The sequence below is a fragment of the Desulfobacterales bacterium genome, assembly GCA_034520365.1.
Taxonomy (GTDB): domain Bacteria; phylum Desulfobacterota; class Desulfobacteria; order Desulfobacterales; family Desulfosalsimonadaceae; genus M55B175.
The window spans coordinates 55,001-516,373 of the sequence record JAXHNP010000006.1; the positions used below are offsets into that span (position 1 = coordinate 55,001).

Below are 461,373 nucleotides of genomic sequence, written 5' to 3' on the forward strand. Positions count from 1 at the left end.
TACGTGAGCTGGGTTTAAAACGTCGTGAGACAGTTTGGTCCCTATCTTTCGCGGGCGCAGGATATTTGAGGGGAGCTGTTCCTAGTACGAGAGGACCGGAATGGACGAACCAATGGTGATCCAGTTGTCGCGCCAGCGGCATAGCTGGGTAGCTACGTTCGGTCGGGATAACCGCTGAAAGCATCTAAGCGGGAAGCCCCCCCCGAGATGAGATATCCCTTCCGGTGGAGACACCGGAACTGAAGGCCCCTTGAAGAAGACGAGGTAGATAGGCCGGGTGTGTAAGTGTGGCAACACATTGAGCTAACCGGTACTAATCGGCCGTGCGGCTTAGCCACAATCTTTTTCGGTCTGAACGTTTTGATGAGGCTACATTGCAAGGATTTATTTCGGTGGCGATGGCAAAGGGGACACACCCGTCACCATCCCGAACACGGAAGTTAAGCCCTTTAGCGCCGATGGTACTGCACGGGTAGCTGTGTGGGAGAGTAGGTCGCCGCCGAAATATTCTTTATATAAAAAGCCCCTGGACAAGCCGGTATAACGCCGACTTCCAGGGGCTTTTTTTTTTGTCTTACTCTTAATCTTAATCAAAAGGCACTAAGGGCCTGAGGCACTCAGGCACTAAGGGGGAAGGATTGTATCTTTTTAAAAAGGAAGCTTTCCTTTTTCACTCAGTGCCTCAGTGCCTTGGGACCTCAGGACCTTAGGACCTCCGCACCTCAGGACCTCAGTGCCTTTCTCGCTCAGTGCCTTAATCACCAAGCGCCTCAATATCGTCCTTGATTTTTTGTCCAGCCTCTTCGGCCGTCTTCTTGGCATCCCTGGCCCGATCAATGGATTCTATTTTTTTGGTGCCATCTGCGGTTTCGGTCCTCATGTTCTGGATCACGAGGATACCCACAATCAAGGTGACGATTAAGAGTCCCACAGCTAAAAGGCTTCGCATGGCGGCTATTCCTTTTTTAAATGCGGCCTGGCTGATATATGATTGATGGCGGAAGCCACATACCCGGCGCCAAACCCATTGTCAATGTTTACGACCGATACATTTGAGCTGCAGCTGTTAAGCATTGAAAAAAGGGCGGTAAGCCCGTTAAAGCTCGCCCCGTAGCCGATGCTGGTCGGCACCGCAATCACGGGCCCCGATACAAGACCGGCCACAACACTTGGCAGCGCCCCCTCCATGCCGGCGACCACAATAAAAATATCCGCGGCCTCGATTTTTTCTTTGTAACTGAACAGCCGGTGAATGCCGGCGACCCCCACGTCAAATACGGTGTCTACAATATTTCCCATGGCCCGGGCAGTAAGAAAGGCTTCCTTGGCCACCGGGATGTCCGAGGTACCGGCCGACATCACCAGAATGGCACCGTTTCCTGTGATCGGCACTTCCTTGCGGGAAAGAACGAGCATTTGTGCATCCGGATGGTAATCGGCATCCGGAAATATTTTATTGACCGCTTCTGCCTTTTCCGCATCAAGCCTTGTGACCAGAATGATTTCATCCTGGCGCGCCATTTTTTCCATGATGCCGATGATCTGCGCCGCGGTTTTGCCGTGTCCGAAAATAACCTCCGGAAACCCTTTACGGAGCGTTCGGTGATGATCAATATGGGCATATTCGATATTTTCAATACTTAAGTGCTTAAGCGACTCGGCCGCCTCCTCAACAGAAGTCTGTCCGCCGGCCACCGCATTGAGCATTTTTTTTAACGATTCAGGGGTCATTTGAATTTACCGGCATCTGCTAGTCGATTTCCTGCTCGATAATTTGTCCGTTTTCCGGGACAGGCATTATTTCTGAATTCGATTCAGTTGACGGCGGTTTTATCGGTCCTTGCATTGCCGCCTGATTGTCAACCTGCTTTTGCAGCGTGTCTATTTGGGATTCCAATTCATCCATATGACTGCGCATGTCATCCATACGACTGCGCATGGTTTTCAGCTTATCCCCATAGGCTGCCAATTCGCTGAAAAGGGTTTCTGTTGTGTGCGCCATATTCTGTTTATTAAATTCCCGTTCTTTTGCCAACGCCTTGTCAAGGGTTTCCCGGTCCACCATGGCGTCAGAAACCATGTCGATTGTTTCTGAATGGGCGGCGATCTGGTTTTGTATGTCGGATTGAGCGGCTTTTAGCTTCTTAGTGGTGTCCGTTAATTCGCCTATGTCGCTGCTGATTTTTTGAATCCGGGCTTCAATCGGGCTGATGGTTTGCTTGAGGCCGCCGAGATCCTTTTCGAACGCGGCCACACCCGCCTGGAGCTTATCAATGCGGCTGCTGGTATCAGTTATCGAAGATTTTAGCGTCGCCACCTCTTTTTGCAGGGATTGCTCAAGAGCGGATACCTGATTGCTGATATCTGCGATTTGTTCATTCAATTGCCGGGACAGCTCGGCGATTTCTTCTGAGCCGGATGTGTTGATGGTTTGCAGCCGATCCTGGATATCATAATAGAACCAGGCCATCCCTGCGCCTAAAACCAGAAAGCCCAAGAATAAAAGGAAAATCGAATTGCCGGGTGATTTCCGTTCTACCTTGGACGGTTTTCTGGTTTTTTTTTCAGACGGTGGAACCTTGGCTTCGGGTTCGGATGGCCCGGCTTCGGGTTCCGGTTTGTCCAGCCCGATTTTAAATCCGTTGGGTTGATTCTCTTCCACCATATATTATTCCCATTCAATTGTGCTGGGGGGTTTGGAACTAATGTCATAGGCCACCCGGTTGACCCCGCCGACCTCATTGATAATGCGGTTTGAGATGCGGCCCAGCAGTTTATACGGCAGCCTCGCCCAGTCCGCGGTCATGGCGTCCTTGCTGGTCACCGCCCGGATGGAGATAATATTTTCATAGGTCCGCTTATCGCCCATGACGCCCACACTTTTAATCGGGAGCAGTACAGCAAACGACTGCCAGAGGCGCTTGTAATAGCCGCTGGCTTTGATTTCCTCCAGCAGAATGGCATCCGCCTTTCTCAATATGGACAAGCGCCGCTGGGTGATTTCCCCGATGATCCGAACGGCCAGACCGGGCCCGGGAAAGGGCTGACGCCAGACCAGCTCTTCCGGCAGTCCGATGGTTTTACCGAGTTTGCGCACCTCATCTTTAAACAGGTATTGCAGCGGCTCCACCAGTTTAAGCTTCATTTTTTTGGGAAGCCCCCCTACATTATGATGGGATTTAATGATCGAAGTGGGGCCGCCAAAGGCGGAGCGTGATTCAATGACATCCGGATAAAGGGTGCCCTGGGCCAGAAATTCCGCGCCCTCAATTTTTTTGGCCTCATTCTCAAATACGTCCATGAAAACTTTGCCGATAATTTTGCGCTTTTTCTCAGGATCCTTCACACCGGCCAGAGCGGATAAAAACGGCTTCCGGGCATTAACAAACCGGATGTTGATGTCCAGGTGCTGCTTAAGCAGTTTTTTTAACCGCTCGCCTTCGTTTAGGCGAAGCAGCCCGTTATCCACAAATATACAGGTGAGGTGCTTGCCGATGGCTTTGTGGATTAAAAGGGCGGCAACCGATGAATCCACACCGCCGCTTAAGCCCAGAATCACCTTTTTGTCGTCCACCGATTCGCGGATGGTGGAGATGGCATCCCGGGCAAAGGCTTTCATGGTCCAGTTCTGCTTGCAGCCGCAGATCCTCACAATAAAGTTTTTGAGCATCTGTTTGCCTTTGGGCGTATGATGGACTTCCGGATGAAATTGCAGGCCATAGAGATTTTGTTTGGGATTGGCCACCGCGGCAAAATCGGTGTTGGCCGTGGATGCGGTGACCGTAAAATCGGGGGGAAGCCCGACAATGGCATCCCCGTGGCTCATCCAGCAGGAGGTGTTATTTTCGATATTTTCAAAAAGCCCGGATGCCTCCTTTATGTTTAATTCGGCAAAACCGTATTCGCGCTTGCCCGCCTTTTCCACTGTGCCTCCCAGGGCATGGATCATAAACTGCATGCCATAGCAGATCCCTAAGACCGGAATGCCCAGATCAAATATGGCCGGATCGATTTTCGGGCTGTTAGTCTCATATATGCTCGCCGGGCCGCCGGAGAGGATAATGCCTTGTGGATTTAGCGCTTTAATGGTCTCAATATCCGCAAATGGCGGTTCAATCTGGCAGTATACGCGGCATTCGCGAACACGGCGGGCGATTAGCTGATTGTATTGAGACCCGAAATCGATAACAATGACCATGAATGCCTCATAAGCCTGGAAAAATAAATACTTATCTGCGTACGCAAACAATTTGATTAAATAAAATTAATATGTTAAAGCAAGCCGGAAATGTCAACTGAATTTTAAGCTGTTAGCGTTTTAAATGTCCGTGGAACGATTGATTACACAGATTTACGAGATTCAGACACCGGATGAGGCTAGGTTGTGCGCTGATTGCGGAGTGGATCATATCGGAAGTGTGATCCTTTCTGAAAAAGACTGGCGGCAGCCCGCCATTTACGAGACCATTCGGGCGGCGGGGGCTGCAAATGCGAAAAGCAGCTTGATCCTCCTGTTTAATGACAGAGAAACGGTGTTTTCCGCCCTTGGCTACTATCAGCCGGATATTGTGCATTTTTGCGAGGATTTAACCGCTTTTGCCGGGGAGCCGGATTTGGCCGCATCCCTTAAGCCCTTGCTTGATTTGCAGGCAGAAATCCGCTCGCGCTTTCCGGACATTGAAATCATGCGCTCCATCCCGATTGCGGAAGCCGGCAACAACCCAAAGGGGCGGGTATTGGAATTTGCCCGTTTGCTTGAGCCGGTGAGTGATTATTTTTTAACCGATACCTGGATAACCGGCGGTGCGGTGCAGCCGGTATGCGGGTTTGTGGGAATTACCGGAAAAACCTGTGACTGGCGTGCCGCCTCTGAGTTGGCGGCGAACAGCCGGATACCGGTTATCCTGGCCGGCGGACTGTCGCCGGATAATGTCTATGACAGCGCCGTATACGTGCGCCCGGCCGGGGTGGACAGCTGTACCCGGACCAATGCGGTGGATGATGCCGGAAATCCGATCCGGTTTAAAAAGGATTGGGAAAATGTTCGAAAGTTCGTCAAGGAGGCCCGTCGGGCGGAAGAGGCGCTTTTTAGCAAGACGATTTTTTGAAAATATTAAATTTTTAAGATAACAAGGCAGTTAATCGTACTCAGGCCTGCGCGAGCAGGCCGGTACGCGTACTCGTGCTCGTACTCGAAAATTTTTGTTTCCGATTACGATTACGAGTACGAGTACGATTACGATTACGAGTACGAGTACGATTTAATATAAAAGATTTTTTATAATACACTTTGATAGACAACAAATTAGAATAACAGGAGACAGTAACAATGTATGAATGCGGCGACCTTCGCAAAGGACTGAAAATCGAAATTGATGGGGAACCCCATGTGATTGCGGATTTCCAGTTTGTCAAGCCCGGCAAAGGCCAGGCGCTTTATAAGTGCCGGCTGAAAAATATGCTGACCGGCGCCCAGTTTGACCGGACGTATCGGTCGGGCGAGAAGTTCAAGCCCGCCAATCTGGAAGAGCAGGAAATGGAGTTTCTCTATTTTGACGGCGAACAGTACTGCTTTATGAACACCTCCTCCTTTGAACAGGAATTTTTGACCGCGGATCAGGTGGGTGAGACCGCGGCCAAGCTGTTAAAAGAAAATACCAAATGCGATGTGCTGCTGTTTGACGGCAGACCCATCGGGATTTCACTCCCCAATTTTATCGACCTCCGGATCACCAGGGCCGACCCCTGGGTGAAAGGGGATACAGCATCCGGCAGCTCCAAACCCGCCACCCTTGAGACCGGATACGTGGTCCAGGTCCCGCCGTTTATCGAGGAAGGTGAAAAAGTCCGCATTGATACCCGGACCGGGCAGTATGTGGAACGGGTGAAGGAATAGCCTGCCGGGAAAATGTCACCGCATCTAAGGCGTCAAGTGACGTCTCGCACAGGCCTCCATCGCTCGGCGTCATCTTTCCTCTCTCTGCGGTAGACTTGAAAATCGCTCAATTTGGGTAAAAAAGCCGAATATTTTTCTTGACAGCGAAAAATTTGGTTTGTTAATGAATGAATACTCATTCAGTGAATGAGTATTCATTTTTAACAGAGAGGTGTCATTATTTCGCGCCAAGAAAAGACAAACAAGAGCAACGGCAAGTACCAACTGATATTAAATGCCGCCATCAAGGTGTTTGCCGAGCAGGGGTTTTATAAGGCCACCATTTCCCAGGTTGCCCGCGAGGCCGGCGTCGCTGACGGGACCATCTATATCTATTTCAAAAATAAAGCGGACATCCTGAATAATTTTTTCAGCCATAAGACCCGTCTGGTGTTTCAGCGCTTCCGGGAAACGGTGGAGCAGGCGGAAAACGCCGAGGATAAGCTAAGAAATTTGATCCGCCGGCATTTGTCCGAATTCCAGCGGGATCGGAACATGGCCGTGGTCTTTCAGCGGGAAGCCCTTCAGGCCCGCTACATTGCGGATGAGTATATAAAGGACATCACCAAGATGTATCTGGACATTGTGGGCGAAATCATCGTCCAGGGCCAGAAGGAGGGGACGATCCGGAAAAATTTTCAGATCGGACTCGGCAAACGCTTCATTCTGGGCGCGGTCAACGAGGTGATCAATACCTGGGTCACCACCGGCGGAAAGTATGATCTGGTATCCATGGCAGATCCCCTGGTGGATCTCTATTTGCAGGGGATCGGTCAAAAAATACAGACAAGGCATTAACATTATTATTATTTCACTAAAAGGAGCAAAAGGATATGGCACAATCAATTAATGACCGAAGGGATGTCGATTTTGTCCTTCACGAGCAACTGAACGTGGATCAATTCAGCAAGCATGAACGCTACGCCGAGTTTAACAAGAAAACGGTGGATCTGGTTATTTCCGAGGCCCGCAACCTGGCCATCAAGGAAATACTGCCCAGCCGAAAAGAAGGCGATGAGCAGGGCTGCACCTTTGAGAATGGGAAAGTCACGATACCGGAAGTGCTGAGGCGGCCGTTTGAATTGCTTTGCGAGGGGGAGTGGACCGCAATGCCTGAAGATCCGGATTACGGCGGGCAGGGGATGCCCCGGTCGGTTGCCATGGCAGCGTCCGAGTATTTCAACGGCGCTAACTATGCTTTTATGATGTATGCCGGCCTGACCCATGGGGCGGGTAAACTGGTTGAAGCATTCGGCACGGATGAGCAGAAAAAACTCTATTTGAAGAATCTGTTCACCTGCAAATGGGGCGGCACCATGCTTCTTACCGAGCCCAATGCCGGCTCCGACGTCGGCGCACTGGAAACCAAGGCGGTGCCCAACGGCGACGGCACCTACGCCATAACCGGCCAGAAGATTTTTATCTCCAGTGGTGAGCATGACTTGACAGAAAATATTGTGCACCCGGTCCTTGCCCGGATCGAGGGCGCGCCTGCCGGCACCAAGGGGATTTCCCTGTTTCTGGTCCCCAAATACCGGGTCAATGACGACGGCAGCCTGGGCGAATTCAACGATGTGACCTGCGTGGGCATTGAAGAGAAAATGGGCATCCATGCCAATTCTACCTGTACGTTGAACCTGGGCGATAAGGGCAACTGCATCGGAACGCTGTTGGGCGAAGAGAACAAAGGCATGCGGGCCATGTTCCTGATGATGAACGAAGCCCGGCTGCTGGTTGGCATGCAGGGATTCGCCTGCGCGACCGCCTCCTATATCAATGCGGTGAATTATGCCAAAGAGCGCGTTCAGGGCCGGCATCTCCTGAAAATGATGGAAAAGGACGCCCCGGCGGTCACCATTATCAACCACCCCGATGTCCGGCGGATGCTGCTTTCCATGAAAGCCTACGTGGAAGGCATGAGAAGCCTGCTCTACTATGTGGCCTTTTGTGAGGACAAAGCCAATACCACCGATGACGAAGCGGAAGCCGAAAAATATCTCGGCCTGATTGATCTGCTGATTCCGATTGCCAAGGGCTATGTCACCGACCGGTCATTTGACGTGTGCAACTGGGGCATGCAGGTCTATGGCGGCTACGGCTACATCAGCGAATATCCGCAGGAGCAGCTCATGCGGGACTGCCGCATCACCCAGATTTACGAGGGAACCAACGGCATCCAGGCGATGGATCTGCTCGGCCGGAAGCTGGGAATGAAAAAAGGCAAGCTGGTCATGGATCTGATGGGCGAGGTCAATAATACCATCAACTGGGCTAAGGGCATTGAGGGCCTGGAAGATATGGCGGCCAAGGTTGAAGAAGCCTTGAACAAGCTGGGTGAAGCGGCCATGCATATGGGCAAAACCGCCATGTCTGAAAAAGTTCTGCAGGCCTTTGGCTTTGCCTATCCGTTCATGGAAGCCTGCGGCGACGTGGTGCTTTCCTGGATGTTGCTGTGGCGGGCCGTGGCTGCCAAGGAAGCCCTGGCCAAGGCCAAGAAAAAGGATGTGCCCTTTTACGAGGGCCAGATTAAAAGCCTTGAGTTCATGGCTTACACCGTGCTGCCAAGCGCGCTGGGCAAAATGAATGCGATTCTGGGAACCAACGGCGCGGTTGTTGAAATTGATGAAGCCTCCTTTATCGGATAAATAACTACCTAAAATCGCTCAATTTAGGAAACACCTAAGTTGGGTAAACAGAAAATTCATAAAGGGTATCGGTTCAGGGGGCTTCGAAAAGGCGAGGGGCCCCCTGACTTTTTTGGCGGTTAAACGGCCAATTGTCCGGGATACCGTTAACTCGCAAGCGACTGAATTTTTTCTTGACTGACCGGGCGTTTTCACCTATGAATGAACGTTCATTCATAGTATATTCGGATTTTTAGATATCGTCGACCTCGCAGCGGTTGATGCGCCGGGCGATTTGACGCGAAGAAAGGAGAAGGAACGCATATCATGGAACCATTACTGCAGTCACCGGCAAGTTTTGATATTTTCGGCATCCCCACCGTGATATTTTCTGTGCTGATACCGGTGGTGGCTGTCGCTCTGTTTGCTTATATTATCGCCAAGCGATTGGCGCCGATCGTGAAGGCCCGGCCGGACCATCGATTTGACCGTCCGGCGGAGCGGATCAAAAATATTCTTAAAATCTGGCTGGCGCAATGGCGGCAGCCCCGATACATGATGGCCGGGGTTATACATATCATCATTTTCTTTGGCTTTCTGATTCTCTCCATCCGGTCAACAGAACTGGTGATCAAAGGAATTTCCGCGGATTTCGTATTCCCCGGGTTAAACACATTTCTGGGCGATATCTACTACGCGCTAAAAGATTATGCGGCCACCGCGGTATTCTTTGCCGTGATTATCGCCGCCATCCGGCGGGGCATCTTCAAGCCCGAACGCTATCAGTACACCAAGGCCTATCCCCATGACCACACATGGGAGGCCATGCTGGTGCTCTTTTTTATCGCCGCCCTGATGGTCTCGGAGAGCCTGTTTGAGGCCGCGCATGTGGCCGCACAGATTCAGGTTGGCGTCACGCCTGATTTTCTGGCCCCAGCCACATTGGGCTGGTTCTTTAAAAGCCTGCTTGTGGATGAATCCCAGGCCATGCTGCAGAATGTGCATATCCTCTCTTATTACGTCCACGATATTGTATTCTTCACATTTTTGTGTTTTCTTCCCCTGGGCAAGCACTTCCATGTTATTACCTCGATTTTCAATGTCTTCTTCATGCGCCTGGAAAAAGGCAATATCCGGCCGGTCCGCTACGGGGTCAGCGAAGCGGAACTGGATGATCTGGAATCATTTGGGGTTAAAAAGTATGAGGATTTTACCTGGAAGGATATCCTGGATTTTTATACCTGCGCGGACTGCGGCCGGTGCTCGGACAACTGCCCGGCCAACACGGTGGGGCGGCCGCTCTCGCCGCGGTTTATTTCTCTTAAAGGAAGAGACTATGCATTCTCCCATTATCCGCTGATGGGGGAATTCGCCGCTGGTGGCGGAGCGCTGATCGGCGATATTTACAGTGAGGATGAAATCTGGTCCTGCACCACCTGCGGGGCGTGCGAGCAGGAATGTCCGCTGGGAATCGAATATATCAACAAGATTGTGGACCTGCGCCGCGGGATGGTGGATGAGGGCAATGTGCCCCAGTCCCTGCAAAAGCCGCTTCAATCCCTTGAAAAACGCGGCAATCCCTATGGGAAGCTTGAGAAAAAGCGGGCAGACTGGACCAAGGATATCGAGGACTGTGAAATAAAAATTCTCGAGAAAGGTGAAACTGCTGGAATCCTTTATTTTGTTGACTCCTGTACTTCCTATGACGACCGGATGCAGTCCGTGGCCCAGGCCAATGCCAGGATTCTCTGCGCCGCAGGGATTGACTTCGGGGTTTTGGGCAAAGCGGAAAAAGACTCCGGCAATGAAATCAAGCGGTTTGGCGAGGAAATGCTCTTTCAGGACATCAAAGCCCAGAACACCGAGGCGATTCAAAATGCCGGCGTCAAACGGATCGTTACCGGTGATCCACACGCTTATAACGCATTGAAAAATGAATATACCGATCTGCCGGCGGTGGAACATATCAGCCAGACGGTGCTGAAAGGGGTTAAATCAGGCAAACTCAAGCTCTCCGGCGTTACGGAAGAGGAAAAGGACAAGGTGTTTGTCTATCATGATCCCTGTTACCTGGGGCGCCATAACGAGATGTATGAAGACCCGCGGGCGGCGATTGACTGTATCCCCGGCATTAAGCGGGCGGAAATGCTGAGAAGCCGGGATCGTTCATTCTGCTGCGGCGGCGGGGGGCTGATGCTCTTTTACGAACCCACGGAAGATGAGCGCATGGGGGTCAGGCGCGTGAAAATGGCCCAGAAGGCGGGCGCCCATGTGATCGTTACCGCCTGTCCGTTCTGCCTGACCAACCTGGAGGACGGCATCAAGGTGGCCGGCCTGGAAGGCAAAATGGAGGCGATTGATCTGGGTGAACTGATCGCCAACCATATTATTAAATAAATTAGCGGTTAGGTATTGGACCAACACCCAATGCCCAAACCCAACACCAACTTTAAACAGATCAGGTGGAGGCGAATATGGAAATTTTGGTATGTGTAAAGCGCGTTCCCGACACTGCTGAAAATGAGATTGAAATCAACAGCGAGGGAAACGACATCGAAAGAGACGACTTGGTGTATTCGGTCAATGAGTGGGACAACTACGCGGTCGAAGAAGCCATCCAGATCGTGGACAAAGTGGGCGGCTCAGTGACTGTCGTCACCGTCGGAGACGAGGAATCTGAAGAGGTGCTGCGCCGCGAGATGGCCATGGGCGCCCAGAACGGACTCCTGTTGACCGATGACGCCTTTGAAGGCTCCGACGGCAGAGGCATTGCCTCAATCCTGGCCGCGGCCGTCAAGAAAGGCAATTATGATCTGATCCTGACCGGCGCCCAGGCCGATGACGGGGCGGCAGAGGTTGGCGGCATGCTGGCTGCCATGCTGGATGTCCCCTATGCCTCTCTGGTCAACACCATCGAGGTGCAGGACAGCAAGCTCAAAGTCGGCCGCGAGGTTGAAGGCGGCAATCAGGATATGTATGAGATTGAAATGCCTTGTGTTCTTTCCATCCAGACAGGTATCAACGAACCCCGTTATGTCGGTATCCGCGGTATCCGGAAAGTGGCATCGGTTGAAATTCCGGAACAGGGGGCTTCAGATCTCGGCATTGATGCATCAACCGTTGGCGAAAAGGGGGCCAGAGTCAAGCGCATGGATTACTTCATGCCGGAAATGGGCGAAGGCGCCGAAATGCTGGAGGGCAGCACGGAAGAGATTATTGAAAAACTCATTGAATACTTGAAAGCCAAAGGAGGGTTGAAATAATGGCTGATATTTTTGCATATATTGAGCATGACCAGGGAGTCGCGGATGATTCCGCGCTGGAGTTGCTGACAGCTGCCAAAAAGATCTTCCCGGATGCACCTGTAACTGCCGTTGTCATGGGATCCGGCGGGGATCTGGATAAGGCCGCAAATGATGTGGCCGCCTCTTACAATGCGGTCTGGAAAGTTGATAACGCTGCTTTCTCCTTTCCGGATGCCGAAGCCGCGCGCAAGGCGCTGGTCAATATTCTGCCGGCCGACTGTGTTCTGCTGGTGCCGCATGCCCATTTGGGAATGGATCTGAGCCCGGGCCTGGCAATTAAGATGGATTCCGCGTTTGTACCGGATATCGTTGATGTGGAAGGCCTTGAGGGAAATACCCTGAAGGTAATCCGGCAGGAGTTCGCCGGCCAGGTCAGCGCCCATGTCCATGCGGATATTTCCAGCGGCGCAGTGGTCAATATCCGCCCCGGCGTATTTCAGCCGGATGAAAGTAAGTCCGGCGGCGGGGATGTGGCGGACAAGTCCGGCGATACCGGAGATATCTCCGTTAAGCGCAAATATCTTGAGACGGTCCAGGCCGAAGCCGGTGAAGTCGATATCACCAAATCAGAAGTTCTCGTATCCGTTGGCCGCGGCGTTGAAGACGAAGACAACATTGAGACGATGTTTGATCTCGCCGAAGCCATGGGCGCGGATGTCTCCTGTTCACGGCCGATCGTTGATGCCAAGTGGCTTGAAAAAGCCCGCCAGGTGGGGACTTCCGGACAGACCGTAAAGCCCAAAGTCTACATGGCCTTAGGCATCAGCGGCTCATTCCAGCATATGGGCGGCGTTAAGGGCAATCCCTTTATCGTAGCCGTGAACAAAAATGCCAAGGCCCCGATCTTCCAGGTGGCAGACGTGGGCATCGAAGCCGATATCCTGGAGTTTGTGCCGGAACTGACCGAAAAAATTAAAGAACTTTAGTACTGACAGTTCTGCTTTTGGTAAATCATAAGCCCCGGGTTGCAATCCAACCCGGGGCTTTTGTATTATTAAGCCGACTCTACGACGCATGTCGCCGTAGGGCAGGCCACCGTGCCTGCCTAAAAAAAGACAGAACAAATTTGCCCTGGCCAAAAAAATCACGGCTAATTTGTTCTAACCGCAAAATCCATACCCCCGGTCCTGTTAACGCTAAGGTTGGGATTCGTTTTCCTCGCTATCGGGATCGAAATCGGGATCGAAATCGGGATCGAAATCGCTATCGGGATCGAAATCGATGCTGTAGACTTCCTGATCCTCTCGAACTTGGTATCCTCTTCCGCCGAGACGGCTGAGCATCGCGGCCATACGGTCGAGTTCATCCTTGCGGTTCCGGCTTTCCATCTTGTCCAGCGCCTTGCCGACAACCAGCACATCTTGAATCGCCGCGCACTCAAGCGCGGAGCCACGAGCGATTTCGAAATAACGCCTTCGGTCGGCTTCCGCGGTCTTGCCATTACCTTCGGCGATATTGAGCGGTATCGACTGGCTGGCCCGAAGCCATTGATCCCGGGCGGGCCGATGGACTCCGTTCAGGCTGTCGGCCTTCTCGTAAACCCATGCAACGTAGCCTATTGAAAGGCGATAGACGTCCAGTTTTTCGTGTCCAAGGGTCATATTTTTTTCGATCCCGATCCCGATAGCGATTTCGATTTGGATCTGGCCCGAAGCCATTGATCCCGGGCGGGCCGATGGACTCCGTTCAGGCTGTCGGCCTTCTCGTAAACCCATGCAACGTAGCCTATTGAAAGGCGATAGACGTCCAGCTTTTCGTGTCCAAGAGTCATATTTTTTCGATTTCGATCCCGATCCCGATAGCGATTTCGATTTGGATACAGAACAAATTTGCCCTGGCCAAAAAATAAACCAAGTTGTGTTTGACGGGTTGATATGCTATATTTAAATCTTAATATAACACCATGCCAGTTTATTGGTATTGTGTAAAAAAATACAGGTTGTTGCTAAAGGACCCGAACCATTAATGGATGATCGCGCCAACCGGGTGATTTTTGAATTGCCCGATATAGCAGAGTTAAATAAAACCCACAGCGTTTTTGACCTTCACTTCCACACCCGTTTTTCCGACGGCGTGAATACCCCCCGGCAAGTCGCCAGAAAGGCGAGAAGTCTGGGCATTGGCATCGCAATCACCGATCACAATGCCGTGGCCGGCGCCCTCGAAATGCAGGCGTTCAAGGATGTGTTAAGTATTCCGGGCATTGAAATCACCTCCCGGGAAGGGGCCCACCTCCTGGTCTATTTTTATGAATACAGGGCGCTTATGCATTTTTATGATGTGGAGGTCATGCCGTTTCTGGGAAAGGAGCTCATGTCCTCGGTGATGCTCACGATGGAGGAGATCATCTCCCGGGCGAGAAAGTATGAAGCGGTCATCATCTTCCCGCATCCCTATTGCGCCATGTACACCGGGGTCTGCAATTCCATGTTTACTGCGGACCGGCAAAAGGAACTGCTTGAAATGGTGGATGGCGTGGAGGCGATAAACGCCGGCAATCTTAAGAAATGGAATCTTCAATGTGCGCTGCTGGGATTTAACATGAACAAAGCCATCACCGGGGGCAGTGACGGCCACAGTCTCTATCAGATGGGTAAAGCCGTGACCTATGCCCAAACCCCCGGGGACCGGACAGCCTTTCTGGATGCCGTGCGCGCCGGCGAAGTCCGGATCATGGGCAAAGAGATTGCGTTTATGCGTAAAGTGGCGTCAAATGGTGCCAAACTCCGGACGAACCTGAAGAATTCCCCGGATATTATGGAAAAAAATGTGCGCTACTCCTACGCCCTCATCAACCGAAAGTCCCGCCAGGTAAAAGCCCGGATGCAGCGGCGTCTCTATAATCGGCGGCTGCGCAAGAACTCCTCCCTTTAGAAATAAGGGGAAAAAAGCCACATCAGCGCATCCCGGAATTTAATGATCAGCGGCCGCTGATCGATATCCGATAAATGGATTATCTGCGAGTGTTTGATCCGGTGTTCAATATGGCTGGCAATAGTCTTGGCCACATGGTGATCATAGATTTCAACGGAGAGTTCGAAATTTAACCGGAAGCTTCTTGGGTCAAAATTGGCTGAGCCGATCTGGGCATACTGCTGATCCACTACAAATAATTTGGTGTGCACAAACGGGGGCGGCTGGTAATAGACCCTTACCCCCCAGTAAAGCAGTTCCCGAAGCATATTGTTGGTCGCCCACTGAATAAAGGGCAGGTTGTTTTTCCCCGGCAGCACGATCCTGACGTCAATTCCCCTCAGCGCTGCGCTCTGGAGCGCGGAAGCCATTTCAAGGGAGGGCAGAAAATAAGGGGTCATAATCAGCACCTGCTCCCGGGAGGAGGAGATTGCCCCCAGGATGATGGTGGAGAGCTTATTGATATCCTCATTCGGCCCGTCTGTTATCGCCCGGCAAATGGCCGGCCCGCTTGGGGCCGGGGGTGACGGCCGCGGGGCGGATATCTCACCGGTGCAAAACGCCCAGTCTTCCAAAAACGCCTGTTCAATCTGCATGATCACCGGGCCCTTGAGCCGAAAATGCATGTCAATCACGCGGGAGCGGTTGCTTGTATGATGGGCCAGATGGCGATCGCCAATATTCATCCCCCCGGTAAAGGCGATTTTTCCGTCTGCGATTAATATTTTCCGGTGATTGCGCAGGTTAATATGAATGGTGGGCGGAAAAAGGCTTGGCGGAATGAACCGCGCCACTTTTACCCCCCGTTTTTTAAGAAGGGCGCCGGCTCGCGGGAAATAATAGTATTCCCCCACGCCATCGATCATCACCCGAACATCCAGACCGCGCCGGGCCGCCCGGGAGAGGGCCTCGATGAAGTCCCGACCGGTTTTGTTGGTTTCAAAAATATAAGTCGTTAGAAATACATAGTGTTTCGCCTGGTCAATGCTCTCAATCATTTCCGGATAGGCGGTTTCGCCGCCGGGCAGAAGGTCCACGCGGTTTCCGTCAACCAGCGGCAGCCGGGTGACCCTGTCTGAAATCCGGGCAATTTGCGCATAGGAGCGGGGCAGCTTCAACTGGGAGGCAGCGATGGAGACCTCGGAGACAGCCTGTTGGTATTCGTGGCCCCCAAGCGAATAGGCGGACCGCTTGTCCTCCAGCTTTCTGGCGCGGGTTTCCACCCGGTTGATACCGAACAGAAAATATAGAAAGGCGCCCACAAAGGGGAAAATCAGGCATACCGCAATCCAGCCCAAAGCCGAGGAGGGGGTTCGCTTGTGAAGCAGCGCATGCCCGGCCGTGGTCAGGGAGAGCAGTATGTTAAGGGTCAGGATAAAACCGTGTATAATATCCATGCCGGGCCATTATAAATCATGTGTCGAAATCACCGGGTCCCTTAAAATGAGTTCAATGGCGGTAATTGCGGTTTCCGCGGCTTCAGGAAATACATGGCCGATATTTCGGATATGGCGGAGGTTATCCGCTGTCCGCAGGATGAGCATGGCCTGGTCGCCTTCGGCCATGCCCGAGATGTCCAGCACCTTCTCCCAGGGCACGCCCCGCGCCCACATGTACAGGGTCAACGCGGGCAGAAAATATAGGTCCGGGGCGTCAAAGCCGCTACGCAAGAGTTCAATTAAAAACGGATTCAGGCCCTGTTCAATCTGTTTGAACCGACTTAAAAGGGGTTTGGGGATCTCCGATGGTGGAATCGATTCATCATCGGTTTCCCGCTCATTGACAAATGAGGCCATGATGCCGGCCAGAATCGCCGGATCGGTATTCGGAAACAGCCCCAGACGGAAGCCCTCAGCTACCATCAGGGGGTGATCGATCCTGAGCTGCGAGGCCCACCGGCCATCCGCCGTGAGGCGGTCATCTTCTGTAACGTATTCTTTTTCTTTTAAAAAGTCAAGGTGCCGGAGGAACTCACGCCAGAGGATATCCGGATCGTCGCCGAAGATCCGGCGGAACTTTTTTTTGCGGCCCTTGGTGGTCAGCAGATAGGTGGCAAAGGACTTCTCCAATAGCAGCTTGGCCTCCCCCGGTGTGTGGGACAGCATCAGGTTTAAGACCATGGAGAAGTTGATTTTGATCTGGCTGTACACATCGGATGCCGGCGCATGGATGAGTTTGGCCACAAGGCGTGTGTCCATGAATTTGCCGGGGATCAATACCGCAAACCCGATATTGTCCATCCCCCGGCGGCCGGCCCGGCCGGTCATCTGATGAAATTCCGTGGGAGTCAGGGGAACAAACTCCCGGCCGTTGAACCGGTCGGAGTTCAAAAATGCGATGGTTCGGGCGGGAAAGTTGACGCCTGCGGCCACGGTGGAGGTGGCAAATACGGCATCCAAAAGGCCCTCGGTCATCAGGGTCTCGATCAAAAGCTTCCAGGCCGGAAGCTGGCCGCTGTGATGGGCGGCCACCCCCACGTATTTTAAATATTTCATTTGCTTGTGATCAGCCATACGGGGGGTGGCGGCGATCAATTCCTCAATCCGGCGCAGGCGCTCTTTTTTTCGCTCAGGATCATCATTGACCGCGGTTTTGGGGCACAGCGCCAGGGCGTTGTCGCAGTCCGCCCGGGATTTTAAAAAGAAAATGGCCGGCAGCAGCCGGTATTTGTTTAAGATCCGAAGGATCTCGCCCATCCTGGGCAGCTGGTTAAACTGGCTGAACCGAGCGGCCTGTTTGTTGTCGATGTATTTTAGGACTTTTTTATAAAGCAGAATATTGGATTTGCGGGATTTCTGCCCGGAAAGCAGCGGAAAAAGCGTGCCGGACGGGTGCATGAACAGGGGGTAGAGCGGCACCGGCCGCTGAGTCTCCTCCACCACATAGCAGGTCCGGCCCCGGATGGACTCCAGCCAGCCGGCGATCCGATCGGCGTTTCCGATGGTGGCGGACAGGAGCAGCATAGGAATTCGCACCGGCAGGTAAATCATGGTTTCTTCCCATACCACGCCCCGGTCCTCATCGCCTAAGTAATGGGCTTCATCCAGGATGACAAAATCCGTGTCCAGATCTTCGCCCCGGTGCATGGCATCATAGAGCTGGTTGCGCAGGATCTCCGTTGTACCCACAATAATCGGGGCATCGGTGTTCTCCTTGCGGTCGCCGGTCAGAATACCGATATTTGCCTCACCGAAAATCTTAGAAAATTCGCTGTATTTGGAGTTGGTCAAAGCTTTTAACGGCGAGGCATACCAGGCTTTTCCCTGTTGATCCAGCGTTCGCCGGATAACCTGCTCCGCAATCCATGTTTTACCGGCCCCGGTCGGGGCGGTGACCAGGCAGTCTCCGTGTTGGATGGCCTCCAGCGCTTCTTCCTGGAACGGGTCGGGCTGGAAAGGTTTTTGCTCCGGCACCCCGATGCCGGCAAATACGCTTTTAAGCTTGCCGTCTGCGCCGGGTTTAAGCTTGCCGGCCGTCGGTTTTTTGTTTTTATTGGGTTTTCGCCGGGGGCTTCGCTTGGGTTCAGTCATTTAGATGCTGTATGATATCGGCTATTTTTTCTTTGGATTCAGATTCAACGTCATAGGGGGATACGCCGTTTAGATCCGCTTCAATGAGCGCATCATCATAGGGCAGAAACCCCAGGAATTCAAAATCGGAAAGGTGGGTTTTAAGGTATTCTTCATCCTTTGGGCTGCGGATTTTGTTGCCCACCAGGGAGATGGCGTTTAAACCGATTTCTCCGGCAAGCGAGCGGATGTGGGTGGCCGTGTCAATGCTTCTCCGGCCCGGCTCAACCACCACCACCAGTTTATCCACCGCTTTGGCGGTGGCCCGGCCCAGGTGTTCGATCCCCGCCTCCATATCCATGATCACCATTTCATCCCGGGCCAGCACAATATGGGTGACAAGCGCTCTCAAAAGGGTGCTTTCCGGACAGATACAGCCGGAACCTCCCTTTTTAACGCCGCCCAGGCGCATGAGTTTGATGTTGCCGAGCTTGGCGGAGAGTGCCTCCGGCAGGTCGTCCACCTTGGGGTTTAATTTGAAAAATCCGCCGATGGAGCCGGGCTGGGCCTCGGTGCGCTCATAGACCAGATCCTTCATTTCCGAGATCGGCGTAATGGATTCGGCATTCTCGATGCCTACGGCGGAGGCGAGGTTTGCATCCGGATCCGCATCAATGGCCAGGACTTTCTTGTTGTTATCGTTAAACGCCCGTATCATCATGGCGGCAAATGTGGTTTTGCCCACCCCGCCCTTGCCGCTGACCGCTATTTTCATAATATATCCTTTCCTATCCCGTCTTACGCTTAATCTTACTCTTTATGATTTGAAAATATTGCTGTTATTCTTACTGCCATTAACTTTAGCCTTCCGCCACTGTCATTTCGAGGAGCGACAGTGACGGGAAATCTTAAAAAGTTACCCTGCTTCATAATTAGGATTGATTTTGAAATTTCAAGTATATATCATCATATCCGCGCCGGAGCAAGAAGATAATCAATTATTTAAATCAATTAAGTGAGTTTTGAATTTTTTATGACTGAATCCCAAGTTTCCAATGTCCCCGGTCGGCGGCCCGGCACCCCCGAAATCCTGGCCCCTGCCGGCAGCAAGGCGGCGTTTCTGGCCGCCCTTTCCGCTGAAGCGGACGCCATCTACTGCGGGTTAAAACAGTTCTCCGCCCGGATGGCGGCGGAGAACTTTACCATACCGGAGCTGGCCCGGCTTACGGGCCTTGCCCATGAGCGGAACACAGCCGTGTATGTGGCCATCAATACTCTGATCAAACCGGATGAACTCGACGATGCCGGCCGGCTGATCCAGCAGTTAAGCCGCCAGGTCCGGCCGGACGGGCTGATCATCCAGGACCTGGCGCTTCTGTCCCTGGCCCGCCAGGCCGGGTTTCGGGGCGAGATTCATCTCTCCACCATCGCCAATGTGAGTTTTCCCGGAGCCCTGGATATTATCCGGGGGCTGCCGGATATCAGCCGCGTGGTGCTGCCCCGGGAGCTAAGCATCGATGAAATCAAGGCAATGGCGGAAAATTGCGGCAATGATCTCTCCCTTGAAGTGTTTGTGCACGGGGCCCTCTGCTATGCGGTTTCCGGCAGATGCTACTGGAGCAGCTATCTGGGCGGGAAAAGCGGGCTTCGGGGAAGGTGCGTGCAGCCCTGCCGAAGGTTTTATGAGCAGGCCGGCGCGCGCCAAAAGTTTTTTTCCTGCCGGGATCTGTGGCTGGATGTGCTGGCCAAGCTGCTTGTGGAGATCCCCCAAATCTCCGCCTTAAAGATCGAGGGCCGGAAAAAGGGGCCGCACTATGTCTATTACACCACAGCCGCCTACCGGATGATCCGGGATTATCCCAATGACCGGGAGGCGAAAAAGGCGGTGTCCGAATACCTCGACTATGCCCTGGGCCGGAAAGGGACGCATTTTTATTTTCTGCCCCAGCGGCCGTTCTCACCCATTGATGTCGAGGACCACACCGGCTCCGGGTTGCTGGTGGGAAAAATCCAGGGGCCCAACAAGAAACCCTATCTTGAGCCGCGGATGGCCTTGTTCAACAATGATGTGCTGCGGATCGGCTATGAAGATGAGCCCTGGCACCGGATTTACCGGGTCAATAAAAATGTGCCCAAAAAGGGCAACCTGTACCTGAATTTCAGTGAAAAAGATCGTCCCAAAAATGCGACGGCAGTGTTTTTAATTGACCGCCGGGAAGGCGAACTCGATCAATCCATGGCCGAATTAGAAAACCAGCTGGAGCAGATCAGGGCGCCGGAGCCCCCAAAAACCCGTTTCCGGGCGGATCGGCCGCAGCGGGCCATCAAGCAGTTTCAGCCCTTTGATTTAACCGTTTACCGGGAAATGCCGGAGAAAAATCCGGACAAACAAGAGCATGTGGGCGTTTGGCTGTCTACTGAAGCCCCGGAAATTCAGATGACAGAGGACTATCGCGTCTGGTACTGGCTGCCCCCGGTGATCTGGCCGGATGAGGAAGCCGCGTTTGCGGCTTTAATCGATCAGGCCTTGAAGAATCGCTGCCGTAATTTTGTGCTGAATGCGCCCTGGCAGATCGCCTTTTTTCCGGATGATGCCAATCTGCGTTTGTGGGCCGGTCCGTTCTGCAATACGGCCAATGATCTGGCCGCTGAAGTGCTCTCCTTTATGGGGTTCTCCGGTGTCATCGTAAGCCCTGAACTTGGAAAAACCGACTATACCAAGCTTCCCGCCAAAAGCCCGCTGCCCTTAGGCATTGTGGTGTCCGGCAACTGGCCGCTTTGCATCTCGCGCAGTGTCTCCGATGCCATCGGCATGGAAAAACCCTTTGTCAGCCCCAAGGGCGAGCATGCCTGGATACGCAAATATGACAACAATTACTGGGTATATCCCAACTGGCCCATGGATTTGACCCCTGTCCGGGATCAGCTCAAAAAAATCGGCTACCGGGTATTTGTCCACCTCAAGGAACCCGTTCCGGACGCGGTTCAGATGAAAAAACGCCAGGGCTTGTGGAACTGGGATATCGGGCTGAAATAGAAGGGTAGGTGGCCGATTCCTTTAAGCTCCTGTAGGCCGGTTTTGCATACCCGGCTTATAAAAAAGACCGATTCCTTTAAGTCCCACTTTGATAAAGGGGGATTTAGGGGGGGGGTCCATCATTACTCGCTCCCACGCAAAGCGTGGGAGCGAATGGGGAAAATTTTTACTCGTTTACTCGTTCCCACGCTTTGCGTGGGAATGAATCCCGGACGCTTTGCGTCCCCCCTCAGCATCAAACATCCTGGGAAAAAGAAAAATGGGCAGAAGCCGTTACAAAATTATTGAAATGAACAGGCCCCATTTTGTCACCTGTACAACGATCCAATGGCTGCCGTTGTTCAGCAGCCCCACGGTTGTCCGCTTCTTGTTGGATTCCCTTTCATTTTTACAGGACCAGAGCCGGATAATCATCTATGCCTATGTTATTATGGAAAATCATATCCACCTGATCCTGTCTTCCGGCAGATTGAACAAAGAAATTGCTATATTCAAATCCTACACCGCCAGACAGATCATTGATTTTCTGGAGGAAAGACACGCAAGCCACATTCTTAAAACGCTGCAATACCATAAGCTTGCGCATAAAAAGGACCGCCAGTACCAAGTATGGCAGGAAGGCAGTCATCCGCAGGCCATTATAAACGAAGAAATGATGCTTCAAAAAATTGAATACATACATTATAACCCGGTTAAACGCGGGTATGTGGACGCCCCGGAACATTGGAGATATTCGAGCGCGCGCAATTATGCGGGTGGGGAGGGGTTGCTGGAGATTGCGCGTTTTTAGCATGGATTGCGCCGGGTTTTGGACGCAAAGCGTCAAAAATGCGTTCCCACGCAAAGCGTGGGAACGAGTGGGGAAATGGCCCCCCAAGCGAAAAATGACATAAAAAAAGGGTTATGGCATGGCCATAACCCTTTGAATTTTTTGGTCGGGGCGAGAGGATTTGAACCTCCGACTCCTTGCACCCCATGCAAGTGCGCTACCAGGCTGCGCTACACCCCGACTTGATTTAACGCATAGCAATTAGCACGGCCCATTTTGGATGTCAAGACTGAAGTGACCGTGTGTCACATGGGCGGTGCGGCTGATGGGCGGAATCAATTGAGGATCATGTTCAGGTCTGGAGCTCTACGATGTCTCCGTCATGCAGGAGGTAGTCGCGCTGGTCTCTATAATAATCCGGGGGCAGGTTAGTCGGCATTTTTTGAGCCTGTTAGGACTGACGGCTTCGTAAAAAGTCCAATATCTGTGTTGCGCTGCATCCCTCGAAATTTCACATACTCCTATGTACGCTGCATTTCTCGGGATTTGCGCGCCTTGATCTTGAACTTTTTTCTTTGCCGTCTCAAAATTGACTTTTTACGACTCCATCAAGACTGGTTTAAATGAAAATTTTCCTCTAAAGCCGTTATCACATCACAATTATCCGGCACCGGCGCAACAATCCAGAGTTTTTTTAAACTGTTGAATTCATTCTGCGCCAGCACCCGGCTTAACAGCTGCGCAAAACGGCTGCAGGGCAGACGGCCGTGCCGGGTGGCTAGCGGTGGTATGGCCAGGGACTGGATGCCCCGGCGTTCAACTTCCCGGAATACCCCATGGAGGGCTTTTTCCACCCATTTGCCCCGGCATGTGGGCTCCTGGTTGACGTCATGGACTACGGCCAGAAGTTTAAGCGGCGTTCCCGCCTTGACAATGACGCTGCCGATTTTTTTGGGTTCAAATGATTCGAGTTCGGCCATCAGGCGGATGGGATGGATATCCGGCGGCACCTCTTCCGGATCCGCGCTCATGATCAGAAACGTATCCTCTTCATAGGTCATGGCATCCACGGAAAAAGGCGGAGCCTCTTCCGGTGCCGCAACAATGCGGATCGGTCCATATTCGGCGGCCCGGTGCAGCCCCCCGGGGATGACGCGAAATGCCGGTTTTTTTTGGCCATTATTATTCATCGGGATTGTATTCACTTCTCTCAAAATTTGTTTGTCCGCTGACGCCCTCATATCATTTTTTCAAGGGGTATTTACCAATATAACAGCCGAGCGGCCGGATTCAAATGTTGGATGACGGCGCCATGCCTTGACTTTTTGCCGGAATATTTTATTTTTAAAACTTAACAGTCTCGTAGGTGAAACTGATACATTTTTAATATAAGGAACTTGTTATGCCGATTTATGAGTTTGTTTGCAAAGATTGTCACCATGAATTTGAAACCCTGGTATCCATTTCTGATAAAGACCGACCTCAGTGCCCAAAATGCAATTCCGGGCAGGTTAAGAAAAAACTTTCCGCCTGCGGCATCCGGCCCCACGGCATCCCGGCGGGTGCGGGCGGTTTTACCCCGCCGGCCTGTTCCACCAGCGGGTGAGCGACGAACTAGCCTGCTTCTGGAAGAAGCAGAAATCGATGGAATAAAAGGGAAAATTTAGGGCATGAGCGCGTTTTTCAGGACCGCGGGAAAGGCTTTGCAGTTTCTGCACATTTTAATTTTTTCCGTCCAGTTGGCCTGAACGGTGCCGCTGCAGATGGTGCCGTTGATAAACCAGCAGAGCATGCCGGCTTTGAACTCCCAGGCCGGGCAGTTCAATTTGCAGGTGTCCGGGCAGCCGATGATTTTCCAGCAGGGCTTGCCGTTTACCCAATCGCCTTTTTTGAGAAACAGCAGAAACAGTGCCTGGCGCTCGGCATGGACGGGGATATGGCGCCAGCCCTGCTCATAGCTGCGTACGGCTTTAACGGAGCCGCCCAGCAGCGAAGCCATTTCCTGCTGGGTTTTTCCCAGTTCTTTGCGTATTCCGGTAAATTCTTCTGATACCAATTCTATCGACCCGTTCGGTTTTTCCTTTCTTTCTGCTTAGACTGTTCAGATAATTTTTTCAACCGGAATCCGGAGTTGATTGCCGGGGCGGTTGAACGCCTATATGCCGTTTTCGTCGAGTCGTCCGGATTCAGCCAGGATTTCAAGGCCCTCAAAGTCTAAAATTTTTATCTCCCGGCCGTTTACCTGGATAAGCCCCTGTTCGCTCATTTTTTTGAGAATCCGGGACAGGGTTTCGGGAATTGTCCCCAGAAAACTGGCCAGATGGCCCTTGGAGATATGCAGGGTGACGTTGGATTGACTCTGCTGCTCTTCGGAAAGCAGCAGCAGGTAGCCGGCCAGCCGGCCGGGGACTTCTTTTAAGGAGAGGTTCTCGATCTGCACGGTAAACTGCCTCAGCCGCTTGGAGAGCACGGCCAGCATGTTCAAGGCCAGCGTGGGATCTTCGTTGATCAGCGCAATAAACCGCTCCCTGGGGAAAAACAGCACGCGGCATCGCTTGACGGCCTCGGCAGAGGCCGGGAATACATCGCCCGAAAATACCGGCACCTCGCCGAACGGCTCGCCCGGGCCGAAAATGTGGAGGATGTGTTCTTTTCCCTCCATGGAGAGTTTGTAGATTTTGATCTGCCCCTCGACCACGATATAGAATCCGCTGCCCGGGTCCCCTTCTGAGAATATGTGCTCCCCTTTTTCCAGCGTTTTTTTGACGGCAATTTTAAGCACCGCATCCAGGTGATGCGCCGGCAGATCTTTAAACAGAATCGATTGGGCGGCAATGGTTTTGTTCATGGCATTATTCTATTGTGTATTTGAATCCGTCAATGAGCTTTACCTCTCCGAAAACTGCTTTTGATTTAATGGTATAGCCGCCTTTTTCGGATAAATCAAGATCTGCGCCGAATCCGCCGGCTATGGCCATGGCCATGGCCTTTTGCGTCTCGCCGTCCGGCGCTTAATCTGTTTTCCGCCGCATCTCCCAGCGCTTCCACAAATCATATACCGCCGGAATAATAATCAATGTGAGAATGGCCGAGGAGATCAATCCCCCCACCATGGGCGCGGCAATCCGTTTCATCACCCGCACGCCGGTTTCTGTTCCGATCATTATCGGCAGCAGGGCGATCAGGGTGGTGGCCACGGTCATCAGCTTGGGGCGCACCCGTTCCACGGCCCCTTCAATGACAGCCCTGTTTAGGTCCTTGAAGGTGTTCATTTGACCGGCGTCCCGGCGGCGGGCATACGCCTCGTCCAGGTACACCAGCATGACCACGCCGGTCTCCGCGGCCAGCCCCGCAAGCGCGATAAAGCCCACCACCACGGCCACGGACAGATTATAATCAAGGATGTAGAGCAGCCAGATGCCGCCCACCAGGGCAAACGGGATGCTGGCCATCACGATGGCCGCCTCGGCCACGTTGTGAAAATGAACATAGAGCAGAATAAATATCAGCAGAATGGTCAGCGGCACAATGACGTTTAAGGTGCTCCGGGCCTCCTGCATATACTCGAACTGCCCGGACCAGGCCAGGGAATAGCCGGTGGGCATGTCGATTTGCTCCCGGACCACGTTTTTGGCATTATTGACGTATGTGCCCACATCCACACCTTTTAAATCCACATAGATCCATGCGGTTTTTCGGGCGTTTTCGCTTTTGATCATGGGCGGCCCCTTTTTAATGGACAGATCGGCTAATTGGGCGAGCGGCACATGGGCGCCTGTGGGCGTTGCCACCAGTACGCGCTTTAAGCGCTGTATATTATCGCGCAGTTCCCGCTTGTAACGCAGGTTGACCGGGTAGCGCTCCAGCCCCTCCACCGTGTAGGTGACATTCATGCCGCCCACCGCGCTCATGATCACCTCCTGGACGTCGTCGACCGTCAGGCCGTATCGGGCGATTTCATGCCGGCGGATATCAAAGTCCAGGTAGTTGCCGCCGGTGACGCGCTCGGAGTAGACCGACAGCGTGCCCGGGAGCTCTCTGACAACAGATTCGATTTCGGTGCCGAGGTCGTTTAAAACCGAAAGATCCGGGCCCATCAGTTTGATGCCCACCGGTGTTTTGATGCCGGTGGAGAGCATATCAATCCGGGTTTTGATGGGCATGGTCCAGGAATTGGTCAGCCCCGGAAACTGAATGGCGGCATCCAGGTCGTCTGAGAGCTCTTCAATGGTCAGATAGCGCTCTTCCGGCAATATCCGGGCAAGCGGGGCTTTGAGCCACCCCGGCCAGCCCGAGAAAAACCGATCCACTTTGGTTTTCCGCCATTCATGGGAAATTTCGCCTTTAACGGTCTCCGGCCAGATCCAGTAAAACGGAAAATGGGCCCATTCCGGCCAGTCTGAATAAAATCGCTCGACCTGGCGTGTTTCATATTCTACCTTGGGCCGCAGCATAATGGTGGTCTCGATCATGGTGAGCGGCGCGGGGTCGGTGGCGGTCTCGGCCCGGCCGATTTTGCCGTGAACGGATTTGACTTCCGGGAATTTGGCAATAATCTTGTCGGTCTGCTGCAGCAGCTCCCGGGCTTTTGTAATGGATATCCCCGGCAGCGTTGTGGGCATGTAAAGCAGATCCCCCTCGTTTAACGGCGGCATGAACTCGCTGCCCAGGTCTCTGGCGGGGAAATAGGTGCCGGCCATGATCAGGACGGCGATCAGTATGGTGGTTTTCCGCCAGTTAAGGATGGTCCGGATCACGGGCCGGTAAAGGTTTACGAAAAACCGGCTGATCGGATTTTTCCCCTCCGGCCGGATGCGCTGGGGAAACAGGCAGAGCAGCGCAAAGACCGAAACGCCGATGCCTGCTGCCAGGCTCCATCTTGGCAGGTCAAGGCCTGCGATACCCCCGGCAATTACCAGCACGACCGGACCGGCCACGGCCGCCAGCCAGATGCCAACCCGCCGCTTGCGGGAAGGAACCGGCGCCAGGGGCTTTTCTGTGATAAAAAAGGTCATCAGTACGGGAATAATGGTTATGGCCAGAATTGAAGAGGCGGCCATGGCAAAGGTCTTGGTAAAGGCAAGCGGCATAAACATCCGCCCGGATTGGCCGGTCAGGGAAAACACCGGCAGAAATGATACCGTGATGATCAGCAGGCTGTAGAAAAGCGCCGGCCCCACCTCCTTTGCGGCATCGGAGATGATCTGGGCGAGCGGTTTTTTGCCGCGGTCCCGCTCCAGGTGTTTGTGGGCGTTTTCAACCATCACGACAGAGGCGTCAACCATAACGCCGATGGCGATGGCGATGCCGCCGAGGCTCATGATATTGGCGTTGATTCCCAGGGGATACATGATCAGAAACGAGGCCAGCACCCCCACCGGCAGGGTGAAGAGGGCCACAAAGGCGGATCGGAAATGCAGCAGAAAAATGACACAGATAATGGCCACCACCGCCATTTCCTCGATCAGCTTTTTCTGGAGCGTGTGGATGGAGCGCTCGATCAGTCCGGAGCGGTCATAGCCGGTTTCAATGGTAACGCCTTCCGGCAGCCCCTGCTTGAGAGCATTTAACTTTTCCTTGACCCGGCGGATGGTTTCCAGTGCGTTTTCCCCGTAGCGCATCACCACGATGCCGCCCGCGGTCTCGCCCTTGCCGTTCCAATCCAGCAAACCCCGCCTGAGTTCCGGACCTTCGTGGACGCTTGCGATATTTTTGAGCAGGATGGGCGTGCCTTTGGCGTCAACCCCCACGGCGATTTCTTCAATATCGGCGATTGACTTGATATAGCCCAGGCCCCGCACCATGAATTCGGTTTCGGCCATTTCGATAACCCGGCCGCCGACATCTTTGTTGGATTCCTGGATGGCCCGGCGGACGTGCTGGATGGGCATATCATAGGCCAGCAGTTTGTTGGGGGCCACCTCCACCTGGTACTGCTTGACAAAGCCCCCGATGCTGGCGACTTCAGCCACCCCCTGGACGGCCATGAGTTCGTATTTGAGATACCAGTCCTGGATGCTGCGCAGCTCGGACAGATCATGTTCACCGGTGGTGTCTTTTAGCACGTACTCGTAAACCCAGCCCACACCGGTGGCATCCGGCCCCAGGCGGGGGGTGACCCCTTCGGGCAGCCGGGCCGCGGCCCCGTTTAAATATTCAAGCACCCGGGATCTGGCCCAGTAAAGGTCGGTGCCGTCCTCGAAAATGATATAGACAAAGGATAATCCGAAAAAGGAATAGCCCCGCACGGTTTTGGCATAGGGGACGCTTAACATGGTGGTGGTCAGGGGATAGGTCACCTGGTCTTCCACCACCCGGGGCGCCTGGCCCGGGTAGTCCGTTTGGATGATCACCTGGACGTCTGATAAATCCGGTATCGCATCCAGGGGGATCGATTTTATGGCCAGGATCCCGCCGGCAATCACAGAAAGTGTCGCCAGGATGACCATGAACTTGTTTCTAATGGACCAGTCGATGATTTTTTCGATCATTTTTCAATGCCTTCCAGTTCTTCGAAAAAATCCGTTTCATCTTCGGATTCACCCTGTGTTTTTGAAGCTTTTTCGTCTTCCGGCGGGGTCATTTTCTGGACCGATTCATTGAGTTTGGATTCCGAGTCAAGCAGGAACTGCCCGGAGGTGACAACGGTCTCTCCCGTGGCCACGCCCTTTAAGACCTGGACCATGCCGCCGTCAAGCGGCATGCCGAGCGTTACCTCCCGGGGGGTGAACTCCCCCGGCGCACGCCGGATAAATACCAGGTTCCGCTCCCCCGTGCGGAGAACCGATCGAACGGGGATTTTGATGCCGGTCTCCCCCATGCTTGTCCGGATTTTAACATCCGCGTACATGTCCGGCTTAAGTTCCAGTTCCGGATTGTCAAATTCGAGGCGCACCACCACGTCCCGGGTTTTGCGCTGCAGATAGGGGTACACATAGGATACTGTCCCGAAATAGTGTTTTCCCGGCAGGTAGGGCAGGGTCATTTCCACGGACTGGCCTTTTTGGACGGCTGCCAGTTCATATTCGTATATATGGGCCTCCACCCAGACCCTTGAGAGGTCGGCAAGTTCATACACCGTGGTGCCGGATTGGACATATGCGCCCTCGAAAGCATTTTTTTCCGTCACCACGCCTGAAAACGGCGAGCGGATGGTCAGGGCCTGCCGGATGGCCCCGCTTTTTTCGATTTCGGAAATTTCTGTTTCGGCAATATCATAATAGCCCAGGCGGCGGCGCACCGAATCGAGCACCTTTTTGTTAGTTTCTGACGGACGGTCTTGATAATTGCGGTATGCTTCGATCAGGTCCTGCTGGGCGGTAATCAGCTCCGGGGAATAAATATCGAACAGGGGTTGGCCCTTTTCAACCATTTCTCCTGTAAAATTCACATGCAGCTTTTCCAGCCACCCGCTGAATTTTAAATTGACACGGGTCATTCGGGTCTCATCATAGGTGATATGCCCGTATGTCCGGATGGTATGGGTCAAGGGCCCCCGCTTAACCTTGGCCGTGCGGATGCCCATGTTGAGTTCCACCACCGGGTCGATGGAAATGTTGACGCCGCCCACCAGTTCGTCCTCGTAGACCGGGACCAGGTCCATGCCCATGGCGCTTTTGCCCGGTTCGTCATACGTTTCTTGAGGGTTCATGGGCGCTCGCCAATAGGCGACCTCCCGTTCTTCATCGCTTTTTTCGGCTTTTTTGTCTTTTCTCTTCGGCACCAGCTTCATGCCGCAGATGGGGCAGTTGCCCGGTTCCTCTTGAATAATTTGCGGGTGCATGCCGCAGGTGTAAAGGGTTTCGTCTTCTGCCGGCATCGTCATGTCGGTTGCAACTGTTTTCTCCGGCGGGCCGAGGTAGCCGGCATACCAAGCCGCAGAGCCCGCGACCAGCAGTGTAATTGCTGCGGTGGCAACGATAGTGAGCACCGATGTTCGCCCGGTTTGATTATGAAATTGGTTGATATTCATTAAAAATTCCTTCTTCTTCTAAGTAACTTAATCGTACTCAGTCCCGCGCAAACGGGACGGTTCTCGTACTCGTAATCGTACTCGAAAAAATCAAAAGCCGATTACGAGTACGAGCACGAGTACGAGGCATTAGGTTAATTAGATCAATAATTTAGGGTCGGCACGGTGGCCGCCCCTACGATGGATCGGGTTTTTCCCCATTCGTAGGGCGGGCCACCGTGCCCGCCTGAACAATAGATAGCCAAATGCCCTATGGTGTTCGTCCTTCCTTCAACGGCCGCCCGACTAATGCCTCCAATGCCGCTCGTTTCTGATAAATGGTAAACTTCAGCCGGCTGGCGTCGCGTTCATACCGCAGCAGCCGGATTCGTGCGTCGATCATGGTATCGAACGGCACCTTGCCCACCTCGTAGGCATCAAGTGCCGAGCGCGCCCATTGCTCCGCCTGGGGGATCAGTTCATCATGATAAAGCTGATGCCGCTGCCGGGTATCTTCAATTTCCGAGACCAGGGTATTGATCTGGTGCGGCAGTCGTCGTCTCAGATCCGTATACCGGTTTTCGGCCGATCGCAGCTGGTGACTGGCCGCAGCGACGTCCCTGGACTGCTTGGTCCGGTGCCACAGGGGAACGTCCATCATCACGGAGGCCGAGAAAAAATCGGGCAGATCTCTTCCGGTAAAGTCCTCGTCCCGCTGGCCATAAGCCAGGCGAAAATTGAAGTCCGGAAAATATTCTTTTTCCGCCAGTTTAATTTCCGCCCGGGCGCGGTCTGTACCGGATTTAAGTCCTTCCAGCTCCGGATTGGCGGAAAAGGCGGCCTGTTTCAGTTGACTGATGTTTAAATTGAAATCCGGCTGCGGCAGTTTAGCCGGCGGATCAACGGGGCGGTATGCTTCCCGGTTCAGCAGGGCATTTATGCGGTTGGCCAGTGTTTTGCGCCGGTTTTCAAGCATAATGGCTTCATCGCGAAGCCGGCTTAGCTCCACATCCGCCTGAAAAATATTCTGCTGAAGTCCCTTGCCCACCGCATAATTATTTTCAGCATCCCGCCGGATCCGCCGGACCATCTCCATGAGTTTGGCGTTTATTCCCTGGCTTTGCGCCACGTATCCGATTTCATAATAGGCCTCCGCAATGTCTCGGGCCAGCGAAAGCCTGGCGGATGCCAGGTTGGCTGCTTTTTTTCGAGCGTTTTGCGCCATTGTTTCGGATTTAAGATCCAGCTTGGAAAGCCAGGGCACGGTCTGCTCCACCGCGATTTGCTTCTGCGTCATGCCTTCCTCGTCAAACCGAAAAGAATCGGTCGGCATATTCAATGCCGCTATGCCGACTTTCGGATCCGGCAGGGCACCTGAGGATTCAATTCTTTCCCCAAAAGCTTTGACCTCGGCTTCAAGCGCCTGAATGGATTGATTGTTGGCTAAACCTTCTGCAATGATTCGGGCAAGTTCGGGCTTGGCGGATAAGGGCAATGGCGCTGCTGTTTCCCCTGCAGCCAGGGCGCCAAAGTTGTGCCATATCAAAACGATGACAGTAAGCCTTAAAATATGTCTTAGGGACCTGTTGAACATAAACTTATCCTTCCTATATTCAACCTGAATTGAGGTTCAACCAACGCCGGCCTTTTATAGGTGTCTGTTATGCCCGGGAAGGCTTGACTTTAGGGTTGATGACTTATTATTTGAAGACCTATAATTTAGTAATAAGCATAAATGAATAGATATCCACAGGCTGTTGTTGGGTTAACTTTTTTCAAGATTTAAAAGAAATCCTCGAGCCTCCGTATAAGACAATAACTTTATTGAAAAAACATTTTTAACCTGTTAAAAATATTTATATGCTTATGGTTGAAATAACACACTGATGAACCGTTAAAGGGCACGATATATATGACAAAGGTTAAAGCACAGCAATATGCAACATATTGGAATAAATATTATCTGGAGAGCAAAAAGAAAGAAGATGCCCGACGTATGCGTTTTCGGGAGTCTGCTCTCGATATTGCCCGAAGGCTCTGCGAGGACCATGGTGCAAGCAAGGTCCTGCTGTTTGGTTCGGTGATAGACTCTTACTGGCTGCCGGACGATATTGATTTGGCGGTTGAGGGCCTAAGCGATGAAGATTTTTATAAGGCTGTATTTGATGTTCAGGGAATTGCTGATTGCCGGGTTGATGTGGTAGCGATAGAAGATTTGCCGGCACGTTTCAGGCAACATATATATGAAACGGGTGAAATTCTGTATGAATCCTCCTGATCGTATTTGAGATTCCATCCCATCCCATCCCATCCATCTTTCATATTCTGACTATGCCCGCTTTTTTTGATTTAAGTCAACCAAACGCTTATCTATTTCATTTAGTATCCAACAGAATCAAAACAGAAACAAGGGACAAAATATGAGATGGTTGCCGGAAGCAGACGCGGCAATTAAAAAAGCCCCGTTTTTTGTCCGGAAAAAGGCCCGGCAGCGGGTGGAGGAACGGGTGGCGGCCGAGGGCCGGGATGGGGTAACTGCGGCAGATGTCCATGCCGCCAAAAAGCGGTTTTTAAACCGGATGGACGAAGAGGTGAAGGGTTATCAGGTGGATGCCTGCTTCGGCCCCGAGGGATGTCCCAACCGGGCTGTTGAGAATGACGGTTTGGCTGAATCCATTGAATCGGTCCTGGCCGCGGAAGATTTGCGGGGATTTTTAAAACAGACGGTGGGCGGCCCTTTGAAGTTTCACCATGAATTCCGGGTCACCCTGGCAGACTGCCCGAATGCCTGCTCCCAGCCGCAGATAAAAGATATCGGGATTATCGGCGCGGCAGAGCCCGGAAAAACAGATGAACCCTGCAGCGAGTGCGGGGCCTGCCAGGATATTTGCCGAGAGGCGGCCGTAACCCTGGATCCTGACCTGGGCGGCCCGGTATTTGACCGGGAGCGCTGCGTTTACTGCGGGCAGTGCATTAAAGCCTGTCCCACCGGCACCATCACCTGCGAGAGGCGGGGGTATCGCATTCTCATCGGCGGCAAACTCGGCCGGCACCCCCGGCTTGCCAGGGAACTTCCGGGTGTCTATGATGCAGACACCGTGATTCATCTGGTCAAGTGGTGTGTCAAATATTATAAACATCACAGCAGCGGCGGCACCCGGTTTGCCGCGCTTGTGGAAAATGCCGGGCCGGATTTCTTTGACGACCTGCAGGCCGCAGCTTATGCTTATAAGAAAAGGAGCAATTAATGCCTATTCCCGGAAATTTACTGACAACCGCCATGGCGGTGATGCCGCATACCGATGCCGACCGGGCGCTTGAGGTGGCGGCCACCATGGATATCCCGTTCTGGCCGCAGCTGCCGAGGCTTTCCTATTATGAGGACATGTACGTCCAGGCGGCCGAGCATTTTCCCGGTATTGTGCTGGATGTGGAAAACCAGAAGCTCTCCTTTTCCACGGATAAGTTCATGGATGAGCTGGAATCGGCCATGGCCGGATTTGAAGATCCGGACATGTTCGATGTGAGCCGGGATTATTCAGCGGTTTATCATAAGTTTCTGGATATGGACCTTGCGGGCCGGCCGGCCATCCGCGGACAGCTCGAGGGGCCGATCAGCTTCGGGTTTAACATCAATGATGAAAACGACCGGTCCATATTATTCAATGACACGGTGCGGCCCTTTATGTTCGAATTCATGGCCCGCCGCGTCAACGTCCAGCTTGAGCGCTTAAAGCAGAAAAACGAAAACGCGTTTATGTTTGTGGATGAACCGGGCTTGCAGTTTTTATTTTCAGCCCTGTCCGGCTATGGCGATGTGCAGGCAAAGCAGGACATGGAGATGTTTTTTTCAATGATCGAACGTCCCCGCGGGGTCCACCTCTGCGGCAACCCGGACTGGGATTTTCTCTTGAACCTGGACATAGACATTCTATCCATGGATATCTATACCAATCGGGATGTGTTTGCCGCTTACAGCCAGTCCATCAAACGGTTCCTGAAAAAAGGCAATACCCTGGTCTGGGGCATTGTGCCGACCAATATCGAGCCGTATGAAAAGGAATCCCTTCAAACCCTTCGCGACCAGCTCGAAGATGTCTGGTCACGGCTTGATGCCGCAGGGGTTGACCGGGATCTCCTCCTTTCGCAGAGTTTGATCTCACCGGCTACCTGCTGCCTGGTGAATCCGGATTTTGAAAAAACCGTGGAAAAGGGATTTCAGACCGTAAAACGCCTTTCCGAAACCCTTCGCGCGGATTATGGCTTAGACGGCAGAGGAAATGATGAAACCGGAGATTTGCCGTAAATCCGCCCGCCACCTCCCATTTTTTTTCGGATAAACCAATTTAATTATCGCTGGTCTATGGCAATGCCGCCGATTCTGATTAAATTTTATTAAGAAGGCCCATTTATAAGCCGCCCCCTATGATGTCAATGATTCGGGGAAATTTCCCATGAAGGCGCTATGGAGAATAAAAATATGAGCCAAAGCCCGGATGCCAGCAGCCGCCTTGTCTATTCATCGGAAAGCGGCGGGATGTGTCCGCAATGCAATAAGCCGCTTAAAAAATGTGCGTGCGGCCACGATAAGGCCGTATCCGCCGGGGACGGCATCGTCCGGGTCAGCCGGGAAACCAAGGGACGCAAGGGCAAAGGGGTGACCCTGATAACCGGACTCCCCCTTGATGCGGAGCCGCTCAAGCAGCTTGGCAAACAGCTTAAGGCCAAATGCGGCTGCGGCGGCACGGTTAAAAACGGAATTATTGAAATCCAGGGCGATCACCGCGATCTGGTAGTTAAAGAACTAAAGCAGCAGGGCTTTACCGTAAAACGCGCCGGCGGTTGAAACAGTCCACCGATCCCCATCCCTCTCATCGTTCGCGGAAAGCCGTAAATTTTTCCATCCATTTATAAAAGGGGGAGCCATGCCCTATTTTAAAAGAGGCAATGCAGATATTTATTTTCTGGAGCAGGGAAATGGGTTTCCGGTTATCGCCATCCACGGGCTGATTGAAAACACCGCCTATTGGCGCCTGCGGGGAGTGACCGACCGGCTGGCCCATGAATTTCAGGTGGTTTCCATGGATATGCGGGCCCACGGCAATACCAAGGTCAGCGGTGACCCGCCCGGCTATGATGCCGAAACAGTGGGGGAAGACATTCTGGCCCTTGCCGACAAGCTGGGGTTTGACCGGTTTCACCTCCTGACCCATTCAACCGGCGGATTCGCCGCCGTCCGCCAGGCCATGAAGGATTTCAAGCCGCTTCGCCTCCCTGATTCTGACGGATACCGGCTCCGCCACGTCGCCCATTCCCGGAAACCAGGATCGCATTCGCAAGTTGAACGAGGCCTATGCGCGAACGTTTGAAAACTATTCGTGGGAGGAGATCTTTGAGGGCCTCAAGTCCAAGCCGGGCCCGTTTTTCCGCGGTATTATGGAGGCGGATGCCTCGGATGAATTGCTTGCGGCCGCCTTTGAAATGGCCAAACAGAACAACCGCCATGAGATTGCTAATTTTGTCCGGAACTTTTACACGGACCCGGATCCCTGCAAGGAGGCCCTTGGGCAGATTGACTGCCCCACGCTCATTATTTATGGAGAAAAGGATGATATGTTCATCGAATCGAGCCACTTGATGGCCGAGCACATTCCCGGCGCCCAGCTGGTGAGATATGACGGGGTCGGCCACATGACCGCCATTGAAGCTCCGGATCGGCTGGCCTCGGATATCCTGGCCTTCTGCCGGGAATCAAGGGGCCGTGCTTATGGGGCCGCCCTATGACCGGGGCATTGCATCCTTCTAAGTAACTTATCGGATTTTAGGTTTTGGGTATTAGGTATTAGGTTAATGAAATAAAGAATTTATGGTCGGCACGGTGGCCGACCCTACGATGAATCGGGTTTTTCCCCATGCGTAGGGCGGGCCACCGTGCCCGCCGAAAAATAGATAGAACAAATTTACCGTGCCTCAGTGCCTTTAAAGTTATTTATAGGCTCGGTCCCGGGCGGTGGCCCGGGGAATTACTTCCAATTAATCATTTTAGTTAAGTCAAAAATTTTTCAAAAATTTTTCTTGACAGTCAAAAATATATCTATATAATTAAATCAATATATCAAGATAATTTGATTTATTGATCTTGATAAAATTAAATTCAAGCCTGGACGCAAGTATATTTAACCACATGCTTATTTAAATAATGGACAGCCTCAAATATTTTAAAGCCCTTTCGGATGAGACCCGCATCCGGCTGATGAACATCATGCTCCACCATGAACTCAAGGTGGGCGAACTGGTGTCGGTGCTCGAAATGGGGCAATCCCGGATCTCCAGGCATTTGAAAATTCTGGCTGAGGCCGGCCTGGTGGAAAATCTCCGGGAAGGGGTCTCGGGCTTTTATTACATCGCCCGCAAGGGGCCGGGGCGGCGGTTCATTGATGCAGTGCGCTACCTGTTTGAAGATGATCCGGTTTATGAAGCCGATATCCGGCGGGCGGCCCAAATGATTGAGGAACGCAAACGTCACACCCTGCAGTTTTTCGATGATATCGGCCCCCGCTGGGACCTTTTCAAGGGCGAGATATTAGGGGGATTCGATCTGAATCAGGCGATTCTCAGGGATGCAGGCAAGCACCGGGTCGGGGTCGATTTGGGCTGCGGCACCGGCGATCTGCTGGAACCCCTGAAGCGCCATGCGGAAAAGGTGATCGGCGTGGACAGCTCGCCGCGGATGCTAGAGGAGACCAGGAAACGGTTTCAGGATGCGGGCGAAAAGATAGAGATACGGCTCGGTGAAATCGAGCATCTGCCCCTTAGCGACGGAGAAGCCGATTTCGCGGTTATCTCATTGGTTCTTCAGTATCTGGCCAAGCCTGAGGCGGCCGTTGGGGAGGTAAGCCGGGTGCTGACACCGGGCGGGCTTTTTATCGTGGCGGATTTTGACAAGCACGAGAATTTAGGGCTTCGGGAAACATACGGTGCCCGCTGGCTCGGATTTACGCCCGAGGAAGTGGAAAACTGGCTGACAGCCAATGGATTCAGCCTGCAGAGGATCGATAATTACGAACTGGAAAAGGGGCTGCCGCTGAATATTTATCAAGCCGTTAAAAATTAATTCATCATTATTATAAATTGCCGATATATTGCAACCAATCGGCCAAAACCCAAAAGAAAGGAAGAATTAACCATGCTAATGTCAAATAAAGAAAATGATAAGGCCATTGTACCGGAACTGGATCTTTCGCTGCCCTATCAGGTGGCGGATATTTCGCTGGCCGGCGACGGATTCAAGGAAATGGAGCTCTCGGAAAATGAAATGCCGGGTCTGATGGCGGTCCGCGAAAAATACGGCAAGGACAAGCCGCTTAAGGGGATGCGGGTGACCGGCAGTCTGCATATGACCATCCAGACCGCCATGCTGATCGAGACCCTGTATCAGCTGGGCGCAGACATCCGATGGGCCTCCTGCAACATTTTTTCCACCCAGGATCATGCGGCCGCAGCCATTGCCAAGGCCGGCAGCGCGGCGGTGTTTGCCTGGAAGGGCGAATCTCTGGAGGACTACTGGTGGTGTACCGAGCAGGCCCTTACCTGGCCGGACGGCACCGGCCCCGACCTGATCGTTGACGACGGCGGGGATGCCACCCTGTTCGTGCATGAAGGGGTAAAGGCGGAGGATGATCCGTCCATGCTGGAGAAAGAGTACGATGTGTATGAATACCAGTGCGTAATCAACCGGCTGAAGGCAGCCTATCAGCGTGACCCTCAGCACTGGCACAAGGTGGCCAAAAATATCCGCGGTGTTTCCGAGGAAACCACCACCGGTGTCAGCCGTCTCTATCAGCTGGCCAAAAAGGGAGAACTCCTGTTTCCGGCCGTTAACGTCAACGACTCGGTCACCAAGAGCAAGTTTGACAATATTTACGGCTGCCGGGATTCCCTGGCAGACGGCATCAAGCGGGCCACGGATACCATGGTGGCCGGAAAAACCATCGTTATCTGCGGTTATGGCGACGTGGGCAAGGGATGCGCCCAGTCCATGCGCGGGTTCGGCGCCCGGGTCATTGTTACGGAAATCGATCCCATCTGCGCGCTCCAGGCGGCCATGGAGGGCTATGAAGTCTCGACCATGGAGGAGATGGCGCCCGAGGGCGATATCTTTGTCACCGCCTCCGGCTGCTGCGACGTGGTGACCGGCGAGCACATGGAGCAGATGAAAAACGAGGCCATTGTCTGCAATATCGGCCACTTTGATCACGAGATCGAGATGAGCTACCTGGAGAACAACTGCGAAAGAACCAATATCAAACCGCAGGTGGATCAGTGGCACCTGAAATCCGGCCGCTCAATTATCGTGCTGGCCGAAGGCCGGCTGGTCAACCTGGGCTGTGCCACCGGACATCCCAGCTTTGTCATGAGCAACTCCTTCACCAACCAGACCCTGGCCCAGATCAAGCTGGCCCAGGAGGACCTGGAAAAGCAGGTCTATACCCTGCCCAAGGATCTGGATGAAGAGGTGGCAAGGCTCCATCTGGCACGGCTCAGTGTGAAGATGACCCGGCTCAATGAGAAGCAGTCCGAATACCTCGGCGTGCCGGTGGATGGGCCCTATAAGCCGGATCATTATCGGTATTAATCCTAGCTAACCCCGCCGAGACCGGCGGGGTTAAAAAGTTAAATTCTAAGTAACACTGCACTATATTTAGTTATTACGGAATGTTCCGTCACTGTCATTCCGAGGAACGGCAGTGACGAGGAATCATGTCATTCCGAGAAACGAAAGTGACGAGGAATCTTAGATTTCTCGCTGCCGCTCGAAATGACAGTATGGACGGATTTTTGAGCGCCTTTTTAAGTTGCTTTCTGCAAAAGGGCCGGCCACCGCAACGACCGGGATAATCCGCGAATTGCGTAGGGTCGGCCACCGTGCCGACCTTTATTGATGGCGGGCGCAGTGGCCCGCCACTACACTGAGTTTTCCCCCGGGCTAAACCGTCGTCAAGTGGTAGGTCATAGTGCCGACCATTCACGCCCTAACAGCCCCAGAGCTATAGGCTTGACGACCGGCCGTTGCTTTTTCTATAAATCAATTTATGGAAAACACATGCCCTAATTCTAGTCCCCTTTCTCAGCCAACAATGGCCCATCTGGTCGACCACCTTATGCGCATCCGTGCGGAAGGCAGGAAAATCCCGGTGATCGTGGCTTTCTGCTTTTCAGATGATCTGGCCCTAAAGGCCTGCCTGGCCGGATGCCGGGAGGCAGGCGCCATCCCCGTAATCATGGCCACCATGAATCAGGTCAATTCGGACGGCGGATATGCCGGACTGACGGCAAACCAATTTGTGCAAAAGGTCAAACACCTTTCAAAGGAAGCGGGCTATGACGGCCCGATCATTTTTGGCCGGGATCACGGCGGCCCTTTTATCGTGGAGGCGCATAAAAAATGGTCCCGCCCGGAAGCAATGGCCTGGGTTAAAAAAAATATCATCCAGGATCTTGAGGCCGGCTTTACATGCTGGCATGCGGACGGCACGTCGGGCCGTGACGACGAACTCGAAGCGGCGCAGCTGCCGGTGCGGATGATCGCGGAAATCACCCTGGAGTTGATCGAATATTGCGAAGATGCGCGCAAGCGGCGCAAAATCGGTCCCGTCTCCTATGAAGTGGGCTCCGAAGAGCAGCAGGGCGGGCTGACCACTCCTGAAGGGATGGATCAATACCTCCGGGCTTTAACTTCAGGTCTTCTGGCGCGGGGACTTGGGCAGGCGCGGATTGATTTCGTGGTGGCCCAGACCGGCACGCACATGAAACTCCACTATGATAAAGCCGCACAGGATTTTGAGCTGGTTCAAAACGGATTTCAGCCGCGGCTGGTGGCGGCTTTAGATGAAATCGCGGAAAAATACCGGTCCGATTATCAGAAGTTTTTGTTTACTCAGCACTATTCGGATCATATGATCCCGGCGGATGCCCGTGCCCTGCGCCGGTTCGGTGCGGGAAAGGTTAATTTCGGCCCGGAGATGACCATGCCGGAGCTAAAGCGCCTGCTGGCATGGGAACGTGAAGAAACGGCCATGCTTAAAAAGAGGGGGAGACTACATCTGGCATCGCACTTCCGGGAGACCCTGCTGACGCATCTGGACCAGCGGCCGGATTTCTGGCAAAAATTCATCCCAATGGAAATGACGGTCCAGGAAACCGGGCACGTGCCATCCATTTTTGAATTCGCCCCGAATGTACAGGATGCGCTGATCGTCTTTCGGGGCCGGTATGTCAAAAGCCGGCCGGCCTGCCGGGCGGCCGCGGAAAAACTGCTGGATAATCTGGTTTCTCTGGAAATTGCTGAACATCCAAGGCAGGCCATCATATCTGAAATCAAGACCAATACGGTGCTGCCCCGGCTGGGGCAGTTTCAAATGACAGACCGGCTTGATAAAATTGGATATTAAAGGTTCAGTTCTTTTGCGGCGAGCCGCGTACCCTCCAGGCGGGCCCGGATCATGTCAAAGGCGGCCTGCCGCGATGTGGAAAGATCGTCTGAAAACGGAGAGAACCCGCAGTCATCCGTGGTGCCGAGCTGAACCACCGGGATATACTCCGCGGCTTTTAAAATCAGGTCCCGGACTTCTTCCGGGGACTCCACCCGCGGGTTGGTCACATCGATCACGCCCAGAAAAATCATCTGTTCATGGCCCATGTATTTATTGATGCACTGAAGCACCCGCTCCTTGTCAGGTTCACTCGCAAACTGCATGTAAAAACTCCCGGCATTTAATGAAAAAAGCAGCGGCAGCAGCTCTACATAATCCACATCCGCGCTGTGTGTGGAATCCTGATCCCCGCCGGGGCAGGTGTGGATGCCGATGCGCTTGCGCTCTTCTTCGGAAAAGCGGTTCAAAACCCGGTTGTTCAGGTCGATAAACGATTTTAACAGCTTACGGGTCGGATCGAGTTTAACGGCCAGGCGGCCTTCGGTAAAATCAATCTGAACATTGTATGCGCCTTTTTGCAAGCAGAGCCGGATTTCCTTTTCCGCTTCATCCACCAGGTCTTCAAGGAATTTCTCCTTTGGATAGCCGTCAATGCCCGCTTCAGGATAGATCAGGCTCAGTGCGGAAGCCGAAATCACGGGCTGCTTTACCGGTTTCGTGGCATGCTCCAGCGCCTCCTCCAGATAGCGGTCCGCATGGATCTTATATTGAAATGGCCCTTCCTTAAGGCGCGGGAGCTGACGGATATGACCGTCTCTGAATACGAGTTTGATGCCATCCGGGGCAAGGTTGTCCAGCCCATGGATCGGGTATGTGGCAAAGCTGGGTTTGCTCTGCTCGCCATCGGTGATCACCGGCGATCCGGTAGCTTCGAATTCTGCGATGGTTTGCCGGACCGCCTGGTCATACATTTCATCTAATTCACTTCGGTCGAGCCGCCCCTTTTCATAGGCCTGGATGGCCTCAACCAGTTCTTTCGGCCGGGGGATGCTGCCGATGGGTTCAGTGGGCAGTGTCATGAACACTCCTTCGCGATTTCCAATTTCACCGCATCTACTGCGTCAAACTTGAACATCGCCCAATTTAGGTTTTTGATTTTAATGCCTGAAAACGCCGGCCAACGCTTGCCCGCACTTGGGGCAGCGGCCGTCTTCCGAGAGGTTGACCTCTCCGCCGGAAAAACCGCGGCGGATCAGCAGGTCTTTGCAGCCGGAACAATACGTATCCAGCGATTCCCCGGGCACATTGCCCATGTAAATGTGTTTCAGTCCGGCCGCCTTGCCCAGTTCAAACGCAGTTTTCATCACAGAGATCGGGGTGGGGCCGACGTGGTCGTATTTGTAGTCCGGATGAAACCGGCTGATATGCCAGGGGATATTCGTATCTACGCCGGCGATAAACTCGGCAATGCCTTTCAGTTCCGCCTCGGAATCATTGGCGCCGGGCACAATCAAAGTGGTTACCTCAACCCAGATGTTAAGCGCTTTCAGGCTGCGGATGGTATCGAGCACCGGCTGCAGGCGGCCGTGGCAGACATTCTTGTAAAAGTCCTTATTAAAGGCTTTTAGATCCACATTGCAGGCGTCCAAATAGGGCTGCATGGTTTCAAGCGCCTCCCGGGTCATGAACCCGTTGGTGACGAAAACATTGGCGATGCCTTCCGGTTTTGCCAACTTGGCGGTATCATAAGCGTATTCGAAAAAAATCGTGGGCTCGGTATACGTATAGGCAATGCTCTCGCAGCCCCTTGATTTGGCCTCCTGGACGATCTTTTCCGGCGGGAGTTCATAGCCGCGGGACCGGCTGTCCGTGCGCCTGTTGGCCTGGGAAATCTGCCAGTTCTGGCAGAATTCGCACTGGAAATTGCAGCCCATGGTGGCAACGGAAAACGAGCGGGTGCCGGGCAGAAAATGGTAAAGCGGCTTTTTTTCAATGGGATCGGCATTGGCGGCGATCACCTCACCGTAGGCATGCGTATACAGGGTGCCGTCAAGATTCTGGCGCATGCCGCAAGTGCCGAATTCATCCGGCTTGATGCGGCAGTGATGGTTGCAGAGATAGCAGTGAACCTCGTTTTCTTTGATTTTTTCATATAGCATGGCCTCGCGCATGGCTGACCTCCTTTTCACCTAAATTGAGCGTTCCAAATTTTTAAAATGAAAATTTTTATATTCTTTTTAAGGAGTTGAATCAATTTTTAGTTTAAAAACTTGAAAATCGCTCAATTTAGGTTTTAGTCTATAACTCTATAAAATAATAATCATTTATCCTTAGTTTGTCGAAATGCGCCCCCGCTGCTGATATGATGCCCATGGCAGGCCGGAAATTAAATCCCGCCAAGCCCGCAGAGAGCGCAAAGGGTTTTAAGTAATTTCGGGTATTAGGTTTTGGGTGTTAGGTATTAGGTTAATGAAATCAAGAATTTATGGTCGGCACGGTGGCCGACCCTACGATGAATCGGGTTTTTCCCCATTCGTAGGGCGGGCCACCGTGCCCGCCTGAAAAATAGATAGAACAAATTTACCGTGCCTCAGAATCAGTAGGGTGGATAAGCGATAGCGCATCCGCCAAATGTTTCGAGTTCGCAGTTCACAGTTCACGGTTTAATGTTATACAACCTCAGAGCCTCAGTGCCTTTAAAGTTACTTTTACGCTCGGTCCCGGGCAAACGGCCCGGGGGGAATATTTCTATATAATTACAAATAAGCGATCCCGGGTTTGCATATGCCGATGGAGATGTTAGTTTCAATTTATATACGGATGATGAAAGCGATTCCATGCAGTTTGGCAAATGATGCTTTTAACTGCATGATAAAGGATCTTGATGAATCTTATGCACCCCTTAATGGATTCACATACCCATCTCTATGATGACAGTTTTGATGCGGATCGACCGGCGGTGCTGGAAAGGGCCCGGGCTGCCGGGGTGAGCCGGATTGTTACGGTAAGCGAAACCGTGGAGGATGCCCGGCGAAATCTTGAACTGGCAGGCGAATATCCGGAATTGATGCCCGCTGCCGGACTTTATCCGACCTATCTGGATTTTGATGCGGCAGACGGCATGCAGGCCTTTATCCGTCGGAAGCGCGACCAGCTGGCCGCCATCGGCGAGGTGGGCATGGATTTCTGGGCGGTTCAGGAAGAGGGCCAGCGGGAGATTCAGCGCCGGATTTTTGAATCCTTTATTGATCTCTCTTTTGAGCTGGATCTGCCCTTAAATGTCCATTCCCGTTCAGCCGGCCGGCATGCGGTTGATTTATTAATAAGAAAAGGCGTCGAACGGGTGCAGCTCCATGCCTTTGACGGCAAATTCGGCGCCGCTCAGCCGGCGGTGGAAGCCGGATATTTTTTTTCAGTACCATCCTCCATTGAGCGTTCCCGCCAGAAGCAGAAGCTGGTCCGCCAGCTGCCGCTTTCCTGTCTTCTCCTTGAAACCGATAGCCCGGTGCTGGGCCCGGACCCCAAAGCCCGCAATGAACCCAAAAACGCAGTGATTGCCCTTAACATGATCGCACAAATTAAAGACGTAAGCCCTGAGGCGGCGGCCGAGGCGGTGTATGACAATTCCCGCCGGCTCTACGGTGACGTATTTTAAATGGATACCTTATATAGGCAATAATTTATGGCAGATATTGTTTCCAATCCGGAAGCGTATTTTGAGGGCCTGATTCCGGATCGGGATGCGCTTTTACGAGACCTGGAGGCCGAAGCCGCGGCTGAAGAGATCCCGATTGTCGGTCCGGTGGTGGGCGAGCTTTTGTTTGTGCTGGCCCGGGCGACCGGAGCGAAGCATATCCTGGAATTGGGCGCAGCCACCGGTTATTCGGCTATTTATCTGGGACGGGCGTGCGAGCCGGCCGGCGGCCGGGTGGTGACTTTTGAATATGATCCCGCCATGGCCGCGCGGGCCCGGGAAAATATTGATCAGGCCGGTCTCTCCCGAACCGTGTCGGTCCGCGACGGCAATGCGCTGACGCAGTTGGGGGAGCTCGACGGTCAGTCTGATTTCGTCTTCATGGATATCGAAAAAGAGGATTACCACAAGGCGTTAAAGGAGCTTGAGCCGTTGGTACGCCCCTCCGGACTGTTGGTGGCGGACAACACCGGGTTCAGGGATGCGGATGCCTTCAACCGGATGATGCACGCCAATCCCGCCTGGCGCAGCGTTCAGCTGTTTTCCTTCCTTCCCATGCATTCCGGCATTTATGACGGTCTGTGCCTGGCCGTCCGCATCTGATGGCTTCGTAAAACCAGTTTCCACTCCATAGAAAATTTAAATTTGATTTGCAAAACCGATTTGCAGAATTAATAATGGGTATAAGATCAAAAAGTCAGAAAGCTTGGGAAGAATCTAAGGTATCCAAACAAGGAGGTATTTGAATGCCAACAGAAGAGGCGGTCGGATGTGCACGGCCGACAGGCGGCCCGGTGGGTGAACCCGCTCAGGAAAAAGCACCTGCAGGACAGGAACCATTTTCGACACAGGAGGTTAAAAAGATGGTGGAAGTCGGCAAGAAGGCGCCGGATTTTGCAGCGCCCGCTTATTATCAGGGAAAGTTTGTTTCAGTGAATCTGTCCGAATATCTGGGCAAATGGGTGGTTTTGTGCTTCTACCCGGGCGACTTCACCTTTGTTTGAGCGACCGAGATTTCGGCAGTTGCCGAAAAATACAAAGAGTTCCAGAACCTGGACGTCGAAGTCCTGTCCATGAGCATTGACAGCGTGTTCGTCCATAAGATGTGGAATGACAATGAACTTTCCAAAATGGTGGACGGCGGTGTGCCTTTCCCGATGCTCTCTGATGCCGGCGGCCGCGTCGGCAAGGTCTTTGGGGTGTTTGACGAGGATGCCGGGGTCGAGGCCCGGGGCCGTTTCATCATCGACCCGGATGGGGTCATCCAGGGCTACGAGGTACTTACCCCGCCGGTGGGCAGAAACGTGGCCGAAAGCCTCCGCCAGATTCAGGCGTTCCAGCATGTCCGGAAAACCGAGGGCGCAGAGGCCACGCCGTCCGGATGGCGGCCCGGCAAGACGACCCTCAAGCCCGGCCCCGATTTGGTGGGCAGAGTGTGGGAGGTATGGAAGACAAGCGAGGCATTCGAGTAGAAGCTGTTTCAAAACATCATCTAAGGCCTGCTGGCTGCGTTGCAGTCCGCTTCAAAATACTCACATACGCCTATGTATGCTGCGTTTTTTCATCGGCCTGCGCCTTGCCATCAGGCCTGACCTAAAGCTTTGAAACAGCTTCTTGATAAAAGGCATGGGTATTAGGCATCAGGGCGGCAAACCCTATGCCTAATACCTTATCAGACACGCAAAACCAGAAACCAGAAACCAGAAACCTGAAACCCTACACCCTACACCCTACACCCTATATACCCTATACCTGATTTACTTCAACGCCCTTAGCTGATACCAGGTGTTTCTCTCCACAAAAGAGCCCGGGAGATTGGTCTCCATTTCCTCGAACAGCTGATAGGGGACCGCAAAACTCATCAAATCCTTTTTTAACAGCCGTTTAATGGCGAGCCGTGCGGAGATATCATTTAAACCCAGCACCGCCCGCGGGGTTTGGGATTTGGCCTCGGCGAATGCATAGATGCCGATGGACTGGCATCCGGCGGCATAGGGAAAGATGACGTTGTCGTTGGTCTCCCGGTGATAATTGGCCAGGATGGTAAGCCCCGCAATCTGGTCCATATCCGCCAGAAACACGACCACTTCGGGTTTTTCCCGGTGCTTATCAATGTCCTTTAGGGGTTTGAAAACGACATAGGTATTGGGGATATCAATAATGGGCAGGCATTCGATAAATTTTTTGACCATCTCAGGGGACTGGATGTAGCGCTCCCCTTTCATGAAATCGTCAAAAGCCTCATCGCGCATATAGGGCTTAACCTGCTCGCCGGCTTTTCGGCCCTTCTCCCATTGGTCATTGCCGATGGACAGAAAATAGCAGAAACAGTCCTCACCGCCCGGAAAGTTTTTATACTGGTTGCCGAACCCCAGGCCGGTGCCGCCGCCCTGACAGCCGTAAGTCCCACGGTCAAATGCCGCGGTCTGGCCTTTAACCGCAGCCACCAGCATATACATCACACAGCCCCAGCGGCCCTGTTTAAACTGCTTGGCATCTTCCGGTTTTTCGTCTGTCAGAATGATGGCCACCGGTTCATGCGCTATCTCCAGGGCCTCTTTAATCGCGCTTTTCATTTCAACGCCTCCCCATTAATTTGCCTTTTTTATTGCGATGTTCCCCATTCTAATGCAATGTGAGCCAATCCAAAAGAAAAAAACAGGGGCGGCGGTCAGCAAACCGGTAAATTTGTTCTATTTATTTTTCAGGCGGGCACGGTGGCCCGCCCTACGCGACAATGCCGACCTTACATGCGAACACCCCTATGGTTATGGGGTTGTTCGCCAGAACAAATTCATCGTGCGGTCAGCAAACCGGGAATTGATTTTTCAGGCCGGCAGTGCGATGATTCATTGATCGGCAGTGTTTTATTGAAGGCAAGGGCATTAGCGTGCGCATGGTTGAAAAGCGGTTTTCAAATGTGGCCGGATTTGACGATGCCCCCTTTGCCCGGGACCATAGGGGGCCGGTCAAACTGGTGGGCACGGTATACGCGGGCTTGCGGTTTGACGGCGTGTTGATCGGCGAAGTCCAAAAGGACGGATTTGATGCCGCCGCGCGGCTTGCGGAGCTCGTCGCCGAATCCCGGTTTGCCGGACACATTCAGCTGATTATACTTCAGGGGATTGCCTTTGGGGGATTCAATGTGGTGGATGTGTTTGATCTGAACCGCCGACTGGAACTTCCCGTTCTGGTGGTGGCCCGCAGAAAGCCGGATTTGATAAGTATCCAGGATGCGCTCGCCGCCCACATCGGTCACGGAAAAGCCAAGTGGGCGGTGATCGAACGGCTCGGGGCGATGGAGCCGCTCGGCCCCGTATTTATCCAGCGGGTGGGCCTCTCCTATGAACAGGCGGCGGATGTGATGGGTCGGTTTGCGATTAACGGCAACATCCCGGAGCCGCTGCGCACGGCCCACATGATTGCCAGCGCACTGGTGTACGGGCACAGCCGGGGCAATGTGTAGCGCTCTGGGCACAGTTTATATCTTGACTTTGTGCCGCAGTCAATGTAGGGGCGGGCTTCAGCCCGCCCTTTGCAGATGCCGGATTAAAGCAAAACAGTGCGGCATCATTCAAATTTAAGGGGGTATATGATGGCAGATATGAAAAATGTGTCAAAAAAATCGGTGTATATGGGAAGACTTTCGCACGGCGGGGATCTGCTGGAAGAATTGACAAACATTTGCAGGGACCAAAATATCCAATCCGGCCGGGTGGAGGCCATCGGTGCGGTCCAAAAGGCATGCATCGGTTATTATGACCAGAAAAAATGGGAATATCAGTTCCATACCCTGGATCAGGCCATGGAGATTTTAAAACTCTCCGGCAACATCTCCCTGAAAGACGGCGCCCCCATGGTACACGCCCACATCACCCTGGCGGATGGGGAGGGCCGGGCGTTCGGCGGCCACCTGGCGCCGGACACCATCATTTTTGCCTGCGAGTGTATTATCGAAGCATTTGACAGTGCGGCTTTCAATCGGGTTTATGACGAGGAAACCGGTCTGCCCCTATGGGGATTGTCGTCTTAATCTTATTCTTATTCTTACTCTTACTCTTATTTATCAGGCGAACATGAACCCGGTCGTTGAAGTCAGAAACGTTCACAAATCCTTTAAAAACGTCCATGCGGTAAAGGGTGTCTCCCTTAGCATTGAAAAGGGCGGCTTCATCGGGCTTTTGGGTCCCAACGGCGCCGGCAAGACCACGCTGGTGGAGATGATCGAGGGCATCCAGACGCCGGATTGCGGCGAGATCCGTATTCTGGGCAAAACCTGGCAGTCCGATGCGGATGAACTCCACCAAGCCATCGGCATCTCGCTCCAGGAAACCCGGTTTATCGATAAATTAACGGTTCGGGAGATCCTGCGGCTTTTTGCAAGCTTTTATAATCTGCACAAATCGCGGGTGGAAGAAATATTGGAGCTTATCTCGCTTACTGAAAAGCGAAACGCCTATACCGTAAACCTATCCGGCGGCCAGCGCCAGCGGCTGGCGCTGGGTCTTTCCCTGATCAACAGACCGCAGATCCTGCTTCTGGATGAGCCCACCACGGGCCTTGACCCCAATGCCCGGCGGGAGATATGGTCGATTCTTCTGGATCTTAAAGAACGCACCCATACTTCGCTCATTTTAACCACCCACTATATGGAGGAGGCGGAGCAGCTCTGCGACTACATCATGATCATGGATCAGGGAGAGGTTCTAAAGGAGGGGACCCTGAAATCCTTGCTGGAAGCCCATCCGGAAGCGGAGGCGGCAGACCTGAAAAATCCGGAATGCCGGCACAAAACCCTGGATGATTTGTTTACGTCAATGACAGGCAGGCAGCTCAATGAATAGATGGTTTGCGCCCATACAGATGGCGCACCTGGTGGCGGCCCATTTCAAAGAGGTAAGCCGGCAGCCGGCCGTGTTTTTCTGGGGAATTATCTTTCCGATCCTTATCTCTTTGGGTCTGGGCCTGGCATTTACCCAGCAGACAGAGGTTGATCGCCAAATCGCGATCATAGACAAGGCTGAGCCGGGGGATGCGCATGTAAAATCCGGGCAGCTGGCATCCTTTCTTGAAACCCGCGCCACCCGGATATCTTCTGAGAGGGGGACGGATGCGCGGTATCAGCTGACCCTGTCGGAGGAGCATTTGGGCACCACCCGGTTTGTATTTATAAAAACCACCTGGCCGCAGGCCCTGAAGCTGCTCAAGCGCGGCCGTATCAGTCTGATTATGACCGAAGAGAACCGGAATATCAGGTATCATTTTGATCCCGCCAACCCGGAGGCCCAGATTACCTATCTCAAGCTCTCCAAAGTGCTCTCCGGGGAGGCGCCGGGGGATGCCGGGCTCAGTAAAAACGTCGAACCCTTGACGGTTCAGGGCTCCCGATATATCGATTTTCTAATCCCCGGCCTGATTTCCATGGGCATCATGATGTCCTGCATGTGGGGGATCAGCTACGGGATGATCGAGAAGCGGTCCAAGAAAATGCTGCGCCGCATGGTGGCGACCCCCATGCGGAAATCCCATTTTCTGCTGGCCCTGATGGTGGTCCGGATTGCCATGAATGTTATTGAAGCCGGGCTCCTTTTTCTGTTCGCCTGGATCGCCTTTGATATCGTCATCCAGGGAAGCCTTGCCGCCCTTTTTGTGATTTTTATGGCCGGCAATATCGCCTTTGGCGGCATTGCCATACTGACCTCATCGCATACCGCGAATACGGAAATCGGAAACGGGCTGATCAATGCGGTGGTGCTGCCCATGTCCGTGCTCTCCGGCATTTTCTTCAGCTACCACAATTTTCCGGACTGGAGCCTGCCGGTGATTGAAAAGCTGCCGCTCACACTTCTGGCAGACGGTATCCGGAGTATTTTTATCGAGGGCGCGGGATTTGCCGAAACCGCCGGACCTTCCGTGCTCTTGTTTGCCATCGGCATTTTTTTCTTTTCCCTGGGGCTTCGGGTGTTTAAGTGGCACTGAAACGGATGTCGTTTCCGGAAACGGCTACAACAAACTGCTACAATTGAATGTTGGTTTAAGGGCAAAAAGGTTTCAGGTTTCAGGTTTCAGTATTCATAATGGACGGTCGGTACGGTGGCCGACCCTACAAAATGTCGTATCACCTTTCGTAGGGCAGGCCACCGTGCCTGCCTGAAAAATAGACAGAACAAATTTACCGTGAAGGCGAGGCGCAGGGGCTTGGATTTTTGGCGAAGAACGGTTATACTATTTGTTATGCCCTGAACCCTGAACCCTGAATTTTTTTTATCAAAGGGGTGACCCATCGCAAAGGCAAAACCGGCCGTGAATCCGGCCATGAACGAGGAGTTTGAAAACATCGTCCGGCAGATCAGCCGGGTGGTGATTGGCAAAGAGGCGCATGTGCGTCTGGCCCTGACCTGTTTGTTTGCAAAAGGCCATCTTTTAATCGAGGATCTGCCGGGGATCGGCAAAACCACGCTGGCCAAGGTGCTGGCCAAATGCCTGGGCCTTGACTTCCAGCGCATGCAGTTTACCAGCGACATGCTGCCCGGCGACATCCTGGGGGTATCCATTTTTGATCAAAATGCGGGCACCTTTCATTTCCACCCCGGGCCGATATTTTCCCAGGTGCTTTTGGCGGATGAAATCAACCGCGCCACGCCAAAGACCCAGAGCGCCCTGCTCGAGGCCATGGAAGAGGAGCAGGTCACCATTGAGGGCGAAACCCGGCATCTGGGCCAGCCCTTTTTTGTGATCGCCACCCAGAATCCGCTGGAGCATGCGGGCACCTTTCCGCTGCCCGAATCCCAGATGGACCGGTTTCTGATGCGGATTGAACTGGGCTATCCGGACCGCCACGCGGAAAAAAAGATTCTTCAGGGCGATGGCGCGCAGGCGGCCCTGGAGAACATGTCCCACTGCATGGACAAAGCGGATGTGATCCGGATTCAGGATGAGATTACCCGGGTGCATACCTCGGATGCGTTTCTGGATTACCTGCAGGATATCCTGCATTTTACCCGCACCTCGCCGCATTTTCAGGTGGGGCTCTCCCCGCGGGCGGGGCTTTCCCTTTCCCGGGCGGCCCGGTCCTGGGCCTATCTCCACGGCCGGGATTACACCATTCCGGAAGACCTCCAGAAGGTACTCTTATGGGTGGTCGGCCATCGGCTGCGCACCCGGGCGGACCGGATGGAAATCCCCCGCAACAAATTGATCGATCTGTTAAAGGAAGTCCCGGTCCCGGTTTGAAAAAGCGTTTCCCAGTTACGCAGTCAGATACCTCCCTGCCGATTCGGCTCAACCGGCGCCGGATATACATCCTGCCCACCCGCCACGGCGTGCTGTTTCTTTTGGTTTTGTTCGGCATGCTGCTTGGCTCCATTAATTACAACAACAACCTGGGCTTTCTCCTGGTGTTTCTCCTGGGCGGCATGCTCCTGGTCTCTATCATCCATACCTGGCGAAATCTGCTGGGGTTAAAAATTTTATCCGTGTCCGCCGATCCGGTGTTTGCCGGGGAAACCGCGGTCTTTCAGGTGCTTGTCCGCTCGGAGACGCTGCTTCGCAAGGCCGTGACCGTTGGCTTTAAAAATGCGGCCCGCACCATTGCAAACATTTCCCCGGGGGCTGAGAATGTTATTTCGGTAGACGCGGAAACCGGGCATCGCGGCTGGTATGCCCCGGGACGCCTGATCATTGCCACCCGTTTTCCGTTGGGGCTTTTCAGGGCCTGGGCCAATCTGAATACCGGGGCGAAAGTGGTTGTTTATCCCCGGCCGATTGCCGGCGCTCTTGAGTTGACCGATAATGCGGCCGCCGGCGATGATGAAAAGGCCAGGCAGACCAGCGGGGTTGATGATTTCAAAGGCTTAACGCCCTATCAGCCCGGGGATGCCATCCAGCATATTGCCTGGAAGACCCTGTCCCGGGGGCAGGGCGTTTTTACCAAGGCGTTTGGCAGTGAAGAAAGGCAATCGGTGATCATAGATTATGCGAAGATTCCATCGGCGGATACGGAGTACAGGCTGTCGCGCCTTACGGATATGGTGCGCCAAGCCAGCCGGCAGAACCTGTTTTACGGTTTGAAGCTGCCCGGTGACTATCTGCCGCCGGATAAAGGGGAGCGGCATAAGCACGAATGCTTGAAAACCCTCGCCCTGTTTGCGGCGGACGAATAAACGCGTTTTAAAGGCCCATGAACGATACGGATAAATATTTGCCCCATATTATTTTGGCGCTGGTGGTCGCTATTTTGCCGCATCTGACGCGTCTTCCGGCCTGGATTATTATCTGGTGCGCGGGGATGTGGGGCTATATCCTGATATCCCTGCGGCTTCAGTGGCCCCGGCCAACCCGCTGGGTGCGGATCCTTCTGTCTGTGCTCGGTCTTTTCGGCCTTTTCGCCACATACAGTACCCGGATCGGGCCCAACGCCTATCTGGGCCTCCTCTCCATTATGGCCGCCCTTAAACCCTTTGAGATCAGCACTCACCGGGACCGGATGATCACCCTTTTTCTGGCGTATTTTATCGTCATCACGAGCCTGTTTCAGTCCGAGACCCTGGCCGTCACCCTTTACATGTTCGTATCCGTTTTTGTCACCACCAGCGCCCTGGTCCGTATAAACGATCCCGCGGGGCATTTTAAAAGCGATGCAAGGCTCTCCGCTATGATCATGGCCCAGGCGGTCCCCTTGATGCTGATTCTGTTTTTCCTGTTTCCCCGGATTCAGGGCAGCATGTTCGGCCTGTCCCAGGCCCCTGCCGGGAGAACCGGATTTTCGGACCGCCTGAGCCCGGGCAACATCGCCCGATTGGTTGAAAATAATGACATCGCGTTTCGGGTCGAGTTTGAGGGGGACACGCCTTCGGCAGAGGCGCTTTACTGGCGGGGGATGGTGTTTCATGAATTTGACGGCAGAAGCTGGCACCGGGCGGATCGGGTCCCTGCAGCGGATGAGCCGCCGCAGGGACAACAGCCTGTCGATTATACGATTTCGCTGGAACCCCACGGCCAGCGGTGGCTTTTTGCCCTGGACCGGCCGGGGAAAAAGCCCAAGTGGAGCCGGATGCATGCGGATTATGTGATCCGCAACATCCGGCCGGTCAACCGGAAAAAATACTATGATATGACCAGTTTCTTAGCGCCGCGGAAAGGTTCTGCATGGGGGGTTGAGGCAGCCAGGCGGCTGCCGGCTGAGGGCAACCCGCGGGCGCGGGAGCTGGCGGCCGGGTTTGAGCAAGCCGCGGATTCTGTCAATGGCATCGCCAATCAGGGCCTTAAATATTTAACGGATAACGGGTTTGTCTATACCCTGGAGCCGCCGGGTTTGGGTCGAAATCCGGTGGATGATTTTTTGTTTCAGTCCAGAAAAGGCTATTGCGAGCACTATGCGTCCGCATTCGCCTTTCTCATGCGCGCCGCCGGTGTGCCCGCCCGGATTGTGGGCGGATATCTGGGCGGGGAGGTCAACCCGTTCGGGGACTACCTGATCATCCGGCAGTCGGATGCCCATGTGTGGGTGGAGGTCTGGACTGAGAACGCGGGTTGGATGCGGGTGGATCCGACGGGAGCGGTGGCCCCGGGCCGGATCTCGGAAGGGGCGGCCGGTGCGCTGTCGGGCGGGGGATCCGGCGGGGGCGGCGGTTTCGGATGGCTGAAGCAGTTTAGCCTCAGGTGGGATGCCCTTAGTTCGAACTGGGAGGCTTGGTTTGACAAATACTCCTATCTTGAGCAAAAGGCCCTGCTCGAGCGGCTGGGGTTCCGGATGGGCTCATGGAAGGGCCCGTTCATGGTATTTCTGGTGGTTTGCGGAGCGGTTTTTCTGATCGTGGGGGTCTACGTGCTCTTGCAGGCACGGCCCGCGGCCATGGAAAAAGACCGGGTACGGCGCTGTTATGAAAAGTTCTGCCGGAAGCTGGAAAACGCGGGTCTGCCTAAGCCGCCGGATCAGGGGCCGGTGGATTTCGCCGGGCAGATCGCCCGGGAGCGGCCGGAGTTAAAGGCGCAGGTGGATGAAATAATCCGCCTCTATATCTGGCTGCGCTACAGGGGAAGTCATGATCCGGATATGGAAAAGCACTTTTGCGAGCGGGTAAAGCGGTTTCGGCCCAAAAAATCAGGTAAGATAAATGTAAAAAGTTGATCAGGTTGGTCTATTCTGGTATAGTAGACCATCAAGATGGAAGCCGGGTATGGAAACCCAAAATTATTTGTAGCTGGTGCGATTATCATGAAGATCGTCAATATATCCGAGGCAAAGGCAAGCCTTTCTAAGCTGGTGGCACTTGTTTACAGGGGGGAGAAGGTCGTTATCGCCAAAAACAATCTGCCGCTTGTGGATTTGGTGGTTCATAAGCCGGAGGGAAAAAGAAAACTCGGCCTGCTGGCGGGAAAATTCAGCGTGCCGGATAACATAATGGCCGAGGATGAGGAAATAAATTCCATGTTCTATGACGATGATTAATGAATATCATTATTGTATTACTTGATTTTACGTCGGAAGCAGCCCTGTTGCTTAAAGACATGCCGTTTCATCATAAAGATCCCTTTGATCGTATGCTGGTCGCCCAGAGTATCGCCGACAACTATCCGATCATGACGGAGGATTCTAAAATAGCCCGATACAATTGCCGGGTGATTTAACAGCGCTGGTAAAATTAATCCATCCATCATTTTTTTTGATTACTTCTTCGCTTTATACTTCCTGTGCCATCCCCAGTTTTCGTAATACTCCCAGCTGGCGATCTGGTTTAGCTCCTTGATTTCCTGATCTTTTTCCAGAAGGCTGGCCCGAAGCACATCCCCTATGGATAACAGCCCCAGGTATCGGTCTTCCTTTTTGATGAGGATATGCCGGATAAACAGGCCCAGAAACATTTCCTGAAGCTGGATGAGCGGTGTGTCCGCCGGGGCGGATTTTAATTCGGACTGCATGTAATCTTTAATCACTGCAGTCTTTGGGTCAAAGCCCGTCTCCAGGCTGTTGCGCACATAATCGCGCTCGGACCAGATGCCCATAATCACGTCATTTCTGGAGACAAGGATGGCGCCGATATGCTTTTCCGCCATTTTTTGAATGGCTTCATAAATGGTTTGCTCCTCGGGCATCGTCACCATCAGGGGTGTTCCCTTTTCTTTTAAAATATCTTCCGCGGTTTTCATGGGTGGTCTCCTTTTATTCATACCTCCCTGTTGAATACAGCTATTACCGAAATATTCCACAAGTTAATCATGATCTGTCGCAATGTCATTAACTTAACAAAAAAATGGGCAAACTCTTGGGTTTCGCAAGCTCAACCCAACCTGCGCGGGCTGAATTGTCCCGGGATTTGTTCTGACGTTTTTTGGGGTTGGCCTCAACTTTTGGAAGTATTCCCCCCGGGCTGCCGCCCGGGACCGAGTGTATAAGTAACTTTAAAGGTCCTGAGGCACGGTAAATTTGTTCTATCTATTTTTCAGGCGGGCACGGTGGCCCGCCCTACGAATGGGGAAAAACCTGATTCATCGTAGGGTCGGCCACCGTGCCGACCATAAATTCTTGATTTCATTAACCTAATACCTAATACCCAAAACCTAAAACCCGTCAAGTTACTTAGAAGAGCGCCTGAGGCGGCGGCTGCCTTTTACGAAAACTCATCGTAGGCGATCATTTCCGGCTCCACGCCAAGGCTGTCCAGCATGTTTTTCATGGCGGCGATCATGGGCGGGGGGCCGCAGAGGTAGTATTCGACTTCAGTCGGGTCGGGATGATCCTGGAGGTATCGGTCAAGCAGGCACTGGTGGATAAACCCGACCATGCCGTTCCATTCGTCATCCGGCAGCGGATCGGAGAGGGCCACATGGTAAGAGAAATTGTCAAATTGTTGATCCAGCGCCCGGAATTCCTCATCATAGAGCATCTCCATCCGGTTTCTGGCCCCGTACCAGAACGTGGCCTTGCGGCGGGTGCTAAGCGCCAGCAGCTGGTGCCGCAGATGGCTGCGCATGGGCGCCATGCCCGCGCCGCCGCCCACAAAGCACATTTCCCGCTCGGATTCCTTGACCTTGAACTCCCCGAACGGCCCGCTCATGGTCACCCGGTCGCCGGGTTTCAGGCTGAAGATATAGGAGGAGCCCACTCCCGGGGGCGCATCCGGCAGGTCCGGCGGCGGGGTAGCGATGCGCACGTTAAACATCATGCGCTGGTTGTCAGCGGGCGGGTTGGCCGCGGAATAGGCCCGGAAGATCGGCTCGTCATTTGCCGCCGCTAAATCCCAGAGATTGTAATAGTCCCAGGTTGCTTTAAACGGCTCGTCGATTTCGAATTCGGAAAACGAAACCGAGTATTCGGGGATGTCAATCTGCATGTAGATGCCGGCATCAAATTCGATGGGCTCATTCAGATCCACCACCAGCTCCTTGATAAATGTGCCGATGTTTTTATTCGAGGCCACGGTGCCGGTAAATTTTTTAATGCTGAAAATCTCCGGCGGGATTTCGATTTTTAAGTCTTCCCGGATTTTTAGCTGGCATGACAAGCGGATATTTTCCGCCTTTTCCTGCCGGGAGAGGTGAGGCAGCTCAGTGGGCACGATCTCGCCGCCGCCCGCCAGCACCTTGCACTTGCACAGCCCGCAGGAGCCGCTGCCGCCGCAGGCAGAGGGCAGGTAGATGCTGTTTTTATTCAGCGCAGACAGCAGATTGGTGCCCATGGGCACGGTCAGGGGGTTGTCTTTATCCTCATTGATAATGATTTGGCGGTCGCCCTTTTTAACGATTCTGGTTTCAACAAAAAGCAGCAGCAGAACCAGAATCAGAATGATCCCTGAAAATACGCCTATGCTAACGAGATAAATCAAAAGCGCCCTTCTTTCACACACGGCTAATTTGTTCTAACCGCAAAGCCCATAACCACGGTCCTGTTAACGGACAGACAGTCGGCGCGGTGGCCGACTCTACGACGCATGTCGCCGTAGGGCAGGCCACCGTGCCTGCCTAAAAAAAGACAGAACAAATTTACCGTGTTCTTTCACATCGCAATGCCGGAGAACATCATAAACGCCATGGCCATGAGTCCCGTTACGATCATGGTGATGGCAAACCCTTCAAGCCCTTGGGGAAGATCCGCATAGCGCAGCTTGAGCCGAACCGCGGCCATGGCCACGATGGCCAGCATCCAGCCCACGCCCGAGCCGAACCCGTATACGACGGATTCCATAAACGTGTAATTGCGCTCCACCATGAACAGGGAGCCGCCCAGAATGGCGCAGTTCACAGCGATCAGGGGCAGAAAAATGCCTAAGTTGGCATAAAGGGCCGCCGAGAACCGGTCTATGATCATCTCGATGGCCTGCACCATGGCCGCAATCACGGCGATAAAAACGATTAATTTTAAAAAGCTCAGGTTAAATCCGCCCAGCCCGGCCCATTCCAGGGCGTCCGGCGCCAAAAGATAGCGGAAAATCAGCCAGTTTAAAGGTACCGTGATGCTTAACACGAAGATCACCGCAAAGCCCAGACCGATGGAGGCCTCAAGATTTCGGGAGACCGCCACGAATGAGCACATCCCCAGAAAATAGGCCAGCAGGATGTTTCCCGCAAAAACCGAGTTTAAAAAAAGGCTGACAAGATCGACCATAATTAAAGGTTCAAGGTTTAGGGTTCAAGGTTTAGGGTTCAAGGTTTCAGGTTTCAGGTTCAGACTTCCGCCCTTGTCATGCCGAGGTTCGCAAGCCCTTGCCCCTGTCATTCCGAGGAGCGCAAGCCTTTTCCCCTGTCATTCCGAGGAGCGCAAGCGACGAGGAATCTTAAGATTTCTCGCTAACGCTCGATATGACAGAATAGCGAATTTCTGTCATTCTTCATTACTCAAATACTTCTGCAGCCATGCCATCAGGCCGATGATAATGAATGCGGCCGGTGCCAGCAGCATGATCCCCATGTCTTCATACCCGGCGTTGTAGAAAGCCTCGGGCACCACGGAAAAACCGAAGATTTTCCCGGAGCCGAAAAGCTCCCGGATAAAGGCTACAGAGATCAGCACCGAGCCGTAGCCCGCGCCATTGCCCAACCCGTCGATAAATGCCAGGTGCGGCGGATTGGAGAGCGCAAATCCCTCGGCCCGGCCCAGAATAATGCAGTTGGTGATAATCAGCCCCACAAATACGGAAAGCAGCTTGCTCACATCATACATGTAGGCGCGTAAGAATTCGTCCGTCAGAATCACCAGCGAAGCGATCACCACCAGCTCCACGATAATCCGGATGTTTGACGGAATGATATGGCGCATGGCGGAAATAATCAGGTTGGAAAACGAAACCACGAACGTCATGGCAATGGCCATGACAAATGCGGTTTTAAGCTGAACGGTTACCGCAAGCGCCGAGCAGATGCCCAGCATCTGCATGTTGATCGGGTTTTCCGTCCAGGCGGGCCCGGCAAATGTTTTAAAAGCTTTAGTTTTGGTCAGTTTCATCGGTCTCGCACCATGGTTGTTCTTCCTGCATCCGGCATTTCAGCCGGTTTTTCCGGAAGGACACGGATACCGGTTCATATTCGGAAAGCGTTTTTTGAAGCCCCTGGGTCAGATATTTGCCGGTGAGCGTCGCCCCGCTGATGCCGTCCACATAATGGGGCAGCTTCTCATCCGGCACCTTTTTTTCGGCCTCGCCCTTGGCAATGGCCACGGAGACGAAATTGCCGGTCTGGTCGATAATTTTTTTGCCCTCAAATTTTTCCTGGAACCACTGGGTGTCGATTTCCCCGCCCAGGCCCGGAGTTTCCGAGTGTTTGTAAACGGTAAAGCCGGCAATGGTTGAGCCATCCGCCGCTATCGCCATATAGGCGTAAATTTTTCCCCACAGCCCCTGGGATTCAATCGGAATAATGTAGGCCTGGATATTTTCATCTTTTGTAAAAAGATACACCGGCAAGAGGTTTTTATCCGTCTCGGCAACATCCGGGGACACGATGGTGCCATCCGGGCTGACCGCCATTTTGCTGATGTTTTCTTTATAAAGCCGGGCGATTTCATCCGGCGTATAGGTTTTCTCCCTGGAGACCAGGTCCACGGCCAGAAGAATGTTCTTGCGGCGGTCATTTAACATGTTTTTCTGCTGGATGTCCTGAAGCGCGGTGGCGGCCGTGGTCAAAAGCACCCCGCAGATCAAGCCCATCCCTATGGCAAAAACGATGGATTTCAGTTTATCAGACATTGGGGATCCTTCCGGCAATCTTTAGGCGGATTTCAATGGTTTCCATGAGCGGGGCGAAAAGGTTCATAAACAGAATCGCCAGCATGACCCCCTCCGGAAACGCGGGATTAAAGACCCGGATCAATATGGTCAGCACCCCGATTAAAAAGCCGTAAATCCAGCGGGCGCGGTTGGTGCCCGGCCCGGAAACCGGGTCTGTGGCCATATAGGCGATACCAAAGGCGAAACCGCCGGATGCCAGATGATAGATCGGGTTGACGCCGAACCAGGGCAGGGCACCCGGGCCGGCAAACAGGTTCAAAACCCCGGCCATGGCCAGAAGACCGATGATACCCCCCGCAATAACCCGGAAGTTGGCCACGCCCAGGATTATAAGGAAAGCGGCGCCGAGCAGGCATAAAAGCGCGGATGTGCCGCCGATGGTGCCCGGATAATAGCCCAGAAAAAGTTTGGACAGGTTAAAGCCGTTGGCCTGCAAGAGCTCCTTAATGGAGTTAAACGGTGCGGCAAGCTCCGTGAAGGAGAGCGGCGTGGCGCCGGTGACTGCATCCACCGTCTGCCCCGCTTTATCGCGAACCGCCACCCAGACGGCGTCACCGGACATCTGGGCGGGATAGGCGAAAAACACGAACGCCCGGGCGGTTAGCGCCGGATTAAAGATATTTCTGCCAGTGCCGCCGAAAATCTCCTTTCCGATCACAATGCCGAACGACATGCCGACCGCCACCTGCCACAAGGGCATATCCGGCGGCAGGGTCAGGGGATATAAAAGCCCCGTCACCAGAAGCCCCTCGCTGATGGGATGCTTGCGGATAGCTGCGAACAGGGTTTCCCAGAAAAACCCCACAGCATAGGAGACAAGGATGATCGGGAGCACAAAGTAGAGGCCGGTCATAAAAGCCGGCAGCAGATCCGTTGATAGCCCTGAGGCCAGCCGGCTCTGGTAGCCGGCATTCCAGATGCCGAAAACCGTGGGCGGCAGAAGCGCCACAATCACCAGGCTCATAAACCGCTTAAGGTCCAGGCTGTCCCGGACAACCGGCTTTTTCCGGGTGGGAATGACCGGGTAGAGGAAAAAGGTCTCCGTGGCCTCATAAAAAGGGCCCAGCTTCTCCAGCTTCCCGCCTTCCTCAAACAGGTCCCGCCGGGCGGCAAACAGGCGCTTGATTTGCTTTGTGACCCACTGCATCAGTCAGTTGTATTTTCCCTTCGCAATCAACGGTTTTTCCACCTTAAACCCTGAACCTTAAACCCTGAACCTAATCCCCAATACCTAACACCTAATCCCCAACACCTAAATCTTCCCCCAATAATACTTGTGCTTGGTATCCTTGAAAGTTTCAGTCAGCTCGATTTTGGAGGGGCACACATAGGAGCAGAGTCCGCATTCAACGCAGTCGAGCAGTCCGTGGGCCAGGGCTTCTTCGATTTCTTCGGCATAAATGCATTTATAGGTGTACTGGGGAAGGATCCCCACCGGGCAGATGGCCGCGCAGTAGGAGCAGTTCACGCATGCCCGAAGCTCGCCGTGCCGGTCGGCGTCCACTGTGAGCGTCGGCCGGGTGATTGCCGACAGAAATGTCCGGGAACTGGTGGGTTTCTTCAGCCCGGGCCGGGCAAATCCCAGCAGTTCCTTTTCGGTTACCTCAGGCACAAGCATCAGCGCGGTTTCATAGAGTCCCATAAAACCATCGGGCGCTGCATTATAGCCGGTAAACAGTCCGCCGGCCACCCATCGGTAGGCCTCCGGAGAATCGATTTGTTTAACCAAAGATTTCAGCGGCGCCCCGATCCGCGAACGTACATGGCGGTTGTTGTCCGGGCGGCCGCCGGATACGGTCATGACCCGGGCGGTTGGATATCTCCCGGTAAGAAGCGCCTCTGCCAGAAGCAGCACATCCTGGCCGGTTACATACCAGGCCCGGTTTTCTTTGGCCGACTGTTTGGTCTGATAATGCATCACGCCGGGCTCGCCCGCTGGAAACGGCCCGGCCGCGCGATGGGTAAGGACCTGCCGCAGTCTTTCATCAGGCACCGGGCGGTCCGTATGCTCACACACGCAAACCCGGCCGGCGAGTTTTTGAAGGACTTTTATGCCGAATAAAAATTGTTCTTTGGCCGGGCCTTCGGCCAGATAGACATCGGAATGCGGATGAAAGGGATCGAGAATATCCAGGGGCACCCATACGGCCGCCGGGGCTTCCTCCGGATCGGCAACCCCCTTAAACGGGATGCCGCGGATAAGGGGCCAGAGCCCGCGCGCCATCAAGGCGTCTATAATTTCTTCGCGGCCCATTCCGGAAATCTGCGTTTCATCAATCACCGGAAACTCAACATAGGGCTCATCCGGTGCGATTTTGATGATAATGGCTTCAATCACCCGGCGGGGACCGTACTGGATGTCCATAACATGGCCGCCGCCCGGAGACAGCAGTTTTAGATTCGGGTTCCCTTTGTCTTCGATCAGGGGCGTGCCCAATTTGACCGAGTCATTGGGCTTAACCAGAAGGCGCGGCCGGATGAGCGGAATTTGATGCGGGATGGCCGCCACATGGGCCGGTGCGGGAATTGATTCCAGGCGGGCCGCTGGTTTTCCCGCGACGCGGAATTTGCATCGATTTTTAACAGAAACAGTCTTCATCCGCTAATTCAGACAAGTATAGGGTCATCAAATCAGAAATGGTTTTCTAAGTAACTTCATCGTACTCAGTTCCGCGCAAGCGGGACGGTTCTCGTACTCGTAATCGTACTCGAAAAAATTAAAAGCCGATGACGCGCACGAGTACGCGTACGAGAATCAGTAGAAGGGCGGGCCACCGTGCCCGCCTGAAAAATAGACAGAACACAATGTCGTTAACTTTAGCATTCCGCACCTGTCATTTCGAGGAACGACAGTGACGAGAAATCTTAAAAAATCGTACAATTATAAGATTTCTCGCTGCCGCTCGAAATGACAACCGAGCCAATTTTCAGTCTTAAGTTAATGGCATTGAGATAGAACAAATTTATCGTACCTCAGTACCTCAGCACCTCAGTACCTTTAAAGTTATTGGCCCGTTCCCGGGCGGCGCCCCCAAATTTTTTTGACGGCTCGGCTGCTTAAGCCGGCACCGTGAGCACCGGAACATCCGTGCACCGAAGCACCCGTTCAGCCACGGAGCCGAAATCAAAGTGGCTCTCCCGTCCCCGGTTGGCCATTATCACCATGTCTGCCTTTTCTTTTTTGACCAGATCCAGAATTTTCTGAGACGGGTCCCCCACATCAATATGCCGGATATAGAGGGGGCAGCTCACGAGAAACTTTTCGCAGAGTTCATCCAGCCGTTTCTCAGCGGTTTCCCGCTCCCACTCGCGCATGCGCTTGAAGTCCTCTTCCGGATTGGTATCGCCGTAGGCGGCGCCAAAAGCCACGTATTCCTTTAATACATAGAGGATATGGATTTCCGCCTGGTACTGCTGGGCAAGCGAGGTTACATAGGGCAGCGCCTTGGATGCATTTTCGGATAAATCCGTTGGCCAGACAATTTTTTCAATTTTCATGGAATCCCTCTTTTTTGCTGAAAGATTAATAGGTATTAAATTTTAAATCCTTGGCTTAAACCAAGTGCTTAACTTTTTGCTGTATTCTATATTTTGAATTCTATATCATATCCGCGGGGGCTAAAAAAGTTATAAAATGCTTCAAATCAGAAAACGCCGCTGAAGTGCCAAACGGGCCTGCCGACCCCGGATTCGATTCGCCCTGGCGCTGAATTCGGGCGAGCCTCCTAGGTTGGGTTGAGCGAAGCGAAACCCAACATGGCTACTGTTAAATCATCAGCGACCTGAGAAAATCTTCGCCCCTGCGCACTTCAATGTCCTGCTTTTTGCGCTGCTGCTTCAAATGCAGCACCACCTGCATTGCCGGAATATCATAGCGCCGGGAAAAATTGACCAAACTACGGCCGGGCTTTTCATCGGTGCGCTTGACTTCGATCAGCCGCCGGGGCTGATTGTCTTCTGTGAGGCAGAAATCCACCTCAGCCCCATCCCGGGTGCGGACATAATGCAAAGCAGCGGCCCGGCCCTGCAGGTCCACGCAGCCGCAGACATGCTTTAACAAGCACAAAGCCACCATGTTTTCAAAACGGGCACCTTCATCCCCATTGACCAGGCCGGTATCATAAAAATAGATTTTGGGCGTCTTCACGATGGAACGGGCAATATTTTTGGCATATGGGGTTACCCGGAAAACAATGAACAGGGATTCCAGCACCTGGATATATTTTTTCACAGTATTGGGTGCGACCCCCGCGTCTTCGGCCAAAGACTGGTAGGACACCGGCGAACCTGTCCGGGACCGGAGCAGTTCCAGAATCAGTTGAATGGCTTTGAAATCATGAATTTTTTCAAAATCAAGGATATCTGTCCGAATCAGACCGTCTAAGTACTGCATCCGCCAGCGGTTTGCGTCCCTGTCCTCAGCAGCCAGAAACGGCTCAGGAAAACCGCCCCGCTCCAGAAACCGGGCCATATCCACGGATTCACCCACATGGCCGGCCTCCGCCGGCGAAAACGGCAGCAGCCGGTGCCGGAAAAACCGACCCGCCAGTGAATCCCCGCCCTGCCGAAACGCCTCCAGTCGGGCACTTCCGGTGACAAGAATCCGCATCCCTGCCGGCCGGGTGTCATAAACCCCTTTGACATAATTCTTCCAGCCATTCATCTTGTGGAGCTCATCGAGGATCAACAATTCCGTGTCTTCCAGCCAGGCCTCTTTTTTAATGATATCGCGATCCCCGACACTGTCGTAATTCAAATAAACACTGCGCTCAAAAGACCGGGCAATCTGCCCGGCCAGCCAGGTTTTGCCCACCTGCCGCGGCCCGGTGATAAAAACCATCTTTTTTTCAAGATCGTTTACAATGGCGCTTTTCTGCTGACGTTCCATGACAATTTATTCCGAGCGCGGAAAAAAGGTTTTTCGGCAATTATGCACGCCATTGCAGAATTGTCAAGGCAATTACGCAATGTATTGCAGAATTGCCGTTTTTTTATTTTAATATCGCCTTTCGGCAAAACGCTGAAACTATTTGCCGAACGAATTTAATGATATTGCCGCTGAAGAAAACTCACGCAGCAATTGCTTATCCACAGTCACCAAACGGAGTTTCATCACAAATTCCCGGCCCGTCGTCCACCCAGCTACAAATTCGATCCACGGTGAATTTGTTCTGGCGAGAAACCCCATAACCATGGGGTTTCTCGCATGTGAGGTCGGCACGGTGGCCGACCCTACAAAATGTCGGCATTGTCGCGTAGGGCGGGCCACCGTGTCCGCCTGAAAAATAGATAGAACAAATTTACCGTGAAATTCGATCTGGCCCCATTTGTGGCGTTTTGGGGCTTGTGAACGCCGGGCCGGGTATAGTATATGAAACCTAAATTGAGGTGAAATAAAGGTAAAAACAACCACAGGGACCGCCGCCCATGAAATTAAGCCCGCAATTTGTCGGAACGCGCCTGCGAGAATACACCACAACAGTGAGCTGGCGAGATTCCATGAATTATGCCGCAGCCACCTCGGATAATAACGAAGTTTATTTCAACGATGAGCGAAAAGGCGGCATCATCGCGCCGCCCATGTTTTCCGTGGCCCTGACCTGGCCGGTCTCGGAAAACCTCTCGGATTATATCGAAGCAGACGACTTTCCCGCAGAGATCATCCCCACCATGGTGCACTACACCGAACACATCAGGTTTTTCCGGCCGATTAAGCCGGGCGGAAAGCTTGCCATCCGCGGGAAAATCGCCGCCGTGCTGCGGCACTGGACCGGCACCCACGCCATTCTCCGGTTTGACGCCGCGGATGAATCCGGCAGAAGCGTTTTCGTCGAACATATCGGGGCTCTTTTCCGGGGCGTGGAATGCGAAGGCGAGGGCGCCGGCAGAAGCGAAGTACCGGAAGTCCCCCGCCACAAAAAAAGTCCGCAGCCCGCTGACTGGCAGCGCCGGATCGAGATCGATCCGCTTTTTACATATATTTACGACGGCTGCAGCAATATTTATTTTCCGATTCACACGTCCGTGAACTTTGCCCGCAGCATGGGCCTGCCCGGCATCATCGTGCAGGGCACGGCCACCCTGGCCCTGGCGGTCCGGGAAATCACCAACGGCTTTGCCCGGGGCGATCCCGCGCGCATCCGCACCATTGCCTGCCGGTTTACCGACATGGTGCGGCCGGGCAGCGCCATTGACATCGAGGCCCGCAGCCCGGAAGAAACCACCGGTCCGGGACGGATCCGCTTTGACGTGAAAAACGAAAACGGCAAAAAGGCCGTAAGCGACGGTTTTGTCGAACTGTTTGAAAAGGGACCTTTTGAAGGTCTTCCCTGGTAAGGTTGTGCAGAGGGGCGCCGAAACGGCGCAATGCCCTCAGAACGGCATCAGCGTTCCTGGGCGAAGGCATGACCCAAATGTCGATATCCATGGTGGCCCGGGGATAACCGTGAGCAGCCAGAGCATAGGCGCCGACGAGAAGGAATCTAACCTTCTCGTCGGACAATGCTTGTAACATGTCTCTGTAGTCTTCGTTCAGCATCGTGGTTTTTGCTCAAGGAGGTGACTTCTCTAGTCAACGGCCAGACGAGACCAATTCGGTCTGATGGAGTGCCAGGAACGAAATCCTCATTCCGCTGGTCCGACATTCGATATATGGCTGTGTACTTTCTATTCATTTTTTTAAAATACCACTTTTACTCTGCTATATCAATATTATAGTGTCTTGAGTGTCTTGATTAAAGATGGTTCATGTTCAAATTCCCCTTGGTTTTCAAAAAGCCGCCGGCCCTGGCTGTCACCTGGGAAGCCTGGTTGGGCTTTTACTTTTTATAGGCAGGGTTGAGGTTTTTAAACATCGGATAGTGTTTGGTATTGAGGGTCTTTAATTCGGCATTTTCGGATTCAGCGGTTGCAGCCAATATCGCATCTGCAATTCCAACGCCATGGGACTTGCCATAATCTCGTCGATAAAGACCCCCGGCTTTTCCGATAGCGGCATCTATCGGGACAACACGGAACAGGGATATAAAGTTCTGCAAAGCATTTTGTTCCGCATCTTCTTTGACACCGGCATACAACTCTGCAACCACAATTGATGACAAAATAATCCGATCATTATATTGATGAACGAAAGCAACGGCTTTGTCCAATCCCCTGAAAAAATCAACAAGAACATCGGTGTCTAATAGAATCGGCTGCGCCATGATTATTCCCGGTCCCATTCGGAACGAATGGATTCAAAATCAGGAAGATCCGTTCGATTCTTCCAAATTCCGGCAGACTCACGAAGCACAAGTTCCCTATGGCTTTTACCGGCTTGTTTGATCAGGATGTCGATGGCCTCTCTAATGAGTTCGCTCTGTTTTTTTCCATGTGATTTAGCCATGGCAGCCAATTCATTACGCTGCTGCTCTGTTAAATAAATTTGAGTCCTTATCATTTTTCACGCCCCACTTGATGTATACACCATGATTATACATCATATTGCCAGTATGTCAAAGAAGAAAGAAAGAAAAAGAAAGGGGACGCCCTTTATATATTTATATTTACCGTCCAAATCCGGCATGCTTAAGAAAATGCATATTGAGACAAACCAGAATAGATGCGCCGGGGGCGGTGACCCAGGGTAAATTTGTTCTATTTATTTTTCAGGCGGGCACGGTGGCCCGCCCTACGCGACAATGCCGACATTTTGTAGGGTCGGCCACCGTGCCGACCTCACATGCGAGAAACCCAATGGTTATGGGGTTGTTCGCCAGAACAAATTCACCGTGGGGGCGGTGACCACATCATTGCACGAGGGATCGAGCGCGCCGAGATATTCCGTGACGATCAGGATCGCGACGCTTTTCTATGGTTTGGACATGCCGCGTTTATTAAATGTAAAAATATAAAGGGCGTCCCCCTTTGTGTGCATTTGGGGAGATCCAGGAATATTACCAATTTTGGCAAGCATGTTGCGGGCGTGACCCATGTCAGGTCATATTCCTATTCCTGCTCAAGAACTTCCCGCACTTTCAGGCCCAGATCTTTCAGCGAAAATGGTTTGTGAATAAATTGGACACCTTCATCAATCACCCCGTGATGGGCGATCACATTGGCTGTATAGCCTGACATGTAAAGGGTTTTGAGACCAGGGTGGTTTTTTAGCAATTGCGATGATAATTCCCGCCCGCTCATCTCCGGCATAACTACATCGGTTATCAAAAGGTCTATTATTCCATCATATTCATGGAAAATCTGCAAAGCCTCAGACGCAGTTCCGGCGGTCTCAACGGTATAACCCAGCCTTTCGAGCATCTGCTTTGACAGTTGCAGTATCGTCTTTTCATCTTCAACAACCAGAACGGTCTCCGTTCCTGTAGGGATTTGCTCGCTGAACTCTTTTGTGGACTGCAAAGAGGATCTATCCTCTTCATGGGAAGGAAGATATATTTTAAAGGTCGTTCCTTCTCCAGGCTCGCTGTATACGTTTATAAAGCCATTGTTCTGTTTGACAATGCCGTAAACCGTGGGCAAACCTAAGCCGGTTCCTTTTCCGATTTCCTTGGTTGTAAAAAACGGCTCAAACAGTTGGCCCATGACCTCTGTTTCTATTCCGCATCCATCATCGCTGACTGCCAGCATGACGTATCGCCCCGGAATGGCCTCCGGGTTGCTTTTGCAGTAATCTTCATCAACTGTTGTATTTTTCGTCTCTATGACCAACTTCCCCACATCAGATATAGCATCCCGGGCATTTACAACGAGATTCGCCATAACCTGGTCCACCTGGGAGGGGTCAATCTTCACCGGCCACAGGTTGTTTCCGGGGTGCCATACGAGGTCAATGTTTTCGCCAATCAGTCGCTGCAACATTTTCATCATGCTGGAAATGGTATCGTTTAAATCGAGCTGTACCGGACTGATGGTCTGTTGACGGGCAAAAGCCAGCAACTGCCTAACTATATCCGCGGATTGATTTCCTGCGGTGTGGATTTCCCGGATTGCTTCGTGGAGGGGATCTGATGGGTCCATCATTTCGATGGCCAGTTCTGCATAACCGTTGATAATGGTAAGCTTGTTGTTGAAATCATGGGCCACGCCGCCGGCCAGCCGGCCTATGGATTCCATTTTCTGGGCCTGGGTAAACTGGGCCTGGAGGTTCTGGCGCTCCTCCTCCATCCGCTTGCGCTCGGCAATCTCCTGCTGCAGGGCCTCCAAGGAATGCCTCAATTCTTCTGTTCTGCTGGTTACCATGGCTTCCAGCTTTATCTGATAATCACGCATCAAGTCATTATAGGCTTTGACCTGCAGCAGGGACCGGACACGGGCAAAGAGTTCCATCTTATCAAGTGGCTTTGAAAGAAAATCATCACAACCGGCTTCAATCCCCTTCACCCGGTCTTCCGTTTCCTGCAACGCGGTAATCAGGATGATCGGGATCAGTCGATATGCAGTATCTCGTCTGATCCTGCGGGTCACTTCAAAGCCATCCATGCCCGGCATCAATACGTCCATCAGAATCAGCGCGATTTGATTACTGGATAGCTTCTCCAGCGCTTCTTCCCCGCTTGCCGCTTTGACAATTTCATAGCCCTGCGGAACAAGATGTGCTTCGAGAAGTTCAACATCTTGGGGCTGATCATCAACAATCAAGATTACCGGCTTGTCTTTCAATCCCTATCTCCTTTGACGTCACAACATATATAAAAACACACCACTCACCTGATAAACTGACTGACGTCTTTTGCAAAAGTGCGTGTATTGATCGGCTTGCCGATGAAGCCACTGTTCGTTATGTCTTTTAACTCTTCTCTGCCTTCTTCCATTACAGAAGCAGTCACAAAAACAATGGGAATATATAATACCTCAGAGAAGCCGATAATGGAGTTGAGCGGGGTCCTGAGTTCATGCGACATGTTGGCAAGAAAATCAGACTTCACCCGAGCGGTACGTTCTAACTCGGCGGCTAACACCTCTAAGTCTTCATGCGCTTTTGCCAGACCCTTTTCTATCTCCTTGCGCTCAGTGATGTCTTCAATGGCCAGCAGGATGATCCGTTCTTTGCCAAACACCCTGTGAATCTGCCGGGCATTCAAAAGCATTGTGCGCCTGCCGATGGTGGCAAAATCGTGCTCAACCTCGTAGTTGTCAAAGGTGGTCTTTTGGGGAAGGATGTTTTCCAGCAGTTCGCGCAGCTTGGGGATGTCCCATTGTTTATTGCCCAGGTCATAAATAAGCTGCCCAACGGTCTCTGTGGGGTTTACCTTAAAGACGCCATAGAAGGAGCGGCTGACGGAAATCACCCTTAAATCATGATCCAGAACGATTAAAGGCTCACGCACGGTATTGATGATACTCTCGGCGTATTGAAGGAGTTCATCATTGGATGTTTTAGACTCTGCCATTTTTTATTCCTGTAAATTTGGGACGGCGGGGGACGCCCTTTATATATTTATATTTACGGTTCAAATCCGTCCTCCCGTCCCCTACTGCCCGTTAATCGAGGCCACAATCCGCCGGAAGCTCTCCACGCCGGCCTCCAGGTTTTCAAGGATGTCTTCTGCCAGCACGTCCGGATCAGGCAGGTTGTCCAGGTCTGCCAGGCTGTCATCGCGGATCCAGAACATATCCAGGCTGGTCTTGTCCCGGCCTGTGATCTCTTCGCGGGAAAATTTCCGCCATCTGCCGCCCGGGTTGTCCGGTGACCAGGTCTGTTTGCGCTCGTGGCGGTTTTGCGGGTTGTAGCAGGCAATAAAGTCCTTTAAATCCGCATAGGTCATCTGGTTTTTCTTCTTGGTGAAATGCACGTTGGTCCGCAAATCGTAAAACCAGACCTCCTTTGTCCACGGCTGCCTGGCTGCCGGCTTGTTTTCAAAGAAAATCACGTTGGCCTTGACGCCCTGGGCGTAAAAGATCCCGGTGGGCAGGCGCAAAATGGTATGCAGATCCGTGTTTTCCAGCAATTTTTTGCGCACCGTCTCCCCGGCCCCGCCTTCAAAGAGCACGTTGTCGGGCACCACCACGGCCGCCTCGCCCGTGGTCTTTAACATCGTGCGCACGTGCTGCACGAAATTGAGCTGCTTGTTTGACGTGGTGGCCCAGAAGTCCTGCCGGTTGTAGCGCAGGTCTTCCTTTTCCTGCTTGCCCGCCCCGTTGGTGATGGTAATACTGCTTTTTTTGCCAAACGGGGGATTGGTCAGCACATAATCAAAGCGCCGGCCGGCATCTGCCACCAGGGCATCATCTGCGGATATGGGACAATCGCCGGTAATCTCGCCGATATTGTGCAAAAACATGTTCATCAGGGCCAGGCGCCGGGCATTGGCCACGATCTCGTTTCCAAAAAAGGTCTCATTTTTCAAAAACCTTTTCTGATCGCGGTCCAGGGAATAATTGCTTTCGATAAAATCATAGGCGGCCAGGAAAAACCCGCCCGTGCCGCAGGCGGGATCTGCAACGGTTTTTTCCGGCTCCGGCCGGATGCATTCCACCATGGCCCGGATCAGCGCCCTGGGGGTAAAATACTGGCCGGCCCCGCTTTTCACGTCCTCTGCGTTTCTCTCCAGCAGGCCCTCGTAGATATCGCCCTTGACATCGGCGCCCATGCTCACCCAATCCTCGGCGTCGATCATGTGGATGATCTTGTATAGCTTGGCCGGGTCCTGGATCTGGTTCTGGGATTTGACAAAAATCTGGCCGATCATTGCCTTCTGCCGCCCCAGCTCCCGCAGCAGCCGGATGTAATGGGATTCGAGATCCGCGCCTTTCTTGGATTTCAGGCTTTCCCAGTTAAACTCCCCGGGGATGCCCACTTCTTTGCCGTAATACCGGCTGTATTCGTCTGCCATCTTGAGAAACAAAAGATAGGTGAGCTGCTCCAGGTAATCGCCGTAGCTCACCCCGTCATCGCGCAGCGTATGACAGAAACTCCAGACCTTTGAAACAATGCTTTCCGTGTTCATGCTGATTTTTTCTTTCCGCGCCGTATGCCGCCCGCGCCCTGTACCTTTTTCTTTTCTTCCCGGATGCGCTCCAGCAGACGCTCCGCCGAATTTTCCCCGGAAACCAGCTCCGGGTTTTCCTTTCGCCACTGCCGGGTCAATTCCCCGGAAAACGCCTTTTTCAAAATGCTCTGCCGCAGCGTCTCGGCCTTTTGCAGACTGTCTTCGATGCTTTGCTCAAGCTGGTCGCAGACCGAGAGGCGGGATTCGATTTCTGAAAGAACTATATTTTGCTCTGTTGTTGAACAAATGGGAAATGGCATTTTTCCAATTTGTTCTTGGTTGATTGAAGCCATTCCGACTGTTTGTTGTGCATTATGATTAAAGTATTTATTTGCAAAGATCAAAAACCAAAAATTAACATACCCGCTCTCAATAACCCTAATAAGCCTGAGCCTGATGTTTTTACTTTCATATACAGATTTTTCTAAATTTTGTTTAATTAAGGCTGTCTTTCCAACCAACTCTCGACTATTAACCCTATTAACCAGTAAATCTCCTGGTTTTAATTCATACTCTTTAATTTCATCTTCGGACAAAACCATCCTTTTCACATCAATCCATACGATTTTCCCATTTTCAATGTTGTACATTCTTAAGCAGGGACTACCTGTTTCAGCATAAAATTTTTTTGGTTTATATATGCCGTTTTTCATTGATTCAGAAATTTCAGCAATTTTAATCCACTCCCACCCCTCAGGCAATTCCGGCAGCTCTGCAAGCTCCTCTTCCGTCAACGGCGGCAGGTCCTTCGGCTTTTTCGGCTTAGCCGGCTTCTTTCTTCCTTCCGCCTTTGCCTGCTCACATTCCTTTTCCCAGGCTTCTAACTGCTTTTTATAATGCGCCTCCCGCTCTTTCCGGATGCGCTCGATCAGCTTTTCCGCCGGTTCCGGCGGGTTTCCCGCCTCCTGTTGCCGCTCGCGCCAATTTTCGGTCAACCTGCCCTCAAAAGCATGTTTCAACACAGCCTGGCGGTAGGTTTTCAACTGCTCCCTGGCTTTTTTCAGGCTTTCAATACCGCTGTCGAGTTCGGAAACGAGTTCTTCGATTTTACTGACAATTTCATTTTGTTCAGGAATTGAAGGGAGGGGGAAATATATAGACTTTAATTTGCTGGCATTAACGTTCTGAACCGCAATCCCAAGCTTTTCTTCTGATATGCTATTCCAGTAAAAAGGGCTCTCTAAAAAAAACTTAAAATATCTGGGTGCTATTAAAGGATTGAAGCGAATCAAGTACGATGCAAAAACTGCTTTCATAGGCTTTTCAATTAAACAACTAAAACCAATAGAACCAGCACGAGAAATAACAACATCCCCATCTTTGAGAAGATATTTTTCTGGTTCTTCTGGATTTTTTAAGCAGTAAGGCACATTGTCCCAACTAATCCTGCCGGATTTAATATCCGTTGTTCTTAAAAGTTTTAAATCCCCGCTTTCTGTCGCTTTTGTTGTATACCCGTATTGCACTTTAATACAGATGTTTCCAATTGTCGTTTCCAGCCAACACTCAGGCAGATTGTGCGTATTTTTTTCCATCTAAGCCGCCAACACCTCATTCATCTCCTCAATAATTTCCTCCACCCCGCCGCCAAACAATTTCCGCATCTTCCCGATCCCGCCCTTGCCGTCAAACGGCGCATAATCGAGATCCTCCATTTCAATATGCACCGAACTGGCGATATGATCCTTGATCATCCGCAGCCAGGCCATCTGCTCCGGGTTAAACTTCTGGGCCGCCCCCTCCTGCTTTTCAAACACCCACTTCTTGAAATTGCGGTTGACCGTGTCTTCAAAAGACGTAAGGATTTCATCAATGCCCACCACCCGGCGGATCAAAGACACCAGGGCCGTAAGCTCGCTTCCGGGCGATTTTCCGCTTACCTTTTCCACCTGCTCATAGGCCTGCCATACCCGGGCCGGGGCCAGCCGGGGCCGGCTTTGTTTCAGGGCCTCGAGCACGGCCTTGATCATGTCATAGGTTACGTGCCTGCGGTTGTATGGCTGGTTGTAAAATATGGACAGGGCGGCAATCTCATCCTTGTTGGCCTCGATAAAAGACGTAAAGTCGGCAATAATGTCTTCTGCCAGATCAATTGCCTGCTTGTCCCAGCCGGCAAAGGACACCTCGTCGATATTGACGGTATCGATAATCTGCTCGTGGGATTTGCGGGCGTTTTCGACAAACTCATTGAGCTTTCCGGAAAACGTATCCCGCACGCGGTTGACCAGGTCTTTTTGGGCTTCGGCCCGCTGGTCTTCATCCGGCTCGGCATCCGGCGGCAGCCCGGATTTTTCCGCGGCAAGTTCGTTGATTTTGTCGGGATTATGGGCTTCGAGCAGCTCCCGGGTCACGGTTTTAATGGACTTGCCCCGGGCAAGCGCTGCAAATTCGCTTTGCTCCTTGTCGGTTACCTGCCTGTCCAGCCGGGCCAGCCGGCCGGCCAGAGATGTATAGGTATCCTCGTCTGCCTGCCCCATGAGCACGGCCCGGAGCAGATCCTTTAAGGGCACGGATTTTTTCCGCTCCAGGGGGCGGCTGTCGGTTTTCACCGACCGGCTCACCCCCACGGCATCCACGATCACAAAACCGGTCTTGGCCGTATGGGCCGAAGGCGTCACCTTTTTTAAATCATCATAGGCCAGGGTGCGGGTGCCCCGGCCCTTCATCTGCTCAAAATAGTTCACCGATCGCACATCCCGCATGAAAACCAGACATTCCAGGGGCTTTACATCCGTGCCCGTGGCGATCATGTCCACGGTCACCGCGATCCGTGGAAAGTAATCGTTTCTAAATGCGGCCAGCAGGGATTTGGGATCTTCCTCGGCCCGGTAGGTCACTTTCCGGCAAAACGCGTTTCCCTCGCCGAATTCCTCGCGCACGATGCCGATGATATCGTCTGCGTGGCTGTCGGTTTTGGCAAAAATAAGGGTTTTGGGCACCTCCCGGCGCCCGGGAAACATCTCAGGCAGCTTTTCGCAAAACGCCCGGATCACGTTTCTTATCTGGCTGGGATTGACCACGTCCCGATCCAAATCCTTTCCGGAATACTCCACTTCCTCGTCAAGCTGCTCCCAGCGTTTTTTCCGGGTCAGCCGATCGCGCTTGTCCACCCATTGCTCCGCCACCAGCCGGTCGCCCGCCTCTGTGATCCGGGTTTTGATCAGATAGGTCTCATATCCCACATTGACCCCGTCAGCCACGGCTTGCTCGTGGCGGTATTCAGAGGCCAGGTTTTCGTTGAAAAACCCGAAGGTCCGCTTGTCCGGCGTTGCGGTCAGCCCGATGAAAAAGGCGTCAAAATAGTCCAGCACCTGCTGCCACAGGTTGTAAATGGAGCGGTGGCATTCATCGATCACAATAAAATCAAAAAACTCGGGCGGCACTTCCGGGTTGTAGACCACCTCCCGGGGTTTGGGCATCTCTGTAAATTCATGGGGGTTTGCCAGCTCTGCGGCCTCATCCAGGTCCTCGCCCTTTAAAATGGAATACATCCGCTGGATAGTGCTGATGCACACCTGACTGTCTGCAGGCACGTACCTGGAATTGAGCCGGCAGACGTTGTATAGCTCCGTGAATTTCCGGTTGTCATCATTGGGGGTGTAGCCCATGAACTCCTGCTCGGCCTGCTCCCCAAGATTCCGGGTGTCGACCAGAAACAAGATCCGCCCCGCATTGGCGTGTTTCAGCAGCCGGTACACAGCGGTAATGGCAGTATAGGTTTTGCCGCTGCCAGTGGCCATCTGGATCAAAGTGCGGGGCCTGTTTTCGCAAAAAGACTTTTCCAGGCTGGAAACAGCCCGGATCTGGCACTGCCGCAGCCCTTGGCCGCAAAGCGCCGGCATCTGCTGCAAGCGCTGCCGAAGGCTGGTCCGCTGCTTTACCCGCTGTTTTAAAGTATAGGGATGATGAAACCAGAACACCGGCCTGGCCCGGGGTTTGGGATCGCGCAGATCCGTATACCGGGTGACAACCCCGGTGCTTTCATACACAAACGGCACCCGACCCTCGTCTTCAAACCATTTCAGCCGGCTCTGGGCATAGAATTCGGCCTGCTGCTCATGAACGCTCATCCGGTGGCCTTCTTCCTCTTTCTTGGCCTCGATCACCCCCACAGGCTCCCGGTCCACAAACAACACATAATCGGCAACCCCCGCATCCGTCCCGTATTCCCGCACTGCAAGCCCCGGCCCCAACTGCCAGTCAATGCCGTTTTGATCCACCACCACCCATCCGGCCTGCTCAAGCATCCGGTCAATGTTTTCTCTTGCGGCTTGTTCCGGGGTCTTGTTCATAAAATCGGTTTTTTTGGCATATCGTCTCTTATGAATCCCATTTTGCATTTATTGGCGCAAAAAAATGAAATATAGGATCAGAAATGAACGTCATTTTTTGTTTATTTAATATGATTTTAAAAGGTTGCTCAGGCCCGACCACAGTTTATAGACTTTGCGGGTTTTTTATAGAAATACGTGCCTGTTTTGAGAACTTGGGAATCGGTCTGCCGGGAAAAATTCTTTGAAACATGCACTGGCCTTTCCGCTGTTTTTGGGTGTGGGGTGTAATGCAAGCGGGCGGATTTTTTATCGAATAACCATCTGGATATAATCCAATACACATAAATATGGCCGGAATGTCAATAGTAAATGGGATTACGGCCAGAAACAGGGGTCTGGGGGCAGGAAGATCAGTACAGATAGGTCTTTTTGTCAGCAAAGACTGGCCATCAGGGCATAAATCACTCAAGACTATCCCAACGCTACGCCCTCAGACGGGGGATACCGGTAAAGCACGTACAAAATCGCCAGGGCGATAACCGTGAGTATGGTAAAGACTACAAAACCTTTGCTGTAGCCGGCTGTGGGGGAGACGTTTACAAACAGGCCCATGGCCGGGGGGACTACAAATCCGCCGAAGGCGCCCAGGCCGCCCACGATGCCAGAGGCCCCTCCCACGGTCGCCGTCCACCCTAAGAAGAGATGAGGAAAGGGGATGTAAATCGGGATAGAGTAGAGGGCAGGCTGGTGTCCCCTCTATCCCGTTTTCCGTCCCATAAAGCTTCATAAAGCTTCATAGTCCTTGACAATATTGTTAAATCGGCTTAAAAAATAAAGAGAATTTTCCTTCTTAACAGTGGCCATCAATCTGGCTAAGATCACAACAACTTATGGGCTTGAACTGTTGATCTGTGTCAAACAAAATCACGACTCCTTACTTTGTCAACGTCTTCAAGCGTTAACAAAAACTGACAAGGACTACTGGTCCTTCAGGGGAAACTGCCGTCGCGAGTATAGTCATGGCATGTTCCAATATCCTGCCATGATGGTTCCGCAAGTAGCTCAAGCCATCCTTCAACAAATATATGTTGTGCACCCTGAACTCGAATGGGTGGGTGATCCATTTTCAGGCTCTGGGACAATCATGACTGAAAGCATGATGAATGGTTTGGCTTTTTCAGGAACAGATATCAACCCACTTGCAGTTCTGATATGTCGTGTAAAAAGTGGCCCCTATTTTACTAAGGCCTTGAAAGAAAAAATCGAAAACCTCAAGGCTTGTATTGTCTCAGATCGTAAATGGACAGTCGAAACATCTTTCCCGAACATTGAAAAATGGTTCAACAAAGATATCCAGATTGCTTTGTCAAAGATCCAGAGAGGGATTCGCAAGGAAAAGGCTGCTTGGGCTCGCAGTTTTTTTTGGATAGCTTTAGCTGAAACTGTTAGGGCGTCTAGCAACAGCAGAACTTCAACGTATAAGCTTCATATTCGACCTCAGAAAGAGATCGAGGGCCGAATATCTGATCCGATTAAGGTCTTTAAAAATACTCTTGACCGCAACTTCAAGCATTACCAAGAGCAAGCCAAACGACTGTCAAATGCTGGATACTTGCAGCGCGGCCGTTACCAGCGAGAAGTTTCGGTTTCTTTGGCGGACATTCGAGATTTCAACCAAAGGAAGAAAGTAGATACTATTATCACCTCACCCCCATACGGAGATAATGCAACTACAGTACCCTATGGACAATACTCTTACCTGCCGCTTCAATGGGTGGATCTAGAGGATATTGATCCCAACATCGATAAAGATTGTTTAATCTCAACACATGAGCTTGATTCACGTAGTCTTGGCGGAAGAAAGCGGTTAATAAAATCAGAGGCAGATCAAATAACCCAACGATCTTCTGCGTTAGCAAAGTATATGAAAAGCTTAAATGGACAGCCACGGGATAGAGCTATTCGCGTTATCGCTTTTTTCCGTGATATAGATGCAAGTCTTGGCCCGATCTTAAAAGGTCTTAATCGCGGGGGATTGATGGTTTGGGTTTTGGGCAACCGAAAAGTAGGGGGCAAGCGCGTCCCATTTGATCTAATTTTATCCGACCTACTTCAAGAGCATAATGCAAAACTCTTGTGTAAATTGACGAGAAGCATCTCTTCAAAAAGAATGGCTTTAAAAAATAATATCGCAGATACAATGTCAAAGGAAACAATACTGGTCATGAGGAAGGCAATCTGACATGCCGAAAATGAACACACCACATTTTGAAGTCCATCCATCTGTGGTTTATCACCTCGGGGAAAGTTTGATAACCGACTCTGTCCAGGCCTTAATCGAATTAGTCAAAAATAGCTACGACGCTGATGCCACGTATACAAAAGTCACCATCGATACCAAAGGTTCGACTGAGTTTGACGACACTTTTTACTCACCGGAAGGCGGTCGTATAATTATAGAAGACGATGGCTTTGGAATGAATCTTGAGGATATCGAAGCCGGGTGGCTCATGATTTCGAACCGAAAAAAACATGAGTTTAAGAAAGCCCGTAAATTAACTGATAAAGGCAGAACACCGCTTGGGGACAAAGGACTTGGCCGGCTCGGCGTTCAAAGGCTTGGCGAAAAGTTGGAGATTTTCACCAAGACCAAAAAAGATGGAGGTGTGCATTTCGGTTTTTCCTGGTCAGACTTTGCTAAAAAAGAACGGCTACAGGATGTAAGTATCCAATTAGACGAATGGAAAAATGCAAAGCAGATTGGAACCCGACTTGTTATTTCGAATTTGCAAGAGCTGGAGCTATGGAGAGGGGAAGACGCAACGAAAAAGTTGCAGAATGAATTGTCTCAAATGATATCCCCCTTCAAGCAGATTAGAGATTATGTTGCTTTCATCGAAATCGACGGAAAGCCCATTGAACTGCAGGAAATTACAGAGAAAGTACGCGATATAGCCCCATTGCGCTATAGCATTCATTTTGACGGCAAAACCATCGAAATAAAAGGGCGTGCAAAATTAAACTATTTCTGCCCATCTGAGCGAAAAGAGGCCGAGGAATTTGCCCTGATAGCAGAAGGGGATGACGGCAAGGGGTTTTACGATTTTTTATCGCAGCAAAAATATGCTAGAAGCCTCAACCTTAAACGATCCAAATCAGCTAACTGGTATGTTGAATTCGAACAGCAAAAAGAATTGGAAGATGTTGATGGAGTCTATCGGGTTTCTGGGAAATCTTCCTCGATTGCGAATCCAGGCCCTTTTAAAGGCGAAATGGATTCCTTTGATTTATCGGTCACTTCTTTTGATCGGCAAAATGTTTTCGACCGCATGAATGAGTTTCGTAATTATATCAAAAAGTGCAGTGGTATTCGGGTCTTCCGGGACGGATTTGGCATACGCGTCGATAAGGATTGGCTGAAACTAGGAGATCAATACACATCGGGGCCATCTTTCTACGGTTTAAAACCAAATAATACAGTTGGATTTATTGCCCTATCAGCTAGGGAGAACATGGACCTTGAGGAAACAACTGATAGGGAAGGGTTCAAGGATACAGTCTACTATCGTAATTTCTATTCGCTGTTGATGGAAGTTATGAAATTCACTCAAACCGCTGGACAGTTTTTTGGCAGATCATGGATAGCTTATAAAAAAGAACGTAAAGAAGAATTAGCAAAGATTGATTCTCGAAAAACTATTGAAGATATATCGCACACCATGAGCGAGCGCCTGAGCGCATCAGAGGAGTACCAAAAAAAGCTTGATGAATTCCAAACTCGTTTGCAAACAAGCAAAAAACAAGCACAGGCTGCATCAACTCGTTTATCCAAAAAGAGGAGAATAGATAATAAATTAAGATCAGAGGTGTCCAATTCCGTCTCGAACTTAAATCAACTTATAGACGAATCCCAGGAAATGATTTCACAAGTATCTGTATATCTTGGCGAGATATCAACCCTACGCCATATGGGGCAAGTGCTTAATGATCGTATCGATGGATTCCGGGATCAAATGGATAACATGTATGAAGCTGTGGCTCTTGGGTTGACAGCAGAGGCGCTTTCTCATGAGATATTTAATATTGCGGATCAGCTATCACTTAGGACGAAAAAGGCTCAAAGTAGAGCTAGGGCAATAAAATTAGAAGATCGAATCCTCCAAAATTTTATTGAACATGTTAAATCCAGCAGCATGGCCTTACGCAAGCAGATGTCATTTCTTTCGCCCGCATTACGCTATGTTCGTGAGCAAAGAGATTCAATAGATACATTCTCATTTATGAAAGAAATCAGAGAGTTTTACAAAGATCGGCTTCAAAAAAACAATATTTCCATTCTGATTCACACACGTAATGGTGGAGTTGCTCGGTTGAAAATGAATCGGGGCAAACTGACTCAAATCATAGACAATTTTATTCTCAATAGTGAGTATTGGTTGCGAGAGGACATTTCACAAGGACGTATGGAACATGGCAGTATTACGATCGAACTCGATCGCTACTTTGTTCGTATTTTTGATTCTGGGAAAGGAATCGATCCAAACATTGAATATGTCCTTTTCGAACCATTTGTAACGGCTAAGGGCAAGGGGAAGGGCCGTGGACTTGGCCTTTTTATTATAAAACAATTAATAGACTCTGAAGGCTGCAACGTAGGCATTTTGCCGGAGAGAAACTCCCATGATCGACTTTTTAAATTCCAAATTGATTTTCGGGGGGCTATAGATGAGTAATGATGGACCTACTAAAGAGGCTAAAAAAGCACTTTGCGCATTGTTGCAACGACTTAACATAAATAAGGTTGTATGCGTAGACGATGAGCATGCATCGCCTCTTACATTAGACGATATTTTATCATGGCTTGAAACGTCATCTCCCGAAGAATTGATAAGTGCTTTTCCCGAATTTAAAGGCCCAGTTTCTCAGGACCCTGATATTTTAAAAGAAAGCTTTAGAAAATGGTGGAAAGGATTGGAATTGAAACAAAAGGACGAGTTTTCGAATCAAGCAAGACCTTTTGTTCAAGAAGAAGCTAAAGCCGAATCGCCCGACGTTGATTACATGTCTATTCTAAGCGAAGTGTTTCAAGGTATTGATGATATAACATTTAGCCCCCTAAATTTACAAGAATGGCACAGGCAAAGTGAGGGCCTTTTGGCTGCCCCAGATTGCTCTCAAATCCTTTTCCTATTTGATCAGGACATGTCTAAGGGAGGGGGGAGATCCAATGAAGGCAGTGCAATTGTTGGTTCAGTCTTGAAAAAAAATTCCGACTCCATTCCTCTTTGCGGAATTCTCACCCATACTGCTAACTCAGACACGCAAAATCAAAAATGGGAGGAATTGGCTGACGAAGCCGGTATTGCTCAAGATGACTTTTTGGTCATTCCTAAAAGCCTCTTAACCGATGATTTAAACGAATTTAACCGGCAAATAAAATCAGCCATACTTGCTCCTTCATTTCGTGAACTCAAAGAAATGTCAGCCGGAATTCTTTCAGAGTCATTGGAAAAAGCTAAAGAGGGCCTTAACACTGTTACTGTTTTAGATTTTGATCACATGATCATGAGAGTAGCGCATGGTGAAGGAGTCTGGGAAGGGCAAATGCTATTTAGGCTTTATACACATTTTCATAGAATGGAGGCGGACAAAAGGGCAAGAGAAAACATTGAATTGGCTGAATTGATCAAACGAATACGGAAAGTTAGTAATATACCTGAAATGGGAAAAGCAGAGGCCTCAAAAGTTATTAAAGAAATTCGGCACGGTGAACTTTATGAGGATGAAAAAAATATAAACAGTGCACATATGGATATTACAACGGGTGACGTGTTTGAGGGGCCAAAAGCTTCAGATGGGAAAAGGAGGCTCATGATGATCGCAACCCAAGCATGCGATCTGGCAATGAGATTCGATGGTACTCGCAAGGCTGATTATGTACTTCTGTTGCATCTTTCCCATGTCAGCAATAGCGAAGCGAATAAGCCAAGATTTATGGTGCTTCCTTATTTCAGCAAAGACGGTGCAAAAGAAAAGATAGCGGTCGATTTTATATCAACAAGCATGGCACCATGTTGGGTTCTCGAAACCTGCGTACTCGATCAAGAAGGGAAATGCGGTTTTAGATTGAATGCGGAGCCTCCCGATGGATTGCTGCCCGGCTGGACAAAAAGATTTATTGATATAAGAAAAAAAGCAAAAAGCCTTTTTGAGCAATGGGATGTTTCATGCATAGCTGATGATGAAGTGCGAAAGGATATTCTTACAAGAATGGCCCCACGGGTTACATCTTGTGGATCTGTGCAAGCCTCTTTCGCAGACAATGAGATCCACCTGCCGCTTCGCCGCGTTATGCGCCTCCGGAGCGCAATGGCTGTGGAAGTTGTTCGACAATACGCCGCCTTTATTTCAAGAACACCCCAGGAAGCAGACCTCGCGCGAAAAGCATAGAGCCGATCTACCCGTGCAAAAAACCTGGAATTTCATCAAAAAATCTCTCGGACTATTCCAGGGCATTGCCCTCAGTCGGGGGAGATAGCGGTACACCATGTACAAAAGCCCCAGGGCGGCTATGGTGAGTATGGTAAAGACCACAAAGCCTTTGCTGCAGCCGGCTGTGGGGGAGATGGTTACAAACAGGCCAATGGCCGGGGAGATCACAAGCCCGCCAAAGGCACCCATAAAGAGCGTCCCAGTTATTGGGACAGTGGTCGTCGGGATAGGGGGTAGAGGCAGATGGCGGGCCTGCCCGTAATGGGTTCCGGCGACAAGGGCCTTAAAATTGATAGCGTGTACAGTGTTCGCTTCCGACCGATTCTTTCCGCCACTTATTCTTTTTCATCCTTAAAATTCATTGTGAAATCTTGAAAAATCCTGATGAGGATGATAAAAATTACACATATTTATCATATATGCATCTAATTGACCTTTTCGAAACAACTTTATGATGAGTTCAGGAAAGTACCTGTTATGAAAAGTGTAAAAGTGATTCATGCCCCAGATGGAAAAGCAATTTACAAAAAAATTCAAGAATACTTTGCTAACTCTAAAGATATCATTGTTGATGATGATTTAAAAACTTTGCCGGCAGCGCATAGTAAATCGGTTGCGGTTTTTATCATTACTGAAAATTCCATCAATGACGAGAATTTTGTCTCCTACCTACAAAAACTAATCAAAATTGATCTTCCGATCATTCCCCTTGTTAGAAGCATCGCTCAGTATGATTTTTCTGCCATGCCTGAAGCGTACCATATAATTAAAAGATTAAACGCAGTGGGATGGGATCAAGGTTTATTTCCAGGTGAAATTTTTTTTTCAGCGATTAAAAAATACTTAGGTATGATGCCTTTTAAGCGTGACTGCAAAGTGTTTATATCTTATCGCCGAACAGACGGAAAGGGCATTGCATCAGCAGTCCATGAGCATCTTAAGTCCACCGGCTTTAGGGTTTTTTTGGATACTATAGATATGGAACTAGGTGTTAAGGTTGAAAAAGTGATAGGGGAAGAAATTTGCGAACAAGATTTCTTGCTACTCATTGATACGCCAGATGCAAGCAAATCATCTTGGGTATTTGACGAAATCATGAACGCCTTGGAACACTGTATTAGTGTTTGTGCACTTCGTCATCCTCAAAGTGAAGGCTTCCCATTATTACGCAATATGCCTGGTATAGACTGGAATGAGAAGGATCCAGATCGATACAAAAAAATTGAAGAGTTCATATCTCGTGCAATAGCTTCAAAGTCAACTTTCGACGTACAGGTTGACAGGACTCTGAAAGAATTAGCATATTTATATAAATTAGACCTTCACCCTATTCGGAGAAGGCAGTTAATTCTCTCAAAACAGGTAAAAGGAGGGGATTCTGGAATATTCATTGAATTCGAGGACGCGCTATTAAATATTGAAAGACTTTATAGGCTGCATAATAATTATACTATGTTTAAAGATAAAACATCGAAAGCCCTTTTCCTATATAATGGATTGCCTTTGTCTGATTTTGAAAAGGAAGCAATTGAATGGGCAAGAGGTAAAAGCCCCATATTTGCTTATTCAATTAGGGAAATTAAACACGCGATTGCTTCAATCGCATAGGAGTGGTTGTTATGGCACCCCCAAATATAGAAAATAAAAAAGATTTAAATTATAAATCAATTTTTTTGTCGGCCAGCATCCCTGATGAATTAGATCAAACTTTCAAGGCACAAAAGCTCTATACATCGATTATAATATTTGTGCAGCGGATCTTAGCTGCTAAGGGGCGAATAATATTTGGCGGTCATCCAACAATTACACCTTTAGTGAAAAAAGCAGCTCAACGCACACAGAAAACGTCTGCAAATATTGATTTGTTTCAATTGAGATGTTTTGAGAAGCAGGCGCCTGATGATATTTGGGACTCCAGTGTTTTTGAAACGATTCGATGGTTTGGCTCCGGCGAAAAAATGCATATGCTTGAAGGCTTGGAGGATATGAGAAACGAGATGGCCAAACAATCAAGTTCCGCTATTTTTATCGGCGGGAAAACTGATAATAGAGGGATTTACGATGAATATAAAAAATTTCTTAAATATCATCCTGAAGGACCCGTATATCTTTTAGGATTCATGGATGGTGACACAGTCAAAATTATAAAGGAACTTAGGGAGAAAGGAAATAAAGAGCCAAACGGGCTAACGGAGGAAGAGCGACAAGTTATTCATAATTCTGACAATATAGATATCATAGTTGATTTGGTTATAGATGACCTGGCCCATCAACTATCCGAATAGCCAGATCCGCTTCTATCAGTTTGAAATAATTAATTAATCGAAATGCAAATGCTGGATTTACCATGAAAGCTGTTTTCATTATTCCCAATAGAAATTTCGTAATCGATAACAATGGCCGGAAGGCAAAACAACCCGCTCGTGTTCCTGCAAGCGCATTGTCAGTTATTGGTGCCTTAGAGGCAAATGGTTTTGAAACTGAACTTATAGATACGGTGGATGAGGGGTTTGATAACGAAATAGAGGTCAGCCGAGACTTTTATCAGTTTGGAATGAGAGATGAGGATGTGATTGAAAAAATAGCCCGTTCTAATGCTGATGTTATTATGTGTACATCCATGTTTACGTCCGAGCAGGCATGCGTTGATACCCTATGTAAAAACATCAAAAACGAATTTCCTGAGAAACCCCTAATCCTTGGGGGATTGCACGCCACATTAAGGCCGGAATGGCATTTTGAAAAAGTCCATTATGATGCCATTGTCTTAGGAGATGGGGAGGAAATTGTTGTTGACTTAATGAAGCGGATAGAAATGAAAACCATTCAGTCAACAAAGAATGTGGCCGTAAAGACAGATACAGGAATTTATTTTGAAAAACGCAGGCCGCATATAGATATTTCAAAATGGGACTGGGGAATTGACACTGTCCTGATAAAGCCTGATGGGAGCTTTCGATATATAGAAAAGAGGCATGATTCTCCAATAGATTCCCTGTATAGGCCCGAGAAACCATCAAAAAGCTTTATTTTGTTAAACTCGAGGGGGTGCCCTTTTTCATGTGACTACTGCGGAAGTACTGATAAGGATGGGAAGAGAATCCGGTATCGGAATTTTCAAAAAATCATCAGTGAAGTTTCTTATTTGTATGAAAAATATGGAATCCGAAATTTCCATAATCAAGCTGACGCATTTTTACTGCACCAAAAGGACTGGGAATTTCTAAAATTCATAACTGAATACCGAAAAACCAATCCCGATCTAAGTATTGATAATCCAAATGCTTTTTTTCTGTATTTATTTTTTGATAAAATGAATGGATATTCTTTGCGAACCGACTTGGTCGATTTGCTCTATGATGCCGGTTTTTCGGCAATAACAATTGCTATTGAAACTTTTTCACAGCGGTTCAATCAAAAAATAAATTTTCGAAAAATTCCACCGGAAAAGGTCATCGACCTTTTAGCTTATATCCGATCCAAAGGGATGATGACAGATGTTTATATGATGTATGGCTTCCCCGGGCAAACTGAAGATGAATTAAAAGAAGACCTGAATATGATTGATAAGATGAGGGATTATTTAGATTCTTTATTTTACAGATCTTTATTATTGTTCCCTGGAACTACCTATTATGAGCTTTATGTAGGAGAAAAGAAGAAAATCAAGGAGATTGATTATAAAGCGGCATTAAACAATGGCTATTGCTTCGGACACATGCCGAAAAATTTCAACCTAACTCAAATTCCATATGACAGGCTGACAAGTCTCACAAAAAACATTTCATTTGTGGATCCATAAAAATAAACTTACTAAATTGTAATATAATTCAATGCGGCCGTATCACTTGAAAATCAGCAGCCCAAACATCACAATAACGATGACCATTAGTATTGTACCATGAAATATCTTCAAGGTTGGAGACTTAGCAACCTCAAGCCACGACTCAACCTGATCATCGAAGTCTCCGGTCTCCATTGAAAATGGTTCTATTTCATTGCTTTTCCTTACTCCGGCATATAATTTTCTGAATAATCGCTCTTGGCGCAAAAAATATGCATCTAAAGCCCAGAAGGATATAACCGGAAAAAGCGCAACAATTATGAATCCCACGTCGACATTATTGGCCGCCAAAGCGAATAAAGCAGAAGTAATCGTAATACTCCATCCTTTTATCAAAAAGGAATTGCCCGCCATCCTGGTTATTACATTTTGTATAAATTCTAAATGCTTTTCATTTACAGAATTATCCATGCTCATATGGCTCCTCTCCATTCAGCCAATTATCTATGATAACGTATTTCTTGCTGCTTTCTGACACCCAAAGTGCCATGCTTCCAGTCTTTCGAGAATATTCCTTAACAATGTAAGGGTAGAGCCCCAAATATTCATTACCGGAAAACTCATCAGAGTTGTCATGTGATTCTTTAATCGGTAGAATTGCAACACGATTAATTTTACCATCGCAATACCCCAGTTCCCATTGCGCCCATTTCGACTCCAATGAATTCTCCGTTACAGCAAAAACAAGGGATCGGCATGCGTTCATCCTTTCGCGTATCCTCCTGGCGTTATCCCTTGTCACGTTTAACCTGTCGAGTTCAGGGTCATCAACCCAGTCGACATAAACTGATAATCCGATTCCCTCAATTATTGTTTTGAGTTTGTAGATTTCACTGCTGTCTAATTTGCTGTGTGACAAAAAAATATCGTAAGTCTGATCGGCAGTAAATGCAAAGGCAGATTCCGATAAGAGTTTATTCGCGGTTATTTTGGCAACTTCTTTATTAAGCCAAGATTTAAAGGTTGACTCGGTCGGGTCAGTTTGAACAAGCTGCAATTCCGATCTTTCAAAAAAAGCCATAAAAAAATAAAACCACCTTCAAAATTCCGTTTGGATTAAAAGAATTTTCTTCTCTTTATAAACTCGAATCGGGTTGCCCCGCAGCATGCCAAACAATATCAAAAATTGGTTTTAGGGCTTCTACAATGTCACATTGCATATCGCTAATTTTCAGCTGCGGCAAAAATAAATTTTGCTCTTCGATTCTATGTGAATCCAAAGGCCCATTAAAATCGGATGGGAATTCATATACGTTCAAAAAGCTGATCATTAAATAAACAGGTGGTTCGACACCAACCTGCGCCATGGTTGCCAGAAACCTTGGCAATGCCTCTATTAATCCCCTTTTGAACAATTGACCTCTTAGATATCCCTCATGCAGCAATCTCAAATCAACGGCTTCGATTATCCCATTGTGGAAAAATTGAACATAAGACCCCACGGACCCCTGGAATCTGTAAATTGAATGGCCGTAAGTTACAAAACCATTTGAGTTGTATTTCCCATTCCAGGCCGTTGAATATATTGGCTCCATAGCTTTTAAATCTTTGTATAGAGAAGATAGCTCGATCAGAGTCGGGTATTCAAACACCTTTTCAGGGATAAGATGCAGGATGAAAACAGGTGCCTCCCCTTCCCCAGGTTTATCTAATTTAATTAGTGCCTCATTATTTTTGACCTTTTTAATTCGCTTTCGTCTGAATCTCCTGATTTCGTGTATTAATGATCTCTCGATCATAGTCCAACCCCCCAAAAAATGCTAAAAACTATCTCTAAAAAGAATTTCCCAGAAGTATTCAGCCATTTCCGCCGGGCTCATTAATTTCTTTTGCCCAGTTGGATATGAATACATTTGCATACCAAGAGGTTTGAGCTTAAGATCACCATCGTGTTCCTCGATCGATACTGACTCATTAAATGCATTGTCCCGCCCAATATCCAAGTGAGTGCCATATGAAAAAACTATTGAATTGCTGCTAAAACCTCCTCCAATCGCGATTTTACATTGATTGATCAGTTTTCCGTCTTTGTAGAAAGTCAATATTGTTTTACGCGAGGATACGTTTTCCCTGTCAAACTCAAAGCCAGAGTTTTCCTTTTGAGTAGTTTCTGAATATGCTTCGATTAAATCGGTAATTTGCTTAAAAGACGTCTTTAAGAATTTATTTTTTTCCTTATCAGAGAATTTGTTTCCAAACCGAGGAATTTTTGGTTCACTGAATTTTACTGCAGACGTTTGATCATTTGGAAAAGGTCTTTGGATGTGAATCTTTTTTAAAAATGCTTCCACTATTTTGGATGGTTCATTGCGTGAAACCGAAAGATGACCGATCAGTGTCGATAACCCTGGCACTTCTCCTTCAAACCCATCGAGCCTGACGGGCAAGATGTAGGATTTCCCCTTTTCTTTTATCATTCGTTCAATTGCCTGCTGACGCTCGTGATTTGGCCACATTTTGTTGATATAATTTTCAGAGATTATCATTATACAGTATTGGCTTGAATGACGATAAATCTCCCTCAATTTAACTCCGAGATCTTCGCCCCATAAATCTTCCGCACAAAAGTTGTCATAGAATACGTTTATACTGTTTTGTCTTAACCCCTCTGCGATGGTTTCAGCAAAAGTTCTGTCTTCTCCTGCAAAAGAGAGTGCTACTTCATATTTGTAACCCATTTTTGCTCAACAACCTTAAAGATGACATGAAATTGATCAAGTTTTTCCTTGTTTTCCTGCCCATTTAATAAATTTTGTATAGAGTGCTGTGGTTATTTTATCAAGGCATACGCCAATAATCGATGCAATTAGTATTGTTAGTATGATTGCCGGTACATTAAACGTGACCCTTGCGGCATCAAGCACTTTTCCAATACCTGTCTGCGCACCGATGTATTCACTGGCGATGGATATTGTGAAGGCAACCGCCAGTGCAACCCGTAAAGGGCCAAGTAGTGACCCAAAAGTGCCCGGCGCAACTATATGCAAATAATAGCTAAATGTGTTTAATGATAGCTGGTCTCTAAGAATTGTCCAATCCCGACCAAGAAGCTTGTAAGACTCATGAAGAGGCGCAATGAAAAAGACAACCGCGCTGAGAATAACGATCAACAGTCTGCCGGTTTCGCTGAATCCAAACCAGATAACAAACAAGGGCATTACCGCTATGACTGGTACTGCTCTCATACCGGCAAACTGTGCATCCATGGCTTGCTCAACTTTAAAGGCCACACATAAAAAATGGAATAGATATGATAAAAGAATACCAATCAAAAAGCCCGCGATTGCCCTTGATGTTGTTGTTAAAGCACCGGTCAATAACTGAAACCGCGCAGATTGAATAACATCTATCGGATTAGGGAGAACAATAGGCGGGAGAAGCTTAAAGTGGGAAATCAAAAACCATAAAAGTAAAAAAAAAATAAGGAACAGGATTTTTTTCATGCTTCAACAATTCCTGTTACTGTATAGCCGTTATCAGCAAAAGTAAAATGAAAGCTTTTGCCACTAATCCAATCGCGAAGGTTGTTTTCGTGAACTGTCACCCAAGTTAGTTTAGTACCTCTATGCTTGTTAAGAAAACATTGCACCAAATCTTTTCTGTCATCGTCTATAGAGGTATAGTATTCATCCAGCAAAAGCAGGTTTGGGTTGCTCATCACGGCGAGGATTAGCTCAATGCGCTTATACATCCCTACAGAAAGCTCGTAGGGATATAATTTAGATACATTATGATTCAAATCAAGCTCTTCCAAATATTGATAAAATAGCGCTTTTTTTTTTCGGGGGAAATGAAGTCTGAAGTTACCATAAACGGTCTTCCAGGGTAAAAGGGAGCGATGCCCTCCTATGAACCTGATGCCTTTAAAGATGTCTATGTCATTTGAGTACTGGCATTGTGTGTGATGATTCTCAGAATACCACCCAGATAAAACTCTGAAAAAAGTTGTTTTGCCACTACCGGATGGTGACATAAGGGTAGCTTGGCCTTTCCAAGGCAGATATATATTGGAACAATTTATTATTGGATATTTTGACTCCTGAAATTGATGGTGAGCAATTATTATAATCATTGTGCCTGGCTATTTCTCCCGCTACTTGATTCTTCTTCGTTGTTTGGGAATTTCTTTTTTAACTCAGACCACCAATGTGGTGAATATACTTCGTCATCGTATTCTTCAAAGAACATACCCTTTGATAGACCGCTATTTAATAATAAATTAGGAGAAAGGCGAAGAATGATCCCATTGTATTCACTACAAATTGAAAGCATGGGGGAAATAAGAATCTCTGCTAATTGGTGGGCTAATATCGGATTCTTATCGAGTAATGATAGCATCTTGATTTCGATCTCTTCTAAGAATTTTAGGATCGCAGAGTTTAAATCTTTCGCAGCTCGAGTGTTAGCGCGTCTTTCTTCGGCATTATTGCCTCTTTGATTTAATACACAGAAGCCGAAAGGCTTCTTGGTTAATTCTTCATCACCGTGGTTTTCAATATCAGCCTTTTGAAAAGCTCCAAAACGGTAACTTGCTTTGCATTTATTAAATGCTACCTCTGTTAGTCCGTTCTCTTGAGCCCATAAAAAGCCTTGAATACTGGGAATAACTGATATTTTTTCATTTATGGCCCCGAAAGCCAATGCCAAGAGCAAATTAAATTCATAGTTTGTACTACTTAATTTTGTTCTGGCGAGTGATTGAATTATTTCACCATCAGAGAAGGAATAGCTTATGTGGCTATCAGGTAGCTTTCTATCCAAAGAATAATTCCCCTGAAAATTAAGAGCTACAGGAAAGCCTTCTTTCATCAATAAGTTGTCTGAATATCGAAGAACTTTTAATTTGGAGATATTATGTTTTAACTTTTGAAAAATGTATGTTTTAGGTTTAGTTTGGGGGGAGTTATCTATCATTTCCTCAGTACAATAACATATATTCAAGGTTTCTGATTCGAGCTTTTCGGGAATTTCTGTCCATTCAGTAAATTCAAAATCTACATTGATTTTATTCTCTTTTAGCAAGTCATTTACACAATAAAAAATGAGAGGAACTACTAAACAGTCATGATTTGCAGGGATCGCACAGACTAACTTTCTCCCTATCGTTCTGGGTGCTTCGCCTTCCTCCTCATCTTTGCTGACACCAACATACCCTTGTATTTTATTTATCAAGTTCTCTACATTATTATCATCTTCTTTTACGCCTATGAATTGCCTTATTTCTTTAGGGTTGTTCCATAAAATATAGCCTTTATTTATAGGCGATGGAAGGTATGCAGTGGTATTCTTATCTATGTGAAATGGGTTTAATTCTTCGAAATTTATATGTTTTTTTGAAATATAATATCCATTAATATCAATAGGGAGATAATGATCAGTATAAGTTTCAATTATTTTTTGCATAATTGAGAAGAATCTTTCACGGCTATTCTTTTCAACTCGCAACAATAACGCTATAAATGCTTTTGCCCAGAATTTAGGATCTAAATTTTCTGTGACAAATTTAATCTGAGAAATAACTTCATTCTCGCAAAGGTAACTCATAGTTAGTTAGATTCTTTTCGATTTTATTGGTCAGCGTATGCGGAAATCATTTTAGACCATTTTATAATGATTTTATTAGCATAAGATCTAACATGCGGATGGGTTCTTTTCCCTATGCTTTCAATCGCTTTTTTCATGGAATGTTCGTAGAATGTTTTTTTACTCTTATCAATTTTAGATTGTTCCTTATCCTCTGAACTCAGACCTAAATCAGCCTTTAACCCGGCGTCAATAGTCTGCAGTGCTGATGTAAATGCAATTACTGAAAAAGTTGCATTTCGTCTGTACTTGATAAATTTATAAACAGCATCTATTCCACTTGGTTCTTCAATTATACTGGAAAATAATTCATTATATTTATTGTTTAGAATAGCCTCTAAGCTTCTTATTTCACTGATAATTGACGAAAGAGAATAACATGGGTAAGTGTGTTGGTCCGAATTAAGAACCTTAAAAATATAATTTATCTGTTCTTTTTCGTTATCGTCGCAAACAAGATCGAGGAAATCGTATAAAGTACCCAATAATGGTAAACGCCCCCTATTGTCTAAAGAGGCTATAGAATCCGACCAACCAACTGGCAGGTAGTCAGGGTTCCGACTTAGAACTGTGAATTCCTCAAATTTACTTTGGAGCTCTTCTCTGATAGTCAGAATGTTATAATTTTCCTCTGAATGTTCCTTCATTTTAGAAATTATTTTGCAATATTCAGAAAGCTCAAAGCTTATTCCATGGAATTTCTTCCAGATGGGTATTTCGTATTTAAAGCCTATTTCCATTATAGAAAATTTAAAAAGCATGAAGGGAGATGGAAATTTGATTTTTCCTTCATGCCACATCTTAATGTAGTCTAATAACTCGGAAAAACGCCCGGTCCATAGTAGAGCGCATAGCAAATTAAAAGATATTTTTTGCATCTCTAAAGAGAATTTTTCAAAAAACCGTATTAAATCTGATATGTCGACGTGCGGGAGAATTTTTTCGAGTTTTAATAGTGGCGAGGAAGGAGGAAGCGTATGATTCCCGGGCTTCATTGCTGTCTTGATATTAACCATTCCCATTAAAGGTTTTAACTTTAAAATATGCTCATTATCTATTCCAGCTGGCCTTAACTTATCAAGATATTTCCATTTGTTGTAGAGAAAGGACTCAATTCTTTTAAGTTCGTTATCTATATCTTCATTTATTTTTTGAATTGTTTTTTCATAATCATTTACAATTTCACCGTTATAAACTCTAATTGCGTCTATTTTATATAGAAGGGTTTGGAAATTTGTTATAATATCTTTATGGATTCCTGGAAGGATATATTTATGTTTTTCGATTTCTTTTTTAATTTCACCTAAAAGATTATATTTCTTTTTTATCTCTTCAAATTGTCTCTCTTTGGCTTTTATAGTATCAAGTAAATCCTCTAAACTTTTTTCGGTTTTATCTTTTTCAAAGTGGACAAAAGTAGTGAGTTTTAAGAAAGTTTCATTGGATTTTTGTATTTCATCAATATCTATTCCTGGTAGGGCCACTGGTATTAAGGTTCGGACACCGCGCGCTTTAATAATGTTTACTGCTAGATCAAATTCATCGCATCGCCAACAAGTGCATTCTTTGCCTTTGAGACAGTTTATGCCTGGTCCCAGAATTATTATAAACGATAAAGATTGATTCAAAGCATTTTCCATTTCTCGACGGGCAAGGACCGCTCTACCAAGATTCCTTTCGTCATACCAAGGATTTAATTCATGGGCCTCTAAGTATTCCCATATCCTCTCGGCGTATTCCATCTCGACAGTATCTCTCTTGTATATTATATACGCATGATATTTGTAGGAATACATATTGACAAATCCGCGTTAATGATTTTGAATAATCTGGTTTAAAACGATTTCGCCGATAAAATCTTTTTTCGATGAAGGAACTCGATCACGCTTACCAGTTGAAATTAAATTATGAACCGCCGCATCCCAAGCCATTTCCCAATACATCGGGGAATCCTTATCTAAAAACATTTTCTTTGCTTCTTCGGGAGATTTAGCAATTTTCTGGAAACTCAGAGCGGTTTTGAAATCTTCGAAAGATGGTGGTTTGCCACCTCTTTCATCTATATAGGTTTTGACGATTTTGTAGTTTTCTTTGGGGTGCTTAAGCGCTTCGGTAACCGATTTATACCATCCTTTGGCGTATTTCTCGACAGCATCAGTATGCTGATTATAAAACTCCGCATTGCAGATAAAACCGGTTATAACGACTATATTTAAATCGATCGAATCCAATGCAATCTTATAGCCGCGTCGCAGGGCTTCGGGCCTTTCAACAATGCCGGCGGCAGCTATCCCGACGTCTTCATCTCTGAGTCCATTGATGCCAACTTCCAATTGAGAATTTACGAATTGAAAATCATCAACATTCAAGCCGGCAGATTCAATAAATTTATGAATTGCCTGCTCGTAAACCCCACCCTCGGGAACGGCGATAATCTTGTCTTTTAATTGTGCCAGGAATTTTGCTTTTGCTCCCTCTTCTCCATATTTTTGCTGGACTTCTTTATAGGTAAGCATATCGTCGCGGCAAGCGAAAATCGTACCTTCAAAAAGCCACGCCGGTAAAAAATATAGCACTCTTTTGCCCACTTTGTTTAGACTTCTTGATTTGGCGACGATTTCATCAATAGTAGCCATCGCAATATCGCAGCCTTTTCCTGCTGTAAACTCGATCTGTTCATTCCAAGTGGAATCTCGGACCTGCAGATCAATACCAACTTCTTTAAAATAACCTTTCTCCTTTCCATACAGCATGAGCGTTGTGTCCTGATAGGGAGTTACTGCCACCCGAACAGTCGTAAGATTTGGCGTTTTTGGCGTTGTTGAATTATTGAAAAAAGAAGGGACAAGAAGTGCCGCTATGATAATGAGCAGCAATATGCAACTTCCTAAGGCAAATTTAGCGCTTGTTTTCACGGCTTGACTCCTCAGATGATCGGGTTAATCCGATGATACGACGCTGAACTGTAAATAACAAAACTATCTATTATTTTCAATGGCTTCCTCGATCCAGTCAGCGAGATTTTTCTTTATATCGTTATATGCGTCATTTGGCGATGGATTCTTACAAGGAATGGTTTTTACCTTCCCGTTCTTATCCTTGAAAGTGAACTGGTTAAAGGGATTGTCCCCTTTATTGCACTTACCAGTTTTCGGATCTTTTAAATTGTGGATATAAACCCCCAAAAGACCGCGGCCATCTTTCCAGGCTTTTTTTATTTCATGCTTCACCCATTTCCTTTTTGAAGTTTGTTCGCCGATTAATACAACGACACAAGATCGTCCGGCCATATTTTCGTCAATCCATTTCTCTATAGCGGGATTACCCTTTTGTTTTATTTCTTCCCACTTGTTTTCCGATACAGGTTTGTTCTCCTCAAGTGAACCAATATTCCGGATTTGTTGGACACGAAATACATCATTAGCAAAATGAAAACTGTAAAAAATTTTTCTTTTGGCCATTTGCACTTATCCTCAAAATTTTTAAAACAGTTAATAATACGAGGAATATTTCTTTATGCGGAGCCTGGATTTAGGCGTTTTCAAGGAAACCATGGCAACTCATTGCCTTATAAACGAATAGGAGTAAACACTAACATCAAAGCGTATAACAAGATTCGACATATATGTAAAGATTCTTTTTCCAACACATGGTGTTAGTTTTCTTTTTAAACAGACTTTTATTTTTTGATTATATTGGACAAGTGGATAAATTTCCGGATTATTTTAAACCGGGGATATTTCAGCTTGGCATAAAATATCCCCGGCTACAAGTTTTGGGTTAAAATTTCATCTCATCTTTGGTTCTCTCAGGCGTCTGATTCATCCATTCATTTCTTTGTTTAATTTTCGTTAAAGCCTCAATAATCGCATCCAGTACAAGCTCTTCGAGCATGGCCTGGACCTGAGCCCTTTTTTCGCCGTATTCCCATTCATCTTCTATATCGTACATTTACTTTCCTCCGTATTCAAAAGGATTCGTTTCACTCAATCGATTTTATGGGTTTTTAAGGCATGGGTGGATCCGGTTCACAGAGATGTGGCGGGGGACCGAAGGGGTCCCCCTGACGATGTGAACCGTCTTCCACATTCGGCTATCCCTTGCCGGGTTCCTCCCCAGGATGGCCCGGCTCCGTTTCACCGAACCTGTTAAAATATCTCTGTTGCCGCCAAACGCACATGCTCGGCTGTAACTGTCAGGGATTGCTCAGAAGCCGCGGCAATCAGCGCCCCTCGGGCCAGATGATTGGCTTTTCGGTAAAGCCCCCCGGCGCCCTGATGGATGGCGGTAACAGCGGCTGCGTCATAAAAGTTCGTTTCCGCGCCGGCAATATGCAGATGATGGCGGATATAGGCCTCCATGCCTTCCCGGTCAATTCCTTCCAGATGACTTCTGCCCACCACCCGGGAGGCCAGCGGGCCAGAGGAGCGATACATGAGCTTATCGATCAGGCTGGCCTGGCCGGCCAAAATAACCGGCAGCCAGGGCTTGGCGTCTTGCTCAAATTGCAGCAGGGCATGGAGCTCGGTAAAAACCTCCAGGCGCAATAGCGAGGCCTCATCTATGATTAACACCACCTTCATTTTCTTGTCCGTCACCAAGCGGCGGATTTCCTTTTTGATGCGCCCCAGCATGATTGCCCGGGAGTTGCTCGCTGTCTCGGTTCCCAGCAGGCCCATCAATTGGCGATACAACTCCAGTATGGAACCGGATGTAGCGGTGACATAAAACCATCGGTACTCGGAAGGGTGCAGCTTTGAGACGGCATATCGCAGCGCTGTTGATTTACCCGAACCAATCTCGCCGGTAACTACCGCCATAGCGCCTAAGCGCACGGCGTATTCAAACCGGTCGCAAGCACCGACAAGCGCCTCAGTCTGCATAATTTCCGCAACCGGAATATCAGCGCCGAACGGCTCTTTTGTTAGTCCAAAGAAGGTGCGATAATTAGCCTTCATCACTGCCTCCTGTAAACTTAAGCCGCCCGCCCGTGTAGGGTGGCTCATCGCTTGTCAGCTGGGCATTGTTATTTTTATCCCGTTTGACCCGGCAGTTGACATGTAAATCCACCGGCCGGACAAAGCCATGGGACTGCTGATTAACAAAGATCTCCACGGTATCCGGCATCTCCGGGTGATACCGCAGCTCCACCTGTTTGCCGATAAGCCCTACCGGCACTTCAAACAGCCGGCCGTCTATGGTGATGCTACGATCCTTGTTCACCCGGCGCCGGACGGTTTTACGAAAATGATCATGTAAATCGGCCGGGGCGCATCTTAAGCATTCGCTATGGGCGGCAAACCGGGCAAAGGGCGTCTGGCTGGTGGCGCTGTGGATTCTCTGATGATAGTGCTGATCTATCCAAAAATTGAGATCGCAGTTGAGCTGATCCAGGCTCGCGGCGTGATAGTCGGCCAAAAACGAGGAGCGCACGGTCTTAAACCACCTCTCGATTTTTCCTCTGCCCTGGGGCTTGTAGGGTCTGGAGTGAATAAGGACAATGCCCAGGGAGGCCATGGTCGCCTCAAAATGCTTACTTCTAAAAGCCGCCCCGTTATCCACGTATATCTTTCTGGGCAGCCCCCGTTTGGATAGAGCCTTCTCCAACGCATCCAGCCAACAGGAAAGCTTTTCTGACCAATAAAACCGGGCATACGGGATCAAGCGGCTGTGGTCATCAATAAGGGCGATAAGATATGTTTTTTTCCATCTGCCCTCAAACTCGACTTTGGGCCCATGCATCACATCAGCCTGCCATAGATCATTGGGCAGCTCCGCCTCATACTTGCGCCGGTCTTCGGGCTTTTTGCCGGGCTTTGCCATAAGGTCATGCTGATGCAAAAACCGGTAAACCGAGGCGAGTTTCAAGCTGATGCCCGGCGTGACCAGGTTCCGGTTTTTCATTTCCGTGATAAGCTTGACAGCGGGGGTGCGGGGCAGTTCATGGCGCAGGTTGATCAGTGCCAGGCTGGTATCCTCGTCCAGGCTCCGGCTTTTGCCCCTGTCATTTCTATCTTTTGGATAAAGGGCTTCAAGTTTTTGATTGCCGTCTTTGTAATTGGCAATCCACCGAAGAATGGTGCTTCGGCAGATCCGGGTCTTTTCCGAATACGGGATGTTCCACTTGCGGGCGCTCTTCTCCTGCAGCAGCCGCTCTTTCTCCCCGTAATCCGGCTCTGGGCCGTTTACAAACTCGGCGATGACCCCAAGCCGGAAGGCAGCCACCTCTTTTTTTTTGTCTTCTGTCATTTAAAATCCTCCTATGTCTGTGGTTTTTAGAAGCCGTCGACGGTTATTTTGCTCATACAACGGCCTGGAGGACTTTAAAACGACACTCTTGGGTAGGTTGGCAACCCACTGAATCGCTTAGCAAATTAAATGGACCGGCTGACCGGGATGATCCCCTGGCAGATAAAATAATCAAATGCCGCCAGCAAACCGACCTGCCAGGTATGGCCCAGCCGGGCAGCAACTTGCTTTTTTAAAGCTCTCAGCCAATGGCCGGCCCGCGAGCGGACAAATCCGGAGGGCCACCGGCCGCATCGCAAGCGATGGGCTATACCGGAGCGGATCTTTTGAATCGGGGTTTGAAAACGGCTGAAATAGTCTTTGGGCCGGCAGCAGATGAGGCAGCCGCATTGGGGACAGCGCCAGCGCTTTAATGGGATCGGGTCGTTATAGCCCTCAAAGAAGGCGTCCCGGTAACCATGCCCCCAGACTTTATAACAATGGCATCGGGGGCATTTACCCGGACATTGCCAGGAATAATTGCCTCCGAGACGAAAAATTTCCTTGAGTGTGACAGCCACATAGATTATCATGAGATATGTGTTGTGAGCCTTATCAGGCTCTTGTTTTCGGGCGGTTTGAGTGCAGCCACACTCGCCGCCCTTTTTTGTTCATAAAAAAAGCCTCCAAAGAGACTCAATTATTCTGATAATCCGATATAGATTGTCAATTTAATTCGAAAATTTTATGCTGTTTTTAGGTCATATATTCTGACTCCTTACACATGGCAGCCATTGCATCTCTGCTCCTGAATAGTGAATAACGTTCTTTTATCAATCAAGTCGTTCCGATATCCATTTTGGATTCCGACGGCAGTCGAGAACAGCTCGGACGCGCGCAACACCATCCTCAATGCGGTAATACACTGCATAAGGGAACCGTTAAGAAGTTAGTCGATATATCCATTGTGGAATTCATGGATCCCCCGGAAAGTAGCAATGATTGAATATCAGACCACAGTGAATCGAGGAAATAGTCGCCAAGGCCGTCGGCCTGTTGTTCATAGAAACGAAATCCGTCTACTAAATCAGCCGTTGCCTCATCAAGGACTTGAACCCTCATTTGAGGTGTTCCCTCACAGCTTTCTTAGCTTCGGTTATGAATTCGGGGGACACGCGGGGGACGAAATCTGGGTAGAGTAGGAAGCTGATATCAGATCAGTGGCCTGGACTTTTATTGACGCCTCGCCGCACGCGGCTACTAAGTGTCTACCGGGCTGATCGTCCATCAGCCTCCCCTCATCAAACCGTGCTTGCGGTTTTCCCACACACGGCTTTCCGATGTTCTTCACCGCAAGGCATGCACCTTCGTCCATCCAGCTGATGTCGGCACTTTATACAGGCCATACTTTTAGTACAGCGACCTGTTTGGAAACCTGACGTAGCCTGTGTTTCGGTTTCTGACTTTGTGCCTCTTGCGCAGATGGGTAATCATCCGCTGCTCCAGGTGGTTATCGCTGCCGAATTGGCTGTATATAGACTTTGCGGGTTTTTTATGGGAATCCGCTTTTGTTTTGGGAACTTGGGAATCGGTCTGCCGGGAAAAATTTTTTGAAACATGCACTGGCCTTTCCGCTGTTTTTGGGTGTGGGGTGTAATGCAAGCGGGCGGATTTTTATCGAATAACCATGTGAATATAATCATATACACATGAATAAGGCCGGAATGTCAATAGTAAATGGGATTATGATCAGAAACAGGGGGTTTGGAAAAAGAATGGGGGACGCCCTTTATATCTTTATATTTGCAGTTCAAATCCGGCATGCGAAAGAGAAGGCATACTGAGACAAGCCGAAATAGATGCGCCTGGGGTGGTGCCCCGCATCATTGCACGAGGGATCGAGCGCGCCGAGATATTCCGTGACGATCAGGATCGCGACGCTTTTCTATGGTTTGGATCTGTGATCTCCTCTATGGCAAGATGCAGATACCGCTCGACAAAGGCCCGGGCTCTTGTATCAGCGCTGAATTTCTCCCAGGTTATATCTGTGGCAGCTCTTAGCTCATCCACATAACTCTGGATGCGGGAAAGCTTTCTGGAAATCAGTTCATCGTCAACCATGCACGGGTTTCCTCTGCAGCTTTTTATACAAAAAAGCGCTGTCAAAATAAGCCTTTCTGGCAAACACCTCCTGGCGGACCCGTTCTTTCGGGTTGGCCTCATAGATCATACGGCCATGGGCAAGGATTTGATGCTGCAAAAGGGGCGAGCATTGATGGAAAATGACAAGATCCACGTCCCGGCCTAAAAGATTTGAAAGAGCGGTCTCCATTTCAACCCGTCCCATCGCCGCCATATGCCCTCTGATCATGACGGCAAGGTCGATATCGCTTTTCTTTCTGGCTTTGCCGGTTGCAACAGAGCCGAAAACATAAGCCGCAGCAATAGTGCTCTGTTCCGAGAAAAACCGCTTTATTTTTTCAATATCATCGGGATGCAGCATTGCTTTCCCAGCCGGTCAGAGAATTAAAAAATTGAAAAGAAAATCAGAACCTGCATATGAATGTTTAATCCTATGACAAAATGCCGCTTATTTGTCAATTTGACATTCGGGAAAGAATGGGGCGCCCTTTATATAAAGGGCGTCCCTCGATAGCTATGCCTTCTTAATAATCCCAATTATAGATAACAAAATAACAGCGCCAATAGTGGCCATAATGACAGAGCCTAAAAATCCGCCTGTTGTTATGCCGAGCATGCCGAATACAAAGCCACCCACTATAGCGCCAACAATTCCTACGATAGTATTTCCTATGACACCAAGTCCTTTTCCCTTCACGATCATGCCGGCAAGCCACCCGACCAGCGCACCAACCGCTAAAAATATTAACAAGCTGATAATATCCATATTTCCTCCGGTGTTATTTTTTAGTCTATAATGGCGGAGCTTTGCGGCGAGTGAAACGAGTCCGCAACAGTGACAGGTTAACCACCAATTATTTCATTTAGACCATCGATAATGAGAACCAGCTCTTCGTCAGATGCTTTTGTTATTTTGTTGCCAATTCGCTTTTTGGAAAGAAGTCGAATCTGACTGATCTTTACCCAGGATTTTTTTGGAAGCCCCGTCGTCTCGAGCTCCAAGGTCAATGGGTAGCCAGCTCTTTGCGGCTGGCTGGTAATTGCAACGGCAATGACCGTTCCAGATCTCTCATTAAACACATCGTGGCTTAAAACAAGAACAGGGCGAAAACCGCCCTGTTCACTTCCTATAACTGGATTTAAATCTGCCCAGCGGATATCTCCTCTCAATATTCTGGCCATTCTTCCAGCTCCGATGAGAATCCTTCCTCAGCTAAAGATTGTTCGAATTCCGGGTCAAGCTTGGCGCACTCCTGGGCAAGCCGGCTTTTGTCAATTCGATTCAGTTTTTCATTAACTGCTTGCTGAATAGCATTGCTGCGACTTGGAAACAATTTCGACTTCACGAGAAGATCAAGCCGTTTTAAAATCTTGTCGTCAATTGTAATTGCAATTTTTGAAGCTGCCATATTTATCACCTCCAAGTATGATAATATATCATACCTCAAGCACTTTCAAGTAATTTTTTTGGACAGTCCAATATATTCATTATCCTCCTCAGACCATGTAACCCTGTATGTATATTTATCATTTTTTTGTGCCATGATTGACCTCCAGTTTTTCAATAGCCAAAAGAACCTGTTTAACCGGATATGTTTTGGCCTTTCCTTTCGAGTTTTGAATATTTACGCATGGATCAACCTCCCAGGGGGTTTTGTAAATTCGATGGCTGCTTTTTTTCTGTCGGGGTTGGCCAAAAAAATGGTCGCAGATTTTGTACAAGTCAGAATAACGAACATCTTTGGGATTCTGCCGTATCTTTTCAAGCAGGTCATCGATTTTTGTCATATCAGTATAATATCAATAATGATACCAAAGTAAATAGAAGGAGAAACATTTTTGTGACACACAACGTCGATGTTATGCGGTAGGCGGGTATCCCACCTCATCGGCAACTAGATGTATGTGATTGGATGTAACAGCATAATTTAAAATCACCAGTCCATACCGCTTCTTTGCTTTATAAAGCCACTGCAGCCACCTGCGACGGTCTTTTGAAAATTACGCAAAAACTCACCAGATTTTTCTTGACAGCATAATCATGGGGGTATTACCTGATAATCAAGGATGAATTCTGGTTGGGAAGTATGGGGGGAAACAGGATCTCTTCGCCCTTCGGGCCAATCGCTGAAAAAGCGATTTCTTATCACTTTATCACTGCATCCCTCTGTGCCGCCCAAAGGCACTGGAAAAGTAGGGGGAAAATCAAAATGCGCAAAATACTGCTTGCTGCAACCGTATTCTTTCTGATCGCAGCACCGGCTTTAGCTGCCGAGGATGTCATGGTGGTGTTCGACGGCTCCAATTCCATGTGGGGACAGATTGAAGGCACCGCAAAAATTGAGATTGCCCGGGAAGCCATGCATAGCCTGATCGGCGACTGGACCGAAGGTACCAATATCGGCCTGATGGCCTATGGACACCGCCGCGAGGGAGACTGCGAGGACATCGAAACCCTGATCGAACCCGGCCCCTTCGACCGGGAACATTTCTTTTCGACGATTGAGAACATCACACCCCGCGGCAAGACGCCGCTGACCGCTTCCATCGAACAGGCCGCCGAAACCCTGGCCTACCGCGACAATCCGGCTACCGTGATCGTGATCACCGACGGCATTGAAACCTGCCAGCGCGACCCCTGCGCCCTGGCCGACGACCTGGAGCGCATGGGGGTGGACTTCACGGCGCACGTCGTCGGCTTCGACTTGAAGGACGAAGAACAGGAAGCCGTAGCCTGCATCGCCGAACGCACGGGCGGTCGCTTCCTGCCGGCCGGAGATGCCGCGGAGCTCCGCACGGCCTTGAGCGAGGTGGGCACAGCCGTAGCCGAGCCGGAACCGGAACCGGAACCCGAAGTCGAGGTCAGCGCCCCAGAAAGCGCTGCCACCGGCGCCTCCTTCCCCGTCAGCTGGGTCGGCACCATACACCACAGTGATTTCGTCGCCATCGTGCCCATGGGCGCGGATGACGACGAACTCGGCAACTATAAGCGGGTCCGCAACAACAACGAAACCGAACTGCGGGCCCCCAGCGAGCCCGGCCTCTACGAGGTCCGCTATGTCCTCGACGAGGGTCGCAAGGCCCTTGCCGCGACCGAAATCGAGATCACCGAACCCGAAGTCGAGGTCAACGCCCCCGAAAGCGCCACCACCGGCTCCTCCTTCCCCGTCAGCTGGGCCGGCGCCATACACCGCAGCGATTTCATCGCCATCGTGCCCATGGGTGCGGATGACGACGAACTCGGCAACCATAAGCGGGTCCGCAACAACAACGAAACCGAACTGCGGGCCCCCAGCGAGCCCGGCCTCTACGAGGTCCGCTACGTCCTCGACGAAGGCCGCAAGCCCCTCGCTTCCACCGAAATCGAGATCACCGAGCCGGAAGTCGAGGTCAGCGCCCCCGAAAGCACCACCACCGGCTCCTCCTTCCCCGTCAGCTGGGTCGGCACCATACACCACAGTGATTTCGTCGCCATCGTGCCCATGGGCGCGGATGACGACGAACTCGGCAACCATAAGCGGGTCCGCAACAACAACGAAACCGAACTGCGGGCCCCCAGCGAGCCCGGCCTCTACGAGGTCCGCTACGTCCTCGACGAAGGCCGCAAGCCCCTCGCTTCCACCGAAATCGAGATCACCGAACCCGGGATCGAACTCAGCGGACCGGACAAGGCCCGCGCAGGATCGGAGCTCAGGGTCAGTTGGAGAGGCAAGCCACCGCACCGCAGCGATTTCATCGCCATCGTGCCCATGGGCGCGGATGACGACGAACTCGGCAACCATAAGCGGGTCGGAAACAACAGCGAGATCGACCTTGAAGCCCCTGAACAGACGGGGCTCTACGAAGTCCGTTATGTCCTGGATGAAGGCCGGCGCACTCTGGCCCGTCATAGTGTGGAAGTGGTCGACGAGACAGCCGCTCTCGATACCGGAGGATCGCTCGATGTCACGGAAACGGCGGCAGCCGGTGATACGATCGAAGTTAACTGGTCGGCGGATACCGAAAGTGGAGACCTGAGGATCGCGCTGGCACAAACCGACCAGGCAAAATTCACCTGGATTGAAGTCCAGTCTGCTTCCGACGGGCCTCCGCTGACCTTCACTCTGCCGGAGGAACCGGGGCAGTACGAATTCCGACTGCTCGACATCCCGGGGCGCAAGGTTCTCAGCCGTTCGATCATCGACGTGCAGTAACCCAGATCTTGACAAAAAATCCTGGTTTTTGTTCGGGAGAGAAAGGGGACGCCCTTTATATTTTATATTTGCAGTTCAAATCCGGCATACGAAAGAGAAGGCATACTGAGACAAGTCGGAATAGATGCGCCTGGGGCGGTGCCCCGCATCATTGCACGAGGGATCGAGCCCGCCGAGATATTCCGTGATGATCAGGATCGCGGCGCTTTTCTATGGTTTGGACCTGCCGCGTTTATTGAATATAAAAATATAAAGGGCGTCCCTGTCCCCTGACTTGTTATTCGATAAATGAACTCAAGCTGCCTCAATACGCTTTAAATTGCTAGTATCAATGGACTGCTTTGTTTTCCAGAGATCATATTGAAGTTGAAGCTTGAGCCAACCTTCAGGTGACCTGCCAAATACTTTTGATAATCTCAATGCCATTTCAGGACTAATTCCCGCTCTTCCATTTAATAATGCTGATAAAGTTTTTCTGGTAACGCCAAGTGCTCTTGCCGCTTCCGTGACATTGATATTAATTGCTTCCACACAAAATTCTCTTATAATTTCGCCAGGATGAGGCGGATTATACATATTCATTTTCCCTCCTAATGATAATCTTCATAATTTACATCAAAGGCATCACCACTTTGAATCTTGAATGTAATTCGCCAGTTCCCACTGACATTGACCGCCCAGGTTCCTTTACGATTTCCCTTGAGCTGGTGGAGGTCCAGGCCTGGCAAATCCATATCTTCAAGATTTTCAGCCGTTTCGAGCAGCGCGAGGATCTTCCGGATCCGGGTTACATGTTGGGGGTCCACACCGCTCGAAATCCCGGATTCGAATAATCGCTTGAGGCCTTTATGTTTGAATTTTTGGATCATGTTCTATAAGTGTAACCCGATACGTATCAGGTGTCAAGCGGGATTTTTGATCTGATTAGGACAACGTTTAAATCAGCGGTGCGGCCCTTTGCGTCCCTGAATTTGACGGTTATGCAAATTTGCTTCGAAACATGAAAAAAACTGCCCCAACCAGACAAAGCCCTGCCCATAAATAATCAAGTTTTAATGGCTCTTTCATATAGAATATTGAGAATGGTACAAATACACTTAGAGTGATCACTTCCTGGATTATCTTTAGTTGTCCGACTGATAGAACTGTATATCCAATCCGATTAGCCGGAACCTGTAATAAATACTCAAATAGGGCAATCCCCCAACTGACAAATGCCGCGATAATCCAAAGCTTATTATTAAGTTCTTTGAGATGCGCATACCATGCGAATGTCATAAAAACATTACTAAAAATCAAAAGAATTACGGTTGATACGATCGGGTTCATTTGGTTAATTCCTTCATTACATAACGGTGGCCATCACCAGCGTGGTAACGGGCATTTTAGACTGCCCGCACATTCCAAGAAATATGCATCATATGCATAAATGCTAAAGGCCGCCGCTGTGTTTAATGCGGATTTGCTATCAATGGGCCACCGGGCGGAGTTCGTAAATACGTCCATATTTTGTTGCTGATTTTAAATCTCCATTGCTCCTGCTGTAAAACCAGGATACATGGGCCTTTGGGGTAATCGGGGTATTCTTCAACAACAGCCCCGAGGCAAAGAACGGGATTTTATGAATACACGTTTTTCCTGTGGCCGACGCGGACCACGAGCACCAGCAGTCGCTCATTTTTGATCACCGCCAATACGCGGTAATCGCCCACCCGGTATCGCCGGTATTCCCGCAGCTGCCCTTTAAGCCGGCCGCCAACAGCCTTGGGGGCAGGGGCGACCCGCTCCCGGAGAAAGGCAATAATTCTTTTGGCCTCAGCCCTGTCCAGCTTTTTTAAATCTTTTTCCGCCTGAGGGGCAAACTCAATCTTCCAGGTCAAGCCGGCGCTCCAGCTCATCGAGCGAAACAGAATCCGCCCCGCTTGTGATGAATTCCTCGTATGCGGTTTCGGCCAGGTATGCGTCTTCCATGTCGTCGATGGTGCGTTTTACAGCCTCGCGGATAAAGTAGCTGCGGCTGCGTTTAGTGGCAGCGGCCAGCATTTTCAGGCGGCGGTCGTGATCCTCAGGGAGCCGGACGGTGCTTGTTTTTCCTTCCATAAAAACACCTCTTGTGTTCAATGTGTACAAATCAATAATATGTGTTCAGGCATCAAAAGTCAATCATAGTGACTCCCGGGCTCTATGTTATGCTCAAGCGGACCCTTGATGATATTGACAGACCCTGACCGTGGACTTTCTTTCACTGATTTGCTTCTATTTACAGGGCTCCGCCCTCTGCCGGGGGATAGCGGTAAAGCACGTATGAAAGGGCCAGGGCGGCAATGGTGAGTATGGTAAAGACCACAAAGCCTTTGCTGTAGCCGGCTGTGGGGGAGATGGCCACAAACAGCCTCATAGCCGGGGAAATTACAAATCCGCCGAATGCGCCCAGGCTGCCGTGGATGCTGTTTCTGAAGTACCTGGATGACCTGGAGCGCGAGCAGGCCATGGACACCGATTTACTTGGAACATCTTATGATTTTTCATTGACGGGGATTTCCGGTGGCAGAAGTGGACTTCGCCCAGAAAGGTGATTTCCCGAAATTATAATGGGGGTATTGGGGTTGGCTCATATATTCTGATTCCTTACCACCTGCCACCCAATTTTCATGCGCTGTCTGAAACTTTTCATAACTGCCAAATCCGAGAAAATCCCTTTTTTCAGCCAAAAAGTGAGCTTTAGGCCAAAAATGGGCCTTGATTTAGAAGTTATTTTATATGATTTTAGTAAGTTAACTTGGTCCGACCCCGGGCCCGCACGGGCCCGGAAGCCTGATATCCAGGCTTCCTCCCTACTCCGCGGCCTCCTCCTCGAGCTGGATAATCACCGCCCGCCGGTTTTTCTGCCGGCCCTCGGGCGTATCATTTGTGGCGACCGGGCGTGTCTCCCCATACGTGCGGAGAGATATCCGCGATTCCTCAATCAACATCGTTTCGGTCAAATACCGCTTCACGCTCTCAGCCCGGCGCCTGCCCAGCTCGATATTGTATTCTTCAGGTCCGACGCTGTCGGTGTGTCCTTCGATGATCACCTCGGTATCGAGGTGATCCTTCATGAACAAGGCGGCCCGGGTCAGGACATCCTCATACATGGACCGGATTTCCGTCTCATCGAACGCAAACCGGACGACCATCTTGGGCATCCGCACCGGCGGCACGGCAGGCGCCGGCTTTTTTTCAATCTCTTCCGGGGCCGGCTCTTCTTCCGCTTTCTCCTCCGCTTCCTCTTCAGCGGCAGGCGCAGGCGCCGGAGGCGGCTCCTCAACCTGCTTTTCAGGGGTTCCGCCCAGCTGGAAGGTCAGGCCTATGCTCACCGCCATGTTGTTGTAGGAGTCTTCCGGTACAAAAAAATGCCGAACGTCGCCCCGGAGCATGACCCTGTCCGAGACAAAATATTTCAGGCCACCGCCGTAGTTGAGCAAAAACAGCTCCTCATCATCAAAGGTTTCGTAATCGAGCTGCATGCCGCCGCCTCCGGCGGCAAGGTATGGAACCAGCTTCTTATCGGGCTGAAAATGATAGAGCAGGTCAGCACGGGCAAGCACTGCATCCACGTCCTCGACCTCGCATAAACAGGTGACCGGGTCCCGGTAGTTGTAGTCAAGCGCCCCAAGGCTCGCATCCAGCGACAACTCAAACCCGAATCGCTCCGTAAAATTATATCCAATAGCGACCCTTCCCAAAAGCCCTTCGTCGATGTCCTGCCCGTCATCAAACATGTAGCCCGTGACCATGGGACTCAAATGAAAAGATTTGGCAAGGACCTGGGCATCCGCCGCTCCGGCACTCAATAGCCCGATCAGGATCGCAATGAAAACCCCGGTCAACCCGATCCGCATCCGCTTCCGTCGGCCTCTGCCTGCAGAGCCCACCCTGTGGGCCGCAGCGGATGCGATTCTGCACATGCAAAAAACTCCCGGAACAAGAAACAGGAGGGCAAGCAGAAAAATCGTCCCCAGCCCCGCAGAGGCTTTGCCGCCTATGCCTGCCGCATTGATAAAGCAGCCTCCTGAGCCGCAGTCTCCGTCGGGACATTCACCGCTCGGCTCCACATTGATGATGTGGGAGACGCTGTCGTTCAGCCCGGCGGCATCCGTGACGACAAGCGTTACGGAATAGGCCCCGGACTCGGAAAACGTGTATACAGGCGAAGCCTCGGCACTGAACGCCTCTCCTGCAAAATCCCACTCCCGCGCGGTGATGGCGCCGTTGGGGGAAGAGGACGTATCCGTGAACTGAATCTCCTCGCCCGCCAGTGGCGTCTCCGGCGACCAGGTAAAGGCCGCTGCGGGCACGCGCGGGCTCACCAGAATGCGGACCGTATCTTCGGCCGAGGCCCCGCGGGGATCGGTCACCGTGACCGAAAACGCAAGAGCCGTCGCCTCGGAGTCCACCTCCGGGGCAACAAAGGAGGCGCGGGCCGTATCCGCACCGGAGAGCGCAACTGAAGGGCCGCTTTCTTGCTGCCAGGAAAAGGAGAGCGAACCACCGGAATCCGGATCCGATGAACCGCTGGCATCCAGCACGACTTCATCCCCGGTGTAGGCTGTCGCATCCTCCCCCGCATCCGCAACCGGCGGCTGGTTCGCCGCGCTGACGGATATTATATGCGGATCTTCTGCAGAGCCGCTTTCGGATCTTCCCCCCAGATTGTCTTCAGCCGCAAGGTAATAGGCAACGCCCGGCACAGACACATCCCCGGCCGGAATCTCGGCGGTGTAGCTGCCGCCGCCGGAATCGGCCATGGGCACCATGGTGTAGCCGCCGCCGGAAGCCTGAGTGGGGCGATAATAGAGGTTTGCGCCGGCAAGGGTTCCGTCCGGATCCGATATCATGGCGGTGATCGGAACCGGGGACCCGGCTGGAGCAGCGGTCACAGGGGTATGGTCGATTCGGGGAAGCTCGTTTTCACCAACCTGAATGGTGTACGGAGAGCTCTGGTAGTCCACCGGCGAGAAGACCGCGTGGACGCCGTCCGTTGCGGAAAGATAATATTCAAGTCCCGGCTCGACCACCGCCTCTTCCGGTATCACAGCAGTAAAGGCGAAGGTGCCGTCTGCATTGCCGGTCACGGAAAGCTCCAGGCGGGTATAGGAGCCTGCGCCGAGGCCCCTGTAATAGAGGTTTCCGCTGATTGCCTGGCTAAGGCTCCGGGCGTCCAGGTCCGTAATGGTACCGGAAATGGAAAGGGCTGTGCCGGGCATCTGGCTTGAACGGTTCAGCTCAAGGGTTGCCGCATCCAGTGTGATCCGGGGCGCGTAGCCAACGGTATAGCTCCCCGTTCCCGCCGATCCGTCAGCGCTCACGTCCACTATGCGGGTGGTGCCGTCAAAGACCGGGTTGTGGGTCATATAGCAGAGAAGATAGTACGTGCCGCCCACTCCCAGATCACGGGCGATTTCCTCGTAGACGGCGCCCATATCCGAACTCGCTGGATTCTCGTAGTATCGGCCGTTCGTGTCCGCAGCCATCTGCTGAAGGTTACTCCTGCTATGGGCTGTTCCGGCGCCGATCATATAGAGCGGCGTGCCGGCGGCATTGGCCTTGGCAATTGCGTTGTTTATACTGTTATAACGGTCGCGGTTTGACCTGCCGTCAGTGAATACGACCACGGCCCGCGGGCTGTCCAGGCCGTCCAGGGCTTCGACGCCCCGGACGGTTCCATCGTAGACCCGTGTCATTCTTCTTTCGCCGAGCGCCGAGATGGCCTCCACAATATCCTTCTGGCCGTCTCCGTCCATGTCAGTCGCAATCGGCTGCAGGGGAACCTCCTCCACCACCTCGCTGGAAAAGGTGATGAGGGCCGCCCGGTCCCCCTCCGAGGTGCTTTCCACGAATTCAATAACGCCAGCCTTGGCCCGCTCCAGCGCATCTCCCTTCATGCTATAGCTTACGTCGATTACCAGGGCAAAGTCGATCCCCGTATCTGCTGCGGCGCTGCCGGAGACCTCTTCAAAGCAGGTGAGGATCTGCTCGGTTGCAGATGTTTCCTCATCGGACTGCTCGGTCACCATGAAATCCAACGGCCCGAGGCCCTCCACCGGCTGGCCGTCCGGGCCGAAAACCGTTACCGAAACGACAATTTCCGGAAAATCCGAGGCATCCGGCTGAGCCAGAATCGTATTCGCCTGAGTACCGCCCGGAAGCGCAAGTGCCCGGCTCTCCGGTTGATATGGCTCTGCCGCCTTGGCCGTGGGTGAACCATTTGCCTCAATCTCCGGGTCTGCCGCCGCCCCGGCGGAAGAGAGCGCTGCCAGGGATCCAATCAGAAAAGAAAGAAAAAGTACATAAAACAGCCGCTTCATGCCCGTGCCTCCTTGTATGCCGCCAGATTTGGAAAACCAAACGCCTTGTTTCAGTTGAAAACGCACACGCTCCTCATGCCGTAGCCGGGAACTTGCGCGTGCGCGGAAGAAGTGGAAGAAAAGGTAATGTATAAAGAATAAAACAGGCCAGCGGCTCAAGTCAACTGGATTTATTGGGACGCCCTTTATATATTTATATTTGCAGTTCAAGTCCGGCAAGCGAAAGAGAATACGTTCCGAGACAAGCCGGAATAGATGCGCCGGGGGCGGTGCCCCGCATCATTGCACGAGGGATCGGGCGCGCCGAGATATTCCGTGACGATCAGGATCGCGACGCTTTTCTATGGTTTGGACCTGCCGCGGTTATTAAATAATAAAATATAATATAAAATCTGTTGAAAGTATAAAATAGAAATGGTATTATATTTTCATGATTTCTAAAATTCATTACACGCTGTAAAAATTAATCAAAGCACTCGCCAAGTGGTGAAAAAAGGGGGCATAAATCATGTTTGGACCGAGTTCTGCTGAGAGAATCCTATCCTACGTCATCCGGTGGCTGCTTCTCGCCCTGGGCATCTGGGTGGCGGCAAAGCTGGTCGGTGGGATTCATCTTGTTGGTTGGCAGAGTACGTTAATCGTGGCCGCCATCCTCGGGTTACTCAACGCCTTCTTGAAGCCGGCGATCAGCCTAATAGCGCTTCCCTTCACGATCCTCACGTTCGGACTGTTCAGCATCGTAATTAATTCCGGCTTGCTGTTCCTGACTTCCTGGATAGCTAAGCACTTCAGCAGCATTAACTTCCAAGTCGATAATTTCCTCGCGGCAGTTTTCGGGGCCATTCTCATCAGCGTTGTCAGCATCCTCGTTCATTTCTTCATTAATCCCGACAAGATCTCCCATGGTCTCGCCAAGGGCCGTTAAACATACACCCACTCAGATCGTCTGAGGAGTCCTCGATGCAAAACAGCTAAACGGTCAAGATCGTTTCGGCATAGTTGTTTAGAATAAGGGACGCCCTTTATATGTTTATATTTGCAGTTCAAATCCGGCATGCGAAAGAGAAGGCATACTGAGACAAGCCGGAATAGATGCGCCGGGGGCGGTGCCCCGCATCATTGCACGAGGGATCGAGCGCGCCGAGATATTCCGTAGCCGCAATGCGGTATCGGACTATACCGGGGCCGAAAAGGTCGAGGTCGATCACGATACTTTAAAACCCGGCGACCCGGAGCTTGAGCAAAACATCCGCAGGGCTGAAACGTTTCTGCAAAATCTTGACAGATGGGGGAAATAGGCTCTGTCATAGATGAGTATAATACCTCTTATTCATATCTAAGGGCTTGAATCGGATCTACCCTGGCGGCCTGGTATGCCGGATAAAGGCCGAAAAACAGGCCCACAAAAACAGACATTACAAGCGGTATAAAAACAGCCCCAAAAGACAGCGATGCGTGCCAGGGAGCTGCCACTGCAATGGCAAATGCAGCCGCAGCACCCAGAAATACACCGATTGCTCCGCCCGTCAGGGTCAGCAGCATCGACTCTATGAGAAACTGGGCCATGATATGAAGCTTTGTGGCGCCCACGGCCCGGCGGATGCCGATTTCTTTTTTTCTTTCCGATATGGTGGCCAGCATGATGTTCATGATGCCGATGCCCCCCACGATCAGTGAAATGCCGGCAATGGCTGCCAGAAACCAGTTAAACATTTCATGGGTTTTGCGGGCCTGGCGAAGCAGTTCCAGCGGGACTACCATCTGGTAGTCGAGAATACTGTCGTGGCTCTGTTCCATGATCCGGCCGATGACGGCCGCGCTGTCAAGGACCTGGTGCGAATCGGTTATTTTAATAATAATTTCAGAAAATTCAGCTTCTGGTTCCGATTTTTTGCCCATTGCAGCCCTGGGCTTGGGCAGCCATTTGCTTGTGCCTGTGGGCAGCAGAATCATTTCATTGTGATTGCGGACGGAAACAGCGGCCGAACCCGAGTCGCTGAAATCAATCCGGTCAAGATGCCCCACAATGGTAAACATCTGGGATCCCATGCGAAGCTGTTCAAAAAGTTTTCCGTCTTCTCCCAGCCGGGCTGCCACATCGCTTCCCAGTACGCACACCAGTTCATGGCTGTCAATGTCGCTTTGATTAATAAACCGGCCCGCTAACATTTTCAGGTTTAACACATTGGCATAATTGGCGCTGCAAGCCGCCACCTGGGGGGAGATCTGGCCAGGGGCGCCAATGACCTCCACGGAAAGTTCTTTAAGGCTGGCCATTTGTTGGATCGCAATGCCGGCTTGCCCAAGCTGTTTGATATCGCGGCTGTTGAGCCCTTCTACATTGCGCCGGGCGGCTTCTGCCTTTTGCTCAGTGCTTAATGTCACCTGTTTTAGATAGATATTGCGGGTGCCAAGCTGTTCCATTTGCCGAACAGCTTCGTTTCTGGCGCCCTGGCCGATGCAGATGATTGTCATTACCGCCATGACCCCAAAGACCACGCCAAGTACACTTAGAAACGAGCGAAGCTTGTTTCGCCCTACTGAACGAAGTGCTGTATTAAAAAAAGATTGGGATTTGCATGCAATTTCAGTGAAGAGTGCCATTTTCCAGGGTGATGACTTTCTGGGCGCAGGACGCCACATTTTGATCATGGGTGACCAGAACAATGGTCTTGCCCGCTGTGTGCAGATCTGAAAGCAGGTCCAGAATGCCCTGACCGGTTCGGGCATCCAGGTTGCCTGTGGGCTCATCTGCCAGAATCAGTTCCGGGTTCACGGCCAGGGCCCGGGCAATAGCGGCCCGCTGCATCTCCCCACCCGAGAGCTGGGATGGTCGATGGTGAATCCGATTGGACAGGCCCACCTGAGCGATGGCCTCCATTGCGTGCCTGCGGTTTTTCCTGTGCTGCGGGGGGGCATATATAAATGGAAGTTCCACGTTTTCAAGCAGATCAAGGCCAAAAATCAGGTTAAAGCTCTGGAAGACAAATCCAATCCTGTGGCTCCGGATACGGGCCAGCTGCCGGTCCGTTGCCCTGGAAAGATCTGCACCGGAAAACAGATATTTTCCGGAACTAGGCCGGTCCATGCAGCCTAAAATGTGCATTAAAGTAGATTTGCCCGATCCGGACGGCCCCATGATGGCGACAAATTCACCGACTTTAACGCAAAAATCGATGCGGTCCAGAATCTGCAGACGTTTTTCGCCGAATGTATAAGTCTTGGAGACCTGTTGAGCCCGGATCAGCAGATCATTCATTGGAAAATCCCGCTGGTTTGACCATGCTCACCCGATCGTCGGAATTCAGACCCTTTTTAATTTCCATAAAGTGAACATTCTGGCGGCCCGTGGCCACCTCCACCCGTTGAAATTCCCGGCCGGTAAACCGGTAGCAATAGCGGTTCTGATCCCTGCCAAACACCGCATGAACCGGGAGACTCAGGGTATTTTGGGCCTGCTCGGTTAAAATTCCTATCCGGGCGGTCATGCCGGGTCGTAACCGGGAATCTGAATCAGCCAGATCAATGGTCACCTGAAAATACTTGGCCCCGTGTCCTGTCTGGTAGTCCTCTGTGGCAAGAGAGCCGATAAAGCCAATTATGCCGGCATAGGCTTCATTCGGGTATGCATCCACAAATACATCACAGGCCTGGCCCATTTCCACTTTGTGCAGATCCACCTCCCGGACCTTTGTCTTTACGATCATGGAAGAGACGTCGGGCAGATAAAGGATGGGTTGATTTTGCAGAATCACGTCCCCGATGCGGGGTTTTCGCCGGGTGCCTTCCCGAAAGGCTTCATACAGGATTACAATGCCGGCTGACGGTGCTGTGATAACGGTTTTGGTTAGTCGCTGCCGGGCCAGTGCCAGGGCTTTTTGAGTGTTTTCGAGCTTGCTTCTGACTTCATTTAAGGAAGCAGCAGCCTGCGCGATTTTGTAAACCCCGCCTTTGCGGGTCTGCTCCAGAACGGTTTCGGCCTGTTCGACTTCGGCCTTGCCCCGCTCGATGCGAGCCGGCAGCACATGATCCCGGTAATTGACATGCTTGGACCGGGCCGAAGCCAGTGCATCGTTTAACTGGGCAAGCTTTTCTCTGGCCCGGACCACTTCATAGGTGAAATCAAACTGCTGCTCCTGGAGTTTCTGCAGGTCGGACAGATAAGCCTGATAGCGATTCCTGGCCTCGAGCTGTTCGTCTGCCTGCTCCTTTAGGTTTGTCAGCTCCATGGGGCCTTCACCCTTGCGCAGCTGATCAAGATCCAGACGCGCCACCCGGACATTGAACTCGGCTGTCTGGATTTCCTTTGTCACCTGGTTTTTCTCCCATTCCAGAAGCTGGGCCTTGGCAGCAACAGCGGATTCCAGCATGCTGATATCGCCTGCCAGGCGCTCCAGGTCCTCCTGGTAGGCAGTGGGGTCCAGGCGCACCAGGACTTCGCCGGCCTCCACCCGGCTGCCGTCGTCTATCAGGTCGATTATCCGGGCGTTGCTCAGCTCCGAGGTGACCATGTGGGAGGCGGCCGCATCAAGCACTCCGATGGTGTTTACCTCCATGATCAGATCCCGCTGCTTGACTGTGGCCAGGGGGATGTTGACATCCCGGGTTTCGGTTCCCGACAGGCCAATATAGGCGCCGGCACCCACCAGGATCAGCGCCGCGGAAATTCCTGCAAGTATTTTTAATAAAGGCTTCATGGCATGAGATTGCCCGTGCTTTCCACCAGTGTGCCCAGGGCCGACCGGAGCCGGTAGCGCCCCACGATGTAATCGACCTGGGTGGCTACCAGATTTATCTGCGCCTGCTGGAGTTCGGTTTCCGCCTCGATGACATCAAAGTTGTCTGCCAGTCCGTGATTGAATTTAATCTCCGCAAGAGAGCGTTTGCCACGGGCCTCATGAATCTGTTTTTCACTTGTGCGGATGCGGTCCAGGGCTTTTTCCAGGGCGGTCATTTCCCGGCGCACCTGCTTTTGGATTTCATCCCGGCTGCTTTGGATATTGAGGCGGGCATTTTCCACTTCATAGAGGCTTTGCTGATAATTGATTTTTTCCGTGGTGCGCATCAAATCCGATGAGGAGGTGAGCATGACCCGCCACGTATCGTCGGACAGATTCAAGTCCCCCATGGAATCCATGGCCCGCCCATAGCGGGAATAGCCCATCCGGAGCCGGACATCGGGCAGAATCCGCTGCTTGGCGATGCCTCCCCGGCGAACGGATTCCCGGTAGGCGTCCCGGCTCTGGACCAGTTCGATCCGGTTTTCCATTGCGGTTTCAATCGCTGTTTCAAGGTTGATTTTCACCGGTTCCAGGGCCAAAGGCGCCTGTACGCTTATTTTTTGATCCACGGGCAGGGCCAGAATTATCTTGAGGTTGTCATAGGCTTCGTCAAGGGCTTCTTTGGCGACCGACAGACGGTTTTCCACATCCCGCAGCCGGATCAGGGATCTGTATACATCAATGGGAGATGCCAGGTTGACCCGTTCCTTGGCATCTGCCAGGGCCGCATATGCCTTGAACCGCTGGACCTGATCACGGTTGATCTGCACCCGTTTGTTTAGGTCAATAATTCGATAAACAGCTGAAATTACAGACATAATTGTGCTGGCTTGGGCGAGATATAAAGAGCGATCAGCAGATCGGATGGCAAATTGCCCTGAACGGATCGGGTCAAGGTTAATGTTTTTTCCAAAATTGCGAAACAAGGGGATATCAAGTGATATCCCCATTTCTGCTGAGTAATTGTCCGCAAACGTTCCGGCACGTGGGGAAACAGACAGTTCCGGTCCCAGGGTGAAACGTTTCCGGGCCGTGATGCCGGCAGATACGTCTTTTTCACCATCAATGGCACCGGCGCCCACGGCTGGATAATAAAGCACGTCAAAAGCGGTTTGGGCGGCTTCAAGGGATTTTTCCCGCACTGAAAGGCTGTTTTGGGAAAGCCGCAGGCTCCGGTTTTGTGCCAGAGCGATTTCGATGCACTGCTCCAGGCTCAGGTCCAGGGCCGGGCCGGTCATGGCCAGGGCCGGCCGGATTTGGCAGACCAATCCGGCCGGCAGCCAGACCGTAAAAAACAGGACCCAGAGGATAATGGTTTGTTTCCGGCTACAGGATTTCTGCATTTGGGCTGCTTTAGCCTGGTTTTTCCCCTTACTGGAGTTATTGTTTAATAAATTCAAATGTTCCCCTGCAGGGAGCACCGAGGAATGATCCCGATACGGTTCCGTAGGCTCTTTTATAGTTGATGTCTCCTGTAAAAGTAAAGCCGCTGTCAACATCCTTACCGGATATTTTGCTTCCGGAAATGGTTCCTTCTATGTCACCATCAACGATCTTATTGCCGCGAATAAGGACATAACCCTCAAGGGTCCCCCTTGAAGATTCTTTCCCGTTGCGTACACAGACATATTTGGCCCAGCCTTTGTAGATGCCGTCGTAGTTGGCGGCCGGCGCCTGTGCCGGCGGGTCCGGCGATGATGCGGCGGGCGGTTGGGCAACGGGTTTTTTGCCGGGCAGAGAAATGGATTGGCTGTTGCCCGTGTCGCTGCGGCGGACCGTGGCCGTGGCGTTTTTGTCCAGAACCGTGACCGCCCAGGTGGCAGTCCCGTCTGCGTTCAGGGTTTTGGTGGATCCCCCGGTGGCCGCATTCTGCAGGGAAAGCTGCAGAGAAACCGGACGGGTGACACCGGTAACCGAGGCTGCCACCGCGTATTGGATGGAATCGGCCTTTTCATCCGTCACAGAAGCATTTACTGCAAGAGATTGGGCTGAAGAAGCCGGAGCTGCCGGCTCTGCCGGATCCGGGCCCGTACCCGGGGCTGCTGCCGGATCCGGGGGGTGCATGGGATCACCTGCCGGGTCTCCACCGGAAGCGGGGGATGGGTCCGCGCCAGAATCAGCCGGTTGGCCGGTCTGAAACGGATCCACGCAGGATCCATTGCTGCACACATATCCCGGCGGGCACTGGGAATCGCTTTGACATCTGCCGTCCAGGTCGTTTTGGGCCGTATCCAGGTCACTGGACAAGTCTTTTGAAGTGTAGCCCTTTGGTTTTGGGGCAGAGCTCTGGTCTGCGGCGATCTGATCGGCCCGGTCCTGGTCCCGGTCCCCGGTGCGCTGGGCCAGGGTTTTTTCATAATCGTCATACCCGGAGTCAAAGGGCGACACGCACTTGCCCTGTTTGCACACGTAGCCGGCCTGACACTGGGCGTCTGACCGGCATTCGGGCTCGGGCTCGGGTACGCACTTTCCATTGACCCGGTGGTATCCGTTTTTGCACACCCAGTTGCCGGCGGCATCCTGCTTTTCATTGGGGCGCTCTGCCACCTTTTGCTTTTCGAGATTTTCCTTGAGGTATTTCTGGTAAATATTTCCGCTTTTGGTCCGGTCCCCGGTTTCGGCAAACGCCCGGGCCGCTTTCAGGGCTTCCTCCTTGCCGGCACCCCATTTGCGCATGGCCTTGTAGAATTCAGCAGCCCGCTTGTTCTCCCGCATTTCTTCCAGATGATTGGCTTCCTGCCATTCGGCGATCATGTCAATGGGCTTGAGAATCGTGTTTCCCTTCTGTTCGGCTTCCTTTAAGGCATTGTCCTTCCAGTCTTCGGTCAGATCTCCGGTCTCATAGGACTGGGTTTTTCCGTCAGCAGACAAACCTTCTCCATCGTGTTTTGCGGAAGGATCGCCCCGGCCCGGCAGGTTGTCCCGCAGCTGATTCCAGGCCCTTGAGTCCCCGCTTCTTTTCTGTTCCAGGGCATCTCGGGCTTCTTGGTAAGGCACCCCTTTGCGCATCATTTTTTTGATGAGCTCATTGTCGATTTCATCCTGGATGCCGCCCTGGATATTGTCCTGGACATTGTTGAGCTCATCGCGGTTTTCAACAGACTGCTGGGTGCGATCATTGATGCCGCCGTAAAAACTGTCCACATAGCGTCCGGCCTGTTTCCCGCCTTCCTTTAACCGATCCAGGGCCCCGTCTTCCTCTTCGATGGAATCGGCAGGAGCCAGTCCCCGCGGAGCCTGATCTTTTTGTCCCCGGGCCTTGATTTTTGCAACATCATCCCGGAAACCCTTTACATCGCCTTTGTCCCATTTGTCCCGGGCGCTTCTTGCCTCGTCTGCCGATGCGCCCATTCGCCGGAGCTTGGCTTCCAGCTCTGAGGACACTTCAGTTTTTTTGGCCTCGTCTGCCTTGCCTTCCAGATCCGCCCATTTTTGTGCGTTTTCCATCTTCACCCGTTTGGCCGTATCCTGGCCCACCACCGGGGACATGGCTTTGCCCGCATCCCCTTCCTGGATGCCTTCCACATAAGTTGTGCCTGTTTCAATGGCCTGGATCAGATCATCTGCGGTGTTAAAGCCGTCGGCTGCCTGGCCGGCCTTGCTTTTGCCCGGCGGTGAACCGGCCGCATCCTGGCTTCCGGATTTGTCCCGGGTGCGGGCAGCATCGTCAGCGGCTTGTTTTCTGCCGGCTGAATCCACACCATCCGGATCCGGTATTGTTTTTTTTATCAGGGCAGGGGGTTCAGGCGGAAGGACACGCTTTGTATGCGGAGAATCGCTGGTTTGCGTTTTTTTTGCGGCATCTGCTGTATCTGCATCCGGCCGGCCGGGGTCTGTTCCGGCTTTTCTGCGGGCGATTTCATCACGTGTCCGCTGGTTGCTTTCTGCAACATCGTTGCGGCGGTTTTCAATGGCTTCTGAAGTGGTGTCCTGGTCGCCGTAATTGGCATTCCTGCGGGCCTCATCCCAGGCTGGATCCCCGGTGTTTTCAGCCTTTCGGGCGGAATCGGCAATTTTTTTTCGCAAGCTGTCTGTCTGCTGCCCCTTTTTCCGGCCTTCGGCCGTGCTGGCATCCATTTCCGAATCCAGCTTTTTTTGAAATTCCTTAACTTTATCTGCCCGCTGGTCCGAATCTTCGCCCAGATGTGAAATCCCGGAAGTGATTTCATCCCCGTAATTTTTCAATTCCCGGGCCTGATCCACCACATCGCTTTTGCGTCCGGTGTCATCAGCGCTTTTGACCGCGGTTTTGGCCTGATCTTTTAAATTGTTGCGCTCTTTGGCATCCAGGTATTTTTTTTCATGGTCCAGGGCTGCGCCTTCTGCATCCCGGATCCCGTCGCCGGAAATGTCATGGCCTTCCGGAGTTTTTTTCCGGGTGACGGCCTCGCGCCCGCCCTGGGTGCCGTGGGCGTCGCCGTCATGAACCAGGGCATCGCTTCCGGGCTCGCTGCCGGGCTTCCAGAGGGTTTCGTCCGTGGTTTGATTAACGATCTTGTGGCCTTCCTCCACAACCACATCTCCGCGCTGCTCCCACTGCCGGCGTTTGGCCTCCAGTGCCTCCGGGGTTTCCGCTGTCCAGTCCACATCAGCGCGCACGTCCTTGGGCCGGCTGCCGCTGCTTTTGATTCCCGGGATGTCATTGCCGGCCTGAAAATCGGCCAGGCGTGGATCCTTTTTCAAATAGACTTCCCGCAGTTTCTGATGATCCTGGCGGTAGTCCTTTTCCAGGCTCTGGTATTCAGGCGAGGAGGTGTCAATCTGCCCGTTTTTCAGCCGGGGGCAGAGCTTGCGCGCCAGATCGTCATAATAGGATTTCAGGCGGGCCAGGTCCTCCTGCTGGCCCTGGCGCAGTTCCTCAATGCTTTGGTGTCCGGCTGCATCTGTGTCAGAGGCGGCATGCAGGACCGGTGTGCACAGGACAAGCCCCAGCAATACCAGAACAACTGTCAGTTTCTTATAAAAAACTATTTTTTCAGACATCCTCAAAACCTCTGCGTTTCATTCAATGGCTCATTATTGCAGATCATTGCCTGAAATTGGTCCCAAAGGGGGCAGACGCCCCCTTTGGAAGTAAAAAAAGCCGTTTAAAGCCTTTACCGGGTAAAGTTGTAAATCCCGTGGTTGGTCCCGGAGGTTGTATCCAGGGTAAACGATGTGCTGTTGCCCGACACCGTGCCGATCCATGTGGACATTTGCCCGCTGAAATCAATGGTCAGCGTGCTGTCAGACAGCTGCCAGGTACCGCTGCCGCTGCCGTCTGACTGCCCGTCGGCGTCGGTGACGGTAAAGGTCTGGGTGCCGTTTTCCCTGAATTCAATGGTTCCGCTCCTATTCACGCCATCTCTTCTCTGGCCGGAAAAATTCCATGAACCCAGAATGCTGTCGGCTGTCAGGTCGGTGGTTCCACCACCGCCACCACCGCCACCACCGCCACCACCACCGGAACTGGAGCCGGATCCGGAATCAGCAGCTGCTATTGCAGCGCCTGCCGCACCCACGGCCAGAACACCGATGCCGACCTTGGTCAGGGTAGACATGCCCGCCGATGCGGTGGGCACACCGGCTGCTTCGGCCGCGGCAATCTGTTCGGCGCTGTAAAGACCCTTGGCCATGAAGCCGTATTTGGCGCTGTCTGCAACCTCGGTAACAATGGCTTTGTCATAGAAACCATTTAAAGGGACAGCTTCCTTGCTCAGCTCGGTCTGAACGGTCAGGGTATCTGTACTTTGGCTGCTTTGATATTCCGGCAGGCGGCTGCGATTGTTGGTTTGCAGCTGCCGGCGGATGGCTTCATAGTCTTCAATGGCTTCCTGGGCCTTGTCTATGCGAACCTGCTCTACTTCACTGGCATCCTTCCAGGTGGCAGCCTCCTCGGTTTCACCTTCTTCAATGACAAATACCGGGGACCTTGTGACTTTTTTGTCCGGATCCACGGTTACAAACAGGTATTCCACGGCTTCGGAATTGATCCAGGGCGCCGGCAGAACTGCTTGATACTTGCCGTCTCCCTGATCAAACATATCCGTGAAGGCAAAGTTTTTATCCTGTTTTGTCTTAAAGTAGCAGCGTGCCGCAAGCAGATCGCCGCTGTCCTGGATTTCCACATCCAGATTGATCCGGAATCCGGGGATGTAGTTTTCCGCAGGCGGTGTGTGGTTGATCTTTGCCGCAGCCAGGGCCGACATGGGGCCCAGGGGAAAAGCCAGGGCAAAGGTCAAAAAAAACAGAATCAGTTTGCAGGGCCAGGTCTTTTTACGTTTCATTTTTTTTCCTCCGTTTGTGTTTTGGGATGAATTTCCATCCATTGTTGATTAATTTATTCTGTTTTAATGCCGGAAATATTCCGGCGGAATGGTTTTGCACAGATCCACCACGCTCCGGTAAATGCAGTCCCGGATGCAGAGCTCCAAAGGGGTATTTTTAAACATTTCCAGCTCAACAGGCATATCCACCCCCCTGAAGGCGGCGCCAAAAGCGCCGCTGCCTGATTTGGCAGACCCGGAATGGCTGGCCGCGGCAATGACCCGGCCGCTGGCCGCATCCACCACCCGGATATCAACCACAGCCCGGGCGTTGTGATAGGAGCCGCCCAATTTCAAAGGCACCCACGGCGCTTTGACCCGAAGACCGGCGCCGCCGCCTTCCAGATGCGTCAGGGTTCCGTAAATCAGCGTTTCAGCCGGATCCATCTGGCCCTGCTCCAGGATGGCGTCCGGATCTGCCATAAACGAGTCTGACAGAAGGTGTTCAGCACTTATGCCCTGGGGATCGGAGCGGTCCACCAGAGCAAAATAATTGGAGTCAAACAGGGCGGTCTGAAGCATCTCTTTTAAGCCGTTTCCGATTTCCTGGGGCGCGCCTGGCACTTCCACGGCAAAATCGGCAACCGCGGTCATGCATTTGGAACCCTGGTAGGCCGGCCCCAGGGGAATATCAAATTCTTCAGCCATTATTTTTTCAGGGCTGAAGAGCGCGGCGGCTGCCAGAAGACTGATATAACTGAAAAATAGAATTAATCTGGTCATGGAATCCTTTTTGATTCAGCGTTTTTTATGATAATGCCTGTTTCGGCCTTGGTAGTAGTCATAATCGTAGCGTCTTCTTTCTTCCCGCTCCCGGAGCAGCTCAATGAAATTCCAGTAATAAATATCAAAATAAAGCGGATCATCATCCGGGTCTTTTATTGACTGCATGTCTGATTGTTCATCCAGGGGCCGGTACCGGCTCTGGCGGTCAACACCTGTCCCCGTGAGCATAGAGACCGGATGTTTTGCCGGGTCCTCCAGGCTTATGGAATCGATATACACATGGGCGGCTCTTCTTAAAAAAGCATGTGCCTCGATTTCCAGATCCACCCTGTGGCCGATAAACGTGGACAGGTTAAAGGCAATGTCCTGCCACTGCTCATCACCGGAAATGGTCACATCTCCGCCGAATTGTTCATTGTCGACCAGCAGCCGCAGGGTCCACTCCCCCCGGGGAACCCGGTTGGCACACGCGCTGATAACCAGCCGGGATGTGCCCTGGGTGATCTGAACATGTTTTCTGGAGATTTTTGCCGGACGATAATCGCTTTCCGGATAAAGATACAAAATCCCCAGGCGTCCGGTATGGGGCACTGAATCGCCCATCCGGGGCGGCCTTCTGTAAAATCCGGCCCGGCCGCCGTCCGGGAACTTCACGGCCGTGTGGGTCACGTCCCAGTCCCGGGCCCAGGATTCATTGACCCGGGTGACATCAATCACCTCCCGGCTGCGGGGAGTGGTTGAGGGCAGGGGCCGGATCTGGGCGATGGCAGTAGTGAAAAAAAATACAGCAAAAATACAGATAAAAAATGATAAGCAAAGAACCCGTGCCCCGAAATCAGTCCGGGTCCAGTGCTTTGGCTCAGATTTTATGTTTTGTGAAAAAATCATGGTTTGTGCTCCGGCAATCTGCCGCGAGTGTCTAAGGTTTGTAAGTCACATTCATATTTGCAGACTGATGTTCTTTTAAACTGTATTTCTGGGTTTCCTTGCCGGCAGTGACCTCAGAGAAGGTGACCGAGGCTGTGTTGGGCGGAGAAGAGCCCTCGTTTAATGCCTTGAAACCCACCACAATGACATCAGCATTCATGGTAATGGTTCGGCTCTGCTTGGCAAAGGTCAGGGTAATGCCCGGAAAAACCACTTTGCCGTTGATAAGAACATCTATCATGTCTCCGTCCTCCAGTCGTCCGCTGTCCCAGAAGGTTACGGTGATCACTTTTTTGTTCACCGTGATATCATCCATCCCCTTTTCCTGGACCACAGTGATCTGGGAGCCGGCAACCAGTCCGTTGTAGGTTGCGGTAATCGGATATACCCCGATTTCGCCACTCGAAAAGCTGGAAGAAGGATTCCATTCGGCTTCAGATGTTACATCTTTGGTGCTGCCGTCGGTATCGGTGTAAACTGCCCTGAGATTGACAGTATCTTTTAAAACCACAGCCTTGTTGGCAGGTGACACTGCCAGGGCGGCTTGCTGGGTCTGTGCCGGGGCCGGATCAGCGCATTTGCCGTCCTTGCAGATTTGTCCGCCGGTGCAGTCCGCATCAGATGAACACCCGGATTTTTTCACACACTCGCCGTGCCGGCATTCATAGCCGGGGTCGCAGTCACTGTCTTTGGCACATTCATAGGCTTTTTCCACACACTGGCCGCCCCGGCACACATATCCGGCAGGACACTGGGAGTCCTTGCTGCATTTGCCGGCCACCGCATCCTGGGCCGAGGCGATGTCCTGATCCATATCCCCGGAGGTAAAGCCGCTTCTGCCGCCCTGGCCGCTTTGATCAGCCGCCACCTGGTCGGCCCGGTCCTGGGCGCGGTCACTGTCGCGCTGGTCCATGGTGTCGGTGTAATCATCATAGCCGCTGTCAAATGGAGATACGCATTTTCGGTTTTCACACACATAACCTGGATCGCATTGCGCGTCTGACTGGCATCCTGCGCTCTGCAGGTCCTGGCAGATGGCATCGGCACCTCCGGCACAAAGGGTTGCAGTTTCGGCATCTGCCACGGCCGCCGGCCCGAAGATTTCGCCAAGATCGCGGTTGGTGCGCAGATCATTGAGGTTTGCACCCAGATCAATATCCCGGCAGCTGGCCAGGCTTTGGCGCATGGCGGCCAAATCATCTATTTTCGCCGTTGCTTCTACAGCAATCAATCCGGCCCTTTCACCGCCAGCGCTGATTTCTTCGGCAGCCTGGGCGGCCGACTGGGTTTGGCTTGCCACGATTTCCTTGACGGCATCGGCCTGGTTTCTGATCTCCTTTGCCTGCTGGGACAGGGCGGGATCGATATCCATCAGAAGTCCGTGGATAATGGCCACAATATCGGGAACCTGCTGGGCGGCTTCATCTGCTCTGGCCGCTGCAGACAGTCCCTGCTGGCGTTTTTCATCAAAGTTTGCCGGGTTGAGATCGGCCAAGAGGCTTTCGGCCCGGGCAATCTGATCATTCAGGTTTTCGATTGCCGCCGGGATTTTCCCCAGCATCTGGTTCAGGGACGCCATTTCATTTTGGGACTGGATACGGGCATAAACCGATTTCATTTTGTCGGCAGCAGCCTGGGCATTTCTGGCAGCCTGGCGGGCGGCTGCTGCATGGGCGGCCGCCCGGGAGGCTGGGCGTTTGCATTCCTCCGGATCCTGGCTGGCCGATGCCTGATCAGCCTGCTGGCAGGCTTTCTTTCTGGCGCTGGCGACTTCAGCATAGCTCTGCTTCAGGATGCTGAGATGGCCGTCTGACACAGTTTTTGCCGACTTGATCTCATTTTGCAGTGCCTGGGTTTTGGCCTGTGCCTCGCTGCAGGCGGCCATCAATTCCGCTGCATCGGCAGGGGGTGCGAGCGATTGAGTAAGATCGGCCTGGTTGGCAGTCAGCATTTCAGCAAGTTCTGCTTTTATGCTTTCAACAGCTTTGAGGCTTTCTGAAACAATGCCTGCCTTTTTTCTGGCTTTGTCAAGCCAGGTTCTGGCTTTTTGCAGGGCGTCGCCGCCGGGTTCGGCCGGCACGCACTCGCCTTTTTCGTTCAGTTTTTCCCCGTCTTTGCAGACGGCCACGCAATTGCCATCAGCGTCGAGTTTTTCGTTGGGCTTGCAGATGGGCACGCAGTTGCCCTGATTGTCCATACGTTCGTTGGGGCCGCACTGGGGTTTCTGGTCAGCACCCAGGCGCCTGTCGAGCTCCTGCAGCTGTTCTTCGGTCATAAGGGCCCGCTGCCGCGCTTTTTCTTCATCAGACAGGGATAGATAATCCTTGATGAAGTCTTCCCATTGCTGGTCTGCTATTTTATCTGATTCAGACGTTCTGTCCTGCTCCTGCTTCCATGCCTCCTCAGAAAATTCGGTGTCTTCCAGTTCTTTTTCAAGTTTCTCAATTTCCTGGTTCATGCTTTCGATTTGTTCGCCTGTTTTTTCATAGGCCTTTTCAAGCTCTCTTTCTGCCGTGTCAAAAGCTTCCGGCATAGTCTGCTGCAAATCATTGATTTCATTAATAGCTTCTTTAATAGCTTCTTGTACATAGCGGTTGCCTGCGGTAACAATTCCCTTGTGTTCACCCTGTACTGCCCGCTGGTATTCCTCTTCGGTCTTTAAAAAGCCTTCCAGGCGCATTCGGTCAGCGATCTGTTTGGGTGTTGCGCTAAGGGCTTTTGCAAGTTTTTCCTGGGCTGGGGAGGTCCTGTTCAGGGAATTTTTCAGTTTTGACATGTTTGCCTTCAGATCCGGATTGCCTCCGATCTCAAAAACACGATCTGCGACAAAATTGGCGGCTGCCGAGCCTGCGGTGCCTGGATTTACCTTTTGCAGAGATGAGTTGATAACATTTATAGCGGCTACAAAAGCGTTCCATTTCTTAAATGCATCCAGTCTTTTGGCTTCGTATTCCAGGATTTTTTTCCGTTCTGAAAGGGTTTCTTTGGTTTCCTGATGTTCTTTGTTGATTTGCTTATAGAGCATTTTGTATTCATTGCGTTTTTTTTCGGCTTCGTTTATCTCCGATTTCCGTTTTTCAACCTTTTCCTTTAGAGCATTTTTTTGTTTATCATAATACTCCTGCTGGCGGTCATCGCCAGATCCGTTATTAATAAGGCAAAGCAACACAAGGGCAGTTATCAGCAAAATTTTTTTAAACATAAAGCCAGACCTTTTTCTTACGGTTTATAGGTTACGTTCATGTTGGCGGACTGGTGTTGCTTCAAGCTGTATTTCTGGGTTTCCTTGCCGGCGGTGACCTCAGAGAAGGTTACAGAGGCTGTATTTGGAGGCGATGACCCCTCGTTTAATGCCTTGAAACCCACCACAATGACATCAGAAAGTTGCTTCATGATCCTTTTATCCCGAATATTGGGTTATTTTTAAAAAAATCGTTGCAGTGGTTTTTAGTGGCGAAAATACCCCTGCGGCAAGGCATGGCACGCGTAGATCACTGACCGGTAAATGCAGTCGCGGATGGCCAGTTCCATGGGTGTGTTGGAATAAGCCCCCAGGCTCACCGGGATCGGGCCTTCGCCGGTGCCGAATACGGTGCCGGCTGATGCCTTATAAGAAGCCGCCGAGCCGGCCACCCGTTTGGCAGCAATCACCCGGCCTGAGGCCACATCCACCACGCGGACATCAATGGCCATGTGAGCACTTTTGCCGGAAGCTGATGTGGTCACCGGCACTTTCGGAGCCGAGGCGCTGATGCCGGCGCCCTTGGCGTCGGATTCAAATTCAGAGACCGTGCCGTAGATCATCAGCTCGGCCACTTCCATTTGCGCGCCGAGTTTTCGGGCATCGCGTTTGGCCATTTTAGAATAGCTCAGCTGCTGTTCGGCTTTTAGCCCCTGTGGGTCAAGACGGTCGAGCACGTTGAAGCGCAGTGATTCAAACAAAGCGCTTTCCATCATCTCCCGAAGGCCGTCGCCGATGTAGTTGGTTGCCCCCCTGGCCTTGACCGTAAAGTCGCCCACGGCAATATTAGCCCTGGGACCCATATAGTTCATGTCCAGGGTTTCCGGCGTCTGCTGTTCTGCCGGGGTAAAGGTGGTGGTGTAATTCTTCTGGGTGCATCCGGAAATAAGGCTGCACAGGATGATGAAAAATACAAAATTGACCGTGATAAGGCTATTCATGTTCATGGGACACTCCTTGGTTTTAAAAGAGATAACACATCAAAAACATATTCTGGCCGATAAGCCCTGTCTGTCCGAAACAGCCGTGTGCCTGGCCAGATATTTACGTAAGTTCAGTTTAATGAATGACAGCAGAAAAGTCATCACCCAAATGGGTGAATTTGAGCCGGAATCGTCCGGGGGTAGGGATGAAATTTATTTTTTATATTGTTTTGCGGTTATAGCTGTTTTAGGACTTTAAGGCAAAATCTTCTCAAGGACTTTGTTAAATCCTTCGGGATCTTCCATCTGCAGAAAATGTCCGGCGCCCGGGATAATTGTTTCCCGGACAAAGGGCGCACAGCGCGCCCTGGCAGATTCCGGGATCAAATCGCCGTTGATAGCGGAAATAGGAATTTCCAGTTCGTCAAACGCGGCCCGCGGATTCCATGCAAGAAGATCGTGCCATACCGGCAGGGCCCAGGAAGGATCAGCCGAAGACATCTCTGACACCAGCTGTTTTTTTAAATGCTCTGCAGTGGCATCCGTGGATGTTTGATTTACAAGCCCTTCCATGGCTGCCATGAAATCGGATTCAAACGGGGCCGCGATTTGCTGGATAGTTTCTTTGTCCAGACCGCCATAATCAATTACAAATGCGTCAACCAGAACCACGGCTGTTGCGACATTTTTTAATACACGGGCGGCCTCCAGAGCCACAGGTCCGCCCATGGAATGGCCGATCAGAATGACCTTTTCAGCCTCCAACTGCCGGGCACAGGCGGCAATGTCTTTTCCGAAGGCCTCCACACTCCAGGTTGCACGCCCGTTGGTGGCGGTATCGCCGTGGCCCGGAAGATCTGGTGCGGCAACCTGCCACGAGGAAGCAAAGTATTCGAGTTGCGGCCGCCAGTATGCACGGCGGCATGTCCAGCCGTGAATGAACAAAAGAAGGGTATTTCCATGGCCCCCGCGGTCACAGGCCATGGGAATGCCGTCATGGGCGGAAAGAGAAACTTTTGCGATTGCCTCAGGTTCCTTTTTCATGGAAAATCTCTTGTTGGTGTCTTTAATTGCAGAATTTTGCTTTTCAGGTATTAACGCAGCCGGGCCGGGCCGGTCAGCAGACGCTTCATTAGTTCTGCCCGGTTGTGAGTTTGGGTTTTTGCAAAAATGGATTTGACATGCGAGCGTACCGTATGCATGCTGATGGCGCATTGCTTTGAAATTTCGGCTGAATCAGGGGTGGCCACCATTGCCGCGGCCACCCGGGCCTCGGCTTCGGATAACGCATAAAGACTTCTCAGTCTTTCCGAATCTATTGTGACCGGAGCTTCGGGTTCATAAAAGTAAACAGCCACATAAAGGCCGGATTGGCCCAAAAGCAGGGGAATCTCCGGATGCAGCGGCCGAATCACCAGATGCAGATCCTGACTGCCGGGCCGCTGTATGGCAAGACTTTCTCCTGCTGTGTGAAACAGGCGGCTGTCAGCGGCTTTCAGGCACTGCTGCAGCAATCGATTCAGGCGTTTGTTGTAAAGTTCGTCTTTTATGAACAGTTTGTCTTTTTTTATTTCCAGCAAAGCAATTTCGGATATCAGACTTTTTGCTGCAGAAGTAAAGAAAATCACCTTAAGGGATTTATCCATTACCAGAAACGGAAGAGCCTCATAGCCGGCGGCCATGGCAATGGCTTCGGCCTGAGCCCGGCTGCCGGCGATTTTGCCGGCGATCAAAAGGGAGTGCTGCATGTGGGGCACCAAACGATTGACAGCGTCTGCATCTGCTTCAGTATAGTGGCCTTGGTCCCGGGTGCGCTGGATCAGCAGTTGGATGGTCTTGTCATCATCCTGGTAAATGGTTCCGCAAATGCCGTGATGGATGTCCTGGGTCCGGGCCCAGTCATTGAAAAATTCGGTATTATAGAAATCCGGCTGCCGGCAGGAGAAATGCAGGTAAGTGGAATAGAGCCGGCCTGGTGGTCTCCGGCGCAGTTCCGGCCGCCAGGGGCATTTGTTGACGTAGTAATCCACATATTGACGATGATAGCTGTCATCAATGTTGATTTTAATACTGGATGTCACCTTATCGGCTTCAGCGTTCAGCACCAGCATTCTTGCCGATCTGGAGCCGGTTGCTTCAATCAGCTCATGAAGCATGGGTGTCCAGGCATCCGGATCGCTGGCAGTCGCGTAGATTTGGTCTATGAGATGGGTCTGTTTAACCATGAAATCCGGCCTTTGACATGGCATTAAACAATGAAATTCCTATGTAGAGAATGGGGACGCCCTTTATATATTTATATTTGCAGTTCAAGTCCTCCTTATATATCGATTTCAAAGAAGCCCCTTTTAGTATTTTTATTCCATAGTTAAAGTTAAATTGGTTTTATATTATAGTCAATGCATTTTGAGAAAGGAGAAAGTGGACCCGGCAAAAACAGGACAGTTGTAAAGGGCCGGTCTCTTCTTTGTTTCTGGCTGGCACGGGAGCTGGGGATATCGATGACCGATATTGCCGACCGGCTCAAAATTGCTGCCCCGACCGTGAGTGTTTCCGTGAAAAAAGATAAACAGATTGCATCCCAAGAGGGTTTGGACCTGCCGCGTTTATTAAATATAAAAATATAAAGGGCGTACCCCTCTCCGGCCACGGCAGAAAATTTTTCGTGCATTCGTTTATTCTGCTTAGGGATTCGTCTCCCCTGGGCACCGCCGGAGAGGGCATCGCCCCGGATGACAAGACGCTTGAGGTCATTGACGCCATGAAGGCCAAAAACGTGCTGCGCCTGGACTGGTCTGAGAGTCGAGAAAACGGAAGTCAGATTGACGGCCGCATCAGCGGCAAAACCTATCTGGACATGATGTTTGAAAGAATCGGGGTGAAGTTTTGAATCCCGTGTTTCTGCACAAGGGCAGCATTTATCGTGTTGACGAAAAAACCGCCGTGCCCGTGCCTATTTTTCAGTCAAATCCAGGATGCGTGCCCGATTGTGTCTGGCGAGTTTATGGTCAAAGGTGTAGGTCGTCTCGCATCCGGCTGAACGATTTTTGTAAATGATGATATAGTCTGAAAAATCGGCTGGTCCTCTCCGGTAGGCGGCAAGTGCAGATCCGGCGGAATGCGGGTCTTCGATGGCAAACTCTTTTGTGGAAAGAATCTGCTCAAGAACCTTGATCACCCAGTGTTTTTCATATTTGTAGGCTCCGCGCAAAACCCAGACCAGCTCGCAGAGAACAACTGTTGCAATCATTGCCGGATTTTCCATTGTACAACACGACTCGATCAGATCGTTGGCCTGCGGGGACTGCTCCGCATGATCCTGGGTCAAATAGCGCACCAGCACATTGGTATCCAGGCCGATCATTTTTTTTGGCTCTCTTTACGAATGGCCCGGTCCATATCCTCAAGCGATACTGTCCTTTGAGGCCTGGGCAGCATGCCCTTGAGCTGGCTGACCGGAGTATACCTTGCTACCAGCCTTACGCCATGATCATCTTCGACTATAAACTCCACCCGGTCTCCGGCCGTAAGCCCCAATTTTTCTCTTAAGTCTTTCGGCAGGGTAATCTGGCCCTTGCTTGTCAGTGTTGCGTGCATCATGACCTCCTGTTGTCATCTATGGTTCCTTACTTTAAAGTAAGGAAATGCAGTTGCCCCGTCAAGCCTTTTCTGAAAAATTTTTGGTAAATCCGTTTAACGTTGATCATGATATCATAAAGGAGGATCAGGCTGGAGCATGAGTTCCTTTTTTAAAATGCTTTTGCTCTGGCTATCAACCATGCCCGGATAATGTATCTGGCCAGATTTTCGATGCCGTCATCATTGCCCGACCAGAGGGTCTTGCTGCAATACACATTGACATAGGGCCGGAAAGATCCGTATCGGCTTTGATAACGCTCTTCCCAGGCCATCTCCAGGACTTCAAAATGATTTTGCACGCACTGAAAATAACCAGAGTTTTGCGGGTTTCTGGGCCTGTAGACATCGTCGGTGGATTTTGTGGCAGGTTGAAGCACCCCATCCCTCTTCGGCAGATAAAGATAAGGGTCTTGATAATGACTTGAACCCTCATTTGAGTTTTTCTATCACCGCTTTCTTGGCTTCGGTTATATCCAAAAAGTGTGATTTCCCTTCGGAGATGTGTTTTTCCCGAGCGCGTAATACATCTGCGTGCCAGGATGGGGAGGGGATATCCTCTGGTGTGCCGGCAAGGTCGGCCCAAATTTCTTCGATCGCCTGTAGCTTGTCCTCAACACTCATTTGTTCCCGATGCATTTTGGTCTGCCATCGGTGCCTCCCGGAAAGATTACAGGTTTTTCAATAAGTATGCGGTATGTATCTGTGTCAATGATTGAAACAGAAATAACGCCTCTGAAAAAGAAATTCAAGGCCGGAGGTTTCACAAAAAAAGCTTTCAACGCCATGTCACCTAAATTTCAGTTCTCAGAAAACAGGGAAAGTCGGGGCCTTTCTGCGCCGTTTATCGGTAAGGCCATACTTGCACAATGAGGTGGCCTAAAAAAATCTTGACAATGTCTTTATGTAATGTTTTTTATATAAAAAACAACATTACATTCTTGCATAAGGAGGACACTTCCATGGCTTTTCCCCGCTTACAAGGCGACTCCATCGTTATTCTGCACAATCGCAGGGTCAACAAATCCATTAAGCAGGAAAGACTTCATGTTTTTCAAACCTTTTCCGCTGCCCGGCAGGCGGTCGACGATAAGAACCAGTGGCGGATGTTTTGTGATTCACTGGATATGAAACTCGACGGCATCGCAAAAAAGGTGGACCGGTCTGAATTGAAACGAAAAATTAAGGATTTGCTTGAAAAAGCGGTTATCACGGACTCCAATCCCATCTGGGATGCCGCCTTGCAGATGACCTCCGTTTTGTCCTCGCTACAGCATCCGTTGTATCCAAATCAAATCAAAAATCTTGCTTATGCAGAACCGCTGTTAAAACACCTGGAATCATTGATCGGCGAAAAACTGGCAATGCTTGAAAAAAAGGCGGTACAGGATATGATACCGGAACCAAATAAAGCGTCTGAGAGGATAGAACATTTGTACGAAACAGGTCTCGAGTTATACTCGGCGGGAAACTGGGATGAAGCCAAAGCTGCGTTTCTCGAAGGCCTGAAACTCGATCCGGACAACATCGATTTTCTATATTATGCCGGCAGTCTCGAGACGATTTATGACAATCATTTACTGGCTTTATCCTATTTTGAAAAAGCAGAAAGAATCGGAAAAGAAATAATTGACGGCGAGATCGCCAAAGATCCGGAAACGCTCATCAAGCAGAGTGAAATCGATAAGACCAAAGATGACAGGGTCTGCCAGTATATCGTCGAATGTCCGGACTGGAATACGGATAATTGCAATGATTGTGAATACAACCCGAAATATGAGATTTCAGACTTGTATTCCCACCACCGGTTCCGGCCCTTTTTCAATGCGCTGACCGGTAAAGCCGATTCGCTGATGCATCTGAAACGGTATGAAAAAGCCATTGAAACGCTTAACCGCTGTCACGAATACCAACCCCTTTGGGGAACTTATAATATGATGGGGCTTTGCTATTTTCAACTGGGGGATCTTGAAATGGCGGACAAACTGTTTTCTGAATTTCTGTGGGATAATGCCTGTTATATGAAAGCCCTGATCAAATACGCGCTGAAAGATCCGGAGGCATCATTGAGATATCTTTTAAAAGGATTTTTCTGGAATCCCCATATTGCCTATATGTTGATTGGCAGAGAAAAACCCGATCATACAAGGTATATCGGCATGTCTTTGCCGGATCATATTCGTGCTTCGGAGTTCATGCATGAAGATGGGAAACTGTTTAAGAAATACAGCGGATTTCGAACCCTGATTCGCTGTGTTTTAGATGATGAGGCACTATATGCCTTCCTCTGTGATCTCGAAAATGAAAAACACAAAGAAAAAAAGGATCGATCATACAAGATGGACCGGGAAATGTTTCAGCTTTCGGTGGGCGGTGGAAATGATGCTTTTCTTTCGAATCATGCCGGTCGGCTCGCCAAAAAACTGTTCGATCCCAAATCACAGTACTGGCTTCCCGAGGAAGCGGATGTGATTTCAGTTACCATTCTTGAAAAAAAGCGGCAGAATTGGCGCGTCTGCCTGGCGGATTTTCCGGAAAAGGTCTTTTATTATCGCGCATCCGGAGATGCTGCAAATATAGCGGAAAATGACCTCGCGAAAATCCGTGTATCAAAGAGCTGGCATTATCGCAAAAGCTTGTTTGTTTCAGGAGATGTCATTTAGGAATGGGGGATTTCCAATTTTGCCGTATCTACTTTGTCAGCGGATGTCTCGCATAGTTGACTATAGTTCAACATCCGGCCCAAAAAGCAGATGCCAGTTCATCATATTGTCGATGATAAAATCATTGATGAAGCCCTTTTTTTTGAGCAGCGCAAATACTTTCCGGCGAAAAGCAGCCTCCAGATCTTAAGGTGATTTCAGCAGGAAGCCTCCCCCAGCATTCTGCCAATGATTTCTTTTAATATTTTTCCTGCCACCATACCTGTCATACCATGAAGATCTCGTTCTGGATTGTATTCAACGATATCTGCACCAACCAATCGCCCCTTGAAATTGCGGATAATCCCCAGGACTTCTCGAGTGCTCATCCCCCCTGGTTCGTGATGAGAAACTCCGGGGGCATATGCCGGATCAAGACAATCCAAATCTAACGACAAATATACTGGGCCATCAAATTTTATCTGCTCTATTTTGCCAATGTCCTTCATCTCAATGACCTCTACACCAAAGCGTTTTGCCTGCTCATACTGGTGCCCATCCATTGTGCGTATGCCCACCTGTACCAATCTTATTGCCATATTCTCTTCCAATATTCTTGCAAACGGGCAGGCGTGTGAGTACTGATTGCCATCAAACTCATCATAAAGATCAGGATGGGCATCCAGATGCAAGATATTCAGATTCTGATACCCCTTTCCATAGGCACGAATTATTGGGCGAGTAATCGAATGATCCCCGCCCAGTGAAATGACCCGCAGCCTTCTTTTTAGCAATTGTCTGATTTCGTTTTCTATTAGCTCAGAAACGTTCTCCTGGCTCGATAGTCTCATATCGTCTAATACTTCCCAGCCAGAGAATTCTCCTAAATCAATCAAATCCTCGGTCCACATGTTTGACGATTCGCAAAACAAGGCTTCCCGAATGCGCCTGGGAGCTAACGCTGGCCCTCTGAGATAGGATGAATTTTTATCGGATGGAATCCCCACTACTGTGATATCTCCACCTTTAATACCTTTTCCCCCTGCCATGTTAGTTCCCATAAATTTAAGGAGAAGGTCCTGTTGCCAGGCGTCTTGCTGCTAAAGTCTGGTTACGAAAAAAACGGCCTCATGGCCATCAGAAGTATAATTCATTTTTTTTTCTGCATTTATTATCAAATTTGATCTTTTTATGCGCATCAATTATTCCATATATAAATCGTTCGACTTGCTCATTATCATTACATATATGATAATTCACACATGCTCTTAATCCCGCTGCATTGATTGGCGTTGCCGGAGGAATATACAATGACCCGATAATGCCATGCTGCTCAATTAAATAATTTCTAAACTCAACAGAATCGGGTTCACTTCCGACTTCAAAAAACATCATCGGTGATTCTGATAAAAGTTTAATTCCTGCATTTCTGATTTTTTCTCTAATGTATTTTGTCTTATCCAGAAGGATGGCTCTGCGCTCCGGACTTTGCAATAAGAAATCTATTCTTGCCTGCAGACCGGATTCTTCAATATCGCTGGGAGCATTTGAGAAAACATAAAAAATAGACCTTCGGAATAAATTAAATAGTGCTAATTTTGCTCTTTCTCTTTCAGTATCTGTAAGTGTTCGTTTTAATTTTTTTTCCAAATAGATATATCTTTTTTCGAAAAATTCCGGTTGCAATCCAATGACACCCAGAAGGCTGCAACCAGCTTTAGATAAACTGGCTGTAAGAATATCTGCTTTTGCTTGTAGATTTCTATTTATTGTCAGATCAGAAGTGGCCGTGCCGAATAATGAATGTGATTCATCTAATACAAGGGCACAATCATGTTTTTTCGCTATCTCTGCGATTTCCGGTTTCAGCAAATCCCCGTATACACTGAAAAGGCCTTCAGTAAATACGATGCCGGGGCCATGTTTTTTTATTTGTTCATTCAAATGATCATAATCATTGTGATTAAAAGAATAGAATCCAACTGATTCTAAAATCCTGAGTAAAGGTTTTTGAATAATTCTACAGATGTCCTCTTCAGAGGTGTTTGATTTCTCTAAAGCGTTTAAAGCATTTTCAACATCGACTTTCAAATATTTGTCCAGAAGCATCCGGCCTCTTGCCATATTAAACCCCCCACGCGTTGACGCATGAGAATGTTTGTCAAAATATACCGGAATATTTTTATGTGCCAACATGTCAGTAGCAATTAAATTGGCTTCGGTGCCGGATTTCACCAGCATTATAGACTCCGAACCCAATATTTGCTTTAAAGAATCCTTTACTGACCCTCCCTGGCGATCCTGAAACAGGGCTGAGGATACATGTACTTCTTTTGGAACTTGAGATATTTTCGCCTCAAGCGCTTCGGAAAGTTTTTGAATACTCAAGTAATCATTAGACCGCGTGTCAATGATTGGCTTGCCATGCGCTGACTCCCATTTAGCAATATCAAGATCATTGTATCCTAATAGAGCATATTGCATTTCACCATATTTCACATATTGTTTTTCTTGCATCCATGAAAGATCAATTAGTTTGTCTATTTCATCAAATAATCTATTATTCATAGCAAAATACAATTAAATGAGTTAAAATTCTAAATTTATAAATCCGGTTATCTGTTTGACTCCAGTGGGAATTGTATCGGGATCGAAATCGCTATCGCTATCGGGATCGAAACATTTCGATTTCGATAGCGATCCCGATAGCGATTTCGATAAACCATTCCCATCATTTTTCTGACTGGCTGATCCCTTCGCACTGGAGTTAACCGGATAACCAAATTTATAAATAATTAAAATATGGACAGCAGAATGAAAACGATATCAAATAACGGCTAGTTGCAACAGATTTAAGCGGAATTGACCACAAACATATTCAGATCGATGCATGTATTTTTAAATATTTTATATTTGTTATCAATATTAATACTTTAGATAAAAGATAAAAATTAAATTATTTTTAAAATATTGTCAATAGAATCTCAGAGTGATTATAGGGTCTTCAGCAATTCTAATTATGGCATAAGCCTGATTTGGATTTAAGATTCCAAAATAATCATATTTTTGAGCAGGAATCATAACATTTCGTAATTAAATTAAATAATAATTCTGGACGCGCATCGCTATCCTTGATAATAGAAACCGGTTAGGTAGCTCTCTGATATTTCATATATTTCTTTCGATAAATCATATTTAAGACGTTTAAAAGGGGATTGAAATGAATTCAGCCCGGTATGTTTACTCAGAAGATAAGACTCGAAAGACTGAAAAAGATCGTAGTGATCATAAAAGCTTACCTATTGTTAATTCTTATAACGAGTGGGATTTGTTGGAGGAAATCGTAGTCGGTCGAATTGAAGAGAGTATATATCCTCAGCATCATTTTTATATGAAGGGGGGCATACCCAGCGATCTTTATAATCTTCTCATTTTATTAGGGGGGAAAAAAAGACGCCCCAAAAAATATTTTGTTGAACCGGCTCAGAAGGAGTTGGATGAATTTATTCGTATCCTTGAAGGAGAAGGCGTAACGGTCAGAAGACCGGAGGTTATTGATCATGGTAAAAAATATAAGACACCTCTCTGGTCTTCTAAAGGTCATACCACGGCTTGTCCCAGGGATTGTTTCCTGGTCATTGGTAATGAAATAATAGAAGCACCCATGTCATGGAGAAATCGATATTTTGAGCGGCATGCATACTATTCGTTGTTTAAAGAGTATTTTGATCAGGGAGCGAAATGGACATCGCCGCCAAAACCACCTTTGCGTGATTCTTTGTACAATTATGATTATGCTAATCCTGTGGAAGAACGGAGTGAAGAAGATGGATTTATAATAAATGAGTCGGAAATTGTGTTCGATGCGGCTGATTTTGCGCGATGCGGCAAGGATATTTTTGTTACTAAAAGCAATGCAACGAATGATGCCGGTATTGAATGGGTCCGACGCCATTTGGGAGATGATTATAATGTTCATGTTCTTTTAAGTCGCGACCCGAAGGCGTTGCATATCGACACAACGTTCGTGCCCCTTGCGCCGGGAAAGGCGCTGATAAATCCTTACTATTTAGACACAAAAAACCTACCGTCCGTTCTTAAATCCTGGGATTTACTGGTAGCGCCGGATCCGGATATCGTAAAAGGCGGGACGCTTGGTGGCATATTTAATGAATATACGGCAATGACCAGCATGTGGATCAATATGAATGTGTTAATGCTTGATGAGAAACGTTTAATTTGTGAAGCCTCTCAGGTTACAATGAATAAAGCATTTGAAGACTGGGGATTTAAGATCATACCCTGTAACTTTCTTAATTTCAGCCCATACGGAGGGACTTTCCATTGTGCTACGCTTGATATCAGGCGTCGTGGAAAATTAGAATCTTATTTTTAAAAGAAGCGAAAGGGTCAAGAGTAGGACTTCCATGAAAGCTTACAGGATCAAAAGCAACAAAACTATCAAGCCGTTCGGTGATCATCCACTGGACTGCCTCATCCATAACCGCTCTCTTGCGGATACTCAGAAAGAAATTCTGCTTGAACTGGGTATAGAACTCCAGCCTGAACCTTATTCGGGACAGATTGACGATCCGGACGAACATATCTTTTTTGAAGACAGCCTCTTTTTTTCCCCTGAGGTCATGCAACAATTTATTAAAGAATCACGAAAGCTTAAACGTCCAACTATTTGCGCCATGAAGACGGGTCTTTTTACGCTTCGAAGCATACTCCCCACCCAGGATATAAAAAAATTTCCTGACAGAGTTGAATATGGCCTTCACTACATGCCCGCTAAAGAACGAAGAGGGGAATTCAAACCGCTTGTGCCGGAACCGCTTGTGATAGATCCGGACCAGTTCTCAGAAGTTACCCCCTTGCCGGAACACGTCACGGACACTAAAGAATTTCGCTTTCCATATACAGATTCCATAATTATTCAGATTGATCACTGGGCAAATCTATGGGCAGCGAATATATTTGTCTTATTTTCAGAGCTCGCACGTCTGAGAAAGGCTTCTCCTCTTAAACTTTTAATTCTGGCCTTAAGGGCTCGCTCCGTTAATAAATGGAAGATACTGAACAAGACAAATAAGATTGGCCGTAACTGTGATATTCACCCCACTGCTTATATTGAAGGAAGTACAATAAATGACAATGTTACCATTGGCGCCGGTTCAGTCATAAGGATGTCAAAAATCGGAGCTGGCACCAGTATCGGCAGCAATTCCACGATAGAATTTTCTGTGCTTGGTGAAGGATGTGTTATCGACTCCATGGCCGGCGCGTTTTCCTCCGTCATGTACCCAGGCGCTGTTTCCTCATCCAAATTTTTATTTACCAGCTTATGCGGAAAAAATTCATTCCTGGCTGACGGGGTAATTGTCTCCGACTATCGCTTTGATGGCAAAAATATATCCGTTATGAAAAACGGCAATCCTGTTGACACGGGAAGTCTTGCGCTGGGCATTTGTTTGGGGCATGATGTTTATCTGGGTGGCGGGTGTATTTCAGAGCCGGGAAGAATGATTCCGAACGGCTTGAGACTAACGCCTGAAAAAGCCCGTACGATTGGCAAGTGTGGGATCAAAGGAGACATACCAGGATATCAACGTGTCAAAAAAATAGCAAAACATGACATAAAAATTTAGGCGATATTCTTTTTGCTCATTTTTTTATACGTGTGATCACAAAATGGATCGCCTTTTTCAAGTGTAAATTTACGTTCAAATATAATATTGGGCTGGTATTTTTGACAATAAACGATATCAGCATCGCAGAAAGCCTTCGCAAGCCTGCTCATACCTAAAAGTTTGGCAACCTCAACAAATTGACAAACCGTCACCTTGAACTTTACCATATCAGGCGCATCAATCGTTACTTCTGATTTTTCAAATGGAATTTTCGATACCGTTTCTTTCATTTTAGAGCTGAAAACAGAGAATTCTTCATCTTTTTGTAAAGTGGGGATATGGGATGATAAAGAATTTGCGCCGATCGTAACAATTTTTTTATAAAAAAAATCATTCACCCTGTTTTTACTAAAAAAATATTTGGTGGTGTGATATACACAGGCAAAAGGGGAAAATACCATTATCAAAAACATTTTTTTAAATATCATACAGGTATAAACCTATTCCAAGTCGACGGCACCAGATACTTTGCGCCAAAGGTCACCGGAAGAGCGATTACCAAAGTACGAAATAATTGCTCCCAACAGATCTTTCGTTTCTGTGTATGAAGTAATTGCTCTTTTCAGCGATGTTAATCTTGATGAAGTGTCTCTGTAAACCTGGGCAACGCCTTCACGCAGCTGATCAGGTGTCATGTTCTTCGGTTTATATAAAACTTTTGTGAAATCCAAATACTGCCAATCGTGAGGATAATTTTTGCATAATAGCCTTCCTTCCTTCTCAAGTCTTTCAAATAGTCTTGTACCCGGAAAAGGGTTTAGAATTGAGAGTTGTGCCGTATCTATCTTTGACTCTAAAATAAAATCCGTTGTTCTTTGAAAAATATCCGGATAATCATTATCATTACCCATAACAAATGATCCAATTATAAGTCCAATGCCGTTGTCATGGATTTTTTGTACAACCTCTTTATAATGATCCACACCCATTTTTAAATTTCTGGTTTTCTTGATTTCTTTAAGTGATTCTTCGTTGAGGGATTCAAAACCGATGAAACAGCTTGAGCAGCCGGCTTTTTTAGCCCATTTTAAAACTTCCGGATTGTTTACAAAATCAATTCCAACGTAACAACCCCATCGTTTTTTTATTCCTCTGTCAACCATGCCTTTAAACAAACGAATCGCTCTTTCTTCTGCCTTTTTTCCATGACCCAGAATATTGTTATCTGAAAACATGAAAAACTTTCGGGGTAGTTTTTCCAGTTCATCTAGTACATCTTCAACAGGTCTTTGTCTGTACTTGTGCCCATTAAATAACCCTACAGTACAGAACTCACAATCATTGGGGCAGCCTCTGGACGTTTCCACTGTAAACAATTTATATTTTCTAGAGTAGAGATCCGTTCTGGGGTGAACTTGATTTTCCAGAGAAATAAGTTCTGACGTGTACCGCTTTTTCATTTCATTTTTTTCAAAATCTTTTAATACAGTTCCCCATACTGATTCCGCCTCACCTATAACAACCGTATCAACATACTGTGCGGCTTCATCCGGCAGCATTGAGACATGCACGCCGCCGATAACTGTTTTTATTCCTTTTCGCCTGTAAATCTCAGATACTTCATATGCTCTGGGAGCAGTACAGGTGTAAGTGGTTATCGCGACAAGGTCAGCCTCCTCAAAAGTTAAGTCCTCAATATTTTCATCCATAATTTTTATATCCCAATTGGGAGGCGTCAGTGCAGCAAGGTACCCTAAACTTGATGATGGAATTGTGATCAGATTGGCCAGATTTGGTTTTTTGCTTTGAGCCGGATTTATTAATAATAATTTTTTTTTCATTGTTTTTCTCTATCCCTTAAGGCTTGTCTTTATTATAGCATCGCATTGGCTTATGATGAACGATCATCTCAAACGAGCACCGGTTACAGTTATCACAGGTAATGGGATCTTTTTCTCCTTTTTCAAATTGGTTGACTATGTTGGGTTGACGAATAAAGGGACGGGATAAAGAAATAAAATCCGCATCCTTGTTTTTAAGTATATTTTCCATTGTTTCTCTGCGGCGTATGCCACCGACAGAAATAACCGGTACGTTGACCTTTTTCTTGACAGCTGTCGCAAAAGGCAGAAAATAGGCCTCGCTAAATTTCGCATTTTTTCGCAATTTTTTTTCGAACGAAAACCGGATGAGGATTTTTTCAATAATATTCCGGTTTTTCATCAGCAGATCTCTGGGGATGTCTCCACGGATAGTGGAAAATCCGGTTTCGCCAATGCCACCGCTCACTTCAATGGCATCTATTCCCAGTTCATCCAGTTTTTCACACACTGCCAATGACTGATCAATGGTTACACCATTTGGAAAGCAGTCTTCTCCATTTATTTTAATCAGAACGGGGTAATCCGGGCCAACGGTTTCGCGGATTAATTCATACACCCTTATCAGAAACCGCATTCGATTATCCAAAGAACCTCCCCATTCGTCTTTCCGGCGGTTGGTGTGACAGGAGAGGAATTGATTAATCATATATCCATGTGCAGCATGGATCTGTACACCATCAAATCCGGCTTCCTTTACCCGTCGTGCAGCGTCTCCATAAGCAGTTATGGTTTCTTCGATTTCTTTTAGAGACATCTGTCTGGGTTTGACAAGCGACATCATATCGCGAACCGCTGATGGTGCAATCGGTTTTTGTTTAATGAAATTGGGATAACATTGTCGACCCGCGTGATTAATCTGGGCAACGATTTTAGCGCCGTGCTCATGAACGGTTTTTACAACTTTTCTGAGATCATCCACAATTTCATCTCTATGCATAACGATACTTCTCGGCAGCGCCTGACCGATCGGATTCACATAGAAATTTCCGGTAATGATAAGCCCAACACCCCCTCTTGCCAGCTGTCGATAAGCCTTGAGATATTTATCTGTCACGCGACCGTCATCTGTTGCAAGCAGTTCGGCGGTTGCTGACCTGACAAATCGATTTTTAATATTCATCTGTCCGATTGTGCCGGGTTCAAATAATGTGGTCATTATTTATTTCTATTCCCATTATCAATCATTTGTTTTAATTTCTATGTAAATTCGGGGACACCATACCAATTTCATCGATGGAAGGGAAAATTAGTATGGTGTCTTCCGATTTTTATCAATGCGGATATTTCCGAAATCTAATAATTCCAGCCGAAAACCCCGAACGCGAGGATGTTCATGATCGCCGGCACGGCATAGATAATCGACAGGGTGATTATTTTGCTCTTCATTGACTTGAGGCTGATCACCAGGATGATCGCACAGAAGAAGTGAAAATAGCCAAAGAAAAAGATCAGCCAGATGCCCTTGAAGGAAAGATACCAGAACGGGTATTCCCAAACCAGGTGCCCGCCGATATTGAGAAGACATTCGACAAAAACGGCAAATGCGGAAAAACCTACGGCCCAGAACCATTTTTCCGGAATACCTATTATTTTTTCCGTCGTGCTCTCCGAAAGCGTGTGATAATAAACAATGCCCGCCAGCAGAAACATGAAAATGATTTCAATATTCCAGCCGACCATGACCCGCAGGGCTGTTTCGCCGGGGGTTGTCCATAAGGCCGATCGCTGGGTGAAATGCATGACCCATCCATTCCAGGTCTCATTGAAAAAATCGACGCCAAACAGGGTAAGGCCTGCAAAAACTGCATTCCAGTTGCCGGATAAGCGGGCCTGCTTGATTTCCTTTGCGTAAATGTACATCACGATCATAAGCAGCGGTATGACGTACCACTTTACCGTTGAAAGATCCCTTATGCCGCTTAACGCCTGAATCGTTGCATCTGTCATGTGAGTCCCCCTTATGGCTGAAGGTATGATGAATCGGGAAGAGGCAGAAGATCAGAGATTACTCCGGCACAGTCCCCGCAAAACAAGCACTACTCCCAAAGTTCGAGTTATCTGAAGATTTATTCAACTTATACGCCAACGCTGAAGGTAACCGGCGCCGCCAATGAACTTGCCGTGAAGCGCGGCGAGCCTTTCCGGCCTCCGGTTTACTGACTGGTTGGGCTGGGGGAATTTCGCTCTTCAAGCCACCTTTTCAGAGAATCTTGACTTCCCCCGGATGGTTTTCCTTAATAATAAGAAGAAGTTGCTTCAATTCGAGTCGATTGAAACCGCGGCTGTTTTGGAGCCGGGGAGGGTCAAGCCAATATTTTGCCACTTTTTCGTCTCGTTCGACTTTCGCCTTTTGCTCCTTTTCCGGCTTTAATTCTGTTTTGGCCTGAGCTTCCAGTTTTTCTTTCAACTGCTGGTAGGCCTGGTCCCCATCCCGAAAATTATTGACATACATATATTATATGCATATTATAAATTATGCAAGTAACATGGGATCCCAAAAAAGCTGAAAGCAACTTCAAAAAACATAAAATCCGCTTTTCCGATGCAGAAATGGTACTTTATGACCCATTTGCCATGACATTAGAGGAGCAAGTCGTTGCAGCCCAACAACGGTTTGTAAGCATTGGCTCGGATGCAGTTGGCCGGACAATTGTGATTGTTTATTTATATCGTGCCGGGACCATCCGTTTAATATCTGCTCGAAAAGCGACACCATCGGAAAGGAAACAATATGAAAAAGGAATATAATTTTGAAAATGCCAAAAGAGGCCAGGTTGTTCCAACCAAAGGAAAAACCAGAATTACAATATATCTTGATACCGATGTCCTTGAAGATTTCCGTGAACGAGCGGATAAGGCGGGGTATGGTTATCAAACGATGATCAATGAAGCCCTTAGAGAATACCTTTCCAAAAGCGGAAAACCGCTCAATGAGGAAGTTATCCGTCAGGTAATCCGAGAAGAATTGGACCGCACGGCTCATCATTGATCGCACGCTTTACTTTTCACTTTTTCCATTTACGGCCTTGCATTCATTTGAGGTGTTCCCTCACCGCTTTCTTACAAAAAGTGCGATGTCCCTTCGGAGATGCGTTTTTCCCGAGCGCGTAATACATCTGCGTGCCAGGATGGGGGGGATATCCCATAATTTGTAAAGCCTTTTCCGCTCTGCTCAATCTTTCATAATAAATTCCACCATTGCTTTCATTCCGGCTGTTTACAGGGCTTCGCCCTCTGCCGGGGGATAGCGGTACAGCACGTACAAAAGCCCCAGGGCGGCTATGGTGAGTATGGTAAAGACCACAAAGCCGTTGCTGTAGCCGGCTTGCGGGGAGATGGTTACAAACAGGCCCATGGCCGGGGGATCACAAATCCGCCAAATGCGCCCAGGCCGCCCACGATGCCCGAGGCCCCGCCCACTGCTGCCGGGGTGTAGCGCGGCACCAGCTTGAACACGGCTGCGTTGGCAAAGCCCATGCCTAATGCCATGATCATCTGGCCCAAAAGGGCCAGGGCAAAGGATTGGGTCACCAGGACCATGAGGATGGAGCCGGCAATGACGGCTGCAAAGGAAAACAGGGCCACTTTTTCGCCGGTGAAAATGTCTGCGGCCCGGCCGCCGGCCACACGGAGCAGGGAGGAGGAAAGGGAGTAAGCGGCGGTGAGAAACCCTGCGTTTATGATGCTCATTTTGAAAAACTCGGACCAGTAGGTGGGAAACCAGACGGTGAGCGCGATAAACCCGCCGAAGTTGATAAAGTAAAAATAGGTCAGAATCCAGGTGCGCCAGTTTGCCCCGGCTTTTTTCAGCGAATCCGTTGCAGCGCCCGAGGGCAGCAGCTCCTGGCCGCAGGCATGGATCAGGGCGTCTTCATCGATTTCAATGCCCATTTCCCGGTATTGAAAATACGGGGCATCCTTCATAAACAATATCACCAGCACAAATACGGCCAGCACAAACACCGCCCAGACAATGTAGGAAAACTTCAGCCCCATTGCCGCCACCATGGCGGGCAAAAGCATGGCAAACAGGCCCGGGGCCAGATTGCCCAGCCCGGCATAGGCGGCCAGGGCAGAGCCCTGCTTTTTCTGGGGATACCAGTAGGACACCGTGGGAATGCCCACCGAAAATATGGCAATGCCGCAGCCGCACAAGATGCCGGCCATTAAAAACAGCGGGAACTGGGCGGCTGTAGGCTCGGGAAACAGGGCATACAACAGGGCCAGGCCGATAATGCCCGCGCCGGCCAGGCCCAGCAGAATCAGGATGGGCTTTTTGCCGCCCATGCGGTCCACGGCCGCGCCAAAGGGGATGCGCAGAAGTGACCCGGTCAAAGACGGCGAGGCCGACAGCACACCCATGAGCACGGCGCTGATTTCCATGGATTCCTTTAGGCGCGCCACAATGGGCCCGAATGCCGAAACCCCGGCAAACCCGGCAAAAAATGCCAGGGTGGTCCAGGTCAAAGCCGCGGTCCGGCTGGACTGGGCATAGCAGACCGCTTCGTTTTCATGGTTGTTTTCATCTGCCATAACTCAGGCTCCTTTTGTGCCGGGCGATTTTCTGAAAATCACGTAGCTTCGGTACAAATAGGTCACGGGCGCGCTCCAGATGTGGACCAGCCGGGTAAAGGGCGAATAGGCCAGAAGAACAAAGGCGCTTAGGATATGCAGCTTATAGGACACCGGCACCGGGGCCATGAGCGCGGGATTGGGAGCCAGGATTACGATGCTGCGGATCCAGGGCGCCACCGAGTAGAGCACGTCATAATGGGTGAACACCACGTTGTATAGCCCCAGCCCGGAAACCACCAGGAGCAGTGCCAGCAGCACGTAATCATGCACGGACGTGTTTGCCGCAATCCGGTCCTGGCTGATTCTGCGCACCAGCAGCCAGATCACCCCGGCAATCATGAGCAACCCGGCCACCAGGCCGATCCAGTGGGCCATGAAATTGTGGGCCGCGGCAGTGACGCCGAACATCTCATAAACCCGCTGGGGGATCAGCATGCCCCCGGCATGGCCCACCAGGGTCAACAGCGCGCCCCAGTGAAAGATGGTGATGCCGCCTTTGAGGCTGTCTTTGTGGAGAAACTGGGAGGATGCCGCGTTCCAGCGCTTCCAGTCCGTGACATAGCGCCAGGCATGGCCGAGGACAAAGATTGTCAGGGCGATATACGGAAACACGATAAAACCCAGGATATGGACAAATCCGCTCATCATGCCCCCTTTTTGTGTTGATTGGCACAAAATTCCAATGTTTCGGTTAAAACCTGAAAAACTGTGGTATACGGGCTTTGCATGGATCTGAGCCGCTCTGTGAGCATTTTTACGGTCTGCCCGTGATCTGCGACGATCCATTGCAATTCGCCGTTTGTGCCCTGGGACATGAGTTCGAGCACCATGGGCAGGTAATCGGGCAGATCGCGGCACACGGGCGCAAACCCGGCATCGTCAAAGGCCCGGGCAAACCGGGCCAGGGCCGGGCCCCGCTTGGCGCCGTCCTTGTATTCATGCCAGGTCAGGTTCATGCAGGTGTCTGGGTTTAGGTCAAATGCCGCGCAAAAGGCTTCCTGTACGGCCAGGTTCGGGGTTTCTGTCAGGTATTGCAGAAACTTTCGCACGTGGACCCGCCCGGGTTCGGCAAACACCTGCTCTGTTTCCGTGGTGGCTTCGCGCAGGGACTCAAGGGTGTCTTTGTCCGGAAACTGGAGCAGAAACGACAATGTTTTGATCTGTTTTTGAGCTGTTTTGTCCATGGCTTTACTCAAATCCTTTTTCGCCCTGGGCCGCGCGCATATCGGCCTGGTCCGGGTTTGGGGCGGTTGGAATCACGAACCGGTCCTTGTGTTTGGCAATGGCCAGCAGATCATAGATTTCCAGGACCGTTTGCGCATCCAGTTTCTCATCCAGGCCGGCCTGCTCAAGGATGCTTTTGTCCGGGGTTTTTTCCAGGCGAGATGATCGCATGTAGGCCCGCAGGGCCATGAGATATTTCAAAGACCGGCGCACCGGGGCCTCGTCTCCGGCTGCCAGGAGATTGGCCAGGTATTTGACCGGAATGCGCATGTCTGAAAGCGCTTCATCGGGATTTTTGTTTTCCGTGCCCGTCTGCAGGGGGCTTAGGGGCGGAACATACCAGACCATGGGCAGGGTCCGGTATTCCGGGTGAAGCGGCAGGGCCAGGGGCCATTTGCGCATGAGCTTGTCTGTGGGCGAGTTTTGTGCGGCTGCCAGAAACCCCTGGGAAATGCCCTGTTTTTCGGCTACATTGAGCACTTTGGGATCATGGGGGTCGAGCATCATGTCCACAAGGGCCGGGTAGATGTCTTTGGGGTCGGCTGGGGATGCGGCCCGGGAGATGCGCTCTGCATCATAGAGGATCACCCCCACATACCGGATCCGGCCCACGCAGGAGGCCGAGCACAGGGTGGTCATGCCGCTTTCGGTTCTGGGATAGCAGAAGATGCATTTTTCCGAGGTGCCGGTTTTCCAGTTAAAATAGACCTTTTTGTAGGGGCATCCGGATACGCAGTAGCGCCAGCCCCGGCACCGGGCCTGATCCACCAGCACAATGCCGTCTTCATCCCTTTTGTACAGCGCGCCGGACGGACATGAGGCCGCGCAGGCCGGGTTTAAGCAGTGCTCGCACAGCCGGGGCAGATACATCATAAAGGCCTGTTCAAATTCCAGGTATTTCTGTGCATCCAGGCCCGCAAAATTGGTGTCCGCGGTGCCGGTCTCACACACCCCGGCCAGGTCGTCTTCCCAGTTGGGTCCCCACTGGATTTCCATGGACTGGCCCGTGATCTGGGAGCGGGGCCGGATGGCGGGCTGGTGCTTTTTTTCCGGGCTTGTGACCAGGCGGCCGCAATCATAATCCCAGGGCTCGTAATAGGCGTCAATCTGCGGCAAATCCGGGTTGTTAAAAATCCGGGCAAGCTTTTGAACCCGTCCGCCGGCGGCAAGGGAGAGCCGGTTGTTTTCAGCCGTCCATCCACCCTGGTAAATCCCCTGGTCTTCCCAGTTTTTGGGATATCCAATGCCGGGCTTGGTCTCCACGTTATTAAACCACATGTATTCCGCACCTGCCCGGCTGGTCCAGACGTTTTTGCACGGGATGCTGCAGGTGTGGCACCCGATGCATTTGTCCAGGTTTAACACCATGGTCATCTGGGCTTTAATCTTCATACCAGTCGATCTCCCCGGCTTTGCGGACCACGATCACCTCGTCGCGCTGGGCGCCCGTGGGTCCGTAGTAGTTGAAAAAATAGCTGAACTGGGCATACCCGCCGATCATGTGGGTGGGCTTGACCATGATCCGGGTGACACTGTTGTGGGTCCCGCCCCGCTGCCCGGAACGCTTTGAGCCCGGCGTGTTGATCAGCCGTTCCTGGGCGTGATACATAAACGCCTTGCCCGGGGAATCCGGTGGCTGACAACAGCCCGGGCCATGACCACGCCGTTGATGTTAAAGCACTCCACCCAGTCATTGTCGGCAACCCCGATGGCGGCGGCATCCGCGTTGTTGATCCAGATGGCCTCGCCGCCCCGGAAAAGGGTGAGCATCACCAGGGTGTCGGAATATGTGCTGTGGATGGACCACTTGGAGTGCGGGGTGAGATAATTTAAGATGATTTCCTTTCCCGGCTCCCGCGACACGCCGGCCGAGCCCATGGCATCCATGTCCAGGGGCGGGCGGTAGACCGGCAAATGCTCGCCGAATGCCAGCATCCATTCGTGATCCATGTAGAACTGGGCCCGGCCCGTAAGGGTGCGGAAGGGCAGTTTTTCCTCGATGTTGATCACAAACGGGGAATAGCGCCGGCCTTCGGTTTCCAGGCCGCTCCAGGTGGGCGAGGTGATGATTTCTTTGGGCTGGGCGCTGATGCTGTCAAAGGTGATTTTTTCGCCCTCGCGCTGCCGGCTCAGATGGGACAGGGAAAGCCCGCTGGTTTTTTCCACGCCCTGCCAGGATTTGACAGCCGTGTGCCCGTTTGTCTCCGGGGCCAGGGCCAGAATGGCGCAGGCCACGTCTCTTCCGGTTTCCAGGCGCGGCATGCCGTGGGTCGGCCCGGGTGCTGAAACAGTGCCCAGTTCGGATTTGAGATCTTCGTATTCCGTGTCCGCCTTCCAGGACACGCCCTTAACGCCCATGCCTTTTTCCGCGGCCAGGGGGCCCAGGGCGGTCATCATGCTGTGGGTCTGGCCAAAATCTCTTGTGACCACCGTGAGATTGGGCAGGTTTTTGCCGGCTTTTGGCGCGGTTTTTCCGTCCTTCCAGTCCTCCACATGGGGCTGGGCGATTTCGCCTGGCGAGTCATGGGCCAGGGGTGTGGCCACCAGGTCTTTGCGGCTGCCCAGGTGGGTTTTGGCCAGCTCGGAGAATTTTTCCGCAATGGCCTTGAACTGGTCCCAGTTGGTGCGGGTCTCCCAGGGCGGATCAATGGCCGGGTTAAAAGGATGGATAAACGGGTGCATGTCTGTTGTGCTCAGATCGTGCATTTCATACCAGGAGGCCGCCGGAAGGGCCACGTCCGAGTAAAGCGCGGATGTGGACATGCGCATCTCCATGGTCACCATCAGATCGAGTTTTCCTTCGGGCGCGGGGTCATGCCATTTGATCTGTTCGGGCCGGTGCGCACTTTCCGGGCCGGAGACCGCGCTTTCCAGGCCCAGCAGATGTTTTAAGAAATACTCGTGCCCCTTGCCAGAAGCCCCCAGCAGGTTGGCCCGCCACAAAAACAAAACCCTGGGAAAATTTTTCGGGTTGTCCGGATCTTCAACCGCAAAGGAAAGATCTCCGGATTTGATCTTTTCCGTGACATAAGAAATGATCTCGTCATCGGTCTTTGCCCCCTGGTCTTCTGCCTGTTGGCACAAATCCAGGGAATTTTCGTTAAACTGGGGGTAAGACGGCAGCCAGCCCAGGCGGGCGGCCACGGCGTTATAGTCGGCCGGGTGTTTTGAGACCAGTTTGTCTGCAAACATGGGCGAGGCCAGGGCGCCGGCGTCCATGGCATCATAGCGCCACTGGCAGGTGGCAAAATAATAAAACGAGGTGCCGTTTTGCTGCCGGGGCGGCCGGATCCAGTCCAGGCCAAAGGCGATCTGGGCCCAGGCCGATATGGGCCGGATTTTTTCCTGGCCCACGTAATGGGCCCATCCCCCGCCGTTTACCCCCTGGCAGCCGCACAGGGTGGTGAGGTTGATAATGGCCCGGTAGGTCATGTCACTGTGAAACCAGTGGTTGGTGCCCGCACCGAGAAAAATCATGGCCTTGCCGCGGGTTTTCTCGGCTGTTTGGGCAAATTCCCGGGCCACGCGGATGGCATCTTCTGCGGAAACTCCGGTGATGGCCTCCTGCCAGGCCGGGGTGTAGGGTTTGGGGTCCTGGTAGTCTGCCGGGTAATCGCTTGTATCTGCATCAGCAGGAAAGTTTTCCGCATTTTCCGTTAGCAGGCCCAGGTTTGCGGCCATAAGATCAAATACCGTGGTTACCCAGATTTCGCCGTCGTGTGTGGTGATTTTTCTTGCCGGCACATAAGCGGTGCGGGCGCCGGCACCGGTAAAGGCAAACACCGGAAACCGGGTTTGGCACCATTGCTGATTCTGATTGGACCGGGCAAAGCTCAGGCAGGGATCGATTTGCGCATCGGTTTGGGCATCCACATGGTGCAGGTTCCAGCGGCCTTGCTCGCCCCAGCGAAACCCGATGCTCCCGTTTGGCACCACGGCTGAATCGGTTGTCTGATCCCAGCACATGGGCTTCCATTCGGCATTGTTTGCGGAAATGCCCAGATCTGCCGCCCGCAGAAAACGGCCCGGAAGCCGGCCGCCGGAATCATCGTCTTTATCGTCTTTATCCAGGCGCACCAGAAACGGCAGGTCCGTGTAGGTTCTGGCGTATTGGGTGAAATATTCGGAAGCCCGGTCCAGGTAAAATTCTTTGAAAATCACGTGGGTCATGGCCATGGCCAGCGCCCCGTCGGTTCCGGCCCGGGCCGGCAGCCAGGAGTCTGCAAATTTGACGTATTCCGCGTAATCCGGGGCCACTGCGGCCACTTGGGTGCCCCGGTAACGGGCCTCGGTGAAAAAGTGGGCATCCGGGGTGCGGGTCATGGGCAGGTTGGTGCCCCAGACGATCATGTAGGCGGCCTCATACCAGTCCGCGCTTTCGGGCACGTCTGTCTGATCCCCCCAGATCTGGGGGGAGGCCGGGGGCAGGTCGGCGTACCAGTCGTAAAAGCTGATCATGGAGCCGCCGATCAAAGACAGAAACCGGGCGCCCGAGGCGTAGCAGACCATGGACATGGCCGGAATGGGCGTAAACCCAAACACCCGGTCCGGGCCGTATTTTTCAATGGTGTGCACCAGGGCCGCGGCCACCAGGGTGGCGGCCGTATCCCAGGAAACCCGCACCAGTCCGCCCTTGCCCCGGACCTTCTGATAAGCTTTGACTTTTTGCGGGTCCTCTGCGATTGACCGCCAGGCAGCAACCGGGTCTTTGTGCTCGTCTAAAGCCTTTTGCCACATATCCACCAGGGCAGAGCGGATATAGGGGTATTTGAGCCGCACCGGGCTGTAGGTATACCAGGAAAAAGTGGCGCCCCTGGGGCATCCCCGGGGCTCGTGATCGGGCATGGCAGCCCCGCACCCGGGGTAATTGGTTGCCTGCACCTCCCAGACGATCATGCCGTTTTTCACGTGCACGTCCCAGGCGCATGATCCGGTGCAGTTGACCCCGTGGGTGGTGCGCACGGTTTTGTCATGCTGCCAGCGGGATCGGTAAAAATCCTCCCACTCGCGCTGGCCGCAGCGCTCGGCGGCATGACCGGTCGAAAGGGTTTCTTCTTTGCATGAACCGTCCTTGGGTTTGGGGCGCAGAAACCGAAGAGAAGAAAAGGGGTTGTCCCGGGCCATGGCTCCCTCCGCTCAAAGTAGGGTGATTAATCAAGCTGCAAAACCACTAGGCACCTCTTATCCAATAAATATACCGGCAAATTCCGGTGCGTCAAACAACCGGTAACCAGCTTACTCTTTTTTACACCCCATATTTGACCATTGATTTGACCTGAATCAATTCGACAAAATTTTGGACAAGATTTCGTCCAAAGATGTGCCGGGGGATAACAATTTTTTAAACTGTCAGTTTTATACCCCAAAAGTTTGATTTAAGCTCAAATAACAACTCTTTTCATAAATCTTTTCTATTTATTTCAAGGTGTTGTTTTGGTCCGACCCCAGATTAACCAGATTAAAAGTCACGTACGCCTATAGATCAGGAGGCGGAACCGCTTTTGATCACTGCAGTGGCCCGGATTTCGCACAAAAGCTCGGGCATCACCAGTTCGGTTACGCCCACCGCGGTCCAGGCCGGAAAGTTTTCGGGAATAAACTCCGCCTTGATCTTTGCAAATCCCCCGATTTCCTTCATGGAGGTGTGATACGTCACCAGCTCCACGATGTCTTCCAGGCCGGCGCCGGCTTCAGCCAGAACGTGCTGCAGGCCGGCAAAAGCCGCCCGTGCCTGGGCCTCAATGCCTTCGGCGGCCTTTCCGTTTTCGTCAATACCCACCTGTCCCGATACCCAGACCATGTTTCCGGCGCGCACCGCCTGGGAAAACTGCATGCGCTGGTAAATCTTTTCGGTTCCGGGCGGGTTGATCAGGTTTTTTTCTAAAGATTTCATCAAAAGGCCTCCTTGTTGTGTAAACCTAAATGTAAGATAAAAAATGATCCGCGAATTCCGGTTCTTTTGACAGCTATGGATTCTGCTGCCAGATTTCGATCCGGTGTCCTTCCGGGTCATAAAAATAAAACACCCGGGCGCCCCAGGGATGATCTCTGATTTTTGTGGGGGAAACGCCGGATCTGTCCATATCCGCCCAAACCGAATCGATATCTTTCACTTCCAGGGCCAGGGTGATGCCTTTGCCGCCGCAGCTTTTGATGGAAGCGCGGGTTTCGTCTGCAATGCTGATCCTTGAACCGTCGGTCAGGCGGAATTCCACAAACCAGTCGTTTGAAAAATTCACCGGCAGGCCGAGGCGGTCGCGGTAGAAGGAAACGGTTTGTTTCCATTTCCTGCAGTAAAAAATGGTATTTGCGGTTTTGAAGTCTTTATTCATCCAGCCCCTGCTCCCTGTGCTTTGACGCAATGGCATCGGCCAGATTGTCCAGGGCATCCAAAGTGTCCTGTTTCGGCAGTCCTTTGCATAGCACGGGATCTATTACTTCCACCTTGAGATTGCCGATCATGCCCGCCAGGGTTTTCACGGTTTTGCCGCCCCAGCCGTAGGAGCCGACAATGGATAGAAACCGGGCTTTGGGGCGCAGGGCATTGGCCAGAAATGCGGCATAGGCCGCCGCTGGCGTGTCAAGCAGGGCGGTTTTCCCGCTTCCCTCAATCAGATAGGCATTGTAGGTGGTGCCGTCGGGCAGGGGGATCAGCGAATCAAACAGCCGCCGGTCCCAGTCCACGGCGCCCAGCCAGTAAATGTTTTCCCGGATCAGTCTCTTTTTCATCGGACAACCTCCATAATGTTTCGGTTTCGGAATGACGGGTTTCCGGACTGCTTGTCGCATTAAAAGATTGCGGGCGCATTGATTTAAGTCAATTAAAAATTGATAATATGGTTATCTGTTTGACTCCAGTGGAAATTGTATCGGGATCGAAATCGCTATCGGGATCGGGATCGAAACATTTCGATTTCGATAGCGATCCCGATTTCGATTTCGATAAACCCTTCCCATCATTTTTCTGATTGGCTGATTCCTTCGCACTGGAGTAAATCGGATAACCGAAATTGATAATATGAGCAATCATCACAAAACAGGCACAGTTTTTATCCGGTTTTATCCGGGGCATGCGCATCGGGCGGTCACCTGTTTAAAACCCGTTTATGCCAACAGCCGCTTGGCGATATTGCGCTTGTGCAGTGCGAGGCTGATCGTCCAGAACACCAGGAGGAACACAACGATCATGGCCAGGGCTGCGCCCGGGTGGATTGAGGTGTCCTGGCCCAGCGCAAAGCGCATTGTTTCAGTGGTATAGGTAAGCGGTGAAAAATAGGACAGGACCTGTCCCCATTCAGGCATCTGCCGGATCGGCAGAAACACGCCGGAAAAGAAAATAAGCGGCAGCCGGACCAGGTTGGCCAGGGTCATTATGGAAGCCGGATCATCTGTGGGCGGAGTTGAAAACAGCGTGCCCATCACCGCAAAGCACAGCGCAGAGGCAATAACGGCGGCTATCAAAACAGGTGCAGATGCCAGCGTGGCGCCCAAAAAGGTCAGGCTGATAAAAACCGGAACGGCCGAAAGCCCTATGCCGAACAGAAAAGCAGCCAATATGTCGCCTATGAGCAGGGTTTTCATGTCCAGCGGGGCTGCAAGCAGCCGCTCCAGGGTGCCGGTTCTGGTCTCAAACGGAAAAACCGTCGGGGTGGTGGCAGAAGCTGTAAAGAAAAGCGCCATGCCGATTAAGCCCGGTGCCAGTCGGTCGGGCGGCATATCTCTGCCTATTGCAAAGGCCAGAAAGAGAAACACCGGAAAAAGAATCCCGAAAATCAGTATCGGCCCCTTTTTATAGTAGACCCAGATATCTTTTTTCGCCACTGCCCAGCATTTTCTCCACAAGATCATATGTTATGGCTCCTTTTCCTCTGCCGGTTCGCGGCTTTCGTGGGCCAGTGAGACAAATACGTCCTCAAGGCTCGGGGCCAGGGTGTTTAAAGACAGAATTGCCAGGTTGTTCTGTTTTGCAAAATCAACCACCTCGGCGACCACCCGGCCCGGATATGAGGTGTACAGGCGGATCTTGTCGCCCTCTTTTTCGATCCTGTGAACCGAAGGAATCCTGCGGAGTTTTTCCGCTTCCACCGGGCTGTCAAAGGCTGTCAGCACGGATTGGCTTCCCTGAAAGGCCGCCTTTAGGGCTTCGGGCCGGTCCATGGCCACAATGCGGCCCTGCCTGATGATGGCAACCCGAACGCACAGATCATTGGCCTCGTCGATATGGTGGGTTGTGTAGAACACTGCCGTACCCTGGCGGGCCAGTGTCTTAACCTTTTCATGTATCAGGCGCCGGCTTTCCACGTCCAAACCCGCGGTGGGTTCGTCTAAAAACAAGATCTGCGGTCCGTGGAGAAGGGCCATGGCCAGCACCAGGCGCTGCTTCATTCCCTTGGAGTAATTTTTAACCGGTTCCCTGCGCCTTTGCCACAGCCCGAATTCGGAAAGCATCTCTTCTGCCCGGTTTTTAAGGCTTCTGCCGCTCATTCCGTAGAATTCACCTGACAGGACCATGTTTTTCCAGGCTGAAAGCTCGGTATAGGGATTGGCCGTCTCGGGCACGATTCCGATATGTTCCTTTGCGCCCATGGGATCCTTTGCCATATCGTGGTCCAGTATCCACACGCTTCCCCGGCTCGGTTTTAAAAGACCGGTCAGAATGCGCTGGGTGGTGGTTTTGCCCGCGCCGTTGGGGCCCAGAAAACCAAAGACTTCTCCGGGGTTTACCGTGAAGCTCACACCATCCACCGCAAGATGGCCGTTATATCTTTTGCTTATCTGGCTGACCCGGATACAGGGTTCCATGCTTTGATACTCCATTTGATTATCATCTCTGACTCCTTAAACATTTTTTCGCCAGCGCAATGAAATGATTCTGCAGATCCCGGCCGGTTTTTTGGGTTAAATGATTGTCATTTAGTATAATCTCGTTCACTGGCGAAGCAATTGACTTAAATCAATTGCAAAACTGTTTTTCGAAAATATTTTGTTTTGTATAACCGATTCGTCAAATCCACTTGAATGAAAAGGGGAAAATCAAAAAATGCGAAAAATTATAGTTTTATTGACTGGACTCATTTTATTGCTGCCTTCTTTGGCCGGGGCCTATGAACTTTACAAAAGCGGCGATGTAAGCCTGAACGTCGGTTACTGGGGGCAGGCCTGGTATCAGCATGTCAGCGATTATGATACCAACGGTGACGGGGTTGAGGATGACAGTTTAAACGACTTTATGATCCGGCGTTCTTATTTCAGTGTCAGCGGTACGGCCACGCCGGAATTGAGTTTTTTCATGCATTATGCAGCCGACCGGCTCGGCCAGCAGGATCTGGACAATTCCGGTATGGGGCTGGGCTCGGGTCTTGCGGTCCGGGATGCCTGGGTGAATTACAAAATTCTGGGCAACGATTTCATGCTGCAGATGGGGCGGATGTATGTTCCTTTTACCCGCAATTACGGCACCACTTCAACCAAGGCGCTTTTAACCACCGAACTCAACTGGGGCCAGGGCGGGATCCGAAGCGGAATTTTTTATCCCAGCAAAGTCGGCCGCGATGACAGCGCCACGGTCTGGGGCAATGTTTTGGACGACAAGCTTCAATACAGGTTTATGGTCGGAGAGGGTGCGGAAAGCGCCGCAAAGAACCCTGATGACGAACTGCGGTATGCGGGCAGGGTGAGCTATAATTTGCTGGACCCGGAAACCAGTTGGTTCAACAAGGGAACCAATCTGGGCGGGGCCTCCATCATCGCTATCGGTGCGGGTTTTGACTATCAGCCCGACCTGGTCTGGGACGGCGCCCAGGATGATTACAGGGCCTGTACTTTTGACGTGCATGTGGATATGCCCTTGGGAGCTGGCGCTGTTACAGGGGATGCCGCCTACATCAACATTGATAACTCGGCAAACGGTGTTACGGACTCCGACCTTGCCGCCGGCGGGGACGGAGAAATGATTACCGGTCAGCTCGGATACTTGTTTTACGACCGGATTCAGCCGTTCGGTCATGTGGAGGCCATTTTGCCGGATGCCGACGGTACCGAGGATACCATGGTATATGGCCTGGGGTGCAATTATTACATCAAGGGCCTGGCCAACAAGCTGACCCTTGAGTGGACAACCGTGGCCAGCGACAGCAATGCGGTGGAAGACAAGGATATCGTTACGCTTCAGGCGGCATTCGGATTTTAAAGCCTGCAGGCCCGGATGATGGCAGGAGGGACATGCCCTCCTGCTTGTCTCTTTGTACTACTGATTCAAGTCCCTGCGGGCGGCCATATCCACCAGGACCCGTTCGCGGGCCTTGTCAATGCCCAGGGCCTTTCGTTTTCCGTCAATATGGGTGATCATCATCTGCGCCATTTCTTCGGGATCCGGAGTAAACGCCCATTTGCCAAGGCCCTGCTGTTCGAGTTCTTCAAACATGTATTTGTGAAAACCGGTGCCTTCGATTACGGGAAAGGTCACGCCGAACACTGTAAACACGCCCGAGGCCACGAAATACTGCCCGATGGCCACCGCCTTTTCACTATACCATTCGGGTGCGGCGCCCGCTACCGGGAGATCCGCAATGCGGCCGCCCAGCCCGCCGGCGTTTACCATCTCCGTGACAGCCATTAAAATCCGGCTGTTATCCACGCAGGAGCCCATGCCCAGCACCGGCGGCATACCGACCGCCTCGCAGACCTCGCGCAGACCCGGGCCGGCAAAATATGCCGCCTCCGGGGTGCACAGGCCCGCCTTGGCAAGAGATATCTGGCTGCACCCTGTCTGCACCACCAGCACATCGTTTTCGATCAGTCGGCGCACCAGGTCTACATGCACCTGTTCCTGCCTGACCCTGGGATTTACACACCCGACCACACCGGCAACACCCAGTATCCGGCCGTTTATGATGTTGTCGTTTAACGGCGTGTAGGAAGCCCGGAAGCTTCCGCCGAGCATGTAGTTGATATATTCGTGGGAAAATCCGTGGATGCCGACGCTTTTTGACTGTGGAATGTCGATGGCTGCCTTGCGGTTTGCAAAACGCTCGATTGCCCTGGCAACGATTTCATCTGTGCAGGCGCGGGGATCGTGCTCGTCAAGCCCTATATGTTTTGCCCCCTCGATGCGGCAGCTTGGATTGGTGGTGAAAAATTCGGTTTCATAGCAGTCCGCCACGCTGGCAAGGCTTTGCTGGATACACTGTACGTCAACGCCCATGGCGTCAACGGCCCCGCTTGCCATGATCGCTTCCGTGGACATGAAGTTGCCGGCATGCGGGATACCGTGCCTGGAGAGCATTTCCAGGCCGGAACAGCACATGCCCACCAGGTTGATCCCTTTGGCCCCGGCCTGCCTGGCTTTTTCCTGCATTTTCGGGTCATTTACTGAAACCAGCACAGATTCCAGCAGATAGGGCTCGTGGCCGTGAATGATGATATTGACCTGGTCTTCCTTGAGACACCCCATATCCACCTCTGCGCTGACCGCAGCAGGCGTGCCGAAGAGCATATCGGATATGTCCGTGGCCATCAGGGAGCCGCCCCATCCGTCCACCAGTGCGGTTTTCATGATCTGGGTGGACAGGTTTTTGTAATCCTGGTCCATGCCGGCATGGGTACGCTGGATCAGTTCCATGACCTCGCACATGGCGCCCCTGGGGACAATGTCGAGCTTGCGCCAGGTCTCCAGGGTTTCGGGCGGCACCCTGCGGGCATAGGGGATTTCCCCGGCGGTCTGCAGGTATGTCTGATCCAGCACCGCACAGAGTTCGCGCGCGATCGCCGTATCATCTTTTTCTTCGGTTTCAATGCCTAGGGAGGCGGCCACCTGTTTTAGCTTTTGCGGGTCGCCGAGTGTGTAGTCCTGAGCCCTGCCCTCGATCACGTCTCTGAACAGGTTGAGCATGCTCATGCCGTGGCTCGAATGCGCCGCCGTGCCGCTGGCCACCATGCGGGCGAAATTTCTTGCCTGTATGGTGTCAATGGTTGCCCCGCAAACCCCGTTTTTGGCATAGGGGTCTTTTGCGTTAAGCCGGCAGGGCCCCATTGCGCAGTGCTTGCAGCAGGCGGATTTGGCCCCGATGGGGCAGGGCTTCATGTCCGAGGCGCGGTCAAATGCATTTTCAACCCCGTCGGTCCGCATCCGCTGCAGCATCTGCGCCGTGGCTGTGCACAGGGTCAGTTCGTTGACATCAATTTTCTTTTTATTCTCGGTCATGGTTTGCCTCCTTGAAAGTTGCCGTACAATTGTGCTATTAGAATTTGTACCCATTTTCGATATGTTATTATTTACCGCACGGCAGAAACCCGGTCCTTGATTTAAGTCAAATAAAAAAATCAGGCCGCAGAAAAGGGAAGCGCCCTGTGGACAAACAAGCCATTGACGAAAATATTTTTTCTCAATCCGAGTTGCTCAGGGATATACCCGAAAGCCAGGCTTCTGAGATACTAAATACCGGTATCCGGAAAACCCTTCAAAAAGATGAGATTTTATTCCATCAGGGGGATTCGGCGGCAAAATGTTATTTTTTACTTTCAGGCCGGATCAAACTGACAAAGCTGCATGAAGAGGGGCGGGAAGCTGTAATCCGCTATATCAGCCCCGGGGGGTTGACAGCGGCAGGAGTTGTCCTCAGGGGAAATCAATATCCCGTAACGGCAAAATCCCTTTGCCTGACTACCCTGATCGGCTGGGATAAAAACACCATGCTCAGCGTCATGCATCAATATCCCCAAATTTCCGTCAATATGGTTTCCCTTGTTCTCGACCGGCTCGAAGAAATGCAGCAGCGGTTCCTGGAAATCACCGCCGAGCAGGTAGAGTGCCGGATTGCCCGGGCTCTTTTGGGGATCATGCAACACGCCGGCACCAAAACAGACAACGGCATCCGGATCGATATTGATCTGAGCCGGGAGGACATAGCCGATTTCACGGGCACGACGCATTATACGGTAAGCCGCATATTAAGCGACTGGACCAGAAAAGGCTGGATTGCCACCAATCGCCGGCAGATTACGGTCATGGACGCCCACGCCTTGAGGCTGTGTACTGTAACATCCTTTTCCTGAACTTCTTTCCTTGAAAACGAAGCTGGCAACAATAATTTGGCGCCGGAATAGCGTTTTTTTTAATCGTACCCCTCTTTTTTGACTTAGGTCAATGCCGCTGGCAGGTTTCGATGCGATATAGAAGATAAAACGTGACTTCATGGAAACCGTGATAAAATAATCAGGGGATGATGATGAAGGCTCATATTTTGCAACAGGTTCCTTTTGAAGGCATTGGCAGCATTCAGTCATGGCTTACCGCACAAAACGCAAGCATTCATTGCACACGTTTCTATGAATCGCCGATATTGCCGGATATTACAGATATTGACCTTATCATTGTCATGGGCGGGCCAATGAGCGTTAACGACGTATCTTCTTTTCCCTGGCTTGAGGCAGAGAAGCAGTTCATACACGAAGCAATCCGAGTGAAAAAGTCTGTTGTCGGCATCTGTCTTGGTGCGCAGATTATTGCCAGCGCTTTGGGTGCGCGCGTATATCCCGGCCCTCAAAAAGAAATCGGCTGGTTCGATATCGAGGCGTCATCAGATGATACAACCGGCTTGTTCCGGTTCCCGGAAAAAACGACAGTTTTTCACTGGCATGGAGAAACTTTTGACCTGCCGCCCGGGGCGGCGCGGCTGGCAAAAAGTTCAGTTTGTGAAAATCAGGCATTTCAGGTCGGGAAAAATGTAATTGGATTGCAGTTCCACTTGGAGACCACACCCGAGGCGCTTGATTTGATTATCCGCAATTGCGGCGATGAGTTGACTGACGCTGAATATATTCAAAAGGAACCGGATATGCGGGCAATTCCCCAAAAGCAATACACAATCATAAACCAGCTGATGCATGAAATACTTGCATATGTCACACAAGCGTGAGCGCCTGATAATGCATCCTTACCTACTATTGATTCATATTTTACAACACCTGAAATTTAAAGGCTCTGGCAGCAATCAATCATGGTTTACTTTGGTATCCGGCGGATTATACAGCAAACCATTCTGCTGCTGACCATTGCGGCCGGTATTCAGTTTGTGGTCTACGTGTTCGCCGCAACGGGAAACGCTTTGCCGAACATTGCCAGGCCGCCGAGCGTGGAGGGGTTTCTGCCCATCGGCGCATTGATAAGCTGGAAAAGGTTTTTCGCCACCGGCGCATGGGACCCGGTCCATCCGGCGGCCATGGTGATTTTCGGATTTGCGATCCTGCTCTCGTTTCTTTTAAGAAATGCTTTCTGCGGATGGTTTTGCCCCGTGGGCACCGTGTCGGAGTGGTGCTACCGGACCGGTGAAAGCCTGTTCGGAAAAATATTCCTTCCACCCCGATGGCTCGATATCCCGCTGCGGGGGATGAAATATGGATTGCTCGGCTTTTTCGTTTGGATCATTTATACAATGGATGCATCGGCCATTGGCGCATTTCAGAATAGTCCCTATTACAGGATGGCCGATGTCAAGATGCTTTATCTTTTTCTGCGACCGACAACACTTACCTTAATTATCATCGGCACCATTGTGGTACTCTCATTTGTCATTCGCCACTTCTGGTGCCGTTACCTGTGCCCTTACGGTGCACTGACCGGTCTTGTGGCCGTCGTCGGCCCCACGCGGGTGCGCCGTAATCAGGATGCTTGTATCGGCTGCGGCCGATGTCGCAGTGCGTGCCCAAAAAGGCTGCCGATTGATCGTAAATCCCGAATTATCACCCCTGAATGTATCGGATGCATGGAGTGCGTGACCGCATGTCCGGCTGAGGGCGCGCTCTCGTTTACGAGCGTCGGCAAGGATACCGCATGGCCCGTAAAACGGGTAGGCATAACCATTGCCGCCACTTGGCTGATACTGATCTATGCCGCAACATTGACAGGGAACTGGAAAAGCGGGGTTTCGGACAGGGAATTCCAGATGCGGCTAAAACAGATGGACAGTGCCGCTTACCAGCATCCGAAAAAGATGGATGAAAGCATGGACGCCGACAGAAACCAAAATTGATAGAATACTTTACAAATCAGGAGAAAATAGGCGGACCTGTATGTCAAGTACGTGATCCACTTTTGGAAACGGCAACGGTCACGTTGTCATGCCCGCCTCTGTCAAGCGCGTATCGGACAAGATTTGCGCTGCCTCTGCACATGTCGGGCTTTGCTCACAGGGAAAACCAATTATCAGGCTTGGTCCCGCCTTTTTTCCATCAAAGAATAAGCTTCCTTGCGGTGACAGATGCCCAGTATAAGGATTTCATTGTCCGCCACCCTGAACACGATGCGATAATCGCCGACCCGGAGTTTCCAGTAGTTTTTAAGCGTCTTGCGCAGGGGTTCGCCATATTCCTGGGGGGCTGTCAGGAGGCGGGTTTCTATTGCCCTTTTGATCCGTTTTCGGATGTCACTGTTTAACTTCGGAATATCGCGCTTCACGACCTCCGGATGATAAAGAAGAGAAAATGACACACTATCCCCACACTTCTTCATGGGTAAGCGCCTTGCCGCGATCAAAATCTTCCTCACGTTCCGCGGCGAATTCGGCCAGGGCCCGGTCCTCGCGCAGCTCCAGGGCCTCCTTGACCAGGTCGCGCATTAGCATGGACAGCGAAAGCCCCTGTTCTTCCGCAAGGTCATGCAGCGCACTGTATAAGGGTTTTTCCAATACGACGTTGACTCTTGGATTTTTTGCGGGCATGAAAGACCTCTTTTATCTTGGACTTTTTGTTTGAGTGTTACACTTATGTACCACCATGTCAAGTCCCTTTTCGGCCTGCATGCACTTGTTTTTCATTTTGTTGCGCCAGCGCAATGAAACAGGCGGGAAATCCTTTTACCCTGCCCTCATGAGCAATCCATCACCTCCAATAACATCCGGGATGACCGTAAAAACGATCCTGGAAAAATATCCGCGGGCCACGATTGTGTTTTTCCGGATGGGAATGCATTGCCCCGGATGCCAGGCAGAGGCCTTCCACACCCTGGAAGAAGCGGCCCGGGCACACAACCGCGCCCCGGAACTGATGGTTGACGAATTGAACCGGGCGATTTTCTGTGACAACAAAACCTGAGACCCGGACTCATCAATGGGACAGGATATTTCCTGATACGCAGGGACTTTTATTTTTGACCTAAGTCAATGCAGAAAGCATGTTTTAATAGGATATACTGCGGAAAAACTGTCAACAGCGCCATTAAAAAAGAGGGATATCCATGCGGAAATTCATATACCGGCATATCCGGCGGGCAATGGTGATCGTTCCCATTGCAGCAGCGCTGGCGGTTTCCGGATATCTGATAATGCACCGGCCGGGACCTGAAAAAAAGGCCGAAGTTGAATCGGTACGGGCGCTTCGGGTCATCGAAGCGCCCGTTGTGGACCTGGTACCCAGGGCAACCGGTTACGGGGTGGCTGCGCCGGGACAGGTCTGGGAGGCGGTGGCCGAAGTCAAGGGTACGATAGTGGAGATGCATCCCCGACTGGATTCCGGGGAGATCATTGAGGCCAAAAGCATACTGGCAAAAATCGACCCCACGGAATACGAACTGGCTGTCGCCCGCCTGGAGGCAGGTATTGAAGAAGCCCGGGCAAAAATTTTTGAGCTGAACGCGGAAGAAAAAAACACAAAACGGCTGCTGGCAATAGAAAGGCGATCCCTGGATCTGGCCCGCAAGTCGCTGGAGCGGCAGCGCGCGGCACTGGAGCGGGAAGCCATCGCGCCGGATCAAGTGGACCGGGAGGAAAGAAATTTTTTGCAGCAGCAGCAAAAAGTACGGCAGCTGGAAAATACCCTGTCGCTTATTCCTGCAAGACGAAAATCCCTGAAGGCTTCGCTGGCAGCAAACCAGGCCAGACTGGAACAGGCTGAAATCGATCTTGCCAAGACCGTTATCAAGGCGCCTTTTGACTGCCGGCTCAGTGATGTCAAGCTCGAAACCGGCCAGTTCGTGCGCGCCGGCCAGTCGCTTTTCAAGGCGCACGCAACGGCTGTTACGGAGGTCGAAGCCCGGTTTCGGGCCGAACAACTCCGCAATCTGCTTGAGGTGGATAAACGTAGCCGGTTTCAGCCGGGAATAACGACCGGGACCTTCAGGCAATTATTCCGGAACGTGGGGGCAGTCGTCCGCCTGCAGAACGGGGAGTGGTCGGCTGACTGGAATGCCCGGGTCGACAGGGTCCGGGAAACAATGGATGCAAAAACCAGGGAAATGAGAGTCGTCGTCGCGGTGGATCGGCCTTATGAAAAGGCTCAGCCCGGTGTGCGCCCGCCTTTGACAGCCGGGATGTTCTGTGAGGTCACACTCAGCGGCCCCGTTCAGCCGAAAAAAGTTGTTCTGCCAAGATCCGCGATGCATGAAGGAACGGTGTTTACAGTAGACAACCAGCAGCGGCTGCGAAAAAAACAGGTAACAGTGGATTTTGCCCAGTCGGATTTTGTTGTCCTGAAGTCCGGGCTCTCAAGGGGTGAAAAAGTGGTTGTATCCGACCCGTCGCCCGCCATTGACGGCATGAAGGTCTCAACAACAACAGATGAGAACCTGAGACAACATCTTTTGACCATAAGCCAGGCAAAAGAGGCGCACTGATGATCCGTTTTTTTACCGGGCATCCCACCGCGGCCAACCTTTTTATGATCGTGTTTCTGGTTGCCGGCGCCCTTACCCTGCCGAATATCCTGCGCGAGACCCAGCCCGATTATGCCCCCACCGAAACCGAGATCCGCATTCAGTATCCCGGCGCCACTGCCGGAGAGGTCGAGGAAGTGGTCTGCCGGCGTGTTGAGGATGCAATTGACGGGATCAGTTTCGTCAAAGAAGTCCGCTCGGATGCCAGGGAAGGTTTTGCATCGGTTGTTGTGGAGATGTCTCCGGACGGCGATATTCAAACCTTCCTGCGGGATATCGAAACCGGGATCGACGCCATAGACGATTTTCCCGCAGAAGTGGAAGAACCCGTCATATCCGAACTCGGCCGGACAGACCCGGTCATGTCGCTGCTCGTCTCGGGTCCTGTGAGCGTTCCGGATCTCAAGGCCTATTGCGAGGACGTAAAAGACCGGATGCAGGAATCCGGCATTCCCCTGGTTGAAATTGACGGTTTTTCCGAGCACCAGCTAAGGGTATCCCTGTCTGATTCAGCCCTGCGCAATCTCGGACTCAGTGCCGCGCAGGTGGCAGAACGCATCTCCGCGCAAAGCCGGGACATGCCCCTTGGCACGATCGAGACCCGGGAGGAAAACATCCTGATCCGTTTTGCCGACCAGCGCAGCACGCCGGAGGCCCTTGAGAATCTGGTTATTCTGGCCGGGCGGCAGGGCGGTGAGATCCGCCTGGGTGCCATCGCAAGGGTTGAAGACCTGTTTGCGCTTGATGAAGAAAAGATCACAAAGGCCGGGAAGCGAAGCGCGCTTGTAAACATTGAGAAAACCAGGGCGCAGGACGCCATCCGGGTGGCCCAACAAGCCAGGGCATTTATTGAAAAAGAGCGGACCCGGCATCCGCAGATGAATCTGACCATCACCCAGGACCAAACCGGCATTCTCACAGACCGGCTGGAAATGCTTATCAGCAACGGCATCCAGGGCCTGCTGCTGGTGTTTGCCGTGATGTGGGTATTTTTCAATGTCCGGATTTCCTTCTGGGTGGCAATGGGGCTGCCGGTTTCTTTTCTGGGGGCATTTATCCTGGTGCCGCACCTGGGCCTTTCCATCAATATGTTTACAATGGTCGCCATGCTCATGGCCCTGGGGCTTCTCATGGACGATGCCATTGTAATTGCCGAAAACATCATGGCCCACCGGCAGGCGGGCAAATCCCCGCTGGCAGCCGCCGTGGACGGCACAAAAGAGGTGGCTGCAGGGGTTATTTCATCTTTTGTCACCACAGTCTGCATCCTTGGTCCGCTGGCCTTTATCGAGGGGCAGATCGGCAAAGTGCTGCAGGTAGTGCCGATGATGCTGATTCTTGTTTTGGCAGTAAGTTTGATAGAAGCATTCTGGATACTGCCCGCCCATCTCAATCACGCCATGCACGGCTTTGATCATGACAGCTCAAATCGCTTCCGCCGGGGTTTTGATTCGGTTTTCCGCTGGATGCGGGATCGCCTGGTGGGCGGAGCTGTAACGGTTCTTCTGAAATGGCGATACCTGTTTTTATCGTGTCTCATCGGCATATTTATCCTGTCTCTGGGCATGGTGGCCTCGGGCAAAATCAAGTTCCAGGGATTTCCCGAACTGGAGGGAGACCTGGTCCTGGCCCGGCTGCTGCTTCCCCAGGGAACGCCTTTATCAAAAACCGAATCCGTGGTTTCCGAAATCATGACCGCCCTGGAAGAAACCAATCAGCATTTCAAACCGCAGCAGCCCGAAGGCCGCGATCTGGTTGAAAATGCCTATGTCCGGTACAATCTGAACACCGAGGCATTTGAAAACGGGCCGCACGTGGCAACCATTACAGTGGACCTGCTCACCGCGGAAAAACGTTCCGGGACCATTGATGCTTACCTGGCGGATTGGCGGAAGCGAATCGGCAGTCTGCCGGATGTCATCAGCCTGACCCTGGGGGAACCGGGGTTCGGACCGGGTGGTCGTCCCATTGAAGTCCGCCTGCGGGGAAACGATTTGAATGAGATGAAAAAGGCGGTCACAGACCTGAAGGAATGGTTCGGCCAATTTAAAGGTGTGGTCAACCTGGCAGACGATCTTCGCCCGGGAAAGCCCGAGCTGCGCCTGCGGATGAAGGAAGGCGCCCATGGTCTCGGCATTGATGCGGCTGATGTATGCCGCCAGCTGCGGGCGGCATTTCAGGGCGTGATCGCTGATGAGATCCAGGTCGGCCCGGAATCCTATGAAATCGAGGTCCGTTTGGCAGACCCGGATCGAAGCAGCATGGATGACATTGAAAACTTTGACCTGGTTCTTCCGGACGGACAACGGGTGCCGCTGCAGGCGATTGTTGAATGGGGATCCGCCAGGGGATGGGCCCGAATTGCCCGTTTCAACGGTATGCGCGCAGTGACCCTGCGCGGGGATGTGGATACCCGGCTGATCAATACCAATGAGCTCATGAGTCGCTTCCAGGAAGATTACCTTGACCGGTTTAAGAAAAACTACCCGGATTTGAAACCGGCCATTGCCGGCTCACTTGAAGAAGTAAACACAACCCGCAAATCAATGCTATGGGCCATGATGCTCGGTTTCATCGGAATTTTCATCCTGTTGAGCTTCCAGTTCAAGACCTATACGGAACCGATCATCGTGATGCTGGCCATTCCCTTTTCACTGATCGGCGTGGTGTGGGGACACGGCCTGATGGGCGTGCCCATCAGCATGCCGAGCCTGCTGGGATTTATCGCCCTGGGGGGTGGTGGTCAATGACTCGATCCTGCTGGTTATTTTTCTGAAAAACGCCAGAAAAGAGGGCCTGTCCATGCATGAAGCAGCGGCCCGGGCCAGTCGTGAAAGGTTCCGTGCGGTGCTCATGACCTCGACCACCACCATTGCCGGACTTCTGCCCCTGTTGTTTGAAAAAAGCCTCCAGGCACAGATCCTAATTCCGCTGGTCATCAGCACCGCCTTTGGCTTAATGGCGAGCACCGTGCTGGTGCTGCTGGCAATCCCCTGCATGTACCTGGTACTCGGGGATCTCGGCATCGTGGAAAAAATCGGGACCGACGCCGGCGGATCGCTTGAGAAAAACGAGGAGGCAGGAGAATCATAATAGAGATTAAACGTGTTTACGCATCGGCCCAAGAGGAAGACCGCATCGGCCCGGGCAAGCACGAGGAGTTTCATCAGCTTTTACATCGGGTGAAACAGACTTACACCGATTAAGGCCTTACATAAACCTTGTTTTTATCCGATATCAGGTCGAAACCCTAAATGCCCCGCTTTTATTGATTTAAGTCAATGCGGCGATAAGGATTTTATGGGATAGTTTGATCCATTCTTTTACACGCATCCGCAAATACCGCCACATGGGTGTAATCGTCTTTGGTTCGGATTCAACATTTTAGATCAAAAAAAATTTGTAAATTCAAGCAAACTCTAAAAAAGACAAAGGAGAGAACCCATGTTTTGTTTTCAATGTCAGGAAACAGCCAAGAACCAGGGCTGCACAGTCAAGGGCGTGTGCGGCAAACCGGAAAATACCGCGGATTTGCAGGACCTGCTCATTTATGTATGCAAGGGCATTTCCGTATACGGGGAAAAGTTAAAGGAGCAGGGCACCGTGGATAAAGACGCGGGCAACTTTATCTGCAAGACCCTTTTTTCAACCATTACCAACGTGGCATGGTCAGATGACGTGATTATCGACCGGATTCTTGAAGCGCTCAAGGTGCGCGATACCATAAAGCAGAAGGCCGGCTCCGCCGTATCCGGCGCGCTTCCGGATTGCGCTACCTGGTCCCCAGCTGACCGGGATGAAATTCTGTCTAAAGCCCTGTCCGACGAAGTCCGCATCACGGCAACCGAAAATGAGGATGCACGGTCTTTGCGGGAGCTGCTTGTTATCGGCACCAAGGGAATTGCCGCTTATGCCGATCACGCAGCCATCCTGGGCCATGAAAAAGAGGATATCTACGGATTTATCATGGAAGCTTTGGCCTCAATCACAAAGGATCTGCCCACCGATGACATGATCGCCATGGTCATGAAAGCCGGGGATACGGCGGTAAATACCATGGCCCTGCTGGATACAGCCAATACGGAAGCTTATGGAAATCCGGAAATCACGGAGATCAACATCGGGGTTCGAAACAATCCCGGCATCCTGATCAGCGGCCATGACCTAAAGGACATGGAGGAACTGCTCAAGCAGACCGAGGGCACAGGGGTTGATGTTTACACCCACGGAGAGATGCTGCCGGCCAATTGCTATCCGGCGTTCAAGAAATATGATCATTTTGTGGGCAATTACGGCGGATCCTGGTGGCACCAGAACAAGGAGTTCGAGTCTTTTAACGGCCCCCTTATTTTGACCACCAACTGCCTGATTCCCATTAAAAAGGACAACTCCTACCTGGACCGGCTGTTTACCACCGGGGTTGTGAATTACCCCGCAGCCCAACACATCGCGGACCGGCCGGAAGGCGGGGTCAAGGATTTTTCGCCTGTGATCGAGATGGCCAAAAAATGTCAGCCGCCCGAGCAGATCGAATCCGGCAAAATTATGGGCGGGTTTGCCCACAACCAGGTGCTGGCCCTGGCGGACAAGGTGGTTGAAGCGGTCAAATCCGGGGCAATCAAGCGCTTTGTGGTCATGGCCGGCTGTGACGGGCGCCAGAAGTCCCGAAGCTACTTCACCGAGGTGGCTCAGAATCTGCCCAAGGATACGGTCATCCTTACGGCCGGATGCGCCAAGTACCGCTATAACAAGCTCGACCTGGGCGATATCGGCGGTATCCCCAGAATTCTCGATGCGGGGCAGTGCAACGATTCTTACTCCCTTGCCGTGATTGCGTTGAAACTAAAGGAGGCGTTCGGGCTGGACAATATCAATGAACTGCCCATCTCCTATGATATTGCCTGGTACGAGCAAAAAGCCGTGGCCGTTCTTCTGGCGCTTTTGAGTCTGGGCGTCCAGGGTATCCGGCTGGGCCCCACGCTGCCGGCTTTTCTGTCGCCCAATGTGGCCAATGTGCTGGTGGATAAATTCGATATCAAGCCGATCGGCACGGTGGAAGACGACATTGCCGCCATGATGGCCGGAAAATAAGTTTTTTAAACAAAAATCGAGATTGTTCGGCACTTCCGGGGAGATGATCCGGGAGTGCCGATCAATCCTTTTCTCCGGGTTTCCTACCGACTCAGTCATAAGGGAGAACACCCGGTGACCAACAACCGATGGGGGTTATCTATGGGACCGATTGCGGACCTTAAAGAAGAACACCAGGGCGTGAAAACCATGCTTCGGATTATTGAAGCCGCGTCGAAAAGATACGGGGGCGGCCATGAAGTCGATACCAGGGATTTTGATGCCATCCTTGAATTCTTGACCGTTTTTGTGGACCGCTGCCACCATGGCAAAGAGGAGGATTTTCTGTTTCCCGCATTGGAGGCCGCCGGTGTGCCGCGGGATCAGGGCCCCATCGGGGTTTTGCTGCATGAACACGAGCAGGGCCGCCGGCTTGTTGCAGGGCTTAGGAATGCGGCTAAAGACTTCACACCCGGGGATAAGACAGCCGGCAAAACAATCGAGAAAACCGCCCTGGATTACGTCGCCCTGTTGGGCAGCCATATTGAAAAGGAAGAAAGCGTACTTTTTCCAATGGCGGTTGACATGCTTGGCACGGACAAACAAGCCGAGCTGTCGGAGGCATTTGAAAAACTGGAAGAAGAACGCATCGGTTCCGGCAAGCACGAGGAATTTCATCAGCTTTTACATCGGTTTGAAACAGGTTTACACCGACTAAGGCCTGACATAAACCCTTACAATTAACTGGAGGCGGGAAAATGCAGAATCCAAGGCTTCGGGCCATATTTTTGTTTGTGCTGGCGCTGACGTTCGGCGTCTTGATCCTGGGCGGTTACGTAATCAACAAGGAAAAACCGCCGATCCCGGAAAAAGTGGTCAGCCAGAACGGAGAGGTCATATTCACCGGCGATGACATTATCTCCGGCCAGAAATACTACTTTTCCAGGGGCGGCCAGCATATCGGCACCATCTGGGGGCACGGCAGCTACCTGGCCCCGGATTGGTCAGCGGATTTTCTGCATAGAATGGGGCTTTACATGGCCGCCCGGCATCATGGTCTCGCCCCCGATGCCGCCCGCGGATTTTCCCAAGAAGATTTTGAACAGCTTCCCGCCCAGGAGCGGGCCAGGCTTCGGGCCCTTGTCACAAAAGAAATCAAGACCAACCGGTACGACCCGCAAACCGGCACGCTGGTTTTCACCCAGTACCAGCAAGAGGCGTTTGACGTCCTGTTTGACTATTATCATGCGCTTTTCCGCAACGGAAACGAGTCCATGGGCTTGCAGTCCGGCATTGTCAAAACCCCGGAAAACGCGTTTGCCGTAAACAGTTTTTTTGCCTGGCTGGCATGGTCTGCCGGGACAGATAGACCGGACAAGAACTATACCTATACCACCAACTGGCCCTATGATCCGCTGGTGGGCAACGAGCCGATCCCCGGGACCCTGATATGGTCGATCGTCAGCGTGGTGCTGCTGATTCTCGCCGTTGCCGCCGCCGTTTTTTTCTATCTGCGATATATCCGCTACGACGAACACGAGCCCGAGATTCTAAAAGAGTTTGCCGAACCGCAGCCAACACCGAGCCAGAAAGCCCTGCTGCCGTATTTCGTCGTGGCCATTGCCCTGTTTATCCTCCAGATCGGCCTGGGGGCGGTGACCGCCCATTACACGGTGGAAGGTACATATTTTTTCGGCATTCCCATCGGACACATTTTGCCGTACGCGGTGTCACGGACCTGGCACTTACAGCTGGCCGTGTTTTTCATCGCTACCTGCTTTCTGGCGGCCGGGCTTTTCATCGGGCCGTTTGTGGGGCGCGAGCCAAAGGGACAGCGCTTCTGGGTGCTGTCCTTGTTTGCCGCAATTGTGCTGGTGGTGCTGGGTTCCATGGCCGGGGCGTGGCTTTCGATCAGCGGATTTTTCGAAAACTTGAGTTTCTACTTTGGCCACCAGGGCTATGAATTTATCGAGTTGGGCCGGGTATGGCAGCTTCTGCTGATTGCCGGCATGCTCATCTGGCTGGTGCTGGTGCTGCGCTCCATTGCTCCGGCATTAAAAGACGAAGACGACAAGGGCGGCCTGACCCACATGCTGCTCTACAGCGCCGTGGCCATACCGCTTTTCTACATGGCGGGCCTGATGTATACCCACGGCAGCCACCTGTCCAATGCCGAGTATTGGCGTTGGTGGGTCGTGCACCTCTGGGTGGAAGGCTTTTTCGAGGTGTTTGCCACCGTGGTCATGGCCTTTCTGCTGGCCTACATCGGCGCGGTCAGCCGGAAATTCGCCCTGACAACCGTTTATTTTATCGTGTTTCTGTATCTGGGAAGCGGTGTCATCGGCACGTTCCATCACCTGTACTGGAGCGGCAGCCCCACTCCGATTATGGCCCTGGGCGCCGTTTTTTCCGCCCTGGAGGTGGTGCCGCTGACCCTGCTCGGTTTCGAGGTGCTCCACAACCTGCGGGTCATTGATGCCGGGGGCCGGGACTATGCCTACAAGTGGCCCATCTATTTCTTTATATCCGTGGCCTTCTGGAACCTGGTGGGCGCGGGGGTTTTCGGCTTTTTGATCAATCCGCCGATTGTGCTTTATTACGCCCAGGGCATCAATACCACGCCCATTCACTCCCATGCTGCGCTGTTCGGGGTTTACGGCATGCTGGCGATCTCGCTGATGCTGTTTTCCGTGCGCCATATCGTTTTGCGCCGGGCGTGGTCGGACCGGCTTCTGAAATGGAGCTTCTGGGGATTAAACGGCGGGCTTGCCGCCATGGTCGTGTTCAGCCTGATCCCCTCCGGCTTTTACCAGCTCTATTATGCGATCAAGGACGGTCTGTGGTATGCCAGGAGCCCGGAAATCGCATCCGGCCCGGTGATCCAAGCGTTTTCCTGGGCGCGGCTGGTACCGGACGTAATTTTTGCCGCAGGCGCCATCCTGCTGTTTTTCTTCCTGGTGCGGGCCATATGGCTGTCTTTTATCAGGCCGCGACAGGATGGAGTGAATGCATAAGATTCAACTTTTAAAGGAGGTATGTCATGCCGTTTAACTCCGATGATTCGGGCACCTCGCCCGTGGACCTTGAAAACGAGGACATCATTGCCGCTATGAAGGAAATGCAGGGCTATATTGATATCACGCCCGCAGATTTCATGGAAATCTACCGGTTTGCCTACAACCATGCAGTGGATCGCATCGCCCGGTCCATGCGCGCACAGGATATCATGACGCAATCGGTGATTTCCGTGCGCAAAGACACGTCCTTGCTCGAAACCGCGGAACGAATGGCGGCGGCCAACATATCCGGCCTTCCGGTAGTCGACAGCAATGACGCGGTCATCGGGGTGATCTCGGAAAAGGATTTTTTGAAAAAAATGGGGGCCGAGCCCTCGGGTTCGTTTATGGGCGTGATCAGCCAGTGTCTGAAAAACAAGGGCTGCGTGGCGCTTCCCATCCGGGGCAAGACTGCTGCAGATATCATGTCCGCACCGGCGGTAACAGTGGATGCGGCGCGCCCCTTGTCCGAGATTTCTCAATTGTTTGCGGAGAAAAAAATCAACCGGGTGCCGGTGGTGGATTCCGGCGGCCGGCTGATCGGCATTGTCAGCCGGGCGGACATGGTGCACTCGTTTTTTGCAAAAGTCTGTTAAGGAAAGATATATGCAGTATTTCAGAAAAATGAAAGGCGTTACCACGAGTCCGCCCAGAGTGAGCATCGACGAAATGATTTGGTCCTGGGTGGGCTCTTTTCTGGGTATTGCGGCAGTCGCTCTGGTGCACTACCGCATTCTTACGGATTCCGACCTGGTGATGATCATAGGGTCATTCGGCGCATCCGCCGTATTGATCTATGGCGCCATCCGAAGTCCGCTGGCCCAGCCCAGAAATCTCATGGGCGGGCACATGATTTCCGCTGTGATCGGGGTGGCGGCATTCAAGCTGCTGGGGGTAAGCATGCCCCTGGCAGCAGCCGTGGCCGTGGCAACGGCCATACTGGTGATGCACGCCACAAAGACGCTGCATCCGCCCGGAGGCGCCACCGCCCTGATTGCCGTGATCGGCAGCGCAAAAATCCACGCGCTGGGTTTCTGGTACGTGCTTGTGCCGGCCGGCCTCGGTGCGGCGGTAATGCTGGCTGTGGCCCTGCTGGTCAACAACATCGCCCCGCACCGTCGTTACCCGGAGTTCTGGCTGTAAGGCAGCGGCAACCGGATTCTGATCCGGTTTTCCTTTAACAGGACTTCAGGGCTTTTTACCGTCATGCCCGTAAAAGACCACCACTGGCAAATGGCAAGAGGCAGCCGGCTTGCACTTTTTACCACCCCCTGCGACCCCTTGATATCCTGGCGCAGCTTTTGGCCTTTGATTGATTTTACAGGGTAAAAAAATTTTAGGGTAGCACGAAATTCTCCCGCGTCAATGCCTGGTCACATAGGCATGGAATTTTTTCCATTGACAGGCCTGCATCTGCATAATAGTATCTGCGTAACTGCTTAATTAGATGGAGGGCGGATGCCAACTGCGGAAAATACTGCGCGGATATTCAAAGTTTTGTCTGTGGACACGCGCGTGCGGATGATCGAACTGCTCAAAAACCGCACCCTGTGTGTAAACGCAATGGCCAAATCATTGAATATCTCGCCTGCGGCCGTGTCCCAGCATTTGCGGATACTGCGGGACGCAGACATCGTGATCGCCGAAAAACGCGGTTATTTCGTCCACTACCGGGTCAATGAAGAAACATTGGCCAAATGGCAGAAAACCGCAAACCATCTGCTGGACCCAAGCCCGGCAAAATCCTTTATCATAACCGGGCCATTAAAAAATTCAAATTCCAACAAAGGAGGTCTGTCATGAGTCAGGACAACAATTGCTGCCAGAAACCCGAGATGCTAAAAGACGCACCCGAAAAATGCTCCGCCGAGCAGATCCGCATCTGCCACGGAGATGTGCAGAACCATCCCTGCACGTGCAATGACACAAAACCGGAAGCAAGCCCGAAAAAAGACGAAAAATAAGCTTCAGGCGCTGCTGCCATGAACATCTCTGTTGCCCTGTTTGCGGCCATATTTTTCATCTCGTTTCTGCTCACCATGGTGGGGCTGGGCGGCGGACTGATATTTTCCCCCCTTTTTGTGATCCTGGGATTTACAAAAAGCGCGGCGGCTTCCGCCTCATTGTTTTTAAACCTGGTGGCTGCAGGATCGGCCGCGTATGCGTACGCACGTAAAAAAATGGTGGATTTCTCCCTTTCCATCCCCCTGATCGTGTCCTCCGCCCTGGCTGCACCCGTGGGCTCCTGGCTCAACGTCCGGATCGCCGTTGGCCCGTTTCTTTTGATCATGGCCGTTGTGCTGGCCGCAGCCGGCCTTCGAATGCTGTTTTCTCCGCAGGGGCAGGCGGAGCAAACCAGTCTGGCGCCATGGAAAAAAATGGCCGGCGGTATTGTCATCGGCGCCTGCATCGGCCTTCTGGGCGGGCTTCTGGGAATCGGCGGGGGCGTATTTGTGGTCCCGCTGCTCATTTACGTGCTCAAAACCCCCACCAAAATTGCCGCGGCATCATCGACGTTTATCGTGTGCTTTTCTTCGTTGACGGGCTTTCTGGGCTACGTGTCCATGGGAGCCATCAACTGGTGGTTTATTCTGCCTGCGGCAGTTGCCTCTTTTGCCGGGGGCCAGGTCGGGGCCAGGCTGATGAGCACCCGGCTGAAGGGCAAAACCGTACGCGTTTTGTTTAGCCTGGTGCTGTTTGCCCTGTGTGCCAGGCTTTTGCACCAATACTTTGCATAACCGAAAGGAAGCGTGATGGCGGAAACCTTCAGATTCAACCGGCTGGAACTGGCCGGCTCCCTGGGTGATTTGGGAACACTTCTGCCCATTGCCATTGCCATGGTAATCGTCAACGGGCTCGATCCCCTGGGCCTGTTTTTGAGTATCGGGATTTTCTTCATTCTGTCGGGAATCTATTTCGGCATTACCGTGCCGGTCCAGCCCATGAAGGTGATTGGCGCCTACGCCATTGCAACCTCTTTGAGTGCTGACCAGATTCTGGCCTCAACTCTTCTGATGGGCGTATTTCTTTTGATCGTGGGGGCAACCGGGGCAATCGACCTGATCCGAAAGGCAACCCCGCATTCGGTCATACGGGGCGTTCAGCTGTCCACGGGCGCACTTCTGATTTCAGGCGGGATCAAATTTATAATAGGCACCTCCCGGTTCCAGGAAATCCAGAATGCAGTGGAACCCCACCTGGTTCTTCAGGCCCTGGGTCCTGTGCCCATCAGCCTGATCATTGGCGGTATCGGCGCGGTGATCACTCTGTTTTTGCTGGACAACAAAAAATTTCCAGCCGGCCTGATTGTTGTGATAGGCGGTCTTGCAGCGGGCCTGGCCCTGGGCGCAAGGGCTGATCTGACAGGCGGCATCGGATTTCACATACCGCAGATTCTGCCCTTTGGGCTACCTGAAAAAGTTGATTTCACCTTTGCCCTGTTTGCCTTGGTTCTGCCACAGCTTCCCATGACACTGGGCAATGCAGTGCTGGCCTATGCGGATCTTTCCAAAGAATATTTCGGCGAAAAATCCAGTAAAGTGACCAACCGCAAGGCGTGTATCAGCATGGCCCTTGCCAATTTCATGAGCTTTGGCCTGGGCGGAATGCCGCTTTGCCACGGTGCGGGAGGGCTTGCGGCCCATTACCGGTTCGGTGCGCGCACCGCCGGCTCCAATCTCATAATCGGTCTGATTTTTGCCGTGCTGGCGCTAACACTTGGCGAAAACATCATTGGCGTATTAAACCTTCTGCCCATGGCCATTCTCGGGGTCCTGCTCGTATTTGCCGGCTCCCAGCTGAGCCTGACGGTCATGGATCTGACCTCCCGCAAGGACTATTTTGTGGCCACCCTGATTCTGGGCATCACCCTGGCATCTAACCTGGCAGCGGGATTTATTGCCGGGATGATCGTGGCCTGGATACTGAAATGGGAAAAACTGTCGGTTTAATAAAATGAACCCATCCATCCTTGTTGAAAATCTTTCCAAGCGTTTTGAAAACGTGGTGGCGGTATCCATTTTGTTTGGCACCACTTCCATGCTGGCCGTAACCGTGACCTTTGAAAAAAAGCAGCGCTCCTTTGAACGCCTGCTGCTGTCCACGGTTTCCCATGATTTTTCTCTGTGGGCTGTTTTTCCCCATTGAGCAGCTGCCGTTTTTTTTAAAGCCGGTCTCCTAAAAAATGGAAAAACGCCCGGCTCGGAATTCATGAGCCAATAGTGCCTCCGGCCTTTTTTTTGAGACGATAGGCGTGAAGCAGGGGTTCGGTGTAGCCGTTTGTCTGGTCCCGGCCTTTGAAGATCAGGTCGCATGCGGCCTGAAAGGCCAGGCTGTTGTCAAAGTCTTTTGCCATGGGGACGTAGTGGGGATCATCTGCGTTCTGCCGGTCCACCACCTCGGCCATGCGCCGGAGGGTTTCCATGGCCTGGTCTTTGGTGCAGATGCCGTGATAGATCCAGTTGCAGATATGCTGGGATGAAATCCGCAGGGTGGCGCGATCCTCCATCAGGCCCACGTCCCGGATGTCCGGGACCTTGGAGCAGCCCACGCCCTGATCGATCCATCGCACCACGTATCCGAGAATGCCCTGGCAGTTGTTGTCCAGTTCCTGCTTGATATCATCGGCACTCAGCGCCTCCGGGTCGGCTATCAGCGGCAGGGTCAGAAGATCGTCAATGCCTGCGCGACGCTTTCCTGCCAGTTCCTGCTGGCGGGCGTCCACATCCACCCGATGATAATGAATGGCGTGCAGGGTGGCGGCCGTGGGAGACGGTACCCAGGCGCAGTTGGCCCCGGCCTCGGGATGGCCGATCTTGGCGTCCATCATGTCGGCCATCTTGTCGGGCATGGACCACATGCCCTTGCCGATCTGGGCGCGGCCCCGCAGGCCTGCGGCCAGGCCGATGTCCACGTTCCAGTCCTCGTAGGCGGTCATCCAGGCCGCCTGCTTCATTTCCCCTTTCCGGATCATGGGGCCGGCTTTCATGGAGGTATGGATTTCGTCTCCGGTGCGGTCCAAAAAACCCGTGTTGATGAAAATGATCCGGTCCTTTACCGCGCGGATGCACTCTTTGAGGTTGACCGTGGTGCGGCGCTCTTCGTCCATGACACCGATTTTCAGGGTGTTTGGCGCCAGGCCCAGGGCCTCTTCGATGCGGGCAAACAGGTCATTGGTAAAGGCGGCCTCGGCTGCGCCGTGCATTTTGGGCTTGACAATATAGATACTGCCGGTTTTGCTGTTTTGAAACCGGCTGTTTCCCTTCAGATCATGGATGGCGATCAGGGCGGTGATCATGCCGTCCATGATGCCTTCAAACACCTCGTTGCCCTGGCTGTCCAAAATGGCGCTGTTTGTCATGAGATGGCCCACGTTTCGCACCAGCATGAGGCTGCGGCCCGGAAGGAAGAAGGCTTTGCCGCGGGCATTGGTATACTGCCGGTCCGGGTTCATCTGCCGGGTGACGGTTTTTCCGCCCTTTTCAAAAGTTTCTTCCAGATCGCCCTTTGTCAGGCCCAGCCAGTTCCGGTAAATGGCGGTTTTGTCGGCTGCATCCGCGGCTGCCACCGAGTCTTCGAAATCCACGATGGTGGTCAGCGCGGCTTCTAAAATCACGTCTTTGACATTGGCGGCATCGGTTTTGCCCACCGGATGGGACGGGTCAATGGCGATTTCCATGTGCATGCCGTTTTTGACCAGCAGCACGGCATGCGGCTGCCGGGCAGAGCCGCTGTGACCGGCAAACTGGGAGGGGTCTTTAAGGCCGGTCTCAGAGCCGTCTTTTAACCGCACAACCAGCCTGCCGTCCTCTGCGCGGTATGCCGCCGCATCCGCATGGCTGCCCTGGTCAAGGGGGACGGATTTGTCGAGCACACCCCGGGCGTAAGCAATAACTTTTTCGCCCCGGACGGGATTGTATTGGGTGCCCTTGTGGGCCCCGCCTTCTTCTGAAATTACGTCTGAGCCGTAAAGGGCGTCATAAAGACTTCCCCAGCGGGCGTTGGCCGCGTTTAATGAAAACCGCGCATTGGATGCCGGCACCACGAGCTGGGGGCCGGCCACCTGCGCGATTTCCAGGTCCACGTTTTCCGTGGCAGCATGAAAATCCCCGCCTTCGGGCCGGAGATAATCGATTTCACGCAAAAACGCCTTGTATTCCGCCATGTCAACGGCCCGGCCCCTGTGCTGCCGGTGCCAGTCGTCCAGGGCGGCCCGGAGCCGGTCGCGTTTTTCCAGAAGCTCCCGGTTTCTGGAGGTCATGTCCGCCACAATGCCGGCCAGGGCCGACCAGAAATCATCCGGATCGATGCCGGTTCCGGCAATGGCCTCGTTATTGATGAAATCATAGAGAATCCGGGCCACCTGAAGGCCGCCTGCATTTACCCTTTGAGTCATGGCAACTCCTCCGTGGTTCAGGTGTGATAAACAGGTTTACAAATTGCTGTTTCGGTTATTTCCATAAAATAACGTTTTGTGTCAAAATGACAAACAAGGGTTTTTGTTTGCGTGCGGTAAACTAACAGAGGCGGGCTGCGGCAGAGCCGCATAACAGTTCATGGGGCCCGGTCAGACAATGCCCGCCATCAGGCAGACGGAAATGCCCAGCAGCAAAACGCCTGCGATCGTCTGAACTGTCGTCATGGTGACCTTGTGCATCCAGCGCTTGCCGATGATCACCCCGACAAATGCGGCCCCGGTTCCAGCGGCGATCAGGGGCCATTGTTCTGCGCCGATGGGACTTGCGGCACCTGCAGCCAAAAACAAAAAACCATAGGCAATAATCCGGGCCATGTCCACCATAAAGCCGATAAAGGCATTGGTGCCCACAAACGCCTCGGTGGAGACCCCTGTCTTTAGCAGGAAGGCCGATCGCAGGGCCCCCTGGTGGCCGGACAGGCCCCCGAAAAAGCCGGACAGCAGACCGCCCCACAAAAGGTGCCGGCGGTCGATGCGCAGACCCCGCAAAAGGGGAAGCAATTCAAACATGGCAAAAACCAGCACCAGAATCCCCATCACCAGCTTTACCGGTGTGATCACGGCGGTTTTTGTGCCGATGGAATAAGTAGCCAGGGCGTCAAAGCCCGATACATATCCAAGGGCGGCGGCTCCGGCAAATGCGGCCACGATCGCGGGAATGCCGAAGCGCAGCACAAGCTCCCGGTCCGCGTGTCTGCCAACGACCAGGACCTTGAAAATATTGTTGGCCCCGTGCACCACCGCTGTTGCCGCCACTGCCACATGCACGGGGAAAAAGATGGCAAACACCGGCATCAGCAGGGTGCCCAGACCGAAACCCGAATAAAGGGTCAGCCCGGACACAAAGAGGGCCGCCCCGCAAACCACAAGATAAATCATTGTTCTATGACCTCCTGGTAAAGCTCTTTGATTTTTTCCCGCATGCGGTTTAAAAGTTTTCTGCCCTCGGGTGTGATCCGGTAATACTTCCGCTGTTTGCGGGCGACCGTGCGGGTTTCGCAGGTCAAAAATCCGCCGGATTCCATCTTGGCCAGGATGGGATAGAGGGTTCCCGGGCTGATTTCATACCCGTGGCGGGCAAGCTCCTCCATCAGCCCGACGCCGAAAACCGCCTCCCTGTCTGCATGATAGAGAATATGGATCTTGATAAACGCCAGTTCCAGATCCCGGATCATTGCGCCTCCTTTTTTCGAAAATCAATATCGATAAATAATATCGAGATCCGATATTGTCAAACCTTATCACAAATGCTGTATATTTCCTTTACGTGGGCGTGCGGGCCGGACTGCCATGACCCCAAGTCCTTTTTTCGCTGGGGAAACGCAGACCGGTGCGCAAAAATTTGCATATCTCCCGCTGGGATGATAATATATGCAAAAATTCAGACGCTTTGCCTGGATGCCGGACAATTGACGACGTGCGCTAACAACCACCGCAAAGAGGCCGCCGCATGAATGAAGCCGAAACCCAAAATACTATCGTTATCTATCAAGGTTCAGATAAACCGGTTGAGGTTTGGCTTGATCCGCAGCGAGAAACCGTATGGCTCAGCCAACGCCAGATGGCTGAGATCTTTGACACCTCCACCGATAATATCGGGCTACACCTCAAAAATATTTATAATATTGGGGAGTTGGAAGAATCGGTAACTACCGAGGAATCCTCGGTAGTTCGTTCATAACGGAGATCAGGTGGTCAATGATATCGGTCTGGCTGCCCTGACGCTGCTGGTGGCTGAGTCCGATCCGGCGGAAAAGGATCTAATGATCCGGTTGATGATGAATATGCTGGCAGGAGAAAATAACGGCTGAATGAAGCCGAACCCCGTGCTCAACTGTAAAGGGCCGGTCTCTTCTTTGTTTCTGGCTGGTGCGGGAGTTGGGGATATCGATGACCGATATTGCGGACCGGCTCCAGATTGCCGTTCCGACCGTCAGTGTTTCCGTGAAAAAAGGTGAACATATTGCATCCGAAGCGGGTTTGGACCTGCCGCGCTTATTAAATATAAAAATATAAAGGGCGTCCCTCATAACCAGTTACCGTTCGCGGCATCATGCCTTTTCTCGCGTGTTTTCGACCGCCTGATCGTCTTTTGTGAAGCCAGAAAGCGGAACGGCCCGATAAGAAGTAGATAAGAAGTATATATTTGACACATTGAAATCAAAAGGCATACTTGAATTAAGGCCCGTTAAAAACAGGGCGAACAAAAACGGGGGGCATACCATTGCCCGAATTTTGGCGGCTTCGCAAAAAGTCCAATTGCTTTGCCGTCCCAGAATTGACTTTTTACGAGTCCATCAATTTAAAAAGGAGAAGGAAAAATGCCTGAAAAAAAAATGCCCAAAAACTACCAGGTAATGGAGTCTGAACACCCCAGGCTGATGAAGGCGGTTTCCGAACTCGGGCAGGCGGCCCGTGCGGAAGGCCCTCTGGACGAAAAAACGGTGGAACTGGTCCAGATGGCTGCTTCCGCCGCCCTCAGGCTTGAAGGGGCCGTGCACAGCCATACCCGCCGGGCCCTCAAAGCCGGGGCGAGCCGGGAGGAGATCCATCACGCCCTGGTGGTGCTGACTTCCACCATGGGGTTTCCCTCGGTTGCTGCGGCCATGAGCTGGGCGCGGGATATAACGGATTAGCGCGGGCGTATGCACTAAATAACCCCGCGGTAAAACGCTATCCGCCGGGCATCCTCCTTAAAGGGCGCAATAAGCTTCCGTCTTTCGGACTTATCCAGCGGCGCTTCCATGCGAGCGGCGGCGGCAAGGGTTTGCACTTCGGATTCGTTTGAACAGCCGACGATCGCAACGGTTATCGGTTTACTTAAGGCATAACGCAACAGCAATTCCGGGGTCACTCCGAGATGCGGCGCGATGTAATGCCCGCCCCCGAAAATTTTCATGCCGATGACAGCGATTCCCTTATCTGTCGCCGCCGGAAGCGTTCGGGTCAGAAAACCGCCCAGAACTTCCTCGACGGGATTGACCGGAAGCATGACCGAATCCACGGGCAATTCTTTAACCGCCCGGGCAAGAACGTCGGGGTCATGGTGTCCGGTAACCCCGATAAACCGTATTTTGCCTTCTTCTTTCGCCTCCAAAAAGGCCTCAAGCGCCCCGCCGGGGCCGGATATCACGGAGAGTTCCTCAGGGGTTCGAACGTCATGGATCTGCCAGAGGTCCAGATAATCGACGTTAAGCCGCTGCAGGGTTTCCTCGAGGTCTTTGCGCGCCCCGTTTTTGTCCCTTTCTGCCGATTTGCTGGTTTGAAAAATACGGCGCCTTTCCTGCGGGTCATGTTCCCATATCCCGCCGTAATAAAGCTCGCTGTCCGAATAAACGCGTGCGCTGTCATAATAGGTGATGCCTTCGGTGAGCGCCGAACGGATGACCCGATGGGCGGGTTCGGTTTTTCCGGTGGTTCTCAAAACCCCTTCGCCGCCTAATCCCACACGGGTGACCATCTGCCCGGTGGCTCCGAAATGGACTGCCGGTATACTGTTTATTTCCATGGCACGGTCCCCCTTCCTTTTTATTTCCCGGTTCTGATCCTGGCCAGCTCTTCCACATACCCATAGATGTGGAGGCCTTTACTGCTGGCCACGATGGGGCCGGATTCCACACCGATTTCATCGGCCATGGTTTTCTGGAGCACCGCGATACCGGCAAGGTTGGCGGGAAAACCGCCCCAGAGATCCCAGGATCGAAAATAGGGATAAAAAATCAAGGTATTGTCTCTGACCCGCATGTCAATATGCCGTAAGCACGGCGGATCATCGAGTTTATAGTCATCATGCCGGGCCACCTGCAGCACCGCCTGGTTCGTCCGGGGGGTTTTTTTAAGCACGTCGACCCAGTAGGGGATCTGCGGCGATATCCGGGAGCCGTAGGTGTATTGCTCGGTGGGTTCAATATGATCGGTCATTAAATACGGCAGATACTGTTCCACATACCCGTTGGCCACCGGATTGGGGATGTTGAGATGAGGCGGGATATGGGGCAGCATGGTGTCATAGGGCTCGGAATAGGGGAATTTGATATGCACGACAATATGATCAAACTCCAGCCGGGTCTGTCCCACAAAGGACCCATGCTCAATTTCATACTTAAACCCGACATTTAGAATCGCGGCAATACACTGAAACCAGGCATCCTGAATATCCACCGCATCAATTTTTGTCATTACAAGATCCATTGCTTAAATAATCTCTTTTCCGGTTTTGGTGGTTTTTTATTAAAATATCGTTAATTTCAGCCATGGCAAGAGTAAAACAACATGACCGCCGATTACGCAAAAAGCCCGGCCGTAATAAAGTCGTTTATAGATTTAAACAACATCAACCAGAGACGCGTATCCTCCGGTTGTTCCGTTTTCCTGATAAACCCATTATGACAATCTCAGGCTAACTAAAGAAGCATTCATTAAAACTCTGGGCTTTGGGCCAAGACTTTCTATAGATCAATAATGACAACAGTGACATTGTCTTTGCCCCCTGCTCTAAGGGCCTGATCTACCAATTTGTCAACAGCCCGCCGGGCAGTGCCGTCCTCTTCAAGGACAGCCTTGATCAAATCATCGGATACGTGTCTGATCAATCCATCAGAGCATAGAAGAAGTCGGTCCCCGGTCATAAACTTGATACTCCCGCTTTCTGCCTCCAATCCGTCACAACCCACGCACTGTTCAAGCACGTTGCGCAAAGGGTGTCGCTCTGCTTCCTCCTGGCTCAGGGTGCCGTCTTCAACGAGATCCTGAAGAAAAGTCTGATCCCTGGAGACTTGCTCCAGGGAACCGGTGTGAAAGAGGTAAAGCCGGCTATCGCCTACATGGGACCAGTGCACAGTGTCTTGGCCGACCAGCACGACAGTGGCTGTGGTTCCCATTCCTTCAAGATCAGGATCCACTTCGACACGTTGCCTGATTTTTTCGTTGGCCCGGCCAATAATTTGCTTCAGGTCCTGTTCAGTTGCCCGGTATGCGAACGAAGATTTTTCAAGCTCTTCGACAACCATCTGGGCGGCTATCTCCCCCCGGCCTCCCCGCCCATACCGTCTGCCACTGCCAGCAGAACGCCTTGATCCAGGGGGCGGACCAGGTAGCGGTCCTGATTGGTCTTCCGTTTGTGGCCGATATGCGACTGCCCCCAGACACGATCCCCCCATAATTCCATTTCACTGCTCCTTTGACGGGAGATTGAGTACGGTTCTAAACCCCACATTGGCAAAAGCTTCCCAAGGCTGGCGATGCAAATAGGCCTTTTGACGGCCAAGCGCTCCAAGGCCTCCATGGATATGAAACTCAATATTTTTTTCAGAAGGCTTGTATACGGTCCATTCATTCACGTTCCGGCCAAGCCCCCAAATTCCGAACTGATTACTTTCAAATGCAGTGACGTTTCTAATCCGCAGGTCCTCTGAACTGCTTTGTTCACTGCGCTGACTTTGACTCGAAGGGGGCATCATCCCATTCTCGGCACTTCTGTCCGGATTGACGATTTGGAGGGCCTTTTCTTCAGCTCGAATTGCCCGCCACCATTGAGCCATTGTCGGCAAAGCCCGACCATAAAAACGGGCATAGGCCATGGCCCCAATAGGGGAAACCCGGACAACAGGGTTTGAAGCTGCACCCGGCTTGATCCTGAACTCTCCCTCTTTGAATACAATAGGTTCATATCCTTCCAGCACTTCACCCAGAACAAGCCAGATCTGTCCGTTTTTACGAATCGTATTCTCTTTGACGACCAAGCCTTTGATGTTATGCAGAAACTCCACATACATGTGATTGGTGATCTTTGTCTCATCCATATAAAAACGGTTCACTGTTACTGAGCGCACTGCGTGCTGACGATCCGGTGCGCTCGGCTGATCAATAAAGACTCTGGCCTCTCCGCCCGGGATCAGGCGAAGGGTCATGTCATCACTTCCAAGTATCTTTTCCGGAAGAGCGGCCTCCGGAGACATCTCCGGCATTTGGGTGGGATCCCTGGACTTGAAATCAAAGTCGAATATTCCGGTTGAAGGTGCAGCACTGCTTGTATTCTTGTGGTTTTCGGCCTGATCGGACTCCATGTTGATCAGGTGGACCCCGAAGGTCCCAGCAAGCAAAAGGATCAATGCTGCTGCGATTCCGCTGATAAGCAGCATGTGTTTCCGATGCCTTTTGGTCGTGGACATCGTCTCAGCATACGCCGATTCCTGGATGATATTCTCCAGCTCTTTTCGGAGAACCTTAACAGAAGATGTTCTTTGATTTCGGTCCTTGGCCGTCGCATTTCGAATGACTTTGTCCAACCGTAAGAGCACCCTGGTTGACGGGGAATTCAGGTGAACGGTTTCAAAAGGCCTGTTTCGTTCCTGGGTCATTTTGCCTTCAATGGTTTCGTAAAGGATTTTGCCCAGGGAATAGACATCGGTCCTGGCATCGGTTGTGGCCAGGTCAAGGAACTGTTCTTCGGGCATATAGGGCGGTGTTCCAATAACATGGTAACTGCGGGTGATGTCGTCAAGCTGGTGCCCGCCGGCAAGTCCGAAATCGGAAATCTTTGGAATACCCTCGTCAATAAGGACATTTTCAGGCTTCATGTCCCTGTGTACCACGCCCATGGCATGGACAGCATCCATCCCTTGCAGAACCGGGAAGAAATATTTTGTAAGCCAGCCGGCAACAGCCTGTTCGTCCTGTTTGAAGCCTTCAGAAGGCATAGTCTGCCGCAAAGTCGGCCCGGGGATGTATTCCATGACGATGTAATCCAGGCAGTTGTCATTTGCTTTAATCTGATCAAAATCATAGACTTGGAGCACATTGGGGTGGCGTATACTGGCCATGACCTGGACCTCGCGCCGGAAGCGCTGTAGCTCGGATTCGTACTCCTCTTCTCTGCCCTCCAAGCTGCATAGAAACTCCTTGGACATGACCTTTAGGGCCACCTGCCTATTGAGAGCTACCTGCCGGACAAGGTAGACTTCCCCTTTCCCCCTCTGGCGAGAAGTTTAATAACTTCCCATTTCCCATGGATCAATTGCCCTTCTTCCAGGATTTGAAGTTTTGGCATGTTCACACAGATAACCGATTTGCGAGTAATAGAAAAGGCTGAAAAAATGGTAGGTTGGCCATCGTTGTCCGCGATCTCCGTAAGGCCCCTAACGGTCCTTCTGGCTGATTACCTGGACATCCCCGGTGTGTTTGTTAATGAGAAGCTCATAAACTGTGCGTCCATCCTTGCTGGTGACTTTGGCGGCAAAATAATGGCCGCGGTTTTCAATCGACTGCACGTCGTAGTCATGTTGCAGCTTCTTGCGCAAATTTTTATCCATAGCCAGGCGGGCCGTACTGTCGCTCATGCCGTCCCGGGAAGGTTCGAATTCGTTGCCATCTTCATTGCCTTCCGGAGAGGGGCTGTCGGAATGGTTTTTTCTGTCCTGATTCATGCGAACTCCTTTATTCCCGTTTTTCGAAGAAATTACAAATTAACATAATTCCTGATTGTAAACCTGGCAATTCCCTTGAAACAAAAAAATAAAACTCACTTTTTGAAAGAGCGAGATCAAAAATAAATATAACTATATAGAGTTCACCGTCCCCAGAGAAACCGGCGGGGCGGTCATCCGCCCCGCCTTAATCGTTTCTTACCAACACCATCGGCCGTTATGGTTCCAGTTTCTTCCATGGGAGGCCCCTTGATTAGACGGCCCGCCTGCATGCGGCATGTTATAGGCTTGCGCCTTGGATTGAATCTGGTTATGCAGCCGAGTGATCTCCTTCTGGAGCCGGGCGGCGCGTTTCGGGTCCGGATTGTCCCGGGCCATCAGGGCATTGTATTCACCGCGTTTGGCGGCCAGCTCTTCCCGAAGCGATGCTGTTTCATTGTTAAACTGCTGGGAGTTCGGGGCGGTATTATTGTTATAACCGGGATTTCCGTTCCATCCTCTGCCGCCGTGATAGCCGCATTGTGGGCATGCCCATGCCACACCGGCGATCAGGCCCAAAGCGATCAGTGTTGTTATTGCGATCATCATTTTCTTTTTCATTGTTTGCCTCCTGTAAGGGTTTTAGGTTTTTATTGCTGCTTGTTGCCATCATACTTTGCAACCGATGTGCCAATTTCCGAATATATTTTTAAATGCTTGATTTAAATTGATAAATTTTATAATTTAATAAGAGATAAAATAGCTTCGAGGGGCCTGGGAATTTTTTATGTATATATTTTATACAGAAAATGTGAAATAAATGACCAGATCAATGGTATGTTGAGAATAAAATGGAATGTCATAGATGCCACAAATAAAACGCAAGCATATCGGATTATCCCTTCCGCCCTGGATGATTATCGGCACCACGGTCATTCTTCTGGTGATCGTGGTGGTGATGGCTGTCAGTAACTACAACCGCGAAAAGGGTTACATGGCTGATATTCTTCTGGAAAAGGGAGCGGCCCTGATCAAGGCGTTTGAAGCCGGCACCCGGACCGGGATGATGTCCATGAGTTGGGGTGGGGGCCAGGTGCAGCAGCTCTTGGAAGAAATCGCCCGTCAGCCCGATATTCTCTATCTGGCGGTCACCGATGCAAAGGGGCGGATACTGGCCCATAATGATGCCGCAAGAATCGAAAAATCATTTTCAATGGCATTCGAAAAGGCGGCGTCCAGGCCGGCGCGATCGGCTCAATGGCGATTGACGACCGCGCCGGACGGTACGCCGGCCTTTGAAGTCTATCGATATTTCAAGCCGTTTTCCGCCGATGAATGCCGCATGATGCAAAACAGTGCGTGTTGCGGCCCGGAAAACCACCGGGGCGCATGGTGCGCGCCCGGCAGGTATGCCACAAATGATCAAATTATATTTATCGGCTTTGATCGGACCCATTTTATTGAGGCCCGCCAGGAGGATTTGCGCAATACCGCCATTATCTCATCCATACTGGTGATGCTCGGTTTTGCCGGATTTATTACGATGTTTGTGACCCAGAATTACCGGGCCACCCGTCGGCGGCTCCAGGACACCAGCGCCGTTGCCGAAGAGGTGATCGCCAACCTGCCGGTTGGATTACTGGTTATGGATTATACCGGAAGGGTCATTCTGGAAAACACCGCGGCGGCATCCATTACCGGCCGCCCGACCATGGATATCCGCGGAAAACCCGCAGCCCGGATATTGCCGGATACGCTCATTCGACTCATTGACACATTGCAAACCGAAGCACCCGTGATCGAACGTGAGGTAAAATGCCGTTTCGGCGATCAGGAACCCGTTTCGTTGAGTGTGAGCGCTGCCCGCATCGTCAATGCAGACGGTGTGTTTATCGGCAGCCTGATGATTCTTCGGGATCTGACCGAGATCAAGGATCTCCAACAGGCGGTCCAGCGCCAGGAAAAGCTAGCGGCCATCGGCGGGCTTGCCGCCGGCATCGCCCATGAAATCCGTAATCCTTTAAGTTCGGTCAAAGGCATGGCCACCTATTTCAAAAACCGATTCAGCGATGATCCGGAAGCCGGTGAGGCGGCGTCGGTCATGGTCAGTGAAACAGACAGACTCAACCGCGTCATCAGTGAGCTTCTGGAATTTGCCCGGCCGTCTGAAATCAATGCCCGGCCTACGGATATCAACACGGTCCTAGCGCACGCCATCCGGCTGATCAAGGCGGATGCGGATGAGCATCATATTCGTTTGCGATTGATTACAGATGATGATTTGCCGCCGGCCGATATCGACGGCGACCGTTTTATCCAATGCCTGCTGAACCTTTACTTAAACGGTATTCAGGCCATGGAAACCGGCGGTGAACTTACCGTGAAATCCCAGCCGGCAAAGGAAGGGGGCGTTGACATCCAGGTGGCGGATACCGGCCCCGGCATATCGGAAAAACATCTGAACCAGATTTTTGACCCCTATTTCACCACGAAATCCACAGGCACCGGATTGGGACTGGCCATTGTGCATAAGATCGTGGAAAACCATGGCGGCCGTATATCGGTTAAGAACGATCCCGGCGAAGGAACCGTCTTTACCATCCGGCTTCCTGAATCCCGGGCAAAAAATTCAAATGAGGACCAACAATGAATCCGGAAAAACAGCCGAACATTCTGGTCGTCGATGATGACCCCGGCCACCGGACGACGCTTAAAACAGTGCTCAAAAGCTGGAACTATCGCATCAGCGAAGCCGGCGACGGGCAGGCGGCGGTCAGCACCGTAAAAGATTCTCCGTGTGACCTTATCCTGATGGATGTCCGCATGGCGGTGATGAACGGCATTGATGCCCTAAAACAGATCAAAGTCTACAATCCGTCCATTCCGGTGGTCATCATGACGGCTTATTCCTCGGTTGAATCCGCAGTAGAGGCCATGAAAGCCGGCGCGTATGATTATCTGACCAAGCCGCTGGATTTCGATGAGCTGAAACTGACCATTGAGCGGGCCATGGAACATACGCAGCTTAAGGATGAAAACAGGGACCTTAAAGCCCAACTGAAAAACATGGCCCAAGCCAGGCAGATCATCGGCACGAGCAGCTCAATGCAGCAGCTTCTGGAAATGGTGGCCACGGTTGCCCCTTCAGAGGCGACAGTATTGATTACCGGTGAAAGCGGCACCGGCAAGGAGTTAATCGCCCGGGCCATCCATGCCAACAGCAATCGCAGCCGTGCGCCGATGGTCACGGTGAACTGCGCCGCCCTGACGAAATCCCTTCTGGAGTCGGAATTGTTCGGACATGAAAAAGGGGCGTTCACAGGGGCCGAAAAGCGGCGGGAAGGGCGATTTGTCCGGGCGGATAAGGGCACCCTGTTCCTGGACGAAGTCGGCGAAATGTCAATGGCCATGCAGGTCAAGCTGTTGCGTGTGCTCCAGGAAGGCGAGATCCAGCGCGTGGGCGGTGAGACGCCGATCTATGTCGATGTCCGGATTATTGCCGCCACAAACATGGATCTGCGAGCTATGGCGGAAAACGGCAAATTCCGTGAAGACCTGTTTTATCGGCTGAATGTAGTGCACTTGCACGCTCCCTCCTTAAGAGAGCGGGTGGATGACATCCCCTTGCTCGCCCAACATTTCTTAAACCACTATGCCGAGCGGAACCGAAAAAAGATCAAGGGGTTTAATCCTCAAGCAATGGATCGATTGCTCAAGTATCCATGGCCCGGCAATGCCCGGGAACTTGAAAACGCGGTGGAAAGGGCCGTGATTCTGTCGCCCGGTGATTATATCAGCGAAAAGGACCTGCCGTTGAGCATTATGCGGCCGGACAGCAGGGAGACCGACACACAAAAACCTGAAAGATCTGAAGAAATCGACGGGTCCCTGGATGATATTGAAAGGGCGGCCATTGAAAAGGCACTGTCTAAAACCAATGGCAACAAGAGTGAAGCAGCCCGGCTTCTTGGTATAAACAGGAGAACCCTTTATAACAAACTAAGCAAATACGGACTTGAATAGAAAACGGATAGAAAATCGCCAACATAGTCAAATTAAGCTTGTGTCGTTTTTGTTTTGATTAAAAAAAATAGTCAGCCCTCATCCATTTTGGGCGTGGAATGTAGGTCTCACCAAATGGGGGCTATTTCTTCACGCGGATAGTCTCTCCACGCACCGTGCCTTGAGGGGCCCACTAATATGAAGACCCCCGCACCGCCACGACCGGGCTTGTGCAGCTGCCGAATCAGGGCGCGGTTCGCTTCGCTCGCACGATCTATCCTTTTTCGTCAGGCACCAACTCCTCCTTCTCGCGCCTCCTTGGCCTCATGCAAGATCTGAACGCCGCCACGGACCACAACAACAGAGATCAATGCCCCGATGATCAAGTCCGGAAGAAGGCTGTCAAGGTACATGACCAGACCCCCGGAGATGATTACACCGAGATTAGCGATAACATCGTTGGTGGAGAAAATCCAGGACGCACGCATGTGAACACCACCCTTCCGGTGCTTTGCGATGAGCATAAGGCAAGAGACGTTTGCGATGAGCGCTATTGCGCCCATCGACATCATCAGCATGCTCACGGGATCTCTGCCGTAGAGTGAGCGGCGCGCTACCTCCACGAGGACTCAGATCCCGAGGGCGATCATAAGCACTCCGCTTGCCGTTGCGGCGTTGGCTTGGAGCCGACGGGACCGGCCAATGACATAAAGGGCTATTCCATAGACGGATGCATCGGCGAGCATGTCCAAGGAGTCAGCGAGAAGGCCGGTTGATTCGCCCCACCACCCCGCAATCGCCTCGCCGATAAACATCACGCCATTGATCGCTAAAAGCGCGCAAAGGGTTCTGCCTTCCAGTTCAGCGGCTTCTTCCATCTCGCAACCGCAATCAGTCATGCGATATCTCCGCTCTTGTTGCCATCGATGTGCCGAACCCTTTACCGCCTCATCATGCCATGCCCCATCATTCCTCCCATGTTCAGTGCGTGCTGAAACATGGTGTAATGCATGCGGGTCTGAAGCAGTATGGTTTCGATGATTTGTCGGGTCTGTCCATCGGAGGCGTTCCGGATCAGCCATTCATAATCGGGAACCAGTTCCTGCTCCAATTCCATTGCGACCCGGTACGCTTCTTCGGGGCTGGCCGTATTTTTTACCGGCGGCGCATCGTTGGCGTATGTTTCGCCGAAGGCCTGAAACAGGCCGCCAATCCAGGCTATGTGATTCTCTTCGTCAGGAATCACCCGCATATAGGGCAAGCGAAGATTGTATTGGCGGCTGTCTTTGACATACTGCTTTTCGGACAGTTTCTCCTTGCCCATCACATCGGATAACCGTTGCAGCCATGCCTCTCCGGGTTTGGACAGATCTTCCGGGATATTCATTTCTCCGTCATATCGCCCGTCCCACTGTTGACCGCACATCGGACAATGCCCCATTCCCATTTGAGCCCACGTCGGATTGCCTACAAATCCGAGTGAAAGGGCCAGAAGAATAAAAAGGACTGCGCGCTTGATGTTCATGCTGAATTTCCTCCTTTAAATGGTACAGGCCTTATATTGGCCATATGGTCAATTTAGTTTTTGGGGGAGACGTTATCAGGATTGAAGATCCTTCTTCCTGGCTTCAAATTCCTGTTTATCGATTTCGCCCCGGGCATAGCGCTCCTCTATTATGTCGAGGGCTCGGCTTCTTTGCCCTCCTGTGTGCGGACCACCCCGCGTGTTCTGGACCAGATATTTTATCAGGAAAATCCCCCCTGCAATGATCAAGGTCCAAAAGAGTATCATAAATATCATACCCAACCATCCTGTTCCCCACCCCATCATGTTCCCCATGGGGCAGCCATAGTATCGGGACCCTTGCTGGGCAAAGGCATTGGCCTGAAATGCCGGCAGCAGCAATCCGGAAGCGGATGGAATGAGTGTTGTAAAAATACGTTCCCCGTTCATTTTTTCGGCCCTCCATAGTTTGATTTTCATTATGCCGCCTCAACGATCTGTTTCAGCTTTTGCGCGATTGTCCCGGCAACATCCTGCAGCTGCGGGTTGTCTACCGCTTGCATCGATGCAATCGGATCGATGGCGGCAATCTCGATGGTTCCATCTGCCTTTTCCTGGACAATGACGTTGCAGGGCAGCATCGTACCGATTTTATCCTCCGCCTGGAGCGCCTTGTAGGCATAGGGCGGATTGCAGGCGCCGAGGATTTTATAGTTTTGAAAGTCGACATCCAATTTTTTCTTCAGGGTGCTTTTAACATCGATTTCCGTTAGAATACCGAACCCTTCCGCTTTTAAGGAATTCGTTATCCTTGAAACCGCTTCTTCGAAATCTGCGCGAATTGTTTTACTGTAATAGTATGCCATTTCTATCTTCCTCCCTGTTTATCAACGCGGGTATAGGTTGGACGATCTTTGTATTTTATCTGAAAGGATAACCGGGATCGTTGCAGTGTCAAATTTTTCCCCCGCCCAGGGGACCTTCGGCCAGTCCGTATTTTTGCAACAGCCTCAGGCGCCGGGCATAACCCCCCACTGCAGCCTGGTCCAAAAACAGGGCAATGCCCCGGGCGGCCATAACATTGATTGGGGGTTGATTGGGGGTGATTGGGGGTCGGGCCAAATTAATCTATTATAATCATATGAAATAAATCCAAAACAAGGCCTTTTGGGGCCCAATAATCCACTTTTTGGCCTCAAAAACGGAATTTTATTCATGGCCAACGCAAAGCGGCACTGCACTCCGGGACAAATATGGCACATCACCCACCGATCCCATAAGAGAGCGTTTTTGCTCAAATCGGTAAAAGCCCCCCGAAGGTGGCTGCAGTGGTTTTATGAAGCCAAAAAGCGACAGGGAGTTTCTCGGATTGAAAATTTGCAGGCGGCGTGTCGAAAATGGGTAGTCAGTGGTCTGGAAAGCGAGGTTAATGACCGCAGCGAAAAGTGGATGGCCAGTTTGGCCGTTGGAAGTAAAGCTTTTGTTGAGAGCATGCATGCCTTGATGGGAGTCTCGGCAATGGGGCGAAAGCCTTGTGAAACCGGGCAATCACTTCAACAAACAGCGAGAAGTGCAGGCTTCCTATCTATATTGACGATTTTGGCAGCAAAAAAAGCGAAATAGGCCCTGAAATTGCCTTTCCGTGGGATTGAATGCAATAAAATCCGATAGGTTGGCGTGGCCCGACCCGCCAACGGCACGCCCGCCAACGGCCGCCAACATGTTCCTCAAATGCATCCGTCCTTGTTTAGCATACAGGATGCATCATCCTGCTTTTCAATCTGTATGGTAGAATGTTCTATTCCGAAGCGATCATGAAGTTCTTGCTGGAGTTCCGGCAGAAAGTCATTTTGCAAAGCATCATCTTGGACAATCACATGAACAGACAGCGCCACTTCCGTTGTGCTCATCGCCCAGACATGCAGATCATGTATCTGAATCACGCTTTCAAGACTGGTTAAGTATTTTTTTATTCCAGCGATATCAATACCCTTAGGAACCGAATCGATGGCAAGGTTCATCGAGTCACGAAGCAATGACCATGTGCCGACGAGGATAACAGCTACGATAAGAAGACTGATCAGTGGATCAATCAACAACCAACCCGTAAACATAATAATTATGCCCGCCACCACGACACCGAGGGAAACACCGGCATCGGCAGCCATATGAAGGAATGCTCCCTTGATGTTCAGGTCATGTTTCCGGCCGGATACAAAAAGCAAAGCCGTGAGAGCATTAATAACGACACCGATGGCGGCAACCACGATAACAATCATCGCTTCGACCGGCTTTGGATCGAAGAACCGGCCAATCGCTTCCCATGTGATTGCGCCCAGCGCAACCAGAAGCACAATGGCATTGGCCAAAGACGCCATGATGGTTAATTTTCGGAAACCATATGTCCGTTTCTCAGACGCCGGTTTCGCAGCGAGCAAAGCCGCACCCCAGGCGAGCAACAGGCTTAGCACATCGCTCAAATTATGCCCTGCGTCAGCTATCAGAGCCAATGACCCGGCCGCAATGCCATAGCCCGCTTCAATGCCAACGAAAAGGACATTAAGTATAATGCCGATCACAAACGCGCGGTTGTAATTGCCGGTTTGATGCTGGTGGCTGTTGTTATCAATCATATCCATCATTACCCCCTTGGCCAATACATGATCACCGCCACGCCTGCCAATGCGATGATCCCTCCGATGATATCAAACCGATCGGGCGGTATGCCGTCGACCTTCCAGCCCCATAGAATTGAAAGTGCAATGAAAACACCCCCATAGGCGGCATATACGCGGCCGAAATTTGCCGGTTGAAGCGTGGGGATGACGCCGTACAATACAAGGATCACAGCACCAATCAAACCATAAGTGATCGGCTTGCCTTCGCGCAACCACAGCCACATCAGATAACCGCCGCCGATTTCACAAAGTCCGGCCGTAATAAAGTAGCTTATGGATTTAAACAGCATCAATCAGAGCCGCCTATCCCCCGGTTGTTTCGTTTTCCGGATAAACCCATTATGACAATCTCAGGCTAATTGCCGTTTTCCTCTTCACTTTTAAAATAAGTATCAAGCCGCCGGTTCGCCACGCCGGCCGCTGCTGATTCTTACCGCGGTTTCGACGGGCAAAACATAGATTTTGCCATCACCTCGAAGGCCGGTATGGGCGGCCTTTTCAATGGTTTCCACCACTTTTTCAGCCAGTTCGTCCCGGCAGGCCAGTTCCAGCCTTATATGGGGCTTATAGTCCAGCGATATCTCCGATGCCGTTCGGTCCCGGCCGAACCCGCGCACATCGGAATTGCTGCAGCCCGTCAGTCCCTCGACTTTGTGGAGCGCCAGCATCACGTCATCGATTTTGTTGAGTTTGACGTAGGCAATGATCATTTTCATATTTCTGCTCCTTAGTTCCCGTTGGTTTCGGTTTCAATGCGCGGTGCAAACCATTTATAAAGACTCGGCAGCACCAGCAGCGTCAAAAAAGTTGAAGAGACCAGGCCGCCGATGACCACCACGGCCAGGGGTTTTTGCACCTCGCTGCCCGTGCCCGACGAAAGCAGCAGCGGGATTAAGCCGAGGGCCGTGGTCGCGGCCGTCATGAGCACCGGCCGCAGCCGCATGCAGGCCCCCTGGATCGATGCGGCACTGACCGGCACACCTTCCCGGACGAGCTGGTTGATATAGGTGACCAGCACCATCCCGTTTTCCAGGGCAATGCCGAATAATGCGATAAATCCCACAGATGCGGGCACCGAGAGGTTCTGGCCGCCGATCCAGAGGGCCACAATCCCGCCCACAAGGGCCAATGGGATGTTGAGCAGGATGAGCAGGGTGCTGGAAAAGGTCTTAAAGCTCATGTAGAGCATTATCGCAATGAGCGCCAGCGTGACCGGAATCACGATGGCCAGGCGCTGGTTGGCCTGCTGCTGCAGTTCGAACTGCCCGCCCCAGTTGATAAAATAGCCGGCCGGCAGCTCGATATCGGCGGCAATCCGTTTCTGCGCTTCTTCCACGAAGCTGCCGATATCCCGGCCCACCACGTTGCATTGAACGGCAATATAGCGCTGGTTGTTTTCCCGCAGGATCTGGCGCGGGCCCACCACGGTTTTCACGGTTGCCAGCTCGGAAAGCGGCAGGCGAACCCCGTCCGGGGTCTGTACGATAATATTTTTTATGGCCTCGGGGGTGCTTCGGGCGGAGGCTTCATATCGGACGTAGATGTCAAACCGGCGGATGCCTTCAAATACTTGTCCGGCTTCAACTCCGCCCACTGCGGCTCGGATCACGTCCTGGATATCGGCGATGTTTATGCCGTACCGGGCTGCGGCCTTTCGGTCCGGCCGGATGATGAGCTGCGGCGCACCGGTCATCTGCTGCACCTGAACGTCTGCTGCGCCGGCAACATCGCGCAGCACGGCGCCGATGGCATCGCCTTTCTCCTTGAGGGTGTCGATGCGGTTGCCAAACAGTTTCACGGCCAGCTCCGCTTTCACGCCGCCGATGAGTTCATCGACACTTAATTGGATCGGCTGGGTGATATTGGTCTGAACGCCGGGAAAACCCTTTAATTTACTACGGATTTTGGCCTCGATATCCGGCTGGGTTTTCGCATCCGTCCATTCGGATTCGGGTTTTAACAAAACATTCATGTGGCTGACATTGACCGGCGCCGAATGCGCCCCGACTTCGCCGCGCCCGATGCGGCTGACCACTTCGGACACTTCCGGTATCGTAAGAAAGCGCTTTTCCAGAAGCATCACGTTGCGCTTGGTCTCCGAAATGGATGCCGAGGGCGCAAACGTGAGGTTTACCATGATATCGCCTTCCAGGAGCCGCGGGGTAAATTCCTGGCCGAGACGCGGATAGACGAGCGCCCCGATGACAAGCAGCAGCACGGAAAGGCTGACGGCGAGCCACCGGAACCGGACGAAAAATCCGACCAGCGGCTTATAGGGTTTGAGCAGCACCCGGACCACCAGGGGTTCTTTCGGCGTCGGCGACGCTTGCCCCGAGGATTTGCCGCCGGGACGCTTGAGCAGCAGCGCACAGAGTGCCGGGGTCTGAAAAATGCTGTAAATCATCGCCCCCAGCATGGCAATGGATACCGTGTAGGCCAGCGGCCGGAAGGTCTTGCCCTCCACCCCTTCCAGGGTAAACAGCGGCAGAAACACGATGATGATAATGCTGATGGCAAACAGGATCGGCCGCGCCACTTCCCGGCAGGCCCGGGCGACCACATGGGATACGGATTCGTCCGGGTCGGAGCGGCGCAGCATGCGATCGGCGTTTTCCACCATCACGATGGTGCCGTCGACCATCATCCCGATGGCAATGGCCACCCCGCCCAGGGTCATCAGGTTGGCTGACATGCCGGTGACGCGCATGACGATGAAAGTAAACAATACGGAAAAGGGTATGGCCAGGGACACGATCAGGCTGGGCCGGATGCCGCCCATGAACACGAACACCACCACCAGCACCAGCCCGATGCCCTGGACCAGGGCGCTGGTAACCGTGTTGACCGAAGCGTCCACAATGGTTTTCTGCTCGTAAAACGGCACGATTTCGACGCCTTCCGGCAGACTGTTCTGGATTTCCGCCAGTTTTTCCTGGACCTGCGCAATAACGGTCGATGAATTGGTGCCGAGAAGCTTGATGACCATGCCCGCCACCACTTCCTCCTGGCCGTTTCGGGTCTGAAGCCCCCGGCGGATGGCCCCGCCGATCTTTATGTCCGCCACGTCGGCAAGATAAACCGGCCGGCCGTCTGCGCTTTTGACCACGATTTTTTCCAGATCGGAGATGCCTTCGGCCAGGCCCTCGGAGCGGACAATGAGCTGCTCACCGTTTTGTTCCAGAAACTGGGCCCCGACATTTCGGTTGTTGTTTTCGATTCTTTCAATGATTTCCTGCAACGACAGGTCGTAGCGCAGCAGGGCATCCGGGTCCACGACCACCTGAAACTGCTTTTCGTGCCCGCCGATGCCGAGGACTTCGGTCACACCGGGAACGGTCTGCAGGTTGAACTTCACGATCCAGTCCTGGAAGGTTCTCAGTTCGGTCAGGGAGTACTGTCCGGTGGTATCCTTGAGATAATAATAAAGAATCTGGCCCTGGCCGGTGGCAATGGGCCCCATCTGGGGATCACCAAAGCCTTCGGGGATTTGTTCCCGGGCCTCGCCGAGCTTTTCGCCCACCACCTGCCGGGCGAAATAAATGTCGGTGCCGTCCTCGAAATAGATATTGACCACCGACAGGCCGAAATTCGAAACGGACCGGATTTCGCGCACCTTGGGCAAACCGGTCATCTTGGCCTCGATGGGGTAGGTGACGTATTTTTCGACCTCTTCGGGGGCCAGGCCTTCAGTAACCGTAAAGACCTGGACGAGGGCAGGCGATACATCCGGAAAGGCATCCACCGGCAGGCTCCGGTAGGCGTAAACGCCGAAGCCGAAAACCAGCACGATGGAGATGACCACCAGCAGCTTGTTGGCCAGTGCGGTATGGATAATATTTCTGATCATAATTTTTCCTCTTAGTGATTGTGTCCGCCAATGGATCCCTTCTTCAGCTCTGATTTGAGCATGAACGTGTTGGTCACGGCAATTTCGGTATTCGGTGCGATCCCGGCAGCAATTTCTGCGTGCGTGGCATTTTGCTTTCCGATCTTGACATGCGCGGGCGCAAAACCATGATCTGTTCTGACGAACACCACCGGTTTTTCATCGATGGTCTGGATGGCCGACTTGGGCACCACGATATCGGCCGGAATCGATGCCGTATCGACTTTGCCGGTGACAAAAAGCCCGGGCCGCCAGCGGCCGTCGGAATTGTCCAGTATCACCCGGGCCGTGGCCGTGCGGGTGGCCTCATCCACCACCGGGCTGACATAATCGATTTCACCTTTGACCCGGGCATCGATCTTATCCGCAAAGACAGTGACCGGCTGGCCTTCGGCAACGACGCCCAGATCCTTCTGGTAAACGGTCAGGTTCACCCATACCGTGTTCAGATCGGCCACTACGAAGATGTCGGATTGCGGGTCAACGACTTCGCCCACGGCAAGGCTTCTGTCCGTGACAATACCGCCGGTGGGCGCAGTGATCTTGTATCGGGTCAGGCTTTCCTGCTGCTGATCCGACAGACCGGCCACATATTGCGCGTCAAATCCCAGGGCCAAAAGCTTCTGCTTTGCGCTGTAGAGTTGGATATCGGCTTCGGCCATGGCGGTCTTTGCATCCAGAAATTCCTGCTCGGAGGTGATTTTCTGGTTCCAGAGCCGTGTTTCCCGTTCAAATTCGGCCCGGGCCAAATCCAGCCGTTTGCGCGCCGTCAGGTATTCGGATTTCACATCCGCCAGCTCCCGGCTGTCGATCACGGCCAGCACCTCTCCGGCGGAGACCGTATCGCCCGCTTTTTTCAGCACTTCCCGGGTAAAGCCCGACACCCGGGGCACGACATGGGCCACCCGGTCCGGGTCGGCGACGATTTCGCCGGGCAGCTCGGCCTGGGCATGGATCTCTCCCGGTCCGGCATCTGCGGTTTGAATACCGAATTCTTTGATTTGCGCGGCGGTCATGTGAACCGCTTCGGCATCTTCTTCTTTGCCGCTGAGGGCTTGTTCGGAAGCCTCTCCGCTGCCAGGGGCAACATGTTCTTTCGATTCAGGAGTGTTATCTTCGGCATGAACTCCCCGGGCATGTTCATGAGGCGCCTGTGTCTGTGCCGCGACGGGGCCCGCCGGCAGGCAAAGGAGCATGGCCGCAGCCGATACAATGAAAAAAGCCGCAGCCCTGACAATCAATGCAGTTGTAAAACCGTGTTTCCAGTTTTTCATTATCCTCGATCTCCTTGTTTCTTTTCGATATGGATTGCGCCTTGTGTTTTCGCAGAAGCTTCTGCAAGGGGTTGCCCCGTCAGTCGCTCGATTTCAGCGATCGCCAGATGATAGCGAATCCGGGCGTCATTGTAGCGCTGCTGGCTTTCAAACAGGACCCGCTGGGCATCGAGCAATTCCAGAAAAGAAAACTTGCCGCTTTCGTAGCCCTGTCTTTTGGCGGAAAACACCTCCCGGGTGGCCGGAATGATGTCGCGCTTTAAGGCCAGGACCTCGTCGCGCGCGGCCAGTGCGTCCTGGAATGCGGCGTTGAGCTGTTGCCGCCGGCGGTTTAGGGCCTCGTATCGACGGTCGGCAACCTGGTCCACTGCCGTGCGTGCGGCTTCGATTTCGCCCTGGTTTCGGTCGAAGATTTTCAAAGGAATTGATATTTCAGCGATAAAGGCGGTATCATCGGACTCCGGTATCTGGCGGTAGCCGCCGGACAATGAAAGGTCGGGGATGCGCCGGGCCCGTTCCAGATCGTATTGTGCTTTCTGAAAGGTTTTTTCCGCGTCGAAACGTTCAATATCCGGATTTTTGTCAAGGCCGGCTTCAAGGGCGGCAAACGGCGGCAGCTCGGGCATTTGGTCAAGACGGCTGGCAACTGTTTTGAAACCCGGTTCGGCGGTCTTCCAGAAGGACGCCAGGGTTTTTCTGGCACTTTGCAGCCGGCGATGTAAGGTTTGCAGCGACTGGCGATTGTTTTTCATCTCGATTTCGGCTTTTACCGCCTCTATGGGCGATACCTTGCCGGCATCCGCTTTTTGTCGGACCGTGTCATATACCCGGGTTGACAGATTCACCAGATCCCGTTGCAGACGGACGGCGCTCTGGGCGCCGGCCACTTCCACAAAGGCTTTTTTCACGCCTTTCCGGATATCTTGTTCCAGGATTTTCATCTGCCAACGGTTTTTTTGAATTGCTTCGGCGGCCACCCGGGTGCGTTTTCCAATTTTTCCGCCAAGCAGGATATCCTGTTTCAAATAAAAGCTTCGTTCGGCATTTTCCGTGCCGGAAAAGGGGCCGCTGCCGCCGAATCCCTCCAACTCGAAAGCCAGTTCAGGATTCGGGTACAGGCCGGCTTGACGCCGACGGGCTTTTGCTTTTTCGATTTCAGCCTGGAAGGCGGCCAGTTCCGGGTTTGCGGCCAGGGCCTTTTTTATCGCCCGGTGGAGCGATAGCGCATCAGGTGGCGCTTCGGCATTGGCCAGCACCATCCGGCCGGGTATGCCGGCGATAATAACGGCTACCAGACAGGCAAGCAGGCAGTAACGCATAGGGGTATTCCTCTTCATTTTTTCTTTTTTATGAACGGCACAACGGCACCGGGCGTCATCAAGACATCCGTACGGCTGCCGGCCTGCCCGTGGCTTGCTCAAAAACCGACTTCACGGGTCAAACGGCAACTTTTTCCGCTAAACGCATTCGTCCGTTGAATGATGATTTGATCGTTTTGGGTTTTCCGGATGGAAAAGAAATTCGAGGCGGCGGTTTAATTCAGAAAGGTCTGGGTCTGGAGGAAAATCGGTGGAGCGGGTGCGGGAAAAGATGATTCGACAGAAGGGTGGCGGTTAAAGAACATGGCCATGTCATCTGAATCGAGCAAAACGCCCGATGCGATGATGGCCAGGGATTGAAATGACGTGGGGGTGGGAATGTTTTGCGCGGCTTTTGCCAGAGAGATATCCACACAGCGTTTTTTCCCGCTGTATTGATCCGCATCGCAAGTGCGGCCAAAATTCTGTTGCCCGGCGGACAAATCCCCATGTATCGCATAGTGGATTGCGGAACCGCCGGGGTGGGATTGGCTGAAACAAAGGGCCAGTGCATCCGAACTGCCTGTGGCGATTACCAGGCAGAAAAACAAAGACACTACAACTGCCCTTTTAAATTGTATTCGATACATCTTCATCATAGGGGATTATTAATATGAGTATTAAAAACGAAGAAAACATAAACTTGAAAAACGCACAGGTCAATATTTTTTTTATTCCTTCTCCACCGGAAAGGTCAATGCCGCCCCATACCAGCCGATAACCGTGACCAGCGGGAAAACGGAAATCACCAGAATAAGGTAAATGACGCTGATTCCCCGAAAATTGAGCAGGATGTCCGGAACTGCGGCGCGCATGACAAAAGCCGCGGCCGCAACCACAAACATCAGGATTGACATCCGCTTCTTGATCTTGACCGGCCGCAGCGGTTTTGCCAGGTAGTTGAGCCACCAGGTGTACCACCCGGTCCCAATGGCCACGAGCGAGAAGAGAACCCCGGCGCCTAAGCAATGAAATACAGTGGTATCAAAGGCGGCAATTCCGGTTAACAGATAAAGAACCGTGAACACTGTGGTTGCAAGCATGAAGGCAATGGGGAAATGGACGGTCATGGGGTGAGGGTGCCGGCGGAGCATGGGTATCCGCTCAAGCAGAGCCGATAAAAATTCCGGTACATTTATTTCATCGGTGCCGGTCTCTTTTTTCAAGGTGCCGACCTGGGGGTACCTCTCCAGGACATCAGGTTCATGGGGAGCCGCCTGGATATCCGTGGTCAGGTCGTTGCCGGCACTATGGCGCTTCATATGAATGCCGCCCGTCCACATTTTGCTCCCGCTGACATCATAGACCTTGCCTTTGTGCGCCACATAGATTTTTTCGCTGTCTTTCCCGTTGAAGGCAGCCAGCTCTTCGCGTGTGAATTCTTTCATTTTGGGCTCCGTTGGCAGAATGAGATTATTTACTTTGAATAATCGATAAATTAAGCCCTGATTTTATAATATGCCAAAAGTATCTGCGGCAAAGTTGAAAATCGCTCAATTTAGATCATAGTCGATGCGTTATTGGCTGCCCAGGCGTTTGGCCAGAATTTCTTTGAGAAGCTTGGGATTGGCTTTTCCCTGGGAGGCTTTCATGGCCAGGCCCATGAAAAAGCCGAGCACCTTGGCGTTGCCGTTTTTGTAATCCGCCACGTCATCGGGGTGTTCGGCCAGAATGGCATCAACGATATCCTCCAGTTTGTCTGCATCCGAGACCTGTTCAAACCCGCCCTCGGAGATGATCTGCTCGGGCGGGGCGTCTTTGTCTATCATCCGGGCCAAAACTTCCCGGGCGGCGCCTGTATTGATCTTTTCCTGATCAAGCAGCCCAAGCAGGCCGGCAAACCGTTCGGCGTTCAGGCAGGTGTCTATAAGGCTCTGGCCGCGATCCTTAAGCGCAGGCAGCAAATGACCGGCAATCCAGTTGGCGGCTTTTCGCGGGGCTCTCTCCTGCTGCACCGCGGCTTCAAAAAATTCGGCGATCTCCCGCTCCTGGCTCATGGCAAATGCCTCGGCAGCGGGCAGATCGTAATCGGCCATGAACCGGTCGGCTTTTTGGGCCGGCATTTCCGGAAGCCTCTCTTGAATAGTCTCCAGCCATGCCTGATCCATTCGGATGGCCGGTACGGAAGGGTCCGGCACGCAGGGGCCGGCAAATTTTTCCCGCATGGGTGTCGTGGCCCGCTTGTCCGGGTCCCACAGCCGGGTGTGCAGGGTGACGGGTTCGCCCCGTTCCAGGCCCTCGGCCTGGCGTTGGATCTCATGGCTGATAGCATCGCCCACGTGGTGGATGGAATTCATGTTTTTGACCTCCACCTTGGTGTTAAATTTGTCGCTGCCTGCCGCTCGCAGGGAAATATTGGCATCCGCCCGCATGGTACCCTGTTCCATGCTGCACTCCGTGGCGCCCGTGTAGCGAAGCTTTGTGCGAAGGGATTTTAAAAACTCCATGGCCTCATAAGGGTTTCGCATGTCCGGTTCAGTGACGATTTCGATAAGCGGCGCCCCGGCCCGGTTGAAATCCACCAGGCTGACGGGTGTTCTCCCCTCGGTTTCATGGACCAGCCGGGCCACATCCTCTTCCATATGGATGTGATGGATGCCAAGCCGCCGCGTATTGCCGTTTTCCCCGATAATGTCGATCCAGCCGTTTACCGCCAGGGGTTTGTGGTGCTGGGAGAGCTGGAACCCCTTGGGCAGATCCGGGTAATAGTAGACTTTCTGGTCAAAGGCGCTTTCCTCGGAAATGGTGCAGTTGGCGGCCAGACATCCCAGCACGGCCTTTTCAACAGCCTGCCGGCTGAGCCGTGGCTGGGCGCCGGGTAGCCAGAGGCAGACCGGGCAGGTGTTTCGGTTGGGCGCTTCCCCGGGCTGGTTGGGGCAGTCGCAGAAGAGCTTTGTGGCGGCATTTAACTGCACATGGATTTCAAGACCGATGACCGCTTCGTATTTGGACGTATCAGGCGTCATTTGCTGCCGTCTCCTTTGATGCGCGCATTTATTTTAAGCCCGGCGGCCAGTACCTGGGCATCCGTCATGCGCGGGCCCACGAGCTGCAGGCCGAGATCGGTTTCACCGTCACGGACAAGGCCCGGCAGGCAAAGCGCGGGCAGTCCGGCCAGGCTGGCCGGCAGGGTCATTCCGAAGGCCGCGTAGGTTTCTTCGATGGATTCGGCTCCGCAGGGGTCGGCATTGGACAGACGCGCGGGCAGGGCCAGCAGATGGACGGATTCGAATGCCGCATCCAGACGGCTGACCAGTTTTTGCCGCAGGGCACAGGCATTTTCAAATGCCGGATAATTTTCAAACTGAAAATAGGCCCCCTGAAGCAGAAAGGCTTTGAGCCGGGCGCCGAACGCCTCCCCCCGGGTTTGAAGATACATTTCATTCCAGTTTTGGGCATCCGCCGCCTGAAATCCATAGCGCACCCCGTCATATTTGCCGCAGGAAGACGAGGCTTCAACCGAAGCAATCACCTGGTGGGCGGCGGCAAATTCGTCAAAGCCCGGCAGGTCTATCTCTGTGATGTCAAATCCGGCCTGTTCTGCCTGTGAAAGTCCGGCGGAAAACGCATCCCGGGCGGAGGGGGATAGATCCTGTTCGATCTGCCCGGGAACGCCGATCCGGTTTGGCGCATGCGCAGAAAGCGCCGAGGGGGTCAGGTCCGGCGGCGGATCCGGGGCCATTGAAAAATCGTTTTCATCCGGACCGGCCGCTTCCGCCAGGGCCGCCGCGATGTCGGCCGGCGTTCGGGCCAGAAAGCCGGTGCATTCCATGGATGGCACCAGTCCCACCAGGCCGAATCGGGAAAGCAGGCCGTAAGACGGCTTGAATCCATACCAGCCGGCAAGACAGGCGGTCATGCGGGCTTCGCCCAGAAAATCGGTCACCAGCCCCAGGCTGCCATGTTCCGCGCCAAGGGCGGCTGGCATGGTGCTGCCGTTTATGCCGAACCCCAGCTCCGCCATGCGGGTGCTGCCTGAAAAGCAGGCGCCGGCGGATTTTAACCGGGCCACAGTGGTGGCCTCCATGACTGCATGAAAACCGGTCAATGCCTGGCTGCCGGCATCTGTCAGCCAGTCCCGGACGGATAGATCCGGCTGGATCAGCACCTTTTTGCCGGCCATTGCTCCGTCCCGGCATTCCTGCAGCTCGGATTCGGGTTGATAGGTAAAAATCTCAGCGTTCATAACTGTCCTTTTCTGCTATTCCAAAACCGATGCAACTTTGAAATATCCGCCTTTCACCGCGGCGGCATTTTTAGATAAATCCCCGGATTCCGACAGCTCGCTGACCCTGGCCGCGGTGCCGTCACGAAACCGGTTGGCCGCCGGTATCACGGAAAACAAAGGAGGCTCGGGGCTCTCGGTATTTTCCGCCGCCGCTGCCCGGCTGACTTTTTCGGCCAGGGCTTTGGCCTGTTCAAGGACTGCCCGCATGGGTTCGCGTTCCGCGTCCGAAATGGCGATACGCGAGACCCAGGATAAGGAATCCAAAAGGTCCTTTTGATCCCGGGCCCTCGAAAATGTTGGGCCGCCCTTGATATCGAGCAGTTCAAGCTCGGCCAGCTGCTCCTGTGAAACCTGTGACGGAGCCTGGGTCAGGGGGCAGTAAGCGCTGCGATTTTTGGGAAAGGCGATGACCTCACGGATGGAGGGGGCAGAGAGGATCATGGCCGCCACCCGGTCAAGGCCCAGCGCCATGCCGCCATGGGGCGGGGCCCCGTATTCCAGGGCCTGAAGGAAAAAACCGAATTTTTCCGCCACGTCCGCTTCCCCCAGGCCCAGGGCCTGAAAAATTTTATCCTGCAGGCCCCGGTCATTGATACGAATGCTGCCGCCGCCGAGTTCCTCTCCGTTTACCACCAGGTCATAGGCCCGGGATTTAAGATCCAGGAGCGCATCTTCATCCTCAGGATCAAAGTCGGTGCGATCCGGCATGGTAAAGGGGTGGTGGCTGGATGTAACACCTGTATCCGCGGGTTCAAACAAAGGAAAATCCGTCACCCACAAAGGCTTGTACGCCTCTGCTGGAATCAGGTCCAGCCGGTTGGCCAGGTGAAGGCGAAGCTGGCCCAGGGCGCTACAGACCAGGTGCCAGGACGGATCCGCGATCATCAGGATCACATCGCCGGTTTCAGCCCCGAACCGCTTTAAAACCGCCTCCTGTTCCTTTTTGCTGAAAAACTGGACAATGTTGCTGTCCAGACCGGCCTCCGTCACGCGCATCCAGGTCATGCCCCGGGCGCCGAAACCGGGCACGATGTCCTTGGCATATTCGTTCTGCAGAATGTTTTTGCTCAAGGCCCCGGACTGGCCCTTGACATTGATCCCCTTGATGCAGCCGCCCCGGTCCAGAATCTGCCTGAAAATGGCATAGTTCGTATCCGTAAAGATATCCGTGGCATCTACAAAGGTCATGCCGAAGCGAAGGTCGGGCCGGTCTGAACCCGCGGTGTTCATGGCGTCGGTCCAGGTCATGCGGGGAAACGGCCGGGGCAGGTCAATGCCGCCCACGGAAAACATCCGCGACACCAGCTCTTCGAAAACCCGGTAAATAAATTCTTCGTCAATAAATGCGGCTTCCAGGTCGAGCTGGGTGAATTCGGGCTGGCGATTCGGGCGCAGGTCCTCGTCCCGGAAACACCGGACGATCTGGTAATAGCGCTCCACTCCGCCCACCATGAGCAGCTGCTTGAACAGCTGGGGCGACTGGGGCAGGGCATAAAAGCTGCGGGGGTGATGGCGGCTGGGCACGATATAGTCCCGGGCCCCTTCAGGCGTGCTGCGGGTCAGCATGGGGGTTTCCACCTCGATAAACCCCTCTTCATCCAGAAAATTGCGGATGGTCCGGGAAATGGCATGCCGCTTGATGAGATGATCCTGCATGGACGGCCGCCTCAGGTCCAGGTAGCGGTATTGGAGTCTTAAATCCTCGGTAACCGATTGATCCTGGCGAACCGGCACCCCGGCCAGCATGGATTTTTCCGATATGGGAAAGGGCGGGGTTTTTGACCGGCTCAAAATCTTCAAGTCCGATGCGCTCACCTCCACATCGCCCGTCGCAATATGGGGGTTTTCCGTGCCCACGGCCCGGCGCACCACCTGCCCGGTAATGCGAACGCAGAACTCGTTTCTCAGGTGCTCGGCCTGCTGGCAGACGGCTTTGTCCGTGGATTCAGGGCTGAACACCACCTGTACGATGCCGCTCTGGTCGCGCAGGTGGATGAAAAGCACCTCGCCATGATCCCGCAGGGCGTCCACCCAGCCGGCGAGCATCACCTGCCGGCCGATATGGGCGGTACCCATGCGCCCGCACATGGATCGATCAGGGGACGTCATATTTGTGTGTTTCCTTTTAATTAAAAATGTTAATAATATAGGATTTATGTTTCATAAGCCCTTACCGGATTTTAGGGCGGGTTTAAAGAGATTTTTTATTTCCAAGTTTTTCTGGATGCATATGCCACATACCGACAGCCCCAACAAAAAGGCCACCCGGCTTCCGCCGCGTCTGAAAGGGCTTATGATGACGCTTGGCGGGGCATTCTGCTTTTCGCTGATACCGATATGGGTCCGCTCCATTGATGCCTACTCCTCCATGAGCATCGCCTTCTACCGCGCCTTGTTCGGCATACTGTTTTTGTTTTTCTGGATCCTTCGCCGGCACGGCGGGGTAGAATCCCTTGATTTGCGAAAGCTGGAGCGCAGGCATCTGTTCGTGCTGTTTTGTGTGGGAGTTTCCATGTGCATCACCCCGGTCACCTACTATCTGGCCATTATGAAGATCTCCGTTGCCAAAGCGGTGCTGCTTCATTACACGGCGCCGATCCATGTGGCGATTTTAAGCCCCTTTATCCTCAAGGAAAAAAATACGCCCCTGACCTGGTTTGCAGTAGCTGCGGGGTTATTGGGCACGGCGCTTATCACGGAACCGGCGGGTTTGCTGCAAGGAGATCCGGGTGAGCTGTTGGGCATTGCAAGTGCGCTGGTATCGGGCATCGGCCTTGCCGGGGTGTTTATGTTCGGAAGGTTTCTGGCCGGCCATCTTCCCGCCCAGACCCGGGCTCTCTGGGGATGCGTCATCGTGACGATTCTTCTGCTGCCGTTCGGGATTTTGATTCCTCCCGGATATTTCTGGCAAAACCTGCCGTTTCTGTTTCTGCTCGGCACGGTTTCCCTGGCAATCCCCTACACCCTTTTTTTTAAGGGCGCCAATTACATCACCGCCCAGGCCGGCTCTATCGTGGCGCTGTTTGAACCGGTCTGCGGCATTTTAATCGGCCTCCTGCTTTTTGGCGAGCGCCTGAGCCCGACGGGATGTTTAGGCGCCGGCATAGTGCTGCTGAGCATCTATATCGCCAGCCGGAAATAAGAAATAGGGGTCAAATCTTTAATCTTGACAATTTGAGGATATGGCCGACAAATTGTCAAGATTAAAGATTTGACCCCTAAGACCCGGCCGCCGTGATTATTTCGGCTGCCCGGGCGACTTCGGCTTCGGTGCTCATGCGGCCGGTGCTCAGGCGAAGCGTGCCCTTGGCCCATTTTGCATCCAGACCCATTGCCGAAAGCACATGGGAGACAGAAACCGTGTCCGCATGGCAGGCCGCGCCCGCGGAGGCCGCTACTTGATCCTTTATTTCATCGAGTATCCTGTTGGCCGCCAGCTCGTAAAATGAGATGCTTAGCGTGTTGGGCAGTCTGTGCTCAGGGTGGCCGTTTATTTTTGCATCAGAGATTTCGGTGGAAATTTCTGCTTCCAGCCGGTCGCGCAGGTTCTGCATATGGGTGAAGTTCTTGTCAAAATCTCTTTCTGCGATCTCGCAGGCCTTGCCCAGGCCGGCGATCATTGAAACATTTTCCGTGCCCGCCCGGCGGCCGCCTTCCTGACCCGCGCCGTGACAGAAAGGCTCAAGATGCAGGCCGCTTTTAATGTAGAGGGCGCCGATGCCTTTGGGGGCATAGAGCTTGTGGCCGGCAATGCTTAAAAGCGACAGGCCGGAAATATCGGTTGTCGTCCGGATCTTTCCAGCGGACTGGGCGGCGTCTGTGTGCATGAGAATGCCGTGTGTTTCCGCAATGCCGGCGATTTCCGTTATGGGCTGGACGGTGCCGACTTCGTTGTTTGAGTGCATGATGGAGATAAGGATCGTGTCCGGCCGGATTTCGGATTCAAGCATGCCGGCAGAGACCCGGCCGGTTTCGTCCACCGGCAGGTAAGTGGCCTCAAATCCCTGCCTTTCAAGAAAGCGGAAAACCTCGAGCACAGCGGGATGTTCAATCTGCGAGGTAATTATATGTTTGCCCCGGTCTGCGCGCAGCATGGCCGCGCTTTTTATGGCGTGGTTGTTTGCCTCTGTGCCGCCTGAGGTAAAGATAATTTCTTCCGGCTTGCAGCCCAGAAGTTCCGCAACCCGGCGGCGGGCCGAATCAACCGCCCGCCGCGGGACATCCCCGAATGCGTGTGAGCTGGACGGGTTGCCGAACTCTGTTTCAAGAAACGGCCGCATTGCCCCAAGGACTTCAGGGGCAAGGGGCGTGGTGGCGTTGTAATCGAGATAAATTGTCTGCGGCATCCGTTTTTATCCTTTGGCTTAAATAAGTTGTATTTCCGCGGGGGACTCTCCCCCAGACGGAGGTTAAAAACAGGGCTTAAAGGATAAATCAACCCTGAATCCGGATAATATAAAATTTTATTGGCGCAATTGATCCCGGTCAATTTTTTGTTCACCGTTTTCGGCCATATTTATTTCGCATCACTGCTGCCGACGGGCGAAACATTTATGATCTGCGGGGCAAAAATAGTTATTGAAAAATCGTAAGCTGTCTTGATATTTAAGTAATCAGCCGGATATAGAAACATGTAGAGACGCTGAGGGCTATTCTGTCAACCTTTCTTGTGGGCAAGGGACGCTATGTTTTCAAAGAAATGGGTTAAAGCGTTGGTTTTGGTGGCACTTGGCATTATCATCGGCTTTCCGGTTTTCAGCATGACCTACTACACCATGGTCCGGACATCCACCCCCCAGTTCTGCGCCTCCTGTCATGAAATCGAATACGCCTATAACACCTGGAAGACATCGACCCACCACAACAACGCCCAGGGCTTTGTGGCAGACTGCATGGACTGCCACCTGCCGGCGCCCCACGACACCGTGGATTTTTTCTACACCAAGACGTTGCACGGTTTAAAGGACGTGATCGCCCATTTCACCATGGACGAATACGATCACCACGAAAACCGGATGAAGGCCTACAAGTCCTTTGACAACGCCCAGTGCCGGAAATGCCACCGAAACATTTTGTATATCCCGGAAAAGCGGGGTGCCATGCTGGCGCACCGGTCGTTGGTATATGCCCGGCCCGGCAACGAAAAACGATGCGTAGACTGCCACCGAGACCTGGTGCACAACCCCACGACAACGTATCAATATAAACAATATCAACCCGGTTTGCGTTAATCCGGCTTACATTAACCAATGGGAGGAGGGTATGAAACTTTTTTCAGGTGTCGCGGCCGCTATGGCGGTTTGCTTTTTGTTATTGGCCGCCCCCGTTATGTCCCAGCAAAATGACCAGAAAGCAAAACCGGACATGGCCAAAGTGAAGGAGTTCCGGATCGAAAGGGCCATCTCGGATGCCGGCATCGCCTGCATCCAGTGCCACAAGCGGGAGCATCCGGGGATTTTCGGCGATTGGGCGGCCAGCGGGCATGCCGAGTCGAATATTACCTGCATCGACTGCCACCGGGCGGAGGAGCATGACGACGACGTCAGCAAGCAACACTACAAGCAGTACGAAAAATCGGATTCCAAGTGGGGCCGGTCGCAATACAAGGTGCCGGTGGCCGGCGTGGTGACCCCCAAGGACTGCTCCCGGTGCCACCCGGATGAGGCCAAGCAGTACAGCAAAAGCAAGCATGCCAATACGCTGGAGATCATCTGGAAGATCGACCCCTGGTTAAACGACGGCATGAACAGCGATTTCGAGCGGGCGTCCGGCTGTTACTACTGCCACGGCACGGTGCTCGAAACCGACGAGGAAGGTAAGCTGACCCCCGAGACCTGGCCCAATGTCGGCGTCGGCCGCATGAATCTCGACGGCAGCAAGGGTAGTTGCAGCAGTTGCCATACCCGGCACCGTTTTTCCGTCATGGAGGCCAGAAAGCCGCAGGCCTGCGGGCAGTGCCACCTGGGGCCGGATCACCCCCAGATCGAAATTTATACCGAATCCAAGCACGGCGCCATTTATGATGCATTCGGCGATGAGTACAACTGGGGTGCGGCGCCGGGGACCTGGTCGCCGGGCGTGGATTACCGCGCCCCGACCTGCGCCTCCTGCCACATGTCCGGTGCCGGCTCGGTCCGGACCACCCACGATGTGACCGAGCGCCTCTCCTGGGAGATTCAGGCGCCGCTGACCGTTCGGCCCTCTGAATTTAAAGCCTTCCCTGCTGAGACCAACTGGGAGGTGGAACGGGAAAAAATGCAGGAAATCTGCATGCAGTGCCACGGGGAAAACTGGGTCAAGGCCCACTACGAGACCCTGGACCAGGTGGTTGAAGAATATAATAATGTGTATTTTAAGCCGGCCAAAGAGATGCTGGACAAGCTTTATGAAAAAGGGCTCCTGGATCAGGACCGGTTTTTTGACGAGGCGTTGGAAAACGAATTCTATGAGCTCTGGCACCATGAGGGCCGCCGTGCGCGCATGGGCGCGGCCATGATGGCGCCGGATTATAGCTGGTGGCATGGGTTCTATGAGTGCAAGCATCGGTATAACGAATTCATGAAGGAGGCCAGGGAACTGATAAAAGAAGACCGCAAGGCCCATCAATATGAGGACTATCCCAACGCCACGGGCATCACCACGCGGCCCCCGGAAATTTTTGGGGAAAATAAATGACGGCTTCGCAAAAAGTCCAATATCTTTGTTGCGCTGCATCCCTCGGAATTTCACGTACGAGTAAGTACGCTGCATTCCTCGGGATTTGCGCGCCGCGATCTTGAACTTTTTTCTTTGCCGTCCCAGAATCGACATTTTACGAGTCCATCAATAAATAGCTTAGGCCATTGTGATTGGCTCAGTTGATTTGATTCCGTTAATTTGATTCCGTTGATTGATCAGGGCGGGTTTTGCAACCCGCCTTGTTTTTTTTTAAGATCGGGCTGTGAACCTGGAAGACATGGGAAACATGATATGACACAAGTCTGGATTGCCTTCGGCCTTACCCTGTTTGCCGGAATGGCCACCGGCATCGGCAGCATTATCGCGTTTACCGCCAAGCGGACGAACTATCGTTTTCTATCCGTGGCAACCGGGTTTTCCGCCGGGGTCATGCTCTATGTTTCATTTGTGGAGATTTTTTTAAAAGGCATTGAGTCGCTGACCCTTCAGTACGGGGATTACTGGGGGCACTGGGTCAATGCCGCCTCGTTTTTTGGCGGCATATTGCTGATCGGCGTAATCGACAATCTGATTCCATCGGCTGAGAATCCACATGAACCGCATTCCGAAGAGCTGACCGCCCCGCTTCGCGATCCATCGGCGCCAATTCCGGACTACCATGCAGTTTGTCAGGGCGGCAGTCAAAGCTTGTCCGCATCGGCTGATGAGGGCTCAAACAGAAAGCTCATGCGCATGGGCCTGTTTACGGCCCTGGCGATCGGCATCCACAATTTTCCCGAAGGGCTGGCCACATTTCTGGCCGCACTCCAGGACCCGAAGGTCGGCCTGGCCATTGCCATTGCCATTGCCCTCCATAATATCCCCGAGGGGATCAGCGTCTCCGTGCCCATATTCTATGCCACCGGCGACCGGAAAAAAGCATTCGTATATTCCCTTCTCAGCGGCCTGGCCGAGCCCGTCGGCGCCGGCGTCGCCTATGTGGTGCTTCGCGTTTTGGTAGGCGGCCCCCAAGGCGTGATCCCGCCCCAGTTAATGGGTATTCTTTTCGGCGGTGTTGCCGGAGTTATGGTCTATATCAGCCTTGATGAGCTTCTGCCCACCAGTCAGGCTTATGGAAAGGGCCATGACAGTATTTTTGGGCTGATAGGGGGGATGCTGGTCATGGCCGTCAGCCTGTTGATAATGAAATAGGGGATAATTGATGGATAAATACGGGTTTTAATGTATTCACGCCGGCGCGGGGTTCCTTTATTATACAGACGGACTGCCGGTGCCCTGGCGGAGTAAGCCCGTGGAGGAAGCCATCCGCGGCCGGCGCCTGGATGCGCAAACCATTGAAAAAGCCGCAAAAGCGGTGGTTGAAGGCGCTGACCCGCTGCCCGGCACCGCATATAAGCTGGATCTTTTTAAAGGCGTGATTGAGGAAGAGCTCAACGCTATTCAAGAGGTAACCTATTGAACGAGACAACCGTATTTGAAGCACTGGAAGCGCGGAGGCAGCAGGGCATCCCCTGCGCGCTGATTATCCTGGTGGACAGCCAGGGGTCGGTGCCCGCTAAAAAGGGCGCCAAAATGCTGGTGGCAGAAGACGGCCAAACCATAGGGACGGTTGGCGGCGGAGCCATGGAAAATGAGGCCGCTGAAATGGGCCGCCGGATGATGGCCGAAGGCGAGCCCCGGCTTCTGCATCTGGAGTTGACCGAGGCGGCCGGGTATGCCTGCGGCGGCCGGGTGAGCCTCTATATCGAGCCCATTCTGCCGGCCCCGCGGGTGATTGTCTGCGGTGCGGGGCATGTGGGGCAGGCGGTGTGCCATCTGGCTGCTTATACCGGGTTTTCCGTAACCGCCATTGACGACCGGGAGGATTTCTTAAGCCCGGAGATGCTGCCGGATGCGGATCAGATGCGGGCCTGCGCTTTTGATCAGGCGTTTTCGGATATTTCCGTGGATGCGGATACATTGATCGTGGTCTGCACCCGGGGGCATGCCCATGATTTAACGGTTGTTAAAGCCGCGCTTGAAACCGATGCCGCCTACATCGGCCTTCTGGGCAGCAAGAGCAAGCGGGCCTCGTTTTTTGAAAAACTTCGCGCTACGGGATTTTCGGATAAGGACTTTGAGCGGGTGTATACCCCGGTGGGACTGGATATCGGGGCGGTGACGCCCCGCGAGATTGCCGTTAGCATTGTGGGCGAACTGATCGCGCAAAGGAGGGTTCATGGCCGCAGAATTGGGGGCCATATTGCTGGCCGCAGACGCATCGCAGCGGATGGGGCAAACCAAGCAGCTTCTCCCTGTGCAGGGTGAACCGGCGGTGCGATTTTGGCAGATGCTGGATGCCGGGGTCGAGACCATTGTTGTGGTCCTTGGGGCCGAGCGGGATAAAATTCGGCCGGTCATAGGCGAAATGACAACCGAGTTAATTTTCATTCTTAAGTTAATGGCATTTTTGGGCGCCACCATTTTAGCAAAAAAAATTCGGTTCTTGACCTAAGTCAAACAAACCCCTGCCACACGCCTGTATAAATGAAGTCAAATCGGGGCGATTCCCGAAAAGCTATGAATCTGAAATTGATGGAAACCAATGATACAAAAAGGAGGCAAACGATGTTTTGTTATCAATGTGAACAGACTTCAAAAGGCGAAGGCTGCGACAAAATCGGCGTATGCGGAAAACAGCCGGATGTGGCGGAATTGCAGGATCTTTTGATGTATGCGGTCAAGGGGCTTTCCCAGATCGCGGCTGAGGGCAGAAAGGTCGGCGTGCGGGATCAGGCCATCGATCATTTCACCTGCGAGGCCATTTTTTCCACGCTGACCAATGTGGATTTTGATTCGGACCGGTTTGTGGACCTTATCAATCAGTGCGTCAAACACCGGGAGGCGTTAAAGCAGAAAGTGGATGCCGCCGGCGGGTGGACCGATTTCACCGAAGGCCCGGCCACATTCGTGCCGCCCAAGACCAAGGATGAAATGGTGGCCCAGGGTGAGAAAGTCGGTGTGGAGGCGGAGACCGACCTTGATCCGGACATTCTTTCCTTAAAGGAGACCCTGACCTACGGCCTCAAGGGAGTTGCCGCGTATGCGGATCATGCGGCGATTCTCGGCCAGACGGATGAAAAGGTGTTTGACTTTATCCATGAAGGCATGGCCGCCACCCTGGATACCAGCAAGAGCGTTGATGACATGCTGGGGCTGGTTTTAAAGTGCGGGGAAATCAACCTGCGGGCCATGGAACTTCTTGATGCCGGCAATACCGGTGCATACGGCCATCCTGAGCCAACACCCGTGCCCCTGGGCGCCAAACAGGGCAAGGCGATTCTGGTTTCCGGCCATGATCTAAAGGACCTCGAAGAGATCCTTAAGCAGACCGAGGGCAAAGGCATCAATGTCTATACCCACGGGGAGATGCTGCCCTGCCACGGCTACCCGGAACTAAAGAAATATCCCCATTTTTACGGGCATTACGGCACGGCCTGGCAGAACCAGAAAAAAGAGTTTTCAGAATTTCCGGGGGCTATCGTCATGACCACCAACTGCATCCAGAAACCGCAGGAAGTCTATCAGGACAATATTTTTACCACCGGTCTGGTGGGCTGGCCCGGGGTGACCCATATTGCCAACAAGGACTTTACCCCGGCCATTGAAAAAGCCCTGGAACTGCCCGGCTTTCCGGCAGACACGGACAAGGGGAAGGTGACCGTCGGTTTCGCCAGAAACGCGGTCCTTGGTGTGGCCGACAAGGTCGTTGAAGCCGTCAAGAATAAGGATCTCAGGCACTTTTTCCTCGTTGCCGGCTGCGACGGGGCCAAGCCGGGCCGGAACTATTACACGGAATTTGTTGAAAAAGTGCCCGAGGACTGTGTGGTGCTGACCCTGGCATGCGGCAAATTCCGGTTTTTTGACAAGGATCTGGGCGATATCGGCGGGATTCCGAGGCTCCTGGATGTGGGCCAGTGCAATGACGCCTATTCCGCCATTCAGATCGCCTCCGCCCTGGCGGACGCATTCGGCGTGGAGGTCAATGATCTGCCGCTTTCCATGGTACTTTCCTGGTATGAACAGAAAGCGGTGGCCATCCTGTTGACCCTGCTTTACCTGGGGATTCGCGACATCCGGCTGGGGCCGAGTCTGCCGGCGTTTGTGTCGGAAAACGTGCTTAACGTGCTGGTGGACAAATTCAATATCATGCCCATCAATACGCCGGATGAGGATTTGCAGGCCATTTTGGGCTAGACGGGAATTTACCGACTTGTCATTATCGAGGAGCGGCAGCGACGAGAAATCTTTGTGCGATATAAGCAACTGAAAGATCTCTCGCTGTCGCTCGAGATGACAATTTAAGTAAAATTGAACAATTTAAAACCAGATTTGCAGAAAATAATTGTTACAATCCGATTTAATATAAGGAAATCCTAATATGATGGAGCGACATGAGCTGTTCAAAGATGTGGGATTCAAGGAGAATGCGCCGTACAATTACCTGGTCCATGACTCCCCGTATTTCAAGGTAATCAATTTTAACTTTAAGGCCGGGCAAACGCTGCCGGTCCACTCCCATGATATTGAAGGTCAGCTGACCATTGCGGTTCTGGAGGGCCGGGGCAAGTTTCTGGGAAAAGACGGGGCGGAGATACCCGCAGAGACCGGGGATGTCCTGGTCTCTGATATCGCCGAGCCCCACGGCGTCGAAGCAGAAACCGACATGCGGGTGCTGGTCACCATTGCCCCGCCGATATAGGGTGTGACTTTTATGGAACGCGTTGAAAAATATATCCCTCCGCCGAACAACCGAACCCATGATAGGGATTCAACCTTTTTAAGCGAGGTGGTTCGGCGCTCCGGGGTCAATGTCAGCCTCTGCTGGCACTGCCGGTGCTGCGGAAGCGGCTGCCCCTTTGCCGCGGATATGGATTATCTGCCCAATACCATCCTTCGGCTGGTCCAGTTCGGCTTGAAAAGGGAAGCCCTTGAAAGTTCGGCCATTTGGATATGCGTCGGATGTCATACCTGTTCCATGGAATGCCCCCAGGCGATCGATATGGCGGCGGTCATGGACACGCTTCGGGAGATGGCGATGGAGTCCGGAATTCAGGTGGGGGAGCCGGATATTTTAAAGTTCCACAACGAGGTGCTGAAATCCATCCACCGATACGGCCGGACCCATAAACTGGAAATCATGATGCGCTACAAGCTGTGGAAGCAGGATTGGTTCAAGGATCTGGATGTAGGGCTGAAGATGCTTTCAAAGCGCAAGCTTGACCTGATGCCGTCAAAAGTCAGAAATCTTGGAAAAATCCGGCAGTTGTTTGTTGCGGAGCGGGAGGAGAAAAAGAAATGAATCCGGGCCGGTTAAAGGAGATTTCATATTTTCCCGGGTGTTCTCTTGCCACCTCGGCACGGGAAAATAATCAGTCAATGTTAACGTTTTGCCGGCAATCCGGCATCGATCTGGTTGAGCTGGATGACTGGAACTGCTGCGGGTCATCATCCGCCCATAGTGTCGACCCGGAAGTCGGATCTCAGCTGCCCGCCCGGAACCTTTCACTGGCCCCGGCCGGCCGCCCCCTGCTTGCCGCATGCCCCAGCTGTTATCTCCGTCTGAAAATAACCCATCAAAAGCTTTTAAAGGACAAAGACGCCCGGAGAGCGTATCATTCGCGCTGGGGCCGGCCCTTTAATCCGGAACTTGAAATCATCCATTTTTTTGATTTGCTGGCCGGCATGGCCGATGCCGGCAACTTTGGGGATCGCTTAAACCGGCTTAAGGGATTGCGGTTTGTGCCGTATTATGGCTGTATGCTGGCAAGGCCGCCGCAATTGCGAAACGAAAGAAACTTCCATGGCACCATGGAAAACTTTCTTTCATCCCTGGGGGCGGAACCGCTGCCCTGGTCCCATAAGTCCCGATGCTGCGGCACGTTTTTATCGGTTTCCCGACCGGATATTGCCGCCCGGAGTGTACGCAAAATTATGGACGGCGCCGCCCAGGCAGGGGCTGAATGTGTGGTCACCGCCTGCGCCATGTGCCATTTAAATCTTGAAATCCGGAGTGCGCTGCCGGGAAAGATACCGGTGCTGCATTTTTCGGAACTGCTCTCCCTTGCCATGGGCATTGGCGGCGGTATGGGCTGGTTCCGCCGGCACCTGATCGATCCGCGCCCGCTGCTCAAGTCCCGCCGACTGATCGCCTGATTATCCGCTCGGGATTGAACTTTAAAGATTACGAATTATCTTTAGTTAAGCCACAATGTGGTATCTAAATTTAGGTAGCAGTGTGTGGGCGGATTTTACTCAACTTGAAAAACAGTTTAGGATAAAGGGTGTTTGAAAAGGGGGTGTTAGCCATGTGGGAATATACGGACGAAGTCAAAGATCATTTTTTGAACCCCCGCAATGTCGGGGAAATTGAAGATGCCGACGGCGTGGGGGAAGTCGGATCAATGGCATGCGGCGATGCGCTGCGCCTGATGCTCAAGGTCGATGAAAACCAGCGGATTGCGGATGTGAAGTTTCAGACATTCGGGTGCGCCAGTGCCATTGCTTCATCCTCGGCCCTTACCGAACTGGTCAAGGGGATGACCCTTGAAGAAGCGGAAAAAATCACCAACGACAATATCGCCGAATATCTGGGCGGGCTTCCCAAAGAAAAAATACATTGTTCCGTGATGGGCCAGGATGCCCTTAAACAGGCGATTTTAAACTATCGCGGGGTTCGTGAGGCCCCGGCGGCCGAAGGCAATGTGGTGTGTGAATGCTTCGGGGTCACGGACAAGCAGATTGAAGACGTGGTAAAGGCCCATGATCTGAAAACCATTGAGGATGTCACGGATTATATAAAAGCCGGCGGGGGGTGTGGCAATTGCCATGAAAATATTCAGGCCATAATTGACACGGTGCACAAAAGAGAAGCGCAGCCGGCGGCTGCCGGAAAAAAGCTTACCAATGTTGAGAAAATCAAGAGGATTGAGGAGACATTAGAGCGGGAGGTCAAGCCGGCACTTAAAAAAGACGGCGGCAGTATTGAGCTGATCGATGTGGAGGGCGACACCGTTTACGTGAAGCTCATCGGCACCTGCATGAATTGCGCTACTTCCGATGTTACGCTCAAGCATTTTGTGGAGGCCAAGCTGCAGGAATTCGTCACACCGGAGCTGGTGGTTAAGGAGGTCAAACAATGACTGTGATCTATATGGATAATAATGCCACCACCCGGGTGGCAGACGCGGTCCTGGACGAGATGATGCCTTATTTTACCGAGTTCTACGGCAATCCGTCGAGTATGCATTCGTTCGGCGGGCAGGTGGGCCAGAAAATCAGTGCGGCAAGGGGAAAAATAGCTGAGCTGATCGGGGCATCGCCGGAGGAGATTATCTTTACCGGAAGCGGCACGGAAAGCGACAACACCGCCATAATGGCGGCGCTTAAAGCCCATCCGAACAAGAAACATATTATCACCTCCCGGGTTGAGCATCCGGCGATTAAAAATCTGTTCGAACATTTGGCCAAAACCGGCTACCGGGTGACCTGGGTACCGGTGGATCGCCACGGCATGCTGGATCTGGATTATCTGTATGCGCATTTAAGCGATGATACCGCGGTTGTCAGCCTGATGTGGGCGAACAACGAAACCGGCGTTATTTTTCCGATCGAAGAGATTGCGGACCGGTTAAGATCGCGGGGCATCGTCTTTCATACAGATGCGGTCCAGGCCGTGGGGAAAATACCGGTGGATGTGGGCCGCACCGGGGTGGACATGCTCTCGCTGTCCGGGCACAAACTTTATGCGCCAAAGGGGGTCGCAACGCTTTATGTGAAAAAGGGAACTCGGTTTGCGCCGTTTCTAATCGGCGGCCACCAGGAGCGCGGCAGGCGGGGCGGAACGGAAAACACCCCGGGGATTATCGGACTGGGAAAGGCGGCGGAGCTTGCCGGAGAGCATTTGCAAGATGATATGGCCCGGGTTAAGTCGTTGCGGGACAAACTGGAATCCGCTATACTGGAGAATATTCCGAATGTTTTGCTAAACGGCGATAAAGATCGCCGGCTGCCGAATACGCTGAGCGTCAGTTTTGAATATGTGGAGGGTGAAGCCATCCTGTTGATGCTGGATCAGCTGGGTATCTGTGCATCGTCCGGCTCCGCCTGTACATCCGGCTCGCTTGAGCCCTCGCATGTTCTCCGCGCCATGGGGGTGCCTTTTACCGCCGCGCACGGTTCTATCCGGCTCAGCCTGAGCGTCTACAATACGGATGAGGAGGTTGATTTTGTGATTGATAACCTCCCGGCGGTCATTGACCGTCTCCGGCATATGTCGCCTTTCTGGAAGCGGGCCGCCTGCCAGACGCAGTAGATAAGGCGCTGAGGCACTAAGGCACTGAGGCACTGAGTCTCTTAAACCCTGAACTGTGAACTCGAAACATTTGGCGGATGCGCTATCGCTTATCCACCCTGCTGATTCGTACTGAGGCAATGAGGTAATGAGGCAATGAGGCACGGTAAATTTGTTCTATCTATTTTTCAGGCGGGCACGGTGGTCCCGCCCTACGCGATAATGCCGACATTTTGTAGGGTCGGCCACCGTGCCGACCTTACATGCTTAAAAGAAGGCTGAAACAGGCTATTAACTATGAAACCAGATGATGAAGCCCGCAGGGCGTCCGCCTGCCGCGATGAAATTTATAGTTATTCCAGATACCGCAGCCGGCTCAATGAGCTGGTGGATCGAATAGCCAGCGGCTGCGATGACACGCGCTGCTATTCCCATGTCGACTATGAGCAGCTGCCCTCGCGGACCGCGGTAATAGAGATGATCCATAAATTCCGGGAAATTCTGTTTCCCGGCTACTTCAGCCGGGCGAAGCTCGATCCGGCCAATTTAAGCTATCATATCGGCCAGACCGTGTCCGAACTTTTTGATATCCTGGCCGAGCAGATTTCGCGAAGCATCCGCCACGAGTGTTATAAATATGATCTTGAGTGCTCGGACTGCACGGAACAGGGCTATCAGCATGCGCTTGGCCTGATTGAAGCCATTCCGGAGATCCAGGATATTCTCGCCCAGGATGTGATCGCCTGCTTTGAGGGCGATCCGGCGGCAAAAAGCTATGATGAGATTATTTTCAGCTATCCGGGGATACTGGCCATTACCGTGCACCGGATTGCCAGGCGGCTTCACGAGATGGGGATTCCGCTTTTGCCCCGGATGATGACCGAATACGTCCATTGCGAGACCGGCATTGATATTCATCCGGGTGCGGCTATCGGTGAGCGGTTTGTCATTGACCACGGGACGGGCATCGTCATCGGCGAGACCACGGAAATCGGGCCCAATGTCCGCATCTATCAGGGGGTTACTCTGGGGGCCTTATCCGTGCCCACGGACAAGAGCGATGAGATGCGGGATAAAAAGCGGCACCCCACCATTGAAGAGGGCGTGATCATCTATTCCGGGGCCACCATTTTGGGCGGGGACACGGTTATCGGCGCGCGGTCGGTTATCGGCGGCAATGTCTGGATCACCCAATCCGTGCCGCCGGGGACAACGGTATTGCTGGACTCCCCGCGGCTGATCTATCGCTGAGAAGGCAGGAAAATGACGGAGCGGCACAAATCGTTTTTAAGCGGCGAAGTAGGCCTGGGCCTGCCGGTGCATCTGATTTAACTGATCGGTCAGGTTCTGGCGAATTTTTTCGATCTGTTCTTTATCGGCATCCGCCGGGACGAAAATGGGCGGGGCATAAAAAAAGATAATATGGCTAAACGGCAGGGGCAGAAGGGTTTTATCCCAGCTGTTAAAGAGTTTTTTGCGGTTGGCCCAGCACATCACCGGAATAAGCGGAAGACCGGTTTTTTGGGCGATTTTAATAATGCCGGTCTTGGCGACGCCAAAGGGGCCTCTGGGCGCATCTGCCACCAGACCGGCACTGCACCCGGTTTGATTGACCTGTTCAATCATTTCATACATGGCTTCTTTTCCGCCCCTGGAGCTTGAGCCCCGGACGGATTGAAAACCGAACAGGCGGAGAACTCGGTTAATTAAATCCCCGTCTTTGCTTTGGCTTACCATTATCAGGCCATTTCTGTTACGGAAGTGATAGACATAGTAAAGCAGGCCCTGATGCCAGGAAACAAAAAGGAGGGGTTTATTCTTGCGAAGGTATTGATCCTCATGTTCCTTGCCGAATACGGTCACCCGGCAGGTCCGGTAGATCATCTGGGCGAGGGCATAAAAAATAAATGATGCGGCGGAAAACAGTAGCCTTGTTTTCCAGTCAATTTGTTTCTTGCTTGCCATGGTAGTTTTTTCTTACGAGGGGGCAACCATATTTATATTTATTTTAGAACCTTGCGCCACTGTCATTCCGAGGCGCGCAAGCGACGAGGAATCTTGTAGGAAAAGATTTCTCGCCGCCGCTCGAAATGACAGTATGGACGGATTTTGAGCACCTCTTTGAGTTGCTTTATTGCCATACGCCTTTTAAAAGATTTATCACCGTTTCACCCCCCTGGGTGTTGGCATATTTTAAAACAATCGGGATAAATTGGGATACCATCCCCTCATCCAGTCCCAGTTTGGAAAACTGATTCTTCACCGTATTGAGCCGATTGACATTTTCAGCGGTCTTTTTGAGCGATCCCAGTCCTTCCGCGGCATCGCCCATTTTACCGGACAACCCGGAGGATGATTCTGAAACATCCGGAGCAGCGGAAATCAATTGGCTGATCCCCGGAAGCGATTCTGAAACCTTGCCAAACTCGTCTTCCGAAAGACCCTTCTGAGCCATCTGGAACAGGGAGCCGGCCCCGCCGGTGGCCTGTTTTTCAGTTACCCCCAGCTGATCGGTAAGCATTTTGACAAGGCCCATTGCGTTTGATGTATCCGCGGAAAAAGCCGGGCCGGTCCAAAGGAAACCGAGCAGGCCGCATATGATCCCGATACGAATAAAAACTCCTGTTTTCATAATAATTTCTCCAATGGCTATAAGATTCTGATGGATTAATGGGGTTAACCCGAGAGGTTAACCTAAAAATAATGGTTCAATTTTCGCGCTAAACTAATCCAACTTTATTATCCCAGTGGGGCAAACGCAAGGCGATATTAAAATTTTTGGACTTTATGGTTTGAATTTATTGCATGCCAGGGATATTCTTACAAGTATTGACGGCTTAGCCGGGCATCGGTTTTTAATCTTCAGCTGACGAAGGATCAATAATTATGAAAGTCTTTTCTACCGTCCGGTATACGATCGGGGCGACCCCTTTGGTTCGGCTTAAAAGGATGAGCGCGGACCTGAACGCGGAAATTTTGGTAAAACTCGAGTTCTTTAATCCCCTGGGAAGCGTCAAGGACCGGATTGCCGCGGCCATGATCGAAGCTGCCGAAAAAGAGGGGAAAATCGGACCGGATACCCTGATTGTGGAGCCTACCAGCGGCAACACCGGCATTGCGCTGGCCTTTATCTGTGCCGCCAAGGGCTACCGGCTCTGTCTGACCATGCCGGAGACCATGAGCATGGAGCGCAGAAAGCTCCTTTCCCATCTCGGGGCGGAGCTCGTTTTGACCGAGGGCAAATACGGGATTAAGGGGGCGGTTCAGACCGCACAGGAGATTTTAGCCGCCAATAAGAACGCCTTTATGCCGGATCAGTTCTCCAATCCCGCCAATGCCAAAATTCACCGGGAGACCACAGCCGAAGAGATCTGGAATGATACCGAAGGCGGGGTGGATATTTTTGTGGCGGGTGTGGGCACGGGCGGCACGATTACGGGGGTGGCCCAAATGATCAAGGAGCGAAAGTCCGGATTTAAGTCAGTGGCCGTGGAGCCCGCGGATTCGGCTGTACTCTCCGGCGGGGAGCCGGGCCCCCATAAACTCCAGGGCCTTGGCGCCGGTTTTGTACCGGAGGTGCTGGACCGCTCGGTTATCGATGAGGTGCTTACTGTGGGGGCCGGGGAATCCTTTGAAACCGCCCGTCGGCTGGCCCGGGAAGAAGGGCTTTTGTGCGGGATTTCGTCAGGTTCCAATGTGGCGGCCGCCCTGCGCATCGCCGCACGGGAAGAGGCCGCAGGGAAAACCATCGTCACGGTGCTGCCCAGCACCGGTGAGCGCTATATCAGCACGGACCTTTTTTTATCCGAGTAAGTTCTTAGAAAGGAAAACCTCTATGCCAGATTCCTATCAGTTCAATACCCTTTGCCTGCATGCCGGGCATACGCCGGATGCTGAGACCCGTTCCCGGGCGGTGCCGGTTTACCGGACCACCTCCTATGTATTTGATGATTCTGATTACGCGGCGGATCTTTTTTCCATGCGGCGGCCGGGCAACATCTATACCCGGATGATGAATCCCACGCAGGCGGTGCTGGAGAACCGAATGGCCGCTTTGGAGGGCGGGGCCGACGCCCTGGCCCTGGCATCCGGCACTGCGGCCATCTATTATTCGATCATCAATATCTGTGCTGCCGGCGATGAGGTGGTTTCCGCCAACAATCTCTACGGCGGCACCGTCACCATGTTCAACAACATTCTGCCGCAGTTCGATATTCGGGTGAGCTTCGTGGATCCGCGGGAACCTAAAAATTTTGAGGCGGCCATTACGGAGAAAACCCGGGCGCTTTTCATGGAAACAATCGGCAATCCGGCCCTTGAGGTCACAGATATCCGGGCGGTGGCTGAAATCGGGAAAAAATATCAGCTGCCGGTTATTGTGGACGCAACCTTTACCACGCCGTATCTTTTGCGGCCCATTGATTACGGGGCGGACATCGTGGTCCATTCCCTGTCCAAATGGATCGGCGGCCATGGCACGGGCATCGGCGGGATCGTGGTAGACGGCGGCAAGTTCGACTGGACCGATGCCAAGTTTGGACTTTACAATACCCCGGATCCCAGCAATTTCAATTTGCGATTCGCCCACGACCTGGGCGTGGATAATCACAAGGCGTTTATTATCCGGATGCGGCAGGTCCCGCTTCGCAACCTGGGCGCCTGTATCTCCCCGGACAACGCCTGGCTGTTTCTGCAGGGCCTGGAGACCCTGCCGCTTCGGATGGAGCGGCATTGCGAAAACGCCATGAAAGTGGCGAATTTTTTGAAATCCCATTCGGGCGTGGAATGGGTCCGGTATCCCGGGCTGGCGGATGATCCGGCGCATCCAGTCGCCAGCCGATATTTGACCAAAGGCTTCGGCGCCATGGTGCTCTTTGGCATCAAAGGCGGCCGGGAGGCCGGCCGGCGGTTTATCGACCGGCTGAAACTCTTTTCCCACCTCGCCAATGTGGGGGATGCCAAGAGCCTGGCCCTGCATCCGGCAAGCACCACACATTCCCAGCTTACAGAAGAACAGCAGCTGGCCGGCGGCCTCTCGCCGGACATGATCCGGCTTTCCGTGGGCATTGAAAGTATCGATGACATCCGGGCCGATTTGGAGCAGGCATTGGCGGGATGAGCGCTGGCGTGTAAAATTTTTGCGCTCGGGTAAAGTCATTGAGGCACTAAGGCACTGAATCCTTTAAACTGTGAACACTGAACTGTGAACACTGAACATTGAAACCTGAACATTGAAACCTGAACCCTTTAATTTTACACCTGATACCTAATACCCAAAACCTAAAAACCGTAAAGCTCAGAGGCAGGGATAGGGGTGATGATGCTGAAAAAATTGCTGGATATATTTGGTCGCCGCCCAAAAAGTCGCAGGCAGCTAAAACCCGCTATGGAGGGGGTGGAGCGCATCATCCGGACCCGATGCCCGAACCTGATATTAACCCGCAAAAACCGGGCCTCGTTGATGGATGCGGTCCATAGCGCCATGGACCATGTCTCCGGTTTGATAGATCAGGTTCCGGGGCCGGTTGAATGCATACCGGATCATTGGAATTCGGATCCGGCATTAAATGCCTTGTTTGTCAACTCTGATGCCATTAGAAAGGCCCTGCAAGCCAGTGAGCCGTTGAATAAATTTTTCAAACAAACGGCTGCACCCCAATGCGTTGCGCTTTTGACGGCCGCCTGGCATGAGAAAACCATTTTCGGGACGGCAAAGGAAGGCGAAATTTTCCGCCGGGATGTGCCGCAGCGGGCCATATCTTTTGCGGATCATAAATTTGTCGCCCCGGCCGCGGATTTGGCCGCCGCCCAAACAGGGCTCCAGAAAGAAGCTTTGACCTCCATTTGCCGGCAGGCGTTTGGCCAGACCCGGGATTTAAAGGCGTGGGAGGCCGAGCTCAGGCAGCAGCGGGATCTTCTGGCGTTTAAGGTAAATCCCCGCAGCGGCCGGGCAGGGGATAAAGAATATGCGGCGGAAAAGCAGGTCCTCAATGATATTGATAAGAAAATTGCGTCTATTCAAAATGAGCTGGGAGACAGTGAAAGCAACTTTCAGTATATACTTGGCATCCTTTACAGGCCGCAGGATCTGATCGCGTTTAAACCGGTTTCTCTTCGGCTCAGCCGCCTGGGGATCGTAGATGATGATGCGTCTGATGACAGGGCCAATGAATTGAGCCTGGCAAGATATAAAATCGCTCATATGCCTGAACAGGGCGGGATATGGGTAATCGTGGGGCGCGAGCACGTGGCGGGGGCGGAATTAGACGCTTAAGCCAAGCCGCGCATTATTGTATCGCAGATAATATGCGAAAGGTCATATAGGCGGCGAAAATGCCCAGCAGCAGCGCCCCTTCCCACCGATCCAGAGACTGCTTTTTCCCGGTGAACATGGCGGCAAAGAGGATAAAGCTGGCCAGCACGACCATGCCGATGTCCGGGTTGCTTGCGGGCTGAAAAGGCAGCGGCTTAATCACTGAACTGATCCCCAGGACAAGAAAAACGTTGAAAATGTTTGAGCCCACCACATTGCCCACCGCCATTTCCACATTGCCTTTGTAGGCCGCCATTGCCGATGTGGCGAGCTCAGGCAGAGAGGTGCCGATGGCCACAATGGTAAGCCCCACCAGCGCCTCGCTCAAGCCGAAGACGGATGCCATATGCACGGCCCCGTCGGCAATCCATTTGCCGCCGATTGTCAGTCCGATCAGCCCGGCGATTACTAAGAGCACGCTTTTGCCCGCGCCCTGATTCAGCCGCAGCGGCTCCGCCTGATGGCTGCTGCCGACATGGGCGATGCTTGCCGAATAATACAGAAAGATGGCGAAAAACATGAGAAAAATCAGGCCATCGGATCTGGAAATATCCGAATACGCCCATCCGTCGATCAGGTTGTCATTGGCTACGGCCCACAAGGCCAGGGCCGCCAGCAGGCTGAACGGGATCTCGCGCCAAACCGTGCCGCGGGTCACCCGAAGGGGACGAATCAGCGCCGCCAGCCCGAGAACCAGAAGGATGTTGGCAATGTTGCTGCCCAGCACATTGCCGATGGCAATGCCGGTGCTGCCCTTGAAACTGGCCGCGATATTGACGAACAATTCGGGCGTAGACGTGCCGAATGCCACAACGGTCAGGCCGATGACCAGGTCCGAGATGCCGAATCTCCGGGAAATGGCGGATGCGCCATCCACCAGCAGATCCGCCCCCTTGATCAGCAGGGCGAATCCGGCGAGCAGCAAAATGTAAGGGAGTAAATGGGTCATTGGCGGTTTAATTTAACTTTTATCGGTTTTTGGTAATGCCATATGGCAGGCTATATTTTGAAAATAGGCTCCAAATAAAGTGATTGTCATGTTGCCATAACCTTTGCTGCTTGTTAATAAAAAAATTGGATGGCGTCGCAAAAAGAAGTAAGACCGTATAGGATTGATGAGATTATGAGCAGCCAAGCCAAAACCGCTTCCAAAACCCAAACAGACGGCACCCTGGGCACCTTTGCCGGGGTGTTCACCCCCAGCGTTTTAACCATCCTGGGCATTATCCTGTTTCTGCGCCTGGGTTACGTGGTGGGCAACGCCGGCCTGGGGCTGGCCCTGGTCATTATTGCCCTGGCCAATGCCATCTCCGTGTTAACCTCGGTGTCGCTGGCTGCCATTGCCACCAATATGAAGGTCAAGGGCGGGGGAGACTATTACCTGATATCGCGGACCCTGGGCCTGGAATTCGGCGGGGCCATCGGCATTGTGCTGTTTTTGGCCCAGTCGGTCTCCATCGCGTTCTACAGTATCGGATTTGGCGAAGTCCTGGCGGCCTTGGTGCCCTTTTCCATGCCGGGGCTTTCCCAGATGATTGCCGCAGCCGCGGTACTTTTGCTTTTTATATTCGCCTGGCTGGGCGCGGACTGGGCCGCCCGGTTTCAGTTTATCGTCATGGCCATATTGGCAGCAGCCATTTTGTCCTTTTTTGTGGGCGGCGCTCTGCGCTGGGATACCGCCATGCTGGTGAAAAATTTTTCAGCCCCGGCCGATACCCAGCCGTTTTGGATCATATTCGCCATCTTTTTTCCGGCAGTAACCGGGTTTACCCAAGGGGTGAGCATGTCCGGCGATTTAAAGGACCCGGGCAAAAGCCTGCCCAACGGAACCTTTGCGGCCGTGGGGGTCTCCATTGTCATCTATTTCGTGGCGGCCGTGGTATTTGCGGCTTCGCTTCCGGGCGATATTCTGGCAACAGATTACCATGCCATGAAGCGCGTGGCAGCCATTGATGCGCTGGTTTTGGCCGGCGTGATTTCAGCCACCCTTTCCTCGGGCATGGCCTCGTTTATGGGCGCCCCGCGGATTCTGCAATCGCTTTCCGCAGACCGCATATTTCCGTTTTTGCTCCCCTTTGCCAAGGGCGTAGGATCAACGAACAACCCCCGGCGCGGGGTGCTCCTGGCCGGCGGTATCGCGCTTTTCACCATCGCCTTGGGCAACCTGAACCTCATTGCCCCGATTGTATCCATGTTTTTTCTGATCTCCTATGGGCTCTTAAATTATGCGACGTATTTTGAGGCCCGCGCGGCCAGTCCCTCGTTTCGGCCCAAATTCCGCTTCTATGATAAGCGCTTAAGCCTTGCCGGCGGGCTTGCCTGTCTGGGGGCCATGCTGGCCATTGATATTACTGCCGGCATTGTGGCCCTGGCGCTTTTATTCGCCGTGTTTCAGTATATCAGGCGAACCGCCGGTCCGGCCCGGTGGGCGGATAGCCGCAGGTCTTACCGGTTCCAGCAGATCCGGCAGCATCTGCTGGAAGCGGCCGAGGCGCCCGAGCACCCGCGGGACTGGCGGCCCAATCTGCTGGTGTTCTCGGATGACTCTGATCGGCGCAAACCCTTGCTCCGGTTTGCGGACTGGCTGCAGGGGGAGAGCGGGTTTGCAACGGTGGTTCGCATCCTCCAGGGCGAGGGCGGCAAGATGCGCAAGCCGAAGGCCGATGCGAGTGAGGAGTTGGTCAAAGATATTCATGCGGTAGAGGCGGATATGTTCCCCCTGGTGGTAAACGGCCCCAACATCCGGCTGGCGCTTCAATCCCTGGTCCAGTCCTATGGCATCGGTCCGTTGAAGGCAAACACCATGATGACCAACTGGATCGGGCGAAGCGACAATGCGCCGTCCGAATATCGGAGCAAGCGGTTCGGCATCTATTTGAGTACCGCCTTTCGGCAGGGGTTTAATATTCTTTTATTTTCCGCCGGAAAAGATGCATGGCAGAGGCTCCAGGAGATGCCGGCGGAAAAACGGCGGATCGATGTATGGTGGCGGGGCGATGCCACCAGCCGCCTGATGATTCTTTTCGCCTACATGGTTTGTCAGAATAAATCGTGGAGCGGGACCAAGATTCGGGTGCTGGACGTGAGCGCGGATGTGTTTGTCTCCGGTCGGACGGTGGCGGATCTTGAAAAGACCCTTTCCGAGATTCGGATAACCGGGGAACCGGAGATCGTGGCAAGTGCGAATGCCGATGCGGTGGCAGCCTATTCCGAGGACGCCGCCCTGGTCTTTCTGCCGTTCCGGCTGATCCAGGAAGAGCCCAAGGATCCCTTCGGCAATGACCTCTCCGGGCTGCTCTCCCGGCTGCCGGTGACCGTGGCGGTGCTGGCGGCAAAGGATGTGGATCTCTCCGCAGAGCCCGAGGCGGGGCAGGCCGGCGAGATTGCCGAAGCCATGGATAAGCTCGATGATGCCCACAAAAAAGAGAAAGCCGCGGAAAAAGAGGCGGAAAAAGCCTCCCGCGATGCAGAGGCGGCCATCACCGCCTGGCAGCAGGCCATCGAAGAAAGGGAGTCAGAAGAGACCATCCGGCAGTTGAACCAGGAGGTGATGAATGCCAAAAACCGGGCCGTTCAGGCTGGCCGGGAAGCCGCAAAACTGGCCGCCCGGGTGGAGGATTTAACCCGCATGGCCCGTCAGATAGGGGCGGATATTCCGGAAGAGAAAGAAAAAGAGGAATCGGTGGATTAGACCCGTATACGCGTAGGTTGGGTTTCGCTGCGCTTAACCCAACCTACTATACTTAGTGGGGGCGCGTACGAATTGCCTTGACCGCGTCAAAGTTTGTTATTACAATTGTATTAACAAATTTGTGCAGGAGGATGCGATGTATGCCATAAAGCTAAGAAAAATCGGAAATTCCATTGGGATTGTCCTTCCCAGGGAGACATTGGCCAAGCTCAAGGTCCGTGAAGGGGAAACCATTTATCTGACGGACGCCAGGGACGGTTTCCGGATCACGCCGTATAACGAGGAGTTTGAAGTTCAGATGAATGCGGCAGAGCAGATTATGAATGAAGACCGGGATATTCTTCGGGAATTGTCCAAAAAATGACTTATCGGTGGATTCTGCTCGCAACGGTTTTAGCCATCCACGACCGTCAGATTGACGATCACGGCGGCTTGCCCGGCATCCGGGATTATGGCCTGATTGAGAGCGCTGTCAATCGGCCGCAAACAGTCGCCCTTTATGCTGAAAATCGGTTCGATGTTTTTGATCTGGCTGCCGCTTATGGATATGCGCTTATCCAGAACCATGGGTTTTATGACGGCAACAAACGAACGGCTTATACCGTCACCCGCCTTTTTTTAGAGTTAAACGGATATCGGATGACCGCCCCGCCGGCTGAAAGGGTGATTACATTTTTGAAATGCGCCCAAGGGGAAATTAAAGAGCCGGATCTGGCTGAATGGCTGCGTCAAAACACTCTTAAGAATAAAGCGGATGTCTGATTTGATGAGGCCTTCAAGTATCGCGCTCAGGTCTTTGTTTACAGGGAATAGCGCCAGGGCTTCGGCGGACCGTCAAGCTTGCGCTTGCGCTTGTTGACGCAGGCAATGCAGCTGCAGCCGGGGGTCAGCGGATGCGGCCCTTTTTCCATCGCGAGCCGCATGGACGCCTCGATCATCTCGGTAATCAGGCGGCGCTGGTGAAGGATGCGCTTTTTTTGAAATTGATCAGGCATCAGGCAAACCCGGCTTATTCTTCAAATCAAGCAATTGCAATAATGTTTTCAAGCGTTCGATTAAATTTACCAGAAGCGCTGGAGACAGGCAAGCTCAAAGCCATCGGATATGCCTGAACAGCCAGATGAGGCCGGCGGCAATGGTCAGCAGGATGATTGTGACGATGCTAAACGCCATTGGATTATCCGCGCCGGGAATACCCCCTAAATTAATGTCCAGAATGTATTTATTGATGTTTATTTGGAGACCAGGTTATTTGATGTTATATTGAAAAATAAATGAAAAATTAGGGGCTTGATAATATGGCAAAAAAATTGATCCGTTCCGCCACCCAGCGCATGTTTCGGCTGGGCGGGCTGGCGGGGCGTGTGGGGGTGTCCATGGCCGGAAACACCATGGCCAATTTTTTCCGGGATTCGGATCAAAAAGACGAATACCGGATGGATACCCTTTTAAAAAATGCCCAGCGGGTCACCGAGCAGCTTGGCCAGCTAAAAGGGGTGCCCATGAAGATTGGGCAGATGCTGAGCCTCCATGACAATTTGTTTCCCAAAGAAGTGATCCGGGTTTTTAAGAGCCTGCAGCAGCAGGCGCCGTCTGTGCCGTTTGAAGAAATGCTGGCGATGATCCGCGCTGAGCTGGGTCCCGCTTATAAGCATATTGCCCATATTGATAAAACCCCGCTGGCCTCCGCCTCCATCGGCCAGGTGCATCGCGTGGTGTTAACAGACGGCCGCGAAATCGTGCTCAAAGTCCAGTATCCGGGCATTGATGAGGTGATCCGCTCGGATCTGAAAACGCTTAAGGGGATTTTAAAGCGGGTCTTTTCCATGTTTACCCGGATGGATATGGAGGAGATCTGGCAGGAGCTAAATGCCCGGCTGCTTGAGGAGCTCGATTACGAGAACGAAGCCGCCAACATGCGGCGAATTGCGGAATATTACCAGGACGATGACCGGGTCATCATCCCGGAGGTTCTTGATGAAATGACGAGCCGTCATGTGCTGGGCATGGAGCTGGTCCAGGGGATTTCCTCGACCGCGGCCACCAGCGAGGCATACCGCGAAGAGTTAAGAAGCGACTGGGGCGTATCGCTTATCACTTTTGCGATGCGCGGGCTTTTTGAGTTCAAGTTTCTGCATGCCGACCCCAATCTTGCCAATTTTGCATTTCTGGAGAACGGCGGCATTATCGTATATGATTTCGGGTGTATGAAAGAAGTCCCGGAGCGCCTGTGCGCCGGGTACGTGCAGCTGGTTGAAGCGGTGATGAATCATGAGTACCCGCGAATACCGGAAATTCTCAAGTCCATGGGGGTCCATAAAGCTTCGGGCGAGAAGGTTTCCTGGGAGATGGCAAAGGATTTTGCCGACGTGTTCCAGGAAATCATTGATACGCGAAACCATTTTACCTTTGGCGAGGATGCGGACATATATTCCCGGCTTATTTCGCTGGGTCACAAATACGTGAATGAATCCATGTCTTTTATCTTCCCCAAAGATGTCATTTTCATCGACCGGACTTTCTCCGGCCATTTCGGCAATCTCTGCCATTTAAAAGCCCGCGCCAACTGGCGGGCCCTTCTCATCGAACAGCTGGAATCCGCCGGCTATTCCATCCGGCAGCCGCCCGAACAGTGACGGCTTCGCAAAAAGTCCAATATCTTTGTTGCGCTGCATCCCTCGGAATTTCACGTACGATTAAGTACGCTGCATTCCTCGGGATTTGCGCGCCGCGATCTTGAACTTTTTTCTTTGCCGTCCCAGAATCGACTTTTTACGAGTCCATCAACAGTAACTGAAAAATTTCTGAAAAAATTCTGTTGTTAGCATGAAAAAAATTGGACAAAATTCAAACAGCGTTTACATTTAAATACGGTGTTAAAATTTACTCTCAACCCCTTCATAGAGCTTAATAACCAGCCATTTTCAAAGGAGGATCTGTATGCAGGACAATTTGGCCAATCCCGCACCGCTCGGCCTGATGGGCTTTGGTATGACTACTGTGCTTTTGAACATTCACAATGCCGGTTTTTTCCCATTGGGCGCGATGGTGCTGTCCATGGGCATTTTTTACGGCGGCATCGCCCAGATTATTGCCGGGATTTTTGAGTTCAGAAAGGGCAACACATTCGGGCTGGTGGCCTTTCTTTCCTACGGCCATTTCTGGCTGACCCTGGTCGGGCTCGTACTGCTGCCGAAAATGGGGCTCATCGATGCGGCGCCGGCCGGATTTATGGGATGGTATCTCTTTATGTGGGGGTTATTCACCTTTTTCATGTATATCGGCACGTTAAAGAAAAACCGGGCGCTTCAGACCATATTTCTGACCCTGGTGATTCTTTTCTGGCTGCTGGCCATCCGGGATTGGACCGGAAACGCGACCATTGGCATTATTGCCGGGTATGAAGGGATTTTTTGCGGGGCCAGCGCGATTTATCTGGCTATGGCCGAGATCATCAATGAGGCCCACGGCAAAGTGCTGCTGCCCATCGGGGAAGCCAAAGCGGTTCAGGAGAGCGAAATATAGAGCTGTTTAGGTTTTGAATGTCCCGCACCCGGTAATTTGAGCATGCTTCCGGGTCGCGGGATATTCCCGGCAGACTTCGGGTTTTACGTCATGGATGCTGCATTCCCAGCGGTCCGTGCCCGGAATTTTTTTAAGCCAGGGACAGATTGGCGCATATCTGCGCGTGCCAAGCTCAATCCATATGGCATAGGTAACAATTCGGCCGTTTCTGCGGAATGCACCCACCCATTCCAGAATATCGGTCCGGCCTTGATCCACCCATAGCTGGTAGTCGGCATCGGTGAGTTCAAACCGGTAGTCCAGTCTCCGGCAGCAGCGGCCGCATTGCCGGCATTCAAAATTCTTCATGCCGGTCTCAAGCCAGATGCCCGCCCGCCCGTCAGTCTGGTCTTTTCCGGCCGTTGCCGGCGTCTCGAAGACATATTCACACAACCGCACGAGCCGCGAAGTCTCAGGGGGCACCATTTCCAAGGTGTGGCAAAGATAGGCACCCAGCTCCCGGAAGCTGATTTTTCGCATCCGCCGTTTGCGACGGGTTGGAACAGCGATCCATACGCTGTCTTGATGCGGATCCGCAATGACCGGGACTTCCGGTCCCAGGATCATGGGGCTTAATTCGAGAAAGAGGCGGGTTTGCGGCGGGTACTGGGTGAAATCGGCTCGGATGGCCCTTATCGCCTCTTCCGGGGTTAAAAATGTTTGGTCTCGGGCGGACACACAAACGCCTCCCCCAGTTCCGGTTTTCGAAAGGCTTGTTTATTTTGGGCTTTATTGTTTTGGATAAATATAGTAGTGTAAAACGCATGTATTGCAAATGCTTTTTTAGCAGGGGCTGGGGTAGTAATATACTCAAAAACCAGCACTTCAGTTTTTTGACCGGCAAATCGCAGGGCAGATAAATTTGTTTTTTCCACCGTACATCACTGGCAGGCCTTGCAGGCCGGGGGTTTTATTCACCCGGGCGGACACAGGAGGCTTCTAATGCAGCCGGCTGCCGCTTATCCATATATACTGAAAGATTTACTTAAGCACAATCAATATGAAAATATTGTTGATTCCAATATATTGACCCCCTATATCCCTGAGGGTTCCCCTGTCCCGAAAATTAAGGACCCACGCCGAACACAGAACCTATACAGCAGCGGCTGTCCCCGGTATCCGGCCTATGTCAAATCCCCCCAAATCAATCAGATTTTCAATTATATCGGCTTTATTAAACGAATGAACAAGCGGTCGTATGCGGTTTATCTGCCCATGCTGTTTAATGAGCTCAAACGCTTTATCCGGGTGGTTGAGGAAATCGTATACACCCCCTGTATATCGATCTCAGTCGAGATCCATGCGGAATTAAATTACGGGCTGCAGAATTTTTTTCACGCCTATTACAACCGCAGCCGGGATAATGAGGATTGGATTGAAAAGATCTGGCGGTATCAGAAGATCTATCTGGATCATATTGACATGTTTTTAAAAACCCTGGAGTTTACCGGCCGGGTTTTTGATTATAAAGAAACCTCGCTGCACGGCGAGATTGTCTCTTTCTTTGAAAGCCATTTTGACGACGCACACCGGGACCCCCCGTGTGCCACGGACATCAACTTTGTCTCCAACTGCTGCACCAAGGCGGCGATGGATAATGAGTCCAAGACCATCTGGTCGGGCGACCGCCACATTACCCGCTTGTTAAAGGCCTTGTACAACCGCTCGGACCTGTACCGGCAGTTTCCGCAGCTCTATCTGCGGGCCAGCTATCAGCCGCTTCGCTTCAATCAGTTATTCCCGCCCGCTTCATCCTTTCCGCTGCACTAAGGCAAAAACCGTTTGTACAGATTTTTATGAGTCAAGATCCGCTTGTTCATCTAACACAGCTCTCACCTTGCGGGCGATATCTGCTGCCTGATAGGGTTTTCCGATGAAACCGCGGGCGCCGGATGCCAGTGCCTCTTTGGCCAGGCCGTTGGCCGCATACCCGCTGGAGATAATCACTTTGGCGTTTGGGTTTAAGGTCAGTAGTTCCCGTAAGCATTGATTGCCGCCCATGCCCGGCATGCTGAGATCCAAGATCACCAGAGATACCTGATTTAGATTTTCCCGGTACATGTCAATGGCCTGTTCCGCGTTTTCGGCGCAAAGGATCTGATATCCGAAATAATGAAGGATTTCGGTTGCCGCCTCCCGCACCGGCAGTTCATCATCCACGATCAGGAGGGTTTCGGCGCCGCCTTCGGGCATGGCCGATTTCTGTTCGGTTTCTGGCTCAGGGACCGGTTCTGATGCAGCGGGCAGATAGATTTTAAAAGTTGTGCCCTGATTGACCCGGCTGTCGCATAATATGTGCCCCCCGTGGCTTTTGACGATGCCGTAAACCGAGGCAAGGCCAAGGCCGGTGCCTTTACCCACCTCCTTGGTAGTGAAAAACGGATCAAAAATCTGTTGCACCGTTCCGGCATCCATACCGCAGCCTGTATCGGATACCGTGAGCCGGACATAGGGGCCGGGCGCTGCGCCCGGCACTTCATCCGGGTTTTCTTCTAATATGATATTACGGGTCTCAAAGCTCAGGGTGCCGCCCTCGGGCATGGCATCCGCCGCATTGCTGCCCAGGTTTAAGAGGATTTGTTCAATATGCACCGGATCGGCATAAACCGGCCAGAGGGACTCATCTAAGTCGGTCCGGCGCTCGATCATTTTGGGCGTGGTCTGTTTTAACAGTTTTTCCACCACCTGAATTTCCTGGTTTAATGATACATGCCGGCGCTGGCCTTCCATTTTGCGGCTGAAGGTCAAGAGCTGCTCCACCAGATTGGCCGCCCGCTCGCCGGAATTTTTAAGCTGGGTCAATTTGCTGTAATCCGGGTCATCCGGCGTTTTCTGCATCAGCAGGAGCTGGGTATAGCCATTGATAGCCTGTAGAATATTGTTGAAATCATGGGCTATCCCCCCGGCCAGGGTGCCGATGGCCTCCATTTTCTGGGCCTGCTGGAGCTGGGCCTCAAGCCTTGCCTGGTGAGCCTCTGTTTCCTTACGTTCGGTTATATCCCGTATGATGCCCCGGAAACCAACGGGCTCATCCGCCTCGTTTTTGATTAAAGAAGCCGAAATCTCTACGTTTCGTTTATTCCCTGCCTTGGGGATGATTTCCAGATCAAATGCTTTGGAGGGTATGCCGCTTTTATAAACCTGGTGAAAGGTATGGAATAATCTTTTGGCGTTTTGGGCATCCGTATATTCCCGGTAATTCATGCCCATTATTTCATCCGGCCGGCGGCCGGAGATGCGGCAGACAAAATCATTGAAAAAATTGAAATTGCCGGCCAGATCGACCTCGTAGTAACCATCCTCGATATTTTCAAGCACCGCGCGGTATTTCTCTTCGCTTTTTCGAAGCGCCTCTTCGGCCAGTTTACGCTCGGTAATATCGATCACTGTGATGAGCCCCGCCGGCTGGCCCTGATACATCAGGCTGCTGCCGGAAAGGGAAACCCAGACTTCCCTACCGGATTTGTGAATGATTTTGAAATCATAGGCTGGCGGGGCGTTCTGCCCGGACTGCCGTTTGCTGCCGCGGTTTCTGACGAGGGATTGGTAGTCCGGATGGACAATTTCCCAGAAGCGCATCTGGTAGAGCTCATCGGCCGGGTATCCGGAAATCGCTTCAGCCGCGGGGTTAACATACACCCAGAAGTCATTCTGGTAGATCATGATGGCAAAGGGGCAGGCCTCAGCCAGGGTTCGGAATTTTTCCTCGCTCTCCATCAGGCGGGAAACGATCTGTTTGCGCTCGGTAATATCGCGGTTTACGCCGATAACCCCGATGGGTTGATTGTTTTCATCCCGGATAAAGGAAAATTTTGCTTCCGCCCAGATCGTCGAGCCGTCCTTGCGATAAACTTCAGCTTCGATTGAATGAATGCGGTGGGGGTCGGCGGCCCCGGATTTTGTCAGGGCCATTTCCTCTGCCACCACAGCTTCGGCCCTTTTTACCGAATCGGGTGTAGCCATCTCCCGGAATGAGCGGCCGATCACCTCTTCAGGTGCATAGCCGCGCATTCTTTTGATTGAGGGGCTGACATAGGTGTAATTGAGATCCATATCCAGCTTGAATATCACGTCCTCTAAGTTGTCGGCCAGCAGACGGTAGTGCGATGCCGCTTCTTGGCGGGCATTTTCCGCGATTCGGCAATTTTTTTTCAGCCGGGCCGCATAAAGGGTCATGTCAAGCATTTGCCGGGCTTGTTTTTCGGAAAGCGGGATTTCCAGATACCCCTGGGGGATGGACATTTTTTCTGACGGGATTTCAGCGGCCTGCCCGGCATCGCAGAAAAAGATTACCGGGCAATCGATTTGTTCGCGGATACGGGCTGATCGGTCTAAGTCTTGGGCAAATGCTTCGGCCTTCAGCTCAAACAGCAGCAGGTCAGGGGGGTCTTTTTCAAATCCGCTGAGATCGATCTGCCCGGATGCATCCGCATGGTGAACGGCATAGCCTATATTTTTTAAAACGGGAATGATATCGGATTCGCAGCGTTCGGTATCACCGAAAACAAGAATTCTGGATGAATCAGTTGTCAGTTTATTTCTAAAAGTCATGTTATTGCGGAGTTGTCAATCGGCCTGAAATGTTAGTAATTTACTCAATTGATTGCATTAATTATGCCGAATGTCAATTGAAAACCCCGCATGCCCGCCCTCTTCTAAGTAACTTCATGGGTATTCGGTTTTGGGTATTAGGTATTAGGTTAATGAAATCAAGAATTTATGGTCGGCACGGTGGCCGACCCTACGATGAATCGGGTTTTTCCCATTCGTAGGGCGGGGCACCGTGCCCGCCTGAAAGATAGATAGAACAAATTTACCGTGCCTCAGTACGAATCAGTAGGGCGGATAAGCGATAGTGCATCCGCCAAATGCCTTAAAGTCGGTACGACTGCTCATTCCCGGCCCTGGGCCAGACCGATACGTTCCAGGGCGTTTTCAATCTCCTCCAGTATAACCGGGTCATCAATGGTGGCAGGTATTTTAAATTCCTGGTTGTCCGCGATTTTCTGAATTGTGCCCCGCAGGATTTTCCCGGATCGGGTTTTGGGCAGGCGCTTGACCACCGTGGCCATTTTAAAGGCGGCTACCGGCCCGATCTGCTCTCTCACGCTTTTAACAATTTCCGCGATGATTTCCTCCGGATCCCGCTCGACTCCGGCGTTTAAGACCAACAGGCCCACCGGCATCTGGCCCTTAAGCGAGTCTTCGACCCCTAAAACCGCGCATTCGGCCACATCCGGATGCGCCGCCAGAACCTCCTCCATGGCGCCGGTGGAGAGCCTGTGGCCGGCCACGTTAATGATATCATCTGTGCGGGACATCACGTAGATATACCCGTCTTCATCGATCATTCCGGCATCCGCGGTTTTGTAATATCCCGGGTAGTCATTCAAATAGGTCTCGATAAACCGTTCGTCATTCTGCCACAGGGTGGGCAGCGCCCCGGGCGGCAGGGGAAGTTTAACAGAGAGGGCCCCGATCTGGCCGGCGGGCATTTCCTCATTGTTCGGATCCAGCACGCGGACATCCCAGCCGGGCACGGCCTTAGTGGGGGATCCGTATTTAACCGGAAACGGATGCAGGCCCATACAGTTGGCGGCAATGGCCCAGCCGGTTTCCGTCTGCCACCAGTGGTCAATGACCGGCACACCGAGATGCTTTTCAGACCACTGGATAGTGGCCGGATCCGAGCGCTCGCCGGCGAGAAAAAGGATTTTAAAATGGGAAAGATCATAATGCTTCAACAGTTCGGCGTTCGGGTCTTCCCGCTTGATGGCCCTGTAGGCTGTCGGGGCTGTGAACATGCACTTGACGTTGTGCTCTGAAATGATCCGCCAGAAAGCCCCGGCATCCGGTGTGCCGACCGGTTTTCCCTCAAACAGTATGGTGGTGCAGCCTTTAAAGAGCGGGGCATAGACGATGTAGGAGTGTCCCACGACCCAGCCCACGTCAGAGGCCGCCCACCAGACATCATCCTCATCAATATCGTAGATGGCCTTCATGGTCCACTTAAGGGCCACCATGTGCCCGCCGTTATCTCTTACCACGCCCTTGGGCTGGCCGGTGGTGCCTGAGGTATAGAGGATGTATAGGGGATCGGTGGCTGCCACATGGACGCAGTCGGCCGGGCTGGCTGACGCCATGGCGGTCTCCCAGTCCTTGTCCCGCCCGGGTTTTAAATCCGCTGTTATTTGGGGCCGCTGGTAGATGATGCAGGTTTCAGGTTTGACGGCCGCCCGGTCGATGGCCTCGTCCAAAAGGGGTTTATACGGAATGGTGCGCGCCCCTTCAATCCCGCAGGAGGCAGATACGATGGCTTTTGGCATGGCATCATCAATGCGGGTGGCCAGTTCCCGGGCGGCAAACCCGCCGAACACCACCGAATGAATGGCCCCGATGCGGGCGCAGGCCAGCATGGCGATCAAGGCTTCGGGAATCATGGGCATATAGATAATCACCCGGTCGCCCCTGGTGACGCCCTGATCAGCCAGTACACCGGCAAATCGGGCAACCTCATCCCGAAGTGCGGCATATGTATATTTTTTGACGGTTTCTGTCACCGGACTGTCGTAGATGAGCGCGATCCGGTCGCCCCGGCCCCGGTCGTCCACATGGAAATCCAAAGCGTTATAGCAGGTATTTAACTCGCCCCCGGTAAACCATTGATACAGGGGTTTTCGGGAGTCATCCAGCACCCGCTCCCATTTCTTAAACCAGTGGCAGTCTTGGGCCACCTCCGCCCAGAATTCCTCGGGATTTTTGAGGGATCTTTGATAGACCGCATCATAGGGGGTGCTCATGTTTTACTCCTTTAATCGGGTTGTTTGATTAATGTATAAAGGCAGGCAACCGAGAAAAACCCGGACCGGGTTGATCAAAAGGCAAACGGCATTATAGTTTTGCCAGAAAGCTGGTGAGTCGTTTGTTAAAATCATCAGCCGCCTCGATGTTTGACAGGTGATAGGCATGGGGAAGAACCGCCAGTTCAGCCCCGTTAATATTTTCCCGGATTTGGCGGGCGATGTCAACAGGCGTTCCCGGATCATTTTCCCCCACCATGATCAGCGTGGGAATGGAAATTTTGGGCAGGCGAGGGGTCACATCAAAGTTTTTGATGGCATGGGCGCATCCGATAAACCCGGCAACCGGGGTTCTTAAAATCATTTCCCGGATTTTTTCGGTGGTCGCCGGGCAATGGGCCTGAAAATCCGGGCTCAGCCAGCGGTCCAGGGTGGCATCCGCCACGGCAGACATGCCCTGCTGTCTGACAGTTTCGATGCGCTCGTCCCATACCGGGTGCATGGCTTCCGGGATGCCGCAGGCCGTATCACAGAGGATCAGGCTGGAAATGCATTCCGGATGCTTGAGGGCCAGAGTCTGGGCAATCATGCCGCCCATGGAAATACCCAAAAAATGGGCCGTCCGGATACCGATTTCATCAAAGAGATCAACCACATCATTGGCGAGCATTTCCATGGAATAGGGACCTTCCGGTGCTGAGGACTTGCCGTGGCCGCGCGTATCAAACCGGACAATTCGATATTTTTCGCGCAGTGCGATGACCTGCGCATCCCATATGTCGGAATTTCCTGCCAGACAATGGCTGCAAGCAATGACCGGGGCATTCTCAGGGCCGTCAATTTCATAATTGACCGTGATATCGTGAAGTTTGGCCTGCATCGCGCCTCCTTAAGCGGGTATATTAGATATTATTTAAAATATAACCCTGGCTAAAGGCAGCGCAAAAATCAATTTTTGGACTGTAAACAACGTTTTGTTATGATTATAAAAAAATTTTACGATGGGGGAGGAAAGGGCGGGGGCATCCCATAGGGAAAAATATCGGAGCCGGCCCTGAACAAGGTAAATATCGGGATGTGTTTAAAGGTTCCCCGGCCTTTTATTCATATCTCCGGCCAGGGAACCCTTGTTTGAGTGGCGGTTAGCAGATGGTTTTTGGCCCCATCCGGCGTGCCAGGGAAGTTTGGATGATCAGCAGCATCCCGACGAAGAGCAGTCGCCGCCGCATCCGCTGGTATCGCAGCCCTGGGGCATTTGGGTCGGGGTCTCATTGATGTCCACGACCTCAACTTCAAAGCTGAGGGTCTGATCCGCCAGAGGATGGTTTAAATCCACAACCAGTTCATTTTCATCAAATTTGGCCACCTGCGCGGGGATCTGCTGGCCGTCCGGCGTCTGCAGCCCGATAATTTCGCCAACCTGGGGATTCATTTCTGCCGGCACTTCCTCACGGGAAAAGGTGTGGATATTGTTTTCATCACGGGTGCCATAGCCTTCCGTTGGCGGCACGGTGAACTCTTTTTTCTCGTTAAGTTCCATACCGATCAGGGCTTCCTCGAAGCCTTTGATGATTTGGCCGGCCCCGACCTGAAGCTCCATAGGATCCCGGTTCTCAGTGGAATCAAAGACTTCGCCGTTTTCCATCATGCCTTTGTATTCGACGGTGACAAACTTTCCGTTTTCGACTTTCTGCATGGTTCTCTCCTTTTTATGAAATTCAAAAATTGTCCCATAAATTTATGTATAATTTTTAAAATGTCAAACAATCGATTGCCCAAGCCTCGGTGACACATCAAGGCACAGCCCGCATTCCTTGACTTGGCGGTTTTTTGGCCTATACTATGCATATATCGGCTACATCGAAATCTAAGGAGGGTCTATGAAATATCCTTTTTTTATCATCCTGACAGCGCTTGCGCTTATGTTTCCCTTTTCCGCCTGGGGCGATGAGGTGCATATGAACGTGCATGTGGATCAATCGGGTATGGCGGATGAAATCATCAAGCTCGATGAGCATGCGGTCAAAATGCGGGAGGAGGCGCGCCAGCGGCTGGAAGCCGAACTGGCTGAGCTCTCCACCGAAGCTTACAAGGTGGGGGCGCTGTATTACAAGGCCGGTGAGATCGAAACCGCGGTGGCCTATCTGCAGAAGGCCGTATTTTTGGATGAAGGCAACCAGCCGGCGCATGAGCTTTTAATCAAGGCTTCAAACAAACGGGATGTAGAAGAGCAGCAAGTTGGCGCACACTATCACCAGGCCATGGAATATTACCGGCAGGGCATGGTGCAAAAAGCGGTGGATGAACTGGTCGTTGAAATCCGGAAAAATCCGGAAAACGATGCAGCCCGTATTAAGTTGAATGAAATCGAGGCCCGGCAGGGCGACTAGAGGCATTTGCCAAAGGCGCTGAGTCTTTTAAACCTTGAACTGTGAACTCGAAACATTCGGCGGATCCGCTGTCGCTTATCCGCCCTGATTCGTACTCGTACGCGTACTCGTGCTCGTAATCGGCTTTTAATTTTTTCGAGTACGATTACGAGTACGAGAACCGTCCCGCTTGCGCGGAACTGAGTACGATGAAGTTCCTCAGAAACCTGAGCACTGAACACTGAAACCTGATATTCGTCTTTTCCCCCCTTTTCTTTACCCGATAGCCGAGGTTAATTGCAGGCCAGGATTCCAATCTTGACTCGATTCCGGTAAAAAGCATGGACAACTCTCTGGTATACCTGATAATAGAGAGTGAGAATACAAGGTTTCAGGAGACCAGCTTTGACCGAAGACCAGAAGCAATCGAGATTCAGCCTCTTTTTTGACCAGCGGGACCATGGCCTGCTTGAGATCGTCAATGAAATGCTTGCCGGAGACATCTCCCATCTGCATGCACAGCGGCGGTTTTTCCACTATCTTCATCCCCGGGGGATCAAAGAGATGGCCGAATCCAGAGGGCTTCGGATCGCCTATGCCGTGATCCATCTGCTGGAATCCCTGGAAGGCGGGGAGGTGGAAAATCGGCTCTGCGCCCTTCGCGCGCTGCGCGATGAGGTGATGTGCAGTGATAACCGGGAATTGCAGATTAACACCGCGCGGGTGCTGATCGAAATTATGAAAGAGCTGGTGCGGGCGCACGGCAATTACGCCCGCCAGCTTCAGCTGGCCCATGATTTCCGGGTCGCGGCCTCGGGAAAATCCCGGATTGTCCGGGGGTATTTGAATAAATACCATTTGCTGGAAATGCCCGAGGAATGGAATCAGCTCGCTTTTGACGATCATGTCCACGATGCCAGCACCAAAGGCAGAAAATCCGCCACCCATTTGATCATGGATGCCTGGATCAAAGGAATCCGCCGGCTTCGGGTCATCTATTACAATTTTATCCGGCCGGAAACCGCCGAGGAATTAATTGAGGCGGCCGATATCATGGGGATTCTGGTGCGCATCGGCATCGAGTTTTCCGTCTCGTTTCACGGCCGTTATGTCCAGTTAATCTGGGTCCCCCGCGGGTTTGCGGATGCGGATGATTTTATCCGCTTTCTTTCCCGCAACGCGGTTGATAACCTGATGAATGACGGCGGCGAGGTTTCCGACTACCAGCGCAATTACGTGCTGGCCATACTGGACCAGTTCAACCGAAAGCACCGGCATAGCATTAATGACAAGTTTGACCTCCATCTGCCGGCCCTGGATGTGGGCGAGTTTCTGTCCTTTGTGGGCATCGGGCAGGCAAGTCTTCTGCATCTGGCCAAATTTATCCATGCCAAGCTGCTGCCCCTGATGTCGGCAAAAGCAGAGGCCCTGCGCCGCCGGTATCCGAATGCAGACGCCGCCGAACAGCAGCGCATGGCCGCATTGGTCGATGAAATGGATCAGCTGGATCTTCAGGCCATCCATGACAAATATCTTAAGGCGGATCAAAATCCGGAGGTGCCGGATATCAAGCGGGCGGATATCGGTGAGCCCCCCGCTTTAATGCAGCACTCTCCCGCGGAATTGATCAGGCATCTTGCCCAGTTCCATCTGGGCTACCGGATAACTCTCAACTTAACGAATGTTGAGCCCGAGGATGTACTGGAGCTTCTCTATGATTGCCAGGGCATGATCACGCGGCTTGAGATTTTTAACCTGAAAGACTATGCGGACGGTAAAGTCAGACACATACCGGCCATCCATGATTTGCAGCGCTGCATTAACAGCGGCAATGTCATCAAATTAAAGCGCATCATCCTGGAGATGATTGATCGCCTGGAGGAGCAGGATGATGCGGTGAGCCGCGAGCGGGTCCGGAAGTTCAGAAAGATTCTGGCCAATACGGAATCCTTTAAAACCATGTACAAAATAAAAGAACTAAAACCCCGCATGGGAAGTGACTCCACCGGGTATTCGCCCCGGCATTACGGCATGGGACTGGCGGTGATGGATTCCTTGCCGCGCCGCGCCAGAAGGGAGGTGTTTGGCAGAAAAGAGCTGCCCCGGTTGATCCTTCCCTTTCATGTGGATACCGCCCTGCAGGTTTCATACATAAACCATCAGGAAACAAGGGGCGCTTTGAATTCCCTGTTAAAGGGTCTTCGGTGGATACCCGGCCTGCGCTATCTGGGCCGCGAGAAGCGGAAGAACTGGATGGCCATGGTGAACGCCTCTCAGATGGTGCCGGCGGGCAAGGGCAACATCGTCACCCTGGGCGGCGTCCAGACGCGCCCGACCAACCGTCTGTCTCTGTCGCCGCCGAAAAAAGAAGAACACGAACTTCCCCGCTCCTGGCGCTATATCCAGTCCACGCTGAAAAATTTCCTCAAGGTGGGCATCGGGTTTATACCCGCATTCCTGACCTTTTTATGGACCCACGAGTGGTGGATATTGATGTATTTCGGGGCGGTGATCTGGTTTGCCATTACCGGGCTGCGAAATATCGTGCAGTCTGTCATGGGCGGCGGCGGGATCCGTCGATCCTCGCTGCTTCGCTGGAATGATTTCATAAGCTGGGATCGGCTGGCGGATTCGCTCCTGTTTACCGGGTTCTCCGTCCCCCTGCTCGACTATCTGGTAAAAACCATTGTGCTGGACCAGGGGTTTGCGATTACCACGTCCACCTCTCCGGCAACGCTCTATGCTATCATGGCCATAGCCAACGGCATTTACCTCTCCAGCCACAATATGTTCCGGGGACTTCCGAAAGAAGCGGCCATTTGGAATTTTTTCAGGAGCATCCTGTCAATTCCTGTGGCCTTCGGATTTAATGCCGCGCTGGGCGGTATTCTCGGTTTGGCCGGCGTAGCGGGCGTCAATGCCATTCTGCAGACCTGGGCGGCGGTGATATCCAAGTTTGCCTCTGACTGCGTGGCCGGGGTTATTGAAGGCACGGTGGACCGGAGTAAAAACATTCAGAACCGCATCAGCGATTACCGGCAGAAGCTCAATCAGTTCCTGGATGTCTATGCCCGGCTGGAGATGATTTTTCCCGAAGATGATGTCTATAATTTGCTCGACCGGCCCATGGAATGGTATCAGTCAGCGGATGAAAACGCCCGGGATCTGATCAAAATTTTAATCATTAATGCCCTGGATCTCTTGTATTTCTGGATGTATCAGCCCCGGGCCCGGACCGCGTTCCGGGATATGCTTTGGGATATGGCCCCGGATGAACGCTGCGTGTTGATCAAGGCCCAGTCGATTCTTCGGATGGAGCGGGAGATCAGCCAGATGTTTATCGACGGCATCGTCGGAAGGCATTTTTCAAAGCCACTGGCCTTTTATCTCTCCAGCTCCGGGGAATACTTGAAAGCCATTGATAAATTAAATGCCGCCTTTGAAGACTACCGCGTTTGTGCATAAGTTGTAGCCTATGTATTTACTGATTTTTTATCTGTTTCTGGCATTGGGTGTCTCTTTTCTCTGTTCCATCATGGAGTCCGTGTTGCTGTCGGTAACGCCCAGTTTTGCGGCGGCTTACGCGGAAAAATCGCCCCGGATGGGCGGCCGGCTGCGCAAGCTTAAAACCGATATCGACCGGCCGCTGGCCGCAATCCTGAGCTTAAACACCATCGCCCATACCGTGGGCGCGGCCGGCGTGGGCGCCCAGGCCATGGTGGTATTCGGCGGCTATGTGGGCCTTACCTCAGCGGTGCTAACGCTTTTAATCCTGGTCCTCTCGGAGATCATTCCCAAAACATTGGGGGCGCACTACTGGCAGCAATTGACACCGTTTACGGTCATGATGGCCCGGTTTTTGATTTTTCTGCTCTATCCCCTGGTACTCATGTCGCAGCTGATTACCCGGGGGTTGTCCTCGGAGCAGAAAATAAATGCCATCAGCCGGGAGGAAATCAGTGCCCTGGCCGATATGGGGCTTGCGGAGGGGCTTTTTGTTAAAAAAGAGTCTTTGATCTTAAAAAATCTCATGCGCTTCGGCTCACTGCAGGCCAAGGATGTCATGACCCCCCGGCGGGTGATGTTTGTCCTGCCCGAGGACATGAAAATGGGCGAGGTATTTGACGAGCATCCGGATATCCGGGTGTCCCGGATACCGCTGCAGAGCCGGGAGAACCAGGTGATCCGCCATTATGTTCTTAAAAATGATCTGCTGCTCGCCCTGGCCCGGGATGAAAACGAGAGACAGTTGCACGAGTTCGGCCGTGAAATCCTGGTGGTACCGGAAATGGTGAGCCTGTTTCGCTTGTTTGAGAAGCTCCTTGACCGGCGGGAGCATATCGCTCTGGTGGTTGACGAGTACGGCAGGGCCGCTGGTCTGGTGACCCTGGAGGATATTCTGGAAACTTTGATCGGCTCCGAGATTCTTGATGAAACCGACAAGATTGCCAATATGCGAAAATGGGCGCGTAATCAGTGGTACCAGCGGGCCCGGTCTTTGGGCCTGATTTCAGAGGCTGAATCCGAAGCAGGGGATGAACCCCAAAAAACTTCCGGCTCCGGTCCCTCAGATCAGTGACTGATATACCTTTTTTAATCCTATCTGGGCTCTTTGCTGCCGCCTGAACCTTCGATGGCGCACTGGGTAAAATCCATGGGTTTGTCGCAGGATTGACACTTATGCGGTTTATCGAATTCATCGGAAAAAATTTCATTTTCCGCGCCGCATTCCGGGCATTTGCAGGTAAATGCGCTTAAATTTTTAAACTGCTGGAATCCCGGGCAATGCTGGGGAGTGGTTTTGTCTGCCATAATCATGCCTCCTTTCATGCATTCATGTTTGAAACGGTTTGTACTCTGCCTTATTCACAAGTCGCTGATCAACGTTATTTGATATTTGATTCCAATATAATGGCAAATGTTGCCCCTGTCCAGCGCTTGTTCCGATAAGGGGAATTGGCCGGTTGGGAAGTTTATACAGTCCTCAGCCATTGCATGGCCGCCATTTGCACCGGGTCCCAGGGGCTGGACAGCGGCGGGGTATAGGACAGATCCAGGGCGGGGATTTCGCTTACGGCCATGCCGTGATAAAGCGCGGCGGCGAATATGTCGATGCGCTTGGCGACCTCGGATTTCCGATGCCCCACCATTTGCGCCCCGAGCAGGCGGCCCGTGTTGCGGTCACCGGTGATGCGGATGTGCAGCTTTTGGGCGCCGGGGTAATAGGCCTTGTGATCGTCGCAGCAAAGCAATGCGGTCAACGGATCAAACCCGGCTTCGGCCGCTTCGCCGGCTTTCAGGCCGGTGCGGGCGGCGATCCGGTCAAACACTTTGACCGCCTGGGTCCCGAGGCTGCCCTGGAATTCACAGTTGCCGCCCAGCATGTTTTCGCCGGCGACCCGGCCCTGTTTGTGGGCCGTGGTGCCCAGCGGCAGATACACGTTTGCCTGCAGGATGCGATGGAAGGTTTCGGCACAATCGCCGGCCGCCCAGATATCGGCCGCTTGCGTGGCCATGGTCCGGTCGACCCGGATTGCGCCGCCGATCCCGGTTTCAATGCCGGCGCTTTGCGCCAGGCCGGCCGCGGGTTTTGCCCCGGCAGCCACCAGGACCATGTCGGTTGTTTCGACATGCCCCGCGGCAGTCTGCACCGAAAGGGCGTTTTGGTCACGAAAAATACGCGACACGGCCTGCCCGGTAATCACCTGCACCCCGTTGGATACAAGTCCGGCCCGGATTTGACCTGCCAGATCCGGTGACAGTGTGGTCAGGATTTCCGGGGCGGCTTCCATAAGGGTGACGGCCAGGCCTTTGCGGGTCAGGGCATCGGCCATTTCCAGGCCGATGTAGCCGCCGCCGATAATGACCGCCCGCCGCGGGTTTTTTTGGTCCATGAACCGCTTGACCGCAAAGCTGTCGGCCATCCAGCGCAGAAAAAAGACGCCGTCGGTGTTGACCCCCTCAATCGGCGGTATGACCGATTCGGCGCCGGTGGCGATCAGCAGCTTGTCATAGCCGATTTCCCGGGTTTTGCCGTCTACGGATTGCACGTGCACCTGGCGGGCTTTTAAATCAATTGATAGTGCCCGGTGATTGAGCAGCAAACCGATGCCGTTTTCTTCGATTTCCTCACGGCTGCGATGGGCCAGGCTTTGCCAATCCGCCACTTCGCCGCTCAAATAAAACGGCAGCCCGCAGATGCTGAAGTTGGGATAGGCGTCGGCTGCCATCACCGTCACTTCGGCTTCCGGATCGATCTCCTTGATCCGCAGGGCCGCGCTGATGCCGGCATCGCTTGCGCCGATGATCAGCATTTTGCCTCCGAATGGGGTCAAATCTTTAATCTTGATAATTTGTCGGCTATTTCCTCAAATTGTTGCTTTAAAGCGGCATCCGATTCCATGCTGAGGCGTAACCGCTTCCGGGCGACGCTCACAGCGCTGTAGTCAATTCCACCGACAAGCCTTCCCACCTCAGCCTGGGTGATATCGCAAAACCGGTATAAAAGCTCCATTAACATGGCGCGATCCTTTGCGTTTTTACCCCGCCGGCAGATTTCATCTTCCTCTTTTCCGAGAATTTGAGAAACATTTTTGATCAGATCTTCCGGCATCCAATAAGTTCTGGCAACTTTTAACTGGGGTTGTTCCCTGTGAGATTGCCCGGCATCCTTTTCCAGATAGGTTTGCCGGATATGTTCCACAAAATCCGAATCGCCGATGATTCCCATTTTGTTTACCAAATCCGAAACCCCTTCCAAGTCTCCGGTAAGTCCATTGTAAACAAACCGCCGGTATCTTTTTCTTCCTTGTGATGTATCTCCGCCGAAACAATCCAGAATCTTCTGGTAGTTGATAAAATCAACTCTCTTTTTTAAACGAACGTAGCCCCCGAAACTGCTGTACCTGTGTTGGTCAAGCAACCTGATTTTTTCTTCAACGGATTTGCGGGCGTGTTTTTTTATTCGCACCGGATTTAGATGAATATAACGGGACACTTCCTTTAAATAATGGTCCGCATCCACGAGCAAGGATTTGTAGCGTCCCTGATACAGATGGCCGGCGCGGTTGTGACGGCGATTAAATGCAGACGTATAGGTAATATTGAAATGGCGCATGAATTCGGCCAGATTCGCCTCCGGTGTGGTCAGAAACAGGTGAAAGTGATTGGTCATGCAGGCATAGGCGAGCAATGATACGTTGAAGATATCGATCGATTCAGACAGGATGTTTAAAAACCGATCATAATCCCTGTAGTCTTTGTAAATATCCTGGCCCCCGTTGCCGCGTGACGTGACATGATAATAAGCGCCGGGATACTGGATGCGAAGCTGTCTGGCCATATCTCTGTATGATTCGTTTCTCGGTATTTGTCAAGAATAAAGATTTGACCCCTTACTCCGCAAAATGGGCTTTTAACGCCTCGATCATTTCAGAGTGATCCTTTTCATCACGCATCAGCTGCGCCAACACCCGCTTATATTTGGGATGGGATATCTGATCATGCATATTACGATAGGTCTCATACATCTGGTCTTCGAGCCTCTGAAGTTGGTCGAAGTAGGCTCTGAGATCCTCTTTAGTAAACATCTAAGGATTCTCCCTGGATTTGCTGTATAACAGAGTTAATCACATTCTTATGTTTTTTATTTTCCTGGATCAGCCTCCCCAGGGTTTCCTTGATATCTGAAACAGCCGCTTCGGACAGGCCGCTCCTCGTGATGATTGCGGACAGATGCCTGGAATGGATGGTAACGGCGCTTTCTTCGGTCTTCAAGGCTTCCTGAAGGTGGTTTAGCAGTTCCTCTCGGGTCATGGGGTCTGCTCCTTAATCCATTGCTGGGGATAAGATGTATGCATCCTGATGAAATCCAGGATTGCGGCATCCTTATCGGCAGTGAGACGCCAGTCCTGATTCTTATCAACTTGAAACCAGATGAGCCCCTCGATTTGCCATGATTTCAATATTTCAAAGGCCTGTTTGATCCATACCTCTCTGTCTCCCCCCTGACGAACGCAGGCGGTTTCAAAAATGAAGATTGGCTTTTCAGGGTTAATCTCTCTCAGTGCAGCAAACGCTTTCGAAAAAATCGTCTTGAAGTCATTCCATTGACTGTCCCAGCCATGCTCTTCCTTGGTTTGGCTGTTACCCCAGTTGTACCCATCTATGCCAAATATGTCCACATATCGATCACCCGGATAGTAGTTTTCTATACAGTTCCAAGGGGCGCTGGAGGCAAAAATAGGGCTGGGCAAGGATTCCGCGTTGGGGCAAAACACCCATCGCACATTTAGGGCACCGGCCTGACGGAATTTTTTTACCACGTATCGGAACATCTTCTGATAGATCTTGGGGCTTTTCGGACCATACTGCTCCGAAAGCGTTCCCCAGTGATACCGACGGATGTTCATTTCATGGGCGAATCGCAGCATAAAGGGGTTTGGCCACAGGGCTGCCTGACGGGCAAATGCCTCGATGTAGGGGTCATAAGCGCCATTTATAATCTCCTCATAGGGCACCATGATTTCCTGTCCGTCCTTATAATACATGGGTTCCCAAGTCAGGCAGGGTATGGCACCTGCCTGCCATATGGCGTTTAGACTTTCCCCTGGAAAATGAGCGTCTCTTTGGCTTGCCAGGGATGGCCACTGCAAAAAAAAGAGCACGACACCCGGGGATAGGCCTATCGTCTGCTGAACCTGTAAAAGTCGTTTCTGAGTTATAGGGTACCCATCCAGGGCCATACCAAAAATAGGAGGTCCAGGGGTACGGCACTGGGATTTTCCCCATAACGAGACAGGCAATAGAAAAACCATACAAATTACCACAAAAAAATACAGACCCTTCAATAGCCTTCTCTCATTTCTTATCCGGCGTGTTAAAATAGAATACTGAGGAGAGTATCAAAAAGTGATACAGGCACCACAGCATATTGACAATGAGGGCGGCCATGGGTTCCCGTTCATATATCAGTCGGTTCATCCCCCACACCACGGCCGAAAAAGTAATTACGACCATAAAAACCTGCACCCACAAGGCCCTGAGCGGCAGTGCCATACCTTCCCCTTTTGGTGTGATGTCGAACTTGCCTTTGACCCCGAGAAGTCCAAATACGGCCGCCTTGATGTAGACCGGGAAGGTAATGGCCATCAGTAACTGACCCTGGATCAAATCTTTAAAGGCGTATTGACGCTGCCTCAGGGTCCAGTAAAAAATGGTAACAGTAAGCACAAAATAGGGAATAAAAAAAAGGGCATATATTTCAGCGTTGGCAAAATAACTCGGCACATTCAAAAAGAGATACAGTAGCGGACAGGCAACCAAAATCAGAAAAACCAGCCCGATAAAGTAGTGCGTACTGGAGAGGATGTATTCCCACCATTGCACAGCTGCCATTTGCCTGGGATGCCGCAGGCAAAATCCTATCACCTTTCGAAATAACCCCACAGTTCCCAGTGCCCACCTGAACTGCTGTTTAAAATACCCCCCGAGATCTGCCGGGCCCATGCCGAATGCCAGCACCTGGTTCATATAGGCCGACCGCCAGCCCTTGAGATGGAACTTCAGGGACGTGGCAAAATCCTCGGTCACCGAATTTTCGTCAAATCCCCCCACATCCATCAAGGCCTTGCGCCGGAAGATAACATTGGTCCCACAGCAAAACATGGCGTCTTTCAGGCTCTTTCCCTCACATATATATTCATAAAAGACAGCCTGCTGTAAACCGGATGCTTTGGCAATGCGGTTGGATTCAAAATTGGTGTAATATTGCGGGGTCTGAATAAACGCCAAATCCGAGTTAGCCTCCAATGTGGAAACCAGTGGCTCCAAAAAACCGGGCAAGGGATTCTGATCGGCATCAAACAGCACGATATACTTTTCCTTGTCTTCCCGTTTTTGGCTGGCGAAGGGATAGAACTCAAATCCTTCACGTTCCTGCCCTTCTATAAAGTCCAGAAAATCATTAACCATGCCCGCCTTGGCACCATGCCATTGACGGCGAAACAGATTCACACCGATCCGCTGGCACATCTCATCGATGGATCGGCGGTAAGCCTGCATGGCTTCTGTATCCTGGCCGGGCAGATCGTAACGGGTGTCATCTAAAAAATAGATGTGCTTATTGGAATAGGTGAGGTTGTAAAAAGAGAGGACTGTCGCCTCCACCACTTCCAGTGGTTCATTGTAAGATGACACAATAACGGCCACAGGCGGATAGGTCTCAAGGGGGGGCACACTCTCTTCGGAGCGAACAAATTTGCTTTTATGGATTAAGATATGATAGATTTCCAGAAAATAGCCAACCCCATGAAAGATAATAAAGGTCTCCGCAAACAGCAGCAAAACGGCCACAGCCTTTTCATGCCACGCATAATCCAGAATGATAAACAGGACGGTCCGGACCATCAAATACAGGATAGCGAGCAGTATGCACAAGGCCGGCAGGATAAGTGCAAATCGGGTCCCCATTTTTGAGGGTGTATGTTTTGTCATGGTCCTAAGATTCTCAAATCGTTTAAGGGCATTAAAAATGATACCGGATATCGGCCCAGAGTCCCTCCGCGTCCCACAGACGGGAGCGATGGATCAGGCCTTTTAAACTGATAGTCCAGTGATCCAAAAAGTCATAATGCCATGCTGCCCGGAGTTCCCCAGAAGGATTATCCTCTGTGTCTGTGCCCAGCGCCAGGGCCACATCGTAAGAGTTGCGCTCACTGCCGCAAAACAGGAATCTCGACAAGTCATGATACCATTCAAAGGTTATGGCGCCGCCGTAATAATCGATAGGGGTCCAGTAGGGATGGATAATGTCCACCAGCCGGCCCGCGTCGTAATGGTATACATCCGGGTTATGGGTATTGCGATATTCACCGGTCAGGGCAATCGTGAAGATCCTGGGATGATCAGTGATGGCGTACCCCGCACCCAACATATAATGCTGGCCCGAATTGTTGTCACTGTAACTCAAATACCTGGCCTCCCCCTGGACTTCCAGCTTCCGGGTAAGATTCGATTCGATGGAGACCCACCATGAATCCGACTGTATGCCCTGCCTGATACCGAAATAGTTGTACAGCTCATCTGCCCGGTCATATCCCAGTCCCAGTGTCACATAATCCCTTAAATTAAACCAGGCATGTGCATATCCGGTGTCTGTATTTTCAAATTCACAGTCCTGGTATACCTTGTGAGTCCACGCCGCTTCCCCTTTGATATAGGGATTCAAGGTGCCGCTGGCCGCGATTGTAAAGCCGTTGGCCCCGTATGATGACCCTGTATAACTGGGGCGCTCGATCCAGTGGTGGCCGGCCACCTTCAAATGGAACCGACAGTCAACCGGCACAGTTAGTTCAAGATCGGTGCGGTACCGGTCGATCTCTGTCAACCTGTCCCGGCCCCGTTCACTCCAGTAAATCTGCCCCAGTTTGAGGGATGGACTGCTGCGGATTTCCAAACGCCTCAGGGCATGGCCGGCCAGATTGTGAAGGGGATTTATGTCGAGCAGGCGCCTGTAGGTCTTTTCCTCCCGATGACACAGACCCAGTGCACATTCGATCTGCGCGTAATCAAACAGCGCTTCCTGATTTCCAGGCGTAACGTCGAGGAGGGCCTCATAGGCATCCAGGGCCCGGGCAAAGCGCTTGTTCCAAACAAGGCGCTTCCCCTCCTTTTCCAAGTATGCAGCCTTTTGAACGGCAAAGGAAGGATAATTTTCAATGAGAAGCCTGTCAATCTGCCGGTTTGTGGTTTGAGACAAACGGGGCCTCAGAGGCTTCAGACTCTCTATGAATGCCTCAGTGCCTTGAAAGACGGATCCCTCTTCAGCCTGCTCAGCCAATTTGCTGACGTCGGCGATAAGTTCCTCATTCCCCGATGTCTCAGCAACAGGGATCAATGCCCTGGAAAGCGTTTTGTCCACTGGTGGAACGAGAAGGGCCCTGTAGGCATCCAGCGCAGTATCCATCTGCTTGGCCCATACAGCGGTCCGGGCCTTTTCCATTTGCGGGACAGGATCGGACGGCGCCATGGCATTGATATGGTCGTAAAGTTCAATGGATGCGTCATACTCTTTCCCCCATCCCAGGGTCCTGGCCCATCCGATGAGGATCTTTCGGTTATCTGGAAATCGTTTGTTTAGATCTTCGAACGCCTCTATGGCCGGCTTATACTGATGATCAATGGCAAGCATCTCAGCCAAACCGATCTGGGATGGAAAGTACGCAGGGTCTCTTTTAAGAGAAGTTTCGTATATGAGTATAGCTGGGTTATTGAAGCCGTGAGCAGCGTAAAGGTTTGCCCATTTTTCCAGGGTCCGTGCAGAGAGCCCCTTATCCGTCAACAACGCATCAATAAAGTCCTCTGTCAGGACAACATCCATCCCCGCCGCATAGAAATGCGCTTCTACGTCGCTGGGATCGATCTCATAGGCCTTAGAAAAACAGAGTCGGCCCAGATCTTCCTCTCCCTGAGCCAGGTACACGTTTCCCTGGCCCATCAACCCCTTGACCCGGCAGCACGCCATATCGGATATCCTGGAATACAGGCCGAGCGCGGCATCATAATTTTTTACCAGCAGCAGAATATCTGCCTTTAATAAAAGGGCTTCATGGTTATCGGGATCCAAATTAAGCGCTTGATCCACATGGGTTAAAGCGGCTTGATATTTTTTTTCAGCACGTTTCAGCTTGGCCAGCCCCAGCAAGGCCTTTTTGGAATCAGGGTGGTTAAACAGCAATTCCTTATAGATTCCCTCGGATTCGGCGTAGCGCTCACAGCTCCTCAACAAGGCTGCTAATTTGAGCGCCACTTCTCTGTCTCCAGCATGGGCCCGTAGATACTCGCGATAAATGGCCTCGGCCTTGTAAAAATCGCCCCACATGTTCATGTGATCGGCCAATTTGAGTTTGATATTTTGGGGCTGATCGCTCATCCTGATAGCCTTCTCATATAGATCGCGGCAGCCGGATGCGTGCCCCATACTGGCTTTTAAATCCGCGAGGGTCACGAGCATGTCCGGGTCTTTCTCCGCCTTTTTATCAATCCCAGCCATCAGTGAACGGGCCTCATTAATATCACCCAACCGAATGAGGACCCTTGCCATCTCCGACCGGATCTGCCAGTTATCTGGACTTTGATTGAGGAGCACACGGTATTCCCGGAGTGCTTCGTCCAATGTCCGGTCCTCGTAAGCGAGTATTCTGGCCAGGGCCAGGCGGGCGTCAAAAGATGTAATCTGATCGCTTTGGGGGATGAGGCTATCGGACCGGTCGTGGGAGAGGTTCCCAACCACGCTCAGCGGAAAAAGAGTGGGCCTTGTACTGGCAGGATGAGGGGCACCCGCATTACCGCTCAAAGGTGTAAACAAAACTCCACATACAAGGCCGAGCAAACAGAGGCTATCGCGATGTATCCGCCACCATGGTCTACACCTTCGACAGAGGTATGCCAAAACCCCGGATATCACCGACGCCAATCCCAATCCCGGAATCTTTAAACCAAAAGAGCCAATATATGACATGTTTCGTTTCACCAGCAGGGAATTCCGTTACAGAGCCGCCCCCATTTTTACCTGGCTCATGTAAATTACCATTAATCAAGGGTGCGTTTCAACTGTGAGGCGGCCTCTTCATGCTCACCTGCCCAGATCAGCACAAAGGCATACCGCCGCCGGACCTGGATATCGTTGGGGTGGGCCTCCAGGATTTTCCTGTATTCTTTAAGTGAGGTATCATAGTCTTTTTGCCAGCTCAGCATCTCGGCCAGCTTGAGACGAACAGAATGGTCGTGGGGATGGCCTTTTAGATACTCCCGGTAAAGCGGCTCTGCCTTGGCGTAATCCTTCTGGGCCACAAAAAGATCTGCCATCAAAACCTTGGTCTCTCCTGGTATGGTCTTGGGCGAGATCTGCTCCAGTATTCCAAGTGCCTTCTTCTGCTCTCCATCCCAAAAAAGGACCTTGGCCATTTCAAGCTTTGCTTCCGTAAGATCCGGTTTCTCTTTTAAGACCTTTTTATATTCAGCTATGGACGCCTCGTAACGCTTCACATAACTCAACACTCTGGCAAGTTCCCAGCGGGCAACCCAGTCCGGGATCTCGTCCCCTGGTTTGATCGGTACCACCTTGACCTCTTCGGGTTTTAGCGGAGCCGTTTTTTGGTTCAAAGACGGAATCGAAAATTTTGTTTGCTCGTTTTCTGAATGGGCGGTGAGCACCCCTCCAAAAAACACTATAGCAGCTAGGCAGAAATGCGGACAACAATCCCTTTATTTTTCGATGCTTCATTTTTCCTCCCCCAGCGCCTTTCTGTACTGCAATACGGCCTCTTCAAAACGGCCGGACCAGGACAAAGCCCTTGCGAGAAGGACGCGCGTAGCCTTATCCTTTGGCACATCCTGAACCATGGCCTGGTATAGGGCCACAGCCTTTGAAGGTTGGCCCAAGATCACGTAAATATTGGCTAATTCAGCCAACCCTGTGTCCTTATCAGGATTTTGCTCCAGGAACGCTTCAAAGACTGTCAAAGCCTTCTTAAAATGGCCGGTAGCCATATACGCTGTTCCCAGGTGTTTCAGGAGCGTCGGCGTTTCAAAGCCCTGGTCTATTAATTCTGTATAATACGGGATGGATTGAGAATATTGACTCTTGGCGAAATAGGTCTCTGCTTTACGAAACAAAATCCAATCCGTATGGGTTACACGGTAAATGAAGGTGGTTAGAATGGCAACGCCAAGCATGGCGGCAATGAGTGTGAGTTTTTTCATTATACTTCTGGAAACCAGATGTTTAAAGATACATTAATATATTACATTAGTAAATCAGATTGAAACTTCATCAGCAATGCGTTTCTCACCATGCCGCCGTCCAACCGAAGGCTGCCTAATCTTGCGCCCGAATCCTTTCCCATTGCATCAGCGTTGCCGCGTGAAGTGACATGATAATAAGCGCCGGGATACTGGATGCGAAGCTGTCTGGCCATATCTCTGTATGAATAGTTTCTCTGTATTTGTCAAGAATAAAGATTTGACCCTTTTGCTTGGTCCTTTTGCTTGGTCACTTCCTTGCGTTTTGCCTGAGAAGAGCTGACTGCCAATCCAGAATATTTTTGTCTGCTGTAAGAAGTAACGCATCATAATGCAGGGCAGTGGCAGCGATAAAACGATCTGCAGGATCACGAGGGAAGTATTCCAGGGCAGATGCCAGCAAAGCAATTCTTCCGTCCAGGACGATCTCTTTTACCCCGGCTTGCAGTAAATCTGCCCGCCATACTTCCACCTCCAGGGGAAGTTGAATCCGCCCCCGCTGTTCAAGCAGGGCGCATTCCCAGAAGGTTATTGCGCTGACAGCGACAACGTCATTTTTCCAGGCCTGTTCAATAAGGCTCCGGGATCGTTTCCCCAGGGCGTCATCGTCTCTATCCATCCAAAGCAGGGTGTGAGTATCCAGAACAATCATTCAAGCACCTTCCAGTCATTTTCCGCCACTGGAGTAATCACATCTCCGGTAATCCGAAGTTTTCTGTGCAGGCCGAAAGGACTTTCTGAACGTCCGCCGGAGTAAGGTTTCAATTCTGCTATAGGCTTGCCGTTTTTGGTTACCACCAGGGTTTCTCCCGTCCTGGCTACTTTCTCCATTAAAGCCAAACACTTGGCCTTAAATTCTGACGCCTGAATTGTATTCATTTTCACCCCTCCGACTGATAGGCACTCAATTTGGTCATGATAATGACCATAGTCATTAAAATGGTCAAGGTCAATAATGCAACGAAAGTGAAAGGGGTCCCCCATTACGCAAAAACGGAAACATCGTATCTGCTGAATATGTTGTCGCGGGTGATGATACACAGTTTTTCCAGCCGGGCCTGGGCGATAATCATTCTGTCAAAGGGGTCGCGATGGTGCATTGGCAGACCGCCTGCAGCATACGCATGATCCGGGGTGATGGGTAAAAGCTCAAATCCCTGATTTTTGATAACGGGATAAAAATCCGCTGAAATTTCGAGTTTTCCAAGCGCCTGCTTGATTCGCATTTCCCAGATCACGGCAGCACTGACAACAATCAGGTTGCCGGGATCAGCAATAGCATCTCGTTCAGTATCGAAGAGAGAAGGACTATCGTCCAGCCACCACAGCAGCACATGGGTGTCGAGAAACAGATTCATTTGTCCGCCATGCCGAAGGCTTCGGCGATATCATCCGGGAGCTCATCGAAATCATCCGCGATCTTGATTTTTCCCTTTAAAGCGCCGGGCTGGCGCGGCTGCCGGTTATTCTCATACTTGATGAGGCGGGCTACCGGTTTTCCGGCCTTGCCGATGACCACTTCTTCTCCGGCCATGACTTTTTCAATCAACGCGGATAACTGCGCCTTTGCTTCGGAAATATTGGTAATCTGCATTTTTCATCCTCCTATATGTAAATATAGTCTGACCAGACCAGACCATTTTGTCAAGCGGTTTCAAGCCGGTCCATTTTGGCCCACGGCTAATTTGTTCTAACCGCAAAATCCATACCCCCGGTCCTGTTAACGCAAAGGTTGGGATTCGTTTTCCTCGGGATCGAAATCGCTATCGGGATCGAAATCGATGCTGTAGACTTCCTGATCCTCTCGAACTTGGTATCCTCTTCCGCCGAGACGGCTGAGCATCGCGGCCATACGGTCGAGTTCATCCTTGCGGTTCCGGCTTTCCATCTTGTCCAGCGCCTTGCCGACAACCAGCACATCTTGAATCGCCGCGCACTCAAGCGCGGAGCCACGAGCGATTTCGAAATAACGCCTTTGGTCGGCTTCCGCGGTCTTGCCATTACCTTCGGCGATATTTAGCGGTATCGACTGGCTGGCCCGAAGCCATTGATCCCGGGCGGGCCGATGGACTTCGTTCAGGCTGTCGGCCTTCTCGTAAACCCATGCAACGTAGCCTATTGAAAGGCGATAGACGTCCAGTTTTTCACGTCCAAGGGTCATATTTTTTCGATTTCGATCCCGATCCCGATAGCGATTTCGATTTGGATACAGAACAAATTAGCCGTGCATTTTGGCCATAACCGCTTTGACATACTGATATTTTTTCAATATGCTACTGTTTTACAGTTCGCAAGTCTATCTCTGGCAGGCATTCCATGATAATAATTGATCGGTTTGACGGCGCATTATATGAAAAATACCCGGAATAAGAACGATGGCAGCTTTCAGGAAAAAAGCCCGACTACGTTCTGCGACATCACCTCTCTTATCCAGTCGCCCTGCTGCACTATTATGGAAAGCATCAGTGACGGCGTCTTTACCATAGACAGGGAAAAACGGATCACCTCTTTTAACCGGGCGGCGGAGTGCATTACCGGCCTTAGCCGGCAAAAAGCCGTCGGCCAGTTCTGCTTTGATGTATTCCGGGCCGATATCTGTGCCAAAAACTGTGCACTGGAAAAAACGCTTTTAAATGAAACCCCGCAGATTGATATTTCCGCCCGGATCATTGCAGCGGCCAATCTTGCGCTGAAAGAGCGGGTGGCAAACGGGGAATTCCGGGAAGACCTTTTTTACCGCCTGAATGTGGTCACACTGGAACTGCCGCCCCTATGGGAACGAAGAGAAGATATCCCCCTTCTGGCAGACCGCTTTATTGAAAAGCTGAATCTGAGCAAGGGAAAAAACATCCGGGAAATTGCACCGGATGCCCTGCAGGCACTTATGCAATATTGGTTTCCCGGCAATGTCCGGGAACTGGAAAACGCCATTGAGTATGCTTTTATTACCTGCAAGGGCAGCGTGATCCGCAATGCGCATCTGCCCCCGGAAATTGCGCGGGAAAAAGGGCCGGCCGCGCCGCGGCTGTCTGAAGAGCAGCATATGGAAGCCGAAAAGATCTGCACCTTTCTGAAGCAACACGCAAACAGCCGGGAAAAGACCGCAAAGGCCCTTGGCATCAGCCGGAGCACCCTCTGGCGGAAAATGAAGAAACTGGGCATCACCCCGCCTGAAAGTGAAACCTAAATTGAAACATAGCCTGCAACTTAACAGGGTCGGACCAAAATAAGGGATTAAAAGAAATGCCAAAGCCGGGCATTATTGAAATATTGAAGCTGCGGCCCAAAACCAACTGCCGGGATTGTGGCGAGCCAACGTGCATGGTTTTTGCCACCAAGGTTGCTGAAGGGGCAAAAAGACCAGAAGATTGTTTCGGCCTGGGTACATCCCTGCGTGAAGAACTTTCCTGGTATATAACGCAGTTCAATCTGGATTATTAGGGCAGAGGTCTTTTTCTTTCGCCAGGTTTTGTCTGGCCGGGCTTCAGGCGCTTGAATCAACGTACAAGCACAACTACACTACAGAGTAAGGAGACAATCGACATGAAGGATTTGAATCAAATATTGCAGGAAATGGATTTTCAGTTTTTCGGTTCCGGCGATCACGGAATGAGTATCGAAGGAATGCGCAACGTGCTTGGCAATGATCATTTCATATTTCTAGATGTTAGGGCAGATGAGGAGGTCAAATACCTTTCTTTTCCTTTTTCCCTGCATATCCCCCTGAATGAGCTGCCGGACAGGCTGGACGAAGTTCCCAGGGATAAATTTATCATTACCTTCTGCTCTTCGGTTTTCAGGGCGGCGGTGGCCTACACTTATCTGCTGGCAAACGGATATGAGGAAGTAAAGGGGCTTACTGCCTCTTCCGAGGATATGGCCCAAGCGTTCAAACCCGGCCCATTGGCCAAAATGTAAGCTGATCTCCATACCGGCAGAGCAAAAAGCAACAACATTCTGCAAATTCGGGGGACACGATACTTATTTGCTCAACTTTCTGGGAAGCTAAGCGTAAGTCAAACTTTTGATATTGAATGATATTTTTTCTTATCAAGACCAAAAAATGTGATTGCGGTTCCCATTACGGCATCCATGATAGTCTGGATGATTTTTTCAGACGCTGCGTTGACGTTGTATATTGCCGCATGGCCTTTTGCATTATCGTTTTTAACTGCGTTATGCCGCAGGCGAGATGTTGCAATCAACATTTGTCAAAAATAAAAAGATGTCATTATTTGATGATCCGGCGTCCGGGGATTTAAAATGGGAGGCGCTGGGCCGTGCGGTTGACGACGTTACCCGGCGCTTTGGCCGGGATGTGGTGAAAAAAGCCGAGCTGTTTGAAAAGGATCAGAAGCCGAAATAGATGCCTGCCCCGTAAGATTCCATGTCATAGTTGTAGAACTGGCCATAGGGGATGAATCCGTTGTAATATTCGAGCATGACTTGAATATAGCGGCTCTGATGATCCAGCTCCTTGAAGGCGATCCCTGTCTTTAAGCTGTAGCCGGGGGTCCAGTGAAGCTCCTGGAATCCTTTGATGTCAAGGCCTGCGACCAATGTCCCCCAGGGTAGCATCTCTCCTGTGCCCTGATATTCGATACCGCCCTGATAGCCCCAGCGGTCAAAATCTCCCGGATCGCGCTCTATCAGGAAATGGAGGCCGCCATAGGTCCGGATCTGATGCCAGGTAAACGCAGCCAGAAAGTCAATGGCTTCATAGTCAAAATTGGTCCGGGTATCTGCCATCCGCGGATGCTTGATAAGGTATTCATCCCCCAGGTGAGAGCTTTGGTGATAGACGCGAAGACGGGTGGACAGGGCGTCAATCCGGTAATTCCAGGTCACACCGATATTGTAGTCGGAGTTTAAAAGGTCATCGGAGCTGGTATTCAGATCAAACTGGGAGAAAAGTCCGCCCTTTAAGCTTAACTGCCAGGCATGCTGATCCCCAAGATGTTTTCTGATCAGGCCGAAGTTTTCGCCGAATCCGACGGATGCGCCGGTGAAGTCGCTTCTGAATTCATTGTCGTAATTGTTGATGCTCAGAAAAAACCGGGGCTCTTTGGGATCGGCCAGCAAGGGCGCAAACACATCGCCCACAGGAAAGAACTCCCACTGGGATTTTGATGTCTGATCCGCGACCGCCGGTCCGGCCGCCGCAGCTATCCACAGGACCATTGCCCATATGCTTATTCGGAAAGTCAAAGGTGGGATAAGGGTTGGTCTCTTCACATCAGCCTCCCTCTTTGTTTTTTGGTTTGTCTTCAGATAAAAGTATACGCCATCAACGGGCTCGATAATTTAGCGGGTATGAGTATTGAAAATATGCTCAAAACTAAACTAAACGGTATTTTCAATACTGTCAATTTAGATTGTCTGCGCGTTGAGTTTTTGTAAAGCATGTTGTAAAGCATTGTTGTAAAGCAGTTGCCGCTGCCTATAAAAAACGATAAAATTACGTACTAATTCTGGTTTGTTAAATGCCGCTGAAAGGATGATGCCGATGACAAAACAATGCAGCGGTGCTCCCGGTGCAAAACGGATTTGAAACATGAAGTAAAACATCCTGTGAAACCGTTTCACCATATGAAACGCCTGCTTTTTTTCATCCTGTTTTGACACTTCCTGATTTGTAAAGAAAAAATATTTATTTCAAATAGATAGGATTTTATCTCACTCGTCTGCTTTGTCAGGCATAAAATTTGCCTTACTATGGGTAAATAATAGATAATGGCCTTAACCTCTTTCGTCCCAGTCTTTTGGGCACGAAATATCCTGTTTCAGAAGAGCAGAGGTCATTAAAAACCAACAGAACGGAATTGCATATGAAGAAAAAACCGACCATTGCATTGGTACTCGGTGGCGGAGGCGCCAGGGGCCTGGCGCATCTGGGTGTGATCCAGGCCTTCGAAGATGCGGGCCTCCGCCCGGATCTGATCGTCGGCAGCAGCGCCGGCGCCCTGGCCGGAGCGGCATATGCGGCCAATGCCGATATCTGCCAAACGTTAAGGCGCGTGGAGGAGGTGTTCGGTTCTGGTGAAAAAAGTATCAAGGGGATTCGCAGATTCGTCCGTTTCGGCAGAAGTGACCGCGAGGCCAATCATCTTCTGGATCGGTTCCTGCGATCCTGGGGCAAAGAGATTCTGGTGGGCTGCAATATGTTCCGAAACGGCGTAATGACTGAAGAAGACCTGCAGGAGGGTGTGGCGGCTTTTGTACCGGACATCGATATTGAACAGACGAGCATTCCCCTTACAGGTTTGAATAATTTTTATAGACAAATTCGGGGCATAGCTATTTTGACCCAAAAAAAATCGCAAAACAATCATGGTAGAAGTTATTTACAGTTTGTCTTAAGGGTTTGAAATACAATGGACAAAAAAGAATTACGGCTCACCCGCGCGGTCATGCCTTTGAGCTTAAAGGAGCCGGAGCAAAAAATCGTCTCAATGGCCGGCCTTTTGAGATATTTTGGGACCAAAGAGGTTTTTCTGGTCCATGTGCGCACCAATAACGGCAAAGGAAAAAAACAAGAGCGGCTCACGGATACCATCCGGGCCTATGCCCTGAAGCTTCGGGAACTGGGCTTTACGGTGGATATGTACTTTAGGCAGGGCCATATTGCTTCTGAAATATTGACCTTGGCCGCAGAACTGGGAGCCGACTTTTTAAGTGTTTTATGGGAAAGGAAAAGGGCTTTGCCGAAGGCGCTGCTGGGCAGTGTTGAGGCAGATATCGTCCGCATGGCCGATTACCCGGTCTTTGTGTACAAGCACCCGGTTTTCATGGCCAGGGAACAGAAAATAAATCAGGTCATGTACACCACCAATTTTCAGATAACAGACAGCCATGTCATGCCCTACCTGACCAATCCGGGTTTTGTCGCCCAGAACCTCTGCATCCTGCATGTCGGGCAACGGGCCCCGGATCCGAAAGCTGAGGCCGAGCGCCGGGAAATGGCCCGGCAAAACCTCAACCGCTTAAAGGCTGCGTGTGAACACGCCTTTCAAAAGGTCAGTACCCAGGATGTGGTTGGCCATCCCAAAGCCAGAATCTTGCACGCAGCCAGACGCTGCGGGGTAGACTTGTTGATTATCGGCAAATCTGACAATAAAAGCGCCTTTGAACAGATCATGGGCTCCACGGCCCAGTTCATCGCCGATAAGGCCGCTTGTTCTGTCTTTATCGTTCCCGGAGAGCAGAGACGATGAAATACGTTTTCCCTTCTCTGAATTTTTGGAAAAATCAGGCCGTGTTCGGCATTTCCCTGATTATCGTCTTGAGTCTGGTCGGACTGGGAATCATCCATCCGTCTTTGCTCGACAAATATTCGGGGCTGGTGCATGAATATATCATTGAGACCTTTGGCTGGGGCTATCTGATCTCCGCTCTTGTCTTTCTTGTTTTCAGCATCTGGTTTGCCTTCAGCAAATATGGAAAGATCCGCCTGGGAAAGGACAACGAAAAACCCCAGTACTCCTATTTCGGCTGGTTCAGCATGCTCTTTGCCGCCGGCATGGGCATCGGGATGATCTTCTGGGGAGTGGCCGAGCCCATGAGCCATTACCTCAACCCCCCGGAATATCTGGCCGGACAGTCGGACGCAGCAGCCAAGTTCGCCATGAAATACGGTTTTTTCCACTGGGGGTTGCACCCCTGGGCGGTGTATATCACCATGAGCCTGGCCATCGCCTATTTTTCCTTCCGCCGGGGGATGCCGCCATTGATCTCCAGTTGTTTCTATCCCTTGATCGGGGAAAAGATCTATGGAGTTGTTGGATACGGCATTGATGTCCTGGCTGTTTTTGCCACGGTATTCGGGATTGTGACCTCCTTAGGCCTGGGGGCCATGCAGATCACCACCGGTTTGGGCGAGGTCTTCGACTTTGCCCCCGGCTTGCAGGCCCAGGTGGCGGTCATCGCCGTGGTCACCGTCCTGTTTATGATCTCCAGCATGACCGGGCTGGACAAAGGCATACAGATTTTAAGCAAAACCAATATCATGCTGGCCATCATCCTTCTGGTGTTCATGCTTCTGGTCGGCCCCACAGCCTACATCTTCAATGTGTTTACCAATACAATGGCCGACTATCTTTCCGGCCTGTTCAACATGAGCCTGTCCACCAATCCTTTCCAGGGCTATGCCTGGACCCAGTCCTGGACCATATTCTACTGGGCCTGGTGGATCGCCTGGTCCCCTTTTGTGGGTCTTTTTGTGGCCAGCATCTCCCGGGGCAGGACCATTCGCGAATTCATTCTGGGGGCGTTGTTCGTGCCCACCCTGCTCACTTTCTTATGGTTCAGTGTTTTCGGGGGCGCGGCGTTTTATCTGGAAATGCAGGAAGGGGCGGAAATTGCAAAGGCGGTGTCTGAAGACGTATCAGTAGGCATGTTCCGCCTTTATGCCCATTATCCATTAAGCGGCCTGCTGACCATGATTACAGTGCTTTTGCTGGGCGTTTTTTTCGTCACTTCGGCAGATTCGGCCACTTTCGTGCTGTCCATGATGACCTCCGGGGGAAGCCTCTATCCTTCGGCGGCCAAAAAGATCACCTGGGGCATCCTTGTATCTTCCACGGCCGTTATTCTTCTTTATTCCGGAGGGCTGGAAGCCTTGCAGAAGATGGCCATTGCCGCCGCCCTGCCTTTTACCGTGATCATGCTTTTTTTGTGCCGCAGCCTGATCAAGGGACTGCGTTACGAATTTAAATTCAACCCTTCAGTGACGCTTAATCAGGACAAACAACAGACCTGACCGCCACGCAGTCTAGTTTTTTGCCGCCCAAGGCGCGGGGGGCTTTTCACCGTTTTTATGTTGAAACATATGATAAAATATAAGGGCTGGCTGCGCCGCGGCTGTCTGAAGAGCAGCATATGGAAGCCGAAAAGATCCGCACCTTTCTGAAGCAACACGCAAACAGCCGGGAAAAGACCGCAAAGGCCCTTGGCATCAGCCGGAGCACCCTCTGGCGCAAAATGAAGAAACCGGGCATCACCCCGCCTGAAAGTGAAACGTAGCCTGAAACGGTTTCATCTTTTGCAACATTTTTCGCTTTTCAACCAATTCCGCCCTTTCGTTGATATTCCGTGCAACCCCCCGCAGTTTACCCCCTCAGCCATTTCTGCCCGATCTGTTTTGATGCTGGCACAGTTAATGCTTTACCGTAAACAAACAGCATTGCCGGCTGGCCGAAGCGGCGCTGCCGGCGGCTTTGGAAACCTTGTACATGAAAGTGTTTTATCAGAAACAGATTTGGTGAAAAGAAATGATTGTCTGTGTTCCTTTGTTCGGCAGGCGGGTGGCCCCGCATTTCGGAAGTTCATCCGAACTGCTGTTTTATGAAGTCCATCGCGACCGCGTCCAAAAAAAAGAACGGATGCAACACTCTTTCAACGATCCCATGGACATGGCCCGTAAAATTGCCGAGAGCGAGCCGGATGTCCTGGTTTGCGGGGGGATCCAGAATTTCTGCAAAGATTGGCTTGCGCTGCGCGGCATCACTGTTCTGGACAATCAAACAGGAGATGCCCGGGAGGTGGTGGCACGTCTGAAGGACGCGGCACTTATTTAAATTCAATGACAAAGCTGAAATTAAATATTGAAAAGGAGGAAACAATGGAACAGGTACTGAAATCCTTGACCTTTGAATTTTTCGGCAGTGGTCAGCATAAATTGACGCCGGAAAAATTGTTTGAAACAGAATCCGCCGTGCTGCTTGATGTACGCTCTAAAGAGGAGGCGGCGTCCGTTTCCATTAATTTGGCGGCGCATCCAAATATCGAAAGCCGCAACATCCCGGTGGATGAGATTCCCGACCGGGTCGATGAACTGCCGAAAGATCGGCTGATTGCTGTCTTTTGTCCGGCCCAGGTCCGCTCATCGATTGTTTACGCTTTTCTGCTGACAAAGGGGTTTGAGCAGGCCAGGGTCTTGGAGGGCGGCTACAGCGCGCTTACCGAGGCGGTCAAGCCGGGCAAACTCCTGAAATCCATCCCATCCGAAGCGCAGAGGAGGTAACCCCTGATGATGAATCTGGTCATTTCCTGTGCGCTGATTTTTATCGTGGCGGTCACCATGACCATGGTGGGCAAGGGGGGCGGCAATTTTTACGTGGTGATTCTGGCCATAGGCGGCCTTCCCATGCACCAGGCCGCCACTACCGGCCAGTTTATTCTTTTTGCCGCATCGGTTGCCGCCATGATCGTGTTTCAAAAAAACAAGGCCGTGTCATGGCCGCTGGCCCTTTTGGTCGGCGGCCTGACCGCTGCGGCCGCACTGGCCGGCGGTTATTTTTCGCATCTGTTCAGCGGTTTTGCCCTGAAAATCATATTTGCGGTCATGCTGGCCGCCGCCGGCGGGGTCATGCTGCTTCCGGTTTCCGAAAACAAGCATCCGGAGCGAACCCCGAGGTTTGGTACATTACGCTTGAAATCCGGAGAGGATCGCTATTTTGTCAATTTATGGATCGCTGTGCCGGCTACAATACTGACCGGGATTGGCTCCGGCATGGTCGGTGTCTCCGGCGGCTCCTTTCTGGTGCCCCTGATGGTGGTCGCCTGCGGCGTATCCATGCACAAAGCCGTGGGGACATCTTCCACCTTGATCGCGGCCATTGCCTTTATGGGGTTTACCGGCCATGCCGTGCAGGGCGATTTTAATCCGCAATGGGCTCTGCCCCTGGCTGCCATGACGGTTATCGGGGGGATTCTCGGCGGGAAGTTCGCCCTAAACACCAAACCGAAATACCTCAAACAGGTGTTTGCCTATACCAACTGGCTGGCGGCCCTTTTTATGGTCATCAATGCCTTTTATACAACAGGGGGCGTTTAGCTTACAAGTTCAACACCTAACGTATAACTGCGGCTATGTTGCAATCATTGGACTTTTAAACCAGAACTTTGGACTGTCAAGCAATCAAAAGCGAAATAAGTAAAGGCGGGCAGTCTGTTTGTAAAAATCGCAAAAAGGAGGTTGAGAATTTATGCAAATCCTGAATCTGTATTGTACAACAACCGGAAATACGCGACAAGTTGCGGAAACGATTGATAAAACCCTGGAGGCCGCCGGCCACCGGGTGACCTCGGTTTCCGTTGGCAAGGATACCGAGGACCTGGAACTGCTTGATTATGACATGGTTTTTGTCGGCTCGGGCGTTTATGAATGGCTGCCGGGCAAGGCTTTGCAGACGCTTTTCGGAAAGCTCCGGCGGAAATATGCGGATATGGGCGCGATCAAACCGGCCTCGCCGAAACGGCCGGATAAAAAGGCGGTCATCTACTGTACCTATGGCGGGGTGCATACGGGAATCAACGAAGCCCTGCCCGCAGTGAAATGGATGGCGCAGCTTTTTGACCATTTGGGCTACATCATCCTGGATGAATGGTATGTTCCCGGCGAATACGCCCTCGAGAAAATGAAAGCCATGTCAGAGAGCGGCCGCCTGGGTGATATCCGGGGCCGACCGAATGAGCAGGATCTGAAGTCGGTGGCTGAAAAAGTAAAGGGGATTTTAAAAGCTCAACAATCTGAAACTTAACTGCGTTATGCCGCAGGCGACATGTTGCAATCAACGGCCTGCACCACTTCTTCCGATGGTATCGTCGAAGTGACGGGTCGCAGCCATCCTTGGTATTTCTTCCAGATCGATTCATGGCAATTCAATGCCGGGATCTGAAGAATGCCGATGGCGATACAGCCAAAATTGACAAAAGCTTCGAGCGCATCAATTGCTACCAGAACCATGTGTTGAGACCGCGGGTTATCGATTGCCGACATATCGATTTTGATTTGCCTTCCGGCCCGCGGCCACACACTGGTCCAAAGCCAAAATTTTTTAACCAGAACGTTGGACCGCCAAGTTATAATTAACCCGAACCTCAATTTCTCAGGCGGCATTGTGCTGGCCGGCGGATGCATTAAAAGAGTTGGAGAAAACAATGAAACATAAACTGTTGACCGCACTTACAGCCAGTATTGTCATGATTTTTTTGCTACATTCGAGTGCAATTGGCTTAAATGCGGCACCGGCACCGACAGATGAATCCGAACAGGCGTATGAAGAAGCAAAAAAAGATGCCATGGGGATTTGTCCTCCCTTTTATCTGCGGGATAAAGAAGGAAACATCATCAATCCATTGGAAAATCGGAATGCCGATGTCCCTTATAGCCCCAAAAAAACCTGTGGTAAGTGCCATGATTATAAAAAGATTACAAAAGGATATCATTTTCAGCAGGGTAAACTTTCAGAGATGAGCCACGCCTTTCAGGAAACCTATCCCTGGTGCACGAGTCCCGGTCAATATGGCGGCAGATGGTGAAGCCCCGGTCCTGTTTTCCCGCAGTTGGCGGGGAAAAATAATAGTTCTTCACAGTCAATTGACCTTACCTCTTATACCTTTATACAAAAATGCGGTGCCTGTCATCCTGGCGGCGGTTCTGCCGAATTAGACCGTAACGGGAACCGTTATGACAAATTTGCCGCTGACCCTGAAAACAATATTACTTCCGGCGGACAAAACGAATTTGATGGCGATTATTTCAAGGCCAAATGGGCGAAAAGCGGTGTAATCGAGGCGGACTGTCTGATATGCCACCTCAAGGATTATCATAACGAAAAAAGAAAAAACCAGATAACGGCCTTAAATTTCCGGTGGGCCGCGACTGCAGGGGCCGGGTTCGGTGAAATCAAAGGCTGTGTTTCCAATGGCGAAAAGCCAAAGGTGTCCTATAATTTTTCTGTTTTCCAGGAAAACGGCCAGGTGGTTTTGCCGATAACGCGAGAAGTGCGGAACGAAAAATGCCTTTTCTGCCACCGTGAAAGCGACTGGAAAAAGCGAGGGGCTTCCTTTAATTCAAGAACCGATGTTCATATACGCGCCGGTCTTCGTTGTATTGATTGTCATGTAACCGGACGCAGCGCAAAGGACCCGCGTATTGAAGGCAGAGAGAGGCATCAGATTGGAAAGGGGGATGACCCCGGGGGGCTTGTGCGCAACGATTTGGATAATACGATGCGCAGCTGCGAAGATTGTCATTCTGAGGGCCTTTTGAATGCCCCGGTTGCAAAACATAGAGATCTACCTCCTGTGCATTTAGAGAAAATAGCCTGTCAGACATGTCATATTCCGTGGCGTCAGGTAAAGGCAGCCCTGGTGGAGGATGCTTCCGTTTTTAATACCAGTCCAAGGATTACACCGCCAGCCAAACGGATATGGTCGTTTTATGGTCCTGATATAAGACCATGGAATTACTATGGTTTTTTGCATGATTATCCGGAAGGCCTGCGCCCCGTTTTTCAATTCAGGCCTGTTGTGGGGTGGTACAAAGACAAGCTTTATCCGTTAAACAGGGTCTATACTTTGTGGGTTGGCATTAAAAAGAACAACGAGAAAGGCATCGACCAGCCATACATGAAAGATGTCTTCATGATGTGGAAAAGCCACCGGAACGATCCCGATAAGAACTATCCCCAGCTAGAGAAAATCAAGGATGACAATCGCGACGGATTCCCGGAAGTCAATCGGCCTGAAGAGATCAAGGCACTACTGGCCTCAGTGACTTCAATGCTGAAACAAAAAGGAGAATCCCTGGAGGGGAAAAGGGTCGTATTCGTGGATGGTAACCGGTATACGGCTAACGGTATTGACTGGGAAACACTTTCCAAAAAGGCTCATGAATACAGCCCGTACGGATCTGTGTTTAAATTCAGTCATGATATAGCCCCTGCGCAAAATGCATTGGGAGCAAAAGGCTGTACTGATTGTCACAGTTCAACGTCTGATTTCTTTTTCAAGGATATAATGGTAAAGCCTTTTGATCAGAGCGGAGAGGCCGTTACACAGCAGAATGCAGCTTTCATGAATTTTTCTCCTGCAGCGCTGCAACTTACCGTCTTTGAGCAAGAGATACTGAAACCATATGGTTTTTGGATCCTGTTCGCTGTTTTCTTTCTGGTCATTCTTCACTATGTCATTTTCGGCCCCAAAGATGTCAGGGGTAACGATCAGGATCCTGCTGACGTTCGCTTCAGTATCGGTGAAAGGGTCATCCATTATGTTTCGGTAGTTCTATTTGCCCTTTTGACAATAAGTGGTCTGATCACCTTCTCAGCGATTCCCTTTTCATCCGGTACAATTGGAATTATCCATACGTTTCACCATTATGCTGGCTATTTGTTTGTGCTCAACATGCTGCTGATTGCCGGCATCTGGTTCAGAGACGTTTTATTTGAGAAAAGTGATTGGCAATGGCTCAAAAAGCTTGGCAATTACTTCGGGTATCAGGGAAGATTGCCGGCAGACCGTTTCAACGCCGGTCAGAAGCTATATTTCTGGTTTATGTTGTTACTCGTCGCCATACTGGGAATCACCGGTGTCATGATCATCTGGACAACGAACAGCAATCTGGGATTGATTGCCCATACGATTCATACTGTAGCGGCGTTTATCGTCATTGTTACTGTTATTGTCCATGCTTATCTGGGGACCCTTGCCAACCCGGGGACTTTAAAGGGTATTTTCGAAGGTAAGGTGATTGTATCAGGCATTGATGCGGATACCAAAGAGTCCTTAAACAATCCCTGAAAATTGTTAGCTGCAAAATATTCAAGCACCTGGATTCAAGATAAGGGGCTGTTAAACTGGCAAAGGAGTTACTATTGACAGGAGCAAAAGCGAAAGCTGCGGTTTGCATTACCCTTGTCGTTTTCGCCGGCTCCCTGTTTTCTATCCAATCGGCTGCTGCTCAGGAAAACCGTATCGATAAAGAGATCCTCAAAATTCTTTACCGGAACGGCCAGATAAGTGCCGAAGAATACCAGCAGCTATTGGAAAAAGCCGGAGGGCGGATGGGGGGCCTGGGAAACCGCCTTGCGGTACTCCACTCTCGACTTTGCGGACAAGGATGTGGATGCCGGAAATCTGAACAACTACACCCTGGGGTTGAACGGGTATTTATATCCCAATCTGCGCATCATGTTAAATTATATCTATGCGGACCTGGAGAGTGCGGGCGTTACCCGCATCTTTCAAACCAGATTTCAGATTGATTTTTAAATAGGTGTCTCTGCAAGTACTGCCTGCCGGGTCAGTTCGCCCAGAAGCTGATAAAAGCCGGTGCCGGCTCCCTGCGTCACTTTTCGGGTAAAGGGCTCGATCCAGGCGCCCAGGTGGTGCCTGAGAAAGCGTTGCTCAAGCGCGTGCAGGGTTTGCCCGGTTTCAGTGTCCGCGGAAAGCCGGGCCGAGACCAGGTAGGCGAGAAATTCGAGTTCGGCGATAATGTGATCGGGCGGACCGTTGAAACTTTCGGCCATATCCAGGCCGGCCTGCCGGTAAATATCGAGAATGTCCCGGGTGGACGTCCCCATCAGGGTGGGCTGATCTTCCAGGTAAACCGAGCCCAGCGGCGGGGCGATGGTTTCAAAGGGGCCCACGAAAAGGCCGGCATAGTCGACCAGCAGTTCCTGGAGCGTGTTTTTCCGCCATTGTCCAAGCAGATCCGAAAACATTTGCGCGCCGGGATCTGCCGGGCGGCCGTTGCTTTCTGCATTTGCTTCCAGAAAAGCTCCCAAGTCAAGGGATGGCCTGGCATAACAGCCGGCTATGCCGGCGAAAATATCGGCCCTGGTTTCAGGTTCTATATTGTTTGGAGATTCCATGGTGTGTTCGCCTGCTATTCGGGAGCCGCATCGAGTTTGAGCCACCGTTCGCCCAGGGTGTAGAGCAGCAGCATGGTGGATACGGCGGCCACAATGACCAAAATTTCCCATATGCTGGGAAAATAGGAAAGCACCTGGGGCAGTCCTTCGGCCTTCGGCCCCACGGGCCGGATCTGCCCGCCGATGAGAATCTGCATGTGCACCGCGAAAATGCCGACCAAGGTGATGGCAGGGGCGACCGTTTTGGCCCAGGCCATTTGCCGCAGGCGTTTGCTCAGCATCATGGCATAGGGGATCAAAAGAAACAGCACGAGATTGAAATTGATGGCGGTGGCAAACTCCGGCCGCGTGTAGGCCGATGCCAGGGCGAGCTTGAGCACGTAGAATATCAGGGAAAGCCCCAGCATGAAGCCGAACATGCGCGTAAGCGAATTCACGGCGGCATCGGCCTGTTTCGAACAGGCCCCCGAGACCCACCGGCATACATTCATATACAGGATGATTGCCGCAATGCCCGAAAGCATGGCAATAATTAAGGAAAAGATGGCAATGAACGGACCAAAGTAGGTGGGCCGGGCCTCGGTGAGGCCGAATACCGAGCCGAGCATCAGCGCGGCAAATACCCCGCAGAGCATGGAGGCAGAGCCCAGCCAGCGGCTTGCGATCGAATGCCAGTCCCCCATGTGCATCTGCCACAGTTTAATGACAAGAAAGAGCAGCTCAAGGCTGTAAAGGGCCCCCATGTACCAGATGGGAGACGACAGGTTCGGAGACAGCATGATATAGATCATGTGGGTCAGCGACCCCAGCTCCAGGCCGATGCAGATAAAGGCGGCCACCAGGGTGGAAATGGCCAGAAAGACGAGTCTTTTGGCCAGGACTTCAAACTGCGTGAGACCGAAAACCGAGGGCAAAGATGCCACCAGGGCCAGCCCCGTACTGGTCAGGGCGAAAAAAACGTATCCGCCCAGCGGCAGGGTCCAGATCAGCACGTCGTTTGCGTTGAACAGATAGTGCCCTTTCATAAGCAGCACGATCGCCGTAAACAGGCCGATGCCCACGCCGGCCAGAAGCACGGCCATCCAGGGGACAAAAAGTTTTTTCGCGGAATTCATGACACCTCTCCTTTGGTCTGCAGATACGTTCCGGGGTTAAAGCTCCGGATGTAGTAAATCTTGGGCTGGGTGCCCAGGTGCTCATTTAGGCGGTACGCCCGGTATTTGCCCAGCAGCTGGTTTACCACACTGGAAGGATTGTCCAGATCCCCGAAAATGCGGGCGTCTGCCGGACAAGCCTCGACGCAGGCCGGAAGCAGGCCCTTTTTGATGCGGTGGTCGCAGAACGTGCATTTTTCCACCACGCCCTTGGGCCGGATGCCGTCCAGGGTGCGTTCCCGCTCCGGGTTGTAATAGGGGATCGTTTTTCCGCCGACAATATCGACCATCTCTTCGGGCGAAGTCGTGCAGCCTTCGATGAGCGCCTCTTTTTTGTGCCATTCCGGATGCGGCTTGCGCCAGTTGAAGTAAATCACGCCAAACGGGCAGTTGAACATGCAGTACTTGCATCCGATGCACTTGTCCGGATCATGCATGGTAATGCCGCCTTCGGCCTTATGCATGGCCCGGGTCGGGCAGCCGCGCACGCAGGGCGCATTGTCGCAGTGGTTGCAAAGGGTCGGGGTGTAGTGATACCGGACGTTGGGGAAGGTGCCCGCGGTTTCGGTGATCTTGTAGGACCAGTAAATGCCGTCCGGGGTGTTGTTCTCGTTTTTGCAGCTGATAATGCAGGCGCCGCAGCCGACGCATTTCTGGTGGTCGATAACCATTGCCCATTTTGTCATGGCTTTTCCCCCTGGTTATATCTTGACGATCTTAACACGTGTGGTGCCGTAATAGGCCGAGGCCCCGCTCAACCGGTCGTAGTCGGCCGGAATGAGGTAGTTGTTGTTGCCGCCCCGGGGTTTTTTTCCGAAGACCTTTGCCGCGATCCGGCCGTAAGCCCAGTGGCCCTGGCCGTAGCACTTGGCCACGGTGCCGGGCCGTACGCCTTCCCAGCGCTTGACCGTGCACTCGATTTCCCCGGCCGGCGAGATGATCCGGATCGCATCGCCGTCTTGCAAACCGAGGTTTTTGGCGTCAATCGGGTTGAGCTTGGCCGCATCGGCTGATGCGGTATCCCCCGGGTCCAGGTCCTTGAGTTCGTAATACCAGCCGCAGTTGGCGGTGCGCCCCTCGCGGTTGAGCCGGGACTTGTGATCCACGAAAAGCAGCGGATATTCGTCCGGCTGCCCGTGAATGAAGGGATCTTCATGGTGGGGAACAAATGCCAGCTCGCCCCGGGCCTGGTAATTGCAGACCTCCAGCACGTGATCCACATTGGTCTGGTGTTTTTCTGCATGCTTTTCCAGGGCCTTTTTCAGGGTCTGGGAGTAGAATTCGAACATCCCCGTTTCGGTTTTCATCTTGCCCCACCTGGCGCGGTACGGGTAAGGGTCCGAGTTCCAGACGCCCCGTTTTTTGAATTCCGCCCACCCGTTGATCTTGTCGCCGCCCTTATAATGCTTCGGGTCCCAAAGGTTTCTGGTGGCCATCTTTACGGCGTATTCGGCAAATTCTTTTTCATCGGCCGGAGCCCTGCCGGTCTCAGGATCTGCAAACTGCTCCACGTGGTATCTGTGGAGCCGATCAAAGCCCCGTTCGGCCAGTTTTTTGCCGAGCAGAAAAGGGATCTCGGTCTCGTCGATCTTGTAGTCAAACGGCATGTCGATAATCGGCTGCTGGAGCACCACGTGGCGGTAGCCGTGCCCGTAAGACTTGGTGTATCCCCATTTTTCAAACTGGTGATGGGTGTCGGGCAGCAGGATGTCTGCAAACCAGGAAAATTCTGATGCATTGGTGGTGATGTGGACCAGGAAGGGGATCTTGGAAAGCGCCTTGTCCCAACGCTGTCCGCCGGGCGCGGAGAAGTTGAAGTTGTTCATGTAAGCCACGGCCACCTTGATTTCGTTGGGGTCTTCATCGATGATGCCATCCGCGGCCCGGTTGGTGTTGACCCCGCCGCCGGATTTGCCTTTCTTGAGGCAGGGAAATTCGAGCCTTCCCCGCTGGTCGATTTTTTCGTGTTTTTTGCCCTTTCCGGCAATGTCGTCCAAATATTGATCAAAATCGGGAAAACCGCTGGTATACTCCGTGTTCGCCTTGAGCGTGCCGCCCATGTTGTCCACCCCCCCGGTCAGTCCGTTTAGGGCATGGGTGGCCATGCAGCCGTATGCGCCGCGCACCTGCATGGAGGGCCCGCCGCCGACCCAGGACATCACGTTCGGGGCGGCAGAGGCGAACTCCACGGCCACCCGATAAATCTGGTCGGCATCCACCCCGGCCTTTTCCGCCGCCCATTGCGGGGTTTTGTCCTTTAATTCCAGGTTCCACCACCTGACCAGGCCGTGGGTATATTTTTCCGCAAAAAGTTCTTCGTCCACCTCTTTTCCGGCGGCAAACCGGTTCTGGCCGTCCTTGAAATCGCCGACAAATCCCTTGTACCAGAGGCCTTCGGTCAAAATAATGTGCGCCATGGCCACAGCGATTGCCCCGTCGCATCCCGGTTTTACCGGAATCCATTCATCTGCCTTGGCGGCCGTTGCCGAAAGCCGCGGCTCCACGATGGCCACCTTGGCCCGATCCAGGGCATTGCCCCAGGCCTTGGAATAATAGGATACCTGGCGGTTGGCAGCCAGGGGATCGGCGCCCCAGAGCAGGATATATCGCGTGTTTTCCACGTCGTACTGCCGGTAGGCCCACAAGCCTTCTGTATAATAGGGGCCGAACTTTTCGCCTTCCGCACAAATGGTGCTGTGGGAGATATTGTTGGGCGAGCCGATGATCTTGGTCATCGAATCATAGAGAATGTCGCGCATGTAGGTGTAGCGGCCGCGCATGAGCATGTACTTGTGGGTCTCGTTGTTTTTGCGCAGTTCCATGATCCGGTCGGCGATCGTGTTCAGGGCTTCGTCCCAGGTGATCGGCACAAATTTCGGGTCCTGGTCGCGGCCCTTTTCCGGATTGGTTCTTTTCATGGGCACCTTGATCCGGTCCGGATCGTAGACCTGCTGCAGTCCCAGATGCGTTCTGGGACAGCTGGCCCCCATGTTGACCTTGGAATGGGGGTTGCCCCTGACCTTTACGGCCCTGCCGTCCACGACATAGACCTGCTTGGCGCACCAGGAGGTGCATCCCTGGCAATTGGCCGGTTTCCATTCTCCGGCTCCGTTTTGCGGGGCTGCAGTGGCGTTTTTTACCGGCGTCAACGCCGTCAGGCTCAGCCCGGAGCCCAGCACTGCGCCCGCAGCCAGCGAGGACTTGACAAAAGTCCTGCGGTCCATCCGCAGGCCCGAACCATTGCTGTTGCTCATGGAATCGTCTTTTTTCATAATCCCACCTGTTTTTTCGTAATGATGTGAATCCACCCGGCACGTACTATATATTTTTTAAGGTAATCGTCTCGACAATAGATGCAAAAAATTAATTTACGGCAATGATAGCCCTGAAACCAAAAGCCGGCTGCAGCGTCTGCATAGAATCGCGATAAATTTGACCCGAAAAAATCTTTTCGTACTTTGGCGAAATGTGATATTATTATGATATAGTGATCAACCCCTGTCAAGATGAAAGGTCAATGTTTTGGAATCGAATAAAAATACCGAAAAAATAACCGCGGCCGGCATCAGCGAACTGGCCAAAGCACTGTCCGAGCCGATCCGGGTTCGCATGCTCATATGCCTTCAGGGGGGTCCGCTGAGCCTGCACCATTTTATTGAAATTTTTAAAATGGCGCCTTCCACCCTGTCCAAGCACCTGCATATCCTGGAAAGCGCCGGCCTGCTGGCGGCCGTCCGGTATGGAAGATGGCGTCTTTACCGGTGGCCGGGGCGGAATGCAGATCCGGCGGTCCGGCCTTTGCTTGCATGGCTGAGGCAAGTGGTGCTGGAGGATTCGGTGCTGGAAACCGATGCCGCCAGAAGGGCCGTGGCGGTACAATCAACCCCTGTGCCCGCGGCAAAAGAAGAACCGGTGCGGGTATTGTTTCTGTGTTCCGGCAATTCCTGCCGCAGCCAGATGGCCGAAGCCCTGCTTCGCAAAAGGGGCGGTTCGGCTTACGAGGTCTGTAGCGCCGGGGTCGCGCCCCGGCAGATCCCCCCTCTGACCGTTACGGTCATGGATGAAATCGGCATCGACATCCGGGGCCAGAAACCCAAAAGCGTGATGGAATATATCGGCACCACCTATTTCGACTATCTGATCACGGTATGTTCCCTGGCAGAAGAACACACCCCGGTATTTCCCGGGGTCAGCCGCCGGCTGCACTGGCCCGTGCCCGATCCCGCAGAAGCCGAAGGTTCGGAAGAGGAGAAAAAACAGGTTTTCAGGCAGGTCCGGGATATGCTGGATGAAAAGATCCGTGACTGGCTCGGTCAACAGGGCACCGGCAAGGGCCTGTGAAAACCGGTGATGTGAAAAAACGCTTGTTTTTATCTTCGGAAAAAAACAGAATGTGTGGAAATGAAAACTTGACTTCGTAGTTTCGCGAAATACATTAATTGACCATGAAGAAGAATGAATGCTTACAAGCAGAATCAACCAATCGAACGGATGGGTCCCTGTTTTGTATGGAAGGGGCAGACCGCGGGTTTTTCCCTGGCCGGCGGAATCGGCCAGGGGGAGGGCTGGTTCCGCCGGCATCTCATCGATCCACGCCCCCTGCTGCGCCGGCACCATCTGATTGCCTGAATTATGAAGCGATAGTTGCCGGGCCCCGCGCTGATGATTAAAGATATAAAAAGAACGCCTGCGGGGCCCCATCATAGTCAAGTGACATTGGGAGACTTAGCAGATAGTGAAAGTTCAAATTCAAATTCAAGTCAAAAAGGAGGAGAAAGGCAAATGAAACGTTTTAATCCGTTTGGAGGGTCATTGAGCCGGAAAGCGGCGGTTGTACTGTCGGTTCTCGCATGTGTTTTCGCATTTGCTGCGGCGCCCGCTGCGGCGGAGAAAAACACCACAGAGGAGATTCTGGATATCTTAAAACAGCAGAACCAGATTTCGGATTCCAAGTATGAAGAGCTCAAAAGCAACCTCCACAGTGAAAAAAGCAGCTATGATGTGAACTTCGGCGGGCGAATCATGGTTGACTGGGCAAACATCAGTGCCGATAACAGCTTCGATAATGACCTGGGCGGCGGCCTGGACGGAGACGGCGTGGAATTCCGGCGCGCCCGTCTTTTTGCCTCAGGTTCATTCGAAAACAATGCTTTTTTTAAAGCGCAATACGATTTTGCCGGCGGAGACGCCGACTTTAAGGACATGTACATCGGCATGAAAAAGGTTCCGGCCATAGGAAACATAAAGATCGGTCATTTCAAGGAGCCGTTTTCTCTGGAAGAACAGACCAGCAGCAAGTACATCACCTTCATGGAGCGGGCTCTGCCCAATGTTTTTTCCCCGGGCAGAAACACCGGTATCATGGCATATGACTCCGCTCTGGGAAAACGCATGTCCTGGGCCATAGGCGCGTTTTATGACGCCGACGGCTTCGGGGAAAGCTTCAATGATCATACGGACATCAATGTTACCGCCAGGGTCACCGGGGCGCCGGTTTACGCTGAGGACGGGAAAAAGGCCGTGCACCTGGGCATTTCCTACACCCGGCAGTTCCGGGATGAAGACGAAACAACGCTTAATTACAGGCAGCGGCCGGAAGCGCATATAACCGGCGTGCGCCTGGCTGAAACCGGCGACTTTGGTTTTGACGACGCGGATATCATGAATCTGGAGGCGGCCACGGTCATGGGACCGTTTTCTGTGCAAGGCGAATACATGCAGAGCTTTGTGGGCTCGGACGCGGCATCTGATCCAAGCTTCAGCGGCTATTATGTGTACGGCAGCTATTTTCTCACAGGCGAAAGCCGCAATTACAAGCCCGGTTCAGGATCTTTCGGCAGGGTTAAGCCAGACAGGGACTTTAATTTCCATAAGCCGGGAGCGGGTGCATGGGAGCTCGGCGTGCGCTACTCAAGCCTGGACTTAAACGATGAGGCAATTGGGGGCGGCGAATTAAGCGATTTGACGTTAGGGGTCAACTGGCATCTTAATCCCTACGTTCGCACGATGCTCAATTACGTGTATGCAGATCTCGAAGACCGCGCCGGCGTGGATGATGACAGCGCCAACATTGTTCAGGCCCGGTTCCAGGTTGATTTTTAACAGCTGCAGAAAAAACCTGAAGCAATAAAAAAAGAGCCCGCATGCGGGCTCTTTTTTTATTGAAGCCATTGTCTTTTTGAGGCGCTTTACAGGAAAGGCGCCGAACCGGTCCGGTGGCCCTGCAAGGCCTCTCTGCTGCGCCGGCACCATCTGATTGCCTGAATCATGAAGTGATAGTTGCATGGCCCCGCGCTGATGATTAAAGGTATAAAAAGAATGCCTGCGGGAGACCATCCCCGCCAGGGGCTTAACATTGAATCCAAACAAGTTTGGAGGACCCATGCGAAATATCGTCATTCTGGGGGCCGGAGCCGGCGGGACCATTGTGGCCAACCAGCTCAGACGCGAGCTTGATGACAGCGATTTCCAAATCACCATCATCGACAAAGACGAGCAGCACCACTACCAGGCCGGGTACTTGTTCATTCCTTTCGGAATTTATTCCAAACAGGATGTTTTGCGGCCCAAGCGCGAATTTATTCCCAAAGACGTGGACTTTGTTGTGGACCGGGTGACGGGGGTTGAGCCGGACAAGCGGCAGGTGGTCACTGAAAAAAGCCGGTATAACTACGACTGGCTGGTTGTCAGCACCGGGTGCCGGATCGCCCCGGAAGAAGTCGACGGCCTGATGGAGACCTGGCAGGAAACCGCCTTTGACTACTACACCCTGCAAGGCGCCCTTAACCTGCGCAGAAAGCTTAAGTATTTCGAATCCGGCAAATTGGTGGTAAACATTGCCGACACCCCTTTTAAATGCCCCATCGCCCCCATCGAGTTCGTGTTTATGGCCGATGCGTTTTTTACCCGAAACGGGGTCAGAGACCGGGTGGAGATTGAACTGGTAACACCTTTGGACGGCATTTTCACCAAACCGGCGGCTACCCGAGAGTTGACGCGCATGGCGGAGAAAAAAAACATCCAACTGCGAACCCAGTTCACCCTTTCCGAAGTCAACGGGCAAAGCAAGACCATTGTTTCAGCCTCGGGAGAGGAGGTGGGCTATGACCTTCTGGTTTCCATCCCCCCCAACATGGGCGACAATTCGCTGATTGATTCCGGGGTGGCCGATCCCATGGGCTTTATGAGAACCGACCGGCACACGCTTAAGTCCCAGGATTTCGACCGGATCTATGTTCTGGGCGATGTGACCAATGTCCCCACTTCCAAAGCCGGGTCTGTGGCCCATTATGAGTCTTACACCGTGACGGAAAACATCCTGCGCGAAATCGAGGGATACCCGCCCAAAAGCACTTTTGACGGCCATGCCACCTGCTTTCTGGCCTCCGGTTATGAAAAAGCCACTCTGCTTGATTTCAACTACACGGTGGAGCCGTTGCCGGGAAAATTCCCCTTTCCGGGCCTGGGCCCTTTTAACCTGCTCAGCGAAAGTCTGGCCAACTATTGGGGCAAGATGCTTTTCCGGTGGGTTTACTGGAACCTGATGATGCCGGGCAATGAACTGCCCCTGGAGCCGCAGATGAACCTGGCCGGCAAGGTCCGCCCCTATATCCCGGCTGCTTAAAGGAGATTTCGATGTCGAGCATGGAAGATATTGAAGCGCGCCTCCAGCGCATCGAAGAGATGCTTGTGCCCCTGAGCCGGTCGGCTGAGGCCGCCAATGAACTCAAACGCGACCTGGAGCCGAGGGTCAACGAGGCGGTCAGGGCCGTTATCATCGAGCTGGCCGAGGTCGAACCGGATTTTCAGATAGAAGATCTGCTGTTTTTGTTAAAAAAGATGGCCAGAAGCACCCGGCATCTCACCGATGCCCTGGATCTGCTCAACAAGGGTATTGACCTTCTGGATGTGAGCGAGCCCCTGCTGCGCGACAGCGTGCCCCAGTTCATTGAAAGCCTGGACCGCATGGAAAGAAACGGGGTCTTTGCCCTTGGACAAAGCCTTCTGGATGTCATGGAAGAATTTTCAAAAAATCACAGCCGCCAGGACATCGACAGGCTGCAAAAGACCATTCTGGGGCTGATGCAGGCGGGCGTGAAGCTCTCAGGCGATCGCAGCCTGGAAAACCTTGACCGGCTGGCCGAAGTGCCGGACCTGCTGGATCTGGACCGGGTGGCAAAAGCCGGGATTTTGGATATGCTCAAAGCCCTGCGCGAAGACCGGGTCAGGCGCGGAATGGGAGTGCTGCTCAATCTGCTGCGGGCGCTGGGCGAATCGTTACAGGCGGATCAGCCGGGAAAAGCTTTCCGATCATCCTGATGCCCGGCATGGGTAAGGCCTGCCCGGTATCACTCTGAAACCTGCTGCTCCAGCCACTGCTTGATCAAATCCCGGATTTCCCGGACCCTGGCCAATTTTTCTTCTTCAGAGCCCTCAACCTTCGCGGGATCGGGGAAAGGATGGTGCAGACGTCTGGCAATTCCGGGATATATAGGGCAGTCGCTTTCCGAATCATCGCATACCGTGATCACGTGGGTGTAGATCCGCCCCTGCTTAAACAATTCAAATACGCTTTGGGGCTTTTTTCCGGACAGGTCAATTCCTTGTTCCTGCATCACAGTCGCTACAAGCGGGTTGACCGCCGAAGCCGGTGAAAAGCCCGCACTTTCCACAGCCAGTTTGCCGCCTGTCATCTTTTTGAGCAGCGCCTCTGCAATCTGGCTGCGCCCGGCATTGTGCCGGCAGATAAAAAGCACCCGGCTGTTTTCGTCCATTTCGGCATTTTCTGTTTTCATGTTTGGGTTATCCTTCTTATTTTAGTTGCAGTTGCCACTTTGAACTGTTGTCACACAAATGTAACCGGAAAATTATTGACTTCGTAGTTTCGCGAAATATAATAAAGTCAAACACAGCGTAAAAAAAGTTTTTACCGCTGTCAACGAAAATCGCCTGCGGTTCGGGAATCGACCGCAGAGCCAATCCCGAACAAAAACAAAAAAGGAGATTGCGCACATGAAAACCATGGCAAAAATTAAAATGACCCTGCTGGCGCTGGCCGTTGCCGCAGCTTTTGCAGCCGTCTGGGCCGCCCCGGCCGGGGCCCAATCCTCGGCCCTGAGCGGCAAGGTCGTGGTGGACGGATCAAGCACCGTCTATCCCGTTACCGAGGCGGCAGCCGCGGCATTCCGGGATGACTTTCCCAACGTCAATGTAACGGTTGCCATATCCGGGACCGGCGGCGGGTTTAAGCGGTTTGTCAGGGGCGATACCGACATCTCGGATGCCTCCCGGCCGATTAAGGCAAAGGAATTCAAGGCGGCCGCGCAAAACGGCGTGCGCTTCATCGAGCTGCCGGTGGCCATGGACGGGCTGTCCGTGGTGGTCAATCCAAAAAACGACTGGGCAGATGAGCTGTCCATCCAGGACCTGCAGGCCATTTATCTCGAGGACGGCACAGCGCGCAAGTGGAGCGATCTGGACCCGGCATGGCCGGATGAGCCCATCAAGGTCTATTCCCCGGGCACGGATTCGGGCACATTTGACTATTTCAGGGAAGTGGTTCTGCCTGAAGGCAAAAGTTTCCGGCCCGATATGTCCACCAGCGAAGATGACAATGTCCTGGTGACCGGGGTTTCCGGAGACCGGTACGCCATCGGCTATTTCGGGGCCGCTTATTATTACGAAAACAAAACAAAGCTCACAGCCGTGCCCGTTGTCAACCCCAAAACCGGCAAGGCGGTTCTGCCCGAGCCGGAAAACGTGATCAACGGTGATTATTTTCCCTTAAGCCGTCCATTGTTTATCTATGTTAATTTTAACTCCCTGCGCCGGCCGGAAGTGCGCGAATTTGTAAACTTTTACCTTGCCCATGATGATCGGTTCGCAACAGAGGTGGGATACGTGGCCGTTCCCGATGAAATCGGGTCCCGGGCGGAAAGCTTTTTAAAGCAGCGCCTGACGGGCACCACCTATATGACCCCGGAAATGGAAAAGCGCGAGGGCGGATTAAACGCCATCTACAAAAAAGAAAACCTGCTGGACACGAAATAAATGACATCCCAATCCACAGACCAGCGGCCGCCTGCGGATCTGCCCGGGGCACCCAACCCCAAACGGATGCGTTCGTTTCGGGCCCAGCGGATTCCGGGAAACGGGCATCATCGGGATACTGGCGGGATCGGCCCTGTTTTCCATACTGGTGACCCTGGCCATTGTCCTGATCCTCGGGATCGAAACCGCCCATTTTTTCGGCCAGGATGAGGTGAGCCTGGGGGAGTTTTTCGGGCAGGTGAAGTGGAATCCCCTGCTGGGGGCTGAAAAACACTTCGGCATCTGGCCGCTGGTCTGCGGCACGTTTCTGGTGGCGGGCATCGCCCTGATTGTGGCCGTGCCCATGGGGCTTGTGACCGCCATTTATTTAAGCGAATATGCCGGCAGCCGGGTGCGGGCTGTGGTAAAGCCGGCCCTGGAAATTTTGGCCGGCATTCCCACGGTGGTGTACGGATTTTTCGCCCTGGTGTTGCTGACCCCGGGGCTGAAAATGCTGCATGAGGGATTTGGCTCCTACAACGCCCTGGCCGCCGGCATTGCCGTGGGCATTCTGATTCTGCCCATTGTCAGCTCCCTGTCCGAAGATGCGCTTCGCGCTGTGCCATCGAGCCTGCGGGAGGGCGTATACGGGCTGGGGGGAACCAAGTTTGATGCGGCTGTCAAGGTCGTGTTTCCGGCCGCCCTTTCCGGGATCATTTCCTCGGTTCTTCTGGCTGCGGCCCGGGCCGTGGGAGAGACCATGATCGTTGCCCTGGCCGCGGGCAGCACGCCCAGGCTCACACTGGACGTGCGCGAGGAAATCCAGACCATGACCGGGTTTATGGTCCAGATGGCCCTGGGGGACGTGTCGAATTTCGGGGTTGAATATTTTTCCATGTACGCGGTGGCCGCCACCCTGTTTGTGATTACATTCATACTGACGATTCTCGGGGCGGTCATCCGGAAACGGTTTCGGGAGACATACGAATAATGACGACAATTGCCCAAAAAGCCCCGGATGTCATCTCTGATCCCGGACGCATGCAGGCGGTGCGGCGCTCGGTTGCCGGGCGTCACCGCACCGAGAGATGGTTCAGGCGCATCTGTTTCGGGATCACCGCCTTTGCCGTGCTGCTGCTGGTGCTTTTTCTGGCCGCCATCCTTTATAACGGCATCGGGACCCTGTCGCAGCACTTTCTTACTGCACCGCCGGGCCCGGATCCGTCCCAAGCGGGATTTTATCCCGCCATCTGGGGGACGGTCTGGCTGCTGGTCCTGGTGGCGGTTTTTACCCTGCCCCTGGGGATTGCCACGGCCATTTTCCTGGAAGAATTCAGGCCCAGGAGGCAATTGCTGCGCCGGGCACTGGCATTTGTGCAGGCCAATATCACCAACCTGGCCGGAGTGCCCTCGGTGGTTTACGGTATCGTGGGCCTGACCGCTTTTGTCTCCATGTTCCAGCTCTTTGGCAGTCCCAACAGCCCGGCCTTTGAAATGGGCATCCAGTATTATGATCAGTTCTACAACCAGGCCGGCGTGGTGATGCTCGTGCCTGTCAACAGGCCGGATGCGCCGTATACGGACCCGGAGCAGGGCATGACGGCAATGACACCGGAAGGCGAGGGCTTAAAAGTTCATGTCATCGACGCAGACGCCCCCTGGCCGGAAGATGAGACTCTTTCCGCACGAACCCTCCGGGAAAACGACATGGCCGGCCGGATTGACCGCCGGCAGTGGTATTATTTCCGGATTCCGTTCGGCCGCGGGGTTCTGGCCGGGGCCCTGACCCTGATGCTGGTGATTTTGCCCATTGTGATCATCTCCGCTCAGGAATCGCTGCGGGCTGTGCCGGACTCCCTGCGGGAGGCCGCCCTCGGTCTGGGGGCCACGCGCTGGCAGGTGGTGCGCCGGGTCACGCTGCCCTCGGCCCTGCCCGGCATCATGACCGGCGCCATTCTGGCCATCAGCCGGGCCATCGGGGAGGCCGCCCCGCTTTTAATGATTGCCGGCATCGTGTTTATTTCCAATCCGCCGGGCCATTTAATGGATGATTTTACAGCCATGCCCCTGCAGATCTTCAACTGGGCCCAGCGGCCCCAGGCTTCGTTTCATGAAATCGCCGCCAGCGGAATCATCGTTTTGCTGGCTGTTTTGCTGACTTTTAATGCTGCGGCCGTGCTGATCCGGCAGAAATTTCAGAAACCGCTTTCATAAAAGAAAGCCAAAACCAAAAAATGAATGCAATGATGCATACAGACTTTCAGAAACAAAAAGCAGCCGGGGATGAAGACGCCGGCCGGGACGCGTCCCCGGCTGTTTACATGGAAAATTTCAACGCCTGGTACGGGACTTTTCATGCTTTAAGAGATATTGATCTGAGCCTGTCCAAACACCGGGTTTCGGCCTTTATCGGCCCCAGCGGCTGCGGCAAGAGCACGCTTTTGCGCTGGATCAACCGGATGAACGACACCATATTGACGGCAAGGGCCGAGGGGCGACTGACCATGCATGACATTGATGTGCTGTCGCCCGCCACCGACGTGGTGGAGCTGCGCCGCCGGGTGGGCATCGTGTTTCAAAAGCCCAACCCGTTTCCCAAGTCGGTCTACGAAAACGTGGCTTTTGGCGTGCGCATGCACATGCGCGTCACCCGGCAGGAGATGGACGAGCTGGTGGAGTGGTCCCTTTGCCGGGCCGCACTCTGGGACGAGGTCAAGGACCGGCTGCATGATTCGGCCTTGAGCCTTTCGGGCGGGCAGCAGCAGCGGCTTTGCATCGCCCGGGCCATTGCCGTGGGACCGGAGGTGCTGCTCATGGACGAGCCCTGTTCCGCCCTGGACCCCCGTTCCACGGCCGCCATCGAGGATCTGATCTGGGAGCTGCGAAAGGCCTACACCATCGTGATTGTCACCCACAACATGCAGCAGGCCGCCCGGATCAGCGATTACACGGCGTTTTTGTATACCGGCGATATTATTGAATATGGCACCACCGAGAAATTGTTTCAAAACCCGGACAAGCCGGAAACCCAGGACTACATTACCGGCCGGTTTGGATAAAAAAAGGAAACCGCATTTTATGTCCACCCGATACCGAAACGAAATCAACGAGATCCGAAACAGCCTGGCATCTCTTGCCGGCCGCGTGGCCGACAACGTGAACCGATCGTTTGCCGCAGTCATTGCCGCGGATGCGGCCGCCGCCCGTGAGGTGATCCGGGCCGAGCACGAAATCAACCGAAAGGAGGTCGGCCTGGAGGAAGACTGCATCCGGATGATCACCCTGCACCAGCCCGTGGCCGATGATCTGCGGTTTTTGCTGGCCACACTGAAGGTCAACCACGACCTGGAAAGAATCGGGGATCTGGCCGCAGGGGTTGCCAAGCGCATCCATGTGGTGACGCCCCAAGACGCGGAGCCTTTCCAGGAGGCCCTCCGGCATCTGACCGGCGACGTGGAAACCCGGCTCCGGCAGAGTGTGGCCGCATTTTTTGCAGCAGACCACAAGGACGCCACCCGCATCTGGATCGGCGATGATGCCGTGGATAACGTGGCCTCGGCCCTCTACGATGACATCCGGCAGACGATTTTAAAACAGCCGCAGCAGGCCCGGGCTTTTTTCACCCTGCTCGAGATCGCCCAGCGCATTGAACGTCTGGCCGATCATGCCGCCAATATCGCCAAAAACGTCATATACCTGGCCTTAGGCGAAATCGTGCGCCACCGGATGCGGGAATTCCGGCGGGAGGCATTGGGGGACAAGCCCAATGTCCTGATGGTGTGCGTGCACAACAGTGCCCGCAGCCAGATGGCCGCGGCCTGGATCAATCATCTTTACGGCGAGCGCGTGCACGCTGAAAGCGCCGGGCTGCAGCCCGGCCGGTTAAACCCCCTGACCGTGGAGGTGATGAAGGAAGTGGGCATCGATATTTCCGGGGCCCGGCCCAGGGACGTGTTTGAGGTGCTGCGCACCGGTCATCCCTTTTCCCACGTGGTGATGGTCTGCGATGAGACCAGCGCTGAAAAATGCCCGCCCTTTCCGGGTGTTCAGGAGGTACAGCACTGGGAACTGCCTGATCCGGCCGCCGGACAGGAGGCATCCCAGAAAATCGAAAATTTCCGGCAGGTCCGCGATGAGCTGCGCCGGCGCATCGAGGGCTGGGTGAAAGGTATGGGGTCGGTGTGGGGTATGGGGTCAAATCTTTAATCTTGACAATTTGTCGGCCATGTCCTCAAACGGCTGCTTTAACGCGGCATCCGATGCCGTTCTGAGGCGTAAGCGCTTTCGGGCGATGCTCACGGCGCTGTCGTCAATTCCACCGATGTTCAACCAGGCAACGGGCAAGTTCGAAAAGTTCCGCCTGATACGCGGGTAAAAGCGGGAAAAGATGCCCCTGGTCATCGTAGAGGTGCAGGGCTGCATCCGGGATGGTGGCGGCCATATGCCGGGCGAACTCCCAGGGGACGAACACATCCTGTTTTCCCTGAAACACATGGACCGGGCCCTCGATCTGGGTGAGGCTGAAGTCCCACGGCTTCCACTGGGTTTCCAGATCCTGGATCGCCCCCCGCGTGCCGGCGGCCATGCCTTCCTGCTGATTGCGGAGAAACAGGTCGGCGATTTCCGGGTTATCGAGTATTCGGCGATCGGGCTTCTTCATGTCCCCCCTGGCCAGTTTCAGGTAGAAATTGGGCAGGTGCAGGTCCGTCCATCGCATCACCTTGACGAAGCCGTTGAAAAGCGGGTAGTGTTTTTCCGAAAGCCCGGGGCCGTAAAGGTTGTGCGCCGCCATTAATTTTCGGCCATCCTCATATTCCCCGAAATTGGTATATCCGCTTATGGAAAAGACGAATCGCACACGCCGGGGCATGTGTCTGGCGGTGGCGAGCACCGGCGGCCCCCCGCTCGACCAGCCGATCAGGCCGAAGCGTTCGATCCCCAACTCATCGGCAAGCCGTTTCACATCATCGGCAAACGCCAGCAGAGGGTAGCCGTCGACAAAATCGGATTTGCCGAATCCGGGTCGGTCGAACACGATCAGCCGGAAGCCGTGTTCCCTGGCTTTTTCATGGAAAAACAGCAGCTCAAGGCGTGAGCCCGGATTTCCGTGGGCATAGAAAACGGGAATTCCATCCGGATCACCGCGTTCTATCCACGCCACCCGGCGCTGGTTATCCCATTCCAGATAATGCGGTGCTCCTTCGTCCATAGGCGTATCCGTTTTTTGCGCAATAGGGGTTTGTCAGCCTCAAAATCCGAATATTTTTATGCGGATTTCAAAGTCTGAGTTTGCCCCCCTTCACACATTATATCTTCTAAGAGATTCCTGTATTCCTTTATGGATTTCATACCAGAAATTTAATGCCGCTTCATTTTTATCTTCATCAAATGCTTTAATCCACTGGGTAAGTTCTTCGTCCGCTACGCCATCAACCGCTTGTTTCCTTTTTAAAAACTGATAAACAAAATCGATGCTTATGTTTGTTTCCCAGAATACGGAGGCGTTTCTGCTGTTAATTCTGCTGGCAGTAAGTTGGTTGACTTTTTGGAACTCTTCTTTTTTTCCGAAAAGATGGCCCACAATATCAGGAAGCATCTCTTCGGCCCATTCTCTATGAAACCGGCACATCCCCATGTTATCCATAACCAGTTCCTGCTTAAATCTTGCTGCATTTAACTGGCCAAGCGTTCGCGGCGGAAGAAAATCCCCGCCATAATACATGTAGTATTTTCCCATGATCGCCATTGGCGACAGGACGCCGGGCGTCCAGTACTGGTTCGGCACCATCCAGCCTCTTCGTCCAAAAGCGGTGTAGAGGAATTTCTGCGTCATGTCTTTTTGTTTCTTCATGGATATGCGGTGGGCAAATCTCCTTATACCGCGGTGCAAATCCAATACACCCCGTTTTTCGACAATAGCGTTTAAAAGTTCAACGCCCACTTCGGCATTGTGCAGGGAGGTTTTGACGACATCAAAATTTTCATGATCGAATATGGGCGTTTTGGAAACACCCAATTCTTCCGGCGTAAATATCCCCTCAATTACCGATTCCATCAGCCAGCTCAAAACTCCGCCGATAGAAATGGCATCGAATCCGTACATATCGGCGGTGTGATTTAGTTTTTCGGCGGCGCGCTGGTCAAATATACCGCATAGCGGCCCTAATGTCTGGTAAGGTTCGTAGTCTTTTTTGTACTCTCCGCGCATTTTTTTACATACGGCAGCACATGGTTCACCACAGTTTTTCTGGCTTTTCGTTTGGATGGTTTCTTCATTGAATTGCTTGAGGTAGTGTTCTTCAATAAAGTGTTTTTGGATTTTATTTCGTTCTTGCTCTGTCATGTATATCGTGCGGTAGTTGAAGGCCAGAATCTTGTCGCCCATTGTGGCGTAGTTGACGCCAAATGTGCCGCCTGTTTGAAACTTGGGTTCAAAACGGTATTTGGTCGTGGCTTCGATGTCTTTTGCCGCCAGTTTCTTTTCATAGCGATCCTGAAACCATTCGTCCGCCACTTTTTTGTTGATGAAATCTTCTGTAATGTGTGTGCCGCCATAAATGACGGCGGCTATGCCATGTTCCCTGAAAAGTTTTGACCCCAGGCCGCCGCGGCCGGCCCAGGTATCCACACGGGTCAGTTCCCCTTTTTTGATGGGAACCGAACCAATTGCGCCGATATCACTGGCTTCGGCTGCCGGGCCGACTGCAAGTATCCGGGGATCAGATTTATATTTGCCGCCGAATCTGTCATAGGTATAGTCCATCAGAGAATAGATGCCACCTCTTCCTGAATGCCACACTTGCCGGACGTCAACGGGTTCTATTTCAACTTCAATTTCCTCTCCGTGTGTCCGGTTCAAAAACAATATCGATGGCGCAGGGGCTTTGCCTTTAATTGAGAGCTGGTTGATGCCAAGATTGTCAAAAACCAAACCGGCCCCGCCCATGGATGATATAAAAAATCCACCCCAACAGGGCGAGAAACCGGTGAAAACCAGCCGGTTCGCACCGGGAAAAACAGAGCCGGCCAGAAGGCCTGTTCCGAAATTCAGGCTGTTGAATTTGCCTGACAGATAAAGGCCGAGGTCAACCGGTCCGAAAAACCTCCCAACCGGATAGCGCTTCATCTTATAAAACCCTGATTCTGCATCTATGATAAGTGTCTTTAAATTTGTCGTCATAAGAATCTAACCTTCATTGCCTTTCTTTTTGCATCGTCAAAGGAACCGTTTTGAGAGTTTTTCCTTTATGAATGTTAAGGATCAAAGATACTGTTCCCGGAATTTACTGGAACCCCTTCGTGCCGTATCGGCCATGGACTTCAGTTGGGCGGCGTCGCCATCGAGGTCTTGAAAAGCATAAGGGTTGAGGAACTGTCGGCCCCACAGGAACGCACGATCGGTAGCGATGAGGTCAGCTTCGGCGCACACGGCATCCCAGTGATCGATGATGCAGGTGAGTTGGTGCGCTACAATGGCAACTCGGGATCATAGAGGGGGATGGCGTTTTTTCGAGCAAGATAGCTCTTGCCGTAGTTGAAAATCAGATACTCGCCATCATCCGTCAGCTTGCCCGCCACGACCGGATCGACGGCACCGGGCAGCCATACCCAGACAAAGGCTTCCGTGTAAGGCGCTTTAGAATTCATCGTCCACCGACTTTCCGGGCTTGCGCACGGCGCTCGGTAACAAGGCCAGCTTGTCATCGGTGCGGGCGACATGAGTGGTGAGCGAGGTGCGATCCGCATCGAACAAGGCGATGCCAACCAACGCCGCCACCTCGAAAACAAGCCCGACGGCAACGCTCAGCTCGCCCTTTTCGATCTTCTGGAGCGTCGCCCGCGAGATACCGGCGCGTTCGGCAAGCTCGTGCTCGGTCCACTTGCGCTGCTTGCGCCCGAGCTGGATTTGCCTGGCCAGCAAGGTGGCGGCCTCACGGGTATATCGGGAATATGTTCTGTCTTTTGCCATCTGACCCGCCTAAATCGACCAATATAATGATTACAAAAATATTTTATGACTATTTTTTTAGCCATCCCGTAAGCAAAAGTCAAGCACAATTGACAGCCTCGCTTTGCTCCGAAAAAGTGGCCGACATGGATCTGAAGGGATGTGACGGCGGGGTGACCCCATTACACATAAATTTGACAATAACGTGATTGTATGTTTAAATTATAAATATGAATAAAAAGGACAGCAAAAAATTACTTCAAATCGGAGAAATTGCAAAAAAAGCAAGGACTTCAGTAAGAACGGTCCGGTATTATCTTGAAGAGGGCTTTATTGAAGCCGCAGACAGAAGCAGGGGCGGATTTTACCTGTTCGAACCCGAGGCCGCCGAAACCGTGTTCTTTGTACAGAAACTCAAGGATGCCGGCCTGGCTTTAAAGGATATTAAGAAAATCTACCGGGCCAGGCGGGATGGAAAAACCGGTGATAAGGCTTATCCAGAGGTATTGAAGCATCTTGAAACGCAGAAAACCCTGGTGGAACAAAAAATCGCTGATTATCAGCGATTGAAAACCGAAATCGAAGAAGCGATAAAGCTGATGCGGCAGTGCGACGGCTGCCGCATCAAACCTTGCCGGCAAAACTGTGAAGCCTGCACCGTAGTCACCTCCAGAAAAAAGCTCCCCTTACCGCTGAAGGCAATATTTTAAGCAGGCCAGCAGCAAGCATTCGGGGCCTCCCCGCATCCGGATTTGCCATCTGAATCGGGAATGAATATTTTTTGAAATTAAATATACAATTACGTAACTATTGAAAGAGGAGGGCTTTATGGCGCGCTTAAATCAAATGACAGAACCGATGCGAACCCACATTGCGGACTTACCATGTCCGCAATTTGACACAACCCCATGGACAGCCGGCACTAAACTGGAAGAACAACGGGTTGCCATTGTGTCTACGGCCGGGCTTCATAAAAGAGGTGATCGGCCGTTTCAGGGGATAGAGGGCGATTATCGGATTATTCCGGGCAATACTATGGCAAATGAACTGGTGATGACCCATGTCTCCACCAATTTTGACCGGACCGGCTTTCAGCAGGACTGGAACGTGGTCTTTCCCCTGGATCGTCTCCGGGAACTTGCCGACGAGGGCATTATCGGAAGCGTGGCAAATTATCATTATTCGTTTATGGGGGCAGCAGATCCTTCGCAGATGGCTTCCCATGCCGAAAACCTGGCACAACTGCTGAAGGGAGACGGGGTGAACGCGGTGCTTCTGGTGCCTGTCTGACCGTTTTGCACGCGCGCCGTGGGCGCGCTCGCACACTATCTCGAGCGGGAATCTATCCCCACCACGCAAATCAGCCTGATTTACGAACACACCGAAAAAATACGCCCCCCGCGGGCGCTGTGGGTGCCGTTCGAGCTGGGGCGGCCTTTGGGGACTCCGGAGAATGCCCAATTCCAGAAAAAAGTGCTGCGGTCGGCTTTGGAGCTTCTCGAAGCTGAACAAGGCCCCGTATTGGCGGCTTTTGAGCAAGAGGCCCCGGCATCCGGCAGCGAAAAGTCTGCTGAAGCAGATGCCTGGTCCTGCCCGGTGAATTTTTCACCTCCCCGGCAGGAAGAGACAGACTCGGAAGAACGGGTATCCGCATTCAAACGCGAAATGGCCCAACTCCGCCCCTGGTACGATCAGGGCATGGAAAAACGCGGTCGTACGGCCATGACCGATTTCGATCCGGAAACCGCAGCGGCAATCCTCTCCAATTATTTGCTGGGCGAACATGTTGAAATTCCGGGCCAGGACATATCACTGGCCGTTGCCCTTCGTCTGGCCGCCCAGGATTTGAAGGCTTTCTATTTCGAGGCCGCAAGTTCGCGGCCCGGTGCCCGGGCACCAGATATCGGCGAGTTCGCTGAGTGGTACTGGAACCAGACCGCAGCGGGCTGGATTTTAAAAGAGATACAGAAGAAATGTGCCGGCGAGCAGGACAAGGACCTCCGGCTGACCGGGAAAATGTTTCTTGTGCCGGCAGGGCAAAACGCCTGAATGCCGTCATTTTTGCAGGCGTCTTGATGCGCTGTTAGATTAAAAAGCAACAATGATTTGTATCTGTAAAAAGGAGGCCCTAAATGAGTGGAAAATCACATCTCTATGTTTTATGGACCAATGCGGATGCAGTAACTGCCGAAAAAATGGTTTTTATGTATACCATCAATTCCATAAAACGCCGATGGTGGGAAAGCGTCACCCTGATTATCTGGGGGGCAACCGCCGGGCTGGTATCTGAAAATGTCGATATTCAGAAAAAAGTAAAGGAAGCCAGAGAAGCCGGGGTTCATGTGTCAGCCTGCAAGGCCTGTGCGGATCAGCTCGGAGCAACCGAGATACTTGAACAGCTCGGGATCGAAGTCAAGTACTGGGGCGAGCCGCTGACAGGGATTTTAAAGAGCGAAGAGGCGTTGCTCACAGTTTAAGAAACCAGAAAGGGGTCACCCATTAAAAGGCCGGGGTCACCCATTAAAAGGCCGGGGTCAAGAGAAAAAACTCCCCCATTCAAAAAAAATTGTCATTTTTTTTGAATCGCCATTTCTAGCTGATCGCTTCCTCACCGCACCCGTTATTTCTCGGGTGTATTATGTCAGCTGTGCTGCACCAGTCACCCATCAGGATTTAGGCCGCTCCGGTTTTGAGAGCTGCAAGACAGCCTCTGTTCGGAAGGCCCTTTCCGCATTTAGCGGACCAGAAAATCTTCGGTTCCATACCGTGTTCAATTTGCAAACCGCGTGGCTTGGTTACCAACCCATTGTGACTCACGGCATGGGCAGCAAAAAAACAAGCAGCTGATTTATGCTGAGCGGGGCGGCTGCCAATCAAACCTCGTGGATTTTTCATCCAACCCCAGCCTTGGTTCACCGCCCCGGTCAGACCTTATGAAAATAGTTTAGCCGAATCGAATGGCACTCCGTCTTTCATGATGTAATACGCCGCTTTTGCCAGCTTGTGCGACAAAGCCCCATGGGCCACCATCCGGTTTGTTCTATGCATCTTTCGGTTAAAATAACTGCGGGCAGATTCATCATAGCGCCTTGCCAGCTCGGCGGCTTCAGAAAAGGCCCAGCAAAGATATTTGTTTCCATTTTTTTTGTTCCCCTTGCCCTTTTGCTTGCCATTGCTGGTCCATTTGCTGTTGACCTTTCGGCAGTATGAGACATAATTGCCCGCTTTTGGAAAACGCTCTATGGGGCCGCTTTCCAGCTGGATTGTCAGACCCAGTATTTTTCCCACGCCTGGCATTGAAAGCAGGTGTCTATAGTTGCTGGTAAGCATTGCTTTCTTTTCAATCGCTGACTCAATGTCTCGTATTTTTCTAGTTAAAAAATCGATCGTTTCCTTGCTGGCTTTGCCGCTGAGGGCTATATCTTCGTTATCCTGCAGCAAGGGTTGAACCATATCTTGTTTAAGTCGTTTGACATCATTTACATTGATCCGATGCCCGCAATTTCTTGAGATAATGTTTTGCAGACTGATAATTAGCGAACTGCGGGTCTTCACGAGATGCCCTCTTTTTCGAAGCAGATCCCGGAATGGCCGCTGCTCTTTGGGGTATATATAGCCTTCCGGCAAAATACCCAGCCGCAGCATTTCAGCCAACCAGAAAGCATCATGATTGTCATCGCAGTGCTTGAGTCCTTTGTAGGTGGTTATGGCTGAAGGATTTGCCAGATGCACTTTATATCCATTTTCCATAAGCAGATCCACTAGCCAATACCAGTTATAGGTTGATTCGACCACAATACCGGCAATGTCATGTTGATAAGGATTCAAGGTGTTAAGAATCTGTTCCGGTTGATTGTGAAGTTTTTTTTTGAAAATGCGCTTGCCATAGTTGTCGATGATGCCCAGGTAATTGTTGTTTGAATGAAGATCAAAACCTGTGTACAATGTCATTGTGCACCTCCTTTTTGTTAGGGTTGTTTGTTTTCTCTTTTTCCAACCCAACTTATACCAAAATCGTTCCGGTATAAAGGAGGTGCCTTTTATATGATTATCAAATCTTTAATCTTGATAATTTGAAAAGGGCAGAAAGTGGCACCCCTTATTCTTGACAATTTGTCAGCTACATCCTCAAACTGCTGTTTTAAAGCGGTATCCGATTCCATCCTGAGGCGTAACCGCTTTCGGGCGATGCTCATGGCGCTGTAGTCAATTCCACCGGCAAGCCTTCCCATCTCAGCCTGGGAGATATCGCTAACCCGGTATAAAAGTTCCATTAACATGGCGCGATCCTTTGTGTTTTTACCCCGCCGACAAATTTCATCTTCGTCTTTTCCGGGAATTGGTCTTCCTTATTTGTCAAAAATAAAGATTTGACCCCTTTTTCTCACGCATTCAATGCGAAAAATAGTTGACATCGTCAATTAAAGTTCATAATGTAAAAGTACAAGCAGGCAGGAACGCGGAATTTTTTCCGGGGCAAAGGATAATACTTTTGCAAAAGAGCGTTTGTAAAGCCATCGAAGGGTAAAAGACAATGTTTTCAGAGATTGGCAGCACCCTTGCCGCCATTGCATGGCATTTTGGTCCCAAGGGCCTGAACGGGGAATGCTGTGAAGATCTTTCCATGCCCGAGTTCATTGCCCTGGACAAGGTGTCAGCCACCCGGAACTGTTCCGTGCAGGAAGTGGGGCGCAGTCTTGGTTTCAGCAAAAGCGGGGCCACAAGAGTGGTCACCCGACTGGAAAAAAAGGGCTACATCAAAAAGCTAAAATCCCGTCAAGACGGCAGGGTATGCTGCATTGAACCCACGGACAAGGGCCGGGAAATGCTTCGGATGGCAGATCTGCGGTATCAGCAGCAATTTGAAGCGCTTTTATCCAGGTTTCCGTGGGAATCCAGACAGAAAATCAAAGAGGTTTTTTTCCGGGTGGCCGGGGCAGTGAAACAGTAAATTTTTTTTGGATAAATGGTTGACATTGACAACTTTTAAGAGGGCATAATGAACAATCTTTTTACTTCGCTGAAATATTTTGCAGTCATTACCGCTGAGCTGACAGTCCTTTTTATCGGAATTAGCGCAATTGTGGCCCTGATTTTAATGTATATTCCCCGTGACCGCCTCCGGCAGTGGCTTTCCAGGCGGGGCATTTTCGGCAATTTCCTTGCCGGCATTGCCGGGGCATTGACCCCGTTTTGTGCCTGCTCCACAATCCCCATGACGCTTGGTTTTCTCAACGCCGGGGCGCCTTTTGGTCCGGTCATGACATTTGTGATCGCATCCCCGCTGCTCAACCCCATTATTATCGGAATGGTTGCGGTTCTGATGGGCTTAAAAGCCTGTCTGATCTATTTTACAGTTACTTTTGCGGGCGCCATTTGCTTTGGAATCGTTCTGGAGAAGACCGGAGGCGGCCGGTATGTAAAAAACGTCCGGGTAAAAGGGGGGTGCTGCGACAGCGGAGAGCCGGAAATTCCGGCGGCTTTTCCGGATAAGCTGAAAAGCGCTTTTGCTTCTGCCTGGACCGATTTCCGGGGGGTGCTGATCTATCTCCTGGTCGGCGTGGGGATCGGGGCTGTGATTTACGGATATATTCCACAGGAATGGATCGTGACAGCGGCCGGGCCCGACAATCCGCTGGCCATACCGATTGCCGCGGTCATCGGGGTCCCCTTGTACATCCGGGCCGAATCGGCCATTCCCATCGGACTGGCTCTGGCTGAAAAAGGCATGAGCATGGGGGCGGTGATTGCACTGATCATCGGCGGCGCGGGTATGGCGATTCCGGAGATGACCATGCTGGCAGGAATATTTAAAAAACGGCTGGTGGCTTCATTCGTGTTTGTTGTTTTTGCAACCGCGGTGATCGGCGGATACGCATTTAATATGATATTGTAACCTACATCAGGTGTAAACCCTGTCAAAAACAAGGAGGCAAGTTATGGCCGAAGAAAAGAAAAAAGGGTTGCTGCAGAAAATTTTCGGAAGTAAACCCAGCTGCTGCAGTGTCCAGCTCGAGGACGCAGAGCAGGAGAACCAGCAGGAGGAATCGGAAAAAAAGCAGAATGAAGCCGGCCGGGGGTGCTGTTCGCCGCGCAATGAATCCGGAAATTTGCGCTGATCCGGAGATCTGAGAAAAACCGGCCGCCGGATTATAGCCGGCGGCCGGAACTTAGCCCCGGTGGTTTTTATGTTGACAAAGTGAATTTGAAAGCATATGTTTCATTTAGTTGATTTGCTAATTGACTAACTAAAAAATTTCAAACCATAATTTACATTGGATCATGCAAGGAGAAAAAAATGAATGAACAGGTCAAGGCATTGCTGGATGACGAGGGGTGCTGCTGATGAAATCTTTACTCAACAAAGTACCCCGGTATCTGTTTTTCACCGGCAAAGGCGGCGTGGGCAAAACATCCATGGCCTGTGTCGCGGCCCTGGGCCTGGCAGAGCAGGGCAAACAGGTGCTGCTGATCAGCACGGACCCGGCATCCAATCTGGATGAGGTGCTGGAAACATCGTTGTCTTCGGAACCCGTGCCCATACCGGCCGTTCCCGGCCTCTTCGCTTTGAATATCAATCCCATTGACGCGGCTGCGGAATACAAAGAGCGCATGGTTGGACCGTATCGCGGAGTTCTGCCCGATGCGGCTGTCGCTCAGATGGAAGAACAGCTTTCCGGGGCATGCACGGTGGAAATTGCGGGATTCAACGAATTTTCCAAGCGCCTGGGAGATGATACCACCATGCAGGCCTATGATCATATTGTGCTGGATACGGCCCCCACCGGCCATACCCTGCGCCTGCTCAACCTGCCGTCTGCCTGGAATGACTTTATCGCCTCCAACCAGACCGGCAGCTCCTGCCTTGGGCCCATTGCCGGACTCAAGGAACAGAAAATCATGTTCGAGCAGGTGGTGGCAGCCCTTAAAGATCCGGAGCGGACCCTGCTGGTCATGGTTTCCAGAGCTGAGGGCATGTCGTTTCAGGAAGCCTGTCGCGCAAGTTCAGAATTGGGTGAACTTGGATTGAAAAACCAGCATCTGATTATCAACGGTGTATTCACGCCTGCTTCCGATGACCCTGTTGCCATGACCTTTGCTGAAAAATCATCTATAGCCATGGCAGCTATGCCAAAAGAACTCCAGGCTATGCCGTCAACTGTAGTGCCGTTCCGGCCTGCCGGTGTCATGGGGATAAAAGCTCTGCAAAGTGTGTATCAGGGCCATACCGATGAGCTGACATCCGATAGAATCCAGCAGATGGATGAGCAGAAAGATACGGTGTTAAGCCGGGCCGGGCAATGGCCGGATTTTTTCAAAGAACTGGAAGCAGCAGGCAAAGGGGTGATCATGACCATGGGCAAAGGTGGTGTCGGCAAAACCACCATGGCGGCCGCTATTGCCGCTGAACTGGCAACCCGGGGACATGAAGTGATCTTGTCCACCACAGATCCTGCGGCCCATGTGGCCCAGACCATCGGAGAGGACCTGCCCAACCTGACAATAGAGCGCATTGACCCCAAAGCAGAAACCGATCGATATGTGACCAATGTGCTGGAAAAAAACCGCAGCATCCTTTCCGGCGATGACATGGCCCTGCTGGAAGAGGAGATGCGCTCTCCCTGTATCGAGGAAATTGCGGTGTTCCAGGCCTTTGCCCATACGGTGGCCAAAGGGGAAAACAAATTCGTGGTTCTGGACACCGCCCCCACCGGCCATACCCTGCTGCTGCTGGATGCCACCCAGTCTTATCACCGGGAGGTGGCCAAATCCGTGGATGAGCTGCCGGAAGCGGTTAAAACACTGCTGCCCCGGGTTCGGGATCCGAAATTCACCAAGGTGCTCATCGTGGCCTTGGCCGAAGCCACGCCCACCCATGAGGCATCAGCTTTGCAGGAGGATCTCCAAAGAGCAGGCATTGAGCCTTTCGGCTGGATTGTGAATCGTTGTTTTGCTTTTTCAGGAACCCGGGATCCGGCGCTCTGCGCCAAGGGTGCGGATGAACTGTTCTATCTGAATGAGATCCTTGACCGCCATGCAAAAAAAATGGTTATTTCTCCATGGGTGGCCAGGGAATTGAACGGTGCGGAGAATTTGCGGTATTTGTATGCGGTTGAACAATAAATTAACACAAGGAGATTCAAAAGAATGGAACAGGACAAAACAGCAGGAATCAGTTTTTTTGAGAAGAATTTGACGGTATGGGTGGTGCTGTGCATGGTTGCAGGGGTGTTGATCGGAAAGTTTCTTCCGGCGATTCCCGAAGTATTGTCGAAATTTGAATACGCAAAAGTGTCCATTCCCATAGCGGTTCTGATCTGGTTGATGATTTATCCCATGATGATGAAGGTGGATTTTGCCAGCATCAAGGATGTGGGCAAAAAGCCCACAGGCCTTTTTTTAACCTGGGTGGTGAACTGGCTGATCAAACCTTTTACCATGTTCGGTATTGCCGCGTTTTTTTCTACGTGGTGTTCAAGGCCCTTATTCCGCCGGATCTGGCCAGGGATTATCTGGCCGGCGCCGTACTTCTCGGGGCAGCCCCGTGTACGGCCATGGTCTTTGTCTGGAGCCATCTGACCCGAGGAAATCCGGCATATACCGTTGTTCAGGTGGCCACCAACGACCTGATCATCCTGGTTGCCTTCACCCCCATCGTGGCGCTGCTGCTGGGTGTGGGCGGGTTCATCATCCCCTGGAACACCCTGTTGCTTTCGGTTTTTCTGTTTGTGGTGATTCCCCTGGCAGGAGGTATCATCACCCGGAATCTCGTTATCAAGAACAGGGGGGAGGACTATTTCAACAATTCTTTTATCCCGAAATTCAATAACATTACCATTGGCGGGCTGTTGCTGACCCTTGTGCTGATTTTCTCCTTTCAGGGGGATGTGATCCTGGGCAACCCGCTGCATATCGTTCTGATTGCCGTTCCCCTCGTAATACAGACCACGGTGATTTTCTTTATCGCGTATCTGGCGGCAAAAATATTACGGTTGCCCCATAATGTTGCGGCCCCGGCAGGCATGATCGGTGCTTCCAATTTTTTTGAACTTGCGGTGGCCGTTGCCATCACGCTGTTCGGTGCCTCATCCCCGGCTGTTTTGGCCACCATTGTCGGTGTGCTGGTGGAGGTCCCGGTGATGTTGGCTCTTGTACGTTTCGCTAACAATACCCGCCATTGGTTTCCTGCCGGATCAACCGGCGCTGATCAGAAAACGAAGATATCCAGTAACTATGACACGGCCATCGCCGAGCTTATCGAGGATATGAAAGGGCTGAAACAGATGATAAAAAAGCAGGATTCGCTGATTGATAAATATATAGAGCGGATTAAGGCGTTGAAAAGGTTTCAATGAGCGAAAGGTCGACATTCTGAAAGAGTAGCATGGGGCGAGAATGAACTCGACCGGGATGATCGGTGCTTCCAATTTTTTTGAACTGGCAGTGGCCGTTGCCATCACCCTGTTCGGTGCGTCATCTCCGGCTGTTTTAGCCACCATTGTCGGTGTGCTGGTGGAGGTCCCGGTCATGCTGTTTCTGGTCAAAGTGGCAAACCGCACAACCCACTGGTTTCCTACTCAATAACATATAAAAACACATTTATAAAAAGGAGAATCCCATGTTTAAAAATTTTATTGTAGCCACGGATATTTCGCCCGCATCCTTTGCAGTGGTAGAAAGCCTGAGCGGATTAACGGCCTATGGTGCCGAGCAATGCCTGCTTCTTCAATGTCTGAGCTTTGGCGATGCATCATCGACAGCGTTGGCCTATGATGTTGAGCCGCTGAAACAAATGCTGAATGAACAAAAAGAGAGATTACAGAAAGACGGCTTTGTGGTTGAGGCCAGAACTGTCTATGGAAGTCCCAAGCAAGAGATCAATCGCATTGCGGTCGAGGAAGATTATTCCCTGATTGTGGTGGGAGCGCAGGGCCACTCTCTGGTGGAGGAAAAACTGCTTGGCGGAGTCGCCTACGGAATCATCAATAAAACCGTAAAACCGGTTCTGGTGGTGCCGGTTGAAAAAAAACAGGGGGAAGAGGATGCATGCGAGGTAATGCGCTGCAGCTTCAAGGATCATGTTTTGTTTGCCACAGATTTTTCAGAGATCGCTGATAATGCTTTTACTTATGTTGAACAGCTGGTGGCGGATGGGGCCCGGAAAGTTACTTTGATTTATGTCCAGGATAAGGACATGATAGAAGGGTATCTGGAAGAACGGTTGGAAGAACTGAAAAAACACAGCCAGGACCGCCTTGAAAACCTGAAACAGGTTCTTTTGGAAAAAGGCGGGCCCCAGGTCGATATCCAGGTCGGTTATGGTTCACCTTTTCAAGAGATCAGCCGTCTGGTGGAGGAGGACAATGTGCAACTGGTGGTCATGGGAACACAGGGCCGCGGCTTTTTGGGAGAGTTCTTTTTGGGCAGCGTAAGCCATAACGTGGCACGTCATTCTGTGGCACCGGTATTGCTGGTTCCGGGTCTTCGGTAGAAGAGATCATGTATCTGACCGCCATGACCCACCGGGATGAACTGTTCAATCTCACCATGCGATGGATGAACGATGATTTTCATCCGGATGACGGAGAAAAGATTTCCCGGATATTTTTGTATGAAAGTGCGGTCTCTGCAATGGTCCTTGACCGGATTATTCAATTTTTGAACCGGCTGTACCAGGGACCGCTGCAAATGGAACGGATCCATCGGAAATCGGATTTGCGCAGACAATTGATTGCCCACCGGCCCGGACAGAATCCCCGCATGGATGAACTGGCCAAAGAATTCAATGAAAATCCCACCTATTTTTTCCCCCAGCTGCTGCAGTATCGAGCTCGAGGACGCAGAGCAGGATAACCAGCAGGAGGAATCGGAAAAAAAGAAGGATGAAGGCGGCCGGGGGTGCTGTTCTCCGCGCAGTGAATCCAAAGGTTTGCGCTGATCCGGAGATCTGAGAAAAACCGGCCGCCGGGCTCTATCCGGCGGCCGGAACTTTGGTAGGGCAGTTTTTTTGATGGCAGCAGAAAGCGGGTCGGGGGTCAATTGGCGTCCGCCGCCTTGGGCAGGGTCTCAAAAAGCGCCTCGATCCGGGTTTTGAGCTGGCCCGTATCCGCATCCGAATAATCGGTTTCCACCTTTAAAAAAGGCAGGCCGTGGTGGTTTTTTACGTGATCGGCGATCCGGCGGGATTCCACGTTGTATCCGTGGCATGCCTGCAGGATAAAATCGACCACCACGTCCGGCCGGTAGGTTTCGATGAGTTTCGACAGGGCGGTCATGCGCCCGGTGTTGGGTGTCATGCAGGCGCACGGGATTTTCAGGTATCGTTCTGCCAGGGCGCCGATGGGATCGCCGGTGTTTTCCGCGATTTCATTGTTAAACGTTTTTGTGCCGGTGCATGAATCCGGTGCCACCACGACCCCGCCGGCTTCTTCGATGACCTTGAATATTTTCGTGGCATCGCCTCCGATGGGACACCCCGTCACCAGGACCCGGGGGGCGTCCGGGGTGCCGAAATACCGGCCGGCCTGCTTTCTTTTTTCCAGTTTTTCGAGTTTTTCCTCCAGCAGGGGGATGACGTCAAAGCCGGCCGAGGGCATGGCCAGAAAGGAGATGTCATAGATCTCCTTCCAGGAGATCACCGGGGGGCAAAGCGCGGCATATTCAAATATTTTCCGTGCCAGGCGGTTTTTCCGGTTGGACCAGGAGATGGCCTCCTCGATTTGCTCTTCCGTGGCCGACCGGCCTGTTTGCCGCTCCAGAAAGTCTTTGAGCCTTACAATCATTTGCCGCCAGACCGCTTTTGCCTCGTTTTGCTCGGGCATCTGCGGCAGGTCCATGACATGTAAGGGGCGCAGTTCCGCGATGAGCTCAAACATCTTTTTCTTGCCGTCGCAGGTGGTCTCTGCCACCACCACGTCGGCCGCCGAGAAAAACGGGCAGGTCCCTTCCCGGATAAATCCGTAGCTGGACTTGATCAGCGGGCACAGGTTGGCGGGCAGCACTTCTTCGGCCGATTCGATGGGCACCCTGGAAAAGGCGCACAGCAGTGCCGGCACGATTTTCATGGCCTGCATCAGTTCAATGGGGGCGTATCCGCAATAGATGCCGGCAACCGGCCAGCCTTCTTCCTTTTTTTGCAATACATACTGCAATGCCCGTTTGGCCGGGGGCTCACTGTCGAGCCCGTCGTTCATCAGCGGTTCCGTCGGCGCGTTGCTGCTCATCAATTGACTCCTTTCCGGATGTTGATCGGTTTTCATGCAATGGATCAATCGTATAGGCCGGGCGTATGAAGTGTGTCAAATTTTTAATTTCTATGGATAGTTATGTTTCTATAGATTTATTCGATAAGTACAATTGACGACTTCGTGAAAAGTCGTCTGATCGCGATTTTTTACGAAACCATCACAATTGAATGATTCCGAAAAATACGGCTTATTTAAAACCGTTGACCTCGGCATTCCAAACCGATATAATTATTATATAATTCTGGTTTGTTGCGTGCTGCTGAAAGGACGATGTTGATGACCAAACAAAATTTTGATCCACCCTCAAGCCCTACCTCATGCCGATTTATGGCGCTGCCGCCGTCACACTGCTGCACGATCGTGGAAAGCATCCGGGAAGGGGTTCTCACCTTTGACCTGGAAAAAACCGTGACCTATGCCAATCCGGCGGCCGAGGCGATTATCGGGGTTGGCGCCGATGACATGATCGGCCGCAAATGCTATGAGGTGCTTCAAAGCGAGCTGTGCCGCCGCAGATGCCCGGTGGATGATCTGCTGGCCGGCGGGGTCTCCCCCGGGGAGCGGCAAACAAGGATTATCGGTGAGTCCAGCACGGTAAAAACGGTTGCTATCAACTGCGGGCTGCTCTACGACGAACAGGGCAGGGCTACCGGACTTGTGGAAACCATCCGCGATCTTACGGACCTGGAAAAGCTTCGCAAACAGGTGACCCAGGATTATACCATCGAGGATATTATCGGCCGGTCACCGGCCATGCGCAAGATCCTTTCCTTTCTGCCCGACATCGCCGAAAGCGACAGCGCGGTGCTCATCGAGGGGGACACCGGCACGGGCAAGGAAATGGTGGCCAAAGCGATTCACCGGCTGAGCCGGCGCAAAGACGGCCCTTTTGTGGCGGTCAACTGCGCCGCCCTTCCTGAGACGCTGCTGGAATCCGAGCTTTTCGGGCATAGGAGGGGCGCTTTTACCGGTGCTGTCAAGGACCGGCAGGGACGGTTTGAGATGGCCGACGGGGGCACGCTTTTTCTGGATGAAATCTGCGCCACCTCCATGTCTTTTCAGGCGGATCTGCTGCGGGTCCTGGAAGACGGGCAGTTCACCCCGCTGGGGTCATCCGGGCCCCGGCATTCGGATTTTCGTTTGATCACTGCAGCCAACGAGGATTTGCAGGAGCTGATGGGCCAGGGGCAGTTCCGGACCGATCTTTACTACCGGGTGGGCGTGGCCAGGATTCAACTGCCGCCCCTGGCCCGGAGAAAAGAGGATATCCCCCTTCTGGTCGATCATTTCATTCAGAAATTCAACCTGATCAAGGGCCGCGCCGTTCAGGGCGCCACAGCCCAGGCCCTTGCCGCGCTTTTCGATTATCCCTTTCCCGGCAATATCCGCGAACTGGAAAATATCCTCGAGTTCGCCTTTATCGCCTGTAAAAACGGCTGGATCGAACTGGAGCACCTGCCCGACGAAATCAGGGAGCGCCGGGATCCAAATTCTAAAGACTGGGGTGGCGAGCTTCTGCCCCATGAGGCAGAAGAAGCCCTGAAAATCAAAAGCGTTCTGGAGAACTGCCGCGGAAACCGCTCCATGGCCGCCAGGTCTCTTGGCATGGGCCGCTCGACGTTGTGGCGGAAAATAAAAAAGTACGGCCTTTAATGCAGGCGGCCGCAGCGGTGCCCCCGGGCAAAACGGAGTTGAAACATGAAGTAAAACACTCTGTGAAACTGTTTCACCATATGAAACGCCTGCCTTTTCCCATCCTGTTTTGGCATTTTCTGCTTTATAAAGAAAAAATATTTATTTCAAAGAGATAGTATTTTATCTCACTCGTCTGCTTTGTTCGGCATAAAATTTGCTATCTGTAAGGGTAGATAATAGATCATGGCCTTAACGTCTTTCGGCCCCGTCTTTTGGGCACGAAATACCTTGTTTCAGAAGAGCAGAGGTCATTAAAAACCAACAGAACGGGATCGCATATGAAGAAAAAACCGACCATTGCATTGGTACTCGGAGGCGGGGGCGCCAGGGGCCTGGCGCATCTGGGTGTGATCCAGGCCTTCGAAGATGCGGGCCTCCGGCCGGATCTGATCGTCGGCAGCAGCGCCGGCGCCCTGGCCGGAGCGGCATATGCGGCCAATGCCGATATCTGTCAGACGTTAACGCGCGTGGAGGAGGTGTTTGGTTCGGATCAACCAGGTATCAAGGGGATTCGCAGATTCGTCCGTTTCGGCAAAAGTGACCGCGAGGCCAATCATCTTCTGGACCGGTTCCTGCGATCCTGGGGCAAAGAGATTCTGGTGGGCTGCAATATGTTCCGAATGGCTGTAATGTCTGAAGAAGACCTGCAGGAGGGTGTGGCGGCCTTTCTACCGGACATCGATATTGAACAGACGAGCATTCCCCTGGTTGTCTCGGCGGTTGACCTGATAACCGGGCAGGCCGCGGCCCTCAGTAAGGGGCCCCTGATAAAGGCGGTGATGGCCAGCTGCGCGATCCCGGGGTTCATGCCGCCGGTCTGCTGGAACGACATGATGCTGATCGACGGCGGGGCTGTGACCAACATTCCGGCCGAAATGGCCAGGTCCGCAGGTGCGGATCTCGTTGTCGGCGTGGATGCGGGGGGCTGTCTTTGCCGCCCGCCGCTGCTCGAGGACGGCATCGACATCATGGGCCGCGCGGTGGAAATCATGAATGCGCATTTAAACGACTGGAACGCCCGGCAGACCGATCTGTTGATCGTGCCGGAGGTCAAGCCGTTTTTGTGGACGGATTTTCATTGCTTTGAAGAAATTATTGCCGAAGGACGAAAAGCGGCCGGTCTCATCTGTGAAAAACTGACCCGGGAGGGTGTGTCCTGGAAAGAAGTGCTGCGCCGTGAATGTGATGCTCATGACCTTTATAAGGATACGCTGCCCGGGAAAGACTGTATCTGACCCAGCCGGCTGTAGGTGACCGTTCACATGGAAACAGGAGATTTGTACTGGAAAGAAACAAATCAAATGGAGGGACAGACATGGAAACAACAACATCCGGTATTTATCAAAAGCCGCGTATTCTCTCCTCCGTGTTGGGGAGAGCCAAAAGCTCCCGGCAATATATCCAGGAGGCCCTGGATCATGCCGGTATTACAATTAACGGCGGCAGGCCCCATGACATCATTGTCCATAACAACGACCTGTATGACCGGGTCATAAGCGAGGGAAGCATTGGCGTTGGTGAAAGCTATATGGACGGGTGGTGGGACTGCCCTGCACTGGACGCGTTTTTCAACCGGATTTTTCGGGCGGATTTGAAAAAATATTTTGAAGGGAACTGGCAATTTTATCTGCACGCCCTAAACGCCCGGCTCCTGAACCTGCAGAAAGGAAAGCGATCCTATGAGGTGGGTTTGCGCCATTATGACGTGGGCAACGCGTTTTACCGGGACATGCTCGATGATCGGATGACCTATACGTGCGGCTACTGGGCCGGCGCGCAGAACCTGGACGAAGCCCAGGAAGCCAAGCTGGACCTGATTTGCCGGAAACTGGAACTTTCCCCGGGGATGCGCGTTCTTGACATCGGATGCGGCTGGGGATCTTTTGTCGGATATGCTGCGGAAAAATACGGCGCAAACGTCACCGGCATTACCATCTCGCAGGAGCAGGCCGATCTGGCCCGGGATCTGTGCAGCGGGCTGCCCGTTGACATAAAGCTCCAGGACTACCGTGATGTAACCGGACAATATGACCGCGTGCTGTCTGTGGGCATGCTGGAGCATGTGGGATATAAAAATTACCGGACTTACATGGAAACCACCGCGCGCTGCCTGAAAGACGACGGCATCGCCTTGATCCAGACCATCGGCGGCAATGCCAGCGCCACCACGACCGATCCCTGGCTGGACAAATACATTTTCCCCAATTCCATGCTACCTTCGATCAGCCAGATCGGCCGGGCCATGGAAGGCCTTTTCGTCATGGAAGACTGGCACAACTTCGGACCCGACTATGACAAAACCCTGATGGCCTGGCATGAAAATTTTGAAAATTGCTGGCAGAAGCACAAAGAACAATACGGTGAGCGTTTCTACCGGATGTGGAAGTTCTACCTGCTGAGTTGCGCCGGTGTGTTTCGTGCCCGGCATACCAATCTCTGGCAGATTGTCATGACCAAAAAGGGCTGCGCCCGGCCCGCATGCAGGCTTGCCTGAAAAACCGGAACATGGAGAGATATTTTGATTGTCATTGAAATCACCGACCAGGAAGAAATGCATTTGAAGAATTTTTCTTGACAACCCCGGTGTCAGGCTTTATTTTCAATGCTTATTTAGACAATTGGCTAAATAAGCATTGAAAATAAATTTTAGAAGGAGATTGAAAATGGAGGAAAAAACAAAAGAACTCATTGCCATCGGGGCATCAGTGGCGGCAAACTGCCAGCCCTGCCTGACCCATCACGTGGATCGGGCCGATGAACTGGGCATCAGCGAGGCGGATATCCAACAGGCCCTTGCCATCGGCGCCCAGGTGCAGAAAGGCGGCATGAATGCCATGCACCAGTTTATCCAACAATCCTTTGATGCAAAAGCCGAATCAATGTCTTTGCAAAAAAAGAAAAAGGCCGTGTCCCTTAAGGTATACGACCCGCCCATGTGCTGTTCCACCGGGGTATGCGGCACCAGTGTCAGCGAGCAACTCGTTGAGTTCGCCGGAATGCTCAAAAAGGCGGAAGCTCAAGGCATCGAGGTCCATCGCTTCAACCTGTCCCAGGAGCCCCAGGCCTTTGCCGAAAACAAGGCCGTACGGGAATCCATGGCCGAACTGGGCCAGGAAGGACTCCCTCTGGTCTACGTCGACGATGAACTGGTCGTATCCGGCCGGTATCCGGACAAAAAAGAATTGTTTGAGCTGCTGGGACTCGATGAACCCTTAGATACAGCCGGTTCCGGCAAAAATACCATCCAGGGCGCCGGCGTGATTTCTCTTACGGGCAGCACAACGGCGGCTTCCGGGGAATGCTGTCCGGGAGGGGGGTGCTGCTGATGAAAGAGATTATGCAAAGCGCTCCGCGGTTCATATTTTTCACCGGCAAAGGGGGCGTGGGCAAAACTTCCGTATCCTGCATGCTGGCCACGGCCCTGGCCGCACACGGATTAAACGAATTGAAATATTTCAAAGAGGTGCAGTCAAGCGCCGCCGGCCGGGTGGCTATCTTCCCGTGGATGGCGGACCAGGGAGAAAAGATGGTCCTTTCCGGTGCGGAAGAAAGTATTTTTAATCCAACCCTGCAGTGACGCTTAATCAGGACAAGCAAGAGCCCTGCTCTCCACGCCGGCTAGTTTTTTTGCCGCCCAGGACGCGGTGGGGTCTTTTCACCGGTCTTATCTTGAAACATTTGCTAAAACATTTGTTGAAACAGTTTCATGCGTTGAAACAGATGTTTTGCCCTGTCTTTTCCTCTGTCCTGCTGTTTTGTTTTAAAACACCCTTATTTCAGAATCTTAAGCTGTGCTCCTGGCATAGGCATGAATTGGCACGAGAGTTGCTATAACTATGGTAAAGCCATGGGAAAGGTCGACTTGTCCCGGCAACATTATGAAATAAGGATATATAATATGAACAAGCCCGTTGTTACAGCCATTCCGGTCTGCTGCAACCGGGTCGCGTTTCACTTTGCATGGTGCAGCCATGTGCTCCTTGTTGAAACCATTGGAGACAGGGTCTTGGGGCGGCGGAAAAGACCCATGCCTTATGAGGAGCCATGGGATCTGGCCCGCACCCTGGTGGCCCTGAACATTGATCAACTGTTGTGCAGGTTCATGCCCCTGCATTTCCGCGACTGGTTCGAGCGCAAACAGGTCCGCGTCATCGACTGCGATGTCGGCGATACCCGGTTGCTTCCGGAACCTTTCGGGCAGGAGATTGAAGAGGCCGAATGCGCCAGGGACACAGCCGACAGCGGACCGGATCAAAAATATACCCGGAAATAACGGATTTTGAGAAACCGGGGAAACAACACGGCAGCAATATGACAATGGATTAAGGAGGTCATTATGACGCTGCATTTAAAAACATGGCAGGAGATGATGCATAGGCGCCTCATGGCCGAAAAGGCCCTGGGGCAGGCATTGAAGTATCTGGGAAAGGATCCGGATAAAAACGCAAAGTACTTGTTAAAGGCGGTGGACCATATTGCCAGCGGTGAAAAGCAGGAAATGATCCGCAGCTGGTTTCATCACTGGATGCGTGAAAACGGGCCGGGCCGGCAGTTTCTGCACCGGCTGGTGCAAAACACCCATCCGCGGGTGCGGGAACGTTATGTGGCCCGGATGGTGGCCGGCATGTTCTTCCGGGATCCGGAAGCCCGGACCGTGCGCAGAAAAAATTCGGCATCCAGCCGCCGCCTGTCATGCTCATATCTCCGAGCATGCGGTGCAACTACCGGTGTGAGGGATGCTATGCCGGCAGTTATGAGCGCAAAGACGACATGAGCCCGGAAGTGTTTGACCGCCTGCTCATCGAAGCCGAGGAAATGGGCATCAATTTTTTTACCATCCTGGGCGGCGAGCCGTTTGTCTATCCCCATTTGTTCGAAGTGCTGGAAAAACACGACAAATCATTTTACCAGATTTATACCAACGCCTCGCTCATTGATGAAAAGACCGCAGAACGCCTGGTGGAGATGGGCAACGTGGCCCCGCAGATCAGTATCAACGGGCCGCGGAAGTACACGGATTCGGTGCGGGGCAAAGGCTCCTTTGATGCCTGCGTGCGGGCCATGGACCGGCTTTATGAAGCAGGATGTGCCTTTGGGTTTTCTTCGCTGGTCACCCGCAAGAACATGGACGTGCTCTGCTCAGACGAGTGGATTGATTTTCTGGTCGAAAAAGGTGCGCTCTACGGATGGTATTTCCTGTTTATGCCGGTGGGCAGTGATCCGGAGATGGATCTCATGCCGACCCCCGAACAGCGGGACCAGATGCGGCGTTTCCAGTCCCATATACGCGAAGAAAAGCCGCTGCTGCTGGTGGATTTCTGGAATGACGGGGTCCTGTCGGGCGGCTGTATCGCAGGCGGCCGGCTGTATTTTCACATCAACCATCGCGGGGATGTGGAACCCTGCATTTTCTGCCATTTTGCCACTGACAACATTCATGACAAGCCATTGGCCGAAGCGCTGGATTCTTCATTTTTTCAGGAAATTCGCGCCGGGCAGCCCTTTTGCTACAATACCCTGCGCCCCTGTCCCATGATTGATCATCCGCAGACCATGTGGCGGATTATCCGGAAACACGGTGCCAGCCCAACCCATGAAGGCGCCGAAATCATGTTTACCCGCCTGGAGGGAGAAATGGACCAGTACGCCGAAGGCGTCAGGAAGATAATGGATCGGGCCTGGCAGGAAGACGGCTACAGCAACTGGGCAGGCAGGTGGATGGCGCACTGCGGCCTGGACCGGGATCAGATCGAACGCCGGCGCCGGGAATTTGAAGCAGACTCCGGGGCATCAGATGAAAAACCACTGGAAACGGCCAATACCGCCGCCAGAAAATCATAATGTGTGAAAAATCACTGTAAACAATAATCCGATTCCATAAGAGCAAAAAAGGGAGATCGCTATGGGGGTGCCAACCAAAGGACGCAGGAGGATTGTTTTCCGGCTGACCGCCCCGGATGCCAATGAAGTCTGTATCTGTGGAGATTTTAACGGGTGGAATCCCCAAAAACACATCTTGAAAAGAAAACCGGGAGGATTTTGGGAAAAAGTAATTATGCTGCAACCGGGCCGATATGAATACAAGTATAGAATCGACGGCACCTGGCAACTCGATCCCGTCAATTCCAATCGATGTGCAAATGATTACGGGACGTTGAACAATGTTATTGTTGTCAGTGCCTGACTGGAGCCGGATGCGCGTAAAAACAAAGACTCCCTCGTATTGCGGGCAGAAAACAAGTTGAAGCAGGAGTTTTGAACTGTAATTTTTTCAAGGAGTCTTAAATGGAAGCCGACATTCCGGGAAACGAAACTTTTTCTCACCTTCCCGAAAACCTGAAGGGCCTGGAGGACCTGGCCGAAAACCTCTGGTGGAGCTGGAATCCCCAGGCCAGGATGCTTTTTAAAATGCTTGACCGCCAGGCATGGAAAGAAAGCGGGCACAATCCGGATCTCATGCTGCGGCAGCTTCCGGCCTCCATCCTGGAGCCAGCGGCTGCAGACCCGAACTACATGCGACACTACAACCTGGTGATGTATCACTTCAATCAGTGCATTACTGAGGCGCCGCCGCAGTGGGGCCACCGGCGGGATTCCGGCCCTGTGGCATACTTTTCCGCGGAATTCGGTCTCCACCATTCCCTTCCTTTTTATGCCGGCGGGCTGGGTTTTCTGGCAGGAGACCACCTCAAGGAATGCAGCGACATGGGGATTCCTCTTGTGGGTATCGGGTTCATGTACCCGGCCGGCTATCTTCGCCAGATCATAAACAGGGACGGATGGCAGGACAATCATACCCAGCACCTGGACAGGGAATCGGCTTCCATCAACCGGGTACTGAACGAACACGGCAGCCAGCTCAGGGTGAAGGTGCCCTACATAAACCATCCCCCCGTTGAAGCCGGCCTGTGGGAAGTCTCTGTGGGGCGGGTGAGTCTGCTTTTAATGGACACAGACATTGAACAAAACGATCCTGCCTTCAGGGGCATTTCTCAACAGCTCTATACCGGCGACCGGGAAAAAAGGCTTCTCCAGGAAATCGTGCTGGGAATCGGCGGTTCCCGGGTCCTGGAAGCCCGGGGCAGGAAGTGCTCCATGCTTCATTTAAACGAAGGGCACGCAGCCTTTGCCCTTCTGGAAAAGGCAAGGGAATTCGTGGAGCAGGGAGACGATTTTGAAACAGCCAGGCAGAAAATAAGGAACATGAGCCTTTTTACCACGCATACGCCGGTGCCGGCGGGCCATGACGTGTTCCCGATTGAACTGATCGAAAAATACTTTCAGACTTACTGGCCCAGGCTGGGACTGGAAAAAGAAAGCTTCCTGGATCTGGGGCGCCATCCGGAGCGCCCGGAGGAGGGATTTAACATGACGGTACTGGCCCTGAAGCTTTCAGGAGGATGCAATGCGGTAAGCCGCAGACACGGGGAAGTTACCAGGAAAATGTGGCAGGCCCTGTGGCCGGACAGGGATGACAAACAGGTTCCCATCGATCACGTCACAAACGGGGTCCACCTGGCCAGCTGGATAGAGCCCAAAATCAGACTTCTCTATAACAAGTACTTCGGCGAAGGCTGGTACAGCGCTCATGATAATGAGGCCATATGGGAGTTCATAGAGGAAATACCCGACCGGGAGCTGTGGCAGACCCATTACTGGCTGAAACTAAAACTCATTGACTATGTCCGGCACAAGGCAAGAAACAGATGGCACGCCGGGGAGACAGAGCCCTCCCAGGTTGCGGGCATGGGGACTATGCTCGATTCCTCGGTTTTAACCCTGGGCTTTGCCAGGCGGTTTACCGAATACAAAAGACCGGATCTGATATTTACCGACATCGAGCGGCTCAAAAAAATGCTGAACCATCCCTGGCGGCCGCTTCAGATCATTTTTGCAGGCAAGTCCCATCCTGATGACGCAAAGGGGCACGAACTGATCCACAGGGTATTTGAATTTGCCCGCAGCCCCGAACTCGGGGGAAGGGTGGCCTTTGTGGAAAACTACAACGAGCAGCTCTCCCAGTACATGGTCCACGGTGTGGATGTGTGGTTAAATAATCCTGTGCCGCCGATGGAGGCAAGCGGCACCAGCGGAATGAAGGCGGCATTAAACGGGGTGCCGCACCTGAGCATCCCGGACGGCTGGTGGCTGGAAGGCTTTACCGGCAAAAACGGCTGGAACTTCGGCAGCTCCGCAGAAAAAACCGGCAGGAACCACGAGGATGCAGACCAGCTATACCGCCTGCTGGAGGAAAAAATAATACCCGCCTACTATAAGGCGGATGAAGACGGCGTGCCCCACGAGTGGGTCAGGTTTATGAAAGAGGCCATAAAGACATGCGCCCCGAAATTTTCTGCCAGAAGGATGATAAAGCAATACGCGGAAAAGTTCTACGGATGCGGCCGGTAAAAGGCCCTTGCCAAAGAGATCTTTTTTCAATATCGGGAAATAACAATGCGAAGACTCAAAGACATACAAATGGAACTTTCTAAAGAAGAAGTCCGGCAGATTCTCTCCATTGCCCTGGACGAGGACCGGGATAAGGCCATGGAATTTGTCCGGGATCACCTGGCCAAAAAGGTGGACAAAAAACTCCAGGAGCATTGAGTGCCGGTCTTCGAGGTCAGTTATGGCCCCGGCCAGACAAATCGTTTCTCATAATCCATTTTGCTGTTTTGCGGCAACATCCATTGCCCCTGTCTTATGATCGGTCTCCCCCGGACCATGGGACAGACCAGCCGGGCACATAGCTTTCCTGGCATTTCGGGCACAACAGGGGGGCCACATGGTAAATTTTCTGTATCACCTGCACCCATTTCCGCCGCATGGCCGAAGATGTCAGCGTCGGCGCCGCCATGGCCGATACATTGTTATCAACGCGCCTTTTTTCGCCTCCCGGGGGCCTTGTCAGAGCAAGAGCCGTAATAGCGCACCATCTGCTTCCGCTTATATTTATTTCTTTATATCTATTTTAGCCCCTGCCTTCACAGATCCTCCTTGGATCACCCTGGCGAATAGTCCCTCTTTTGGCATGATGCATCTGCCTATCTCACGATAGATGGCACAGCCCGTATGACATCTTTTGCCGAGCTGGGTAACCTCCAGGAGGACCTCAAACCCAACAGAAAGACAGGTGCCCACCGGCAGGGAGGTCAGGTCAACCCCCTCTGTCGTAAGATTCTCGGCGAAGTCGCCGGGGCTGACATTAAAACCCTGATTGTGCATCTTGTTAATACTTTCCATCGCCAGCAGGCTTACCTGACGGTGCGTGCAGCAATCGGCATGGGCATCACTCAAAAGGCCGTAGTCCTCTTTTAAAAACCCCTCGGTTACAGGCTCTTTTCTGGTGCCCTTGTCGAAACTTTGACAAACAGCGATTATTCTGCCCATATCTTGTTCTCTCCTTTTTTCTCTATTATCCCCCCGCCCACTACGGTATCGCCATCGTAAAAGACTATCGTTTGGCCCGGGGCAATTGCCATCTGCGGTAGCTTGAACTCCACGTGGAGCCTCTCCTTATCCAGAGGAGTAACCATGACTTCAGCTTCCCTGTGAGCGTATCTGATCTTGGCTTTCAGTTCAGCAGCCTGCTTTAGCCCATCCACCGCGATCCAGTTTATCTGGGAAGCTATCAAAATCCTTCTTGCCTTTGTATAGCTGTTCGTGGCCCCCGAAGCATTCACATATTGACTTGTATGCCACATTGTGGTATACAAGTCAATATGGACAGCAAAGAATTTTCAATCGTCCGAAAGAAACTCAATAAAACCCAGCGGCAGCTGGCGCAGCTCCTTGGCACCTCGATCAAGGCTGTGCACAGCTATGAGCAGGGGTGGCGCTCGGTTCCGGTTCATGTGGAAAGACAGATGCTCTTTCTGGTGACCAGAAAGAGGGCTTTGCAGGAGGAATTAAAACCCTGCTGGGAGGTTATGGGCTGTCCTTTGGAGCAGATGAGGAACTGTCCCGCCTGGGAGTTTCAGGCCGGAACCCTGTGCTGGTTCATCAACGGCACCATCTGCGAGGGAGATGCCCTCAAAACATGGAAGGAAAAGATGATATTGTGCAGATCCTGCACGGTATTGAAATCTCAAGTTTCTTAATAAATCCTTACCAGGGAGATTCGAGATGAACCAAAAAAGCGATTACCAATTTAATACCCGGGTTATACATGCCGCACAGTCCCCCGGTGACTGGCAGGGCTCAACCCTTCCGCCCATTTTTCAAACAGCCTCGCACCATCACCACACGGCTGAAAACCTAAGCGATACCTTTGCCGGAAAGACCGACGACCACATCTACATGCGGCTTACAAATCCGACAAACCGAAGCCTGGAAGAAAAACTGACGGCATTGGAGGGAGGCCGGAAGGGCGTTGTAACGGGTTCGGGAATGGCGGCCATAACCAACGCCTGCCTTGCGCTTTTGCGTGCCGGCGATGAGTTTGTTACCGGAAATTCTCTTTTCATGTCTACCTATGTTCTTTTTGCCAATATATTTAAAAAGTATGGTATTACGGCGCGCCTGGTTGAATCAACCGATATGGATGCAATAGAAAACGCCATAAACGCAAAAACCCGGTTTGTCTACCTGGAAACCATTGGAAATCCAAAGATGGATGTTCCGGATCTGTATCGGGCAGCCGGGATTGCGCACGGAAACAAAATCCCGCTGGTTGTGGACAACACCATGGCGACCCCCTGTCTTTGTCGTCCCCTGGAGCTTGGCGCCGACATTGTGATCCATTCCACCACAAAATACCTTGCCGGCCACGGCGCCGCCACGGGCGGAATTATAATAGACGGCGGAAATTTTTCATGGCCTGAGCAACGGTTTCCGGATTTCAAGCCCTTTATCGAGAAAAAAGGCCGGCTGGCATACATAGACAAGCTGTGGCGGGAGCATCACATCAATTTCGGAACGACCCAGGCGCCTTTGCATTCATATTTGACCATGATAGGAATCGATACGCTGGCGCTTCGCATGGAGCGGCACAATGCCAACGCGATGGCAGTGGCGCAATATCTCCAAAAAAGACCCGAGGTTTTGTGGGTCAATTACCCGGGACTGCCGGATCATCCGTCAAACCCTGTTGCCCGGAAACAATTCGGAGATAAAGGATGTGGCGGGGTGGTGGCGTTTGGCCTGAAAAACGAGGATGAGTGTTTCAAATTCATCAAGGGCTTGAATCTGGTTTATCATCTTGCCAACCTCGGAGACTGCAAGACCCTTGTCATTCACCCCTATTCGTCCCAGTATCTCTCTTTTGACGAACCAACACGGCAGAAGCTCTCCATTTCCCCGGATTTGGTCCGGCTTTCGGTGGGCATCGAAGCGGTGGAGGACATCTGTGAGGATCTGGGCCGGGCCCTGGATCGCCTGTCAGGATAAATCGTGCCTGAACGAAAACCGTCTTTTTCGCCAATATCTGTGTCAGGCTCAAATTTTAATCCTCAGAATACTTCGAGTATGCCTGCGGTTAAAATTTTCGCCTTCCTTGATCTTAACAAAAAATCCTGGTTTTCGTTCGGGCACTAATCATTTTATAAGAGGGGGAAATATGATTGCCAGTTTTTCTGTCGTTCCTGTCGGAACCGGCGAGGAACTCAAGGAAAACATCGCCCGGATCGTTCCCATTATCGAGCAGTCCGGACTGGTTTATGTCATGGGTGCGATGCAAACAACCGTGGAAGGCGATTCGGAAAAAGTAATAGAAGTAATTATGAAGTGCCATCAACATATGAAGACGGCCGCGCCGCGCGTTCTCACCCATATCGCCATCGATGATCGCCAAGGGGCAAAAGGGCGGCTGAAGGGGAAAGTCAGTGACGTTGAGGCGGTACTTGGAAGGAGTGTCTCCCATGAATGAGAATCGTGTGGGAAAGCCGCCGCCCAGTCGCCTGAAGGCGCTTCTCGGATCCCGTTTCGGGGCCTTTTCGGAACAAATCCTTCTCGGCCCCGGCCCCGGTTTGGATGCGGCTGTTCTGGACCTTAAAGACGGCAGGGTAATGGCCATCGCTGAGGATCCGATTTTTCCTGCTCCGGGTCTGCCGCTGGACCTGATGGGATGGTTCACCGTGCATATCGGTGCAAGCGATGTCGCCGTAACAGGGATTGCGCCGCAGTTTATGACCTATAGCCTGCTTCTGCCTTCGTCATCCACGGAAGATGATGTCAAAACCATTGTAACGTCAATTTCCGATGCGGCATCCGATCTTGGCATCAGCATTGCGGGCGGCCATACGGGCTGGTATGACGCCGTAACCGTCCCTATTGTCGGCGGCGTCACGGTATGGGGATTTGCGGACCGATCGGCCTGGGTTTCGCCGGGGGGCTCACAAGACGGCGACGTTATTTTGATGACCAAAGGACCTGCCATAGAGGCCGTGGCGCTGCTTTCTGTAGTTCATAGGGGTCGGCTCGGCAGCCGTATCTCAAACGAGGCGCTGCAACAGGCGCTGGCACGCGTACGGCAGATTTCTGTGGTAAAAGACGCATTGACGGCGTTTGCTGAAGGGGGCATTCACGCGATGCATGATGCCACCGAGGGAGGGGTTCTCGGCGGCGTGCACGAGATGGCTGCAGCCGCGGGCATCCCGGCGCATGTAAACCCGGACGGTGTGAATATACCGCCTGATATTGTTGCCGTGGCCGACGCCCTGGGTTTTGATCCGTGGTACGCCATAAGCGAGGGCACCCTTCTGGCCTCAGTGTTGCCGGAAAGTGCGGCGCGAATCCGAAATGCCTGGAGCAAAGCGGGTATTGACAGCTATGAGCTCGGGTTTTTCAATAAAAGCCCTAACCATTCCACGGTGTGCAAAAACGGCAAAACAACGCAACTGACAGAACCCGGTGTGGATCCTTTCTGGGAATTGTTCTTTTCACCGGGCAACAATGATGGATAAATTAAGTGATCTGAATTCGCTGTTTTCCGCCCGGAGCGGTGAAGAGAAAAAGGGGTGAACCCTTGAATAAAGAGAGCAAGCCGCAAGCGGAGTACAGGGAAAGGATCAGGCAGATCAAATCCAGGCTCGGCAGCAGGCTGATTATCCTGACCCATCATTACCAGAACAGCCGGATCGTGGAGCTGGGAGACTACGTGGGCGATTCCTTCGGCCTGGCCCGCAGGGCGGCGTCGGATACCAAGGCGGAATACATCGTCTTCTGCGGCGTGCACTTTATGGCGGAGAGCACCGCTATTCTGGCCAGGCAGGAGCAGCGCGTGCAGATCCCGGATGCGGAGGCCGGCTGCTGGATGGCGGATATGGCGGATCCTTATATCGTGGAGCGGAGCTGGGAGGAGTTGACCGATTTATGGGCAGCAAAATCCGTGGTCCCCATCGCCTACATGGACTCCGAAGCCGAGATCAAGGCCTTCTGCGGCCGCAACAAAGGCTTGATCTGTACCTCCTCCAATGCGGAAAAGGCGTTTTCCCGGGCCCTGGAACAGGAAAAGCGCATCTTTTTCCTTCCCGATCAGTATCTGGGGTTAAACACTGCGGACAAACTGGGCATTGCCAGGGGGGAGGTCGCGATCTGGGAGCCCGGGGTCGCCCGGGGCGGCAATTCCGAGGAGGATCTGGCAAGAGCCAGGATCGTTCTCTGGAAAGGCCATTGCCTGGTGCACACCAGATTCAATACGCGGATGATCGAGGAGATGAGGCAGACCCGTCCCGCAGCCCGGATCGTGGTCCATCCGGAGTGCACACCGGAGGTGGTGGCGGCGGCTGACGCATCCGGATCCACGGAATTCATGGTAAGATATGTGGAAGAGTCCTCTCCCGGAGATGAGATCGTCATCGGCACGGAGTGCAACATGATTGACAGGCTCCGGGAGCACTACAGGGATCGGACCATATTGCCCCTGTCACGGTCCTTTTGTCCGAACATGGCCAAGATCGACCTGCAAAAGCTTTGCTACACCCTGGAGCATCCGGGACAGGTCAATGTGGTCCGTGTGGATCCGGAAATCGCAAAACAGGCCCGTAAGGCCCTGGAGAGGATGCTGGCCCTGCAGGACTGAGAGGCAGGCCGCACAAGAAGGAGGTTCTTCAAAGAGATGGGGCCCGCCTGGGCGGTAAGCGCAGTGGCCTGTGGGCATGCCATTATCGCCGGCCTCGAAACCCAAGCTACATAGATTGTGGATCAAGGGTTCCAAGCTCAAATTCGCCTTGACAGCTTAACCTGCAGGTCATATCCTATTAATACAGTATATATAATTTTAGTATACTTTAATTTTCAGGAGGCAAGGATATGAAATTTGTGGAAAACATGTCCGCTGACGATACGCTCGACCTGGTGTGCCGCATGTGTCCCATGCATCTTCTGGAGCCCGGGGAAAAGCTGAAGTGCCTGAAAAAGGGCCAGGTCCTGGAGGTTTTAACCGACTACGACCAGGCCCTGGAAGACATCCCGGATTGGTGCTCCAGGTGCGGGCAGGAGTTCGTCGGTGTGGAGGAGGACGAGGACTGTTACAAGCTCTACATTCGCAAGAAAAAAGAATGAGGGCTGTTGAAATCTGTCAAAATGGAGGAGTGTTTATGGAGACTGTATATATGGATCACGCCGCAGCGACACCGGTTCGCAGCGAGGCCATAGAGGCGATGCTTCCCTACTTTGACCGCGAATTCGCCAATCCTTCGACTCTCTATGCTTCGGGGGCCAAGGTCCAAAAAGACATAGAGGAGCAGCGGGAAAAGGTGGCCGGGCTGATCGGGGCCGAAACCGGGGAGATCGTTTTTACCGCTTCCGGGGCAGAGGCCAATAACATGGCCCTCAAAGGCGTTCCCCTGGCCCGGCGCAAGAAGGGCAGCCATGTTGTTATATCCGGTATTGAGCACCATTCCGTGCTCAACTCGGCCAGGTTTCTGCAACAGATGGATTTTGAGGTCAGCTATCTGCCGGTGGATGAAACCGGGCTCGTGGATCCGGAAAAGCTTGAAAGGAGCATCCGCCCGGAGACCGTCCTGGTCTCTGTTATGCACGGTAACAACGAAATCGGCACCGTGCAGCCCATAGACGAGCTGTCGGCGGTCTGCAGGAGCCGGGGAGTTTTGATGCACACCGACGCGGTGGCCACGGCGGGACAGATCCCGGTAAACGTGGATGAGCTGAATGTTGATCTGTTGAGCCTTTCCGCCCCGTCTCTCCGGGGTTCCAAAGGGGTCGGCGCCCTTTACATTCGCGGCAGCACCCGGGTTATGCCCCTTATACACGGCGGCATCCAGGAGCGGGGAAGACGGGCGGGAACAGAGAACGTTCCCGGCATCATCGGCTTCGGCAAGGCCGCGGAGTTGGCCGTACAGGAATTGGAGGAAAACGCCGCCGGGCTAAGGACCCTAAGAGACAGATTAAAGGCCGGTATCCAGGACAGAATCGGCAAGATCCGCTTCACCGGGCATCCCGAAAAACGCCTCCCCGGACATTTAAGCCTGTGCTTTGAGGCCATAGAGGGCGAGGCGCTGGTCTTTCTGCTCAGCCAGCAGGGGATCTGTATCAACACCGGTTCCGCCTGCGCCTCCAAGGCCCTGAAAACCTCTCCGGTGCTGACAGCCATCTCCGTAAAGCCCGAAATCGCCCATGGATCCGCGGTCTTTACCCTGAGTCCGGTCAACACCCAAGAGGACGTGGATTATGTGATAGAGACCCTGCCCCAGGTTGTCGACAAACTGCGTTCCTACTCGCCTCTGTGGGAAGAAAAGGCCGCTGCAGGATCCAAAGTTTGAACAAGGAGTCACAATGAAGCTCTCTACCCGCAGCAGATACGGCGCCAGGTTGATGCTTGATATGGCCAGACACTTAAATAAAGGGCCGGTGCATTTAAAGGATGTGGCCAATCGGGAGGGCATTTCGGTCAAGTACTTGGAGCAGATCATCATCCCTTTGAAAAAGAAAAGTCTGGTTTACAGCATCCAGGGCCCCAAAGGGGGATACGTTCTGTCCAGGCCGCCCGGGGAGATCAACTTTGCGGAGATCGTCGAGACTTTGGAGAGATCCATCTCCCTGGTGGATTGCCTGGATAACCCCGAAAACTGCGATCGCATCCAGATATGCCCCACCCGGGACGTCTGGGAGCAGGCCAGGGATGCCATGTACCGGGAGCTCAAGAAAGTCACCCTGGCTGACAAGCTGTAGGGAGAGGGGCAAGTCATCCATTTAAAAAAGGAGACCATTATGTATAGCGAAAAAGTAATGGATCATTTTTCCAATCCCAGAAACATGGGCAGCATAGAGGAGCCCGACGGCGTGGGTGAGGTCGGCAATCCGGTCTGCGGTGATGCCATGACCGTATATATAAAGGTCAAAGACGACAGACTCGAGGACGTCAGGTTCAAGACCTTCGGCTGCGTTGCGGCCATAGCTGTCTCCAGCATGGTCAGCGAGCTGGCCAGGGGGATCAGTCTGGAAGAAGCCAAGCAAATTTCCAAGCAGGCCATAGCCGAATCGCTGGAGGGCCTGCCCAAAGAGAAGATGCACTGTTCCAATCTGGGAGCCGAGGCCCTGGGCAAGGCCATCGAGGACTACGAGCAGAAAAGGAATAAATGATAGGCCTCAAGGAAGCTATATAATAAGGAAGCTATATAATACGGTGCCGGCGCATTTTTTCGACCCTCTTCAGTCTTGTTGCCGGCCCGTATTTTTATTTGCATCATCAGTGTTATTTGCTATCGACCGCTGCTTCCGCGTCCTGCACAATTCATCCGGCGGAAAGGACAAAATGGTTTCAAGCGCTTGTTTGTCCTTCCATATGATCCGGGAGCCGGCGACTGAAGAGTTTGCCCAGTTTAAAAGCGCTTCCGGAAAGTTTTCGGACAACCGGTAGTGCACCCACCGGGCGTCCTTGCGGCTTTCAACCAGCCCGGCATTCTGCAGAATGCTCATGTGTCTTGAAACCGTGGGCGTTGACACCTGCAGAAGCTCGGTGATCTGGCAGACGCAAAGCTCATCGTGTGCTGACAGGGCCATGACGACCCGAAGGCGGTTGCCGTCGGAAAGCGCCTTGATTTGTTTGAGTGTTTTTTCCATTTAGCATATCTTGGTCGTTTGAAAATTGCATATTTAGTTAATTGGCTAAATAAAAATATAAACATAGGCCGGGCATGTCAAGAAAAAATTCAATTTTTTATTTTTCACAAATCCGGCCGGCTGTCTGCGGCGCTTTTGATGATTCCATAGACATCCGCAGGCTCCATCCCGTGCTGATCGGCAATCTGCCTGATGCTCGCATCCGGGGTGGCCGTTATATCGCGGTTCTTTAAGGCGGTTATCACCGCCGCGGTATCCAGCCCGAATTGTCGGCAGATATCGGAAAGCGTTTGTTTGCCAAGACCCTGGGGCGGGTTTTCCGGAAGACTTGCATCCGGTGCCGGCATTTCACCGGGCTGCATTGCCTCATATACGTCTTGCGGGGTGATCTTGTTTTGCCGGGCGATTTCAAGAAGTGTCTGCTTTGGATTGTCCACCCGGATGCCTGCCTGCTTTAATCTCGACAGGCTGTCTGCAAGGTCAAGCCCAGTTTTTCCGGCAAATGTGTCCAGGTCGGAGTCTTGTGCATGGCCGTAGGGCGGCTCCCCCTGGCTTTCGGCCACGCTGTTTTTGATTGCTTCGCTGAAATCCACCACCCACCTGAAAGGGGCGACCCCGGCGTAGGCGCCGATGGTGAAAACAACGGTCAGTGCCAGGGCGATGTTGAAATTAGGCGTGAACACCTTGATCTTCCGGGACTTATTTTTCAGATAGGTTACAATCGGGTTCCAGTTGTAATAAATATGGAGACACAGGGCGATCAGAAAAAGAAGGCCCACCAGGATATGCTGATCGGACCATTGCGTTTTGGTCAGCCCCAGAAAGCGCCAGTCCACCCAATGGGCCACGCGGCCCTGGGGTGCAATATAGAGCGCAATGCTGTTTAGCACGACCACAAGAAATGACAGCAATGCGGTCAGGGAAACAATTTTTTTGATTTTTATCTGCTGATTCATGCTTTTCCCCTTTTCAAAAAGAATTGCAGGTTTCCGCGGTCGCAGTTGCGATTCAATACTTTTTATGCAGGATCAGGGCAAAACATACAAGCGGTTTTCATGTCACACGCCCGGGAAAAACAGGGAGAAACAGGGACGTTGACAAACAGGCAAAACAACCGGATAATAACGCCATGGAAAAGGGTCGAAAACAAAAAAATCCGTCCTTGCCGGAAAACCTCCGGCCTGTTTTCTGCGACATCACCTCTCTTATCCAGTCGCCCTGCTGCACCATTTTGGAAAGCATCAGTGACGGCGTCTTTACCATAGACAGGGAAAAACGGATCACCTCTTTTAACCGGGCGGCAGAATATATTACCGGCCTTTCCCGGCAGGAAGCCGTCGGCCAGTTCTGCTTTGATGTATTCCGGGCCGATATTTGTGCCAAAAACTGCGCACTGGAAAAAACGCTTTTAGATGAAGCCCCGCAGATTGATATTTCCGCCCGGATCATTACACAGCAGGGCGAGCAGAAGCCCATCAGCCTGAGCACCAATATCCTCCGCAATGCCAAAGGCGAGGTCATCGGCGGTGTGGAGACCTTCAGAGACCTTTCGGACTTAAAGGAATTGCAGCGCCGGCTTGACCGGCAGTATGTCAGGGAAGACATTGTCGGCAAAAGTCCCCAAATGCAGAAAATCCTTTCTTTTCTGCCCGATATTGCCGAAAGCGACAGTTCCGTTTTGATCCAGGGCCCCACCGGCACCGGAAAAGAGCTGGCTGCCCGGGCCATTCACAATCTGAGCCGGCGAAACAAGGGTCCGTTTGTTGCGGTCAATTGTGCCGCGCTGCCCGAAGGACTGCTCGAATCCGAGCTGTTCGGCCATGTCAAAGGGGCGTTTACCGGAGCAGTCCGGGATAAGTCCGGATATTTTCTTGCAGCCGACCAGGGGACCCTGTTTCTCGATGAAATCGGGACCACGCCGTTTGCCTTTCAATCCGATCTGCTCCGGGTTTTAGAAAGCCGGGAATTTACCCCGGTTGGCGGCACCCGCACTGTGAAATCGGATTTCCGGATCATTGCAGCGGCCAATCATCCGCTAAAACAGCGGGTGGCAGATGGGGAATTCAGGGAAGACCTTTTTTACCGCCTGAATGTGGTCACACTGGAACTGCCGCCCCTGAGTGAAAGAAGAGAAGATACCCCCCTTCTGGCGGACCGGTTTATTGAAAAGTTCAATCTGAGCAAGGGGAAAAACATCCGGGAAATCGCACCGGATGCCCTGCAGTCCCTTATGGAGTATTCGTTTCCGGGCAATGTCCGGGAACTGGAAAACGCCATTGAGTATGCTTTTATTACCTGCAAGGGCAGCGTTATCCGCAATGCGCATCTGCCCCCGGAAATTGCGCGGAAAGAAGGTCCGGCTGCGCCGCGGCTCTCTGAAGAGCAGCATATGGAAGCCGAAAAGATCCGCACCTTTCTGAAGCAACACGCAAACAGCCGGGAAAAGACCGCAAAAGCCCTTGGTATCAGCCGGAGCACCCTCTGGCGCAAAATGAAGAAACTGGGCATCACCCCGCCTGAAAGTGAAACATAGCCTGAAACGGTTTCATTTTTTGCAACATCCCCGCCCATCCAAAACCGCCGCCGTTTTTCCTTTTTTCCTTTCAACATCCTGAAATTTCACCAATCTTTAGTATCGTGCCGACGTATGTTCATGTTGGCATCAATTATGCCTGTGAAAAAGTAAAGGCATGTTTGAACCAGGAACATATTATTGGGAGCAGAAATGATTGTAGGTGTCCTTTTATTCGGCAGCCGGGTGGCTCCTTATTTCGGAAGTTCCCCTGCCATCGTGTTTTATGAAGTGCAACAGGGAAACATCCTTGAAAAATGGATAATGGAACCGGACACCGATGACCCCATGGAAATGGCCCGTAAAATCGCCGGGGTTAAAACAGATGTCCTGGTCTGCGGGGGCATTCAGAAATTTTGCAGGCGGTGGCTGCAACTGCAGGGAGTTGTTGTTGTGGAAAATCAAAAAGGAGAGGCTGAACAGGTAATAGAGAAACTGATGAAATCGGAATGGTTTTCGGCATAATGCCGGTCCGGCCTAAAAGAAAGGAGGTTTTTACCAATGGAAATGGAAACTGTTCATATCATTGTATTGCTCATCACCGGCCTGGGGGTGGGATTTGCTTCAGGCCTTCTGGGAGTGGGAGGCTGTTTTATCATGGTCCCGATCCAGTTCTGGGTATTGAAGGCAATCGGCGTGGATCCGACCCTGGCTATTCGGATCGCGTTCGGCACCAATCTGCTGGTGGTGCTGCCCACTGCCCTGAGCGGTGCCCTGACGCATCATTTCAAGGGCGCCGTGCTCTGGAAGCAGGGCGTGATACTCGGGGTGATTGCCGCGTTCGGTGCTTTTCTGGGCGGCTACTTTGCCGCGCATATTTCCGGGGCAATCCTGACCAAGCTGTTTGGTGCGGCCATCATCCTGGGCGCCATCCGGATGCTGACAGCCAAACCGCCCAAGGTGGATGAGAACCCCTCTGAAAGCACACTCGCCTATGTTTTCTGGGGGATCATCCTGGGTATTGTCTCCGGGCTTATCGGCATCGGCGGCGGCGTGTTAATGATTCCGGTGATGGTGGTGTTTCTGAAATTCAAAATGCACCAGGCGGTGGGCACTTCCACGGCCCTGATGATGTTTGCGGCCGTTGGCGGGGTGGCCGCCTATATCCTTAATGGACTTGGCATTGCAGGGCTTCCTCCGTATTCCACAGGCTATGTCAACTGGCTGCAATGGATTCTCCTGGCCGGATGCAGCATTCCCATGGCCTTTGTGGGGGCCAGGGCCGCTCACCTTCTGCCCGCAAAGCAGCTCAGGTATCTCTTTGTCATTGTGATGTTTTACATGGGACTGAAGATGTGCGGCGTGTTTGCCTGGCTGGGGCTGCCGCTGTAGTTGGTTTCTTGGTGTCTTGGGGTCAAATCTTTAATCTTGACAATTTGTCGGCCACGTCCTCAAGCTCTTGCTTTAAAGTGGCATCCGATTCATTCTGAGGCGTAATCGCTTTCTGGCGACGCTCACGGCGCTGTAGTTGATTCCACCGGAAAGCCTTCCCACCGCAGCCTGCGGTGATATCGCAAAACCGGTATCTTTTTCTTCCTTATTTGTCAAAAATAAAGATTTGACCCCTTTTTTCAGACAGCGGGTGGCAGATGGTGACTTCCGCGAAGACCTTTTTTACCGCCTGAATGTGGTCACATTGGAACTGCCGCCCCTGCGGGAAAGAAGAGAAGATATTCCCCTTCTGGCAGACCGGTTTATTGAAAAGCTGAATCTGAGCAAGGGGAAAAACATCCGGGAAATTGCACCGGATGCCCTGCAGGCACTTATGGAATATTGGTTTCCCGGCAATGTCCGGGAACTGGAAAACGCCATTGAGTATGCTTTTATTACCTGCAAGGATTCGGTTATCAGAAAAACCCATCTTCCCCCGGAAATTGCCCAGAAAAAAGGCCCGGCAGCCCCCCGGCTCTCTGAAGAGCAGCAGGTTGAAGCCGAAAAGATCCGCACTTTTCTGAGGCAAAACGCAAACAGCCGGGAAAAGACCGCAAAAGCCCTTGGCATCAGCCGGAGCACCCTCTGGCGGAAAATGAAGAAACTGGGCATCACCCCGCCTGAAAGTGAAACGTAGCCTGAAACGGTTTCATTTTTTGCAACATCCCCGGCCATCCAAAACCGCGTTTCTTGGGGTCAAATCTTTAATATTGACAATTTGTCGGCCACGTCCTCAAGCTCTTGCTTTAAAGTGGCATCCGATTTCATTCTGAGGCGTAATCGCTTTCTGGCGACGCTCACGGCGCTGTAGTTGATTCCACCGGAAAGCCTTCCCACCGCAGCCTGCGGTGATATCGCAAAACCGGTATCTTTTTCTTCCTTATTTGTCAAAAATAAAGATTTGACCCTTTTTTTTCATCGCCTCGATAAAGTCGCGAGCCCGGTCCCCGCGAAGGTGTTCGGCCAGACCGATAAGGCCATCAACCAGGTACTTCGCCCGGTATCCTCTGGTCCGCAGATAGGCCATCGCCAGGATGGCGCGATCCTTGTGCGGACAGGCCGTGACGATAATCTTGTCCTTCTGCAGTTCGTCGAGACGACCGGGGAGTTCATCGAGCGGAATGGCGGTTGCAAACCCCGTCGCCCAGGCGCTTACTTCCTCTGTGAAACGGATGTCGATCAACTGGATACGCCCCTCTTCAAGTCCCCGGGTCAGTTCCGCGCTGTCGATTTTCATTTCCTTGCGGGCCTTGTAATCAAACCCGGAAAGATATTTCTCCAGGGTAATTTCATCTGCATGGGCGAATGCGAAACCGCCGAATATCAGGGCTATCACTATGGTGCCGATGCGTATCATCAATTATTTTCCTTTTCCTTTTCCTTTTTTTTTGTTTACCCGTCCAGGTGCGATTTCATTCCGGCCTGTTTCTGCTGTTCGATCTGTTTGATAAACTCCTTGATGAGACGAAGCGCTTCTTTCCCGTCCTCATCGAGGACTGCGCCTTTCATTTGCATGTAATCACTTTCCGACAGGTTGAGAACCATTTTTTTCTCCTCAATTTATTTTCCTTTTGAAAAACCCGGTCCTCTGGACCAGTTCAGCGTGCATTGGCTATATCTTAAGGAAATAGAAACTTTTAAATCCGAAACATGAAAATCGATAATACCCGTCTACGGACATATGATGATGCCTTCGGCCCACAGGCAGTCCCCGCAGGTGGGAAAGGGGGTGCCGAAGCAGTCTTCTTCATTGGATTCGGCCAGTTCGCAATCGCAATGATTGCAGGGGGCGAAATCAAAATCGATGACGCGTTTCCGGAACGTGACGTATTCCTGTTTTTTCCATATCTGATCGATGGTTTTCCGGTTCACATTGCCGACACTGTATCTTCTGACGGTTTTTTCCCGGTCAAGAATGAAACAGGAATGCGAATGCATCAACGGAATGCAGGGACTGACCTCTCCGTCCCACCGCACCGCAATGCCGCCCTTGGCGACAAAAGGGCAGCATCTGGCTCTGCCGGCATCTTGCGGCGGAACCGTTTTCATTCCGTTAAACCGGGTCAGGAAATCGGTCAGGGGTTCCAGAATCTCCGGACGCCGGTCGATTCGCGGTAGCACCACCCGCGCCGACGCCTGCCCGGTAGGGCCGTTGGATGTAACGGGGCTGCCGGCGGTCCGCCAGTACAGGATATCGGCCTTATCTTCCCGGGTGTAGGGGAGCACATTGCTGATATAGATGCGTGTTGCTTTCATCCGTCGGGCGATTTCCGCCAAATCCGGCAGTTCTTCGATGTTCTTCCGGGAAACGACGCATTCGATGCCGATTTCCGGCGTGTGCAGATTCAGGGCCGACTTACATGTGTTCAGGTGCTCGATGTTCCGGATTAGGTCATTGAGGTCTGCACCGCACCGGATAGCCGAGTAGGAAGCCGGCGTCGAGCCGTCGACCGACACGACCAGCAGGTCCAGGCCGGATAGTACCAGTTTCCGGGAAAGCTCGGCATTCAGCACCATGCCGTTGGTGATCAGTTCGGTCCGCACCCCGATTGTTTTCGCCAGTTTAATCATTTCAACGATGCCGGAGTGCATCAGCGGTTCGCCGATTCCCCAGAACGCCATGCGCTCCAATGTTTTGACCGATGCCAGGTCTTGAATCAATTTATGAAAGGTACCCATCGGCATCGTGCCGCCGGGTTCATCCCAGGAGTGGCGCATGCAGGTGGTGCAGTCTAAATTGCACCGGGTGGTGGGCTCCACGTAGACTTTTCTCAACGAGGAGATACAAAGACGCCGAAACAGCCTCCCCTCTTTTCCCCTGACCCTAAATTTCATGCCCGCCGGAAATTTCCACCCCCGCTGCCGATCGGCCGGCAGAAAAATTGAATTTTGCGGAATGCTTTTGGTTTTGCTTGTCATTTTGCCATTGATAATCAACGGTTTTGAAAACCGGTGACGTTCGTCCAGCAGATGTGGCCATTTAAATCAAATGCATTTTTCAGAATTTTCAAGTCATTCATACCGGTCCTCCATTTTTGCGTTCACAACAGTATGCCCGGGCTATAAACCCTGAGCCGATTATCGCCATGGGCAGGGACAGGAGCTGGCCCATGGTCAGAAAATCCAGGGCCACAAAGCCAAGCTGGATGTCCGGCTGCCGGAAAAATTCCACCAGAAAGCGGAACAGGCCGTAAAGAAGCAGAAAAAGTCCGAGAACCATGCCTCTGGGCCGCGGCTGCCGGGAAAAAAACCAGAGGATGAAAAATAAGACCGCGCCTTCCAGCAGGGCTTCATAGAGCTGGCTGGGATGGCGGGAAAACGGGCCGGCCGCCGGCCCGGGAAAAACCATCGCCCAGGGCACATCGCTGGGCCGGCCCCAGAGCTCGGCGTTGATAAAGTTGCCGATGCGGCCGGCAAAAAGGCCCGGCGGAGCCAGCGGGGCGACAAAATCCCCCAGGTCCAGGAAATGGATATCATTTCGTTTCGCAAAAACCAAACCCGCCACCCCAATGCCGAGCAGCCCGCCGTGAAAGGACATTCCCCCGTGCCAGACTTTTATGATCTCCAGCGGCGCCCGGATCAATGCGGCGCTGTCGTAAAAGATCATGTAGCCAAGTCTGGCGCCGATGACAAGGCCGACCATGGCATAGAAGGCCAGGTCCTGAAACTGCGCGGGAGTCATCGGCGAATCTTTGCGCCTGGCGCGCCTGGTGCCCAGGACCAGGGCGGCGGCAAAACCGATCACATACATCAGCCCGTACCAGCGCACAGCCAGAGGGCCGATTTCAACGGCCACCGGATCTATTTCGGGCAAAACAATCATGTTAATCTTGACAATTTGTCGGCCATATCTTCAAGTTCTTGCTTTAAGACGGCATCCGGTTCCATTCTGAGGCGTAACCGCTTTACACCGCAGGTCGGATGCCTTTTGGAATCAGCATCGGGACTTTTCGTTGATAACTGAAATAGGCTTCTCCAAAAAAATTCGTAAGATCCCGTTCCTCCAGAAACGCCCCGGCAATGATCCATAATGTCCACAACACATTAAACAGCATTCGATCCGCGGTTATCTCGGGGATGGCCCAAATAAGGAGGATAGCAAAAAGGTAGAGCGGGTGTCGCACCCACCGGTACGGCCCGCGGATGATCAGTTGTGCGGGGATTTCCGGTTTGCTCCGAAGCCGGTTGACGATGGGGGCCAGTCCCATGGGATCAAACGGCTGAAGAGACCACCCGCCCCAGGCCAATCCGGCGATAACCAAAAAGAAAGCGCACCGGATCACCAAGAGTGTCATTTCCGGGGCTGAAAAAAGAATCATCGGCGTCTTCTGCCAGAAAATTAAAATTACCAGCAATACCATCGCAGATGAAATGGTAAAGAAGGCGCCGTAAAATTCCTTTGGAATCAATTTCGCCAGCCAGAGTCGAAATCTCTGACGAACCATGGTGCTGTGCTGAATAAAAAAAATCGCGGAAAGAAAGGTGTCAAAAACCAGGCTTCCGGCAGTGCCCATGCCCAGATCCACCAGCTCAAAGGAACCGTAAAACAGAAACAGCCCCAGTGCCAGGAAAGAGGCCTGCGCCAGGAGAGCCGCGATCAGAATAATTGCGTATCCGGTGGCTGTTTTTAAAATGCGCATAAAAAATTTTTTTTTGTGTCGGAAAAAAAATCAAAACGATATTTTCTTCACTCTACCAGAAGATAATCGGCAACCCATCCCGGAACACATGCCAATGCGACATTTCCCTTTATCGTATGCCCCAGGTAAAGCAGCGTATAGAGCCTGACCTTGGATTTGTAATAAACATCCTTTTCGTGCAGTTGTCGCATTTTTTCGGCAATGGTCAATATATTCGGAGGCAGCAGCGTGCCGTCTTTCCGAATCGTATACCCTGAGTTATGGCCGTCGGCCCCCGGCCAGGAGGCATACTGGGAAGCCAGTCCCGGCGATAAAGCCAGATATTTAACGTGGGGATGCAGCATGGCGTCAACCCCCCCGTCTGTTTTACCGTGCACAGCTCTTAAATATGCGTTTCCCCATTCACCGGTATCCTTTAAAAAAGCCTTCAACCGCCAGGAAGGAGAGGAAAAATCCACCGCATAAAATTTTGTGCATTGTCTGCTAATTTCCTTTGCCGCTTTTTCCATCAATCCTGACGGAATCGCGCCAAGAACATATGCGCTCATTCCAATGACGAGACTGTTTTCCAGATTAAAGTCCGGCCATTTTGACCCAAGCGTTTCCAAAGCGGTTTTTCCTTCGGTTTTAGCCTGATTCGGCGATTCCATCGGCAGGGTGATATCGTTTTTCAAAAAACATATATTCCCGTCAATCCCTGTGAGATCAATGCCGGACCCGTTTCTCCCGATTCCCATTTTTTTAAAGCGCACCCGCCCTCCGCAAATCTGCTCCCCGGAGGCTTCCCTTACAATGACCCGTACTCTTTTTTTCAGCAGCTCCCGGGTTTCCGCTTCCGAGTCGGGCATGGCATAGATCCGTTTTAACAGCTTCTCGGAAAGGTTGCCGACACCGCCGCCAAAATCAATGATATAGATGGGTTGTTCGGAGTTGACTTTTAAGGCGTCCTTTGCGTCTTTAAGAATCTGATGGCAAATCTCTTTTCGTGCCAGTTGGTCCTGGGAAACCCAGGGTGAGTCGGGCGACAGATGATTTTCAGGCACTTCGATAACCGGATATGCCCCCATAAATCTTCTTTTTTTACCCCAAACCAAAAACTCGGCCGGTGTTTTAATTTTTTCTGTGCCGGCATGGATCAACGCATCCATGTTTGCCGCCACATAAGCGGGGATTCGCCGGGTCATTTCGGCGTGGTACACCGGATACCCCGGACCCAGCACCTTATAAAGATCAAAACGGCCCATATCGCTGGCAAACGCGGTTGTCGTCAGGCGGATTTCCGGAGATGTGCTATGCCCGAGCACCACTCTTTTCGGACAAAAGAGGGCATTGATATTTAAAATCGCAGTGATGATCGCCCGCTGTATTCGGTAACCCGGCAGGCCTTTATAGTGTTGACGGACATGCTGCATAAAAGGAAAATTCAAAATCGCCTCGGCCTGCATCGACATCATGTATGCAGGAACATCCTGGTTATGAAAACCGCTCAAGGCTCGATGCCCTGGCCGGCCATTCCGCCAATAGGCGGCCGGGTCACCTTCAACCACGGATTGATTTATGGTTTTATTTTCCGTCAGCTTCCGATGGAGAATCTTCTGTCGACGCATTTTTAAATAGGCGGCGCATTTTCGAACCGGCAACGGAAACACGTCAGAGTATCGGACCGGCTCCCGAGATATATTAAAATCATGATCATTTCGGATCTCATCAAAAGTATGTTCAATACTCATCTGTTATCCTTCCCGGTCGCGGTTCCCATCGGGTTTGGTTTTGGCGCGAAAAAGCCCCAATCGCCAGCCGGCCGTAAACCCCGCCACATACATCAATCCATACCAGTGAATTTGGAATGGCCCCAGGGTCAAGGCCACCGGATCCATTTCCGGATAATACCACACGGATTTTATGCCCGGGTCAGGAGCTGGAGAATTTTTTCTTTTTTGGGCAGCCATTTGCCCCGGTGCCGGATCTCGCCGTCCACGATCAGCACCGGGGTCATGGGAAAATGCTTGATCCAGGATTTAAAATTGGTCAGATGCTCAACATCCGCCTCCATGTTGTTTTCCTCCATCACCTCATTGACCCGCTTGTACAATGTCTTGCAAAACGGGCAGCCAGGGCCGATCACGTCGATTTTCATGATGCTTCTCCTTTTGTTTCGGGTTACGGACTAATCCGGAAACTGTCCGTCAGTCCGGTCTTTCCTGTTAAATGGGTGACATACCCACTGGAAGGGTAGATCCTTCAACCTTTCGTCCTTGCATCCGCACACAGACATCGACACATTCTTTTTATGGCATAAGTTCTGGAAAAGAGCTAATTTTTCAACTTTTTTCACCAAAGGAAATGAAAAAAGGGACCGGTTGGATATGGTCGGCGTTTTTTCCGAAAGCGCTTCCATGGACGCCCTGAGATATTCATTCTTTTTCAGGCTTTCCCTCATGGCTTCCGTCAAGATCAGGTATCCGAAAACCGCCTCCCGAACGCCAAGATGTCGGATATCCGCGATCATTCTTTCAATATTCTCCACGGTGTCATCGATGCCGGGAAACAGCGGATCAATTCTGACCGCAAGACACCCCAGCCCGGGTATGCCCGCCAGTTTTTCGAAATTTTTCAACCGGGATTCATAGGCCGGCGCGCCCGGCTCGATGATTTTATTTCGTTTGGCGTCCGGGCTGGTGATCCCCACCTGAATCCCCATAAGGTCCGGCCGCATGCGGATCACGTCGATGAGATCCTCCGTAAAGAGCCCCTTTGTCAGGAAGAAAACCGAGACGTTGCGCGAAAAGAGAAGCTTCAGCACGGTTTTCGTGGTCTCAATAATGTCCGCGCGCGATAATGGATCCGATGCATAACTCAGATAAACCACGGGCGGAAATTCCTTCCTCTCGAGGAACTGGTCGATTTTTAGAGGAATCACGCGATTGTTGTAGTCTGGATGAAACAATTTGTGAACCTTTTTCTCGAGGGGTGAAAAAATGCAGTAAATGCAGTTGTGGGCGCACCCCAGCGACAGATCCATGACATACCCTTTGCAGGCATTGGGTTCGGGCCTCACATCGGCCTGCATGTCCTTTCGGATACCGAAATGAATGTTTTTCATTCCCCCTCTCCCTTCCGCATTTCCTGGATGATGAACCGGCATAATGAGTCAACCGTGAAAGGCTTCTCCTCCAACTGTGACTCCTCGTCAATCCAGGCTTCAAAATCTAAAACAATGGAAAAAGCCTCATTGACGGCGGTCAAAAGATCAATGGCGTCCAAAGAATCAAATTCCAGGTCTTCCGAGAGCGATGTTTCAGGAAATACCGGCCCGGCCACCTTGAGCGGCGCCACCCGGGGAAGCAATTGCACCAGGACCTGAAAAACAGCGGGTTTTGTCCATGAACGGTAAATCCTATCGGTCATCTCGATCTCCGGACGCCCGTTTTTTGAAGGTTTCCAAGTACATCCGGCGGCAAAGGGGGCGTTGGACTTTCCCGCTGGTTGTCCGGGGAATCGTCATGGGCGCGACAATAACCAGATCATCAAGCGTCAATTCGAGCCGCTTTGAGACGGCCCGCCGGCAATCCATCGCCAGCCGGTGTTTGCCGGCCTTGTCGCGGACGTCGGCCTCCACCATCATTACAATATCTTCGGTACCTTTTAGGGAAGAAAAAACGCCGAACGCCGCCACGCCGTTTTTTTGAATGCCGTCAACGGTGGACACGGCCTGCTCGAAATGTTCCGGGTGATAATTCCCGCCGGCCCGAACAATGATGTCTTTTGACCGGCCCGTGACAAAAATGTCCGCGCCGGCTCGATATGCCAGATCCCCGGTATCCAGCCAGCCATCATGAAAAACCGCTTTCGTGGCCTCCGGATCACTGAAATATTGATTCATCAGGGACGGCGACCGGACATAAAGGTTTCCCTGGACCCGCTCGGCGGCCTCATTCCCGGCGGTATCCATGATCCGGACCTCGACCCCGGGAATCGATTTTCCCACCGAGACAACGGGCGTACTTTCCTTTAAATTCCGCGCTGGTTCGGCAACTCCCTCGGTTTCAAGCCGATGCCGGTCGATCCGGTCGATGGTCGGCCCGGCCCCTGGCGGGGTAAAACAGACGGCCACCGTGGCCTCCGCCAGGCCGTACACCGGCATGAATGCCCGGGCGCGGAACCCGGCCGGAGCGAATTTTTCCGAAAAAGCGGTCATTGTCTCCTCGGTGGCCATTTCAGCCCCGTTCATCGCAATGCGCCATTTCGAAAGATCCATTTGCCCGGAATTCGGCGTTTTGATCTTGTCCACGCATAATTGGTAGCCGAAGTTCGGCGCAACCCCGATGGTCCCGGACTTCTCGTGCATCAATCGCAGCCAGGCCCCGGGCGAGGAAATAAACCGGGTCGGAGGCATCAATGCCAGGCCGCACCCGGAAAAAAGGGCTTGGCACACACAGCCGAGCAATCCCATGTCATGAAACAACGGGAGCCAGCAGACGATCACATCATCGGGCAGAGTCCCGATGACGGATCGGACAGCCGTCAGATTGGCGACGATGTTGGCATGGGTCAAGGCAACCGCCTTTTGTCTGCCACCGCTGCCCGAGGAAAATTGAATCATAGCGAGTTGCGCGGGTGAAATTTCATCCCGGAATTCCCGCCCAGGGCCGCAACTGGCTTGCTCCAGAGCTTCGGCCGTAAATACATGGCGCATGGCGGGCGCCTGCGTCTTGATGTCAAGCCCCGTCTTTTTCCTGGCTGTTGAAACGATCAGGGCCGCGGCCCCGATTCCTTCAAGCATTTCGGCCCTGCTTCGGACAAAGGTATCCATTTTGCGGGGAAGAAACGGCGGAGCGACCAGGGCGGGAACCAGACCCGCCGTCATGGCGCCAAAATAGGCGAAAAGACATTCCACGCCGGTGGGAAGCATCACGGCCACCCGTTCCCCCGGCGCGAGCTCGGATGCGCGCATGGCCGCCGCATAGCGCAGCACGCCGTCATAAAGCCCGCCGAAAGAGATAGAGCGGTCGCCCCGGCTTCCCGCCACAGTGCAAAAAATCTTATTCTTCCGACGGACTGCATGATCGGCCATCACATCGCAAAGCGTCCGGGTGTCCGGTGTTATGCCATACGCCCATTTGAATGCATCCATTTACCGCAACTCCCGGATTCTGCCGATTTGATCCTTGTTCCAGATTTTTTCGTCAAAAAAAAACGGCGCGGGCTTAAATCCATGTTTCATGGCCAGATCCCAGATGATCCGCATTTTTTCCGGCGTGATGCGGCCCCTGCCCAGGGAAAAACTTTGAAAACGGTCCTCCAAGGCCAGCACGATAGTTTCGGACCAGCAGCCATAGAGGATATTCGGGTCGGGAAGCCCGGCGTCATAGCTCATCAGCACCGGAGAAGGTGATGCCAGGAGTCCGCCGGAAAAGAGGAAAATTTTTGATTGATCCATCTCATAATCGGTGAAAATATTTTTGGGATATCCCACATCGCACACAATGGCCCCCGGCTTGAAATCTCCCGGACAGAAAATGGGGGCCGCGGCGCTTGCCGCGGTGATGACCCCATCCGCCTTTGCCAGCGCCTTTTCACGCCCCATGTCCGCTATCACTTCGGCCCTTCCGTTCGTCTTGAGTTCGTCCGCAATCCGTCGCAGATTGAACGCAAACCGCGATACCAGGATCAGCCGCTTGACTTTTGAAACCAGGAAGCGGCAACAGGCGGTTCCGATATCGCCGGCGGCGCCGATCACGGCGATCGTGGCTTCAGTCATATCCACTCCCAGCAGTTTGCTCGCCCGGATCACACCGTCCACCGCCGCCATGGCTGTGAGCGTATTGCCGGATGATACGGCCATTTCCGGGACTTTTTCAGCCACCCGCCCGCCCTGATCCCCATCGGCGATGGAGGTGAACCCGCCCAGTCCGGCTATTCTCGTGCCTTGACGCCCCGCAAGTTCAAGGGCGCCAATTACCTTCTCCACGCACAAAGTACGAAACCGCCGGTTATCGGATACTTCCAGCATTTCCGGAAGCAGCGGACAGATGATCATGCTTCCCCTGATGGTCCGTCCGGTCCGGGACGTCACCGATATCTGTCGATCCGCAAACGGCGGCGTCCATTCAAACAGTTTCAAGAGGAGTTCCCGCCGGGGTTGTTTCAGATCCGGTTTATGATGCTTCAGATACCGGTACAGGTGATCCATATTAAAAGGATGACCGATAAGGGCGAAATCAGGGGGATCGGTTTTCGTTTGCATCGGATTCAGGCCGTTGTTATCTGCTGTCCGCATCTTATTCATTCGCAAGTCGTTTTCCCAGCCATTTGCCCAGGGCGCAAATGGTCACGATGGGCGGACGGCCCGGCGATTCCGGAAATACGCTGGCGTCGCAGACATATAGATTGCCGACGGATTTGCATTCCAGGTCCGGATTGACCACCTCCCCGATCGCCGCCGTGCCGCCGGGATGCCCCCCGGCCGGCTCGGAAACCGTGAGCGCGGATATCGGCGCGCCGGCCTGTTGCAATATCTTCCCGGCCAGGGCCTCGCCATGTGAAAGGCGGCGGCGATCCTCGTCCGTCAGGAATTTGGAAACCCGCCCGTTTCTGTCTATCGTTCCAATATGATCATCTTTGGCCTTTACCATGATCCCGTAGGGCGGCCGGTCCCCGAACCAGCCTTTCACTCCCTCAAACATCAACGCCGCGTCCGCATAGGGGAAAAGAATATATCCCCGGCCGCTATGTTCCTCGATCACCGTGGACATGCATGGCTCGGCAGCCGCAGTGAAATTTGTGCTTCGCCCGTAGACAATGCGAAATACATCCAGAAACAAATGGCTTCCCGACGATATCCCGGAATTTTGAAGGATCACCGGCGTACCAAGGCCGCCGGCGCAAAGGATCGTCAGATCGGCGCTGATTTCGATCGGACCCGCGGCTGTTTCACATGACACGCCAATGGCGCGGCCCCCGGAAACAACAACGGCCATCACCTTTGTTCCGGTCAGAACCCGCACATTATCCATGAGGCGCAGCTTATCCATCACCCGGCTGGAAGACCATTTGGCCCCCATCGGGCACGTGAGCGTACATTGCCCGCAATGGGTGCAACGGTCAAAATCAATGAATTTGTCCCACCGGGTGACCGAAAGTTTTAATGCCTTGGCCGACCGGTTGAGCAGCGCGGCATTGGGGCCGATGTGCCGGTCGGGCATGGGGCGAAGGCCCAGTTCCGTTTCGGTTTCCCGAAACGTTTCCTCCAGATCGATCCCCAGTCCCCCGAATTTATCCTCCAGGCAACGCACCCCGTGGCCCGCGGCCAGCACCGTGCTGCCGCCCATATTGATTCCTCGTAGAAGAGAATATCCTTCACGGGTTTTGGGGTATTTTCCGTTTTCCTGGTAGAGTGCCCGGCCCAGCTCCAGCTCCTTCATTCCGGCGAATCTGGACATGTCCGGCCCCTGCTCGACGATCACCACGTCCTTTCCGGCCCGGACGAGTTCCCGGGCCACCATGGCGCCGCCGGCGCCGGTTCCCACCACGACGGCTTCGGCACGGATACCCTTCATTCCCAACCTTTTTTTCCGGCGGTTGGTTGTTGTCCGGTTAATCGGCCGGCGATGGCCTTAAGCATCATTTCGCTGTTTGCCGCTATCTTCTCCCGGAGGATCGGCCCCAGGACCTCTTCAATGATCGGAATGCCGAGTTTGTATTCTATCGACAGGACCAGGGAAATCCGCCCCTCCGATTCACCCACGCGCCATCTACCCTGAAAAACATCGAAATCGCCTTCAATCGCTTCGAAAAGAATTTCACGGGTATCATTCCTCATCCGAATATGCTGAACCCAGCAGATGGGCGCCCCGTCGATCTCGGCATCCCAGCGGGTGGTCATCTCGCTTTCCTTCCGGTCCAGCACCGCGATGGCATTTACCGAAGGCATGTAGAGCGGGTAATCCTCGACATTTTTCATTATCTCATACGCCCGCCGGCCGGTATCGTTTCGGTCAAGAGAGGAACACGGAACGGGAATCATGGCGGTTACGGCGGTTAAATCCGGTTTCGAATCCTTCATTTTCATTGCGTTTGTTCTTCCCCTTTATGGAATGAACGGATTAGCAGGAAAGCGCCGATCAGGACCATGGGAATGGACAGGATCTGCCCCATCGTGACCCAATTCCACAGCAGAGAACCCAACTGCGCATCCGGCGCTCGTAAAAATTCCACACAGAAACGGAAGACCCCATAACCGAATAAAAACAAACCGGACGCTGGCCCTTCCGGTCGCCAGGGTTCGGTCATAAAACCGGATAAATCATAGAAGAGCATATAGCCGAGACCCGCTTGCACAATGTCTTGCAAAACGGGCAGCCAGGGCCGATCACGTCGATTTTCATGATGCTTCTCCTTCCCGTCCTTTCCTGTTAAAAGGATGACATGCCCACTTTAGCGGAAAGGCTTTTCAGTCTTTCCTCCGGATGAGAATGCCGACTATGGCATAGAAAGCCAGGTCCCGGAATTGTGCGGGATTTATGTTATTCAAAGTATCGTTTCACCCATGGCGATAATTTCCATATGCCAAGCATGAGCAGGACCTGGAACATGGGCACAACCGACGGCGGCAGAACAGAAAGCCCGCCGAATGTGGTGGCAGCCAGTGCCAGGGTGATGCCGTGGTTTTTGGCTGTGGTCCCGAAGCCGATGGCAATGCCGTATTCGTAGGACAGGCCGGATTTCTTGGCAACAAAAATTGAGATCAAAAACAGCAGCGGGTATACAATGAACACGGAAGCCGCCAAAATCCAGAACAGGTTCAGATTCTGCAGGATCAGCTCCGATTCCCCGGAAACGGCGATAAAAATGACGAAAAACATGGCAATGCTTGCTAACGGCGGCAGAAAAGGCTTTATGTCCTGATTAAACCCCTGTTTTCCGTATCTGGGAATGATCAGGCCCTCTCGTGCGCCAATGCCGACGATCATGGGCAAAATAATGATCCAGAATATCTGTTGGGCGATAAACCAGAAATCGATGACCACAAATTTGCCGGCCAATACAGTCAGCCAAAAGGGAATGGCTGCAATTGCCACCAGAAAGCTCAGCACCTGAACGATAAGGGCGGTTTCCGTCTTTCCGCCGGAAAGCCCGGTCCAGGCGACCATCATGCCGCTGCAGGGCACTGTTAATTTGAGAATCCATCCGGCAATAAACTTGGGATCAAGCGATGTAAAAAACAGTTCGGCCCAGAGATAGGCGACCACGGGGGAGAGCACAAAATTGATCAGCACCGCGATTAAAATCACTTTTTTGTCGGTGGCGATCTGCTTTAACTCCCGGATCGCTATCCCCATCATTATGGGAATCAGCATAAGCATCATCCCATAGGGTATCAGCGGCTTTAAGGAATGGACCAGGTCGGGATACCGGCTTCCGACGGTTATCGCCGCGGCCAGATCTGCCAAAATGATAAAGGGCAGATATCTTTGCAAGTATTTTGAGACTTGTTGTATCACTATCTCTACGCTCCTTTCAGACCGGCTCTATGTCCCCGTAGCAGGCCGGAAAGCCCATGGCCGACGCTGTCCATGCCCGAGTAGACCACCGGCACTACGATCATGGTCAGGAACGTGCCCACCAGCAGGCCGCTTCCGGCTACGATTCCGAGGGGACTCAGGCGCTCTAAGCCCACCGCGGTTTCGAAAATCAGTGGCGACAAGCCGATGATCGTGGAAAACGTGGTCATCAGAATGGGCCGGATGCGCAGCTCCACTGCGCGGACGATGGCGTCGTTTTTCTCCGAGCCCTGTTTTCTGGCCTGGATGATGAAATCGAGCAGCAGCACGCTGTTGTTGATGATAATGCCGGCCAGAAAGATCATGCCCATGGTGCCGGGCATGCACATGGGCTTGTCAAACAATAAAAGCCCCCACATGGAGCCGGCCACGGCCAGGGGAATGGCCGCCATGATGGTAATGGGATGGGCAAATGAGCCGAACATCGCCAGAAGCAGAAAATAAAGCAGCACAATGCCGATGATCAGGGCCTGGCGGAGCTGCTTTTGCGTGCTTTTCATGTCCGAGGCGGTGCCGGCAAATTCAATGTTATAGCCGCCCGGCGGATCCAGACCGGCCAAGGCCTTTTTGGCCATGCCTGTGACCTGGGCGATGGTCATATCAAAGTTGACACCGGTCACATCAATGGTGGCCTGCAGATCCTCCCGGGTGATAAAGGGGCGCTGGGTTTGCGTTTCTACTTCTGCCATGGCCCGCAGCGGTATGGGGCCGAAATCCGATCCCACATAGGCATGTTCCAGGGCGGACAGGCTGTTGCGATCAGACCGGCCGTACTGCACCCGGATGGGAATATCGAGAAAATCTGCAAGCCGCATGGAGGTGGCAGGCACGCCCTGCACCGCTGCACTGACCTGTCGGGAGACTTCTTCCGGGGAGGTACCGTACATGCGCGCCAGGGCCGGGTCCACGGTCACATCCACTTGTTTTTGATCAAAATGCCAGCTTCGGCGTACATCGGTAAGGCCTCGCACGCCCTGCAGCCGCTGCATGGTTTGGTCGGCCAGTCGGTCCAGTATCCTGGCGTCCGGTCCGCTGATAATAATATCCACGGGCGCCTTGGTGGTGGCCATGGGCGTGGCCCCGTACTCGCTGACCCGGAAGCTTTTGATCCCCGGCACCTGCCGCAGCTTTTCCCGCCAGGTTTCCTCGATCGCCCAGATGGACTTTTCCCGCTGTGTCCGGTCCACCAGTTCAACCGTGATGGATGCGGACTGGGTGGTGGCGCCGCCGGTGCCAAAGGAAATGGCACCGGGCTCCGAACCGATCACCGAGGAGACCTTTTCGATGCCGGGCTGGGCATAGATGATTTCCTCCACCCGGTTCAGGGTTTTTTCCATCTGCCCGATGCCGTCTGTGGCCGGCAGATCAAATTCGACAATGGCAATGCCCGTATCCATAGGCGGCATGAGAGCCCCGCCGATAATCGGCGGGATAGTCCGGACCGTGACCACGAAAAAAGCCGCGGCCAGGATCAAGGTGACCAGGCGCCAGCGCAGGGCGCCTTTTAAGATAAATACATAGAAGCGCCGGATAAAACCGACGCCCACATCTACCCGGGAGGCCACGCGTTCAGCGATATTCTTTTTTTCCCGTTTTCTGCCCAATACCTTCGAGGCCAATAGCGGCACCAGGGTCAGGGCGAGAACCAGCGAGGCCACCATGGTGATGGAGATGGTCAGGCTCAGCCGGCCGATGGTCCGCCCGGGATAGCCGCCGATAAAGATGATGGGCACCAAGACCGCCACCGTGGTCAGCATGCCGGCGGTGATGGCCAGGGCGATTTCTCTGGCGCCGGTGTCGGCGGCGGTTTTGGCATCCGGTTGGCCCTCTGTTCCATCCGGGCCTTTGCCGGCATGAAAATGGCGGTAGATGTTTTCCAGGGCCACCACGGAGGCGTCCACCACCATACCGGTGGCCACGATCAGGCCAGACAGGGTGACCATGTTTAAGGTATAGGGCGTAAACCAGAGCACGGCCAGGGTGAACAGAAACGAAAGCGGGATCGTGATGCCGGCCACCAGGGCGGCCCGCGCCTCTGCCAGAAATAAAAAGATCACCGCCACGGTAAAGATCACGGCCTCGATGATCGACAGCACCATGCCGTGCATGTTGATGTCAATCAACGGCTGCTGGTCCTGGGTGAGTTCAAAGGCAATATCGGGATATAGGGCGCCGAGTTCCGGCAGAAAGGACTTGACCCGTTCAATGGCGGCCACGGTATTGCCCCCCTCCGGCTTGATGACGCCCAGGGCGATGGCTGCCTTGCCGTTTCCGTGATAGGCCGAGCGTGGCTCCTGTTCGGTAAGTTCCACCTCGGCCACATCGGATATGCGCAGCAGACCACGGCCCGGCCGGCGGATCGGCAGTTGGCGGATTTCGCTTAAATTTTTGAATTCTCCGGCAATACGTACCAGGTATTCGCTGTCGCCCGCATAAATATTGCCTGCCGGCGCCGAGATGTTTTGTTCGGCCAAAGCCGCAATGACCTCGCCGATGGAAACCCCGTTGGCGGCCAGTTCGTCCCGGTCCACACGTACCCGGATTTCCGGCCGATGCCCGCCGAAGACGTCCACGTCCGCCACGCCTTCTATGGCCAGAAGCCGGTCCTGGATCTGGTTTTCCGCCAGCAGCCGGATTTCGGAAAGATCGCGCCGGCTGTCATTTTTCGGCCGCAGGGCAAGGGTGAGCAGCGGGCGGGCCGTGGCATCGCTTAGGCGATAGAGTTTGGGTTCCTGTGCGTTTACCGGCAGATCGGCCCGGATGCGGGCCATGGCGTTTTGCACGTCCAGGATGGCCTGGCCCGGGTCTTTGCTGTAGGAAAATTCCGCCATCACGGCCGAGACCTGGTCGCGGCTGGTGCTGCGGATACTTTCCAGTCCGCTCAAGGTGTTGATTTCTTTTTCAATGACTTCCGTGATCTTGTCGCTGACATCGTCGGCTGAGGCCCCGGGCTGTACCGTCACCACCACCACCTGGGGCGGAAAGGTATCCGGAAAAAGCTCCGATGGCGTGCGTAGAAAGCCGATAAACCCCATGGCCGCCACCAGCAGGACCGCGGCCGCAACCGCATAAGGATGATTCAGAGCTGCCCGGCTGATATTCATTGCACAACCTCTACTTTCTCTCCGGAGGAAAGGGTCGCCCAACCCAGATAGGTGTTTTCGACCACCTGTGTTTTTGCATCAATTCCCCGGACCGCCGCCCGGTTCGCAGTGCGCCCCAGGAATTGGACCGGCTTTGCGGAAAGGGTTTTGTCTTTCACCGTAAATACATGGGTACTGCCCTGCTGCGGGCCTTCGATCAGAGCGGATGCCGGAAGCAGGATCACGTCGGTGAGCTGCGCGACCTTTACGGTGACCGGCAGATAGGCGCCCGTGTCAAGACCGGCTGCGGCCGCCCGGTCCAGCCAGATCTCGGCCCGCATCATTTTCGCCTTGTCCAGGGCCGGCTCCATGAGCCGGATTTCGGCCTTTTGAATGCCGCCGTTCACCTCAAAAGCGGCTTTAAGTCCCTTTTGTACTTCGGGCAGGTCCTTCTGGGGTACGTCAAAGGCGATTTTGACCCCGGACGGGTCCTGGACCGTGAACAGGGTTTTTGCCGGGGCGGCCATGTCCCCGGGGTCTGCCAGGCGTCCGGTGACAATGCCGTCAAAAGGGCTTTTTATGGTGTAATAGCCGCGCCGGGTGAGCAGTTCAGCCTTCTGCTTTTTCAAGGCATCAATCTGTCTTTCAATAGCTGAAGATTTCGCTTGGGCTGCCGTCAACTTTCCCTTGATATCCGCGGCCTTTTGTGCTGTCTGCTCTGCCTCGGATTTGGAAATCGCACCTTTTTCTGACAAAGCACGGGACCGTTTTTTTTCTGCCCGCCAATACGCATGGGATTCTCTGAGGGCTTCGACCGTGGCCCGGCTGCCGGAAAGCTCGGCCCTGGCCTGTTCAATGCGGGAAGATACCACGTCAATGGCGTATTCAACCTCTTTAGCGTCAAGTTCGGCAAGAACCTCTCCAGCTTTGACCCCGTCGCCTTCATCCACCCGGATGTCTTCCACCTCAGCCGTCACCCGTGCCGATACCCGCGCTTCATTAAACGGTTCCACCACCGCCAGATACTCTTTTTTCAGGGCCAGAACCCCTTTTTCAGCAACAGCCACAGTCACCGGCCGGGGCTTTAAGCCGTAGGCCGGTGTCTGGCCCAGGTCCTTTTTTTTCTGTTTGACCAGCAATATGGCACCGCCAACCAGACAGATGATTACCAGTATCGGTATTCCGATGCGAAATATACGTTTCATGTGGGTTTACTCCTTGCTCAGGATCATGCCCCGGGCCAGCTTGAGCCGGGCCAGGTCGATCTTGCATGCGGCCAGGGCCCGGGCGTGGTTGGTCTGGGCCCGCAGCAGGGCATCCTGGGCATCGAGGACATCGACAATGGTGCCCTTGCCCAGGTTGTACTTGGTCTGTTCGATATCCAGGGCTTCTTTTGCCTCCCTGATGGCCGCCTGGGTGGTCTGTACCCGTTTTTTATCCGCGATAACGGCATCCCTTGCATTTTGCACTTCCCGGCGGATATTAAGCTCAAGTTCCCTGAGCCGCGACTGCGCGGCGGCCTGGTCGGCCCGCGCACCGGCGGTTCTGGCAGCAATCTCGCCGCCGGCAAACAGGGGCATTTCCAGGTGCAGGCCGATGCTGCCCACATCTTCCTCCTCCTCGGCCCCGGCCTGGACGGTGGTGTCGCCTTCGGCCCACCGGCCGCCGTAGGTGCCCTGCAGATCCAGGCGGGGAAAGTATTCTCCCCTGGCCGCGGCCAGGGCTTTTTCAGCCGCCTGGGCTTCGTTTTTCAGGGCCTGGTAGTCCCGGCGCGCGTCATAGACGTTTTGCCAGGAGACCTCCTGGGCGGATATATCCAAGCCTTCAAATGAGAGCTCGCCCTTGACCGGGAGGCGTTTCTGCTCGGTTTCCAGGCCCAGCAGGTTGGCCAGCAGCCGGTTGAGGGCATCCAGGCGGTTTTCTTCGGCGATGAGCTGCTGTTCGATGTCTGAGAGCCGGACCCGGACCCGCAGCAGATCCACCCGAACCCCTTTTTCCACCGCGATCATGTCCTGGATTTTTTGTTTCTGGCGCGCCACGGCTTTTCGCGAAAACCGCAGGGAATCGATTACCCGGCGCTGCTCCAGGATGGCGTAAAATGTGGAAGTCACGTTAAAGACGGTTTCTTCTCGGGTCCGGTTTAGCCTGTCCATGGCGGCTTCGGCGAAAAGCCGGGCGGCCGAGGCCCGGTTGATCAGGCGGCCGCCGGTAAACAGCGGCAGCTCCAAAACCAGGTCCGCGCCGTACTGATCCGCGCTATAGGCCCCTGGTTCTCCAGGGGAACTCGCCGGCACCAGGCGCTGGTCGTCCAGGTACCGGCTGGCCGAGGCCGCCGCGCTGAGATGCGGCAGCCGTTTGCCCCGGGCTTCCCGCCAGTTGGCGCGCGCCGATTCGGCTTGATGCCTTTGGACTTCAATGCCGGGATTTCGCTGCAAGGCCAGCTCGATTGCTTCCGGAAGGGTCAGGTCCTGTTTCATTTCGGCCGGCTGCGCCTTGGACTCTTCCGGCGCCCTGGACTCCTCCGGTGCCGCCGGAATGCGGTCATATGGGCCGCTTTCCGGAGAAAAAGCCCCGGTGTCTTTTTGAAGCCCGCTGCATCCGCTCACAAGCAATATCAGAAAAATAACGGGAACGATTTGTTTCATAGATTCTTTCCTCAAGTGTTGCTGTTGAAAAATTTGAGACCGGATACTATTTTGCATCCTGCCGTCCCATTGCCAGCCCGTAGGCCGCGGGCAGAAAAAACAGGGTCAGCAGCAGGGAATACAGCAGCCCCCCGATGACGGCGATGGCCATGGGCACCAGCATGTCCCCGCCTTCGCCCAGGTTCAGGGCCAGGGGCATCAGTCCGAGGACCGTGGTCAGCTGGGTCATCAGGATCGGACGGACGCGGATCGGTGCCGCCTTTTCAATCGCCTGCCGGGCCGGTGCGCCCTCCGCCCGGTATTGCTCGGCCAGGGCCAGCAGGACCACGCCCTGGGAGGTAATACCGCCCATCATGACCACCAGGCCGATCAAAACCGTCACCCCGATGGGCGTTGCCGTTAAAAACAGGGCCAGAAAGGCCCCGGTCAGCGTCAGGGGGACATTGGCCATGATCAGCATGGGCAGCACAAAGGATTCAAACTGAATGGCCAGGGCCACATAGGCAAACAAAACGGCAAAGGCCAGGATAAGGCCCATGGCCTTGGTGTTTTCAGCCATCATCTGCGCCTGGCCGCCCATTTCCCAGCTCACCCCGGAAGGGGGCGCCAATTCCGCCATGGCCTGCTCGGCCCGGGTCACGGCCTCTCCCACGGATATGCCAGCGGAGTCGGCCCGGACAATAACCTGCTTGGCCAGGTTTTCCCGGACGATTTCCACCGGGCCGGATGCCCGGCGGACATCGGCCAGATCCCGCAAGTAAATGGATTCCCCGTTTTTTTCCGCCACAACCAGGCTTTCCAGATCCTTCTTGCTGGTCAGGCGTTTTTCCGGGACCACCAGCCGGATGTTGTAGTACTCCATGCCTTCCCGGTACTGGGTGGCCACCCGCCCCTGCACCAGGGTCTGGAGCATGTCCGCCACCTGATCCACTGAAACGCCGAGCTCCGAGGCTTTGGCCCGGTCAATATGGACCCGGTATTCCGGTTTGGTCATGTCCATGGAGATATTGATATTGCCCAGGCCGGACACGCCATCGAGGCGGTCGGCCGCTGTTTTGGCAAAATCAAAGATGGGCTTGATTTCCGAGCCCTGGACCTTGACCTCCACCTCCTGTTCGCCCACTTTGCGGATGCCCTTGACCTTCATCTGCTTGACCATGAGCTTGCCCCCGGGGGTCGGAATTTGGGCGACCATGGGTTTGATCTTGGAGATGAATTGCCGGGTGCTCACATTTCTTTCCGCCCCGGGAACCAGTTGAATGTCGACTTCGCCTTCATTGGCGATCTCGTAGGTATACAGGCCCCAGACCTTGCCCCCGGCCAGGGTGAATGTGCTTTCGATCTCCGGCAGCCCCTCCAGTTTTTTCTCCACCTGTTTTAAAATCCGGTCCACCTTTTCCACTGCGGTGCCCGAGGGCATCTTGAGCTTGACCATGACCCGGCCGTCGTCGACCTTGGGCAGAAATTCCGATCCGGTCAGATTGGCCAGCAGCAGGCCCCCGGCAAACAACACCAGTGCCGCGCTGATAATGATCCACCGGGCCTGCAGGCATTTCTGCAACAGCCGGGCGTATTTTCGGGTCAGGGCTGAAAGCACGGCATCAAATGCCCGGGCGACCTTTGACCCCTGTGTTGATTTTTCGCCCCGGAGAAAAGATTGGGTCAGCAGGGGGGTCAACGTCAGGGCCACGAGCAGGGAGATGACCACAATGCCGGCCACCACCAGCACCAGTTCCTTAAACAGCAGGGCGGCCAGTCCGGGCACGAACAAAAAGGGCAGAAAGATGGCCAGAAAGGTCAGGGTGGCGGCCACGATGGCCGAGCTTACCTCCCGGGTGCCCGCAAGGGTATAATCGGCTTTGCCTTCGGCCTTGAGCCGGGTGATGTTTTCCAGGACAACCACGGAGTTGTCCAGGATTACGCCCAGGGCCACCACCAGCCCGCCCAGGGAAAACAGGTTGATGGAAAACCCGGCGGTTTTCATGACAAAGAAATTGGCCAGGAGGGTCGCCGGCAGGGCGATCATCATGACCGCCACCTGCCGCCAGCGGCCCAGAAACAGATACACCACCACAATGACTAAGATGGCCGCCAGGATGGCCGAGTTTTCCACGCTGTGAATCGCCCCCAGCACGTAATCGCCCTGATTTTCCACGTATCCGATGCGGATGCCGGAAGGCATGGAAGTCTCCAGGGTCTCCATTCTGTCCTGCACAGCACGGGCCACGGTCACGGTGTTGGCAGTGGCCTGTTTGAGCACGTTTAACTTGATGGCCGGTTCTCCGTTAAACCGGGTGTTGACCCGCATGTCCTCGTGGGAATCCTCGACTTGGGCCACGTCCTTGACATAGACCTTGCCGCCGTTATCACCGCTGGCCACGACCAGGTTTTCGATTTCCGCGATGCTTTCAAACTCGCCCATGGTCCGGGCAATGATCTCCCGGTTTTCCACCGTGACCCGGCCGGCAAATATCTGGCGGTTTCCCGCAGAAAGCGCCCCTGCCACCTGGGCCGGCGAGAGCCCGAAAGCGGCCATGCGCTGCGGATCCAGGTGAACGCGGATTTCCCGCTCCAGGCCGCCGACGATTTCCACGCCCGCCGTGCCCGGCACGGTAATCAGGCGGTCCGAAAGCCAGTTGTCCGCCCATTCCCGGAGCCAGACCAGATCGTGCTGATCCGAAGACACCGTCATCTGCATGACCGGAAGCTGGGAAGGGTCGGCCTTGATGATCACCGGCGGGTCCATGGACTTGGGAAGCCTTCGGGAGACCCGGCCCATGGCCGTGATCACGTCCTGGTAGGCGACCTCCACATCCACCCCGTATTCGAAGTTCACCAGGAGGGTATACATCCCCTCGATGCTGGAGGACTCCAGGTAGTCGAGGTTGTCCACCGTGGCCAGCACTTCCTCGATGGGCTCGGCGATCTCGGTTTCGATCTCCCCCGGGGTGGCCCCCTGCCACCAGATGTGGATTTTGATCATGGGGTAGGTGACTTCCGGCAGATAGTCCACTTCGAGCTGGGTGAAGCTGAACAGGCCGGTGATCACAATGGCGATGGTCAAAACGACGACGGCTACGGGCCGCTTGAGGGTGGTTGCCGTGAGTTCCATGGTTTAGTTATCCTGTCCGTTTTTTTTCTCTGAATCCTGTGTTTCTGCAATGCGCACGGCCGCGCCGTTTCGCAGGTTGTTCATTCCGGCCGCAACCACCTTTTCGCCGGGCTCGAGTCCTTCGATCACCTGAATCCGGCTGCCCTGTTCAAGGCCGAGCCGGATCTCGCGCCGCATCGCCTTGCCGTCGCTGACCACAAAGACCGCCTCCCGGTCGCCCGAGGTGCTCAAAAGGGCGCTTGCGGGAATGACGATCGCTTCATTTGCGGTTTGCACCGGCAGTAAAACCCGGGCAAACATGCCGGGCATGAGCTTCGGCGGATCGGTCAATTCGGCCTCCACCGGCACCGTTCCGGTCCGGCGGTCTAATTCCGGATATATCCGGGATATCTGTGCTTCAAAGTCCCGGCCGGCATAGGCATCCAGCCGGATGGTGGCTTTCATGCCCGGCTTGATGACAGATATCAGCGCTTCTGAGACGGAAAACCGCACGACCAGGGAGGTGCGGTCCAGCATGTCCAGAAGAGCGGCCTGGGGCGTGGCCAGGTCTCCGGGATGCACGGAAACCTTGGTGATGATTCCGTCAAAAGGGGCGTAAATCCGGGTCTCATCCAGTTTTGCCCGGGCTTTGGCCAGCGCGGCCTCTGCCTTTTTGACTTCGGCTTCCTGGACGGCCAGTTCGGTTTGGGTGGGACCGGTTTTGAGCATGGAGAGTTTCTCCCGGGCCGAGATCAAGTTGGTCTGGCACTCGGTATAGGATACCTGGGCCTTTTCCAGCTCTTCCCCGCTCACACCGCCCTTTTCGGCCAGTTCCCGGACACGCTCCAGGTTTTTGCGGGAAAATTCGGCACACTCCTCCAGGTACCGGACGTTTTGTTCGGCCTGGGCAATTTCTTCGGGCCGGGCCCCGGCTTTTAAATCCGCCAGCTTTGATTCTGCCACTGCCAGGTTTGCCTCGGCTTCCTTTAACTCCGCGGAATACAGGGGGCGATCAATTTCAATGAGCTTTTCATTCTTTTCGACCCGGTCGCCTTCCCGCCAGGGGCAAAATCCCACCGGCCCTTCCACGGTGGCGCGAATGGTGATTTTGTTGGTGGCCACCGTATCGCCGGTCACCTCGACCGTGCGGGAAATTGTCTGTTTTTGCGCCGTTACGGTTTCGACCAGCGGGGCTTTTTTTTCTTTATTCTCGTTATTCTCCTTGCCGGAGCTCGCTTCTGAGGCGCAGCCGATGAAAAATACCACGGCCCACAGCACGGGCAAAAGGCGCAATATAAGCTTTATGTTGTATGTCATTTACAGTTCCCCGATAATTTCGGTTTTTGGTTATCCGGAAAACTCCAGTGCGAAGGGATCAGCCAGTCAGAAAAATGATGGGAATGGTTTATCGAAATCGCTATCGGGATCGCTATCGAAATCGAAATGTTTCGATCCCGATCCCGATAGCGATTTTGATCCCGATACAATTTCCACTGGAGTCAAACAGATAACCGGATTTCGTTTTTACGACCTGAATTTAGGTTCAAAGCCGTTTAGATGGATGCTTTCTTAACTGCAACACCCGCTGCCGCCTCCGGGAACCCCTGCGGCGGCAGCGGGTTCATCCGTCGCGTTTTTCACCGCCTGCTTGACGAGGTCCACGTCGTCTTCGTTTAAGTTGAAATCTTTGTTTTTTTCGATTCCGTATTCGGTGACCACCAGGTGCCGGTGCCGGGGAAGCGGGACGCCTGCTGCCTGCAGCGTGGCCTTGCCGCAGCCGATCTCGCATCCGTCTATGACGATCACGGATTCGGCGTCTTTGGCCGACTGGACAAACCCGGAGATACGGCCGCCGATGCCGGCCATGCAGAATATTTTGCCGAATCCCTCCGTGGTCAGTTCCACGGCGGCCCGGTTGGCCAGCTGGCCCACGTTGGAGCCTCCGGAGCAGGGCAGCAGCATGGTGGTGGCGCTTGTGGCTTCACAGCAGTTTTCAGTCATTTTTGTTCTCCTTATAATCTATGATTGACCCGTAAAAAGCTAACTATTCCGCTTTCTCATAAGCCCGCTGCAGTATTTCCAGCGGGTGAAACACCCGGATCTCCGGCATCAGGTGCCGGAACTGAAGCCGGCAGCTCAGGCAGTCGGTCACAATGGCCTCAGGGGCGGCTGCCCTGATTTTTTCGGCCAGCCGCCTGCCGAGCCGGATGGATGCTTCATGGAAACTTTCCTTAAATCCCAGGCTTCCGCCCATGCCACAGCAGTCCATGGCCCCGCCCGCTCTCTTGATCTCTAAGCCGGGAACCAGGGCAAGAATTTTTTCATAGGGACTGCCCATGTCCTGTTCCCGCTGGTGGCAGGGGGCAAAGTAGGCCATGCGGGCATTGACAGGGTTAAACTTTGTGTCCAGGCGTTCCTTGTCATGCAGTTGGTCCAGGTACTGCCCCATGTCCCGGATTTTTTCCGAAAGGCTGATGCGCGCCAGCGGATCGATATCGGAAAAGCATGAATCGTCTTTCAGGATTTTGCCGTATACGGCTTTTTGAAGCGAAACATGCCGGTTTCCGCCCCTTCCATCCGGAATCCGGATTTCATCATCTCCGGCATTTACCGATTCCTGGTAGGGCCGGGAATAAAAAGCGCCTTCTTTGAGAAGCACTTTCATGAAGAATCCGCAGGTCGGGCAGGAACAGACAATGTCGCAGCCGGAGTCCGCGGCATCCAGAAGAGCCTGAAGATTGTGCTGCACACGGCTGCGCGTGATCTTTTCCGCGCCTTCGACCAGTGTCGGCATGCCGCAGCACTGCTGGGGCGGCACATATACCGCAATACCGTTTTTTTTCAGTATGGCAACTGCGGCCCCGGCCACTTCGGGAAAGAGGTAGCCGGCCGTGCACCCGGCAAAATAGGCCGCTTTCGGGTGTTTGTCCGGCATGCGGTTCAAGCCGTTTCTGCGGGCCCGGGCAAAAAAACTTTCCGCCGGAAGCAAGGGCAATCTCCGTGCCTCCGCAATGCCGGCAAAACGTTTGGCTGCTTTTGCAGACGGGCTTATTCGGAGCAATTGATTGATCAGCGCCGGGAAACGGCCCGCATATTTTCCGGCATTCTGTAGGTCGGCCAGCATGCGGACCCCTATGGGCATGCCCTTTTCCCGGACCCGAGCGGCCTTTGCCCGGACAATGCCGGCCCGGATATCCGGGCACGGGCACAGACCGCAGAGCGTGCACATGTCTGCAAGCCGGTGAAGCGCTTTTTCCGTGGGCCGGGCGCCGGTTTGTTTTTTCCTGTCGTAAAGCCTGTAGAGTTCCGGGAAAAACAGGCAGCTCTCATCCATTAGAAAGCGGCAGGTGTCGCAGTCCGCACATGCATCCATCACCTGCCTGATAAAGCTGTATGATGATTCCTGTTCCTGGTACTCCTCTTTGGTCAAAGCGGTTAAAATCCTTTTAAATTTATAAGCAGCCCGGATTTTTTTCACGCGCTCAGGCCGGGCATATTGCCTGTTTTTCTCAGGGGCACAAACACGGCGCGCACCAGCAGGTACACCGACACCGCCAAAAAGAAGAGATCCCGGATCACGGTCAACAAGTTTGCCGGACCATGGGCGGCCTGGGTGGAAAAACAGCCGCAGTGGACATCCAGCCCCCGGATCTGGTTAAAAACCAGGGCGGCTGTAAACGCGGTCATCAGCAGGGTGCAGATCAGTGTTGCCCCGGGCAGCCATACTCCTGCAATAAGGCAAAGCCCTGCTGCCAGTTCAATCCACGGCAGAACCAGGGCAGCGGCGTTGACCGCGAAATCGGGCAGAATCTGGTAGTTGTAAACTGCCTCTGCAAAAGCCTGCGGGTGCAGGATCTTGTCATAGCTGGCATACAAAAACACCGCGCCCAGAAAAATCCTTGCAGCCGCAAACCAGGTTTTTTCTGTTTTTAAAAAATGCGCCTTATTCATTGCCCTGATCTCTGGTTTGTGTGGGCAGTCCTGCCTGTCGCCATTTTGTCCAGCCGTTTACCAGTACGCGGGAGTTTTCAAACCCCATGTCCGAAAGAAACAGCGCCAGCTCGTGGCTCAGTTCACAGTTTTCCCCGTCGCAGTAACAAATGATGGTTTTTCCGCCCTCCAGTTGGTCTGCGACTTCGATGAACCGTTCATTTACTTCCTGCCAGGGCAAACTCACTGCCCCTTCGATGCGGCCCCGGTCATACTGGCTTTTGGGGCGGGCATCCACGAACACGGCCTCGTTTTCCGCATACATGCGGCTGGCCGCTTTTAAGCTGATTGCCAGGCTTTGCCCGGAATTGTCGACAAAGCGCGAATCAGTGGACCAGTCGCCCACAAACGCTATGCCGTCTTCGCGCAACAGGTTTACACACGCCGCGAGTACGCAGGCAGCCGTAATGATCCCTGCCATCTGCCCCATTGCTTTAATCTGCCTCGTCCTGTGGAAATACATTTTTTGGTACTTTATTTTAAATTACTTGGTTTCCGGGGCCGCCTCACTGTCGCCGGCCACCGGCACGAGAAATACCGGTATGGGGCTGTGCCGGAGCAGCCCCTTGGCTGCGTGCCCGGTTATGGCACCTTCGACAAGTCCGTAATCATGACGCCCCATTACCAGCACATCGTAATTGCCGGTTTCGGCATGGTTGAGAATCATCTCCTGGGGCCGGCCGAATTCCACCATCACTCCGGCAAGGGAAAACCGGCAGGCCGGGAGCTGACAGCCGAGTTCGTCGCACATTTGTCCCAGGCGCTCTTTTATTTCTTCGGTGATCTGCTCCCGGCTTTTCTGCTTGACCTCCTCCCGGCTGGGGTAGCCCAGAAAGGCGCTGATCAGCAGTTCCGCATTGGGCGAAGTCTCCCTGATGACATGAATGACGGTCAAAGATGCTTCACAGGCGTCGGCCAGGGCCACGGCGTAGCCCAGCGCCTTGCGCGCCCCGTCGGAGAGATCTGTTGCATAGAGAATATGATTTATTTTGGGAACCATTTACTTCCTTTTAAAGATCGATTTCTTATTCTCTGCATACCACGTGACAGACCCCGGTCGGCGTTTCCACGGCATAGGGGAAATACTTGCGCTTAAACCATAGCGCCACGTTGACCAGCGAGATCAGCACCGGCACTTCCACCAGCGGCCCGATCACCGCGGCAAACGCCACCCCGGAGTTGATGCCGAAAACCGAAATCGCCACGGCAATGGCGAGTTCAAAGTTGTTGGAAGCCGCGGTAAAGGATAACGTGGTGGTCTGCTCGTAGGTGGCCTTGAATTTCATGGACATGTAGAAGGTGATCAAAAACATGGCCACAAAGTAGATGCAAAGCGGAATGGCGATGCGGATGACGTCAAAGGGCAGTTTGACGATGTATTCGCCTTTGAGCGAAAACATGACCACGATGGTAAACAAAAGCGCGATCAGGGTGAGGGGGCTGATTTTGGGGATGAATTTTTCCATGTACCATTTCTCCCCCTTGGTCTTTAATCCGATAATGCGCGAGATAATGCCGGCGATAAACGGGATGCCCAGGTAGATGAACACGCTTTCGGCGATCTGGCCGATGGTGACATCCACGGCCGAACCCTCAAGGCCGAACCAGCCCGGCAGAATGGTGATGAAAAACCAGGCATACACGGAAAAAAACAGCACCTGGAAGACCGAGTTAAACGCCACCAGCCCGGCGCAGTATTCGGCGTCCCCCTTTGCCAGGTCGTTCCATACCAGCACCATGGCAATACAGCGCGCCAGGCCGATCAGGATCAGGCCCACCATGTACTCGTGATGGCCGGATAAAAAAGCGATGGCCAGTCCAAACATGAGGATGGGGCCGATGACCCAGTTCTGCACCAGGGACAGACCCAGGATCTTGTAATCCCGAAATACCTCGCCCAGCTTTTCGTAGCGCACCTTGGCCAGCGGCGGATACATCATCAAAATCAGGCCGATGGCAATGGGAATGTTGGTCGTGCCAACGGTCACATGGTCCAGCAGGTCCGTGACGCCGGGATAAAAGTAGCCGGTCGACACACCGGCGGCCATGGCCAGAAATATCCACAGGGTCAGAAACCGGTCGAGAAGCGGCAATTTTTTAACGGTTGATTCAGCCATGAACAGATCCTCCCTATTTGATTTACTCAAATCGGAACCCGGCAAGATAGGCGTCCAGTTTTTCCTTGTTTTCCGGGTCGATTTCCGGGCAGTCCTCTGCCCCGCGGCCGCCTTCGGCCGCCTGGGCGGCAAAGACCATGCAGGTGGCAAGGCCGCATTTTTTGCAGTTGGTTTTGGGCAGCAGCTTTAAAATCTCAAACACCTGCGGTTTTTTTCGGCTTTCCTCGCTGGGGGTGATGGTATCTTTTTCCGCCCAGACCCGGTTTACCTCGTTTTTCAGCCACTCCAGGATCTTGTCCGCCTCTGCCTCATCCTTAAGGGCGTTGATGGCGATTTCGGTCGCCCCCACCTTGATGATCTTGCCGTGCACGTGGAGCATCACCGCCGGCGGATCCCTGAAATACTGGGTGCCGCCCAGCTCCGCGTTCAAGTAGGGCAGGGCGGCCGAGATGTCTTCATCCAGCCGGGCGATGCAGTGCACCGATTGGAAGCTGGGGTTGCATTCCGGCCGGAAGATTTGTTTTTGATAGGATTTGAGCAGCATTTGCAAAAACTCCTTTATAGTGCACCGCCGAATGTATAGGTCACGGTAAAATAGATGCCGATGCCGATAAATACAGCGGCTGTAATGCGGCGCAGGTAACGCTCCATGGCCGTAAGCCCCCGGACGAAACCGGCGGCGGCCCGGGTGCCGTAGGCCAGCAGCAGGGCAAAGCCGATGACGGGAAGCGCCGTGCCGATGCCGTACCACAGGGGCAGCCAGAGGCTGGATTCAAACTTTAAGGCCAGGGGAATCACACTGCCGAAAAACAGGGCCGCCGATACCGGACAGAATGCCAGGGCGAACATAAAGCCCAGAAAGATGGCCCCGATGGCGCCGCCGTTGCTTAACCGGCGGATAAAAGCTGAATTTCCGCCCCCCCAGGCCGGCAGGCGCAGGGGAATGATATCGGCAATGAGCAGGCCCACGACAATTAAGACCGGCCCGAGCAGCTTGTTCATGTATTGCTGCAAAAACATGGACACCCCGGGGATGGAAAACAGCCCGGCCACGATGATAAAGCAAATCAGTATATACGCCAGGGCCCGGCCGCCGGTGTAGGCCGCACCGGCGACCAGGGTCCCGTACCGGCTTTTGATCTGCTTGCCGACAAACGTGGTGGCGGCAATGTTGGTGGCCAGCGGGCACGGCGAAATCGAGGTCAGAATACCGAACCACAGCGCCGATATCATGGGAAGAGCGGTCAACTCCATTAACTTTTCTCCATGAATGCCTGGATTTCATTGCTTACGTAATCGGCGTATTTTTCCTGATTTCGCAGAAGCCGCCAGACTTTTTCCAGGTTTTTCCAACGGAGCGTTTCCCCGTTGTTTTGCTCCACAATGACCACGGATTTGGTGTAGAGACTGAAATCCTTGATAAAATGCCTGTTTTCCGGCTGGTCCACGCTGACGGTCCGCCAGTCGAGCCGGCCCTTTTCAATTTCCTGCTGGAAATGATTTTTTACTGCGGTTTCCGTCCACTGTTCAAGCCGATAGCAGGCGCCGCAGCGCTGGCTGGTATAGAAGTAGTAGGCGATGAATCTGGGCTGCTCATCGGTTTGCGCCGCGATCGCCTGTCCGGCGGACGGCCCGGATGCTGCCGGCCATCCGCCGAGCATCGCAAAAACCGCCAGAGCAATGGCGACGACAACTCCTGTGGCAAAACGCTGTAGTTTCATTTTTGACTCCTTTATCCCAGCCATTTTTTGACGTCTTCTTTTTTGGGCACCTTGCCCACGGATTTGACCTCGCCGTCAACAACCACGGCCGGGGTACCGAAAACACCGTAGCCCGCGATTTCCATGGTGTCGGTGACTTTTGTCACATCTGCTGCCGCACCGGATTCGGAAATGACTTCCTTGACGATTTTTTCGGTTTGCTGGCATTTCGGGCAGCCAGGGCCCAGAATTTTAATGTCCATGAGAGTTCCTCCTTTTATTGTTTTTATTTATCCATGATGCCGCCGCCCATGAGGTAAAAATAGGTGGTCGCCCAGTTGGCCAGCACCACGGTGATCCCGAATAAGACGTTGCCGAGGCTCATCAGCGCAAATCCGCTCATGATGTTGCCCACCACGCAGCCGCCGGCAATGGCGGCACCGGTGCCCAACAGAATGCCGCCGATAAAGGCGATCACCGTCTGGTCGGGCGGCCGGGGCAGAAACTGCGTTTTTCCGGACAGCCGGGCGCTGAAGGCCGCGCCGGCAACCAGGGCCACAATTTCGAAAAGCAGCCACCAGGACACTTTTTTGGCGGGCGCAGGCGTTTTCGAACCCTCAGATGCCGCCGCTTTCGGCAGCGAAGGCGCGGCAGGCGGCCCATGTACATGCTTTAATGGTGCATCCGTAAACAGCAGTTGCGCATGCATTACCCCATGAGTCACGCCCAACGGATAGTTGCGGCCGCTGGATGCCGATGACATGTAAGCGAATATCGCCAAAAGACCAATGGCAATGCCTGCCTGCCAGGGCCGCCAGGGCCGAAGCACCAGACGCTGCATCAGGGGCATATCCTGCTTGATCACAGCTGTCTGTTTTTTCTTTTGGTTTTGCTTGATCCGCCAGGCAGCCGCCAGGGTAATGGCGCCGATAATGACAGCCAGCACCCCATAAGACAGGCCGGTGACCGATGACAGCGTCACCGGTCCGCCGTCTGCCGCCTTGACGATAAATGACTTCAAATATACGGTGAACCCATGCAGCGGGCCGTATTCCACAGCCGCCACGCCCAGCGGAATACCGATTAAGCCGGCCATGGAATTGATGTTGCCCTGGCCGGATTTAAACAGGCAGCCGCTGACGCATCCCCCGGCCAGCACGATGCCGATGCCGAAAAGCACCCCGCCGACAAGATAATTGGCCCAGATAAACGGCTTGGGGTTTAAGCTCACCCAGCCCAGTGCCGAAATCAGGGCAAAACCGATCATGCTCACAGCGATAATCACCCAGAGCCCGGCGATTTTTGTCCAGTCCTTCATGAGCAGCACCTCGCTGAACGCCGATGCCCCGCACAGATCCGCCTTTTCCAGGAAAAACCCGAACAAAAAGCCCAGGGGAATGGCCGTAAACACCCACAGGCCGGTTATCAGCGACAGTCCGGTAAAGACAATAATCATAATGCCGATTATTAACAATGGCTTTTTCCAGCTTTTCTCCGCTGCTTCCGCCATACTGCCTCCCTGCCTTAAATCAGTAAAATGAAATTGCACCCAATGCTATTATCTTAAGCTCCATGCAAACTCAACTGTCATTTCGAGCGGCAGCGAGAAATCTTTTAATAAGCAAGATTCCTCGTCGCTATCGCTTCTCGGAATGACAGCAGCGGAAAATTTTTAAGTTAAAACATCGAAATCATACAAACAGCCACCCGTAAATCAGCCCGCACACCGTGGAAAACGCGATCACGATGGCGATGTAGGTCGCGGTTTTTTTCGTGCCCAGGATACCGCGGATGACCAGCATGTTGGGCAGCGACACCGCAGGACCCGCCAAAAGCAGGGCCAGCGCCGGGCCCTTGCCCATTCCGGAGCCCATCAGGCTTTGCAGAATCGGCACCTCGGTCAGGGTGGCAAAGTACATGAAGGCCGCGGAGATAGAGGCGAAAAAGCAGGTCCACACCGGCCAGATCACCGAAATCAGGTCGTGTGCCGCCCCCTGACCCATGCCGGTGAGGGCGAAAAACTGTGCCGGGCTGTTGCCCACGATGGCTTCCACGTATTTGGACGGGATAATGGCATCATGGGTGGGCCGGCCCAGGAAAAACCCGGCAAACATCACCCCGGCAAACAAAAGGGGCATGATCATCAGGGTGTAGTTATAGGTTTCGCCGACCCATTCTTTGAGCTCGTCTTTTTGGAACCAGCGCCACAGCACCGGCGCCAGCAGCACCAGCGAGATGCCGGCGATATACCAGCGGATGGCATAAATCGTTGCCCAGAAGCCCTCCTCCGATGCCGGCTTGCCCCAGTTGGCAAATACCAGGAAGATCACCATCAGGCCGAAAAAGATCAGATCCTGCCACAGCCGGCGCGGCATTTCTTCTTCCGGCATCTGCATGGCGCCGGTCTGCCGCTGCCGCTCTTCCTTTCGGTATATGCCGGCCATGGAAAGGCCGATGACAATGGCGAAAATAATGGCCCCGATGGCCCGGGCCAGGCCCATTTCCAATCCCAGCACCCGGGCGGTTAAGATAATGGCCAGCACGTTGATGGCCGGGCCGGAATACAGAAAGGCAATGGCCGGTCCGATGCCGGCGCCGCGCTGGTAGATGCTGGCAAAAAGCGGCAGCACCGTGCACGAGCAGACCGCCAGGATGGTTCCCGATACCGAGGCCACGCCGTAGGACAGGATTTTTTTGGCCTCCGCCCCGAAATACTTGACCACCGCGGCCTGGGAAATAAAGACGGCAACGCCGCCGGCGATGAAAAACGCCGGCACCAGACACAGTATCACGTGCTGCTGGGCGTATTCCCGGAGCATCAAAAATGCTTCCAGGATGGCCATTTTGACCCGGGGATGGGAAAAGGGGACAAAATAGGCAAACAGGAAAAACAGAATCAAATACAGGAATTTTCTTTTGTCAGTCATAGGGGTTCCTCTTGTATATGAGTAATTAGCAACATTTCGGTACAAAAATATAATGGGCAAAAAATTATTTGCGGCAGATGGTATCCCGCCGGACTTCCGGCAGCCGCTGCGTAATCTCAGAAACATGCGGATCATCTTCCAGCCACTCATTCAAGTGGGCGAGAATCGTTCGGGCATAAGTGCTGTCCCCTCCGTCCGCCAGCCGGTAATTGACCCACAGGCCGTCCTTCTGAAATGTCGCAAGTCCTGCGTCTTCCAATATTTTTAGATGTTTACTGGCGGTTGACTGGGCAATGCCCAGGGCTTCCTGGATTTCGCACACACACATCATCCGGCGCTGAAGCATCTTCAGGATCTTGACCCGGCTGGGGTCGGATAACGCCTTCATGATTTTAATAAACTGCTTCACTGCGCAATTCCTTGTCATTATATCGTTAAATCGGAATATAGTGTTTCATTTTGTGGGTGTCAAGGCGTCTTTTTTATTTCCACGGCTAATTTGTTCTAACCGCAAAATCCATACCCCCGGTCCTGTTAACGCTAAGGTTGGGATTCGTTTTCTTCGCTAGCGGGATCGAAATCGGGATCGAAATCGCTATCGGGATCGAAATCGATGCTGTAGACTTCCTGATCCTCTCGAACTTGGTATCCTCTTCCGCCGAGACGGCTGAGCATCGCGGCCATACGGTCGGGTTCATCCTTGCGGTTCCGGCTTTCCATCTTGTCCAGCGCCTTGCCGACAACCAGCACATCTTGAATCGCCGCGCACTCAAGCGCGGAGCCACGAGCGATTTCGAAATAACGCCTTCGGTCGGCTTCCGCGGTCTTGCCATTACCTTCGGCGATATTGAGCGGTATCGACTGGCTGGCCCGAAGCCATTGATCCCGGGCGGGCCGATAAACTCCGTTCAGGCTGTCGGCCTTCTCGTAAACCCATGCAACGTAGCCTATTGAAAGGCGATAGACGTCCAGTTTTTCGCGTCCAAGGGTCATATTTTTTCGATTTCGATCCCGATAGCGATAGCGATTTCGATTTGGATACAGAACAAATTAGCCCTGTTTTATTTCCGCCAGCATTGACAAAAGACCTGTTTTTGGACTATATTTAGTCATACCTAAATTTAGGTCATATTTATTAATGGGGGGTATTTCCATGAAAGTCGCAGACCAGATTAAACCAATTAGCTACCTGAAAGCCCATGCGGCGGAAATTATAAAAAAAATGGGCGAACACCGGGAACCCCTAATCATCACCCAGAATGGGGAAGCCAAAGTGGTGCTTCAGGACATTGAAAGCTATGAGCAAACCCGGCAGACAATGGCGTTGTTGAAAATGCTGGCCTTGGGCATGGATCAGATTGAAGCCGGAAAGGTTCAACCCGCTGATGATGTGGTTAAGCGCTTGCGCGAGCAGCCAAAGGATCAGTAATGCCTTTTACGATCCTGTTGACAGATGATGCGGCCCGGGATCTTGAAGACCTTTATAATTATATTGTTTTGTATGACAGTCTACAGAAAGCGGATTATGTCTTAACCCAGATTGAAAAGGCCTTTTCCAGCCTGTCTGACCTTCCCGAGCGGGGCCTCTCCCCCCAGGAATTGACGGCTTTGGGAATTCGGGCGTATCGGGAGATTTTTTTCAAGCCCTATCGAATTATTTATCGCATTATTGATCAGACCGTCTATGTCATGCTGATTGCCGACGGCCGACGGGATATGCAGTCCCTATTGGAACGACGACTGCTGGGCGGAACCTAAGGAAAGTATTAACTGCTTTGATAATAGGCCATGGCTTCGGGCATCAATTTTTTGATCTGCTCGATCCGTTTTTTGTCCGCCGGATGGGTGCTTAAAAATTCCGGAGGGGATTTGCCGCCCTTCTTTGCCGCCATGCGCTGCCAGAAATCCGCGGCCTCCCGCGGGTCATAGCCGGCCATGGCCATGAAAATAAGCCCCAAATGATCCGCCTCGGATTCATGCAGGCGGCTGTATGGCAGGATGACGCCCACCTGGGCGCCCAGGCCGAAGGCCATCATCCAGAGCTGTTGAGTCTGGGCAGGCTTATCCTTCATGGCCTGGGCCAGGGCAACCGTTCCGAACTGGGCCAGCATGGCCTGGCTCATGCGTTCATTGCCATGTCTTGCCACGGCATGGGCGATTTCATGGCCCATGACCACCGCCAGCCCGGTTTCATTCTGGGCCACCGGCAGAAGGCCTTCATAAACGACCACCTTGCCCCCGGGCATGGCCCAGGCATTGACCTGATCGTTTTCCACAAGGTTGAACTCCCAGTCATAGTTGGCCAGCCGATCGGCCTGGCCCTGCTCGGCAAAGTACTGCGCCACCGCCTCTTGAATGCGCCGGCCCACGCGTTTGACCATTCGGGTTTTTTCCGGGTCATCGCTTAACTTGTTTTCCTTGAGGAACTGATCATACTGCTGGAAACTCATGGAGAGCATGGACGCGGACGGCACCAGGGTCAGCTGCCGCCTTTCGGTAATCGGCACCGAGGCGCAGGCGGCCAGCACCAGAATGACAACGGTAACGAAGATAAATTTTAATCTATACATAATGAGTAATTAACCCATGTCATTAACTTAAATCTAAATTTAGGTTGAATTTTCCGCTGATGTCATTCCGAGGAGCGACAGCGACGAGGAATCTTAAGCGTAAGATTTCTCGCTGCCGCTCGATAAATGACAATCGAACCCTTTTGCGGTCTTAAGTGAATGTCATTTAGCAATATAGGGCCGGCTTAGCCTTTGGCCGCCATTTCATACGCTTCATCCAGGCGCTTGGCGGCATAGGCGACTTCTGATGCCTCATATTCATAAATGTCAAAACAGTGGGCATCCTCGCCGAGCAGCCCTTCGGGCACCATATCGCCTTTTTCTTCCGGGTCATTGATCATTTCACCGAAAAAACAGACAGACAGCCAGCGCGGGTCATCCTCGATCACATCGACCATGCCGAAGAGCAGCCGGGCGGTTTGGTTGGGGTGACTGGCCCGCAGGGAGTAGGTCAAACCTTCCCGGGGAATGAACTCAAGATTGATCGGATCTTTTTTTTTCAAATGGGCCAGTAACTCCAAAAATGCGTTTTTTGCCTGATTGGGCGAATCGGTCCACTGGTTTAAGAATGCATCCAGTTCGGAAATCTCCGTGTCAGTCATGGGTTGCGCTCCTTTTTCAATTTTTTCAGAATATTAAAAATAAAAAATAACTTTTACCACATAATATTCAAGCGGTTCAATGCTTTTAATTGCCTCAAACATTATGGGGTTTTACCAATAACTTGTTTCTGCTATAAAGATTGACAGACTCGTATATTGGCATTCGTGGAGCGACAGTGACAAGGAATAATCTTATTGTAAGGATTTCTCGCTCCCGTTCGAAATGACAGTATGGACGGAGTTTGAGCATCTTTTTGAGGGACTTTCTGCCAAAATGCCGTTGCAGCGGCATTTTGGCACATATCGATGAGTGGAGACAGGAGATGAAAAAAATATTCTTGATCGGCATGTTGTTGGCGGGTCTGTTGTTTGCACCATCAGCGGCGGCTGCCAACTGGAGTCCGCTTCAGGTGGCCTTGTGGCATCCGGCGCAGCTGGTGCCGGATGACTGGAATGTTTACGGGCTGCGGATGAATTTTTTGTACGGCAAAAATCAGAATGTGTGGGGGCTGGATTTGGGAGTGGCCAATACCACGGAGAAAAAAGTCCGCGGTTTCCAGGCGGGGCTGATTAACGGCCCCGGCGACCTGGGGGGTATCGGTATCGGGGGCATCAACTCCACCCGCCGGGTAAACGGGTTTCAGGCCGGGGTGTTCAGCGTGGCCGAAGAGGGGACAAACGGCATGCAGTTCTCCGTGCTGTTCAATCACAGTCCCGTGGTCCGGGGCATCCAGCTTCATGCCGGCATTGCCGGCAATTTTTCAGATGACGTGGCCGGCGCCCAGATCGGGGCGGGGCTGCCCACCTTTAATCAGGCGGAAACCGTCCGCGGGCTTCAGATCTCGGCCATCGGCGCAAACAATGTGAACCAGTCCATGCGGGGATTTCAGTTCTCCATTTACAATTTTGCCAAAATCATGTCCGGCGTGCAGCTGGGTATTGTCAATTACGCCGAGGAGATGAAGGGGCTTCAGGTGGGGCTTCTGAATGTGGCCAAGGACAGCCCGATCCCGTTTCTGCCGATTTTCCAGGTGGGGCTGTAAAATGAATTTAAGAACCTGCGTCAATCCCTCCGGCGAATTCGTCTACGGCCTGCACAAGCCCGCCTATCGGGTGGAAAACCTGCGGGAGAACAATTTTATCCGGCCGCTTGGCTGGTTTAGAAACGGCGAGGCCTGCGACAACCGGGTCAATTTTCCGCCCGGGCAGGTCGAGGTGCCCAATGCCGATCCGGTCTTTGAGGTGCCGAACCCCTTTCCGTTTAAAGGGGTGACTTATATTCTAAAGCGCTGGGCGGATCAGAATGCCGCGAATCCGTCAGGCATTTGTCTGCCCAGCGCGCCGCGGACTTCTTTTACAGAGACATTGCAGGACTGGGCGGATCAAAAGGTGGTGGCCGCCAGCGCCATCTCCGATCTTTTCTGCGATCTTCCGGATTCGGTGAAGCTTGCCATTGCCGAAACGTCAACCGACCCGGCGGATCTGGTCACCCTGGCCGAGCTTTCCTGCCATTTCATCCATGACAAAAAGACCGGCCGGCCGGTAGGCCTTCGGTATCAGGCCGATCAAGCCGGGCGCACCCGGCCGGTGATTTACTTTCCGCTCCTTTTTGAGATGACCGCCAATAACCCCTATCTCCCGGATGATTATAAAGAGGTCATGGTGCTTCGCCCCGGGGTGCAGGGCGACAGCGAAATTGTCGGTGAATTTCCGGATATGGGCTCGGGCCAGCATGTGTTTGAGTATCTGCGGCAGAACAGCTATATTCCCGGCGGCCACTATGCGGCAAACAACGCCCATGATGCGGTCCGCTACCGGCTTTCGGATCTGGGCGAGAGAGACATGCGGGCCATGCGCCATCTCTATTACCAGCGCACCTACGTGCGGCTGGCCGGGGAGCTGGGCGTATCCGTCGAATGCGGGCGCCGGACCCTGTCGGCCCAGGAACTGGAAAGTCTGCGCCGGGATATCGTCAACGCCCTGTCCATTCCGGAAAAGCAGGGGCGCCTCTCTGCCAGCCGGACCCTATGGGGATGGAATTTCGGGTTTGATTATGCGCCCAGCGGCTACCGGCTTCATGCCTCCCACCAGCAGATCCATCAGCAGTATGCCATGGTGCCGCAGGAGTTTGAAATCCACGGCGCCGGGGATTCGCATCTAACGCCCTATGCCTGCGGCGATTTGATCGCAGATTTTATTGAAGCCTATCGCCGGCAGACCGGCACCCGGTTTTTTGACGCCTATATCCAGGCGATCAATAATAATGAACGGATGGATGGCGGGCAAGGGGCGAATAGCCTGATCATCTATTCGGATGAAAACATTCTTCTTTTTGTTCCCAAAGCGCAGACCTCCCAGTGGGAGATCCAGCTCATGACGCTTGGGCCGGTGGGCAACATCATTGAGGCGGATCAGACGGTGCGGAAATCGCTTGATCACGGCATGCTGCTTGCCGTTCAGGTTTTAGAGGCCATGGGTGCCCGGATGATCACGACCATCGAGTATTCAAAAGCCATGGATGACCCATCAGACAACCACCAGCGGCTGATTTATGCATTTCTGCCCAGGCTTCCGGAGTCCCCGGGCGCGTTCAGCGAGGCCCAGCTTCGCTGGATCAACGGCCATTACCCCGAGGATTTTGCCGCCGCCTGCCGGGAGAACATTTCCAAATTGAATTTCTAAACGTTTTTGAAAACCCGGTGGAGGGGCAGCCTCTGTCCCCCATCCTGATCAGCTGATCCAGGCAGAAAATCCGAACAAAAAATAGAGGTTTGTCTTTATGTATTTTACATTTTTGTTTTTGTGTATTACAAAATTGTAATATCGGCTTTTGGTTTAAATATTTTGAATTTTTATAAAACATTGATTTAATTATTAATTTTTTTTATATACCGGGTTGGCATACCGGTTGCAATGCTATGGGCAACGGAGGAGAGATGACGGTCAAAACAGAAGCACATAACCATATCACCCTGGCGCAGCAGCTGGACAAACAGCGCAAATGGCTGTTTGAATCGGTGTCGCGGCGAAATACCCCGGAACTGCTCAAAGATCATGCGCGGCTGATTGATGAGTATCTGCGGAACAGCTTTGCGGCGAGCGCAATCGGACCGAAAATGCATATTGCCGCCAATCCCTATGCGATTGTCGCATTGGGCGGCTACGGCCGGGCGGAGCAGTGCTATCATTCGGATGTGGATCTGCTGTTTCTGTTCCGAAAATCCGTTCCGGACGAATCCGAGCAGCTCATCCGGGAAATCGTCTATCCGCTGTGGGATATCAAGCTGGAGGTGGGCTATACCATCCAGTCCATCAGCGCTTGTGTCCGCCTGGCCCGGGATGATCACGAGGTGCTGACCGCGCTTTTGGATGCCCGGTTTGTCTGCGGGATCTCTTCGGTGTACGCGGAGCTGATGGAGGTCCTGCGCCGGCGGCTGCTGACGCGCTCACCGCGAAAAATCATGAAATGGCTGGTGGAGAGAAACCGCCAGCGGCATGAGGATTTCGGTGATTCCAGCTATCTTCTGGAGCCCAACCTGAAAGAGGGCAACGGCGGCCTTCGGGATTATCATACCCTGCGGTGGCTTGCCGCTATTAAATACGGGCTGAAAGAAACCCGGGATATGGAATACATGGGGGTTCTCTCCCACTATGAATACAATGAGCTGATGGATGCGCTCGCCTTTATCTGGACGGTGCGAAACCACCTGCATGCGCTGGCCGGCCGCAAATTGGACCAGCTCTACTTTGCCTATCAGTCCGGCGTGGCCGAGGCCATGGGGTTTGCGGAAGCAGAGGGGCAGTCAGCGGTGGAGCGTTTTCTGAGCACCCTGCACGCCCACATGACCTTTATCAAACAGCAGCTTTTGCTGATTCTCTATGAGTCCGGCTTTGAGCAGACCGGCCGGAAAAAACCGGGCGAGCACAAGCTGGCGCAGTGGGAGGGGCTGCATCTGTACAAGGACCGGCTGAGCTTTGATTCCCCGGAATATATTGTCTCAAGCCCGGAGATGCTGATCCGGATCTTTGAGGCCAGCGCCCGGCTAAAAGTCCCCCTGAGCCGGGAGGCTTTCCGGCTGGTCCGGGAATTCCGGTATCTGGTGGATGACCGTTTTCGCACAGCCCCCGGGGTTCGCCGGTCCTTTGAGAATATTTTGCTTGCGCCGGCGCCCACGTTTAATGTGCTTGAGCAGATGCAGAATACCGGTTTTTTGGCCGCCTTGATCCCTGAATTTCAGCGGATTTCCGACCGGATCGAATACGATATTTATCATCTGTACCCGGTGGACCGACACATTCTGCGGACCGTATTTGTCATGAAAACCTTCGGCGATACCGGCGATCCGTGTCTGGATAACATTTGCGGCCGGCTTTACCGGGGGCTTAAACGAAAGAAGACTCTGCTCTGGGCGGCCCTTTTGCATGATATCGGCAAAGGACGCTCCTTAGATGACCATTCCAGCCGGGGTGCGGCCATCGCCGAAGGCATTCTGGAGCGGTTCGGGCATGCCGGACGGGAGATCGAGACCGTCAGGTTCCTGGTGGAAAATCATCTGGCCCTGGCCAGAACCGCGACCCGCCGCGATATCAATGATGAGGAGACCGCCATTAATTTCGCCCGCAAGGTTCGGGATCTGGCCCGGTTGAAGATGCTTTTTCTGCTGACCGTGGCGGATTCCGTGGCCACAGGGCCCAAGGCCTGGAATGAGTGGCGGGCGGCCCTGATCCGGGATTTTTTCCTGAAAGTCTACGGCATATTGGAAAAGGGCGAACTGGCCACCCGCTCGGCGGTTAAAGAAATCGACAAGAAGCGGGCGTTTGTGGCGGGGCTTCAGGATAAGGCATTTTCCGGCCTGGATCTTTCAGGGGTGTTTGAGCTGATGTCGCCCCGCTATGTGCTTTCCGTTGATACCCAGGATATGATGAAGCACTTGAGTCTGTATCATCAGCTGGGGAATGCGGCATTCGTCTGGGATGTCATCCGCGACACGGGCACCAACACCCGAACGGTCACCATCTGCGCAAACGACCGGCCCGGGCTTTTTTCAAAGATCGCCGGGGTGTTGACCCTGAACAATATCAATATATTCAATGCTCAGATCCATACCTGGCGAAACGGGATTGCCTTAGACATTTTCCGGGTGTCCCCGCCGCCGGATCAGATTTTTGAAGATGAGCGCTGGGAGAAGGCTGAGGATACGCTGCAGCGGGTATTGACCGGGGATCTGGATCTTTCCGCGGCCATGGCCCGAAAACAGTATGATTTTTCGTCGGCTGAGCCGCATATTTTCACCCAGCCCAATCGCGTGGTGGTGGATAATGAGAGCTCGAGTTTTTTTACCATTATCGAAGTGTTTACTTATGACTTTAAGGGCCTGCTCTATCGCGTCACCAATGCTATCAGCAGCTGCAGTTTAAATATCCGGGTGGCCAAGATCGCCACTAAGCTCGACCAGGTGGTGGATGTCTTTTACATAAGAGACGAGCACGATGAAAAGGTGCGTTCACCGCAGCGGCTCGAGATGGTGCGATCAGCAATCCGGGATGTGTTGCCGGAGAATTCCCATGGGACGGTAATGCATACGGGCAATGTACTGGCGGATTCACCGTAATCCGACAAAATGAACTTAAAAAAAAAGAAGGAGAGGTTAGCTATGAAATTTAAAATCGCCCTATGGCTTTCATTCATATTCCTGTTGCCGGTATCCAGCGCATTCGCCGCCCAGGGCATCGACACCGGGGATACGGCCTGGATTATCGTGGCCACCGCCCTGGTGATGATGATGACACCGGCGGGTCTGGCGCTTTTCTACGGGGGGATGTCCAGATACAAAAATCTTTTGAACACGATTGCCATGACCCTTGTGGCCTATTGCCTGGCCAGTGTCATCTGGGTGGCATGGGGCTACTCCCTGGCCTTTGGCCCGGATGTGGCCGGCATTATCGGCGGGCTCTCATATCTGTTTTTAAACGGCATTGATATCAATCATGTGAGCGGCACGATTCCGACTCTGGTATTCGTGCTGTTTCAGTTAACCTTTGCCGGCATCACTGTGGCGCTGGTCCTGGGCGCAGTGGTGGACCGGATGAAGTTTTCCGCCTGGATCATTTTTACGATTCTGTGGGTGACCGTGATCTACTGCCCCATGGCGCACTGGGTGTGGGGCGGCGGCTGGATGGGTGCCATCGGCGCCCTCGATTTTGCCGGCGGTAATGTGGTGCATATCAATGCGGGTGTTGCCGGACTGGTTCTGGCCATCATGCTGGGCCGCCGCTTAGGTTATGGCAAAGAGGCCATGTTTCCTTCGAGTGTGACGCTTACATCACTCGGCGCGGCCATGCTGTGGTTCGGATGGTTCGGCTTTAACGCGGGCAGCCAGCTGGCTGCAGACGGGGTCGCGGCCTCCGCCTTTATGGTCACCAACACCTCCGCGGCCATGGGGGCCCTGGCCTGGATGTTTGCGGAATGGGTCGGCACCAATAAGCCTACAGTGCTGGGCCTTGCTTCGGGCATTGTGGCCGGGCTTGTGGCCATTACCCCGGCGGCCGGGTTTGTGAATCTGCCGGCCGCCCTGGTAATCGGGCTGGTAGCCGGCGTGATCGGCTTTTTCAGTGTCTCCAAGTTAAAACACAGGTTCGGCTATGATGATACCCTGGACGCATTCGGCGTGCACGGCATCTGCGGGATATGGGGGGCACTGGCCACCGGCATTTTCGCCAATCCGGCCATTACCGAAGGGGCTGCCGGCCTGATTTACGGCAATCCCATGCAGGTGGTCATCCAGGCCGTCTCTATTGTGGCGACCATCATTTTTGTGGCCGTGGGTACATGGGTGGTCGTGCTGGTGACCAAGCTTTTAACCGGCGGCATCCGGGTGGATCAGGAAAGTGAAATTGCCGGCCTTGACAGCTCATTTCACGGGGAGCGGGCCTTTGAGATGTAGGCTAACCGGGTAGACAGCCCGGGATAAAAAACCCTTTAATTCAGAAGGCCAAGCGTTTTAATAAAGGAGGAGGTTTAGGATGAAAAAGATCGAAGCCATAATCAAACCGTTCAAGCTGGACGATGTGCGGGAGGCCTTGAACGAGCTGGGTCTCCAGGGGATGACCATCACCGAGGTCAAGGGCTATGGCCGGCAGAAGGGGCACAAGGAGATTTATCGGGGTGCCGAGTATCTGGTGGATTTTATCCCAAAGATCAAGCTGGAAATGGTGGTGGGCAACGACCGGGTGGACCAGGTGGTGGATGCCATCCGCAATGCGGCCAATACCGGTAAGATCGGCGACGGCAAGATTTTTGTCCTGCCGGCGGAGCAGGCCATTCGGGTGCGGACCGGTGAGACCGGGGATGATGCGATCTAGAAACTGGAGACTAGAAAATATGTTAAGCAATCAGGGTTTTAGCTAAACAATAAACCAACAAGTAGAGGAGGTATGACCATGACAACCCCAAGTGACGTTGTGAAGCTCATAAAGGACAAAAACATCCGGGTGGTGGATATCCGGTTCATGGATTTCCCGGGCGTGTGGCAGCATTTTACCGTTCCGTCCACAGAATTTGAGGAATCAAGCTTTGAAGACGGATTCGGCTTTGACGGGTCAAGTATCCGCGGGTGGCAGCCGATCAATGCCAGCGATATGCTGGTGGTGCCGGATGCCGGCACCATGAAAATGGATCCGTTTTTTGAGGAGCCCACCATGGTGCTGATCGGAAATATCGTGGATCCGGTGACCCTGGAACCCTACTCCCGCGACCCCCGGCATATCGCCCAGAAGGCGGATGCCTATCTCAAGCAGTCCGGCATCGGGGATACGGCTTTTATCGGCCCGGAAGCGGAATTTTTTATCTTTGACGATGTACGGTTTGAATCCGCCCGGAACCATTCCTTTTATATGGTGGATTCGGAAGAGGGCATCTGGAACAGCGGCCGGGATGAATTCCCGAATCTTGGCTATAAGCCGCGCCATAAAGAGGGCTATTTTCCGGTGCCGCCCATGGACAAGTTCCAGGACATGCGAACCGAAATGATGCTGACGCTGCAAGATCTGGGTATTGATGTGGAGTGCCAGCATCATGAGGTGGCAACCTCCGGGCAGGCGGAGATTGATATGCGGTTCAAACCCTTGCTGGAAATGGGCGATCAGCTGGTGTGGTTCAAGTATGTGCTGAAAAACGTGGCGCGCAAGCACAACCGGACGGTCACATTCATGCCAAAGCCCTTATTTGAAGATAACGGCACCGGCATGCATACCCATATCAGCCTCTGGCGGGACGGTGAGCCGCTTTTTGCCGGCGATAAATATGCCGGCCTCTCCCAGGAGGCCCTGTATGCCATGGGCGGGATTTTAAAGCATTGCAAGGCGCTGTGCGCATTCGCCAACCCCACCACCAATTCCTACAAGCGGCTGGTGCCCGGGTTTGAGGCGCCGGTGAATCTGGCCTATTCCAGCAGAAACCGGAGTGCTGCGCTGCGGATTCCCATGTATTCCGCATCGCCCAAGGCCAAGCGGATTGAGTTCCGGACGCCGGATCCGTCCTGCAACGGGTACCTCGCATTTTCTGCCTTGTTGATGGCAGTGATCGACGGGATTGAAAACAAGATCGATCCGGGAGATCCCCTGGACAAGAACATCTATGACCTGCCGCCTGAGGAACTGGCGGAGATCGATTCCACCCCGGGTTCCCTGGATGAAGCGCTGATTGCCCTGGATGAGGACCATGAGTTTCTTTTGAAGGGCGATGTGTTCACGCCGGATGTGATCGAGCGCTGGATTGAATACAAGTCGGAAAAAGAGGCGGATGCGGTAAGGCTCCGGCCCCATCCGCATGAATTCTACCTCTATTTTGATATTTAAACTCAATATGTAAGTCTATTGGATGATAACGCCCGGACCGGGCGGGGCTGGATGGACAGCCCTCGCCCGGAGCCGGGTTTTTTTTATTTCAGCGCCTCTGACTGCGTTTTTTTCAACCTCTGAAAATGCTTGACAACCGAATTTTTCTCAGTAATGTAAATTACAGCAACACCGTCACGATATCCACTATCTCCAACTCTTGCGCCAGGCAACCCGAATTGACAGATGAAAACCAATGTCAATAACTTTAGCATTCCTTTCCTGTCGTTTAAAGAACGAGAGAGCCGAGAAGTCTTAACAAATTATGCAATCGTAAGATTTCTCGCTGCCGTCGCTCGATATGACAACCGAATCCATTTTCGATCTAAAGTTAACGACATTGAGATTAAAACTGCAAACCATAGGAAGGAGGCAATTATGGGTACGGTTAAATCAAAAAAGGGGTGGTTTTTCAGGCTGCTGGTATGTATGGGCATTATTTTGATGTGTTTTGCATTTATCCCCGGCTGCGATGATGACGACGATGATGATGAGGATGAAAACGGCCGGATCACAAGCAATCTGACCGAAAAAGAAAGAAGCTATCTCTCTGGCGGTGAAGCAGATGAGGCCAATGAACAAACATCCAATGAACTGGTCGCCGAAGGGTTTGGCGCCCTGGATACGCAAACGAGCCAGGGGGTGCTTAAGGCCAAAGCCTATTTTAAGCTGGCCGATATCAGGGATCCGGACGATCGTACCAAATTTCTCCGCGCAATAAGCGGTGTGGCAGCCCTGGGTTTTGATCTTGAGACGGATGACAATGCGGGGGAATTAAAGGATTTGGGGGATGTGGTCGAAGCCCTGGGCGGCACTACGAGAACGGGCGCATGGGAGAATCTGGAGATCACCCTGCCGGATCGGCTTCCCGATACCACACCGAATGTTCGCGAGTTTCTCGATTTTTATGAAGATGTGGTGGTTTCCGAGGCGGAGACCGCGCTTTCGCTCCTGGATGATATTACCACCTCTTTTGATTATACATGGACCGAGCCGGTTTCAGGCAGTGAGGTGGAAAGCGACTACGGGGATGTGCTGTTCGGCAAAGCTATTTTGAAGGCGAATCTGGGGTTTTACTATACTTTGAAGGCCTACAATCTGGAGCTTGAGTATACGGACGTGGAGTCCCTGGCCAATGAGGAGACCACCATCGAGGCTTTTCTGAGTGCCAATCAGTCATTTCTAACCCTGGAGTCGCAGAACAGTATTGATTCGGCAAGAACCTATATCATTGAAGCGGCGGATGACCTGCTGGATGCGATCGAATGGATGGAAATGGAGACCGATAATCAAGAGCATGATTTGATCTGTCTGTGTGATGTGACCCGCGAGGAAATCATCGAGGCCAAAGCGGTGATCAATCAGGTTAAAGCAAGCATCCAAAACGGCCGGATCATTGACTTCGAAGATGAGGACGAGGGGGTGGATATAAGCTCGGAAATTATCCTTCAGCCGTTTTTTGCAGGCCTTGACCTGAGAAGCCTGCTGCCGTCGTTTTCCGGCAATGAGCCGGTGGGTTTCCTGCCGGATCCGACATTCGGCGGAATTCTTGAATCCATTGAAGGCATGCCGCCGGTTTTTTTGAATGATGATGCGGATGGCTCCGGCACTGCGGATATATTTGAATAGGTCTGGTCCCGGGCGCAGGGCACGGGGGGGGTGACGGGTTTTAGGTTTTGGGTCTTAGGTATTAGGCAAATGAAATCAAGAAGTTATGGTCGGCACGGTGGCCGACCCTACGATGAATCGGGTTTTTCCCCATTCGTAGGGCGGGCCACCGTGCCCGCCTGAAAAATAGATAGAACAAATTTACCGTGCCTCAGTGCCTTTAAAGTTATTTTTAGCTCGGCCCCGGGCGCAGGGCCCGGGGAGGAATACTTCTTCTAAGGAGTTCAATAAATAGCCCTCATGAAATCTATTTTGCTTGCTTTGATCCTGGCTGCCATGGCCGCATGCGTGGCCCTGGCGGTGCAGTTTCATCCCGGCAACGCGTCGACTCCGGCCCCGGATGGGCGGCCCTCGACTGAAACCAAATATCCGCTTTACATCACGGGGATAAAAATCACCGATGTCAAGGATGGGGTGCTTCAGTCGGTTATTTCAGCCGATGAGTTAAAGATTAACAAGCGCCGGTTTTTTATTTTTCAGTTCAACCCGGTGACCGAATGCACCGCGGATCATCTGGTAATCGAAAATTATGCGGCTGATGACAGGGATGTTTTTGAAAGCATTAAGCATGGCCTTCTCTCTGATACCGCCAATCCTTTTAATTCCCGGCAGGCAGAGGATTTCGGTCTGATCACCCGGGGGGTGGTGAACCATCTGGTTTTAAAAATTTTCCGGAAAGATCAACTGATTTTGCGCGTGGAAGCGGACAGGGCGATCATCGATTTCAAGACAGGGGCTACCGAATTGTTCAAGGTCAGGCTTGCGGATAAAATCGCCAATCAGACCCTCCACAGCCGGTTCGCTGAATTGGACAACCGGACAAAAGTCCTTCAAATCAAAGATACGGTCTATCAACTGACGGCCGGTCATTTACTCGCCCAATGATCGGCTATCCGGCGCCAAACAGCTCCCCTATCCGCTGGTTGGCCCAGCTATTCAGGCCCATATCCTTTATAAATCCGCAATATCCCCCATAGGGCTGTTTTTCAATGGAAAGACAAAAGGGCTTGGTTATGTCCTTTAGATCGGCCACGGGAATAATCGGATCATCCTGGCTGATGATTATGGTTTGGGTATGAGCATTCCGGAGGAAAGGCGCGGGCTGAAACAGCGTCATAGGATTAAGCTTTTTGTTCCGAATTCTGTTTTAACAATCTGATAGAACCTGTAAAATTGATAATGCCATGAATTGGCAGTGTCTAAAACAGATGTTTGAATCACTTTGTCGAAAAGGGAAGACGTGTTATTATTACCTAGATTGGGCGTTCTAAATTCATTGGATGTGTTTGGGGTATGACTGAAAACACTGAAAACAATGGGAAACAAAAATGGATCGATCGGCTGAAGGCTTTTTTTAAAAATCTCCAGAGCGCGCGGCCAAAGCCTGAAGAAACCGATTATTTTCGGTATCAGCAGACGGAAGCGGAATATCAGCAGGAGCAGGCTGAATGGCTCGAATCGGTTGAGCGGAAAAAAGTGGAAAAGCAGTGGGAGACAAAGGATGCAGACCGGAAAAGTGATTGATTATATTGTGAACTGGTTAAATACCTATTGTGATGAGGCGGGCATGAACGGGTTTGTGGTGGGGCTCTCCGGCGGCATCGATTCCGCCGTTACCTCCACATTGTGCGCCGAAACCGGCAGAACGGTCTACGGGCTGATCATGCCGATTTATACGTCGACGGATCAATTGGAACTTGCTGATGCTCATCTTAAATGGCTTAAGGCCAATTTTCCGGATGTGCAGGGCGCTTCCGTAGATCTGACGCCCGTGTTTCAATCCATTGAAAATACGTTTCCCACTGACCTGCAGGACGGCCTGACCATGGCCAATACGCGCTCCCGGCTTCGCATGGCGACCCTTTACGCCTATGCCACGCATTACCGCCTCCTGGTGACCGGCACCGGCAACAAGGTCGAGGATTTCGGGGTCGGATTTTTTACCAAGTACGGCGACGGTGGCGTGGATATCGGCCCGATCGCGGATTTGATGAAATCCGAGGTATACGAAATCGGCCGGGATCTTGGAATCATTGACGGAATTCTTAAGGCGCCGCCAACAGACGGACTGTGGGCGGATAACCGCAGTGACGAGGCCCAGATCGGGGCCACCTATGATGAATTGGAATGGGCCATGCGGTTTGAGGAAAGCGGCGGCGATGAAAGCCGGTTAACGGAGCGGCAGCATCAGGTGCTATCCATCTTTCGAAAATTTCATCAGGCCAACCGCCATAAGATGGAGCCGATTCCGGTGGCAGAGATTCCGGAAGCCTACCGCTGATATTCGAACAGGAGAAAACCCATGGAGAAACGGGAAGCCCCCCAAATGCCGGAATGGATCGAAGAGATGCTGCCGGCGGACCATTTGCGGTACAGCGTGGCGGTGGATGCCCCCCAAAGCCTTCATATAATGGAAATCGGCAGCGGATTTCCCGTTTTGATGGTCCACGGCAACCCGACCTGGGGGTTCCTCTACCGGCAGATTATCAATCAATTGGGGATAAAGTGTTTCCGCTGCATCACGCCGGATCTCATCGGTCTGGGGTTTTCCAGCAAGCCCCGTGAGAGCAAAGCCCACACCCTGGCCAACCATGCCGAATGGCTGGGAGCTGCCATTGATGCCCTTTCGCTGGAGGGTTTGATTTTTGTGGGCCAGGACTGGGGCGGCCCTATCGGGCTTCGGGCGCTGGCGGACCGCCCGCATCTGGTCAAAGGGATGGTGATTTTAAATACCGTGGTCGCCCCGCCCCGGCCGGGGTTTAAGCCCACGGCCTTTCACCGGTTTGCCAATATGCCGATCGTCAGCCATCTGGCATTCCAATGGGCGGGTTTCCCTCAGAATATGCTCCACAAGGTTCAGGGCGACCCGAATAGCATTTCGGGAAAAATCGCTAAAGCATACCAATATCCGCTGAAAAAAAGAAAGGACCGGACGGCCCCGCTCGCGCTTGCCCGGATGGTTCCCGGTCATCAGGATCATCCGTCAATTCCTGAATTGGCCCGCTGCCGTGATTTTGCCCAAAATTTCAAAGGCCCGGTGGAAATTGTCTGGGGCAAAAAGGATCCGATTCTGGGCCGCGCTTTAAAGCGCACCAGCGAGATCCTGCCGGATGCGCCGGTAACAGAGACCCGGGCCGGCCATTTCCTTCAGGAGGAGGTGCCGGATCAGATCGCTGAAGCGATTTCACGGGTGTTTGAAAAAGTAGAAAAGGAATAGCAGAAGCCACTCAGCGGCCGAGGTTTTCGATAAAATCCGCGACTGACTTGCCGATATCATCCGGGGCGTCCTCCTGGATGAAATGCGCGCCCTTTACCGTCACTTCCTTTTGATTCGTCCAGGATCGGCAGTACTGGCGCTGGGCGCCGATTAAAATGGATCCCGGCTCCGCATTAATGAAGAGCTTGGGCACAGGGGCATCTTCCAGCCACTTGCCGTAAGATTTGACGATTTCCGCCACATCCCGCGGCTCCCCATATATGGGGATTTCCCGCGGCCAGGTGAGAGTGGGCCGCCGGTCCTCGCCGGGGTTGAAAAACGGCCGCCGGTATTCGGCCATTTCAGCTTCAGTCAGGTTTCGAAGGATGGCTGAGGGCAGGATTCTTTCAACAAACACATTGTTTTTAAGCACCAGCTCCTCGCCCTCCGGGGAGCGGAGTTTTTTAAAGATGTTCTGCGCCCCTTCCGGCCAGTCTTCCCAGTTAACTGGCTGAACAATGGCCTCCATGTAAGCGATTCCCCGCACGGCATCGGGATTGCGAAATGCCCAGTCAAATCCCAGGGCAGATCCCCAGTCATGAATGACAAACACGATATCCTTCCGGATGCCCAACTCAGAAAGGAAGCCGTTCAAAAACTGACGATGCTCCACAAACTGGTAGGAATCAGGTCCGCTGTTTTCAAGCTTGTCGGAGTCGCCCATCCCGATCAAATCCGGGGCGATACACCGGCCGAGGCGGGTTAAGTGCGGGATGACATTTCGCCATAGATAGGAGGATGTGGGGTTTCCGTGCAGCAATAAAATTGGCGGACCTTCGCCTTCATCCACATAGGCCATATTATAGCCCATGACTTGAACTGTTTGCTTCGGATAATTTTTTTCAGACGGCAGCATGATCAGCCTCCCTTGATATTTTACATCCCCATGAATTTGCCGGCAATCTGTTTCATGATTTCATTGGTGCCGGCAAATATGGGCATCACGCGAACATCCCGGAATGCGCGGGCGATGGGGCAATCCTCGGTTAAGCCGAAATCGGCGTGCAGATCCAGACATCTCTGGGAGAGTCTTTTGGACAGATCGGTGCACCAGTATTTGGCCATGGAGGTCTCGATCACCACGTTTTCGCCCGCCATATGCTCGGTGATCAGCTTGTCCAGAAATGTGCGGCCGAGTTTGACCTCAGTGGTCATCTCAACAATGGCAAATTGCACGGCCTGGTTTTTGGCAATGGGTTTTCCCGAGGCGTCCGTATGATTCCGGCAGTAGTCGGTGGTCCATTCAAGGATCATCTCGGCTGCCGCCTGGCCGCCGATAGCCGTGACCAGGCGCTCCTGCTGGAGTTTTTGCATGAGCATGTAAAACCCCTGGCCCTTTTCGCCCATGAGGTTTTCTTTAGGTATCCGGCAGTTGGTGAAAAAGAGCTCTGCGGTGTCCTGGCTCCAGAAGCCCATCTTATCCAGGTGTCGTCCCCGCTTGAATCCGGGTGTGCCGTCTTCGACCAGGTAAAGCGACACGGCCTGATACGGATTGTCCACCGCCGGGTCCTTGGCCGCCACAATGACCAGATCCGAATTGATGCCGTTTGAGATAAAGGTCTTGGAGCCGTTTAAGATGATTTCATCCCCGTCTTCCTCTGCGGTCGTGGTGAGACTGGCCAGGTCGCTGCCCGCATCCGGTTCGGTCATGGCCACTGCGGTAACAATATCGCCGGACACGCAGCCGGGGAGATATTTCTGTTTTTGTTCTTCATTGGCGAATGAGGCGATATAGGGCACCACCACATCGCTGTGAAGGGGGGCGGAAAGCCCGGTATGATTGGTCCGGGCAAGCTCCTCGGAGACGATTACCGAATAGAGAAAATCTCCGCCCATTCCCCCGTATTCGGTGGGGACCCAGGGGCAGAGGAATCCCTCCTCGCCCATGCGTTTCCAGATGGATTTGGGCACAATTCGCTCTTTTTCCCACTCGTCCACATAGGGGGTGACTTCGGCCGCCATGAAGTTTTTCAGTCGTTTCCGGTACTCGTGATGGGCGTCGGTATAGTTTAGTATCTGCATAAGGATGGCTCCTTCATTTCAATCCATCATAGTTTTAATTTGCCAATGATGTCATCGGCAATAATATCCTTCTGCACACCGGGCGGGCCCTGGAAGATTTCCGCATGTTTGGCGTCCCGGTGAAAATGCTCTACTTCGTATTCCGTCATATAGCCGTATCCGCCCAAGAGCTGGATGGCCTCGTCGGTTACCGCCATGGCGGCCCTGGCAGCGGTTAGTTTGGCTATGGCCGCATCCCGGGGGATGTGTTTGCCCCGATCAAACCGGCTGGCCGCATAATAGGTAAGGTAGCGGGCCGCCTCGATCCGGGCGGCCATATCCGCGAGTTTGTGCCGGGTAACCTGGAACTGGGCCAGTTTTTTGCCAAACTGCTCGCGCTCCTTCACGTAGGCAAGGGCCCGATCCAATGCTCCCTGGGCGGTGCCCAGAGCCATGGCCGCCACCTGGATGCGGTTTTCAATGAAAAATCTTTCCAGCTGGGTGTGTCCCATGCCCTCATTGCCGATCAGGTTAGAGAGGGGCACCCGCACATTTTCAAACCGAACCGGTGCAAACGGAACCATCCGGCCGCCGAGTTTTTCGGCCCGGGGCCCGGTTGATATGCCCTCCCGGTCGGCTTCCGCCAGCAGCATCGACATGCCCTTGTTTTTGGGCTCAACCGCGGTATCGGTGGCACATAGGACAATATAAATATCCGCCTGATCCCCGAACGGCACGAATGCCTTGGCACCGTTGATGATCCATTCGGCGGTATCTTTTTCCGCTGTTGTTTGCACAGTGCTCACGTCATAGCCCTGCTCGGGTTCCAGAAACGCCCCGGTGGAGATCATTTCACCGCTTGCAATGGCCGGTGTGAATTTATCGTTTAACACACTGTCCCCGAACCGGACCAGGCATTCTGCCGCATAGGCGGAAAACTTGAGGGCGGCGCCAAGGGTGGAATCTTTCTGGCAGAATGTTTCTGTGACCAGCACATCTTCAAAAAGCCCAAGACCGCCGCCTTCATAGGCTTCGTCAAAATGGATGCCGATAAAGCCGAGTTCGCCGGCTTTTTTCAATATATCTTTTGGAAATGCCTGGGTTTTAGCCTGCTCAATGATCATTTCCTTATCAAATTTGCCCCTGGCAAATTCCCACGCGGCTTTTTTGATCTCTTTCTGGGGCTTGGATAGTTTAAAATCCATGGAAAACGCCTCCTGCGGTTAAAAACTGTGACGTGGCCGTCCTGAAAAGAATGTATGATGCCTCATATGCGAGGGTTTGTCATCCCAGCAGTTCATACAAATAACTGCTTCCATCAATTGATGGATAAAATTATAAATCTTTAAAATAAAAGTCAAGAATGAAATTGGGGAATGAATCGGTCACTAGTCGGGGGCGGGCAGGGCCTTCTGCTCAAAATTGTTCATCAACTCCCGCATCTGTTTGGAGATCTCCATATACCGTTTGTTCAAATCGCCCCGGAAGTCAACATGGATCTTTTTGATTTTATTCTGCATTTCTTTTAGCAGCTTGACCCGCTTTTTCCAGAGCTTGGCGGCGTAGTCGATGTTGTCTATGGAGTTGGTCATCAGGGATTTGGAATACCGGTTCACCAACTGGACGAAATCGCGGTAATTTTCTTCCAGCATCGAGGCGATTTTTTCCTTTTTCAGGGTTTCCTGGGTGATGGTGTGAAAGTGGTGGCCGGTGATGCTCATGGATACCGCCTCGCCAAAGATTTCCCGGTGCTTGAAGAAATTGCGGGTCAAAAATTTGAGATACTCCCACCCATACGGGGTAAACGGCTGGCGGGCAAGGGATTTTAAAAATATTTTGACCTCTTCATACCGGATTTTGCGCTGAAAATAGCCGGTGTATTGCATATTGTCGAAAAATCGGTTGCATCGTTCAAAATACATCTTTAACCGGTAGTCATAGATGCTGGCCAGGATCTTTTTATAACCTTCCTTAATCTGCTTGCCGTCCATCACGGTTTTAAAATTGGTGGAGAGCACATGGGTGTTGTTGCCGATGGAGGCGCCCAGCATCCGGCCTTCGGACTTGAGCCGCTCATAAAGGCGGGTTCCGGGAAGTGCGGTGAGCAAACCGATCATGGCTTTGGGGATCGCGTTCTCCTGGATAAAACGGATCTGACGATCAAAGATGTCGTTCTTGTCATGGTCAAAGCCCACGATGAATCCGGCCATGACCTCGATGCCGTGCTTCTGGATATTCTGGACCGCCTGGCCCATGTCTGTTTTCAGGTTTTGCACCTTGCCGGTTTCTTTAAGCCCCTCCTCATCCGGGGTTTCAATCCCGATGAAAACTTCGTTGAAGCCGGCTTCCCGCATGCCGGTCAAAAGGTCCTCGTCCTCGGCCATGTTGATGCTGGCCTCGGTGAAGAAATGGAAGGGATGGCCGCGGTCTGTCTGCCACTGTTTCAATGCGGGCAAAAGTTCGGCTTTCACCCGTTTTTTGTTGCCGATGAAGTTGTCATCCACCAGAAAGACCCCGCCGCGCCAGCCCTGGCGGTAGAGGGCATCCATTTCCGCGCTCATGGCATTCGCGGACTTGAGCCGGGGCTTGTTGCCGTAAACGGTCCAGATGTCGCAGAACTCGCAATGGAAGGGGCACCCTCTGGAATACTGGACCGCCATGGAGCCGTAGGCATCCATTTTTAAAAGATCAAACCGGGGGGTGGGGGCTTTGCTGATATCCGGATGCGCAGGCTTCGGATACACATGTTTGGCGGTTCCGTTTTCCAGATCAGAGAGAAACCCATGAAGGGTTTCCTCCACCTCCCCCAGAACAAAATGGTCCACGCCTTGGATGTCTGCCTGGTTGGAATTCGCATAGGGTCCGCCCAAGACCACTTTGGTATCCATCCGGTTGCAGCGGGCAATCACGGATTCAACCGAGTCCTGCTGGACAATCATGGCGGATATAAATACGGCATCCGCCCATTCAATCGCCTCGTCCGGTAAAGGTTCGATGTTCATGTCCAGCAGTTTCAACTCATAATCCGGCGGAAACAGGGCGGCTACGGTGAGAAGCCCCAGCGGAGGCATGGCGCTTTTTTTACGGATAAACTTCAGCGCATACTTAAAACTCCAGTATGTGTTGTTCGGTACCTCCGGGTAAACCATGAGGATATTCTGATAGTTGGGCATCGCGTGTTTCCCCCTTTAATTTAAACTATGCTTTATATTAAAAAAATATAACCATGCGAAGCGAATTTGTCATATAATGATTGGCTTCCGAGCGGCTGCTGATGGTTACTTATTTCCGAACCTAATCCAATATCTTCTAAGTAACTTATCGGGTATTAGGTTTTGGGTATTAGGTATTAGGTTAATGAAATCAAGAATTTATGGTCGGCACGGTGGCCGACCCTACGATGAATCGGGTTTTTCCCCATTCGTAGGGCGGGCCACCGTGCCCGCCTGAAAAATAGATAGAACAAATTTACCGTGCCTCAGTGCCTTTAAAGTTATTTATAGGCTCGGTCCCGGGCGCACGGCCCGGGGGAATACTTTCTAATTAGGTCTTTATAAAAGCTTCTTTTGACGTTAATGTTAAATTTATAATTTTTTCAAGTAATTTTGAATTATAAACCCATCTTGTCCGGGTTTGTCAAATTAAAAAACATGGCGATTCGTGACTGCCAGATAAACCCGGCAGTCTGAATGCCTTGTAAAAGTCCAATTGAAGCACAATGAGTCATATGACAGAACTTTATACCATCGGCCATTTGTCACATCCCTTTAACCGGTTTGTGATCTGCCTGAAGTCCTATGGGTACGATCAAGTCTCTTGCAAGCGGGGAGTTGCATTTTCTGCATAAGGCAAATAAATTAAAAATCAGGAAACGGGTATTTTTTGTATGGAAAGGGGTTTGCAATAATGCGGGTGATGACCTTTAATCTGAGATTTGAAAATGAGCGGGACGGGGAGAACGCCTGGCTTTATAGGCGGGAAATGGTGGTTGAGCTGATAAACTATTATCAGCCGGCCATTTTGGGCACACAGGAGGGCAAATGGCCCCAGCTGATGTATCTAAAAGAGCATTTGACCGATTATGCGGCCCATCTGCCGGGTCGGGAGCCGGATGAAAAATCCCAGTGCCCCACGCTTTTTTTCCGGAAAGAATGGTTTGCGATCGAATCCGGCCGGGACTTCTGGCTGTCCAAAACCCCGGAAGTGCATTTGAGCAAGGATTGGGACAGCGCTTTTCCGCGCATGATGAGTTACGCCGAAATTGCCGGCATTAAAAGCGGGGCGCGGCTGATGGCCGGGGTCACCCACCTGGACCATATTGGTGTGGAGGCCAGATACCAGCAGGCCCGGATCATCTCCGAATGGGTGGCGGAGCAGACGCTGCCGGTGGTGCTGATGGGGGATTTCAATGATGACCCGTCTTCCCGGGTGCATGAAATCTTAACCGAACCCGCGCGCAATCTGCGCGATACCTGGGAAGTGCTCAAAGGCCGGGAGGATGCCGGCAGCTACACCCATCACGGGTTCAACGGGATTCCCCAGCACGCCCGGATGGACTGGATACTCGTGTCCCCGCATTTTGAGGTAATGGATGCGCAGATAATCCGGGATGCGTTTAACGGCAGCTACCCCTCGGATCATTATCCATACATGGCGGATTTAAGGATGGTTGGCATGGAGGCGTAAGCTTGACGCTCTTGTAAAAAGCGATTAATGCCGTCGTCACCGTCTTAAGACGAAATTAAACAAACAGCCCTAAGGTACTTCCATCCTTTAAATTCACATACCCCTCCTCGCAGATGCGGAAAAACGGGATGGCGGCCGTGGTGAGGGTGGCAAGGGTCAGGGCCGGATCCCTGAGTGAGACCCCGAGTTCGGCAAGTGCCTCGTCAATTGCCGCGGCCTGCTCTTCAACGGCTTTTGCCGGCTGATCGGATATGACCCCGAAAATCGGAAGCGGCATCTCAGCCAGGATATGGCCCTGGCTGCATACCACGACGCCTCCGTTTAACGCCTGAATCCGGTTGACCGCAAGCGCCATGTCCGCTTCATCCGCCCCTGCCGCGATGATATCCGCGGAATCCCAGGTGGCGCTGGTGGCAAAGGCTCCGGATGCCAGGCCCAGTCCCTTTATGAGCCCCACGAACATATCGCCGGGGGTATGGGCCCGGTCAATGGCGGCGATTTTTTGAACATCATCATCAGCCGGGAGGTTGATCCGGCCGTTTTCCGCAGGCAGCTCCATCAAGCGTTCCCGGGTAACCAAGTCGGTCACCAGTTCAATGACGCGCACCGTATGAGTGCTTTTCAGAGGGTCAGCGCCAATTTCAAAATCCTTGGCCGCAAGCCGCCTTGGCAGCCGGACGGTCTGCCGGCTTTCTGATGAAAAGACATGCGATTTTGCCGCAGTTAATGCCTTTCCGTTCCGCGCGATGATTTCGCCGCTGGAAATCACCAGTTCCGGTGAAATGGTTTCCATGTCCGGAATAATGGCCATATCCGCGTAACGGCCGGGGGCAATCGCGCCTACAAGGTCGTCAATGCCGAAATGCTCGGCCACGTTCAAGGTGGCCATCCGGATCGCGTCAACCGGTGCAAACCCGCAGTCGATGGCTTTCTGGACAATATGTTCCATATAGCCGTATTTTGCCAGTTCAGCGGGCGAAAGACCGTCCGAGACCAGTACCAGGCGCCGCAGGTCCACGCCGGCATCTCTGATTTCGGCTATGGCCTCAAGGTCCCGGCGAACGCTTCCTTCCCGGACCATCACGTAAAAACCCAGGCGCAGCCGGTCGATGGCTTCCGCGGCCTGAATGGGTTCGTGGCAGGAGGAAATGCCGGTTGCGGCATAGGCGTTTAGCTTTTTCTCGCCGGCACCTGCGCTGTGGCCCTCAAGGGTTTTTCGGTGCTTGCGGGTCAGCTGGAAGGCGGGTAGATAGGCCTCCGGGGATTGCAGGATGCCCTGCCAGTAGGATTCCCCGAGTCCCAGAATTTCCGTTCTTTCCAGTAAAGATTCGAGATCGGCCTGCCTGATGGCGCGGGAGCGGCGGCTGATGGAGACCATGGCCGGTGCAGTGGCAAATATTTTGACGGGCTGATCCGCCAGCGCGGCCAAAAGCTCGTTTACGCCGTCAATTCCGGCAACCGGGTAGGGCTCGAAGATTTCGGTGACCATCGTGGTGGTTCCGCCGGAGAGCGCATTTTTCAGAAATTCTTCCGGGGTGGTCATCCATAAGATATGGGTATGGCCGTCAATAAAGCCGGGGATTAACGGCTTGCCGCCGGCATCAATGACGTGCGTGGCCGGCCCGATCATGTGGGCGGCGTCGGGGCCGGTGTAGGCGATCCGTTCTTCCTTGATGCCCACTGACCAATTCTCAAGGAGCTCACCGGTAAATACATTAACCACTGTGGCATGGATGATCACCCTGTCTGCGGGTTCAGCCCCGGCTGCCACCTGCATGAGGGATTGTGTGATTTGAATGTCCATTTTACTTCTCCCAAAAAACGTTTTATGCCGCAGCGACGGCATTTTTGCAGAAAGTAACTTTTGATTTGTACGCGCACTAGTATTCGCAGCCGGTCTTTAAATTCCCGAGTACGATTACGAGTACGAGAACCGTCCCGCTTGCGCGGGACTGAGTACGATAAGATGTTCAACCCAACCTCAGTTTAGGTCCAACTTAACCTCCTGCTCTCCGTCATGGACCATTGCGAACCAGGGATATCGGGTCAGGCTTTTATAGATGCTTTGTTTGTTTAAGCGTAAAAAAATATAGGCCATTCTTTCATGAACGGGCAGCCGGATGGATCTGAGCATCCAGGCGGCCAGGCGGTCAATGGGCTTTCGGCTGGTGAGTCCAAGGTTCTTTTTAAGAAGAAGCCGGTATTTTTCCACATCGATACGCCCCTGGTCCGGATCATAGCTTTCCGCCAGGAGCCATCCGGACTGCCAGGCCGGCTCGATGCCGGCGGCTGTAATGGGATGGGCAAGCCCAAGCACGTCGCCCACGCCGATAAATTCAATGCCCTCCCTGTTAAAGGCCAACCGGTTCCGGTCGGGATGCCGGGCCACCGGGATTTTCCATATCACGGGCCGGCCTGTTTCCCGCAGCCCCGAATCGTTGTAAATATTGAGGGCGTGTCGACGAAATCTTTCATATTCCTTATATAACCCGGGCTTGTCGAGCAGCCCGCCGGTGCCCATGGTTAAGCGGCCGTGGTTTTCGAGAAATATCCAGCCGTATCCCTGGATGCGGCTGTTAAACAATAAAAGATGGCTGCCCGGGTTGTACTGAGGACCAAACTCACCCTCGGCTTTATATATCAGCGCGTATTCCCGGTTATGCCATTCTGACTGGATGATTTTGCGGGTCAGGCCGCTGAATCCGGTGGCAAGAACCGTTTGCGGGGTCAAAAGGGCGGCATCATTTAAATTGACGCGTTTAAAGACGATATCGATATTCGGGTGGTCTTTAAGGCTTGTGATCAGGTCTTTCTGCAGGTGATACCGGGAGGTGACGACAAAAATCCCGTCCAATAAAACCGGCGGGGCTTTCTGAAATCCGCATTGCAACGGGCGGACCGGTTTGTCCGCGCCGGCGGAGCGAATGCCCAAATGATCATTCAGGTACCGGGCAAACTCCCTGCTGATCGCCCCGCCGCAGGGTTTATCCCAGAGTTTGGTTTCATACACCGTGACTTGGCAGCCTTTGCTGGCCAGGTAAAAGGCGGCAGACAGGCCGGCAATGTTTCCGCCGATAATGGCAACAGGATGGGCCATCAGAAACCGTCCGCCCCATAGCCCCCGCCGCTCAGGCGGTGAATGCGGATTCCGGTTACGGTAAAACCCCCGAGGGCTGTCCGGGCCGCTCTGTCAGAGCCTATAGGATATATAAAATCCGTAAATATTCCGCCGGTATAAATGCCGATGATCATGGGTCGCCGATTTGTTATGTTTGAGATGGGCCGTATGGCAACAAATTATGCCCTTTCAGGATGGTTTTGTAAAGCGTTTGCCGTTTTCCGGACACGGCTAATTTGTTCTGTATCCAAATCGAAATCGCTATCGGGATCGGGATCGAAAAAAATATGACCCTTGGACGTGAAAAACTGGACGTCTATCGCCTTTCAATAGGCTACGTTGCATGGGTTTACGAGAAGGCCGACAGCCTGAACGGAGTCCATCGGCCCGCCCGGGATCAATGGCTTCGGGCCATCCAGTCGATACCGCTCAATATCGCCGAAGGTAATGGCAAGACCGCGGAAGCCGACCGAAGGCGTTATTTCGAAATCGCTCGTGGCTCCCCGCTTGAGTGCGCGGCGATTCAAGATGTGCTGGTTGTCGACAAGGCGCTGGACAAGATGGAAAGCCGGAACCGCAAGGATGAACTCGACCGTATGGCCGCGATGCTCAGCCGTCTCGGCGGAAGAGGATACCAAGTTCGAGAGGATCAGGAAGTCTACAGCATCGATTTCGATCCCGATAGCGATTTCGATCCCGATTTCGATCCCGATAGCGAAGAAAACGAATCCCAACCTTAGCTTTAACAGGACCGGGGGTATGGATTTTGCGGTTAGAACAAATTAGCCGTGGTTTTCCGGATCGGAATCGGAAGGTGTGGCCGGATAATTGGTATTCTTTTTGCATTTCACTATACATAATTCTAAAAGATATTTGGATGTTTACTGATAATTCTTAAATGGCAAAGAAAGGAGAAGCACCATGCAAAAAGGGGAAAATCTGGTCATTGTCGGTTGCGGCGGTGTTGGCGGCCCGGCTGCCATGCTCTCAAAAAAACTGATGCCGGATATCAATATCACGGTTATTCGCGAGGAAGATCGCTTTATTGTCAGGTGAGCGCTGCCGCATGTGGTGGCCGGTCTGGCCGCAGGCGAATCAATTGTGAATCCTGATAAAATGTTTGCTGACAGCGGCATTGAAATGGTTGTGGATCGGGTGGAGGATATTGATGCCGCCCAAAAACAGCTGAAAACTGCCGGCGGAAAGGCGATCCCCTATGATAAGCTGATTTTATCCCCGGGGTCGAAACCGTTTGTTCCTCCGATTCCCGGCGGTGACCTGGATGGCGTGGTGACCCTGCGCTCGCTTTCGGATGCCGAGAACATCAGGACATACCTGGATACTCACAACCCGGTAAAATTGGTATTTGTGGGTGCCGGTTTTATCAGCCTCGAGGTGGCGGCTCTTCTCAAGCAGGTGCCGGATAAGCAGTATGGGATTGAAATTATTGAATTAATGGATTGTCCGCTGCCATTAATGCTTGATCCGGAACTCGGCAAAATCATCCATGAGCATCTGGACGGCAATGGGTTCAATATGCGCATGGGGCAGAAGGTTTCCAAAATTATCGGCCAAGACGACCGGGTATCGGCTGTGGAGCTCGATTCCGGCGAGCGGGTGGACGCGGATATGGTGTTTATGAATGTGGGGACGCGGCCCAACCTGGAGCTGGCCAAGCACATGGGCCTTGAAATGGGCCAATACGGGATAAAGGTTAATGAGTTTCTGGAGACCTCAAACCCGGATGTCTTGGCGGCAGGCGACTGTATTGAGAATTATCATTTTATCACCCAAAAACCGGTGCCGATCCAGCTCCGCGGTCCGGCGGTGATTCAGGGCCGGCTTCTGGCCAAGCGGCTGGCCGGATATGATATCCCGTTTCCCGGGCTGCTTGGCAGCAGTGCGGTTAAACTGTTTAACAAGTATATTGCCGCCACGGGGTTTAATGAAACCCAGGCCCGAAACGAGGGGTTTGATCCGGTGTGCGCCACCGTGCAGTCCGGCAGCAAGCATGCCATGATTCCCGGCATGCAGCCATGGACGCTGAAACTGGTGTTTGACCGGGATTCCCACAGACTTATCGGCGGGCAGATTATCAGTGATAGTGAGGCGCCGGTAAAGGAGATCGATGCCGTGAATGCCTTGATCGTGGGCAGGCAGACCATATCGGATCTTGTAACGCTGATGTGCGCCGGCAACCCGGATTGCTCCTCTGAGCCCTCCAAGGAGCCCATTACCATCGCAGCAGAGCAGGCACTCCAGCAGGTCCGGCCGGCGAGTTCAGTGAGAGGGGTTTAAAATCGGGTTAATGGTAACGTTACATGAATGTTGCTGGACCGTTACTTCTAATAAGAATTTTTGGGTATTAGGTTTTGGGTTTTAGGTATTAGGTGTAAAATTAAAGTGTTCAGGTTTCAGTGTTCAGTGTTCAGGCTTGCAAAAAATTTGGCTCGCTCGCACAATATTTCCTGAAACCTGAAACCTATTGTTCCTTTTTCCCCTCAGTGCCTTAGTAGGCCGGGTTTCCATACCCGGCTTCTCCGATCATATCCTATCGTTCAACCATACGATAAATTGGTTCCGTTTTTCAGGCAGGCACTGTGTCCTGCCCTACGCAAGGGGAAAAGCCGCCCGTCGTAGAGTCGGCCACCGTGCCGACTGTTCGTGCAAAAAGCCCATAATCTTTGGGTTTGCCATCAGAACAAATTTGTCCTGAGCTTTTCATCTCAACGCTTGCATTTTTCTCAATCTATGCCGTATCGTCAGGAGTGATCAGAACGTTGGTAAAACGACTTCATGTTTCAATAAGTTTCAAACTTTTTGAAATGGACGGAGCGACATGGCGAAAAAAAAGAAAAAAAAGCATAAACCCGAAAAACATGCCGGATATTTCATAGACCCTGAGGATGTATTGGCCAACCGGGTTTCGGTGAGCATCCATGACCTGGCCGATCTGATCCACCAGGTCAATCCAACCGGTGAAACCCTGGCCGCTGCGGAAAGCCGGGAACGCTATCAACTGAAAACCCGGTTGCAGAGCTATCTGGTACGGTGTTTTCCGGATCATTTGGAAGTCATACAACCGGATCCACGGAACCCGGACCTGGTGAGCTTCTATATCCTGTATTCCGGAAGGGATGCCTGTCATGCGCTTATCTCCGAATTGGAAGAAGATGCCCGGTCGTGGGCCCTGCGCTACATTGATGAAGACGACGGTGCCCCGGCTGCCAATGAATCCGGCAAAATTGCCGTGGTCCCGGAAGCGCCCGGGCCGGACGACAGCAAAGCCGGTGCAGGCGATGCCGATATTTCGGAATGGTCCGTGGAAGCATTAATGGCACAGGGAAAAAATGCCCTGGATCAATTTGATTACGATACGGTGGGAACCTGTTTCCGGCAGGCCCTGGAGAAGTCCGGCGGGGATGTGACCCCGGCCATTGCGATTACGGAATTCTATGTGGACTATGTGGCCGCCTATGATGCCGCACTTGAGGTCACCCGCATGTTCGGCGCGCCGGCCCGCAAGAACAAGGAGATCAAAAGCCTGCTGGCCTTGGCCGCCGCCCGATCCGGCCGGATTGAACTGGCGCTCGATTATGCAGACGGCCTGACCCAGCCCCGTAACATCGAAGTCTATCTGAGCGCCGCACGACATTATCTGGAAAATCAGGACCCGGACCGGGCGGAACAAATGCTCGGCCGCGCCAGGGCATTTGATCCGGCCGGGATTCATGCGGAAATCGATTCATTGCAGGCCGAAATCCATCAACAGTATGCTCAAATGCTTGAATCGGAAGCGCAGAAGATGATGCAGGCCTGGGATGCGGGCGAAATCGATGCGGCGGTTCAGCTTGCAGACCAGATTCGCCGGGTATTGCCGCAGCACGAAACCGCGCGCCGGATCCGCCGTGAATATGATCGTCTCCAGCGCCAAAATCGCTTCGATGAGCTGATGCAGCAGGCGGATCTGGCCCGGGACAACCGGGACTTCAAGCGGGAAGCGGAATACATCCGGAAAGCACTCAAAATTAATAAAAACGCCGAAAATCTATACAGCCGTCTGGATCAGGCGATCAAAAACGACGAAGCACAACGCAATGCCCGGGCCGTGGCGGACGTTGAAGTCCCCTGGAAGGCGGGCGACGAAAAAACCGCTTTTCTGCGCTATCTTGAGGCCAATGCCCGGCAGCGCCAGTGCGTGCGAACGGAATTTGCGGATGGTCGATTGGAATGGCTGGAGCAGATCCGCACCGCCGGTCCGCCTGTCAAGCCCAACGAAATGGTTGATGCCGTATTTTGTTTACAGCAGGCATTTGCGGATTTTGAAACCGGGGGCGATCCCGCCGGCATTTCCAAATCCCTTGCCGCCTATACCAAAACGCTGCAACCGGTAGAGGCGGCCCGGAAACTGATGATCGATCTGGAAAGGCAGGCCCGGACCATTGAATGGCAGCGCAACAAAGAGCGGTTGAACCGGATCGAAAGTGCATTGCCCGCTATGGACGTGGATTCCGCCAAAGACCTTTTCAGCCGGATCCGTTCCGGGCAGCTGTCGGAAGACGATTATCACCGGTATGAAAAGATACAAGCCCGTCTGCAGCAGATGGAAAACCATCAGATACTGGAACGGCGGTATGCCGACGCGGTATCTAAGGGCGATGATTTTCTGGCAAGAAATACCGCTGATCAAATCGCCCGAATCGATGATCCGGAAAATGAGGGCGGCTGGCAGGACCGTATCCAATGGCATACCGCGGAAATACACCGGAAATGGAGGCTCCGTGAAGTGGACATGGAGCGCGTTCCCTTGTTTTATGCGGCTTTCGGGTTCAGTACCTCTGAAATTGACAAGCCGTTCAAAATGAGCCCTGATGGCCGTCACCTTCTGATGATAACGTTACATGGCCGATCGGGCTTTTTGAGATGGTATGATATCGCCAGCCGGAAATTTACCTCAGGATGGCTTTTTCAAACCCCTCGGCCCATGGACTTTCCAAAAATCCAGCTCCAGGACAATACGCTGATGATCTCTGACCTTTTTGGGCGGGTACTGGAAATTGAACTCGACCCCTTTTTGATCCGGGGCTGGTATGATTTCGGGGGCATGCTTCGGTCAACGGATGTCTGTGAAGATACCTGGATATTTCCCCGGAGCCGGCGCTTCTGGATGGATGTCCGCGAGCAGTCCGATGCCCCAGCGGAGTCAATAAACATCTACGCGCTTGAGGATTTCCGAAAATGCCGCACCATAAAGTTAACCAGCACCGTTGGTGTGCAGCTTAATACCGGCTGGGACAATTATGTCGGCATGCAGGATGAAAGACGGAAACTGATCCGGATGTATAACGAGTACGGCAAATTCAGCTTTGTCATCAACCAGCGCGTAAGCGGCCCCTGCGACCAGATGGCCATTCATCCGGACGGGCATCGGTTTATCCTGTTGTCCTTCAGAGATGAGTTTTTCGAAAGCGACCCGGATGACCCCGTGGATTTAGAAGACTATGAACTCTGTCTCGAAATTCAGTCACCTGATACGGCATCGGCTGCATGGAACCCGGTAATGCAGATTAAGGATTCCAACGGGGAAGCGCCGCACGAAATGCTGACTTCTTTGAACGAAAAGCTGGTTTTTATCTATTTCCACGATGACAGGGGCCGTCAGCTCATGTGCCTGCACCCCCGGGAAAACACCTTTGACATTCTGTATCAGATACCCCTGCCTTCAAATATATGTCTGGTCACCGATGCGTTCATTGAGCGTGTCGCCGCGGTGCAGTATACTAAGGAAAGGTTCGGCGTTCAGGTACTGGGAAGACAACGGCCGGTTTTTGAAACGGATAGGGAAGAGACCATTGACATAAATCGTATGCCCCGTTTCAACACCTTCGGCTTAACATGCGGCGTGCCGGGCGGAAGAATCGAAACAATGGCAGAGCAATACATCAGAGAAGTCGAAGAATCGCCGCATGGGGTTCTTATCCATCATCTGGCAAGATTAAAGAAAAACGGTTCCCCCGATGACCTGGCGGCATATGGTCTAGCTTTGCATTATGTGCCCGGTTTATCGGGTTTTAAGCTCAGCCTGGATTTAAGCAATTGGATGGCTGAGCATTATCCGGATTATTACCGTAGCCGGATACACAATGCGAATTCAGCGGTCAAAAATGCGGATTGGCAGCAGGTGATGGCGTTGCTCGAGCCCATCCCCCGCTATGATCTGGATGACGAACCGAGCGCCCGGCATATTTGTCATTTGCTGGGTATCGCGTATTTGGGGGCGGAAATGCTTGAACAGGCGCTTGACGTCTGGCGTGAAGGCACGGGTTATACGGGCGATTGTGACTTGAGCGACCACATCGAATACGCGGAATTTGCGATAGACTACCGGGATAGCGCAAAACCGGTTCCCAATGGCGATGTCGCCCGGGCGGCCGGCCGCTTATTCCAGCTTTACGAAACGGTAAACCATTATCGGCGGGTGGGGGACTGGATCGCGGTAATTGATGCCATTGAATCCGAAGGCGGGCAAGTGCAAGTGTTGAGAGATAATCGCTTAATGGCCCGGCTGGCGGAAGCTTACCTGAACCTTCCGGATGAATCCGCTGATAATCGGATTCTCGGAAAGCCCCTGATCTTATCCGTTTTTTGCACAAAAGATCTCAAACAGGAGGGAAATGTGATCCTTCCCCCTTTTATCGAAACCCCCTCAAATGAAGAGATGGCGGAGCTGGCAAAAAGGGCGGCGGCAGCCGTCAACTGACCGGCTTTGCCGGGCAAACAAAAAGCGGGTTATGCCGGCATAACCCGCTTTTTTTAAAAATACCGCTTCAGCGTAAAAATCCCTTTTTACGCATACTGATGCGTGCCCAGCACCACCGGGATACCGAATTTGTTCTCAATATCCCTGGCCAGCTCTTCCGGGTCCATATAGGGGCAGCCCGGCTTGGCATTGACCATGCAAGAACTTAAATGGATGGCGTCGGGTTTAAATTCCAGGGATTTTAGCGTCATGCCCATATTTGACATGATTGGCCGGCCCGGACAGTCGCACATAAGAAAGGCCACAACCTGGGATTCTTCATCAAAAAACCCTTCTCCCAGTGTTGCCGCTTTTAAGCACCGCCATTCTCCGGGACAGCCGTATCCCTGATCCGCATATGAACCGCACGCGACAATTGCCACTTTTTTCATTTTCTGCTCCTTTCGTCTATCGTCTTGAGTTATATTTTAAATGCTTTTGAGTATATACTCACAAAGGTTTTGAATAAAACATGATAAAAAGCTCTTGTCAAGCATCTTGGTATCTTCAAAAGTTAACACTGAACGGCCGGAGATATCAATCAAACTTTAACATTGATCCATAGCCCGGTATTTGTGTAAATCCATAGTATGCCGGAATTTTAAAACCAAAATCGAATATAGGAGAAAGGGCATGCGGATTGATATCCCCGGATACGGCGAACTGGCACTAAACCATCTGGTCATGGACTACAATGGCACCCTGGCTGTTGACGGCAAGTTGATCGACGGGGTGAAAGACGCATTGATCAAACTTTCCGAAAGTTTAAGCCTTCATGTGCTGACGGCGGATACATTCGGCATAGCTAAAGAGGGCCTTGAAGGCATTCCATGCCAGCTGACCATCCTGCCGAAGGATGACCAGCAGGGGGGCAAGCTTCGGTTTGTTCAGGAACTGGGCGCCGCCCATGTGGCGGCCATCGGCAACGGCCGCAACGATCAGCTGATGCTAAGGGATTCCGCACTGGGCATTGCCGTGATATTGGGAGAGGGGGCGTCGGTGCAAGCCCTGCAATCGGCGGACGTGGTATGCCCATCCATTGTGTCCGCGCTTGAACTCACGCTGAACCCGCTTCGGCTGACCGCCACTCTTCGCTCATAGGATAAGCATTCATGCAAGCGGTTTGGATTATTATCGCCATTTTTCTGGTATGCATTTATGTGATCAGCCGCATTGATCTCCTGCCGGATGTCATCCCCATTATTGGCTGGCTGGATGATACGTTTCTGGTGGGGCTTCTGATCTACTTCCTGCGCTACCGAAAGCTGCCGGGGTTTATGTATTTTCTGCAGCGGCTGCTTTTTAAAAAATCGCCCGGGCGTTCCGATCAAACATCAGGCCGGGGGCAAACTGGCGGCACAAAGAATCAGGAGGGCCGGCCCCAAAATCCCTACGCCGTGCTTGGGTTAAAGCCCGGGGCGAGCCGGGAGGAGGTCCAGGCCGCCTACCGGGAGCTGGTGCAGAAATATCATCCGGATAAGGTGTCCCACCTGGGCGAGGAGTTTCAGGAAATGGCCCAGCAGAAGTTTGTTGAAATCCAGAGCGCCTATGATCAGCTGATGGGAAAGTAATTTATCCTCAATTTGAACCTCTCTGTTTAGATTCCAGGTTGACTTGTATGTAAATTATAACGCATTAAATATTATTGACATTTTTATGTATTCGCATATATTCTTAATGAATACATAAAAAAGGGGGAGCAAGATGAAAGCAACTACTGTTCGGATAGATGATAAGGTCTTGGATCGGGTTGATGGTTTGGCAATAGAGCTGAGCCGATCCAGATCCTGGGTTATCAATCAAGCGATTAAACAGTTTTTGAATTATGAGGAATGGTTCGTCCAGGAGGTTAAGGACGGTCTGAAGGAAGTGGAAAACGGGGAAATCGCAAATCCTGAAGAGGCTGCCGCTCGATTCCGCTATAACTGATTTTTTATTAACAGGAATTATTACACAAACTGACAGAGCAAGATATTACACCTTCTATTGTTGGGCACTCTGGCATATAAGCACATATGAAATAATTAAGCGTCATGAGGATTATGTTAAATAACCCTCTCAAGCCTACTCAAACTTTCGGATAAGCTCGTTAAAATAATTCCATTTCCCAGTCAGGTGCTGAAAACGGCCGGCAACGATTCCAGGGGGAAGATCAAGGTCTTTAGCTAGTTGGGTGATTTCAGCTTTGGAGCGAATACGTTTAATTTGCTTATCCCATTTTCTCGGAATAAGTGTTTCCGCTGCAAATTCATTGGCCCGGCGTTCTTTCGGATCATCATTTGTTCCATCGTTGATATAAAGGTATTTTTTTTCATCATGCAGCACATGGCCGGTTTCATGGAAAAATGAAAACCAAAAAATATCTTCTCTTTTATATCGAATATTGAGCAGGATCATGGCTTTTGAGGCGGACAGCCATTTCGTTGCCCCTTGCCAGGGCACCTTTTTCATCACCGGCACGAAGGCTATTGCAACACCGGCTTCGGCACAACGTTCGATCATTTCCCGTGTAAAATGCCCGGGTTTTTCCTTGGTCAGACCACGAATATGCGACACGACTTTTTTGAATTTGCTTTTATTAAAGGGCTGGCATTGTATTTCGTGCGCCTGTAGTTCTCCTAACCGAATCCAGGTTGCTGCAGCTTCAACGCGTGTTTCAAAACACTCGGACCGCCTTGCAGCCACGGCCGGAGATTCCCAGATACCCTTCCACGCGGAAACACTACTTACTCCATAAAATTTCAGGACTTCTTTTAAAAGCATCAACTCGTCTTTTTGGGGCTCAATCACGCCCCTTTCAATCAACTCTTTCACCGGAATTCTTTTAAGCCAGTTAATGTCAGCTTCAAGCTGTTTTTGTTCCTGAATTTTCGCAAGCTGTTCTCGGTATTGAATTTCCAAGTTGTTCCAAAAATGAGCGGGCACATCCGTTGCAAGTTCCAGTTTATTGGCCGTTTCATATGTAATGGGCTGATCCCCTTTTAAAATTCGATTTATGGATTGAACCGTCAAGCCAGTGCGCAAAGCAAGCTCATTCTGCTTCATACTGAGCGAATCCATCACCTCTTTTAAGGTTTCACCCGGCAGAACCGCATAATCCGGCTCAAATTTATATTGTTTTTTGGCCCGTACCATTTGGGGTCCTCTTTAATGTGTATCGATAATTGCGATAATTTCGATTTCCGTAATTTTTTCTAAATCAAAGCCACCATCTGGCAGCCGTGGCAGAGGTTCATTCGCAGGAATAAACAAAAGCCGAAAAGGATGTTCAAGGTCAACAGAGAACTGATTCTGTCGATTTCCTGATAACTGATGGCATCGTGCCGGAGGTAATCTCGAAATATCTTTTAGCGAATTGGCGGCGTTAAGTTCGAACATCCGCTGCCGTAACTTTGCTGCCATCTTAGCTCCATGAATTTTTATGGCTTCTTTTTGGTTGTTGCATATTTTTGCAAGCCGCTTTGTTTTAAAATATATTTCCATGAGGCATATAATGCAAGAAAAAGTTAACATGATGTGTTAATTTTTTTTAAAAATACAAATCCCAACATATTATTCTTATTAATCAAACTCCGAATCATCAAAGCCCAGTGCAGTGCTGTTCTCCCGGGCGGCCCGTTGCAGATTTTCATCAAAGCCCTCCGGGAATTCGGCGGTGATATCCAGCCGGACAGTTACTGTTACGCCGGGTTTGGCGGCAAACAGCTTTATTATTTCATCGTGGATCTGATCAAAGGCCATGCGGCCAGTATGGGGATCAAGCTTGACCGTTCCATAATATCGTGTTTTCTTTGCTGCTGCCGGCTCATCCTCAGGAATCTCGGTTTCGGTTCCAGATCCACCAGCCCCAGGTGCTGAACCGCCTTCCGCCCCTGGTTGCCCATCAGAAGCCCCAGCGGCCTCTTCCGTAGCGGCGGCCAATGCGGCTTTCGCTGTCTCCAATTCAATGATTAGCGAGCGTTCATCAATGACGGCATTGGTGCGTTTGCCCAGCTTCAAGCCTTTATAACTGTCTCCATCCTTGCCGTCGGCGTAGCCAAAATAATCTCCGCTTTCCACACCATCACAAATGGCTTGCTGCAATATATCAGCTGATACCAATCGCGGCATATAAAGATAATCGCACATATTCTGCCACAGCGTATGGGTTTCTATGTCGCGCCGGCCTTTGTCCCAGAACCATTTTTTCAGGAGTTCATACAGATGAATCGGCGACCATTGCCTGATGATAATTTCTTCATCTGCCAGTTTATCCTCAATTCCCTGGATCATGCTTTTGCTGGAGCCGTTTAAGGGTATGCCTTCAAATGTCAGCTGATCCGGAATGCCATCTTTCTTTATGGCCTGATGCGGGCAAAGCAGCCAGCGATAGCATTCACTGACCATTCGGTTTAAACCACTTTCTGCTCCTGCCAGCTGTTTTTCAACCTGCTTAACCTGGAGTACGTCGAGGTTAAGTTTAAGGTTTTCCACATCCTCCTTCATAGATTTCCAGGCCAGATAGGTTTTGACCTGATCCCGAAGTCGGCCAATGCTGTCTTCATCTGCTGCCAGAAAAATCAGCCGATTCTGGTGCTGTCTCGGCTGGTTGCCCCGTGTTTTAAGTATCTGCTCAGCATCCCCCCGGGCCAGACCGGCCTTCTTTGAATGAGGCTTTTCAGGTGAAATGACGCATAGCCTTAGCTCAAAATCATCAGGAATGTCTGCTGCCGGCGTAAACACATGAATGCCCCCGAAGCACCCGCGATTGAGCATTTTGGACATCCGGGAACCAATTTCGGGGTTAACCGTATTGGCCCGGTTTTGAAACCGTCTCTTACGCTCCTCCATCTCCCTGCGGAGATTTGGGCGCACGTCAAACCAGTAGCGGCCATCCGCGCTGTTTAGATAATGCAGGCGGTCGGCTAACCGCTTTAAGGCGTCTCCAATGGTACTCACCGGCACTTCGGGCTGCACCGCCCCCAGATTGATCCGCTGGATGTCAATGCCGCGTACCATCTGGGCACTGACACTGGGGGCACTACCCAAGAATATTGTGCGGGCCACCCGCCTGGCGGCCTGGGCGCTGCCCAGTCGGGGGTCTTTGGTGTCTATCTCTGTGGACTGGGCATTTTCCCCGTCTATATCTTTATCCATGACCGGGTCCCATCCCTGGGGCAGATAATAAATGCTTTCGTTTTTTACATTGCTGTCATAATAGGGAAGCGATCCTGGCATGATCATTAAATCCCGGTTGCCGTCCTTCCATAGCCGGTAAATCACTTTGGCCATGAGTTTCAGCACGCCGCGCGTTCGCTGAAATCCGTCCAGGGAAGACCAGTCTTCATATAGCCGTTTAAATACTTCCGGATGAATGGGGTAGGAATTGCGAAGGCGCCGCAGGTAATCACTTTCATGGGTTTGCAGGGGAAAATCATCTGCCTGATTGGTATACATGTCAACAAAACTGCGGCAGACCGCTTCCATGCTCTGGGTGTCGGAAATGGGATTAAACAGCCGACGACGAACAATTTCAAAGGCCTCTTCCGTGCCCACCGGCTTCCATAGGGCCTGTATCCGGCCGAAAAACTTCTCTAACGCATCAAGGGATTTTTTCCCCTGGGTGCTGCCAACTTCAGTATCTGATTCTGGGAGCGAAGCTAGCAGCGCGGCTTGGGGCACCGCGGAGACCGCCTCGGTCAGGGCGTTAATAAAAGAAATATTGGAATCAAAGGTGCCGCCGGTATAAGTCTGCCCTTCCTGAAATTGCCGGAAATAGGAAACCAGTTCATCGACCAGCAGCACGCAGGGAGCAGATTTTGACAATAATGAAATCAGAATCTCTTTGCCCGGGGATGTTCCCCTGGCATCAGAGTCCGCCACCATCTGATACCCGGCTTCACCATAAAGCTGAAAGGCCATTTCCCCCCACAGACAATTGATGGTCAGGCTGCCTTGTTTTTTGGGCTGAGAAGGCGCCAGGCGGTTACCGTCAATGACCGCGATATTGGCTTGGGGCAATTCAGTAGCGCCGGCTTCATCTAAAATCCCGGGAACCCCCCGCAGATCAGCCGGGTTGGCCTGTCCTTGAGCCAGGTGGTATACGCCCAGCAACGTATGGGTTTTGCCCCCGCCAAAAGCTGTTTGCAGTTGTACCACTGGATCGCCGCCTTGCCCGGTCAGTCTCCGGACAACCCCATCCAGCAGCAGACGCATGCCTTCGGTGATATAGGTGCGCTCAAAAAAACGGACCGGGTCGCCGTACTCCGGGCCGGCCTTACCCTGGTGGACACGACTTAAATCCGCCGCAAACTCGGCATCCTGAAAGGTTCCCTTTAATACATCCGCATGGGGTACGGCGATTTCAGTCCATGGTTTAAGTGCCATAATCTGACCTCATTAATTAAAATAACTCTGTCTGTTCAGGCTTTTCACCGCCATGTTCTTCGCTGGCCCTGACAATGCCCGGCCAGGAGGAAATCAGTTCGTTATAGGCCAAAGCCTCTTCCGCCCAATTTTTACGCTCACACAGGGTAAACAGCCGATAGGCCAGCTGCCGGATGGGCTCGGTACGTTCGCGCATTTGAGCCAAGAGTTTCCCTGCTGCCGCTTCACCACCGCTTCGCAGGGCGCGGATCAAATGATGGGTGGACTCCCATACCGGGTTGCGACGGTCCTTTTGCGGGTCCCAGTCAGATGGGTAATCGGCAAAAGAAAGCAGCTGCACCTTGCCTTGGCCGGATTCCACAACACCGGCAGCAGCTACTCCGTCAACACTTGTACCCTTGGCCCGGGCTAAAACATCGGCTTCCCCAAAAGGGGCGGCTTTAAAACCATATTGCATAAACCAGTCAATGCAGAAGCGGGTGTCCGCATCCAGATCCCCTTCAGCCGCATTAAAATAGGCATCAATCTCCCGATTGATTTGGATTAAGGCATCCCGTACGCGCATAGGGGAGCCGTCCGCCTCTAGCACACTTGCGTATTTGCTGTAAACCGCCATGCCCGGTCCAATGGCGGCCTGGGCCAAGTCTGCGGGTTGAATCGGGGATCGCCCGCCTTTGCCGCCAATCATAATCTCCAGGGCTTCGGGCATGGTTTCTTTCAATTCACGCAGAAAATCCCTGCGGGAAATGGTGGCGGCGTTTTCAGGTCGTTTACGGCAGACAAGGATAATGCTTGATGCAAGGACATTTGTTCCGGTTTTCAATCCTTGGTCACGCTCCGTGCGCAATGGCCATGTTCCGCTAATTGCTAACCCCGCATTCATAATAGCATCGAGAAAGGATTCCCATCCAATCGATACAATATTGGCATCCTGCTTAAATGCATAATAGATGGTTATCGGGCATGAAGCATGGGCCAATTCTTTTAGTCTCCCCATAGCTTTCTTCATTTCTTCAAGAAAAAATTTTTCCGCATTATCTTTGTTGCCATGCCTGTATGGAGAGGCGATTAATTCTTCTTCTTTAGGGGTTGTAATTACCGAAAAGATATCGTTAAAAAGTCCTTTTAACGCTTTGCGCATCCAGACATAGAAATAATCTGATAAATCCGCATAGCTTATGTTGTCATAGTACGGTGGGTCAGTTGATATGATCTTGTCTTTGCTGGTTTCTTGGTTTGTGGCATTCGCTTGGATGGCTAAGCCTTTCCCTTTTCCTGGTATTGAGCGGTCAAGGCATTTTGAAATCCATTCAATAGCTCCTGTCCAGTTCCCCGTCGACTTTGAAAAGGGATTACCTTCTGCGAAGTCCCATACCATTGGAATAGCTTGGCGTCCAAAAGTTTGGACAATAAATTCACCTCCCCAAGGTGTTAAGCTTGACCAATAATTAGCGCTTCGATCGACAGCAAACGCCAAATAAACAGCAATCGCATCACCGTAAGCTTGAGCTTCCTCTTCTTCATTGTGTAACAATCTTTTTTGATCGGTATAACTTTTTGCTTTGGCGTCTTTTATAACTTTTTCCCTGGTCTCGGCTATCAGATTGGAAAATGTATTTAGAGCAACAAGCTGGCGGGATGTAAAAAGAAGGCCAAATTTATTTAAACCATAATTTAGAGTCCAAAAATTTCGGGCATCATCAGGTAAGCTTGCTGTTGGTATCCATTCAGGCTTTGCTGAAGTGGCAATCCTTTCTATTTCATTTGTTGCAGGAAGAAAAATTTTCTCTCGTTGTCCCTCGGCAACAACAGCCAAAAGTTTTTGCCCCATTCTTTCGGCCACGCCTTCAGCCTTAATATATTTTCCATCAATGGGCGAATCTGAAAGTATGCACTTGAAATTGGCCCCCCTGCTTAACTTGGTTCCCTCCTTGGCTTCTTTGGGAAGGTTTCGAATCTTGATTTCAAAATGGTATTCATCTCCGTTAATGACCGGCTTCAGCCACGCCTCTTTCCCTTTTTTTGCGGACAAAACAAAGGATTTGACCAATGGCACATCCACATGGGCAAAGGCCGGGTTAGGGCTTTTTACAGTACGCGCCCAGATCCAGGCAATGACCGTAAGTTTCTGTCCGACCATGTGTTTAAGATCATCACGATCTTGGGCCATTTTTTCAGTAATTTCCACCGTTGGATAGAGGTGACCGATTTTTCTAAACGCCTCATCCCGCATCCACTGGCCGTAGTAGCGCACATCTTCGGCCAAGCCCTTGGCACCTGTCCATTTCCCCTCAAAAGTGGTTTGGCCTTTTTGCGCTTCCGGGTTCACCGGCGGCCGGCCGGCAAACTTAGGCGGGATTTCAATCATGGCCTTGTTGATCATCACCGCCACAGGGTTCAAATCTGAAGCGTAAGATTCAAGCCCCAGTCGCTGGGCTTCCAAAGGGATGGCCCCGCCACCGGCAAAAGGATCGTGAAAGGCCGGCAGCATGTCCGGATCGAAGCCCTCCTTGCCCTTGTTCATATCGCAGGTTTCCTGCCAGCTTTTTCTTATCTCTTTTCGCGCCTTTTCCAGAACCGTTTCATTATTGGTGTTTTCCCATTTCACCAGTTCGCGGATAATATCAAACAGCCGTTCCCGTTCCTTCTGGGCATCCTCTTTTGTCTGGCCTGGGTATTTACCCCAGCCACGCTCCCCTCCGGGATCATTGACCAGTTGTGCAAACAATACAGCTCGAGCCGCTGCCAATGGCCGCCTGGCCCACCATAGGTGCAGGGTTGAGGGGTGGCCATGCCGGATGGATTTTTCACGGGCGGCTGCCACATTGATGTCATCAAGAGGAAGGGCCACTTCAATCAGTTTTTTGGGTGCTTTGATCATTGTTCCTCTTTTCTATAAAGATTCCGCCCGGCTCAGCAGGTCTGAGATTTTGTAATTAACACTGGTAACCCCCCAGTCCAGATCCATGGAAAAGGGCGAGTAGACATAATGCGGGCCGACCCAGGTATTATCCTCGTTGACTAAGACAATAGCTAGCACGAACTTTTCCGCTTGGTTCATGGCATACAAGATTTCATTGCGTGTCACTGTAATGGTATCCGCACCCTGGATGCGGCCCTTAACCTCGATATGGCGGTCCGGGTGGCCGGGTTTATACGCGGAAATATCCCAGCCGCAGTTTTCCGCGGAAACGTCTTTGGTGACATATCCGTTTTGCTGTTCATGCACAATAACCGCCTGCATGGCTATCTGCTCAATCTCGGCCCGGCGCTGCGCATCTGTAGAAAAAGTATCTGGAACGGTTTGTTCCCCCCGTCGCTGATCCAACAGTCCCTGGGGTATGACCAGGGCTGCCCCCACCACTACTGGCGGGCTGGGAATTAGGTCCCTCCGGGTGTTTAATTCCTGGGTACGGATTTCAAGCCGATCCCGCAAATCCTCGGCTCTTCTTCGGGCATTTTCCGGCTGTATCTGGGGTTGTTTGCCTTCTGCTACGGCATCCCTTAATTGCAGATACCGGTCCTGCCAATAGTCGATTTCCTTTGCCAGCCGGTCGTGGACAGCGTTCTGGATTTTTTCAACCTCTGCTTCCCGGCGCGTCTTTACCTCCTCAAAATGTTTGGGCACGATCTTCTCATTGGCAAAGTCCAGGGCTTTTTTCTCAACATTGTCAGCAATCCAGTCGCCCTGCAAAATATCGTTTACAAGGGACAAATCATCATCAGTGAGTGGCTCCAGGTCCAAATGCGGCGCCCAGCCGGCGTTGGACACGGAGCCGTCCGGGTTGAAGGATACAAATTGCAGCCGGCGGGAGGCAATGCGCCGGTCTTCCCGGCCATAGACCGCTTCCCGCACGGAATGATCCAGCAGAACCAGCAGTCGGGGCTCCAAGCCGGGATCAGCTGGATCGCACAGGACCGTCCCCTGCTTTAATTGTTTGCCGTACATTTCCCGCATGATATCCGTAACCGCCGACATTAAAGGATGGCCCGGATGGATGAGGCTGGCCATGGGTTTACCGTAGACGCGAATCTTTTCCCGCTCAAAACAGACCCGTTCATAGCGATCCACCACCGGATTCCGGGTAATATTGATCAGCCGGTCGCGCTCCCGGATTTTCCCTGGCACATGGGTAATTTCATAGCGGCCCTGTTCCCTCTCCCGGAGGATGCCGTGCAGGTTTTTAAAGGCTTCCATAAAAAAAGCCCGAATGAAAAGGGGTTGCAGCCTTCGGGCCTCGGCTTTTTCCATATCTTCTTTAACGGCAAATAGGCGCTCCGGCGTCATGACTTCCTGGGACAGGGCATTGCGGTCAAGAATGGACTTTAAGCGCTCGCTGTCCAGGGCGCCCTCCACTTGCTTTTCCAGGCGGGCACGGATTTCAGGATCATCACCGTAGCGTATGGCTTCGATCAGCAGTTCTTTTAAGGATTTGTTTTCAAAAGCCTCGCCCAGAATGTCAAATACCCGGCCACCCAAGGCATTGCGTTCGACCTCCAGCTTCTCAAAAAGGCGTTCAAATACCTGGCCTTCCCGGGTGTCGGTGGCAACCATATTCCATAGGTGACAGACTTCAGTTTGGCCGATGCGGTGGATGCGGCCAAAGCGCTGCTCAATGCGGTTGGGATTCCAGGGCAGGTCATAGTTGACCATGAGATTGGCTTTTTGCAGGTTAACGCCCTCGCCGGCAGCATCCGTGGCGACCAGCACCAGCGCCTGGGGGTCATTTAAAAAGACTTCCTGAATTTCGCGGCGCTTATCCCGATGGACACCCCCATGGATTGTCACGACAGCGTTTTGGTCCCCCAGTACACCGCCCACCCGCTGACAAAGATAATTAAGGGTGTCTTTATGTTCCGTGAAAATGATCAGCTTGCGCCGGGCGCCATTAACATCCCGCATCAAGGGGTTGTCCTGTAAAATGGCGGAGAGCTCTTCCCATTTTCGGTCCTGCCCGGAGTGGACAACCTGCATGGCCTGGTGTTCCAGCGCTTCTAAACTTTCAATTTCCGCCTGCATTTCCGCAATGGTTTGAGATGCGGTAGCTTCGTCAACCAGTTCTTCGGCCATATTTTCATATTCGGTGCCGGTGAGTTCATCCTCGTCAAAATCATCAAAAGGGGCACTTCCAAACCCGGTCAGGGTTTCAGCAATGCTGTTACTCACATTCTGCTGTTTTTGTTCCTCGACGCGCTTCTCAAGTCGCTGGCGCCGACGTTTTAATGACTGATAAATGGCTTCCGGAGAGGAGGCCAGCCGGCGCTGAAGGATGGTTAAGGCAAAGCCGACCCGGTTTTTCCGGGAGCCGTCCATGTTCTCGGCCTTGTTCATTTCGTTTTTGACATATTCCGTGACCGCCTCATACAGCGTATATTCCTGTTCCGACAACTCATATTGCGCCGTGTATGCGCAGCGTTCCGGAAATAGAGGACAACCGTCGAACTTGACCAAGTCTTCCTTGATCATTCGGCGCATTACGTCCGTGGTGTCTACCTGATGCACACCGTCCCGGAATTTGCCCAAAAATCGATCATTATCTAAAAGCGATAAAAACAGCTGAAAGTCGGTTTCTTTGCCGTTATGCGGCGTAGCCGTCATCATCAAAAAGTGGCGGGCTTTTGAGGACAGGAGCTGGCCAAGTTGGTGTCTTTTGGTATATTTAACCTTATTGCCGAAATAACTGGCAGACATTTTATGGGCTTCATCCACAACCACCAAATCCCATTCCACCAGGCTCAGCTTTTCCTGGATGTCTTCGGCACGGCTCAATTGATCCATGCGGGCAATCAAAAGGTTGCTGTCCATGAAAGGATTGCCGCTGTGGGAGGTTTCCATTTTTCCCCGGGTAAAAAGTTCAAACACTAAACCAAACTTTTCAAACAGTTCATCCTGCCACTGCTCCACCAGGCCGCCCGGCGCAGCAATCAGTATGCGCTGGGCATCACTTCGCATCATTAATTCCCGGATGTAGAGGCCAGCCATCACCGTTTTACCGGCGCCTGGATCATCGGCCAGGACAAACCGCAGAGGATGGCGGGGCAGCATGGATTCATAGACGGCAGTGATTTGATGCGGCAAAGGAATGACATTGGATGTGTGAATTGCCATCATGGGATCAAACAAGTGGGCCAGATGGATGCGCAGCGCTTCTACGCCCAGCTTAAAAGCGCCGCCAGGGGCATCAAACTGCCAGGGGCGGCTGTCCTCGGCCGGGGTCAAAAGATCTTCATCGTTGCGGAAGAGCATTCGTTCGCCCAGGGTGCCGTTCTGATTTTTATACACAACACTGACGGCATTCTCGCCGGCGCTATCCACAGCAACAATCCGTACTGGTCCGGACTGCTCGATCCCGCTGATCAGGCTGTCTTTCTGTATATCTTCTATCTTCATTACTGTTTCCCTGCAAACGCCTCAATTAAGGTGAAAAAGGATTGTTATACCTAAATGCGCGGGTTGTTTCCGAGGCCGATTTTGAAGAGTCATAAGGCGTCCAATGGATTCGGAGTAAATGCCCGAATTCATTGCTACCTGATTTGCTGAGAGAAGTCAAGGAGAGGGCAGTAAAAATCGCGGTGCCGTTAAGCGTATGTGAGTATCGTGAGTCGGATTTAACCCTTGCTCGAAAAATGTCATGATGACAAAATTGGAAAAAGGGTGGTGGGCGACTCACGTGACTCACAGGGGGAGAGAGACCGGGCTCAAATTGTTGCTCAGCACCTACGCTGAGAAGGGAGCTTTGCTTCTAATTTGGACGATCCCGGGGAGGGGCAGTTGGGGTCGGGTGTTAAAAAAAGCGGGGCATTGAAAAATAAAAAGCCATTTTTTAACCTCGGCGTGATTGTGTCGGCGGGTTTGTGCTGATATGAATACATAGCATAAGCAAAAAACAGGAGAACAGGGCGATGAGGGGATGGACAGAAGACGAGATCAAAAACAAGGAACTGATGGCTCCATGCGGCTTGTATTGCGGTACTTGCGCCGTTTATATCGCCACGCGGGATAATAATGAAAAGTTCAAGGCGGTTATGGGCAATCTTTATGGCTCAAAGCCTGAGGAAACCGAATGCCTGGGCTGCATGCAGTCCAAAAAGCTTTATGCCATCTGCCAGTTGTGTGAAATCAGGAATTGCGTCAATGCCAAGGGCTATTACTCCTGCCACCAATGTGATGAATGGCCCTGCAAACTTATAGAGAACTTTCCGATATCCACAGGCCGCCGGGTCATGAAGCGGACAATTCCCATATGGCGGGAGAAAGTCGCGGAATATGGGGATGAAAAGGGCAGTGAAGAATGGGCGCGCCATGAGTGTGAAAGATATCATTGCCCGGAATGCGGCTACCCGCTGTTCAGAGGCGCTCAGCGCTGCCGTAGCTGCAAGGTTGAGGTTGCCGATGTTTTGGATGGGACGTTTGAACTAAAGACGCCGGAATCAGATAAATAAGCCCGGCCATTGGGCGCAGGTTTAAAGATCAGGCTTCAAGCAATATCCACAATCTTCTGAACCACCCCAGCATAAATCATGATCCGGTAATACCAGAAATAACAAATAATTATGAATACTTAAAAAAGCGCCGAATTCTGCCTTTTGTCATTATAAATCATCAAAAATCATTATGAATCACTGTAAAGATCCACAAAAACATCCACACAGGGGGCGAGTTGTTAAAATTTATCCAGCAAATCGTTGATCCTCGATTTATGCTCAAAGACAACAGTTTTTATTGAGGGTGTCCGAATTAGCTCTTCAATAAGAGCTCGACTGCTGGCTTTATATTCGGACATTATCCAGATAAACTCGACAGTATAGTCAGGCATCATTTTTAAAAGCGGTTGCCTGGCATCTTTTATTGTGGTTTTTTCATCAGGAATCCATTTGGCCCCATGCTTGGCTAATAAATGAATCATCTTCATTTTTTCCCGCGCCTTATCCGTATCGAGATTCCTAAGAGGTCCAAGACCATAAGGGTGGCGATCCCAAAGATCGGTCATTGTTCTTAAGCATCTTTGAATTAATAAGGTTCCCCCATCCTCACGGGCACTTGGGTCAAAACCATTTTCGAGTAACATTTTCAGCAGATTTGCATTTTTAGAATAACATGCATATTCCAGGAGTTCTGAAGCCTTGGGGTGCTCAGGGTTTAATTTGATTTGCTTGAGTTTGAAAATTTCATAATGATCATATAATGCTGCATATTCTAAAGCACAAAGCATTTCATCTTCTGGATCAATTTCAACTTCATCAAGTTCCGGACCCGCTGCATAGGGATCAGCCCCTGCCCATAGCATTAGCGATACCCATTTCAAATTGCCTTCTTTAGAATGATGACGGAGGGCAATATTGGCTTGTTCTTGAAATGTTGGGAACCGTTGCTTGTGGCGCTTTAAAACTCCAAGTGCAGTCCGAATTCTATAGCATAATGCGACGGCCAAGGGATAATCTGTTTCCACATCAGCGCCGTGTTCGATGAAATACTCCATAATTTTTGGATCCCAGGTATCGAACACTAAAACCATATCAATTGAATGGACATCAGCCCCGTGCTCCACGAGCAGCTTTATGATATCTAATCGTCTTTCAGAAATGGCCTGGTCAAGAGCGTTGTAACGGTCATCCGAGATCACTGCCCCGGCTTCAAGCAGAATTTGAACTAGACTATGGGAGCCCTTATCAATGGCTACCTCTAAAGGTGTCTTTCTTCTGTTGCCTTTTTCCGGTTGCTTTGGGTTTATGGGTTTTCCAGCTTTAATCCAATCCTGAACATCAAAAAGCTTGCCGGTTTTGCATAATTCATTTAGCTCTTTGATTACCTCATATGATTCAGTTGGTTTCATAAATGCTCCAATTATCCAAGAAAAGAAAATGGATCGCGCTCATATTCAGTCTCAGACTGCAAGCTTTCAATATCTTCGTCAATAATAGAAGGTGGGCTTGGAGTTAAAGGATCAAGACGATCCGCTTGATCCTGTGCCCATTTAAACCATTCTTCCCAATCACAATCTGGGGTATAATGGCATTCCCCCCTGGATAAACTCTTTTCAACAGCGGCGATAAATTCATGCAAAAGTTTACTTTTTCGCCAGTTCTCAGCACTACCAACAAGGGCATCGATCCGGTTCTGTTCCTCGTTAATTTTGCGCTGGAGTTCCTCTCTCCTGCGTTTTTCTTCTTCACGCCGTTTAATCATTTCCTGACGTTGGCGTTCGCGTTCTTCTCTCTGGCGAGCTTTTTCTTTTTCACTAACTGCAATTTTTATGAGGCCCTTAATGAATTTTTCAAGTTCATCCTCAAGTTGTTTTCTCTTGGTATCCCGCCAATTTTTTTGCAGATTATCACCGGTATAAAAATCGAGTACGGAAAGACAAAGATTGCCGGAGGAGACTTTTACTTGATGGTATCGACTGTGGTTGAAGCGATAATAACCATCTAACGTAGGATCGGATCGCTTTTGTTCTGTTTTAAGTTCCTCCCGTATCCCGAATTCCAATTCAATGTCATCAATATTCACAACTGTATTGCCTTTGGTAATGTATACGTCGAATTGTAAGTCATTTAAGTTTTTTATCAATGAATCCATAATCCGTAAGGCTCTTGGCAAAACTTTACTGGAAACCTTGATATTTAGACAATTATTCGATTTTGCTTCAAGCAAGCCGTTTTCATTGGGTTCTGACTGGTTAAGCACTGCTGCTGCTTGTTCAACTAGTGGATGCGGGGAAGCGAGCCTTTTTGCAACGAGGACCGGACCTATATCGTTTTCCGGAAGATATTGTTGTATCGAATGATTTTCTTCAAATCGTTTATTATCATATAGGTTGGGGTGTATTGTGATTTCTTCATTGCGGCTTTTATTCGGCAAAGGAATTTTTTCAACCTCAATCCCTGCTGCTTTTTTAGCCCAATATCCTCGGGGCGGTCTTGGGATGTCATATTTTTTGCATATTTTAGCAAGCCCCACATCCGATAAAGAGTATTCTTTTGCCAGCTGTACAATGGGGGTTTGCCACACCTTTTTGTATAATTGATGCCGAGTGATCGTTATCGTTTTTTCCTCCATAGCAGACCTCCCAGATAAATAAAATTCAACATAATAGGTTTGAGCTAATTCTATATACCGATTTAATTTCCAACTTGCGGGCGTTTCATAAATTCAGCTAAAGCGGATGGGCGAATATGAATAATATAAAGCTCTGTCCAGCTTTCAAGTTGGATGGCCAGCCAATCCGCTTTTTCCTTCCCTGATGTGCGCATACCTTTCCACCAAAGAGCCGGCTGCCGCATAAACCGCCTCGTGAAGGCCTTTGGCAATGGACAGATGGGCGCCAAGGGGCAGGTTCCCGGGAGGCCATGGGTCAGCTCGCGGTTTTATCCGGATAGAAGCAGAGGTGATTTACGGGACAGTGCGGGCAGTCGGGCTTTCGGGCCATGCAGATTTCACGGCCGAAGTAGATCAGCCGCAGCGAAAAATCATTCCACTCAGGCTTGGGAATCGCCTTCATGAGGTCGTATTCAATCTTTGTGGCATCCGTGTTTTCAGTCAACCCAAGTCTTTGCGAAATCCTTGACACATGGGTGTCCACCACAATGCCCGGGATGCCGAAGGCCGCACCCAAAACCACGTTCGCGGTTTTGCGGCCCACGCCGGGGAGTTTGACCAAATCTTCCAAATTTTCTGGCACAATACCGTTATATTGGTCTATCAGGGCTTGGGCGCAGTTTTTCAGGTTTTTGGCCTTGTTGTGGTAGAATCCGGTGGAGCGGATATAGCTTTCGATGGTTTCGATCGGTGCATCGGCAAAATCCTTGGGGGTCTTTAAAGCCTGAAAAAGTTTTCCGGTTACCTGGTTGACCTGCCGATCCGTGCACTGGGCGGAAAGAATCGTTGCCATCAGCAGCTGAAATGCATTTTCATGCATGAGCTGTGTCTTGACATCCGGGTATCGGGTATTTAATATCTGTCGAATTTTTTGGATGCGTTGATTGGTTTTGGGCATAAGCTTTGTCCATACTTCTGTAAAATTGATTTTGGCTGACACACTCAGGAAGCCTGAAGGCTTCCTCTACATAGCGTATGTCATTCGCGTGAATACTTATTATGCGGGCGATAATGGCGCACCCGATGTAGATACTATGAAAGCGACCTTTAGGTCGCCGTTGCAAAGATTGCAAGAATTTAAAATGAATTTCAATAAGAAGAAAGTAAAAGCCCTGGGCCTTTGTTCCGGCGGATTGGACAGCATCCTGGCCGCTTTGGTGCTGCGGGATCAGGATATTGAGGTGCAATGGGTCACATTTGAGACGCCGTTTTTTACCGCGGAAAAAGCCCGGAGAACCGCCAGTAAAAATAAAATCCCCCTGATTGTCAAGGATATTACGGATCGCTATGTCCCGATGCTTAAAAACCCGCGCTGCGGCTACGGCCAGGGCATGAATCCCTGTCTGGATTGCCACGCGCTTATGTTTCGGATCGCCGGCGAAATGATGCCGGAAACCGAAAGCGATTTTCTTTTCTCAGGCGAGGTTCTGGGGCAGCGGCCCATGTCCCAGACCAAGCCCAGCATGCGGTATGTGGAAAAGCATTCCGGGTATGACGGCTATATTCTAAGGCCCTTGAGCGCTAAGCGTCTGCCCGAAACCCGGATGGAAAAATCGGGGCTTGTAAATAGGGAGCTTTTATGCGCGATTACCGGCCGCTCCAGAAAACCCCAGATTGCCCTTGCCGAATCATTCGGGGTGACGGATTATCCGGCGCCGGCTGGCGGCTGCCTGCTGACGGATAAAGGATACGCCCGCCGGCTGCAGGATCTATTTGACCATCAGGCGGACTTCACGCGCGAGGACCTTGAGCTCTTAAAATACGGCCGCCACCTGCGCGCCAACGAGGCTGTTAAGCTCGTGGTGGGGCGTGATAAATCGGATAATAAAAATATGGTGTCATGCTATCGGCCGGAAAGCGATGTGCTGATTCAAATGGCCGTTCATCCCGGGCCGGTGGGCCTGCTCCCGCACGGGGCGCCGGAAGAGATAGTGCATTGGGCGGCATCGGTGTGTGCGGGCTACAGCAAGGCGCCGGCCGGCGAACAAACAGCGGTGAAGATCCACATGCCGGACGGCACAAAGACGATTGCGGTGCCCCCGATCCCGAATGAGCAGGTACAGTCTTTGATGATTCCGTAAATAAATGGGTATTGGGTATTGGGTATTGGGTATTAGGTGTTAACCTAAACCTAAAACCCGATAAGTTACTTAGAAGTATGCCCCCCGGGCCGTGCGCCCGGGACCGAGCCTAAAAATAACTTAATGATATAAATTTGTTAAAAATTCAATCTCTGCTGATTCGTACTCGTACTCGTACTCGTACTCGTGCTCGTAATCGGCTTTTGATTTTTTCGAGTACGATTACGAGTACGAGAACCGTCCCGCTCGCGCGGGACTGAGTACGATTAAGTTACTCAGAAGCTGTTGGGTGGATTTTGAGATAGCGGAATTGACAACCGGTTAAGGTGTTGTTATAATCTCCAACATGAAAGCCCTTGAACTCGTTAACACGCGCATTATTTATTCTGAATCGGCATTTGCGGAGTTGGTTTTGTGGCGTCTTCCAAAGCCGCTGGGTGGGTGTTTGCATGAGTTCAAATACAGACTGGCCTATGTTGTGGGTGGCCAATGTGTTTTGCGCTACGACAACGAGGCTGGCAAAGGTGACCACCGGCATTTCAATGGAAAAGAAAGTGCCTACAGGTTTACGACACCGGATCAATTGGTCGCTGATTTCCAAAGTGACATAAAGAGGTGGAACAATGAAAACCTTAACCCTTGATGTAAGAGCGCCTGCCAATTCAATGGCAGATTTTACACAGGCATGGAAGACGGGCCACCCCCAGGAATCCGCGCGTATAAGTTTTTCGTCCCCGGAATTGATTTGGCGTGTGCTAACAGCAAACCGCTGGAAACTTCTCAAGGTGCTTTGCGGGGCAGGCCCCGTATCAATCCGTGAAGCTGCACGTCTTGCCGGTCGGGATGTTAAGGCCGTTCATGGGGATGTCACCGCACTGCTAAACGCCGGGATTCTTGATCGCACTGATACCGGGCGCATCTTTTTTCCATACGAAACTGTGAAAGTCGAATTCGCGTTACATGCAGCCTGATAATCCGTCGGCCTGGCGGATCACCTCCCGGTGTCCGCGAAGGACTCGCCGGGCCAGCTTAATTATTCCCAATTTTCCGGTCATAGAGTGTGTCTTGCCGAAGCATGATTCTCGCCAGCCGCCTTTCCCCTCAGCTGGCCGCAGGCCGCGGATATGTCCGCCCCCTTGCTCCAGCGGATGATGGCCGTGTAGTGCTGCTTAAGGAGTTCTGACTGAAAGGCCTCGATCACGGATTGATCGGGCCGTTTGAACTCGCTTTCCGGATACTCGTTAAACGGGATCAGGTTGATTTTGGCTTTGACCGGCCGCAGGAGTTTGGCCAGGCGCCGGGCATCCTCTATCCGGTCGTTGATATCTTTGATAAGAATGTATTCAAAGGTGATCTTGTCCCGCGGTGCCAGGGAATACTCGATACATGCACCAATCAGATCCTCCAGCGGATATTTCCGGTTAATCGGCATCAGCATGTTGCGGGTCTCATTGTCGCTGGCATTTAACGAGACCGCCAGCCGGATTTTGCTATCCCGGGCCAGATCCTTTAACCGGGGGACAATGCCCGCGGTGGAGAGGGTGACGCGGCGGTGCGAAAGCTGCAGGCCGATCCGGTTGTCAGTCATAATGTCAATGGCCTGCCGGACATTTTCATAATTGGCCAGCGGCTCGCCCATGCCCATCAGTACGATATTGGTCAGCCGGGGGCCGTCCGGGGGGAGTTCATCCAGCACGCCCAGGACCTGATCCAGTATCTCCGCTTTGGTTAAATTGCGGGTCAGCCCGCTTTTGCCGGTCATGCAGAAACGGCAGCCCATGGCGCAGCCGACCTGGGTTGAGATGCATAGGGTGTAATGCTCGCGCTCCGGGATCAGGACGCTTTCAATGGTGTTTCCGTCTTTTAAGACGAACAGGTATTTTTGTGAGCCGTCAACAGAGGTCTCAACCCGGCTGATCATGGGCGGGATGATTGAAAAATGGGCGTCGAGCAGCTCCCGGGTGGGTTTCGAGATGTCTGTCATTTCGTCAAATGACCGGGCCCGGCGCGCATAGAGCCAGCGCCGGATCTGTTCGTTTCGGAATTTGGGAAGCCCCTGGGCCGCAATCCAGTCGGCCAGCCGGGCTTGATCCAGATCTTTTATGTTTTGAGTCGTGTCCGCTGCCATTTAATTTAACGTCTTAATCTTACTCTTGCTCTAATAAAATTGATTACAAATACCTTAAAAATGCCCTTTATTCTTTTGTAATAAGGATTATAATTATATTAAGTTAACGGACAATTAGTCGGCACGGTGGCCGACTCTACGATGCATGTGGCCGTAGGGCAGGCCACCGTGCCTGCCTAAGAAAAGACAGAACAAATTTGTCCTGGCAGAAAATATAATCTTCTTGACATAGCATCGAAATAATTTTAGAATCAAGAGTTTAGTTAAAATTCCGGGAAGAGTTATGTTTGATAATCTAAGCGAGCGGCTGAATTCGGTTTTTAAAAAGCTAAAGGGCGAGGGCAAGCTTTCCGAGAAAAATATCGAGGACGGCCTGCGTGAAGTCCGGATGGCGCTTCTTGAGGCGGATGCCCACTACAAGGTGGTCAAAAAGCTGATCGCGGAAATCAAGGAGCGGGCCATCGGCCAGGAAGTGCTCTCCAGCCTGACCCCGGGCCAGCAGGTAATCAAGATCGTCAATGACGAGCTGACCGCTTTAATGGGCAGCCAGCACGAGGATTTAAACCTCTCCGGCCCGTCACCGGCAACCGTGATGCTGGTGGGGTTGCAGGGTTCGGGTAAGACGACATCCGCCGGAAAGCTGGCCGTACATCTGCGAAAAACCGGCAAAAAGCCTTATATGGTGCCGGTGGATGTTTACCGGCCGGCAGCTATCGATCAGCTGACAAAGCTTGCCGGTGAGTTGTCCGTACCGGTCTATCCGTCAACCACGGATATGGATCCGGTGGAAATCGCCCGCAAGGCCCGGGAAGCGGCCCGGCAGGAAGACTGCGATGTGATGATCCTGGATACCGCGGGCCGGCTTCATATTGATGAGACGCTGATGGCCGAGCTGGCTAATATCAAAAAGACGCTTGAGCCTTCGGATATTATGCTGGTAGCTGATGCCATGACCGGCCAGGACGCGGTCAACATCGCCCAGTCCTTTAACGAGGAACTGGATATCGACGGGGTGGTCCTCTCCAAAATGGACGGGGATGCCCGCGGCGGTGCGGCATTGTCCATCAAGGCGATTACCGGCAAACCGATCAAGTTCATCGGTGTCGGGGAAAAATCAAACGCCCTGGAGCCGTTTCATCCGGATCGGATGGCTTCCCGGATCCTGGGCATGGGGGACATGCTTTCCTTTATTGAAAAAGCCCAGAGTGCCGTTGATGAACAAAAAGCGGCGGATCTGGAGAAAAAACTCCGCAAAAGCGAATTCACGCTGGAGGATTTCCGGGATCAGATGGCCCAGGTTCGGAAAATGGGCTCATTAACCGACCTGATCAAGATGATACCGGGCGCGGGAAAAAGCAAGCAGCTTAAAAATATGGATGTTGATGATGGGGAACTGGTTAAGATTGAAGCCATCATCAACTCCATGACCAGGCAAGAGCGCCGGCAGCATAACATTATCAACGGCAGCCGGCGAAAAAGGATTGCAAATGGCAGCGGGACCAGTGTACAAGATGTTAATAAGCTGCTTAAGAATTATTCTCAGGTACTTAAGATGCTCAAGAAAATGAACAAAGGCGGTATGATGAAAGGACTCGGCCGCGGGATGATGCCTTTTTAAAGGAGTGATAAGCGATTATGGCAGTGAAAATCAGATTGGCTAGATTTGGCGCAAAAAAACGCCCGTTTTACCGGATTGTGGTTGCTGATGAGCGGTATCCGCGCGACGGCAGGTTTCTGGAAACCGTGGGGACCTACAATCCGATGGTGGAACCCTCTGAAGTCTCAATGAAGCAGGATCGGGTGCAGTACTGGCTCGGCCGGGGGGCGGTTCCTACCAGCACGGTTAACAGCCTGATCAAAAAACAAGGAGCTTCCTAAGCCTTGCTTTATTAGAGTTGTACCTGGAACGTCCTCAATTCCCAGAATCGATTAAAGGAGTCGGACCATGACCATGAAAGATCTGATCACGAACATTGCAAAGGCACTGGTGGACAATCCGGATGAGGTGGTGGTGACCGAAGTTGAAGGGGACCAGACCTCGGTTTTGGAGCTGAAAGTGGCAAAGGAGGATCTGGGAAAGGTAATCGGAAAGCAGGGAAGAACCGCACGCGCCATGCGGACCTTGTTGAGCGCCGCGTCAGCAAAGAACCGAAAGCGGACCGTCCTGGAAATCGTCGAAGACTGAAGGGATGGAAAAGGGCGGTGACCTCCACATCGGCACAGTGGTGGGGGTTCACGGGATAAACGGGTATGTGAAGATCGTATCCTTTGCGGAAAATTCAGAGCCGTTTACCCGTGGCGGACAGGTTTACGTTGAAACAGGTAAGGGCAGACAGGAAGCTTATATCGTCCGGGATTGCCGGCCGCATAAGAATCTTCTGCGCGTGGCATTTGAGGCGATTGAGACGCGGGAGGCCGCGCAAGATCTGATGGGCGCGGAGCTTTTTATCAATCGCTCGGAACTTCCCGAACTTGAGGACGACACATGGTACTGGCACGATTTGATCGGTCTCGCGGTATATGAGAATGATACCTATATCGGGCAAGTCGATCATGTTTTTGCCACCGGCGCCAACGATGTACTGGTCGTCAAGAATGAAGACGAAGCCGAACGGCTGGTACCGGTGATTGAATCCATTGTCCGGCAAATTGATCTTGAGAAAAAGACCATACAGGTGGATCTGCCGGAAGGTCTTTAGGCAGGGTCGGACAGATGGATTATCAGGTATTGACAATTTTTCCCGAGATTTTTGATTCGTTTCTGGCCCATGGCATTATCCGGCGGGCCATGGCCGATGAGATTATTACGGTCGCGGTCACAAATATCCGGGATTTTGCCAAAGGCCGGCACCGGGAAACCGATGACAGGCCTTACGGCGGCGGGGCCGGCATGGTGATGAAGCCCGAGCCGCTGGCCGCTGCCATTGAAGCGGCAAAAAGCCGTCAGCCCACGGCGAAAACGATTTTGCTCTCCCCGCAGGGAAGGCCGTTTCAGCAGCAGATAGCCGGGGATCTGGCGCTGCACGACGGTCTGATTTTTATTTGCGGCCGCTACGAAGGCATTGACGAGCGGGTCTGCGAGGCATATGTCGACGATGAAATCTCCATCGGCGATTATGTCTTAACCGGGGGGGAGCCCGCGGCCATGGTGGTCATTGATGCGGTCACGCGGCTGCTGCCGGGGGCTTTGGGATGCGAGGATTCGGCGGAAAGGGACTCATTTTCGGAGAGCCTGCTGGAGCATGCCCATTACACAAGGCCGCCGGTATTTAACGGGGAGCCGGTGCCGGAAATTCTTTTGTCCGGCAATCATGCGGCCATTGAAAAGTGGCGGTTTGAGGACGCGCTTCTGCGGACTTTGATCAAACGCCCGGATCTTTTGGAAAACCGGGCGCTCTCAGAAGCGGAAAAAGAAATTTTAAAAAGGTGGTGCCGCCGTATTGAACAATTTGTTGCCGAGTAGCGTATATCTGGCATTGCTGCACCATCCGGTCAAAAACAAGAACGGGGAAACCATCGCATCGGCGGTCACCAACCTGGATTTGCATGATCTGTCCCGGCTGGCAAAAACTTATGGCGTCACCGCCGTTTATGTGATAACCCCCCTTAGGGATCAACAGGCGCTGGTTCGAAAAATTATATCCCACTGGCAGGATGGCTGGGGGGCCTCATATAATCCCAAGCGACGGGAAGCGCTGAATCTGGTCCGGGTTGCGGACAGCCTTGAATCAGTGATCGATGAAATTACAGCGATAGAGCCTTTGCAGCCGGTTCGGACCATCGCAACGGGGGCTGCCGCAAATAAGGAAGGATTGCCGTTTCACCTGCTGCGGCAGAAACTGTCATCCGAGGCCGCGGCATATATTCTGATGCTTGGCACGGCCTGGGGCTTGACAGATGATGTAATTGCCTCAGCCGATTTCGTGCTGGCGCCTATTCGGGGCAATACCGGTTATAATCATCTGCCTGTGCGGGCGGCTGCCGCCATTATTCTGGACCGGGTGTTGGGAAGGCAATATTAACCAGGAATACCGATCAGACGTTTGGGTCTGATTGAATAATTAACAGGGGTTTTTGTCATGGAAAAAATCAAACAGCTTGAAAAAGAACAGCTTCGGCTCGATTATCCGGAATTTTTTCCCGGAGATACCGTCCGCGTGCATGTGCGTATTCGTGAAGGGGAAAAAGAGCGGGTGCAGGTGTTTAAGGGCGTGGTGATCAGCAAGCGAAAAGGCACCACCAATGCCACATTTACCGTGCGTAAGGTCTCCTATGGGGTGGGGGTGGAACGGGTATTCCCCTTGAATTCACCGAGCATTGACAAAATCGAAGTCGTGGCCCACGGGCGGGTGCGGCGCTCCAAGATTTACTATTTGAGAAATCTCAAGGGCAAGGCCGCCCGGATCAAAGAGCTCAGGCGATAACGACGGCCTTTTACGAAGCCGTCATTTTTGAACCCGGCAGACAAGTGGACAAATCCAAATGGCGCCGGATCAATGGATGCATGAATATCAGGCCCGGCAGCGCGGTTACAATCGCATCGCCGGAATTGATGAAGTGGGCCGCGGGCCGCTGGCGGGTCCGGTGGTGGCGGCGGCTGTCATCCTGCCGGAAGCGCTGCCGGATTTGGGCATTACGGATTCCAAGCGGCTTTCCGCCAAAAAGCGGGAGGCCGTTTATGAGGCGGTTTATCAGCAAGCCAGCGCAATCGGCGTGGGGCTTGTGGATGCGGTTGAAATTGACCGGATCAATATCCTGCAGGCCGCTTTTACCGCCATGGCCATGGCGCTTTACAATCTCTCGCCGAAACCGGACTTCATTCTTGTCGACGGCAATCAGGCATTGCCGGTGGATGTGCCGCAGGAAACCATTATCAAGGGCGACCAGTTAAGCATCTCCATCGCGGCCGCCTCCATTGTCGCCAAAGTCACCCGTGACCGGATGATGGATGTCTATGACATGGATTATCCGGAGTATGATTTTGCCGCAAACAAGGGCTATCCCACCCAGGCCCATAAATCCGCCATCGAGGCATACGGGGCGTCGCCCATCCATCGCATGAGTTTTAAAGGGGTGGCCGCTTTCTCTTCTCAATAGCTACGGGTATCCCCATCAGATGTTAAACCGCAGACAAAAACTGGGCCAAACCGGGGAAGCGATGGCCGAGCGGCATCTCAGGAAAAACGGATATCAGATCCTTGAGCGCAATTACCGGAACAAGCTGGGCGAAATCGATTTAATCGCAAAGGATGACGGCACCCTGGTTTTTGTCGAAGTAAAGACAAGGCGTTCGGATACCTACGGCAGCCCGCGGCTGGCCATAACGCCCCAAAAACAGAAAAAACTCTCCATCACCGCGCTCGCCTATCTTAAACAGACCCGGCAGCTCAACTCTAAGGCCCGGTTTGATGTGGTTTTGATCAATACCGCCGTCAATCCGCCGGAAATCGAAACCATTCAGAACGCCTTCTGGCTCTGTTATGACTGAGCACCCCACAGGTACCGCCCCGGGCATTATCTATATCGTGGCCACCCCCATCGGCAATCTGTCAGATATTACCCTGCGGGCACTGGACGTGCTAAAGACAGTGGATCTGATCGCCGCGGAGGATACCCGCCATACCCGGAAATTGCTGTCGCATTACGGAATCTCCGCAAAGCTCATCTCCTGCAATGAGCATAATGAGCGCAAACGGGCCGAGGAGCTTGTTCAAAGATTGACTGCCGGGGCCTCAGTGGCGCTTCTGTCTGATGCCGGCACACCGGCCGTATCCGACCCGGGCTATCGGGTGCTTACGGCCGCTATCGCGGCAAATATCCGGATTGTTCCCATCCCGGGCCCTTCGGCGGCTGTGGCCGCATTGAGCGCCTCAGGTCTTGCCTCTGACACCTTTCTGTTTGTGGGGTTTCTGCCGCACAAATCCGCGAAACGGCTTGCCCGGCTAAAACAGCTTGCGAATGTACATGCCACCGTTATATTCTATGAGTCCCCCAATCGGATTATTGGACTTTTGCAGGAGGTTGCGGCGGTTTGGGGCAATCGGCCGGTGGTTTTGGCCCGCGAGATGACCAAGCGTTATGAGGAGTTTATCCGGGGCCGGGTTGAGGATGTCAAGATCGATCTGGAGAGCCGCTCAGATATCAAGGGTGAAATTACTCTCCTGGTCTCCGGTCAGGAATCAGCGGCGGAAGATTTTACGGAGGCGGTCAAAGAGGAGATCGGTGCGGCCTTAAGAGACGGTGCCACGGGCACCGCCCGTCTTTCCCGGGACCTGGCCGGCCGTTACGGCATGCCCAAAAATCAGGTTTATGAAATGATCCTTCAAATGAAATCGGAAATGAACGAAGAAAGTGGCGAGAAAGGAGATGGAGCCAATGGATAAGCTGGATGCCATATTTTCACCCGAATCGGTCGCCGTGGTGGGCGCCTCGTCAACCCCCGGCAAAGTGGGGCATGACATTTTTGCCAATGTGCTGCGCGGCGAGTATAAAGGAACCCTGTATCCGGTCAACCCCAAGGCGCGCTCCATTTTAAGCGTTCGCTGCTATCCCACGGTCAAGGATATTCCGGACCCCATTGATCTGGCCATGCTTATTCTACCCCCGAAAGTTGCGCTTCAGGCGGTGGATGACTGTATTGATAAGGGGGTTCGCGGGATTGTAATCGTCTCCGCCGGCTTCAAGGAAGTCGGCGGTGAAGGCGCTCAGATTGAGGAGCAAATTGCAGCCAAATGCCAGGCCGCCGGGGTGCCCCTCATCGGCCCCAACTGCCTGGGTGTTATCAATCCCAGCCTGGATGTCCGTTTGAATGCCAGCTTCTCCACCCGGATTCCGCATAAGGGCAATATTTCTTTTATCTCCCAGAGCGGCGCGCTTTGCACCGCGGTGCTTGATTTTGCCGCGGACCGGGGCTTCGGGTTTTCAAAGTTTGTCTCCATCGGAAACAAGGCGGATGTGGAGGAACTCGACCTCTTGAAATACTATCACAAGGATCCTGAGACCCATGTGATCATGGTCTATATGGAAGAGCTCCGCATGCGGGAGAATTTCATCGAAGAGGTAAAGGAAATTACCTCCGGCGACCGGCCCACGCCCATTCTGGTGATCAAATCCGGCAAGACCGCGGCCGGCGCCAAGGCGGCGGCATCGCACACCGGGTCCTTAGCCGGCACAGAGGCCGTATATAATGCCATTTTTAATCAGGCAGGGATCATCCGGGTAGACACTGTGGATGATCTGTTCGATTATGCCGAGGCTTTTTCCGCCCGGCGGATGCCCACCGGCAATCGGGTGGCCATTATCACCAATGCAGGCGGTCCGGGAATCATTGCAACGGATATGACCGAGGTGTCCGGACTCAGCCTGGCAAAGTTTTCCCAAAAAACCGATGAGGCCCTGCGCCAGCATCTGCCGCCCACGGCCAATTTCAATAACCCGGTGGATGTGATTGGGGATGCCTCCAAAGACCGGTACGAGCATGCCCTGGAGGCGGTGATTAAAGACAATGGGGTGGACGGGGTGCTCATGATTTTAACGCCCCAGTCCATGACCGATGCCATCGGCACCGCAGAAGCCATCGTGAATGCCTATCAGAAGACTAAGAAGCCGATTGTCTGCAGTTTCATGGGCGTCGTGGACGTATCGGCCGGCGTCAAGCATTTGCAGGAGCACCATGTGCCCGTCTACCGCTTTCCGGAAAATGCGGCCCGGGCCATGGGAAAACTCTATGAGGCCACGCGCTGGCTGAAGCGCCGGATTCTGCCGCCCTATGATATCGACTTTGATTCGAAAAAGGCGCGCGAGATTGTGGATGATTGCCTGACATCCGGCAAAGCCATACTCGGCGAATATGACGGTGCCCCGCTTTTGGAATGCTATGGTTTTAAGACATGTTCCATGAAGCTTGCCCAGACGGCCAGGGAGGCCGGCCAGGTTGCGGATGACATGGGATATCCGGTGGTGCTCAAGGTGTTTTCCCAGCAGATTCTCCATAAATCCGATGCCGGCGGGGTCAAGGTGAATCTTAAAACAAAGGAAGCGGTGCAGAACGGGTTTACCGAAATTCTTGAAAACGCCATGACCTATGCCCCGGATGCGGAAATTGACGGGGTGCTGGTTCAGAAAATGGCGCCTCCCGGCGAGGAGGTGATCCTTGGCGTGAACCGGTATCCGGGCTTCGGTCATCTTATCATGTTCGGCTTCGGCGGGATTTATGTTGAGCTTTTCAAAAACGTGGTCTTTCGGCTGGCGCCCATCGGCCGGAACAATGCCCGCCGTATGATCCGCAGCATCAAGGGCTATGAGTTGCTGACCGGCTTTCGCGGAAAACCCCAGGCGGATATCGAGGAGATCGAACGGCTGCTGGTGGGATTGTCCCAGCTCGTGACCGATAACCCCGAGATCAAGGAGCTCGATATCAACCCGCTGTTTGTCCATGAAGAGGGGGCCGGCGCCACCGTGGCAGACATTATCATTACCCTGGAGCCCGATGAGTCATAGGGCGCCCGCGCGGGATAGAAGCTAAAAGAAACTTAATGATATAAATTTGCTAAATATTCAATCTCTGCTGATTCGTACTCGTGCTCGTACTCGTAATCGGCTTTTAATTTTTTCTATCTATTTTTCAGGCGGGCACGGTGGCCCGCCCTACGAATGGGGAAAAACCCGATTCATCGTAGGGTCGGCCACCGTGCCGACCATAAATTCTTGATTTCATTAACCTTACACCTTAAACCCTATACCTTAAACCGTGAAGTTACTTAGAAGAAGATGAAGAAGTGAAAACCCCCCGGCTTTATCCAGTGATCCGTCCGGTCCCCACCGCCGGCCGAAATCTTTCCGGAAAAGCACAGGTGGACTTTTTAAGAGGATATGCCCGGCAGGCGGTGGCCCATTCAGCCAAATTGCACGGCTTATCCATTCGATCATTTGACACAGACCCAAGCGGTGCTCCGATACCTGTTGACGGTATCTACTGGTCGCTCAGCCATAAACCCGACTATGTCGCCGGTGTTGCCGCCAAACACCCCACAGGAATTGATGTTGAGAAAATCCGGCCGGTTGAAAACAGGCTGTTTGATCGGGTGATCAATGCATCCGAGCGAAAATTACTGGATGCGGACCCAAACTTCCTATTTTTCCGCTTCTGGACCGCCAAAGAGGTTGTTTTAAAACGGATGGGCGTGGGTCTTGCCGGTCTTTCCAAATGCCGGGTACGGCGGATCATCGATGACTCTCAGCTAGTTGTCGATTATCAGGCAGACAGTTTTACAGTGACCCAGACCTTTTTCGATAACCATATCGCCGCTGTTTTAAAGACGGCTCAGGATACCATCGAATGGCACCTAAATTGATTATCGAATGGCACCTAAATCGGGTTAAACCTAACCTGAATGGGTTGCGCAGGATCGTGCGTGATAAAAGAGGTAATGTATGAAAAAAGCCATAAGCGCTGCATTGACCGCCGTGTTCCTTTTTTTCGGATGCTCGGCATTTAGTCCGGGCGTAAACAGCGGGGACGGCAATAGGGTTTTGTTCGGAAATATTTACGGCACCGTTACAGACGGCCAAACCGGCAACCCTGTGCCCGATGCGCTGATTTATGTGACGGATCAGCCAGTGCGCTTTGTATCGGAAAAAACAGATGGCGCGGTGTTATCCGATCAGGGCTGGATTCGCGTGCCGCCGCCTGAACCCGCGATCCGCCGTGCCACCAGTCAGCCGGATGGCTCCTATATGGTCAACCGGATTCCGTTAAATGAAAAATATGGGCTGTATACGTTGGTGATAAAGGCAGAAGGCTTTGATAATACCGTCATTGATCAGGCGCCGGTGCTGCCCGGGGCCTCAATGGCCTTAAATATCAACTGCCGGCTGACGCGAACCGGTAGGGCCCATTTAATCCGGGTATTCAAGGGGCATGAAAATGTGGATATCAACTACAGCGATGAATTAAAACAGCCGCCGCAATAAAGCCGCATTTGAGTTGTCATGGACGGCACCAGTCAATAAAAAATTGCCTTATCCGGGGAAGATCGTATTAACCTAAATGGGGGCTGAATGAACCGCTTTTTATTACTTGCTGTTATCCCAGGCATCTTTTGCCTTTTATTGGCTGCTGCATCACCAGCATGGTCGGAAAACGATGATGGCCGGGTTTTTTATGGTAATGTTTACGGGACCATCCAATCGGCTGCATCAGATACCCCGATATCCGGGGTCGGGGTGTATATCTGCGACGTGCCCCTCACCAAAGCTGCCGAATATCATCAGGATGCGGTGCAATCAAACATCGGTCGGGTGATTCTGCCGGATTCAGCCGCGGCTGTTCGAAGCGGCCGGAGCGCATCCGACGGCACCTATCTGGTAAATAACATTCCGGTAAACGGCAATGCCCAAACCTATACCGTGCTCATTTGCCCGGAGAATGCGGCGACGGTGGCTGTGGATCGGGTACGGATCCTGCCCGGCGCCGCAATGGCTCTCCAGGTTGATGTTAAGATAGCCGGGGGCGAAACCGCCCATGTCGTATCCGGCCTTGAAACCTCAGAATGGATAACCACCAACAATTACCGCCATCGATTAAGGGAGATCCCGCCGCCGCCTCCCATGCCGCCCGCTGCTGATCGAGTGACCGGCGTTTACCCGGAAGCCGCTTATAGCCTGACCATTTACGCCACCCGTGAAGGGCTGGTGGGCGGCACCACGGCCAACGGCCACGTGATCGAAGAGCGGGATCATTTTGTGGCGCTTCCGTCAACCCGGGTGCTTTGTTCAAAAGGCGGGTATGAGTATCAGGTCAAGCTCGAACATAACGGGTATACGGAAACCGTCCCGGTTTGGGACATCGGCCCCTGGAATATCCATGACAACTACTGGGATGCAGAAAGCGAGCGGCGGATTTATCAATACTTAAGCCACGGGGGTGAGGCCGGCGGCCTGGGCCGCGGCCTGCCGGAGGCCCAGGCCGCCTATCAGAATGATTTTAATAACGGCTATGATGAATACGGACGCAAAGTCGTCAACCCGGCCGGCATTGATCTGGCTGACGGTACTTTTTGGGATGCCCTGCGGATGCGCGATAATGCCTGGATTACAGTCACCTATCTTTGGACCGACGATGACGATACCGCTTGGATTGCCTGTTTTATCGAGGCGTTGATGGAATAGGGGGGGGTGAAATTGGATTTTTTACGAAGCCGTCATCTTTAATGCCTATATCCGGATTCAACCCGGGGTTTGACCCAGGCTTCATTGAACCAGAGCGAGAGAAAAATAATCCCTCCGCCGATAAGCAGGCGAAAGATGTCGATGTCCCGGTTCCAGATGACCAGATTCACCAAAAGCCCCGCCGGCACCAAGGCATTGTTCATAATGGCAAGCGCGCCGGGATCGACCCGGGTAGCGCCTTTGTTCCATAAAAAATAGCCGAGCCCGGAGGCCGCAATGCCCAGCCAAAGTAAAACCCCCCATTGCCCGGGAGTCTGGGGGAGTTTATCCAGATCGCCCCATATGAGCAGGCCGATCGCGGAGACAATCAGCGCCCCTATATAGAAAAATCCGAAAACCGAGTGCTGCGGCAGGTTTTTATGCCCGGCTGCCGGCCGTTTTTCCATCAGGTATTTATAGCTCACCTGGCCCGTGGCAAAGCAGAAATTGGCCCCCTGAACCAGCAGAAAACCCGCCAGAAAATCCGGGCTCAGCTGGTTGTAGCGGAGTATGGCCGCGCCCAGGACCGCCAAAAGCGCTGTGGCCAGGTACCATAGGGTAAACCGCCGCTTGAGCATATCATAGAGCAGGGTGACATATACCGGCGTAAAGACCGTAAAGAGCACGACCTCAGGTACTGTTAAAAAACCAAAGGCGTTATAGAAGAACAGATACATGGCGCCCAATTGAATGCCCCCGATCAGCATCAATTGGACGGCCAGAAATAACGGGGTCTGCCGCCATTTAATGACCGGCAGAAAAAACAGGCTGGCCAGAAAAATGCGGGAGAAAACCGCAAAATAATTGTCCACCTGGCCGGCCAGGTAAACGCCGATCAGGCTGAATGAAAACGCCCACAGAATTGTAACGAGCCAGAGGTATGCCACTTGTGTCTATCCTTTGGGAAATTCTGCTTGATATTATGGGATATTCAACAGCTTACCTGTACCGATGGCCATGACAGAAAAGCTAAAATTTGGCAATATGCATTTGGGCCGCGGTCAGGGTAAATTTGTTCTATCTATTTTTCAGGCGGGCACGGTGGCCCGCCCTACGCGGCAATGCCGACATTTTGTAGGGTCGGCCACCGTGCCGACCTTACATGCGAACAACCCCATGGTTGTGGGGTTGTTCGCCAGAACAAATTCACCGTGGGGCTGCGGTTTGGGCGGCTGGCGGGAAGCCGGTTATATCCGGGTCAAGATTGTCATGGCTGGCTTGTCATCCAATGTCTGAGCCTTTGATAGACTGCCGGATGGCTGAGCAGATCCATGTGGTTCATATTCCGGCCGATCCATTGGCGGGATTCCGGAATGGACAGATTGAGGGCGGGGTTTTTATGGACTCCGAGCGCGCTGTTTAGTGTCACCAGGCCATCGCCGACAATTCCATCCCCCCATTTGCTTGGGGCTTTGCCGGTAGTTGCAGCAACGGCATAACAGGCTGCGCCGTCCGGCAGGGCAACGGGCATGCGCTGATCCCCTGAACAATCGAATCTGTCGCGGTGCATCCAGTCTTGATCGGTTATGTTTCCATACCGCATGTCCGTGACGCCGGCGCTCCGGATTTTGCCCAGGCGGGCAAAAGGGGCGCTGTATGGGCTTGTGTCCATGAGTATAGTGATCCAGTTTCCGCCTTTTTCAAGCACTGCCCCGTGATGGGGCGTGCCCAGAAATATTAGTTTGCGGAGCCGGTGCAGCCAAGTATGGCCGGTTTGGTGGGCATAATGGCAGGCGCTGCGGGAGACAAGCCCGCCCATGCTGTGCGTGATGATAAAGAGTTCCAGCGTCCGGGGAGATAATTGGATAAGGCTTTCCAGTAGATCGGAAAAATTCCGGCCGTTTTCAGAAATATGAAGCCCGGTATTATAATAAAGATATATGGGCGTCACGCCGAGGTCCCGCGCCAGCATGGCGCCATGGTCATGGCCGTCTCGCTGCCACTGCCGGTCATTCATGCAGGATCCGTGGACCATGATGGCCAGTTTTCCGTTGGATTGTTCAATCGTATCCAAAAGCGCCTGCCTGTCCAACGGGTTGCCGTCGATGCGAAACTGCATGGGGATGGCCAGCGGATTGTCGCGGGCAGCCAGATGATCGCCCAAAACCCCGTTTAATGCGGCAACAGCCGCTTCCCTCCCGTGCGACGGGGGCGTCTCTCCGATCCGGACGCTCAGCCGGTCAAGCAGGATATCCATGCCACCGCCCACCCATTCGGTCACCGTGTGGATGTTTCGGTAAACCATGCCGGGGATGCCCCTTGTCCGCTCTCGATTGCCAGAGGATAACACGCCGCCGAAGCTTAAGATGGTCTGGTGCAGGGATTCCACGATATCCGTGACGCCCAAGATGGCATCTATGGTCAGGTCTCCGATGCCGCGAAGTTCGGTGGTGATATTGCCGGGCGATTTTTTCATCAATCCAGGAGGCTTTCTTTCAGTAAGGCACCCGGCCTACTCATCATCCGGGGTTGAAGGTTCCGACGCGTTTTCCGTCTCATCGGTTTCAACGGACTCATCGGTTTCAACGGATTTCTTTTCCTGCTTGCGCTGCCGCTTTTCCTCTTTCTTTTTTTTCTTTTCCAGTTCCTTCTGGCGTTTTTTGAACTGGTAGTGCGATTTTGCCATGGAATTTTCCTTTCTGGCGATTGGCCGGACAGAGATGCGCGATAAAAACGGGAATGGGCGTCGCGGCCCGGATCATGATCATGGCGGCCATTAAAAAAGGCATCCCCCGATTTACGGAAGATGCCTTTATCATACGAATTGCTTTAAAAAGCAGATTACTCGGCCGTCACGTTGGCAGCAGCAGGGCCTTTTGCGCCCTGCTCGATGTCAAAAGTCACGTTCGCCCCTTCGTTGAGGGATTTAAAGCCGGTCGCGTTGATTGCACTGTGATGCACAAATACGTCCGGTCCGTCTTCCTGCTCAATGAAGCCAAAACCTTTGCGGTCATTAAACCACTTTACTGTTCCGTTTGCCATGTTTACATCCTCCTTTCAGATAAATTCTCAAAATCTTAAACTGGAGGATGATACATTGGGTATGCAGCTTGGTCCTTCAGAAAAAAATCGACCTGCCGCTTAAAAGGCAGAGCCCGTGTTGATTATTACTAAAATAACATCTTTCCGGATAAACGCAAGCGATATTTTAAAAATAAATATAAGGGGTTCCGGCTCCCCGGTCTCAATAACGCCCCGTAGCTCTGCAATATTGAATTATCTCTTTGCGTTAATGGCGGTTTTGGTTTTCTTTTTGCCCGCTGGTCTGACCGAATTCTTCTTGTTTACCGCTTTTTTGGGGTTTGGTTTGCCGCTTTTGGCCGCTTTTTTAAAAGCCCCTTTTTTAGGAAAGGGTTTTTTGGGTTTGGCGGCCTCTCGTTCGGGCGCTTTTTCCGGCATCAGCATCGGAGCCTCTCCCTGCACCATTTTTGCCAAAGCCGCGGCGATATCCAGGGCCGGCACATCATGTTCCTGGCGGAACTGATCCATCAGTCCGTGAAAGAATCCAAGATCATTGGTGGCCAAAGTGTCCAGAATGGTCTGCTTGAACTGGGCGATGCGCTGATTGTTGATCATTTCGGTGGTCGGCAGTTCAAGCTGCTCAATCTCCTGGCGGGTGACGCTCTCAATGGCCCGAAGCATCCGACGCTCCCGCGGGGTGATAAAGAGAATCGCCTCTCCGGAACGGCCCGCCCGCCCGGTCCGGCCGATCCGGTGGACATAGGCTTCCGGGTCATACGGGGCATCGTAGTTGATTACGTGGCTGATCCGGTCCACATCCAGGCCCCGGGCGGCCACGTCCGTTGCCACCAGAATGTCCAAATGGCCTTCTTTCAGTCGGGAAAGGGTCTTCTCCCGCATGCTTTGCGATATATCCCCGTTTAATGCCGCGCACAGGTAGCCCCTGGCTTCCAGTCGCTTGGCCAGTTCCAGGGTGGCAATTTTGGTTCTCACAAAAATAAGCATCCCGTCAAAGGGTTCGGCTTCAAGGATCCGGGTCAGGGCATCCAGCTTGTGGTTTTCCCCCACGATCCGGTAGCGCTGACGGGTGGTGGCCACCGTCATGGTCTGTGACTTAATGGTGATCTGCGCGGGATGCTGCATGTATTTTTTGGCGATATTTCTGATGGGCTGGGGCACGGTGGCGGAAAAAAGCGCAATCTGGCGCTCCGGCGGTGTCTGCCCCAGGATCCATTCCACATCATCGATAAAGCCCATGCGGAGCATCTCATCGGCCTCGTCAAGCACCAGGGTCTGGACGGCGCCAAGCTTTAGTGATTTCCGCCGCATGTGATCCATGATGCGCCCGGGGGTGCCGACGACGACATGCACGCCCTGCTTCAGCCGGCGGAGCTGGCCGCTGTAGTCCTGGCCCCCGTATATGGGCAATACCCGGAAATTTTTCAGATGGGCGGCGTAGCGATAAAAAGATTCGGAGACCTGGATGGCCAGCTCCCGGGTGGGGGTTAATACCAGCGCCTGGGGTTCTGGATTCTTTAAGTCGATCCGGGACAGGATGGGCAGGGCAAAGGCCGCGGTTTTGCCGGTGCCGGTCTGGGCCTGGCCGATTAAGTCTTTTCCGGCCATAAGCTCGGGTATGGTTTTGGCCTGGATGGGCGTTGGCATTTCATAGCCGGCCGCATCCAAGGCTTTTAATAAGGGGGTGAAAATCTGTAGTCCGCCAAAGCCTGTGGCTTCGGCCGCTTGAGGGGTCAATGTCATGATATAATTCTTCTCTCTTTCAAAATGGAGTTATCCCTGCGATAGATGTTAACGGGAAATCATTGGCCTTTTTAACAACCTGGGTTCTCTGGACTTTCCGGCTTTTGCCGGATGATCAAGGGATGCGGGAGGGAAAAGCGGATATTTTGCCGTCAGCAGGGTAGGGACTGCTTATTTGATTCGAATGGCTTTTGCAACCTTTATTTTGATCTATTTTTTTTACCGCCTGTGTCTTTTCGGCGGGGGCTTTTTTTGCGGCCCGCGCTTTTCTTTTCAGCCGGCTTCTGCGGCAGAATCAGCCAGTTGTCATCCGGTTCGGTGCAGGGCAGGGGGCGCTCCATGAACTCCTCGATCTCCGGAATGTAAAAGGAGTCCTCTTCGTCTGCGAAGCTGATGGATGTGCCCGCTGCGCCGGCCCGGCCGGTGCGGCCGATGCGGTGAACATAGTCTTCCGGATCATGGGGCAGGTTATAATTGATCACATGGTCCATCGCCTCGATATGGATGCCCCGGGCCACGACATCGGTTGCCACGAGCACGCGGATTTTGTCGGACTTGAAGTCCGCAAGCCGCCGGCTCCGTTTCTCCTGGGGCACGTCCCCGGTGAGGATCTGGCTTTTGATGCCATGGCGGTTTAACTTGTCAGCCAGCCGCCTCACCCAATCCTTTCGGTTGCAGAAGACCAGCACCCGGCTGAGATCCTGCTGAACGATGATGTTGTAGAGCAGGGCGAATTTATTGTCGCTCGTCACAATATAGACGATTTGATCCACCGAATCCACCGCCACCTGTTCCGGCTCAATGGCCACATGGGTCGGGTTTTGGGTCCAGCTGGCCGCCAGGCGGGTGATGGGCTCGGTCAGGGTCGCGCTAAAGAGCATGGTCTGCCGGGTGCCCTTTTGGGGAGTGGCGTAGATGATTTTTCGGACATCCGGGATAAACCCCATGTCGAGCATCCGGTCCGCCTCATCGATGACCATGACTTCCACTTTTTTTAAATTAAGTACCCGGCGCCGGGAAAAATCAAGCAGACGGCCGGGGGTGGCCACAACAATGTCCGCCGGCCGGTCGGTGAGCTGTTTCTGCTGCTGCTTGAAATCCATGCCGCCGAAAATGGCAATGATGTTTAAATCGCAGTGCTTTGCGAGCTGTTTGGCCTCTTCGGTGACCTGCATCACAAGCTCCCGTGTGGGGGCAATGATTAATACCCGGGGCGTGCCTGATTTTCGCTTCTCCGTCATGGGGTTGTTTGTCAGGTGCGTGATGATTGAAATTAAAAACGCCGCGGTTTTGCCGGTACCGGTCTGAGCCCGGCCGAAGGCATCCCGGCCCGCCAGGGTGCTGGGCAGAATTTCAGCCTGGATGGGCGTGCAATACTTAAAGCCCAAATCATCGATGGCATGCATCAATGCATCCGGCAGGTCAAAGTCATGAAAACGGGTTTGGTTGGGATCGACCGGCACTTCGAATTGGGCCCGCTGCCATGTATCGGCGGCATTTGAATCGGTGGCTGTCGGCTCTCCTGAATCTGCGGCTGGGGTTTTGTCTGGGACTTCTATGTCAGAATTTTCATTTTCGGTTTGTGAGTTGTTATTCATCTGGGGTTTTGTCACACGTCTCCTGTCAATTAATTGTGATTTTAAAATTTATAAGTTTAGCATAAATAATTAAATCTATCATACATTTTTATAAATAGCCATGAATTATTTAAAATCAAGCCGATGATGTAAATTGCCTGACCTGAGCGACGCTATCCGGTGGATATTTTCTTTAATTGATCGGTGACAGCCGCGATAAGCCCGGGCTTTAACGCTTCGACCCGCTGGGTTTGGCCTTTCCGCACCGCCCGGAAAAACTGGCGGCAGGTCTGGTTGAGGCTGCCCGGCCAGGCGGCGGTATAGCCGGATTTTTCCCCGGCTGCGCCATTTATGCCGAACTGCGGCTGGTCGCGCCGGCTGTGCGCCCAGTTGATGACATGGGAAAAATAGATCAGTGCGCGGTCGATCAGGACAAACAGCAGTTGATCGTTTTGGGCGGGCCCCACCCGGATTTTTGCGCGTCCCAGGGGCAGCCCCCGGATTTTGGCCTTTGCCATCCGGTCCGTTCCGAATACCGCAGACCCCGCGCCGATGGCCCCGCCCAGGGCGGTAAACACGCCAAAGCTTAAACCCGCCAGCGCAAAATCAATATTCGCCCCGATTAATCCTCCGCCGGCGCCGGCTGCCGTGGCCAGCTGCCAGCGGTTTAACCCCAGGATCTGCCAGGTGCGCGAAGAGAATAGGTCTTCATTTAAAATCGACTGCGGCGGCAGCTCCAAATTGAAGATATTATGCTTGAACCGCTTTCTGATGCGTTTGTGCGCGGTCTGCTCCATTTTTTGGATGTCCGCCTGATATTTTTCCGCCAATTCCTGACGCACTTTGCTGATATGTTCCGCATCCCGGCAGGATTTTTTAACCTTATGCCCGGCCGCAGTTTCCACAAGTCCGGTGATGATATCCGCGGTCTCTGCCATGCGCTGGGCCCAGTCCTGCTTGAATGCGTCAATCACATAGGCGAGGGCGGGCTGCCAGTCCGGATCAATCATTTTAAGGGCCTCCAGCAGTTCGATCCGCTCGGCATAGGTGGCCCGCTGGGCGTCAAATATCCGGATGGCATTGAACTCTTTTCGGGCCGCTGCTTTCCAGTCTTCCAGGTAGGCCATATGGGTTTTGTCTTTGGGATTAATAATGGCCATTCGGGGAAGTCCGGAAAGCCTGAGGATCTCCATTTCCACCTGATCGGTCTTGCGGACCGGCCGGGAGCCGTCTGTTACAAAAATAATGCCCGCCCCGTCGGCAACCGGCGCCAGCAGCTCGCATTCATCGCTAAACTCCGGGTCATTTTGGTGGGTGCGGATGAATTCGGGGATCCGATCGGCCTCGGCGCCTTCAAAACTCTGCATCCAGGCGAGGGTGCGGCGGGGCTGTTGAAAGCCGGGTGTATCAATAAAGCGGATGATTTCCACCCCGTCAATAATTACCGGATATTCCCGGCATTTGCGGGTTTCCCCGGGCGTGGGGCTGATGCGCACGCTGTCGTCTTCAGCTAGCGTGGCCACCACCGATGATTTCCCCTCATTGGGATGACCGAGTATGGCGAAAACAGGGGTTCTATCCGTCACTATATTTCCTTCCAAAGGCTATTCGCCTAAAACCTCGGCTCTGACATACGGATCACCGAGTTTGGCAATGGCATGTTCCCAGATCATCCGGTCCGTGTCCGCCGGCGGCGTAAATATGGTGTGCGCCCCGGGCTTGCCGATCAGGCCGATGATCAGGCTGGTTTGGATGCCTGTTTTTTGGCGGATAGCGCCAATCCAGGAAAGCGTTTCCTGAATCGGCGGCTGCCACGCCTCCTGTATAATGACCCCCCGAATATCCGCCGGATTTAAATCGTCCGGAAGTTTCTCCTTGATCGCCCGGGCATCGGCATTCGGATCAAATCCGCAGATAATGGCGGTTTTCATGTCAAGCCCGAGCCGTATCTGAATTCGCTCCCTTAACTCATCATCCGGATATAGTCCGGCAAGGTCTTCCGGGATCAGTACGGCGGCCGGATCCAGGGCCGCCTCGGAAATTTTGGCGGATTTGGTGTCGGCTGATCTGTCATCCGACTCTGCATCGGATGGCTCGGCCCCCGGTTTTTTATAAGCCCGGCTCCGGGTGGTGATGCGCGGGGTTTTCATGGCTGAGAGCAGTTGGTCGCAGGCCGCATGTTGGAAGGATAGCCGATTTATGGCCCGGTGCTGCCGGATCATTGTAACCGTAAATATCAAAACCCGCGGGATCAAACCATAGAAGAGGACCGCAAGCAGCAGAAACGGCCACCAGGCCACAAGATCCGCATTATTCAGGTGCTGCATGCCTTCTTTTAGTACAAACTGGCTGCCTTCGATTTGCGAAACCGTGGGATGGGAAATGGCCGCCGGAAGAAACCAGGACCAGGGCAGCGCAATGGTATCCACAATGCGGTAGACGGTTTCCGCTGCCGGCTGCAGGGTGGACTGCCAGCCGAAGGCCAGATCCGTGATGGTAACCCTTAGCAGCAATACGCCGATGATGCCGGCATTAAAGCATATGCCAAAGATCTGGCCGATGATAAAAATGGGCCGGAACAGAATCGGGCCATAGATTGTCCGGCTCTGTCCGAGCATGCCGATCACCGCCTCGATCCGGGTCCGTCTGTCGGCTGACAGCGCGTTATACCGTGAATTGATGAGTTTATTGATAAAGCGCCGGAAAATGCCGATTAATAAGGGGTAAATCCCGCCGATGGATATGCCGGGGGCGATTTTGCGGAAAAGGCTTGATGCGCCGAGCAGGAGAAGCAGAACCAGCTGCGGGGCAATCATTACCCACAGGCAGGAAAAAATATTAATTGGATCGTCTCCGGCATAGGCCAGGAGCGATCCGCAAAGGCCGGCCCCGAAAAGAATGCCGAAAATACCGGTTATCCAGCGGGTCAGGCCAAGGATTTCCGCTGCCGCCGCTCCCGGCAGCACGGCCGGGTCAATGGCGGAGCTCTTGATTTCTTTGCGTTTCCGGGACAGCCAATACCTGAAAAGGGCCTTCCGGCGAATCGATTCCGCCTTTTCGGCCATATCCGGATGGTTTTCGATAAACGCCTGATAGATCTGCCGGTCCGCATCGCCTGTTGCATCATCCAGGTTTTGGCGGAAACGCTCCCGCAGCAGGTATTCAAAATCGATTATATCAGGGACGCGCCATTTCATGCGAATGTTTCCCGGGCAAGCTTTATGTTGTTATACACGGATCGTGCGCTTGCCGGTCAGTTTTTGAAGTTTCCCCAAAGTCTTTAAAAGCCTCTTTGGCGGGCCGATGGGTTTTCCCATCAGGCGCCAGGTGATCAACTCAATGATCATGTTGCGCTTCTCTTCCATGGGCTTCATATAGGCGAAGTCGTACTTTGCCGGCCCTATCTTGAGCCGGCCCAGCAGCCATAAAGAGGTGCCGGCCATGGTGAGCTGATCCGCCCAGGTTTCCACGTCATCCACTAAAAATCCCAGCTGCTGCACCACAATGCGGCCGTCCGGATCCAGGCTCCGGGTATAAAATTCCGATCCATCCAGCGGTTCCAGGAGTTCAAGCTCAATGCCCTGATAATAGGCAAGCCCGAGTCTGCCCTGGATGGCTTTTTTATCCCCCCGTTCCATCCAGAATACCGGTGAGCCGGCGGCAATAAAAAACGGCCCGATGCCTTGGGCTTCCAGCTCTTTGGCGGCGGCTTCCACATCTTCCACCAAGAGCCCCAGCTGATGGATCTGGGGCAGCCCGTGCGTTTTTCTGAAGTCCGCCGCCAGTTCTTCTACCGCCTGGCGGAAATCCGTTGCCTTCAGCAGATCATCAAGATAAATCATGGCATCGTCCTATACTTAAAAGTCGCAGTTTGGCTTCCGATAACAACAGAAAATACGATACGAGAATTACATAACATTTTATAACGCATTGCATCAATGATTAATTCGGAAATGGTTCCGGCCAAAATTAGAATATTTTTGATTGATTCCTCTGGCGTTCATATCTTATAACAACCACCAAGGCCACGCCAATAACGAATGAATATCAAATAATTCTAAACACTTTGTATGAGGCCAGATTCCTCATCGGATAAATGTTATGCCAACGAGTAGCCAGCGTATCGAATATTACCGTCATGCCGTCGCCCTAATTCCCGAGCCCGGTAATCAGGATCCGGGCGCGGCCATCTGGGTGAGCAGAGAAAAGGGCGCGGCCGGTTCCATGAACTGCAACTGCCGGGCGTATAAAGAAAACCGCACCTGCGCCCATATCCAAGAACTGTCTCAAATGATTCCGGAAATCGGCAGCGCGCCGGATTTTGACACCCCGTTTCGACAGAGTACCTGGTGTGAACTGGCGGCTGCGCTGCATGCGGCATTCCGGGTGGAGCCCCGAAATCTGAGTGTTTTGAATCAGAATGGGTCAGATGAGGAGCGGGAATTGCTTTGTCTGGCCCCGCCAGCCGGCGGCTGGCAGATCGTTTATTTTCCGGGCCATCGGGTTTCCGACGGCAGTATCACCGAGCGGGATCTTCTGCTCCAGCGCTGCGACCTGCATCCGGAAGAGGCCGATGCGCTGCACCGGGGCCGGATTCTTGGCACGCTGGCGCGCATGACGCTCACCGAATCTGAGGAGGATATGGCATATGCAGGATTTCAGACCCGTCGGCAGGCCTTTGAGTCCGGTTTTTGGTATCGGTTCGCGTATCATTGCTACCGGCTCAGCGGGGATGCCGGGGTTATGCTCAAGGCGGAAAGCAATGAAAAAGACGGTTCAATAGTCATTCGCTGCCTGTATGACAGCCAGCCGATGTTCGATTTGACCCTGCCCCGGGACCGGGCCCATCGGGTTATTTCCAAACTCGGCTGGCATCTGGAAAACCGCGATGATTTTCAGTTGTATCCCGAAGCCCTGGCATCCATTGCCTGGGTAACCGCAGACGCCGAACACAACCTCATCATCACCCTCTACTTTCGGCTAACCCTGCCGGACGGCGGCACTGAACTGATTGAACGCAGGAAACTGAGCAAATTCTGGTATAAGGATGCTGTTTACTTTCCGGAAAAAGGTTTTTTCGCCACCGTCAAAAAGCCTGATCCGCTTTGGGAGAAATTTGGCGGCAAATACCGTAAAAAGATCAAGAAGCACCGGGTGCCGGAAGTGCTGGATCGAATCGGCACCGACCTGTTTCGCCCGCCGCATATTGTGGATGACAGCGTCAAACAGATGCAGGTGCACACGGTCTGTCACTCCATTGACCTCTCCCCTGAGGCGCTTGATCGGGATTGGTGCTGGCTCTCCATTGATTACGGGTTTGGCGGGGATGCAAAAGTAAGTCTGGCCGAGCTTTATCAGGCCAAAAAATCCGGCAAGCGGTTTCTTCCCGTATCCAATGGCTGGGTGGATGCCCGGGCATTTAATCTGGATAACTTGACCGGTCAGCCGGCCAATCCAATTCTCGATCAGCTGGAAAATCCGGCCGATGCCTTGAAGCTTAGCCGACTGGATCTGTTCCGGCTCAAGGCGTCCGCGGATGCGGAACTCACGGTTTCAGGGGGTGATTCAGCGGAAAGCCGGGAACTCGCCGACATATTGGAACTAAAGCCTCCGGCCGCTTATTCCAAACCGGACGGCATGGCATCGGATTTGCGCAATTACCAGAAGGTGGGGACGGAATGGCTCCTGTTTCTTTATGAGAACCGATTCGGGGGGCTGCTCTGCGATGATATGGGCTTGGGCAAGACCCATCAGGTGATGGCCCTGATGGCCTGGCTTGTGGAAAATCGCGGGGAATCCGCTCCTTTTCTGGTGGTTTGCCCGACCAGCGTGATCTCGCACTGGGAACGGAAGATAAGCGAGCATGCCCCCGGATTGACGCCAATGGTCTATCACGGGGCGGCCCGGGAGCTTGACGGTGTCGATCTTCCGGGCCGGGTGCTGATTACCTCATACGGCATCCTTTTCCGGGATATCGCGGAGCTGTCCGGCTATCGGTTTGCCATGGCCGCGTTTGATGAGGCCCAGGCAATAAAAAATCCAGCCACCAAATCCTATGCTGCCGCCCAGGCCATTAATGCCCGCATCAAACTCGGGGTGACCGGCACCCCGATTGAAAACCGTCTGTCCGAACTAAAAGCCCTAATGGACCTTTGTCTGCCCGGTTATCTGGGCGCTGATGAGGCCTTTGACTCACGCTACGGAAATCTTGACGGCCGGGGGCATGCAAAGCGCCGAAAAATCGAATTAAACCGGATGATCGCGCCGTTTACCCTCCGGCGGCTCAAGTCCTCGGTGTTGACCGAATTGCCGGAAAAAATCGAAGATATCCGCTACTGCCGGCTCACCGGCACCCAGGTCCGGCTGTACCGGGAGGCGGTCAATGATCGGGGCGGAGGCGTGCTCAGCAGCCTTGAAAAAGCGGATGCGGATATCCCTTATATCCACATTTTTGCTTTGTTAACCCTTCTTAAACAGATTTGCGATCACCCGGCAATTATCGATTCGGATCGTTTTCAGACCGGGAAACTGCCGCTGGACTCCGGCAAATGGGAGCTTTTTACGGAGCTGCTTTCCAACTGCCTGGAAACCGGTCAAAAGGTAGTGGTGTACAGCCAGTTTGTGGCCATGATCCGGATGATTGAATCCTATTTAAAAGACAGCGGCATTGATGGGGTTAGTCTGACCGGTGCCACGCGGAACCGGAAACAGGTGATTGACCGGTTCAACGAGGATCCGGCCTGCCGCGTATTTGTCGGCAGCTTAAAAGCGGGCGGCACAGGCATTGATTTAACCGCCGGCTCGGTTGTGATCCATTACGACCGCTGGTGGAATGCCGCCAAGGAGGACCAGGCAACGGACCGGGTGCACCGGATCGGCCAGAAACGCGGGGTCCAGGTTTTCAAACTGGTGACCGAAGGCACCCTTGAAGAAAAGATATCGGCCATTATTGCCCGCAAAAAGCATCTCATGGCGGATATTGTAAAAGAAGACGATCCCGGGGTGCTTAAAACCTTTTCGCGCAATGAACTGATGGATCTGCTGACTGTGCCGGATTCGAATTTTTAGAGCGATAGGCTCCGCTTGCCCGTCAGTTTTTCAATCCACGGCTGGCAGGCTGCTTTTCATCTGGCAAATTTAATTAAAAACGCGGCCGCCCATCCCCAGATCAGGTTAAACACGATCACAAACACAGGGGTCAGCAGACCAAGCTCCAGGCCCAGATAACCCTTATGGGCCTGTATCGGAAAGACCACCAAAAGCTGGGCAATGGTCGGAAATATGCTTAAAAATGCCCCCTTTGCCAATGGCCGGGCATTCCAGATGGGCAGCAGAAATAAAAAGCCCCAGATCCCGCCCCAGACAATCCGCGGATAGATCCATGCCGGGGTTAATGCGGGCGCCATGGCCACGCCGAAAACATCCGTGATACCGTATTTTCCGGAAAGCCAGACGACCAGGCTGTTAACCAGCGCCCCTGCGCAGCCGGCAGCAAAGCAGATCATGATTTTTCGCATATGGTTTCCCTTTCAAGCAGTTTCACGGGTTTGAAGTTCAGGCGGCTGTGTCTGAGACCGTTAAAACAATTTTTCCCTCCACCGCTCCTTCTTCAATCAGCTCGTGGGCGCGCCTGACGTCTGCCAATGGCATGCGTTCGGAAATGATGACCAGAACTTTGACGCGCACTTCGCCGGGGCCGGGCTCCGGAAGTTTGTCCGCCTCAACCATTTTAAGTACGTCCCGGCCGCCGAACTGATTGATGATAATCCGTTTATAGCCCATTGATTATTCCGGCTGCATTGTTTGGGCATGAAAGCCATTGCTTATTGTTTAAAATATTATAGGCAATGCGGATATGTTTTTCTTTGAACATTTTTTTGCGATCTCCCCATTCGTAGGTTTTTTTGGCAGCTTGATCATAATTAACAGCCCCTTCCTTTGTTACCACCCAATGGACGGTAGATAACAATTCCATGCCAAATGGGGTTTCGAAGCCTTCAATTAATTGAGAGACCCGGTCCAATCGGCTGTGGCTGTCTTGGTTGGGTTTAAGAAAATCTTCAGCCGCCGCCATCGCTCGGGGGCGGGGTTCAATTGCTTTGTCGGGCTTATCTTCTGCATCCCCGTATCCATCGATGAAATGTCCTTCAATATGAGACATCACATGGCGCAGGTTTGTTGCGTAGGGTCCGTAGATGCCTTTTTCATAGCGCAATTGCAAGGGTTGACCGGATTCCTGCATAAAATACATTAACTTGTGAATTTCAAGCAGTGTCACTGAAGGATCCATCAGGGCAGCTAAGTATCGACGTACAAGACAAAGCAGAGCGGCCCGGCCTTGGGTCATATTCGGGGATTTAGGTTGTTTGACCATTTCTTTTGCTTCAGGTGTCCCCCGCGGCTCGAAGATAACTGTTCGGATGTCATGGAGGTCAGATAAATATTTTATGATAAGGTTTTTTACCGTATCCCAATTCAGACCCCCCAAGCCGGCCCCAAGAGGTGGTATGGCGATGGATTCAATCTTTAGGCGCTGAATTTCATCCACTAGAGATTTAAGGCCCGCCTCTATATCCTCGATCCGGCTTTTTCCGCGCCAATGCCTTTTGGTCGGCACGTTAATGATATAATAAGGCGGAAAAAGACTATTTATTTCATAAGTCAATACCTTGCCCGGCCACAATTCATTCTTATCACAGACTTTTTTGTAGTATGTGAACATTTCCGGATAGGCCTTTTTGAATTGCAAGGCGATGCCCCTTCCCATGACACCTACACAGTTCACCGTGTTTACGAGAGCATCTGTCTTTGCTTTCAGAATGTCGCCCTTATGGAATTCAATCATGCCAGACTCCTCTTTTCTCAATAATACCAATCCGGCTCAACCCTTACTGCAGGTTGGTGAAATGAATCGGCGATTATTTCTTGAACATCATCTGCAACCTTTTGATAAAGCACACCGATTTTTTCAATTAAGTGCCAAGGAAACCATTCATGCATCAAAAATTCCGCCTGCTTTCCCTCTTTGATTCGGTAGCTCCTAAAATCTGTGGCATTGATGGACTCCCAATTCAATTCATGCAGCTTATCCAAATCGTTTAGAAATTCCGCATAGTATGCACCGGCATTACAATCGGTAAAAGCCCATTTTTTGTTCACGGATTCGGCCCATTCCACGACATCATGCAAATCCGCCACCAAGTGTACAATGGGTCCCTGCCCGCCACTATAACTGAGTTCAGGATAATTCCCCATATGAATAATATAGAGCATGATTGATCGCGGGCAAAAATAGAAGGGGACGTAATCGCCAACCTTTGTGCCCGGATGGCAGGAAACTTCAATATCATATAGCCGTCGGTGCTTAATATTTGACAGGCCCACAAGTTCACACCCCAGGCCTTGTTGAAGCCGCATCGCGTCTGACCAGAGCTTATCTGCCTCAATAATGCCCGGAAGATTATTGACATGGGTAATGTGATAGATCTTCGGTTTTTCAGGCGCATTCGGCAATTATAATATTTATCCCCATTAGCTGGTGTCACCCTCGAATTAATAATCGATATCTTGGCACCGGTTTATATTTTTTAGAATATCGATTTTATAATGATGTTTCAATTGTTTATGTCTAAACTGCGTTGTATCCTGAAGCATTAAACCCGCAGTTGCAAATTTGCTATGGGTTTAATCGTTGTTTCAATTTTGCAGCTCGCTGTTTTCCAAAAAACTGTAATGCCCTTTTCGGCCGAAAATAATATGGTCCAGCACATTAATGCCGAGGGTTTCGCCGGCCTCTCTTAGTTGAGAAGTAAGCAGCATATCCTCCCGGCTGGGGGTGAGATCGCCGGCGGGATGATTATGCGCAATAATCACGGCCGAGGCCCGATCCGTTATGGGATCGGCAAAAACTTCCCGGGGATGGACATGCGTCTTGTTGACCAGACCGATCGAAACGACCCGGGTGGCAATCACTTCATTGGCGCCGTTCAGGGAGATACAGAGAAAGTGCTCCTGCTTGCGGTCACTGTAATGGCGGATCAGGGGCAGCACGTCGATCGGCGAGTTGATCTTTATACCTTCCGGCCGGATACGCCGGCGGGCAAATTCCAGGGCAGCCGCAATAAGCGCCGCCTTGGCCGGCCCCACCCCTTCTAACCGCTGAAAATCGGCCAAAGCCGGTCTGCCCTGATGGTCATCCACGAGTTTGACAATCCGCCTGGCGATGGTCATGACATCATGCCCCTGTGTACCAAAGCCCAGCAATACGGCCACCAGTTCTTCGTCAGATAAGGCCCCGGCGCCTTTTGTGTGGATTTTTTCCCGAGGCCGGTCATTTACCGGCAAGTCAGCGATGCGTTTGGCCATTTACATTCCCTCATTTCCCCTATGCCGCCCATTTCCGACCGGTGCTGGCATACTGAACCATCATATCGAACACAATGTCGCATTTTTTCTTGAACAGCCCCCGGTCATAGCTGGCCGGCAGTTTTTTGTCCAACACTTCTTCAACCGCAGAACGCACAACGGATTTGGTGTGGGAATCCTTATGCCAGTCCTGGACAAGCACCCTGGGATGTTCCTCAAGAAGCCGGTGCAACAAAGATTTGGCGGCCAGTTTCACCTTTTTCTTTTCTTCCTTGGTCATTTTGTCTTTTTTCAAAAAATCATAGAGTTCCAGTTCGTCCTCGGTTAAACCTTCCCGAATATGTCGCTCGTCTTCATCCTTTATCTCCCGGGTCAGGTCGACCAGGTCATTGTAATAATTCTCAGTGGACGAGCCGCCGGCATTATAGGTATCAATGATCTCCTGCAGTTTCTGGGCAAAATCCGTCCGGGTCATATTCTGCTTGAGCATCTGCTCGATTTTGGTCGCAATAAACTTACGCAAATCCGCGATTTCAATATTTTTATAGGCAGCGTGCTGAAAATCGGCTTTCAACTTTTCAAAATCGATTTGACTGAGGTCCCATGTTTTCCCGGTCTGAACAATTTGATAGGACGGCTTGTTCTGAGCGGCGACAAATGCTTCCGGATTGTCCACCACCACGCTTTCGTCCAGGAGTTCCCCAATCCGCAGTCCTACGGCCTCGATATCCTCCTGGTCGATGATGCTGTCCATGACGCCCCGCAAATACTGAAACACCGCAACCATGCGGCCGGTATCATAACCCAGAATCTCGGGCTTACAGGCATCATAGAGGGAAGAAATGGTATTCTCATAAACATTGAAGGTCTTGCGCCATTCATCATTACCCAGCAGGATGTCGGCATATTGGTTGAAAAGCCCGATGTTTTTAAAAACATCCTGAATTTCCAATATCCGGGCCATATCGATGTCCCGCTCCCGGCAGAAGGCCAAGGCCTGCTCAATGGCCTCATCCAGCAGCCGGAACAGTTCCTTTTTGTCTGTTACCGGGGGCGTCTCCAGTCCGTCCTCACCCTGGGCATATTCTTTCAGCGCCTTTTTCATGTTGCGAAAGACGTTGTAATAGTCGATAATTTCCCCGTTTTTCTTTTCCACCCTATTGATTTGAAAGTCCGTTACCCGGTTGGCGCGGGCAATGGCCTGCATCAGGGTATGATCCTTCATGGGCTTGTCCAGATAAAGGGTGGAAACGGTGGGCGCATCAAAGCCGGTCAGCCACATGGCACAGACAAACACCAGCTGCAGGGGATGGGTCGGGTCCTTGAAGTTGTATTCAATGTCGTGGCCCTGGGCGTCCACCTGTTCCATCCGGGTCCGGTGGAACTTGATGGTCAGGCCCTGGGCTTTGAATTTCTCTTCCTCACCGTTTTCTGCGCTCACCACCACCGCCATCTCAACCCCGTGCATGTAATCGAGTATCTTTTTTAACCGGTGCGTTTCCACATCATTGCCGGATTTTTTAATCCGGCCGCGCAGTGTCTTGATCTCATTTCGCCAGAGGCGCTGCACCTTGTCATACATTTTGACCGCCGTGAACTTGTCCACGGAAACGACCATGCCCTTGCCCAGGTAGCCCCTCCGGGGAAAGTGATAGACAATGTCCCGGGCAATGGTTTCCAGCCGGTCGTCACGCTTGATCACTTCAATTTCTTTGGCGAATCTTCTTTCCAGCTTGGCCTGCTGGGCGGGCTCCAGGTTTTCATGCTCCAGGATTTCGTAGAACTCTTCGCTCAAATCTTCGTTCTGGAGCAGGACTTCGGGCACCCGCTTTTCATAGTAAAGGGGCACCGTGGCTCCTTCATCCATGGACTGCTGGAAGTTGTATTCACTGATGTAGTCGCCGAACCAGGCATTGGTCTTGCGCTGACGGCCCAGCAGCGGTGTTCCGGTAAAGGCGAGATATTGTGCATGGGGCAGCCCTTGCCGCATATTTTCCGCCAGGGTCTCATACTGGGTCCGGTGGGCTTCATCCACGATCACGACGATATCCTCCCGGTCCGAGAGCAGCGGATACGGCTTGCCTTTGTCGTAGCGGAATTTTTGAATCAGGGTGAAGACAATGCGCTTGTTTTGGCTCAGGTAACGGCGCATTTCCTCACTGTTTCCGGGCTGAGCCGCTTCGTGTTTGCTGACGGTGCCGGTATTTAGAAAATTGCGGTAGATTTGGCCGTCCAGATCCTCCCGGTCGGTAATCACCAAAAAGGTATAGTTGCCGGGGCGTTTACGGAAGATCTTACGCACGTAGAAAATCATGGAAAAGCTTTTGCCCGCCCCCTGGGTATGCCAGAAAACACCGAGCTTGCCTTTCCGCTGCTCGCGATCCAGAAAGGCCCGATAGGCATTGTTAACCCCCATGAACTGGTGGTTCATGGCGATGATTTTCTGGTTTTCAAGATAGTAAATGATGAAATTTTCAATGTAATCAAGGAGCCGGCCCGGTCTGCAGAGCCCGGCCACCACGTACTCCATACTGGTGCCGAGCTGCCGGATTTTTTCCGTATCCACCTTCTCCCTTTCATCATCCACCCGCAGCCACTTGAAAAAGTGTTCCCAGCTGGCGGTGAAGCTGCCTACGCGGGTTTCAATGGCGTTGGAGAGTATGCAGAATGCATTGGTCAGAAAAAGCTGGGGAATATCGGACTTGTAGTTGGTGAGGTTGTCGTCAAAAGCGGATTTGAGCTTCACGTTTGAGTTTTTCAGCTCGATGAAAACCAGCGGAAGGCCGTTGACATACAGCAGAATATCCGGCCGCCGGAAATACAATTCGCCTTTGATCCACAACTGGGAGACGGCGAGAAACCGGTTTTCCGACGGATTGTCAAAGTCAATGACCCGGACATATTCATGGACCTGCCGGCCCTCGTTGTCTTCAAAAACCACCGGTATACCGTCTCGGATCAGGGTATCCACTTCGCGGTTGGCGGCAATGGGGGACACGGCCTGGCGCCTGTCGGCGAGGCCCGCCAATGCTTGATCAATGGCTGATTCCGGGACCTCCGGATTCAGACGGATGGCGGCTTGCCTCAACCGGTCCTTCAGGATCACATCCCGCTTGTCGGTGCGGTTCGATCCGTCATTCATCTCCTTCGGATCAGTGGTATGGCAATTGAGCCGTTCGTAGCCATAGTCCTGATGAAGCTTCTTCAGAATGGCCTGTTCAATCTGATCTTCGGAGATGAAGTTAGGCATAGGCGGCTTCCCGGATCTCGGGGGGTTCATCCAGCATGCTTGGCGGAAACTGTATGTCAAGGTCTTCGACGGAGTGTTTGCCGGAGATGAGGCGGGGCAAAAGCAGCGCTCTTGTTTTTTCTAAATGTTTAAGAATAAAATATTTTTTCTTGATTGCGTTAAGTATGGGCCGAACAATTTTTTCAAAGGATTTGAGGACTGCTTTTTCAGGATAGAGAACCTGCATTCTTTCCATTGCTTTATTCCACACAACATACGGCCGATCTGATCCATTACATATCATGGTTGCGTAATCTACACTGAAAGCTTGAAATAGGGTCAGAAAGACATATGCATAATCTTCCTCATCATACGGTCGGATCACAAAACAAGTCGTTCTTGTAATGCCTTTGAATGGCGCAATGGCGACTTTATGAAGGTAAGGTCGCATAGCCCCAAACAGAATATCGCCTTCCTCAAAAGTCGCCAAACTACTTTTAGCTTCCGTGTAGTCTAAGTGCCCGGCAGGAAGTATTCTTTTGGTATTCAATAAATCAAGCGGCAAATAGAACCTGTTCGACAAATGCTCACCCGGTTTTGTGCTTTTAGAGGCTTCATAGGCAATATTTTTCAATTCAATGACATTCCAATTTGCAGGCACCCCTTTCTCAAATTTAACTTTTTCATGACCAGGAAACCGGAAGCGCACAAACCACTCCCGGTAGATTTCCTCAGCCATGTTTTCCAGTATCGCGATGCGGCGCTTGTTGTTTTCGATTAAGTCGTCGTAGGCGGAAAGCACAGCGGCGATTTTTTTTTGGGTTTCTGGCTTAGGAATTTTTATTGGGAATTTTTTCAGGTTTGTGGCATTCAAATTTTGTTGTGAGCCACCAAGTTTAAGGTTTATCAGGTTGTTATAATTCCCCTTTAAGTAATAATAGATAAATTTATAATAGGCCTCATTGCTGTCGATTATGAAATTACAACAGGCTTGATTCGTTGATAGTGGTATTTTATTGATGGCCACATGTCCGGCTGTATTACCATCTCCATACATTGCCACAATTATACTATTTTCAGGAATAAGCTTAGCAGAGGATTCTTGGAGGCCTTTCTCGGTTATTTTTTCCTCTGTTTCATAAATTAAGGTTTTTTTGACTTCGCTGGTCTTGAGCCAAGGTATTTTTCCATTTTTATAGTAATCAGCCACTGTTCTCAGAGGTGTCCCGCCCGAAATCACAGAGGTACATAAATCCTGTAGTTTCTTATTTGCCCAGTTTTTCATCATGTTTCCCCTGTAATTTGTTTAATATTTTGATTTATTATTGTTTTAAGAGTGTTGTCCTCATAATTTAGTCGGTTTAGTTCATCATTCATTGCCAATAAGTCTTGAATAAACTCTTCTTCTGTCTTCCCATCCTCCTCAACCACCACGCCCACATAACGCCCGGGGTTAAGGGAGTATTCCTGCTCTTTAACCTCCTCCATTGTAGCCCGTTTACAAAGCCCGGTCACGTCTTCATATTCAGCATGGGGAAAGCGATCCTGCAGCCACTGGATATGCGCAAAATAGTTTTCCGCATTCTTGACCCCCTCCTGCAGTTCTTCCAATGCGGCTTTTAGCGCCTTGATCTTTTTGTCCGCCGCCTGCCGTTTGTTCGCCTTCTTGGCGGCCTCGGTCCGCGCCTTTTCATGGCGGCGCACGATCTTGCCGAGCTGCTTCAAGCCGTCGTGCAGCCCGGTAAAAAACGGATCAAATGCCTGCCGCAGCGCATGCTGGGCGGTATTTGTCCGGCTTACAGATGATGCAGCTTCCGATTGCTTATCCAGATACGCCTCATATTGGGTTTGCAGGTGCCTGAGGCCATCCCATTGCGCTACCAGATCCGCCACGGCCTGCTTTCCGCCGTTGTTTTCCAGCACTTCCAGCAGCTGCTCGGATACCGGTTCCACCTTTTCCTTGTTTTCATAAAGTGCGGCCATGCCCTGCGCAAAATAATGGTCGACCAGTTGAACGAATTTACGCCGTTTGCCCCGGTGCAGGTGGCTGATGACGGCGATATTGTTGATCTGCGCCTCGGAAAACTTCCGATGGGCGCGGTCGATCTGGGTATAAATGTTGCGGGCGTCGATGAACAAAATGCGGTCATCCGGCTTGGCCTTGTCAAAAAACCAAAGGGTGGCGGGCAGGGTGACGGTATAGAACATGTTGGAAGGGAGCGTGAGCATGCCGTAGATCAGGTTGCTTTCGATCAGGTTCCGGCGGATGTCGGCCTCGGAATGCCGGGCGTCGGATGCGGAATTGGCCATAACCAGGGCGGCCCGGCCTTTTTCGTTGAGGGATGTGGCAAACAGATTGATCCACAAATAGTTGGCATTGGGAACGGTCTGCTTGCCCTGATCGCTCTTTTTGGTCTTGGTTTTCTTGCGGGGAATGCCGTAGGCATTAAAGCGCGGATCCTTTTCCACGCTGCTGAGGCTGACGTCATCCACATTAAACGGCGGATTGGTCAGTACATAGTCAAACCCCCCGAAACTGCCGTAGGGGTCCTCGTAGTAGGTGTTGGCCTGCCGGATATCGCCGCGCAGACCGTTGACCGCCAGATTCATTCTGGCCAGCTTCACGGATTCCAGTGTCTTTTCCTGGCCGTACACATAGATGTCGCCGCCGTTGCCGTTAGACAATTCCTGCCGGTGGCGGTCGATGAACTTGACGGACTGGACGAACATGCCGCCGGAACCGCAGGCCGGATCAAAAACCTGGCCGCCCCAGGGCTCGATGATTTCCACCATCAGCCGCACCACCGACCGGGGCGTAAAAAACTCGCCCCCGCCCTGGCCCTCGGCGAGGGCAAAGTTGCCCAGGAAATATTCATAGATCTGCCCGAAAATATCGCCTTCCGCATCTGCCGGGATGTTGGAAAAATTCTTCAGGAGTTGACCCGGGATGGTTTTGTCCGTTCGGGTAAGCCGAAAATACTCATCCTGCGGCAGAATGCCGCGCAGCTCCGGCTTGTATTCTTCGATGGCCGCCATGGCATTTTTGATGGCCTTGGCCTTGTCCGCTTCTTCCGGAAGGTTCAACAGGTAGTCATACCGGGCGTGTTCCGGCAGATAAAACCCGCATTTTTCAATGGCGATATCGCTCAACGGCTTTTCCCGGCGGGTCCCTTTCAGCCGGGTATATGTTTTCAGGATTTCCTTTTCAAACCGGCGATATCGGTTATCGGCAAATTTAAGAAAAATAAGCCCCAGCACCGGTGTGGAATACTCGGTGGATTTCAGGTCGGAGTTGGCCCGCAGCGTGTCCGCACTGCGCCAGAGATCGTCTTCAAGCTGCTTCAGGTCGTGGGTCTTCATCATCCGTTTTGATCAGACTTTAGTAGTGAAGAGTGGTTTGGCATATTTCGCGATCCAATCAAAAGTTGTCTTCCATTGATTCAATTCAGGAATAATCTGGAATTTATAATTTTTCCGTATCGCGGCAGGCAAATGATTCAATTATATATTAATATTATGCAGCGCGTAATATGTCAACCGTACTTATCCATGATGCGTTGGATAGGCTTATAGATGGGGGAATATGGTTTGTTTTTAATGAGAGCGCTTTGTTGACTATAGCTCGATCACCTTGCCGGCCCCGCCCGGGGTAGCGATCTGGGGGAAGCGGGATTGGATTTCCTGTTTGTGCTGGGTGCAGTGGGTGGCGCAGACCATGTCCAGTGAATCAAGGGCCTCGAAATTGCTGAAGCCGTGAAGGCCGCCGATTAAGGCGGAGACATCGCCGATTTCGGATGCTGATTTGAGGATGGTATCCACAGCCGGGTGCGAGCAGCCGACAATGACAACGACCTTGCCGTCCTGCTGGATGCACATGGCCTGTTCGATGTTTTTGAGCGTGCCGGTGGAATAGATATGTTTGTGAAGTTTGGTTGACAGGCTCATCGGGATGGTCTCCCTGGCTGGCAGGGCTGCCGAGATGGTATCCGGCACGTAGACGCGGACCGGCTTCTTATCCAGTATGGATAGCAGACCGCCGGTATGGTCCCAGTGATCGTGGGAGATAAATATTTCTTCGATGGATTCCGGCGAAATGTTGAGTTTTTTCATGTTGTCTAAGAGGAGCTCTCCCTTGGCGCCGGTGTCAAACAGGATGGTATGGCCGAAGGCTTCAATCAGGGCGGCAAACCCCCAGTCCGGTTCCAGGCGGGTATCCCAGGCGTCATTGTCGTATAAGATAGTGATTTTCATAGGGCACGGCTCCTTTTTTGATTTTTAAATCAGGCCGCCGGCCGAATGCCGGCGGCCTGATCATTATGGTATTTCCTATGCGGATGGGGATTCGAGTTCCGAAATCCGCTGGTTGATGTTATCGAGTTCCGCTTTCAGGTTTTCGGATTCCTGTCGCAGCACATTGAGTTCATCCTGCGGTCCCGGGGCGGCCGGGGCCGGATAATAGCCGTATCCGGGGGAGGGCGCCCCCCATCTTGCACCGAATCCGAAACCACGGTCGAAGCCGGGGCCCCGGCCGCCCCTGAATCCGAGACCGAATCCGCGGCCGCGTCCGAAACCTCTGCCCCGGGCAAATCCTGGATTGGCGTATCCCGGAGCGCCATAACCGGCGCAGAATCCGGCTGCGCGGCCGGTCATCGGGCCATAGCCCACTGGTCCTGTACTATCTCCTGCTGGCATAATGCTCACCTCCATTTGTTTTAATTCTATTTATTAATGCGCTGTTTCGTATTTGTCATGCGCTCTTTCTCCCGCGCCCGCCGCTGGGTCGGCCGTTGCCGCCCCGGGCGCGCTGTCTGAGATTGTTGAATCCGGTGGCAATCCGTTGACCCAGGCTGCGGCCCTGTCCGCCGCCTTGTCCGCGTCCGGCCCCCTGGCCGGGACGCCGGGATTTCGGCCGGCGGTCGGTGTTCCCGCCGCATTGGCCCATACCTCTGCCGGTCATCGGGCCTTGCCCTTCCGGTCCTGTTCCGTCGCCTCGTGGCATAGTGTTCACCTCCTTAAAGTATATATTAACGCTTTCGGCCCCTACGTCTTCTGCGGCGCCGGCTGCCGCATCCCGGCATCATAAAACCCGGTGCCGGCAGCTGGCGTCTTGCATAGGCCTGGAGGACTTCGTCCACCTGGCCGGTAATAAATGGAATCAAGCGGATGCCCGCCCCTTCAATCATATTTGCCGGGACTTCAGAAACCGCTCCGCAGATTAGAACCTGAACGCCGGCCTGACGAAGTGTTTCCACCTGATGCGCCGGCGATCCGGGGTATAGCTGCATTCGCTCCTGATGAGTAATGCGCCCGGCGTTCATGTCTGCCACAAGCAATGTGTTGGCAGCATCAAATACCGGTGATATAATATTTCCCCAGACAGTTACCCCGATTCTCATGCGTTTCTCCTTTGTATAAGTGGATTTGCATTTAATATGCCAATCCTGCAAATATGACTGGTTAAATATTTAAATATAATTATATCAATAACTTGTTTTATATACAGGTAAGCTGGCGTGGCGGAAACGGGTGTATTTTAGTTGCAATTATGCGATGGTATTGCCGGGATCAATGCCATTCTGCGACCTTTTAAGCTGCATTTGAAAATTTGATTGAAAAATCGGTCCGCCCCGTTTAAGTACGGAACTTCATGTTTTTTAAAGATAATAAGGAACAATCTTCATGCACCATCATACCGACATGCATCCAGGCGAACTCGATTTGCCGCAAAATCCATGCGATCCGCCGGAAGTAAAGGAACTCAAGCGCCGCTGGCCCATTGCGCGAAGCGAGCTGGCAGCCCTTTTACACAGGGTGCGGGATATCCGGCGGGCCAACCCGGAATCTTTGCACACCGAGATTTCATCGGTTGAGAAAAGACTGCTGCGAAAAGGGATTATGCAGGCGTTGATAAAGGAGGAGCCCAAGGGGCTGAAACGCTCCGTGGCCCGGCGCATGGCGGATAAAATCGGGGATTACCTGTTGTGGCGGCGGGAGACGACCGTGCCGGTGATCCATGAACTGATCGTGCTTCTGCCCTGGTGGATCAGCCATCTGCCCGGAGAAACGATTACCAGGCTCCGGGATATCGGCCTAAACTATATCCTGAACGGCCGGGTGCTGCCGATCCAGGAGGTGTGGCAGGACATTTTAAGGGCCAGTCCGGTATACATCGGCCACTGCGCCTGTCGGAGCGCCGGCATTGTGGACGATTTAAAAAAGGACGGCAAAGTCTTTAACATGCTTTCGGGAAAAGACAGCCGCCGGTTGCTGGATCGGCTCATGGCCCGGTATGAGTCACTCAGGCGCCGTTATGGAAAACTGCCGGATACGGATGCCAAATATACGGAACTTTTTGAGCGGCTCCGCTTACTTCGCAAAAACGGCGCCGAAGAATACCGGATAGAAACTTTGCTTGAGGCCACCTATCCGGATTGGGAGATTCTGCCGGTGACCGGCAAGTATACGCCTACCTGGATCCGGTCCATGCATAAGAACAACAAGGCCCATCTGCTGCACAAAGAGCTTGCCTTTGAATTCGCCAACATCCAGTATCTGGCCCGGGGTACCATTTTTTCATCCATGAAGTTTTTTGATACGCCCTATACCATCTGCTCCTGCCCGAGCCCGGAACTCGGCGGGGGCTGCACCCTGACCAACTGGTATTATTACGGGATGTCCAATACCTCGCTTTTGCCCAACGAGGATTTCCATGGACGGCGCCGGGATGAGACGGGGCAGGGGCTTCCGTGCCGGTTTTTTCCGGTCCGGTCCCAGCGGGAATGCCTGGGCTGCGGCTGCGACCATGAGTTGGAGAATCCGCGGGAGCTTGATCATGTGCTTGCAAAGGCGGATGCGGCCTATCGGAAATATATTGAGGCGTGGGTGGTATAGAAATCCCCCTAAGTCCCCCTTTTGGGAAAAGGGGGACTTAAAGGAGCAGGTCTTTCTTATTCTTAAAAAGAAGCCGTCTTTCTTTACCCGCTCCGGCTGGATCGGCCGTCCGTCTCGGGTAGATCAATTTCTAAAGCCTTGATTTTTCGGAACAGGGTGCTTTTGTGGATGCCCAAATCCCGGGCCGCGGCCTGGCGGTTATAGTTGTTTCGCTCAAGGGCGTCGATAATGGCCTGGGCCTCCACGGAGCGTTTGGCCGCCTGCATGGTGCCGGTGTCCACCGCGCAGACATCCTGCCGGCCGGGCCGCAAATGCTCGGGCAGATGGGCCGGCATGATCATTTCATCCGCGCACAGGATAAAGGCATGCTCAATGATGTTTTCAAGCTCCCGGATGTTTCCGGGATAATCATAGGACATTAACACGGCCAGGGCCTCCTGGGAGATACCCGTCACAGCGCGCCCCCGCATTCGGTTCATCCGGGCGATGATCCGCTCGCACAAAAGCGGAATGTCCTCTTTTCGATCTCTCAGCGGGGGCAGGGCCAGGGTGACCACGTTGATCCGGTAATACAGGTCCTGCCGAAATCGGCCTTCCGCGACCATCTTTGATAAATCCTGGTGGGTGGCGGCAAGCACCCGGAGATCGGTGGTATGCGTCTCTGTGGAGCCCAGGGGTTGATAGGTTTTATCCTGGAGCACACGCAAAAGCTTTACCTGGAAGGCCGGGCTGATATCGCCGATTTCATCCAGAAGGAGGGTGCCGCCATTGGCAGCGGAGAAATGGCCGGGCTTGTCTTTTACCGCGTTGGTGAACGCGCCCGCTTTATACCCGAAGAGCTCGGATTCCAGCAGGGTATCCGGCAGGGCGCCGCAGTTGATGGCCACAAAGGGCTTGTCCTTGCGGTGGCTTTGTTCGTGGATGGCGCGCGCCAGAAGCTCTTTGCCGGTGCCGGTCTCGCCCCGGATCAGCACGGTGCTGTCGCTTGCCGCAACCTGGGGGATCAGGGCGAAAATTTTTTGCATCCCCGGACTCCGGCTTACCATGTCGCCCATCTGGTAGCGGCCGTCCAGTTCTTTTCTCAGCTCCTCCACCTGGCTCACATCCCGGAAGGTTTCCACCCCGCCGATGACGCTGCCGTTTTCATCCCGAAGGACCGCCGTGGAGACGGTCACCGGGATGCGGCGGCGCTCGTTGTTGATAAAATAGGTGGAGGAGTTGACAATCGGGGTGCCCTCGGCCATGGTCCGCCGCAGTGCGCAGGCGGACTCGCACATGTTGGACCGAAACACCTCCCAGCAGTGCTTGCCGATGGCCTCCTCCCGGGGGACCCCGGTGATTTCCTCGGCCGCCCGGTTAAAGGAGGTTATCCGCCAGTTTTTATCCACGGTAAACACCCCTTCGGAGATGCTCTCCAGAATAATCTCCGTGACGTTTGGGGGCAGCTCGGCACGGATTTGATTTTTGATATCAGTCATTGATGACTCCGCTTCAGGGGTTTCGGTATCCCCGAAGCTATTTAAATTTGGCATATAAATTGCCTGTACTATTATCGGGCTTGGCATTACCTCCTAACTTGTCACCCTCCGAATCAGCAGATGGACGGGCCGCTGCATGCCCGTTCATCTGTTGATTCCACGATGCCTTAGGCATTGGGCCCGTCCAAAGGGATATCCCATTTTTTCATATACTTCCATATCGATGTGCGGCTGCGGCCAAGCTGCCGGGCCACTTCCGCTTTGTTCCAGTCGCATTCATGAAGCAGTTCCAGCAGAAGCGTTTTTGTGATCTTTTGCTGCGGCCGGGGCTTGTAATTCGGCGTTTCCGCAGGACGGACGGGGTAATATTCCATTTGCCGGATTTCCACGGGCAGATCAAAAATACCGATCTGGTCCCCGCCGGCCAAAACAAAGGCGTGCTCAATGGCGTTTTCAAGCTCGCGGACATTGCCCGGCCAGTTGTAATCCATGAGAATCCGCATGGCATCCGGCGACAAATCCTGGATCTGTTTGCCGGTTTTTTTATTGAATTTCTGAATGAAGTGCCGGGTCAAAAGCGGTATGTCCTCCCGGCGGTTTCGAAGCGGTGGAAGATAGATGGGGAAGACCTTCAGCCGGTAATACAGGTCCTCGCGGAAATTGCCGGTCTGGACCAGGCCGTAGAAGTCTTTGTGCGTGGCGGTGATAATGCGGATGTCCACATTTCGCTTCCGGGATTCGCCCACCCGCTCGATCTGCTTTTCCTGAATGGCCCGAAGAAGCTTTAACTGGATGAACGGGCTGATATCGCCGATTTCATCCAAAAATATGGTGCCGGTGTCCGCCTCTTCAAAGCGCCCGAGCCGGTCCCTATGGGCGCCGGTGAACGCGCCCCTGACATGGCCGAATAGCTCGCTTTCCAGCAGGGATTCCGAGAGTGCGCTGCAGTTGACCGTTACCATGGGGCACTGCCCGCGCTCGCTATTGTAGTGGATGGCGCTGGCCACAAGCTCTTTGCCGGTGCCGGATTCGCCCTGGATCAAGACGGTGGCGTCGCTTTTGGCCGCCACCCGGATGGCGTTAAAGATTTCCTGCATGGCGTGGCTTTTGCCGATAATATTGCCGAACTGGTAGACTTCAAGGAGCTTTCTCTGGGCCTCTTCAACCTTCTGCCGCGCCTGGGTGAGTTCGGTGAGATCGGTAACCGTCTCCACCACACCGATGGGTTGCTCCTGCTGGTTTTTCACCACCCGGGCATTTTTGATGATGGAGATGAACCGGCCGTCTCTATGCTGAAGCTGACATTCAGTGGGATCCACCGTCCCCTTTTTGAAAATGCCGCATTCCGAGATCGTGGACGGGCAGGTCCGGTCAAAGCATTTTGAGAATTTCAGGAGCTGGCAGGACTGGCCGATGGCCTCAGCCGGGGTATAGCCGGTGATCCGCTCCATGGCCGGATTCCAGGAGGTGATCCGGCCCTCGGTGTCCAGGGTAAACACGCCTTCGGCCATGGAATCGAGCAGGCGCTCTGCAAACCGGTCGCTCCAAACGCTTTTATTCTGCATGTCTGCTTCCTTTACAGGGTGAGTCGTTACACTTTGTTACATAACGTTACGAATCGTTACCTGTCTTGTCAATCGTTCATTGATTTTTTTTTACCTTTACCCATGATCCCCGATATATGAGTTTTTATGGAACTGGCATAAATGTTGAATATAGTAATCATTTAAGATTTGATCGGTTTAATCCGATTTCAGCGGAAGGTTAGAATGCCTTGAAGTTGCCAGCCCGCGTCGACTTTATGCGGGATTGTCGAGTTTCGATGGATTATGACAACTGAAACCCTGAAAAATGAAAGCAGTTTTGATCCGTTAATCGCCGGCGGCATCTGCCTGGCCTGTTTTGAAACCCCCTGGTCAGCGCCGTGCCGGGCTCAGGTGGACATTCTGGATCGGCTGGACCGCCGCTACGGCAATCGTATCAAGCTGCTGGAGGTAAATATTGATCAGCTTGAGCGTTTAAGGCGCCGCTTTGATGTGCATAGTATCCCGACCATGATTTTATTCAATCGCGGCACAGAATGTCATCGGCTGGTGGGGGTGCATCCGGAAGCGGAGCTCTGCAAGGCCATTGATCAAGAGCTGAAGCGCGGCAGATAGGCGCAAGGGTAGTTTTATTTTTTTAATATTGGAGGCGAATTTATGGGTAAGTGCGTGAACCATCCAGAGAGAGAAACCAGCTACAAATGCATGAAGCACAATATCTATCTGTGCGATGAATGCATGGCGTGCCGGGACCCGGAACTTTACTGCAAATACCGGAGCGCGTGCCCCATCTGGTTTATGAACAAGGGGGCGAAAAGACTCAATGAATCCGATGAAGCGGCCCAAGCTTCCGGCGAATATAGGGTGACATTCCAGCCCGATGACAAGTCGGTTGAGGTCGAGGCGGGCGAAACTCTGCTGGATGCAGCCCGAAAGGCGGATGTCTACATCAATGCTTCGTGCAACGGCAAGGGCGCATGCGGCAAATGCAAACTGATCATTGAGTCCGGGGAAATTGAAAAAACAGAGACGGCGCTCCTTTCAGATCGGGAAAAGCAGAAGGGGTATGTGCTGGCCTGTCAGACGCGGGTAAAAGGCCCGGCGTCTGTGCGCGTGCCGGAAGAGACCATTGAGCGAAAGCTCAAGGTGGCCGGCATGGGCGAGGAGGTGACGAGCAAGCTCCATGGCCTGGTAACGGATATCCAGCCCATGCTTGAAAAAATTCCGATGGAGCTGAGTCCGCCCACCCTGGATGATTCGGTGAGTGATCTGGATCGCCTGCGGCGCGGACTTGCGCAGAAAGGCTTGGATACCAGCCGCCTCAGCATTGGGCTTGAAGTGATGCGGGAGCTGGCAGCCAGCATGCGGAATGAAAACTGGCATGTGACCGCCTCGATTATTCACAAATCCTGCTCAAGCGAGGTGGTTGCGGTGGAACCCGGGGATACCAGCCAATCCAGCCTGGGGCTGGCCATTGATATCGGCACCACCACCATTGTCGTCTATCTGGTGGACATGACCGACGGCCGCATTCTGGCGGCTACCTCCGAGCACAACCGCCAGTCCGCCTGCGGCGATGATGTGATCAACCGCATCGTGTGTGCGGAGAAAAACGGTGTGAAAAAGCTGAGCACCCTGGCGCTTTCCACCATTAACACCCTGATTAAGGAGGCGGTAGACGGTGTGGGCGCGGATGCCAAACAAATCCATAACATCGTGGTTTCCGGCAATACCACCATGACGCATCTTTTGCTTAAAATCGAGCCCCGCTATATCCGGCGTGAGCCATATATCCCGTCGATTTCCGAGTTTCCGGTGTTAAAGAGCGGCAATATCGGCTTAAAGGCCAATCCCAATGCCGCGGTATATGTGATGCCGGGGCCGGCCAGCTATGTGGGCGGGGATATCGTCTCCGGTGTCCTCTATTCAGGGCTCCATAGGGAAGCGGAAATGACCCTGTTCATCGATGTGGGCACCAACGGCGAAATTGTGCTGGGCAATCAAGACTGGCTGATCTGTGCGTCCTGCTCGGCCGGGCCGGCGTTTGAAGGCGGCGGCATCAGGTGGGGGATGCGGGCTGAGGAAGGCGCCATCGAAGGTGTGTCAATTGACCGAAATACATTTGAGCCTCAACTGAAAACCATTGGCGGCCATGCGCCCAGAGGGATTTGCGGCTCCGGAATGATTGAGCTTTTATCCGGGATGATGCTTACCGGCATTATCGATCAGCGGGGCAAGTTTCAATTGCCGCCGGACCATCCCCGGATGGGGGCGGTCGGTGATGAGCCGGCTTATGTTCTGGCCTATGCCGATGAGACGCCCATGGAGGAGGATCTGGTCTATACCGAATCGGATATCGACAACCTCCTTCGCTCAAAGGGCGCGGTCTATGCCGGATTCACCGTGCTTTTAAACCAGGTGGGGGTGACTTTTGATATGATTGACCGGGTCATTATCACCGGCGGATTCGGCCAGTTCCTGGATATCGGAAAATCGGTGGCCATCGGCCTGCTGCCGGACATTGCGCGGGATAAATTCCAATACGATGGCAACAGCAGCATTGGCGGCGCATATATGGCGCTTCTCTCGGATGCGCACCGAAAAACCGCCAAAGAAATCTGCCATGCCATGACCTATCTGGATTTTTCAACCAACACCAGTTTCATGGACGAGTTTACCTCAGCCCTGTTTCTGCCCCATACCAACATGGAGCAGTTTCCCAGTATCATGAAGCGGCTAAAAGAAACGGCCAACTAGTGCGGAGCAAGGGCCTGGCCAACGAGAATTTCCCCAAGCATACGGGCGGGGCCATGGTGCTCGACGGCATCGGGTGCATGGATGAATACATGGCCGAGCATGTCGAGGAACTTTTGGAATATTCGGACTGGATGGGGATTCCCATCCAGCCGTATCCCGTTGCCCTGGACCGTTTAAAATCGCTTTTAATCGAGCAGGCGGAAAAGCTTGCCGGCTGAATCCGGTTAGATTTCCCGCTGCCGCCCGAAATGACAGCATGGGAGGAAGGGGCAGGCGCCGGCAGCAGTTGGCAGGATGGGGCTTATTGGTTGCCATCTATTACTTCTCTTACCTTTTTCGACAACTGGATCAGATTAAAAGGTTTTTGGATAAAACCGCTGCAGCCTTGTCTCATTAGTTCACTGGCCGCCCCGTTTATGCTGTAGCCGCTTGAGAGCAGGACATTGATGTCCGGGTCGGTCTCTTTTAGGGCCAAAAACGTCTCCCGGCCGCTCATGTTCGGCATGATCATATCCAGAATCACCAGGGCGATCCGGTCTTTATGCCGGGCATAGGTTTCAATGGCGGCCTGGCCGCTTAGCGCGGTTAAAACCGTGTATCCCAGCTCTTCGAGCATGATCTGCCCGGTTTCCGCGATAATTTTTTCATCATCCACCACCAGAATGGTCTCAGCGCCTTTGAGCAGGGTGTCGATGACCTCTTTTTCCTCGGCCGGCGCTTTTTGTGTGGCCGGCAGGTAGATGTTAAACGTGGTGCCCTTGCCGATTTCGCTGTATACGGTGACGTAGCCCGCGTGGTGCTTGACGATGCCATAAACCGAGGAAAGCCCCAGGCCGGTACCCTCGCCCTGCTGTTTGGTGGTAAAGAAGGGCTCAAATATTTTCTGCTGGATTTCTTCATCCATGCCGATCCCCGTATCTGTGACGGAGATTTTGACATAGCTGCCGGGCTTTGCCTGAAAGGCGGCCAGCTGGAATTCGCTGAGTGTTATATTTTCGGTCTGGATATATATCTCGCCTTTATCGGACATGGCCTGGCAGGCATTAACAAAGAGGTTAATCAGCACCTGCTCAATCTGTCCGGGATCCGCCTCCACGGACCATATATCCGGCTCCAGGCGCGTGCGGCAGGTAATTTCTTTGCGGGTGGAGGAAAGCATTTTGGCGCTCATGCGGATCAGGGGGTTTAAATTCAGGGGTTTGACCTGATACTGGCCGCGCCTGGCAAAGCCCAGCAGTTGATTGCTTAGTTCAGAGCCGTACTGGATATGGCGTTCAATGGTTTTAAGCTTCTTGTGGTTGGGGTCATCAGGCGGCGTTTTCATTAACATCAGCGACGTATTGCCCTGGATGGCCATTAACAGATTGTTGAAATTATGGGCAATGCCGCCGGCCAGGGTGCCGATGGCCTCCATTTTTTCAACGTGCTGCAAGTGCTCCTTAAATCGCTTTTGCAGGGTAATATCCCGGATAATCCCCTGGTAGCCGTAAATGCTTTCATCTTCCCCCATCCAGAGCGTGGCCGTAATGAGGCAGTCAACGCTGGTGCCGTCTTTTTTGCGAAACCGCAGGTCATAATCGTGCACCTCGCCTTTGGCTTCGATTTCCTGGATGAATTGGGCCCGTTCCTCCGGGTTTTCGTATAGGTCCAGGATGTTTAGGCCGATGATTTCCTCCCGGCGGTATCCGAAAAGCTTTTCCCCGGCCGGGTTGATGTCA

At 52.4% G+C, this 461,373-nt stretch carries 449 protein-coding genes, 1 tRNA gene, 2 rRNA genes and 4 pseudogenes (2 of these 456 only partly in view); 204 read left to right on the forward strand and 252 right to left on the reverse strand.

The genetic code is table 11. The annotated features are described in order from the left end of the window. Positions 1-338: ribosomal RNA gene (locus tag U5L07_08145) — 23S ribosomal RNA — on the forward strand (it extends 2,637 nt beyond the left edge of the window). Between the two features lie 50 nt (positions 339-388). Next, positions 389-505: ribosomal RNA gene (rrf, locus tag U5L07_08150) — 5S ribosomal RNA — on the forward strand. Between the two features lie 249 nt (positions 506-754). Here rrf and U5L07_08155 read toward each other — a convergent pair. From U5L07_08155 to guaA, 4 genes are read right to left on the reverse strand one after another with little or no spacing between them, the layout of a single operon-like run. Continuing rightward, positions 755-949, reverse strand: a complete 195-nt coding sequence (locus U5L07_08155) for a hypothetical protein (protein MDZ7831706.1) — start codon at positions 947-949, stop codon at positions 755-757. Between the two features lie 5 nt (positions 950-954). Next, positions 955-1,731, reverse strand: a complete 777-nt coding sequence (gene larB / locus U5L07_08160; GenBank protein ID MDZ7831707.1) for a nickel pincer cofactor biosynthesis protein LarB — start codon at positions 1,729-1,731, stop codon at positions 955-957. 19 nt (positions 1,732-1,750) lie between these two features. Continuing rightward, positions 1,751-2,665: a hypothetical protein gene (locus U5L07_08165; protein ID MDZ7831708.1), complete on the reverse strand. Its 915-nt coding sequence runs from the start codon at positions 2,663-2,665 to the stop codon at positions 1,751-1,753. 3 nt (positions 2,666-2,668) lie between these two features. Then, positions 2,669-4,198, reverse strand: coding sequence for a glutamine-hydrolyzing GMP synthase (guaA, locus tag U5L07_08170; GenBank protein MDZ7831709.1), 1,530 nt, complete (start codon positions 4,196-4,198; stop codon positions 2,669-2,671). 124 nt (positions 4,199-4,322) lie between these two features. Between guaA and U5L07_08175 the strand changes: the two genes are divergently transcribed. The 7 genes from U5L07_08175 to U5L07_08205 all read left to right on the forward strand — a co-directional run bounded on the left by U5L07_08175 (position 4,323) and on the right by U5L07_08205 (position 12,790). Beyond that, a complete protein-coding gene (locus tag U5L07_08175) occupies positions 4,323-5,108 on the forward strand; it encodes a hypothetical protein (protein MDZ7831710.1) in 786 nt (261 codons plus the stop codon). 221 nt (positions 5,109-5,329) lie between these two features. Continuing rightward, on the forward strand, positions 5,330-5,896 hold the full coding sequence (efp, locus tag U5L07_08180; protein ID MDZ7831711.1) for an elongation factor P: 567 nt from the start codon (positions 5,330-5,332) through the stop codon (positions 5,894-5,896). Between the two features lie 267 nt (positions 5,897-6,163). Continuing rightward, positions 6,164-6,733, forward strand: a complete 570-nt coding sequence (locus U5L07_08185) for a TetR/AcrR family transcriptional regulator (GenBank protein ID MDZ7831712.1) — start codon at positions 6,164-6,166, stop codon at positions 6,731-6,733. A 35-nt stretch (positions 6,734-6,768) separates the two neighbouring features. Then, complete coding sequence (locus U5L07_08190; protein MDZ7831713.1) at positions 6,769-8,580, forward strand: acyl-CoA dehydrogenase; 1,812 nt, start codon at positions 6,769-6,771, stop codon at positions 8,578-8,580. Positions 8,581-8,886: 306 nt separating this feature from the next. Further along, complete coding sequence (locus tag U5L07_08195) at positions 8,887-10,956, forward strand: (Fe-S)-binding protein (GenBank protein MDZ7831714.1); 2,070 nt, start codon at positions 8,887-8,889, stop codon at positions 10,954-10,956. A 77-nt stretch (positions 10,957-11,033) separates the two neighbouring features. Beyond that, positions 11,034-11,822, forward strand: a complete 789-nt coding sequence (locus U5L07_08200; GenBank protein ID MDZ7831715.1) for an electron transfer flavoprotein subunit beta/FixA family protein — start codon at positions 11,034-11,036, stop codon at positions 11,820-11,822. Continuing rightward, the gene (locus U5L07_08205; protein ID MDZ7831716.1) at positions 11,822-12,790 is read left to right on the forward strand and encodes an electron transfer flavoprotein subunit alpha/FixB family protein; all 969 of its coding nucleotides are present in this window, start codon (positions 11,822-11,824) and stop codon (positions 12,788-12,790) included. Before U5L07_08200 ends, U5L07_08205 begins: the two co-directional genes overlap by 1 nt. Positions 12,791-13,000: 210 nt before the next feature. Here the strand turns inward: U5L07_08205 and U5L07_08210 are convergent, their stop codons facing one another. After that, entirely contained in the window at positions 13,001-13,465 is a 465-nt protein-coding gene (locus tag U5L07_08210; protein MDZ7831717.1) for a four helix bundle protein, read from the reverse strand. Beyond that, entirely contained in the window at positions 13,462-13,635 is a 174-nt protein-coding gene (locus tag U5L07_08215; GenBank protein MDZ7831718.1) for a hypothetical protein, read from the reverse strand. The genes U5L07_08210 and U5L07_08215 overlap by 4 nt, the downstream gene beginning before the upstream one ends. Before the next feature lie 194 nt (positions 13,636-13,829). Here U5L07_08215 and U5L07_08220 point away from each other — a divergent pair, with 194 nt between their 5' ends. Then, complete coding sequence (locus tag U5L07_08220) at positions 13,830-14,738, forward strand: PHP domain-containing protein (GenBank protein MDZ7831719.1); 909 nt, start codon at positions 13,830-13,832, stop codon at positions 14,736-14,738. On the opposite strand, the gene cls is transcribed toward U5L07_08220, so the two are convergent. The 3 genes from cls to U5L07_08235 are packed head-to-tail and all read right to left on the reverse strand — an operon-like array spanning position 14,735 to position 19,061. After that, positions 14,735-16,174 (reverse strand): cardiolipin synthase, encoded by a 1,440-nt coding sequence (gene cls / locus U5L07_08225; GenBank protein MDZ7831720.1) that lies wholly within the window; start codon positions 16,172-16,174, stop codon positions 14,735-14,737. The genes U5L07_08220 and cls overlap by 4 nt on opposite strands. Positions 16,175-16,183: 9 nt before the next feature. Then, the gene (locus tag U5L07_08230) at positions 16,184-18,307 is read right to left on the reverse strand and encodes a DEAD/DEAH box helicase (protein MDZ7831721.1); all 2,124 of its coding nucleotides are present in this window, start codon (positions 18,305-18,307) and stop codon (positions 16,184-16,186) included. Further along, positions 18,300-19,061, reverse strand: coding sequence for a carbon monoxide dehydrogenase accessory protein CooC (locus tag U5L07_08235; protein MDZ7831722.1), 762 nt, complete (start codon positions 19,059-19,061; stop codon positions 18,300-18,302). Before U5L07_08235 ends, U5L07_08230 begins: the two co-directional genes overlap by 8 nt. A gap of 258 nt (positions 19,062-19,319) precedes the next feature. Between U5L07_08235 and U5L07_08240 the strand changes: the two genes are divergently transcribed. Together U5L07_08240 and U5L07_08245 are read left to right on the forward strand one after the other, a co-directional pair. Continuing rightward, complete coding sequence (locus U5L07_08240; GenBank protein MDZ7831723.1) at positions 19,320-21,323, forward strand: peptidase U32 family protein; 2,004 nt, start codon at positions 19,320-19,322, stop codon at positions 21,321-21,323. A gap of 259 nt (positions 21,324-21,582) precedes the next feature. Continuing rightward, the gene (locus tag U5L07_08245; GenBank protein MDZ7831724.1) at positions 21,583-22,113 is read left to right on the forward strand and encodes a transposase; all 531 of its coding nucleotides are present in this window, start codon (positions 21,583-21,585) and stop codon (positions 22,111-22,113) included. A 142-nt stretch (positions 22,114-22,255) separates the two neighbouring features. Here the strand turns inward: U5L07_08245 and U5L07_08250 are convergent. Both U5L07_08250 and U5L07_08255 read right to left on the reverse strand, forming a co-directional pair. After that, a tRNA-Pro gene (locus U5L07_08250) sits at positions 22,256-22,332 on the reverse strand. A gap of 368 nt (positions 22,333-22,700) precedes the next feature. Further along, positions 22,701-23,282, reverse strand: coding sequence for a hypothetical protein (locus U5L07_08255; GenBank protein ID MDZ7831725.1), 582 nt, complete (start codon positions 23,280-23,282; stop codon positions 22,701-22,703). A 212-nt stretch (positions 23,283-23,494) separates the two neighbouring features. Between U5L07_08255 and U5L07_08260 the strand changes: the two genes are divergently transcribed. Further along, entirely contained in the window at positions 23,495-23,698 is a 204-nt protein-coding gene (locus tag U5L07_08260; GenBank protein MDZ7831726.1) for a zinc ribbon domain-containing protein, read from the forward strand. A 57-nt stretch (positions 23,699-23,755) separates the two neighbouring features. Here the strand turns inward: U5L07_08260 and U5L07_08265 are convergent, their stop codons facing one another. From U5L07_08265 to U5L07_08290, 6 genes are all read right to left on the reverse strand, one after another. Next, on the reverse strand, positions 23,756-24,148 hold the full coding sequence (locus U5L07_08265) for a helix-turn-helix transcriptional regulator (protein MDZ7831727.1): 393 nt from the start codon (positions 24,146-24,148) through the stop codon (positions 23,756-23,758). A gap of 99 nt (positions 24,149-24,247) precedes the next feature. Further along, the gene (locus tag U5L07_08270; GenBank protein MDZ7831728.1) at positions 24,248-24,940 is read right to left on the reverse strand and encodes a Crp/Fnr family transcriptional regulator; all 693 of its coding nucleotides are present in this window, start codon (positions 24,938-24,940) and stop codon (positions 24,248-24,250) included. A 4-nt stretch (positions 24,941-24,944) separates the two neighbouring features. Next, complete coding sequence (locus U5L07_08275; protein ID MDZ7831729.1) at positions 24,945-25,076, reverse strand: hypothetical protein; 132 nt, start codon at positions 25,074-25,076, stop codon at positions 24,945-24,947. Between the two features lie 27 nt (positions 25,077-25,103). After that, positions 25,104-28,583, reverse strand: a complete 3,480-nt coding sequence (locus tag U5L07_08280) for an efflux RND transporter permease subunit (GenBank protein ID MDZ7831730.1) — start codon at positions 28,581-28,583, stop codon at positions 25,104-25,106. Continuing rightward, positions 28,580-30,064, reverse strand: coding sequence for an efflux RND transporter periplasmic adaptor subunit (locus tag U5L07_08285; protein ID MDZ7831731.1), 1,485 nt, complete (start codon positions 30,062-30,064; stop codon positions 28,580-28,582). The genes U5L07_08280 and U5L07_08285 overlap by 4 nt, the downstream gene beginning before the upstream one ends. Positions 30,065-30,314: 250 nt before the next feature. Beyond that, the gene (locus U5L07_08290; protein ID MDZ7831732.1) at positions 30,315-31,637 is read right to left on the reverse strand and encodes a TolC family protein; all 1,323 of its coding nucleotides are present in this window, start codon (positions 31,635-31,637) and stop codon (positions 30,315-30,317) included. Between the two features lie 318 nt (positions 31,638-31,955). Here U5L07_08290 and U5L07_08295 point away from each other — a divergent pair, with 318 nt between their 5' ends. From U5L07_08295 to U5L07_08335, 9 genes are all read left to right on the forward strand, one after another. Beyond that, a complete protein-coding gene (locus tag U5L07_08295; GenBank protein MDZ7831733.1) occupies positions 31,956-32,321 on the forward strand; it encodes a nucleotidyltransferase domain-containing protein in 366 nt (121 codons plus the stop codon). A 142-nt stretch (positions 32,322-32,463) separates the two neighbouring features. Then, complete coding sequence (locus U5L07_08300; GenBank protein MDZ7831734.1) at positions 32,464-33,291, forward strand: 4Fe-4S binding protein; 828 nt, start codon at positions 32,464-32,466, stop codon at positions 33,289-33,291. After that, on the forward strand, positions 33,291-34,349 hold the full coding sequence (locus U5L07_08305) for a hypothetical protein (protein MDZ7831735.1): 1,059 nt from the start codon (positions 33,291-33,293) through the stop codon (positions 34,347-34,349). Before U5L07_08300 ends, U5L07_08305 begins: the two co-directional genes overlap by 1 nt. A 159-nt stretch (positions 34,350-34,508) precedes the next feature. Beyond that, the gene (locus U5L07_08310) at positions 34,509-34,889 is read left to right on the forward strand and encodes a translation initiation factor Sui1 (GenBank protein MDZ7831736.1); all 381 of its coding nucleotides are present in this window, start codon (positions 34,509-34,511) and stop codon (positions 34,887-34,889) included. A 79-nt stretch (positions 34,890-34,968) separates the two neighbouring features. Further along, positions 34,969-35,412: an alpha/beta hydrolase gene (locus U5L07_08315; protein MDZ7831737.1), complete on the forward strand. Its 444-nt coding sequence runs from the start codon at positions 34,969-34,971 to the stop codon at positions 35,410-35,412. After that, positions 35,384-35,827, forward strand: a complete 444-nt coding sequence (locus tag U5L07_08320; protein ID MDZ7831738.1) for an alpha/beta hydrolase — start codon at positions 35,384-35,386, stop codon at positions 35,825-35,827. Before U5L07_08315 ends, U5L07_08320 begins: the two co-directional genes overlap by 29 nt. A gap of 415 nt (positions 35,828-36,242) precedes the next feature. Continuing rightward, complete coding sequence (locus tag U5L07_08325; GenBank protein MDZ7831739.1) at positions 36,243-37,157, forward strand: metalloregulator ArsR/SmtB family transcription factor; 915 nt, start codon at positions 36,243-36,245, stop codon at positions 37,155-37,157. A 78-nt stretch (positions 37,158-37,235) separates the two neighbouring features. After that, complete coding sequence (gene ahcY, locus U5L07_08330) at positions 37,236-38,678, forward strand: adenosylhomocysteinase (GenBank protein ID MDZ7831740.1); 1,443 nt, start codon at positions 37,236-37,238, stop codon at positions 38,676-38,678. Between the two features lie 502 nt (positions 38,679-39,180). Further along, entirely contained in the window at positions 39,181-40,494 is a 1,314-nt protein-coding gene (locus U5L07_08335) for a class II D-tagatose-bisphosphate aldolase, non-catalytic subunit (GenBank protein ID MDZ7831741.1), read from the forward strand. Here U5L07_08335 and U5L07_08340 read toward each other — a convergent pair. After that, positions 40,491-41,555 carry a cobalamin-independent methionine synthase II family protein gene (locus U5L07_08340; protein MDZ7831742.1) on the reverse strand — a complete coding sequence of 355 codons (1,065 nt, stop codon included), beginning with the start codon at positions 41,553-41,555 and terminating at the stop codon, positions 40,491-40,493. The two genes, U5L07_08335 and U5L07_08340, sit on opposite strands and share 4 nt — an antisense overlap. A gap of 78 nt (positions 41,556-41,633) precedes the next feature. Further along, positions 41,634-42,647 carry an AmmeMemoRadiSam system radical SAM enzyme gene (gene amrS, locus U5L07_08345; GenBank protein MDZ7831743.1) on the reverse strand — a complete coding sequence of 338 codons (1,014 nt, stop codon included), beginning with the start codon at positions 42,645-42,647 and terminating at the stop codon, positions 41,634-41,636. Between the two features lie 734 nt (positions 42,648-43,381). Between amrS and U5L07_08350 the strand changes: the two genes are divergently transcribed. From U5L07_08350 to prxU, 3 genes are all read left to right on the forward strand, one after another. After that, on the forward strand, positions 43,382-44,131 hold the full coding sequence (locus U5L07_08350) for a TatD family hydrolase (protein ID MDZ7831744.1): 750 nt from the start codon (positions 43,382-43,384) through the stop codon (positions 44,129-44,131). Between the two features lie 27 nt (positions 44,132-44,158). Then, positions 44,159-44,773, forward strand: a complete 615-nt coding sequence (locus U5L07_08355; protein ID MDZ7831745.1) for a class I SAM-dependent methyltransferase — start codon at positions 44,159-44,161, stop codon at positions 44,771-44,773. Positions 44,774-44,916: 143 nt separating this feature from the next. Next, positions 44,917-45,642 (forward strand): thioredoxin-dependent peroxiredoxin, encoded by a 726-nt coding sequence (gene prxU, locus U5L07_08360; protein ID MDZ7831746.1) that lies wholly within the window; start codon positions 44,917-44,919, stop codon positions 45,640-45,642. A gap of 285 nt (positions 45,643-45,927) precedes the next feature. On the opposite strand, the gene U5L07_08365 is transcribed toward prxU, so the two are convergent. Beyond that, entirely contained in the window at positions 45,928-46,746 is an 819-nt protein-coding gene (locus U5L07_08365; GenBank protein ID MDZ7831747.1) for a DUF169 domain-containing protein, read from the reverse strand. 320 nt (positions 46,747-47,066) lie between these two features. Between U5L07_08365 and U5L07_08370 the strand changes: the two genes are divergently transcribed. The 9 genes from U5L07_08370 (at position 47,067) to U5L07_08410 (ending at position 54,799) form a co-directional block, all read left to right on the forward strand. Beyond that, the gene (locus U5L07_08370; protein MDZ7831748.1) at positions 47,067-47,636 is read left to right on the forward strand and encodes a DUF99 family protein; all 570 of its coding nucleotides are present in this window, start codon (positions 47,067-47,069) and stop codon (positions 47,634-47,636) included. Positions 47,637-47,765: 129 nt separating this feature from the next. Further along, positions 47,766-48,203 (forward strand): PPC domain-containing DNA-binding protein, encoded by a 438-nt coding sequence (locus tag U5L07_08375; protein MDZ7831749.1) that lies wholly within the window; start codon positions 47,766-47,768, stop codon positions 48,201-48,203. Between the two features lie 43 nt (positions 48,204-48,246). Then, complete coding sequence (locus tag U5L07_08380) at positions 48,247-49,014, forward strand: ABC transporter ATP-binding protein (protein MDZ7831750.1); 768 nt, start codon at positions 48,247-48,249, stop codon at positions 49,012-49,014. Then, positions 49,007-50,149 carry an ABC transporter permease gene (locus U5L07_08385; GenBank protein ID MDZ7831751.1) on the forward strand — a complete coding sequence of 381 codons (1,143 nt, stop codon included), beginning with the start codon at positions 49,007-49,009 and terminating at the stop codon, positions 50,147-50,149. Before U5L07_08380 ends, U5L07_08385 begins: the two co-directional genes overlap by 8 nt. A gap of 324 nt (positions 50,150-50,473) precedes the next feature. Then, complete coding sequence (locus tag U5L07_08390; GenBank protein ID MDZ7831752.1) at positions 50,474-51,403, forward strand: MoxR family ATPase; 930 nt, start codon at positions 50,474-50,476, stop codon at positions 51,401-51,403. Beyond that, positions 51,400-52,332, forward strand: a complete 933-nt coding sequence (locus U5L07_08395) for a DUF58 domain-containing protein (GenBank protein MDZ7831753.1) — start codon at positions 51,400-51,402, stop codon at positions 52,330-52,332. Before U5L07_08390 ends, U5L07_08395 begins: the two co-directional genes overlap by 4 nt. A gap of 38 nt (positions 52,333-52,370) precedes the next feature. After that, the gene (locus U5L07_08400; GenBank protein ID MDZ7831754.1) at positions 52,371-54,299 is read left to right on the forward strand and encodes a DUF3488 and transglutaminase-like domain-containing protein; all 1,929 of its coding nucleotides are present in this window, start codon (positions 52,371-52,373) and stop codon (positions 54,297-54,299) included. Between the two features lie 87 nt (positions 54,300-54,386). Then, the gene (locus U5L07_08405) at positions 54,387-54,620 is read left to right on the forward strand and encodes a type II toxin-antitoxin system prevent-host-death family antitoxin (GenBank protein MDZ7831755.1); all 234 of its coding nucleotides are present in this window, start codon (positions 54,387-54,389) and stop codon (positions 54,618-54,620) included. Further along, on the forward strand, positions 54,620-54,799 hold the full coding sequence (locus tag U5L07_08410) for a hypothetical protein (GenBank protein MDZ7831756.1): 180 nt from the start codon (positions 54,620-54,622) through the stop codon (positions 54,797-54,799). Before U5L07_08405 ends, U5L07_08410 begins: the two co-directional genes overlap by 1 nt. Positions 54,800-54,838: 39 nt before the next feature. Here the strand turns inward: U5L07_08410 and U5L07_08415 are convergent, their stop codons facing one another. From U5L07_08415 to U5L07_08455, 9 genes are all read right to left on the reverse strand, one after another. Further along, a complete protein-coding gene (locus U5L07_08415) occupies positions 54,839-55,318 on the reverse strand; it encodes a CBS domain-containing protein (protein MDZ7831757.1) in 480 nt (159 codons plus the stop codon). A gap of 461 nt (positions 55,319-55,779) precedes the next feature. Then, positions 55,780-56,994 carry an NADH:ubiquinone reductase (Na(+)-transporting) subunit F gene (gene nqrF / locus U5L07_08420; GenBank protein MDZ7831758.1) on the reverse strand — a complete coding sequence of 405 codons (1,215 nt, stop codon included), beginning with the start codon at positions 56,992-56,994 and terminating at the stop codon, positions 55,780-55,782. A 170-nt stretch (positions 56,995-57,164) separates the two neighbouring features. After that, entirely contained in the window at positions 57,165-57,773 is a 609-nt protein-coding gene (gene nqrE / locus U5L07_08425; protein ID MDZ7831759.1) for an NADH:ubiquinone reductase (Na(+)-transporting) subunit E, read from the reverse strand. Positions 57,774-57,989: 216 nt separating this feature from the next. Next, a complete protein-coding gene (locus tag U5L07_08430) occupies positions 57,990-58,610 on the reverse strand; it encodes an NADH:ubiquinone reductase (Na(+)-transporting) subunit D (GenBank protein MDZ7831760.1) in 621 nt (206 codons plus the stop codon). After that, on the reverse strand, positions 58,591-59,349 hold the full coding sequence (gene nqrC / locus U5L07_08435) for an NADH:ubiquinone reductase (Na(+)-transporting) subunit C (protein ID MDZ7831761.1): 759 nt from the start codon (positions 59,347-59,349) through the stop codon (positions 58,591-58,593). The genes U5L07_08430 and nqrC overlap by 20 nt, the downstream gene beginning before the upstream one ends. Beyond that, on the reverse strand, positions 59,342-60,538 hold the full coding sequence (locus tag U5L07_08440; protein ID MDZ7831762.1) for an NADH:ubiquinone reductase (Na(+)-transporting) subunit B: 1,197 nt from the start codon (positions 60,536-60,538) through the stop codon (positions 59,342-59,344). The genes nqrC and U5L07_08440 overlap by 8 nt, the downstream gene beginning before the upstream one ends. 105 nt (positions 60,539-60,643) lie before the next feature. Continuing rightward, positions 60,644-61,990, reverse strand: a complete 1,347-nt coding sequence (locus U5L07_08445) for a 4Fe-4S dicluster domain-containing protein (GenBank protein ID MDZ7831763.1) — start codon at positions 61,988-61,990, stop codon at positions 60,644-60,646. 458 nt (positions 61,991-62,448) lie between these two features. After that, positions 62,449-62,889, reverse strand: a complete 441-nt coding sequence (locus U5L07_08450; GenBank protein ID MDZ7831764.1) for a universal stress protein — start codon at positions 62,887-62,889, stop codon at positions 62,449-62,451. Positions 62,890-63,157: 268 nt separating this feature from the next. Continuing rightward, entirely contained in the window at positions 63,158-64,279 is a 1,122-nt protein-coding gene (locus U5L07_08455; GenBank protein MDZ7831765.1) for an ATP-binding protein, read from the reverse strand. Positions 64,280-64,818: 539 nt separating this feature from the next. Here U5L07_08455 and U5L07_08460 point away from each other — a divergent pair. Next, positions 64,819-65,727 carry a MaoC/PaaZ C-terminal domain-containing protein gene (locus tag U5L07_08460; protein MDZ7831766.1) on the forward strand — a complete coding sequence of 303 codons (909 nt, stop codon included), beginning with the start codon at positions 64,819-64,821 and terminating at the stop codon, positions 65,725-65,727. 482 nt (positions 65,728-66,209) lie between these two features. On the opposite strand, the gene U5L07_08465 is transcribed toward U5L07_08460, so the two are convergent. The 8 genes from U5L07_08465 to U5L07_08500 form a co-directional block, all read right to left on the reverse strand. After that, entirely contained in the window at positions 66,210-66,593 is a 384-nt protein-coding gene (locus U5L07_08465) for a type II toxin-antitoxin system VapC family toxin (protein ID MDZ7831767.1), read from the reverse strand. A gap of 2 nt (positions 66,594-66,595) precedes the next feature. Next, positions 66,596-66,829 (reverse strand): CopG family transcriptional regulator, encoded by a 234-nt coding sequence (locus tag U5L07_08470; protein ID MDZ7831768.1) that lies wholly within the window; start codon positions 66,827-66,829, stop codon positions 66,596-66,598. Between the two features lie 548 nt (positions 66,830-67,377). After that, on the reverse strand, positions 67,378-69,048 hold the full coding sequence (locus U5L07_08475) for a response regulator (protein ID MDZ7831769.1): 1,671 nt from the start codon (positions 69,046-69,048) through the stop codon (positions 67,378-67,380). A 44-nt stretch (positions 69,049-69,092) separates the two neighbouring features. After that, the gene (locus U5L07_08480; protein ID MDZ7831770.1) at positions 69,093-69,779 is read right to left on the reverse strand and encodes a histidine kinase dimerization/phospho-acceptor domain-containing protein; all 687 of its coding nucleotides are present in this window, start codon (positions 69,777-69,779) and stop codon (positions 69,093-69,095) included. A gap of 81 nt (positions 69,780-69,860) precedes the next feature. Continuing rightward, positions 69,861-71,336 (reverse strand): class I SAM-dependent DNA methyltransferase, encoded by a 1,476-nt coding sequence (locus U5L07_08485; protein ID MDZ7831771.1) that lies wholly within the window; start codon positions 71,334-71,336, stop codon positions 69,861-69,863. Then, a complete protein-coding gene (locus U5L07_08490; protein ID MDZ7831772.1) occupies positions 71,333-72,913 on the reverse strand; it encodes a restriction endonuclease subunit S in 1,581 nt (526 codons plus the stop codon). The genes U5L07_08485 and U5L07_08490 overlap by 4 nt, the downstream gene beginning before the upstream one ends. Continuing rightward, positions 72,914-75,670 (reverse strand): type I restriction-modification enzyme R subunit C-terminal domain-containing protein, encoded by a 2,757-nt coding sequence (locus U5L07_08495; GenBank protein MDZ7831773.1) that lies wholly within the window; start codon positions 75,668-75,670, stop codon positions 72,914-72,916. 453 nt (positions 75,671-76,123) lie between these two features. After that, complete coding sequence (locus tag U5L07_08500) at positions 76,124-76,330, reverse strand: hypothetical protein (protein ID MDZ7831774.1); 207 nt, start codon at positions 76,328-76,330, stop codon at positions 76,124-76,126. A 178-nt stretch (positions 76,331-76,508) separates the two neighbouring features. Between U5L07_08500 and U5L07_08505 the strand changes: the two genes are divergently transcribed. The 6 genes from U5L07_08505 to U5L07_08530 all read left to right on the forward strand — a co-directional run bounded on the left by U5L07_08505 (position 76,509) and on the right by U5L07_08530 (position 85,946). Then, positions 76,509-77,894: a hypothetical protein gene (locus U5L07_08505; protein ID MDZ7831775.1), complete on the forward strand. Its 1,386-nt coding sequence runs from the start codon at positions 76,509-76,511 to the stop codon at positions 77,892-77,894. Between the two features lies 1 nt (position 77,895). Continuing rightward, the gene (locus U5L07_08510) at positions 77,896-80,385 is read left to right on the forward strand and encodes an ATP-binding protein (protein ID MDZ7831776.1); all 2,490 of its coding nucleotides are present in this window, start codon (positions 77,896-77,898) and stop codon (positions 80,383-80,385) included. Further along, positions 80,378-82,102, forward strand: coding sequence for a hypothetical protein (locus U5L07_08515; GenBank protein ID MDZ7831777.1), 1,725 nt, complete (start codon positions 80,378-80,380; stop codon positions 82,100-82,102). The genes U5L07_08510 and U5L07_08515 overlap by 8 nt, the downstream gene beginning before the upstream one ends. A gap of 519 nt (positions 82,103-82,621) precedes the next feature. Continuing rightward, positions 82,622-83,752, forward strand: a complete 1,131-nt coding sequence (locus U5L07_08520; GenBank protein ID MDZ7831778.1) for a toll/interleukin-1 receptor domain-containing protein — start codon at positions 82,622-82,624, stop codon at positions 83,750-83,752. 11 nt (positions 83,753-83,763) lie between these two features. Then, the gene (locus U5L07_08525) at positions 83,764-84,429 is read left to right on the forward strand and encodes a hypothetical protein (protein MDZ7831779.1); all 666 of its coding nucleotides are present in this window, start codon (positions 83,764-83,766) and stop codon (positions 84,427-84,429) included. Between the two features lie 62 nt (positions 84,430-84,491). Further along, positions 84,492-85,946: a radical SAM protein gene (locus U5L07_08530; protein ID MDZ7831780.1), complete on the forward strand. Its 1,455-nt coding sequence runs from the start codon at positions 84,492-84,494 to the stop codon at positions 85,944-85,946. Between the two features lie 42 nt (positions 85,947-85,988). Here U5L07_08530 and U5L07_08535 read toward each other — a convergent pair whose 3' ends face one another. The 19 genes from U5L07_08535 to U5L07_08625 all read right to left on the reverse strand — a co-directional run bounded on the left by U5L07_08535 (position 85,989) and on the right by U5L07_08625 (position 101,350). Beyond that, complete coding sequence (locus U5L07_08535; GenBank protein ID MDZ7831781.1) at positions 85,989-86,399, reverse strand: hypothetical protein; 411 nt, start codon at positions 86,397-86,399, stop codon at positions 85,989-85,991. Beyond that, a complete protein-coding gene (locus U5L07_08540) occupies positions 86,392-87,009 on the reverse strand; it encodes a toll/interleukin-1 receptor domain-containing protein (GenBank protein MDZ7831782.1) in 618 nt (205 codons plus the stop codon). The genes U5L07_08535 and U5L07_08540 overlap by 8 nt, the downstream gene beginning before the upstream one ends. A gap of 55 nt (positions 87,010-87,064) precedes the next feature. Beyond that, positions 87,065-87,727, reverse strand: coding sequence for a hypothetical protein (locus U5L07_08545; protein ID MDZ7831783.1), 663 nt, complete (start codon positions 87,725-87,727; stop codon positions 87,065-87,067). Positions 87,728-87,748: 21 nt separating this feature from the next. Further along, positions 87,749-88,666 carry a TIR domain-containing protein gene (locus tag U5L07_08550; GenBank protein MDZ7831784.1) on the reverse strand — a complete coding sequence of 306 codons (918 nt, stop codon included), beginning with the start codon at positions 88,664-88,666 and terminating at the stop codon, positions 87,749-87,751. 36 nt (positions 88,667-88,702) lie between these two features. Further along, complete coding sequence (locus U5L07_08555; GenBank protein MDZ7831785.1) at positions 88,703-89,431, reverse strand: hypothetical protein; 729 nt, start codon at positions 89,429-89,431, stop codon at positions 88,703-88,705. Continuing rightward, the gene (locus U5L07_08560; GenBank protein MDZ7831786.1) at positions 89,428-90,060 is read right to left on the reverse strand and encodes an ATP-binding cassette domain-containing protein; all 633 of its coding nucleotides are present in this window, start codon (positions 90,058-90,060) and stop codon (positions 89,428-89,430) included. The genes U5L07_08555 and U5L07_08560 overlap by 4 nt, the downstream gene beginning before the upstream one ends. Continuing rightward, positions 90,057-91,532 (reverse strand): hypothetical protein, encoded by a 1,476-nt coding sequence (locus U5L07_08565; GenBank protein ID MDZ7831787.1) that lies wholly within the window; start codon positions 91,530-91,532, stop codon positions 90,057-90,059. Before U5L07_08565 ends, U5L07_08560 begins: the two co-directional genes overlap by 4 nt. Positions 91,533-91,555: 23 nt before the next feature. Then, positions 91,556-93,367 carry a TIR domain-containing protein gene (locus U5L07_08570; GenBank protein ID MDZ7831788.1) on the reverse strand — a complete coding sequence of 604 codons (1,812 nt, stop codon included), beginning with the start codon at positions 93,365-93,367 and terminating at the stop codon, positions 91,556-91,558. A gap of 15 nt (positions 93,368-93,382) precedes the next feature. After that, a complete protein-coding gene (locus U5L07_08575; GenBank protein ID MDZ7831789.1) occupies positions 93,383-94,486 on the reverse strand; it encodes an ABC transporter substrate-binding protein in 1,104 nt (367 codons plus the stop codon). A gap of 63 nt (positions 94,487-94,549) precedes the next feature. Then, positions 94,550-95,032, reverse strand: a complete 483-nt coding sequence (locus tag U5L07_08580; protein MDZ7831790.1) for a TIR domain-containing protein — start codon at positions 95,030-95,032, stop codon at positions 94,550-94,552. A 319-nt stretch (positions 95,033-95,351) separates the two neighbouring features. Then, positions 95,352-95,522 (reverse strand): hypothetical protein, encoded by a 171-nt coding sequence (locus U5L07_08585; protein MDZ7831791.1) that lies wholly within the window; start codon positions 95,520-95,522, stop codon positions 95,352-95,354. A gap of 197 nt (positions 95,523-95,719) precedes the next feature. Then, positions 95,720-96,529, reverse strand: coding sequence for an AAA family ATPase (locus U5L07_08590; GenBank protein MDZ7831792.1), 810 nt, complete (start codon positions 96,527-96,529; stop codon positions 95,720-95,722). Then, positions 96,519-97,820 carry a DDE-type integrase/transposase/recombinase gene (locus tag U5L07_08595; GenBank protein ID MDZ7831793.1) on the reverse strand — a complete coding sequence of 434 codons (1,302 nt, stop codon included), beginning with the start codon at positions 97,818-97,820 and terminating at the stop codon, positions 96,519-96,521. Before U5L07_08595 ends, U5L07_08590 begins: the two co-directional genes overlap by 11 nt. A 125-nt stretch (positions 97,821-97,945) precedes the next feature. Continuing rightward, a complete protein-coding gene (locus tag U5L07_08600) occupies positions 97,946-98,392 on the reverse strand; it encodes a hypothetical protein (GenBank protein ID MDZ7831794.1) in 447 nt (148 codons plus the stop codon). Positions 98,393-99,725: 1,333 nt separating this feature from the next. Further along, a complete protein-coding gene (locus U5L07_08605; protein MDZ7831795.1) occupies positions 99,726-99,920 on the reverse strand; it encodes a hypothetical protein in 195 nt (64 codons plus the stop codon). Continuing rightward, positions 99,913-100,302: a nucleotidyltransferase domain-containing protein gene (locus tag U5L07_08610; protein MDZ7831796.1), complete on the reverse strand. Its 390-nt coding sequence runs from the start codon at positions 100,300-100,302 to the stop codon at positions 99,913-99,915. Before U5L07_08610 ends, U5L07_08605 begins: the two co-directional genes overlap by 8 nt. A 153-nt stretch (positions 100,303-100,455) precedes the next feature. Beyond that, entirely contained in the window at positions 100,456-100,707 is a 252-nt protein-coding gene (locus tag U5L07_08615) for a GlsB/YeaQ/YmgE family stress response membrane protein (GenBank protein ID MDZ7831797.1), read from the reverse strand. 77 nt (positions 100,708-100,784) lie between these two features. After that, positions 100,785-101,123 carry a type II toxin-antitoxin system PemK/MazF family toxin gene (locus U5L07_08620; GenBank protein MDZ7831798.1) on the reverse strand — a complete coding sequence of 113 codons (339 nt, stop codon included), beginning with the start codon at positions 101,121-101,123 and terminating at the stop codon, positions 100,785-100,787. Then, positions 101,108-101,350, reverse strand: coding sequence for a ribbon-helix-helix domain-containing protein (locus tag U5L07_08625; protein ID MDZ7831799.1), 243 nt, complete (start codon positions 101,348-101,350; stop codon positions 101,108-101,110). Before U5L07_08625 ends, U5L07_08620 begins: the two co-directional genes overlap by 16 nt. An 801-nt stretch (positions 101,351-102,151) precedes the next feature. On the opposite strand from U5L07_08625, the gene U5L07_08630 reads away from it, so the two are divergent. Then, on the forward strand, positions 102,152-104,134 hold the full coding sequence (locus U5L07_08630) for a VWA domain-containing protein (protein ID MDZ7831800.1): 1,983 nt from the start codon (positions 102,152-102,154) through the stop codon (positions 104,132-104,134). Positions 104,135-104,428: 294 nt separating this feature from the next. Here U5L07_08630 and U5L07_08635 read toward each other — a convergent pair whose 3' ends face one another. From U5L07_08635 to U5L07_08665, 7 genes are all read right to left on the reverse strand, one after another. Beyond that, entirely contained in the window at positions 104,429-104,716 is a 288-nt protein-coding gene (locus U5L07_08635; protein ID MDZ7831801.1) for a HigA family addiction module antitoxin, read from the reverse strand. A gap of 8 nt (positions 104,717-104,724) precedes the next feature. Further along, entirely contained in the window at positions 104,725-105,003 is a 279-nt protein-coding gene (locus tag U5L07_08640) for a type II toxin-antitoxin system RelE/ParE family toxin (GenBank protein MDZ7831802.1), read from the reverse strand. Positions 105,004-105,112: 109 nt separating this feature from the next. After that, positions 105,113-105,463 (reverse strand): DMT family protein, encoded by a 351-nt coding sequence (locus U5L07_08645; protein ID MDZ7831803.1) that lies wholly within the window; start codon positions 105,461-105,463, stop codon positions 105,113-105,115. Between the two features lie 290 nt (positions 105,464-105,753). Continuing rightward, complete coding sequence (locus tag U5L07_08650) at positions 105,754-106,014, reverse strand: type II toxin-antitoxin system RelE/ParE family toxin (protein ID MDZ7831804.1); 261 nt, start codon at positions 106,012-106,014, stop codon at positions 105,754-105,756. Then, on the reverse strand, positions 105,998-106,234 hold the full coding sequence (locus tag U5L07_08655; GenBank protein ID MDZ7831805.1) for a DUF6290 family protein: 237 nt from the start codon (positions 106,232-106,234) through the stop codon (positions 105,998-106,000). Before U5L07_08655 ends, U5L07_08650 begins: the two co-directional genes overlap by 17 nt. A gap of 160 nt (positions 106,235-106,394) precedes the next feature. Further along, positions 106,395-106,625, reverse strand: a complete 231-nt coding sequence (locus tag U5L07_08660) for a hypothetical protein (protein ID MDZ7831806.1) — start codon at positions 106,623-106,625, stop codon at positions 106,395-106,397. A 343-nt stretch (positions 106,626-106,968) separates the two neighbouring features. Beyond that, positions 106,969-110,481 (reverse strand): OmpA family protein, encoded by a 3,513-nt coding sequence (locus U5L07_08665; GenBank protein ID MDZ7831807.1) that lies wholly within the window; start codon positions 110,479-110,481, stop codon positions 106,969-106,971. Between the two features lie 508 nt (positions 110,482-110,989). Between U5L07_08665 and U5L07_08670 the strand changes: the two genes are divergently transcribed. Both U5L07_08670 and U5L07_08675 read left to right on the forward strand, forming a co-directional pair. Continuing rightward, positions 110,990-111,406 (forward strand): phage holin family protein, encoded by a 417-nt coding sequence (locus U5L07_08670; GenBank protein ID MDZ7831808.1) that lies wholly within the window; start codon positions 110,990-110,992, stop codon positions 111,404-111,406. A gap of 181 nt (positions 111,407-111,587) precedes the next feature. Then, positions 111,588-111,779, forward strand: coding sequence for a hypothetical protein (locus U5L07_08675; GenBank protein MDZ7831809.1), 192 nt, complete (start codon positions 111,588-111,590; stop codon positions 111,777-111,779). A gap of 28 nt (positions 111,780-111,807) precedes the next feature. Here U5L07_08675 and U5L07_08680 read toward each other — a convergent pair whose 3' ends face one another. From U5L07_08680 to U5L07_08740, 13 genes are all read right to left on the reverse strand, one after another. After that, positions 111,808-113,133, reverse strand: coding sequence for an ABC transporter permease (locus U5L07_08680; protein ID MDZ7831810.1), 1,326 nt, complete (start codon positions 113,131-113,133; stop codon positions 111,808-111,810). Further along, entirely contained in the window at positions 113,069-113,740 is a 672-nt protein-coding gene (locus U5L07_08685; GenBank protein MDZ7831811.1) for an ABC transporter ATP-binding protein, read from the reverse strand. Before U5L07_08685 ends, U5L07_08680 begins: the two co-directional genes overlap by 65 nt. Next, the gene (locus U5L07_08690) at positions 113,733-115,178 is read right to left on the reverse strand and encodes an efflux RND transporter periplasmic adaptor subunit (GenBank protein ID MDZ7831812.1); all 1,446 of its coding nucleotides are present in this window, start codon (positions 115,176-115,178) and stop codon (positions 113,733-113,735) included. The genes U5L07_08685 and U5L07_08690 overlap by 8 nt, the downstream gene beginning before the upstream one ends. Further along, a complete protein-coding gene (locus U5L07_08695) occupies positions 115,175-116,605 on the reverse strand; it encodes a TolC family protein (GenBank protein MDZ7831813.1) in 1,431 nt (476 codons plus the stop codon). Before U5L07_08695 ends, U5L07_08690 begins: the two co-directional genes overlap by 4 nt. A gap of 37 nt (positions 116,606-116,642) precedes the next feature. After that, positions 116,643-120,245 (reverse strand): hypothetical protein, encoded by a 3,603-nt coding sequence (locus U5L07_08700; GenBank protein MDZ7831814.1) that lies wholly within the window; start codon positions 120,243-120,245, stop codon positions 116,643-116,645. 113 nt (positions 120,246-120,358) lie between these two features. Next, positions 120,359-121,528, reverse strand: a complete 1,170-nt coding sequence (locus U5L07_08705) for a lipocalin family protein (GenBank protein MDZ7831815.1) — start codon at positions 121,526-121,528, stop codon at positions 120,359-120,361. 63 nt (positions 121,529-121,591) lie between these two features. Further along, a complete protein-coding gene (locus U5L07_08710; GenBank protein ID MDZ7831816.1) occupies positions 121,592-122,290 on the reverse strand; it encodes a CsgG/HfaB family protein in 699 nt (232 codons plus the stop codon). Between the two features lie 15 nt (positions 122,291-122,305). Then, positions 122,306-123,181: a hypothetical protein gene (locus U5L07_08715; protein ID MDZ7831817.1), complete on the reverse strand. Its 876-nt coding sequence runs from the start codon at positions 123,179-123,181 to the stop codon at positions 122,306-122,308. A 31-nt stretch (positions 123,182-123,212) separates the two neighbouring features. Beyond that, complete coding sequence (locus U5L07_08720) at positions 123,213-126,245, reverse strand: hypothetical protein (protein ID MDZ7831818.1); 3,033 nt, start codon at positions 126,243-126,245, stop codon at positions 123,213-123,215. Between the two features lie 194 nt (positions 126,246-126,439). Beyond that, complete coding sequence (locus tag U5L07_08725) at positions 126,440-126,613, reverse strand: hypothetical protein (protein MDZ7831819.1); 174 nt, start codon at positions 126,611-126,613, stop codon at positions 126,440-126,442. 54 nt (positions 126,614-126,667) lie between these two features. After that, the gene (locus U5L07_08730; GenBank protein ID MDZ7831820.1) at positions 126,668-127,408 is read right to left on the reverse strand and encodes a CsgG/HfaB family protein; all 741 of its coding nucleotides are present in this window, start codon (positions 127,406-127,408) and stop codon (positions 126,668-126,670) included. A gap of 231 nt (positions 127,409-127,639) precedes the next feature. Further along, positions 127,640-128,428: an alpha/beta hydrolase gene (locus U5L07_08735; GenBank protein ID MDZ7831821.1), complete on the reverse strand. Its 789-nt coding sequence runs from the start codon at positions 128,426-128,428 to the stop codon at positions 127,640-127,642. Between the two features lie 50 nt (positions 128,429-128,478). Continuing rightward, entirely contained in the window at positions 128,479-129,609 is a 1,131-nt protein-coding gene (locus tag U5L07_08740) for a helix-turn-helix transcriptional regulator (protein ID MDZ7831822.1), read from the reverse strand. Positions 129,610-129,885: 276 nt separating this feature from the next. Between U5L07_08740 and U5L07_08745 the strand changes: the two genes are divergently transcribed. Further along, a complete protein-coding gene (locus U5L07_08745) occupies positions 129,886-130,011 on the forward strand; it encodes a hypothetical protein (GenBank protein ID MDZ7831823.1) in 126 nt (41 codons plus the stop codon). A 38-nt stretch (positions 130,012-130,049) separates the two neighbouring features. Further along, a complete protein-coding gene (locus U5L07_08750) occupies positions 130,050-130,274 on the forward strand; it encodes a hypothetical protein (GenBank protein ID MDZ7831824.1) in 225 nt (74 codons plus the stop codon). Between the two features lie 63 nt (positions 130,275-130,337). Here U5L07_08750 and U5L07_08755 read toward each other — a convergent pair whose 3' ends face one another. The 4 genes from U5L07_08755 to U5L07_08770 form a co-directional block, all read right to left on the reverse strand. Further along, complete coding sequence (locus U5L07_08755) at positions 130,338-130,748, reverse strand: type II toxin-antitoxin system VapC family toxin (GenBank protein ID MDZ7831825.1); 411 nt, start codon at positions 130,746-130,748, stop codon at positions 130,338-130,340. After that, entirely contained in the window at positions 130,745-130,984 is a 240-nt protein-coding gene (locus U5L07_08760) for an AbrB/MazE/SpoVT family DNA-binding domain-containing protein (protein ID MDZ7831826.1), read from the reverse strand. Before U5L07_08760 ends, U5L07_08755 begins: the two co-directional genes overlap by 4 nt. A gap of 149 nt (positions 130,985-131,133) precedes the next feature. Further along, the gene (locus tag U5L07_08765; protein MDZ7831827.1) at positions 131,134-131,400 is read right to left on the reverse strand and encodes a hypothetical protein; all 267 of its coding nucleotides are present in this window, start codon (positions 131,398-131,400) and stop codon (positions 131,134-131,136) included. Between the two features lie 52 nt (positions 131,401-131,452). Continuing rightward, entirely contained in the window at positions 131,453-131,659 is a 207-nt protein-coding gene (locus tag U5L07_08770; GenBank protein ID MDZ7831828.1) for an addiction module protein, read from the reverse strand. Between the two features lie 323 nt (positions 131,660-131,982). On the opposite strand from U5L07_08770, the gene U5L07_08775 reads away from it, so the two are divergent. Further along, complete coding sequence (locus tag U5L07_08775) at positions 131,983-133,683, forward strand: tetratricopeptide repeat protein (protein ID MDZ7831829.1); 1,701 nt, start codon at positions 131,983-131,985, stop codon at positions 133,681-133,683. A 197-nt stretch (positions 133,684-133,880) separates the two neighbouring features. Here U5L07_08775 and speB read toward each other — a convergent pair whose 3' ends face one another. Both speB and U5L07_08785 read right to left on the reverse strand, forming a co-directional pair. Continuing rightward, positions 133,881-134,711 (reverse strand): agmatinase, encoded by an 831-nt coding sequence (gene speB / locus U5L07_08780; GenBank protein MDZ7831830.1) that lies wholly within the window; start codon positions 134,709-134,711, stop codon positions 133,881-133,883. A gap of 88 nt (positions 134,712-134,799) precedes the next feature. Further along, a complete protein-coding gene (locus U5L07_08785; GenBank protein MDZ7831831.1) occupies positions 134,800-136,230 on the reverse strand; it encodes an aminotransferase class I/II-fold pyridoxal phosphate-dependent enzyme in 1,431 nt (476 codons plus the stop codon). Between the two features lie 652 nt (positions 136,231-136,882). Between U5L07_08785 and U5L07_08790 the strand changes: the two genes are divergently transcribed. Both U5L07_08790 and U5L07_08795 read left to right on the forward strand, forming a co-directional pair. Next, on the forward strand, positions 136,883-138,058 hold the full coding sequence (locus U5L07_08790) for a hypothetical protein (protein MDZ7831832.1): 1,176 nt from the start codon (positions 136,883-136,885) through the stop codon (positions 138,056-138,058). 31 nt (positions 138,059-138,089) lie between these two features. Beyond that, the gene (locus U5L07_08795; GenBank protein ID MDZ7831833.1) at positions 138,090-139,313 is read left to right on the forward strand and encodes a hypothetical protein; all 1,224 of its coding nucleotides are present in this window, start codon (positions 138,090-138,092) and stop codon (positions 139,311-139,313) included. Here the strand turns inward: U5L07_08795 and U5L07_08800 are convergent. From U5L07_08800 to U5L07_08820, 5 genes are all read right to left on the reverse strand, one after another. Then, positions 139,310-139,783 (reverse strand): L-2-amino-thiazoline-4-carboxylic acid hydrolase, encoded by a 474-nt coding sequence (locus U5L07_08800; protein MDZ7831834.1) that lies wholly within the window; start codon positions 139,781-139,783, stop codon positions 139,310-139,312. The two genes, U5L07_08795 and U5L07_08800, sit on opposite strands and share 4 nt — an antisense overlap. A gap of 12 nt (positions 139,784-139,795) precedes the next feature. Continuing rightward, positions 139,796-141,136: a radical SAM protein gene (locus U5L07_08805; GenBank protein MDZ7831835.1), complete on the reverse strand. Its 1,341-nt coding sequence runs from the start codon at positions 141,134-141,136 to the stop codon at positions 139,796-139,798. 16 nt (positions 141,137-141,152) lie between these two features. Next, positions 141,153-142,334 carry an NADH:flavin oxidoreductase gene (locus U5L07_08810; GenBank protein MDZ7831836.1) on the reverse strand — a complete coding sequence of 394 codons (1,182 nt, stop codon included), beginning with the start codon at positions 142,332-142,334 and terminating at the stop codon, positions 141,153-141,155. A 137-nt stretch (positions 142,335-142,471) separates the two neighbouring features. Next, positions 142,472-143,125, reverse strand: coding sequence for a hypothetical protein (locus tag U5L07_08815; GenBank protein ID MDZ7831837.1), 654 nt, complete (start codon positions 143,123-143,125; stop codon positions 142,472-142,474). Between the two features lie 253 nt (positions 143,126-143,378). Further along, on the reverse strand, positions 143,379-143,585 hold the full coding sequence (locus U5L07_08820) for a hypothetical protein (GenBank protein MDZ7831838.1): 207 nt from the start codon (positions 143,583-143,585) through the stop codon (positions 143,379-143,381). A gap of 68 nt (positions 143,586-143,653) precedes the next feature. On the opposite strand from U5L07_08820, the gene U5L07_08825 reads away from it, so the two are divergent. After that, positions 143,654-143,926 (forward strand): BrnT family toxin, encoded by a 273-nt coding sequence (locus U5L07_08825; GenBank protein ID MDZ7831839.1) that lies wholly within the window; start codon positions 143,654-143,656, stop codon positions 143,924-143,926. Further along, positions 143,910-144,167 carry a BrnA antitoxin family protein gene (locus tag U5L07_08830; protein ID MDZ7831840.1) on the forward strand — a complete coding sequence of 86 codons (258 nt, stop codon included), beginning with the start codon at positions 143,910-143,912 and terminating at the stop codon, positions 144,165-144,167. The genes U5L07_08825 and U5L07_08830 overlap by 17 nt, the downstream gene beginning before the upstream one ends. Positions 144,168-144,395: 228 nt before the next feature. Here the strand turns inward: U5L07_08830 and U5L07_08835 are convergent, their stop codons facing one another. The 12 genes from U5L07_08835 to U5L07_08890 all read right to left on the reverse strand — a co-directional run bounded on the left by U5L07_08835 (position 144,396) and on the right by U5L07_08890 (position 155,779). Then, positions 144,396-144,533, reverse strand: coding sequence for a hypothetical protein (locus tag U5L07_08835; protein MDZ7831841.1), 138 nt, complete (start codon positions 144,531-144,533; stop codon positions 144,396-144,398). Next, complete coding sequence (locus tag U5L07_08840; protein MDZ7831842.1) at positions 144,518-145,711, reverse strand: MFS transporter; 1,194 nt, start codon at positions 145,709-145,711, stop codon at positions 144,518-144,520. Before U5L07_08840 ends, U5L07_08835 begins: the two co-directional genes overlap by 16 nt. Positions 145,712-145,714: 3 nt before the next feature. Continuing rightward, a complete protein-coding gene (gene narI / locus U5L07_08845; protein MDZ7831843.1) occupies positions 145,715-146,398 on the reverse strand; it encodes a respiratory nitrate reductase subunit gamma in 684 nt (227 codons plus the stop codon). Beyond that, a complete protein-coding gene (gene narJ / locus U5L07_08850) occupies positions 146,398-146,937 on the reverse strand; it encodes a nitrate reductase molybdenum cofactor assembly chaperone (GenBank protein MDZ7831844.1) in 540 nt (179 codons plus the stop codon). Before narJ ends, narI begins: the two co-directional genes overlap by 1 nt. Before the next feature lie 4 nt (positions 146,938-146,941). After that, positions 146,942-148,369, reverse strand: a complete 1,428-nt coding sequence (gene narH / locus U5L07_08855) for a nitrate reductase subunit beta (GenBank protein MDZ7831845.1) — start codon at positions 148,367-148,369, stop codon at positions 146,942-146,944. Next, positions 148,359-148,586: a hypothetical protein gene (locus U5L07_08860; protein ID MDZ7831846.1), complete on the reverse strand. Its 228-nt coding sequence runs from the start codon at positions 148,584-148,586 to the stop codon at positions 148,359-148,361. Before U5L07_08860 ends, narH begins: the two co-directional genes overlap by 11 nt. Then, positions 148,562-152,101 (reverse strand): nitrate reductase subunit alpha, encoded by a 3,540-nt coding sequence (locus tag U5L07_08865; GenBank protein MDZ7831847.1) that lies wholly within the window; start codon positions 152,099-152,101, stop codon positions 148,562-148,564. The genes U5L07_08860 and U5L07_08865 overlap by 25 nt, the downstream gene beginning before the upstream one ends. 358 nt (positions 152,102-152,459) lie before the next feature. Then, on the reverse strand, positions 152,460-152,870 hold the full coding sequence (locus U5L07_08870) for a RidA family protein (protein MDZ7831848.1): 411 nt from the start codon (positions 152,868-152,870) through the stop codon (positions 152,460-152,462). A gap of 73 nt (positions 152,871-152,943) precedes the next feature. Next, a complete protein-coding gene (locus U5L07_08875; protein ID MDZ7831849.1) occupies positions 152,944-153,309 on the reverse strand; it encodes a VOC family protein in 366 nt (121 codons plus the stop codon). After that, entirely contained in the window at positions 153,302-153,706 is a 405-nt protein-coding gene (locus U5L07_08880) for a hypothetical protein (GenBank protein ID MDZ7831850.1), read from the reverse strand. The genes U5L07_08875 and U5L07_08880 overlap by 8 nt, the downstream gene beginning before the upstream one ends. A 375-nt stretch (positions 153,707-154,081) precedes the next feature. Next, a complete protein-coding gene (locus U5L07_08885) occupies positions 154,082-154,825 on the reverse strand; it encodes an ABC transporter permease (GenBank protein ID MDZ7831851.1) in 744 nt (247 codons plus the stop codon). Positions 154,826-154,828: 3 nt separating this feature from the next. Next, on the reverse strand, positions 154,829-155,779 hold the full coding sequence (locus U5L07_08890; protein ID MDZ7831852.1) for an ABC transporter ATP-binding protein: 951 nt from the start codon (positions 155,777-155,779) through the stop codon (positions 154,829-154,831). 238 nt (positions 155,780-156,017) lie between these two features. On the opposite strand from U5L07_08890, the gene U5L07_08895 reads away from it, so the two are divergent. Beyond that, positions 156,018-157,166 (forward strand): porin, encoded by a 1,149-nt coding sequence (locus U5L07_08895; protein ID MDZ7831853.1) that lies wholly within the window; start codon positions 156,018-156,020, stop codon positions 157,164-157,166. Between the two features lie 57 nt (positions 157,167-157,223). Here the strand turns inward: U5L07_08895 and cooS are convergent, their stop codons facing one another. Next, on the reverse strand, positions 157,224-159,179 hold the full coding sequence (cooS, locus tag U5L07_08900; protein ID MDZ7831854.1) for an anaerobic carbon-monoxide dehydrogenase catalytic subunit: 1,956 nt from the start codon (positions 159,177-159,179) through the stop codon (positions 157,224-157,226). 146 nt (positions 159,180-159,325) lie between these two features. On the opposite strand from cooS, the gene U5L07_08905 reads away from it, so the two are divergent. From U5L07_08905 to U5L07_08915, 3 genes are all read left to right on the forward strand, one after another. Beyond that, positions 159,326-160,030, forward strand: a complete 705-nt coding sequence (locus tag U5L07_08905) for a Crp/Fnr family transcriptional regulator (GenBank protein ID MDZ7831855.1) — start codon at positions 159,326-159,328, stop codon at positions 160,028-160,030. Positions 160,031-160,203: 173 nt separating this feature from the next. After that, the gene (locus tag U5L07_08910) at positions 160,204-160,893 is read left to right on the forward strand and encodes a type 1 glutamine amidotransferase (protein ID MDZ7831856.1); all 690 of its coding nucleotides are present in this window, start codon (positions 160,204-160,206) and stop codon (positions 160,891-160,893) included. An 81-nt stretch (positions 160,894-160,974) separates the two neighbouring features. Next, a complete protein-coding gene (locus U5L07_08915; GenBank protein ID MDZ7831857.1) occupies positions 160,975-162,006 on the forward strand; it encodes a 4Fe-4S binding protein in 1,032 nt (343 codons plus the stop codon). Between the two features lie 173 nt (positions 162,007-162,179). Here the strand turns inward: U5L07_08915 and U5L07_08920 are convergent, their stop codons facing one another. Both U5L07_08920 and U5L07_08925 read right to left on the reverse strand, forming a co-directional pair. Beyond that, entirely contained in the window at positions 162,180-162,485 is a 306-nt protein-coding gene (locus tag U5L07_08920) for a type II toxin-antitoxin system RelE/ParE family toxin (protein ID MDZ7831858.1), read from the reverse strand. Next, entirely contained in the window at positions 162,466-162,693 is a 228-nt protein-coding gene (locus U5L07_08925; protein MDZ7831859.1) for an antitoxin, RHH family protein, read from the reverse strand. Before U5L07_08925 ends, U5L07_08920 begins: the two co-directional genes overlap by 20 nt. Before the next feature lie 181 nt (positions 162,694-162,874). Here U5L07_08925 and U5L07_08930 point away from each other — a divergent pair, with 181 nt between their 5' ends. The 13 genes and pseudogenes from U5L07_08930 (at position 162,875) to U5L07_08990 (ending at position 176,893) form a co-directional block, all read left to right on the forward strand. Beyond that, positions 162,875-163,066 (forward strand): DUF1858 domain-containing protein, encoded by a 192-nt coding sequence (locus tag U5L07_08930; GenBank protein MDZ7831860.1) that lies wholly within the window; start codon positions 162,875-162,877, stop codon positions 163,064-163,066. Between the two features lie 142 nt (positions 163,067-163,208). Continuing rightward, entirely contained in the window at positions 163,209-164,582 is a 1,374-nt protein-coding gene (locus U5L07_08935; protein MDZ7831861.1) for an efflux RND transporter periplasmic adaptor subunit, read from the forward strand. Between the two features lie 44 nt (positions 164,583-164,626). Then, positions 164,627-167,714, forward strand: a pseudogene (locus tag U5L07_08940) (efflux RND transporter permease subunit). Between the two features lie 351 nt (positions 167,715-168,065). Further along, positions 168,066-169,712 carry a hydroxylamine reductase gene (gene hcp / locus U5L07_08945; protein ID MDZ7831862.1) on the forward strand — a complete coding sequence of 549 codons (1,647 nt, stop codon included), beginning with the start codon at positions 168,066-168,068 and terminating at the stop codon, positions 169,710-169,712. Positions 169,713-169,853: 141 nt separating this feature from the next. Further along, the gene (locus U5L07_08950; protein ID MDZ7831863.1) at positions 169,854-170,435 is read left to right on the forward strand and encodes a hemerythrin domain-containing protein; all 582 of its coding nucleotides are present in this window, start codon (positions 169,854-169,856) and stop codon (positions 170,433-170,435) included. Positions 170,436-170,449: 14 nt separating this feature from the next. After that, positions 170,450-172,705: a nitric-oxide reductase large subunit gene (locus U5L07_08955; protein ID MDZ7831864.1), complete on the forward strand. Its 2,256-nt coding sequence runs from the start codon at positions 170,450-170,452 to the stop codon at positions 172,703-172,705. 26 nt (positions 172,706-172,731) lie between these two features. Continuing rightward, a complete protein-coding gene (locus tag U5L07_08960) occupies positions 172,732-173,343 on the forward strand; it encodes a CBS domain-containing protein (protein ID MDZ7831865.1) in 612 nt (203 codons plus the stop codon). 10 nt (positions 173,344-173,353) lie between these two features. Next, complete coding sequence (locus tag U5L07_08965; GenBank protein ID MDZ7831866.1) at positions 173,354-173,890, forward strand: HPP family protein; 537 nt, start codon at positions 173,354-173,356, stop codon at positions 173,888-173,890. A gap of 315 nt (positions 173,891-174,205) precedes the next feature. Further along, on the forward strand, positions 174,206-174,550 hold the full coding sequence (locus tag U5L07_08970) for a metalloregulator ArsR/SmtB family transcription factor (protein MDZ7831867.1): 345 nt from the start codon (positions 174,206-174,208) through the stop codon (positions 174,548-174,550). After that, positions 174,547-174,711, forward strand: a complete 165-nt coding sequence (locus U5L07_08975; protein MDZ7831868.1) for a hypothetical protein — start codon at positions 174,547-174,549, stop codon at positions 174,709-174,711. The genes U5L07_08970 and U5L07_08975 overlap by 4 nt, the downstream gene beginning before the upstream one ends. Before the next feature lie 18 nt (positions 174,712-174,729). Beyond that, complete coding sequence (locus U5L07_08980) at positions 174,730-175,485, forward strand: sulfite exporter TauE/SafE family protein (GenBank protein ID MDZ7831869.1); 756 nt, start codon at positions 174,730-174,732, stop codon at positions 175,483-175,485. 15 nt (positions 175,486-175,500) lie between these two features. Next, positions 175,501-176,697 (forward strand): putative sulfate/molybdate transporter, encoded by a 1,197-nt coding sequence (locus U5L07_08985; protein ID MDZ7831870.1) that lies wholly within the window; start codon positions 175,501-175,503, stop codon positions 176,695-176,697. Between the two features lie 4 nt (positions 176,698-176,701). After that, the gene (locus U5L07_08990; GenBank protein ID MDZ7831871.1) at positions 176,702-176,893 is read left to right on the forward strand and encodes a hypothetical protein; all 192 of its coding nucleotides are present in this window, start codon (positions 176,702-176,704) and stop codon (positions 176,891-176,893) included. A gap of 61 nt (positions 176,894-176,954) precedes the next feature. Here the strand turns inward: U5L07_08990 and U5L07_08995 are convergent, their stop codons facing one another. From U5L07_08995 to U5L07_09005, 3 genes are all read right to left on the reverse strand, one after another. Further along, a complete protein-coding gene (locus U5L07_08995) occupies positions 176,955-179,141 on the reverse strand; it encodes a malate synthase G (GenBank protein MDZ7831872.1) in 2,187 nt (728 codons plus the stop codon). Between the two features lie 171 nt (positions 179,142-179,312). Continuing rightward, entirely contained in the window at positions 179,313-180,101 is a 789-nt protein-coding gene (locus U5L07_09000; protein ID MDZ7831873.1) for a TSUP family transporter, read from the reverse strand. Next, positions 180,098-180,397 (reverse strand): PadR family transcriptional regulator, encoded by a 300-nt coding sequence (locus tag U5L07_09005; GenBank protein MDZ7831874.1) that lies wholly within the window; start codon positions 180,395-180,397, stop codon positions 180,098-180,100. Before U5L07_09005 ends, U5L07_09000 begins: the two co-directional genes overlap by 4 nt. A 275-nt stretch (positions 180,398-180,672) precedes the next feature. On the opposite strand from U5L07_09005, the gene U5L07_09010 reads away from it, so the two are divergent. Then, a complete protein-coding gene (locus tag U5L07_09010) occupies positions 180,673-180,903 on the forward strand; it encodes a DNA-binding protein (protein ID MDZ7831875.1) in 231 nt (76 codons plus the stop codon). 640 nt (positions 180,904-181,543) lie between these two features. Further along, entirely contained in the window at positions 181,544-181,858 is a 315-nt protein-coding gene (locus U5L07_09015; GenBank protein ID MDZ7831876.1) for a carboxymuconolactone decarboxylase family protein, read from the forward strand. A 14-nt stretch (positions 181,859-181,872) separates the two neighbouring features. Here the strand turns inward: U5L07_09015 and U5L07_09020 are convergent, their stop codons facing one another. The 8 genes and pseudogenes from U5L07_09020 to U5L07_09055 all read right to left on the reverse strand — a co-directional run bounded on the left by U5L07_09020 (position 181,873) and on the right by U5L07_09055 (position 187,246). Further along, entirely contained in the window at positions 181,873-182,730 is an 858-nt protein-coding gene (locus U5L07_09020; GenBank protein ID MDZ7831877.1) for an aldo/keto reductase, read from the reverse strand. Positions 182,731-182,750: 20 nt separating this feature from the next. After that, positions 182,751-183,401 carry a thymidylate synthase gene (locus U5L07_09025; protein ID MDZ7831878.1) on the reverse strand — a complete coding sequence of 217 codons (651 nt, stop codon included), beginning with the start codon at positions 183,399-183,401 and terminating at the stop codon, positions 182,751-182,753. A gap of 269 nt (positions 183,402-183,670) precedes the next feature. After that, positions 183,671-184,231 (reverse strand): SpoIIE family protein phosphatase, encoded by a 561-nt coding sequence (locus U5L07_09030; GenBank protein MDZ7831879.1) that lies wholly within the window; start codon positions 184,229-184,231, stop codon positions 183,671-183,673. Positions 184,232-184,239: 8 nt separating this feature from the next. Next, complete coding sequence (locus U5L07_09035) at positions 184,240-184,389, reverse strand: hypothetical protein (GenBank protein ID MDZ7831880.1); 150 nt, start codon at positions 184,387-184,389, stop codon at positions 184,240-184,242. Between the two features lies 1 nt (position 184,390). Beyond that, positions 184,391-185,392, reverse strand: a complete 1,002-nt coding sequence (locus U5L07_09040; protein ID MDZ7831881.1) for an SUMF1/EgtB/PvdO family nonheme iron enzyme — start codon at positions 185,390-185,392, stop codon at positions 184,391-184,393. 147 nt (positions 185,393-185,539) lie between these two features. Continuing rightward, positions 185,540-186,178: pseudogene (locus U5L07_09045) on the reverse strand (serine/threonine-protein kinase). Between the two features lie 180 nt (positions 186,179-186,358). Then, positions 186,359-186,646: a hypothetical protein gene (locus tag U5L07_09050; protein MDZ7831882.1), complete on the reverse strand. Its 288-nt coding sequence runs from the start codon at positions 186,644-186,646 to the stop codon at positions 186,359-186,361. A 198-nt stretch (positions 186,647-186,844) separates the two neighbouring features. After that, the gene (locus tag U5L07_09055) at positions 186,845-187,246 is read right to left on the reverse strand and encodes a hypothetical protein (GenBank protein MDZ7831883.1); all 402 of its coding nucleotides are present in this window, start codon (positions 187,244-187,246) and stop codon (positions 186,845-186,847) included. Between the two features lie 244 nt (positions 187,247-187,490). On the opposite strand from U5L07_09055, the gene U5L07_09060 reads away from it, so the two are divergent. Continuing rightward, the gene (locus tag U5L07_09060) at positions 187,491-189,275 is read left to right on the forward strand and encodes an ATP-binding protein (GenBank protein ID MDZ7831884.1); all 1,785 of its coding nucleotides are present in this window, start codon (positions 187,491-187,493) and stop codon (positions 189,273-189,275) included. After that, positions 189,272-190,648 carry a sigma-54 dependent transcriptional regulator gene (locus U5L07_09065; GenBank protein ID MDZ7831885.1) on the forward strand — a complete coding sequence of 459 codons (1,377 nt, stop codon included), beginning with the start codon at positions 189,272-189,274 and terminating at the stop codon, positions 190,646-190,648. The genes U5L07_09060 and U5L07_09065 overlap by 4 nt, the downstream gene beginning before the upstream one ends. Positions 190,649-190,914: 266 nt before the next feature. Here U5L07_09065 and U5L07_09070 read toward each other — a convergent pair. From U5L07_09070 to U5L07_09085, 4 genes and pseudogenes are all read right to left on the reverse strand, one after another. Further along, a pseudogene (locus U5L07_09070) lies at positions 190,915-191,526 on the reverse strand (cation transporter). 41 nt (positions 191,527-191,567) lie between these two features. After that, positions 191,568-192,152 carry a ferritin-like domain-containing protein gene (locus U5L07_09075; GenBank protein ID MDZ7831886.1) on the reverse strand — a complete coding sequence of 195 codons (585 nt, stop codon included), beginning with the start codon at positions 192,150-192,152 and terminating at the stop codon, positions 191,568-191,570. 75 nt (positions 192,153-192,227) lie between these two features. Continuing rightward, positions 192,228-192,611, reverse strand: a complete 384-nt coding sequence (locus U5L07_09080; GenBank protein ID MDZ7831887.1) for an SHOCT domain-containing protein — start codon at positions 192,609-192,611, stop codon at positions 192,228-192,230. Next, positions 192,611-192,997, reverse strand: a complete 387-nt coding sequence (locus U5L07_09085) for a DUF302 domain-containing protein (protein ID MDZ7831888.1) — start codon at positions 192,995-192,997, stop codon at positions 192,611-192,613. The genes U5L07_09080 and U5L07_09085 overlap by 1 nt, the downstream gene beginning before the upstream one ends. Positions 192,998-193,346: 349 nt before the next feature. Here U5L07_09085 and U5L07_09090 point away from each other — a divergent pair, with 349 nt between their 5' ends. Next, positions 193,347-193,754: a hypothetical protein gene (locus U5L07_09090; GenBank protein ID MDZ7831889.1), complete on the forward strand. Its 408-nt coding sequence runs from the start codon at positions 193,347-193,349 to the stop codon at positions 193,752-193,754. Positions 193,755-193,858: 104 nt separating this feature from the next. Here the strand turns inward: U5L07_09090 and U5L07_09095 are convergent, their stop codons facing one another. The 11 genes from U5L07_09095 to aspS all read right to left on the reverse strand — a co-directional run bounded on the left by U5L07_09095 (position 193,859) and on the right by aspS (position 207,664). Continuing rightward, entirely contained in the window at positions 193,859-194,770 is a 912-nt protein-coding gene (locus U5L07_09095) for a cation diffusion facilitator family transporter (GenBank protein MDZ7831890.1), read from the reverse strand. Between the two features lie 2 nt (positions 194,771-194,772). Continuing rightward, the gene (locus tag U5L07_09100) at positions 194,773-195,099 is read right to left on the reverse strand and encodes a YnfA family protein (GenBank protein MDZ7831891.1); all 327 of its coding nucleotides are present in this window, start codon (positions 195,097-195,099) and stop codon (positions 194,773-194,775) included. 102 nt (positions 195,100-195,201) lie between these two features. Next, entirely contained in the window at positions 195,202-195,525 is a 324-nt protein-coding gene (locus U5L07_09105; protein ID MDZ7831892.1) for a P-II family nitrogen regulator, read from the reverse strand. An 11-nt stretch (positions 195,526-195,536) separates the two neighbouring features. Then, on the reverse strand, positions 195,537-198,656 hold the full coding sequence (locus U5L07_09110) for a CusA/CzcA family heavy metal efflux RND transporter (protein MDZ7831893.1): 3,120 nt from the start codon (positions 198,654-198,656) through the stop codon (positions 195,537-195,539). Positions 198,657-198,667: 11 nt separating this feature from the next. Beyond that, positions 198,668-199,969, reverse strand: a complete 1,302-nt coding sequence (locus U5L07_09115) for an efflux RND transporter periplasmic adaptor subunit (GenBank protein ID MDZ7831894.1) — start codon at positions 199,967-199,969, stop codon at positions 198,668-198,670. After that, positions 199,969-201,288, reverse strand: coding sequence for a TolC family protein (locus U5L07_09120; GenBank protein MDZ7831895.1), 1,320 nt, complete (start codon positions 201,286-201,288; stop codon positions 199,969-199,971). Before U5L07_09120 ends, U5L07_09115 begins: the two co-directional genes overlap by 1 nt. Before the next feature lie 215 nt (positions 201,289-201,503). Then, positions 201,504-201,884 (reverse strand): hypothetical protein, encoded by a 381-nt coding sequence (locus U5L07_09125; GenBank protein ID MDZ7831896.1) that lies wholly within the window; start codon positions 201,882-201,884, stop codon positions 201,504-201,506. A 114-nt stretch (positions 201,885-201,998) separates the two neighbouring features. After that, on the reverse strand, positions 201,999-202,715 hold the full coding sequence (locus U5L07_09130; GenBank protein ID MDZ7831897.1) for a cytochrome b5 domain-containing protein: 717 nt from the start codon (positions 202,713-202,715) through the stop codon (positions 201,999-202,001). 129 nt (positions 202,716-202,844) lie between these two features. Next, positions 202,845-204,293 (reverse strand): Asp-tRNA(Asn)/Glu-tRNA(Gln) amidotransferase subunit GatB, encoded by a 1,449-nt coding sequence (gene gatB / locus U5L07_09135; GenBank protein ID MDZ7831898.1) that lies wholly within the window; start codon positions 204,291-204,293, stop codon positions 202,845-202,847. Next, positions 204,290-205,513 (reverse strand): amidase family protein, encoded by a 1,224-nt coding sequence (locus U5L07_09140; protein ID MDZ7831899.1) that lies wholly within the window; start codon positions 205,511-205,513, stop codon positions 204,290-204,292. Before U5L07_09140 ends, gatB begins: the two co-directional genes overlap by 4 nt. Before the next feature lie 15 nt (positions 205,514-205,528). Next, complete coding sequence (aspS, locus tag U5L07_09145) at positions 205,529-207,664, reverse strand: aspartate--tRNA ligase (protein ID MDZ7831900.1); 2,136 nt, start codon at positions 207,662-207,664, stop codon at positions 205,529-205,531. A gap of 121 nt (positions 207,665-207,785) precedes the next feature. Here aspS and U5L07_09150 point away from each other — a divergent pair, with 121 nt between their 5' ends. Further along, positions 207,786-208,697 (forward strand): EamA family transporter, encoded by a 912-nt coding sequence (locus U5L07_09150; GenBank protein MDZ7831901.1) that lies wholly within the window; start codon positions 207,786-207,788, stop codon positions 208,695-208,697. Between the two features lie 76 nt (positions 208,698-208,773). Here the strand turns inward: U5L07_09150 and U5L07_09155 are convergent, their stop codons facing one another. Then, on the reverse strand, positions 208,774-209,901 hold the full coding sequence (locus U5L07_09155; protein ID MDZ7831902.1) for a cysteine desulfurase family protein: 1,128 nt from the start codon (positions 209,899-209,901) through the stop codon (positions 208,774-208,776). A gap of 339 nt (positions 209,902-210,240) precedes the next feature. Here U5L07_09155 and U5L07_09160 point away from each other — a divergent pair, with 339 nt between their 5' ends. From U5L07_09160 to U5L07_09220, 13 genes are all read left to right on the forward strand, one after another. Continuing rightward, positions 210,241-210,786 (forward strand): NapC/NirT family cytochrome c, encoded by a 546-nt coding sequence (locus U5L07_09160; protein MDZ7831903.1) that lies wholly within the window; start codon positions 210,241-210,243, stop codon positions 210,784-210,786. 97 nt (positions 210,787-210,883) lie between these two features. Beyond that, a complete protein-coding gene (locus tag U5L07_09165) occupies positions 210,884-212,230 on the forward strand; it encodes a multiheme c-type cytochrome (GenBank protein MDZ7831904.1) in 1,347 nt (448 codons plus the stop codon). Positions 212,231-212,524: 294 nt separating this feature from the next. Next, a complete protein-coding gene (gene zupT / locus U5L07_09170; GenBank protein ID MDZ7831905.1) occupies positions 212,525-213,424 on the forward strand; it encodes a zinc transporter ZupT in 900 nt (299 codons plus the stop codon). A gap of 100 nt (positions 213,425-213,524) precedes the next feature. Further along, the gene (locus U5L07_09175; protein ID MDZ7831906.1) at positions 213,525-213,692 is read left to right on the forward strand and encodes a hypothetical protein; all 168 of its coding nucleotides are present in this window, start codon (positions 213,525-213,527) and stop codon (positions 213,690-213,692) included. After that, positions 213,689-214,540: a xanthine dehydrogenase accessory protein XdhC gene (gene xdhC / locus U5L07_09180; protein MDZ7831907.1), complete on the forward strand. Its 852-nt coding sequence runs from the start codon at positions 213,689-213,691 to the stop codon at positions 214,538-214,540. The genes U5L07_09175 and xdhC overlap by 4 nt, the downstream gene beginning before the upstream one ends. After that, positions 214,530-214,727, forward strand: coding sequence for a hypothetical protein (locus tag U5L07_09185; protein ID MDZ7831908.1), 198 nt, complete (start codon positions 214,530-214,532; stop codon positions 214,725-214,727). Before xdhC ends, U5L07_09185 begins: the two co-directional genes overlap by 11 nt. A gap of 113 nt (positions 214,728-214,840) precedes the next feature. Then, the gene (gene hcp / locus U5L07_09190; protein MDZ7831909.1) at positions 214,841-216,469 is read left to right on the forward strand and encodes a hydroxylamine reductase; all 1,629 of its coding nucleotides are present in this window, start codon (positions 214,841-214,843) and stop codon (positions 216,467-216,469) included. A gap of 184 nt (positions 216,470-216,653) precedes the next feature. Continuing rightward, complete coding sequence (locus U5L07_09195; GenBank protein ID MDZ7831910.1) at positions 216,654-216,974, forward strand: cupin domain-containing protein; 321 nt, start codon at positions 216,654-216,656, stop codon at positions 216,972-216,974. Positions 216,975-216,986: 12 nt separating this feature from the next. Next, entirely contained in the window at positions 216,987-217,574 is a 588-nt protein-coding gene (locus U5L07_09200) for a 4Fe-4S dicluster domain-containing protein (protein MDZ7831911.1), read from the forward strand. After that, complete coding sequence (locus tag U5L07_09205) at positions 217,571-218,428, forward strand: heterodisulfide reductase-related iron-sulfur binding cluster (protein MDZ7831912.1); 858 nt, start codon at positions 217,571-217,573, stop codon at positions 218,426-218,428. Before U5L07_09200 ends, U5L07_09205 begins: the two co-directional genes overlap by 4 nt. Positions 218,429-218,580: 152 nt before the next feature. Next, a complete protein-coding gene (gene nifU, locus U5L07_09210) occupies positions 218,581-219,414 on the forward strand; it encodes a Fe-S cluster assembly protein NifU (GenBank protein ID MDZ7831913.1) in 834 nt (277 codons plus the stop codon). After that, the gene (nifS, locus tag U5L07_09215) at positions 219,411-220,586 is read left to right on the forward strand and encodes a cysteine desulfurase NifS (protein ID MDZ7831914.1); all 1,176 of its coding nucleotides are present in this window, start codon (positions 219,411-219,413) and stop codon (positions 220,584-220,586) included. The genes nifU (U5L07_09210) and nifS overlap by 4 nt, the downstream gene beginning before the upstream one ends. Before the next feature lie 276 nt (positions 220,587-220,862). Next, entirely contained in the window at positions 220,863-221,816 is a 954-nt protein-coding gene (locus tag U5L07_09220; protein ID MDZ7831915.1) for a serine acetyltransferase, read from the forward strand. A 36-nt stretch (positions 221,817-221,852) separates the two neighbouring features. Here the strand turns inward: U5L07_09220 and U5L07_09225 are convergent, their stop codons facing one another. Beyond that, positions 221,853-222,530, reverse strand: coding sequence for a lysophospholipid acyltransferase family protein (locus U5L07_09225; GenBank protein MDZ7831916.1), 678 nt, complete (start codon positions 222,528-222,530; stop codon positions 221,853-221,855). Positions 222,531-222,696: 166 nt separating this feature from the next. Next, positions 222,697-223,197, reverse strand: a complete 501-nt coding sequence (locus U5L07_09230; GenBank protein ID MDZ7831917.1) for a DUF2780 domain-containing protein — start codon at positions 223,195-223,197, stop codon at positions 222,697-222,699. A 254-nt stretch (positions 223,198-223,451) separates the two neighbouring features. Here U5L07_09230 and cysK point away from each other — a divergent pair, with 254 nt between their 5' ends. The 3 genes from cysK to U5L07_09245 all read left to right on the forward strand — a co-directional run bounded on the left by cysK (position 223,452) and on the right by U5L07_09245 (position 226,839). Next, positions 223,452-224,378 carry a cysteine synthase A gene (gene cysK / locus U5L07_09235; GenBank protein ID MDZ7831918.1) on the forward strand — a complete coding sequence of 309 codons (927 nt, stop codon included), beginning with the start codon at positions 223,452-223,454 and terminating at the stop codon, positions 224,376-224,378. A gap of 22 nt (positions 224,379-224,400) precedes the next feature. Next, positions 224,401-225,684: an O-acetylhomoserine aminocarboxypropyltransferase/cysteine synthase family protein gene (locus U5L07_09240; GenBank protein ID MDZ7831919.1), complete on the forward strand. Its 1,284-nt coding sequence runs from the start codon at positions 224,401-224,403 to the stop codon at positions 225,682-225,684. Between the two features lie 198 nt (positions 225,685-225,882). After that, entirely contained in the window at positions 225,883-226,839 is a 957-nt protein-coding gene (locus U5L07_09245) for a hypothetical protein (GenBank protein MDZ7831920.1), read from the forward strand. 13 nt (positions 226,840-226,852) lie between these two features. On the opposite strand, the gene U5L07_09250 is transcribed toward U5L07_09245, so the two are convergent. Then, on the reverse strand, positions 226,853-227,827 hold the full coding sequence (locus tag U5L07_09250) for a calcium/sodium antiporter (GenBank protein ID MDZ7831921.1): 975 nt from the start codon (positions 227,825-227,827) through the stop codon (positions 226,853-226,855). 174 nt (positions 227,828-228,001) lie between these two features. Here U5L07_09250 and U5L07_09255 point away from each other — a divergent pair, with 174 nt between their 5' ends. The 3 genes from U5L07_09255 to U5L07_09265 all read left to right on the forward strand — a co-directional run bounded on the left by U5L07_09255 (position 228,002) and on the right by U5L07_09265 (position 231,331). Continuing rightward, positions 228,002-230,569, forward strand: coding sequence for an amino acid permease (locus U5L07_09255; protein MDZ7831922.1), 2,568 nt, complete (start codon positions 228,002-228,004; stop codon positions 230,567-230,569). A gap of 136 nt (positions 230,570-230,705) precedes the next feature. Further along, positions 230,706-230,933: an AbrB/MazE/SpoVT family DNA-binding domain-containing protein gene (locus U5L07_09260; protein MDZ7831923.1), complete on the forward strand. Its 228-nt coding sequence runs from the start codon at positions 230,706-230,708 to the stop codon at positions 230,931-230,933. Further along, the gene (locus U5L07_09265) at positions 230,930-231,331 is read left to right on the forward strand and encodes a type II toxin-antitoxin system death-on-curing family toxin (protein MDZ7831924.1); all 402 of its coding nucleotides are present in this window, start codon (positions 230,930-230,932) and stop codon (positions 231,329-231,331) included. Before U5L07_09260 ends, U5L07_09265 begins: the two co-directional genes overlap by 4 nt. Before the next feature lie 38 nt (positions 231,332-231,369). On the opposite strand, the gene U5L07_09270 is transcribed toward U5L07_09265, so the two are convergent. After that, positions 231,370-231,564, reverse strand: coding sequence for a hypothetical protein (locus U5L07_09270; GenBank protein MDZ7831925.1), 195 nt, complete (start codon positions 231,562-231,564; stop codon positions 231,370-231,372). Between the two features lie 303 nt (positions 231,565-231,867). On the opposite strand from U5L07_09270, the gene U5L07_09275 reads away from it, so the two are divergent. After that, entirely contained in the window at positions 231,868-233,205 is a 1,338-nt protein-coding gene (locus U5L07_09275) for an AarF/ABC1/UbiB kinase family protein (GenBank protein ID MDZ7831926.1), read from the forward strand. Between the two features lie 304 nt (positions 233,206-233,509). Further along, complete coding sequence (locus U5L07_09280; GenBank protein ID MDZ7831927.1) at positions 233,510-234,094, forward strand: acetate uptake transporter; 585 nt, start codon at positions 233,510-233,512, stop codon at positions 234,092-234,094. A 6-nt stretch (positions 234,095-234,100) separates the two neighbouring features. On the opposite strand, the gene U5L07_09285 is transcribed toward U5L07_09280, so the two are convergent. After that, positions 234,101-234,811, reverse strand: coding sequence for a YkgJ family cysteine cluster protein (locus U5L07_09285; protein ID MDZ7831928.1), 711 nt, complete (start codon positions 234,809-234,811; stop codon positions 234,101-234,103). Continuing rightward, positions 234,784-235,008 carry a hypothetical protein gene (locus U5L07_09290; GenBank protein MDZ7831929.1) on the reverse strand — a complete coding sequence of 75 codons (225 nt, stop codon included), beginning with the start codon at positions 235,006-235,008 and terminating at the stop codon, positions 234,784-234,786. The genes U5L07_09285 and U5L07_09290 overlap by 28 nt, the downstream gene beginning before the upstream one ends. A 67-nt stretch (positions 235,009-235,075) precedes the next feature. On the opposite strand from U5L07_09290, the gene U5L07_09295 reads away from it, so the two are divergent. Further along, positions 235,076-235,903, forward strand: a complete 828-nt coding sequence (locus tag U5L07_09295; protein MDZ7831930.1) for a hypothetical protein — start codon at positions 235,076-235,078, stop codon at positions 235,901-235,903. A gap of 24 nt (positions 235,904-235,927) precedes the next feature. On the opposite strand, the gene U5L07_09300 is transcribed toward U5L07_09295, so the two are convergent. The 4 genes from U5L07_09300 to U5L07_09315 form a co-directional block, all read right to left on the reverse strand. Continuing rightward, the gene (locus tag U5L07_09300) at positions 235,928-238,684 is read right to left on the reverse strand and encodes a PAS domain S-box protein (GenBank protein ID MDZ7831931.1); all 2,757 of its coding nucleotides are present in this window, start codon (positions 238,682-238,684) and stop codon (positions 235,928-235,930) included. Positions 238,685-239,025: 341 nt separating this feature from the next. Then, entirely contained in the window at positions 239,026-240,933 is a 1,908-nt protein-coding gene (locus U5L07_09305; GenBank protein MDZ7831932.1) for a propionyl-CoA synthetase, read from the reverse strand. A 91-nt stretch (positions 240,934-241,024) separates the two neighbouring features. Further along, positions 241,025-241,813, reverse strand: coding sequence for a 3-oxoadipate enol-lactonase (gene pcaD, locus U5L07_09310; protein MDZ7831933.1), 789 nt, complete (start codon positions 241,811-241,813; stop codon positions 241,025-241,027). 312 nt (positions 241,814-242,125) lie between these two features. Beyond that, positions 242,126-242,629: a peptidylprolyl isomerase gene (locus U5L07_09315; GenBank protein ID MDZ7831934.1), complete on the reverse strand. Its 504-nt coding sequence runs from the start codon at positions 242,627-242,629 to the stop codon at positions 242,126-242,128. 184 nt (positions 242,630-242,813) lie between these two features. On the opposite strand from U5L07_09315, the gene U5L07_09320 reads away from it, so the two are divergent. From U5L07_09320 to U5L07_09330, 3 genes are all read left to right on the forward strand, one after another. Continuing rightward, complete coding sequence (locus U5L07_09320) at positions 242,814-243,323, forward strand: hypothetical protein (GenBank protein ID MDZ7831935.1); 510 nt, start codon at positions 242,814-242,816, stop codon at positions 243,321-243,323. A 384-nt stretch (positions 243,324-243,707) separates the two neighbouring features. Further along, positions 243,708-246,767 (forward strand): hypothetical protein, encoded by a 3,060-nt coding sequence (locus U5L07_09325; GenBank protein MDZ7831936.1) that lies wholly within the window; start codon positions 243,708-243,710, stop codon positions 246,765-246,767. 10 nt (positions 246,768-246,777) lie between these two features. Further along, entirely contained in the window at positions 246,778-247,881 is a 1,104-nt protein-coding gene (locus U5L07_09330) for a hemolysin family protein (protein ID MDZ7831937.1), read from the forward strand. A 20-nt stretch (positions 247,882-247,901) separates the two neighbouring features. On the opposite strand, the gene U5L07_09335 is transcribed toward U5L07_09330, so the two are convergent. The 15 genes from U5L07_09335 to U5L07_09405 all read right to left on the reverse strand — a co-directional run bounded on the left by U5L07_09335 (position 247,902) and on the right by U5L07_09405 (position 260,265). Next, positions 247,902-248,114, reverse strand: a complete 213-nt coding sequence (locus tag U5L07_09335; protein MDZ7831938.1) for a hypothetical protein — start codon at positions 248,112-248,114, stop codon at positions 247,902-247,904. A 161-nt stretch (positions 248,115-248,275) separates the two neighbouring features. Then, entirely contained in the window at positions 248,276-249,616 is a 1,341-nt protein-coding gene (locus U5L07_09340; protein MDZ7831939.1) for an FAD-dependent oxidoreductase, read from the reverse strand. Between the two features lie 17 nt (positions 249,617-249,633). Beyond that, the gene (locus U5L07_09345) at positions 249,634-250,644 is read right to left on the reverse strand and encodes a transposase (protein ID MDZ7831940.1); all 1,011 of its coding nucleotides are present in this window, start codon (positions 250,642-250,644) and stop codon (positions 249,634-249,636) included. Between the two features lie 52 nt (positions 250,645-250,696). After that, complete coding sequence (locus tag U5L07_09350) at positions 250,697-250,891, reverse strand: ferritin family protein (GenBank protein MDZ7831941.1); 195 nt, start codon at positions 250,889-250,891, stop codon at positions 250,697-250,699. Next, a complete protein-coding gene (locus U5L07_09355; protein ID MDZ7831942.1) occupies positions 250,881-251,117 on the reverse strand; it encodes a hypothetical protein in 237 nt (78 codons plus the stop codon). Before U5L07_09355 ends, U5L07_09350 begins: the two co-directional genes overlap by 11 nt. Next, the gene (locus tag U5L07_09360; GenBank protein MDZ7831943.1) at positions 251,114-252,151 is read right to left on the reverse strand and encodes a glycosyl hydrolase; all 1,038 of its coding nucleotides are present in this window, start codon (positions 252,149-252,151) and stop codon (positions 251,114-251,116) included. Before U5L07_09360 ends, U5L07_09355 begins: the two co-directional genes overlap by 4 nt. Positions 252,152-252,161: 10 nt before the next feature. Then, positions 252,162-253,796 carry a glycosyltransferase family 2 protein gene (locus U5L07_09365; protein ID MDZ7831944.1) on the reverse strand — a complete coding sequence of 545 codons (1,635 nt, stop codon included), beginning with the start codon at positions 253,794-253,796 and terminating at the stop codon, positions 252,162-252,164. A 31-nt stretch (positions 253,797-253,827) separates the two neighbouring features. Beyond that, entirely contained in the window at positions 253,828-256,656 is a 2,829-nt protein-coding gene (locus tag U5L07_09370) for a tetratricopeptide repeat protein (protein ID MDZ7831945.1), read from the reverse strand. A 236-nt stretch (positions 256,657-256,892) separates the two neighbouring features. After that, positions 256,893-257,465, reverse strand: a complete 573-nt coding sequence (locus tag U5L07_09375) for a tetratricopeptide repeat protein (protein MDZ7831946.1) — start codon at positions 257,463-257,465, stop codon at positions 256,893-256,895. A 117-nt stretch (positions 257,466-257,582) separates the two neighbouring features. After that, entirely contained in the window at positions 257,583-258,065 is a 483-nt protein-coding gene (locus U5L07_09380; GenBank protein ID MDZ7831947.1) for a tetratricopeptide repeat protein, read from the reverse strand. Positions 258,066-258,354: 289 nt separating this feature from the next. Next, on the reverse strand, positions 258,355-258,756 hold the full coding sequence (locus tag U5L07_09385; protein MDZ7831948.1) for a type II toxin-antitoxin system VapC family toxin: 402 nt from the start codon (positions 258,754-258,756) through the stop codon (positions 258,355-258,357). Further along, positions 258,753-258,983 (reverse strand): type II toxin-antitoxin system Phd/YefM family antitoxin, encoded by a 231-nt coding sequence (locus U5L07_09390; protein MDZ7831949.1) that lies wholly within the window; start codon positions 258,981-258,983, stop codon positions 258,753-258,755. Before U5L07_09390 ends, U5L07_09385 begins: the two co-directional genes overlap by 4 nt. A gap of 104 nt (positions 258,984-259,087) precedes the next feature. Further along, positions 259,088-259,462 carry a type II toxin-antitoxin system VapC family toxin gene (locus U5L07_09395; GenBank protein ID MDZ7831950.1) on the reverse strand — a complete coding sequence of 125 codons (375 nt, stop codon included), beginning with the start codon at positions 259,460-259,462 and terminating at the stop codon, positions 259,088-259,090. After that, positions 259,459-259,698, reverse strand: a complete 240-nt coding sequence (locus U5L07_09400; GenBank protein MDZ7831951.1) for a type II toxin-antitoxin system prevent-host-death family antitoxin — start codon at positions 259,696-259,698, stop codon at positions 259,459-259,461. Before U5L07_09400 ends, U5L07_09395 begins: the two co-directional genes overlap by 4 nt. A gap of 126 nt (positions 259,699-259,824) precedes the next feature. After that, entirely contained in the window at positions 259,825-260,265 is a 441-nt protein-coding gene (locus tag U5L07_09405) for a four helix bundle protein (protein MDZ7831952.1), read from the reverse strand. Between the two features lie 189 nt (positions 260,266-260,454). Between U5L07_09405 and U5L07_09410 the strand changes: the two genes are divergently transcribed. The 4 genes from U5L07_09410 to U5L07_09425 all read left to right on the forward strand — a co-directional run bounded on the left by U5L07_09410 (position 260,455) and on the right by U5L07_09425 (position 262,470). Then, positions 260,455-261,291, forward strand: a complete 837-nt coding sequence (locus U5L07_09410) for a helix-turn-helix domain-containing protein (GenBank protein ID MDZ7831953.1) — start codon at positions 260,455-260,457, stop codon at positions 261,289-261,291. A 56-nt stretch (positions 261,292-261,347) separates the two neighbouring features. Then, on the forward strand, positions 261,348-261,545 hold the full coding sequence (locus U5L07_09415; protein MDZ7831954.1) for a (Fe-S)-binding protein: 198 nt from the start codon (positions 261,348-261,350) through the stop codon (positions 261,543-261,545). Positions 261,546-261,647: 102 nt separating this feature from the next. Continuing rightward, positions 261,648-262,022, forward strand: coding sequence for a rhodanese-like domain-containing protein (locus tag U5L07_09420; GenBank protein ID MDZ7831955.1), 375 nt, complete (start codon positions 261,648-261,650; stop codon positions 262,020-262,022). A gap of 274 nt (positions 262,023-262,296) precedes the next feature. After that, on the forward strand, positions 262,297-262,470 hold the full coding sequence (locus U5L07_09425; GenBank protein MDZ7831956.1) for a hypothetical protein: 174 nt from the start codon (positions 262,297-262,299) through the stop codon (positions 262,468-262,470). On the opposite strand, the gene U5L07_09430 is transcribed toward U5L07_09425, so the two are convergent. Together U5L07_09430 and U5L07_09435 are read right to left on the reverse strand one after the other, a co-directional pair. Beyond that, positions 262,455-263,285 carry a DUF1207 domain-containing protein gene (locus U5L07_09430; protein ID MDZ7831957.1) on the reverse strand — a complete coding sequence of 277 codons (831 nt, stop codon included), beginning with the start codon at positions 263,283-263,285 and terminating at the stop codon, positions 262,455-262,457. The genes U5L07_09425 and U5L07_09430 overlap by 16 nt on opposite strands. Before the next feature lie 189 nt (positions 263,286-263,474). Then, a complete protein-coding gene (locus U5L07_09435) occupies positions 263,475-263,660 on the reverse strand; it encodes a hypothetical protein (GenBank protein MDZ7831958.1) in 186 nt (61 codons plus the stop codon). Positions 263,661-263,932: 272 nt separating this feature from the next. Between U5L07_09435 and U5L07_09440 the strand changes: the two genes are divergently transcribed. The 8 genes from U5L07_09440 to U5L07_09475 all read left to right on the forward strand — a co-directional run bounded on the left by U5L07_09440 (position 263,933) and on the right by U5L07_09475 (position 269,644). After that, positions 263,933-264,472 (forward strand): patatin-like phospholipase family protein, encoded by a 540-nt coding sequence (locus U5L07_09440; GenBank protein ID MDZ7831959.1) that lies wholly within the window; start codon positions 263,933-263,935, stop codon positions 264,470-264,472. Between the two features lie 6 nt (positions 264,473-264,478). Continuing rightward, a complete protein-coding gene (locus U5L07_09445) occupies positions 264,479-265,318 on the forward strand; it encodes a universal stress protein (protein MDZ7831960.1) in 840 nt (279 codons plus the stop codon). Continuing rightward, entirely contained in the window at positions 265,315-266,862 is a 1,548-nt protein-coding gene (locus U5L07_09450; protein ID MDZ7831961.1) for a BCCT family transporter, read from the forward strand. The genes U5L07_09445 and U5L07_09450 overlap by 4 nt, the downstream gene beginning before the upstream one ends. Positions 266,863-266,981: 119 nt before the next feature. Beyond that, positions 266,982-267,125 (forward strand): helix-turn-helix domain-containing protein, encoded by a 144-nt coding sequence (locus U5L07_09455; protein ID MDZ7831962.1) that lies wholly within the window; start codon positions 266,982-266,984, stop codon positions 267,123-267,125. 248 nt (positions 267,126-267,373) lie between these two features. Beyond that, the gene (locus U5L07_09460; GenBank protein MDZ7831963.1) at positions 267,374-267,679 is read left to right on the forward strand and encodes a NifB/NifX family molybdenum-iron cluster-binding protein; all 306 of its coding nucleotides are present in this window, start codon (positions 267,374-267,376) and stop codon (positions 267,677-267,679) included. A gap of 44 nt (positions 267,680-267,723) precedes the next feature. Continuing rightward, positions 267,724-268,125 carry a rhodanese-like domain-containing protein gene (locus U5L07_09465; GenBank protein MDZ7831964.1) on the forward strand — a complete coding sequence of 134 codons (402 nt, stop codon included), beginning with the start codon at positions 267,724-267,726 and terminating at the stop codon, positions 268,123-268,125. A 6-nt stretch (positions 268,126-268,131) separates the two neighbouring features. Then, entirely contained in the window at positions 268,132-268,938 is an 807-nt protein-coding gene (locus U5L07_09470; GenBank protein ID MDZ7831965.1) for a sulfite exporter TauE/SafE family protein, read from the forward strand. A gap of 151 nt (positions 268,939-269,089) precedes the next feature. After that, positions 269,090-269,644, forward strand: a complete 555-nt coding sequence (locus U5L07_09475) for a flavodoxin domain-containing protein (GenBank protein ID MDZ7831966.1) — start codon at positions 269,090-269,092, stop codon at positions 269,642-269,644. 5 nt (positions 269,645-269,649) lie between these two features. Here the strand turns inward: U5L07_09475 and U5L07_09480 are convergent, their stop codons facing one another. Then, the gene (locus U5L07_09480) at positions 269,650-269,883 is read right to left on the reverse strand and encodes a hypothetical protein (GenBank protein ID MDZ7831967.1); all 234 of its coding nucleotides are present in this window, start codon (positions 269,881-269,883) and stop codon (positions 269,650-269,652) included. A 161-nt stretch (positions 269,884-270,044) separates the two neighbouring features. Between U5L07_09480 and U5L07_09485 the strand changes: the two genes are divergently transcribed. From U5L07_09485 to U5L07_09495, 3 genes are all read left to right on the forward strand, one after another. Next, positions 270,045-270,425 carry a hypothetical protein gene (locus tag U5L07_09485; protein MDZ7831968.1) on the forward strand — a complete coding sequence of 127 codons (381 nt, stop codon included), beginning with the start codon at positions 270,045-270,047 and terminating at the stop codon, positions 270,423-270,425. A gap of 24 nt (positions 270,426-270,449) precedes the next feature. Further along, entirely contained in the window at positions 270,450-272,690 is a 2,241-nt protein-coding gene (locus tag U5L07_09490; protein ID MDZ7831969.1) for a cytochrome b/b6 domain-containing protein, read from the forward strand. Between the two features lie 219 nt (positions 272,691-272,909). Next, entirely contained in the window at positions 272,910-273,161 is a 252-nt protein-coding gene (locus U5L07_09495; GenBank protein ID MDZ7831970.1) for a porin, read from the forward strand. Here U5L07_09495 and U5L07_09500 read toward each other — a convergent pair. The 4 genes from U5L07_09500 to U5L07_09515 are packed head-to-tail and all read right to left on the reverse strand — an operon-like array spanning position 273,158 to position 278,189. Beyond that, the gene (locus tag U5L07_09500) at positions 273,158-273,763 is read right to left on the reverse strand and encodes a molecular chaperone TorD family protein (protein MDZ7831971.1); all 606 of its coding nucleotides are present in this window, start codon (positions 273,761-273,763) and stop codon (positions 273,158-273,160) included. The genes U5L07_09495 and U5L07_09500 overlap by 4 nt on opposite strands. A 14-nt stretch (positions 273,764-273,777) precedes the next feature. Continuing rightward, positions 273,778-274,878 (reverse strand): NrfD/PsrC family molybdoenzyme membrane anchor subunit, encoded by a 1,101-nt coding sequence (gene nrfD, locus U5L07_09505; GenBank protein ID MDZ7831972.1) that lies wholly within the window; start codon positions 274,876-274,878, stop codon positions 273,778-273,780. Continuing rightward, the gene (locus tag U5L07_09510) at positions 274,875-275,603 is read right to left on the reverse strand and encodes a 4Fe-4S dicluster domain-containing protein (protein MDZ7831973.1); all 729 of its coding nucleotides are present in this window, start codon (positions 275,601-275,603) and stop codon (positions 274,875-274,877) included. The genes nrfD and U5L07_09510 overlap by 4 nt, the downstream gene beginning before the upstream one ends. Positions 275,604-275,618: 15 nt before the next feature. After that, positions 275,619-278,189 carry a molybdopterin-dependent oxidoreductase gene (locus tag U5L07_09515; protein MDZ7831974.1) on the reverse strand — a complete coding sequence of 857 codons (2,571 nt, stop codon included), beginning with the start codon at positions 278,187-278,189 and terminating at the stop codon, positions 275,619-275,621. A 250-nt stretch (positions 278,190-278,439) separates the two neighbouring features. Between U5L07_09515 and U5L07_09520 the strand changes: the two genes are divergently transcribed. The 5 genes from U5L07_09520 to U5L07_09540 all read left to right on the forward strand — a co-directional run bounded on the left by U5L07_09520 (position 278,440) and on the right by U5L07_09540 (position 283,236). Further along, a complete protein-coding gene (locus tag U5L07_09520; protein MDZ7831975.1) occupies positions 278,440-279,258 on the forward strand; it encodes a metalloregulator ArsR/SmtB family transcription factor in 819 nt (272 codons plus the stop codon). A gap of 114 nt (positions 279,259-279,372) precedes the next feature. Continuing rightward, entirely contained in the window at positions 279,373-279,546 is a 174-nt protein-coding gene (locus tag U5L07_09525; GenBank protein MDZ7831976.1) for a hypothetical protein, read from the forward strand. Between the two features lie 153 nt (positions 279,547-279,699). Continuing rightward, a complete protein-coding gene (locus U5L07_09530; GenBank protein MDZ7831977.1) occupies positions 279,700-281,019 on the forward strand; it encodes a porin in 1,320 nt (439 codons plus the stop codon). Between the two features lie 280 nt (positions 281,020-281,299). After that, on the forward strand, positions 281,300-282,541 hold the full coding sequence (locus tag U5L07_09535) for an FAD/NAD(P)-binding oxidoreductase (protein ID MDZ7831978.1): 1,242 nt from the start codon (positions 281,300-281,302) through the stop codon (positions 282,539-282,541). A 20-nt stretch (positions 282,542-282,561) separates the two neighbouring features. Further along, entirely contained in the window at positions 282,562-283,236 is a 675-nt protein-coding gene (locus U5L07_09540) for a DUF1641 domain-containing protein (protein ID MDZ7831979.1), read from the forward strand. Positions 283,237-283,265: 29 nt separating this feature from the next. On the opposite strand, the gene U5L07_09545 is transcribed toward U5L07_09540, so the two are convergent. Continuing rightward, on the reverse strand, positions 283,266-283,712 hold the full coding sequence (locus tag U5L07_09545; protein MDZ7831980.1) for an arsenate reductase ArsC: 447 nt from the start codon (positions 283,710-283,712) through the stop codon (positions 283,266-283,268). A gap of 217 nt (positions 283,713-283,929) precedes the next feature. Here U5L07_09545 and U5L07_09550 point away from each other — a divergent pair, with 217 nt between their 5' ends. From U5L07_09550 to phoU, 5 genes are all read left to right on the forward strand, one after another. Then, positions 283,930-284,967, forward strand: coding sequence for a PstS family phosphate ABC transporter substrate-binding protein (locus tag U5L07_09550; GenBank protein MDZ7831981.1), 1,038 nt, complete (start codon positions 283,930-283,932; stop codon positions 284,965-284,967). 118 nt (positions 284,968-285,085) lie between these two features. Further along, a complete protein-coding gene (gene pstC / locus U5L07_09555) occupies positions 285,086-285,937 on the forward strand; it encodes a phosphate ABC transporter permease subunit PstC (GenBank protein ID MDZ7831982.1) in 852 nt (283 codons plus the stop codon). Next, complete coding sequence (locus U5L07_09560; protein ID MDZ7831983.1) at positions 285,937-287,160, forward strand: PstA family ABC transporter permease; 1,224 nt, start codon at positions 285,937-285,939, stop codon at positions 287,158-287,160. Before pstC ends, U5L07_09560 begins: the two co-directional genes overlap by 1 nt. Positions 287,161-287,267: 107 nt before the next feature. Continuing rightward, positions 287,268-288,005, forward strand: a complete 738-nt coding sequence (gene pstB, locus U5L07_09565) for a phosphate ABC transporter ATP-binding protein PstB (protein MDZ7831984.1) — start codon at positions 287,268-287,270, stop codon at positions 288,003-288,005. A 19-nt stretch (positions 288,006-288,024) separates the two neighbouring features. Then, positions 288,025-289,152: a phosphate signaling complex protein PhoU gene (phoU, locus tag U5L07_09570; GenBank protein MDZ7831985.1), complete on the forward strand. Its 1,128-nt coding sequence runs from the start codon at positions 288,025-288,027 to the stop codon at positions 289,150-289,152. 103 nt (positions 289,153-289,255) lie between these two features. Here phoU and U5L07_09575 read toward each other — a convergent pair whose 3' ends face one another. The 4 genes from U5L07_09575 to U5L07_09590 form a co-directional block, all read right to left on the reverse strand. Further along, positions 289,256-290,155, reverse strand: coding sequence for an alpha/beta hydrolase (locus tag U5L07_09575; protein MDZ7831986.1), 900 nt, complete (start codon positions 290,153-290,155; stop codon positions 289,256-289,258). Positions 290,156-290,245: 90 nt separating this feature from the next. Further along, positions 290,246-292,126, reverse strand: coding sequence for an aldehyde ferredoxin oxidoreductase N-terminal domain-containing protein (locus U5L07_09580; GenBank protein ID MDZ7831987.1), 1,881 nt, complete (start codon positions 292,124-292,126; stop codon positions 290,246-290,248). A 287-nt stretch (positions 292,127-292,413) separates the two neighbouring features. Beyond that, positions 292,414-292,593, reverse strand: coding sequence for a hypothetical protein (locus U5L07_09585; GenBank protein MDZ7831988.1), 180 nt, complete (start codon positions 292,591-292,593; stop codon positions 292,414-292,416). Further along, entirely contained in the window at positions 292,583-292,915 is a 333-nt protein-coding gene (locus U5L07_09590) for a helix-turn-helix transcriptional regulator (GenBank protein ID MDZ7831989.1), read from the reverse strand. Before U5L07_09590 ends, U5L07_09585 begins: the two co-directional genes overlap by 11 nt. Positions 292,916-293,124: 209 nt before the next feature. Here U5L07_09590 and U5L07_09595 point away from each other — a divergent pair, with 209 nt between their 5' ends. The 3 genes from U5L07_09595 to U5L07_09605 all read left to right on the forward strand — a co-directional run bounded on the left by U5L07_09595 (position 293,125) and on the right by U5L07_09605 (position 295,371). Beyond that, on the forward strand, positions 293,125-293,604 hold the full coding sequence (locus U5L07_09595; protein ID MDZ7831990.1) for a MerR family transcriptional regulator: 480 nt from the start codon (positions 293,125-293,127) through the stop codon (positions 293,602-293,604). A gap of 118 nt (positions 293,605-293,722) precedes the next feature. Beyond that, positions 293,723-294,943: a glycine/sarcosine/betaine reductase selenoprotein B family protein gene (locus U5L07_09600; protein ID MDZ7831991.1), complete on the forward strand. Its 1,221-nt coding sequence runs from the start codon at positions 293,723-293,725 to the stop codon at positions 294,941-294,943. Positions 294,944-295,026: 83 nt separating this feature from the next. Further along, positions 295,027-295,371, forward strand: coding sequence for a DsrE family protein (locus U5L07_09605; protein MDZ7831992.1), 345 nt, complete (start codon positions 295,027-295,029; stop codon positions 295,369-295,371). A 454-nt stretch (positions 295,372-295,825) separates the two neighbouring features. Here U5L07_09605 and U5L07_09610 read toward each other — a convergent pair whose 3' ends face one another. After that, a complete protein-coding gene (locus tag U5L07_09610) occupies positions 295,826-296,896 on the reverse strand; it encodes an IS110 family transposase (GenBank protein MDZ7831993.1) in 1,071 nt (356 codons plus the stop codon). A 38-nt stretch (positions 296,897-296,934) separates the two neighbouring features. Next, positions 296,935-297,168 carry a hypothetical protein gene (locus tag U5L07_09615; protein MDZ7831994.1) on the reverse strand — a complete coding sequence of 78 codons (234 nt, stop codon included), beginning with the start codon at positions 297,166-297,168 and terminating at the stop codon, positions 296,935-296,937. Between the two features lie 260 nt (positions 297,169-297,428). Between U5L07_09615 and U5L07_09620 the strand changes: the two genes are divergently transcribed. From U5L07_09620 to U5L07_09660, 9 genes and pseudogenes are all read left to right on the forward strand, one after another. Further along, entirely contained in the window at positions 297,429-297,845 is a 417-nt protein-coding gene (locus U5L07_09620; GenBank protein MDZ7831995.1) for a MarR family transcriptional regulator, read from the forward strand. A gap of 48 nt (positions 297,846-297,893) precedes the next feature. Beyond that, complete coding sequence (locus U5L07_09625; protein MDZ7831996.1) at positions 297,894-298,790, forward strand: permease; 897 nt, start codon at positions 297,894-297,896, stop codon at positions 298,788-298,790. A 43-nt stretch (positions 298,791-298,833) separates the two neighbouring features. Continuing rightward, complete coding sequence (locus U5L07_09630; GenBank protein ID MDZ7831997.1) at positions 298,834-299,013, forward strand: hypothetical protein; 180 nt, start codon at positions 298,834-298,836, stop codon at positions 299,011-299,013. A 226-nt stretch (positions 299,014-299,239) separates the two neighbouring features. Next, the gene (gene arsA, locus U5L07_09635; GenBank protein MDZ7831998.1) at positions 299,240-301,018 is read left to right on the forward strand and encodes an arsenical pump-driving ATPase; all 1,779 of its coding nucleotides are present in this window, start codon (positions 299,240-299,242) and stop codon (positions 301,016-301,018) included. Positions 301,019-301,042: 24 nt separating this feature from the next. Continuing rightward, a complete protein-coding gene (locus tag U5L07_09640; protein MDZ7831999.1) occupies positions 301,043-301,474 on the forward strand; it encodes a hypothetical protein in 432 nt (143 codons plus the stop codon). Continuing rightward, positions 301,366-302,250, forward strand: coding sequence for an arsenic resistance protein (locus U5L07_09645; protein ID MDZ7832000.1), 885 nt, complete (start codon positions 301,366-301,368; stop codon positions 302,248-302,250). Before U5L07_09640 ends, U5L07_09645 begins: the two co-directional genes overlap by 109 nt. 55 nt (positions 302,251-302,305) lie before the next feature. Next, positions 302,306-302,479 (forward strand): annotated as a pseudogene (locus tag U5L07_09650) (arsenical-resistance protein). Between the two features lie 34 nt (positions 302,480-302,513). Beyond that, a complete protein-coding gene (locus tag U5L07_09655) occupies positions 302,514-303,386 on the forward strand; it encodes a universal stress protein (GenBank protein ID MDZ7832001.1) in 873 nt (290 codons plus the stop codon). 8 nt (positions 303,387-303,394) lie between these two features. Then, positions 303,395-303,748 (forward strand): hypothetical protein, encoded by a 354-nt coding sequence (locus U5L07_09660; GenBank protein ID MDZ7832002.1) that lies wholly within the window; start codon positions 303,395-303,397, stop codon positions 303,746-303,748. 182 nt (positions 303,749-303,930) lie between these two features. Here U5L07_09660 and U5L07_09665 read toward each other — a convergent pair whose 3' ends face one another. Next, positions 303,931-305,118: a double-cubane-cluster-containing anaerobic reductase gene (locus tag U5L07_09665; GenBank protein ID MDZ7832003.1), complete on the reverse strand. Its 1,188-nt coding sequence runs from the start codon at positions 305,116-305,118 to the stop codon at positions 303,931-303,933. 300 nt (positions 305,119-305,418) lie between these two features. Between U5L07_09665 and U5L07_09670 the strand changes: the two genes are divergently transcribed. The 11 genes from U5L07_09670 to U5L07_09720 all read left to right on the forward strand — a co-directional run bounded on the left by U5L07_09670 (position 305,419) and on the right by U5L07_09720 (position 315,444). Then, positions 305,419-306,795 (forward strand): sigma 54-interacting transcriptional regulator, encoded by a 1,377-nt coding sequence (locus U5L07_09670; GenBank protein MDZ7832004.1) that lies wholly within the window; start codon positions 305,419-305,421, stop codon positions 306,793-306,795. A gap of 320 nt (positions 306,796-307,115) precedes the next feature. Further along, positions 307,116-308,072: a patatin-like phospholipase family protein gene (locus U5L07_09675; protein ID MDZ7832005.1), complete on the forward strand. Its 957-nt coding sequence runs from the start codon at positions 307,116-307,118 to the stop codon at positions 308,070-308,072. A gap of 80 nt (positions 308,073-308,152) precedes the next feature. Further along, a complete protein-coding gene (gene cfa, locus U5L07_09680) occupies positions 308,153-309,331 on the forward strand; it encodes a cyclopropane fatty acyl phospholipid synthase (GenBank protein MDZ7832006.1) in 1,179 nt (392 codons plus the stop codon). A 169-nt stretch (positions 309,332-309,500) separates the two neighbouring features. Beyond that, complete coding sequence (arsD, locus tag U5L07_09685) at positions 309,501-310,163, forward strand: arsenite efflux transporter metallochaperone ArsD (protein ID MDZ7832007.1); 663 nt, start codon at positions 309,501-309,503, stop codon at positions 310,161-310,163. Then, positions 310,163-310,414, forward strand: coding sequence for an ArsA-related P-loop ATPase (locus U5L07_09690; GenBank protein MDZ7832008.1), 252 nt, complete (start codon positions 310,163-310,165; stop codon positions 310,412-310,414). Before arsD ends, U5L07_09690 begins: the two co-directional genes overlap by 1 nt. 321 nt (positions 310,415-310,735) lie before the next feature. Continuing rightward, entirely contained in the window at positions 310,736-311,110 is a 375-nt protein-coding gene (locus U5L07_09695) for a hypothetical protein (GenBank protein ID MDZ7832009.1), read from the forward strand. A 63-nt stretch (positions 311,111-311,173) separates the two neighbouring features. After that, positions 311,174-311,611, forward strand: a complete 438-nt coding sequence (locus U5L07_09700; GenBank protein MDZ7832010.1) for a hypothetical protein — start codon at positions 311,174-311,176, stop codon at positions 311,609-311,611. Further along, a complete protein-coding gene (locus tag U5L07_09705; protein ID MDZ7832011.1) occupies positions 311,530-312,678 on the forward strand; it encodes a radical SAM protein in 1,149 nt (382 codons plus the stop codon). The genes U5L07_09700 and U5L07_09705 overlap by 82 nt, the downstream gene beginning before the upstream one ends. Before the next feature lie 61 nt (positions 312,679-312,739). Next, on the forward strand, positions 312,740-313,021 hold the full coding sequence (locus U5L07_09710) for a glycogen-binding domain-containing protein (protein MDZ7832012.1): 282 nt from the start codon (positions 312,740-312,742) through the stop codon (positions 313,019-313,021). Between the two features lie 101 nt (positions 313,022-313,122). Then, on the forward strand, positions 313,123-315,246 hold the full coding sequence (gene glgP / locus U5L07_09715) for an alpha-glucan family phosphorylase (protein ID MDZ7832013.1): 2,124 nt from the start codon (positions 313,123-313,125) through the stop codon (positions 315,244-315,246). Between the two features lie 45 nt (positions 315,247-315,291). Continuing rightward, positions 315,292-315,444 carry a hypothetical protein gene (locus U5L07_09720; GenBank protein MDZ7832014.1) on the forward strand — a complete coding sequence of 51 codons (153 nt, stop codon included), beginning with the start codon at positions 315,292-315,294 and terminating at the stop codon, positions 315,442-315,444. Positions 315,445-315,789: 345 nt separating this feature from the next. Here U5L07_09720 and U5L07_09725 read toward each other — a convergent pair whose 3' ends face one another. Both U5L07_09725 and U5L07_09730 read right to left on the reverse strand, forming a co-directional pair. After that, positions 315,790-316,227 (reverse strand): MOSC domain-containing protein, encoded by a 438-nt coding sequence (locus U5L07_09725; protein MDZ7832015.1) that lies wholly within the window; start codon positions 316,225-316,227, stop codon positions 315,790-315,792. Continuing rightward, entirely contained in the window at positions 316,215-316,472 is a 258-nt protein-coding gene (locus tag U5L07_09730; protein ID MDZ7832016.1) for an aminomethyltransferase beta-barrel domain-containing protein, read from the reverse strand. Before U5L07_09730 ends, U5L07_09725 begins: the two co-directional genes overlap by 13 nt. Before the next feature lie 87 nt (positions 316,473-316,559). Between U5L07_09730 and U5L07_09735 the strand changes: the two genes are divergently transcribed. The 9 genes from U5L07_09735 to nifU (U5L07_09775) all read left to right on the forward strand — a co-directional run bounded on the left by U5L07_09735 (position 316,560) and on the right by nifU (U5L07_09775) (position 323,379). Then, positions 316,560-316,937 (forward strand): transcriptional regulator, encoded by a 378-nt coding sequence (locus U5L07_09735; GenBank protein ID MDZ7832017.1) that lies wholly within the window; start codon positions 316,560-316,562, stop codon positions 316,935-316,937. A 25-nt stretch (positions 316,938-316,962) separates the two neighbouring features. Then, a complete protein-coding gene (locus tag U5L07_09740; GenBank protein MDZ7832018.1) occupies positions 316,963-318,225 on the forward strand; it encodes an aminotransferase class I/II-fold pyridoxal phosphate-dependent enzyme in 1,263 nt (420 codons plus the stop codon). 169 nt (positions 318,226-318,394) lie between these two features. Next, positions 318,395-318,703 carry an MTH1187 family thiamine-binding protein gene (locus tag U5L07_09745; protein MDZ7832019.1) on the forward strand — a complete coding sequence of 103 codons (309 nt, stop codon included), beginning with the start codon at positions 318,395-318,397 and terminating at the stop codon, positions 318,701-318,703. Then, complete coding sequence (locus U5L07_09750; protein MDZ7832020.1) at positions 318,696-319,739, forward strand: AIR synthase family protein; 1,044 nt, start codon at positions 318,696-318,698, stop codon at positions 319,737-319,739. Before U5L07_09745 ends, U5L07_09750 begins: the two co-directional genes overlap by 8 nt. 62 nt (positions 319,740-319,801) lie before the next feature. Then, the gene (nadA, locus tag U5L07_09755; protein MDZ7832021.1) at positions 319,802-320,857 is read left to right on the forward strand and encodes a quinolinate synthase NadA; all 1,056 of its coding nucleotides are present in this window, start codon (positions 319,802-319,804) and stop codon (positions 320,855-320,857) included. A gap of 230 nt (positions 320,858-321,087) precedes the next feature. Then, on the forward strand, positions 321,088-321,339 hold the full coding sequence (locus tag U5L07_09760) for a sulfurtransferase TusA family protein (protein MDZ7832022.1): 252 nt from the start codon (positions 321,088-321,090) through the stop codon (positions 321,337-321,339). A 35-nt stretch (positions 321,340-321,374) separates the two neighbouring features. Continuing rightward, positions 321,375-322,559 (forward strand): cysteine desulfurase family protein, encoded by a 1,185-nt coding sequence (locus tag U5L07_09765; protein MDZ7832023.1) that lies wholly within the window; start codon positions 321,375-321,377, stop codon positions 322,557-322,559. A gap of 13 nt (positions 322,560-322,572) precedes the next feature. Further along, positions 322,573-322,968, forward strand: a complete 396-nt coding sequence (locus U5L07_09770) for an Rrf2 family transcriptional regulator (GenBank protein ID MDZ7832024.1) — start codon at positions 322,573-322,575, stop codon at positions 322,966-322,968. Positions 322,969-323,007: 39 nt separating this feature from the next. Next, positions 323,008-323,379 carry a Fe-S cluster assembly scaffold protein NifU gene (gene nifU, locus U5L07_09775; protein ID MDZ7832025.1) on the forward strand — a complete coding sequence of 124 codons (372 nt, stop codon included), beginning with the start codon at positions 323,008-323,010 and terminating at the stop codon, positions 323,377-323,379. 69 nt (positions 323,380-323,448) lie between these two features. Here nifU (U5L07_09775) and U5L07_09780 read toward each other — a convergent pair whose 3' ends face one another. Together U5L07_09780 and U5L07_09785 are read right to left on the reverse strand one after the other, a co-directional pair. Then, on the reverse strand, positions 323,449-323,859 hold the full coding sequence (locus U5L07_09780; protein MDZ7832026.1) for a metalloregulator ArsR/SmtB family transcription factor: 411 nt from the start codon (positions 323,857-323,859) through the stop codon (positions 323,449-323,451). A 104-nt stretch (positions 323,860-323,963) separates the two neighbouring features. Continuing rightward, positions 323,964-324,815, reverse strand: a complete 852-nt coding sequence (locus U5L07_09785) for a DUF4405 domain-containing protein (GenBank protein ID MDZ7832027.1) — start codon at positions 324,813-324,815, stop codon at positions 323,964-323,966. A 173-nt stretch (positions 324,816-324,988) separates the two neighbouring features. Between U5L07_09785 and U5L07_09790 the strand changes: the two genes are divergently transcribed. The 4 genes from U5L07_09790 to U5L07_09805 all read left to right on the forward strand — a co-directional run bounded on the left by U5L07_09790 (position 324,989) and on the right by U5L07_09805 (position 328,499). Beyond that, the gene (locus tag U5L07_09790; protein MDZ7832028.1) at positions 324,989-326,392 is read left to right on the forward strand and encodes a sigma 54-interacting transcriptional regulator; all 1,404 of its coding nucleotides are present in this window, start codon (positions 324,989-324,991) and stop codon (positions 326,390-326,392) included. 192 nt (positions 326,393-326,584) lie between these two features. Next, the gene (locus tag U5L07_09795; GenBank protein ID MDZ7832029.1) at positions 326,585-326,896 is read left to right on the forward strand and encodes a NifB/NifX family molybdenum-iron cluster-binding protein; all 312 of its coding nucleotides are present in this window, start codon (positions 326,585-326,587) and stop codon (positions 326,894-326,896) included. Positions 326,897-326,932: 36 nt separating this feature from the next. Further along, the gene (locus tag U5L07_09800; GenBank protein ID MDZ7832030.1) at positions 326,933-327,763 is read left to right on the forward strand and encodes a sulfite exporter TauE/SafE family protein; all 831 of its coding nucleotides are present in this window, start codon (positions 326,933-326,935) and stop codon (positions 327,761-327,763) included. Between the two features lie 136 nt (positions 327,764-327,899). Next, complete coding sequence (locus U5L07_09805; protein MDZ7832031.1) at positions 327,900-328,499, forward strand: helix-turn-helix domain-containing protein; 600 nt, start codon at positions 327,900-327,902, stop codon at positions 328,497-328,499. A 59-nt stretch (positions 328,500-328,558) separates the two neighbouring features. Here U5L07_09805 and U5L07_09810 read toward each other — a convergent pair whose 3' ends face one another. The 35 genes from U5L07_09810 to U5L07_09980 all read right to left on the reverse strand — a co-directional run bounded on the left by U5L07_09810 (position 328,559) and on the right by U5L07_09980 (position 362,611). Next, positions 328,559-328,753, reverse strand: a complete 195-nt coding sequence (locus U5L07_09810) for a hypothetical protein (protein ID MDZ7832032.1) — start codon at positions 328,751-328,753, stop codon at positions 328,559-328,561. Then, positions 328,743-329,219, reverse strand: coding sequence for a rhodanese-like domain-containing protein (locus U5L07_09815; GenBank protein MDZ7832033.1), 477 nt, complete (start codon positions 329,217-329,219; stop codon positions 328,743-328,745). The genes U5L07_09810 and U5L07_09815 overlap by 11 nt, the downstream gene beginning before the upstream one ends. Positions 329,220-329,254: 35 nt before the next feature. Beyond that, a complete protein-coding gene (locus U5L07_09820) occupies positions 329,255-329,407 on the reverse strand; it encodes a hypothetical protein (GenBank protein ID MDZ7832034.1) in 153 nt (50 codons plus the stop codon). Between the two features lie 126 nt (positions 329,408-329,533). Continuing rightward, the gene (locus U5L07_09825) at positions 329,534-330,781 is read right to left on the reverse strand and encodes an SPASM domain-containing protein (GenBank protein MDZ7832035.1); all 1,248 of its coding nucleotides are present in this window, start codon (positions 330,779-330,781) and stop codon (positions 329,534-329,536) included. Between the two features lie 97 nt (positions 330,782-330,878). Then, complete coding sequence (gene lgt, locus U5L07_09830) at positions 330,879-331,676, reverse strand: prolipoprotein diacylglyceryl transferase (protein MDZ7832036.1); 798 nt, start codon at positions 331,674-331,676, stop codon at positions 330,879-330,881. Positions 331,677-331,767: 91 nt separating this feature from the next. Continuing rightward, on the reverse strand, positions 331,768-332,502 hold the full coding sequence (locus U5L07_09835) for an isoprenylcysteine carboxylmethyltransferase family protein (GenBank protein ID MDZ7832037.1): 735 nt from the start codon (positions 332,500-332,502) through the stop codon (positions 331,768-331,770). Between the two features lie 47 nt (positions 332,503-332,549). Then, entirely contained in the window at positions 332,550-334,232 is a 1,683-nt protein-coding gene (locus tag U5L07_09840; GenBank protein MDZ7832038.1) for a hypothetical protein, read from the reverse strand. A 170-nt stretch (positions 334,233-334,402) separates the two neighbouring features. Continuing rightward, complete coding sequence (locus tag U5L07_09845) at positions 334,403-334,639, reverse strand: thioredoxin family protein (protein ID MDZ7832039.1); 237 nt, start codon at positions 334,637-334,639, stop codon at positions 334,403-334,405. A gap of 30 nt (positions 334,640-334,669) precedes the next feature. Then, positions 334,670-335,605 carry a radical SAM protein gene (locus U5L07_09850; protein ID MDZ7832040.1) on the reverse strand — a complete coding sequence of 312 codons (936 nt, stop codon included), beginning with the start codon at positions 335,603-335,605 and terminating at the stop codon, positions 334,670-334,672. Beyond that, the gene (locus tag U5L07_09855) at positions 335,602-335,910 is read right to left on the reverse strand and encodes a phosphopantetheine-binding protein (protein MDZ7832041.1); all 309 of its coding nucleotides are present in this window, start codon (positions 335,908-335,910) and stop codon (positions 335,602-335,604) included. Before U5L07_09855 ends, U5L07_09850 begins: the two co-directional genes overlap by 4 nt. After that, a complete protein-coding gene (locus U5L07_09860) occupies positions 335,900-337,636 on the reverse strand; it encodes an AMP-binding protein (protein MDZ7832042.1) in 1,737 nt (578 codons plus the stop codon). Before U5L07_09860 ends, U5L07_09855 begins: the two co-directional genes overlap by 11 nt. Then, positions 337,637-338,782, reverse strand: coding sequence for a hypothetical protein (locus tag U5L07_09865; protein ID MDZ7832043.1), 1,146 nt, complete (start codon positions 338,780-338,782; stop codon positions 337,637-337,639). It lies immediately after the preceding gene. Position 338,783: 1 nt separating this feature from the next. Beyond that, positions 338,784-340,061 carry an FAD-dependent oxidoreductase gene (locus U5L07_09870; GenBank protein ID MDZ7832044.1) on the reverse strand — a complete coding sequence of 426 codons (1,278 nt, stop codon included), beginning with the start codon at positions 340,059-340,061 and terminating at the stop codon, positions 338,784-338,786. Further along, positions 340,058-340,567, reverse strand: coding sequence for an SRPBCC family protein (locus tag U5L07_09875; GenBank protein MDZ7832045.1), 510 nt, complete (start codon positions 340,565-340,567; stop codon positions 340,058-340,060). Before U5L07_09875 ends, U5L07_09870 begins: the two co-directional genes overlap by 4 nt. 2 nt (positions 340,568-340,569) lie before the next feature. Further along, positions 340,570-340,854: a prolipoprotein diacylglyceryl transferase family protein gene (locus U5L07_09880; GenBank protein ID MDZ7832046.1), complete on the reverse strand. Its 285-nt coding sequence runs from the start codon at positions 340,852-340,854 to the stop codon at positions 340,570-340,572. A 173-nt stretch (positions 340,855-341,027) separates the two neighbouring features. After that, the gene (locus U5L07_09885) at positions 341,028-342,005 is read right to left on the reverse strand and encodes a bile acid:sodium symporter (GenBank protein MDZ7832047.1); all 978 of its coding nucleotides are present in this window, start codon (positions 342,003-342,005) and stop codon (positions 341,028-341,030) included. A 5-nt stretch (positions 342,006-342,010) separates the two neighbouring features. Then, a complete protein-coding gene (locus U5L07_09890) occupies positions 342,011-345,169 on the reverse strand; it encodes an efflux RND transporter permease subunit (protein ID MDZ7832048.1) in 3,159 nt (1,052 codons plus the stop codon). Next, positions 345,166-346,353: an efflux RND transporter periplasmic adaptor subunit gene (locus U5L07_09895; GenBank protein MDZ7832049.1), complete on the reverse strand. Its 1,188-nt coding sequence runs from the start codon at positions 346,351-346,353 to the stop codon at positions 345,166-345,168. Before U5L07_09895 ends, U5L07_09890 begins: the two co-directional genes overlap by 4 nt. Before the next feature lie 6 nt (positions 346,354-346,359). Further along, positions 346,360-347,793, reverse strand: coding sequence for a TolC family protein (locus U5L07_09900; protein ID MDZ7832050.1), 1,434 nt, complete (start codon positions 347,791-347,793; stop codon positions 346,360-346,362). A 46-nt stretch (positions 347,794-347,839) separates the two neighbouring features. Further along, a complete protein-coding gene (locus U5L07_09905) occupies positions 347,840-350,905 on the reverse strand; it encodes an efflux RND transporter permease subunit (GenBank protein MDZ7832051.1) in 3,066 nt (1,021 codons plus the stop codon). A 3-nt stretch (positions 350,906-350,908) separates the two neighbouring features. Beyond that, the gene (locus U5L07_09910; protein ID MDZ7832052.1) at positions 350,909-352,201 is read right to left on the reverse strand and encodes an efflux RND transporter periplasmic adaptor subunit; all 1,293 of its coding nucleotides are present in this window, start codon (positions 352,199-352,201) and stop codon (positions 350,909-350,911) included. Between the two features lie 252 nt (positions 352,202-352,453). Next, entirely contained in the window at positions 352,454-352,885 is a 432-nt protein-coding gene (locus tag U5L07_09915; GenBank protein MDZ7832053.1) for a putative zinc-binding protein, read from the reverse strand. Positions 352,886-352,928: 43 nt separating this feature from the next. Next, positions 352,929-354,314, reverse strand: a complete 1,386-nt coding sequence (locus U5L07_09920) for a heterodisulfide reductase-related iron-sulfur binding cluster (protein MDZ7832054.1) — start codon at positions 354,312-354,314, stop codon at positions 352,929-352,931. 44 nt (positions 354,315-354,358) lie between these two features. Then, positions 354,359-354,835, reverse strand: a complete 477-nt coding sequence (locus U5L07_09925) for a MauE/DoxX family redox-associated membrane protein (GenBank protein MDZ7832055.1) — start codon at positions 354,833-354,835, stop codon at positions 354,359-354,361. Beyond that, complete coding sequence (locus U5L07_09930; GenBank protein MDZ7832056.1) at positions 354,828-355,304, reverse strand: rhodanese-like domain-containing protein; 477 nt, start codon at positions 355,302-355,304, stop codon at positions 354,828-354,830. Before U5L07_09930 ends, U5L07_09925 begins: the two co-directional genes overlap by 8 nt. Positions 355,305-355,358: 54 nt before the next feature. After that, positions 355,359-355,874 (reverse strand): universal stress protein, encoded by a 516-nt coding sequence (locus U5L07_09935; protein ID MDZ7832057.1) that lies wholly within the window; start codon positions 355,872-355,874, stop codon positions 355,359-355,361. Between the two features lie 25 nt (positions 355,875-355,899). Beyond that, entirely contained in the window at positions 355,900-356,991 is a 1,092-nt protein-coding gene (gene arsB, locus U5L07_09940; GenBank protein ID MDZ7832058.1) for an ACR3 family arsenite efflux transporter, read from the reverse strand. 22 nt (positions 356,992-357,013) lie between these two features. Continuing rightward, a complete protein-coding gene (locus U5L07_09945) occupies positions 357,014-357,535 on the reverse strand; it encodes a (Fe-S)-binding protein (protein MDZ7832059.1) in 522 nt (173 codons plus the stop codon). A gap of 14 nt (positions 357,536-357,549) precedes the next feature. After that, positions 357,550-358,245, reverse strand: coding sequence for an aromatic aminobenezylarsenical efflux permease ArsG family transporter (locus tag U5L07_09950; protein MDZ7832060.1), 696 nt, complete (start codon positions 358,243-358,245; stop codon positions 357,550-357,552). Then, on the reverse strand, positions 358,245-358,712 hold the full coding sequence (locus tag U5L07_09955) for a nitrophenyl compound nitroreductase subunit ArsF family protein (GenBank protein ID MDZ7832061.1): 468 nt from the start codon (positions 358,710-358,712) through the stop codon (positions 358,245-358,247). Before U5L07_09955 ends, U5L07_09950 begins: the two co-directional genes overlap by 1 nt. A gap of 11 nt (positions 358,713-358,723) precedes the next feature. Beyond that, complete coding sequence (locus U5L07_09960) at positions 358,724-358,954, reverse strand: thioredoxin family protein (GenBank protein MDZ7832062.1); 231 nt, start codon at positions 358,952-358,954, stop codon at positions 358,724-358,726. A gap of 23 nt (positions 358,955-358,977) precedes the next feature. Then, positions 358,978-360,201 carry a YeeE/YedE family protein gene (locus U5L07_09965; GenBank protein ID MDZ7832063.1) on the reverse strand — a complete coding sequence of 408 codons (1,224 nt, stop codon included), beginning with the start codon at positions 360,199-360,201 and terminating at the stop codon, positions 358,978-358,980. A 181-nt stretch (positions 360,202-360,382) separates the two neighbouring features. Then, positions 360,383-361,618: a permease gene (locus tag U5L07_09970; GenBank protein MDZ7832064.1), complete on the reverse strand. Its 1,236-nt coding sequence runs from the start codon at positions 361,616-361,618 to the stop codon at positions 360,383-360,385. A gap of 64 nt (positions 361,619-361,682) precedes the next feature. Continuing rightward, positions 361,683-362,027 carry a metalloregulator ArsR/SmtB family transcription factor gene (locus U5L07_09975; GenBank protein ID MDZ7832065.1) on the reverse strand — a complete coding sequence of 115 codons (345 nt, stop codon included), beginning with the start codon at positions 362,025-362,027 and terminating at the stop codon, positions 361,683-361,685. 131 nt (positions 362,028-362,158) lie between these two features. After that, on the reverse strand, positions 362,159-362,611 hold the full coding sequence (locus U5L07_09980) for a four helix bundle protein (protein ID MDZ7832066.1): 453 nt from the start codon (positions 362,609-362,611) through the stop codon (positions 362,159-362,161). A 160-nt stretch (positions 362,612-362,771) separates the two neighbouring features. On the opposite strand from U5L07_09980, the gene U5L07_09985 reads away from it, so the two are divergent. Continuing rightward, the gene (locus tag U5L07_09985) at positions 362,772-363,047 is read left to right on the forward strand and encodes a type II toxin-antitoxin system Phd/YefM family antitoxin (GenBank protein MDZ7832067.1); all 276 of its coding nucleotides are present in this window, start codon (positions 362,772-362,774) and stop codon (positions 363,045-363,047) included. After that, positions 363,047-363,376, forward strand: coding sequence for a type II toxin-antitoxin system RelE/ParE family toxin (locus U5L07_09990; protein ID MDZ7832068.1), 330 nt, complete (start codon positions 363,047-363,049; stop codon positions 363,374-363,376). Before U5L07_09985 ends, U5L07_09990 begins: the two co-directional genes overlap by 1 nt. Positions 363,377-363,384: 8 nt before the next feature. On the opposite strand, the gene U5L07_09995 is transcribed toward U5L07_09990, so the two are convergent. Beyond that, positions 363,385-364,188 (reverse strand): M48 family metallopeptidase, encoded by an 804-nt coding sequence (locus U5L07_09995; GenBank protein ID MDZ7832069.1) that lies wholly within the window; start codon positions 364,186-364,188, stop codon positions 363,385-363,387. A 185-nt stretch (positions 364,189-364,373) separates the two neighbouring features. Continuing rightward, on the reverse strand, positions 364,374-364,790 hold the full coding sequence (locus U5L07_10000; protein ID MDZ7832070.1) for a hypothetical protein: 417 nt from the start codon (positions 364,788-364,790) through the stop codon (positions 364,374-364,376). Positions 364,791-365,113: 323 nt separating this feature from the next. Between U5L07_10000 and U5L07_10005 the strand changes: the two genes are divergently transcribed. The 8 genes from U5L07_10005 (at position 365,114) to U5L07_10040 (ending at position 376,238) form a co-directional block, all read left to right on the forward strand. Continuing rightward, on the forward strand, positions 365,114-365,833 hold the full coding sequence (locus tag U5L07_10005) for a hypothetical protein (GenBank protein ID MDZ7832071.1): 720 nt from the start codon (positions 365,114-365,116) through the stop codon (positions 365,831-365,833). 1 nt (position 365,834) lies between these two features. Next, positions 365,835-367,472, forward strand: coding sequence for a hypothetical protein (locus tag U5L07_10010; protein ID MDZ7832072.1), 1,638 nt, complete (start codon positions 365,835-365,837; stop codon positions 367,470-367,472). A gap of 254 nt (positions 367,473-367,726) precedes the next feature. Next, positions 367,727-370,402 carry a [protein-PII] uridylyltransferase gene (glnD, locus tag U5L07_10015; GenBank protein MDZ7832073.1) on the forward strand — a complete coding sequence of 892 codons (2,676 nt, stop codon included), beginning with the start codon at positions 367,727-367,729 and terminating at the stop codon, positions 370,400-370,402. A 42-nt stretch (positions 370,403-370,444) separates the two neighbouring features. Beyond that, the gene (locus U5L07_10020; protein MDZ7832074.1) at positions 370,445-371,734 is read left to right on the forward strand and encodes an ammonium transporter; all 1,290 of its coding nucleotides are present in this window, start codon (positions 370,445-370,447) and stop codon (positions 371,732-371,734) included. A gap of 79 nt (positions 371,735-371,813) precedes the next feature. After that, a complete protein-coding gene (locus U5L07_10025) occupies positions 371,814-372,152 on the forward strand; it encodes a P-II family nitrogen regulator (protein ID MDZ7832075.1) in 339 nt (112 codons plus the stop codon). 78 nt (positions 372,153-372,230) lie between these two features. Then, positions 372,231-373,646 (forward strand): type I glutamate--ammonia ligase, encoded by a 1,416-nt coding sequence (glnA, locus tag U5L07_10030; protein ID MDZ7832076.1) that lies wholly within the window; start codon positions 372,231-372,233, stop codon positions 373,644-373,646. A gap of 417 nt (positions 373,647-374,063) precedes the next feature. Beyond that, a complete protein-coding gene (locus tag U5L07_10035; protein ID MDZ7832077.1) occupies positions 374,064-375,314 on the forward strand; it encodes a hypothetical protein in 1,251 nt (416 codons plus the stop codon). 291 nt (positions 375,315-375,605) lie between these two features. Next, entirely contained in the window at positions 375,606-376,238 is a 633-nt protein-coding gene (locus U5L07_10040) for a hypothetical protein (GenBank protein MDZ7832078.1), read from the forward strand. A 4-nt stretch (positions 376,239-376,242) separates the two neighbouring features. Here U5L07_10040 and U5L07_10045 read toward each other — a convergent pair whose 3' ends face one another. Next, a complete protein-coding gene (locus tag U5L07_10045; protein ID MDZ7832079.1) occupies positions 376,243-376,470 on the reverse strand; it encodes a hypothetical protein in 228 nt (75 codons plus the stop codon). Positions 376,471-376,646: 176 nt separating this feature from the next. On the opposite strand from U5L07_10045, the gene U5L07_10050 reads away from it, so the two are divergent. From U5L07_10050 to U5L07_10060, 3 genes are read left to right on the forward strand one after another with little or no spacing between them, the layout of a single operon-like run. Further along, positions 376,647-376,877, forward strand: coding sequence for a hypothetical protein (locus U5L07_10050; protein MDZ7832080.1), 231 nt, complete (start codon positions 376,647-376,649; stop codon positions 376,875-376,877). Next, entirely contained in the window at positions 376,855-377,634 is a 780-nt protein-coding gene (gene nadE, locus U5L07_10055) for an NAD(+) synthase (protein MDZ7832081.1), read from the forward strand. The genes U5L07_10050 and nadE overlap by 23 nt, the downstream gene beginning before the upstream one ends. Before the next feature lie 21 nt (positions 377,635-377,655). After that, positions 377,656-378,570, forward strand: coding sequence for an alpha/beta fold hydrolase (locus U5L07_10060; protein ID MDZ7832082.1), 915 nt, complete (start codon positions 377,656-377,658; stop codon positions 378,568-378,570). A 10-nt stretch (positions 378,571-378,580) separates the two neighbouring features. Here U5L07_10060 and U5L07_10065 read toward each other — a convergent pair whose 3' ends face one another. From U5L07_10065 to U5L07_10080, 4 genes are all read right to left on the reverse strand, one after another. Next, positions 378,581-379,465, reverse strand: a complete 885-nt coding sequence (locus tag U5L07_10065) for a haloalkane dehalogenase (protein MDZ7832083.1) — start codon at positions 379,463-379,465, stop codon at positions 378,581-378,583. Between the two features lie 20 nt (positions 379,466-379,485). Continuing rightward, on the reverse strand, positions 379,486-380,631 hold the full coding sequence (locus U5L07_10070; protein MDZ7832084.1) for an acyl-CoA dehydrogenase family protein: 1,146 nt from the start codon (positions 380,629-380,631) through the stop codon (positions 379,486-379,488). 26 nt (positions 380,632-380,657) lie between these two features. Next, positions 380,658-381,815, reverse strand: a complete 1,158-nt coding sequence (locus U5L07_10075) for an acyl-CoA dehydrogenase family protein (protein ID MDZ7832085.1) — start codon at positions 381,813-381,815, stop codon at positions 380,658-380,660. A 183-nt stretch (positions 381,816-381,998) separates the two neighbouring features. Next, on the reverse strand, positions 381,999-383,783 hold the full coding sequence (locus U5L07_10080; protein ID MDZ7832086.1) for a radical SAM protein: 1,785 nt from the start codon (positions 383,781-383,783) through the stop codon (positions 381,999-382,001). A 733-nt stretch (positions 383,784-384,516) separates the two neighbouring features. On the opposite strand from U5L07_10080, the gene U5L07_10085 reads away from it, so the two are divergent. Next, positions 384,517-385,296, forward strand: a complete 780-nt coding sequence (locus tag U5L07_10085) for an endonuclease/exonuclease/phosphatase family protein (GenBank protein ID MDZ7832087.1) — start codon at positions 384,517-384,519, stop codon at positions 385,294-385,296. Between the two features lie 55 nt (positions 385,297-385,351). Here U5L07_10085 and U5L07_10090 read toward each other — a convergent pair whose 3' ends face one another. Both U5L07_10090 and U5L07_10095 read right to left on the reverse strand, forming a co-directional pair. Next, a complete protein-coding gene (locus U5L07_10090; protein ID MDZ7832088.1) occupies positions 385,352-387,100 on the reverse strand; it encodes an adenine deaminase C-terminal domain-containing protein in 1,749 nt (582 codons plus the stop codon). Between the two features lie 177 nt (positions 387,101-387,277). Further along, on the reverse strand, positions 387,278-388,393 hold the full coding sequence (locus U5L07_10095) for an NAD(P)-binding protein (GenBank protein MDZ7832089.1): 1,116 nt from the start codon (positions 388,391-388,393) through the stop codon (positions 387,278-387,280). 257 nt (positions 388,394-388,650) lie between these two features. Between U5L07_10095 and U5L07_10100 the strand changes: the two genes are divergently transcribed. The 4 genes from U5L07_10100 to U5L07_10115 all read left to right on the forward strand — a co-directional run bounded on the left by U5L07_10100 (position 388,651) and on the right by U5L07_10115 (position 395,174). Then, positions 388,651-389,154, forward strand: coding sequence for a four helix bundle protein (locus U5L07_10100; protein MDZ7832090.1), 504 nt, complete (start codon positions 388,651-388,653; stop codon positions 389,152-389,154). 181 nt (positions 389,155-389,335) lie between these two features. Then, positions 389,336-389,470: a hypothetical protein gene (locus tag U5L07_10105; GenBank protein ID MDZ7832091.1), complete on the forward strand. Its 135-nt coding sequence runs from the start codon at positions 389,336-389,338 to the stop codon at positions 389,468-389,470. A gap of 45 nt (positions 389,471-389,515) precedes the next feature. Beyond that, positions 389,516-390,712 (forward strand): FAD-dependent oxidoreductase, encoded by a 1,197-nt coding sequence (locus tag U5L07_10110; GenBank protein ID MDZ7832092.1) that lies wholly within the window; start codon positions 389,516-389,518, stop codon positions 390,710-390,712. A gap of 541 nt (positions 390,713-391,253) precedes the next feature. Further along, positions 391,254-395,174, forward strand: a complete 3,921-nt coding sequence (locus U5L07_10115) for a hypothetical protein (GenBank protein MDZ7832093.1) — start codon at positions 391,254-391,256, stop codon at positions 395,172-395,174. Positions 395,175-395,260: 86 nt separating this feature from the next. Here U5L07_10115 and U5L07_10120 read toward each other — a convergent pair whose 3' ends face one another. Continuing rightward, on the reverse strand, positions 395,261-395,605 hold the full coding sequence (locus U5L07_10120; GenBank protein MDZ7832094.1) for a CGGC domain-containing protein: 345 nt from the start codon (positions 395,603-395,605) through the stop codon (positions 395,261-395,263). Between the two features lie 241 nt (positions 395,606-395,846). Here U5L07_10120 and U5L07_10125 point away from each other — a divergent pair, with 241 nt between their 5' ends. The 3 genes from U5L07_10125 to U5L07_10135 all read left to right on the forward strand — a co-directional run bounded on the left by U5L07_10125 (position 395,847) and on the right by U5L07_10135 (position 397,142). Further along, positions 395,847-396,314: an ATPase P gene (locus U5L07_10125; protein MDZ7832095.1), complete on the forward strand. Its 468-nt coding sequence runs from the start codon at positions 395,847-395,849 to the stop codon at positions 396,312-396,314. Positions 396,315-396,325: 11 nt separating this feature from the next. Continuing rightward, on the forward strand, positions 396,326-396,784 hold the full coding sequence (locus U5L07_10130) for a DnaJ domain-containing protein (GenBank protein MDZ7832096.1): 459 nt from the start codon (positions 396,326-396,328) through the stop codon (positions 396,782-396,784). Positions 396,785-396,917: 133 nt separating this feature from the next. Then, positions 396,918-397,142 (forward strand): CopG family ribbon-helix-helix protein, encoded by a 225-nt coding sequence (locus U5L07_10135; protein MDZ7832097.1) that lies wholly within the window; start codon positions 396,918-396,920, stop codon positions 397,140-397,142. Positions 397,143-397,277: 135 nt separating this feature from the next. Here U5L07_10135 and U5L07_10140 read toward each other — a convergent pair whose 3' ends face one another. The 5 genes from U5L07_10140 to U5L07_10160 all read right to left on the reverse strand — a co-directional run bounded on the left by U5L07_10140 (position 397,278) and on the right by U5L07_10160 (position 407,970). Continuing rightward, positions 397,278-398,348 (reverse strand): ImmA/IrrE family metallo-endopeptidase, encoded by a 1,071-nt coding sequence (locus U5L07_10140; GenBank protein ID MDZ7832098.1) that lies wholly within the window; start codon positions 398,346-398,348, stop codon positions 397,278-397,280. Between the two features lie 12 nt (positions 398,349-398,360). Beyond that, positions 398,361-398,696, reverse strand: coding sequence for a type II toxin-antitoxin system RelE/ParE family toxin (locus U5L07_10145; protein ID MDZ7832099.1), 336 nt, complete (start codon positions 398,694-398,696; stop codon positions 398,361-398,363). A 78-nt stretch (positions 398,697-398,774) separates the two neighbouring features. Next, entirely contained in the window at positions 398,775-401,579 is a 2,805-nt protein-coding gene (locus tag U5L07_10150) for a DUF499 domain-containing protein (protein MDZ7832100.1), read from the reverse strand. 16 nt (positions 401,580-401,595) lie between these two features. Beyond that, positions 401,596-404,460, reverse strand: coding sequence for a DUF1156 domain-containing protein (locus U5L07_10155; GenBank protein ID MDZ7832101.1), 2,865 nt, complete (start codon positions 404,458-404,460; stop codon positions 401,596-401,598). Between the two features lie 12 nt (positions 404,461-404,472). Further along, entirely contained in the window at positions 404,473-407,970 is a 3,498-nt protein-coding gene (locus U5L07_10160; protein ID MDZ7832102.1) for a helicase-related protein, read from the reverse strand. A gap of 512 nt (positions 407,971-408,482) precedes the next feature. Between U5L07_10160 and U5L07_10165 the strand changes: the two genes are divergently transcribed. Beyond that, complete coding sequence (locus U5L07_10165; GenBank protein MDZ7832103.1) at positions 408,483-409,022, forward strand: DUF3795 domain-containing protein; 540 nt, start codon at positions 408,483-408,485, stop codon at positions 409,020-409,022. A gap of 221 nt (positions 409,023-409,243) precedes the next feature. Here the strand turns inward: U5L07_10165 and U5L07_10170 are convergent, their stop codons facing one another. The 4 genes from U5L07_10170 to nth form a co-directional block, all read right to left on the reverse strand. Next, positions 409,244-410,413, reverse strand: coding sequence for an ankyrin repeat domain-containing protein (locus U5L07_10170; protein ID MDZ7832104.1), 1,170 nt, complete (start codon positions 410,411-410,413; stop codon positions 409,244-409,246). A gap of 11 nt (positions 410,414-410,424) precedes the next feature. Continuing rightward, positions 410,425-411,636, reverse strand: a complete 1,212-nt coding sequence (locus tag U5L07_10175; protein ID MDZ7832105.1) for a hypothetical protein — start codon at positions 411,634-411,636, stop codon at positions 410,425-410,427. 62 nt (positions 411,637-411,698) lie between these two features. Beyond that, positions 411,699-411,860 carry a hypothetical protein gene (locus U5L07_10180; protein MDZ7832106.1) on the reverse strand — a complete coding sequence of 54 codons (162 nt, stop codon included), beginning with the start codon at positions 411,858-411,860 and terminating at the stop codon, positions 411,699-411,701. A 71-nt stretch (positions 411,861-411,931) separates the two neighbouring features. Further along, positions 411,932-412,573 (reverse strand): endonuclease III, encoded by a 642-nt coding sequence (gene nth, locus U5L07_10185; GenBank protein ID MDZ7832107.1) that lies wholly within the window; start codon positions 412,571-412,573, stop codon positions 411,932-411,934. Between the two features lie 184 nt (positions 412,574-412,757). Here nth and U5L07_10190 point away from each other — a divergent pair, with 184 nt between their 5' ends. The 3 genes from U5L07_10190 to U5L07_10200 all read left to right on the forward strand — a co-directional run bounded on the left by U5L07_10190 (position 412,758) and on the right by U5L07_10200 (position 414,727). Then, the gene (locus tag U5L07_10190; protein ID MDZ7832108.1) at positions 412,758-413,756 is read left to right on the forward strand and encodes a tRNA 4-thiouridine(8) synthase ThiI; all 999 of its coding nucleotides are present in this window, start codon (positions 412,758-412,760) and stop codon (positions 413,754-413,756) included. Positions 413,757-414,102: 346 nt separating this feature from the next. Continuing rightward, on the forward strand, positions 414,103-414,399 hold the full coding sequence (locus tag U5L07_10195; GenBank protein ID MDZ7832109.1) for a DUF6516 family protein: 297 nt from the start codon (positions 414,103-414,105) through the stop codon (positions 414,397-414,399). Next, positions 414,380-414,727, forward strand: coding sequence for a DNA-binding protein (locus U5L07_10200; GenBank protein ID MDZ7832110.1), 348 nt, complete (start codon positions 414,380-414,382; stop codon positions 414,725-414,727). The genes U5L07_10195 and U5L07_10200 overlap by 20 nt, the downstream gene beginning before the upstream one ends. Positions 414,728-414,807: 80 nt before the next feature. Here the strand turns inward: U5L07_10200 and rlmN are convergent, their stop codons facing one another. Continuing rightward, positions 414,808-415,884, reverse strand: coding sequence for a 23S rRNA (adenine(2503)-C(2))-methyltransferase RlmN (gene rlmN / locus U5L07_10205; protein ID MDZ7832111.1), 1,077 nt, complete (start codon positions 415,882-415,884; stop codon positions 414,808-414,810). 283 nt (positions 415,885-416,167) lie between these two features. On the opposite strand from rlmN, the gene ffh reads away from it, so the two are divergent. From ffh to U5L07_10275, 14 genes are all read left to right on the forward strand, one after another. Then, positions 416,168-417,502: a signal recognition particle protein gene (gene ffh, locus U5L07_10210; GenBank protein MDZ7832112.1), complete on the forward strand. Its 1,335-nt coding sequence runs from the start codon at positions 416,168-416,170 to the stop codon at positions 417,500-417,502. Positions 417,503-417,519: 17 nt separating this feature from the next. After that, complete coding sequence (gene rpsP / locus U5L07_10215; protein MDZ7832113.1) at positions 417,520-417,762, forward strand: 30S ribosomal protein S16; 243 nt, start codon at positions 417,520-417,522, stop codon at positions 417,760-417,762. A gap of 73 nt (positions 417,763-417,835) precedes the next feature. Next, positions 417,836-418,069 (forward strand): KH domain-containing protein, encoded by a 234-nt coding sequence (locus tag U5L07_10220; protein ID MDZ7832114.1) that lies wholly within the window; start codon positions 417,836-417,838, stop codon positions 418,067-418,069. Positions 418,070-418,073: 4 nt separating this feature from the next. Next, on the forward strand, positions 418,074-418,583 hold the full coding sequence (rimM, locus tag U5L07_10225) for a ribosome maturation factor RimM (protein ID MDZ7832115.1): 510 nt from the start codon (positions 418,074-418,076) through the stop codon (positions 418,581-418,583). 14 nt (positions 418,584-418,597) lie between these two features. Next, complete coding sequence (gene trmD, locus U5L07_10230) at positions 418,598-419,347, forward strand: tRNA (guanosine(37)-N1)-methyltransferase TrmD (protein MDZ7832116.1); 750 nt, start codon at positions 418,598-418,600, stop codon at positions 419,345-419,347. Then, the gene (locus U5L07_10235) at positions 419,337-419,906 is read left to right on the forward strand and encodes an RNA methyltransferase (GenBank protein ID MDZ7832117.1); all 570 of its coding nucleotides are present in this window, start codon (positions 419,337-419,339) and stop codon (positions 419,904-419,906) included. Before trmD ends, U5L07_10235 begins: the two co-directional genes overlap by 11 nt. Before the next feature lie 57 nt (positions 419,907-419,963). Beyond that, complete coding sequence (rplS, locus tag U5L07_10240) at positions 419,964-420,308, forward strand: 50S ribosomal protein L19 (protein ID MDZ7832118.1); 345 nt, start codon at positions 419,964-419,966, stop codon at positions 420,306-420,308. Between the two features lie 58 nt (positions 420,309-420,366). Then, entirely contained in the window at positions 420,367-420,981 is a 615-nt protein-coding gene (locus tag U5L07_10245; protein ID MDZ7832119.1) for a ribonuclease HII, read from the forward strand. Positions 420,982-421,000: 19 nt separating this feature from the next. Next, on the forward strand, positions 421,001-421,372 hold the full coding sequence (locus U5L07_10250) for a YraN family protein (GenBank protein ID MDZ7832120.1): 372 nt from the start codon (positions 421,001-421,003) through the stop codon (positions 421,370-421,372). Then, complete coding sequence (gene rsmI / locus U5L07_10255; GenBank protein ID MDZ7832121.1) at positions 421,365-422,267, forward strand: 16S rRNA (cytidine(1402)-2'-O)-methyltransferase; 903 nt, start codon at positions 421,365-421,367, stop codon at positions 422,265-422,267. Before U5L07_10250 ends, rsmI begins: the two co-directional genes overlap by 8 nt. Next, on the forward strand, positions 422,260-424,383 hold the full coding sequence (locus U5L07_10260; GenBank protein MDZ7832122.1) for an acetate--CoA ligase family protein: 2,124 nt from the start codon (positions 422,260-422,262) through the stop codon (positions 424,381-424,383). Before rsmI ends, U5L07_10260 begins: the two co-directional genes overlap by 8 nt. Before the next feature lie 278 nt (positions 424,384-424,661). Continuing rightward, positions 424,662-425,237, forward strand: coding sequence for a 4'-phosphopantetheinyl transferase superfamily protein (locus tag U5L07_10265; GenBank protein ID MDZ7832123.1), 576 nt, complete (start codon positions 424,662-424,664; stop codon positions 425,235-425,237). A gap of 79 nt (positions 425,238-425,316) precedes the next feature. Beyond that, positions 425,317-425,856: a carboxypeptidase-like regulatory domain-containing protein gene (locus U5L07_10270; GenBank protein MDZ7832124.1), complete on the forward strand. Its 540-nt coding sequence runs from the start codon at positions 425,317-425,319 to the stop codon at positions 425,854-425,856. 138 nt (positions 425,857-425,994) lie between these two features. Then, positions 425,995-427,053, forward strand: coding sequence for a hypothetical protein (locus U5L07_10275; GenBank protein ID MDZ7832125.1), 1,059 nt, complete (start codon positions 425,995-425,997; stop codon positions 427,051-427,053). 38 nt (positions 427,054-427,091) lie between these two features. Here U5L07_10275 and U5L07_10280 read toward each other — a convergent pair whose 3' ends face one another. The 9 genes from U5L07_10280 to U5L07_10320 form a co-directional block, all read right to left on the reverse strand. Then, entirely contained in the window at positions 427,092-427,979 is an 888-nt protein-coding gene (locus U5L07_10280; GenBank protein ID MDZ7832126.1) for a carboxylate/amino acid/amine transporter, read from the reverse strand. Positions 427,980-428,299: 320 nt separating this feature from the next. Next, positions 428,300-429,508 carry a hypothetical protein gene (locus U5L07_10285; GenBank protein MDZ7832127.1) on the reverse strand — a complete coding sequence of 403 codons (1,209 nt, stop codon included), beginning with the start codon at positions 429,506-429,508 and terminating at the stop codon, positions 428,300-428,302. 36 nt (positions 429,509-429,544) lie between these two features. Then, the gene (locus U5L07_10290) at positions 429,545-429,718 is read right to left on the reverse strand and encodes a hypothetical protein (GenBank protein MDZ7832128.1); all 174 of its coding nucleotides are present in this window, start codon (positions 429,716-429,718) and stop codon (positions 429,545-429,547) included. 155 nt (positions 429,719-429,873) lie between these two features. Beyond that, positions 429,874-430,074, reverse strand: coding sequence for a cold-shock protein (locus U5L07_10295; GenBank protein MDZ7832129.1), 201 nt, complete (start codon positions 430,072-430,074; stop codon positions 429,874-429,876). A gap of 234 nt (positions 430,075-430,308) precedes the next feature. Further along, positions 430,309-431,814 carry a DEAD/DEAH box helicase gene (locus U5L07_10300; protein MDZ7832130.1) on the reverse strand — a complete coding sequence of 502 codons (1,506 nt, stop codon included), beginning with the start codon at positions 431,812-431,814 and terminating at the stop codon, positions 430,309-430,311. Between the two features lie 200 nt (positions 431,815-432,014). Further along, a complete protein-coding gene (locus U5L07_10305) occupies positions 432,015-433,427 on the reverse strand; it encodes a DEAD/DEAH box helicase (GenBank protein MDZ7832131.1) in 1,413 nt (470 codons plus the stop codon). A gap of 137 nt (positions 433,428-433,564) precedes the next feature. Next, entirely contained in the window at positions 433,565-434,977 is a 1,413-nt protein-coding gene (locus U5L07_10310; protein MDZ7832132.1) for a GTPase/DUF3482 domain-containing protein, read from the reverse strand. An 18-nt stretch (positions 434,978-434,995) separates the two neighbouring features. Continuing rightward, positions 434,996-436,588 (reverse strand): DUF2868 domain-containing protein, encoded by a 1,593-nt coding sequence (locus tag U5L07_10315; protein ID MDZ7832133.1) that lies wholly within the window; start codon positions 436,586-436,588, stop codon positions 434,996-434,998. A gap of 30 nt (positions 436,589-436,618) precedes the next feature. Continuing rightward, entirely contained in the window at positions 436,619-437,233 is a 615-nt protein-coding gene (locus tag U5L07_10320) for a VOC family protein (GenBank protein ID MDZ7832134.1), read from the reverse strand. A 259-nt stretch (positions 437,234-437,492) separates the two neighbouring features. On the opposite strand from U5L07_10320, the gene U5L07_10325 reads away from it, so the two are divergent. Next, positions 437,493-440,459 carry a DEAD/DEAH box helicase gene (locus U5L07_10325; GenBank protein ID MDZ7832135.1) on the forward strand — a complete coding sequence of 989 codons (2,967 nt, stop codon included), beginning with the start codon at positions 437,493-437,495 and terminating at the stop codon, positions 440,457-440,459. A 56-nt stretch (positions 440,460-440,515) separates the two neighbouring features. Here the strand turns inward: U5L07_10325 and U5L07_10330 are convergent, their stop codons facing one another. The 12 genes from U5L07_10330 to U5L07_10385 form a co-directional block, all read right to left on the reverse strand. After that, positions 440,516-440,908, reverse strand: coding sequence for a hypothetical protein (locus tag U5L07_10330; protein ID MDZ7832136.1), 393 nt, complete (start codon positions 440,906-440,908; stop codon positions 440,516-440,518). Between the two features lie 37 nt (positions 440,909-440,945). Further along, positions 440,946-441,173, reverse strand: a complete 228-nt coding sequence (locus tag U5L07_10335) for a zinc-binding dehydrogenase (protein MDZ7832137.1) — start codon at positions 441,171-441,173, stop codon at positions 440,946-440,948. Beyond that, on the reverse strand, positions 441,163-442,236 hold the full coding sequence (locus tag U5L07_10340; GenBank protein MDZ7832138.1) for a macro domain-containing protein: 1,074 nt from the start codon (positions 442,234-442,236) through the stop codon (positions 441,163-441,165). The genes U5L07_10335 and U5L07_10340 overlap by 11 nt, the downstream gene beginning before the upstream one ends. Before the next feature lie 17 nt (positions 442,237-442,253). Beyond that, on the reverse strand, positions 442,254-442,904 hold the full coding sequence (locus U5L07_10345; GenBank protein MDZ7832139.1) for a DUF4433 domain-containing protein: 651 nt from the start codon (positions 442,902-442,904) through the stop codon (positions 442,254-442,256). A gap of 183 nt (positions 442,905-443,087) precedes the next feature. Then, positions 443,088-443,756 carry a DNA repair protein RadC gene (radC, locus tag U5L07_10350; GenBank protein MDZ7832140.1) on the reverse strand — a complete coding sequence of 223 codons (669 nt, stop codon included), beginning with the start codon at positions 443,754-443,756 and terminating at the stop codon, positions 443,088-443,090. Between the two features lie 19 nt (positions 443,757-443,775). Further along, positions 443,776-447,006, reverse strand: a complete 3,231-nt coding sequence (locus U5L07_10355; GenBank protein MDZ7832141.1) for a type I restriction endonuclease subunit R — start codon at positions 447,004-447,006, stop codon at positions 443,776-443,778. After that, positions 446,999-448,270: a restriction endonuclease subunit S gene (locus U5L07_10360; protein ID MDZ7832142.1), complete on the reverse strand. Its 1,272-nt coding sequence runs from the start codon at positions 448,268-448,270 to the stop codon at positions 446,999-447,001. Before U5L07_10360 ends, U5L07_10355 begins: the two co-directional genes overlap by 8 nt. After that, positions 448,270-450,348, reverse strand: a complete 2,079-nt coding sequence (locus U5L07_10365) for a class I SAM-dependent DNA methyltransferase (GenBank protein ID MDZ7832143.1) — start codon at positions 450,346-450,348, stop codon at positions 448,270-448,272. The genes U5L07_10360 and U5L07_10365 overlap by 1 nt, the downstream gene beginning before the upstream one ends. Positions 450,349-450,600: 252 nt before the next feature. Next, positions 450,601-451,236, reverse strand: a complete 636-nt coding sequence (locus U5L07_10370; protein MDZ7832144.1) for an MBL fold metallo-hydrolase — start codon at positions 451,234-451,236, stop codon at positions 450,601-450,603. Positions 451,237-451,311: 75 nt separating this feature from the next. Beyond that, entirely contained in the window at positions 451,312-451,677 is a 366-nt protein-coding gene (locus U5L07_10375; GenBank protein MDZ7832145.1) for a DUF5320 domain-containing protein, read from the reverse strand. Between the two features lie 55 nt (positions 451,678-451,732). Continuing rightward, positions 451,733-451,984, reverse strand: a complete 252-nt coding sequence (locus U5L07_10380) for a DUF5320 domain-containing protein (protein ID MDZ7832146.1) — start codon at positions 451,982-451,984, stop codon at positions 451,733-451,735. A gap of 25 nt (positions 451,985-452,009) precedes the next feature. Further along, the gene (locus tag U5L07_10385; protein ID MDZ7832147.1) at positions 452,010-452,381 is read right to left on the reverse strand and encodes a NifB/NifX family molybdenum-iron cluster-binding protein; all 372 of its coding nucleotides are present in this window, start codon (positions 452,379-452,381) and stop codon (positions 452,010-452,012) included. Between the two features lie 283 nt (positions 452,382-452,664). Between U5L07_10385 and U5L07_10390 the strand changes: the two genes are divergently transcribed. Then, the gene (locus tag U5L07_10390; protein ID MDZ7832148.1) at positions 452,665-453,876 is read left to right on the forward strand and encodes a hypothetical protein; all 1,212 of its coding nucleotides are present in this window, start codon (positions 452,665-452,667) and stop codon (positions 453,874-453,876) included. An 83-nt stretch (positions 453,877-453,959) separates the two neighbouring features. On the opposite strand, the gene U5L07_10395 is transcribed toward U5L07_10390, so the two are convergent. After that, positions 453,960-455,354 carry a sigma 54-interacting transcriptional regulator gene (locus tag U5L07_10395; protein MDZ7832149.1) on the reverse strand — a complete coding sequence of 465 codons (1,395 nt, stop codon included), beginning with the start codon at positions 455,352-455,354 and terminating at the stop codon, positions 453,960-453,962. 167 nt (positions 455,355-455,521) lie between these two features. Next, on the reverse strand, positions 455,522-456,919 hold the full coding sequence (locus U5L07_10400) for a sigma 54-interacting transcriptional regulator (GenBank protein MDZ7832150.1): 1,398 nt from the start codon (positions 456,917-456,919) through the stop codon (positions 455,522-455,524). 264 nt (positions 456,920-457,183) lie between these two features. Here U5L07_10400 and U5L07_10405 point away from each other — a divergent pair, with 264 nt between their 5' ends. From U5L07_10405 to U5L07_10415, 3 genes are read left to right on the forward strand one after another with little or no spacing between them, the layout of a single operon-like run. Beyond that, the gene (locus tag U5L07_10405) at positions 457,184-457,513 is read left to right on the forward strand and encodes a thioredoxin family protein (protein MDZ7832151.1); all 330 of its coding nucleotides are present in this window, start codon (positions 457,184-457,186) and stop codon (positions 457,511-457,513) included. A 42-nt stretch (positions 457,514-457,555) separates the two neighbouring features. Next, the gene (locus U5L07_10410; GenBank protein ID MDZ7832152.1) at positions 457,556-459,655 is read left to right on the forward strand and encodes an ASKHA domain-containing protein; all 2,100 of its coding nucleotides are present in this window, start codon (positions 457,556-457,558) and stop codon (positions 459,653-459,655) included. Then, positions 459,655-459,873 (forward strand): hypothetical protein, encoded by a 219-nt coding sequence (locus U5L07_10415; GenBank protein ID MDZ7832153.1) that lies wholly within the window; start codon positions 459,655-459,657, stop codon positions 459,871-459,873. The genes U5L07_10410 and U5L07_10415 overlap by 1 nt, the downstream gene beginning before the upstream one ends. Positions 459,874-459,956: 83 nt before the next feature. Here U5L07_10415 and U5L07_10420 read toward each other — a convergent pair whose 3' ends face one another. Beyond that, positions 459,957-461,373 carry the 3' portion of a PAS domain S-box protein gene (locus tag U5L07_10420; protein ID MDZ7832154.1) on the reverse strand. Its footprint extends 581 nt past the window's final position, so only the last 1,417 of its 1,998 coding nucleotides appear in the window; its start codon lies beyond the right edge, outside the window; its stop codon occupies positions 459,957-459,959.

Coding starts and splice junctions, on each gene's coding strand:
- U5L07_08155 (MDZ7831706.1), bottom strand. CDS start 949: ATGCGAAGCCTTTTAGCTGTGGGACTCTTAATCGTCACCTTGATTGTG.
- larB (MDZ7831707.1), bottom strand. CDS start 1,731: ATGACCCCTGAATCGTTAAAAAAAATGCTCAATGCGGTGGCCGGCGGA.
- U5L07_08165 (MDZ7831708.1), bottom strand. CDS start 2,665: ATGGTGGAAGAGAATCAACCCAACGGATTTAAAATCGGGCTGGACAAA.
- guaA (MDZ7831709.1), bottom strand. CDS start 4,198: ATGGTCATTGTTATCGATTTCGGGTCTCAATACAATCAGCTAATCGCC.
- U5L07_08175 (MDZ7831710.1), top strand. CDS start 4,323: ATGTCCGTGGAACGATTGATTACACAGATTTACGAGATTCAGACACCG.
- efp (MDZ7831711.1), top strand. CDS start 5,330: ATGTATGAATGCGGCGACCTTCGCAAAGGACTGAAAATCGAAATTGAT.
- U5L07_08190 (MDZ7831713.1), top strand. CDS start 6,769: ATGGCACAATCAATTAATGACCGAAGGGATGTCGATTTTGTCCTTCAC.
- U5L07_08195 (MDZ7831714.1), top strand. CDS start 8,887: ATGGAACCATTACTGCAGTCACCGGCAAGTTTTGATATTTTCGGCATC.
- U5L07_08200 (MDZ7831715.1), top strand. CDS start 11,034: ATGGAAATTTTGGTATGTGTAAAGCGCGTTCCCGACACTGCTGAAAAT.
- U5L07_08205 (MDZ7831716.1), top strand. CDS start 11,822: ATGGCTGATATTTTTGCATATATTGAGCATGACCAGGGAGTCGCGGAT.
- U5L07_08210 (MDZ7831717.1), bottom strand. CDS start 13,465: ATGACCCTTGGACACGAAAAACTGGACGTCTATCGCCTTTCAATAGGC.
- U5L07_08215 (MDZ7831718.1), bottom strand. CDS start 13,635: ATGACTCTTGGACACGAAAAGCTGGACGTCTATCGCCTTTCAATAGGC.
- U5L07_08220 (MDZ7831719.1), top strand. CDS start 13,830: ATGGATGATCGCGCCAACCGGGTGATTTTTGAATTGCCCGATATAGCA.
- cls (MDZ7831720.1), bottom strand. CDS start 16,174: ATGGATATTATACACGGTTTTATCCTGACCCTTAACATACTGCTCTCC.
- U5L07_08230 (MDZ7831721.1), bottom strand. CDS start 18,307: ATGACTGAACCCAAGCGAAGCCCCCGGCGAAAACCCAATAAAAACAAA.
- U5L07_08235 (MDZ7831722.1), bottom strand. CDS start 19,061: ATGAAAATAGCGGTCAGCGGCAAGGGCGGGGTGGGCAAAACCACATTT.
- U5L07_08240 (MDZ7831723.1), top strand. CDS start 19,320: ATGACTGAATCCCAAGTTTCCAATGTCCCCGGTCGGCGGCCCGGCACC.
- U5L07_08245 (MDZ7831724.1), top strand. CDS start 21,583: ATGGGCAGAAGCCGTTACAAAATTATTGAAATGAACAGGCCCCATTTT.
- U5L07_08255 (MDZ7831725.1), bottom strand. CDS start 23,282: ATGAATAATAATGGCCAAAAAAAACCGGCATTTCGCGTCATCCCCGGG.
- U5L07_08260 (MDZ7831726.1), top strand. CDS start 23,495: ATGCCGATTTATGAGTTTGTTTGCAAAGATTGTCACCATGAATTTGAA.
- U5L07_08270 (MDZ7831728.1), bottom strand. CDS start 24,940: ATGAACAAAACCATTGCCGCCCAATCGATTCTGTTTAAAGATCTGCCG.
- U5L07_08275 (MDZ7831729.1), bottom strand. CDS start 25,076: ATGGCCATGGCCATAGCCGGCGGATTCGGCGCAGATCTTGATTTATCC.
- U5L07_08280 (MDZ7831730.1), bottom strand. CDS start 28,583: ATGATCGAAAAAATCATCGACTGGTCCATTAGAAACAAGTTCATGGTC.
- U5L07_08285 (MDZ7831731.1), bottom strand. CDS start 30,064: ATGAATATCAACCAATTTCATAATCAAACCGGGCGAACATCGGTGCTC.
- U5L07_08290 (MDZ7831732.1), bottom strand. CDS start 31,637: ATGTTCAACAGGTCCCTAAGACATATTTTAAGGCTTACTGTCATCGTT.
- U5L07_08295 (MDZ7831733.1), top strand. CDS start 31,956: ATGACAAAGGTTAAAGCACAGCAATATGCAACATATTGGAATAAATAT.
- U5L07_08300 (MDZ7831734.1), top strand. CDS start 32,464: ATGAGATGGTTGCCGGAAGCAGACGCGGCAATTAAAAAAGCCCCGTTT.
- U5L07_08305 (MDZ7831735.1), top strand. CDS start 33,291: ATGCCTATTCCCGGAAATTTACTGACAACCGCCATGGCGGTGATGCCG.
- U5L07_08310 (MDZ7831736.1), top strand. CDS start 34,509: ATGGAGAATAAAAATATGAGCCAAAGCCCGGATGCCAGCAGCCGCCTT.
- U5L07_08315 (MDZ7831737.1), top strand. CDS start 34,969: ATGCCCTATTTTAAAAGAGGCAATGCAGATATTTATTTTCTGGAGCAG.
- U5L07_08325 (MDZ7831739.1), top strand. CDS start 36,243: ATGGACAGCCTCAAATATTTTAAAGCCCTTTCGGATGAGACCCGCATC.
- ahcY (MDZ7831740.1), top strand. CDS start 37,236: ATGTCAAATAAAGAAAATGATAAGGCCATTGTACCGGAACTGGATCTT.
- U5L07_08335 (MDZ7831741.1), top strand. CDS start 39,181: ATGGCCCATCTGGTCGACCACCTTATGCGCATCCGTGCGGAAGGCAGG.
- U5L07_08340 (MDZ7831742.1), bottom strand. CDS start 41,555: ATGACACTGCCCACTGAACCCATCGGCAGCATCCCCCGGCCGAAAGAA.
- amrS (MDZ7831743.1), bottom strand. CDS start 42,647: ATGCGCGAGGCCATGCTATATGAAAAAATCAAAGAAAACGAGGTTCAC.
- U5L07_08350 (MDZ7831744.1), top strand. CDS start 43,382: ATGGATTCACATACCCATCTCTATGATGACAGTTTTGATGCGGATCGA.
- U5L07_08355 (MDZ7831745.1), top strand. CDS start 44,159: ATGGCAGATATTGTTTCCAATCCGGAAGCGTATTTTGAGGGCCTGATT.
- U5L07_08365 (MDZ7831747.1), bottom strand. CDS start 46,746: ATGAAAAGCGCGATTAAAGAGGCCCTGGAGATAGCGCATGAACCGGTG.
- U5L07_08370 (MDZ7831748.1), top strand. CDS start 47,067: ATGGTTGAAAAGCGGTTTTCAAATGTGGCCGGATTTGACGATGCCCCC.
- U5L07_08375 (MDZ7831749.1), top strand. CDS start 47,766: ATGGCAGATATGAAAAATGTGTCAAAAAAATCGGTGTATATGGGAAGA.
- U5L07_08380 (MDZ7831750.1), top strand. CDS start 48,247: ATGAACCCGGTCGTTGAAGTCAGAAACGTTCACAAATCCTTTAAAAAC.
- U5L07_08385 (MDZ7831751.1), top strand. CDS start 49,007: ATGAATAGATGGTTTGCGCCCATACAGATGGCGCACCTGGTGGCGGCC.
- U5L07_08405 (MDZ7831755.1), top strand. CDS start 54,387: ATGAAGATCGTCAATATATCCGAGGCAAAGGCAAGCCTTTCTAAGCTG.
- U5L07_08410 (MDZ7831756.1), top strand. CDS start 54,620: ATGAATATCATTATTGTATTACTTGATTTTACGTCGGAAGCAGCCCTG.
- U5L07_08415 (MDZ7831757.1), bottom strand. CDS start 55,318: ATGAAAACCGCGGAAGATATTTTAAAAGAAAAGGGAACACCCCTGATG.
- nqrE (MDZ7831759.1), bottom strand. CDS start 57,773: ATGGTCGATCTTGTCAGCCTTTTTTTAAACTCGGTTTTTGCGGGAAAC.
- U5L07_08430 (MDZ7831760.1), bottom strand. CDS start 58,610: ATGAAACTGACCAAAACTAAAGCTTTTAAAACATTTGCCGGGCCCGCC.
- nqrC (MDZ7831761.1), bottom strand. CDS start 59,349: ATGTCTGATAAACTGAAATCCATCGTTTTTGCCATAGGGATGGGCTTG.
- U5L07_08440 (MDZ7831762.1), bottom strand. CDS start 60,538: ATGCAGTGGGTCACAAAGCAAATCAAGCGCCTGTTTGCCGCCCGGCGG.
- U5L07_08445 (MDZ7831763.1), bottom strand. CDS start 61,990: ATGAAGACTGTTTCTGTTAAAAATCGATGCAAATTCCGCGTCGCGGGA.
- U5L07_08450 (MDZ7831764.1), bottom strand. CDS start 62,889: ATGAAAATTGAAAAAATTGTCTGGCCAACGGATTTATCCGAAAATGCA.
- U5L07_08455 (MDZ7831765.1), bottom strand. CDS start 64,279: ATGGAACGTCAGCAGAAAAGCGCCATTGTAAACGATCTTGAAAAAAAG.
- U5L07_08460 (MDZ7831766.1), top strand. CDS start 64,819: ATGAAATTAAGCCCGCAATTTGTCGGAACGCGCCTGCGAGAATACACC.
- U5L07_08465 (MDZ7831767.1), bottom strand. CDS start 66,593: ATGGCGCAGCCGATTCTATTAGACACCGATGTTCTTGTTGATTTTTTC.
- U5L07_08470 (MDZ7831768.1), bottom strand. CDS start 66,829: ATGATAAGGACTCAAATTTATTTAACAGAGCAGCAGCGTAATGAATTG.
- U5L07_08480 (MDZ7831770.1), bottom strand. CDS start 69,779: ATGGCAGAGTCTAAAACATCCAATGATGAACTCCTTCAATACGCCGAG.
- U5L07_08485 (MDZ7831771.1), bottom strand. CDS start 71,336: ATGAACACGGAAAGCATTGTTTCAAAGGTCTGGAGTTTCTGTCATACG.
- U5L07_08490 (MDZ7831772.1), bottom strand. CDS start 72,913: ATGGAAAAAAATACGCACAATCTGCCTGAGTGTTGGCTGGAAACGACA.
- U5L07_08495 (MDZ7831773.1), bottom strand. CDS start 75,670: ATGAACAAGACCCCGGAACAAGCCGCAAGAGAAAACATTGACCGGATG.
- U5L07_08510 (MDZ7831776.1), top strand. CDS start 77,896: ATGCCGAAAATGAACACACCACATTTTGAAGTCCATCCATCTGTGGTT.
- U5L07_08515 (MDZ7831777.1), top strand. CDS start 80,378: ATGAGTAATGATGGACCTACTAAAGAGGCTAAAAAAGCACTTTGCGCA.
- U5L07_08520 (MDZ7831778.1), top strand. CDS start 82,622: ATGAAAAGTGTAAAAGTGATTCATGCCCCAGATGGAAAAGCAATTTAC.
- U5L07_08525 (MDZ7831779.1), top strand. CDS start 83,764: ATGGCACCCCCAAATATAGAAAATAAAAAAGATTTAAATTATAAATCA.
- U5L07_08530 (MDZ7831780.1), top strand. CDS start 84,492: ATGAAAGCTGTTTTCATTATTCCCAATAGAAATTTCGTAATCGATAAC.
- U5L07_08535 (MDZ7831781.1), bottom strand. CDS start 86,399: ATGGATAATTCTGTAAATGAAAAGCATTTAGAATTTATACAAAATGTA.
- U5L07_08540 (MDZ7831782.1), bottom strand. CDS start 87,009: ATGGCTTTTTTTGAAAGATCGGAATTGCAGCTTGTTCAAACTGACCCG.
- U5L07_08545 (MDZ7831783.1), bottom strand. CDS start 87,727: ATGATCGAGAGATCATTAATACACGAAATCAGGAGATTCAGACGAAAG.
- U5L07_08550 (MDZ7831784.1), bottom strand. CDS start 88,666: ATGGGTTACAAATATGAAGTAGCACTCTCTTTTGCAGGAGAAGACAGA.
- U5L07_08555 (MDZ7831785.1), bottom strand. CDS start 89,431: ATGAAAAAAATCCTGTTCCTTATTTTTTTTTTACTTTTATGGTTTTTG.
- U5L07_08560 (MDZ7831786.1), bottom strand. CDS start 90,060: ATGATTATAATAATTGCTCACCATCAATTTCAGGAGTCAAAATATCCA.
- U5L07_08565 (MDZ7831787.1), bottom strand. CDS start 91,532: ATGAGTTACCTTTGCGAGAATGAAGTTATTTCTCAGATTAAATTTGTC.
- U5L07_08570 (MDZ7831788.1), bottom strand. CDS start 93,367: ATGTATTCCTACAAATATCATGCGTATATAATATACAAGAGAGATACT.
- U5L07_08580 (MDZ7831790.1), bottom strand. CDS start 95,032: ATGGCCAAAAGAAAAATTTTTTACAGTTTTCATTTTGCTAATGATGTA.
- U5L07_08585 (MDZ7831791.1), bottom strand. CDS start 95,522: ATGTACGATATAGAAGATGAATGGGAATACGGCGAAAAAAGGGCTCAG.
- U5L07_08590 (MDZ7831792.1), bottom strand. CDS start 96,529: ATGAAGGCTAATTATCGCACCTTCTTTGGACTAACAAAAGAGCCGTTC.
- U5L07_08595 (MDZ7831793.1), bottom strand. CDS start 97,820: ATGACAGAAGACAAAAAAAAAGAGGTGGCTGCCTTCCGGCTTGGGGTC.
- U5L07_08600 (MDZ7831794.1), bottom strand. CDS start 98,392: ATGATAATCTATGTGGCTGTCACACTCAAGGAAATTTTTCGTCTCGGA.
- U5L07_08605 (MDZ7831795.1), bottom strand. CDS start 99,920: ATGGTTGACGATGAACTGATTTCCAGAAAGCTTTCCCGCATCCAGAGT.
- U5L07_08610 (MDZ7831796.1), bottom strand. CDS start 100,302: ATGCTGCATCCCGATGATATTGAAAAAATAAAGCGGTTTTTCTCGGAA.
- U5L07_08615 (MDZ7831797.1), bottom strand. CDS start 100,707: ATGGATATTATCAGCTTGTTAATATTTTTAGCGGTTGGTGCGCTGGTC.
- U5L07_08620 (MDZ7831798.1), bottom strand. CDS start 101,123: ATGGCCAGAATATTGAGAGGAGATATCCGCTGGGCAGATTTAAATCCA.
- U5L07_08625 (MDZ7831799.1), bottom strand. CDS start 101,350: ATGGCAGCTTCAAAAATTGCAATTACAATTGACGACAAGATTTTAAAA.
- U5L07_08630 (MDZ7831800.1), top strand. CDS start 102,152: ATGCGCAAAATACTGCTTGCTGCAACCGTATTCTTTCTGATCGCAGCA.
- U5L07_08635 (MDZ7831801.1), bottom strand. CDS start 104,716: ATGAATATGTATAATCCGCCTCATCCTGGCGAAATTATAAGAGAATTT.
- U5L07_08640 (MDZ7831802.1), bottom strand. CDS start 105,003: ATGATCCAAAAATTCAAACATAAAGGCCTCAAGCGATTATTCGAATCC.
- U5L07_08645 (MDZ7831803.1), bottom strand. CDS start 105,463: ATGAACCCGATCGTATCAACCGTAATTCTTTTGATTTTTAGTAATGTT.
- U5L07_08655 (MDZ7831805.1), bottom strand. CDS start 106,234: ATGGAAGGAAAAACAAGCACCGTCCGGCTCCCTGAGGATCACGACCGC.
- U5L07_08660 (MDZ7831806.1), bottom strand. CDS start 106,625: ATGGCCTGCTCGCGCTCCAGGTCATCCAGGTACTTCAGAAACAGCATC.
- U5L07_08665 (MDZ7831807.1), bottom strand. CDS start 110,481: ATGAAGCGGCTGTTTTATGTACTTTTTCTTTCTTTTCTGATTGGATCC.
- U5L07_08670 (MDZ7831808.1), top strand. CDS start 110,990: ATGTTTGGACCGAGTTCTGCTGAGAGAATCCTATCCTACGTCATCCGG.
- U5L07_08680 (MDZ7831810.1), bottom strand. CDS start 113,133: ATGATCAAAATGTGGCGTCCTGCGCCCAGAAAGTCATCACCCTGGAAA.
- U5L07_08685 (MDZ7831811.1), bottom strand. CDS start 113,740: ATGAATGATCTGCTGATCCGGGCTCAACAGGTCTCCAAGACTTATACA.
- U5L07_08690 (MDZ7831812.1), bottom strand. CDS start 115,178: ATGAAGCCTTTATTAAAAATACTTGCAGGAATTTCCGCGGCGCTGATC.
- U5L07_08695 (MDZ7831813.1), bottom strand. CDS start 116,605: ATGCAGAAATCCTGTAGCCGGAAACAAACCATTATCCTCTGGGTCCTG.
- U5L07_08700 (MDZ7831814.1), bottom strand. CDS start 120,245: ATGTCTGAAAAAATAGTTTTTTATAAGAAACTGACAGTTGTTCTGGTA.
- U5L07_08705 (MDZ7831815.1), bottom strand. CDS start 121,528: ATGAAACGTAAAAAGACCTGGCCCTGCAAACTGATTCTGTTTTTTTTG.
- U5L07_08710 (MDZ7831816.1), bottom strand. CDS start 122,290: ATGACCAGATTAATTCTATTTTTCAGTTATATCAGTCTTCTGGCAGCC.
- U5L07_08715 (MDZ7831817.1), bottom strand. CDS start 123,181: ATGATTTTTTCACAAAACATAAAATCTGAGCCAAAGCACTGGACCCGG.
- U5L07_08720 (MDZ7831818.1), bottom strand. CDS start 126,245: ATGCTCTATAAGCAAATCAACAAAGAACATCAGGAAACCAAAGAAACC.
- U5L07_08725 (MDZ7831819.1), bottom strand. CDS start 126,613: ATGAAGCAACTTTCTGATGTCATTGTGGTGGGTTTCAAGGCATTAAAC.
- U5L07_08730 (MDZ7831820.1), bottom strand. CDS start 127,408: ATGAACATGAATAGCCTTATCACGGTCAATTTTGTATTTTTCATCATC.
- U5L07_08735 (MDZ7831821.1), bottom strand. CDS start 128,428: ATGAAAAAGGAACCTGAGGCAATCGCAAAAGTTTCTCTTTCCGCCCAT.
- U5L07_08740 (MDZ7831822.1), bottom strand. CDS start 129,609: ATGGTTAAACAGACCCATCTCATAGACCAAATCTACGCGACTGCCAGC.
- U5L07_08745 (MDZ7831823.1), top strand. CDS start 129,886: ATGACCGATATTGCCGACCGGCTCAAAATTGCTGCCCCGACCGTGAGT.
- U5L07_08755 (MDZ7831825.1), bottom strand. CDS start 130,748: ATGATCGGCCTGGATACCAATGTGCTGGTGCGCTATTTGACCCAGGAT.
- U5L07_08760 (MDZ7831826.1), bottom strand. CDS start 130,984: ATGATGCACGCAACACTGACAAGCAAGGGCCAGATTACCCTGCCGAAA.
- U5L07_08770 (MDZ7831828.1), bottom strand. CDS start 131,659: ATGCATCGGGAACAAATGAGTGTTGAGGACAAGCTACAGGCGATCGAA.
- U5L07_08775 (MDZ7831829.1), top strand. CDS start 131,983: ATGGCTTTTCCCCGCTTACAAGGCGACTCCATCGTTATTCTGCACAAT.
- speB (MDZ7831830.1), bottom strand. CDS start 134,711: ATGGCAGGGGGAAAAGGTATTAAAGGTGGAGATATCACAGTAGTGGGG.
- U5L07_08785 (MDZ7831831.1), bottom strand. CDS start 136,230: ATGAATAATAGATTATTTGATGAAATAGACAAACTAATTGATCTTTCA.
- U5L07_08790 (MDZ7831832.1), top strand. CDS start 136,883: ATGAATTCAGCCCGGTATGTTTACTCAGAAGATAAGACTCGAAAGACT.
- U5L07_08795 (MDZ7831833.1), top strand. CDS start 138,090: ATGAAAGCTTACAGGATCAAAAGCAACAAAACTATCAAGCCGTTCGGT.
- U5L07_08800 (MDZ7831834.1), bottom strand. CDS start 139,783: ATGATATTTAAAAAAATGTTTTTGATAATGGTATTTTCCCCTTTTGCC.
- U5L07_08805 (MDZ7831835.1), bottom strand. CDS start 141,136: ATGAAAAAAAAATTATTATTAATAAATCCGGCTCAAAGCAAAAAACCA.
- U5L07_08810 (MDZ7831836.1), bottom strand. CDS start 142,334: ATGACCACATTATTTGAACCCGGCACAATCGGACAGATGAATATTAAA.
- U5L07_08815 (MDZ7831837.1), bottom strand. CDS start 143,125: ATGACAGATGCAACGATTCAGGCGTTAAGCGGCATAAGGGATCTTTCA.
- U5L07_08825 (MDZ7831839.1), top strand. CDS start 143,654: ATGCAAGTAACATGGGATCCCAAAAAAGCTGAAAGCAACTTCAAAAAA.
- U5L07_08830 (MDZ7831840.1), top strand. CDS start 143,910: ATGAAAAAGGAATATAATTTTGAAAATGCCAAAAGAGGCCAGGTTGTT.
- U5L07_08835 (MDZ7831841.1), bottom strand. CDS start 144,533: ATGGGCCTGTTTGTAACCATCTCCCCGCAAGCCGGCTACAGCAACGGC.
- U5L07_08840 (MDZ7831842.1), bottom strand. CDS start 145,711: ATGGCAGATGAAAACAACCATGAAAACGAAGCGGTCTGCTATGCCCAG.
- narI (MDZ7831843.1), bottom strand. CDS start 146,398: ATGAGCGGATTTGTCCATATCCTGGGTTTTATCGTGTTTCCGTATATC.
- narJ (MDZ7831844.1), bottom strand. CDS start 146,937: ATGGACAAAACAGCTCAAAAACAGATCAAAACATTGTCGTTTCTGCTC.
- narH (MDZ7831845.1), bottom strand. CDS start 148,369: ATGAAGATTAAAGCCCAGATGACCATGGTGTTAAACCTGGACAAATGC.
- U5L07_08860 (MDZ7831846.1), bottom strand. CDS start 148,586: ATGTATCACGCCCAGGAACGGCTGATCAACACGCCGGGCTCAAAGCGT.
- U5L07_08865 (MDZ7831847.1), bottom strand. CDS start 152,101: ATGGCCCGGGACAACCCCTTTTCTTCTCTTCGGTTTCTGCGCCCCAAA.
- U5L07_08870 (MDZ7831848.1), bottom strand. CDS start 152,870: ATGAAATCTTTAGAAAAAAACCTGATCAACCCGCCCGGAACCGAAAAG.
- U5L07_08875 (MDZ7831849.1), bottom strand. CDS start 153,309: ATGAATAAAGACTTCAAAACCGCAAATACCATTTTTTACTGCAGGAAA.
- U5L07_08880 (MDZ7831850.1), bottom strand. CDS start 153,706: ATGAAAAAGAGACTGATCCGGGAAAACATTTACTGGCTGGGCGCCGTG.
- U5L07_08885 (MDZ7831851.1), bottom strand. CDS start 154,825: ATGATCTTGTGGAGAAAATGCTGGGCAGTGGCGAAAAAAGATATCTGG.
- U5L07_08890 (MDZ7831852.1), bottom strand. CDS start 155,779: ATGGAACCCTGTATCCGGGTCAGCCAGATAAGCAAAAGATATAACGGC.
- U5L07_08895 (MDZ7831853.1), top strand. CDS start 156,018: ATGCGAAAAATTATAGTTTTATTGACTGGACTCATTTTATTGCTGCCT.
- cooS (MDZ7831854.1), bottom strand. CDS start 159,179: ATGACCGAGAATAAAAAGAAAATTGATGTCAACGAACTGACCCTGTGC.
- U5L07_08910 (MDZ7831856.1), top strand. CDS start 160,204: ATGAAGGCTCATATTTTGCAACAGGTTCCTTTTGAAGGCATTGGCAGC.
- U5L07_08915 (MDZ7831857.1), top strand. CDS start 160,975: ATGGTTTACTTTGGTATCCGGCGGATTATACAGCAAACCATTCTGCTG.
- U5L07_08920 (MDZ7831858.1), bottom strand. CDS start 162,485: ATGAAGAAGTGTGGGGATAGTGTGTCATTTTCTCTTCTTTATCATCCG.
- U5L07_08925 (MDZ7831859.1), bottom strand. CDS start 162,693: ATGCCCGCAAAAAATCCAAGAGTCAACGTCGTATTGGAAAAACCCTTA.
- U5L07_08930 (MDZ7831860.1), top strand. CDS start 162,875: ATGACCGTAAAAACGATCCTGGAAAAATATCCGCGGGCCACGATTGTG.
- U5L07_08935 (MDZ7831861.1), top strand. CDS start 163,209: ATGCGGAAATTCATATACCGGCATATCCGGCGGGCAATGGTGATCGTT.
- hcp (MDZ7831862.1), top strand. CDS start 168,066: ATGTTTTGTTTTCAATGTCAGGAAACAGCCAAGAACCAGGGCTGCACA.
- U5L07_08950 (MDZ7831863.1), top strand. CDS start 169,854: ATGGGACCGATTGCGGACCTTAAAGAAGAACACCAGGGCGTGAAAACC.
- U5L07_08955 (MDZ7831864.1), top strand. CDS start 170,450: ATGCAGAATCCAAGGCTTCGGGCCATATTTTTGTTTGTGCTGGCGCTG.
- U5L07_08960 (MDZ7831865.1), top strand. CDS start 172,732: ATGCCGTTTAACTCCGATGATTCGGGCACCTCGCCCGTGGACCTTGAA.
- U5L07_08965 (MDZ7831866.1), top strand. CDS start 173,354: ATGCAGTATTTCAGAAAAATGAAAGGCGTTACCACGAGTCCGCCCAGA.
- U5L07_08970 (MDZ7831867.1), top strand. CDS start 174,206: ATGCCAACTGCGGAAAATACTGCGCGGATATTCAAAGTTTTGTCTGTG.
- U5L07_08975 (MDZ7831868.1), top strand. CDS start 174,547: ATGAGTCAGGACAACAATTGCTGCCAGAAACCCGAGATGCTAAAAGAC.
- U5L07_08980 (MDZ7831869.1), top strand. CDS start 174,730: ATGAACATCTCTGTTGCCCTGTTTGCGGCCATATTTTTCATCTCGTTT.
- U5L07_08985 (MDZ7831870.1), top strand. CDS start 175,501: ATGGCGGAAACCTTCAGATTCAACCGGCTGGAACTGGCCGGCTCCCTG.
- U5L07_08990 (MDZ7831871.1), top strand. CDS start 176,702: ATGAACCCATCCATCCTTGTTGAAAATCTTTCCAAGCGTTTTGAAAAC.
- U5L07_08995 (MDZ7831872.1), bottom strand. CDS start 179,141: ATGACTCAAAGGGTAAATGCAGGCGGCCTTCAGGTGGCCCGGATTCTC.
- U5L07_09000 (MDZ7831873.1), bottom strand. CDS start 180,101: ATGATTTATCTTGTGGTTTGCGGGGCGGCCCTCTTTGTGTCCGGGCTG.
- U5L07_09005 (MDZ7831874.1), bottom strand. CDS start 180,397: ATGATCCGGGATCTGGAACTGGCGTTTATCAAGATCCATATTCTCTAT.
- U5L07_09010 (MDZ7831875.1), top strand. CDS start 180,673: ATGAATGAAGCCGAAACCCAAAATACTATCGTTATCTATCAAGGTTCA.
- U5L07_09015 (MDZ7831876.1), top strand. CDS start 181,544: ATGCCTGAAAAAAAAATGCCCAAAAACTACCAGGTAATGGAGTCTGAA.
- U5L07_09020 (MDZ7831877.1), bottom strand. CDS start 182,730: ATGGAAATAAACAGTATACCGGCAGTCCATTTCGGAGCCACCGGGCAG.
- U5L07_09025 (MDZ7831878.1), bottom strand. CDS start 183,401: ATGACAAAAATTGATGCGGTGGATATTCAGGATGCCTGGTTTCAGTGT.
- U5L07_09030 (MDZ7831879.1), bottom strand. CDS start 184,231: ATGGTTGTCGAAGAGCTTGAAAAATCTTCGTTCGCATACCGGGCAACT.
- U5L07_09035 (MDZ7831880.1), bottom strand. CDS start 184,389: ATGGAATTATGGGGGGATCGTGTCTGGGGGCAGTCGCATATCGGCCAC.
- U5L07_09040 (MDZ7831881.1), bottom strand. CDS start 185,392: ATGTCCACGACCAAAAGGCATCGGAAACACATGCTGCTTATCAGCGGA.
- U5L07_09050 (MDZ7831882.1), bottom strand. CDS start 186,646: ATGAATCAGGACAGAAAAAACCATTCCGACAGCCCCTCTCCGGAAGGC.
- U5L07_09055 (MDZ7831883.1), bottom strand. CDS start 187,246: ATGAAAAAGAAAATGATGATCGCAATAACAACACTGATCGCTTTGGGC.
- U5L07_09060 (MDZ7831884.1), top strand. CDS start 187,491: ATGCCACAAATAAAACGCAAGCATATCGGATTATCCCTTCCGCCCTGG.
- U5L07_09065 (MDZ7831885.1), top strand. CDS start 189,272: ATGAATCCGGAAAAACAGCCGAACATTCTGGTCGTCGATGATGACCCC.
- U5L07_09075 (MDZ7831886.1), bottom strand. CDS start 192,152: ATGAACATCAAGCGCGCAGTCCTTTTTATTCTTCTGGCCCTTTCACTC.
- U5L07_09080 (MDZ7831887.1), bottom strand. CDS start 192,611: ATGAAAATCAAACTATGGAGGGCCGAAAAAATGAACGGGGAACGTATT.
- U5L07_09085 (MDZ7831888.1), bottom strand. CDS start 192,997: ATGGCATACTATTACAGTAAAACAATTCGCGCAGATTTCGAAGAAGCG.
- U5L07_09090 (MDZ7831889.1), top strand. CDS start 193,347: ATGGCCAACGCAAAGCGGCACTGCACTCCGGGACAAATATGGCACATC.
- U5L07_09095 (MDZ7831890.1), bottom strand. CDS start 194,770: ATGGATATGATTGATAACAACAGCCACCAGCATCAAACCGGCAATTAC.
- U5L07_09100 (MDZ7831891.1), bottom strand. CDS start 195,099: ATGCTGTTTAAATCCATAAGCTACTTTATTACGGCCGGACTTTGTGAA.
- U5L07_09105 (MDZ7831892.1), bottom strand. CDS start 195,525: ATGAAAATGATCATTGCCTACGTCAAACTCAACAAAATCGATGACGTG.
- U5L07_09110 (MDZ7831893.1), bottom strand. CDS start 198,656: ATGATCAGAAATATTATCCATACCGCACTGGCCAACAAGCTGCTGGTG.
- U5L07_09115 (MDZ7831894.1), bottom strand. CDS start 199,969: ATGAAAAACTGGAAACACGGTTTTACAACTGCATTGATTGTCAGGGCT.
- U5L07_09120 (MDZ7831895.1), bottom strand. CDS start 201,288: ATGCGTTACTGCCTGCTTGCCTGTCTGGTAGCCGTTATTATCGCCGGC.
- U5L07_09130 (MDZ7831897.1), bottom strand. CDS start 202,715: ATGAAAGAATTCACACGCGAAGAGCTGGCTGCCTTCAACGGGAAAGAC.
- gatB (MDZ7831898.1), bottom strand. CDS start 204,293: ATGACGCCTGATACGTCCAAATACGAAGCGGTCATCGGTCTTGAAATC.
- U5L07_09140 (MDZ7831899.1), bottom strand. CDS start 205,513: ATGAACGCTGAGATTTTTACCTATCAACCCGAATCCGAGCTGCAGGAA.
- aspS (MDZ7831900.1), bottom strand. CDS start 207,664: ATGACGTCCCCTGATCGATCCATGTGCGGGCGCATGGGTACCGCCCAT.
- U5L07_09150 (MDZ7831901.1), top strand. CDS start 207,786: ATGCCACATACCGACAGCCCCAACAAAAAGGCCACCCGGCTTCCGCCG.
- U5L07_09155 (MDZ7831902.1), bottom strand. CDS start 209,901: ATGCCGCAGACAATTTATCTCGATTACAACGCCACCACGCCCCTTGCC.
- U5L07_09160 (MDZ7831903.1), top strand. CDS start 210,241: ATGTTTTCAAAGAAATGGGTTAAAGCGTTGGTTTTGGTGGCACTTGGC.
- U5L07_09165 (MDZ7831904.1), top strand. CDS start 210,884: ATGTCCCAGCAAAATGACCAGAAAGCAAAACCGGACATGGCCAAAGTG.
- zupT (MDZ7831905.1), top strand. CDS start 212,525: ATGACACAAGTCTGGATTGCCTTCGGCCTTACCCTGTTTGCCGGAATG.
- hcp (MDZ7831909.1), top strand. CDS start 214,841: ATGTTTTGTTATCAATGTGAACAGACTTCAAAAGGCGAAGGCTGCGAC.
- U5L07_09195 (MDZ7831910.1), top strand. CDS start 216,654: ATGATGGAGCGACATGAGCTGTTCAAAGATGTGGGATTCAAGGAGAAT.
- U5L07_09200 (MDZ7831911.1), top strand. CDS start 216,987: ATGGAACGCGTTGAAAAATATATCCCTCCGCCGAACAACCGAACCCAT.
- U5L07_09205 (MDZ7831912.1), top strand. CDS start 217,571: ATGAATCCGGGCCGGTTAAAGGAGATTTCATATTTTCCCGGGTGTTCT.
- nifU (MDZ7831913.1), top strand. CDS start 218,581: ATGTGGGAATATACGGACGAAGTCAAAGATCATTTTTTGAACCCCCGC.
- nifS (MDZ7831914.1), top strand. CDS start 219,411: ATGACTGTGATCTATATGGATAATAATGCCACCACCCGGGTGGCAGAC.
- U5L07_09220 (MDZ7831915.1), top strand. CDS start 220,863: ATGAAACCAGATGATGAAGCCCGCAGGGCGTCCGCCTGCCGCGATGAA.
- U5L07_09225 (MDZ7831916.1), bottom strand. CDS start 222,530: ATGGCAAGCAAGAAACAAATTGACTGGAAAACAAGGCTACTGTTTTCC.
- U5L07_09230 (MDZ7831917.1), bottom strand. CDS start 223,197: ATGAAAACAGGAGTTTTTATTCGTATCGGGATCATATGCGGCCTGCTC.
- cysK (MDZ7831918.1), top strand. CDS start 223,452: ATGAAAGTCTTTTCTACCGTCCGGTATACGATCGGGGCGACCCCTTTG.
- U5L07_09240 (MDZ7831919.1), top strand. CDS start 224,401: ATGCCAGATTCCTATCAGTTCAATACCCTTTGCCTGCATGCCGGGCAT.
- U5L07_09245 (MDZ7831920.1), top strand. CDS start 225,883: ATGATGCTGAAAAAATTGCTGGATATATTTGGTCGCCGCCCAAAAAGT.
- U5L07_09250 (MDZ7831921.1), bottom strand. CDS start 227,827: ATGACCCATTTACTCCCTTACATTTTGCTGCTCGCCGGATTCGCCCTG.
- U5L07_09255 (MDZ7831922.1), top strand. CDS start 228,002: ATGAGCAGCCAAGCCAAAACCGCTTCCAAAACCCAAACAGACGGCACC.
- U5L07_09260 (MDZ7831923.1), top strand. CDS start 230,706: ATGTATGCCATAAAGCTAAGAAAAATCGGAAATTCCATTGGGATTGTC.
- U5L07_09265 (MDZ7831924.1), top strand. CDS start 230,930: ATGACTTATCGGTGGATTCTGCTCGCAACGGTTTTAGCCATCCACGAC.
- U5L07_09270 (MDZ7831925.1), bottom strand. CDS start 231,564: ATGCCTGATCAATTTCAAAAAAAGCGCATCCTTCACCAGCGCCGCCTG.
- U5L07_09275 (MDZ7831926.1), top strand. CDS start 231,868: ATGGCAAAAAAATTGATCCGTTCCGCCACCCAGCGCATGTTTCGGCTG.
- U5L07_09280 (MDZ7831927.1), top strand. CDS start 233,510: ATGCAGGACAATTTGGCCAATCCCGCACCGCTCGGCCTGATGGGCTTT.
- U5L07_09295 (MDZ7831930.1), top strand. CDS start 235,076: ATGCAGCCGGCTGCCGCTTATCCATATATACTGAAAGATTTACTTAAG.
- U5L07_09300 (MDZ7831931.1), bottom strand. CDS start 238,684: ATGACTTTTAGAAATAAACTGACAACTGATTCATCCAGAATTCTTGTT.
- U5L07_09305 (MDZ7831932.1), bottom strand. CDS start 240,933: ATGAGCACCCCCTATGATGCGGTCTATCAAAGATCCCTCAAAAATCCC.
- pcaD (MDZ7831933.1), bottom strand. CDS start 241,813: ATGCAGGCCAAACTTCACGATATCACGGTCAATTATGAAATTGACGGC.
- U5L07_09315 (MDZ7831934.1), bottom strand. CDS start 242,629: ATGCAGAAAGTCGAAAACGGAAAGTTTGTCACCGTCGAATACAAAGGC.
- U5L07_09320 (MDZ7831935.1), top strand. CDS start 242,814: ATGAAATATCCTTTTTTTATCATCCTGACAGCGCTTGCGCTTATGTTT.
- U5L07_09330 (MDZ7831937.1), top strand. CDS start 246,778: ATGTATTTACTGATTTTTTATCTGTTTCTGGCATTGGGTGTCTCTTTT.
- U5L07_09335 (MDZ7831938.1), bottom strand. CDS start 248,114: ATGGCAGACAAAACCACTCCCCAGCATTGCCCGGGATTCCAGCAGTTT.
- U5L07_09340 (MDZ7831939.1), bottom strand. CDS start 249,616: ATGCTGATCATCGGCGCAAGCGATGCCGGCATCAGCGCGGCCCTGCGG.
- U5L07_09345 (MDZ7831940.1), bottom strand. CDS start 250,644: ATGGCCAGACAGCTTCGCATCCAGTATCCCGGCGCTTATTATCATGTC.
- U5L07_09350 (MDZ7831941.1), bottom strand. CDS start 250,891: ATGTTTACTAAAGAGGATCTCAGAGCCTACTTCGACCAACTTCAGAGG.
- U5L07_09355 (MDZ7831942.1), bottom strand. CDS start 251,117: ATGACCCGAGAGGAACTGCTAAACCACCTTCAGGAAGCCTTGAAGACC.
- U5L07_09365 (MDZ7831944.1), bottom strand. CDS start 253,796: ATGACAAAACATACACCCTCAAAAATGGGGACCCGATTTGCACTTATC.
- U5L07_09380 (MDZ7831947.1), bottom strand. CDS start 258,065: ATGAAAAAACTCACACTCATTGCCGCCATGCTTGGCGTTGCCATTCTA.
- U5L07_09385 (MDZ7831948.1), bottom strand. CDS start 258,756: ATGATTGTTCTGGATACTCACACCCTGCTTTGGATGGATAGAGACGAT.
- U5L07_09390 (MDZ7831949.1), bottom strand. CDS start 258,983: ATGAATACAATTCAGGCGTCAGAATTTAAGGCCAAGTGTTTGGCTTTA.
- U5L07_09395 (MDZ7831950.1), bottom strand. CDS start 259,462: ATGAATCTGTTTCTCGACACCCATGTGCTGCTGTGGTGGCTGGACGAT.
- U5L07_09400 (MDZ7831951.1), bottom strand. CDS start 259,698: ATGCAGATTACCAATATTTCCGAAGCAAAGGCGCAGTTATCCGCGTTG.
- U5L07_09405 (MDZ7831952.1), bottom strand. CDS start 260,265: ATGACCCTTGGACGTGAAAAACTGGACGTCTATCGCCTTTCAATAGGC.
- U5L07_09410 (MDZ7831953.1), top strand. CDS start 260,455: ATGAAAAATACCCGGAATAAGAACGATGGCAGCTTTCAGGAAAAAAGC.
- U5L07_09415 (MDZ7831954.1), top strand. CDS start 261,348: ATGCCAAAGCCGGGCATTATTGAAATATTGAAGCTGCGGCCCAAAACC.
- U5L07_09420 (MDZ7831955.1), top strand. CDS start 261,648: ATGAAGGATTTGAATCAAATATTGCAGGAAATGGATTTTCAGTTTTTC.
- U5L07_09425 (MDZ7831956.1), top strand. CDS start 262,297: ATGTTGCAATCAACATTTGTCAAAAATAAAAAGATGTCATTATTTGAT.
- U5L07_09430 (MDZ7831957.1), bottom strand. CDS start 263,285: ATGGTCCTGTGGATAGCTGCGGCGGCCGGACCGGCGGTCGCGGATCAG.
- U5L07_09435 (MDZ7831958.1), bottom strand. CDS start 263,660: ATGTTTCAAATCCGTTTTGCACCGGGAGCACCGCTGCATTGTTTTGTC.
- U5L07_09440 (MDZ7831959.1), top strand. CDS start 263,933: ATGAAGAAAAAACCGACCATTGCATTGGTACTCGGTGGCGGAGGCGCC.
- U5L07_09445 (MDZ7831960.1), top strand. CDS start 264,479: ATGGACAAAAAAGAATTACGGCTCACCCGCGCGGTCATGCCTTTGAGC.
- U5L07_09450 (MDZ7831961.1), top strand. CDS start 265,315: ATGAAATACGTTTTCCCTTCTCTGAATTTTTGGAAAAATCAGGCCGTG.
- U5L07_09455 (MDZ7831962.1), top strand. CDS start 266,982: ATGGAAGCCGAAAAGATCCGCACCTTTCTGAAGCAACACGCAAACAGC.
- U5L07_09460 (MDZ7831963.1), top strand. CDS start 267,374: ATGATTGTCTGTGTTCCTTTGTTCGGCAGGCGGGTGGCCCCGCATTTC.
- U5L07_09465 (MDZ7831964.1), top strand. CDS start 267,724: ATGGAACAGGTACTGAAATCCTTGACCTTTGAATTTTTCGGCAGTGGT.
- U5L07_09470 (MDZ7831965.1), top strand. CDS start 268,132: ATGATGAATCTGGTCATTTCCTGTGCGCTGATTTTTATCGTGGCGGTC.
- U5L07_09475 (MDZ7831966.1), top strand. CDS start 269,090: ATGCAAATCCTGAATCTGTATTGTACAACAACCGGAAATACGCGACAA.
- U5L07_09480 (MDZ7831967.1), bottom strand. CDS start 269,883: ATGTCGGCAATCGATAACCCGCGGTCTCAACACATGGTTCTGGTAGCA.
- U5L07_09485 (MDZ7831968.1), top strand. CDS start 270,045: ATGAAACATAAACTGTTGACCGCACTTACAGCCAGTATTGTCATGATT.
- U5L07_09500 (MDZ7831971.1), bottom strand. CDS start 273,763: ATGGAATCTCCAAACAATATAGAACCTGAAACCAGGGCCGATATTTTC.
- nrfD (MDZ7831972.1), bottom strand. CDS start 274,878: ATGAATTCCGCGAAAAAACTTTTTGTCCCCTGGATGGCCGTGCTTCTG.
- U5L07_09510 (MDZ7831973.1), bottom strand. CDS start 275,603: ATGACAAAATGGGCAATGGTTATCGACCACCAGAAATGCGTCGGCTGC.
- U5L07_09515 (MDZ7831974.1), bottom strand. CDS start 278,189: ATGAAAAAAGACGATTCCATGAGCAACAGCAATGGTTCGGGCCTGCGG.
- U5L07_09525 (MDZ7831976.1), top strand. CDS start 279,373: ATGAATGCTTACAAGCAGAATCAACCAATCGAACGGATGGGTCCCTGT.
- U5L07_09530 (MDZ7831977.1), top strand. CDS start 279,700: ATGAAACGTTTTAATCCGTTTGGAGGGTCATTGAGCCGGAAAGCGGCG.
- U5L07_09535 (MDZ7831978.1), top strand. CDS start 281,300: ATGCGAAATATCGTCATTCTGGGGGCCGGAGCCGGCGGGACCATTGTG.
- U5L07_09540 (MDZ7831979.1), top strand. CDS start 282,562: ATGGAAGATATTGAAGCGCGCCTCCAGCGCATCGAAGAGATGCTTGTG.
- U5L07_09545 (MDZ7831980.1), bottom strand. CDS start 283,712: ATGAAAACAGAAAATGCCGAAATGGACGAAAACAGCCGGGTGCTTTTT.
- U5L07_09550 (MDZ7831981.1), top strand. CDS start 283,930: ATGAAAACCATGGCAAAAATTAAAATGACCCTGCTGGCGCTGGCCGTT.
- U5L07_09560 (MDZ7831983.1), top strand. CDS start 285,937: ATGACGACAATTGCCCAAAAAGCCCCGGATGTCATCTCTGATCCCGGA.
- pstB (MDZ7831984.1), top strand. CDS start 287,268: ATGGAAAATTTCAACGCCTGGTACGGGACTTTTCATGCTTTAAGAGAT.
- phoU (MDZ7831985.1), top strand. CDS start 288,025: ATGTCCACCCGATACCGAAACGAAATCAACGAGATCCGAAACAGCCTG.
- U5L07_09575 (MDZ7831986.1), bottom strand. CDS start 290,155: ATGGACGAAGGAGCACCGCATTATCTGGAATGGGATAACCAGCGCCGG.
- U5L07_09580 (MDZ7831987.1), bottom strand. CDS start 292,126: ATGACGACAAATTTAAAGACACTTATCATAGATGCAGAATCAGGGTTT.
- U5L07_09585 (MDZ7831988.1), bottom strand. CDS start 292,593: ATGAATTCTAAAGCGCCTTACACGGAAGCCTTTGTCTGGGTATGGCTG.
- U5L07_09590 (MDZ7831989.1), bottom strand. CDS start 292,915: ATGGCAAAAGACAGAACATATTCCCGATATACCCGTGAGGCCGCCACC.
- U5L07_09595 (MDZ7831990.1), top strand. CDS start 293,125: ATGAATAAAAAGGACAGCAAAAAATTACTTCAAATCGGAGAAATTGCA.
- U5L07_09605 (MDZ7831992.1), top strand. CDS start 295,027: ATGAGTGGAAAATCACATCTCTATGTTTTATGGACCAATGCGGATGCA.
- U5L07_09615 (MDZ7831994.1), bottom strand. CDS start 297,168: ATGGAACTTTTATACCGGGTTAGCGATATCTCCCAGGCTGAGATGGGA.
- U5L07_09620 (MDZ7831995.1), top strand. CDS start 297,429: ATGTTTTCAGAGATTGGCAGCACCCTTGCCGCCATTGCATGGCATTTT.
- U5L07_09625 (MDZ7831996.1), top strand. CDS start 297,894: ATGAACAATCTTTTTACTTCGCTGAAATATTTTGCAGTCATTACCGCT.
- U5L07_09630 (MDZ7831997.1), top strand. CDS start 298,834: ATGGCCGAAGAAAAGAAAAAAGGGTTGCTGCAGAAAATTTTCGGAAGT.
- arsA (MDZ7831998.1), top strand. CDS start 299,240: ATGAAATCTTTACTCAACAAAGTACCCCGGTATCTGTTTTTCACCGGC.
- U5L07_09640 (MDZ7831999.1), top strand. CDS start 301,043: ATGGAACAGGACAAAACAGCAGGAATCAGTTTTTTTGAGAAGAATTTG.
- U5L07_09655 (MDZ7832001.1), top strand. CDS start 302,514: ATGTTTAAAAATTTTATTGTAGCCACGGATATTTCGCCCGCATCCTTT.
- U5L07_09660 (MDZ7832002.1), top strand. CDS start 303,395: ATGTATCTGACCGCCATGACCCACCGGGATGAACTGTTCAATCTCACC.
- U5L07_09665 (MDZ7832003.1), bottom strand. CDS start 305,118: ATGAGCAGCAACGCGCCGACGGAACCGCTGATGAACGACGGGCTCGAC.
- U5L07_09670 (MDZ7832004.1), top strand. CDS start 305,419: ATGACCAAACAAAATTTTGATCCACCCTCAAGCCCTACCTCATGCCGA.
- U5L07_09675 (MDZ7832005.1), top strand. CDS start 307,116: ATGAAGAAAAAACCGACCATTGCATTGGTACTCGGAGGCGGGGGCGCC.
- cfa (MDZ7832006.1), top strand. CDS start 308,153: ATGGAAACAACAACATCCGGTATTTATCAAAAGCCGCGTATTCTCTCC.
- arsD (MDZ7832007.1), top strand. CDS start 309,501: ATGGAGGAAAAAACAAAAGAACTCATTGCCATCGGGGCATCAGTGGCG.
- U5L07_09690 (MDZ7832008.1), top strand. CDS start 310,163: ATGAAAGAGATTATGCAAAGCGCTCCGCGGTTCATATTTTTCACCGGC.
- U5L07_09695 (MDZ7832009.1), top strand. CDS start 310,736: ATGAACAAGCCCGTTGTTACAGCCATTCCGGTCTGCTGCAACCGGGTC.
- U5L07_09700 (MDZ7832010.1), top strand. CDS start 311,174: ATGACGCTGCATTTAAAAACATGGCAGGAGATGATGCATAGGCGCCTC.
- U5L07_09705 (MDZ7832011.1), top strand. CDS start 311,530: ATGCTCATATCTCCGAGCATGCGGTGCAACTACCGGTGTGAGGGATGC.
- U5L07_09710 (MDZ7832012.1), top strand. CDS start 312,740: ATGGGGGTGCCAACCAAAGGACGCAGGAGGATTGTTTTCCGGCTGACC.
- glgP (MDZ7832013.1), top strand. CDS start 313,123: ATGGAAGCCGACATTCCGGGAAACGAAACTTTTTCTCACCTTCCCGAA.
- U5L07_09720 (MDZ7832014.1), top strand. CDS start 315,292: ATGCGAAGACTCAAAGACATACAAATGGAACTTTCTAAAGAAGAAGTC.
- U5L07_09725 (MDZ7832015.1), bottom strand. CDS start 316,227: ATGGGCAGAATAATCGCTGTTTGTCAAAGTTTCGACAAGGGCACCAGA.
- U5L07_09735 (MDZ7832017.1), top strand. CDS start 316,560: ATGGACAGCAAAGAATTTTCAATCGTCCGAAAGAAACTCAATAAAACC.
- U5L07_09740 (MDZ7832018.1), top strand. CDS start 316,963: ATGAACCAAAAAAGCGATTACCAATTTAATACCCGGGTTATACATGCC.
- U5L07_09745 (MDZ7832019.1), top strand. CDS start 318,395: ATGATTGCCAGTTTTTCTGTCGTTCCTGTCGGAACCGGCGAGGAACTC.
- U5L07_09750 (MDZ7832020.1), top strand. CDS start 318,696: ATGAATGAGAATCGTGTGGGAAAGCCGCCGCCCAGTCGCCTGAAGGCG.
- U5L07_09760 (MDZ7832022.1), top strand. CDS start 321,088: ATGAAATTTGTGGAAAACATGTCCGCTGACGATACGCTCGACCTGGTG.
- U5L07_09765 (MDZ7832023.1), top strand. CDS start 321,375: ATGGAGACTGTATATATGGATCACGCCGCAGCGACACCGGTTCGCAGC.
- U5L07_09770 (MDZ7832024.1), top strand. CDS start 322,573: ATGAAGCTCTCTACCCGCAGCAGATACGGCGCCAGGTTGATGCTTGAT.
- nifU (MDZ7832025.1), top strand. CDS start 323,008: ATGTATAGCGAAAAAGTAATGGATCATTTTTCCAATCCCAGAAACATG.
- U5L07_09780 (MDZ7832026.1), bottom strand. CDS start 323,859: ATGGAAAAAACACTCAAACAAATCAAGGCGCTTTCCGACGGCAACCGC.
- U5L07_09785 (MDZ7832027.1), bottom strand. CDS start 324,815: ATGAATCAGCAGATAAAAATCAAAAAAATTGTTTCCCTGACCGCATTG.
- U5L07_09790 (MDZ7832028.1), top strand. CDS start 324,989: ATGGAAAAGGGTCGAAAACAAAAAAATCCGTCCTTGCCGGAAAACCTC.
- U5L07_09795 (MDZ7832029.1), top strand. CDS start 326,585: ATGATTGTAGGTGTCCTTTTATTCGGCAGCCGGGTGGCTCCTTATTTC.
- U5L07_09800 (MDZ7832030.1), top strand. CDS start 326,933: ATGGAAATGGAAACTGTTCATATCATTGTATTGCTCATCACCGGCCTG.
- U5L07_09815 (MDZ7832033.1), bottom strand. CDS start 329,219: ATGATACGCATCGGCACCATAGTGATAGCCCTGATATTCGGCGGTTTC.
- U5L07_09820 (MDZ7832034.1), bottom strand. CDS start 329,407: ATGGTTCTCAACCTGTCGGAAAGTGATTACATGCAAATGAAAGGCGCA.
- U5L07_09825 (MDZ7832035.1), bottom strand. CDS start 330,781: ATGACAAGCAAAACCAAAAGCATTCCGCAAAATTCAATTTTTCTGCCG.
- U5L07_09835 (MDZ7832037.1), bottom strand. CDS start 332,502: ATGCGCATTTTAAAAACAGCCACCGGATACGCAATTATTCTGATCGCG.
- U5L07_09840 (MDZ7832038.1), bottom strand. CDS start 334,232: ATGAGTATTGAACATACTTTTGATGAGATCCGAAATGATCATGATTTT.
- U5L07_09845 (MDZ7832039.1), bottom strand. CDS start 334,639: ATGAAAATCGACGTGATCGGCCCTGGCTGCCCGTTTTGCAAGACATTG.
- U5L07_09850 (MDZ7832040.1), bottom strand. CDS start 335,605: ATGAAAAACATTCATTTCGGTATCCGAAAGGACATGCAGGCCGATGTG.
- U5L07_09855 (MDZ7832041.1), bottom strand. CDS start 335,910: ATGACCGATAGGATTTACCGTTCATGGACAAAACCCGCTGTTTTTCAG.
- U5L07_09860 (MDZ7832042.1), bottom strand. CDS start 337,636: ATGGATGCATTCAAATGGGCGTATGGCATAACACCGGACACCCGGACG.
- U5L07_09865 (MDZ7832043.1), bottom strand. CDS start 338,782: ATGCGGACAGCAGATAACAACGGCCTGAATCCGATGCAAACGAAAACC.
- U5L07_09870 (MDZ7832044.1), bottom strand. CDS start 340,061: ATGAAGGGTATCCGTGCCGAAGCCGTCGTGGTGGGAACCGGCGCCGGC.
- U5L07_09875 (MDZ7832045.1), bottom strand. CDS start 340,567: ATGAAGGATTCGAAACCGGATTTAACCGCCGTAACCGCCATGATTCCC.
- U5L07_09890 (MDZ7832048.1), bottom strand. CDS start 345,169: ATGAATATCAGCCGGGCAGCTCTGAATCATCCTTATGCGGTTGCGGCC.
- U5L07_09895 (MDZ7832049.1), bottom strand. CDS start 346,353: ATGAAACGTATATTTCGCATCGGAATACCGATACTGGTAATCATCTGT.
- U5L07_09900 (MDZ7832050.1), bottom strand. CDS start 347,793: ATGAAACAAATCGTTCCCGTTATTTTTCTGATATTGCTTGTGAGCGGA.
- U5L07_09905 (MDZ7832051.1), bottom strand. CDS start 350,905: ATGGAACTCACGGCAACCACCCTCAAGCGGCCCGTAGCCGTCGTCGTT.
- U5L07_09910 (MDZ7832052.1), bottom strand. CDS start 352,201: ATGACATACAACATAAAGCTTATATTGCGCCTTTTGCCCGTGCTGTGG.
- U5L07_09915 (MDZ7832053.1), bottom strand. CDS start 352,885: ATGACTGAAAACTGCTGTGAAGCCACAAGCGCCACCACCATGCTGCTG.
- U5L07_09925 (MDZ7832055.1), bottom strand. CDS start 354,835: ATGAATAAGGCGCATTTTTTAAAAACAGAAAAAACCTGGTTTGCGGCT.
- U5L07_09930 (MDZ7832056.1), bottom strand. CDS start 355,304: ATGGGGCAGATGGCAGGGATCATTACGGCTGCCTGCGTACTCGCGGCG.
- U5L07_09935 (MDZ7832057.1), bottom strand. CDS start 355,874: ATGGTTCCCAAAATAAATCATATTCTCTATGCAACAGATCTCTCCGAC.
- arsB (MDZ7832058.1), bottom strand. CDS start 356,991: ATGGCTGAATCAACCGTTAAAAAATTGCCGCTTCTCGACCGGTTTCTG.
- U5L07_09945 (MDZ7832059.1), bottom strand. CDS start 357,535: ATGCTGCTCAAATCCTATCAAAAACAAATCTTCCGGCCGGAATGCAAC.
- U5L07_09950 (MDZ7832060.1), bottom strand. CDS start 358,245: ATGGAGTTGACCGCTCTTCCCATGATATCGGCGCTGTGGTTCGGTATT.
- U5L07_09955 (MDZ7832061.1), bottom strand. CDS start 358,712: ATGAAACTACAGCGTTTTGCCACAGGAGTTGTCGTCGCCATTGCTCTG.
- U5L07_09960 (MDZ7832062.1), bottom strand. CDS start 358,954: ATGGACATTAAAATTCTGGGCCCTGGCTGCCCGAAATGCCAGCAAACC.
- U5L07_09965 (MDZ7832063.1), bottom strand. CDS start 360,201: ATGGCGGAAGCAGCGGAGAAAAGCTGGAAAAAGCCATTGTTAATAATC.
- U5L07_09970 (MDZ7832064.1), bottom strand. CDS start 361,618: ATGACTGACAAAAGAAAATTCCTGTATTTGATTCTGTTTTTCCTGTTT.
- U5L07_09980 (MDZ7832066.1), bottom strand. CDS start 362,611: ATGACCCTTGGACGCGAAAAACTGGACGTCTATCGCCTTTCAATAGGC.
- U5L07_09985 (MDZ7832067.1), top strand. CDS start 362,772: ATGAAAGTCGCAGACCAGATTAAACCAATTAGCTACCTGAAAGCCCAT.
- U5L07_09990 (MDZ7832068.1), top strand. CDS start 363,047: ATGCCTTTTACGATCCTGTTGACAGATGATGCGGCCCGGGATCTTGAA.
- U5L07_09995 (MDZ7832069.1), bottom strand. CDS start 364,188: ATGTATAGATTAAAATTTATCTTCGTTACCGTTGTCATTCTGGTGCTG.
- U5L07_10000 (MDZ7832070.1), bottom strand. CDS start 364,790: ATGACTGACACGGAGATTTCCGAACTGGATGCATTCTTAAACCAGTGG.
- U5L07_10005 (MDZ7832071.1), top strand. CDS start 365,114: ATGAAAAAAATATTCTTGATCGGCATGTTGTTGGCGGGTCTGTTGTTT.
- U5L07_10010 (MDZ7832072.1), top strand. CDS start 365,835: ATGAATTTAAGAACCTGCGTCAATCCCTCCGGCGAATTCGTCTACGGC.
- glnD (MDZ7832073.1), top strand. CDS start 367,727: ATGACGGTCAAAACAGAAGCACATAACCATATCACCCTGGCGCAGCAG.
- U5L07_10020 (MDZ7832074.1), top strand. CDS start 370,445: ATGAAATTTAAAATCGCCCTATGGCTTTCATTCATATTCCTGTTGCCG.
- U5L07_10025 (MDZ7832075.1), top strand. CDS start 371,814: ATGAAAAAGATCGAAGCCATAATCAAACCGTTCAAGCTGGACGATGTG.
- glnA (MDZ7832076.1), top strand. CDS start 372,231: ATGACAACCCCAAGTGACGTTGTGAAGCTCATAAAGGACAAAAACATC.
- U5L07_10035 (MDZ7832077.1), top strand. CDS start 374,064: ATGGGTACGGTTAAATCAAAAAAGGGGTGGTTTTTCAGGCTGCTGGTA.
- U5L07_10045 (MDZ7832079.1), bottom strand. CDS start 376,470: ATGACGCTGTTTCAGCCCGCGCCTTTCCTCCGGAATGCTCATACCCAA.
- U5L07_10050 (MDZ7832080.1), top strand. CDS start 376,647: ATGACTGAAAACACTGAAAACAATGGGAAACAAAAATGGATCGATCGG.
- nadE (MDZ7832081.1), top strand. CDS start 376,855: ATGCAGACCGGAAAAGTGATTGATTATATTGTGAACTGGTTAAATACC.
- U5L07_10060 (MDZ7832082.1), top strand. CDS start 377,656: ATGGAGAAACGGGAAGCCCCCCAAATGCCGGAATGGATCGAAGAGATG.
- U5L07_10065 (MDZ7832083.1), bottom strand. CDS start 379,465: ATGCTGCCGTCTGAAAAAAATTATCCGAAGCAAACAGTTCAAGTCATG.
- U5L07_10070 (MDZ7832084.1), bottom strand. CDS start 380,631: ATGCAGATACTAAACTATACCGACGCCCATCACGAGTACCGGAAACGA.
- U5L07_10075 (MDZ7832085.1), bottom strand. CDS start 381,815: ATGGATTTTAAACTATCCAAGCCCCAGAAAGAGATCAAAAAAGCCGCG.
- U5L07_10080 (MDZ7832086.1), bottom strand. CDS start 383,783: ATGCCCAACTATCAGAATATCCTCATGGTTTACCCGGAGGTACCGAAC.
- U5L07_10085 (MDZ7832087.1), top strand. CDS start 384,517: ATGCGGGTGATGACCTTTAATCTGAGATTTGAAAATGAGCGGGACGGG.
- U5L07_10090 (MDZ7832088.1), bottom strand. CDS start 387,100: ATGGACATTCAAATCACACAATCCCTCATGCAGGTGGCAGCCGGGGCT.
- U5L07_10095 (MDZ7832089.1), bottom strand. CDS start 388,393: ATGGCCCATCCTGTTGCCATTATCGGCGGAAACATTGCCGGCCTGTCT.
- U5L07_10105 (MDZ7832091.1), top strand. CDS start 389,336: ATGCAAAAAGGGGAAAATCTGGTCATTGTCGGTTGCGGCGGTGTTGGC.
- U5L07_10115 (MDZ7832093.1), top strand. CDS start 391,254: ATGGCGAAAAAAAAGAAAAAAAAGCATAAACCCGAAAAACATGCCGGA.
- U5L07_10120 (MDZ7832094.1), bottom strand. CDS start 395,605: ATGAAAAAAGTGGCAATTGTCGCGTGCGGTTCATATGCGGATCAGGGA.
- U5L07_10125 (MDZ7832095.1), top strand. CDS start 395,847: ATGCGGATTGATATCCCCGGATACGGCGAACTGGCACTAAACCATCTG.
- U5L07_10130 (MDZ7832096.1), top strand. CDS start 396,326: ATGCAAGCGGTTTGGATTATTATCGCCATTTTTCTGGTATGCATTTAT.
- U5L07_10135 (MDZ7832097.1), top strand. CDS start 396,918: ATGAAAGCAACTACTGTTCGGATAGATGATAAGGTCTTGGATCGGGTT.
- U5L07_10140 (MDZ7832098.1), bottom strand. CDS start 398,348: ATGGTACGGGCCAAAAAACAATATAAATTTGAGCCGGATTATGCGGTT.
- U5L07_10145 (MDZ7832099.1), bottom strand. CDS start 398,696: ATGGAAATATATTTTAAAACAAAGCGGCTTGCAAAAATATGCAACAAC.
- U5L07_10150 (MDZ7832100.1), bottom strand. CDS start 401,579: ATGGCACTTAAACCATGGACTGAAATCGCCGTACCCCATGCGGATGTA.
- U5L07_10155 (MDZ7832101.1), bottom strand. CDS start 404,460: ATGATCAAAGCACCCAAAAAACTGATTGAAGTGGCCCTTCCTCTTGAT.
- U5L07_10160 (MDZ7832102.1), bottom strand. CDS start 407,970: ATGAAGATAGAAGATATACAGAAAGACAGCCTGATCAGCGGGATCGAG.
- U5L07_10165 (MDZ7832103.1), top strand. CDS start 408,483: ATGAGGGGATGGACAGAAGACGAGATCAAAAACAAGGAACTGATGGCT.
- U5L07_10170 (MDZ7832104.1), bottom strand. CDS start 410,413: ATGAAACCAACTGAATCATATGAGGTAATCAAAGAGCTAAATGAATTA.
- U5L07_10175 (MDZ7832105.1), bottom strand. CDS start 411,636: ATGGAGGAAAAAACGATAACGATCACTCGGCATCAATTATACAAAAAG.
- U5L07_10180 (MDZ7832106.1), bottom strand. CDS start 411,860: ATGCGGCAGCCGGCTCTTTGGTGGAAAGGTATGCGCACATCAGGGAAG.
- nth (MDZ7832107.1), bottom strand. CDS start 412,573: ATGCCCAAAACCAATCAACGCATCCAAAAAATTCGACAGATATTAAAT.
- U5L07_10190 (MDZ7832108.1), top strand. CDS start 412,758: ATGAATTTCAATAAGAAGAAAGTAAAAGCCCTGGGCCTTTGTTCCGGC.
- U5L07_10195 (MDZ7832109.1), top strand. CDS start 414,103: ATGAAAGCCCTTGAACTCGTTAACACGCGCATTATTTATTCTGAATCG.
- U5L07_10200 (MDZ7832110.1), top strand. CDS start 414,380: ATGAAAACCTTAACCCTTGATGTAAGAGCGCCTGCCAATTCAATGGCA.
- rlmN (MDZ7832111.1), bottom strand. CDS start 415,884: ATGGCAGCGGACACGACTCAAAACATAAAAGATCTGGATCAAGCCCGG.
- ffh (MDZ7832112.1), top strand. CDS start 416,168: ATGTTTGATAATCTAAGCGAGCGGCTGAATTCGGTTTTTAAAAAGCTA.
- rpsP (MDZ7832113.1), top strand. CDS start 417,520: ATGGCAGTGAAAATCAGATTGGCTAGATTTGGCGCAAAAAAACGCCCG.
- U5L07_10220 (MDZ7832114.1), top strand. CDS start 417,836: ATGAAAGATCTGATCACGAACATTGCAAAGGCACTGGTGGACAATCCG.
- rimM (MDZ7832115.1), top strand. CDS start 418,074: ATGGAAAAGGGCGGTGACCTCCACATCGGCACAGTGGTGGGGGTTCAC.
- trmD (MDZ7832116.1), top strand. CDS start 418,598: ATGGATTATCAGGTATTGACAATTTTTCCCGAGATTTTTGATTCGTTT.
- rplS (MDZ7832118.1), top strand. CDS start 419,964: ATGGAAAAAATCAAACAGCTTGAAAAAGAACAGCTTCGGCTCGATTAT.
- U5L07_10245 (MDZ7832119.1), top strand. CDS start 420,367: ATGGCGCCGGATCAATGGATGCATGAATATCAGGCCCGGCAGCGCGGT.
- U5L07_10250 (MDZ7832120.1), top strand. CDS start 421,001: ATGTTAAACCGCAGACAAAAACTGGGCCAAACCGGGGAAGCGATGGCC.
- rsmI (MDZ7832121.1), top strand. CDS start 421,365: ATGACTGAGCACCCCACAGGTACCGCCCCGGGCATTATCTATATCGTG.
- U5L07_10260 (MDZ7832122.1), top strand. CDS start 422,260: ATGGATAAGCTGGATGCCATATTTTCACCCGAATCGGTCGCCGTGGTG.
- U5L07_10270 (MDZ7832124.1), top strand. CDS start 425,317: ATGAAAAAAGCCATAAGCGCTGCATTGACCGCCGTGTTCCTTTTTTTC.
- U5L07_10285 (MDZ7832127.1), bottom strand. CDS start 429,508: ATGAAAAAATCGCCCGGCAATATCACCACCGAACTTCGCGGCATCGGA.
- U5L07_10290 (MDZ7832128.1), bottom strand. CDS start 429,718: ATGGCAAAATCGCACTACCAGTTCAAAAAACGCCAGAAGGAACTGGAA.
- U5L07_10295 (MDZ7832129.1), bottom strand. CDS start 430,074: ATGGCAAACGGAACAGTAAAGTGGTTTAATGACCGCAAAGGTTTTGGC.
- U5L07_10300 (MDZ7832130.1), bottom strand. CDS start 431,814: ATGACATTGACCCCTCAAGCGGCCGAAGCCACAGGCTTTGGCGGACTA.
- U5L07_10315 (MDZ7832133.1), bottom strand. CDS start 436,588: ATGAAATGGCGCGTCCCTGATATAATCGATTTTGAATACCTGCTGCGG.
- U5L07_10320 (MDZ7832134.1), bottom strand. CDS start 437,233: ATGATTTATCTTGATGATCTGCTGAAGGCAACGGATTTCCGCCAGGCG.
- U5L07_10325 (MDZ7832135.1), top strand. CDS start 437,493: ATGCCAACGAGTAGCCAGCGTATCGAATATTACCGTCATGCCGTCGCC.
- U5L07_10330 (MDZ7832136.1), bottom strand. CDS start 440,908: ATGCGAAAAATCATGATCTGCTTTGCTGCCGGCTGCGCAGGGGCGCTG.
- U5L07_10335 (MDZ7832137.1), bottom strand. CDS start 441,173: ATGGGCTATAAACGGATTATCATCAATCAGTTCGGCGGCCGGGACGTA.
- U5L07_10340 (MDZ7832138.1), bottom strand. CDS start 442,236: ATGATTGAATTCCATAAGGGCGACATTCTGAAAGCAAAGACAGATGCT.
- radC (MDZ7832140.1), bottom strand. CDS start 443,756: ATGGCCAAACGCATCGCTGACTTGCCGGTAAATGACCGGCCTCGGGAA.
- U5L07_10355 (MDZ7832141.1), bottom strand. CDS start 447,006: ATGCCTAACTTCATCTCCGAAGATCAGATTGAACAGGCCATTCTGAAG.
- U5L07_10360 (MDZ7832142.1), bottom strand. CDS start 448,270: ATGAAAAACTGGGCAAATAAGAAACTACAGGATTTATGTACCTCTGTG.
- U5L07_10365 (MDZ7832143.1), bottom strand. CDS start 450,348: ATGATGAAGACCCACGACCTGAAGCAGCTTGAAGACGATCTCTGGCGC.
- U5L07_10370 (MDZ7832144.1), bottom strand. CDS start 451,236: ATGAAAATCACTATCTTATACGACAATGACGCCTGGGATACCCGCCTG.
- U5L07_10375 (MDZ7832145.1), bottom strand. CDS start 451,677: ATGCCAGCAGGAGATAGTACAGGACCAGTGGGCTATGGCCCGATGACC.
- U5L07_10380 (MDZ7832146.1), bottom strand. CDS start 451,984: ATGCCACGAGGCGACGGAACAGGACCGGAAGGGCAAGGCCCGATGACC.
- U5L07_10385 (MDZ7832147.1), bottom strand. CDS start 452,381: ATGAGAATCGGGGTAACTGTCTGGGGAAATATTATATCACCGGTATTT.
- U5L07_10390 (MDZ7832148.1), top strand. CDS start 452,665: ATGCACCATCATACCGACATGCATCCAGGCGAACTCGATTTGCCGCAA.
- U5L07_10395 (MDZ7832149.1), bottom strand. CDS start 455,354: ATGACTGATATCAAAAATCAAATCCGTGCCGAGCTGCCCCCAAACGTC.
- U5L07_10400 (MDZ7832150.1), bottom strand. CDS start 456,919: ATGCAGAATAAAAGCGTTTGGAGCGACCGGTTTGCAGAGCGCCTGCTC.
- U5L07_10405 (MDZ7832151.1), top strand. CDS start 457,184: ATGACAACTGAAACCCTGAAAAATGAAAGCAGTTTTGATCCGTTAATC.
- U5L07_10410 (MDZ7832152.1), top strand. CDS start 457,556: ATGGGTAAGTGCGTGAACCATCCAGAGAGAGAAACCAGCTACAAATGC.